The organism is Propionicicella superfundia DSM 22317, assembly GCF_000423465.1.
GTDB lineage: Bacteria > Actinomycetota > Actinomycetes > Propionibacteriales > Propionibacteriaceae > Propionicicella > Propionicicella superfundia.
In genome coordinates, this window is the sequence record NZ_KE384020.1 from 75,080 (window position 1) to 427,500 (window position 352,421).

Annotated in this window: 333 protein-coding genes, 3 tRNA genes, 1 other RNA gene, 1 pseudogene and 2 riboswitches (1 of these 340 cut by a window edge); of the genes and pseudogenes, 233 read left to right on the forward strand and 105 right to left on the reverse strand. The window is 70.4% G+C overall.

What is annotated here, in order from left to right; translation table 11 throughout:
* The 5 genes from G555_RS0105390 to dapC all read left to right on the forward strand — a co-directional run.
* On the forward strand, positions 1-369 hold the end of the coding sequence (locus G555_RS0105390) for an ABC transporter ATP-binding protein (RefSeq protein ID WP_084634789.1). The gene continues 690 nt to the left of window position 1, outside the view; 369 of the gene's 1,059 nt are visible here — the last part of the coding sequence; its start codon lies off the left edge, out of view; it ends in the stop codon at positions 367-369.
* Positions 356-1,369, forward strand: coding sequence for an ABC transporter ATP-binding protein (locus tag G555_RS18115; RefSeq protein WP_036921452.1), 1,014 nt, complete (start codon positions 356-358; stop codon positions 1,367-1,369). Before G555_RS0105390 ends, G555_RS18115 begins: the two co-directional genes overlap by 14 nt.
* Positions 1,370-1,459: 90 nt before the next feature.
* On the forward strand, positions 1,460-3,187 hold the full coding sequence (locus G555_RS0105400; RefSeq protein WP_028708091.1) for a VanW family protein: 1,728 nt from the start codon (positions 1,460-1,462) through the stop codon (positions 3,185-3,187).
* 58 nt (positions 3,188-3,245) lie between these two features.
* Positions 3,246-3,563: a ferredoxin gene (gene fdxA / locus G555_RS0105405; protein ID WP_028708092.1), complete on the forward strand. Its 318-nt coding sequence runs from the start codon at positions 3,246-3,248 to the stop codon at positions 3,561-3,563.
* A complete protein-coding gene (gene dapC / locus G555_RS0105410) occupies positions 3,560-4,651 on the forward strand; it encodes a succinyldiaminopimelate transaminase (protein WP_028708093.1) in 1,092 nt (363 codons plus the stop codon). The genes fdxA and dapC overlap by 4 nt, the downstream gene beginning before the upstream one ends.
* A 12-nt stretch (positions 4,652-4,663) precedes the next feature.
* Here the strand turns inward: dapC and G555_RS18120 are convergent, their stop codons facing one another.
* Both G555_RS18120 and dapD read right to left on the reverse strand, forming a co-directional pair.
* Positions 4,664-5,545 carry a hypothetical protein gene (locus tag G555_RS18120; protein WP_051208472.1) on the reverse strand — a complete coding sequence of 294 codons (882 nt, stop codon included), beginning with the start codon at positions 5,543-5,545 and terminating at the stop codon, positions 4,664-4,666.
* A 9-nt stretch (positions 5,546-5,554) separates the two neighbouring features.
* A complete protein-coding gene (gene dapD / locus G555_RS0105420; RefSeq protein ID WP_028708094.1) occupies positions 5,555-6,484 on the reverse strand; it encodes a 2,3,4,5-tetrahydropyridine-2,6-dicarboxylate N-succinyltransferase in 930 nt (309 codons plus the stop codon).
* A gap of 121 nt (positions 6,485-6,605) precedes the next feature.
* Here dapD and dapE point away from each other — a divergent pair, with 121 nt between their 5' ends.
* From dapE to G555_RS21745, 4 genes are read left to right on the forward strand one after another with little or no spacing between them, the layout of a single operon-like run.
* Positions 6,606-7,682: a succinyl-diaminopimelate desuccinylase gene (gene dapE / locus G555_RS0105425; protein WP_028708095.1), complete on the forward strand. Its 1,077-nt coding sequence runs from the start codon at positions 6,606-6,608 to the stop codon at positions 7,680-7,682.
* Positions 7,669-8,364 (forward strand): LOG family protein, encoded by a 696-nt coding sequence (locus G555_RS18125; RefSeq protein WP_051208473.1) that lies wholly within the window; start codon positions 7,669-7,671, stop codon positions 8,362-8,364. The genes dapE and G555_RS18125 overlap by 14 nt, the downstream gene beginning before the upstream one ends.
* A gap of 33 nt (positions 8,365-8,397) precedes the next feature.
* Positions 8,398-8,724, forward strand: a complete 327-nt coding sequence (locus tag G555_RS18130) for a DivIVA domain-containing protein (protein ID WP_051208474.1) — start codon at positions 8,398-8,400, stop codon at positions 8,722-8,724.
* Positions 8,712-8,882: a DUF3117 domain-containing protein gene (locus tag G555_RS21745; protein WP_084634799.1), complete on the forward strand. Its 171-nt coding sequence runs from the start codon at positions 8,712-8,714 to the stop codon at positions 8,880-8,882. The genes G555_RS18130 and G555_RS21745 overlap by 13 nt, the downstream gene beginning before the upstream one ends.
* Positions 8,883-8,953: 71 nt before the next feature.
* Here the strand turns inward: G555_RS21745 and glgA are convergent, their stop codons facing one another.
* Positions 8,954-10,147 (reverse strand): glycogen synthase, encoded by a 1,194-nt coding sequence (gene glgA, locus G555_RS0105445; RefSeq protein WP_028708096.1) that lies wholly within the window; start codon positions 10,145-10,147, stop codon positions 8,954-8,956.
* A 145-nt stretch (positions 10,148-10,292) separates the two neighbouring features.
* Between glgA and glgC the strand changes: the two genes are divergently transcribed.
* Complete coding sequence (glgC, locus tag G555_RS0105450) at positions 10,293-11,510, forward strand: glucose-1-phosphate adenylyltransferase (protein ID WP_028708097.1); 1,218 nt, start codon at positions 10,293-10,295, stop codon at positions 11,508-11,510.
* A gap of 71 nt (positions 11,511-11,581) precedes the next feature.
* Here glgC and G555_RS0105455 read toward each other — a convergent pair whose 3' ends face one another.
* Positions 11,582-12,238 (reverse strand): O-methyltransferase, encoded by a 657-nt coding sequence (locus G555_RS0105455; protein WP_036921786.1) that lies wholly within the window; start codon positions 12,236-12,238, stop codon positions 11,582-11,584.
* Positions 12,239-12,350: 112 nt separating this feature from the next.
* Between G555_RS0105455 and dapA the strand changes: the two genes are divergently transcribed.
* From dapA to G555_RS0105505, 10 genes are all read left to right on the forward strand, one after another.
* Entirely contained in the window at positions 12,351-13,241 is an 891-nt protein-coding gene (gene dapA, locus G555_RS0105460) for a 4-hydroxy-tetrahydrodipicolinate synthase (RefSeq protein ID WP_028708099.1), read from the forward strand.
* A gap of 118 nt (positions 13,242-13,359) precedes the next feature.
* The gene (gene sigE, locus G555_RS18135; RefSeq protein WP_051208475.1) at positions 13,360-13,962 is read left to right on the forward strand and encodes an RNA polymerase sigma factor SigE; all 603 of its coding nucleotides are present in this window, start codon (positions 13,360-13,362) and stop codon (positions 13,960-13,962) included.
* Positions 13,959-15,395, forward strand: a complete 1,437-nt coding sequence (locus G555_RS0105470; protein WP_028708100.1) for a zf-HC2 domain-containing protein — start codon at positions 13,959-13,961, stop codon at positions 15,393-15,395. The genes sigE and G555_RS0105470 overlap by 4 nt, the downstream gene beginning before the upstream one ends.
* 10 nt (positions 15,396-15,405) lie before the next feature.
* Positions 15,406-15,744, forward strand: coding sequence for a sec-independent translocase (locus G555_RS18140; protein WP_036921455.1), 339 nt, complete (start codon positions 15,406-15,408; stop codon positions 15,742-15,744).
* Positions 15,745-15,801: 57 nt separating this feature from the next.
* Positions 15,802-17,064 carry a magnesium transporter MgtE N-terminal domain-containing protein gene (locus tag G555_RS0105480; protein WP_084634805.1) on the forward strand — a complete coding sequence of 421 codons (1,263 nt, stop codon included), beginning with the start codon at positions 15,802-15,804 and terminating at the stop codon, positions 17,062-17,064.
* Positions 17,057-17,593, forward strand: coding sequence for a DUF1003 domain-containing protein (locus tag G555_RS0105485; RefSeq protein WP_028708102.1), 537 nt, complete (start codon positions 17,057-17,059; stop codon positions 17,591-17,593). Before G555_RS0105480 ends, G555_RS0105485 begins: the two co-directional genes overlap by 8 nt.
* Positions 17,594-17,603: 10 nt before the next feature.
* Positions 17,604-18,758, forward strand: coding sequence for an Mrp/NBP35 family ATP-binding protein (locus G555_RS0105490; protein ID WP_028708103.1), 1,155 nt, complete (start codon positions 17,604-17,606; stop codon positions 18,756-18,758).
* 1 nt (position 18,759) lies between these two features.
* Positions 18,760-19,479, forward strand: coding sequence for a type 1 glutamine amidotransferase (locus G555_RS0105495; protein ID WP_028708104.1), 720 nt, complete (start codon positions 18,760-18,762; stop codon positions 19,477-19,479).
* A gap of 96 nt (positions 19,480-19,575) precedes the next feature.
* Entirely contained in the window at positions 19,576-20,508 is a 933-nt protein-coding gene (locus G555_RS0105500; RefSeq protein ID WP_028708105.1) for an HpcH/HpaI aldolase/citrate lyase family protein, read from the forward strand.
* Between the two features lie 67 nt (positions 20,509-20,575).
* Positions 20,576-21,070, forward strand: coding sequence for a YflT domain-containing protein (locus tag G555_RS0105505; protein WP_028708106.1), 495 nt, complete (start codon positions 20,576-20,578; stop codon positions 21,068-21,070).
* Positions 21,071-21,160: 90 nt separating this feature from the next.
* Here the strand turns inward: G555_RS0105505 and G555_RS0105510 are convergent, their stop codons facing one another.
* From G555_RS0105510 to G555_RS0105520, 3 genes are all read right to left on the reverse strand, one after another.
* Positions 21,161-22,462: a TrpB-like pyridoxal phosphate-dependent enzyme gene (locus G555_RS0105510; RefSeq protein WP_036921458.1), complete on the reverse strand. Its 1,302-nt coding sequence runs from the start codon at positions 22,460-22,462 to the stop codon at positions 21,161-21,163.
* A 71-nt stretch (positions 22,463-22,533) separates the two neighbouring features.
* Complete coding sequence (locus G555_RS18145; protein ID WP_342662670.1) at positions 22,534-23,607, reverse strand: magnesium and cobalt transport protein CorA; 1,074 nt, start codon at positions 23,605-23,607, stop codon at positions 22,534-22,536.
* The gene (locus tag G555_RS0105520) at positions 23,543-25,063 is read right to left on the reverse strand and encodes an aminopeptidase P family protein (protein ID WP_425413836.1); all 1,521 of its coding nucleotides are present in this window, start codon (positions 25,061-25,063) and stop codon (positions 23,543-23,545) included. The genes G555_RS18145 and G555_RS0105520 overlap by 65 nt, the downstream gene beginning before the upstream one ends.
* 88 nt (positions 25,064-25,151) lie before the next feature.
* On the opposite strand from G555_RS0105520, the gene G555_RS0105525 reads away from it, so the two are divergent.
* The 3 genes from G555_RS0105525 (at position 25,152) to G555_RS0105535 (ending at position 27,682) form a co-directional block, all read left to right on the forward strand.
* The gene (locus G555_RS0105525) at positions 25,152-25,712 is read left to right on the forward strand and encodes a histidine phosphatase family protein (protein WP_028708109.1); all 561 of its coding nucleotides are present in this window, start codon (positions 25,152-25,154) and stop codon (positions 25,710-25,712) included.
* Positions 25,713-25,880: 168 nt separating this feature from the next.
* Positions 25,881-26,930: a nicotinate-nucleotide--dimethylbenzimidazole phosphoribosyltransferase gene (cobT, locus tag G555_RS0105530; protein WP_028708110.1), complete on the forward strand. Its 1,050-nt coding sequence runs from the start codon at positions 25,881-25,883 to the stop codon at positions 26,928-26,930.
* Positions 26,927-27,682 (forward strand): adenosylcobinamide-GDP ribazoletransferase, encoded by a 756-nt coding sequence (locus G555_RS0105535; RefSeq protein WP_245581200.1) that lies wholly within the window; start codon positions 26,927-26,929, stop codon positions 27,680-27,682. Before cobT ends, G555_RS0105535 begins: the two co-directional genes overlap by 4 nt.
* Before the next feature lie 69 nt (positions 27,683-27,751).
* On the opposite strand, the gene cobU is transcribed toward G555_RS0105535, so the two are convergent.
* Positions 27,752-28,297: a bifunctional adenosylcobinamide kinase/adenosylcobinamide-phosphate guanylyltransferase gene (gene cobU / locus G555_RS0105540; RefSeq protein WP_036921461.1), complete on the reverse strand. Its 546-nt coding sequence runs from the start codon at positions 28,295-28,297 to the stop codon at positions 27,752-27,754.
* Positions 28,298-28,366: 69 nt separating this feature from the next.
* On the opposite strand from cobU, the gene G555_RS0105545 reads away from it, so the two are divergent.
* The 3 genes from G555_RS0105545 to G555_RS0105555 are packed head-to-tail and all read left to right on the forward strand — an operon-like array spanning position 28,367 to position 31,124.
* Positions 28,367-29,110, forward strand: a complete 744-nt coding sequence (locus G555_RS0105545; RefSeq protein WP_028708113.1) for a zinc ribbon domain-containing protein — start codon at positions 28,367-28,369, stop codon at positions 29,108-29,110.
* Positions 29,111-29,113: 3 nt separating this feature from the next.
* Positions 29,114-29,668 (forward strand): reverse transcriptase-like protein, encoded by a 555-nt coding sequence (locus tag G555_RS18150; protein ID WP_028708114.1) that lies wholly within the window; start codon positions 29,114-29,116, stop codon positions 29,666-29,668.
* A 31-nt stretch (positions 29,669-29,699) separates the two neighbouring features.
* Positions 29,700-31,124, forward strand: a complete 1,425-nt coding sequence (locus G555_RS0105555; protein ID WP_028708115.1) for a ribonuclease catalytic domain-containing protein — start codon at positions 29,700-29,702, stop codon at positions 31,122-31,124.
* Between the two features lie 294 nt (positions 31,125-31,418).
* On the opposite strand, the gene G555_RS0105560 is transcribed toward G555_RS0105555, so the two are convergent.
* The gene (locus G555_RS0105560) at positions 31,419-32,672 is read right to left on the reverse strand and encodes an ATP-binding protein (RefSeq protein ID WP_028708116.1); all 1,254 of its coding nucleotides are present in this window, start codon (positions 32,670-32,672) and stop codon (positions 31,419-31,421) included.
* 289 nt (positions 32,673-32,961) lie between these two features.
* Between G555_RS0105560 and G555_RS0105565 the strand changes: the two genes are divergently transcribed.
* Positions 32,962-33,291: a hypothetical protein gene (locus G555_RS0105565; protein ID WP_028708117.1), complete on the forward strand. Its 330-nt coding sequence runs from the start codon at positions 32,962-32,964 to the stop codon at positions 33,289-33,291.
* Positions 33,292-33,354: 63 nt separating this feature from the next.
* On the opposite strand, the gene G555_RS22210 is transcribed toward G555_RS0105565, so the two are convergent.
* Complete coding sequence (locus tag G555_RS22210; RefSeq protein ID WP_156887449.1) at positions 33,355-33,495, reverse strand: helix-turn-helix transcriptional regulator; 141 nt, start codon at positions 33,493-33,495, stop codon at positions 33,355-33,357.
* Between the two features lie 2 nt (positions 33,496-33,497).
* Between G555_RS22210 and G555_RS0105575 the strand changes: the two genes are divergently transcribed.
* Positions 33,498-33,779, forward strand: coding sequence for a tyrosine-type recombinase/integrase (locus tag G555_RS0105575; protein WP_028708118.1), 282 nt, complete (start codon positions 33,498-33,500; stop codon positions 33,777-33,779).
* A 15-nt stretch (positions 33,780-33,794) separates the two neighbouring features.
* Here G555_RS0105575 and rnpB read toward each other — a convergent pair.
* An RNA gene (gene rnpB, locus G555_RS21235) (RNase P RNA component class A) lies at positions 33,795-34,144 on the reverse strand.
* Positions 34,145-34,282: 138 nt separating this feature from the next.
* Entirely contained in the window at positions 34,283-35,131 is an 849-nt protein-coding gene (map, locus tag G555_RS0105580; RefSeq protein ID WP_028708119.1) for a type I methionyl aminopeptidase, read from the reverse strand.
* 47 nt (positions 35,132-35,178) lie between these two features.
* Between map and G555_RS0105585 the strand changes: the two genes are divergently transcribed.
* Positions 35,179-35,397 carry a hypothetical protein gene (locus G555_RS0105585; RefSeq protein ID WP_028708120.1) on the forward strand — a complete coding sequence of 73 codons (219 nt, stop codon included), beginning with the start codon at positions 35,179-35,181 and terminating at the stop codon, positions 35,395-35,397.
* Here G555_RS0105585 and G555_RS18155 read toward each other — a convergent pair.
* Positions 35,391-36,416, reverse strand: a complete 1,026-nt coding sequence (locus G555_RS18155) for a DMT family transporter (protein WP_084634809.1) — start codon at positions 36,414-36,416, stop codon at positions 35,391-35,393. The genes G555_RS0105585 and G555_RS18155 overlap by 7 nt on opposite strands.
* A 77-nt stretch (positions 36,417-36,493) precedes the next feature.
* Between G555_RS18155 and G555_RS0105595 the strand changes: the two genes are divergently transcribed.
* Positions 36,494-37,051, forward strand: a complete 558-nt coding sequence (locus tag G555_RS0105595) for a CGNR zinc finger domain-containing protein (protein ID WP_245581201.1) — start codon at positions 36,494-36,496, stop codon at positions 37,049-37,051.
* 56 nt (positions 37,052-37,107) lie between these two features.
* On the opposite strand, the gene pntB is transcribed toward G555_RS0105595, so the two are convergent.
* Together pntB and G555_RS0105605 are read right to left on the reverse strand one after the other, a co-directional pair.
* A complete protein-coding gene (pntB, locus tag G555_RS0105600) occupies positions 37,108-38,496 on the reverse strand; it encodes a Re/Si-specific NAD(P)(+) transhydrogenase subunit beta (RefSeq protein ID WP_028708122.1) in 1,389 nt (462 codons plus the stop codon).
* A complete protein-coding gene (locus G555_RS0105605) occupies positions 38,493-40,034 on the reverse strand; it encodes a Re/Si-specific NAD(P)(+) transhydrogenase subunit alpha (protein WP_028708123.1) in 1,542 nt (513 codons plus the stop codon). The genes pntB and G555_RS0105605 overlap by 4 nt, the downstream gene beginning before the upstream one ends.
* A 161-nt stretch (positions 40,035-40,195) precedes the next feature.
* Here G555_RS0105605 and G555_RS18160 point away from each other — a divergent pair, with 161 nt between their 5' ends.
* Positions 40,196-40,915, forward strand: coding sequence for a siderophore-interacting protein (locus G555_RS18160; RefSeq protein ID WP_051208477.1), 720 nt, complete (start codon positions 40,196-40,198; stop codon positions 40,913-40,915).
* A gap of 21 nt (positions 40,916-40,936) precedes the next feature.
* Here G555_RS18160 and G555_RS22790 read toward each other — a convergent pair whose 3' ends face one another.
* The 3 genes from G555_RS22790 to G555_RS23360 all read right to left on the reverse strand — a co-directional run bounded on the left by G555_RS22790 (position 40,937) and on the right by G555_RS23360 (position 43,167).
* Positions 40,937-41,824, reverse strand: a complete 888-nt coding sequence (locus tag G555_RS22790; RefSeq protein ID WP_211223184.1) for a DUF2510 domain-containing protein — start codon at positions 41,822-41,824, stop codon at positions 40,937-40,939.
* Between the two features lie 153 nt (positions 41,825-41,977).
* On the reverse strand, positions 41,978-42,520 hold the full coding sequence (locus tag G555_RS0105625) for a hypothetical protein (RefSeq protein ID WP_156887451.1): 543 nt from the start codon (positions 42,518-42,520) through the stop codon (positions 41,978-41,980).
* Between the two features lie 272 nt (positions 42,521-42,792).
* Complete coding sequence (locus tag G555_RS23360) at positions 42,793-43,167, reverse strand: DUF2510 domain-containing protein (RefSeq protein WP_084635077.1); 375 nt, start codon at positions 43,165-43,167, stop codon at positions 42,793-42,795.
* Here G555_RS23360 and G555_RS0105630 point away from each other — a divergent pair.
* Together G555_RS0105630 and G555_RS18165 are read left to right on the forward strand one after the other, a co-directional pair.
* On the forward strand, positions 43,118-44,455 hold the full coding sequence (locus G555_RS0105630) for a glutamine synthetase family protein (RefSeq protein WP_028708125.1): 1,338 nt from the start codon (positions 43,118-43,120) through the stop codon (positions 44,453-44,455). The two genes, G555_RS23360 and G555_RS0105630, sit on opposite strands and share 50 nt — an antisense overlap.
* Positions 44,456-44,507: 52 nt before the next feature.
* A complete protein-coding gene (locus G555_RS18165; RefSeq protein WP_051208479.1) occupies positions 44,508-45,842 on the forward strand; it encodes an NAD(P)/FAD-dependent oxidoreductase in 1,335 nt (444 codons plus the stop codon).
* On the opposite strand, the gene G555_RS23365 is transcribed toward G555_RS18165, so the two are convergent.
* Positions 45,820-46,503: a sterol carrier family protein gene (locus G555_RS23365; RefSeq protein ID WP_169337870.1), complete on the reverse strand. Its 684-nt coding sequence runs from the start codon at positions 46,501-46,503 to the stop codon at positions 45,820-45,822. The genes G555_RS18165 and G555_RS23365 overlap by 23 nt on opposite strands.
* Positions 46,504-46,753: 250 nt before the next feature.
* Here G555_RS23365 and G555_RS0105645 point away from each other — a divergent pair, with 250 nt between their 5' ends.
* Positions 46,754-47,233, forward strand: coding sequence for a hypothetical protein (locus G555_RS0105645; protein ID WP_028708127.1), 480 nt, complete (start codon positions 46,754-46,756; stop codon positions 47,231-47,233).
* Between the two features lie 15 nt (positions 47,234-47,248).
* Here the strand turns inward: G555_RS0105645 and G555_RS22580 are convergent, their stop codons facing one another.
* Positions 47,249-47,506, reverse strand: coding sequence for a glutaredoxin family protein (locus G555_RS22580; RefSeq protein ID WP_028708128.1), 258 nt, complete (start codon positions 47,504-47,506; stop codon positions 47,249-47,251).
* Between the two features lie 196 nt (positions 47,507-47,702).
* On the opposite strand from G555_RS22580, the gene G555_RS0105655 reads away from it, so the two are divergent.
* Together G555_RS0105655 and G555_RS0105660 are read left to right on the forward strand one after the other, a co-directional pair.
* Positions 47,703-50,684 carry a bifunctional [glutamine synthetase] adenylyltransferase/[glutamine synthetase]-adenylyl-L-tyrosine phosphorylase gene (locus G555_RS0105655; RefSeq protein ID WP_425413825.1) on the forward strand — a complete coding sequence of 994 codons (2,982 nt, stop codon included), beginning with the start codon at positions 47,703-47,705 and terminating at the stop codon, positions 50,682-50,684.
* Positions 50,685-50,870: 186 nt separating this feature from the next.
* Complete coding sequence (locus G555_RS0105660) at positions 50,871-51,314, forward strand: RpiB/LacA/LacB family sugar-phosphate isomerase (protein WP_028708130.1); 444 nt, start codon at positions 50,871-50,873, stop codon at positions 51,312-51,314.
* A 139-nt stretch (positions 51,315-51,453) separates the two neighbouring features.
* Here G555_RS0105660 and G555_RS21115 read toward each other — a convergent pair whose 3' ends face one another.
* Entirely contained in the window at positions 51,454-51,987 is a 534-nt protein-coding gene (locus G555_RS21115) for an HNH endonuclease (RefSeq protein ID WP_156887454.1), read from the reverse strand.
* Between the two features lie 154 nt (positions 51,988-52,141).
* On the opposite strand from G555_RS21115, the gene G555_RS0105670 reads away from it, so the two are divergent.
* Positions 52,142-52,561 (forward strand): acyl-CoA thioesterase, encoded by a 420-nt coding sequence (locus G555_RS0105670; RefSeq protein ID WP_028708131.1) that lies wholly within the window; start codon positions 52,142-52,144, stop codon positions 52,559-52,561.
* A gap of 143 nt (positions 52,562-52,704) precedes the next feature.
* Here the strand turns inward: G555_RS0105670 and glnA are convergent, their stop codons facing one another.
* Positions 52,705-54,135 (reverse strand): type I glutamate--ammonia ligase, encoded by a 1,431-nt coding sequence (gene glnA, locus G555_RS0105675; RefSeq protein WP_028708132.1) that lies wholly within the window; start codon positions 54,133-54,135, stop codon positions 52,705-52,707.
* Between the two features lie 108 nt (positions 54,136-54,243).
* Here glnA and G555_RS0105680 point away from each other — a divergent pair, with 108 nt between their 5' ends.
* Positions 54,244-54,663 carry an RDD family protein gene (locus G555_RS0105680; protein WP_028708133.1) on the forward strand — a complete coding sequence of 140 codons (420 nt, stop codon included), beginning with the start codon at positions 54,244-54,246 and terminating at the stop codon, positions 54,661-54,663.
* A 105-nt stretch (positions 54,664-54,768) separates the two neighbouring features.
* Positions 54,769-55,449, forward strand: coding sequence for a hypothetical protein (locus tag G555_RS0105685; protein ID WP_028708134.1), 681 nt, complete (start codon positions 54,769-54,771; stop codon positions 55,447-55,449).
* Positions 55,450-55,470: 21 nt separating this feature from the next.
* Here G555_RS0105685 and G555_RS0105690 read toward each other — a convergent pair whose 3' ends face one another.
* On the reverse strand, positions 55,471-55,983 hold the full coding sequence (locus G555_RS0105690; protein ID WP_036921465.1) for a GNAT family N-acetyltransferase: 513 nt from the start codon (positions 55,981-55,983) through the stop codon (positions 55,471-55,473).
* Between the two features lie 85 nt (positions 55,984-56,068).
* Between G555_RS0105690 and G555_RS0105695 the strand changes: the two genes are divergently transcribed.
* Complete coding sequence (locus G555_RS0105695; RefSeq protein WP_028708136.1) at positions 56,069-57,847, forward strand: ABC-F family ATP-binding cassette domain-containing protein; 1,779 nt, start codon at positions 56,069-56,071, stop codon at positions 57,845-57,847.
* 129 nt (positions 57,848-57,976) lie between these two features.
* Here G555_RS0105695 and G555_RS0105700 read toward each other — a convergent pair whose 3' ends face one another.
* The gene (locus tag G555_RS0105700) at positions 57,977-58,738 is read right to left on the reverse strand and encodes a DUF4191 domain-containing protein (protein ID WP_028708137.1); all 762 of its coding nucleotides are present in this window, start codon (positions 58,736-58,738) and stop codon (positions 57,977-57,979) included.
* Between the two features lie 187 nt (positions 58,739-58,925).
* On the reverse strand, positions 58,926-60,812 hold the full coding sequence (locus tag G555_RS0105705) for a 2-oxo acid dehydrogenase subunit E2 (protein ID WP_028708138.1): 1,887 nt from the start codon (positions 60,810-60,812) through the stop codon (positions 58,926-58,928).
* Between the two features lie 138 nt (positions 60,813-60,950).
* On the opposite strand from G555_RS0105705, the gene G555_RS0105710 reads away from it, so the two are divergent.
* Positions 60,951-61,259, forward strand: a complete 309-nt coding sequence (locus G555_RS0105710; RefSeq protein WP_028708139.1) for a hypothetical protein — start codon at positions 60,951-60,953, stop codon at positions 61,257-61,259.
* A 6-nt stretch (positions 61,260-61,265) separates the two neighbouring features.
* On the opposite strand, the gene G555_RS0105715 is transcribed toward G555_RS0105710, so the two are convergent.
* Genes G555_RS0105715 through G555_RS18175 form a run of 3 tightly spaced genes read right to left on the reverse strand, consistent with a single transcriptional unit; the run spans position 61,266 to position 63,613 of the window.
* On the reverse strand, positions 61,266-62,771 hold the full coding sequence (locus G555_RS0105715; RefSeq protein WP_036921468.1) for a leucyl aminopeptidase: 1,506 nt from the start codon (positions 62,769-62,771) through the stop codon (positions 61,266-61,268).
* Between the two features lie 54 nt (positions 62,772-62,825).
* On the reverse strand, positions 62,826-63,020 hold the full coding sequence (locus G555_RS0105720; protein WP_028708141.1) for a hypothetical protein: 195 nt from the start codon (positions 63,018-63,020) through the stop codon (positions 62,826-62,828).
* The gene (locus G555_RS18175) at positions 63,017-63,613 is read right to left on the reverse strand and encodes a DUF3043 domain-containing protein (RefSeq protein ID WP_169337871.1); all 597 of its coding nucleotides are present in this window, start codon (positions 63,611-63,613) and stop codon (positions 63,017-63,019) included. Before G555_RS18175 ends, G555_RS0105720 begins: the two co-directional genes overlap by 4 nt.
* Before the next feature lie 107 nt (positions 63,614-63,720).
* On the opposite strand from G555_RS18175, the gene G555_RS21120 reads away from it, so the two are divergent.
* The 5 genes from G555_RS21120 (at position 63,721) to G555_RS0105755 (ending at position 68,269) form a co-directional block, all read left to right on the forward strand.
* The gene (locus tag G555_RS21120) at positions 63,721-64,722 is read left to right on the forward strand and encodes a glycerate kinase (RefSeq protein ID WP_169337872.1); all 1,002 of its coding nucleotides are present in this window, start codon (positions 63,721-63,723) and stop codon (positions 64,720-64,722) included.
* A gap of 90 nt (positions 64,723-64,812) precedes the next feature.
* On the forward strand, positions 64,813-65,145 hold the full coding sequence (locus G555_RS0105735; protein ID WP_028708142.1) for a HesB/IscA family protein: 333 nt from the start codon (positions 64,813-64,815) through the stop codon (positions 65,143-65,145).
* Positions 65,146-65,301: 156 nt separating this feature from the next.
* The gene (gene ctaC / locus G555_RS18185; RefSeq protein WP_245581202.1) at positions 65,302-66,162 is read left to right on the forward strand and encodes an aa3-type cytochrome oxidase subunit II; all 861 of its coding nucleotides are present in this window, start codon (positions 65,302-65,304) and stop codon (positions 66,160-66,162) included.
* Positions 66,159-67,877, forward strand: coding sequence for an aa3-type cytochrome oxidase subunit I (gene ctaD, locus G555_RS18190; RefSeq protein WP_425413826.1), 1,719 nt, complete (start codon positions 66,159-66,161; stop codon positions 67,875-67,877). Before ctaC ends, ctaD begins: the two co-directional genes overlap by 4 nt.
* The gene (locus G555_RS0105755) at positions 67,874-68,269 is read left to right on the forward strand and encodes a cytochrome c oxidase subunit 4 (protein ID WP_028708143.1); all 396 of its coding nucleotides are present in this window, start codon (positions 67,874-67,876) and stop codon (positions 68,267-68,269) included. Before ctaD ends, G555_RS0105755 begins: the two co-directional genes overlap by 4 nt.
* 56 nt (positions 68,270-68,325) lie before the next feature.
* On the opposite strand, the gene G555_RS0105760 is transcribed toward G555_RS0105755, so the two are convergent.
* The 5 genes from G555_RS0105760 to ctaE form a co-directional block, all read right to left on the reverse strand.
* The gene (locus tag G555_RS0105760) at positions 68,326-69,717 is read right to left on the reverse strand and encodes a GuaB1 family IMP dehydrogenase-related protein (protein WP_245581240.1); all 1,392 of its coding nucleotides are present in this window, start codon (positions 69,715-69,717) and stop codon (positions 68,326-68,328) included.
* Between the two features lie 75 nt (positions 69,718-69,792).
* Entirely contained in the window at positions 69,793-71,523 is a 1,731-nt protein-coding gene (gene qcrB, locus G555_RS18195; protein WP_051208483.1) for a cytochrome bc1 complex cytochrome b subunit, read from the reverse strand.
* A complete protein-coding gene (qcrA, locus tag G555_RS0105770) occupies positions 71,523-72,596 on the reverse strand; it encodes a cytochrome bc1 complex Rieske iron-sulfur subunit (protein WP_028708145.1) in 1,074 nt (357 codons plus the stop codon). The genes qcrB and qcrA overlap by 1 nt, the downstream gene beginning before the upstream one ends.
* Positions 72,593-73,390, reverse strand: coding sequence for a cytochrome bc1 complex diheme cytochrome c subunit (qcrC, locus tag G555_RS0105775; protein ID WP_028708146.1), 798 nt, complete (start codon positions 73,388-73,390; stop codon positions 72,593-72,595). The genes qcrA and qcrC overlap by 4 nt, the downstream gene beginning before the upstream one ends.
* A 21-nt stretch (positions 73,391-73,411) precedes the next feature.
* Complete coding sequence (gene ctaE / locus G555_RS0105780; protein ID WP_483823585.1) at positions 73,412-74,122, reverse strand: aa3-type cytochrome oxidase subunit III; 711 nt, start codon at positions 74,120-74,122, stop codon at positions 73,412-73,414.
* A 277-nt stretch (positions 74,123-74,399) separates the two neighbouring features.
* Here ctaE and G555_RS0105785 point away from each other — a divergent pair, with 277 nt between their 5' ends.
* Entirely contained in the window at positions 74,400-74,819 is a 420-nt protein-coding gene (locus G555_RS0105785) for a hypothetical protein (RefSeq protein ID WP_028708148.1), read from the forward strand.
* Positions 74,816-75,871 carry an anthranilate phosphoribosyltransferase gene (gene trpD, locus G555_RS0105790; protein ID WP_028708149.1) on the forward strand — a complete coding sequence of 352 codons (1,056 nt, stop codon included), beginning with the start codon at positions 74,816-74,818 and terminating at the stop codon, positions 75,869-75,871. The genes G555_RS0105785 and trpD overlap by 4 nt, the downstream gene beginning before the upstream one ends.
* 8 nt (positions 75,872-75,879) lie before the next feature.
* Here trpD and G555_RS21125 read toward each other — a convergent pair whose 3' ends face one another.
* The 4 genes from G555_RS21125 to G555_RS0105810 form a co-directional block, all read right to left on the reverse strand.
* Complete coding sequence (locus G555_RS21125) at positions 75,880-76,521, reverse strand: prepilin peptidase (protein ID WP_211223185.1); 642 nt, start codon at positions 76,519-76,521, stop codon at positions 75,880-75,882.
* 46 nt (positions 76,522-76,567) lie between these two features.
* Positions 76,568-77,068: a hypothetical protein gene (locus G555_RS0105800; RefSeq protein ID WP_156887455.1), complete on the reverse strand. Its 501-nt coding sequence runs from the start codon at positions 77,066-77,068 to the stop codon at positions 76,568-76,570.
* 186 nt (positions 77,069-77,254) lie between these two features.
* Positions 77,255-77,464, reverse strand: a complete 210-nt coding sequence (locus G555_RS23455; protein ID WP_483823586.1) for a sunset domain-containing protein — start codon at positions 77,462-77,464, stop codon at positions 77,255-77,257.
* Positions 77,439-78,350 carry a hypothetical protein gene (locus G555_RS0105810; RefSeq protein WP_028708151.1) on the reverse strand — a complete coding sequence of 304 codons (912 nt, stop codon included), beginning with the start codon at positions 78,348-78,350 and terminating at the stop codon, positions 77,439-77,441. The genes G555_RS23455 and G555_RS0105810 overlap by 26 nt, the downstream gene beginning before the upstream one ends.
* Before the next feature lie 172 nt (positions 78,351-78,522).
* Between G555_RS0105810 and G555_RS0105815 the strand changes: the two genes are divergently transcribed.
* Positions 78,523-79,032 (forward strand): peptidylprolyl isomerase, encoded by a 510-nt coding sequence (locus tag G555_RS0105815; RefSeq protein ID WP_084634819.1) that lies wholly within the window; start codon positions 78,523-78,525, stop codon positions 79,030-79,032.
* A 51-nt stretch (positions 79,033-79,083) separates the two neighbouring features.
* Here the strand turns inward: G555_RS0105815 and G555_RS22225 are convergent, their stop codons facing one another.
* A complete protein-coding gene (locus G555_RS22225; RefSeq protein WP_156887457.1) occupies positions 79,084-79,257 on the reverse strand; it encodes a hypothetical protein in 174 nt (57 codons plus the stop codon).
* 90 nt (positions 79,258-79,347) lie between these two features.
* A complete protein-coding gene (locus G555_RS18205; RefSeq protein WP_051208485.1) occupies positions 79,348-81,105 on the reverse strand; it encodes a DEDD exonuclease domain-containing protein in 1,758 nt (585 codons plus the stop codon).
* A gap of 108 nt (positions 81,106-81,213) precedes the next feature.
* Between G555_RS18205 and G555_RS18210 the strand changes: the two genes are divergently transcribed.
* From G555_RS18210 to G555_RS23285, 4 genes are all read left to right on the forward strand, one after another.
* Positions 81,214-81,486, forward strand: coding sequence for a hypothetical protein (locus G555_RS18210; protein WP_036921471.1), 273 nt, complete (start codon positions 81,214-81,216; stop codon positions 81,484-81,486).
* A gap of 71 nt (positions 81,487-81,557) precedes the next feature.
* Positions 81,558-82,670: a C40 family peptidase gene (locus tag G555_RS18215; RefSeq protein ID WP_051208486.1), complete on the forward strand. Its 1,113-nt coding sequence runs from the start codon at positions 81,558-81,560 to the stop codon at positions 82,668-82,670.
* On the forward strand, positions 82,637-83,806 hold the full coding sequence (locus tag G555_RS0105840) for a hypothetical protein (protein ID WP_028708153.1): 1,170 nt from the start codon (positions 82,637-82,639) through the stop codon (positions 83,804-83,806). Before G555_RS18215 ends, G555_RS0105840 begins: the two co-directional genes overlap by 34 nt.
* Positions 83,803-85,035, forward strand: a complete 1,233-nt coding sequence (locus G555_RS23285) for a glycosyltransferase family 4 protein (RefSeq protein WP_425413827.1) — start codon at positions 83,803-83,805, stop codon at positions 85,033-85,035. Before G555_RS0105840 ends, G555_RS23285 begins: the two co-directional genes overlap by 4 nt.
* On the opposite strand, the pseudogene G555_RS0105850 reads toward G555_RS23285, so the two are convergent.
* Positions 85,000-85,599 (reverse strand): annotated as a pseudogene (locus tag G555_RS0105850) (alpha/beta hydrolase); the annotation flags it as partial. The gene G555_RS23285 and the pseudogene G555_RS0105850 overlap by 36 nt on opposite strands.
* A 208-nt stretch (positions 85,600-85,807) precedes the next feature.
* Here G555_RS0105850 and G555_RS18225 point away from each other — a divergent pair.
* The 6 genes from G555_RS18225 to G555_RS0105880 are packed head-to-tail and all read left to right on the forward strand — an operon-like array spanning position 85,808 to position 91,632.
* Positions 85,808-86,605 carry a lysophospholipid acyltransferase family protein gene (locus tag G555_RS18225; protein WP_051208487.1) on the forward strand — a complete coding sequence of 266 codons (798 nt, stop codon included), beginning with the start codon at positions 85,808-85,810 and terminating at the stop codon, positions 86,603-86,605.
* A 58-nt stretch (positions 86,606-86,663) separates the two neighbouring features.
* On the forward strand, positions 86,664-87,803 hold the full coding sequence (locus tag G555_RS21130) for an ATP-binding protein (RefSeq protein WP_051208488.1): 1,140 nt from the start codon (positions 86,664-86,666) through the stop codon (positions 87,801-87,803).
* A complete protein-coding gene (locus tag G555_RS22230) occupies positions 87,800-88,474 on the forward strand; it encodes a response regulator (protein ID WP_028708155.1) in 675 nt (224 codons plus the stop codon). Before G555_RS21130 ends, G555_RS22230 begins: the two co-directional genes overlap by 4 nt.
* Before the next feature lie 29 nt (positions 88,475-88,503).
* Entirely contained in the window at positions 88,504-89,898 is a 1,395-nt protein-coding gene (locus G555_RS0105870) for a class II 3-deoxy-7-phosphoheptulonate synthase (protein ID WP_028708156.1), read from the forward strand.
* Positions 89,898-90,944, forward strand: coding sequence for a threonine aldolase family protein (locus tag G555_RS0105875; RefSeq protein WP_036921478.1), 1,047 nt, complete (start codon positions 89,898-89,900; stop codon positions 90,942-90,944). The genes G555_RS0105870 and G555_RS0105875 overlap by 1 nt, the downstream gene beginning before the upstream one ends.
* A 43-nt stretch (positions 90,945-90,987) precedes the next feature.
* Positions 90,988-91,632 carry an MBL fold metallo-hydrolase gene (locus tag G555_RS0105880; RefSeq protein ID WP_028708158.1) on the forward strand — a complete coding sequence of 215 codons (645 nt, stop codon included), beginning with the start codon at positions 90,988-90,990 and terminating at the stop codon, positions 91,630-91,632.
* Positions 91,633-91,669: 37 nt separating this feature from the next.
* Here the strand turns inward: G555_RS0105880 and G555_RS21135 are convergent, their stop codons facing one another.
* The 11 genes from G555_RS21135 to G555_RS0105935 form a co-directional block, all read right to left on the reverse strand.
* Entirely contained in the window at positions 91,670-92,608 is a 939-nt protein-coding gene (locus G555_RS21135) for a hypothetical protein (RefSeq protein WP_028708159.1), read from the reverse strand.
* A gap of 177 nt (positions 92,609-92,785) precedes the next feature.
* Entirely contained in the window at positions 92,786-93,430 is a 645-nt protein-coding gene (locus tag G555_RS18240) for a TetR/AcrR family transcriptional regulator (protein ID WP_051208489.1), read from the reverse strand.
* Complete coding sequence (locus tag G555_RS0105895) at positions 93,427-94,200, reverse strand: ABC transporter ATP-binding protein (RefSeq protein ID WP_028708160.1); 774 nt, start codon at positions 94,198-94,200, stop codon at positions 93,427-93,429. The genes G555_RS18240 and G555_RS0105895 overlap by 4 nt, the downstream gene beginning before the upstream one ends.
* The gene (locus G555_RS18245; protein WP_051208490.1) at positions 94,197-95,321 is read right to left on the reverse strand and encodes an ABC transporter permease; all 1,125 of its coding nucleotides are present in this window, start codon (positions 95,319-95,321) and stop codon (positions 94,197-94,199) included. The genes G555_RS0105895 and G555_RS18245 overlap by 4 nt, the downstream gene beginning before the upstream one ends.
* Positions 95,318-96,454, reverse strand: a complete 1,137-nt coding sequence (locus G555_RS0105905) for an ABC transporter permease (RefSeq protein WP_028708161.1) — start codon at positions 96,452-96,454, stop codon at positions 95,318-95,320. The genes G555_RS18245 and G555_RS0105905 overlap by 4 nt, the downstream gene beginning before the upstream one ends.
* Positions 96,451-97,392, reverse strand: a complete 942-nt coding sequence (locus G555_RS18250) for an ABC transporter ATP-binding protein (protein ID WP_051208491.1) — start codon at positions 97,390-97,392, stop codon at positions 96,451-96,453. The genes G555_RS0105905 and G555_RS18250 overlap by 4 nt, the downstream gene beginning before the upstream one ends.
* Before the next feature lie 4 nt (positions 97,393-97,396).
* Positions 97,397-98,176: an HlyD family secretion protein gene (locus G555_RS18255; RefSeq protein ID WP_051208492.1), complete on the reverse strand. Its 780-nt coding sequence runs from the start codon at positions 98,174-98,176 to the stop codon at positions 97,397-97,399.
* A gap of 5 nt (positions 98,177-98,181) precedes the next feature.
* A complete protein-coding gene (locus G555_RS0105920) occupies positions 98,182-99,384 on the reverse strand; it encodes an HlyD family secretion protein (protein ID WP_028708163.1) in 1,203 nt (400 codons plus the stop codon).
* A gap of 178 nt (positions 99,385-99,562) precedes the next feature.
* On the reverse strand, positions 99,563-100,285 hold the full coding sequence (locus G555_RS0105925; protein WP_051208493.1) for a TetR/AcrR family transcriptional regulator: 723 nt from the start codon (positions 100,283-100,285) through the stop codon (positions 99,563-99,565).
* Entirely contained in the window at positions 100,282-101,526 is a 1,245-nt protein-coding gene (locus tag G555_RS0105930) for an MFS transporter (protein ID WP_028708165.1), read from the reverse strand. Before G555_RS0105930 ends, G555_RS0105925 begins: the two co-directional genes overlap by 4 nt.
* A 170-nt stretch (positions 101,527-101,696) precedes the next feature.
* Complete coding sequence (locus tag G555_RS0105935; RefSeq protein WP_028708166.1) at positions 101,697-102,263, reverse strand: helix-turn-helix domain-containing protein; 567 nt, start codon at positions 102,261-102,263, stop codon at positions 101,697-101,699.
* 67 nt (positions 102,264-102,330) lie between these two features.
* Here G555_RS0105935 and G555_RS0105940 point away from each other — a divergent pair, with 67 nt between their 5' ends.
* On the forward strand, positions 102,331-103,896 hold the full coding sequence (locus tag G555_RS0105940) for a bifunctional NAD(P)/FAD-dependent oxidoreductase/class I SAM-dependent methyltransferase (protein WP_028708167.1): 1,566 nt from the start codon (positions 102,331-102,333) through the stop codon (positions 103,894-103,896).
* 160 nt (positions 103,897-104,056) lie between these two features.
* Positions 104,057-104,464 carry a cupin domain-containing protein gene (locus tag G555_RS0105945; protein ID WP_028708168.1) on the forward strand — a complete coding sequence of 136 codons (408 nt, stop codon included), beginning with the start codon at positions 104,057-104,059 and terminating at the stop codon, positions 104,462-104,464.
* Between the two features lie 69 nt (positions 104,465-104,533).
* Here G555_RS0105945 and pknB read toward each other — a convergent pair whose 3' ends face one another.
* Entirely contained in the window at positions 104,534-106,561 is a 2,028-nt protein-coding gene (pknB, locus tag G555_RS0105950; RefSeq protein ID WP_245581203.1) for a Stk1 family PASTA domain-containing Ser/Thr kinase, read from the reverse strand.
* A gap of 152 nt (positions 106,562-106,713) precedes the next feature.
* On the opposite strand from pknB, the gene G555_RS0105955 reads away from it, so the two are divergent.
* Entirely contained in the window at positions 106,714-107,412 is a 699-nt protein-coding gene (locus G555_RS0105955) for a thiamine phosphate synthase (RefSeq protein ID WP_028708170.1), read from the forward strand.
* Positions 107,413-107,470: 58 nt separating this feature from the next.
* Here the strand turns inward: G555_RS0105955 and G555_RS0105960 are convergent, their stop codons facing one another.
* Positions 107,471-108,220 carry a helical backbone metal receptor gene (locus G555_RS0105960; protein WP_028708171.1) on the reverse strand — a complete coding sequence of 250 codons (750 nt, stop codon included), beginning with the start codon at positions 108,218-108,220 and terminating at the stop codon, positions 107,471-107,473.
* A gap of 40 nt (positions 108,221-108,260) precedes the next feature.
* A complete protein-coding gene (locus tag G555_RS0105965; RefSeq protein WP_036921484.1) occupies positions 108,261-109,367 on the reverse strand; it encodes a polyprenyl synthetase family protein in 1,107 nt (368 codons plus the stop codon).
* A 51-nt stretch (positions 109,368-109,418) separates the two neighbouring features.
* Here G555_RS0105965 and metF point away from each other — a divergent pair, with 51 nt between their 5' ends.
* The gene (gene metF, locus G555_RS0105970; RefSeq protein WP_036921487.1) at positions 109,419-110,309 is read left to right on the forward strand and encodes a methylenetetrahydrofolate reductase [NAD(P)H]; all 891 of its coding nucleotides are present in this window, start codon (positions 109,419-109,421) and stop codon (positions 110,307-110,309) included.
* Here metF and G555_RS18260 read toward each other — a convergent pair.
* Together G555_RS18260 and G555_RS22795 are read right to left on the reverse strand one after the other, a co-directional pair.
* A complete protein-coding gene (locus tag G555_RS18260) occupies positions 110,239-112,431 on the reverse strand; it encodes a HelD family protein (protein ID WP_036921490.1) in 2,193 nt (730 codons plus the stop codon). The genes metF and G555_RS18260 overlap by 71 nt on opposite strands.
* 87 nt (positions 112,432-112,518) lie before the next feature.
* Positions 112,519-113,841 carry an NAD(P)-binding protein gene (locus G555_RS22795; protein WP_051208495.1) on the reverse strand — a complete coding sequence of 441 codons (1,323 nt, stop codon included), beginning with the start codon at positions 113,839-113,841 and terminating at the stop codon, positions 112,519-112,521.
* A gap of 193 nt (positions 113,842-114,034) precedes the next feature.
* Between G555_RS22795 and G555_RS0105985 the strand changes: the two genes are divergently transcribed.
* The gene (locus G555_RS0105985) at positions 114,035-115,408 is read left to right on the forward strand and encodes a ribulose-bisphosphate carboxylase (protein WP_028708174.1); all 1,374 of its coding nucleotides are present in this window, start codon (positions 114,035-114,037) and stop codon (positions 115,406-115,408) included.
* A gap of 333 nt (positions 115,409-115,741) precedes the next feature.
* Here the strand turns inward: G555_RS0105985 and G555_RS21145 are convergent, their stop codons facing one another.
* Together G555_RS21145 and G555_RS0105995 are read right to left on the reverse strand one after the other, a co-directional pair.
* Positions 115,742-116,092, reverse strand: coding sequence for a hypothetical protein (locus G555_RS21145; RefSeq protein WP_028708175.1), 351 nt, complete (start codon positions 116,090-116,092; stop codon positions 115,742-115,744).
* 100 nt (positions 116,093-116,192) lie between these two features.
* Positions 116,193-117,380 (reverse strand): chymotrypsin family serine protease, encoded by a 1,188-nt coding sequence (locus G555_RS0105995; protein WP_028708176.1) that lies wholly within the window; start codon positions 117,378-117,380, stop codon positions 116,193-116,195.
* 315 nt (positions 117,381-117,695) lie between these two features.
* Here G555_RS0105995 and G555_RS18275 point away from each other — a divergent pair, with 315 nt between their 5' ends.
* The 3 genes from G555_RS18275 (at position 117,696) to G555_RS0106010 (ending at position 119,919) form a co-directional block, all read left to right on the forward strand.
* Positions 117,696-118,106: an SAV_6107 family HEPN domain-containing protein gene (locus G555_RS18275; RefSeq protein WP_051208496.1), complete on the forward strand. Its 411-nt coding sequence runs from the start codon at positions 117,696-117,698 to the stop codon at positions 118,104-118,106.
* 28 nt (positions 118,107-118,134) lie between these two features.
* Positions 118,135-119,310: a DNA polymerase IV gene (dinB, locus tag G555_RS18280; protein WP_036921496.1), complete on the forward strand. Its 1,176-nt coding sequence runs from the start codon at positions 118,135-118,137 to the stop codon at positions 119,308-119,310.
* Positions 119,311-119,538: 228 nt separating this feature from the next.
* Positions 119,539-119,919 (forward strand): DUF3040 domain-containing protein, encoded by a 381-nt coding sequence (locus G555_RS0106010; protein WP_028708177.1) that lies wholly within the window; start codon positions 119,539-119,541, stop codon positions 119,917-119,919.
* Between the two features lie 219 nt (positions 119,920-120,138).
* Here the strand turns inward: G555_RS0106010 and G555_RS0106015 are convergent, their stop codons facing one another.
* Positions 120,139-120,930 carry an IclR family transcriptional regulator gene (locus G555_RS0106015; protein ID WP_028708178.1) on the reverse strand — a complete coding sequence of 264 codons (792 nt, stop codon included), beginning with the start codon at positions 120,928-120,930 and terminating at the stop codon, positions 120,139-120,141.
* A 167-nt stretch (positions 120,931-121,097) separates the two neighbouring features.
* On the opposite strand from G555_RS0106015, the gene hutU reads away from it, so the two are divergent.
* The 11 genes from hutU (at position 121,098) to G555_RS18295 (ending at position 137,220) form a co-directional block, all read left to right on the forward strand.
* Positions 121,098-122,777: a urocanate hydratase gene (gene hutU, locus G555_RS0106020; RefSeq protein ID WP_028708179.1), complete on the forward strand. Its 1,680-nt coding sequence runs from the start codon at positions 121,098-121,100 to the stop codon at positions 122,775-122,777.
* A 3-nt stretch (positions 122,778-122,780) separates the two neighbouring features.
* Positions 122,781-123,998, forward strand: a complete 1,218-nt coding sequence (gene hutI, locus G555_RS18285) for an imidazolonepropionase (protein ID WP_051208497.1) — start codon at positions 122,781-122,783, stop codon at positions 123,996-123,998.
* Complete coding sequence (gene hutG, locus G555_RS0106030; RefSeq protein ID WP_028708180.1) at positions 123,995-124,954, forward strand: formimidoylglutamase; 960 nt, start codon at positions 123,995-123,997, stop codon at positions 124,952-124,954. The genes hutI and hutG overlap by 4 nt, the downstream gene beginning before the upstream one ends.
* 260 nt (positions 124,955-125,214) lie before the next feature.
* Entirely contained in the window at positions 125,215-126,684 is a 1,470-nt protein-coding gene (locus tag G555_RS0106035) for a purine-cytosine permease family protein (RefSeq protein WP_211223187.1), read from the forward strand.
* A 49-nt stretch (positions 126,685-126,733) separates the two neighbouring features.
* Positions 126,734-127,882, forward strand: a complete 1,149-nt coding sequence (locus tag G555_RS0106040; RefSeq protein ID WP_028708182.1) for an acyl-CoA dehydrogenase family protein — start codon at positions 126,734-126,736, stop codon at positions 127,880-127,882.
* A 1-nt stretch (position 127,883) separates the two neighbouring features.
* Positions 127,884-129,095: a CaiB/BaiF CoA transferase family protein gene (locus G555_RS18290; RefSeq protein WP_051208498.1), complete on the forward strand. Its 1,212-nt coding sequence runs from the start codon at positions 127,884-127,886 to the stop codon at positions 129,093-129,095.
* Positions 129,092-129,853, forward strand: a complete 762-nt coding sequence (locus G555_RS0106050) for an electron transfer flavoprotein subunit beta/FixA family protein (RefSeq protein WP_028708183.1) — start codon at positions 129,092-129,094, stop codon at positions 129,851-129,853. The genes G555_RS18290 and G555_RS0106050 overlap by 4 nt, the downstream gene beginning before the upstream one ends.
* Before the next feature lie 75 nt (positions 129,854-129,928).
* Positions 129,929-130,762, forward strand: coding sequence for an electron transfer flavoprotein subunit alpha/FixB family protein (locus G555_RS0106055; protein ID WP_028708184.1), 834 nt, complete (start codon positions 129,929-129,931; stop codon positions 130,760-130,762).
* Entirely contained in the window at positions 130,759-132,069 is a 1,311-nt protein-coding gene (locus tag G555_RS0106060; RefSeq protein WP_342662667.1) for an FAD-dependent oxidoreductase, read from the forward strand. Before G555_RS0106055 ends, G555_RS0106060 begins: the two co-directional genes overlap by 4 nt.
* Entirely contained in the window at positions 132,069-132,365 is a 297-nt protein-coding gene (locus G555_RS0106065; RefSeq protein WP_028708186.1) for a ferredoxin family protein, read from the forward strand. The genes G555_RS0106060 and G555_RS0106065 overlap by 1 nt, the downstream gene beginning before the upstream one ends.
* A gap of 70 nt (positions 132,366-132,435) precedes the next feature.
* Complete coding sequence (locus G555_RS18295; protein ID WP_051208499.1) at positions 132,436-137,220, forward strand: NAD-glutamate dehydrogenase; 4,785 nt, start codon at positions 132,436-132,438, stop codon at positions 137,218-137,220.
* On the opposite strand, the gene G555_RS0106075 is transcribed toward G555_RS18295, so the two are convergent.
* From G555_RS0106075 to G555_RS0106085, 3 genes are read right to left on the reverse strand one after another with little or no spacing between them, the layout of a single operon-like run.
* The gene (locus G555_RS0106075; RefSeq protein ID WP_028708187.1) at positions 137,201-139,396 is read right to left on the reverse strand and encodes a transglutaminase TgpA family protein; all 2,196 of its coding nucleotides are present in this window, start codon (positions 139,394-139,396) and stop codon (positions 137,201-137,203) included. The genes G555_RS18295 and G555_RS0106075 overlap by 20 nt on opposite strands.
* Positions 139,393-140,595, reverse strand: a complete 1,203-nt coding sequence (locus G555_RS18300) for a DUF58 domain-containing protein (RefSeq protein WP_051208500.1) — start codon at positions 140,593-140,595, stop codon at positions 139,393-139,395. Before G555_RS18300 ends, G555_RS0106075 begins: the two co-directional genes overlap by 4 nt.
* On the reverse strand, positions 140,595-141,515 hold the full coding sequence (locus tag G555_RS0106085; protein ID WP_051208667.1) for an AAA family ATPase: 921 nt from the start codon (positions 141,513-141,515) through the stop codon (positions 140,595-140,597). Before G555_RS0106085 ends, G555_RS18300 begins: the two co-directional genes overlap by 1 nt.
* 246 nt (positions 141,516-141,761) lie before the next feature.
* On the opposite strand from G555_RS0106085, the gene mraZ reads away from it, so the two are divergent.
* From mraZ to G555_RS0106200, 23 genes are all read left to right on the forward strand, one after another.
* The gene (mraZ, locus tag G555_RS0106090) at positions 141,762-142,187 is read left to right on the forward strand and encodes a division/cell wall cluster transcriptional repressor MraZ (RefSeq protein ID WP_028708189.1); all 426 of its coding nucleotides are present in this window, start codon (positions 141,762-141,764) and stop codon (positions 142,185-142,187) included.
* A 143-nt stretch (positions 142,188-142,330) separates the two neighbouring features.
* Positions 142,331-143,281 (forward strand): 16S rRNA (cytosine(1402)-N(4))-methyltransferase RsmH, encoded by a 951-nt coding sequence (rsmH, locus tag G555_RS0106095; RefSeq protein WP_028708190.1) that lies wholly within the window; start codon positions 142,331-142,333, stop codon positions 143,279-143,281.
* A gap of 83 nt (positions 143,282-143,364) precedes the next feature.
* On the forward strand, positions 143,365-143,784 hold the full coding sequence (gene ftsL / locus G555_RS21150; protein ID WP_051208501.1) for a cell division protein FtsL: 420 nt from the start codon (positions 143,365-143,367) through the stop codon (positions 143,782-143,784).
* Between the two features lie 4 nt (positions 143,785-143,788).
* Positions 143,789-145,681, forward strand: coding sequence for a peptidoglycan D,D-transpeptidase FtsI family protein (locus tag G555_RS18310; protein WP_051208502.1), 1,893 nt, complete (start codon positions 143,789-143,791; stop codon positions 145,679-145,681).
* Positions 145,682-145,702: 21 nt separating this feature from the next.
* The gene (locus tag G555_RS18315) at positions 145,703-147,229 is read left to right on the forward strand and encodes a UDP-N-acetylmuramoyl-L-alanyl-D-glutamate--2,6-diaminopimelate ligase (RefSeq protein ID WP_245581205.1); all 1,527 of its coding nucleotides are present in this window, start codon (positions 145,703-145,705) and stop codon (positions 147,227-147,229) included.
* The gene (locus G555_RS0106115; protein ID WP_028708191.1) at positions 147,207-148,670 is read left to right on the forward strand and encodes a UDP-N-acetylmuramoyl-tripeptide--D-alanyl-D-alanine ligase; all 1,464 of its coding nucleotides are present in this window, start codon (positions 147,207-147,209) and stop codon (positions 148,668-148,670) included. The genes G555_RS18315 and G555_RS0106115 overlap by 23 nt, the downstream gene beginning before the upstream one ends.
* Positions 148,655-149,725, forward strand: a complete 1,071-nt coding sequence (mraY, locus tag G555_RS0106120) for a phospho-N-acetylmuramoyl-pentapeptide-transferase (protein ID WP_028708192.1) — start codon at positions 148,655-148,657, stop codon at positions 149,723-149,725. The genes G555_RS0106115 and mraY overlap by 16 nt, the downstream gene beginning before the upstream one ends.
* Positions 149,707-151,203 carry a UDP-N-acetylmuramoyl-L-alanine--D-glutamate ligase gene (murD, locus tag G555_RS0106125; protein ID WP_028708193.1) on the forward strand — a complete coding sequence of 499 codons (1,497 nt, stop codon included), beginning with the start codon at positions 149,707-149,709 and terminating at the stop codon, positions 151,201-151,203. Before mraY ends, murD begins: the two co-directional genes overlap by 19 nt.
* A gap of 9 nt (positions 151,204-151,212) precedes the next feature.
* Positions 151,213-152,466, forward strand: a complete 1,254-nt coding sequence (gene ftsW, locus G555_RS18320; RefSeq protein WP_084634824.1) for a putative lipid II flippase FtsW — start codon at positions 151,213-151,215, stop codon at positions 152,464-152,466.
* Between the two features lie 8 nt (positions 152,467-152,474).
* Positions 152,475-153,572, forward strand: a complete 1,098-nt coding sequence (murG, locus tag G555_RS0106135) for an undecaprenyldiphospho-muramoylpentapeptide beta-N-acetylglucosaminyltransferase (RefSeq protein WP_028708194.1) — start codon at positions 152,475-152,477, stop codon at positions 153,570-153,572.
* Positions 153,569-154,978, forward strand: coding sequence for a UDP-N-acetylmuramate--L-alanine ligase (murC, locus tag G555_RS0106140; protein WP_028708195.1), 1,410 nt, complete (start codon positions 153,569-153,571; stop codon positions 154,976-154,978). The genes murG and murC overlap by 4 nt, the downstream gene beginning before the upstream one ends.
* Positions 154,975-155,715 carry a cell division protein FtsQ/DivIB gene (locus tag G555_RS0106145; RefSeq protein WP_028708196.1) on the forward strand — a complete coding sequence of 247 codons (741 nt, stop codon included), beginning with the start codon at positions 154,975-154,977 and terminating at the stop codon, positions 155,713-155,715. The genes murC and G555_RS0106145 overlap by 4 nt, the downstream gene beginning before the upstream one ends.
* A 165-nt stretch (positions 155,716-155,880) precedes the next feature.
* Complete coding sequence (gene ftsZ / locus G555_RS0106150) at positions 155,881-157,077, forward strand: cell division protein FtsZ (protein WP_425413828.1); 1,197 nt, start codon at positions 155,881-155,883, stop codon at positions 157,075-157,077.
* Entirely contained in the window at positions 157,078-157,845 is a 768-nt protein-coding gene (locus G555_RS0106155; RefSeq protein WP_028708198.1) for a purine nucleoside phosphorylase YfiH/LACC1 family protein, read from the forward strand. It begins immediately after the preceding gene.
* A 95-nt stretch (positions 157,846-157,940) separates the two neighbouring features.
* On the forward strand, positions 157,941-158,459 hold the full coding sequence (locus G555_RS0106160; protein WP_028708199.1) for a cell division protein SepF: 519 nt from the start codon (positions 157,941-157,943) through the stop codon (positions 158,457-158,459).
* Positions 158,460-158,474: 15 nt separating this feature from the next.
* Complete coding sequence (locus G555_RS0106165) at positions 158,475-158,759, forward strand: YggT family protein (protein WP_051208671.1); 285 nt, start codon at positions 158,475-158,477, stop codon at positions 158,757-158,759.
* 123 nt (positions 158,760-158,882) lie between these two features.
* Positions 158,883-159,854 carry a DivIVA domain-containing protein gene (locus tag G555_RS0106170; RefSeq protein ID WP_028708201.1) on the forward strand — a complete coding sequence of 324 codons (972 nt, stop codon included), beginning with the start codon at positions 158,883-158,885 and terminating at the stop codon, positions 159,852-159,854.
* Positions 159,855-159,977: 123 nt separating this feature from the next.
* The gene (locus G555_RS0106175) at positions 159,978-160,418 is read left to right on the forward strand and encodes a TraR/DksA family transcriptional regulator (RefSeq protein WP_028708202.1); all 441 of its coding nucleotides are present in this window, start codon (positions 159,978-159,980) and stop codon (positions 160,416-160,418) included.
* Entirely contained in the window at positions 160,391-160,957 is a 567-nt protein-coding gene (locus G555_RS18325) for a signal peptidase II (RefSeq protein ID WP_028708203.1), read from the forward strand. The genes G555_RS0106175 and G555_RS18325 overlap by 28 nt, the downstream gene beginning before the upstream one ends.
* Entirely contained in the window at positions 160,954-161,871 is a 918-nt protein-coding gene (locus G555_RS0106185; RefSeq protein WP_028708204.1) for an RluA family pseudouridine synthase, read from the forward strand. The genes G555_RS18325 and G555_RS0106185 overlap by 4 nt, the downstream gene beginning before the upstream one ends.
* Before the next feature lie 61 nt (positions 161,872-161,932).
* Entirely contained in the window at positions 161,933-163,336 is a 1,404-nt protein-coding gene (pyk, locus tag G555_RS0106190; protein WP_028708205.1) for a pyruvate kinase, read from the forward strand.
* Between the two features lie 246 nt (positions 163,337-163,582).
* Positions 163,583-164,278: a DsbA family oxidoreductase gene (locus G555_RS0106195; RefSeq protein ID WP_028708206.1), complete on the forward strand. Its 696-nt coding sequence runs from the start codon at positions 163,583-163,585 to the stop codon at positions 164,276-164,278.
* Positions 164,275-164,862 carry a TetR/AcrR family transcriptional regulator gene (locus tag G555_RS0106200; protein WP_028708207.1) on the forward strand — a complete coding sequence of 196 codons (588 nt, stop codon included), beginning with the start codon at positions 164,275-164,277 and terminating at the stop codon, positions 164,860-164,862. The genes G555_RS0106195 and G555_RS0106200 overlap by 4 nt, the downstream gene beginning before the upstream one ends.
* Positions 164,863-164,895: 33 nt before the next feature.
* Here G555_RS0106200 and G555_RS0106205 read toward each other — a convergent pair whose 3' ends face one another.
* Positions 164,896-165,564 carry an arsenate reductase/protein-tyrosine-phosphatase family protein gene (locus G555_RS0106205; protein WP_028708208.1) on the reverse strand — a complete coding sequence of 223 codons (669 nt, stop codon included), beginning with the start codon at positions 165,562-165,564 and terminating at the stop codon, positions 164,896-164,898.
* A 10-nt stretch (positions 165,565-165,574) separates the two neighbouring features.
* On the opposite strand from G555_RS0106205, the gene chrA reads away from it, so the two are divergent.
* From chrA to G555_RS18330, 3 genes are all read left to right on the forward strand, one after another.
* Complete coding sequence (chrA, locus tag G555_RS0106210; protein WP_211223189.1) at positions 165,575-166,831, forward strand: chromate efflux transporter; 1,257 nt, start codon at positions 165,575-165,577, stop codon at positions 166,829-166,831.
* Positions 166,832-166,865: 34 nt separating this feature from the next.
* Positions 166,866-168,227 carry an FAD-dependent oxidoreductase gene (locus G555_RS0106215; RefSeq protein WP_028708210.1) on the forward strand — a complete coding sequence of 454 codons (1,362 nt, stop codon included), beginning with the start codon at positions 166,866-166,868 and terminating at the stop codon, positions 168,225-168,227.
* 321 nt (positions 168,228-168,548) lie between these two features.
* Positions 168,549-169,265: a hypothetical protein gene (locus tag G555_RS18330; protein ID WP_051208504.1), complete on the forward strand. Its 717-nt coding sequence runs from the start codon at positions 168,549-168,551 to the stop codon at positions 169,263-169,265.
* A 97-nt stretch (positions 169,266-169,362) separates the two neighbouring features.
* Here G555_RS18330 and G555_RS0106225 read toward each other — a convergent pair whose 3' ends face one another.
* A complete protein-coding gene (locus tag G555_RS0106225; protein ID WP_028708211.1) occupies positions 169,363-170,175 on the reverse strand; it encodes a GntR family transcriptional regulator in 813 nt (270 codons plus the stop codon).
* A 163-nt stretch (positions 170,176-170,338) separates the two neighbouring features.
* Positions 170,339-170,421, reverse strand: a tRNA-Leu gene (locus tag G555_RS0106230).
* Between the two features lie 118 nt (positions 170,422-170,539).
* On the opposite strand from G555_RS0106230, the gene G555_RS0106235 reads away from it, so the two are divergent.
* Positions 170,540-171,172, forward strand: coding sequence for an ANTAR domain-containing response regulator (locus G555_RS0106235; protein ID WP_028708212.1), 633 nt, complete (start codon positions 170,540-170,542; stop codon positions 171,170-171,172).
* 179 nt (positions 171,173-171,351) lie between these two features.
* Here the strand turns inward: G555_RS0106235 and G555_RS18335 are convergent, their stop codons facing one another.
* The 4 genes from G555_RS18335 to G555_RS18345 are packed head-to-tail and all read right to left on the reverse strand — an operon-like array spanning position 171,352 to position 173,525.
* Positions 171,352-171,990 carry an HD domain-containing protein gene (locus tag G555_RS18335; RefSeq protein ID WP_051208505.1) on the reverse strand — a complete coding sequence of 213 codons (639 nt, stop codon included), beginning with the start codon at positions 171,988-171,990 and terminating at the stop codon, positions 171,352-171,354.
* Entirely contained in the window at positions 171,987-172,412 is a 426-nt protein-coding gene (locus G555_RS18340; RefSeq protein ID WP_051208506.1) for a hypothetical protein, read from the reverse strand. The genes G555_RS18335 and G555_RS18340 overlap by 4 nt, the downstream gene beginning before the upstream one ends.
* Positions 172,409-173,053, reverse strand: coding sequence for a hypothetical protein (locus G555_RS0106250; RefSeq protein WP_036921505.1), 645 nt, complete (start codon positions 173,051-173,053; stop codon positions 172,409-172,411). Before G555_RS0106250 ends, G555_RS18340 begins: the two co-directional genes overlap by 4 nt.
* Positions 173,054-173,069: 16 nt before the next feature.
* A complete protein-coding gene (locus tag G555_RS18345) occupies positions 173,070-173,525 on the reverse strand; it encodes a PaaI family thioesterase (protein WP_245581207.1) in 456 nt (151 codons plus the stop codon).
* A 66-nt stretch (positions 173,526-173,591) separates the two neighbouring features.
* On the opposite strand from G555_RS18345, the gene polA reads away from it, so the two are divergent.
* From polA to uvrB, 4 genes are all read left to right on the forward strand, one after another.
* On the forward strand, positions 173,592-176,276 hold the full coding sequence (gene polA, locus G555_RS0106260) for a DNA polymerase I (RefSeq protein ID WP_245581208.1): 2,685 nt from the start codon (positions 173,592-173,594) through the stop codon (positions 176,274-176,276).
* A gap of 172 nt (positions 176,277-176,448) precedes the next feature.
* The gene (rpsA, locus tag G555_RS0106265) at positions 176,449-177,903 is read left to right on the forward strand and encodes a 30S ribosomal protein S1 (RefSeq protein WP_028708215.1); all 1,455 of its coding nucleotides are present in this window, start codon (positions 176,449-176,451) and stop codon (positions 177,901-177,903) included.
* Between the two features lie 67 nt (positions 177,904-177,970).
* A complete protein-coding gene (gene coaE / locus G555_RS0106270; protein ID WP_028708216.1) occupies positions 177,971-178,579 on the forward strand; it encodes a dephospho-CoA kinase in 609 nt (202 codons plus the stop codon).
* 116 nt (positions 178,580-178,695) lie between these two features.
* On the forward strand, positions 178,696-180,780 hold the full coding sequence (gene uvrB / locus G555_RS0106275; RefSeq protein WP_028708217.1) for an excinuclease ABC subunit UvrB: 2,085 nt from the start codon (positions 178,696-178,698) through the stop codon (positions 180,778-180,780).
* 13 nt (positions 180,781-180,793) lie between these two features.
* On the opposite strand, the gene G555_RS0106280 is transcribed toward uvrB, so the two are convergent.
* Together G555_RS0106280 and G555_RS21155 are read right to left on the reverse strand one after the other, a co-directional pair.
* Entirely contained in the window at positions 180,794-181,456 is a 663-nt protein-coding gene (locus G555_RS0106280) for an MBL fold metallo-hydrolase (protein WP_028708218.1), read from the reverse strand.
* Between the two features lie 16 nt (positions 181,457-181,472).
* Positions 181,473-182,195: a maleylpyruvate isomerase family mycothiol-dependent enzyme gene (locus G555_RS21155; RefSeq protein WP_051208507.1), complete on the reverse strand. Its 723-nt coding sequence runs from the start codon at positions 182,193-182,195 to the stop codon at positions 181,473-181,475.
* Positions 182,196-182,251: 56 nt separating this feature from the next.
* On the opposite strand from G555_RS21155, the gene uvrA reads away from it, so the two are divergent.
* The 10 genes from uvrA (at position 182,252) to G555_RS0106335 (ending at position 193,857) form a co-directional block, all read left to right on the forward strand.
* Positions 182,252-185,185 (forward strand): excinuclease ABC subunit UvrA, encoded by a 2,934-nt coding sequence (uvrA, locus tag G555_RS18355; protein WP_036921508.1) that lies wholly within the window; start codon positions 182,252-182,254, stop codon positions 185,183-185,185.
* Positions 185,186-185,187: 2 nt separating this feature from the next.
* Positions 185,188-187,104 (forward strand): excinuclease ABC subunit UvrC, encoded by a 1,917-nt coding sequence (uvrC, locus tag G555_RS0106295; RefSeq protein WP_028708219.1) that lies wholly within the window; start codon positions 185,188-185,190, stop codon positions 187,102-187,104.
* Between the two features lie 7 nt (positions 187,105-187,111).
* Positions 187,112-187,984, forward strand: coding sequence for an RNase adapter RapZ (gene rapZ / locus G555_RS0106300; RefSeq protein ID WP_028708220.1), 873 nt, complete (start codon positions 187,112-187,114; stop codon positions 187,982-187,984).
* The gene (locus G555_RS0106305) at positions 187,984-188,925 is read left to right on the forward strand and encodes a gluconeogenesis factor YvcK family protein (protein WP_028708221.1); all 942 of its coding nucleotides are present in this window, start codon (positions 187,984-187,986) and stop codon (positions 188,923-188,925) included. Before rapZ ends, G555_RS0106305 begins: the two co-directional genes overlap by 1 nt.
* A 32-nt stretch (positions 188,926-188,957) precedes the next feature.
* Positions 188,958-189,944: a DNA-binding protein WhiA gene (whiA, locus tag G555_RS0106310; RefSeq protein WP_028708222.1), complete on the forward strand. Its 987-nt coding sequence runs from the start codon at positions 188,958-188,960 to the stop codon at positions 189,942-189,944.
* A gap of 151 nt (positions 189,945-190,095) precedes the next feature.
* The gene (gene gap, locus G555_RS0106315; RefSeq protein ID WP_028708223.1) at positions 190,096-191,100 is read left to right on the forward strand and encodes a type I glyceraldehyde-3-phosphate dehydrogenase; all 1,005 of its coding nucleotides are present in this window, start codon (positions 190,096-190,098) and stop codon (positions 191,098-191,100) included.
* Positions 191,101-191,113: 13 nt separating this feature from the next.
* The gene (locus tag G555_RS0106320; RefSeq protein ID WP_028708224.1) at positions 191,114-192,307 is read left to right on the forward strand and encodes a phosphoglycerate kinase; all 1,194 of its coding nucleotides are present in this window, start codon (positions 191,114-191,116) and stop codon (positions 192,305-192,307) included.
* Positions 192,308-192,309: 2 nt separating this feature from the next.
* Positions 192,310-193,089 carry a triose-phosphate isomerase gene (tpiA, locus tag G555_RS0106325; RefSeq protein ID WP_028708225.1) on the forward strand — a complete coding sequence of 260 codons (780 nt, stop codon included), beginning with the start codon at positions 192,310-192,312 and terminating at the stop codon, positions 193,087-193,089.
* 103 nt (positions 193,090-193,192) lie between these two features.
* Positions 193,193-193,456 carry a preprotein translocase subunit SecG gene (secG, locus tag G555_RS0106330; RefSeq protein WP_028708226.1) on the forward strand — a complete coding sequence of 88 codons (264 nt, stop codon included), beginning with the start codon at positions 193,193-193,195 and terminating at the stop codon, positions 193,454-193,456.
* A 44-nt stretch (positions 193,457-193,500) separates the two neighbouring features.
* Positions 193,501-193,857 (forward strand): RNA polymerase-binding protein RbpA, encoded by a 357-nt coding sequence (locus tag G555_RS0106335; RefSeq protein ID WP_051208508.1) that lies wholly within the window; start codon positions 193,501-193,503, stop codon positions 193,855-193,857.
* A gap of 132 nt (positions 193,858-193,989) precedes the next feature.
* Here the strand turns inward: G555_RS0106335 and pgl are convergent, their stop codons facing one another.
* Genes pgl through zwf form a run of 3 tightly spaced genes read right to left on the reverse strand, consistent with a single transcriptional unit; the run spans position 193,990 to position 197,123 of the window.
* Positions 193,990-194,718 carry a 6-phosphogluconolactonase gene (pgl, locus tag G555_RS0106340; protein ID WP_036921512.1) on the reverse strand — a complete coding sequence of 243 codons (729 nt, stop codon included), beginning with the start codon at positions 194,716-194,718 and terminating at the stop codon, positions 193,990-193,992.
* A gap of 1 nt (position 194,719) precedes the next feature.
* The gene (locus tag G555_RS0106345; protein ID WP_028708229.1) at positions 194,720-195,637 is read right to left on the reverse strand and encodes a glucose-6-phosphate dehydrogenase assembly protein OpcA; all 918 of its coding nucleotides are present in this window, start codon (positions 195,635-195,637) and stop codon (positions 194,720-194,722) included.
* A 16-nt stretch (positions 195,638-195,653) separates the two neighbouring features.
* The gene (gene zwf / locus G555_RS0106350) at positions 195,654-197,123 is read right to left on the reverse strand and encodes a glucose-6-phosphate dehydrogenase (protein ID WP_281168185.1); all 1,470 of its coding nucleotides are present in this window, start codon (positions 197,121-197,123) and stop codon (positions 195,654-195,656) included.
* Between the two features lie 327 nt (positions 197,124-197,450).
* On the opposite strand from zwf, the gene G555_RS18360 reads away from it, so the two are divergent.
* Positions 197,451-198,374 carry a heme o synthase gene (locus tag G555_RS18360; protein WP_425413837.1) on the forward strand — a complete coding sequence of 308 codons (924 nt, stop codon included), beginning with the start codon at positions 197,451-197,453 and terminating at the stop codon, positions 198,372-198,374.
* On the opposite strand, the gene G555_RS18365 is transcribed toward G555_RS18360, so the two are convergent.
* Genes G555_RS18365 through G555_RS0106370 form a run of 3 tightly spaced genes read right to left on the reverse strand, consistent with a single transcriptional unit; the run spans position 198,288 to position 200,688 of the window.
* The gene (locus G555_RS18365) at positions 198,288-199,232 is read right to left on the reverse strand and encodes a COX15/CtaA family protein (RefSeq protein ID WP_245581210.1); all 945 of its coding nucleotides are present in this window, start codon (positions 199,230-199,232) and stop codon (positions 198,288-198,290) included. The genes G555_RS18360 and G555_RS18365 overlap by 87 nt on opposite strands.
* Positions 199,220-199,981 carry an ABC transporter permease gene (locus tag G555_RS0106365; protein WP_028708231.1) on the reverse strand — a complete coding sequence of 254 codons (762 nt, stop codon included), beginning with the start codon at positions 199,979-199,981 and terminating at the stop codon, positions 199,220-199,222. The genes G555_RS18365 and G555_RS0106365 overlap by 13 nt, the downstream gene beginning before the upstream one ends.
* A complete protein-coding gene (locus G555_RS0106370; RefSeq protein WP_028708232.1) occupies positions 199,978-200,688 on the reverse strand; it encodes an ABC transporter ATP-binding protein in 711 nt (236 codons plus the stop codon). The genes G555_RS0106365 and G555_RS0106370 overlap by 4 nt, the downstream gene beginning before the upstream one ends.
* A gap of 278 nt (positions 200,689-200,966) precedes the next feature.
* On the opposite strand from G555_RS0106370, the gene G555_RS18370 reads away from it, so the two are divergent.
* The 5 genes from G555_RS18370 to G555_RS0106395 all read left to right on the forward strand — a co-directional run bounded on the left by G555_RS18370 (position 200,967) and on the right by G555_RS0106395 (position 206,018).
* Positions 200,967-201,608 (forward strand): YesL family protein, encoded by a 642-nt coding sequence (locus G555_RS18370; RefSeq protein ID WP_051208509.1) that lies wholly within the window; start codon positions 200,967-200,969, stop codon positions 201,606-201,608.
* Positions 201,609-201,777: 169 nt separating this feature from the next.
* A complete protein-coding gene (locus G555_RS0106380) occupies positions 201,778-203,121 on the forward strand; it encodes an ABC transporter substrate-binding protein (RefSeq protein WP_028708233.1) in 1,344 nt (447 codons plus the stop codon).
* A 68-nt stretch (positions 203,122-203,189) separates the two neighbouring features.
* Entirely contained in the window at positions 203,190-204,032 is an 843-nt protein-coding gene (locus G555_RS0106385; RefSeq protein ID WP_028708234.1) for a carbohydrate ABC transporter permease, read from the forward strand.
* Positions 204,029-204,862: a carbohydrate ABC transporter permease gene (locus G555_RS0106390; RefSeq protein WP_028708235.1), complete on the forward strand. Its 834-nt coding sequence runs from the start codon at positions 204,029-204,031 to the stop codon at positions 204,860-204,862. Before G555_RS0106385 ends, G555_RS0106390 begins: the two co-directional genes overlap by 4 nt.
* Before the next feature lie 49 nt (positions 204,863-204,911).
* Complete coding sequence (locus G555_RS0106395) at positions 204,912-206,018, forward strand: LacI family DNA-binding transcriptional regulator (RefSeq protein WP_028708236.1); 1,107 nt, start codon at positions 204,912-204,914, stop codon at positions 206,016-206,018.
* Positions 206,019-206,112: 94 nt separating this feature from the next.
* Here G555_RS0106395 and G555_RS18375 read toward each other — a convergent pair whose 3' ends face one another.
* A complete protein-coding gene (locus G555_RS18375) occupies positions 206,113-208,686 on the reverse strand; it encodes a sodium-translocating pyrophosphatase (RefSeq protein ID WP_156887499.1) in 2,574 nt (857 codons plus the stop codon).
* A gap of 310 nt (positions 208,687-208,996) precedes the next feature.
* Between G555_RS18375 and G555_RS18380 the strand changes: the two genes are divergently transcribed.
* The 9 genes from G555_RS18380 (at position 208,997) to G555_RS0106445 (ending at position 217,244) form a co-directional block, all read left to right on the forward strand.
* Positions 208,997-209,686 carry a helix-turn-helix transcriptional regulator gene (locus G555_RS18380; RefSeq protein ID WP_036921515.1) on the forward strand — a complete coding sequence of 230 codons (690 nt, stop codon included), beginning with the start codon at positions 208,997-208,999 and terminating at the stop codon, positions 209,684-209,686.
* Entirely contained in the window at positions 209,683-211,122 is a 1,440-nt protein-coding gene (sufB, locus tag G555_RS0106410) for a Fe-S cluster assembly protein SufB (RefSeq protein WP_084634834.1), read from the forward strand. The genes G555_RS18380 and sufB overlap by 4 nt, the downstream gene beginning before the upstream one ends.
* Positions 211,123-211,165: 43 nt before the next feature.
* Positions 211,166-212,338 (forward strand): Fe-S cluster assembly protein SufD, encoded by a 1,173-nt coding sequence (sufD, locus tag G555_RS0106415; RefSeq protein ID WP_028708238.1) that lies wholly within the window; start codon positions 211,166-211,168, stop codon positions 212,336-212,338.
* Entirely contained in the window at positions 212,335-212,673 is a 339-nt protein-coding gene (locus tag G555_RS0106420; protein ID WP_028708239.1) for a Rieske (2Fe-2S) protein, read from the forward strand. Before sufD ends, G555_RS0106420 begins: the two co-directional genes overlap by 4 nt.
* A gap of 5 nt (positions 212,674-212,678) precedes the next feature.
* Positions 212,679-213,446 (forward strand): Fe-S cluster assembly ATPase SufC, encoded by a 768-nt coding sequence (gene sufC / locus G555_RS0106425; protein ID WP_028708240.1) that lies wholly within the window; start codon positions 212,679-212,681, stop codon positions 213,444-213,446.
* Positions 213,447-213,472: 26 nt separating this feature from the next.
* A complete protein-coding gene (locus tag G555_RS0106430; RefSeq protein ID WP_028708241.1) occupies positions 213,473-214,726 on the forward strand; it encodes an aminotransferase class V-fold PLP-dependent enzyme in 1,254 nt (417 codons plus the stop codon).
* Positions 214,723-215,169, forward strand: a complete 447-nt coding sequence (gene sufU / locus G555_RS0106435) for a Fe-S cluster assembly sulfur transfer protein SufU (RefSeq protein ID WP_028708242.1) — start codon at positions 214,723-214,725, stop codon at positions 215,167-215,169. Before G555_RS0106430 ends, sufU begins: the two co-directional genes overlap by 4 nt.
* On the forward strand, positions 215,166-215,540 hold the full coding sequence (locus G555_RS0106440; RefSeq protein ID WP_051208510.1) for a metal-sulfur cluster assembly factor: 375 nt from the start codon (positions 215,166-215,168) through the stop codon (positions 215,538-215,540). The genes sufU and G555_RS0106440 overlap by 4 nt, the downstream gene beginning before the upstream one ends.
* Before the next feature lie 102 nt (positions 215,541-215,642).
* Entirely contained in the window at positions 215,643-217,244 is a 1,602-nt protein-coding gene (locus tag G555_RS0106445; RefSeq protein WP_036921519.1) for an ABC-F family ATP-binding cassette domain-containing protein, read from the forward strand.
* Between the two features lie 136 nt (positions 217,245-217,380).
* Here the strand turns inward: G555_RS0106445 and G555_RS0106450 are convergent, their stop codons facing one another.
* Positions 217,381-217,920 carry a hypothetical protein gene (locus G555_RS0106450; protein WP_028708245.1) on the reverse strand — a complete coding sequence of 180 codons (540 nt, stop codon included), beginning with the start codon at positions 217,918-217,920 and terminating at the stop codon, positions 217,381-217,383.
* An 11-nt stretch (positions 217,921-217,931) separates the two neighbouring features.
* The gene (locus G555_RS18385) at positions 217,932-218,783 is read right to left on the reverse strand and encodes a putative RNA methyltransferase (protein ID WP_245581211.1); all 852 of its coding nucleotides are present in this window, start codon (positions 218,781-218,783) and stop codon (positions 217,932-217,934) included.
* 123 nt (positions 218,784-218,906) lie between these two features.
* Between G555_RS18385 and G555_RS0106460 the strand changes: the two genes are divergently transcribed.
* Positions 218,907-220,592, forward strand: a complete 1,686-nt coding sequence (locus tag G555_RS0106460) for a phospho-sugar mutase (RefSeq protein WP_036921521.1) — start codon at positions 218,907-218,909, stop codon at positions 220,590-220,592.
* Here G555_RS0106460 and G555_RS18390 read toward each other — a convergent pair.
* Positions 220,555-221,388, reverse strand: a complete 834-nt coding sequence (locus G555_RS18390) for an SURF1 family cytochrome oxidase biogenesis protein (RefSeq protein ID WP_051208512.1) — start codon at positions 221,386-221,388, stop codon at positions 220,555-220,557. The genes G555_RS0106460 and G555_RS18390 overlap by 38 nt on opposite strands.
* 3 nt (positions 221,389-221,391) lie before the next feature.
* Entirely contained in the window at positions 221,392-221,712 is a 321-nt protein-coding gene (locus G555_RS18395; RefSeq protein ID WP_084634836.1) for a DUF3099 domain-containing protein, read from the reverse strand.
* Positions 221,713-221,838: 126 nt separating this feature from the next.
* Between G555_RS18395 and G555_RS0106475 the strand changes: the two genes are divergently transcribed.
* The 4 genes from G555_RS0106475 to G555_RS0106490 all read left to right on the forward strand — a co-directional run bounded on the left by G555_RS0106475 (position 221,839) and on the right by G555_RS0106490 (position 224,417).
* Positions 221,839-222,555 carry a beta-ketoacyl-ACP reductase gene (locus G555_RS0106475; RefSeq protein ID WP_028708247.1) on the forward strand — a complete coding sequence of 239 codons (717 nt, stop codon included), beginning with the start codon at positions 221,839-221,841 and terminating at the stop codon, positions 222,553-222,555.
* A gap of 10 nt (positions 222,556-222,565) precedes the next feature.
* Positions 222,566-223,336, forward strand: coding sequence for an enoyl-ACP reductase FabI (fabI, locus tag G555_RS0106480; protein WP_028708248.1), 771 nt, complete (start codon positions 222,566-222,568; stop codon positions 223,334-223,336).
* A 29-nt stretch (positions 223,337-223,365) separates the two neighbouring features.
* Positions 223,366-223,560 carry a hypothetical protein gene (locus tag G555_RS0106485; RefSeq protein WP_028708249.1) on the forward strand — a complete coding sequence of 65 codons (195 nt, stop codon included), beginning with the start codon at positions 223,366-223,368 and terminating at the stop codon, positions 223,558-223,560.
* 71 nt (positions 223,561-223,631) lie between these two features.
* Positions 223,632-224,417, forward strand: coding sequence for an ABC transporter ATP-binding protein (locus tag G555_RS0106490; protein ID WP_028708250.1), 786 nt, complete (start codon positions 223,632-223,634; stop codon positions 224,415-224,417).
* Here the strand turns inward: G555_RS0106490 and G555_RS0106495 are convergent.
* Positions 224,380-225,390, reverse strand: a complete 1,011-nt coding sequence (locus tag G555_RS0106495; RefSeq protein WP_028708251.1) for a bile acid:sodium symporter family protein — start codon at positions 225,388-225,390, stop codon at positions 224,380-224,382. The two genes, G555_RS0106490 and G555_RS0106495, sit on opposite strands and share 38 nt — an antisense overlap.
* Before the next feature lie 97 nt (positions 225,391-225,487).
* Between G555_RS0106495 and G555_RS0106500 the strand changes: the two genes are divergently transcribed.
* The 3 genes from G555_RS0106500 (at position 225,488) to G555_RS0106510 (ending at position 227,968) form a co-directional block, all read left to right on the forward strand.
* The gene (locus G555_RS0106500) at positions 225,488-226,297 is read left to right on the forward strand and encodes a TrmH family RNA methyltransferase (RefSeq protein ID WP_028708252.1); all 810 of its coding nucleotides are present in this window, start codon (positions 225,488-225,490) and stop codon (positions 226,295-226,297) included.
* Between the two features lie 77 nt (positions 226,298-226,374).
* On the forward strand, positions 226,375-226,965 hold the full coding sequence (gene def / locus G555_RS0106505) for a peptide deformylase (RefSeq protein ID WP_028708253.1): 591 nt from the start codon (positions 226,375-226,377) through the stop codon (positions 226,963-226,965).
* A 73-nt stretch (positions 226,966-227,038) separates the two neighbouring features.
* Positions 227,039-227,968, forward strand: coding sequence for a tyrosine recombinase XerC (locus G555_RS0106510; RefSeq protein WP_028708254.1), 930 nt, complete (start codon positions 227,039-227,041; stop codon positions 227,966-227,968).
* 81 nt (positions 227,969-228,049) lie between these two features.
* Here the strand turns inward: G555_RS0106510 and cls are convergent, their stop codons facing one another.
* Both cls and G555_RS21160 read right to left on the reverse strand, forming a co-directional pair.
* Positions 228,050-229,501: a cardiolipin synthase gene (cls, locus tag G555_RS0106515; protein WP_028708255.1), complete on the reverse strand. Its 1,452-nt coding sequence runs from the start codon at positions 229,499-229,501 to the stop codon at positions 228,050-228,052.
* A 58-nt stretch (positions 229,502-229,559) separates the two neighbouring features.
* Entirely contained in the window at positions 229,560-230,519 is a 960-nt protein-coding gene (locus G555_RS21160) for a peptidoglycan DD-metalloendopeptidase family protein (RefSeq protein WP_051208513.1), read from the reverse strand.
* Between the two features lie 332 nt (positions 230,520-230,851).
* On the opposite strand from G555_RS21160, the gene rpsB reads away from it, so the two are divergent.
* The 8 genes from rpsB (at position 230,852) to G555_RS18405 (ending at position 236,849) form a co-directional block, all read left to right on the forward strand.
* On the forward strand, positions 230,852-231,877 hold the full coding sequence (gene rpsB / locus G555_RS0106525; protein ID WP_028708256.1) for a 30S ribosomal protein S2: 1,026 nt from the start codon (positions 230,852-230,854) through the stop codon (positions 231,875-231,877).
* Between the two features lie 46 nt (positions 231,878-231,923).
* Positions 231,924-232,736: a translation elongation factor Ts gene (gene tsf / locus G555_RS0106530; protein WP_028708257.1), complete on the forward strand. Its 813-nt coding sequence runs from the start codon at positions 231,924-231,926 to the stop codon at positions 232,734-232,736.
* A gap of 70 nt (positions 232,737-232,806) precedes the next feature.
* Positions 232,807-233,517: a UMP kinase gene (pyrH, locus tag G555_RS0106535; RefSeq protein ID WP_028708258.1), complete on the forward strand. Its 711-nt coding sequence runs from the start codon at positions 232,807-232,809 to the stop codon at positions 233,515-233,517.
* Positions 233,518-233,552: 35 nt separating this feature from the next.
* Entirely contained in the window at positions 233,553-234,107 is a 555-nt protein-coding gene (frr, locus tag G555_RS0106540; RefSeq protein WP_028708259.1) for a ribosome recycling factor, read from the forward strand.
* Entirely contained in the window at positions 234,107-234,982 is an 876-nt protein-coding gene (locus G555_RS0106545; protein WP_028708260.1) for a phosphatidate cytidylyltransferase, read from the forward strand. Before frr ends, G555_RS0106545 begins: the two co-directional genes overlap by 1 nt.
* An 83-nt stretch (positions 234,983-235,065) precedes the next feature.
* The gene (gene rlmN, locus G555_RS0106550) at positions 235,066-236,202 is read left to right on the forward strand and encodes a 23S rRNA (adenine(2503)-C(2))-methyltransferase RlmN (RefSeq protein ID WP_028708261.1); all 1,137 of its coding nucleotides are present in this window, start codon (positions 235,066-235,068) and stop codon (positions 236,200-236,202) included.
* A gap of 1 nt (position 236,203) precedes the next feature.
* Complete coding sequence (locus G555_RS0106555; protein WP_028708262.1) at positions 236,204-236,425, forward strand: type II toxin-antitoxin system Phd/YefM family antitoxin; 222 nt, start codon at positions 236,204-236,206, stop codon at positions 236,423-236,425.
* Positions 236,426-236,558: 133 nt separating this feature from the next.
* Positions 236,559-236,849, forward strand: coding sequence for a PIN domain-containing protein (locus G555_RS18405; protein WP_245581212.1), 291 nt, complete (start codon positions 236,559-236,561; stop codon positions 236,847-236,849).
* Here the strand turns inward: G555_RS18405 and G555_RS0106565 are convergent.
* Positions 236,827-237,933 carry an LOG family protein gene (locus tag G555_RS0106565; protein ID WP_028708263.1) on the reverse strand — a complete coding sequence of 369 codons (1,107 nt, stop codon included), beginning with the start codon at positions 237,931-237,933 and terminating at the stop codon, positions 236,827-236,829. The genes G555_RS18405 and G555_RS0106565 overlap by 23 nt on opposite strands.
* 39 nt (positions 237,934-237,972) lie before the next feature.
* Between G555_RS0106565 and thrC the strand changes: the two genes are divergently transcribed.
* Complete coding sequence (thrC, locus tag G555_RS0106570) at positions 237,973-239,427, forward strand: threonine synthase (protein WP_028708264.1); 1,455 nt, start codon at positions 237,973-237,975, stop codon at positions 239,425-239,427.
* Positions 239,428-239,513: 86 nt separating this feature from the next.
* Here the strand turns inward: thrC and G555_RS18410 are convergent, their stop codons facing one another.
* Complete coding sequence (locus G555_RS18410; RefSeq protein WP_051208514.1) at positions 239,514-240,353, reverse strand: MBL fold metallo-hydrolase; 840 nt, start codon at positions 240,351-240,353, stop codon at positions 239,514-239,516.
* A gap of 230 nt (positions 240,354-240,583) precedes the next feature.
* Between G555_RS18410 and G555_RS0106580 the strand changes: the two genes are divergently transcribed.
* The 6 genes from G555_RS0106580 to G555_RS18425 all read left to right on the forward strand — a co-directional run bounded on the left by G555_RS0106580 (position 240,584) and on the right by G555_RS18425 (position 246,073).
* A complete protein-coding gene (locus G555_RS0106580) occupies positions 240,584-241,069 on the forward strand; it encodes a peptidase (protein WP_245581213.1) in 486 nt (161 codons plus the stop codon).
* Positions 241,070-241,176: 107 nt separating this feature from the next.
* Positions 241,177-242,193 (forward strand): heat-inducible transcriptional repressor HrcA, encoded by a 1,017-nt coding sequence (gene hrcA, locus G555_RS0106585; RefSeq protein ID WP_028708266.1) that lies wholly within the window; start codon positions 241,177-241,179, stop codon positions 242,191-242,193.
* Positions 242,194-242,203: 10 nt separating this feature from the next.
* Complete coding sequence (dnaJ, locus tag G555_RS0106590; RefSeq protein ID WP_028708267.1) at positions 242,204-243,373, forward strand: molecular chaperone DnaJ; 1,170 nt, start codon at positions 242,204-242,206, stop codon at positions 243,371-243,373.
* Positions 243,370-244,104: a 16S rRNA (uracil(1498)-N(3))-methyltransferase gene (locus tag G555_RS18415; RefSeq protein ID WP_036921526.1), complete on the forward strand. Its 735-nt coding sequence runs from the start codon at positions 243,370-243,372 to the stop codon at positions 244,102-244,104. Before dnaJ ends, G555_RS18415 begins: the two co-directional genes overlap by 4 nt.
* On the forward strand, positions 244,101-245,411 hold the full coding sequence (gene tgt, locus G555_RS18420; RefSeq protein ID WP_281168177.1) for a tRNA guanosine(34) transglycosylase Tgt: 1,311 nt from the start codon (positions 244,101-244,103) through the stop codon (positions 245,409-245,411). The genes G555_RS18415 and tgt overlap by 4 nt, the downstream gene beginning before the upstream one ends.
* Positions 245,408-246,073 (forward strand): HAD family hydrolase, encoded by a 666-nt coding sequence (locus G555_RS18425; RefSeq protein ID WP_051208515.1) that lies wholly within the window; start codon positions 245,408-245,410, stop codon positions 246,071-246,073. Before tgt ends, G555_RS18425 begins: the two co-directional genes overlap by 4 nt.
* A gap of 8 nt (positions 246,074-246,081) precedes the next feature.
* On the opposite strand, the gene G555_RS23025 is transcribed toward G555_RS18425, so the two are convergent.
* Entirely contained in the window at positions 246,082-247,053 is a 972-nt protein-coding gene (locus tag G555_RS23025; protein ID WP_084634843.1) for a DUF4031 domain-containing protein, read from the reverse strand.
* 111 nt (positions 247,054-247,164) lie between these two features.
* Here G555_RS23025 and G555_RS0106615 point away from each other — a divergent pair, with 111 nt between their 5' ends.
* The 21 genes from G555_RS0106615 (at position 247,165) to G555_RS0106715 (ending at position 269,804) form a co-directional block, all read left to right on the forward strand.
* Positions 247,165-247,605, forward strand: a complete 441-nt coding sequence (locus tag G555_RS0106615; RefSeq protein WP_051208516.1) for a DUF5709 domain-containing protein — start codon at positions 247,165-247,167, stop codon at positions 247,603-247,605.
* A gap of 92 nt (positions 247,606-247,697) precedes the next feature.
* Positions 247,698-248,651, forward strand: coding sequence for a prolyl aminopeptidase (pip, locus tag G555_RS0106620; RefSeq protein ID WP_028708269.1), 954 nt, complete (start codon positions 247,698-247,700; stop codon positions 248,649-248,651).
* A gap of 277 nt (positions 248,652-248,928) precedes the next feature.
* Positions 248,929-250,122, forward strand: a complete 1,194-nt coding sequence (locus tag G555_RS0106625) for an ATP-binding protein (RefSeq protein ID WP_028708270.1) — start codon at positions 248,929-248,931, stop codon at positions 250,120-250,122.
* A 34-nt stretch (positions 250,123-250,156) separates the two neighbouring features.
* Positions 250,157-251,428, forward strand: coding sequence for a tetratricopeptide repeat protein (locus tag G555_RS18435; protein ID WP_051208517.1), 1,272 nt, complete (start codon positions 250,157-250,159; stop codon positions 251,426-251,428).
* 255 nt (positions 251,429-251,683) lie between these two features.
* Positions 251,684-252,610: a PhoH family protein gene (locus tag G555_RS0106635; protein WP_028708271.1), complete on the forward strand. Its 927-nt coding sequence runs from the start codon at positions 251,684-251,686 to the stop codon at positions 252,608-252,610.
* Positions 252,607-253,083 carry an rRNA maturation RNase YbeY gene (gene ybeY / locus G555_RS0106640; protein WP_028708272.1) on the forward strand — a complete coding sequence of 159 codons (477 nt, stop codon included), beginning with the start codon at positions 252,607-252,609 and terminating at the stop codon, positions 253,081-253,083. The genes G555_RS0106635 and ybeY overlap by 4 nt, the downstream gene beginning before the upstream one ends.
* A 34-nt stretch (positions 253,084-253,117) precedes the next feature.
* Positions 253,118-254,461: a hemolysin family protein gene (locus G555_RS18440; RefSeq protein WP_211223191.1), complete on the forward strand. Its 1,344-nt coding sequence runs from the start codon at positions 253,118-253,120 to the stop codon at positions 254,459-254,461.
* The gene (gene era / locus G555_RS0106650) at positions 254,458-255,381 is read left to right on the forward strand and encodes a GTPase Era (RefSeq protein WP_028708273.1); all 924 of its coding nucleotides are present in this window, start codon (positions 254,458-254,460) and stop codon (positions 255,379-255,381) included. Before G555_RS18440 ends, era begins: the two co-directional genes overlap by 4 nt.
* Positions 255,382-255,716: 335 nt before the next feature.
* The gene (leuA, locus tag G555_RS0106655; protein ID WP_028708274.1) at positions 255,717-257,492 is read left to right on the forward strand and encodes a 2-isopropylmalate synthase; all 1,776 of its coding nucleotides are present in this window, start codon (positions 255,717-255,719) and stop codon (positions 257,490-257,492) included.
* Positions 257,493-257,705: 213 nt separating this feature from the next.
* Positions 257,706-258,056, forward strand: a complete 351-nt coding sequence (gene rplS, locus G555_RS0106660; RefSeq protein ID WP_028708275.1) for a 50S ribosomal protein L19 — start codon at positions 257,706-257,708, stop codon at positions 258,054-258,056.
* A gap of 40 nt (positions 258,057-258,096) precedes the next feature.
* Positions 258,097-258,882 (forward strand): signal peptidase I, encoded by a 786-nt coding sequence (gene lepB / locus G555_RS0106665; RefSeq protein ID WP_028708276.1) that lies wholly within the window; start codon positions 258,097-258,099, stop codon positions 258,880-258,882.
* Positions 258,882-259,556, forward strand: coding sequence for a ribonuclease HII (locus G555_RS0106670; RefSeq protein WP_028708277.1), 675 nt, complete (start codon positions 258,882-258,884; stop codon positions 259,554-259,556). Before lepB ends, G555_RS0106670 begins: the two co-directional genes overlap by 1 nt.
* A complete protein-coding gene (locus G555_RS0106675) occupies positions 259,553-259,864 on the forward strand; it encodes a DUF2469 domain-containing protein (protein WP_028708278.1) in 312 nt (103 codons plus the stop codon). The genes G555_RS0106670 and G555_RS0106675 overlap by 4 nt, the downstream gene beginning before the upstream one ends.
* Before the next feature lie 116 nt (positions 259,865-259,980).
* Positions 259,981-260,757 (forward strand): TIM barrel protein, encoded by a 777-nt coding sequence (locus G555_RS0106680; RefSeq protein ID WP_028708279.1) that lies wholly within the window; start codon positions 259,981-259,983, stop codon positions 260,755-260,757.
* 91 nt (positions 260,758-260,848) lie between these two features.
* Entirely contained in the window at positions 260,849-261,241 is a 393-nt protein-coding gene (locus G555_RS0106685) for an HIT family protein (protein ID WP_028708280.1), read from the forward strand.
* A 295-nt stretch (positions 261,242-261,536) separates the two neighbouring features.
* Positions 261,537-261,920 (forward strand): hypothetical protein, encoded by a 384-nt coding sequence (locus tag G555_RS0106690; RefSeq protein ID WP_028708281.1) that lies wholly within the window; start codon positions 261,537-261,539, stop codon positions 261,918-261,920.
* A gap of 279 nt (positions 261,921-262,199) precedes the next feature.
* Positions 262,200-263,939, forward strand: a complete 1,740-nt coding sequence (locus tag G555_RS0106695) for an acetolactate synthase large subunit (protein ID WP_028708282.1) — start codon at positions 262,200-262,202, stop codon at positions 263,937-263,939.
* Positions 263,936-264,466, forward strand: coding sequence for an acetolactate synthase small subunit (ilvN, locus tag G555_RS0106700; RefSeq protein ID WP_028708283.1), 531 nt, complete (start codon positions 263,936-263,938; stop codon positions 264,464-264,466). Before G555_RS0106695 ends, ilvN begins: the two co-directional genes overlap by 4 nt.
* Before the next feature lie 22 nt (positions 264,467-264,488).
* Positions 264,489-265,517, forward strand: coding sequence for a ketol-acid reductoisomerase (ilvC, locus tag G555_RS0106705; protein ID WP_028708284.1), 1,029 nt, complete (start codon positions 264,489-264,491; stop codon positions 265,515-265,517).
* Between the two features lie 94 nt (positions 265,518-265,611).
* Entirely contained in the window at positions 265,612-267,975 is a 2,364-nt protein-coding gene (locus G555_RS0106710; protein WP_245581214.1) for an HAD-IC family P-type ATPase, read from the forward strand.
* 125 nt (positions 267,976-268,100) lie between these two features.
* On the forward strand, positions 268,101-269,804 hold the full coding sequence (locus tag G555_RS0106715) for a hypothetical protein (RefSeq protein ID WP_028708286.1): 1,704 nt from the start codon (positions 268,101-268,103) through the stop codon (positions 269,802-269,804).
* A 6-nt stretch (positions 269,805-269,810) separates the two neighbouring features.
* Here the strand turns inward: G555_RS0106715 and G555_RS0106720 are convergent, their stop codons facing one another.
* Positions 269,811-270,869 (reverse strand): 3-isopropylmalate dehydrogenase, encoded by a 1,059-nt coding sequence (locus G555_RS0106720; protein WP_028708287.1) that lies wholly within the window; start codon positions 270,867-270,869, stop codon positions 269,811-269,813.
* 92 nt (positions 270,870-270,961) lie between these two features.
* Between G555_RS0106720 and G555_RS0106725 the strand changes: the two genes are divergently transcribed.
* Together G555_RS0106725 and cimA are read left to right on the forward strand one after the other, a co-directional pair.
* A complete protein-coding gene (locus G555_RS0106725) occupies positions 270,962-272,053 on the forward strand; it encodes a branched-chain amino acid aminotransferase (RefSeq protein WP_028708288.1) in 1,092 nt (363 codons plus the stop codon).
* A 111-nt stretch (positions 272,054-272,164) separates the two neighbouring features.
* Positions 272,165-273,748, forward strand: a complete 1,584-nt coding sequence (cimA, locus tag G555_RS0106730; protein ID WP_028708289.1) for a citramalate synthase — start codon at positions 272,165-272,167, stop codon at positions 273,746-273,748.
* Between the two features lie 805 nt (positions 273,749-274,553).
* Here the strand turns inward: cimA and G555_RS0106735 are convergent.
* Complete coding sequence (locus G555_RS0106735) at positions 274,554-275,828, reverse strand: thymidine phosphorylase (protein ID WP_028708290.1); 1,275 nt, start codon at positions 275,826-275,828, stop codon at positions 274,554-274,556.
* A gap of 61 nt (positions 275,829-275,889) precedes the next feature.
* On the opposite strand from G555_RS0106735, the gene G555_RS0106740 reads away from it, so the two are divergent.
* The 11 genes from G555_RS0106740 (at position 275,890) to G555_RS0106790 (ending at position 285,953) form a co-directional block, all read left to right on the forward strand.
* A complete protein-coding gene (locus G555_RS0106740) occupies positions 275,890-276,564 on the forward strand; it encodes an HAD family hydrolase (RefSeq protein ID WP_028708291.1) in 675 nt (224 codons plus the stop codon).
* Positions 276,565-276,664: 100 nt separating this feature from the next.
* Positions 276,665-276,756, forward strand: a riboswitch (glycine riboswitch).
* Positions 276,757-276,860, forward strand: a riboswitch (glycine riboswitch). It begins immediately after the preceding riboswitch.
* Positions 276,861-276,906: 46 nt separating this feature from the next.
* The gene (gene gcvT / locus G555_RS0106745; RefSeq protein ID WP_036921535.1) at positions 276,907-278,073 is read left to right on the forward strand and encodes a glycine cleavage system aminomethyltransferase GcvT; all 1,167 of its coding nucleotides are present in this window, start codon (positions 276,907-276,909) and stop codon (positions 278,071-278,073) included.
* Between the two features lie 42 nt (positions 278,074-278,115).
* Complete coding sequence (gene gcvH / locus G555_RS22805) at positions 278,116-278,481, forward strand: glycine cleavage system protein GcvH (RefSeq protein WP_425413838.1); 366 nt, start codon at positions 278,116-278,118, stop codon at positions 278,479-278,481.
* A complete protein-coding gene (gene gcvP, locus G555_RS0106755) occupies positions 278,478-281,282 on the forward strand; it encodes an aminomethyl-transferring glycine dehydrogenase (RefSeq protein ID WP_028708294.1) in 2,805 nt (934 codons plus the stop codon). Before gcvH ends, gcvP begins: the two co-directional genes overlap by 4 nt.
* A gap of 173 nt (positions 281,283-281,455) precedes the next feature.
* Positions 281,456-282,262, forward strand: coding sequence for a fumarylacetoacetate hydrolase family protein (locus tag G555_RS0106760; protein WP_028708295.1), 807 nt, complete (start codon positions 281,456-281,458; stop codon positions 282,260-282,262).
* Entirely contained in the window at positions 282,262-283,188 is a 927-nt protein-coding gene (locus G555_RS18445; RefSeq protein ID WP_051208519.1) for a CPBP family intramembrane glutamic endopeptidase, read from the forward strand. The genes G555_RS0106760 and G555_RS18445 overlap by 1 nt, the downstream gene beginning before the upstream one ends.
* 109 nt (positions 283,189-283,297) lie before the next feature.
* A tRNA-Gln gene (locus tag G555_RS0106770) sits at positions 283,298-283,369 on the forward strand.
* Between the two features lie 64 nt (positions 283,370-283,433).
* Positions 283,434-283,506, forward strand: a tRNA-Glu gene (locus G555_RS0106775).
* Between the two features lie 258 nt (positions 283,507-283,764).
* Positions 283,765-284,349 (forward strand): hypothetical protein, encoded by a 585-nt coding sequence (locus G555_RS0106780; protein ID WP_156887461.1) that lies wholly within the window; start codon positions 283,765-283,767, stop codon positions 284,347-284,349.
* Positions 284,350-284,422: 73 nt separating this feature from the next.
* Positions 284,423-284,992, forward strand: a complete 570-nt coding sequence (locus G555_RS18450; RefSeq protein WP_051208520.1) for a signal peptidase I — start codon at positions 284,423-284,425, stop codon at positions 284,990-284,992.
* 19 nt (positions 284,993-285,011) lie between these two features.
* Positions 285,012-285,953, forward strand: a complete 942-nt coding sequence (locus G555_RS0106790; protein WP_028708297.1) for a hypothetical protein — start codon at positions 285,012-285,014, stop codon at positions 285,951-285,953.
* A gap of 16 nt (positions 285,954-285,969) precedes the next feature.
* On the opposite strand, the gene G555_RS0106795 is transcribed toward G555_RS0106790, so the two are convergent.
* Entirely contained in the window at positions 285,970-286,695 is a 726-nt protein-coding gene (locus G555_RS0106795) for an IclR family transcriptional regulator (protein WP_028708298.1), read from the reverse strand.
* Between the two features lie 82 nt (positions 286,696-286,777).
* Here G555_RS0106795 and leuC point away from each other — a divergent pair, with 82 nt between their 5' ends.
* From leuC to G555_RS0106855, 12 genes are all read left to right on the forward strand, one after another.
* Complete coding sequence (gene leuC, locus G555_RS0106800; protein ID WP_028708299.1) at positions 286,778-288,175, forward strand: 3-isopropylmalate dehydratase large subunit; 1,398 nt, start codon at positions 286,778-286,780, stop codon at positions 288,173-288,175.
* Positions 288,176-288,185: 10 nt separating this feature from the next.
* Positions 288,186-288,791, forward strand: a complete 606-nt coding sequence (gene leuD, locus G555_RS0106805) for a 3-isopropylmalate dehydratase small subunit (RefSeq protein ID WP_028708300.1) — start codon at positions 288,186-288,188, stop codon at positions 288,789-288,791.
* Between the two features lie 146 nt (positions 288,792-288,937).
* Positions 288,938-289,240 (forward strand): HU family DNA-binding protein, encoded by a 303-nt coding sequence (locus G555_RS0106810; protein ID WP_028708301.1) that lies wholly within the window; start codon positions 288,938-288,940, stop codon positions 289,238-289,240.
* Between the two features lie 186 nt (positions 289,241-289,426).
* Complete coding sequence (locus tag G555_RS18455; RefSeq protein WP_051208521.1) at positions 289,427-290,233, forward strand: lysophospholipid acyltransferase family protein; 807 nt, start codon at positions 289,427-289,429, stop codon at positions 290,231-290,233.
* Positions 290,226-291,350, forward strand: coding sequence for a D-alanine--D-alanine ligase family protein (locus tag G555_RS0106820; protein ID WP_028708302.1), 1,125 nt, complete (start codon positions 290,226-290,228; stop codon positions 291,348-291,350). The genes G555_RS18455 and G555_RS0106820 overlap by 8 nt, the downstream gene beginning before the upstream one ends.
* Positions 291,347-292,291, forward strand: a complete 945-nt coding sequence (locus G555_RS0106825; RefSeq protein WP_028708303.1) for a thiamine-phosphate kinase — start codon at positions 291,347-291,349, stop codon at positions 292,289-292,291. Before G555_RS0106820 ends, G555_RS0106825 begins: the two co-directional genes overlap by 4 nt.
* A 113-nt stretch (positions 292,292-292,404) precedes the next feature.
* Positions 292,405-294,834, forward strand: coding sequence for a DNA translocase FtsK (locus G555_RS0106830; RefSeq protein ID WP_028708304.1), 2,430 nt, complete (start codon positions 292,405-292,407; stop codon positions 294,832-294,834).
* On the forward strand, positions 294,831-295,649 hold the full coding sequence (locus G555_RS18460) for a DUF4253 domain-containing protein (protein WP_051208522.1): 819 nt from the start codon (positions 294,831-294,833) through the stop codon (positions 295,647-295,649). The genes G555_RS0106830 and G555_RS18460 overlap by 4 nt, the downstream gene beginning before the upstream one ends.
* A 97-nt stretch (positions 295,650-295,746) precedes the next feature.
* On the forward strand, positions 295,747-297,171 hold the full coding sequence (gene rimO / locus G555_RS0106840; protein ID WP_051208523.1) for a 30S ribosomal protein S12 methylthiotransferase RimO: 1,425 nt from the start codon (positions 295,747-295,749) through the stop codon (positions 297,169-297,171).
* Between the two features lie 67 nt (positions 297,172-297,238).
* Complete coding sequence (pgsA, locus tag G555_RS18465; RefSeq protein ID WP_245581246.1) at positions 297,239-297,766, forward strand: CDP-diacylglycerol--glycerol-3-phosphate 3-phosphatidyltransferase; 528 nt, start codon at positions 297,239-297,241, stop codon at positions 297,764-297,766.
* Positions 297,763-298,263, forward strand: a complete 501-nt coding sequence (locus G555_RS0106850) for a CinA family protein (RefSeq protein ID WP_028708306.1) — start codon at positions 297,763-297,765, stop codon at positions 298,261-298,263. Before pgsA ends, G555_RS0106850 begins: the two co-directional genes overlap by 4 nt.
* 71 nt (positions 298,264-298,334) lie before the next feature.
* Entirely contained in the window at positions 298,335-298,631 is a 297-nt protein-coding gene (locus G555_RS0106855) for a helix-turn-helix domain-containing protein (RefSeq protein WP_036921539.1), read from the forward strand.
* A 61-nt stretch (positions 298,632-298,692) separates the two neighbouring features.
* Here the strand turns inward: G555_RS0106855 and G555_RS0106860 are convergent, their stop codons facing one another.
* Positions 298,693-299,982 carry a putative periplasmic lipoprotein gene (locus tag G555_RS0106860; RefSeq protein ID WP_028708308.1) on the reverse strand — a complete coding sequence of 430 codons (1,290 nt, stop codon included), beginning with the start codon at positions 299,980-299,982 and terminating at the stop codon, positions 298,693-298,695.
* A 654-nt stretch (positions 299,983-300,636) separates the two neighbouring features.
* Entirely contained in the window at positions 300,637-301,698 is a 1,062-nt protein-coding gene (locus G555_RS0106865) for an NAD(P)H-dependent glycerol-3-phosphate dehydrogenase (RefSeq protein WP_028708309.1), read from the reverse strand.
* Positions 301,699-301,868: 170 nt separating this feature from the next.
* Between G555_RS0106865 and G555_RS0106870 the strand changes: the two genes are divergently transcribed.
* The 5 genes from G555_RS0106870 to miaB all read left to right on the forward strand — a co-directional run bounded on the left by G555_RS0106870 (position 301,869) and on the right by miaB (position 307,120).
* Positions 301,869-302,063: a DUF3046 domain-containing protein gene (locus G555_RS0106870; RefSeq protein ID WP_028708310.1), complete on the forward strand. Its 195-nt coding sequence runs from the start codon at positions 301,869-301,871 to the stop codon at positions 302,061-302,063.
* A gap of 189 nt (positions 302,064-302,252) precedes the next feature.
* Positions 302,253-303,323 (forward strand): recombinase RecA, encoded by a 1,071-nt coding sequence (gene recA, locus G555_RS0106875; protein ID WP_028708311.1) that lies wholly within the window; start codon positions 302,253-302,255, stop codon positions 303,321-303,323.
* A 74-nt stretch (positions 303,324-303,397) separates the two neighbouring features.
* Positions 303,398-303,871 (forward strand): regulatory protein RecX, encoded by a 474-nt coding sequence (locus tag G555_RS18470; RefSeq protein WP_425413839.1) that lies wholly within the window; start codon positions 303,398-303,400, stop codon positions 303,869-303,871.
* Positions 303,872-304,024: 153 nt separating this feature from the next.
* The gene (rny, locus tag G555_RS0106885) at positions 304,025-305,653 is read left to right on the forward strand and encodes a ribonuclease Y (protein ID WP_036921542.1); all 1,629 of its coding nucleotides are present in this window, start codon (positions 304,025-304,027) and stop codon (positions 305,651-305,653) included.
* 12 nt (positions 305,654-305,665) lie between these two features.
* The gene (gene miaB, locus G555_RS0106890; RefSeq protein ID WP_028708313.1) at positions 305,666-307,120 is read left to right on the forward strand and encodes a tRNA (N6-isopentenyl adenosine(37)-C2)-methylthiotransferase MiaB; all 1,455 of its coding nucleotides are present in this window, start codon (positions 305,666-305,668) and stop codon (positions 307,118-307,120) included.
* A 176-nt stretch (positions 307,121-307,296) separates the two neighbouring features.
* On the opposite strand, the gene G555_RS0106895 is transcribed toward miaB, so the two are convergent.
* Positions 307,297-307,476: an antitoxin gene (locus G555_RS0106895; RefSeq protein ID WP_028708314.1), complete on the reverse strand. Its 180-nt coding sequence runs from the start codon at positions 307,474-307,476 to the stop codon at positions 307,297-307,299.
* A gap of 103 nt (positions 307,477-307,579) precedes the next feature.
* On the opposite strand from G555_RS0106895, the gene miaA reads away from it, so the two are divergent.
* The 5 genes from miaA to G555_RS0106920 all read left to right on the forward strand — a co-directional run bounded on the left by miaA (position 307,580) and on the right by G555_RS0106920 (position 313,306).
* A complete protein-coding gene (gene miaA / locus G555_RS18475; protein WP_036921545.1) occupies positions 307,580-308,494 on the forward strand; it encodes a tRNA (adenosine(37)-N6)-dimethylallyltransferase MiaA in 915 nt (304 codons plus the stop codon).
* 20 nt (positions 308,495-308,514) lie between these two features.
* Complete coding sequence (dapF, locus tag G555_RS0106905) at positions 308,515-309,345, forward strand: diaminopimelate epimerase (protein ID WP_028708315.1); 831 nt, start codon at positions 308,515-308,517, stop codon at positions 309,343-309,345.
* Between the two features lie 63 nt (positions 309,346-309,408).
* On the forward strand, positions 309,409-310,851 hold the full coding sequence (hflX, locus tag G555_RS0106910) for a GTPase HflX (RefSeq protein WP_028708316.1): 1,443 nt from the start codon (positions 309,409-309,411) through the stop codon (positions 310,849-310,851).
* A complete protein-coding gene (locus G555_RS0106915) occupies positions 310,851-311,216 on the forward strand; it encodes an MGMT family protein (RefSeq protein WP_028708317.1) in 366 nt (121 codons plus the stop codon). Before hflX ends, G555_RS0106915 begins: the two co-directional genes overlap by 1 nt.
* A 146-nt stretch (positions 311,217-311,362) precedes the next feature.
* Positions 311,363-313,306: an ATP-dependent DNA helicase gene (locus G555_RS0106920; protein ID WP_084635101.1), complete on the forward strand. Its 1,944-nt coding sequence runs from the start codon at positions 311,363-311,365 to the stop codon at positions 313,304-313,306.
* 51 nt (positions 313,307-313,357) lie between these two features.
* Here G555_RS0106920 and lexA read toward each other — a convergent pair whose 3' ends face one another.
* Complete coding sequence (gene lexA / locus G555_RS0106925; protein ID WP_028708319.1) at positions 313,358-314,152, reverse strand: transcriptional repressor LexA; 795 nt, start codon at positions 314,150-314,152, stop codon at positions 313,358-313,360.
* A gap of 206 nt (positions 314,153-314,358) precedes the next feature.
* On the opposite strand from lexA, the gene G555_RS0106930 reads away from it, so the two are divergent.
* The 4 genes from G555_RS0106930 to secA2 all read left to right on the forward strand — a co-directional run bounded on the left by G555_RS0106930 (position 314,359) and on the right by secA2 (position 320,721).
* Positions 314,359-314,691 (forward strand): hypothetical protein, encoded by a 333-nt coding sequence (locus G555_RS0106930; RefSeq protein WP_028708320.1) that lies wholly within the window; start codon positions 314,359-314,361, stop codon positions 314,689-314,691.
* 295 nt (positions 314,692-314,986) lie between these two features.
* A complete protein-coding gene (gene nrdR, locus G555_RS18480; RefSeq protein ID WP_036921548.1) occupies positions 314,987-315,445 on the forward strand; it encodes a transcriptional regulator NrdR in 459 nt (152 codons plus the stop codon).
* 60 nt (positions 315,446-315,505) lie between these two features.
* Complete coding sequence (locus G555_RS0106940) at positions 315,506-318,334, forward strand: vitamin B12-dependent ribonucleotide reductase (RefSeq protein ID WP_028708321.1); 2,829 nt, start codon at positions 315,506-315,508, stop codon at positions 318,332-318,334.
* 95 nt (positions 318,335-318,429) lie between these two features.
* Positions 318,430-320,721, forward strand: a complete 2,292-nt coding sequence (secA2, locus tag G555_RS0106945; protein WP_028708322.1) for an accessory Sec system translocase SecA2 — start codon at positions 318,430-318,432, stop codon at positions 320,719-320,721.
* A gap of 108 nt (positions 320,722-320,829) precedes the next feature.
* On the opposite strand, the gene G555_RS0106950 is transcribed toward secA2, so the two are convergent.
* Positions 320,830-322,956, reverse strand: a complete 2,127-nt coding sequence (locus G555_RS0106950) for a S9 family peptidase (RefSeq protein WP_051208526.1) — start codon at positions 322,954-322,956, stop codon at positions 320,830-320,832.
* Positions 322,957-323,158: 202 nt separating this feature from the next.
* On the opposite strand from G555_RS0106950, the gene G555_RS0106955 reads away from it, so the two are divergent.
* Genes G555_RS0106955 through G555_RS0106975 form a run of 5 tightly spaced genes read left to right on the forward strand, consistent with a single transcriptional unit; the run spans position 323,159 to position 328,097 of the window.
* The gene (locus G555_RS0106955; RefSeq protein ID WP_051208527.1) at positions 323,159-324,670 is read left to right on the forward strand and encodes an ABC transporter substrate-binding protein; all 1,512 of its coding nucleotides are present in this window, start codon (positions 323,159-323,161) and stop codon (positions 324,668-324,670) included.
* Positions 324,671-324,677: 7 nt separating this feature from the next.
* Complete coding sequence (locus tag G555_RS0106960) at positions 324,678-325,637, forward strand: ABC transporter permease (protein WP_028708325.1); 960 nt, start codon at positions 324,678-324,680, stop codon at positions 325,635-325,637.
* Positions 325,637-326,449: an ABC transporter permease gene (locus G555_RS0106965; protein WP_028708326.1), complete on the forward strand. Its 813-nt coding sequence runs from the start codon at positions 325,637-325,639 to the stop codon at positions 326,447-326,449. Before G555_RS0106960 ends, G555_RS0106965 begins: the two co-directional genes overlap by 1 nt.
* Complete coding sequence (locus G555_RS0106970) at positions 326,446-327,285, forward strand: ABC transporter ATP-binding protein (RefSeq protein WP_028708327.1); 840 nt, start codon at positions 326,446-326,448, stop codon at positions 327,283-327,285. The genes G555_RS0106965 and G555_RS0106970 overlap by 4 nt, the downstream gene beginning before the upstream one ends.
* Before the next feature lie 29 nt (positions 327,286-327,314).
* The gene (locus tag G555_RS0106975; protein ID WP_245581247.1) at positions 327,315-328,097 is read left to right on the forward strand and encodes an ABC transporter ATP-binding protein; all 783 of its coding nucleotides are present in this window, start codon (positions 327,315-327,317) and stop codon (positions 328,095-328,097) included.
* A gap of 13 nt (positions 328,098-328,110) precedes the next feature.
* On the opposite strand, the gene G555_RS18485 is transcribed toward G555_RS0106975, so the two are convergent.
* From G555_RS18485 to G555_RS0106995, 4 genes are all read right to left on the reverse strand, one after another.
* Positions 328,111-328,932 (reverse strand): inositol monophosphatase family protein, encoded by an 822-nt coding sequence (locus G555_RS18485; RefSeq protein ID WP_051208528.1) that lies wholly within the window; start codon positions 328,930-328,932, stop codon positions 328,111-328,113.
* A 139-nt stretch (positions 328,933-329,071) separates the two neighbouring features.
* Positions 329,072-330,067 carry a ribosome small subunit-dependent GTPase A gene (gene rsgA, locus G555_RS0106985; RefSeq protein ID WP_051208529.1) on the reverse strand — a complete coding sequence of 332 codons (996 nt, stop codon included), beginning with the start codon at positions 330,065-330,067 and terminating at the stop codon, positions 329,072-329,074.
* Entirely contained in the window at positions 330,064-331,407 is a 1,344-nt protein-coding gene (gene aroA / locus G555_RS23030; protein WP_245581215.1) for a 3-phosphoshikimate 1-carboxyvinyltransferase, read from the reverse strand. Before aroA ends, rsgA begins: the two co-directional genes overlap by 4 nt.
* Entirely contained in the window at positions 331,404-332,024 is a 621-nt protein-coding gene (locus tag G555_RS0106995) for a DoxX family protein (protein WP_028708331.1), read from the reverse strand. The genes aroA and G555_RS0106995 overlap by 4 nt, the downstream gene beginning before the upstream one ends.
* Before the next feature lie 60 nt (positions 332,025-332,084).
* Here G555_RS0106995 and G555_RS0107000 point away from each other — a divergent pair, with 60 nt between their 5' ends.
* The 3 genes from G555_RS0107000 (at position 332,085) to rsrA (ending at position 333,821) form a co-directional block, all read left to right on the forward strand.
* Complete coding sequence (locus G555_RS0107000; protein WP_028708332.1) at positions 332,085-332,816, forward strand: SOS response-associated peptidase; 732 nt, start codon at positions 332,085-332,087, stop codon at positions 332,814-332,816.
* Between the two features lie 95 nt (positions 332,817-332,911).
* Entirely contained in the window at positions 332,912-333,574 is a 663-nt protein-coding gene (locus G555_RS0107005; protein ID WP_084635107.1) for a sigma-70 family RNA polymerase sigma factor, read from the forward strand.
* Entirely contained in the window at positions 333,567-333,821 is a 255-nt protein-coding gene (gene rsrA / locus G555_RS0107010) for a mycothiol system anti-sigma-R factor (RefSeq protein ID WP_028708334.1), read from the forward strand. Before G555_RS0107005 ends, rsrA begins: the two co-directional genes overlap by 8 nt.
* A gap of 63 nt (positions 333,822-333,884) precedes the next feature.
* Here the strand turns inward: rsrA and G555_RS0107015 are convergent, their stop codons facing one another.
* The 3 genes from G555_RS0107015 to G555_RS0107025 all read right to left on the reverse strand — a co-directional run bounded on the left by G555_RS0107015 (position 333,885) and on the right by G555_RS0107025 (position 337,330).
* Entirely contained in the window at positions 333,885-335,342 is a 1,458-nt protein-coding gene (locus G555_RS0107015) for a heme biosynthesis HemY N-terminal domain-containing protein (RefSeq protein ID WP_028708335.1), read from the reverse strand.
* A 90-nt stretch (positions 335,343-335,432) separates the two neighbouring features.
* On the reverse strand, positions 335,433-335,957 hold the full coding sequence (locus G555_RS0107020; RefSeq protein ID WP_245581216.1) for a DedA family protein: 525 nt from the start codon (positions 335,955-335,957) through the stop codon (positions 335,433-335,435).
* A 92-nt stretch (positions 335,958-336,049) separates the two neighbouring features.
* Entirely contained in the window at positions 336,050-337,330 is a 1,281-nt protein-coding gene (locus tag G555_RS0107025) for an acyltransferase family protein (protein WP_028708337.1), read from the reverse strand.
* A gap of 99 nt (positions 337,331-337,429) precedes the next feature.
* Here G555_RS0107025 and G555_RS0107030 point away from each other — a divergent pair, with 99 nt between their 5' ends.
* Genes G555_RS0107030 through G555_RS18490 form a run of 3 tightly spaced genes read left to right on the forward strand, consistent with a single transcriptional unit; the run spans position 337,430 to position 339,746 of the window.
* Positions 337,430-338,365, forward strand: a complete 936-nt coding sequence (locus G555_RS0107030; RefSeq protein ID WP_028708338.1) for an AEC family transporter — start codon at positions 337,430-337,432, stop codon at positions 338,363-338,365.
* Positions 338,366-338,400: 35 nt separating this feature from the next.
* Complete coding sequence (locus G555_RS0107035) at positions 338,401-339,330, forward strand: T3SS (YopN, CesT) and YbjN peptide-binding chaperone 1 (RefSeq protein ID WP_028708339.1); 930 nt, start codon at positions 338,401-338,403, stop codon at positions 339,328-339,330.
* A 2-nt stretch (positions 339,331-339,332) separates the two neighbouring features.
* Complete coding sequence (locus tag G555_RS18490) at positions 339,333-339,746, forward strand: pyridoxamine 5'-phosphate oxidase family protein (RefSeq protein WP_051208530.1); 414 nt, start codon at positions 339,333-339,335, stop codon at positions 339,744-339,746.
* Here the strand turns inward: G555_RS18490 and G555_RS18495 are convergent.
* Positions 339,736-341,994 (reverse strand): HAD-IB family hydrolase, encoded by a 2,259-nt coding sequence (locus G555_RS18495; protein WP_051208531.1) that lies wholly within the window; start codon positions 341,992-341,994, stop codon positions 339,736-339,738. The genes G555_RS18490 and G555_RS18495 overlap by 11 nt on opposite strands.
* Before the next feature lie 209 nt (positions 341,995-342,203).
* Between G555_RS18495 and hrpA the strand changes: the two genes are divergently transcribed.
* From hrpA to G555_RS0107065, 4 genes are all read left to right on the forward strand, one after another.
* A complete protein-coding gene (hrpA, locus tag G555_RS18500; protein ID WP_036921551.1) occupies positions 342,204-345,968 on the forward strand; it encodes an ATP-dependent RNA helicase HrpA in 3,765 nt (1,254 codons plus the stop codon).
* Between the two features lie 132 nt (positions 345,969-346,100).
* The gene (locus tag G555_RS0107055) at positions 346,101-347,327 is read left to right on the forward strand and encodes a hypothetical protein (protein ID WP_028708340.1); all 1,227 of its coding nucleotides are present in this window, start codon (positions 346,101-346,103) and stop codon (positions 347,325-347,327) included.
* Positions 347,328-347,548: 221 nt separating this feature from the next.
* The gene (locus G555_RS0107060) at positions 347,549-348,460 is read left to right on the forward strand and encodes a PAC2 family protein (protein ID WP_028708341.1); all 912 of its coding nucleotides are present in this window, start codon (positions 347,549-347,551) and stop codon (positions 348,458-348,460) included.
* Positions 348,444-349,319 (forward strand): acyl-CoA thioesterase, encoded by an 876-nt coding sequence (locus G555_RS0107065; RefSeq protein WP_028708342.1) that lies wholly within the window; start codon positions 348,444-348,446, stop codon positions 349,317-349,319. Before G555_RS0107060 ends, G555_RS0107065 begins: the two co-directional genes overlap by 17 nt.
* A 96-nt stretch (positions 349,320-349,415) precedes the next feature.
* On the opposite strand, the gene G555_RS0107070 is transcribed toward G555_RS0107065, so the two are convergent.
* The gene (locus G555_RS0107070) at positions 349,416-350,366 is read right to left on the reverse strand and encodes a sigma-70 family RNA polymerase sigma factor (protein ID WP_028708343.1); all 951 of its coding nucleotides are present in this window, start codon (positions 350,364-350,366) and stop codon (positions 349,416-349,418) included.
* Between the two features lie 250 nt (positions 350,367-350,616).
* Here G555_RS0107070 and G555_RS18505 point away from each other — a divergent pair, with 250 nt between their 5' ends.
* The gene (locus tag G555_RS18505; protein ID WP_084634866.1) at positions 350,617-352,164 is read left to right on the forward strand and encodes an RNA polymerase sigma factor; all 1,548 of its coding nucleotides are present in this window, start codon (positions 350,617-350,619) and stop codon (positions 352,162-352,164) included.
* Positions 352,165-352,421: the final 257 nt, after the last annotated feature.

A 352,421-nucleotide genomic window follows, 5' to 3' on the forward strand; every position in this document is an offset into this window, starting at 1 on the left:
CTCATCCTCATCACCCACGACCTCGGCGTCGTCGCCGACGTCGCGGACCGGATCGCTGTCATGTACGCCGGACGGATCGTCGAGACGGGTGGCATCTACGACGCGTACGCCGCGCCGTCCCACGCCTACACGCGCGGTCTGCTCGACTCGATCCCGCGGCACGACCAGAAGGGCGAGACCTTGTACGCGATCGGAGGTCTGCCGCCGAGCCTGACGCGGATCCCCGCCGGGTGCGCGTTCAACCCGCGCTGCCGGTACGCCACGGACGACTGCCGCGTCGGCGCCCCGCCGCCACTGGTCGAGGTCCGGCCCAGCCAGTGGAGCGCATGCCTGCACGCGGAGGAGGTGATCGCCGATGCCCAGCGGTGAGGTCATCCTCGAGGCGCGCGATCTCGTCAAGCACTACCCGATCAAGACGGGCGTGATCCGGCGCACCACCGGCCACGTGCGGGCTGTCGACGGGGTGTCCTTCGACCTGCACAGGGGCGAGACCCTCGGCGTGGTGGGGGAGTCGGGCTGCGGAAAGTCCACACTCGGGCGGATGCTGATGCGGCTGGAGGAGCCGACGGGCGGCTCCTTGCGGTTCGGCGACGTCGACGTGTACAGCCAGTCGGGCGCGGCGATGCGCAGGCTGCGCCGGGATATCCAGATCGTCTTCCAGGATCCCTACACATCGCTGGATCCGCGCAAGACCGTCGGCGACATCGTCGTCGAGCCGTTCCAGATCCACCCCGACTTCCTGCCCCGCAACAAGTGGCGCGCGCGGGTCCGCGAACTGCTCGACCTCGTCGGGCTCAACCCCGAGCACATCAACCGCTACCCGCACCAGTTCTCGGGTGGCCAGCGGCAGCGCATCGGGATCGCGCGCGGCATCGCCCTCAACCCGAAGGTCCTCATCTGCGACGAGCCGGTGTCCGCCCTCGACGTGTCGGTGCAGGCGCAGGTGGTGAACCTGCTGGAGTCGCTGCAGGACGAGCTCGGCCTCGCGTACGTGTTCATCGCGCACGACCTGTCCGTGGTCCGCCACATCTCCGACCGGGTGGCGGTCATGTACCTGGGCAAGATCGTGGAGATCGGCGACGATCAGCAGATCTACGAACGGCCCACCCATCCGTACACGCAGGCGCTGCAGTCGGCCGTCCCCGTGCCCGACCCCGCGGTGCGCGGCCAGCGGGAGCAGATCGTCCTCCAGGGCGACGTTCCCAGCCCCGCCAATCCGCCGAAAGGCTGCCGCTTCCACACCCGGTGCTGGAAGGCGCAGGCGATCTGCGCCACGACCGAGCCGCCGCTCGCCGTCGCGTCCGATGGCGCCGGGGAGCACGCGGTGGCCTGCCATTTCCCCGAGGTGCGGGCTGCGATCGCGCCCTGAGAATCATCACCGCGACCTCTCAGACTCCTCACGTACACTGACCGAGGATCAGTGGATCCACGGCCATGTCCGCGGGAGCTTGGGGTCAGATTGAGCAAGGCGAAAACATCCGGCAGGACGTCGCGGCGCGTTCGCGTCGTCGCCCTCTCGATCGGTGGGGTCATCGTCCTGGCAGGCGGAGCGTATCTTGCGGGCTACTTCCTGGTCGGCGACAATCTGCCGGCCAACACCGTCGTCGAAGGCGTGAAGGTCGGGGGCCTCTCCCGCGACCAGGCCGTCGCCAAGCTCGAGTCCGAACTCGCGGCCACCACCGACCCGCAGCTCACGCTCACGGCCGACGACGTCTCGGTGACCCAGGCCGCCAGCGCCTGGGGACTGACCCCCGACTACGAGGGGTCCGTCGATGCCGCACAGCCCAGTCGCAGCCTCGATCCCACCCGGATCTGGTACGCGCTGACCGGGGGCGGGTCCTTCGAGCTCCTCGCGAAGGCCGACGAACCGACACTCGACACCACCGTCGCAGCCTTCGCGGCGAAGGCCGACCGCGACGCCGCCGACGCGACGATCACGTACAAGGATGCGACTCCCGCCGTGACCAACGGCCGGTCGGCCGTCTCGGTCGACACCGCGGAGACCAAGACCGCGCTCGCCGACGCCTATCTGCAGACGACCAGCGTCACGGCCGCGGCGACGGTGACCGAACCCGACGTGACGACCGCCGAGGCGCAGGAGACGCTCACCTCCTTCGCCGAACCCGCGGTCTCCGGCAACATCACGGTGACGGTCTCCGGCCGCAAGCTCACGATCACTCCGGCCCAGATCGCCTCCGCGACCGGCTTCAGCGCGCAGGACTCCGCGCTCGTGGGCAAGGTCGACTACACGGCGCTGCTGAAGGCGCTGCAGTCCCAGATCTCCGAGCTGGGGCTGGCCAAGGCGCAGGACGCGAGCTTCACGTTCAGCAGCGGCAAGCCGGTGGTGGTCCCGTCGAAGGACGGCGTCGAGCTGACCGCGGACGCACTGTCGAAGGCCGTCGATCCCGTTGTGACCGCCTCGGGCTCCGCGCGTACGGCGACGGCGCAGGTCACCGGCAAGAAGGCCGACCTGACGACCGAAGAGGCCCAGAACCTGGGCATCAAGGAGATCACCGGCGAGTTCACCACCTACTTCCCCGGCCAGTCCTACCGCTTCACCAACATCGGCCTGGCGGCCAAGGGGATCAACGGCAGCCTCGTCCTGCAGGGCGAGACGTGGAGCCTCAACGACACGCTGGGCGAGCGCACCACGGCGAAGGGATACGTCCCGGGCTCCTACATCGCCGGCAGCACCCTGCGCGAGGTCGTGGGCGGGGGAATCTCGCAGAGCGCCACCACGACCTACAACGCGATCTTCTTCGCCGGTCTGAAGGACGTGGAGCACCACCCCCATTCGCTGTACTTCAGCCGCTACCCGGTGGCTCGGGAGGCCACGGTCTCCTGGGGATCGCTGGACCTGAAGTTCCAGAACGACAGCAAGTACGGCGTCCTGATGCAGGCCTACATCTCGAGGCTCTCCGACGGCTCCGGGTCGATCACCGTCCGGGTCTGGTCGACCAAGACCTACGACGTCAAGGCGACCGATGCCGTCAAGGGCGGATACTCGTACGGCACGACCCGCTACGACACCTCGTCGAACTGCGTCGGGCAGTCCGCGACGCCGGGATTCACCGCGACCTACAAGCGGCTGTTCTACCAGAGCGGAAACCTGGTGAAGAGCGAGTCGTTCACCTGGACCTACGATGCGGGGGACAGGGTGATCTGCGGATCACCACCCAAGAGTTGACCGGGCAGCGGGGCGCATTGGGTAAGGTGCTACAGGCTAGATTTCGAAGGAGCTCTGCATGATCTGGGTCATCACCGAGGCTTGTGTGGACGTCAAGGACCTGGCGTGTGTCGACGCCTGTCCGGTCGACTGCATCTACGAGGGCAACCGGATGCTGTACATCCAGCCCGACGAGTGCGTGGGCTGTGGGGCCTGCGAGCCGGTGTGCCCGGTGGAGGCGATCTACTACGAGGACGATCTCCCGGCCGACCAGGAGAAGTACCGCGAGATCAATGCCGAGTTCTTCGACGAGCTCGGGGCGCCCGGCGGCGCCGCCAAGCTCGGCAAGCTCGACACCGACCACCCGGCCGTCGTCGCGCTTCCGCCCCAGGAATGAGACTCTCCGGGCGACTGCCCGATTTCCCCTGGAACACGATCGCGGCAGACAGGCAGCGCGCCCAGGAGCATCCGGGAGGGCTGGTCGACCTGTCCGTCGGGACGCCCGTCGACCCGACCCCCGCCTTCGTGCAGTTCGCCGCGAGGTCCGCGGGCGACAGCCCGGGCTACCCGCAGGTGTGGGGCACCCCCGAGGTGCGCGCCGCCATCGTCGGGTATCTGGTGCGCCGGTGGAACTCGCCCCAGTTGAACGAACGCCGGGTCATGCCCGTCGTCGGGACGAAGGAACTCGTCGCTCTGCTCCCGACCCTGCTCGGGCTCGGCCCGCAGGACACCGTCGTGATCCCGCGAACCGCCTATCCGACGTACCGGGTGGGGGCCGAACTCGTCGGCGCGCGTGTCGTCGCCAGCGATGATCCGGCCGAGCTCGGCGGGCTCTCGCCGTCCTTGATCTGGATCAACTCACCGGCGAACCCGCATGGCGCGACCTTCGATCGGGACGGTGTGCGCCGCTGGATCGACTTCGCCCGCCGACAGAACTCGCTGCTCGCCTCCGACGAGTGCTACGGAGAGTTCGGCTGGGACGTCGCGCCGGTCTCGGTCCTCGACCGCGAGGTCAGCGAGGGCGAGACCGCCGGCGTGCTGGCCGTCCACTCGCTGTCGAAGCGGTCGAACATGGCCGGCTACCGGGCCGGTTTCGTGGCCGGCGACATCAACGTCGTGACCGAGTTGATCGCCGTCCGCAAGCATCTCGGGCTGATGGTGCCTACCCCGGTCCAGGCGGCCATGGTCGCCGCCCTGGCGGACCAGGGGCACGTCGAGGAACAGCGAGCCCGCTATCTGGCGCGCCGGACGGTGCTGGCCGCCGCGCTGGAGGCGGCGGGGTTCCGGATCGACGCGAGCGAAGGATCGCTGTACCTGTGGGCGACGCGTGCCGAACCGTGCCGCCGCACGGTCGCCTTCCTCGCCGAGCGGGGGATCCTCACCGCTCCCGGCGACTTCTACGGTGACCCGACGCACGTGCGGGTCGCCCTGACCGCGACGGACGAGCGGGTGGCTGCCGCGGCCGAGCGGCTCGTGGCCGGCTGACGCCCGCCCGCGTCACCCCGCGCGCGTCACCACGACGCCGGTGACCGCCTCGGCGGCGTCGGCCCAGGTGCCCAGGGCGGCGTCCGCCGGTGTCCAGGAGGACTGCTCCAGCGACACGCCCGTCACGCCGTAGCGGGCGTAGTTCGCCGCCACCGCGTGAGCGACCGCCCAGCCGATCTGCGCGTTCGCCGGCGTGATGCGGATCTCCTGGCCGCTCGTGGCGATGGTCACCCTGGTCCCGAACACCGTCGTCAGGAACTCGCCCAGGGAACTCGCGTCGGCGGTCACCTCGACCCGGTCGAGGCAGGTGAGCGAGCGCTGCGTCTGCCCGGTGAGAGCGGCCGCGACCGCACGGGCGTCGTCCTCGTGCTGGGCGTAGGCGTTGGGATAGGCGCTGCGCTGCACGGCCTGGGCGGCCTCGGTGATCTCCATCTGCTGCCAGCCCGTGACCTTGACGAGAGCGTCGTAGAACGCGTTCGTCGAGTAGACCGGATCCATGATCTCCTCCGCCGTGCCCCATCCCTGCGAGGGCCGCTGCTGGAACAGGCCGACGGAGTCGCGGTCGCCGTAGTCCAGGTTCGCGATCTTCGACTCCTGGTAGGCCGTGGCGATGGCGACGGTCGCCGCTCGCTCCGGCAGGCCGCGTTTCACCGACAGGCCGACGATGATCGACGCGTAGTGCGCCTGGTCGGGGGTGAGCGTCGCGGTGTGGTCGGACGTGGCGGCCGTGCACTGATCGATCGCGGTCGCCTCCCGGGCGGCGTTGGAGATCAGGACGTACAGGCCGACGGCCGCGGCGACGGCCGCAACGGCGACAGCCAGGACCACGATCGCGGACATCGTCACGGCCGTGGCCGAGGCGGCTCGGCGTTCGGCCCGTCGGGGTCGGGTCACGGGAGCTCCTCAGTTGGCATGGAGAGCATCGTTGAGAGTCACCGACCGGCCGTCCTTGACGCGGGCCTCCACGGCCCCGGTCACGGAATTGCGCAGGAACAGCAGGCCGGGCCGGCCGCTCAGCTCGCGGGCCTTCACGATCGAACCGTCGGGCAGGGTCACCTTCGTGCCGCCCGTGACGTACAGGCCGGCCTCGACGACACAGTCGTCGCCCAGGGAGATCCCGATCCCCGACTCGGCGCCCAGCAGGCACCTGCGGCCGATGCTGATGACCTCGGTCCCGCCCCCGGACAGCGTGCCCATGATCGACGCTCCGCCACCGATGTCGGAGCCGTCGCCGACGACGACGCCGGCCGAGATGCGTCCCTCCACCATGGACGTCCCGAGGGTGCCGGCGTTGTAGTTCACGAAACCCTCGTGCATCACGGTCGTGCCTTCCGCCAGGTGGGCACCGAGCCGCACGCGGTCGGCGTCGGCGATGCGCACGCCGTGCGGGACGACGTAGTCGACCATGCGGGGGAACTTGTCCACGCCGAAGACCGTGACATGGCCGGTGGCGCGCAATGCCGCCCTGACCTCTTCGAAATCCGACACCGCGCACGGTCCGGCCGACGTCCAGACGACATTGGGCAGGACCCCGAAGATCCCGTCGAGGTTGAGCTCACGTGGCTTGACGAGACGATGGGACAGCAGGTGCAGCCGCAGATAGGCGTCCGGGACAGTGGCGGGGGGCCGGTCGAGGTCGATCGTGACCGTGACCGGTTCGACCGTCACCCGCCGCCGGGCGTCGGCGCCGAGAGCGTCGGTCCCGAGGCGCGGGGCGCCCGGGTCGGCCGCGAGAACGGGGGAGGGGAACCAGGCGTCGAGAACCTGCCCCGAGGCGTGCACGGTGACCAGGCCCTGCCCGGCCGCCGGTCGCGTCACGGTCGCATCAGTCATGACCGCAACCCTACCTGCGAGGGGACGAGCGACGCTGTGCGGGGTGGGCCGGCGGATCGCGGCGCTGCCCGATCCCGGGCGGCTGATCCTCCGGCGATCATCGGATCGCTAGGGTGGGGCCATGGCTCTCGACCTCGATGGTGACCTGGCCGCGCTGCTGCGGGAACTCGTCGACATCCCGTCGGAGAGCGGCGACGAGGACGCGCTGGCGACGCAGGTCGTCGAGACGTTGCGCCCGTTCGCACATCTCGACGTGTCCCGGCACGGGAACGCCGTCGTCGCACGGACGCACCTGGGCAGGGCGGCCCGGGTCGTGGTCGCGGGGCATCTGGACACGGTGCCGATCGCGGACAACGTGCCCTCGTGGTGCGAGACGGTCGACGGCGAGGACAGGGTGTACGGGCGGGGTTCGTGCGACCAGCTCGGAGGGATCGCCGTCCAGTTGGCGGTCGCCACCGGCGTCGCCGAACCGAGCCGCGACGTGACGTGGATCTTCTACGACTGCGAAGAGATCGATCACGCCTCCAACGGGCTGGGACGGCTGCAGCGTGAGCGCCCCGACCTGTTCGACGCGGAGTTCGCCGTCCTCACCGAGCCGACGGGGGCGATGGTCGAGGGCGGGTGCCAGGGCACGTTGCGGGCGCTCATCCGCACCACCGGGAAGGCCGCCCACTCGGCGCGCCCATGGATGGGGCACAACGCCGTCCACGATCTCGCCTCGGCGCTGGACCGGCTCGTGGAGTACGAGCCGAGACAGCCCGAGGTGGACGGTCTGGTGTACCGCGAGTCGCTCAACGCGGTCCGGATCGGCGGCGGCCACGCCGGGAACGTCATCCCCGACAGGGCGTGGATCGAGGTCAACCTGCGCTATGCGCCCGACCGGAGCGCCGCAGCCGCCGAGCAGTACGTGCGGGACGTGTTCACGGGCTACGAGGTCGAGGTCGTGGACAACGCGGCCGGCGCGCGCCCGGGCCTCGATCTGCCCGTCGCGGCCGACTTCGTCGCCAGCGTCGGCAGCTCGCCGCGGCCCAAGCTCGGATGGACCGATGTCGCGCGGTTCAGCGCGCTGGGCGTCCCCGCCGTGAACTTCGGCCCGGGTGATCCGCTGAAGGCGCACGCCGACGACGAATACGTCCCCGTGGCGCAGGTGCAGGCGTGCCACGACGCGCTGAGGAGGTGGCTCGGTGGTACACGGTGAGCGCAGGATCTCTCCCGCCGAGGCGGGCCTGACCGAGGACGAGCGGCTGCTCGCTCCGGGCAGCCGCGACTGGCTGCACCAGGATCCGTGGCGGGTCCTGCGGATCCAGTCGGAGTTCGTCATGGGGTTCGACTCGCTGGCGGAGCTCGGCCCGGCGGTCGGCGTCTTCGGTTCCGCCCGGACCAAGCCCACCGAGTCCCTCTACGCCGACGGGGTCGCGCTCGGCAGGGCGCTGGCGTCGGCCGGGATGGCCGTCATCACCGGCGGCGGCCCCGGCGCGATGGAAGCCGTCAACAAGGGCGCCGCCGAGGCCGGCGGGCGGTCCGTCGGACTGGGCATCGAACTGCCGCACGAGCAGTCGGTGAATCCGTATGTGACGCACGATCTGTTGTTCCGCTACTTCTTCGTGCGCAAGGTGATGTTCCTGAAGTACTCGGTGGGGTTCGTCGCCCTCCCGGGGGGCTACGGCACCTTCGACGAGTTGTTCGAGGCGCTCACCTTGGTCCAGACCGGCAAGGTGCGGTCGTTCCCGATCGTCCTCTACGGGCGTGAGTACTGGGAGCCGTTGCTGGAATGGCTGACCGGAACGGTGCTGGCGGCCGGGAACGTGTCGGCGGCCGATCTGGACAACGTGTGCGTGGTCGACACGATCGACGAGGTGGTCGCCCGCGTGCTCGCCTGACACTCCTGCGGTGGCACGTGGGACAATGGGCGCATGCAATGGGCACTGGCACTGCTGGCCGTCGCCATCCTCGGGGTGGCGGCCATCGCCGCGAGCGGTCGCTTCGAGGGTCTTCCCCCCGTCGTCGACGACACCCCCGCGCCGTACATACCGGAGGGCGAGCTGACCGCAGCGACGCTGCGGGAGGTCCGTTTCACCGTGGAGACGCGCGGTTACGCCATGCAGCAGGTCGACGCGCTGCTGGCTCAGCTCGCGGCCCAGATGACCCGAACTGCGGAGCGTTCGCCCGACCTGAGCCCTGCGACAGGGGATAATGGGGAGAACGCCCGAATTGACAGGAGCAGCGAATGGCAGCGATGAAGCCGCGCACCGGCGAAGGTCCAATGGAAGTGACGGTCGAAGGACGCGTCATCGTGATGCGGATCCCGGCCGAAGGGGGCGGCCGTCTTGTGGTGGAGCTCAACGCCGCCGAAGCAGCCGAACTGCGGACAGCCCTCGACTCGGTGACGGGGAGTTAGCCGGGCGTACTCGTGACGACGGGTGGCCGGGGACGACGTCCCCGGCCACCCGTTTCGCATCGATGTCGTCCTCAGCGTGCCTGGTGCACGCGAATGGCCTCCTCGTAGACGGCGATCGTCTCCTGCGCGATCTTCTCCCAGGAGAACTCGGCGATGCAGCGTTCCCGTCCGGCGAGGCCGAACCGCTCGGCGAGGCCCGGATCCCGCGTCAGCAGGTTGATCCGCTCGGCGAAGTCGGCCTCGAACGCCCGCACGAACGCCGGATCGTCGGCCTGCCGGGGGTCGTACGGGACGAGATAGCCGGTCTCGCCGTCGACCACCACATCGGGGATGCCGCCGACGCGCGACGCGACGACCGCGGTCCGGCAGCTCATGGCCTCGAGGTTGACGATGCCGAGCGGCTCGTAGATCGACGGGCAGGCGAACACCGTGGCGTGGGTGAGAACCTGTGCCACCGCCTTGCGCGGCAGCATCTCCTGCACCCAGGTGACGCCGCCGCGACCTGCCTGGAGCGACGCGAACGCCTCCTGGAACTCAGCGGCGATCTCGGGTGTGTCGGGAGCGCCGGCGAGCAGCAGCAGTTGCGTGCCGGGATCGAACTGCTCGGCCGCCCGCACCAGGTGGACCAGCCCCTTCTGACGTGTGATCCGTCCCACGAACACGACCAGCGGTCTGTCGAGGTCGATGCCGAGCCCCGTCAGCACGTCCGTCGCGGGATCGGGGGCGAACTCGTCGGGGTCGATCCCGTTGCGGACGACATGGACCTTCGCCGGATCGAGCTCGCCGTAGGAGGCGAGGACATCGGCGCGCATCCCGGTCGACACCGAGATCACCGCCGCGGCGTCCAGGAACGCGGTCTTCTCAGCCCACGACGAGATGCGGTAGCCCCCGCCGAGCTGTTCGGCCTTCCACGGGCGATGCGGTTCGAGCGAGTGGGACGTCACGACATGGGGGACATCGCGGAACTTCGCCGCGACGAGCCCGGCGAAGTTCGCGTACCAGGTGTGCGAATGGACGACGTCGACGTCGCCCACCGCATCGGCCATCGCGACATCGGTGCCGAGGATGCGGATCGCCGCGTTCGCGCCGGCAGGGAAGTCCTCGGGATGCGCCGTCGCGCCCTCGCGCGGCTCACCCATGCACTGGACGTCCACGCTCGCGGCATACTTTCGCAACTGCGGCACGAGCTGCCCCACGTGCACGCCGGCACCGCCATAGATGTGAGGGGGATACTCCCTGGTCAGAATCGAAACGCGGAGTGGCATGGCCCGATCGTGTCACATCCCCCCGACGGGAACAACGAGACCGGGTCTTTGCCCACGGGACAGGGGTGTTCGGCGATGCGAGATGGACGTCGGCAATTGTCGGGGACCGGTTGCCGGGCACCTTCGAACCCCCTAGGTTCTAGGTATGAGTACACGACCCCACGTCCTGTCTATCGTGCTTGCGGGCGGCGAGGGAAAGCGCCTCATGCCCCTGACCGCCGACCGCGCCAAGCCCGCTGTCCCGTTCGGTGGCACCTACCGGTTGATCGACTTCGTCCTGTCCAATCTGGCCAACTCCGATCTGACGAAGATCTGCGTCCTGACGCAGTACAAGTCGCACTCGCTCGACCGTCACATCTCGGTCACCTGGCGGATGTCGACGATGCTGGGAAGCTATGTCACGTCGGTCCCCGCTCAGCAGCGGACCGGCAAGCAGTGGTACCAGGGGAGCGCCGATGCGATCTTCCAGTCGATGAACCTCATCAACGACGAGAACCCCGACTACGTCGTCGTCTTCGGGGCCGACAACATCTACCGGATGGACGTCGAGGCGATGATCGAGGCGCACATCGCCTCCGGCATGGATGCGACCATCGCCGGGATCCGCGTCCCGCGCCAGGAGGCGTCGGCGTTCGGCATCATCGACGCGGACGCGGGCGGCGTCATCAGCCGGTTCCTGGAGAAGCCGGCCGATCCGCCGGGCCTGCCCGACAGCCCCGACGAGTCGTTCGCCTCCATGGGGAACTACGTGTTCACCCGGAAGGCCTTCGTGGAGGCGCTCAACCGCGATGCCGCCGACGAGGGGTCCAAGCACGACATGGGCGGCAACATCGTGCCGTCCTTCGTGGACCAGGGCCGGGCGCAGGTCTACGACTTCACCCAGAACGACGTGCCGGGGTCCACGGAGAAGGACCGCAACTACTGGCGCGACGTGGGCACGATCGACGCGTACCACGAGGCGCACATGGATCTCGTGTCGGTGGTCCCCGAGTTCAACCTCTACAACCGCGAGTGGCCGATCTGGACGTCGCAGGCGCAGGCGCCGGGCGCGAAGTTCGTGCTGCGAGGGACGGCGGAGGACTCGATCGTGAGCGCCGGCACCATCATCTCCGGCGGGGATGTGGACCGGTCGGTTCTGTCGCCCAACGTTCGCATCGACAAGTGGGCGAAGGTCGACGAGTCGATCCTCTTCCCGAACTCGAAGGTCGGCCGCAACGCGGTCGTCCGCCGCGCGATCCTCGACAAGAACGTCGTGGTGCCGGACGGCGCCGAGGTCGGGGTGGATCACGAGGCCGACCGGGCGAGGGGACTGTTCGTGTCCGACGGCGGGATCACGGTCGTGCCGAAGAACATGCACCTGTAGCGCTCGCGATCGCCGCGGCGACCGCGGTCGAGGGTCCGGTCCCGACGACGGCGTGCGGGACCGCCCCGGGCTCAGCGGCGAACGGCGGCCAGCAGTCCGTCGCCCACAGGGATGAGCGTGGGGAGGAACTCGTCGCTGGCCGTGACGGCCTCGATCGCCTCCCGCATGATGACGGTGTCGTCGGCTTCGTCGTCGGGGTCGCCGATCCGGTCGTGCGCGAACGCATGGTTGAGCACGAGCACGCCGTGCGGCCGCAGCAGGCGTTCGGCCTGGGCGATGTACTCGACCGACTCGAGGATGTCGGCATCGGCGAAGACGATGTCGTACCCCCCGTCGGTGAGCCGAGGCAGCACGTTGAGCGCCGATTCGGCGATGAGCCGGAACCGCTGGGTCGGGATCGCGGCGGCGAGGAACGCCCTGCGGGCGGCGGCCTGGTGCTCGCTCTCGATGTCGATGCTGGTCAGGACCCCGCCGGGCACCATCCCGGAGAGGAAGGCCAGCCCCGACACGCCGGTGCCGGTGCCGAGTTCGACCACGGCCCGGGCGCCGGTGGCGGCGGCGAGGAACGACAGGATGCTCGCGGTGGCGGGACTGACGGGCTGCACGCCCAGCTCGGCGGCGGCGGCGCGCGCCTGCTCGTCGGGTGCGGTCGCGGGAGCGAACGACTCGGCGAAATCCTGGGACGCCGCCCTGGCAGCGAGCTTGGCGGCGGATTGCTTGGTGACCACGCGCACAGCCTAGCGACCGGCGGTTCGGCCAGACAGCGGGGGTGAACCCCGCCTCGACAGTTCCCCGGCGGACCTCCCGGCCTGCGCGAGGCCGCGCCCCTACACTGACCGCATGATCTCGACTGCGACGCCTCCCTTCGGCCGACTGGTCACCGCCATGGTGACGCCGTTCGCCGCCGACGGGTCGATCGACCATGCGGAGGCGGAGAAGCTGGCCACCCACCTCGTGGACGTCCAGCGCAACGACGCTCTCGTCGTGTCCGGCACGACGGGCGAGGCGCCGACCACCACCGACGACGAGAAGGACGCGCTGCTGCACACCGTTGTCGGCGCGGTCGGCGACCGGGCCAGGATCATCGCCGGCGTCGGGACGTTCGACACCGCCCACTCCATCGACCTCGCCCGCCGGGCGGCGGCCGCGGGAGCCGATGGCCTGCTGGTGGTCACGCCGTACTACTCGCGGCCGCCGCAGGACGCGATCGCGGCGCACTTCCTCTCCGTCGCCGACGCGACCGACCTGCCCGTCGTGCTGTACGACATCCCGCACCGCTCGGGTGTCCCGATCGAGACCTCGACGCTGCTGCGCGTCGCCGAGCACCCGCACATCGTGGCCGTGAAGGACGCCAAGGGCCAGCCGGCGGCGTCCGCCCAGGTCATGGCCGAGACCGACCTCGCGTACTACGCCGGCGACGACGCCATGCTGCTGCCCCTGCTGGCGATCGGCGGCGCCGGCGTCGTCGGGACGTCCACCCATTTCACCGGTGTGGCGACCGCGGGGATCATCGATGCCTTCCTGACCGGCGATCCTGCCGGGGCGCTGGCACGCTTCCGTGCCGTGCTGCCGGTGTACAGCGGCGTGTTCGCGACCCAGGGATGCATGCTCGTGAAGGCCGGGCTCGCGGCCCGTGGATTCGCACCCGCCGTGCTCCGCCCGCCGCTGCTGGCGGCCACCGCCGAGCAGGCGGCCGCATTCGTCGCCATCCTCGACGCCGCGGGCCTCTAGCCCGGGGGCGAGCCAGGCTCGCCGTCCGGTCACGTCACGCCTCCGCGGCGGCGTCACAGGATTCTCCCAGGAAGACGTGGCACACTGAGGGGGCCGAGTCGTACGGAGGTGAGGCGCCATGGTGTGGATGCGGCGGACGTCCCCGAAGGCCGCGCCGGCATGGACTCCTCCGACCTGGGAGGAACTCGTCGCGACGCACTCCGCGCCGGTGTACCGCCTCGCATACCGCCTGACGGGCAACCGGTTCGATGCCGAGGATCTCACCCAGGAGGTCTTCATCAAGGCGTACCGCTCGATCAACCAGTTCCAGCCCGGGACGCTGTCCGGGTGGCTGCACCGCATCACCACGAACCTCTTCCTCGACGGCGCCCGCAAACGGGCGCGCGTGCGCGTCGACAACCTGTCCGAGCAGAACCAGGTGGCCGACACCGTCGCCACGCCGGACGAGATCGTGCACGACGCCGACCTCGATCACGACATCGCCGCGGCGCTCGGCCACCTCAACCCGCAGGTCCGGGCCGCCGTCGTGCTGTGCGACATCGAAGGTCTCAGCTACGAGGAGGTGGCCGCCGTCCTCGACGTGAAGATCGGCACGGTGCGCAGCCGCATCCACCGCGGCCGCAGCCAGTTGCGCGAGGCGCTGGCTCATCGCGCACCTGGCAGGGGGCGGAGCAGGTACCTGGGGATCGATGCGATCGCGGACGAGGTCGTCCGGCAGTGATCGGAGGCCTCCGGTACGGATGCCGGGAACTCTCACCCCGTTATTCGCAGTACGTCGACGACGATGCGGGTCCCCTTCTCACCGACGTCATCGAGCGCCATCTGCTCACCTGCGAGTCCTGCACAGCCGAGGTCGTCGCGTTGCGGCGCGTGCGCGACCGGCTCAACGCCACGGGGGAGCCGGGCACGGCCGACGGAGGCCTCACGACACGGCTCGTCTCGATCGCGGGTCCCGAGGCAAGCCGGCCCCTGGCCCTCAGGGCGGGGCAGGGCCCTCTTCCCACGCGCGCGCAGGCGCGGCGGCGGCTCGTCGCCGCCGGCGTCCTGTTCACGCTGACCGCGATCCTCGCCTGGGGCGGGATCGGGTTGACCGCCGCCCCGACGCTGCTGGGCGCCGAGGACCTGGCCGACGAGGACCGCACGGAGTTCACCACCGTCCTCAACAGCACGCCGTTGGAGATGCCGGTCGTGGTCGCGCTGCTGGCCGTCGGGCCCGACACCGTGGGCCAGCCCACGTCCGCCGCGACCGCGGCGGTGTTCCGCCGGGACACCCCCCTCGCGCAGCCGGCCGCCGCGCTCACGCGTGCCGTGGCGCAGCAGGTGCAGTCCCACGGGACGGCCCGGGTCACGCTGCGCACGGCCGACGGCTACCGGACCGCGACCGCGACCGTGGCGGTCGGCGCGGGCGCGGCGACCGTCGAGGTGTTCGACGCGGCCGGCGACGTGGCCCACCACGGCTATCTGCCCCGCGGGTCGGTCGACCTGCCCGACTGGCTCGCCGGCTCCTACACCCTGTCGGGCTGGTCCGGCGCCGCCGAGGTGGCCGGGCGGGTCGCGACCGTCGTCGAGGCGTCCCTGCCGAACCGCGTGGTGGCGCGCTGGTGGCTGGACGAGGCGACCGGGACGGTCCTGTGGCTGGAGCGGTACGCCCCCGACGGAGCCGTCACGTTGTCCGCCGGGTACACCGACTTCTTCCCGACCGCCGTCGCGGACGGCTCCGTCAGCAGCTCGCTGCTGCGGCAGGGCGACGACACGATCATGTCGGAGGACCAGCAGTGCCCGAAGGGGTGGACGTGCGCCGACACCGTCCACGGCTTGCCGCTGGTCGGGCGGGTGGCCGACCGGCTCGAGGATCCGACGAGCATCCAGTCCGTGTACAGCGACGGGGTGACGACAGTGTCGGTGCGGCAGCGCCGAGGGACGCTGTCCGGGATCCCCGACGGGTTCACCCGCAGCGCCGACAGCCTGGTCGCCGACGGGCTTCCCGCCACGGTGATGTGGCAGAGCGGTGCCAGCGTCTACACGGTCACGACCAACGACTGCCTCACCGTCGCCCGCGAGGTCGCCGCCGCGCTGCCCCACGACCAGGGGTTCGGCACCGACCTGCTGAGCCGTGTCGTCGCGGGCTGGGCGGACATCGTGGAGCGGATGTAGCCTCGTCCTTGTGGGCGGCACGGAGATCTTCTTCCTCGTGGTGCTCGGGGTCGTCATCTTCGGCCCCGAGAAGCTGCCCGACCTCGCGCGCAAGAGCGCCCGGGTCGTCCACTACCTGCGGGGCGTCGCCAACAATGCCCGGCACACTCTCAACGACGAGCTCGGTCCCGAGTTCGCCGGAATGGACCTGGGCGATCTGAACCCGCGGACCTTCGTCCAGAAGCACCTGCTCGCCGAGGGCGAGCCCGTGACACAGGAGATCCGGTCGCTCGCCGACGACATCAAGGCCCCGGTCCCCGCCCCGCCCCGCCCCCCCGTCCGCCCGGCCTTCGACTCCGAGGCCACCTGACGTCCGACGCCTGGCGCGATCGTGCCGCGGGCGGCCTGTGAGGAGTACCCTCCACTCGTGAACGAGCTCGGCACCGCGATCTTCCTGTCGCGCATCGTGGGACTGCCCGTGCTGGACGGATCAGGGGATCAGATCGGCACGGTGCGCGATGTCGTCATCCAGTCCCGGATCGCCCGCCCTCCCAGGGCGCAGGGGCTCGTCGTCGAACTGTTCGCACGGCGCCGGATCTTCGTCCCGATGCTGCGGATCCACCACATCGACGCCCAGCAGATCACCATCTCCGGTGTCGTGAACACGCTGCGCTTCCAGATCCGCGAGTCCGAGGTCCTCGTGATCGAGAACCTGATCGACCGCACGATCACGCCCCGCGGCGGGGACCGGCCCGAGACGGTGTTCGACGTGTCCATGAAACTCGTCCGCAAGGGGGAGTGGGAGCTGTTCGAGGTGGCGCTGCGGGAAGCGTCGCGGCGTCCCTTCTCCCGTGGGCACGTGCGCATCGTGCCGTGGAGCGACGTCCCCGACTTCGTCCTGTACTCCGAGCAGAGCGCCGACCACGTCGTTGCCAAGCTCGTGGACATGAAGCCCGCCGATGTGGCGCGCGAACTGCACTCCATGGCGCCCGACCGGCGGGCCGCGGTGGCCAAGGCGATGGACGACTCCACTCTCGCCGAGGCGCTCGAGGAACTGCCGGAGCGGGAGCAGGTGCTCCTCATCTCCGTGCTCGACATCGAGCGCGCGGCGGACGTCCTGGAGGAGATGGACCCCGACGACGCGGCCGACCTGATCGCCGAGCTCGCCCCCGACGTGGCCGAGCGGATGCTGTCGCGGATGCAGCCGGAGGATGCGCAGGACGTCCGCCGGCTGCTGACCTATCCGCAGGCCACGGCGGGCGGCCTGATGACACCGGAACCGGTCATCATCGCGTCGGACGCCACGGTGGCCGACGCCCTGTCCCTGCTGCGGGCCGAAGACCTCCCGCCGGCACTGGCGGCGATGGCGTTCGTCGTGCGCCCGCCGCTCGATGCGCCCACCGGCCGGTTCGTCGGCGGCGTCCACATCCAGCGGCTGCTGCGCGAGCCGCCGTCGGACATGGCGGCACGTTTCGTGGACCCGCTGCTCGAACCGCTCCCGCCCGACGCCGACATCGCGTTCGTGAGCCGCTATTTCGCGACGTACGATCTCGTGTGCGCACCGGTGGTCGACGAGGATCAGCGTCTGCTGGGGGCGGTCACGGTGGATGATGTTCTCGACCATCTGCTCCCCGACGACTGGCGGGGGATCCAGTTGGGCACGTCGCGACGGGAGGTGAGCAGTGGCTAGCGCGCAGGCGAAGCTCAATACCCCGGGTGGCCGTCGCCGATGGGGCCCCCGGCGCAGGATGGACAGCGATTCGTTCGGGAGGTTCGCCGAGGGCGTCGCACGGTACATGGGCACGGCGAACTTCGTCATGTGGATGACCGTGTTCGTCGTCGTGTGGGTGCTGGCGAACGTCCTGCTGGTGACCGGGCTGCGATGGGATCCGTACCCGTTCATCCTGCTCAACCTGTTCTTCTCGACCCAGGCGTCGTACGCGGCGCCGCTGATCCTGCTCGCGCAGAACCGGCAGGAGGCGCGCGACCGGATCAGCTTGGAGAACGACCGCGAGATGGCGGCGCAGTCGCGGGCGGACATGGACTTCCTGGCCCGCGAGATCGCCTCGCTGAGGCAGAAGGTCAACGACCTCGCCAGCCGCGATTTCGTGCGTTCGGAGCTGCGCGAGCTGGTGGAGGAATTGCGCGAGGACCAGCGGCAGCCGGACGTCGGCTCCACAGGCGAGCGGCCCGCGTCGTCCCAGGGGGCGTCGTTGTAGTCTGGCAGACATGTCCGACCACGAGCTCCTGCCTGCTGTCATGGCCGCCCTGGCCACCGTCAACGATCCCGAGATCCGTCGTCCGATCACCGATCTGGACATGGTGGAATCGGTCGACATCGACGAGGCCGGGCAGGTGTCCGTCTCCGTGCTGCTCACCATCGCCGGGTGTCCGCTGTCGGCGTCCATCCGCGAACTGGTGACCGCGGCGGTCTCCGCGGTTCCCGGGGTGACCGGTGTGTCGCTGACGCTGGGGGTCATGACCGAGGAGCAGCGCAAGGCGATGCAGACCAAGCTGCGCGGGGGTCGTCCCGAGCCCCGGATCGTCTTCAACGAACCCGGAAACCCGACGCAGGTGATCCTGGTGGCCTCGGGGAAGGGAGGCGTCGGCAAGTCCTCGGTGACGGTCAACCTCGCCTCCGCCCTCGCCGCCCGCGGCCACAAGGTGGGCCTGCTGGACGCCGACATCTACGGCCATTCGATCCCGTCCATGCTGGGCCTGCAGGACGCCGCTCCGACGACCGTCGACGAGACGATCATGCCCGTGAGCCTCGGCGACATCCGGGTCATCTCCGTCGGCATGCTCAAGCAGAGCCGCGACCAGGTGATCGCGCTGCGGGGGCCCATGCTGCACAAGCTGCTGGAGCAGTTGCTGGCCGACGTCTTCTGGGGCGACGTCGACTTCCTGCTGCTCGACCTTCCCCCCGGCACGGGCGACGTGGCCCTGTCGCTCGGCCAGTTGCTGCCCAGCGCAGAGGTGCTGGTCGTGACGACGCCGCAGCACGCTGCGGCAGAGGTCGCCGAGCGCGCCGGCACCATGGCGTCGATGCTGGAGCAGCGGGTGATCGGTGTCGTCGAGAACATGGCATACCTCGAGACGACCTGCCCCCACTGCGATACCGTCCACAGGGTCGACGTGTTCGGGTCCGGCGGCGGCGCGGCGGTCGCCCAGGCGCTGACGAGGCGGCTCGGGTACGAGGTGCCGCTGCTCGGCCAGATCCCCCTCGATCCCGGGCTGCGCGCCGCATCCGACGTCGGTCTGCCGCTCGTCTCCGCCGACGCCGAACGGGCGGCGTCCCAGGCACTCAACGACGTGGCCGATGCCTTGTCGGCCCGTGAGAAGGACCTCGTCGGCAAGTCCCTCGGCATCACCCCCGTGCAGTGACGTGACGACCGTCCACATCGTCCTCAACGACTCCGAGGTGCCGCTGGAGCGGTTCGGCCCGTGGCTGGCGCAGCCGGGTGTGGAACTCGTCGTACACGACCTTCCGGCGGGGGACGCCCTGCCGTCGCCGGATGCCGACGGCATCGTCATCATGGGCGGTCGGCAGAATGCCTACGCCGACGACGATTCGCCGTTCCTGGCCGAGGTGCGGCGCCTCGTCGTCGAGTGCGTGACGGTGGGTACGCCCGTGCTGGGCGTCTGCCTGGGCGCGCAGCTCATCGCGGCGGCGACCGGGGGCCGTGTCACGGTCGCCGATCCGCGCGGCGGAGAGCACGGGTACGTGCGGATGCGGGGCACCGCGGCGGGCACGGCCGATCCTGTGCTGGGGCCCGCGCTGGCGGCCGGCTCGCAGGACGCCGCGTGGGTTCCGGTGATGCACGGCGATGCCGTGACGGAGTTGCCGCCGGGGGCCGACCTGCTCGCGTCGTCCGATGTCTACGTCCAGGCCTTCCGCGTCGGAAGTGCGATCGGGGTCCAGTTCCACCCCGAGGCGAGCCCCGACCTGCTGGAGCGCTGGGCGCGGCTGACCGGAGGGGATGCCGCGGCCATCCGCCCCGCCGCGGCTGTGGCCGATCCCGAAGCCGAGGCGGTGGGCGCCGCGCTGGCTCTCGCCTGGGTGGGCACGCTGCGCCCGGGGGCCGAGAGCCGCCGGGCGGGCTGACTCCGGCGTGCACGCCGGCCGCGTCCGCAGCGCCGAGAGCGTCGCCGCCTGTGGCTGCGACAAAGCGGCTCGGCGGCGGGCCACTAGGCTGGATACGTGACCTCCTCTCGCGCCCGCCGCACCGTCCTCGCCGTCCCCGGCTCCTCCGACCGGTTCATCGCCAAGGCCCGCACGCTCCCCGTGGATGCCCTCTTCCTCGATCTCGAGGATGCCGTGGCGCCGGCCGTGAAGGCGGAGTCGCGGGAGCGCATCGTCCAAGCCCTCACCGACGGGGGATTCGCCGCGCCCACCGTGACGGTCCGGGTCAACGACTGGACGAGCCCGTGGACCTACGGCGACGTCATCGAGGTCGTGTCGGGCGCCGGGGCGCACGTGGACGCGCTCGTCCTGCCGAAGGTGAGCACGCCGGACCACATCCGGGCGCTGGACCTTCTGCTGACCCAGGTGGAGCGCAACGCCGGCCTGCCGGTGGGCCGGATCGGGATCGAGGCGCAGATCGAGGACGCCGTCGGGCTCCTGCACGTGGCCGCGATCGCCGCGGCGAGCCCGCGACTGGAGTCGCTCGTGTTCGGCCCCGGGGACTTCATGGCCAGCATGGGCATGGCGTCGCTGAACGTCGGGGCGCAGCCCGACGGGTACGTGGGAGACGCGTTCCATCACGTGCTCATGTCGATCCTTGTGGCAGCACGCGCGCATGGGCTGCAGGCCATCGACGGGCCGTTCGTGGCGATTCGCGATGTCGAGGGGTTCACCGCATCCGCACGGCGGTCTGCGGCTCTCGGCTACGACGGCAAGTGGGTGCTGCACCCCGCGCAGGTCGAGGCCGGCAATGTCGTGTTCACCCCGCCCGCGGCCGACATCGAGCGAGCCCACCGCATCATGGCCGCCTACGCCGAGGCGACCGCCGCCGCGGGGGGTGCCGTCGGCGCGATCGTCGTCGACGACGAGATGGTCGACGAGGCGGGTGTGAAGGTGGCGCAGGCGACCCTCGCGAAGGCCCGCGCAGCCGGTCTCGGGACCACGCCATGACCTCGCCATCCACCCGCGCCGGGCGGCCGCCGCGGACGTCCCCCCACTCACAGACACGGAGTCCCTCATGACACAGCCCGCCGCCGAATCCCCGTTCGATCTCGCCTTCCCGCAGTCCATCGCCACGTATCCCACGTACGCCGAGGCGCAACGGGCCGTCGATTTCCTCTCCGACGAGAAGTTCCCCGTCGAGAACCTCGCGATCGTGGGCACCGACCTGCGGCTCATGGAGCGCGTCACCGGGCGCCGGACATGGGGCACCGTCCTCCGCGACGGGGCGATCAACGGCCTGGGCACAGGCCTGCTCGTCGCGCTCCTGTTCTTCCTCTTCTTTCCGGGCAGCACGCTCCTGCTGTTCGTGTCGGCCCTGCTCATCGGCGTGGTCATCTCGGTGATCTTCGGAGCTGTCGCGTACGCGCTGAGCTCCGGTCGCCGCGACTTCAACTCGATCGCCAAGACCGTGGCGACGAGCTACGAGGTGCTGTGCGAGCACAAGGTCGCCGAGCAGGCGCGCGAGATGCTGCTGCGCCTGCCGGGCGCCCGCGCGGCCGAGTTCGAGTAGGCCGTTCCCTTCCGGAGGGTCCGCCGAACGCTCCCGAACTGCCGAAAAGCCGCGACAATCCGGCAGGAACGGAGCGTTCGGCGGGCCTGCTCAGGAGTCGAGCATGTCGCCCGACAGGTACTCCGCGTAGGCGGGCAGGTCGAGTTGACCGTTGCCCGACACCCCGATGAGGATGACCGGCGACTCGCCGGCCTCGGTGGCCCGGCGCGCCTCACGCAGCGCCCCCGCGATCGCGTGGTTGGACTCCGACGCGGGGACGATGCCCTCCGCGTTCGCGAACAGGACACCGGCGGCGAACGCCTCGCGCTGCTTGATCGCGATCGCCTCCAGCAGGCCCTCGTGGTAGGCGTGGCTGACCAGCGGAGCCATCCCGTGGTAGCGCAGCCCGCCCGCGTGGACGGGGTCGGGGACGAACTCGGCACCGAGCGAGTACATCTTCAGCAGTGGCGTCAGGTGCGCCGTGTCGCCGAAGTCGTAGGTGTATTCGCCCTCGGTGAGCGACGGGGCGGCCTTCGGCTCACACGCCACGATGCGCGTCGCGGAGCGTCCCTCGAGGTTCTCGCGGATGAACGGGAAGCTGAGCCCGGCGAGGTTCGATCCGCCGCCGGCGCATCCGAACAGGACGTCGACCTGCTCCTCGTCGAACATCCCGATCTGCGTCAGCGCCTCCTGGCCGATGACGGTCTGGTGGAGCAGGACGTGGTTCAGCACGCTGCCGAGGGAGTAGTTCGCGTCCGGATCGCCCGCTGCGACCTCCACCGCCTCGCTGATCGCCATGCCGAGACTCCCGGACGTGTCCGGGAAGCGCTCTCGCAGGGCGCGCCCGGTCTCGGTCACCTCGGACGGGCTGGCCGTCACGCGAGCGCCGTAGGTCTCCATGAGCATCCGGCGGTACGGCTTGCCGTCGTACGAGCCGCGCACCTGCCACACGTCGCAGGCGAGTCCGAACGCCTGACACGCGAACGCCAGCGCCGAGCCCCACTGGCCCGCGCCCGTCTCGGTCGCGAGCCGCTTGATGCCGGCCTGCGCGTTGTAGTAGGCCTGTGCGACGGCGCTGTTGGTCTTGTGACTGCCGACGGGGCTCGCGCCCTCGTACTTGTAGTAGATCCGTGCCGTCGTCCCCAGCGCCTCCTCCAGCCGCACGGCCCGCCGCAGCGGGGACGGCCGCCACAGGCGGTAGAGCTCACGCACCGGAGCGGGGATCTCGATCCACCGCTCGGTGCTGGCCTCCTGGAGGATCAGGCCCATCGGGAAGATCGCCGCGAGGTCGTCGGGCACGAGCGGTTCCCGCGTGCCGGGGTGCAGCGGCGGCGGCGGAGGAGTCGGGAAGTCGGCGACGATGTTGTACCAGTGCGTCGGGATCTGGGACTCGTCGAGAACGGCGGTGGTCATGGAAGTCACAAGGTGAGACTAGCGATCCCGCACCGTGGCGCGAGGCCGTTCCGGATCCGCGGATCGCGGCGTCACAGCCACTTGTTGCGGCGGAAGGCGAAGAAGATCGTCAGCATCAGCACGGCCATCACCACGAGGACGACGTAGTAGCCGTACGGCGTCGCCAGTTCGGGCATGTGCTGGAAGTTCATCCCGTAGATCCCGGCGATGGCGGTGGGGACCGCGAGGATGCCGACGGCGGCCGAGATCTTCCGCATGTCCTGGTTGTCGGCCACCGACTGCCGCGCCAGGGCCGCCTGAAGCACCGTCGACAGGATGTCGTCGAACGACGTGAGCGCCTCACGCACCTCCACATGGTGATCGCTCACCTCGCGGAAGTAGGCCCTGGCTTCGAGAGGGATGTTCGGCAGATCCTTCTGCGCCAGGGTCAGCAGCGGAAGCGCCACCGGCATCGCGCAGCGGCGGAACTCGATGAGTTCGCGCTTCAGCAGGTACGCGCGGTCGATACGCCCGGTGCCGGAGTCGGCGAAGACCATCTCCTCGACCTCGTCGACGTCCTCCTCCATCTCGGCCGCCACGCGGGCGTAGTCGTCGACGACGCCGTCGAGGATCTCGTAGAGGATCCGCCAGGTTCCCTGGGCGAGCTGTTCGGGGTGCCGCTCCAGGCGGGAGCGCACCGCGCGCATCTGGGCCGGGCCCTTGCGGCGGACCGTGAGGACGAAGTGCGAGGTCAGGAACACCATCACCTGTCCGGTCGTGACGATCTCGGCCGCGTCGGCGATGGTGGCGTGGTCGACGTAGGCGGCTGTCGAGACGACCAGGAAGATCGTGTCCTCGAACACCTCCAGCTTCGATCGATCGTGCCCGTTCACGGCGTCGTCCACCACGAGCGGGTGTATCCCGAAGAAGTCGGCGAACCAGGCGAGGTCGTCATCGGACGGATCCTTCATCCCGACCCAGATGAGCCCGTCCCCCGAACGTGCCCGGGCCGCGGATCGTGCAGGCTCTCGTCGCGCTGGGCGATCCCGTCGACGTAACGGGTGTACGAGTAGTCCGCGGTCGGGCTCGGACCCGCGGTGCTCATGCGCCGGTGTCGAGCAGCCGGCCCATCCAGTCCTCCACCTCGTCGGCGGTCCGCGGCAGATGGTGGGACAGGATCACCGGACCCTCCTCGGTGACCAGGACGTCATCTTCGATCCGGACCCCGATGCCGCGGTACTCCGCGGGCACGAGCAGATCGGTGGCCTTGAAATAGAGGCCGGGCTCGACGGTGACGACCATGCCGGGGGCGAGGAGGCCGTCGCGGTAGTTCTCGCGCCGGGCCTGCGCGCAGTCGTGCACGTCCAGGCCGAGATGATGGCTGGTGCCGTGCACCATCCAGCGACGGTGATGGCCGCCGGTCTCGGTGTCGAGCGACTGGGCGGCCGGAACCGGCAGGATGCCCCACTCCTCCAGATGACGTGCGATGACGGCGATGGCGGCCTCGTGGACGTCCCCGTAGCGCGTCCCCGGTCGCACGACGGCCATCGCCGCGTCGGCGGCCTCCAGGACCGCGTCGTACACACGCCGCTGAGCGGGCGAGAAGCGTCCCGTGACGGGAAGCGTCCGCGTGATGTCGGCGGTGTACAGCGAATCACGCTCCACACCCGCGTCCATGAGGATCAGCTCTCCGGGGCGGATGTCCCCGTCGTTGCGGATCCAGTGCAGTGTGCAGGCGTGGTCCCCGGCGGCTGCGATCGTGTCGTACCCGACAGCGTTGCCGCGGTGGCGGGCGTGGAGTCCGAAGACGCCCTCGACCCATCGTTCGCCGCGACCGTTGGCGACGGCGGCGGGCAGCTCACGCACCACCGCCTCGAAGCCCACGGCCGTGTCGGCGCAGGCGGCCTCCAACTCGGCGATCTCGTAGGCATCCTTCACGAGCCTCGACTCGCTCACGAACACGCCGAGGTCCTCGTCGGCCGTCGCGGCCGTCGCCGGATCGGTGCCCCGGTCGGCACGGATGGCCGCCACCTGCGCCGACACGGCGTCGTCGGCTCCGGGGACGACCCGCAGCGGAACGTCCCCTGCGGCGAGATCCGCCGCGAGGTCGTCGGCGGGCCGGCACTCCACACCGGTCAGGGCCGCCATCTCCGCCAGGGACTCGCGTTGCCCGACCCACATCTCGCCGTAGCGGGAATCGGCATAGAACTCCTCGTCGGTGCGGGGGGCGCGCGGGCGGAAGTAGAGCCGGGCGGCGTGCCCGTCGCCCGCGGGGTCGAGCAGCAGGACGGCGTCGGGCTCACGGTCGGTGCCGAGACCGGTGTAGTACGCGAAGGCGGTATGGGGGCGGAAACGATAGTCGCAGTCGTTCGACCGCGTACGAAGACCACCGGCCGGAAGCACAAGGCGCTCCCCCGGGAACCGGGCCGAGAGCAGCCCGCGGCGCGCCGGCGTCCGTTCGGCTGCCGCCAGCAGCTCGAACCCCGTGGTCGGATAGTCCTGCCACCCGTCGGGGATGAACGCGCGGAAGGCGGCCGAGAACGGTGTCTGGCGGTTGGGCAGGGCGGGACGTTCGTCGCTGGTCATGTGGGCCTCCATAGATCCGTTCTCGATCTTAGGCAGTCCACCCCGCCGCGGTGCACCGGACCGGACCGGCATCCGCGTCGCGCCGCCGGTGGCGGGACGGGCCCGGCTTCGCAAAGATGTCCTCATGGCAGAGCTGTACCTCGTCCGACACGGAGAGACGGAATGGTCGAAGTCGGGCCAGCACACGTCCGTGACGGATCTCGACCTGACCGAGCACGGCGTGGAGCAGGCCCGCGCGCTGCGCTCTCGGCTGTTCCCCGAGGACTTCCAGCTTGTCCTCGCCAGCCCGCGGCTGCGGGCGCAACGGACCGCGAAGCTCGCCGGATTCGGGCATTACGAGGTCGACGAGGACCTCTCCGAGTGGTACTACGGCGACTTCGAGGGCATGACCAGCGTGCAGATCCGCGAACAGGTGCCCGGCTGGCGGATCTGGTTCAACGGCTGCCCCGACGGGGAGTCCGCCGACCAGGTGCGGGCGCGGCTGACGCGCGTCATGACCCGCGTCCGCGAGTCGGGGGTGGATCGGGCGATCTGCTTCGCCCACGGCCATGCGCTGCGGGTACTGGCACTGTGCTGGCTGGACTTCCCGATCGCCTTCGGGCAGTCCTTCCCGCTGGCGGTCGGCAGCGTGTCGATCATGGGCCATGAGAAGGAGTCGGCCGCGATCCTGCGCTGGAACAGCTAGGGTGCTCTCGTAGACCCGGCACGGGCCACGGCGCGCCCGGGAGGCTGCGCTCGCGTCGCCTTCGACGCCGACGGGCGCATGGCGACCGTCCTTCGACGGATCGCTTGCCCCCCGGATGCTCTCGCCATCGCCCGAGGCGACACGACACACACCTTGGAGGCATCCCTGATGACCCTGTCCGACATCTTGGCACCCGTCGATCCGCCCGCGGCCGACGTCTATGTGGAGGCGGTCGCGCGCAGCGACGACCAGGCCAAACCCGTCGGCGCCCTGGGGCGGCTGGAGGAACTCGCGGCCTGGATATCGGCCTGTCAGGGCGTGTGTCCGCCCGAGCCGCTCACCGAGGTCCGTGCTGTCGTCTTCGCCGGGGACCACGGCGTGTCCGCGCATGGCGTGTCGGCCTATCCGGCCACGATCACGCCCCAGATGCTGGCCGGCATCGTTGCCGGCGGCGCCGGCGTGAACGCCCTGGCGCGCGCCGCGGGCGTCCACGTCAGGGCCGTCGACATCGGCGTGGCCGTCGACCTTCCCGGGCTGTCACCCGACGTCACGGCGCACAAGATCATGCACGGGTCCCGCCCGCTGCACATCGAGGACGCCCTGACCGCCGAGGAGACCGAGGCAGCGCTGCTGGCCGGCGACGCCATCGCGGCGGCTGAGATCGAGGCCGGGGCGCAACTGCTCATCAGCGGGGACCTGGGGATCGGCAACACCACTCCGGCCGCAGCGCTCATCGCGTCGACCCTCGACGTGCCCGCGTCCAAGGCGTGCGGGCGCGGCACCGGGCTCGACGAGGGAGGTCTCGCGGCCAAGGTCGCGCTGGTCGACGCGGCACTGCAGCGCGTCGGCGACGTCGCCCCCCTGCGTCGCCTCGCCGCGCTCGGCTCTGCGGATATGGCCGCTGCCGTCGGCTTCATGATCGGTGCGGCACGCCGCCGCGTGCCGATCCTCGTGGACGGCGTCATCGCCGCGTCCGAGGCGCTGCTGGCGGAGCAACTGGCGCCGGGAGCGCGGCTGTGGATGCGGGCCGGGCACCGCTCGACCGAGCCGGGCATCACGCTGGCGCTCGACAGCCTCGGCCTCGAGCCGATCCTCGATCTGCGGATGCGCCTCGGGGAGGGGACCGGCGCCGTCCTCGCCGTGCCGATCGTCCGTGCCGCCGTCGGTGCCCTGCGCGAGGTGGCCCTTCTCAGCGAGATCACCGGCGGGCACTCGTGATCGCACTCGTCCCCGGCGCCCGACTGGCGCTGGGGACGGTGACGGCGATCCCGGTGCCCCCGCCCGACAGGGTCGACGAGGACGTCGCACGGACGGCGATGCTGCTGGCGCCGTTCGCCGTGCTGCCCGTCGCCCTGGTCGCCTCCGGTGCGTCGGCAGGGCTCGCCGCGCTCGGCGTCCCCCGACTCGCCGCCGGTCTGGTCTGCATCGCGTTGCTGGCGCTGGGGACGCGGGCGATCCACCTGGACGGGCTCGCCGACACCTGTGACGCGCTCGGCGTCCCCGGTGACCGGGACCGGGCGCTGGAGGTCATGAAGCGTGGCGACGTCGGACCGATGGGGGCGGGCGCGCTCGTCCTCGTCCTCGGTCTCCAGGCCGCGTGCCTCGGTGACCTTCTCGCGCATCCCTGGGGGTGGGCCATCGCCGCGGCCGGGCTGGCGGCGTCCCGCTGCGCACTGGCACTGGGCTGCACGCCGCTGGTCCCGGCCGCCCGTCCCGGCGGGCTGGGCAAGGCGGTGGCCGGCAGCGTCCCCGTGTGGGCCGCCGTCGTGAGCGGCGCGCTCTGGGCCGGGCTCGTCGCGCTCCTCACCCTGCCGGGGTGGGGCGCATTGGCCGTCCTCGCTGCCCTCGGCGCGGTCGTGGGCCTTCTGTCCGTCGCCGTGCGGCGGTTCGGCGGGATGACCGGGGACGTCCTCGGTGCCGCCGTCGAACTCGCCGCCGCGGTCGTCCTGCTCGGCCTCACCGTGGTCTGACCGCCTCCGCGGCGCGTGCCGCCCGCCCTGTCGCGTCCGACGGGGCCAGGCCACCGGGCCAGGCGGCATTCACAGCCTCAGCGGCCGCCCCGCGACCATCAGGACCACCTCGTCGGCCGTTTCGGCCAGCCGCTGGTTGAGACGGCCGAGCCCGTCGGCGAACAGCCGGCCGGCGCGATGGTCCGGGACCACACCCCACCCGACCTCGTTGGTCACGGCCAGGACGGGCAGCGGGCAGCGTGCCCACGCGGCCGTCAGCCGGTCCACCTCGGCAGCCCATCGCGCCTCCCACGCGACGCGTGGGGCGTCCCATGCCGCGAGACTGTCGAGCGTGCGGGTGACCCACAGGCCGAAGCAGTCGATGAGAACAGGCCCGGTCGCGTCCTCGAGAACGGCCGCGATGTCGAGGGTCTCGACGGTCCGCCAGGTCTGCGGCCGGGACGACTGATGGCGGGCGACGCGCAGGGCCCACTCGGGATCGGCGTCGGGATCGGCGGGATAGCCCGTCGCGACATAGGTGACAGCGGGCGCTCCGCGCAGCCGATCCTCGGCGTAACGCGACTTCCCGCTCCGGACCCCGCCCGTGACCAACACCCTGCCGACATGCTCGTGCATGATCGGAAGTATTCCGGACGGCCGGCGCCGCGGCGGTAGGGTCGTCCCAGCAACCGAAAGGAACCACTCATGCAGGCATCGGTGCCCGACCAACTGCACCTGCTGGATCTGCAGGAGATCGACACCGAGATCGCGCGGCTCCGGCACGCGGCGTCGTCCCTGCCCGAACTCGCCGAGCTCGCCGTGGCGCGCAAGGAGCACCAGGCGGTGTCGCAGGAACTCGTCGCCGCCGAGACCCAGGTGAGCGACCTCGAGCTGGCCGAGCGGAAGGCCGAGGAGGATGTGGTCCCGGTCCGCGAGCGGCTCGCGCGGGACGAACGGCAGGTCGCCGACGGCAGCGTGACCGATCCGAAGGCGCTCTCGGGGCTGCTGGGCGAGATCGAGCACCTGAAGAAGCGGATCGGAGACCTGGAGGATGCGCAGCTCGAGGTCATGGAGCGACTGGAGGCCGCGCGATCGGCCGCCGAGACGGCGGCCGCCGAGAAGGCGCGCATCGCCGCAGACGGCCGCCGCCTCACCGCCACACGGAACGAGAAGGCCGCGGCGTTCGCCGATCAGGTGTCGCAGCAGGAGGCTGCTCGCGGCGAGCTGGTCGGAGCGCTGCCGACCGACCTGCTGGCGCTGTACGAGCGGATCCGGACGAAGAACGGCGGCGTCGGCGCCGCCCTGCTCCAGCGGGGCCGGTGCGGGGGCTGCACGCTGCAGTTGACCAACGAGGAGATGAGCCGCATCCGTGCCACCGGGGCCGACGAGCTGGTCCGGTGCCCCGAGTGCGACAGGATCCTGGTCCGGACCGCCGAATCGGGGCTGTGACCGGTGGCCAGACGCGAGGGACAGACCGGGCCGACCATCTTCGACACCGCTGCGCCCGCCGACGGCGCAGGGACGACGGAAGCGGCACCGGCGCCCACGCCGGGACCGGACGACGCGGCACCTGCCGGTTCCGCTCGGCCCCCGCGACTGACCGTCTGCGCCGACGGCGGCGCCCGGGGCAACCCCGGCCCGGCGGCCTACGGAGCGCTCGTGCGGGACGCCTCGACAGGCGAGGTGCTCGACCAGGAGGGTCTGACGCTCGGATCGACGACCAACAACGTCGCCGAGTACAGCGGGCTCATCGCCGGGCTCGAGATGGCCAGGGCGATCAACCCCGACGCGGCGGTGGACGTCCGCATGGACTCCAAGCTCGTCATCGAGCAGATGGCGGGTCGGTGGAAGATCAAGAACCCGGCCATGAAGGACCTGGCGGCACGGGCGCAGCGGGTGCGGCCCGCCCGGGTGACCTGGACCTGGGTGCCGCGGGCGGAGAACAAGGCGGCCGACGCGCTGGTCAACAAGGCCCTCGACGGGTCGCCGACGGTGCGGAGAGGCTGACGCCCGGCGGGGCGTGAGAACGGGGGACACCATGACCGGCCGGGTCGTGAGGACATTCGAGGCCGTTCCGCCGGAGCTCGTGACCGGGTTGCGGCGGTTGCGCGAGGACCTCGCCGTCCCGAGGGACTTTCCCCCCGCCGTCCTCGCCGCCGCGGAGGCCGCGGCCCGCGACGTCCCGTCGCCCGGGACCGATCTCACGGGCCTGCCGTTCGTGACGATCGACCCGCAGGGTGCCCGCGACCTCGATCAAGCGGTGCTCGTCGAGCGCGCCGGAGCCGGGTACCTCGTCTCGTACGCCATCGCGGATGTCGCCGCGTTCGTCGGGGCCGGCGACCCCGTGGACGCCGAGGCCCGGCGCCGGGGGCAGACCTTCTATGCGCCGACCGCGAAGGCGTCCCTGCACCCGCCTGTGCTGTCCGAAGGGGCGGCGAGCCTGCTCCCCGGTGGCGAGCGGCGGGCGCTGGTGTGGCGCCTCGCGCTCGATGCCGACGGGGAGTTGCAGAGCACGCGCCTCGACCGTGCGCTCGTGCGCAGCCGGGCACAGCTCACCTACGAGGGGGCGCAGGCAGCGCTCGACGGCGGGAGCGCCGACGGGTCGCTTCGACTGCTGGCCGAGGTCGGACGGCTGCGGGAGAGGCTCGAGGCGGCACGTGGGGGAGTGAACCTGGAACTGCCGGAGCAGGAGGTGCACGCAGACGGCAGCCGGTGGCGGCTGGCATATCGCACGCCGCTGCCCGTCGAGGGATGGAACGCGCAGATCTCGCTCCTCACCGGCACGGCGGCCGCCCGGCTCATGCTGGAGGCAGGCGTCGGGATCCTGCGCACGCTGCCGCCGGCCGAGCCCGGGGCGGTCGAGAAGCTGCGCCGCCGCGCCGAAGCGCTGCGCATCCCCTGGCCGGTCGACCTGGACTATCCCGGCTTCGTTCGCAGCATCGACGCGTCGTCGCCCGCGGGAGCCGCGATGCTGAACGCCTGTACGTCGCTGTTCCGCGGCGCCGGGTACCACGCATTCGACGGGGACGCGCCGGCGGAGGCGATCCACGCGGCGATCGGGCTGCCCTACGCGCATACCACCGCGCCGTTGCGCCGTCTCGTCGACCGGTTCTCCTTGGAGGTGTGCGCAGCCGTCGCGGCCGGGCGGGAGGTTCCCGATTGGGTGCGTGCGGCCTTGCCGGAACTGCCCGGCCTCATGCGGGAGTCCGACGGGCGCGCCAAGAAGTACGAGCGGGGCATCATCGACCTCACCGAGGCGCTCGTGCTCGCGCCCGAGGTCGGGCGCGTGTTCACGGGAACCGTCATCGAGGTGGCCGGCGACGGACGCTCCGGCACGCTGCAGATCGCCTCCCCGGCGGTGTCGGCGCGGGTGCGCGGCGAGGCTCTCGAACTCGGGGTCGAGGTCGCCGCAACGCTCGTGAAGGCGGACGCCGCCGTCGGGTCGGTCGAGTTCCGGGTCTGAACGTTCGCGCCCGACTCCACCGGCGGGGTCGCCCTGCCGGAGCGGACATCGATCGTCGCGTACGGGAGCGGGGGGACGGGCCGGCCTGTAAGCCGGATTCTGTTTTCAGCCTGGACGGCCGGAAACGGGCAGGTTGCCGAGGTTGGCAAAGCCGGTTTGACTAGGGGTTTCGCGGTTGAGCAGGTTGGCGGGTTGAGAGGCGTGTTGAAGATTCTGCGGACTCCCTGCGGACTCCCAACCCAGTCTGCGGATGTGTCGCGACCGACCCGGTCGCGGCAAGGTGGCGGACGTCCGCTACGGCCCGAGCGCGGTGATCGGCACGACTGTCACGCCGTCCGGCCGGCGGTACGCGAACCGGCCGCCGGTGATCGCGATCAGCGCGACGGGTCTGCCGTGTTTCTCGGGATCGACCTTGTCCGCCATGTACAGCAGGGCCTCGGCCGCCGCATCCGCCTGAGCCTCTCCGAGTTTGACCTCGACGGCCGCCCAACGGCCTTCCGGGAGGTCGATGACGGCGTCGACCTCCTTGTTCTCCTTGGTGTCGCGCCAGGAAGACAGCGTTGCTCCAAGCGGCTGGCTGTACACGCGGAGGTCCCGCATCACCAGCGATTCGAAGTGGAGGCCGGCTGCGTTGAGGTCCGCGAGGAGGTCTGCGCTGCCGACTCCCAGAGCCGCTGTCCCGAGGGAGGGATCGACGAAGTGGTGAACTGGGCTGGTTCGCAGTCTGGTGCGCGAGCGAAGGTGTGGCTGCCAGGCCGGGAGAGGCTCGATGAGCATCAGCCGATCAAGGGCATCGAGATAGTTGACGACCGTCTGGTCGTCGATCGGCCCGTTCTGCCCTCCGACGTCAACAGCGACCTGGGACCGGTTGAGCACTGTTCCGGCCGCGCGTCCGAGTGACGCGAGCAGACGAGCGATATTACCCGGGTTCCGTCGTGTCCCGAGCGCGGGGACATCGACCTCGGCGATCGTACGGTTGTACCCCGCCAGCCAGGCTCTCGCGTCCCGCTCGGTCAACACCATGGCCTCAGGCCAGCCCCCAACCACCACTCGCTCGATCAGATCGGGGACGGTCAGCGTCGCCGGAGCACCGGTGGGCTCCTCACCGGCAAGGATCGCAGCCAGGCTTACGGCACCCGACGAGTGGCCGGATTCGAACAGGCTCATGGGGCGCATCCGCAAGTGACCAATACGACCGGCCCCCGAGTGCAGGCGTGCGTTGTCGCGCGGTCTGGACGAGCCTGTCAGGACGTACAACCCCTTCTCTCGATGGTCGTCCACGGCGCGGCGGACGTGATTCCAGATCTCCTGGGCCTCCTGCCACTCATCGAACAGGATCGGCGTTGGCGACGCGAAGAGTTGGTCGGGGTGTGTCTCCAGTGCGGCGAGAGCCGCTCGGTCGGTGTCCAGACGGAAGGTCGTTCTGGCCATCTGGGACGCCGTCACCGTCTTGCCGACCGCCTTGGGTCCATCGATGAGAACTGCGCCCATGAAACCCATGAGGTGGCGAAGCTCTGCGTCAGCGACGCGCGGACGGTAGGCCTGCATGACGTCAGACTACATCCGCGCCCTGTGAAATCGGAGATCGGCCGGGCTTGAAATCGGAGATCCGTCGGCCCTGAAACCGGAGATCCGTCGGTACCGAGGTCGGAGATTCGTCGGTCTTCAGCGATCGATGCCGCACCCGTGCTGAGGACAGAGACTTCACCGGCCGGGGGTGAGGTCGGGTCCGGGCCTACCCAGTGTGGGGGGTTCTGGGCGGCGGTCGATTCGGGTGTCGGTGGTGGGTGGCTGTTTGGGTTTGAGTTGGGCGCGGCGGGCTTCGGCGGCGTGCTGGATGGCGGTCCAGCGGCTGGTGAGCTGGTCGGCGGTCGACACGGCGTGGGACGAGGACGAACGGCACGCCACCTGGTTCTACTTCGCTTCGGGAACTTTGTTCCGCACCTATATGGGCTACTCGCCGTGCCGGATCTGCGGCAGGGACAACGGCGCCGCCGAGTACACGGACGGCACCTATGTCTGGCCGGAGGGCCTTGCGCACTACATCTACGACCACGCGGTGCGGCTGCCCGAAGACCTGGTCCGTCACGCCCGGAGACGTCTGGACACGCTTGAAGGCAGCGGTGTCGCGGCGGACTGGTGGATGAGCGCGACAGCCAAGGAGTAACCCGGACGTGTCCGGTCGGTCGCGATTGGGGCGGATGACTTTTCGACCCCGGCGTCGTCTGCCCTAGACAGCCTCCGACGTGTACTGCTCCTCGGGCCAGGCTTCGACGTCGCGTCTGAGGTAGGCGACCTTGCGGGCGCCGAGCTTGAAGCTCTTGGGGCCCTGGCCGATGTGGCGCCACCACCGAATGGTCGTGGCGGGCAAAGATGGAGGCGGCCAAGCTCGACGGCTTCGACTTCCACGAGTTGCGGCACTACTACGCGTCGCTGCTGATTCGATACGGCGAGTCGGTCAAGACGGTTCAGGCCAGGCTCGGACACAAGTCGGCCGAGGAGACCCTGAACACCTACTCGCACCTGTGGCCCGACTCCGACGATCGCAGCCGGGATGCCGTCGATGCAGCCCTGAAGGCGGAGTCCGCGGAGAAGTCCGAGAATTCTGCGGACTCCCAGCGGACTCCCACCCAAGGCACGCCTCATCTGGCCTAGTCAGGGCCAGATGAGGGGATGAGTCGGCCTGTAAGCCGGATTCTGTGATCGGCGACCATCTATCTGCGACGTCCGTTGCCGGACGCCTGGTGCGACCTACCCGGGAACCTCGCGCGAGCAACGCTCAGACGGTTCCCGCGGGCCGAAGCCCTTCTTGGTCTTGCTCCGGGTGGGGTTTGCCGAGCCGTCCCGGTCACCCGGGACGCTGGTGGTCTCTTACACCACCGTTTCACCCTTGCCCTCTCGGGCGGTCTGTTCTCTGTGGCACTTTCCCGCGGGTCACCCCGGGTGGGCGTTACCCACCACCCTGCTCTGTGGAGTCCGGACTTTCCTCGACATATCGCCGCGGTCGCCCGGCCGACTCGTCCGCCGACAAGGGTAGCGCGTCGTGCCGCTCATCACGCCATACGCGGCATGGGGGCGCGGGCACCGCCGACGTCCATCGCCAGGGCGACCCCGGCCGGGGGCCGCAGGCCGACACGTCCACGGGCGGGGACGGGGCCTCAGGGGACCGTGAGCACCTCGGCTCCGTCGGCGGTGACGACGAGCGACTGCTCGAACTGTGCAACGCGGCTGCGGTCGGCCGTGACGACCGTCCACTTGTCCCTCCAGACCTCCCAGTCGTACCCGCCGAGTGTCAGCATGGGCTCGATGGTGAACGTCATCCCCTCCTCGATGACCGTGTCGTACCGGGGATCGTCGTAGTGCGGGATGACGAGACCCGAGTGGAACGCCGAATGGACGCCGTGGCCGGTGTAGTCGCGGATCACCCCGTACCCGAATCGTTTCGCGTACGACTCGATGACCCGGCCGATGACGTTGACCCTGCGGCCCGGCCTGACCGCTCGGATCCCGCGGTTCATGGCCTCCTTGGTCCGCTCCGCGAGATCGCGAGACGCCGCGGGGACGTCGCCGCAGAAGAAGGTGGCGCAGTTGTCCCCGTGGACGCCGTCCTTGAAGAGGGTCACGTCGATCTTCACGAGGTCGCCGTCCTCCAGGGGGCGCGTGTCGGGGATGCCATGGCAGATGACCTCGTTGACCGAGGTGCAGATCGACTTCGGGAAGCCACGGTAGCCGAGGGCCGACGGGTAGGCGCCGTGGTCCAGCGCGTACTCGTGCGCCACCGCGTCCAGCTTGTCCGTCGTGACGCCGGGGGCGACGGCCTTGGCGGCCTCGTGCATCGCCCGTGCGGCGATCCGCCCGACCTCGCGCATCCGCTCGATCGTCTCGGGGGTCTGGACGTGTGAGCCGGTGTAGGGCTGCGGAGCGGGCTTGTCGACGTAGTCGGGGCGTGCGATGGTGGCGGGAACAGACCGCCGGGGTGTCAACGGGTAGGGCTTGATTCGACTCACACCCCCGATCATAGGATGCGGTCACGACGACGCCGTTGGGAGGTGTCATGGCCGACACGTGGTGGTTCTGTCTCCGGCACCATGCGGTCGAGCCCTACGACGGCTGCAAGGCCGAGGAGCGGCTCGGTCCGTACGGGCGCTACGAGGAGGCGGCCGAAGCGCTGAAGCGGGTTCAGCAGCGCAACACCGAGTGGGATGAGGATCCGCGCTTCGCCGAGGACGAGGATGAGGACGACCGGGAGGGATGGGGCCCGTTCCGTCACTGACCGCGGCGGATGCCGAGCGGGTCTGGACTCCCGCATGCCTCATCCGTGAGTGCAGACAGCGCGGGGCGCGTCGTCAGGGGTTCGGCCGGGTCGCGGCTCTCCCGAGCGCGCGCGCCGTCGTCCCCGGGATCGGCGTGGACGCACGCGATGCCGGCGAGGATCAGCGCACCGCCGGCGAGTTGCAGCCAGGTGAGACGTTCGCCGAGGAGCAGCCAGGCGTACAGTGTCGCGGCCACGACTTCGAGCAGACCCAGGAAGGACGCGAGGCGCGAACCGAGGATCGCCGATCCGGTGATGCTGCACACGTAGGGGACCGCCGTGGCCGCGACCCCCGCGATGGCCAGCGGAAGCCAGACCGGAACCGTGTTTCCGTACAGGAGCACGTCGGCCGTCGTCAGGTGCAGGGGGAGCAGCCCGACCAGGCCTCCGACGCCCAGGGCGGCCGAGCCGACCAGGAGGCTCACGCCGGCCAGTGCGACCGGATGGACCCCGGGGACGGGTTTCGCGGCGATGAGGTAGTACACCGCGCAACTGGCCATGGCGCCCAGGGCCAGCGCCAGCCCGATCGCGTCCGGCGCCGTCGCCGCCCCGGGGCCGACGACGAGCACCAGGCCGGCGAGGGAGACGCCCGCGCCCAGGAGGACGATTCTCGCGGGCGATCTGCGCGTTCGTGCCCAGGCCCAGGCGACCAGCGCGACCGGGGCCAGGTACTCGAGCAGGATCGCGGTGCCGACCTGGAGTCGCTGGACGGCCGCGATGTAGCAGAACTGGCTGGCGGCGACCCCGACCACGCCGAGGGCGAGGACCTGAGCCCGGGCTGCCCACAGTCGTCCCCAGCGCCCCCGCATGAGCAGCAGCGTCACCGGGAGGAGGACGAGGGCCGCGATGGTCACACGGAGGCCGACCGCGGCGGCCGGCGACCACCCCGCCTCGACGACCGTCTTCAGAACCGGGCCGGAGAGGCCGAAGGTGAAACTCGCGGTGATCGAGGCGACCAGGCCGAAGGACCGCCCGCGCATGTGCCGCTCCTGTGTTCGATGGTGCCCGATGTCACGGGCTAAAGTTGATGTCGTCCCTTACGTTAGTGGTCCGTTGAGTGAGGTTCGAATTGCGTTTCGCCCCTGACACCGAGGAGACGCTCGCCTTCCTCGTGGCCCTTGTCAACACCGCCCCGGGCGCGTCCCGCAGCGGAGAGGACGAGGTGCCCGGCGTGCCGGAGCTGATGGCGTTGCTGGACGAGTTCCGCTACTCGGGGCGCCGCGACCGTGATGACGCCGAGCTCGCCCAGGTGAAACGGACGCGGTCGCGACTGCGCCACATGTTCGACCTGGATCGCGACGAGGCCGTCACAGAGGTGAACACCATGCTCAGGGACGGGAGAGCCCTGCCGTTCCTCACTCGCCACGACGACTTCGACTGGCATCTCCACGCCACCGAGCCCGGCGCGCCGCTCGCCGAGCGGATGCGCGTCGAGGTGGCGCTGGCGCTGGTCGACGTCATCCGCGGCGACGAGTGGGACCGGCTGCGGGTCTGCGAGGCGCACGACTGCGACGGCGTCCTGCTGGACCTGTCCCGCAACGGGGCGAAACGGTACTGCTCGGTGCGCTGCGGCAATCGCATGAACATGATCGCCTACCGCCGTCGTCTGGGCTGAGACAGAACCGCCGCCGGACCAGGAGGGTCCGGCGGCGGTCGCTGCGACGGGCTGCGTCACAGGGCCTTGAGGATGTCCTCCACCCGCTCCTTGGCGTCGCCGAAGAGCATCGCCGAGTTCTCCTTGAAGAACAGCGGGTTCTGCACACCCGCGTACCCGGCGTTCATGGACCGCTTGAACACGACGACCTGCCCGGCCTCCCAGACGTGCAGGACCGGCATCCCGGCGATCGGCGAGCCCGGCTCGTCGATCGCCGCGGGGTTGACCGTGTCGTTGGCCCCGATGACGAGCACCACGTCGGTGTCGGGGAAGTCGTCGTTGATCTCGTCCAGCTCGAGGACGATGTCATAGGGCACCTTCGCCTCCGCCAGGAGCACGTTCATGTGGCCCGGCAGGCGGCCGGCGACAGGATGGATGCCGAACCGGACGTTCACGCCCAGGTCCCGCAGTCGCCGGGTGATCTCCGCCACCGGGTACTGCGCCTGCGCCACCGCCATTCCGTACCCCGGCGTGATGACGACGCTCTTCGCGCTCTTCAGCAACTCGGCGACCTCGATGGCCGAGGTCTCGCGGTACGTGCCGTAGTCCTGCTCGCCGGTGGTGAGCTGACCGTCGGACCCGAAGCCACCGAGGATCACGGACACGAACGAACGGTTCATGCCCTTGCACATGATCCACGACAGGAACGCGCCGGAGGCGCCGACGAGGGCGCCCGTGACGATGAGGAGGTCGTTGTTGAGCATGAACCCCGCGGCGGCCGCGGCCCAGCCGGAGTACGAGTTCAGCATCGAGATCACGACCGGCATGTCGCCGCCGCCGATCGACGCCACCAGGTGGTAGCCGAAAGCCAGCGAGATCGCCGTCATGAGCACGAGCGGCAGCCAGGACTCCGAGGTGCAGAACCACACGCCGAGCACGGTGATGACGACCAGCGCGCCGAGATTCAGCCAGTTCTTCCCGGGCAGGCGCAGCGGCTTGCTCGACATCTTGGCCGACAGCTTGAGGAAGGCCACGATCGAGCCGGTCAGCGTCACAGCGCCGATGAAGATGCCGACGAACACCTCGATGAGGTGGACGAGATGCATGTCGGCGGCGACGTCCTGCGGGGCGAGGAACGAGTTGAACCCGACCAGCACGGCGGCCAGGCCGACGAAGCTGTGCAGCAAGGCGATGAGCTGCGGCATCTCGGTCATCTCGACGGTGACCGCGCGCCAGACGCCGATCGCCGCGCCGATGAGCATGGCGGCGAAGGTGAGCAGAAGCAGCAGCCACCAGTTGCCCTCCGACATGCCGAAGGCGATGGTCGCGACGAGCGCGATGGCCATGCCGATGATGCCGTAGAAGTTCCCGTTGCGGGCGGTCTCGTGCTTGGACAGGCCCCGGAGGGCGAGGACGAACAGCAGCGCGGACAGCAGATATGCCGCAGTGAGCAGGCCGGTGATCATCGCTCCTCCCTCCGGAACATCTGCAGCATTCGATGCGTGACCGTGAAGCCGCCGAAGATGTTGATCGATGCGATGAGAACGGCGACGAACGCCATGATCGTGACCGCGATGTTGCCTGTGGTGAGCTGGAGGAGCGCGCCCACGATGATGATGCCCGAGATCGCGTTCGTCACGGACATGAGCGGCGTGTGCAGTGCGTGGTGGACGTTGCCGATCACGTAGAAGCCGACGATCACCGCCAGCGCGAACACCGTCAGGTGCCCGAGGAACGCGGCCGGCGCGAACGCCCCGAGCAGGATGATGCACAGCGCGGCGACACCCGCACCGGCGATCTTGACGACCGCCCCGGAGCCCTTCTTCGGCTCGACCTTCTCGGGTACCGGCGCGGCGGCGGCCTTCACCGGCGCGGCGCTGACCTGCACCCTGGGCGGCGGCCACAGGATGTCACCCGCATTGGTGACCGTGAGACCCCGGATCACCTGGTCGTCGAGGTCGAGGTGGACCTGACCGTCCTTCTCGGGGGTGAGAAGCGTGAACAGGTTGACGAGGTTCGTGCCGTACAACTGGGACGCCTGGGCGGGCATCCGTCCGGCGAGGTCGGCGTAGCCGAGGATGATGACACCGTTCGGGGTGACGTACTTCTCACCGGGCCGCGTGAGCTCGCAGTTGCCGCCCGAACTCGCCGCGAGGTCGACGACGATGCTGCCGGGCCTCATGGTCTGGACCATGTCGGCGGTGATGAGGCGGGGCGCCGGCCGCCCCGGGATCTGCGCGGTGGTGATGATGATGTCGACCTCGGTGGCCTGCTGGGCGTACAGCCGTTGCGCGGCGGCGTCGAAGTCGGACGACGTCTCCTTCGCGTATCCGTCGGCGCTCGGCCCCTGCATCTCGGCCTCGATCGTGAGGAAGGTCGCGCCCATGGACTCGACCTGTTCGGCGACCTCGGGCCGGACGTCCACGCCGCGGACGATCGCTCCCATGCTCACTGCGGTGCCGATCGCGGCGAGCCCCGCGACGCCGGCGCCCAGGACAAGGACCTTCGCCGGCGGGATCTTGCCTGCGGCGGTCACCTGACCGGAGAAGAGGCCGCTGTACTCGTGAGCTGCCTCGACCACGGCGCGGTAGCCGGCGAGGTTCGCCATCGAGCTGAGGACGTCCATGGACTGGGCACGCGAGATCCGCGGCACGGCGTCCATGGCGAGAGTGGTCACCTGGCGCTGGGCGAGCTCGGTGAGCAGGTCGGGCGAACTGGCCGGGGAGACGAGACACGCAAGCTTCGTGCCCGGCGCCAGCCAGGCCCGTTCCGCCTCCGTCGGGATGTTGACCTTGAGGATGACGTCGCTGGCCCACACGTCGTGGGCATCGGCGATCTTCACGCCCGCGGCGGCGTAGTCCGCGTCGGAGAAGTTCGCGCCCGCGCCGGCGCCGGACTGTATCGCGACGTCATATCCCAGGGCGATGAGCTTCTTCGCCGTCGCGGGGGTTGCGGCGACACGCTGCTCCCCCGGGGCGGATTCAATGGGTATGCCGATTCTCACAGGCCCGAACATACCGTCGGCGGTGTCGTTCGCGCGGACGTCCAGGAATGTTCGGGCCGGCTCATCCGGGGATGCACCTCCGAGCCGATTCCCGGAGCGCCGGGCATCCGCCCGGCCTTCGACGATACGACCGGCCGCGTGGCGCCGCTACCCTGAAGCCCATGGCTGCACGCGGCGGGTCGTTCCAGGCGGAGGTCCTCTCCCGAACCGGGTTGTCCCCGCACCTGCTGCGGCTGGAACTCGGCGGGCCGTCGCTGTCCGGTTTCGTCTCCACCGGAATCGTCGACGAATGGGTCGGGCTGGTCGTGCCGGGGCAGTACGCGAACCGGTTCTACACCGTCCGGGCGTGGGACGGCGCCGTCCTCACGCTGGACGTCGTCCTCCACGAGCACGGTCTGGTCACCGAATGGGCGGCAGGCGACTGTGTCGGGGACACGGTCACGATCACTGCGCCGAAAGGCTCGTTCTCGCTGCCCTCCGAGGCGCGATGGGTGTACCTGGTGGGCGATCTCACCGCACTTCCGGCCTTGGCCCGAGCGGCCGAGGAACTGCCGCCGGGCCTGCCCGTGCGTATCTGGGCGGAGGCCCCGGCCCCGCTGGGCGGCTATTTTCCCGCCGGGCTCGAGGAGCGCGGGGATCTGGTGTGGGCCGGCCCGGGCGGCGACGGGACGTCCCGTCTCGCGGCCCTCGTCGAGGGACTGCCGTGGCCGGATGATCCGGGCTACTTCTGGATGGCGGGGGAGTCGTCCCAGATGCGGGCGATCCGGAGCTTCCTCCTGCGCGAACGCCGTCTGCCGCATTCGGCCTACGACGTCATGGGGTACTGGCGCGCGCAGACGGCAGGGTCTCGCCGGGCGGCAGAGTCCGTGACGCGTTCCTGACCACCGCCCGCGGAGGAGACCTCAGGCGACCGCCAGGCTCGAGGTGGCCGCGTCGACGAGCTTTTGGATGTCGGAGCGGCCGATCGTCGCCGACGTCTGGTACAGCGACAGGTACTCACCCTGCTGTGTGTCGACCACGATCACGTCGATGACGTCGCCCTCGATCTGCTGGCTCTCGTGACCGGTGACGCGGATCTCGGAGCGGATATGCCACGCGCGCTTGCCGCTGATCGTCACCTCTTTGCTGAAGACGTCGGTCCGTCCGCGGAAGCCGTTGTAGAAGTCCGACGACGCGAGGCACTGCATGACGACCTCGGCCGACTGCTGCGGGGTGTCGAAACCGTCGGCCATGCGCAGTGCCCCCACCGCGATGTCGTTGAACCAGCCCGAGGCGATCGTGTGGGTCTGTGACTGGACGTCGTAGGCGAACGACAACCCCATGGTGCCGACGGTCCAGCCGGGGATTTGGTTGACGGTGAGGCCGCCTCCGGTGAGTTTGCCGGTGGTGTTTTGGCTTTGTCGGGCGTTGGGGTTGCCGTCGGCGCAGTTGACTTGGGTGCCGCCGGTGGGTTGGGGGTTGGTGGGGGTGTTGCTGGGTCCGGTGGGTGGGGGTGTGGTGGGTTGGGAGGTTTCGTCCCAGGAGGTTTGGGTGGGGGTGGAGGTGTCGACGGGTCCGGTGGTGGTGTTGGTGGTGGTGGTGAAGGGGTTGGCGATGAGGAGGATGGTGATGAGGGTGAGGACGAGGGCGGCGGCGCCGATGCCGATGAGGAGGGCGGTGGGGGGTTTCTTGCGGTGGGGTGGTGTGGTGCCGGGTGTGGGGCTGGTGGTGGGTGACCAGGTGGTTCCGTCCCAGTAGCGGAACTGTCCGGGCGCACCACCCGGATCCGGATACCAACCGGGAACGGACATCCGCCGACCTCCTCACTGCATGTGGCCCGGGGCAGGAGCCCTGGCTCTGGTGCGTACCAGTCTCCCCGATGGCGGGCCGCAAACCGGGGATCCGGTGGCGGGAAGGTCACGTGGCGACGCCGACAGAGCCCCCGTCGCGACGGCACGGGTCGGTCACATGCCCGCCAGCACCGCTTGACCGAAGACGCCGAAGATGACGAACGGCGCGATGACGCCCAGCACCAGGGCGGTGACGCTCAGCGGTCGCATCGATCCCTTGACGGTGGCCACGATGGCGAGGATCCACCCCACAAGCCCGGCGATGCAGATCGCGAAGAGGATCATGGTCGGCTCCTGCACGGGCGCCAGCTCCGACGGCGACAGCCCGGAGGTGTCCCAGGTTCCGTACTGCTGCAGGATGAGGTTGTACGCATTCCCGACGGACCGGCCGTACCAGGCGCCCACGATCCCAGCACCGATGACGAGCAGGAACGACACGATGCCCAGAACCGGCGAGGCCTTCTTCGCGGGGACCGGAGTGGGTGGCATGCCGTACCCGGCCTGGGGAGCACCGTAGGGGGGCGCTCCTGCGCCGTAGGGGACGGTCGGCTGCTGTCCCGGGTACGGCGACGATCCGGCGTAGGGTGACGGGCCCGCGTAGGGCGACGGCTGCTGCTGGTACGGGGATTGTCCCGGGTTGTAAGGCGGTTGCGCCATGCGACCAGCCTAGTCGCCGGCACCAGGGCGCCGATGTCGCCGGGCCGCGGCCCTTGCTGTCGAGGGATGCCGGGGGTGACGGCAGCGTTGGCGGTCCGATATACGGGTCCCTCGTCACGGTATGTGGCGGGTTGTCCACAGGGGTTGGGGTGTGGGGGTTCGGGAGGTCTTGTCGTGTCGTACGTTTGGGGAGGTCTGTCGGCCTGAGGGGGCCCCATGCGTGTGCGGGTTCTCGTGGTTGCGGCGGTCGCGGCGGGGGTGGTGGCTGCGTGTCAGTCTCCGGGCCAACACACGATGGGTGACCAGGTGGTTCCGTCCCAGTAGCGGAACTGTCCGGGCGCACCACCCGGATCCGGATACCAACCCGGCTGCGACATGGGCGCTCCCTCCCGATCTCCTTTCTCCAAAATACCCGGCCCACCGCACGATTCGCTGTGAGCGGCCGCCCCATCGCGTCGGACGGCGAGCGTCGTCCCAGGGGTACGGCCCGGAACAACGCCCTGCGCCGCTGCATGGGCGGCGACCACGCGACGCTGTTCGATGTTCGATGTTCGAATGTAACGAGCATGTAACACGCGACACGGCAGACTTAGGCTCATGGACAAGCAGACGGAATTTGTGCTGCACACCATGGAGGAGCGGGACATCCGGTTCGTCCGGCTCTGGTTCACCGACGTCCTGGGGTACCTCAAGTCCGTGGCGATCGCACCGGCCGAGGTGGAAGGCGCCCTGAGCGAGGGGATCGGCTTCGACGGCTCGGCGATCGAGGGATTCGCCCGGGTGTACGAGTCGGACATGGTGGCGTACCCCGACGCGTCGACCTTCCAGCTCCTGCCCTGGCGCGGACTGAAGCAGGGAACGGCGCGCATGTTCTGCGACATCAAGCTTCCCGACGGCTCACCGTCCTATGCCGATTCCCGGTTCGTCCTGCGGCGTGCGCTGAAGAAGGCCGCAGGCCTGGGGTTCACGTTCTACACACACCCCGAGATCGAGTTCTACCTCTTCAAGACCCCCATCGTCCCCGGTCAGGTGCCTGTCCCCGTCGACAGCAGCGGCTACTTCGACCACACGACGACGGCAGCCGGCGTGGACTTCCGCCGGAAGGCGATCACGATGCTGGAACAGATGGGCATCCCGGTCGAGTTCTCCCATCACGAAGGCGGCCCCGGGCAGCAGGAGATCGACCTGCGGTACTCCGACGCCCTCACGATGGCCGATGCGATCATGACGTTCCGCGTCGTCATCAAAGAGGTGGCGGCGATGGAGGACATGTTCGCATCCTTCATGCCCAAACCACTGGCCGAACACCCCGGGTCGGCGATGCATACGCATGTCTCGCTGTTCGAGGGCGACCGGAACGCCTTCTACGACGCGTCGGCCGAGCACAACCTGTCGAAGATCGGCCGCAGCTTCATCGCCGGGCTGCTGCACCACGCCGGCGAGATCACCGCCGTGACGAACCAGTGGGTCAACTCCTACAAGCGGCTCGCAGCCGGAGGGGAGGCCCCCGCGTACATCTGCTGGGGGCAGAACAACCGCTCGGCTCTCGTCCGCGTGCCGCTGTACAAGCCGCAGAAGGGCTCGAGCGCCCGCATCGAGCTGCGCTCGGTGGACTCGTCGGTCAACCCGTATCTGGCGTTCGCCGTCATCCTCAACGCCGGGCTGTCCGGCATCGAACAGGAACTGCCGCTACCCGAGGGCGCCGAGGACGACGTGTGGTCGCTCACCGAGCGGGAACGTCGGGCCATGGGCATCCGGCCCCTGCCCCAGAGCCTTGCCCAGGCGATCGCGTTGATGGAAAACTCGGAACTGGTCGCCGAAACCCTCGGGGAGCACGTCTTCGACTTCTTCTTGCGGAACAAACGCGCTGAGTACGCTGAATACCGCCGCGAGGTCACCCCGCACGAGCTCACCAAGCTCCTGCCCACTCTCTGACGGGGCTCATTCTCCCGGCGACCAGGAGTTTTCGAGCCGTTCAGGAGGACACATGGTTGGCGCTCCCCGCGTCGTGATCGTCGGGTCGGGATTCGGTGGTCTGTTCGCGGCCCAGGCCTTCAAGCAGGAGAACGTGCGGGTGACGCTCGTCTCGCGTACGAGTCACCACCTGTTCCAGCCGCTGCTGTATCAGGTCGCCACCGGAATCCTCTCCGAGGGCGTCATCGCCCCGTCGACCCGCGAGGTGCTGCGGCGGCAGAAGAACGCGCGCGTGCTGCTGGGCGACGTGACGGACATCGACCTGGCGGAGCGGATCGTCACCTCCGAACTGCGAGGATCGAAGTCGACGATCCCGTACGACTACCTCATCGTCGCGGCCGGCGCCGGGCAGTCCTATTTCGGCAACGATGCCTTCGACTCGTTCGCCCCCGGGCTCAAGACCATCGACGACGCGCTCGAACTCCGCGGGCGGATCTTCGGTGCGTTCGAGATGGCCGAGGTCGTCACCGATCCCGCTGAACGCACGCGACAGTTGACCTTCGTCGTCGTCGGGGGCGGACCGACCGGCGTCGAGGTGGCGGGTCAGATCGCCGAGTTGTCCCGCACCACGCTCGCCAAGGACTTCCGTTCGATCGACCCGCGCGAGGCGCGCGTGATCCTCATCGAGGGGGCGCCGCAGATTCTCGGCTCGTTCGGTCACGAGCTCAGCGGCAAGGCCAAGCGCGAGCTTCAGAAGCTCGGGGTGGAGGTCCTGACCGGGTACAAGGTGACCGATCTGGACGCGCAGGGCGTCGAGATCGAAGACCACGCCGGCAATCGGTCCCGGGTGCACAGCGCCTGCAAGATCTGGGCCGCGGGGGTTCAGGCGAGCCCCCTTGCCGCGACGCTCGCCGAGCAGTCGGGGGCCGAGGTCGATCGTGCCGGCCGCATCGCGGTCCAACCCGACCTCACGTTGCCGGGCCACCCCGAGGTGTTCGTCGTCGGCGACATGATGGCGCTCGACGGCCTGCCGGGCGTGGCGCAGGTCGCCATCCAAGGCGGGCGCCATGCGGCGCGGTCGATCGTGACGCGGGAGCGGACGGCCTTCACCTATCTCGACAAAGGCTCGATGGCGACGATCGCACGCTTCTCGGCGGTCGCGTCCATCGGCCGGCTTCAACTGACCGGTTTCATCGCCTGGGCTGCGTGGCTGCTGGTGCACCTCATGTACATCATCGGCTTCAAGAGCCAGTTCTCCGCGCTCGTGCACTGGGTGGTGTCGTTCCTCGGCCGCGGCCGCGCCGAGCGCACGACGACCCGCCAGCAGATCGCGGCGCGGCTGGCCCTGCGACAGGTAGGGGAGGCGTTCCCGCCGGTTCCGCAGGTCAGGGAGCAAGCGGTCGACTGATCACCGGGGTGAGCAGGGGCAGCGCCGGCGACAGGTCGGCCTGCCCGCCGCTGGCGGATGCGAGCCCGGCGGCCAGAGCGTCGTCCCATGCGAGGGACCCCGTGCCGAGGCGGACGAAGGTGTCCGGGTCGGTCTCGACCACGTTGGGGGGCGTGCCGCGTGTGTGCACCGGGCCGCTGCCGAAGCCGAGCTGTACGGCGACGACCGGCGGGACCCGCACCTCGATCGTGCGCCCGCCGTACCGCTCGCCGGCGATCGCGGCGAGCGTCCGGGCCGACGCGACGAGGGCGTCGCGCGGCGGATCGGCCTGGGCGGAGAGGAGGAACGCCGTCAGGTCGCACACGGCGAGCCGGACGAGGTCGGACGATCGAACCGATCCGGCGGGGCCTCGGACGATCGAGGGCACCCGTGTCTGCGGATCCGCGAGCCCGGCCAGCAGGTCGTCCCATGCGGGCGTGGAGTCGCTCGGCGGATTCACCGGGCGCGCTGCCGCGTAGGAGGCCAGCGAGCTGGGGCGGGCACCGGGCGTGCGCAGCGCCCCGACGGTCTCGGCCACGATCTCCCGGGCCGTCGGCCAGTCGGCACCCTGGGCCGTCTCCGCTCGGCGTACCGCCGCGATCGTGCGTTGCAGGAGCCCCAGGTCAGCCGCACGGTTCGCCATGGAACAGACAGTAGCGCCGTGCGCGAGCGACCCGGCGCGACCGGTCGATCCGGCGGTAGGCGGGGATAACGTTCTCGTCTCGGTTTCGTGGTCCGGCCCGTCGCGGGTCCGGGGATTCGCCATAGTGGCGGAGCCGTCGCCCGTCGGTGAGGTCGGGTGCCCGGCGCCGACGAGCGGGCGCGTCGATCGCCCGTCGCCGGCCGGCCGCGCGGGACGTAGCCCGTCGACCTGCGCGCGAACGCGAAGGAGAATGGTGAACTCGACGCCCGACGACGAGTCTGCGGATCTCCGGGCTCCGCTGCGGAGACGGCGGACGGCGGCCTACGGCGTTCTGGCGGTCTCGGTGCTGGTGACGATTGCCGGGATCTGGGGGGCGTCCGCGTCCGAGGACGGTGACGATGTCGTCTGGCTGGCGTGGTTCGCGGTCGTCGCGGCCGGGCTCGCGCTGGGGTTCGTCGTCACCGGGCTGATGGGTGGCCTGGTGCCGTTCACCGCGGGCGGAGCCGTGGCGGCCGGGGCGGCCGGAGCGGGTGCCGCCATGCTGTTCCTGATCGGCGATCAGTTCGCGCTGGGTGCGGGCGCCGGGCTTGGCGCCGTCGCGAGCGGTGCCCTGGGAGTGTGGCTCTGGACCTCACCGGGCCGCCATCGACTGGCGACCGCCCTCGGTTTCCCGGAGGGAAAGCCGAAGCCGGGCCCGCCGCCACGACGTGTCATCGGTCCCGGCGCCTGACGGGGCCGCCGACGGCTACGCCGTCGGGGAGTCCTCGAATGCGCGCAACGCAACGCGCAGGTCCGTCTCCGTCGGCTCGGTCAGGACCTTCTGCCCGAGCGCGACGATCGGCCAGCGGGCGTCACCGCCGTTCAAGGCGAGCGCGGCCTCCGTCGCGCGCTCGTCACCGGCGACGTCGACCCAGCGGTACGCGATCTGTGCTTCGTCCAGCACACGGCGGGCAACGACAGTGTCGACGCACGTCTCCAGTCCATAGACCGTCACGAGGCTCATCTGTTCTCCTTCGCGCCGCCGGGCGGCAGGACCGGGCGTCGAACGTGACCCGGGTGCGGCTCCCGAGTGACAGGGAAAGTACCACGCGGTGCTCGGCACCGGGTTGCGCGCATCCCGGTGCGCGAGACTCGGGCAGGAGCGGCGACCTTCGCTCACCTGGGTCGAAGTGGAGGGGTTGCCACCATTCGCACGGTTGATGACTACCATCGTCGGCGTGAGCAGGATGGCGACACTGGCAGGGACGCTGGCGCGCATGGGTTTCATCGATGCGAACCACGCGGCGGTCGTGATCGAGGGCATCCTGGCGGACTTCCGGGGCGAGGACTGGCAGTGCTCCGACCTGATCACGCAGATCCTCTCCACCGCCGATCCCGATCTCTGCCTCGGCTCGGCGCAGCGGCTGATCGCGGCCAGGCCGGGGCTGCTGGACGAGGCGACGGCGGATCCCGGGTTCGCCGGGCGGATCTTCCAGGTTCTCGGGGCGAGCGTCGCCCTCGGACAGCATCTGTACGCCCACCCGGACGATGCCGACGTGCTGCGGCCCATCCCCACGAGGACACCCGCCCCGGAGCTGCGCACCGAACTGCTGTCGGCCGTCGGAGCGGATCCGTCATCGCGGACGCCGGTGGCGAGCGGGACGGGCGACGACCTTCGCCGCGCCTATCGGCGTGCCTTGCTGCGGATCGCGGCGCGGGACGTCACGGCCGCCGACCCCCTGGACGTGCTGCCGGATGTCTCCGCCGAACTCGCCGACCTGGCCGACGCGACGGTGGAATCGGCGCTGGCGCTCGCCCGGGCCGACGTGCCCGAGTGGCCGACAACCCGGCTGGGCATCGTGGCCCTCGGCAAGACCGGTGCGCGGGAGCTCAACTATGTCAGCGATGTCGACGTCCTGTACGTGGCCGAGCCGGCTGCGGACGGGACGGCGGTGTCCTCCGACGCCGCGATCGCCACCGGGACGAAGCTCGTCGCGGCGCTCAGCCGGATCTGCTCCGCGCACACGGGGGAGGGAACGATCTGGCCGATCGATGCCGCCCTGCGACCGGAGGGCAAAGCCGGACCCCTCGTCCGCACCATGGCGAGCCACCGGTCCTACTACGAGAAGTGGGCGAAGCCCTGGGAGTTCCAGGCGATGCTCAAGGCGCGGCCGATGGCCGGTGATCTCGCCCTCGCGCAGGAGTTCTGCGACCTCGTCTCCGTGGGAGTGTGGGCGGTCGGCGAGCGCGAGCACTTCGTGTCCGATGTGCAGGCGATGCGCAAGCGGGTGATCTCGCTCATCCCCGCGCGGGACCGGACCAGGGAGATCAAACTCGGTGCCGGAGGCCTGCGCGACGTCGAGTTCACCGTCCAGTTGCTGCAGCTTGTCCACGGTCGCGCCGACCTCCGGCTGCGCAGCCGCGGGACGTTCCCGGCCTTGGAAGCCCTTATCGCCTACGGGTATGTCGGTCGGGCGGACGGCGCCGAACTCGAACGGGAGTACCGGTTCCAGCGGCTCTTGGAACACCGCCTCCAGTTGTGCAAGCTGCGGCGCACCCATCTGATGCCGGAGGACCGGCTGGAGGCGCGGCGCCTCGCTCGCAGCGTCGGGCTGCGCGACGGCGAGTCCGTGCAGGACGCGTGGCGGACGTCCAGCCAGACGGTTCTGCGCCTGCACAGCCGGATGTTCTACTCGCCGCTGCTGGAGGCCGTGTCGCGGATCTCGCGCGACCGCGTGCGCCTGTCGGCCGACGCTGCCGAGACGTGGCTGACCGCCCTCGGCTACGGCGACGCGAAGGCCGCGCTGCGGCACATCGAGGCGCTGTCGAGCGGCATGTCCCGCAAGGCCGAGATCCAGCGGCAACTGCTGCCCGCGATGCTGGGCTGGTTCGCCGAGGCGCCCAACCCGGACAACGGGCTGCTGGCGTTCCGGCAGGTCTCGGAGGCTCTCGGGGACACGCACTGGTACCTGCGCGCGCTGCGCGACGAGGGGGCGATGGCGGAGCGGCTGGCGCACATCCTCTCGGCGAGCCGGTACGCCGTGGATCTCCTGCTGCGGGCGCCGCAGAACGTGGCGCTGCTGTCGGATCCGAGCGGTCTCGAACCCCGCGCGACCGAGGACGTCCGCGCCGAGATGACCGTGTCCGCCCGACGCCACGATTCCGCCGATCTGGCCATCGAGGTGGTGCGGGCCGTCCGGCGACAGGAACTGCTGCGGCTGGCCATGGGCGACCTGCTCGACGAGGCGGTGAGCCTGGACTCCCTCGGCGAGGGGCTGAGCTCGGTGGCGAGCGCCACCATCGACGCGGCGCTGGAGATCGCGGCTCGCGACGTCCCCGGTGCTCCCGAGATCGGCGTGATCGCGGTGGGCCGCTGGGGCGGCAACGAGATGTCCTACGCGTCCGATTCCGATGCGATGTTCGTCATCGACGACTCCGACGATCCCGAGGACGTGCGGCGTGCCATCGATGTCGTTGGCCGGCTGCGGACGCTGCTGTCCCAGCCGGGGCGCGATCCGTCCTTCGTGATCGACGCGGATCTGCGTCCCGAGGGCAAGGGCGGGCCGATGGTGCGGACGATCGGTTCGTACGCGAAGTACTACGAACGATGGGCTTCGACGTGGGAGGCGCAGGCGATGCTGCGGGCGCGGCCCGGAGCGGGCTCGCGGCGGCTGGGGGAGCGGCTGGTCGCCGTGCTCGACCCCGTGCGGTACCCGAAGGGAGGTCTCACGGACAAACAGGTCACCGAGATCCGCCGGCTCAAGGCGCGGATGGAGGTGGAGCGGATGCCGCGCGGGACCGACCCGGCCAAGCACACCAAGCTCGGCCCCGGCGGGCTGTCCGACGTCGAGTGGGTCGTCCAGTTGCTGCAGTTGCAGCACGGGTGCGAACTCCCCGGCCTGCGGGACACGTCGACGCTGGGCGCGCTGCGTGAGGCGCAGGAAGCCGGCCTCGTGACGACCGGAGACGCGCAGGCGCTGCGGGGCGCGTGGCGACTGGCGAGCCGCCTCCGGAACGCGATCATGCTCGTCCGGGCCCGTCCCGGCGACGTCATCCCCACCGACCCGCGCGAACTCGCTGCGATCGCCGAACTGCTCGGCTACGGCCGCGGGCACGCCTCGGCCCTCATCGAGGACTACCTGCGCCGGAGCCGGCTGGCGCGCTCGGTCGCGCTGCGCCTGTTCTGGGGCGAGGAGGGCTGAGGCCGGCGGGAGGCCGCATGGGAGCGTGTCCCGTGGGCGGATGGACCGCGCCGTCGTCCGTCCGCTGCACGGTGGACCGGTTGCAGTACCTCCGCCTGTCAACGGGGTGTCTGTGGAGTAATGTCGGGACGGTATGAGCCGGTGCCGCGCGGTCGCGCGCACCACCCACATTGCGGGAGGGAAACGATGAAGATTGCCTTCGGGTGCGATCCGAATGCCACGGAGCTCAAGCAGGCGCTGATCGCCAAGGCCGAGAGCCTGGGGCACGAGACCGTCGACTACGGGTCGGATGATCCGGTGTACGCCAACGTCGCCATCGACGTCGCCACGGCCGTGGCCGCGGGGGAGGCCGACCGGGGCGTCGTCGTCTGCGGAACCGGCATCGGCGTGTCCATCTCCGCCAACAAGGTCAAGGGCGCCTACTGCGCGTTGCTCGGGGATGCCTACCAGGCCCAGCGCGCGACGCTGTCCAACAACGCCAACATGATTGCCATGGGCCAGCAGACCCACGGCATCAAGACGGCCGAGGTGCTGCTCGAGATCTACCTCGCCAACACCTACGACCCGGCCAGCCGGAGCGCCCCGAAGCTGGCCCGCATCTACGAGTACGAGGGTGCCGAGGAAGCCTGAGCCCTCGTCCCTGGTCTGCATCGCGGCTCCCGTCACACTGGCGGGGGCCGCGGTGTGTCCGGGGCCGGTTCGTGGAGGGCGTCCGGGCCCGCGGGCGGTCACCGTTCGCGGACGGGGAGGGTGTCGTCCGCGTGGCTGGTCAGCGTGCGGGTCTTCGTGCGTTCCAGGCCGCGCGCACCTGCCGGTCGGCAGCCGTCAGGTCGGCGCTCACGCGCCCGTCGACGCCGGCCGGGAAGTAGCGGCGCCGGCGCCGCTCCAGAGTCAGCACGTACCACCACGGCGGCGTCATGTTGGACTTCGACCGGTTGTGGCCCCGGCAGAGCGCCTGGCCGTTGCCCACGACGGTCGGTCCGCCCTTCGACCACGGGTAGACATGATCGGCCTCCTGCGCGTCGTCGGGGCACCGGCCCCACGCAAGGAACACCGACCCCTCGCACCGGTTTCCCGCCCGCGCCATCACGTCCCGCCGCGCCTGGCCTTTGAACCTGCGCCACTCGTCACGTCGGGTGAGGATCCCGGGGCCGCGGCCGGGCAGCGGCGTCCGTGCGACGACGAGGAAGACCACGATCCCGACGAACCACGGAAGAACGGGTTCGAATGCGCTCAGGAGTCCCGCGCTCAGCAGCCCCCCGAACAGCGCCTCCCAGGTCCGGAGCATCCCCTCCCAATCCATGGGGTCAACGTATTGGCGCCCGCTGCGGTTGCGCGGCGCTTCCGCCGACCCGGGTTGTCCCCTCTTCGCAGGCGGCCGACGCCGTCCGTGCCGGGGCGCCGGCAGGTGCGGGCTTCTTGACGGCGCACTGTGGGGGCAGGAATCCTTGGCGCGCATGGAGATCGTCCCCGTCACGGCATCGCATCTGGTGATGTCCGGTGACCTGAATCACCACGGCACTCTGTTCGCCGGTCAATGCGCGCTCTGGTTCGTGGAGGCGGGCCTGATGGCCGCGTCGCGACTCGTCCCGGCCCGCAACGTCGTGTGCGTGAACGTGCACGGATTCACGTTCACCCGGCCGGTGGCGCTGGGTGAAATGGTCGTGTTCGCGGCCAAAGTGGTGCTCACGGGCCGCTCCAGCATGATCGCGCACATCGCCGCGACCGCCGGTGGCGGGGGGCAGGTCGTGTCGGGGTTCGTGACGTTCGTCAACGTCGACGAGGAGGGCCGGCCGGCGCCGCACGGCGCCGTCGTCGAGGCGACCACCCCGGTCGACGTGGCGCTGCGCGATCGGGCCGCGGCGCTGCGACGCTGACGGGGTGCGGGTCGGCGCTGCGCGTGCTCGCGAACCGACCGGGACGCCGGGCCTCACGCGGGCGCCATCGCGCCCATGGACAAAGAGTGGCCCCCGGCACCGCGTCTCCGCAGTGCCGGGGGCCACGTCCGCCCACGACAGGCTCACATGTCGTAGTACATCTCGAACTCGTGCGGGTGGGGACGGAGCCGGATGGCGTCGATGTCGGCGCGCTTCATCTCGATCCACGTCTCGATCAGGTCGGCGGTGAAGACGTCGCCCACGAGGAGGAAGTCATGGTCGGCTTCCAGCGCCTTGAGGACCGCGTCGAGCGAATCCGGGACGGTCGGCACCAGAGCGTGCTCCTCCGGCGGGAGCTCGTACAGGTCCTTGTCGACGGGCGCGGGCGGCTCGATCTTGTTCTGGATGCCGTCGAGGCCGGCCAGCAGCATGGCGGGGAACGCCAGGTAGGGGTTGGCCGACGGGTCGGGGCAGCGGAACTCGAGGCGCTTGGCCTTCGGGTTCGAGCCGGTGATCGGGATCCGGACCGACGCCGAACGGTTGCGGCTGGAGTACACCAGGTTGACCGGCGCCTCGAAGCCCGGCACCAGCCGGTGGTAGCTGTTCACGGTCGGGTTGGTGAACGCCAGCACGGCCGGCGCGTGGTGCAGCAGGCCGCCGATGTACCAGCGGGCCAGATCGGACAGCCCCGCGTAGCCGGCCTCGTCGTAGAACAGCGGCGCGCCGTCCTTCCAGATGGACTGGTGCACGTGCATGCCCGAACCGTTGTCGCCGAAGATCGGCTTCGGCATGAAGGTGGCGGTCTTGCCCGCCTCCCAGGCCGTGTTCTTGATGATGTACTTGTACTTCATCAGGTTGTCGCCGGCGTTGAGCAGCGAGGAGAACTTGGTTGCGATCTCGCTCTGGCCGGCCGTGCCGACCTCGTGGTGGGCGCGCTCGATGGACAGGCCCGATTCGATGAGGTTGCGCACCATGTCGTCGCGCAGGTCGGCGAAGTGGTCGACCGGGGGCACCGGGAAGTAGCCCCCCTTGTACTTGACCTTGTAGCCGCGGTTGCCGCGACCGTCGGTGTCGGTCTCGGCGCCGGTGTTCCAGGCGCCGGCCTCGGAGTCGATGTAGTAGAACCCGGCGTTCTGCTTGGTCTCGTACCGCACCGAGTCGAACACGTAGAACTCGGCCTCGGGGCCCATGTAGGCGGTGTCGCCGATGCCCGTGGAGGCCAGGTAGTTCTCGGCCTTGCGCGCGATGTTGCGCGGATCGCGGCTGTACGGCTCCTTGGTCAGCGGATCGTGGACGAAGAAGTTGAGGACCAGGGTCTTCGCCTTGCGGAACGGGTCGAGGAACGCCGTGGTGGCGTCGGGGAGCAGGGACATGTCGGACTCGTGGATCTTCTGGAACCCGCGGATCGACGAGCCGTCGAACGAGAGTCCCTCCTCGAAGACCTCAGGGCCGAAGAAGTTGGCCGGGACCGTGAAGTGCTGCATCACTCCAGGCAGGTCACAGAACCGGACGTCGATCGTCTCGACATCCTCATCCTTGATGAAGGCCAACAGGTCGTCGGCGCCTTTGAACATGTTTCCTCCATGTGCTTGGTGGTCGTAGAAACCCTAGGCACGCCGCGTTTCCCATCAGTTGCCGGTTTGTTGCGGGCGTGTTACAGCGCCGTCGTCTACGGTGGGGCCGTGAACGACGGACCCACCTTTGCGGGGGCGAGACTCGGCCTGCCCGAAAAGGGCTCCGGCTCGCTGGCCACCTGGCACGCGCGCATCGCCGCGCTGGTCATCGACTGGGCGGCGTCCATGATCGTGGCGTCTGCGGTCTTCGGCCCACAGGTGCTCGTCGGACACGACTGGCGCACCTGGATGGTCATGGCGGTCTTCTTCGTGGAGTCGACGGTCCTCGGAGCGGTGGTCGGCGGTTCGTTCGGCAAGGTCCTGGCCCGGATCGCGGTGGTGCGCCTCGACGGCGGCCGCATCGGGTGGGCTCGGGCGGCGTCCCGGGCACTGATGCTGTGCCTGGTGATCCCGGCGGTGGTCGTCGGTGCCGATCGGCGCGCGCTCACCGACGTCCTGCTCGGCACGGTTGTCGTCAGTCGACGCTGACGCGGGTCGGCGAACGCTCGCAAACCCCCGGAATCTGGCCGATTTCCGGCGGATTCCGAGCGCTCGGCGGGTGTGGCCCCGACCAGTCCGAGTAGGGTCGTCGTCATGATCCCGCTCGCCGGCGACGATCGCCCCCTCCCGGTGGAGGTCGCCGATCCGGTGACGCTACGCCGGTTCTCGATCAAGCCCCACCATCTCGACGCTTACCTCGAACTCCTTCCCCGACATGTGGACGTCCGTGCGCGGGCGGGGTGGACGACGCATCGTCTGCTGCTGGAGACGCAAGCCGAGCCGAAGCTGACCTGGGTCGCCTCCCATCCCACGCCGGTGCTCGGCGACCGGGCCGTGAGAGCCGATCCCGCCACCTCCGACCTCGACGCGCTCACGGCTCCGCACGTGTTCCGCAACGAGGTCGTGCGTCCGGTGCGGGTCGAGCGCCTGACCCACGCGACGCCGGAGTCCGTCCGTGGCCGCATCGCCATCCTGCGCCGCTATGCGATCACGAACGAATGGGGCGGCTTCCTGGACATCTGGCGGCGGATCGCCGACGTCCGCGATGCCTACGGTTTCCGATGCCTGTTCGCGGTCGCCGACGAGCCGAAGGACATGTTCACCTGGTCCTTCGACTTCGCCGGCGACTTCGCCGACTTCCCGGCCGCGCAGCGGGAGTACTACCACGACCCCGCCCGAATCGCGCTCCGCGGAGTCTTCGACTACATGGCGGACTACGCGATCACGCCGGCCGAGCAGCTCGACACCACGGGCCGCCGCTTCGCCGCGTGCTGAGACCGCGGGCGTCCGGCGGGGCTATCGGGGTTCGCCGCGCGGAGGGCCGGGCTCCCCGAGAGGTCGCTGCATCCACATGACGTCGTGCCACGAGCCGTCCTTCCAGCCGATGCCGCGGAACGTGCCGACCGGCGTGAAGCCCATCGCGGTGTGCAGGCCCACGCTCGCGGGATTCGGGACGGCGATGCACGCCGTCGCCATGCGGTAGCCGCGGCGGGCGAGCCGCGACAGGAGCTCCGTGTACAAGGCGCGGCCGAGCCCGCGCCCCCTGGCCGTGGCATCGAGGTAGATGCTGACCTCTGCCGCCCACCGGTAGGCGGCTCGGGCCGCATGCCTGCCCGCGTACCCGTACCCGAGCACCCGGTCGTCCTCGGTCGCGACGACCCACTCGATCGCCCGGCGCATCCGCCCGGCGAGTTCGGGGGGTTCCGGAGCCTCGACCTCGAACGAGACGACGGTGTCGGTGACGTACGGCGCATAGATGGCGGCGCAGGCGGCGGCGTCGGCGCCGGGGTCGGCGGTGCGAATCTGCATGATGGCATTGTCCCGCCGCCGACGGCTCGGGCCGGACGCGTGGCCACGTCGCGCACGCGGTGCAGGGCGCCCCTAAGCTGTGACGGTGGCACATCTCCTCGGCGCGGAATCCGTTCAGCTCGAGTACCCCACCCGGATCGTGTTCGATTCCGTGACGCTGGGCGTCAACGAGGGCGACCGCATCGGGATCGTGGGCCGCAACGGGGAGGGGAAGTCCACTCTCCTGGGACTGCTGACCGGTCGGATCGCACCCGGTGCGGGCCGTGTCACCCGGCGTGGCGATGTCCGGATCGGCGAACTGCGGCAGGCCGACGATCTCGACCCCGCCGCGACCGTCCGCAGCGTCCTCGTGGGGGAGCGTCCCGATCACGAATGGGCGTCGGTCGCGGCGACCCGCGACATCCTGGCCGGCCTCGTGACCGGCGTCGATCTCGAGGCGACGATCGGAACGCTCAGCGGCGGGCTGCGCCGGCGGGTGGCGATGGCCGCCCTTCTCATCGAGGACTGGGACGTCCTCGTCCTCGACGAGCCCACCAACCATCTCGACCTGGCCGGGATCTCCTGGCTGGCCGCGCACCTGCGGGGCCGGTGGGCGCACAACGCGGGCGGGCTGCTGGTCGTGACCCACGACCGGTGGTTCCTGGACGCCGTGTGCACAGCCACGTGGGAGGTGCACGACCGGATCGTGGAGCCCTTCGAAGGCGGATACGCCGCGTACGTGCTGCAACGGGTCGAGCGTGACCGGATCGCCGCCGCGACGGAGGCGAAGCGGCAGAACCTGATGCGCAAGGAGCTCGCCTGGCTGCGGCGGGGCGCACCGGCGCGGACGTCGAAGCCGAAGTTCCGGATCGAGGCGGCGAACCGGCTGGTCGCCGACGTGCCGCCACCGCGCGACCGGGTCGAGCTCACGCGGCTGGCCACGGCCCGGCTCGGCAAGGATGTCGTCGACATCCTCGATGCAGACGTCCGCTACGACGAGACGGAGGTGTTGCGCGGCGTCACGTGGCGTATCGGGCCCGGAGAACGGACCGGCATCCTCGGCGCCAACGGCGCCGGCAAGTCGACCCTGCTCGGACTCGTCTCCGGCACGGTGCGGCCGTCGTCGGGCCGGGTGAAGAGGGGCAAGACCGTCCGGCTGGGCGTCCTCGACCAGCAGTTCGCCGATCTCGCCGAGATCGCCGACGACCGTGTGAGCGACGTCCTCGGCCGCACGCGTGCCACCTTCACCGTGGACGGGCGGGATCTCACCCCCGCTCAGCTCCTGGAGCAGCTCGGGTTCTCTCGTGCCCACCTCTCGGCGCGGGTGGCCGACCTGTCGGGCGGTCAGCGGCGCCGGCTGCAGTTCCTGCTCGTCCTGCTCACCGAGCCCAACGTGCTGATCCTCGACGAGCCGACGAACGATGTCGACACCGACATGCTCGCGTCGCTGGAGGACCTGCTCGACTCGTGGCCGGGAACGCTGCTGGTCGTCTCGCACGATCGTTATCTCACCGAGCGGATCACCGATCAGCAGTACGCGATCCTGGACGGCCGTCTGGTCCACCTGCCCGGCGGGGTGGACGACTACCTGCGCATCCTCGCCGAGCGGGAGGCCGCCCCGCGTGCGAGGACCGCCCCTCCCGTGCGCTCCGGCGGTGGGGGCGGTGCGGAACAGCACGCTGCCCGCAAGGAGCTGGCCGCGGTCGAGCGCCGACTGGACAGGCTGTCCGCCGACATCGCCGACCTGCATGACGCGATGGCGTCCCACGATCCGTCCGACTACGAGGGTCTCTCCGGGCTGGACCACCGTGTCCGTGAGCTGCAGGCCGAGGTCGCTGCACAGGAGGGCCGCTGGCTGGAGCTGGCAGAGGAACTCGACGCCTGACGGCACGCGCGAGGAATGCGCCGAACGCTCCGGAGTTGCCGGATTTTGAGGGGTTTCCGGCAGTTGGGGAGCGTTCGGCGGACGGGCTCGGCAGTTGGGGAGCGTTCGTCCGAGGGTGGACGGCCGAGGTCAGCGGCCCCGCATCGCGCGGTGTGCGCCGCGCATGTTCGGGATCGGTCCACGGGGGATCGGAACCTTCGGGCGCACGGCATCGAGAGCCTTCAGCCGCTGCTTCACCTCGATGAGCTGATGGGCCTGCAGCTTCTTCGGGAGCTTCTTGATGCGCTTGGAGAGCTGCTCCAGCGGAACCTCGTCGGCGCCGTCGCCCATCATGATCGCCGTGACGGGCGTCCCATAGGCGACCTGCTCGTGGCGGCGCTGCTCGGTGGCGAGCAACTGCTTGCCGCGGGCGTTGTCCCCTTCGCCGATGAGAACGATGCCGGCCGGGCCGACGGTGCGATGCACGAGGTTCATGGACTTGTCGATCGCGATGGCCGTCTCGCTGTCCCACTTCTTCTTGTCCAGCTCGGACAGGGCGACCTCGGCGGATCCCTTCTCGCCGTGATAACGCCGGTAGTTCGCACCCTTGGCGCGCCACAGGAGCACCCACAGCGCGGCTGTGACACCGAGGAAGAGACCGAGCAGGGAGTAGATCAGCCACGCGTCCAGGACGATGCCCAGGATGACCATGGCGAGAACGGCAGCCGCGAAGGCGCCCACCATCCAGACGATGAGCTGCGGATCGTATTCCTTCGTCCGCTTGAAGACCTCCACGATCTGGCGGGGCCAGCTCCAGTCGCGCGGGTTGTCACTGGTCTTCTTGCGCAGCTTCGCCGCCTTGCGCTCGGCTTTCTGCTTCGCCGCAAGTTCCTTCGCCCGCTCGCTTGCCATGTCGTCAGCTCCGGTGAACGTGTTGGGAAATGGCCTGTCGGCCGCTGGGGGAGAATAACCCCGCCGCTCAATCCTACGGCACGGAAAAGCCTGCGGTGGAGGCGTCGCAGGCCATCCGAGAAGCGGTTGGGGTTGCCCATGGGGCGGCTCCGGGGAGGATCCGCCCCATGGGACTGTCTCGAAGGACTCAGAGACCGAACTCGGCCCCGAAATCGCCTTCTTCGAGACGGGCCTTCACATGGCTCAGGAAGCGAGCGGCATCCGCGCCGTCGACGAGCCGGTGATCGTAGGACAGCGACAGGTACATCATGTCGCGAACGGCGATGATGTCGCCCAGATTGGCATCGGCGACGACGACCGGACGCTTGACGAGCGCACCCGTGCCCAGGATCGCGGCCTGGGGCTGGTTGATGATCGGCGTGTCGAACAGGGTGCCGGCCGAGCCGTAGTTGGTGACCGTGAAGGTGCCACCGGTCAGCTCGTCGGGCGTGATCCGGCTGTCCCGGGCTCGCGCGGCCACGTCGGCGATCTTCTTCGCCAGGCCGCCGACAGACAGATCGCCCGCATCGGGGATGACCGGCACCAGGAGCCCCTTGGAGGTGTCGACCGCGATGCCGAGGTGCTCGCCGGACGGGTAGGTGATCGTGCCTGCGGCCGTGTCGATGGTCGCGTTGAGCTTGGGGTAGGCCTGCAGCGACTCGACGACGGCCTTGCAGATGAACGGCAGGTAGGACAGCCCGGCGCCCTCGCGCTTCTTGAACTCGTCCTTGGCCAGCGCCCGGACCTTGGAGATCCGGCTGAGGTCGACCTCGACGGTCGCCGTCAGTTGCGCCGAGGTCTGCAGCGACTCCACCATGCGGCGGGCGATCGTGGCTCGCATGCGCGTCAGCTTCTCGGTCGTGCCCTTGGCCGCGGTGGCCGGCGCCGACGTGGGTGCCGCCGGCGCGACCGGTGCGGCGGTCGCCGCTGTCGGGGTCGCGACCGGTGCAGGTGTCGTCGGCGCGGCCGGTGCGGCGGGCGCGGGTGCCGCCGGTGTGGCCGGCGCCGCCACTGCCTGTGCGGCAGCCGCCTGCTTGGCCTCGGCGGCGGCCACGATGTCCTGCTTGCGAACGCGTCCGCCGACGCCCGTGCCGGTGACCTCGGCGAGATCGACACCGTACTCGGTCGCCATCCGTCGCACGAGGGGGGTGACGTAGATGCCGTCGGCGACGGGCTCAGCGGCTCGGGCGGGTGCTGCGGGTGCGGAGCTTGGCGCCGGAGCGGAGGTCGGGGCCGGAGCGGGTGCAGGCGTCGGGGTCGCTGCAGGCGCGGGGCTCGGCGTCGGTGCGGGGGTCGGGGCCGGAGCGGGTGCGGGGGTCGGGGCCGGAGCGGGTGCAGGCGTCGGGGTCGCAGCAGGTGCGGGAGTCGGAGCCGGGGCCTGTGCGGGCGCGGCGGCATCGCCGATGATGGCGAGGACGGCGCCGACCTCGGCGGTCTCGTCCTCGGCCACGCGGATCTCGAGCAGCGTGCCGGCCACGGGCGACGGGATCTCCGTGTCGACCTTGTCGGTGGACACCTCCAGCAGCGGCTCGTCGGCGGCGACCGTGTCACCCACCGACTTGAGCCAGCGCGACACCGTCCCCTCGGTGACCGACTCGCCGAGCGCGGGAAGGACGACATCGGTGCCCTGCGCAGGAGCCGAGGGAGCCGCTGCAGGTGCGGCCGGGGCTGCGGGCTCCGGCGTGGATGTCGGCGCGGGCGTCGGCTCGGGTGCGGATGTCGGAGCCGGCGTGGGCTCCGGCGCGGCGGGAGGCTCGGGCTCCGAGTGGGGCTGCGGGGCGGCCGTCCCCGCCTCGGACGGATCCCCGATGATGGCGAGGACGGCGCCGACCTCGGCGGTCTCGTCCTCGGCGACGAGGATCTCGAGGACCACGCCGGCGACCGGTGAGGGGATTTCGGTGTCGACCTTGTCCGTCGACACCTCGACGAGCGGCTCGTCCGCGGCGACGTCGTCTCCGACTGTCTTGAGCCAGCGGGAGATGGTGCCTTCCGTCACGCTTTCACCGAGGGCAGGAAGAGGGACTTGGGTCGACATGCACTGACTCCTTCGCGCAGCACGGGTTTCCTCGCGTTCAGACTATCCCGGATGCGCACAGCGTGCATCGCCGTGTCCGGCCGCCCCCGTGGGGATGCCGGTCGCCGGGAGTCGCGCCCGGCGGGGAATAATGGGACTGTGCGAGTTCCCCGTCTCTTCCGCTCCCGCGGCGCCGGCGCCGGCCCGGCCGTCGACGCATCGTTGAAGCATCTGGCCGGGTTCTGCGACACCCGGCGGGGCGTCGAGGCGTGGATCGAACAGCCCAGCACCTTCGCCCGGCCGAGCCTGCTGCTCATCGCCCACGACGGGGAGTGGACGCGGCGATCCATCCCCGACGTGGCCTGGGGACGTGCCTTCGCCGCGAAGCGCCGGATCCCCGCCTACGACGCGGGGGTCGTCCCCTACCCGCAGCGCATGCGCGACTTCAACGCGCGCCGTCGCGACTGACGGCGGTCAGGATGCCAGCGCCGTCGCGAGCGCGATGAGCGTGCGGACGCCGAACCCGGTCCCTCCTGTGGGGACGTAGTCGTACGCCTCGCCGTCGTTGAACGCGGGTCCGGCGATGTCGAGGTGGGCCCAGGACCGATCCGGATCGACGAACTCGCGGAGGAACGCCGCGGCGGTCAGCGCGCCGCCGTACCGCTTGGTGCTGCTCGACCGCAGGTCGGCCACCGAGGACTTCAGACCGTCGCCGATCTCCTCGGGGATCGGGAGTTGCCAGAACAGCTCCCCGGCCGACTCGGCCGCGTCGAGCACCCGGTCCGCAGTGAGGTCGTCGGAGGCCATCAGACCGGCCGTCCGCAGTCCGAGAGCCACCATGCAGGCCCCCGTGAGGGTGGCGATGTCCACGACGAGATCCGCGTCGTCGGCGTTCGAACGGGCCAGTCCGTCGGCCATCACCAGCCGGCCCTCCGCGTCGGAGTTCGCGTTCTCCACCGTCTTGCCCCCATGGATCGTGAGGACGTCGGAGGGTCGGTAGGCGGTTCCCGACGGGAGATTCTCGGCCAGGCAGGCGTACGCGGTGATGCTGATCTTCAGGCCGAGGTCGGCGATCGCGCGCGTCGCCGCGAGGACCGCGGCGGCTCCCGACATGTCGCACTTCATCGTGTACATGCCCTCGGGCGTCTTCAGGTCCAGGCCCCCGGAGTCGAACGTGATGCCCTTGCCGACGAGCGCCAGGTGGAAGCGCGCGCCGCGCGGTGCATAGCTGTAGCGCACCAGGCGCGGCGGGTGGGACGACCCGCCGCCGACGGCGAGCAGCCCCCCGTACCCCTCCTTGCGCAACTGCGTCTCGTCGAGCACCTCGACACCGATGCGCGCCGCCTTCGCCCGTGTCCGGGCATCGTCCGCGAACGACTCCGGATACAGCAGGTTCGCCGGCAGATTGATCCAGTCGCGCGCCGCGCACACCGCCTCGGCGATGATCACGGCCGTGGAGACGGCTTGTCTCGCCTCGGCCTTGCCGGAGGCGCTGACGATGGTGAGAGCGCCGACGGCCGCAGGCTCGGGGCTGGCCGTCTGCTTCTGGTAGCGGTAGGCACCGAGCAGCGCACCCTCAGCGGCGCCCCGGATCACCTCGGGCTCGACGGCGTCCAGCGACACGGCGATGCGCAGGCCGGCGGCGCCGCTCACTCCGGCCGCCGTGCGCACGCCCGTCCCGGCGGCGCGACGCACCTGCTCCGGAGTCGCGTCGGCGCTGGGCAGACCCGTGAGCACGATCCGCAGGTCGCCGGGCCCGGGGACGACAGTCGCCGTTCCGAGCTTCGCCTCGGCACCCAGCGAGCGGGCGAGGGCGAGCAGCGGACGCCCGAGCTGCCTGGTCACCGACTTCTCCACGTCGGCCGGGACGCCGAGGAGGACACCGCCTGCCGGCCCCGGGGCGATCCCGACGACGACGACATCGGCATCGGCCGGGACGGTGCGAGCGAGGCTGATGGACGGAAGCCGGCTTCCGGACATGGTCACCTTCCTAGGTGTTGGGGGTCGATCGGGGACAACCTTAATCGCCGTTCGTCACTGTGAGAGCGACATCGGGCCGTAGACCAGCCGGTCGCCCTCGTAGAGCCACACGTCGGCCCATCCGTCCTCGACCAGGTCCTCATACGATTCGGTCAGCCACTGCTCGGCGAGCTGCTGCGTCGCGAACCCGTGGCCGACCCCGGCCTGCTCCGCGGAGGGTTCGCCCGCCGCCATCCACTGCCAGCTCACAGCTTGTCGCCCCGCTTGTACACGGGACGGGGCTGACGCAGGCGACGCACCGCGATCGCGCGGTTGACGAAGTAGAAGAGCAGTCCCTTGGGCGATTCGCCGGGGTGACGCTCCCGCAGGAACCGCTTGAACAGCCGCCAGTGGAGCCAGATCTCGATGACGGTGGCGAACAGCAGCCCGTACGACACGAACATCGAGATCTGCATCACCTGGACCGCGACGGCCCCGGTGCCCCAGACCTGCTGGCCCACGAGAGTGATCAGGATCGTCACGAGCAGCACCGGCATCAGGAACTCGCTGAGCATCCAGTGGGAGTCGACCCAGTCGCGGGCCGACGTCCGGCCGGGCGCGGCATCGGCGGCGTCCATCGACCTGATCCGGGCCTCGCGGGCCGCCTCGCGCTCGCGCGCCTTGGCCTGTTTGGGGCTCAGTTGCGGCCGCACGCGCTCCCGCCGTGCCGCCTCGGCCTCTTTGCGGGACGGTGTCGGGGTGGCCTTCTTGGTGCGTCCGGACGGCGCGGCCTCCTCGACCGTCTCCGACTCGGACGTCGACACCTCGGCGTCGTTGCGCTTGTAGGGGCTGAACAGACCCACGATCACTGCCTTCGGTAGAACTCGCTGACGGGGGCAATCTTAGGCCGTGTCGCGCCCCGGAATCGCCTCGCGCCGGGGGGAGTCGGACCGCTGGCACAATGTGCGGCGTGAAAGTGGTGGTCGCGTGCGATGCGGTGGGGGAGACACGGGCGGTCCACGCCGGACGAGTGCTCGCCCAGGCGTGGCGTGACGCCGGTGCGCAGGTCGCGCTCGTCCCGATGGGTGCGACGGGTTCCGATCTCGTGACGGCGCTCCGGGACGCCGGTGCGGCGACCGGGACGGACCCGTTCCCGACGGCGCGCACCCCGGATGCGCTCGTGGTCGTTCCGCCGCGGGTGGAACAGCCGGCCTGGACCGGCACCAGCGAAAGCGCGGGAACGGCGCTGGAGGCCGCGCTCGCCGACCCCCGCGCGCTGGTCGCGGTCGATCTCACGACGGTCCCGGCCCACGACGGGGGCGCCGGCCTGCTGTCCGCCCTCGGCGCGACGGCCGACACGGCGCTGACGGGCGGCTGGGGAGCGCTCGACGGCATCACCGCGCTGGATCTCGAGGCGCCCCGCGCCCGGCTCGCCGGATGCGAGCTCGTCGGGCTGGTGGACATCGACGACACCGCGACCCCGCTCACGAGCCTGCGGGGGGTCAGTTCGGTGCGCGGACGCGCCGAGGGACTCGATCTCTCCGAGATCGTCGCCGCCGACACCGCGCTCGGAGCGCTGGCCGCGCTGGCCGGCGTCGACGGTGTCCTCCCGGGCCCCGGCGCCGCCGGAGGAAACGGGCTGGCCGTCCTGGCGCTCGGCGGCACCCTCACCACCGCGCCGGCACTGTCGGCCGGGCTCGCCCACCTCGACCGGTCGCTGGCGCGCGCAGACCTGCTGGTGAGCGCGTGCACGAGTCTCGACATCGGGAACTACGGCGGCCCGGTCGTCCGCCACCTCGCCGGCCTGGCCGTCGCGCACGGCGTCCCGCTCGTCGTGGGCGCGGGACATCTTGCGATGGGCGGGCGGGAGTTGCGGGCTCACGGCGTGGAGGCCGGGTATGCCCTCGACGCGACGACGGCGCGGTCGCTGAGGTCGTCGGCGGCGGGCATGGTGCGCACGTGGACGTGGTAGGTGTTTGGGCGCGTCCCGGAGGCGATCTACAATCGGGGACGCGACCATGCCGCGCACGCATGACGGGAATCTCTACAGCGGGAGACGAACATGACGGTGGAAATCACGCAGGGCGTCCTGTTGACCGACGAGGCGACGACGAAGGTCAAGGAACTGCTCGGTGAGAAGGACCTGTGGCTCCGCGTCGCCGTGCAACCCGGCGGATGCTCCGGGCTGCGCTATCAGCTCTACTTCGACGACCGCGAACTCGACGGCGATGTCGTCAACGAGTTCGACGGCGTCCGCGTGGTGACCGACCGGATGAGTGCCCCCTACCTGATGGGGGCGACGATCGGCTTCTCCGACACGATCGAGGCCCAGGGCTTCACCATCGACAACCCCAACGCCACCGGGTCCTGCGCCTGCGGCGACTCCTTCCACTGACCCGGCGGGCGCCGGCGCGCCCGATTTCCGAGGGATCTGCAGAAAAAGCGGCCGTTTCGACGCCTCCAGGGGAGGCGCCGGAGCGGCCGTTTGGGTTAGTGTTGCGCCACAACTCGGTCTGGCTACCGTCCTCGACGGCTCGTGGGAAGGACACGCGTGATTCCACACAGAACCGGGCGTGCGGCACGCCGGTGGCTCATCGGCACGACGGCGGCGGGTGTCGTCCTGCTCGCCGGCTGCTCGCAGGAGCAGACCGAGCAGTGGGGGCGGTTCGGCCTGCCGACACTGGCCAGCGACCAGGGACAGGCGATCGGCGACCTGTGGGTCGGGGCGTGGATCGCCTCGCTGGCCGTGGGAGTGTTCGTCTGGGGCCTGATCGGCTGGGTGGTGGTCCGCTACCGGGCGCGGCACACGGGCGGCGTGCCGAAGCAGACCCGGTACAACCTGCCGATCGAGTTGCTGTACACGCTCGTTCCGTTCCTCATCATCGGCGTTCTGTTCTTCTTCACGGTCAGGGCACAGGACACGGTCAATCGCAAGGTCGACCAGCCCGACGTCACCATCAACGTCGTCGGCCAGAAGTGGTCATGGACCTTCAACTACATGGAGGCGGACGACGCGCGCGTGGGCGCCGTCGTCCATGAGGCAGGCACGATCGAGCGCACCCCCGATCTGTATCTGCCCGTCGGGAAGACCGTGCGGTTCAACCTGCAGTCGGCCGACGTGATCCACTCGTTCTGGATCCCGAACTTCTACTACAAGCTGGACGTGATCCCCGGCCATCCGAACTCGTTCGACGTCACGCCCACGGAGAAGGGCGAGTACCTCGGCAAGTGCGCGGAGTTCTGCGGCACGTACCACTCGGCCATGCTGTTCAACGTGAAGGTCGTCGACGAGGCCCAGTACTACGCCTATCTCGACGGGCTGAAATCCAAGGGACAGACGGGCGAGATCACCATCCCCTCGAAGGTCACGGCGATCCCCGTCCCGTCGCGGAGTGAGGAGGAGCACAGGTGAGCACCGCCGAAGCCGATCTCCAGGCGCGCGCCGCCGCCGCCACGGCCACCGGTGGCCGCACCGGTTCGCGGTCCCTCGGGGCGTCGTTCATGAAGATCCTCACCACGACCGATCACAAGCTGATCGGCAAGATGTACTTCGTCACAGCGCTGGTCTTCTTCGCGTTCGGCGGGCTGCTCGCCCTGGCGATCCGTGCCGAGCTGGCGTTCCCGGGTCGGCAGTACCTCAACTTCGACAACTTCAACCAGTTCTTCACGATGCACGGCACGATCATGCTGCTGCTGTTCGCGACCCCGATGTTCACGGGATTCGCGAACTTCCTGCTGCCGCTGCAGATCGGCGCACCCGACGTCGCCTTCCCGCGGATGAACGCCTTCGCGTTCTGGCTGTTCCTGTTCGGCGGTCTGATCGTGTGCTCGGGCTTCCTCAGCCCGCAGGGCGCGGCCTCCTTCGGCTGGTTCGCCTACGCCCCGCTCAGCGACGCCATCAACTCGCCCGGAGTCGGCGGCGACCTGTGGCTGATGGGCTTGTACCTCACCGGCCTCGGGACGATCCTGGGCGCGGTCAACTTCATCACGACGATCATCACCCTGCGGGCGCCCGGCATGACGATGTTCCGGATGCCCATCATGGCGTGGAACACCCTGGTCACGTCGATCATGATCCTGATCGCGTTCCCGATCCTCGCCGCGGCGCTGCTCGTCCTCGAATCCGACCGCCGGCTCGGCACGCACATCTTCGACGCCGCCACCGGCGGCCCGCTGCTGTGGCAACACCTGTTCTGGTTCTTCGGCCACCCCGAGGTGTACATCATCGCGCTGCCGTTCTTCGGCCTCATCACCGAGATCCTCCCGGTGTTCAGCCGCAAGCCGCTGTTCGGCTACGTCGGCCTCGTCGCGGCGACGCTCGGCATCGGGGCGTTGTCGATCTCGGTGTGGGCGCACCACATGTTTGTCACCGGCGCGGTCAACCTGCCGTTCTTCTCGTTCATGACCTTCCTGATCGCCGTCCCGACCGGCGTGAAGTTCTTCAACTGGATCGGGACGATGTGGGGCGGCTCGCTCAACTTCGCGACGCCCATGCTGTGGGCGCTGGGCTTCCTCACCACCTTCCTGTTCGGGGGCCTGACCGGCATCATCCTGGCGAGCCCCCCGCTGGACTTCCAGGTGTCCGACACGTATTTCGTCGTCGCGCACTTCCACTACGTGCTGTTCGGCACGGTCGTGTTCGCGATGTTCGGCGGATTCTATTTCTGGTGGCCGAAGATCACCGGGCGGATGCTCAACGAGACGTGGGGGAAGGTCCACTTCTGGCTGCTGTTCGTGGGCTTCCACCTGACCTTCCTCGTGCAGCACTGGCTGGGCGTCGAGGGAATGCAGCGCCGGATCGTCGATTACCTCCCGTCGGAGGGCTTCACCTTCCTCAATCAGGTCTCCACGGTCGGTGCCTTCATGCTGGGCATCTCGATGCTGCCGTTCCTGTGGAACGTGTGGATCACCCGGAAGTCACCGCCGGTGGAGGTCGATGATCCCTGGGGCTGGGGCCGGTCGCTCGAATGGGCGACGTCCTGCCCGCCGCCACGGCACAACTTCACCAGCCTGCCGCGGATCCGGTCCGAGTCGCCGGCGTTCGATCTGCATCACCCCGAGATCGCGGCCGCAGCGGAGCACGAACTCGGCGAGGCGACGAACGTCCAGAAGGAGGTCGACCGATGAAGGCCGAGGGCTGGATCTTCGGGGTACTGGCGTTGTTCTTCGTCATCGTGACGCCGCTGTACTGGGTGATCACGCACGAGACCATCGGGCTGGTCGTGCTGCTGCTGACGGCGGCGCTCACGATCATGATCACGGCATACCTCTTCATCACCGCGCGAAACATGGATCCGCGGCCCGAGGATCGCACGGACGGCGAGATCGTCGAGGGCGCGGGCGAGCTCGGCTTCTTCCCGCCGTCGAGCATCTGGCCGTTCTGGAGCGCGCTCACCGTGTCGATCGCGGCGCTCGGACCGGTGTTCGGGTGGTGGCTGACGCTCCTCGGGTTCGGGCTCGGCATCTGGGCACTGTGCGGCTGGGTGTACCAGTTCTACGTCGGCGAGTACAGCCACTGACCTCCCCGCCGGGCGTGCGGCACCCGTCGCGCCCGGCACGCTCCGTGCCGCGAGAGTCACCAGCTCGCGTGCAGCGGTCGTCCCTCCTCGAACCCGGAGCGCGACTGGATGCCCACGACCGCCCGGTCGTGGAACTGCTCGAGGTCCCGCGCGCCCGCATACGTGCACGAGGAGCGGACGCCCGACACGATGAAGTCGAGGAGGTCCTCGACGCCCGGACGCTGCGGATCCAGGTACATGCGAGAACTCGAGATGCCCTCCTCGAACAGCGCCGCGCGCGCCCGCTCGAAGGCGCTTGCCTCGCGGGTGCGCATCCGCACGGCCCGGGCCGAGGCCATGCCGAACGACTCCTTGTAGGCGCGCCCTTCGTGGTCGTACAGGAGGTCGCCGGTCGACTCGTGCGTGCCGGCGAACCACGAGCCGATCATCACCGAACCGGCGCCGGCCGCGAGAGCCAGGGCGACGTCCCGGGGGTGGCGGACGCCGCCGTCCGCCCAGATCGATTTGCCCTCCGCCCGCGCAGCGGCCGCGCACTCGAGGACGGCGCTGAACTGCGGACGCCCGACACCGGTCTGCATACGCGTCGTGCACATCGCCCCCGGCCCGACGCCGACCTTGACGACATCGGCGCCGGCCGCGATCAGGTCGGTCACACCGGCGGCGGTGACGACGTTGCCGGCGACGATCGGCACCTCGGCGCCCCGGGCCGCCACGACGGCGCGTGCCGACTCCAGCGCCGAGATCATCCGTTCCTGGTGCCCGTGCGCGGTGTCCATGACGAGGACGTCCGAACCGGCGTCCAGCATGGCCTCCACGCGATGCGTGACGTCGCCGCTGATGCCGATGGCCGTGCCGATGCGCAGCTGCCCCGCCGCGTCGACGGCCGGGTCGTACAGCGCCGCGCGGAGAGCGCCTTTGAGGGTCATGATGCCGCGCAGCCGTTCGCCGGAGGTGATGAGCGCGACCTTGTGGTGCCGAGCCGTGAGATCGGTGAAGATCTCGGGCGGGGTGGCGGTGTCGGGCAGCACCATCACGTCGGTGGTCATCACCTCGTGCACCTGTGCGAACCGGTCGACGCCGGCCGTGTCGGTCACCGAGCACAGACCGAGTGGACGCCGGTCGTCGTCCACGACGACCACGACCCCGTGGGCGCGTTTGTGGATGAGGGACAGGGCCTCTCCGACCGTCGTCGTCGGCGAGACGGTGATGGGCGTGTCGAACACGACGTGGGCGTTCTTCACCTTCGCGATGACGCCTGAGACGACGTCGACGGGGATGTCCTGGGGAACGATCGCGATCCCGCCGCGCCGGGCGATCGTCTCGGCCATCCGGCGTCCGGAGATCGCCGTCATGTTGGCGACCACGATCGGCAGCGGGGTCGCGACCCCGTCGGTGGACGTGAGGTCGACATCCAGGCGCGACGTGACCGCCGAACGGTTGGGCGCCATGAAGACGTCGTCGTAGGTCAGGTCGAAGGCCGGCTCTTGATTGAGGAATCGCACAGGGACGATTATCTCAAGAGCTCAAGGGCGCGCATCAACCGCGTCGTCGCGGTGATCGCTCGCCGCGGCGTCCGGCTCGTGTGCGGCCTCGATCTGACCGGCGTGTTCGTGGGCGGCCTCGATCTCTCCGCGGGTCGGTTTGGGGATCCTCGTGCCGAGGAACCAGCGGCTCAGCCGCGCGCGGAAGCCGGTCACGCCGGCGCCGCGTCGACGTACGCCGCGCTCGTCGGTGGCCGGGCTCTCCTCCAGCGGAAGAGGCTGATCATGCTGGGTCAGCGTGAACCCCTCCTCCTGGGAGATCGGCTCGTGAGCCTCCGAATAGCCGCCCTGCGGATCCCGCACGATGACGCCCGACTCGGCGCCGTGCAGGACGCGTTCGGCGTCCCGACGTTGCAGGCTGAGGCAGATCCGCCGGGTCGCCAGGAAGGCGAGGACCGGGCCCACGAACACCGCGACCCGCATGAACACGGTGATGGCGTTCAGCGACAGGTGGAAGTGGGTGGCGAGGATGTCGTTGCCGCCGGCCAGCCAGAACAGCCCGTAGCAGGTGATCCCCGCCACACCGAGGGCGGTTCGGGTGGGGGCGTTGCGAGGCCGGTCGAGGATGTGGTGCTCGCGTCTGTCCCCGGTGATCCACGCCTCGACGAACGGGTACAGGGCCAGCCCCGTGAACAACAGGCCCATCAGGCCGACGCCGGGCAGGAAGATCTGCCACGACCACGTCGTGCCGCCCACATGCCACTCCCAGTTCGGGATGATGCGGATGGCGCCCTCGACCCACCCCATGTACCAGTCGGGCTGGGATCCGGCGGTGACCTGGGACGGGTTGTACGGTCCGTACATCCACACGGGGTTGATCTGCATCGTGGCGCCCATGAGGACGGTGACGCCGAACACGATGAAGAAGAATCCGCCGGCTTTCGCCATGTAGACGGGGAACAGCGGGTATCCGACGACGTTGCCGTTCGTTCGTCCGGGCCCGGGGTACTGGGTGTGCTTGTGGTAGGTGACCAGCCCGATGTGCGCGGCGATCAGCCCGAGCAGGAGACCGGGCACGAGCAGGATGTGAACCATGTAGAGCCGCGGGATGACCAGGGTTCCGGGGAACTCGCCGCCGAACACGAAGAACTCCGCCCAGGTCCCGATCAACGGGATGGAGCGGATGAGTCCGTCGACGAACCGCAGCCCGGTTCCCGACAGCAGGTCGTCGGGCAGGGAATACCCCGCGAAGCCCTCGACGGTCGCCATCGAGAAGAGGCCGATGCCGATGAGCCAGTTGATCTCGCGCGGCTTGCGGAAGGCGCCGGTGAAGAACACCCGCAGCATGTGCACGGCGGCCGCGGCGACGAAGAGGATCGCCGCCCAATGGTGCACCTGGCGCACGAGCAGGCCGCCGCGGACATCGAACGAGATGTCCAGCGTGGACATGTAGGCCTCGGACATGGGGATGCCCCGCAGAAGCTGGTAGGACCCCTGGTACTCCACCTCCGCCATGGACGGCTTGAACCAGATCGTCAGGAAGACGCCGGTGAGGAGCAGCACGATGAACGAGTAGAGCGCGATCTCGCCGAGCAGGAAGGACCAGTGGTCGGGGAACACCTTGCGCAGGCCTGCCCGCCCGACGCGCGCGAGGCCGAGTCGGTCGTCCAGCCACCTGAGCGGCTTGGCGGCACCTCGGCCGGGGCTGGGGGCCGGAGGGCGCAGGTCGTCGAGGACTGGTGCGTCCGCGGACGTCGCAGCGGGCTTGGCCATCAGCGGTCACCCTCCTCGTAGTCACCGGTGGAGTCGCGCTCGAAGTAGCTGGGGCCCACGGGCACCGTGAAGTCGCTGCGCGCGACGAGGTAGCCGTCCTGGTCGGTCGTGATGGGCAGTTGCGGCAGCGACCGTCCGGCCGGTCCGAAGATGACGACGCCCGAGTTGCCCAGGTCGAAGGTCGACTGATGGCACGGGCACAGCAGGTGCCCGGTCTGCCGCTCGAACAGGTTCACCGGGCAGCCGACGTGGGTGCAGATCTTCGAGTAGCACTGGATCCCGCCCACGTTCCAGTCACGCCGCGACTCGGGCACCTGGATCCGGTTCGGGTCCATCCGCACGATGATGATGGACGCCTTCGCCTTGGCCTGCTGGAACTCGGCGCCGTGCAGGTCCTGCAGGTTCTCGGGCTGGGCGTTGACGAGTTCGTTGAGGGGGACCTCCGAGGCGCGGATGCGCCGGTAGGTCACATCGGTCACCAGGTACACGCCTTCGGCCCACAACGTCTTCTCGATCGTCTCCTTCCGGGTGGAGGCGATCGGCCATGGTCCCATGTCGGCGAGCATGACCAACGGTGGCAGCGCGACGGTGCCCAGCGCACCGGCGAGGCTGACGCCCAGCAGCTTCCGGCGTCCGATCCCCGATTCCTCGGTGCCCGCGGCGAACTGCTCGGCGACGATCTCGCGGTCCTGCGGCGACGAGGCCAGCTCGTGTCGTTCCTCGACGACCTCGGTGTCGGCCATGACGGTCTTCGCCCAGTGGACCGACCCGACGCCGATGCACAGGATCGCGAGGCCGACGAGCAGTCCGAACAGCGCGTGGTGGACCCGGATCGTCTCGGAGCCGAGCTCGAAGGACAGCGTCGTGGGCACCGCGAAGTAGACGACGATGGCCGCGATCGCGAGCAACGGGGACAGGCCGTACAGCGCCACGATCTGGCGGTAGGCACGCCGCCCGGCCCGCTCGTCGGTGTCGGTGTACCGGGGGAGATGCTCTTCGACCCCGGGGTCGGGGATCGGAGCGACCTCGCGCGGAGCGGGGTCGGGTGCATGCCGCGTCGTGTCCAGGCTCATTTCGCGCGGGCTCCCTTCGCAGCGATCCACACGGCGAACAGGCTCAGCCCGCCGATGCCGATGATGAACCCCCAGAAGCCTTCGGAGACGGGGCCGATCCCGCCGAGGCTCAGGCCGCCGCTCGGCTCGGCCTCGACCGATGTCAGGTAGCCGATGATCGCGCGGGCGTCCTCGTCGGTGATGGTGTTCTGCCCGAACACCGGCATCTGGCCCGGACCGGTCCGCATGGCCTCCCAGATGTGGATCGCCTCGACGCCCTGCAACGACGGGGCCGAGACCCCCTCCGGCAGTGCGCCGCCCGCGCCTTCGAAGTTGTGGCAGGCCGAGCAGTTGGACCGGAACAGCTCGCCTCCCCGCGCGATCTCCTCGTCGGTGAGGCCGGCGGGGTTGTACTGACCGGAGTCGGGGGTGGACGTCCCCGTGCCCAGCGACGCGACGTACGCCGCGAGCTGAGCGGTCTCGTCGCTGGTGTAGGTGCCCGCCTTCCGCGGTGCCTGCTGGCCCTGGTTGGCCATCGGCATCCGTCCGGTGCCGACCTGGAAGTCGACCGCCGCCGACCCGACGCCGATCAGGGACGGCGCCTGGCTGGTGCCCTCCCCGTTGAGCCCGTGACACGACGAGCAGTTCTGGGTGAAGAGCGCCTTGCCTGCCGCGATCTGATCCTTCGAGCCGTCCGCCATGCTCTGCGTCGCGGGCTGCAGCGCCGCATAGGTCAGCCCGAGGACGAACAGCGCGAGGACGATGGCCAGCGGTCTGATCAACGCGCTGCGCCGGCGTGGCCGACGGTTCTTCATGGTTCCTCCTCGGGTGCGCGGCTAGCGGACGAAGTAGATGACGCCGAACAGGACGATCCAGATGAGGTCCACGAAGTGCCAGTAGTAGCTCGTCGCGACGGCGTTGACCGCCTGTTCGTGGGTGAACGTACGGGCGAGGTACGTGCGTCCGAGGACGAGCAGGAACGCGACGAGACCGCCGGTGACGTGCAGTCCGTGGAATCCGGTCGCAAGGAAGAACGCCGAGGTGTAGGCGTTGGTCGCGGGTGTGAACCCCTCACCGATGAGGGAGGCGTATTCGAACGCCTGGCCGCCGATGAAGATCGCACCCATGACGAAGGTCAAGGTGTACCACTCGCGCATTCCCCAGGCGGCGACGTTGAACAGCGAGCCGGAGCGCGACACGTGGGAGTTCTCGGCCGCGTGAACGCCCAGTTGGCAGGTGACGGAACTGAGCACCAGGATCGCCGTGTTCGCGATCGCCACCGGCATGTTGAAGTGGGACGCGCCCCATTCCCACATGCTCTGTTCCAGATTGTCCTGCTGGGCGAAGCTGTTGGTGACGTTGCGCAACGTGAAGTACGCCGCGAAGAGCGCGGCGAAGAACATCAACTCGGATGCAAGCCACACGATCGTGCCGACGGCCACCCTGTCGGGGTGACCCGGGGTGCGCCGCAGACGCGAGGCCGCGACCGGGTGCAGCGCACCCGTGGGCAGTGCCTGGGCGGAAGGTTCGCCAATACTACTCGCCACGCGCTTATCCTGCCGTAAGTCCGGAAAAGAAGCCATCCTGAACAGCCGTGTGGGGCCATCTTTGGGTGCGGTGACCGCGGCGTCAAGCGCCGACCCTCCGGAACAATGCGACACGGGGCGGTTCTCGGGGCCGCCCGCGCCGCCCTGGACCGGTCGCCGGGCGGCCCCGCCGGTCCGCGGCCGCCCGGGAGGAGGTGCTCGCGGCCGCCCGCCCGGACGCGCCGCACGAGTTAGGATGCAGCTTGAGTCCACGGTAGCGAAGCAGACAGGAAGTCCCATGACCGATGCGCAGTCCGACCGGCAGCTCAAGGTACTGCTGTACTCCGACGACCGCACCGTGCGCCGTGACGTCCGGCTCGCTCTCGGGACGCGGGTCGCCGCCGACCTGCCACCCCTGGACATCTTCGATGTCGCCACCGAGCCGGCCGTCATCACGGCGCTCGACGAGGGGCCTTATGACCTCGTCATCCTCGACGGGGAAGCGGTGCCGTCGGGAGGCATGGGGATCGCCTACCGGATGAAGGACGAGTACGCCGACTGCCCGCCGGTCCTGGTGCTGGTCGCGCGTGTGGCGGACGCCTGGCTGGCCACGTGGTCGAAGGCGGAGGCGATCGCGACGCATCCGATCGATCCGGTCCGCCTGCCCGCTCAGGTCGCCGAACTGCTGCGGGCACGGCTCGCGGAGCCCGCCCGGTGAGTGCGGCGGAGTTCACCTGGCCCGATGTCCTCGCCCAGCTTCTGAGGGGGGAGTCCCTGGCGCCGTCGGCCGTGTCGTGGGCGATGGGGGAGATCCTCGCGGGGAACGCGACGCCGGTTCAGATCGCCGGTTTCGCCGTGGCGTTGCGCGCCAAGGGCGAGGCGGTGGAGGAGATCTCGGCGCTGGCCGACACGATGCTCGCCCGTGCGACGCCGATCAGCCTCGACGAGGATGCGGTGGACGTCGTCGGGTCGGGGGGCGACCGGGCCAACACGGTGAACGTCTCCACGATGGCGGCGATCGTGGCGGCTGCGGCCGGTGCACGGGTCGTCAAGCACGGGAACCGGGCGGCGAGTTCGGCGTGCGGCACCGCCGACTGCCTGGAGGAGCTCGGCGTCGCGCTCGACGTGCCTGCGGCCGCGCAGGCGGAGGTGCTCGCCGACGTGGGGATCGTCTTCCTGTTCGCCCCGCTGTATCACCCGAGCCTGCGGCACTCGGCCGGGCCGCGGCGGGAGCTCGGCATCCCCACGACGTTCAACTTCCTCGGCCCGCTCGCGAACCCTGCCCGTCCTGCGGCGCAGGCGATCGGCGTGGCGGATGCGCGGATGGCGGGTCTGATGGCCGGCGTGCTGGCCGGTCGTGGCAGCCGCGGTCTCGTGTTCCACGGATCGGACGGGCTGGACGAGCTGACGACCACGACGACGTCCGACGTCTGGATCCTGTCGGAGGGTCGCGCGGTCACCGGAGAGCTCGACCCCGCCGATCTCGGTATCCCGAGGGGCGAGGTGCGCGCGCTGGTCGGCGGCGGCCCGGCGCAGAACGCCGCGATCGTCCGCGACACGTTCGCCGGTGCCGTCGGGCCGGTGCGCGACATCGTCGTGCTCAACGCCGCAGCCGCGCTGCTGGCCTATCACGGCCCGGACCCCGACGGCGACGTCGTCACGCAGCTCGCGCCCTACGTCGCGCAGGCGACGGAGGCGCTCGACTCGGGGCGCGCCACCGGGGTGCTCGACCGGTGGGTCGAGACGACCCGGCGGTTCCGACAGGTCTGACCGCCCGGTCACCAGCCCGGGAGCATCGTCCACACGAGCCACAGGTAGGGCCCGGCCACGAGCGACGGCCCGTAGGGGAAGGGACCGGGCGGACGCCCGGCCCCGCGGTCGGACACCTGACACGCGAGCCCCCAGGCCGCGCCGACCAGGGCACCCAGGAGCGCGGCCCACAGCGCGGCGGACACTCCGAGGGTCCCGGCCGTTCCGCCGGCGAGCAGAGCCAGCCGGACGTCGCCGAATCCGAACCCGCCGGTGGTCCGCCACAGAAGCCAGAACAGGCCCCCGACCAGGAGCGACCCGCCCGCGGCGAGGACCGGCACCTGCCAGTCACCGGTGAGGGCGGCGACGACGCCGACGCAGAGGGCGAGCCCGGCCGTCGCGCCCCACACGAGCGATCGGGGGAGATAGGTCGTCCGTGCGTCGATGACGGCCGCCAGGACGCCGCCCGTTCCGAGCGGAAGCAGCGCAAGCACCTGCGGCCACGGCAGTGCGATGACGCTCACCGCCAGGGCGGCGAACACCGTCACACCGACGACGAGCCTCGTCGCGGGCGTCACGAGCGCGGCATAGGGGGTCTTGCCCGGTGCGTCGCGGGGCTCGGGCAGCGATCGGAGCAGGGGCCCGAGCGCCGCCGCGGTCCCTGCCGCCACGGCGGCACATCCTGCCAACAGCGACGCCATCATGGGCACAGTATGGTCACCACACGGGTTCCTCCGCGTCGGGCCCGATGTCCACTCCGGCTTCGACGGCCGCGGTCACGATCAGCAGCTCGATCCGCCGCGTCGTGTAGCGGGTCTCCGGATCGAGCAGGGATTCGATGTCGCCCGCCTCGACCGGACAGCGCCGGGAGATCGCGGCGACGGAGCCGCCCGAGCGGCACCACGATTCCACGGCCTCCCGTGCCTGCGCCGCGGGCACCGGCCTCCTCGCCAGATCGGCGAGGAGGTCCTCCCGCATCGCGAGCAGGCGTCGGGCGATGTCGGGCGGAAGCCGGCGCAGGGGCCGGCCCCCGCGGCCGTGCAGGAGCACGTCAACGGTTCGCTCCGGCACCCGGGCCTCGGCGGCGATGACCCGCCACGGCAGTCCGCTCGCGGCCAGGAGGTGGTGCAGGTGGGCGCGGAACGGGGCGGCGTTCACCCAGTTCAGCGGGCTTTGGGGGCGCTTCGGGGTTTTCTGCGCGGAGATCACGGCACTCATACCCGAAGAGCCGTTGTCCACAGGGCTTTGTGAGGCGGATCCGGAAATTCGTGTGCCCGGTTCGCGGTGCCGCACCGATCGGCGTGGACGGGCGATCTGTCGACCGACATCCCGGACGCGACGACGCGGCCGGGATGTCGGCGTTTCCCGGCCGCGTCGTGGGCGATCCCTCGCCGGAGGCGAGGCTCAGCGCATGGCTTGCGTGAATCCGGCGGCGAGCGCTGCCTCCGCGGTGCGGAACCACACCTGTGTCCGGGTCCGGTCGTAGCTGGAGGACCCGGGCAGGTGGAACTTCATCGAGCGGACGTTGGCCTTGATGGCGTATTCCGGTGGGGGTGTCGGACCCGTGAAGGAGTCCGGCCCGAACCGGTCAGGAGCGAAACGGCTCCTCACCACCTGCCTCGTCGTCCTCGGTCACCGGCCGGGGCGCGTCCTCGGCGTCGTCGGTCTCCGCTTCGGCCGCCTCGGCCTCGTCGTCGGGCGCCTCGACCTCGTCGGGCTCGGCGGCCGCCTCGGGATCGGCACCCGTCTCGGCGACCTGTTCGACGTCGGCCTCGGCCGCCTGCGCCTCGGCCGGGTCGGCCTGCTCGGCGGGGGATTCGTCGACCGGAGGGGCGCCCTCGGCCGTCATGTCGGAGTCGGCCTGGGTCGCGCTGAAGGTCGGGGGTGTGTACGAGGACGCCGAATGCGGCTGCCATCCGCTCTTGGACTCGGTCAGTTTCTTGATGAGAGCGACCGCTCCGGCGAGACTCGCGGCGATGGCGCCGACGAGCAGGATCTTCTTGCCCACGCCGCCCTTCTTCTGCGCCACGTCGACCTCGGAGCCGGTGACCGAGGCGACCGCCTCGGCGACGTCGTCTGCGGCATCCTTCACCAGGGATCGGTCGGCGACCTCGTGGAGCACCTCGGTGACCTTCGGCATGAACTCGGTCGTCACCTTCCCCCGCGCATCCTCGACGGCGGGCGCGATCTTGGCGAGGGCGTCCTCGATGTGCGGCTGGAGGGCCTCGAGAGCCTGGACGGTCGCGGCCGCGCTCTTGGCCACGGCGTCCTGAGCGATCGGGGCGACCTTGTCCACGTACGGCGCGATCTTCTCGCTCGCCTGCTCGACGTAGGGGCCGATCCTCTCGCCGGCCTGCTCGACGTAGGGGCCGAGCCGCTCGCCGGCCTGCTCGACGTACGGCCCGATCTTGGCCTTGGCGGCGGTGCAGGCCTGCGCACCGAGTTCGGCCGCCTGCTGCGCCTTCTCTTCCACAGCGTCCTGCAGTTCCTTGCGCTTCAACTCGTGTCCTCCCGCTCGGATCGTGACATCTACCGTACCCGCCCGCTCTGCCATTTCGACAGGCATCCGGGCCGTCCGGCCGACGTCCGGGGGAGCGTCAGGGAGGGCCTCGGGCATGGGCCGGAGGGCAACGTCTGACAGGATGGGATGACCACACATCGGAAGGACGACTGTGACGACCGCTACTCTGCACACCAATCTCGGCGACATCGTGATCGAGATGTTCGCCGACCAGGCGCCCAAGACCGTGGCCAACTTCGTGGGCCTGGCGACGGGGACGAAGGAGTACACCGATCCCGGCACGGGCGAGCCCACGACCGGGAACTTCTACGACGGCCTCATCTTCCACCGCGTGATCGACGGCTTCATGATCCAGGGCGGCGACCCGCTCGGCACCGGCCGGGGCGGCCCGGGCTACCAGTTCGGCGACGAGTTCCATCCGGAACTGTCGTACGACCGCCCGTACCTGCTGGGGATGGCGAACGCCGGGCCCGGCACGAACGGCTCCCAGTTCTTCATCACGGTCACGCCGACGCCCCATCTCAACCGCCGGCACACGATCTTCGGCGAGGTGACCGACCCCGCCAGCCGCGCGGTCATCGACACCATCGCCACGACCCCCACCGACCGGACGGATCGGCCTCTCGAGCCGATCGTCATCACCTCGGTCACGGTCGCCTGACCACCCGCCCCGGCACAGGCCCGGCCGGAGGCGCCGGGCCTCGCCGGAGGCTCAGGAGGCCGGCAGCGGTGACGGGACGGGAACGGCGGGCAGACTCTGCGGCCACGCGACCCAGACCAGCACCGCGAGCGCGACGAGAAGGACGACCGTGGCGGCGAGGGCGAGGGCCAGCGGCAACCGCGACCTGGCCCGGCGCGGCCTCCTCGCAGGCGGCAGCGACGACATGGCGGCATCCTAACGAGTGACTCCGGACCGATGGTCTCCGGAGGACTCGGGCAGCCCGCTCAGAACCCCGGCGGTCGAGGATCGTCCACGTCACCCGAGCTCGCGTGGATCAACCGCATCCCTTCCGGCCGCGGTCGGCAGGGGGCGGCAACGGTCGAGGGAGAGCCCGATCCCGATCGGCCAGGACCAATCGCCCTGGATCTCCATCAGGCGGACGCCGGGTCGTTCGAGCCAGTCGGCTATGCGCAGCGTCTCCTCGACGGTGGCCGCGGGCTGCGGCGCGACGGGCGCGCTCACCGTCTCGGCCGTGGCCACGATGGCGCGAGCGACCGCCTGAGGGATCTCACCGGCTCGCGCGAGCGCCGCGCCCGCAAGGCGGCCGTGGCGGATCACGTGGATCTCCCATCCCTCCTCGACCCGGTAGGCGGCGACGAGGTGCGGAAGAGCCGCGAGACTGGCGACGCGGTGGTGCCGGATCGCGGCCGAGGAATAGGCGGCGATCCGGTCGCGCACCACCGCGGCCTCCTCGAACCGCTCCTCGCCGACAAGCCGGTCCAGCCGCCGGCCGGCGACGGTCAGCACCGACCGGACCGAGACCTGCAGTGCGTCCTGGACGGCCGCGGCGATCCGGGCGTAGTCGTCGCGGCCGACCGCGCCGGTGCAGGGCGCCGAGCAGCGGCCGATCTCGGCGAGCGCGCAGGCCTGGGCCCCGGAGCGCACCGAGATGCGCTTGGTGCACTGACGCAGCGGGAACGCGTCCTGGAGGGCGAGCTTCACATCCTCGGCGGTGCGCCGGCCGGCGAACGGACCGAAGTGACGGTCGGGCGATCCGCTCACCTGCCGGACGATGGACAGCCTCGGGAAGGGCTCGTCGGTGAGCCGCAGCCACACGTGCCGTTGCGGGTGCTTCGAGCGGCGGTTGTAGCGCGGCGCGTGGGCGGCGATGAGACGAAGCTCTCGCACCTCGGCGGCCAGCGGGGTCGGGCACTCGGTGACCTCGACGCCGGTCGCGATCCTGATCATCTCGTCCATTCGTGGCCGGGTCTCGGCGGCCGTGAAATAGGAACGGACGCGCGCTCGCAGAGAACGGCTCTTGCCGACGTAGAGGATCTGCCGCGGCTTGCCCGGGAGGTCGGCGTAGAACATGTACACGCCGGGTCCCGTGGGCAGGCCGGCGGCCCATGTGCGCTTGGCCCGTCGTTGCGGCGAGACGTGGTGCAGGAACTCCTTCAGATCCTCCAGGGTGACGACGCCCAGATTGCCGGTCCGCTCGAGCAGGCCGTGGAACACGTCGACGGTGGCGCGAGCATCGGCGAGCGCGCGATGGTTGGGGGTCGCGGTCGCGCGGAAGTGACGGGCGAGCGTGGCGAGCTTCACATTCGGAACCTCGTCGCGCAGCAGCGCCTGCCGGGCGAGCGCGACGGTGTCGACGGCCGCGCCGAACGCCCATGGGTACCCGAGACCCGCGCACGCCCGCTTCAGGAAGCCGACGTCGAACCGGGCGTTGTGCGCGACCAGGACGCTGCCGCGCGCGAACTCGAGGAAGGCCGGCAGAGCCTGGGCGAGGCGGGGTGCGGACGCGACGAGGTCGTTGGTGATGCCGGTGAGGACGGCGATGAGCGCCGGGATGTCGACCAGCGGGTTGACCAGGGTCTGGAACTCGCCCTGGACCTCGCCGCCGCGCACCTTCACCGCGCCGATCTCGGTGATCGCGTCCGCCTCGCCGCCCCCGGTGGTCTCGAGATCGACGACGCAGAAGGTGACATCGGCCAGCGGCGTCCCGAGGTCGTCGAAGGTCGGTTGCTGAGGGATCGGGCGTGAGGAGATCCCGCGGGCGGATACGGCCATGGCCACGACGTTAGGGGGAGGCTCCGACGAAACGGTGTGCCGGGCGGCGGGACGCAGCAGGGGGCACGGCGCAGGGAACTGTCGGTGGGGTCGTGTTGACTCTGCGGCATGGAACTTCTGCGTGTGGACTGCGGTGCCTGCGTGATGCGCGGCGTGGCCTGCGACGGCTGCATGATGAGCGTCCTGATGACGCCCGTCGACGAGTCGGCCTTCGACGAGGGCGAGATCGTCGCCCTGGCCGCGCTCGTCGAGGAGGGGCTGCTTCCGCCGCTGCGGCTGGTGCCGGGGACCGGCTCGCAGCGGGCCGGAGAGCAGCCTCCCGGCGCCGGGAGGCGCGTGTCGGCCACCGAGATGTTTGCGGACTCTGAAAGAGTCGTTTAGGCTTTTCTCAGGCGGGCAGTCCGCCAAGGGTTCGCTGGTAGTGTCCGGATGGGCATGCATGAAGGAGTCACGTGGTGAAGTTGCGCCGGAGTCTCGTCGCCGGTGCCGTGGGCACCCTCACGGCCGCACTCATCTGCAGCGTTCCGGCGATCCAACCGGCCGCTGCCGATCCGATCTCCGATGCGAAGTCCCAGTTGGCCAAGCTCGAAGAGCAGAACAGCTCGATCGACGCGGAGTACGCGGAGGTCCAGTCCAAGCTGACGACGAGTCGCGAGCGGCTGAAGACCACCACATCCGACCTGGCTCGCCAGCAGAAGCTGGTCGACGGCATGAAGACCGATGCCACACGGGTCGCCCTCACACAGTTCCAGAACCGTGGCATCAACGTCACGACCCGGATCCTCACCAGTCCCGACGCTGAGAGCTTCCTGAGCCAGCTCTCGACGACGCAGCAGGTCGAGTCCAACATGAACTCGACGCTGCAGGACTACCAGAACGAGGTCGGCAGCCTCGAGTCGCTGAAGAAGACGGTCGCGTCCGAGACAGCGTCCATCGCCGGCGACGAGGCCCGCCTGAAGGAGCTCCAGAAGAACTCCGACGACAAGGTCGCGGAGGCGAAGGCCCTGGTGAGCCGCCTGACGGCCGAGCAACAGGCCGCACTCGCCGCCGAGCAGCAGCAGACCACGCGCACTGCCACCGCGATCGCCTCCCAGGTGAGCCGCTCCACGACGCGCACCTCGACGTCGTCCTCCTCGTCGTCTTCGTCGTCCTCGTCTTCGTCTTCGTCCGGTTCGTCCTCGGTGGCCAGCACCGTCAGCGGTTCCGCGAGCAGCCGCGCTCGCGCGGCGCTCTCCTTCGCGATCAGCCAGGTCGGCAAGTCCTACTCGTACGGCGCCACGGGCCCGAGCGCATACGATTGCTCGGGTCTCACGATGGCCGCGTACGCCTCGGTCGGCATCAGCCTCCCGCGCACCTCTCAGGCGCAGTACGGCGTCGGCAAGGCCGTCTCCCGCTCCGACCTGCAGCCCGGCGATCTCGTGTTCTTCTACAGCGGCATCAGCCATGTCGGGATCTACATGGGCAACGGCATCATGGTGGACGCGCGGAACTCCCGCGTGGGCGTCGTGTACACGAACATCAACGAGCCCTGGTGGCCCTACGCCGGCGCGCGTCGCGTCGCCTGATCCGGCCCGGCGTCCCGCTCTCGCGCCGTTCCTTCCTGACCGGGGGGATACTCGGCGGAGCGGGTCTCGTGCTCGCGCCGGCTCTCGTGGGGTGTGCGTCCTCGTCCCGTGAGGATCAGTTGGTCGCACTCGCCGACGGGCTGACCGCCGATCTCCTGGCCGGAGACGAGGCCGGCTTCCGTGCCTGGTTCTCCAACGACACACTCGCCGAACGGTGGGCCGCCGGCCTGCCGGCCTACAGCGAGGTCCGCTTCGCTGCGCGCGGATTCGACGACGCCGGTGCGAGGCTGCGCGTCACCTGGCGCGCGCCGCGGGACACGGCCGCGGCCGAGCACGACCTGGGCGTGGTGGTGACCGACTCCGGCGCCGGAGCGCTGCGGCTCGCCTCGGTCCGCACGACACCTCGTCCGGTCTGGGTGGACGAGGCGATCACGGTCACCGCGAGAGAGGCGACCTGCCTGCTGGCCGGCGACGGCGTACCCGTCGCCGAGTGGCTCGACGCGGCCGATCTCGCCGTCGGCGATGTGGCGGCGCAGTGCCCGCAGCTCCTGGCCGTCGGCTGGGACCGGAGCCTGGTCGTCGTCGTTCCTGCCCGCCTCGCGTCCTTCGCCGACGCCCTGGGCGTGGGCCAGGATGCCTATCGCGACGTGGCCGCGGTGTCGTGGGCCGAGCAGCCGGCGGACACCGGCCCCATGCGCGTCTACGTGAACTACCCGCTGTGCCGCGACCTCGCTGCGATCGACCGCAGAGTGCTGCTCGCGCACGAGGCGACCCACGTCGCGACGAGAAGGACCCTGACACGGGCGCCTCACTGGCTGAGCGAGGGGCTGGCCGAACGCGTCGGTCTGGTCGCGAGCCCCGGGCACAGATCTCGCAACGCCGACCTCGCCCGGCGGTTCGCGCGAGCGGCCACGTCGTCGCCGGACCTGCCTGCCGACGAGGAGTTCGAGCCCGGCGCGGGCACCGACCTCGCCACGGTGTACGCGCTGTCGGAGCAGGCCGTCGCAGCCCTCTTCGCTCGGGCCGGGGACGAGGCCGCCGCCACGTTCTGCCGCGCGGCAGGCGGCGGCGAGGCGTGGCCGATCCCCGCGGCCACCGTCACGGCCTGGTATCGCGAACGGCTGGCAGACCTGTGACGACCCTGCTCGTCACCAACGACTTCGGGCCGCGCATCGGCGGCATCGAGACCTTCTGCCGTGCCGTCTGCGCCTTCCTGGGCGACGATGTCGTCGTCCTCACGTCGGACCAGGAGGGTGCCGACGCCTACGACGCGTCGCTGCCGTTTCCGGTGGTGCGGCTCAGGGGCCCGCTGCTGCCGACGCGGGCCGTGGCACGACGGGCGGCGGACCTGCTGCGGAGCCATCGCTGCGATGTGGTGGTGTTCGGCGCTGCTGCCCCGCTGGGCCTGCTCGCGGACTCGTTGCGCAGGGCCGGGGCGCGACGGCTCCTCGCGCTCACGCACGGTCACGAGGTGTGGTGGGCGCGCGTACCCGTCACAGCCCGGCTGCTGCGGCGCATCGGCGACTCGGTGGACGTCCTCACGACGATCTCGGCCCACACCGAGGCCCACATCGCGCGGGCCCTCAGCCCCGCGGCGAGGGAACATGTCGTCCGGATGCCTCCGCCGGTGGATCTGTCGTCCTTCCGTCCCGATGCCGCGCCGCGAGAGCCGCACACCTGCGTCGCGGCCGGGCGCTTCGTCCGGCAGAAGGGATTCGACACGCTCCTTCGGGCGTGGGCCCGGGTCCAGAGGGATCTCGGGCCCCGGTACCGGCTCCGCCTCGTCGGCGGCGGCCCGGAGGAAGCGGCACTGCGTCGTCGGGCGGCCGGGCTCCCGTACCCGGCCGAGGTCGAGTTCACGGGTCCCGTCGCGCACGGGGATCTTCCGCCGCTGCTCGCCGCCGCCGGAGTGTTCGCGTTGCCCGTCCGGTCGCTGTACGGCGGACTCTACGCAGAGGGCTTCGGAGTGTGCTTCGCGGAGGCAGCCGCAACGGGCCTGCCCGTCGTCGTGGGCGATTCCGGGGGAGCCCCCGAGACGGTGGAGCCCGGACGAACCGGGACCGTGGTCGATCCCGGGAGCGTCGCCGAGGTCGCGGCGGCGGTCAGCGGACTGCTCGCCGATCCGGCGCGCGCCGCCGCGTGGGGATCGGCCGGGAGGGCCAGGGCTGAGCAGATGTTCGGCGCGGAGCGCTCACGCACGCTGCTGCGGCGTCTGATCGGGGTCGGTGACGACACGGACGAAGTCGCGGGTCTCCGCGAAGATCGTCGGGGCGTCCCAGTCGAGCGTCGCGACGTGATAGCTGTTCGGGAGGCGCCGTTCGACGGCGATCGCCGACGAGACCCCGCCGAGGACGATCCGCGATGACCGCGCGGGGACGACATGGTCGACTTCCGAGCGGAACAGCAGAACAGGGGCGGTGACGTTGCCGAGGTCGCGTCGCACCAGTCGCCACAACTCGTGCATGGTCGCGACGCCGGCGACAGGCGTCCGGTCGTAGCCGTTCTCGCTCACACCCGGCTTCGCGATGTCCGATTCGATCGACGAGACCGTCTGCACGAAGCGGCGGATGTACTTCGCGAACGGCACGAGGCGGTTGGCGCTGGTGACGGCCGGGTTCACGAGGGCCAGACCGGCGACGTCGGGCTTCGTCTCGGCCAGCCGCAGGGCCAGCGCGCCGCCCATCGAGAGGGCGCCGATGACGACGCTGCGACACTCCGCCGCCAGCGCGTCGTATTCGCGCTCGACGCATTCGTACCAGTCGATCCACGACGTGTGGGCCAGTTCGCGCCACGAGGTTCCATGCCCGGGAAGTCGGGGAAGTCGAACCCGGTAACCAGCGTCGACGAGATCGTGCGCCCAGGGCTTGAGGGCGTACGGGGACCCCGTGAAACCGTGGCAGAGGAGGACCCCGACTTCCCCGGTTCCCATAGTCAGCGGCTGATGCGCGGTTAACACGGACACGCGGCCATTCTATCCCCTCCGGTTCGAATACTGCATTCGAACCGGGCCTTGCGCCGACCTCTTGTAGACACGTGGGTAATTTAGACGAGGGCGCACTCGCCGGCGCTGAGACGGGGATTGCGGCACGATTCCCACGTTGAGCGGGATTCTCCTACCCTGTTGGCGGGAGGTTCGCATGTACACGTTCATCCAGGTCTTCGTCATCAGATCGTTCGCCTGGCTCTTCTTCGGCGCGCGCCTGTACGGGCATCAGAACATCCCGCGAACCGGGCCCGTCATCATCGCGGCGAACCACCTGGCAGCGGGTGAGACGGTGATCCTGCCGTCGCTCATCCATCGCCGCGTCGCCTTCCTCGCGAAGGCCGAGCTGTTCGCGGGCGACCGGGGGCCGGTCTCCAAGCTCGTGGCGTGGTTCCTGCGGTCGGTCAAGATGGTCCCGCTCGACCGGACCGGCGGTCGGGACACCCTGGCGGCGCTCCGCCACGCCATCGACGTGCTGCACGAGGGGGGCGCCGTCGCGATGTTCCCCGAGGGCACGCGCTCGCCCGACGGCCGGCTGTACAAGGGGAAGACCGGCGTCGCGCGCCTCGCGCTGGCCACGGGCGCTCCCGTCGTCCCGATCGGCCTGGTCAACACGCCTGCCAGGCGGACGCGCATCGGGATCCGCTGGTACTGGCGCCCCGAGGCGCGGGCCGGCGAGCCGCTGCGGTTCGATCGCTACCTCGGCCGGGCCGAGGATCGCGAGGTCGTCCGCTACGTGACCGACGAGATCATGGCCGCGATCCAGTCGCTCACCGGCCAGGAGTACGTCGACGTCTACGCCTCCGGCGTCAAGCACGGAAGAATCACTCCCGCGGAGGCCGATGCGCGGGTCCTGCCACGGCCGGGCCACGGACGCAGCGCACCGGCGATCGTCGATGCGCCGCCCGACCCTCCGGCCTCGGCGGGGGCAACGGGCGACAAGTCCCCATAGGGGGGACCTTTGGTCTCTGTCGGCCATCCGACCTCCCGCGGGGAGGCACTCTCGGAGTATGACCGCCGACGTACCTCTCGCCCCGGTCGACCGTGACGCCGAGCTCACGCACCGGTTTCTCCTCGTCCAGGTGCTGCTTCGCGCGACGCTGGTCGGCTACGCGATCGTCCTCGCCGTGGTCTCCGTGGCGGCCGGCGACGCGGCGGTGCCGGTGTGGTCCTGGCTCGGGGCGATCATCGGGTGGTCCGCCTTCACCGGCTGGCGGCTCGCGTGCTCCGGCTGCACCCGGGCCCTCATGCTCGTCGACAACACCGTGACCGCCGCCATCGTGATCCTCTGGCGATTCCAGATCGCGGGCTGCCCGTCCTTCGCGGAGGTGCCCATCCTCTGGGCTGTGGCCGCGCCCCTGACCGTGGCGATCTGCGGTGGTCGCAGCGTGGGGCTCGTGAGCGGGATCTTCATGGGGACCGCCGCGCTCCTCGCCCGTCCCGACCCGGACGCCGGCGCCTGGACGCTTCCCGTGGTCATCGTCCTGGCGGCCGCGGGTGTCGGGTATCTCGTCGACATCGCCCGCCGAGCGCCGGCCGACGGGGATCGAGGCGCCGCCTCGGCGCTGGTCGTGGCCGACCGGGCGCGACTCGCTCGTGTCATCCACGACGGGCCCCTGCAGGTGTTGGCGCTCATGGCGCGGGAGGGGGCCTCGCTGGGCCCGCGCGGGGCGGCGCTCGCGCGCGAGGCCCGGGAACAGGAACGGTCCCTGCGCGCCGTGCTGCAGGATCGCGACCTCGCAGGGGCGGATCGGGGACGCGAGCGCGACCTCGCCGCCGTGCTCGACCGGCACGCGGGGGAGAAAGTGACCGTGTCGACGATGGCGGATGCCGTCATGATCGGCACCGACACGGTCGACGAGGTGGACGCCGCGGTCTCCGAGGCTCTCGCCAACGTCTCCCGCCACGGTGGCCTCGACGCGCGGACCTGGATCCTGCTGGAAGAGGTCGGCGGCGAGATCGTCGTCAGCATCAGGGACGACGGCGTCGGTGCGGATCCCGCCGCGATCGTGGCGGCCGGCGAGCGGGGACGACTCGGGGTGCGGCACTCCATCGTCGGGCGGATCGGCGCACTCGGCGGGGCGGCCCGCTTCCGCGCAGCGCCCGGCAAGGGCGTGGAGTGGGAGCTCAGGATCCCGGGGGGACGATGACGGGCGACATCCTGCGACGGGTGATGGTCGTCGACGACCACCCGATGTGGATCGACGCACTGTGCGCCGATCTGGAGGCCGACGGCTTCGAGATCGTGGCCACGGCCGGGACCGGCCGCGAGACACTGCAGCGTGCCCGTGCAACCCGGCCGGATGTCCTGGTGATCGACCTGCAGATCCCCGCACCGGACGGGGCGACGTGCATCGAGACCCTCCTGGAGGAGATCCCCCGGATGCGGGTCCTCGTGCTGAGTGCGTCGGCCGAGCGCGAGGACGTCCTCCGGGCGATCAAGGCCGGTGCGCTCGGCTACATCGTGAAGTCGGCCAGTCCGGCCGAACTGCTGGACGGTGTGCGCAGGACCGCCGCCGGGGACGCCGTGTTCACGCCCGGGCTGGCCGGGCTCGTGCTGGGCGAGTTCCGGAGGATGGCGAGCGTCGCCGCCCTTCGCAGCGAGGAGGGGCCGACCCTCACGGCGCGCGAGACCGAGGTGCTGCGGAGGGTGGCCAAGGGCATGGCCTACCGCGACATCGCGGGCGAGCTCGTGGTGTCCCACCGGACGGTGCAGAACCACGTCCAGAGCGTCCTCCGCAAGCTCCGGCTGCACAACCGCGTCGAGCTCACGCTGTACGCCATCGAGCAGGGCTTCCATGAGCCGGGAACGGGCGGGTGAGGTCCTCGGATGGGGACTATCCTTGCCGGGTGTCCGACCTGATCCCGACCTTGGCCGATCTGCATGCATTGAAACCCACGCAGCAACCCGAGTACGCCGACGAGGCCGAGGTCGCCCGGGTGACCGCCGAACTGCGGCAACGGCCGCCCCTCGTCTTCGCCGGAGAGTGCGACGAGTTGCGCGCGAAGATCGCGAACGTGGCCGACGGTCGGGCTTTCCTGCTCCAGGGCGGCGACTGTGCAGAGACGTTCGACTCGGTGACCGCCAACGGCATCCGCAACAAGCTGCGGGTGCTGTTGTCGATGGCCGTCGTCCTGACCTACTCGGCGCAGGTCCCCGTCGTCAAGGTCGGGCGGCTCGCCGGCCAGTACGCGAAGCCGCGCAGCAACCCGAACGAGACGCGAGGGGACGTGACCCTGCCGGCGTACCGGGGCGACGCGGTCAACAGCCTGCGTTTCGATGCGGCGGCCCGGCGGCACGACCCGCATCGACTCGTCGAGGTGTACAACCACTCCGCCGCGACCTTGAACCTGGTGCGCGCCTTCACGAAGGGTGGTTTCGCCGATATCCGGAGCATCCACATGTGGAACTCCGACTTCGTGCGCAACAACTCGAAGGTCGGCGACAAGTACGAGGCGCTCACCGCCGAGATCGACAACGCGCTCGCGTTCATGGTCGCGTGCGGCGTCGACGACGAGTCGTTCCGCACGGTCGACTTCTACTCCAGCCACGAGGCCTTGATCCTCGAGTACGAGCACGCGCTGACCCGCATCGACTCCCGCAGCCGGCTGCCCTACGTGACCTCGGGGCATCTGCTGTGGATCGGCGAGCGCACCCGTCTTCTGGGCGGCGCTCACGTCGAACTGCTGGCCGCCGCCCGCAACCCGGTCGGAGTGAAGGTCGGCCCGGCCGCGAGGCCCGACGACATCGTCGCCCTGGCCGACAGGCTCGATCCGGGCAGGGAGCCGGGCCGGCTGACGTTCATCAGCCGGATGGGCGCCGACCGGATCCGGGAGGCGTTGCCGCCCATCGTCGCGGCGGTCGAACGCACGGGCCGCAAGGTCGCCTGGGTCTGCGATCCGATGCACGGCAACACCTTCGAGAGCGCCAACGGGTACAAGACCCGGGCGTTCAGCCAGGTGCTGGAGGAGGTGGACGGGTTCTTCGCCGTCCACGAGGCGCTCGGGACCTGGCCGGGCGGCATCCACATGGAGCTCACCGGCGACGACGTGACCGAATGCGTCGGCGGCATCGAGGAACTCGCCGAGGAGGACCTGTCCAACCGTTACGAGTCGGCCTGCGACCCGCGGCTGAATCGGAACCAGTCCCTCGAACTCGCCTTCGAGATCGCCGAACGGCTCGCCGCACAACGACGGGCCCGCGGCAGCAATCCCGTGCAGGACTTCCAGCCGGTGGACTTCTGATGGGCGCCGTCGTCGACCTGCGCAGCGACACCATCACTCTCCCCACGGCCGAGATGCGCGCGGCGATGGCCGCGGCCGACGTCGGCGACGACGTCTACGGCGAGGACCCGACCCTGAACGCCTTCGAGTCGGAGGTGGCGGAACTGCTCGGCCACGAGGCCGGTCTGTTCTGCCCGACGGGGTCGCTGACCAACCTGCTCGGGGTGTGGCTGCTGGTCCGGCCCGGCGAGGAGGTGCTGTGCGAGTCGCTGGCCCACATCGCGCGCGCCGAGATGGGGGCGCACGGAGCGGTGCACGGGGTGACGATGCGGACCTGGTCCGGCCCGCGCGGGCAGATCGACCTCGCTGCGATCGCGGCCCTGGCCGCGCCCGATGCCGGGCCGTTCCTGGTCTCGACGGCTGCGGTGGCGATCGAGAACACGCACAACTTCGCCGGCGGCACCGTCCAGTCGATCGAGGCGGTGCGCGAACTGGCCGGCTTCTGCCGGGACGTCGGGCTCGGGCTGCACATGGACGGAGCGCGGCTGTGGAACGCCTCGGTCGCGACCGGCGTCCCCGAGCGGGCCTACGCGGAGGTCTGCGACACCGTCAGCGTGTGCTTCTCCAAGGGGCTCGGCGCTCCGGTCGGGTCGATGCTCCTGTCGAGCGCGGAGAACATCGCCCGGGCCCGCGTGCAGCGCAAACGGCTCGGCGGCGGCTGGCGGCAGGCCGGGGTGCTCGCGGCCGCGGCGCGCCACGCGCTGCATCACCACCGGGACCGCCTCGCGGTCGACCATGACAACGCGCGGGCCTTCGCGGAGGCCGTCGCGGCGGCGAATCCGGCGGCGGTCGACGTGGCGGGGGTGGCCACGAACATCGTCGTGGTCGCGACCGGCGACCGGCCCGCGGGCCAGGTCGTCGCCGAGGCCGCCTCCCGGGGCGTGGCGATCTCCGGTGTCGGCGCCCGCAGCGTCCGGGCCGTGACACATCTCGGCGTCACCGCCGACGAGTGCCGCCGGGCGGGCGAGATCGTGGGGGCGATCCTCGCCGGCCGGCCGTCCCGCTGACCCGGACATCCGGCCGGTGGCCGGCTGCAACTAGGGTGAGCTCATGGACATCACGCACCTCGGCCACTCCGCCGTTCTCGTCGAGACGCCGGACACCCGTGTGCTCATCGATCCGGGCAACATGTCCGACGGCTGGCACGGCCTCACCGACCTGGCGGCCGTCCTGATCACGCATCAGCATCCCGATCACGTCGACCCGGCCCGCCTCCCGGCGCTGCTGGCCGCCAATCCGCAGGCGCGCGTCCTCGTCGAGCCGAGCGTCGTCCGGATCGTGGCCGACGCCGGCGGCGAAGCCGAGCCCGTGCCGGCCGGGCGGACGCTGACGGTCGGCGGTCTGACCGTGGACACGGTCGGCGGTCTGCACGCGGTCATCCACCGCGACCTTTCGCGCATCGGGAACGTGGGCTTCGTCGTCCGGGAGACCGACGGTCCCGCCCTCTTCCACCCCGGGGACAGCCTTGCGACGGTTCCCGACGGCGTGGACATCCTCGCCACGCCCGCGTACGGCCCGTGGGCGGCGATGAAGGAGACGATCGACTTCGTCCGCGAGGTGGGGGCCTCCCGGGGGTTCCTCATCCATGAGGGACTGCTCAACGAGCGCGGCTGGGCGCTCAGCTTCGGGCGTCTCGGCGAGATGACCCCCACGGTCTACGCGGATCTGCGGAACGCCGGGCCGGCGTCGTTCTGACGGGCCGTCCCGTCACCGGCCCGGAGCCCCGCGGACGTCAACGCTTGGCGGCGGCGGAGATCTCCGCCTGGATCGCATCGGCCAGGTCGGACATGTCCACCTCGTCGCTCTCGCGAGCAGCGCCCAGGATGCTGACGTTCCCGTAGTTCAGCACGACGGCGTCGGTGTCCTCGATGTTCACCGAGAACCACCGCGCTCCGTTGACCGTGCCGACGCCTGTCTTGGTGCACGCCGACTCGGCGGCCTCGTACGGGACCCCGGCCGCGGCGCGGTCGGCGAACCGGGTGCCCGAGAACAGCAGTTCGTCGTCGGACGTCGTCGCGTAGAACCAGTCGTCGCCCGTGCGGACGATGGTGTTGATGGCCACCTGACAGGCGTCGGTGGAGGTCGTCGCGGTCGGTGTGCCGGTCGAGCGTGCCCCGACCGACCGGCCGAGCACGTCGCGCCCTTCGTCGAACACGGTGTCGAACTGCGCCGATGTCAGCGTCGGCGCGGAGTTCGCCAGCAGCACGAAGGCGACGACGGCGACAGCGACGACGAGCACGAGGACACCGGCGCCGAGGCCGATGACCAGGCCGAGTCTGCTCTTCTTGGGCGGCGGCAGGGGCTGGCCGAATCCGGCACCCGCCGGGGCGTAGGCGGTCGCTGCGGTCCCGGGCTGGGCGGGCGGCCAGCCCTGCGGAGGCGATGCGGACGGTGCGGGCGAGCTGTCGACGGGCGGTGCGGCTCCGTGCGGGGTGGGCGACGCGAACGAGCCGGGTGCCGGCGTCGGTGCCGGCGGGCTCGCGGCGGGCGGAACGATGGTCGGCGGCTGCCACGCGCCCGCCGGAGGCGGGACGGCCACGCCGTTGTCGGTGTAGAAGACCCAGCCGGACGGAGCCTGCGCCCAGGACGGCTCGGGCTGCCAGCCCGCAGGAGGGATGAACCCGGCGGGTGCCGCCGGCCACGAGGGAGGGCTGTGGAACGTGACGGGCATCGCTGTGGTCCCTTCTCTGGAGTCGGCGAACGCCGTGTGCCGCCGCTGCGGTGTGGCTCACCCGGTGCGACGTGCCCTCACAGTATCGGGCGGCCCACCCGGGCGCAGCCATCCATGGGAGGACCCGCGCGGCCCATCCACGCCCGGGGGCCCGGGTGATCGTGGACGGCGGCAGGCTCAGCGGCCACGTTCGCCGTGCAGGTCCCCGGTGAGAAAATGCTGGACGGCCGGTCCCACGAGGCGCACGATCTCGTCGTGCGACAGGGACGCCAGCGGCTGCAGCCGCATCAGATAGCGGCCCGCGAACAGGCCCACCATCTGGGTCTCGACACCGGCGGCGCGCCAGGCCTGGTCGCCGGGTTGCGCACCCGAGACGACGCGGCGCAACACCTCGTCGGCGAGGAAGCCCCCGAGGACGGGCCACAGGTCCGGCTCCTGGATCACGCCCTCCCGCAGCACCATCCACGACGGCGACTCCCAGAGGTCCAGCGCCGTCGCGACGACCCGCGGACCGAGCGTCGCCCGGTCGCCCTCGATGATGCGTTTCACCACGATGACAGGGTCGTACGCGACATCCAGGAGGGCGACGAACAGACCGCGCTTGGACTGGAAGTAGTGGTACACGAGGGCGGGATCCACCCCGGCCGTCCGCGCGATCGAACGCACCGAGGTCCGGGCGTACCCGGTCTCGAAGAACCGGGCGCGCGCCGCCTCGAGGATCTCTGCCCGGGTGTCGGGATTGCCCGTTCGCCGGCCTCGCCGCGAGGGAGCGGCAGGGGCGGGGCCGCCGTCCGTGCCGTCGCCGCGCTGCCGGCCGGTCACCGCCGCCCGGTTCTCGTCGTGAGTGCCACGAAGGCCTCTTCGAGGGACGGCGCCGGCCCTCCGGGCTCGGCGAGGGAGTCCCGGATCTCGCGCGGGCTCCCGTCGGCGATGACGCGTCCGCGATTCATGAAGGCGAGCCGCGTGCAGTTGATCGCCTCCTCCATGTAGTGCGTCGTGACGAACAGCGTCACGCCGCCCTCGGACAGGTCGGTGAGCAGATCCCAGAACCGCCGCCGCGCGACGGGGTCGACGCCGGAGGTCGGCTCGTCCAGGAACAACAGTTCCGGCCGGTGGATGGAGGCCGTCCCGAGCGCGAGCCGCTGACGCCACCCGACCGACAGGTTGCGGGCGAGCTCACCGACGCGGTCGGTGAGGCCCGCCATGCGCAGGATGTACTCGCGGCGCTCGGCGAAGGTCGCGGCGTCCAGGCCGTAGACACCCCCGTAGAAGCGGAGGTTCTCGTCGACGGTGAGGTCCTCGAAGAGCGAGAACCGCTGCGACATGTACCCGATCCGGCAACGGATCCGGTCGGGGTGACGGACGACATCGGTCCCGAGGACCTCCACGGATCCCGATGTCGGCCGCAGCGCTCCCGTGAGCATCCGGATCGTCGTCGTCTTCCCCGACCCGTTGGGCCCGAGGAAGCCGAAGATCTCGCCGGCGCGGACCTCGAGGTCGATGCCGCGCACGGCGGTGACGTGGCCGAAGGACTTGGTCAGTCCGCGGACGGAGACGGACGTGGCAGGGGCGGCGGGCCCGGACGCGATCATTCGGCGATCCTCCTGTGCGTGGCGGCGACGGCCGCTCCGAAGATCAGGACGGCGAACCCGGCGAGCCAGGCGAACGACATCGCGAGATCGCCGAAGCCGCTGTCCTTCACGAAGGCACCTCGAAGGACCACGAGGATGTGCGTCAGCGGAATGAACCGGCTGACGACCTGGAACGGAACCGGCATCGACGCGACCGGGAAGATGAATCCCGACAGGATCATCGACGGCAGCATCACGAACAGCACGGTCTGCTGCGCCTGCGCGCGCGTCCGCGACACGAGCGACACGAGCAGGCCCGTCCCGACGCTCACGAGCATGAACAGGGCCAGGCCCGCCGCGACGACGAGCACCGATCCGTTGAACGGAACCCGGAACCACACCATGCCCAGCAGGGCCACCACGGCCGCCTGGGCGGAGGCGAGCACGACGTACGGCGTGACCTTGCCGACGACGTACTCGGCCGGCCGGATCGGGGTCACGAACAACTGCTCCAGCGTCCCCGACTCGCGTTCCTTGACGACGGCCTGCGACATGATCACCCCCATCGAGATGAGCATCAGTGCGGCGATGAGCGCCGGGATCATCGTGTTGACGGTCGACAGCGTCGGGTTGAACTGCACGCGGATCCTGGCGTCGAGCCCGGGCGCCGCCGACAGGTCCAGCCCCATCGCGGCCGCCCTGTCGCTGTTGAACCGGGCGATCGCCTGCAGAGCGTATCCCGGCCCGACCGAGGCCGACACGTTGTCGGTCCCGTCGACGATGACCCCGATCGAGGGCTGCTCGCCGCGGGTCAGGGCGGCCGTCGTCCCCTCGGGGATCACGACGGCCACCTTGACGACGTTTCCGTCGAACAGCGCGCGCAGGTCGGATTCGGCCCCGGGCCGGCGCGTGATGTCGAAATAGCCCGAACTGCCGAGATCCGCGGCGAGCCGGCGCGACACCGTCGTCCGGTCGAGGTCGACGACGGCGGTGGGAAGCGACGTCACGTCGGCGGCGACGACGTATCCCATGAGGATCAACTGGACGATGGGCATCATCAGCGCGATCCGGATCAGCGTCGGATCGCGGCGCAGTTGGAGGAACTCCTTGCGGATGAGGAACCGGATCCGCCGGGGGTTCATCGCTGCCTCCGCGCGTACAGGAGGGTCGCCAGGGCGAGGACCACCACGGCGTACGCCCCGAGTTGGACCAGTTGCGGCCACAGCGTCTCGAATCCCGCGCCCTTGAGGAACACTCCGCGCGAGATCGTGACCATGTACCGGGCGGGGAACAGACAGCTCAGCCACTGCAGCGCCGGCGGGACGATCTCCAGGGGGAACGCGAAGCCCGACAGCAGGAATCCCGGCAGGAACGCCACCATGATGCCGAGGATGTTGGCGGTCTCGGCCGACGGCGCGAGCGCGGAGATGAGCAGCCCCAGGCCGAGGGCGCAGCACACGAACAACGCCGCTCCCGCGCCCAGCGTCCACGGGTCGCCGCGCAGGGGCAGACCGAACCCGATCATGCCGAGGACGGCGATGAGCGTCGCGTCGGCGAGGCCGAGGACGGTCCACGGGATGAGCTTTCCCACCATGAGCTCGGTCTGGCGCAGGGGGCTGATCCGCAGTTGCTCCGCGGTGCCGAGATCCCGCTCGCGGACGAGGGTGACGGCCGTCTGCTGGACGGTCACGATCATCACGATGACGACCATCAGGCCGGGGATGAGGAACAGCGAGGAGATCCGGTCCGGGTTGTACCAGGTGCGCGACTGCGCGGTGAGCTGCCCGGCCTGTGTGTCGATGCCGTTGGCGTCGGCCCAGGACACCGCGATCCGCTGGTCGGCGAGGCTGTTCAGAGCCGTCGCCATCGCTTCGGCGACGCGCGCGGAGTTGGTGTCGGAGCCGTCGACGAGGATCGACACGGCTGCCTTCTGCCCTCGCGCCAGCGTTCGGGCGAAACCGGCCGGGACGATCACGGCGGCGTCGGCGGTCCCGGCGTGGAACGCGTCGTCGACGTCGCTCAGCTCGTCACCGGTGCCGACCACCGTGAAGAAACCCGAGCCCTCGTAGGCGGCGAGGTAGTCGCGGCTTGCGGGAGTGCCGTCCTGGTCGATGACGAGGGTCCGCACGGAGCTGACGTCGAAGCTGACCGCGAAGCCGAACAGCACGAGCTGGACGATCGGGATCGCGAGGACGAGGACCAGGGTCCGCGGGTCGCGGGCGATGTGCAGGAACTCCTTGCGGACGACGGCGCCGAGCCGGCCGGTGGAGTTCACCGGTCGCCCCGTTCGGCCAGGACGGTGAAGGCGGTCTCCATGTCCATCGTGGCCGCGCGCACGGATCCGGTCGGCACGCCGAGCTCCGTGGCGACGACCGCGGGCGTCGGGTCGCCGTCCCACACGACGCGGGCGAGGTCGCCGAGGACATGTGCCGAGACGACGTGCGGCCGTCCCCGCGCGTCGGCGACGACGTCACGTGCGCTGTCTGCGGCGATCTCGACCAGCACGCCCGGCACCGCGGCGGTGATCTCGGCGGGGGTTCCGGTGCGGGTGATGCGGCCGGCATCGAGGAACGCCAGGTCGGTGCATCGCTCTGCCTCGTCCATGTAGGGGGTGGCGACCACGATCGTCGTGCCGCCGTCGTGGAGGTCGCGCAGGATGGACCAGAACTCGCGGCGCGACACGGGATCGACGCCGGTCGTGGGTTCGTCCAGCAGCAGGAGCGCGGGCTGCGTGAGCAGGGTCACTGCCAGCATGAGCTTCTGTTTCATGCCTCCCGACAGCCGCCCTGCCCGGCGTCGGCCGACGCCCGCCATCCCCATGCGGCCGAGGAGGTCGTCGCGGCGGCGGCGCCGCTCCGGGCGGTCGATGCCGCGCACGGTCGCGAAGAACTCGACGTTCTCGTCCACCGTGAGATCCGGGTACAGACAGAAGTGCTGCGGCATGTAGCCCAGCCGGGGCCGGATGTGGTCCTGTCCGGTGAGCACGGACGCGCCGAGCACGTCGGCGTCGCCGCCCGTCGGCCGGAGCACGGTCGCGAGCATGCGCAGCACGGTGGACTTGCCCGCCCCGTCGGGGCCGAGGAGCCCGAGGATCGCGCCCGCGCCGACGGTGAGGTCGACGGCGTCCACCGCGACGAGCGTGCCGAAGGCGCGGCTCAGCCCGCGGGCTGCGATGGCGGCCGGGGGAGCGGGCAGTGCGGCGGGAGTCGTCATCGGGTCACTCGAACGTGAGGTCGACGGGCATGCCCGGCTTCAGCGCCCCGCTGGGGTCGGAGAGCCGGATCCGCGCCTGGAACACGAGTGTGGTCCGCTGGTCGCTCGTCTCCACGTTGTCGGGGGTGAACTCGGCCGTGCTGGAGACGAAGCTCACGGTGCCGGGGTAGGTCGCGTCGGAGGAGTCCGAGCGGGCCGACACCTGCCGGCCGACGCTGACCCTGCCGAGATCGGGCTCGGGAACGTAGGTGCGGACGAACAGATCCGAGGTGTCCACGATGGTGACGAGGGTGCGTCCCGCGGCCGCCGCCTGGCCCGCGTTCGTCGCGACGGTCACCACGATCCCGTCGTGCGGGGCCGTGATGGCGGCGTACCCCTGCTGCACCTCGGCCAGGCTCACGGCGGCCTCGGCCTGCTTCTGCCGGGCCTGGGCCGCGGCGAGTTCGGCGGCGGTCCCGTCGTCCCGGGCCTGGGTGACCGCCGCCTTTGCGGCGTTCACGCCCTGTTCGGCCTGGGCGACCTGGAGCTTCAGCGCCGCATCGTCCAGGGTCACGACGACGTCGCCGGTCTTGACCGTGGCGCCTTCGCTCACCAGCACCCGGGTCACGCGCCCGGCGATGACGGAGGCCACGTCGTAGGTGGTGGCCTCGACCGTTCCGGTGGCGTCCCGGCCGGCCGTGGACGCGGTGTCCCTGGTGAGCCACCAGGCCGCGAGCCCGCCTCCGGTCACGAGGACGAGGACGACGATCACGATGACGGCCGTGGGCGGACGGCGATGGGCCATGGCATTCACCTTTCGCTGGTGCAGGGATCGACGGAGATGTCGACAGGACCGCCCGGCGGCAGCTCGTCGTCGCCGCCGATACGTACGGTGACGCGCACGGCCCGGACGAGATGGGAGTCCGAGGACGCCTGGGAGGTGGGCGGGTACTCGGCGGACGTCCCGATGGCGTCGATCCTGCCCGGAACGGAGTCGGCGAGCCAGTCGGCGGAGACACGGGCGGCATCTCCGGTGCACACCCGCGCGGCGTCGGCCGGGGGGAGCCAGGTGGTGAGCGTGGTCTGGGGCTGGGCGAGGGTGGCAAGGGTCGCGCCGGCCGCGAGCACCTGGCCGGCCGCCGCGATGCCGGTCACGATCCCGGCGGCGGGAGCGGTCACGGACGCTCGGGAGACGGCGAGCTCGGACTGCCGGACGGCGACATCGGCGGCTCCGACGGCGACACCGGCGAGGTCGATGAGGTGTGTGAGCTGGGTGCGGGCCGTGGCCAGTTCCGCCGTCGCGACGTCCAGCTCACGGCGCTCGGCGCGTGCCTGGGAGAGCCCGGCGTCGATCTGCGCGAGGGCTGTCGTGAGCTGCACGATCCCAGCCTGCAGCGTGGCGCGATCCTGGCCGATCTGGGCGGCCTGGGCGGCGGGAGGGTTCGCCGGGAGGGCGGCGAGCTGCCGCGAGGCCTGCTGCAGCCTGGAACTGGTCGGGCCACGCTGCGTCGTCAGCGAGGCGATCGCCGTGTCGATCCGCTCCTTCGCCGTGTCGATCGAGACGCGCCGGTCGTCGAGGTCGTCGCGCGACTCCCGCAGAAGAGTCACCTGAGCGGTGGCGACGGTCCGGTCGGCCTTCGCGGCGACGACCGCGGCGTCGAGCGCACGTGCATCGAGCAGGGCCAGGACCGTTCCGGCCGTGACATGCTCGCCGGTCCGCACGCGTACCTCGGCGACGCGCTGCGGCACGGTCGGCGTCGTGCTCGCGGAGGACGGGGCCACGGGGGACGTCCCCTCGGAGGCGGACGCCGACGCCGGCGCGGTGTCGAAGCCGGCGTCGGCGGACACGACGGGTGAGGCGATCGCGGGGACGCTGACGGTCAGCTCGGCGGAGTCCACGCGGCCCGTGACGGCGAGGGTGCCGTCGGAGGGCGCGGAACACGCTGCGAGCAGCAGCGCGGGCAGCAGGATCGCTGCGGCGCGGCGTCGAACCGTGAGTCGGGACACACGCACATGGAACAGTCTCGCAATTCATCGGGCAACGGGTGGTGAATTGCGTGTGCTCGCGAAACATCCACATGCCGAAGGGGAATGGGATCGGCTCCGGAATTCGGCAGCCGCGCGGTGAATTCCGTCGCGGCGGGCTCGTGATCCCGCTGCCGATGCGGGTTCGCTCGGGCCCTCCTGGCGATCAGCGCTGCGTGTCCGGATCTCGGGCGGCGCGGTCCGGCGCGAGCGTGCCCTGGACGCCGTCGAGGACGATGGCGAGCTTTCCGGTGAACCAGTCCAGCGGCGCAGCGGTGATGGCGCGGCTGATCGCGGCGTGGATCTGCTCCCGCTCGGCGGCCGTGGCGGCGTGCTGGGCCGGCTCGGGGCGCGGCCCGGCCGTCCACAGCTCGTGCAGGTGCTCCCGTCCCGGGCCGGCTCCGGGGATGTCGGTGTCCAGGTGCTCGACACCGCGCCGATTGTCGTTGACGAGGTCGAAGACGGCGTCGCAGGTGAGAACGGCGTTCTCGACGGTGAAGCCCTGGCGCATCAGCATCGCGCACAGGTCGTCCATGAGGCGCATGACCCCGAGCGGGACGATGCCCCGCGCGGCTTCGGTGGCCGAGCCGGGGTGGGCCTCCCAGGCGTGCCAGGCGGTCAGGGCGTAGGACTCGAGGACGTCCCGCCACGGTCCGGTCAGTGGCGGCCACTCGGTGTGCTCGATGGCGTAGTCGAGGGCGAGGCGCACCAGTTCGTCGCGGTCCCTGGCGTGGCGGAACAGTGTGGTCTCGCCGACACCGAGACGCTCGCGGACCGCGGCGAAGGTGAGTCTCGGGAAGCCGACGTCGAGAACGGCGCGGGCGATCGCGTCGCGCGTCAGCCGGGGTGGCCGGCCGCGGCGGGGTGGCGGGGGATCGTCGTGGCTCACGTCCCGGAGACCTCCGGCGTGGGGGCGAAGCGGCGGAATCGCGGGTGGAGCAGCACGAAGAGGGCGACCAGGCCCATGACGACCGCGCCGACGATGATCGGGAGCGGCTCCCAGAGACCGTAGAGCGCCGTGCTGGCGGTGGGGGCGATGACGAACGTGAGCCCGTTGGTGGCGCCGACGAGGCCGGCGAGACCGCCCTGCTCGTCCCGTCCGACGAGCAGCGTGGGGCCTGCCGTGTAGCCGGGCGTTGCGATGCCGAGACCGAGGCCGATGAGCAGGACCGAGCCGATGAGGGTGACGGCACCGGTGTCCGGGATGAGCAGCACGAAGCCGATCAGCGCGACGGTGCTGCCCACCCGCAACAGGGTGGGTGGCGTCCACCGGCTCCGGGGCACGATCACGCTCTGGGCGACGAACATGCCGATGCCCGCCGCCAACAGCGTGCCGCCGGTGAACAGCCCGGTGGCCTCCGCGTCCAGGCCGAGCCGGTCCTGGACGATGAACCCGGTGATCACCTGGATGAAGCCGAGTGCGGTGAACATCCCGAACCCGGCGAGCAGGAAGGGCCACACCCGGCGGTCGGCCGGACTGATCCGAGCGGGATCCTCGACGAGCTCGGCGGCCGGCTCGCGGCGCAGCCGGAGGCCGACCAGCGCCAGGCCGGCGGCGAGCAGGAGCGGAACCGCGACGAGGGGCGCCATGAGGTCGAAGCCGGACAGGACGCCGCCGACGACGGCACCGGCCACCATGGCGATGCCCTGCACGGCCCCGACCCCGGCCATGCCCTTGACCCGTGTCGACTCGTCGTGCGTGACGTCGGCGATGTAGGCCTGCGCGGTCGGCGGCACGGCGGCGATGGCGGTTCCGAAGCCGATGCCGCGCAGCAGGACGAACGAGGCGAACAGCGCTGTTCCGGTGACGATGCCACGCATCCCGAGTTGGGCGAGCAGTGCGAACAGGGCCATCGTCGCGGTCGCCAGGGTGAGCGCGGCGACGAGGACCGGCTTGCGCCCCCACGACTGCGAGCGCCTGCCCCAGAACTGACTGCTGATCACGACCATGATCGCGGCCACGCTGATCGTGACGCCGATCTGCCACTCGGCGAGCCCGACTTCGCGCGACAGCGGGGCGATGATCGGGTTGAGGGTCATCTGGCCCAGATAGACGAGGAACACCGCGGACAGCAGCAGCGGGATCTGCGTCGTGGTGGGTCGGTTGGCGGTGGCTGCGGGCGGAGTCATGCGGCTGCCTCCGGATCGTGGCGGTCAGGTGAGGTCGAGCGCTGGTGCGCGGCGAGCCTATCCATATTTCGGGGGTATGCCACCGAAATTGTCGCCATGTGAACGCGGTGCACGCATGTGCCGTCGAGTCGCCCGGCCGCGAGCATCCGCGCCGCGCCGGGCGGCCGCCGTCAGGAGGGCGTCGGCGAGCCCGAGTGGGTGTGCATGCGGACGCCTGCCTCGTTGAAGATGCTGAGCACGTGGGCGGGACGGTTGCCCGCCGCGCACATCGCATGGGGGATGCGGGTGTCGAACTCGGCCGCCTCGCCGTGGATCAGGGTGAGGTCCCGCTCGCCGAGTCGCAGGCGCAGGCGGCCGGTCAGCACGTAGAGCCACTCGAACCCGTCGTGCACGCGCAGCTCCGGCAGGGTCTCCACCGGCGGGTAGGTGATCCGGTAGGTATGGATCGGCGAGCCCTCGGGCGCGAGCGGGGCGATCACCAGTCCGTCCCGGCGGATGACCGGTCGTCGTACCCGCGGATCCGGGGTCTCGTCCGCGACCAGGTCGTCGATGCGGAGGCCGAGCCGGCGCGTGAGCGGGATCAACAGCTCGAGGTTCGCCTGCCGCTTCCCCGACTCCAGTCGCGAGAGCGTGCTCGCGGAGATCGACGTCTGCGCGGCGAGCTCGCCGAGCGTCCAGCCGCGAGCCTGCCGCGCCGCCCTCAGCCGCGCACCGATCTGCGCCACAGCCTGCGTCATGGTCGCCTCCTTGCCGATTCCGCAAACGACCTTGCGGTATCGCCATTGTGCCGGAGAGGCTGGGGGAATGGAGGATCTCCGATGGGATGTCGTGGTGATCGGCGGTGGCGCGGCCGGGCTGAGCGCCGCCCTCATGCTCGGCCGAGCGCGTCGGCGGGTGCTCGTGATCGACGCGGGACGTCCGCGCAACCGCTTCGCCGCGCACATGCACGGCGTCCTCGGGCACGAAGGCGACAATCCGGCCGAGCTGCTCTCCCGCGGGCGGGCCGAGGCGGCGGAGTACGGCGTCGAGTTCGTCGACGGATCGGTGGAACGGGTCGAGCGGGACGGCGAGGATGTCGCGATCGGCGTGACCGACGGCCGGACGCAGCGGGCACGCGCGGTCGTCATCGCGTCCGGTCTGTCCGACGAGCTTCCCGACGTCCCGGGCCTGGCCGTACGGTGGGGGACGAGCGTGCTGCACTGTCCCTACTGCCACGGCTGGGAGTTCCGCGATCGGCGACTCGGCGTGCTGGTGACCTCGCCGCTCGGACTGCATCAGGCCGAGCTCGTGCGGCAGTGGAGCGATCGGGTGACGGTGTTCACCGCCGGGCTCGGCGATCTCGACCCGGTCGCCGAGCGACGCCTGCGGGCCCGGGGCGTCGACATGGTCGCCTCGCCGCTCGTCGAGATCGTCGGTGACGGGGAGCGGATCGCGGAGGTCCGTACCGCCGATGGCCGGGGCACGCCCCTGGACGCGATGTTCGTCGTCCCGCGCGCGTTGCCGCGGGACGGCTTCTCGGCCCACGCCGGACTGGCCCGCACGGAGGGCCCGTTCGGCAGCCTCCTCGCGGTCGACGCGCGGGGCAGGACCAGCGACGACCGCATCTGGGCGGTCGGCAACGTCGTCGACCCCGCCGCGAACGTCCCCATGGCGATCGGCGCCGGCGCGGCCACGGGAGCGGCCGTGAACGCGGCCCTCGTCGAAGGGGACGTCGACGAGGCCATCGGTCGCGGAGGCGCCTGGCCGGACATCGCTCCGGCCGACTACTGGGAGGACCGGTATGCGGCCCGCGACCGAGTCTGGTCGGGGAATCCGAACGCAGCGCTGGTGGAGGTCGCGACCCGGCTCATCCCGGGCCGCGGGCTGGACCTCGGGTGCGGGGAGGGCGCCGACGCGATCTGGCTCGCCCAGCACGGGTGGGAGGTCACGGGCATCGACATCTCGCCCACGGCCGTGCGGCGGGCCGCGGAGGCGGCTCACGCCCTCGGCCTGCCGCCCGATCGCATCGGCTTCGTCGCCGCCGACCTGTCCGAGTGGGACGACGGGAGGCTCTACGACCTGGTGACGTCGAGCTTCCTGCACTCGCCGGTCGAGCTCGCCCGCACGGAGGCGCTGCGCCGCGCCGCCGGCCGGGTGGCACCCGCCGGCCACCTGCTCATCGTGAGCCATGCCGCGGCGCCACCGTGGGCCGATGCGACGGACGGTCACGAGCACCGTTTCCTGTCGCCGGACGAGGAGATCGACGCCCTCGCCCTGGACCCCGCCGCGTGGAGTGTGGTGATCGCGGAGACCCGCACCCGCGAGGCCGCCGGCCCGCACGGGAGGCAGGGGACACTGGACGACTCGGTCGTCCTGCTGCGTCGGCGCTGATCCCGGACGGCCCGGTCCCGTCGCGGCTCGGGGTGCTGCGTCGCCGGCCGTGGAGGCCCTCGTCGCCGTGGTCCACTTCGGCCGAATTGGCCTGGAGCGGGAGCGGGTGGGCGCACGAGACTGTCGGCATCCGATCAGCGACGATCGAAGGAGGGCCATCATGACTCGGCGTCCGGACGACATCCCGACCCGTCAGTTCGACTGGGGGACGATCAAGTGGCTGGTCGCCTCCGAACTCGGGGACGACGCCGGCATCACCGTCGGTGAGGTCATCATCTACCCGGGCCAGGGGCACGCGCCGCACACGCACGAGGCCGAAGAGGTGCTGTATGTCGTGAGCGGCGAGGGCTCCCAGACGGTGGGCGAGGGAACGCAGGCGTATCCCGTCGTGGCCGGGGACGTCGTCTACGTCCCCTACGGCGCGGTGCACTCGACCTACAACACCTCGTGGAGCCCGCTGCGGATCATCGCCGTCTACAACCCGCGCGGCCCCGAGAGGCTCCTCGACGAACTCCCCGACGCGCGGATCCTCGACCCCGGCGTCCCACCCCGCTGGGTGCAGGGCTGAACCACCGACTCCGGGTCCCGGGCAGGCGGCGATGCCCCCGGGGCCCGGCCTGCGCGGCGCGTCACCTGCTCAGGCGACGTTCATGGTGACGGTCGACCCCTCGGCCGCCTTCGTCCCCGCGGCGGGGTTCGTGGACACCACCAGTCCCAGCGGCGTTGCGATGAGGTAGTTCATCTTCACCGTGAAGCCGGCGTTCTGCAGGAGGACCTTCGCCTTGCCGGAGTCCATCGCGCGGACGTTCGGCACGCTCACCATGACGGGACCGAGGCTCGGCACGAGCGTGATCGTGTCGCCCTTCTTGCCCGTGCCGGAACTCGGCGTCTGCGACACGATGCCGTCCTTGGCGACGGTCTTGGAGTTCTTCGACGTGCCGAGCACGACCTTGAAACCGGCCTTCTCCAGCGCCGCCTTCGCCGTGGCCACGGGCTTGCCCGTGTAGTCCGTGATCGAGATCGGCTGAGGCCCCTTGGACACGGTGAGGTCGACCGTCGCGCCCTTCTTCAGCAGCGCTCCCGCCTTCTGCGACGCGCGCACGACGACACCCTTGGCGACCTTCTCGTCGTACTGCTCGGTGACCTTTCCGAGGCCGAGATTCGCCTCGGTGAGCGCGGTGGCCGCCTCCTCCTTCGTGAGCCCGGCCAGGGTCGGCACGGTGTAGCGCTCGGGTCCTTTGGAGACGACGGCCGTGACCGTGCTGTCCCGCAGCACCTGGGATCCGCTCTGGGGATCGGTCGAGATGATGGCCCCGGCGGGGACGGTCTCGCTGTAGTCCTCGGTGAACGTCACCTGCACGTTCGCGGCCTCGGCGGCGGTGCGTGCATCGGCCTCCGTCATGCTCACCAGTTGCGGTGCCTGGGTGTAGCGACCGGCCAGCATCCACCAGGCGCCGACGCCGGTCACGAGCGACATGGCCAGCACCAGGGCGATGAGGGCGCCGAGGCGCCGCCGCCGGTACACCGCACGCCTGTCGCGGGGACGAGACGGCGTCGTGGCCATCCGCACGGTGGCGGGCGGCGGCGAGGACGGGCTGTACCGCTCGGGTGTCGTGACGCTGAGGGGAGTCCGCGGCGTCGGCGTGGCGGCGGGCGACGCCGGGTGGGGCACGTTCGCCGCCGGGACGGCCGAGATGCGCGTGGTGGTGGCCGAGCCGGGGGAGGCGGCCGTGCGCGCCTCGAACTCGGAGAGGGTTCGGGCGCGCATCCGCTCGGTCAGCGCAGGATCGTTCATGACGCCCGCCCCCAGCGCCTTGCGGGCCGCTCGGACCTGCGTCAACAGGACGCGGGCGTCCACCGGACGGTCGCCCATCTCGCGCGCCGTCGCCGTCGTGACCAGCGCGTCCACGTAGGGCGGGATCGCCGACCGGCTCGTCAGCCAGTTGCCCGAGAGCACCGAGGACGGCTCGGGCACGGACTTGTGGACGTGGCTGTAGGCGACCTGGATCGGATTCTCTCCGGTGTGCGGCTTCGTCCCGGTGAGCAGCTCGAACAGGACCACGCCGATCGAGTACACGTCGGAGCACGGCTTCGGCCGACCCTCGGTCACGAGTTCGGGGGCGATGTAGGAGACGGTGCCGAGCAGCAGCCCCTGCGTCGCCGTCGCGGTCTGTGCCGTGATGGCCTTCGCGAGGCCGAAGTCCACGACCTTCACGCGGCCGCGGTCGGAGATGAGCACGTTCTCGGGCTTGACGTCGCGATGGATCAGGCCCGCGGTGTGGGCGGACGCGACGGCCGCGACGATGGGCTCGATCAGGTCCAGGGCCCGGAGCGGATCGAGCGGTGCCTCGGTGGTGACGATAGTGCGGAGGGTTCGTCCCTCGACGTACTCCATGACGATGTAGGGACGCCCGCCGTCCAGTCCCTGGTCGAAGACGGACACGATGTTGGGGTGCGACAGCCGCGCCGCCGCCCGCGCCTCGCGATCGAACTTGCGGGCGAACTCCTGGTCGTCGCCCAGGCCTTCATGCATCACCTTGATCGCCACCGTGCGCGACAGGCGGCGGTCCGTGGCAAGGTAGACGGTCGCCATGCCGCCCCGCGCCAGGCGCCGGACGATCTCGTAGCGACCGTCGAGTACCCGCCCGACCAAGTGGTCGTGCATGTTCATCGTGGTCACACCGCTCCCAACACGGTCGGGGAAGAAGGCCGTGTCAGCCCTGACTGGGAGTCTAGGCACATCGTGACAATGCCGCCGTGCGGCTCGCCGTCACGCGTGTCATGGTTCCCGCGGACCGTGACGATTACCCTGGGCATGTGACCGTACTGATGGGGCTGGACGCGCGGCTTCGGATGGCCCGGCTCTTCGTGTCCACCGACAGCCGGCAGGGCAGCGATGATCTGGAGGATTTCCTCGAGGGTGTGTTCTCCGGCGGGGCGGACATGATCGCGATCTCCGAGACGGGTCTGCGCCCGTCGCGGATGGTGGCGGCTCTCGAGGTGGCGCGCAGCGTCGCCTTCCATCACGTGCAGGGCCTGGTCGTCGTCGACGAGTCCCTGGACGTCGCCGAGCAGTTCGGTGCCGACGTGCTGGAGCTGGACGCCACCTCGTCCGCCGCGGCGGCGCGTCGGGTGCTCCACACATGGGCGCTGATCGGGCGGTCGGCGACGACACCTGCCGAGATCGACGCCGCCCTGGCCGACCCCGACATCAGCCACGTCACCGTCGGCCCGGTGTTCTCCACCGGCGGGGCGCCGGATCTCGACCTCGTCGGTTACGCGGCGCGGGTGGCCCCGCCCGGGGACGTGGCCGGCAAGCCGTGGTTCGCGTTCGGCGGGATCACCCTCGACAACGCCGACGAGGTGTTCGAGGCAGGTGCACGGCGGTTGCTCGTGTCCCGCGCGATCGTGAAGGCTCCCGATCCGCAGGCGGCCTGCGAACGGTTCAAGGACAAGCTGCGGCGCCTGTGGAACTCCGACGAGTCCATGCAGGCCTACATCTTCGGCGTCCTGTAGGCCGGGTACGGCCGGTCGGGCGCGAGGCGCGTCCTTTCCCGTCCCGGCGCGTGCGAGGTCACGCCAGCAGCCGGGTGAGCGTCTCACGGGCGTCCACCATGGCGGGCCCGTACCAGGACAGCGCCCTTCCCGGCACGAGGCGGCAGACGAGCGGGGCGAGCGCGTCCGGCCCGTCGGCCGCGGTGAACGGATACGGCTCGTCGGGCAGGACGACGAGGTCGGGGCGCGCGTCGGCGATGGCCGTCACGGGCATCGGGGGGTAGCGGGCGCCCTGCTCGGCCCCCGCATTGATCAGGCCGATCCTGGTGAGGACGTCGTGCGCGTAGGTGTCCGCGCCGACGACCATCCACGGGTCGCGCCAGATCGGAGCCACGACACGGCGCCCGGTCGCGGGAGCCGCCGGTCGCCACACGTCCGCCGCGCGATCCAGCCATGCCGGATGCGAGACGCGCAGCCCCTCGGCGAACAGCCGGCCGAGACTGGCCAGCGCCTCGGGCACACTGTCGATCCGGGTGACCCACACGGGAATGCCGGCATCCCGGAGCCGATCGACGTCCAGTCGGCGGTTCTCCTCCTGATTGGCCACGACGAGGTCGGGGCGCAGCGCGCGGATCGCCGCGATGTCCGGGTTCTTGGTGCCGCGCACCCGCGCCACCGCGAGGCCGGCCGGATGGGTGCACCACTGCGTGGCTCCGACGAGGAGGTCCGGTGCGCTTGCCGCGACCGCCTCGGTCAGGGACGGGACGAGGGAGACCACCCGCGCGGGGGCCTGCGCCAGGGGAACGTCGTGCCCGAGATCGTCGTGCATGGCTCCATCCTGCCTCGGGGCCGAGAGCCCTCGGGTGAGGTCAGGACTCGCGGGTCGTTGCGAGGTCGACGAGGCGCTCCAGCGCGACCCGGCCCTCGATCGTGAGGTCCGCCGCGGCGAGGGACAGGCGGGCCGCATCGGCGGATCGGGAGATCTCCGCCTCGACGGCGGCCCGCGCGCCGCAGTCCGCGATCAGGTTGCGCAGGCCGTCGATCTGGTCGTCGGTGAGCGACGGATCGCCCAGGAGCCGGTCCAGCCGGCGCCGCTCGACGTCGTCCACGGCGGCGAGCGTGTGCGCGATGAGGACGGTCAGCTTGCCCTCGCGCAGGTCGTCCCCGGCGGGCTTGCCGGTGACGACCTCGTCCCCGTACACGCCGAGCAGGTCGTCGCGGAACTGGAACGCCCGCCCCAATGCCGAGCCGTACGCCGCGAGGGACGCCTGGAGGGCGTCGTGCGCACCGGCGATGGCCGCACCGATCTGCAACGGCCGCTGCACCGTATACCGGGCGGTCTTGTACTCCACGACGCGGTGGGCCTCCTCGATCGCCCACCCGGACGGACGTCCCGGATCGGCCAGCGGCTGGGCCGCCGCGACCACGTCGAGATACTGCCCGCAGGCGACCTCGGTCCGCACGGCGTTCAGATACGTGCCGGCGCGGGCGGCCGCCTCCGTCGGGAGTCCGGCGGTGGCGAACATCTCCTCCGACCACACCAGCAGCAGGTCTCCGAGCAGGATCGCCGCCGCCGCGCCGAAGGCGTCCGGCCGTCCGCGCCAGCCGCGATGCCCGTGCAGCGACGCGAACTGGCGGTGTGCCGCGGGCAGGCCGCGGCGCGTGTCGGAGCCGTCCATCAGGTCGTCGTGGACGAGTGCGCTGACGTGCAGCAGGTCGAGGCTCGCCGCGGCGCGCACCAGCGGCGCGGGGTCGTCGGGAACGCCGGCGGTCGCGATGTACCCCCAGCAGCAGAACGCGGGTCGCATCCGCTTCCCGCCCCGCGTGAACTCGCGGGCGAGGCCGGTCTGCACCCCGAGCTCGGGGCCGATGGCGGCGAGACGGTCGCCGGCGAGGGTCAGGAACTCGTCGATCGCGGCGGCGACGGCGGCCCGGAACGACGCGGACAACGGGTCTTCTGCGCGGAAGGTGACCACGGCTTGAGCCTAGGGGATCGCGTCCGCGCCGGGCTGAATAGGCTGGCCCCCATGCCCGTTTCCCGGATCGCCGACGTCCTGCGCGCAGGAACGCCGACCTGCTCGTTCGAGTTCTTCCCCCCCAAGGACGATGCGGGCACCGAGACGCTGTGGGCTTCCATCACCGATCTGGCGGCCGTCCGGCCCGACTTCGTGTCCGTCACCTACGGCGCGTCCGGGTCGACGCGCGACAGGACCCTCGCCGTCACCACGGCGATCCAGGCCGAGACCCCCTTCACGGCCATGGGCCACCTGACGTGCGTCAGCCAGTCCCGCGCCGACCTCGAAGCGGCCGTCGCCGGGTACGCGGCGGCCGGGATCGTGAACATCCTCGCGATCAGGGGCGATCCGCCCGGCGGCCCCACGTCGCCCTGGACGACGCACCCGGACGGCCTGTCCAACGCGACCGAGCTCGTCTCCTTCGTGAAGGAGCACGGCGATTTCTGCGTCGGGGTGGCGGCGTTCCCCGACGCCCACCCCGAACACTTCGACACCGCGCTCGACGCGCGGCTGCTGCTCGCCAAGCAGGAGGCGGGCGCCGAGTTCGCGATCACCCAGTTGTTCTTCACGCCGCAGCGGTACGTGGACCTCGTCGCGCGAGCCCGGGCCATCGGCTGCACCCTGCCGATCGTGCCGGGCATCATGCCGGTCACGAACGTGCGGCAGATCACGCGGTTCGCCGACCTGTCGGGGGCGGAGCTGCCGGTGCCGCTGGTCGACCGGCTGACAGCGGTGGCCGATGACCCGAAGGCCGTGCGTGAGGTGGGCATCGAGGTGGCGACGCGGCTGTGCGTCGAGCTGCTGGACGCCGGGGCGCCCGGTCTGCACTTCTTCACGCAGAATCGGTCGCGGGCAACTCGAGAGATCGTCGCCAGGATCCCTTCCGGCCGATATCGAGGGTGACGAGCAGTTGCGTGGGCCGGGTCAGCGCCACGTAGAGCACGCGCACCCCGCCGGGCGATTCGGCGGCGACATCGTCGGGCGAGATCACCAGGACGCCGTCGTACTCGAGCCCCTTCGCCTCCAGCGGCGTCACGATCACCAGCCGCGCCCCGAGCTGGGACAGGTGCTCGGCCGCGAGGCGTCGGACGGCGTGCAGCCGGCTCGGCGGGGCGATGACGCCGACCGTGCCCTCGACCTTGCCGGCGATGTCGACGATATGGGCGGCGATGTCGTCGCGCCACTCTCCGGCCGGTGAGATCAGCAGTCGCGGATACACGCCGGTGTGACGGATCGCCGTCGGCAGGTGCACCTCGGGGTACGACTCCCGGACCACCCGCGCCGCGAGCTCGAACACCTCGGCCGGGGAGCGGTAGTTCGTCGTCAGCGTGAAGTCGCGGCGCGGCGCGGTTCCCACGAGCTGGTCGAGCGCAGCGGCGGCCTCGGCGGCGTCGGGCCACGAGCTCTGCGCCGCGTCCCCCACGATCGTCCAGCTCGCGCGGCCCCCGCGTCGCCGCAGCATGCGCCACTGCATGGGCGTGATGTCCTGTGCCTCGTCCACGAGCACATGCGCATAGGTCTCGTACGGCTCGTCGTCCAGGCTCGTCTCGACCGTCCGACGGCTGAGCCGGTCGGCGGTCGTCACGACGGCGTGCTCGTCGGCGAGGCGGTCGAGGAACAGCGTCGGCTCCTCGGCGGGGAGCGGCCCGAGGATGTCGGCGAGCTCGTCGAGGAGGGCGGCGTCGGCCACCGACCATTCGAACGAGGCGGGGTCGGTGATCCCGGCGTACGAATCCCGCAGCGTCGCGATCTCGGGCGCCGGCAGGATCCCGCCGAGGGCGCGGGTGGCGTAGGCCCGGTCGCTCAGCCGGGCGAGCACGGCACGCGGCTCCAGGACAGGCCACCATGCCTCCACGGCCCGAGCGAACCGCTCGGTGTCGATGAGATCGGCGAAGTCCGCGGGGGACAGGTCGTACTCGGCCGGAAGCTGCTGGTACAGGGCGTTGACCACCGCGTCCCGTGCGGCCGGGAACGCCTGGTTGCTGCGCTGGCGCGACAGCACCGAGGCGCGCAGCCGCGCGAGCCGTTGCGGCGGGAGGCTCAGCACCTCGCCCTTCACGGTCACCTTGATGGGTTCCGGCTCGGTCGGGTCGGTGGTCGCGATCGCGCGCAGCGCGGCGACCATGCGCAGGCTCCCCTTGACGGCCGCCGCATCGGGCGCGTCGATCCGCACGGCGCGGACGTCGACGACGTCGCTCGCGACCGCACCGACCGATCGCAGGGTCACGGAGTCCTCGCCGAGGGACGGCAGGACCCTGTCGATGTAGTTCATGAACACCGGGCTCGGTCCGACGACGAGGATGCCGCCGCGTTCGAAGCGGGCGCGGTTCGAGTACAGGAGGTAGGCCACGCGGTGCAGCGCGACGACGGTCTTGCCGGTGCCGGGCCCGCCCGAGATGAAGGTGAACCCGGAGTGCGGCGCCCGGATCGCCTCGTCCTGTTCGGCCTGGATGGTCGAGACGATGTCCCGCATCCGATGCCCGCGGGCGCGCCGCAGCGACGCCATCAGGGCGCCCTCGCCGATGATCGCGAGGTTGTTGTCGTTGGATGCGTCGAGCAGGTCGTCCTCGATGCCGATCACCTTGTCCCCACGGCAGCGCAGTACCCGGCGGCGCACGATGTCCATCGGGTTGGCCGAGGTCGCGCGGTAGAAGGGCTCGGCCGCACGTGCCCGCCAGTCGATGACGAGCGGTTCGTAGTCGTCGTCGCGGACTCCGATGCGGCCGATGTAGCGCGTCTCGCCCGCGTGGTCGTCGAGTCGTCCGAAGACCAACCCGTCGTGTTCGGCGTCGAGCGTCGCGAGACGTTTGGCGGCCTGGAAGCTGAACGCGTCGCGTTCGAACAGCGCGGTGCTGTCGTCGTCACGCAGGTAGTCGGTGCGGTCGGACTGGTACAGGGCCTGCCCATGGCTCGCGACCTCGCGGGCCGATTCCGTGGCCAGCCCGAGGAACCGGTAGACACGGTCCACATGGGTCTGTTCGTGCGCGAGTTCGCGCTCAAGTGCGGTTTCAGCCTGTTGACTCACAACACCTTCCCTCACGCCGACCATCCAGTCTACGTCAGGGCGATTCCACGTCCCGGATGGCGGGCCGTGTGAGATGTGCGGGGCGGTTCACGGAGGCGCGTCCCCGGGTGTGGGCGGCGCGGCCGCGCTCCGTCGCCGGACCCGCGGCCGGTAGGCCACGTTGCTCGGCCGGACGTCCTCCCCGGTGAGGGCGCCGTGCACCGCGTAGGCGGCGAGCGCGCCCGTCAGGAGCTGTGCCCAGGGGTCGTTCCCGCCGGGAGCGGCGGCGGTGGCCGACCACCATCCCGCGGCGCCGCGCAGGCCGGGCATCCGCGACCACGTGTGCGGGCCGTCCCAGCGTGCGCCCGCGGACGGATCGGGAGCGGCGGCCGTGTGGTCGTGGACCGTCGTGAGGACGTCGTCGCCGGCCTGCCGCGCGTACGTCACGACGGGTCCGTGCGGGGTGTGGTCGATCTCCTCGGTCGTCCCGGTCACCGCTCCGGCGGCGAGGCGGTGCGTGACGCGGGGCGCCATGGCGGGCCGCAGTCGGGTGAACAGTCGGCGCGTCGGGCCCAGTGGCGGGTCGTGCCAGGGATGGACGGTGGTGATCACGGCGCCGGCTCCGACCGCTTCGGAGTCGGTGAGGACGTGGGACACCCCACCGCCGTGGACCGTCGTGGCCGGGCGCGCCTCCACCCCGCGCGCCCGGAGCCGGTCGGCGAGGACATCGAGGAGCACCCCGGCGGGCAGTCCGTGCCCCTCGGCGTCGGCCACGGACCAGCGACCGAAGCTGCGTTCGACCGACAGCCGGGCGGCGACGAACGCCGGGGTGCGGCGCGGGTGGGAGCCGATCCGCCACGCGGTGGCGGCGACCAGGTACGACAGCGGCGCGGGCACGGTCCGTGCCAGGTCGGCGACGGTCGTCCCCCACAGCAGCGCCCGCCTGTGCGGTGGGATCGCCCGCTGGCCGCCGAAGGGCTCCTCGAGGCCGAGCCGGCGGAGCGCCTGCCACGCGTCGTCCAGCCGGTCGAGCAGGTCGCGCCAGGCGGTGGCATGCTCCCGTCCGAGCGCCTCGGTGAGCGCCGTGTGCTGGGAGCCCCGGTCGGTGGGCAGGGCAAGGGCGCTACCGTCGGGGAAGCTGTGGACGGCCGGCGGGGCCGGGTCCAGCGTCCAGCCGCGGGCCTTGAGCTCGAGGTCGAGCGTGCGGCCCGTCTTGCGGAACAGGTCGCGCCAGGCCGCGGGCAGCGTGAGTACGGGCGGGAGCGCGTCGGTGCGCCCGATGCCGTCGCCGCTGGTCCGCCACCGGCCGCCGAGGGCGGGTTCGCGCTCGATCAAGACGACCTCGTGGCCGAGCGCCGCCAGCCGGGCGGCCGCGGCCATCCCCGGCAGCGCACCGCCGATGACGACGATCGGACCGGTCGGCGCAGGCATGCGTTTCAGAGTAGAGGAGGGCGAGAGGGGTCGGGCGACGGGGCCGCCTGCTCGGCGCGGACGCGCCGTCGTGCTGGGGGAACGCGCCGCCGAGCACCTTTGCTCCTCCACCTGCGAACCGCGTCGTCACAACCTACTGTTGGGGGGTCACGCCGGGCGACCGACCGCGACCGGTCTGAGAAGGAGAGTCACCGTGGACCAATCGAACCGTTACGCCGATCTGAGCCTCGACGAGGCCGAGCTCATCCGCGGCGGGAACCACATCCTGTGCGCGTACAAGCTGAAGCCGAAGGCGGGCACCGGGTTCCTCGAGGCCGCCGCCCACTTTGCCGCCGAGTCGTCCACGGGCACCAACGTGGAGGTCTCGACGACCGATGACTTCACCAAGGGCGTGGACGCGCTCGTCTACCACATCGACGAGGCGACCGAAGAGGTGCGCATCGCGTACCCGCTGGAGCTCTTCGACCGCAACATCATCGACGGCCGCATGATGCTGGTCTCGTTCCTGACCCTCACCATCGGGAACAACCAGGGCATGGGCGACATCGACCACGCCAAGATGTACGACTTCTACGTGCCGCGGCGGGCCATCGAGCTGTTCGACGGCCCGGCGGTCAACATCGGCGAGCTGTGGCGGATCCTGGGCCGACCGGTCGTCGACGGCGGGTACATCGCCGGCACGATCATCAAGCCCAAGCTGGGTCTGCGTCCGGAGCCGTTCGCGCAGGCCGCGTACGACTTCTGGCTCGGCGGCGACTTCATCAAGAACGACGAGCCGCAGGGCAACCAGGTGTTCGCGCCGCTGCGGAAGACGATCCCGCTCGTCTACGACGCGATGAAGCGCGCCATGGACGAGACCGGCGAGGCGAAGCTGTTCAGCGCCAACATCACCGCCGACGACCACGCCGAGATGATCGCCCGCGGCGAGTTCATCCTGCAGGCGTTCGGGCCGGATGCGGACAAGGTGGCGTTCCTGGTGGACGGCTTCGTCGGCGGGCCCGGCATGGTGACCACCGTCCGCCGGTACTTCCCGCGGCAGTTCCTGCACTTCCACCGTGCCGGCCATGGCATGGTGACGTCGCCCAGTTCGAAGCGCGGCTACACGGCCTATGTGCTGGCGAAGATGTCGCGGCTGCAGGGCGCCTCCGGCATCCATGTCGGCACGATGGGCTACGGGAAGATGGAGGGCGCCAAGGACGACCGCAACATCGCCTACATCATCGAGCGCGAGGAGTACCAGGGGCCGGCCTACTTCCAGAAGTGGTACGGCATGAAGCAGACGACGCCGATCGTGTCGGGCGGCATGAACGCGCTGCGGCTGCCGGGCTTCTTCTCGAACCTGGGCCATGCCAACGTCATCAACACCGCCGGCGGCGGCTCGTACGGCCACCTCGACGGCCCGGCGGCCGGAGCCCGGTCGCTGCGCCAGGCGCACGACTGCTGGGCGGCCGGCGCCGATCCGATCGAGTGGGCCAAGGATCATCGCGAGTTCGCCCGCGCGTTCGAGTCGTTCCCGAAGGACGCCGACCAGATCTTCCCGGGCTGGCGCGCGAAGCTCCTGGGCTGAACCTGGATCCTGGGCGGTGACGTCCGTCCCGGCCCGTCCTGGTCGGGGCGGACGTCGTCGTGGTGGGCCACGTGGATCGCCGCCCCGTCGCGTGTGTTCGCGGAGCGATCCGGTTGCCATGGCGCCGACGCTCGGGCGTCCCGATCTGACCGCGGAGCAGACTGGTCGTTCTGCGCCCCGCAGCGGACGCCATTGCAGCTCTTTCGCTCCGGCCTCCGTCTGCGCATCGTGACGCGACGCCGACAACGACAACGTCGCTCCGGGCTCGGCATCGCGCGCGGGTTGACATGGACGTTGACGGGGATCCTGGACTCGTTGTGAGGTGTCGTCGATTCAGGCCTCGGCGATGAGCCAGTAGTCGCCTTCCGCCTCGCACTGGCGGGGGACGTCGGCGTCATGATGCGACCTCGCTTCGACCAGAGACAATCGGACGCCGGCTGTGCCGATCGTGTTCCCGAGAGTGACCGATGTCCCATCGGGCAGGGTGATCGTGGTCGCGGTGGCGGTGGAGCCGCGCGGGAATATCGCGGGCAGCGCCTCTCCCGCCGTGGAGAACTCACCGGAGTCCTGGAAGGTCGCCACCACACACCGGTTGGCGTCCAGCGACAGGACGACGTTGAAGTTCACCTGAGACCAAGCACCGAGATTGCTGAACGTGCTCAGCGCCACGGCGGGACCGTCCATCGACGGGGGTTCGCGGGCGCCGGGCCGCAGGCGCACAGCATGCCCACGATTGCAAGAGCCGGCGCGACCCTTGTCCATGGTCTGCTCTGGCGAATCCGCTTCATCCGGTATAGACCTTTGTGCCGATACCGTCCAGCGCTCCGATCCGAGTGAAGCACGACACGACGATAGACCACCGGCTGCACGTGCCCATATGGATGCCGTGCGCGCGATCGCTCCAGAACCAGGGGCCTCCCGAGTCGCCGCTCTTGGAGATGTTCTTGTCGACGGTGACCAACTGCCCGGCCGTCCCCCTGTCGCTGAACCACTGCTTGTAACCCGTGGCCGTTGCCTTGGCGCACGACTGTCCGCTGGCTATCCCGAAGTGACAGACGACGTTGCCCACCGTGGGATCCCACGAGTGCTTGATCTTGCGGCATTTGCCCCAGTCGTAGCGCATCGAGTTGGTGAGCGTCCCCCCTGAGGTGAGAAACGAGGATACGTCCCCTCCGGCCGCGGAGGTCTGCCGACGGCTGGAAAGCCGGGCACCGTCGTAGAGGCTCGGAAAGCCGTAGTGTGACGTGTTGGTGATCGCGGGGCTGCTTCCTCGCTTCGCGGTGAAACCGGCGGTACATGCGCCGCCGCCCCCGTTGCCACCAGAGCCATATTCCTGAGTGGCCTGCTCGTCTATGCTGCTCACCGCGATGCCCTTCAGGTTCTCGGCTCCTGTGACGCCGCGCAGCGCCGACGTCACGTCCGCCGCAGAGACGCTCGTCGCCCTGCTCCGGGCGGCCGTCTCGGACTGGCTGTAGGTGAGCGTCAGCCTCTCGGTCAGCGGGTCGATCTCGGCGCCCGCAGTGGTCACGCCCGGGATGACGGACACGGCCTTGGCGATGAGCCTGTCGGCCAGCGCATCGCGCTCGGTCTCGCTCATCGCATCCGTCACGACGACTCGGAAGCGGTGCTTCGCGGCGGCCTTCCTGCTGGCATGGGTCACGTAGATCGCCGTCCGGCCGGAATCGGGGCCGTCCCAGACGGCCGTGACGTAGGCGCGTGGGTCGGCGCGCCTGACCTCCTCCGCCGCCACGTTGAAGTCCTCCTGGCCGCGCGTGTACTCGGCGACATCCGCCGGTGTCCGTCCGTTGGCTTCGGCATATGCGGCGATGTCGTCGCCAAGTGCCTGCGCGGTGGTCCTGTTGCCAGATCGCGGACTGCTCGGCGTCGCTCCCGCCGTGGCCGCGGCCGGACCCAGCAGGAGGACTCCGGACAGGAAGATGCTTGAGACGGTTCGTCGGTGGCGGGCCTTCATCGTTGACTCCGCGCTGTCGGGTTCTGGTGCCGGAGGCTACGGACCAGGGCGCTCGGATGTCAACGAAACAACGGTCTTAGTCCTTCCTGTGGCGTCTCCGGACCAGAGGGCGCCGAGTCCGAGGCCGGCACCGGCGACGCCGGCCGCGACCAGTCGCCGCCGGGAGCCGTCATGTCTTCTTCTTCCAGGAGAGCCTCCTGCCCAGCGTAGGTGTCCATCGGCCCCCGCACACGGCAGGCCCGCGCCGGCCGCTTGACGCCGCGCCCCGCCCGGCGATAATTGATTCGAACACACGTTCGATGAAAAGGGGGCCGCATGGGCAGGCACGACATCGGCGAGCCTGCCCGCGATGCGGGTGCGGGGAGTGCCGGGCTGCAGCAGGCTCGCGGCACGCTCGCCCACGCCGAACTCGTCGCTGCCGCGCCGGCCCGGTTCGCGGCGGGGCTCACCGCGGCCCGGTTCGTCGCGGCAGCCGTGCTGGCCGTCCGGCCGCCGCGAGGTCGCCCGGCCACGGACCCCTGGCGGGCGCTCGCCGCAGCGGTGCCCGAGTTCGGCGAGTGGGCCGGCTTCTTCGCGGCCTGTGGGCAACGGTTGCGGCCGGGCGCGGCCGCAACCGTCACGTCCCGCGAGGCCGACGACCTCGTCCGCGATGCGAACCGATTCTGCGAAGACGCTGCCCGCTGGATCGCGCGCCACCGGTCCGGGTCGGCACGGGGGACGGCATGATCCCCGCCGCGGTGCAGGACGCGGGCCGATGACGACGCGCATCGTGATGCACGTCGACATGGACGCCTTCTACGCGGCGGTCGAGGCGCGGGCCCGCCCCGAACTGCGAGGAAGACCGATGTTCGTCGGAGGCTCGGGTCGCGGCGTCGTGCTCTCGGCGAACTACGAGGCACGCGCCTTCGGGATCGCCTCGGGCATGCCGAGCGCACACGCCCGGCGGCTGTGCCCGCACGTCGTGGCCGTCCCTCCCGACGGCGACGCCTACCGGGCCGTCTCGGCCGGGGTGTTCGAGGTGTTCCGCAGCATCAGTCCCGTCGTCGAGGCCGCGTCCATCGACGAGGCGTACCTCGACATCACCGGTTCGATCCGGATGTTCGGCGGCCCCGTCGAGATCGGGGAGCGGGTCAGGGCCGCCGTCGCCGACGAGCAGCAGATCACCTGTTCGGTGGGGATCGGCCCGACGAAGTTCGTGGCGAAGATGGCCTCGAGCCAGGCCAAACCCGACGGGTTGCTGCACGTCCCGGCGGCCGGCGTCGCCGGATTCCTTCACGGGCTGCCCGTGGAGACCATGTGGGGCGTGGGGGACAGCACCGCCGCACGCCTACACAGGCTGGGCATCGCGACCGTCGGCGAACTCGCCCGTGTCCCGATCCCCGTGCTGCAGCGGTCCTTCGGCGCCGCGCAGGGCCGGATGCTCGCCGATCTCGCCTGGGGGCGCGACCGGCGTCGGGTCATCGGCGCGACGACCGAACGCAGCATCGGGAACCAGGAGACGTTCGCGCGGGACACCGCCGATCCGCGGGTCGTCGAGGCCGAACTGCTGCGGGTCACCAGCCGGACCGCGCGCCGACTGCGGAAGGCGGGCCTGCTCGCACATACCGTCGTCCTCGGCCTGCGGTTCGCCGACTTCACGACGATCACCCGGTCGGCCACCCTGTCCGCTCCGACGGACGTGACAGGGGACATCTACCGGTGCGCGCTCGGCCTGTACCAGAGGCTCAGACTTCGGCAGTCCCGCATTCGTCGCGTCGGGATCCGCGTCGAGGGACTGATGGAACGCCGACACGTCTGTCAGCAGCCGCGGCTCGACGACCCCGACGCGGGCTGGCAGGAGGCCGAACAGGCGGCGGATGCCGCCGTCGCGAAGTTCGGTCCGCGCGCCGTCGGGCTCGCCCGGCTGGCGCGAACGCCGCACACACGCTGACGGGCCGGTCGCAGCCCGCTTTTCCGCACCCCTTCGCAGGAGGTTGCGGTGTATCGTCCGCCGCCGGCCCGCGCCGACGACGGGCCGCCTCCCGATCGCCGCGCCCCCACGGATCGAGACGATGTCGTCCACATCGGCCGAACAGTGGCTTGCGGCTGTTTCCTCGGTCCCGCATGATGCCTACACTTGGTCTCACACCACCTGTGGTGCGTTCAGATGGAGGCGGACATGGCCCTCTCGCAGGAAGAGCAAAGGCTGCTCGATCAGATGGAGGCCGCCCTTGCGGCGGAGGATCCGCGACTCGCCAACACCCTTCGCGGAACGTCGCGGCGGACGTTGCACCGCCGCCAGGCGACCATCGCGGGCGTCGGTTTCGTCGTGGGAATCGCCGCGCTCGTCGTCGGCATGCAGGTCCACCCGGTGGTCAGCGTCGTCGGCTTCCTCGTGATGCTCGCCGCGACGATTCTCGCCGTGTCCGCGTGGCGCCATGTGAGCGACGAGCCCGCGCAGCCCACCTCCGCGCGCCCGGACGAGTCCGGCAAACAATTCATGGACAGACTGGAGGAGCGGTGGCGCCGCCGCATGCGCGAGGACGGCACCGACCGCTAGCCACCTCGTTGCCCTGGCGTCGTCGACGCCTGACGCCAGGAGCGAACGCCCGATTCCGAACAGGCCTCCACGGCCGGTGACCCCGGCCGTCCCGACCTCGGGCTGCAGGGGTAGTCGCGCGCCCAGGCGGACGCCGGCGCGGGAGGCTCCTCGGAACGCCCGCAGGCGCGACCGGTCGACGATCCCGGTCGACGATCCCGGTCGGCCGGTCCCCGGGGGTCATGTCGACGGGGGGACCGCATCCCCGCGAAGGCGGGCGGTGATCTTGTCCGCGCCTTCGCGCAGGAAGCGCACCACCTCGAGGTGGTCGCGGGCCATGATCCGCAGTCGCCACGTTGCTGACAGCGCCGCGATCGGCTGGTTGTGAAGATCGAAGATGGCGACTCCCGCCGATCGGAGGCCCTTCTCGATGAGTTCGGTCTCCTCGCTGTAGCCCTGGTCCCGTTCGATCTTGAGCTCACGGGCCAGCTCTGCCTGGGAACGCGGCCCGCGGCCGGTCCGCGAGACGAAGTCGCTGGCGCGCGGGTACAACGCCGCCACCTGGCTGGGAACCATGTGGGACAGGACCGCACGGCCGTTCGCCGTGAGATGCGCGGGCAGCAGGACCCCCACGGCTGTGACGAGATTCGGCTCCTCGCCGCCGCGGGCGGGCGACTCTTTCAGCAGGTAGACCGTGTTCGGACCCCGCAGGATCCCGAGATGCACGGTGATCGCGTGCTGGTCGGCCAGCTTCCTCAGCACCGGCCTGGCCAGGCGCTCGACGGGTTCGTGAATGGCGTAGGGAGAGGCGAGCCGATAGCCGGCGGGGCCGAGCGCGTAGCCCCGCGACTCTGCGAGGTACAGCGCGTATCCCTTCTCGACGAGAAGCGTGAGGATGTGGTAGGCGGAGGACCGCGGTAGCCCCAGCTCCCGGATGATCACGGCGGCGGGGACGCTGCCGACTCGCTTGGACAGGAACGTGAGGATGTCCAGCGCATGTCCGACCGCTGGGGACGTGGAGGAGAGTGTCATGTCGTCTGGTCCTTGCTGCAGGCCTGGCACACGCTAACTGGCGGGTTGTCACGGTCACTCCGCTCAACCCAAATGGTCTCGGATCCTAGATGAATAAGGGACATGGTAGATCTCGGCCGGGTCAGACCAGACACTTCAAACACACCGACCAGTGCAAAGGAGCAGAGATGGCCGTCGACTTCACACGCGGAGCGAGACCTGTCAGGTCGCCGCGCGGCACGGACATGACCGCAAAGGGATGGGCGCAGGAAGGCGCCCTCCGCATGCTGATGAACAACCTCGATCCCGAAGTGGGGGAACACCCGGATTCGCTGGTGGTCTACGGAGGCAGTGGACGCGCCGCCCGCAGTTGGGATGCGTTCGATGCCATCGTCCGGACCCTCCGCGGCCTCGAGAACGACGAGACCCTGCTGGTGCAGTCCGGCAAGCCGGTGGGCGTGTTCCGCACCCATGAGTGGGCGCCCCGCGTCCTGATCGCGAACTCGAACCTGGTGGGCGACTGGGCCACCTGGGACCACTACCGTGAGCTCGAGGACGAGGGCCTCATGATGTACGGCCAGATGACGGCCGGATCGTGGATCTACATCGGCACCCAGGGGATCCTGCAGGGAACCTACGAGACCTTCGGCGCGGTGGCCCGGAAGCGCTTCGTCGGCACGCTCGCCGGGACGATCACGCTGACGGCCGGCCTGGGCGGGATGGGGGGCGCCCAGCCTCTGGCCGTGACCATGAACGACGGAGTGGCGATCTGTATCGAATGCGACCCCAGCCGTATCGAGCGGCGCATCGAGCATCGGTACCTGGACATGCGTGCCGACGATCTCGAACACGCCATCGCGCTGGCGAACGAGGCGAAGGCGGCCCGCCGCCCGCTGTCCATCGGCGTGCTCGGCAACGCGGCCGAGCTGGTTCCGGCACTGCTCGAACACCACCTCGCCGGCGACATCACCATCGACGTCGTCACGGATCAGACCTCCGCGCACGACCCGCTGAAATACCTTCCCGCCGGGATGCCCCTCGAAGTCATGGCGGAGCGCGCGGCGGCCGAGCCGGAGATCTTCGTCAATGCCGCGCAGGCCTCCATGGCAGCCCACGTCGCAGCCATGGTGGGGTTCCAGGACGCCGGAGCCGAGGTCTTCGACTACGGCAACTCCATCCGGGACGAGGCGCGCAAGGGCGGCTTCGAGAACGCGTTCGCCTTCCCCGGCTTCGTCCCCGCCTACATCCGTCCGCTGTTCGAGGAGGGGCTCGGCCCGTTCCGCTGGGCGGCGCTGTCGGGCGACCCGGAGGACATCCGGAAGACCGACGCCGCGCTCGTGGAGCTGTTCCCCGAGAATCAGCACCTGCGGCGGTGGATCGAGATGGCGGAGGAGCGGATCGCCTACCAGGGCCTTCCGGCGCGGATCGCGTGGCTGGGGTACGGGGAACGGCACCGTGCGGCCCTGAAGCTGAACGAGATGGTCGCCGCAGGCGAGATCGGCCCGATCGCGCTGGGCCGGGACCACCTCGACTCCGGCTCCGTGGCCTCCCCCTATCGCGAGACCGAGGCGATGAAGGACGGCTCGGATGCAGTCGCGGACTGGCCGCTTCTCAACGCCCTGCTGAACACGGCGTCGGGTGCCTCCTGGGTCTCGATCCATCAAGGTGGCGGCGTCGGGATGGGACGTTCCATCCACGCGGGGCAGGTGTGCATCGCAGACGGCACCGAGCTTGCCGCCCAGAAGCTGGAGCGGGTGCTCACGAACGACCCCGGCACGGGGGTCATCCGGCACGTGGACGCCGGGTACGAGCACGCTGCGGAGGTGGCCCGGGAGCGCGGCGTCCGGATCCCGATGCAGGAGAGCTGACGGGTGGACGGGGCTGGCACGACCCTGATCGACAACATCGGCAGCCTCGTCACCAACGACGCGTCGCGCGGTGATGGTCCCCTCGGGATCATCACCGACGCGGCGCTCGTCGTGGAGGGCGAGCGTGTCCTGTGGGTGGGGCGCCACGATGAGGTCGATCGGGCCGGAGCGGACTGCCGGGTGGACGCCGGGCGCGGCGCCGTGATCCCGGGCTTCGTCGAATCCCACTCCCACCTGGTCTTCGCCGGGGAGCGATCCGAGGAGTTCGCGGCACGCATGGCGGGGCTGCCCTACGGCGCCGGCGGCATCCGGACCACGATGGCCCGGACACGTGCGGCCAGCGACGAGCAGTTGAGCGCGAACGTCGCCCGGCTCACCGCGGAACTGGTGAGGCAGGGGACGACGACGATCGAGTGCAAGTCGGGGTACGAGCAGACGTCCTCGGGGGAGCTCAGGTCGTTGCTCGTCGCGGGACGGCACACCGATGAGGTGACGCTCCTGGCGGCACACGTGTGCCCGCCCGAGTACGAGGGCCGGAAGGATGCCTATGTCTCCATGGTCGTGGAGGAGATGGTGCCGTCCGCCGCTGCCCACGCGACGTGGATCGACGTGTTCTGCGAACGCGGGGCCTTCGATGTGGACCAGTCCCGTGCGGTCCTCCTCGCGGGGCGGCAGGCCGGCCTGGGCATCCGTCTGCACGGTAACCAACTGACGCACAGCGGCGGGGTCCAGCTCGCGGTCGAGCTGGGCGCTGCGAGCGTCGACCATGTGTGTCACACGGACGACGCCGACATCGAGGCGCTCGCCGGCAGCGACACGGTCGCAACCGTGCTCCCGGGGGCCGACTTCTCCACCCGGAACACGTACCCCGACGCCCGGCGCATGCTGGATGCCGGTGTGACCGTGGCGCTGGGGGCCGACTGCAACCCGGGCACGAGCTACACGACCTCGCTGCCGTTCTGCATCGCCATCGCCGTCCGTGATCTTCACATGACACCCGACGAGGCGCTCTGGGCGGCGACGGCGGGCGGCGCCCGGGCGCTGCGCAGGGACGACGTGGGCATCCTCGCGGCCGGCAGCCGCGCCGACCTGTCCATCCTCGATGCCCCCTCGCACCTGTACCTGGCCTACCGGCCGGGCGTGCCTCTGGTCCGGCAGGTCATCCGTTCGGGGCGGATCGTTGCCGGGGACTCCTCGCAACCTGCGGAAGGACGACGATGAGTGCCGGCAGGCGATCCGCCGTGCAGTGGTCGGGTCGCGACGACGGGAGCGGGGACGCCTACGCGCGCTGGCATTCGACGGTCCGTCTCGGCTGGCCGCCGGAGCCGGCAGTCGCTCCGGACGCGGCCGTGATCGGCTTCTGCAGCGACGAGGGCGTCCGGCGGAACCACGGACGTGTGGGAGCGGCCGCGGGGCCCGCCTCGATCCGAGAGATGCTCGCCCAGTTGGCCGCTCCGCGACGGGGCGACGGCACACCGGCGGAGCTCGTGGACCTCGGGGACATCGTGGTCGAGGGTGAGGACCTCGAGAGCGCACAGGCTCTGCTGGGCGCCACCGTCCGCGAGGTCGTCGATGCAGGCGCGCTGGCGGTCGTGCTCGGTGGCGGGCACGACGTGGCCTTCGGCTCCTACCTGGGGCTCGCGGCATGTGAGCGATCCCGAACAGGCGAACGGCAGGGCGTGTTCAATCTCGACGCGCATCTCGACCTGCGGCGAGCCGAGATCCCCACCTCGGGAACTCCCTTCCTGCAGATGTTCCTGCACCATCGGGGACGCGGGGCGTTCCGCTATGCGGCGGCAGGCATCTCGATCGCGAACAACACGCGTGAGCTGTTCGACACGGCCGAGTCGCTGGGCGTGTCGATCCTGTTCGACGACGAGTGCACCCCGCCGCTGGCGAGCGCCTTCGTGCGCGAGTTCCTGGCGGAGGTCGACCTGGTCCATCTCACGATCGACCTGGACGGCTTCCCGGCTGCGGTCGCGCCCGGCGTCAGCGCCCCTGCGGGATTCGGCATCGACGTGAGCGTGGCGCGTGACATGTGCCGGGCCGTGGCCGCATCGGGCAAGCTGGCGGTCCTCGATGTCGCCGAGCTCAACCCGCGCTTCGACGTGGACGGCCGCACCGCTCGGCTTGCGGCACGCATGGTGGACGACATCCTCCGCGCGTGTTTGCGCTAGCCGGGGCCGGATAGCGATCGCCTCACGGCATCGCCGCAATGCCGCCGTGAATCCCACGGCGTGAGTTCGTCGAGGACGCCTGCGCACCTCGACGAGGCAGATGCAGTACCTTCAGCGGTCGATCACGAGATCTTTCAATAACGCGGCAGTGAGTTTCTGTCTCGGGTCTCAGACAATGGGGCGACGAGTGCTGAGGCGGTCACGCACGTGAGAGACCCTTATCCATGGAGCAACGAGGCTCAAAGAAAGGAAGCTCGAAGATGGGCGTCGCGGACAAGGTCGCGAGTGAGTCGGAGGGGACCCCGTCCCCCAAGAAAGGCATTGAGCGTCGGTCGATCGAGATGATCCCCGACAGCGAGCGTCACGGGACCCCGTGGAGCCAGTTCACGCTGTGGTTCGGGGCGAATCTGCAGATCACGGCAATCGTGGACGGCGCCCTGGCCGTGGTCTTCGGGGCCGACGCACTATGGGCTATTCTCGGTCTGTTCATCGGTCAGGTCATCGGTGGCACGGTCATGGCGTTGCACTCGGCGCAGGGGCCACGCCTCGGGCTGCCCCAGATGATTAGTTCTCGCGCCCAATTCGGCGTCTATGGGGCGACGATCCCCCTGGTCCTCGTCCTCATGATGTACCTGGGTTTCGCCTCGACCGGGACGGTCTTGTCCGGGCAGGCGATCAACGCGGCCATCGGGTCCGACCAGAGATGGATCGGGATCGTGATCTTCGCGGGCATCACCGCCGTCATCGCGATCTTCGGGTACGACGTCATCCACCGACTCGGCCGCATCGCCTCGACCGTGGGCATGGTCGGCCTGGGGTACGTCGCGATCCGGCTGTTCCAGACGAACTCGTTCGGCGGGGCCCTGGCGAACTCGCAGTTCGAGCTGGTTCCGTTCATGCTGGCCATCGCCCTTGCCGCGGGATGGCAGCTCACGTACGCCCCCTACGCGGGCGACTACTCGCGGTACCTGCCTCGCGACACGCCGTTCGGCCGTGCGTGGCTCGGTCCCTTCGCCGGCTCGGTGCTGGGCGCGACTCTCTCCATGACTCTCGGCGTCTTCGTCGCCGTCGCGGGCGGCAAGGCATTCCTGGGCAACCAGGTCGGCTTCATCGGCGGGTTGGCCCACAACCAGGTTCTCACCGTGCTCGTCCTGATCACGATCGTCGTGGGAAAGCTCACGGTCAACACCCTGAACGCCTACGGCGGCGTGATGGCGATCTCGACGGCGCTGTCCGGATTCACGGGCAAGGACACCATTCCTCCCAAGGTGAGGATCTCCTTCGTCATCGGCTTCAACCTGGTTGTCATCGGCATCGCACTGTGGGCCTCGGCCGACTTCCTCACAAACTTCAAGAACTTCATCCTCTGCCTTCTGCTCTTCTTCGTCCCGTGGTCGGTCATCAACCTGATCAACTTCTACATCGTCGCGAAGCGGAATATCGACGTCCCGGCGCTGTACTCGGTGAAGGGACGCTATGGAAAGCTCCACGTCCCCACTGTCGCGGTCTATTTCGTGGGCGTGCTGATTCAGATCCCCTTCATGTCCCAGGCGTTGTTCACCGGTCCTCTTGCGCGGATGATGGGCGGGATCGATCTCTCGTGGATCGTGGGTCTGATCGGAACTGCCGTGCTGTACTACCCGATCAGCCGGAACGCATTCGACTATCCGTCGCGCATGATCTATCCCGAGGGCATGGTCGTCGACCGCAAGGACGCAAGCATCGGCTGAGCGTGGCGCTCAGTTGCCCATCTTCCTGAACTGGAGAGTAGAGAATAGAATGTCGTTCCACATTTCCGAGGACCAAGAACTGCTGCGTGATTTCGTTCGCGAGTTCGCAACCTCGACGCTGCAGCCCAATGCCGCTGCGGTGGATGAGAAGGGGGAGTTCGCACAGATCCAGTACGAGGCGCTGATCGAGGCCGGCTTCGCCGCGCCGGGCATCCCGGAGGAGTACGGGGGAGACGGTCTGGACGCCGTGTCGGCGGCGATCGTCATCGAGGAGATCGCTCGCGTCTGCGCGTCGTCGTCCATCGTGCTGTCGTCGAACAAGCTGGGAATGACACCGCTGCTGCACTACGGAACCGAAGAGCAGCGGCAGCGCTACCTGCCGGAGGTCGCGCGAGGCGAGGCGCTGTTCGGGTACGCCCTCAGCGAGTCCGAGGCCGGCTCCGATCCGGGCGGCATGACCTGCCGCGCCCAGCAGGACGGCGGGCACTACGTGCTCGACGGGGTCAAGGCATGGGTCACCTCGGCGGGAGTCGCGAAGTACTTCATCGTGTTCGCGAACACCGATCCCGAGGACCCGCGGCACCGCATCAGTGCCTTCATGGTTCATGCCGACGATCCGGGTGTCTCCTACGGAGCCCCCGAGCACAAGATGGGCATGCGCGGCTCCGTCACCCGCGAGATGATCCTCGACAACTGCCGTATCCCTGCCGATCGTCTCGTCGGGAAGCGTGGCCACGGCCTCGGGCTGGCCTTGGGAACGCTCGATCACACACGCATCTCCATCGCCGCCCAGGCGGTCGGCATCGCACAGGGCGCCCTGGACGTCGCCGTCGGCTATGTGCAGGAGCGCAAACAGTTCGACCAGCCCCTGGCGGCGTTCCAGGGGGTGCAGTTCATGCTGGCCGACATGGCGATGCGCACCGAGGCGGCGCGACAGATGACCTACGCCGCCGCCGACCGCAGCATTCGCAAGGCGGGCGATCTCACCTTCTTCGGGGCGGCCGCCAAGTGCCTGGCCTCCGACACCGCGATGGCCGTCACCACCGACGCCGTCCAGCTCCTGGGCGGCATGGGATACAGCAAGGACTTCCCGGTCGAACGGATGATGCGCGATGCCAAGGTCACCCAGATCTACGAGGGAACCAATCAGATCCAGCGCATCGTGATCGCACGGCAGTTGTTCACGAGGGGCAAGTGAGATGAGCGGGCAGACATCCCCGGTCCTGGACGGCGTCAAGGTGCTCGACGTGAGCCGCGTCCTGGCGGGCCCCTACTGCGGGGGCCTGCTGGCCGACATGGGCGCCGACGTGGTGAAGGTGGAGTCGCCGGGCGGCGACGACGCGCGCCACCTGGGCCCCTTCGTCGACGGCGAAAGCGTGTACTTCGCGCAGCTCAATCGGGGCAAGCGCAGCGTGGTGCTGGATCTGAAGGACCCCGTGGGCCACGCGACGTTCCTCTCGCTGGTCGAGGAAGCCGACGTGGTGATCGAGAACTTCCGGCCCGGCGTCACCACCCGCCTGGGCATCGACGCGCCCCTCCTGCGCGCGGTGAACCCGCGCCTGGTCTATGCGAGCGTCTCGGGGTTCGGGCAGCAAGGGCCGTTCGCCAAACGGCCCGCCTACGACCTCATCGTCCAGGCGATGTCGGGCCTGATGGCCGGCACCGGTCAGGTCGGCGGACCCCCGACACGCGTCGGGGAGTCCTTGGGCGACCTGGTCGCGGGTCTCTTCGCCGGGTGGGCGATCTGCGCGGCGCTGTTCGACCGTTCGCGGACGGGCCGGGGGCGTCACGTGGACATCTCCATGTTCGACTCGCTGCTCGCATTGCAGGTCACGGCGCTCAGCCTCCGCACCGCGACCGGGTCCCTGCCGGGGCGCATCGGCAATCGTCATCCTGTGTCGGTGCCGTTCGACACGTTCGCGACCACCGACGGGATGGTGGCGATCGCGGTTGCGAACGACGCGATCTGGGCGCGGCTGTGCACGATGATCGGACGCCCCGAGCTGGGGGTCGACCCGCGGTACGTGGGGGATGCCCATCGGAGCGGCAGGCTCGAGGAGATCACGGCGCTCGTGGGTGCGTGGACGAGCGGACTCGATGTCGACCAGGTGCTGGAAGCCACCGCCCAGGCCGGGGTGCCCGCGGCGCCGATCTGGGACCTGAACCAGGCCCTGGGCAGCGAGCATGCGCGTCACCGTCACACCCTGGGCTCCTTCGCCCACCCCGTTCTCGGCGAGACTCCCTATCTGCGGCATCCCGTCGACTTCGACGACGAGCGGTCCGACGATCCGCCGACGTCGGCCCCCAGCCCCGCGCTCGGGGCGCACACCGCGGACGAGGTGCTCGCTTCCTGGCGGGCCACGCCCGCCCATGCATTCGCCGGCACGACCGATGTGGAGGACTTGCGATGACGATCGTCGTTGCGTACAAATACGCCGCCAACTCCCAGGACGCGTCCGTCGCTCCGGACGGTCACGTCGACTGGTCTCGTGCGAAGGAGGCGGTCAGCGAGTACGACTCGGTGGCGATCCAGTTCGCGCGCCACGCCGCCGCTGCCGCGGGAGGCGACGTGGTGGGTGTCACCGTCGGCGGCGCCGCCGCCGGAACGCCCAACGCCCGCAAGGGAGCCCTGGCACGCGGGCTCGACCGGGCGCTCGTCCTCGCCGACGACGCCACGAGCGGATGGAACGCCACCGCGACGGGCTCCGCGCTGGCGCACCTGGTCGAGCGCATCGACGGCGTCGACTGCGTCATGACGGGCGACGCCTCGGTGGACGAGGGCGCGCAGATGATCCCCGCGCTGATCGCCGGTCACCTCGGATGGCCCTGTTTCCTTGAGGTGAGGGCCATCGATCGCACCGCGGACGGGTGGCGTCTGGTGCAGGACCACCAGGGCGGCACGCGCACGGTGGACGTGGCGGGCCACGTCGTCATCTCCGTGGCGACGGACGCCGTCGAAGCGAAGAGCCCCGGCATGAAGGACATCCTTGCGGCCGGCAAGAAGCCGAGCGAGGACGTCGCCCTGGCCGAGGTGCAGCCGGCCGACGTGACGTGGGACGTCGTGGGCCGGGCGCCGGCGCCGACGCAGGCGCGCCGGCGGGAACTGTTCGACGGCGCGGACGCGCCCGCCGAGTTGGCGGCCGCGCTGAAGACCACCGGCGTGCTGTGATCCGCACCCAGGACCTGAAAGGGACGAACAATGAGTAACACGTGGGTTGTCGCCACCCAGCCGGCGATCGGATCGCTGCTCGAACTCGGTCGTGCGCGAGGAGGAGACGTCATCGTCGTGGCGGTCGGCGACGCCGCGGCGAAGGCCGGCGGCGGCGACCGGGTCATTCGCGTCGAGGTCGCTGCGGGAACGCCGCTCGAAGCGGTCGCGCCCGTCGTCGCGGCGCACGTCGACCCTCAGCCGGGAGACGTCGTGCTGACCGGAAGCGGCAGCGCGGACCGGGCCATCGCCGGGGCCGTCGCCGCTCGCCACGGGCTGCCGGTCGCACGCGGCGTGAATCACGTGGCGACCGACGAGGTCCGTGTGCCCAGATACGGCGGGATCGCCGAGGAGACCGTCTCCTTGGAGAAGGCGATCCTGCTCGTCGTGGATGCGCACGGCGAGACGGAGGGGGAGGCCGCAGCCGGGGAGCCGGCCGAGGGCGACGGCTACGCCGCGACGATCTCCGGCATCGACCCCGGAACGTCCCAGCAGGCGAATCTGCCGGCGGCGCGCCGCATCGTCGCGTGCGGACGAGGCTTCAAGGCCGAGAGCGAACTCCAGCTCGCGTCCGACCTGGCGGTCTCGATCGGGGCCGAACTGGCCTGCTCGCGGCCGTTGGCCGAAGGAAGCGGATGGTTTCCGCGGGATCGCTACATCGGGGTGTCGGGCAGCCGTGTCGCACCGGACATCTACCTGGCCGTCGGTATCTCGGGGCAGGTGCAGCACACGGTCGGCATGAAGGACTCCAGGGTGGTCGTCGCGATCAACAGCGATCCCCAGGCGCCCATCTTCACGCAGGCCGACTACGGCATCGTCGGCGACCTGCACGAGGTGCTCCCCGCGCTCACCGCTGCACTCGGACGATGACCGCGGCAATGACCGACATCGAATACGACTTCGACGTCATCGTCATCGGCGGTGGCGTCGCGGGAGCGGTCTGTGCGCACCAGTTGGCCACGGCGGGCCGCGACGTCCTGCTCGTCGAGCGCGGCGCGGAGCCCGGCGGCAAGAACCTGTCCGGGGGCGTCTTCTACTGCCGGATCATGCAGGAGCTCTTCCCGACCTTCCTCCAGGACGCGCCGGTCGAACGGCGCATCACGCGCAACTGCCTGAGCTTCCTCAACGCCGCGTCGCTGGTGAACATCGACTACTGGGACGCCCGCCTCGCGGAACCGGTCAACGCGGTGAGCGTCCTGCGAGCCAGACTCGACCCGTGGCTCGCCGCCCGGGCCGAAGACGCCGGCGTCACGGTCATGTCGGGTGTGAAGGTCGATGCCCTCCTGCGGGAAGGAGGCGCGATCACCGGGATCCGGGCCGGGGACGACGAGCTCCGGGCGCGTGTCGTCGTGGCGGCCGACGGAGTGAACTCCTTCATCGCGAGGGACGCCGGCCTGCGCGCACAGGAGCCGACGAAGCACCTGGCCGTCGGGGTCAAGTCCGTGATCCGGATCGGCGAGGACGAGGTGCGGCGCCGTTTCAACGTCGAGGGCGACCAGGGGGTGGCGTACGCCGTCGTGGGCGACTGCACCCAGGGGGTCGCCGGTGGGGGATTCCTCTACACCAACACCGATTCGATCTCGATCGGTGTGGTCCTGCGGCTCGACGACCTGGTCGCGAAGAAGCGGACCTCCTCAGAGGTCCACGACCACTTCCTCGCCCACCCGGCCGTGCGCGGGTTCCTCACGGGCGGCGAGTTGTTGGAGTACGGCTGCCATCTCGTGGCAGAAGGGGGCCGAGCGATGCAGCACGACCTCGTGCACGACGGGCTGGTGCTGATCGGAGACGCGGCGGGCTTCACGCTGAACACGGGGTTCACCATCCGGGGGATGGACCTTGCTGCGGGATCGGCCAAGGCGGCGGCAGAGGCGATCGACGAGGCGCTGTCGCGGGGGGACGTCTCGCGCGAGGGGCTCATGGGGTACCTGACCCGCTACAAGGAGAGCTTCGTCGGGAAGGACATGGACACCTACGCCCGTGCGCCCGAGTTCCTTGAGACGCCCGAGATGTACAAGGAGGCGGGCGAACTGCTCGCCGACGTCCTGTACAACGTGTACAACCTCGATCTCTCGCCGCGGCGACGCCTGACCGCCACCGCCGGGAACGCACTGAAGAGGTCACCGCTGACGATTCGGCGGCTGGCGACGATCGGATATCGGGCGATGAGGGCGTTGTGATGACGGGGAACGATTGGGGCAGTGTCACCGAGCGGCTGGGGGGCAACTCCTACGAGGTCGACGAGGGCAACTCGCACATCCTGGTCCACCAGGAGGAGGCGCGGCGAACCGGGACCGGGAAGCTCCTGGTCCGGGTCTGCCCGGCCCACGTGTACTCCGAGGAGGAGGACGGCACCATCGCCGTCGAGTACGCGGCCTGCCTCGAATGCGGAACATGCCGTGCCGTCGCGGCACCGGGCACGTTGGAGTGGCACTACCCCGAAGGGTCCATGGGCGTCTCCTTCCGCGAAGGCTGACCCCCTGCGGCTCGGCACCGTCGCGCCGAGCAGACCACGCCCACCCTTATGTATCCAAGGAGAGAGACCGATGCCGGAACTGGACGAACGCCGTGCCTCCGTGTTTGCCGACGTTGCCCGGAGCGCCCATGCCGACCCGCTGGTGGATGCCGCGCTGATCGAGGCGTACTACGACCAGCTCCTGACCGAAGACCTTGCCGCGCGGGACGGCGAGGATCTCCGGGGGGCGATCCTGAGCCACATCGAACTCGGCCGGGAGCGGAGGAAGGGCGAGACCCTGGTGAGGGCCTGCACGCCGCGCGCCGAGACGCAGGGCTGGGCTCCGGGCAGCACGGTGATCCAGATCGTCGCGGAAGACACCCCGTTCCTCGTGGACTCGATCACGGCCGCCCTCGACCGGCTGGGGCAGGAGATCCGGTTTCTGACCCATCCGGTGCTCCACGTGGTCCGGGACGAGGGCGGCGTCGTGACCGGCTTCTCCGGCCACGGTGACAAGGAGTCCTGGATTCACGTCGAGGTTCCGCAGGCGCCGGACCGAGACGTCTTGTCGCGGCTTGAGAACGCCGTGCGCGAGGTCCTGGTCGACGTGGCCACCGTCGTGGGCGACTGGGCCGCGATGACGGACAAGGCCCGGGAGATCGCCGCATCGCTCGGGGAGGGATCGCCGTCGGTCGACGAGGACCAGCGGGCGAACACCGAGGAGTTCATGGAGTGGCTCACGCGGGACCACTTCGTGTTCCTGGGCTATCGCCGGTACGAGCTGTCGGAGGTCGAGGGCGGCACCGCGCTGATTCACAGCCCGGGCACGGGGCTCGGTCTCATGCGCGCCGCGACCGGCCAAGGGGTCCGGATCCTGAAGGGCACGCGGCGGGAGAAGGCGCTCGCGGCCACCGTGCTCGTGATCACGAAGGCGAACTCGGTCTCCACCGTCCACCGGGCGGAGTATCTCGACTACATCGGTGTGAAGACCTTCGACGCCCAGGGAAGGCCCAACGGGGAGCATCGCTTCATCGGCCTGTTCACCTCGAACGTGTACCACTCCTCCGTGCACGAGATCCCGGTCGTCTCCGCGAAGGTGGCGCGTGTGCTCGCCGGCAGCGGCCACGACGCCGGGAGCCATGCGTGGAAGCGACTGGACAACTTCCTCGAACGGTATCCCCGGGACGAGTTGTTCCAGGCGGACGTGAGCCATCTGGCGGAGGTGGCCACACGGGTCGTCGCCTCACGTTTCCACGGGAAGGCCCAGGTCTTCGTGCGTCCCGATGTGTACGGGCGGTTCACGTCGTGCCTGGTGCTGATGCCTCGGGACCGATACACGCCCGAGGCGAGGGATCGGGTCCAGCGCATCCTGATGAGTGCGCTCCGGGGGAACAGTGCCCAGCACTCGGTCCAGGTGACGGGATCGGCCGTGGCCATGGTCCACTTCATCATCCGCTCGGACACGCCGTTCCCGCCGGCCCAGGTCGACATCCCTGCGATCCAGGAGCGGATCCGCGGCGCCTTGCGCACCTGGGCCGCCGACTGGTTCTCCGCGCTGGTGTCGGAATACGGCGAGGCGGAGGCCGCGAGGCTGGCGGCCCGGTGGCGGGGCGGCTTCGACGATGCCTACCGCGCGCTGTACTCGCCCCGGAGGGCGGCCATCGATGTCGGGCACCTCGAGCGCCTGGATCAGGGAGGGCTGCGGGCGAGTCTCTACCGGGATCCCGAGGGGCACCCCGGCGAGCGTCGATTCCGGGTCTACTCCGCGCGGTCGCTGGAGCTCACCGAGGTCCTGCCGATCCTGCTCGACTTCGGGCTTCGCGTCATCGACGAGCGCACGCACACGGTCCAGGACGGCGAGGGCTCGCCTCGCTTCATCCTGGAGTTCGGGGTGGCGGCCGAGGAGGAGCACTGGAAGGACTCGGGCGGCGGCGAGGCGGGGTTCGTCGCGGGGTTCCTCGCCGTCTGGGACGGGACTGCCGAGAGCGACGGCCTCAACCGGCTCATCGGCACGGCCGGCCTCACGTGGGTCCAGATCGTCGCCCTGCGCATGCTGGCCACCTACCTGCGGCAGACGACCCCCTATTCCCTGGGGTATCTGGAGCGTGCGCTCATCGAGAACCCGGCTGTGGCCCGGGAGCTCGTCGCGCTCTTCGAAGCCCGCTTCGGCCTCGGCCACGAGGATCGGCGGGCACGTGAGGATGCCGTCCAGGAGGGTCTGCAGAGCCTCCTGGCCGCCGTGCCGAGTCTGGACCACGACCGGATGCTCGCCGCCTATGTCGATGTCATCCGATCCGGTCAGCGCACGAACTTCTACCAGTCCGCTCGCGAGGGATCCCCCCTGCCCGACGCCATCGCCTTCAAGCTCGACCCGAGACTCCTCCCGCATCTGCCCGCGCCCCGGCCGGAGATCGAGACGTGGGTGTACGGCCCGACTCTGGAGGGCGTCCATCTTCGCTTCGGCAAGGTTGCCCGCGGCGGGCTGAGGTGGTCCGACCGGCGCGACGACTTCAGGACGGAGATCCTGGGGCTGGTCAAGGCTCAGGCGGTGAAGAACGCCGTCATCGTCCCGGCCGGCGCAAAGGGCGGCTTCTACCCGAAGCGGCTGCCCGACCCGCAGCAGAGTCGCGCAGCATGGCTCAGCGCGGGGCGGGCCGCCTACACCCTGTTCGTCGGCAGCCTGCTCGCCGTGTCGGACACCATCGAGGACGGTGTCACGAAACACCCCGACCGGGTGGTCCGTCACGATGGCGATGATCCGTACCTGGTGGTGGCGGCCGACAAGGGGACCGCGACGTTCTCGGACCTCGCCAACGAGGTGTCCGAAGGCTGCGGCTTCTGGCTCGGGGACGCCTTCGCCTCAGGCGGTTCGAGCGGATACGACCACAAGGCGATGGGGATCACCGCGCGCGGCGCGTGGGAATCGGTCAAGAGGCACTTCTACGAGCTGGACCTGGATCCCGAGGTGGACGACTTCACCGTGGTCGGCGTCGGCGACATGAGCGGAGACGTCTTCGGGAACGGCATGCTGCTGAGCCGCCATATCGAGCTCGTGGCCGCCTTCGACCACCGGAGCATCTTCGTCGATCCCACGCCCGACCCCGAGAGGTCGTTCGCCGAGCGCCGGCGACTGTTCGAGCTGCCTCACTCCTCGTGGACCGACTACGAGGAGGCGCTCATCAGCAGCGGCGGAGGCGTGTTCTCGCGCGCCGCGAAGTCGATCGACGTCACCGCGGAGATGCGTGCGGCACTGGGGATGCCCGATGTTCCCGCGGTGACGCCCGCCGAGCTGATCCGCGCGATCCTGACAGCTCCTGTCGACCTCCTGTGGAACGGGGGGATCGGGACCTACGTCAAGGCGCGGGCCGAGGCGAACTCCGACGTCGGCGACCGGACGAACGATGCGGTCCGGGTCGACGGCCGCGAACTGCGGTGCCGAGTCGTCGGCGAGGGAGGGAACCTGGGGGTCAGCCAGCGCGGACGGATCGAGGCCGCCGAGTCCGGCGTCCGGATCAACACCGATGCCATCGACAACTCCGGTGGCGTCGATTCCTCCGACCAGGAGGTGAACATCAAGATCCTGCTCAATGCCGTCGTCAAGCAGGGACGGATGACGCGTGACCAGCGTGACGAACTGCTCTTCTCCATGACGGAGGCCGTGTCCCGGAGCGTTCTGCGAACCAACTACGAGCAGAACGTGCTCCTGGCCAATGAGCGTTCCCTCGGGTCCGAGAGCCTGGGCGCCACGGAGCGTCTGATGACGTGGCTCGAGCAGCACGCGGGCCTGGATCGCGCCGTCGAGGCGCTTCCGCACGGCGACGAGCTGTCACGGCGGGCCAAGGATGGTCGCGGTCTGACGTCGCCGGAGCTGTCCATGCTGGTGGCGTACGCCAAGCTCGGGCTGAAGAAGGAGCTCCTGGAGTCCGACCTGCCCGAGGACCCGTGGTTCCTCCACGACCTGGAGGGCTACTTCGCGCCCCCGCTGCGACACTTCCGCGACGCCCTGCTGCGGCACCCGCTCAAACGCGAGATCATCGCGACCCGAGTCGCGAACGCGGTGGTCAACCGCGGAGGCGTCACCTTCGTCCAGAGGGCCATGGAGGACTCCGGCGCTGCTGTGAGCGACATCGTCAAGGCGTTCGTCGTCGCCTGCGAGGCTCTGGACAGCACGTCCTTCTTCGACGAGATCGAAACCCTGGACGGCGATGTCGCCAGCACGACCCAACGGGGCTTCTACCGGGAGTTCACCGGCGTGCTCGACCGCGCCGTGCGCTACCTGCTCGGACGCACGCCGCCCGTGGGCACGGTGGACGCCGAGATCGACCGGTACGTGGGTCCCGTGCAGGCGCTCCGAGCGGGGATCGAGGACCTGCACGGGCCGCGCGCCCGGGGCGCCTACCTGAAGCGGGTCGACGCCTACCTCGACCTCGGCGCTCCCCGGTCGCTGGCGCACCAGGCGGCGAGCCTGCCCGATGGCGTGGGCCTTCTGAGCGTCGTGGACATGGCGGCCGGAGGAGCGGAGTCACTCACCGATGCGGCACGCGGGTACCTGCACCTGGTGGAAGAGCTGCAGCTCCCGGAGCTGATGGACCTTCTGGCGGGCACCGCGGGTGAGAACCGCTGGGACGCCGCGACGAAGGACTCCTTGCGGCAGGACATGTACCGGCTGGTGCTGACCTTGACGGGCGACGCGCTGGACGGAGGGGATGCCGACCCCGCGGAACGGGTCCGCGGATGGGCGGAGGAGCATCGGGACACCCTCCGCGTGGTGCGCAGCCATGTGGAGAGGCGGCGACCGGACGACGAGAGCTACGGTCTCGCCCAGTTCCTGATCGTCCAACGCGAACTCGAGCGGCTCACGCGCCCGGCGAGCTGATCGGCTCGTCGCGGTCGGTCCTCCACAGCGACCTGGGCAGGATCCGCGCCCGCACGCGTTGCGTGCGGGTGGCCCCTGTCCGGGCCTGCACGATGATCGCGAGGGCTGCACCGCCGACGTCCGCCGGAATCACCGGGTGCGCCGCGTAGCGGGCCTGCTCCACCGCCTGCGCGAGCAGGTGGACATCGGCGCCGGCCGACGGAAGGGATTCCGCAAGCGAGGCCGCGGCCTGTCTCACGGACCCCTCCGGCCACGGACGCCCGAGGTCGGCGAAGGTGTCGCGGACCTCCGCCCAGGCCGCTTCGGCACGCTCGGCCGGCGGCCGGCCGGCCACCGGGTCGAGTCGCCGGGAGCGGCGGCGCGACCGGATCATGCCCGGAGCGGCCAGCAGCGCGGCCAGCGCCGCGATCCCGGCGACGATGCCGGCACCGGCGAGCCACGCACCGTCGGTGCGACGCTGGTCACCGGGCACGGGCGCGGCGGTGGTCGGCGCCGAGGTGCTGGTCGGCGTCGTCGGTGCGGTCTCGGCGGTGCCGGAGGTCGGCGTCGTCTCGGTCGGTGCGGTCGTCTGCGTGGACGTCGGCCGCGTGTAGGCGGGCGGGCTCGCGACTCCGGGCGTCGGCTCGTAGGCGACCCACCCGAGACCCGCGTAGTACACCTCGGGCCATGCGTGCATCTGGCGGCCGGTCACCTCGTACATGTCGTCCACGACCGTGCCGGGGGTGAACCCCACCACGACCCGGGTCGGCAGGCCGACGGCCCGGCCCAGCACCGCGAAGGCGGCCGCGAACTGCTCGCAGTACCCGGTGCGGTCGGTGAACAGGAAGCGGGTGAGGGCGTCGTAGCCCGAACCGGGCTGCGGGTCGGTGCTGTAGATGAAGCGGCTGGATCGCAGGAAGCCCTGCAGCGCGATCGCCCGGGCATGAGGGGTGTCGGCGCCGGCGGTGATCTCGGTGGCCAGTTCCCGGATCTCGTCGGGCAGGTCGCTCGGCAGCGCCGTGGTCTCGGCACCCTCCTGCGGAGTGCCGGTGACAGCCGTCGCGAGCCGCTCGGCGGTGGGACGCACATCGAGCCACTCGACGTCGTAGCTGATGCCGGCGGTGACCGCGTCCTCGGTCACGGCGTCCAGCGACTCCACGGCGAACCCCCAGCGTCCCGTGCTCGTCGTCAGGGAGCGGGGCGCGTAGGGGACAGGGAGCCACTGGCTGTCGAACTGACCGACCTCGACGTGGGTCGTCTGTCGCCGCGCGCCGGACTGGGAATAGCCGGGGATGTCGGGAATCGGCCCGTACCGGATGGTCTGGGAGGCGGGCTTCCACCCCTCGGAGCTGAAGCTCGCGAGGGTGGCCATCCGCAGGTACGTGCCGCCGTCGGCATCGGTGCGATAGCGCAGCACGACCTGCGAGGACTGCTCGGTGAGGTTGCGGCGCAGGTCGAGCGACGGGTCGCGCAGCAGCAGGGAGCTGCCGGAGCTCCCGGTCAGCGATCGGGGCGCCAGCGGCGGGATCACCATGCCGGCTGCCAGCGTGACGGCGAGGGCCCCCGTCGCGGCGACGAGGGGCAGCCCCAGCCGGGCGGAGACGGCAGGAGGCCCGGAGTCCACGCCGACGCCCGCGGCCCAGTCCCGGATCCGGCCGGCCTCCGCCGTGCCCAGCACCAGGCACCAGGCCGCCGCGACCGGGAGGAAGGTCCAGACGGCGACGTCGGCGGTCAGGGCCAGGGCCGGAACGAGGTACAGCGCCGTCAGCGGCAGCAGCGCCGCTCCGGGCGCGCGGCAGGTGATCGCGCACAGGTCGAACATCACGCCGATGAGCCCGATGATCATGACGAGGAAGAAGCGGACGGAGACGTCGACGGCCATCGGCGCGACCTCCGTCTGGATGTGTTGCAGCGCGGCGGAGAACACGGTCGCGAGACGGTCCTCCCACGCCGCGCTCGGCGCGAGGCCGGTGAGACTGAACGCGCCGTACGCGAGCCAGCCTGCGCCGAGCAGGACGCCGACGAGAGGCTCGGGGAGGCGTAGCGCGCGCAGCGCGACGCCCAGGCCGAGCAGGGCCGCGACGACCAGCGCGGCCTGGGCGATCAGCGTCCTGTCCTCGGTCAGGGTCGTCAACGGCACAGCGCTCAGCAGGACGGCCGGAATGCCGGCCAGGGCCATCCGCCGCTCGTACCTCATGCGTTGCCTCCCGCGCGGAGGAGGTGCAGCCACGCACTGCCGACGTCGGTCGCGGGATCGGCCTCCACGACCGTCCAGCCGCCTTCCCGCAGCGCGGTCGCCGCCGCGACCGTGCCCTCGTCACGGTCCTGCGTGCACACGATCGCTGCTCCGGCCCGTGCACCGGCGGCATCGACCAGCGCTGCGGCGTCGGCGGGCGAGAGGCGTCCGGTGAGCGCGATCAGCAGGCCGCTGCCCGGCCCGGCGCCCGCATCTCGGCCGGGCGGGCCCGATGCCGGGCTCTCGGCCAGCTCGGCGTACGTGGTGAGGATGCTCGCACCGGTGAGCGGCCGGGAGTCGGCGCAGAGTCGGCCGTCGGCGGTGACCTGGGTCAGCGCGAACCCCTCGTCGACGCAGTGGAGCGCGATGGACGCCGCCGTCGCGACCGTCCATTCGAAGGTGCCCTCGGCCTCCGGCCCGGTGTGTGCGCGTGCCCGCGTGTCGACGAGCAGGGTGACCGACAGATCTCTGGCCTGTTCCTCGCGGCGCACCATCAGTGCCTGCGCCCGGGCCGACGATCGCCAGTGGATGCGGCGCACGTCGTCGCCCGTGCGGTACTCGCGGACCATCACGTCGTCGCTGCCGACATGCCCCATGCGCGACACGAGCCCGACCAGGCCGGCCGCGGTTCCCCGCGAGAGCTCGGTCAGGGGTGTGATCCGCGGCGGCACGAGCACCTCGGTCGTCCCCGGGAGGACGCGCCGGGAGCGGGCGAGGCCGAACGGATCCACGGCGTCGGCGACGAGGGGACCGAGGCGGAAGCGTCCGCGGCGCGCCGCGACGAGGTCGTAGCGGATCTGCCGTTGCCAGCGTCCGCGCAGATCCGTCACGGCGAAGCGGACGCGCCCGTCGAACGCGTCCGGGACGGTCTCCTCGACGAGGAGGTCGCACAGCATGAAACCACCGGAGCGCGTCAGGTCGATGCGCGTCGTGAACCGCTGCCCCTGCGGAACCTGGACGGTCGTGACGGGTCGTGTCGCCGAGAGCCGCGGGCGGCCGGCCAGGACCGAGGCCAGGGCGAGCGCGGGCAGTGCGAGGAGAAGCACGGCCGCCAGAAGGAGGTCGCGCTGCCCGGACGCGATCGCGCCGACGCCGAGCACGGCAGCGGAGACCAGCAGGGCCTTCCCGCGGCCGCTCAGGAGGGTCCAGGGGTTGGCCATCACCGTCCTGTCGGTATGCGGACCGTCTTGATGATCGACGCGACGATGTCGCCCATGTCCCGTCGTGAGAGCCGTGCGTGGGCGGCGGGCAGCAGCCGGTGGCTGAGGACGGCCGGGGCGAGTCCGGCGACGTCGTCGGGAATGACGAAATCGCGTCCCGCGAGGGCGGCGGCGGCGCGGCTGGCGCGCAGCAGGTGGAGGGACGCACGGGGTGAGGCGCCGAGGCGGAGCTCGGCGGTGTGCCGGGTGGCCTCGACCACTCGGACGAGGTAGTCCTTCACGACGGGCGCCACGAACACCGTGGTGACCGCCTCGATGAGCGCGGTGACGGTCGCCGCGTCGGTGACCGGTGCCAGCGCGTCGAGCGGGTTGTGGGTCCCGTGGGAGTCCAGCATCGCCAGTTCGGAGGCGCGGGCCGGGTACCCGAGGTTGATGCGGGCCATGAACCGGTCGCGCTGCGCCTCGGGCAGCGGAAACGTCCCCTCCATCTCGATCGGGTTCTGGGTGGCGACGACCATGAACGGCGTGGGGAGCCGGTACGTGGTGCCGTCGACGGACACCTGCCGTTCCTCCATCGACTCCAGCAGTGCGGACTGGGTCTTCGGCGAGGCGCGGTTGACCTCGTCCCCGACGACGATCTGAGCGAAGATGCCGCCCGGCTTGAACTCGAAGTCCTGCGTGTGCTGGTTGAAGACGGATACGCCGGTGATGTCGGTCGGCAACAGGTCGGGCGTGAACTGGATGCGCTTGACCTCGGCCGAGATGGACCGGCCGAGCGATTTCGCGAGCATGGTCTTGCCGACGCCCGGGATGTCCTCCACGAGGAGGTGACCCTCGGCCAGGAGGACCGTGAGCGCCACGTCGATGGCCTCGGACTTGCCTTCGATGACGGTCTCGATGCCCGTGCGGACCCTGCCCATGACCTCGCGTACCTCGTCCAGCGTCGCCGCCGTCCTCGTCGCATGCGTCACGTGGACTCCTCCGGATCGTGGTTGGCACCACCTTACAAGCCGGTTCCAGGCAGGGATCCGGAACCCGTCCTGGCCGGTCCGGACACGCCGACGCGCGGTTTTGCCCGCCCGAGGGGGTGTCAGTGGAGGGAAGTGGAGTAAAGTGGTGGCAAGTGGAGGGATTAGGCGTCGTGGAGCGAGGAGGTGGGTGCCGCGATGTTCCTGGGCACATACACCCCGAAGCTCGACGAGAAGGGCCGGATCATCCTTCCGGCCAGGTTCCGCGAGGAGCTGACCGCCGGTCTGGTGCTCGCCCGCAACCAGGAGCGTTCGATCGTGATCTGGCCGCGAGCGGTGTTCGAGGCCGAGGCGCTGCGGGCCCTGGAGGGGCCCTCCACGCTGCAGAAGGTGCGCGACTACCAGCGGATGCTGGCGGCGGGCGCCACGGAGGAGACACCCGACAAGCAGGGGCGGATCACCATCCCGCCTCCGTTGCGGCAGTGGGCCGGCTTGGAGCGGGACGTGGTGGTCATCGGCGCGCTGAACCGCGTCGAGGTGTGGTCACCCGAGGGCTGGGAGGCGTACTCCGCAGCTCAGGAGGAGGCCTTCGCGGGGATGAACGAGATCGTGTTCCCGCAATGACCTGTGCGGGAGCGGCTCCCGCGGTGCGGCTTCGACCCGAGGGTCCGGCCCCCTGGCGCACCTTCCCTGGCGCCAGGTTGTCGGCCTCGGATCGAAACCGGACGGCGGGAGCCGACGAGACGACGAGCGAACGGGGGAGGACCGTGGAGCACCGGCACGTGCCCGTCATGCTCGAGCAGGTCGTGGCTGCGCTGAGCCCCGCCCTGGACCATGCGGGAGCGATCTACGTCGACGGCACCCTCGGTCTGGCCGGGCACGCCGAGGCGATCCTCACCGCCTGCCCCGGGGCTCGCCTGATCGGCATCGACCGTGACCCCCACGCCCTGGCGCGCTCCCGTGAGCGGCTCGCCGGGTTCGGCGACCGGGTCGTCCTCGTCGAAGCGGTCTACGACGAACTGAGCGCGGTGCTCGAACGCCTCGGCACGCCGCCGGTCGCCGCCGTCCTGCTCGACCTGGGGCTCTCCTCGCTGCAGATCGACGACCTGGACCGGGGGTTCTCGTACTCCCAGGACGCGCCGCTGGACATGCGCATGTCGCCCGCCGACGACCTCACCGCGGCCGCTGTCGTCAACACGTACTCCGTCGGCGACCTGGCACGCATCCTGCGCCGGTACGGGGAGGAACGGTTCGCGGACCGGATCGCGGCCCGCATCGTCGCCGCGCGCGAGAGCACGGCGTTCACGCGGACCCGGCAGTTGGCCGACGTCGTGGCCGACGCCATCCCCATGGCGGCGAGGGGCAGCGGGGGCCACCCCGCCAAGCGGACCTTCCAGGCACTGCGGATCGAGGTCAACCGCGAGCTGGACGCGCTCTCCGGCGTCCTCGCGCAAGCGCTGGCCGCCGTCGGCGTCGGTGGCCGCGTCGCCGTCCTCGCCTACCACTCACTGGAGGACAGGGCGGTGAAGCGGGCGTTCCGCGATCGCGTCGAGGTGCGGCTGCCGCCGAACCTGCCCGTGGTCCCCGACCATCTCCGTCCGCGGTTCCGGCTCGTCACTCACGGCGCGCAGCGACCGACCGCCGCCGAGGTGGAGTCCAATCCTCGTGCCGCCTCCGCACGATTCCGAGTCGCCGAACGCATCAGGGAGGACGCATGAGCTCGCTCCGTGCCCCATCGCCCCGGCCGGCCTCACGGCCGACCGCGCCACGGCTGCAACCCGTCCCACGCCGGCGGCGGCAGATGCGGCAGACGCCCTTCATCCTCGTGTTCGTCACCATGCTGGCGCTCGGGATGGTGGGCCTGCTCGTCCTCACCACGAAGCTCCAGGACCAGGCCTTCGAGCTGCGGTCGCTGCAGCAGCAGGCGACGGAACTGAGCTATCGCGAGGCGTCCCTCGAGTCCGACGTCGACAAGGCACGCTCCCCGCAGGCACTGGCCGCGCTGGCGTCCGCGCTGGGCATGCGCGCCAACACGCACGCGGTCTACATCGAACTGCCGTCCGGCAAGATCGTCGGCACCCCGACGAAGGTGAAGGAGTCGGACATGTCGTCGATCGTCGTGAAGACGGCCGAGGAGAGCGCCGCCGAGGCGGCGGCGCGCGCGGAGGCGACACAACAGGCCCAGGCGCGGGCGACGCAGACCCAGTCACAGCAGGGGTAGCCACATGGCCCGTCGGAAGAGTTCTCAGCCGCTGCTCGAACGCATCATCGACCGGGTGGAGTCCCGCCCGCGGCGACGTCGCCCGCGTCGCAACCGCAAACTGAAGGTCGGTTCGACCCCCCGACGCATCCAGGCGGCTCTCCTCGTGTGCGCCATCCTCGCGTCGGTCGCCGCCGGCCGAGCCATCACGATCCAGGTGTTCGACCCGAGCGCCTATGCCGAGGCGGCCGCACGCGAGATGACGGCCTCGCGCGTCCTGGCCGCGAACCGAGGCGAGATCACAGACCGCAACGGCACCCCCTTGGCCGTGTCGGTGCCCGCGGTGACCGTCGTCGCCGACCCCCTCCTGATCGCCACCAACGGAAAGCTCGACACGGCCGACATGACCGAGGAGGACAAGCAGCAGGCCGCGGCCGCGCCGGCCCTGATCGCGGCGGTCCTCGCCAAGCATCTCGGAGAGTCCGCCGACACCTACCTGTCCCAGCTCACCAAGCAGAACACCCGCTACTCGATCCTCGCGAAGAAGGTGATGGCCAGCACCTACCTGGACATCGCCAGCGATCTCAGCGCGCAGGACCTGATCGGCGTCTACCGGGAGCAGACGCCGGACCGGACCTATCCCAACGGGACGTTGGCGGCCAACATCATCGGCTTCGTCAACTCCGAAGGCAGCGGTGCCGCCGGGCTCGAGTACTCGCTCGACTCGTCCCTCACCGGAACAGACGGACTCGAGGTGTACGAGACCTCCCCGAACGGCCGCATCCCGCTCGGCTCCAACGTCGTGACCGCCGCCGAGGACGGCACCAGCTACCAGTTGACCATCGACTCCGAGCTCCAGTGGACGCTCGAGGCGCGGCTGGCGGCACAGGTGAAGACGAGCGGTGCCACGTCCGGCACGGGCATCGTCATGAACGTGAAGACCGGCGAGATCCTCGCGATGGCGAACACGAACACCTACGACCCGAACAACCCCGGCGACGCGGACGCCTCGGCGACCGGCAACGACGCGATCATGTCGACGTACGAGCCCGGGTCCGTGCAGAAGCTGGCCACGGTGGCGGCGCTGCTGGACACCGGCACCATCACGCCCGAGACGCGGGTCGTCGTCCCGAACACGATCCAGTCGGCCGACAAGCGCATCAAGGACGCCTGGACGCACGGCACCATGTATCTCACCGCCCGCGGGGTCGTGGCGTACTCGTCCAACGTCGGGACGGTCAAGCTCGCACGCCAGATGGACAAGGCCACGCTGGCGGAGTACCTGTCCAAGCTGGGCTTCGGCTCGACGACCGGGCTTCCGCTGGCCGGGGAGGCGACGGGATCCATCCCGGGTGCCGACATGAGCGATCAGACCCGCGACCAGGTCGCGTTCGGCCAGGGGCTGTCCGTCACCGCCGTGCAGGAGGCGGCCGCGGTGGCGGCCCTCGTCAACGGCGGCGTGTACCACCAGCCCACGATCATCACGTCGGCGACCGACGGCGACGGGAACGCCGTCCCGGTCGCCCAGCAGACCGCGAAGCGCGTCGTCAGCGAGACCACCTCGTCGCAGATCCGCGACATGATGGAGGCGATGGCGAAGATGTCGGCGCGACAGGGCAATCGCAGTGTGGCCCTGGACGACTTCCGCAGCGGCGCGAAGACGGGCACGGCCCAGCGGTACGACTCGTCATGCGGCTGCTACCGGGGCTATGTCGTCTCCGTCATCGGCGCGGCGCCGATCGAGGATCCCCAGATCCTCACGTACATCGTCATCGACCAGCCGGGCAAGGGGTACCAGAGCGGCAACCTCGCCGCGGGGCCGGTCTACAAGGACATCATGCAGTTGGCCCTCGTCCGGTACGGCGTCGCACAGTCCACGACGACGAGTCCGGACACGGCGGTCACCTACAACCCATGACGACTTGGGTAGCGTGACCCTGTGAGCCCCGCGCACGTCCGACCCGCCGCCGTTCCGGGTATGGCCCTGTCCCTGTTGGGGGTGGACCATCCCGGTCGCGTCACCGGCGTGACCCTCGACTCGCGGGCGGTCGCACCCGGAGACCTCTATGTCGCGCTCCCGGGGTCGCGGACGCACGGAGCCGGCTTCGCCGCGCAGGCCGTCGCGGCCGGGGCGGTCGCGATCCTCACCGATCCGGCGGGCGCGCCGGCAGGCACCGCGACGGGGGTCCCGGTCGTGGTCGTCGACGATCCGAGGGCGGTGATGGGACGCATCGCGGCCGACGTCTACGGACGTCCCGGCGACCGGCTCTTCCTGTACGGCGTGACCGGCACGAACGGGAAGACGAGCACCGCGATCCTCGTGCAGGCGGGGCTGGCGGCCGCGGACGTCCCCGCCGCCAGCATCGGGACGCTCGGGTTCCGTGTCCGGGGAGAGCAGTTGGAGACCGGGCGGACGACCATCACGACACCCGAGGCGCCCGATCTGCAGGCATTGCTGGCCCTGATGGTCGAGCGGGGCGTGGCGGCGGTCGCGATGGAGGTGTCCTCGCATGCGCTCGCACAGGACAGAGTGGCGGAGCTGACCTTCGACGTCGCGGCGTTCACGATGCTCGGCAGGGACCATCTCGAGTACCACCACACGATGGAGGCGTACTTCGCGGCCAAGGAACGGCTGTTCCTGGACGGGAGGTCGCGGGTGCAGGTCGTCAGCGTGGATGACCGGTGGGGCCGGCGTCTCGCCGACGCGGTGCGCGGTCAGGGTCGTCGGCCGGTGACCACGGGATTCTCGATCGACGCCGACTACCGGATCGTCGCCTGGGCGGCCGACGACGAGTCCGGCGGGACGCGGGCCCGCCTTGCGACCCCGAGGGGAACGCTCTCGCTGGCCCTCGCGCTCCCGGGCGAGTTCAACGTCCGCAACGCCGTGACCGCGATCGCGATGCTCGACGCGGGCGGTGTGGACATCGCAGCGGCGCTGCCCGGTGTCTCCACCGCGCAGATCCCCGGCCGGATGCAGCGGGTCGAGCTGCCCGGGGCGGCGCCGCGGGTCGTGGTCGACTTCGCGCACACGCCGGAGGCAGTGGATGCGGCTCTCCGCTCGCTGCCGGGCCGGATCGTCGCGGTCGTGGGCAGCGGTGGTGACCGCGACCCCGCGAAGCGTGCCCCGATCGGCGCCGCCGCGGCGCGGCACGCCGCCGTCGTGGTCGTGACCGACGACAATCCCCGCACCGAGGATCCAGCGCTGATCCGCGCGGCCGTCGCGGCCGGTGCTCGCGAGGAGGCCGCAGGACAGCCCCGCCACGTGGACGTCGTCGAACAGGGCGGACGCAGGGACGCCATCGCCCTGGCCCTCGACCGCGCCCGGCCCGGCGACTGGGTCGCGATCCTCGGCAAGGGTCACGAGCAGGGACAGACGATCGGGACCGACGTGATCCCGTTCGACGATGTGACCGTCGTGCGGGCGGTCTGGGACGGGAGGGCGGATGGATCCGACCACGCTGAATGAGCTGGCACGGGCGGTGGCCGGTGAGGTGATGCGAGGCGACCCCGCGACCGCGGTGGGCCCCGATGTCGTCATCGACTCCCGGCTGGCGACCCCCGGCGCCGTGTTCATCGCGTTCCCGGGCGAGCGGGTCGACGGGCACGAGTTCGTCGACGCGGCGCGCGCCGGCGGCGCAGCGGTCGCGATCGTGACCCGGCCGGTCGACGCCGGCATCCCGCAGATCCGCTGCGGCGACGCCCAGGAGGCGTTGTCCGCGCTCGCCCGCGATGTCGTCGGGCGAGCACGGCAGGGTGGACTCCGGACGGTCGCGCTCACCGGGTCGTCGGGCAAGACGAGCACCAAGGACCTGATCGCGCAGGTGCTGGAGGCCGCAGGTCCCACCGTGGCTCCGGTCGGCTCGTTCAACAACGAGATCGGCGTGCCCCTCACAGCGTGCCGTGTGACCGCTCGAACCCGGTACCTCGTGTCCGAGATGGGTGCTCGCGGTCACGGGCACATCGCGTGGCTGTGCGGGATCGTCCCGCCCGGCATCGCCGCCGTCCTGAACGTCGGAACCGCGCATCTGGGCGAGTTCGGCTCGATCGACGACATCGCGGCCGCGAAGGGGGAGATCGTCGAGGCGGTGCCGGCCGGCGGCTGGGCGGTGCTCAACGCCGCCGACCCGCGTGTCGCGGCGATGGCGTCCCGCACCCGGGCGCGGATCGCGTGGTTCTCGGCCGACGGGCGTCCCGGGCTGCCCGGCGACGTGCAGGTGTGGGCATCCGGCATCGAGGTGGACGCCCTCGCGAGGCCCCGGTTCACCCTCCACGTGGCCGACGGTGGCGCCGAGCGGGCCGCGCCCGTCGCGCTACGGGTCCTGGGACGGCACGCGGTGGCGAACGCCCTGGCCGCCGCGGCGGTCGGGATCGCAGCCGGGCTCGACCCGGCGGACATCGCCGGCACGTTGTCCTCCGCCGGGCCGAGGTCTCGATGGCGTCTGGAGCTGACGGAGCGCGCCGACGGCGTTGCGGTCCTCAACGACACCTACAACGCCAACCCGGATTCGATGCGAGCCGGGCTGGAGGCGCTGCGCGACCTCGGCGTCGCCCGCCGCCGTGCGCACCCGGGGGCGCGACTGGTGGCCGTCCTGGGGGAGATGCGCGAGCTCGGCCCGGGCGCGGCCGCTGCGCACGCCGCCGTGGGCAGGATGGCCGCCGAGGCCGGCGTCGACCGGCTCGTCTGCCTCGGGCCGTTCGCGACCGACCTCGCCGCGGGGGCCCGGAGCGCCGACCCGCCGGTGGCGACCGTCGATCAGGCGGAGGACAAGTCCACGGTCGCCGCGCTGCTCGCTCCCTACCTGCGGACCGGCGACGCCGTCCTCGTGAAGGCCTCGCGCGGGGCGGAACTCGATACGGTGGCCGCGGACCTGTTGAAAGGCGGAGGTGGCGAATGCTCGCAATCCTGATCGCCGGGGGCGTGGCCATGCTGGCCACGCTTCTCGGGACGCGACTGGCGATCGGCGTGATGGTGAAACACGGGTACGGCCAGTTCATCCGCGAGGACGGCCCCACCACGCACCAGTCCAAGCGCGGCACGCCCACCATGGGCGGGATCGTCATCGTCATCGCCGTCTTCCTCGGGTACTTCGTCGCGCACCTCGCCTTGTGGACGCCCCCGACGGCCTCGTCACTCCTGGTCCTGTTCCTGTTCGGCGGCCTGGCGGTCGTGGGCTTCCTGGACGACTTCCTCAAGCTCTCCCGGGAGCAGTCGCTCGGACTCGGCGCGCGGGCGAAGCTGGCCGGCCAGATCGGCGTCGGCGTCCTCTTCGGCGTCGGCACGCTGCTGTTCCCCGACGAGCGCGGCGTCACCCCGGGAAGCTCGTTCGTCTCCGGGCTGCGTGACATCGGCTGGCTGGCTCTGCCGCCGGTGCTGGCCGTGATCTGGATGACGTTCCTGTCGACAGGGCTGTCCAACGCCGTCAACCTCACCGATGGCCTCGACGGCCTGGCGACCGGCACATCGGCGATGGTGTTCGGCGGGTACACGATCATCACGATCTGGCAGTACGGTCAGTCGTGCGGATCCCTGTCGACCGTGTCCGCCCGCTGCTACGAGGTACGCGACCCCTACGACCTGGCCGTTGTCGCACTCGCTCTCGCCGGCGCCTGTTTCGGCTTCCTGTGGTGGAACGCGGCCCCAGCGAAGATCTTCATGGGCGACACCGGGTCGCTGGCCCTCGGCGGCGCTCTCGCCGGGCTGGCGGTCACGACCCGCACCGAGCTGCTGTCGCTGCTCATCGGCGGTCTGTTCGTGATCATCACGATGTCGGTGATGCTGCAGGTCGGCTACTTCAAGCTCACCAAGGGGAAACGACTGTTCAAGATGGCACCTCTGCAGCACCACTTCGAACTTCTCGGCTGGAGCGAGATCACGATCGTCATCCGATTCTGGATCATCGCCGGGCTGTGCATGTCCATCGGGCTCGGCCTCTTCTATGCGGAATGGGTCGCGGGACTATGAGTGCCTCCGACTGGCTGGCGGGCGCGGATCGCACGTCGCCCTGGCGCGAGGCGCGCGTCGTCGTCGCCGGACTCGGAAGGTCCGGCTTCGCGTCCGCCGACGCCCTCCTCGAGCTCGGCGCGAGCGTCGAGGTCGTCGACGATGCCGACTCCGGTGCCACGGCCGACCGCGGGAAGCTGCTCGGCATCCTCGGCGGACGCCTCACGCTCGGCCCCGGCTCGTCCGCCGTGCTTCCCCCTGCCGACCTCGTGATCGCCTCGCCCGGGTGGCGTCCGTCGTTCCCGCTGCTGGCTCAGGCGGCCGCGGCGGGCATCCCGATCTGGAGCGAGGTCGAACTGGCCTGGCGGCTTTCGCACCCCGACCGGGCGGTGCCGTGGCTGGGCGTGACCGGCACGAACGGCAAGACGACGACCGTCAACATGGTGGAGTCGATGCTGTCGGCCGGCGGATACCGGGTCGCCGCGGTCGGCAACGTCGGCCGCCCTGTCATGGAGGCGGTGCTGGACGACGCGCCCTACGACGTCTTCGCGGTCGAGCTCTCGAGCTTCCAGTTGCACTACACGCACACGCTGTCGCTGCACTCCGCCGTCGTCACCAACCTGCATGCCGATCATCTGGAGTGGTACGCCGATCCGGACGCATGGCCGCGGCCGGACAGCTCTCCGTACGAGGCATACGGGGCTGACAAGGCCCGGATCTACGAACGCACCCAGCAGGCGTGCGTGTACAACGTCGCCGACCTGGCCACCGAGCACATGGTCGAGGAGGCGGACGTGATCGAGGGCGCCAGGGCGATCGGCTTCACGCTCGGGATTCCGCGCATCTCCATGCTCGGGGTCGTGGACGACCTCCTCGTCGACCGCGCGTTCATCGCGCAGCGGCGCGACTCGGCGGTCGAACTGGCCCGGCTGTCGGATGTCCACCCCTATGCCCCGCACAACGTCGAGAACGCTCTCGCCGCGGCCGCGCTGGCACGCTCGTTCGGCGTCCGCGAGGTGGACGTGGCGCAGGGCCTGCGTGCGCTGCGCATCGGCGACCACCGCATCCAGACCGTTGCCGAGGTGTCCGGTGTCACCTACGTGGATGACTCGAAGGCGACGAATCCGCATGCGGCCGGGGCGTCGCTGCGCGCGTTCGAATCCGTGGTGTGGATCGCGGGCGGGCAGGCGAAGGGAACCTCCTTCGACGACCTCGTCGCCACCACGGCAGGCCGCCTTCGCGGCGCGGTCGTGCTGGGCGTCGACCGGGACGTCGTGGCCGACGCCCTCGCCCGACACGCACCCGATGTCCCGGTGATCGTCCTCGAGCGCATGGACACTGAGGTCATGGCCGAGGCCGTCGCCGCCGCCGCGGCGATGGCGCAGCCGGGTGATGTGGTTCTGCTGGCACCCGGGTGCGCCAGTCTCGACATCTTCACGGGGTACGCCGACAGGGGCGAGGCGTTCGCTCGCGCGGCACGAGGACTGACGGAGGGATGAGAAGCGTCGATGGCGTTGACCACGACCTCGGGTAAGCCCGGCACACGGCTGTTCGGGCGGACCGGCGTGCTCGCGCAGGCGCTCGGCCAGCCGCTGACCAGCTACTACCTGGTGCTCGTCGCCGCGTCGCTGCTGGTGGCGATCGGGGTCATGATGGTCCAGTCGGCCTCCAGCGTGTACGCCCAGGTGCAGACCGGCGACCCGTACTTCTTCTTCAAGCGGCAGTTGCTCTTCCTCGGTGTGGGGGTCGTCGTGGCGACCGTTCTCAGCCGGCTGTCCCTGCGGATGCTGCGGATGCTGGGCTGGGCCGGCGTGCTGCTCGCCTATGCGTTGCTGCTGTGCACGTTCATCCCCGGTCTGGGCCGTGAGGTGTCGGGCAACAGGAACTGGGTGCAGTTCGGCACGTCGATCCTGCGCTTCCAGCCGTCGGAGTTCGCGAAGCTCGCCATCGTCGTGTGGGGCGCCGATGTCCTCGCACGGAAGGCGAAGCTGCTCGACCAGCCGCGTCACCTGCTCATCCCGTTCGCCCCGATCAGCATGGGTCTCATCGGGATCGTGCTGCTGCAGCGCGATCTGGGCACCGCCATGGTGATGGGCGCGATGGTGATGGTCATCCTGTTCGTGGTCGGGGCGCCGTTCCGAGTCCTCGGCGGCATCGTGGGCGTCGCCGCCGTGGCGGTCGTGGGCCTCGTCGCGACGTCGGGGAACCGCCTGGAGCGCATCTTCGGCTTCCTCAATCCCGAGACCGACGCGCTGGGGATCAACCAGCAACCGATCCGAGGAGCGTTCGCCCTTGCCAGCGGCGGGTGGTGGGGGTTGGGCCTCGGTGCGAGCCGTCAGAAGTGGGGCATGCTCGCCGAGTCCCACACCGACTTCATCTTCGCCGTCATCGGGGAGGAGCTCGGCCTGATGGGCACCCTGGCCGTCATCGGGCTGTTCATCGTCCTGGGCTATGCCGGTTTCCGGGTCGCGCTTCGTTCCGACTCCCTGTTCACCAGGTACGCCGCCGCGGGCGTGACCGCCTGGTTCATGATCCAGTCCCTCGTCAACATCGCCGTCGTCCTGCGACTGCTGCCCGTCTTCGGCGTGCCGCTACCGTTCATCTCCTACGGTGGATCGGCGCTGCTGGCCAACCTGGCAGCGCTCGGCATCCTGCTCAATTGTGCGCGAAACGAGCCTGCCGCCCGGAAGCTGCTTGCGCAGCGCCGGGTGACGCGGTCGCGTGCCAAGGTGAGCACCGTGGTGCAGGGACGCGGAGCTTAGGGGGAGTCATGACGCAGGTGGTTCTGGCGGGCGGGGGCACGGCCGGCCATACGTCGCCGCTGATCGCGACGGCGCAGCGGCTGCAGGAGGTGCAGCCTGACATCGACGTGACGGCCGTGGGCACGGCGAAGGGCCTTGAGTCCCGCGTGATCCCGGCGGCGGGGCTTCCCCTCGTCCTGATCCCTCCGGTTCCGCTGCCGCGTTCCCTGAGCCCTCGGTTGCTGACGGTGCCGTTCCGGCTCGGCAAGGCGGTGGTCGAGGCCCGGCGGGTGCTGCGGCGAGCGGGTGCCGATGTCGTGGTGGGGTTCGGCGGGTATGTCGCGCTGCCGGTGTATCTGGCGGCGGCGACGCTGCGGATCCCGGTCGTGGTGCACGAGCAGAATGCCGTTCCCGGCCTGGCGAACAAGGTGGCCGCGCGGTTCGCCCGCGCGGTGGTGACGTCGTTTCCGCACACCCCGCTGCCGAACGCCCGGGCGCTCGGGCTCCCTGTGCGTCGCGGGATCTCCGAGCTGGACCGCGACGCCGCCCGGCCCGCGGCCCGTGCGGCGCTCGGACTGGACGGACATCGCCCGACACTGCTGGTGTCGGGCGGGTCGCAGGGCGCGCGGCGTCTCAACGTCGCGACGCGCGACGCGCTCCCACGGCTCCTCGCCGCCGGCGTGCAGGTGCTGCACGTGCTCGGTCCCCGGAACCTGACGGCCGACACGGTCCCCGTCTCCGACGCGGAGACCGGCGCCCGGTACCTGCCTGTCGCGTATGTCGACCGGATGGAGGACGCGTACGCGGCGGCCGACTTCATGGTCGGGCGCGCCGGTGCCGGCACGGTTGCCGAGACGGCCGTGGTGGGCCTGCCCGCGCTGTTCGTCCCGCTGCCGCACGGAAACGGCGAGCAGGCGCGCAACGCCGAGCCGAGCGTGAGCGCGGGCGCATCGCTGCTGGTGGTCGACGAGGAACTCACGGCGGACCGGCTGCTGGCCGAGGTGCTGCCCCTGATGTCCGACCACGAGACGCTCGCCGCCATGAGCGCGGCAGGCAGGGGGCTTGTGCCGGGGGACGCCGCGGGTGCGCTCGCGCACGTGGTCCTCGGCGCCGCGGAGGTGCAGTGATGCTCGTCGAACCCGTCAGCCTGCGGCCGGTCGCGCAACTCGGTGCGGTGCACTTCGTGGCGATCGGCGGGTCCGGGATGGCCCCGATCGCCCTGCTGTACCACGAGTCGGGCGTCGAGGTCAGCGGCAGTGATCGCAGCGACTCCGCGACGATGCGCCTGCTGCGGGACGCCGGCATCACCGTGTACGTGGGTCATGATGCGGCGCATCTGGGCAGCGCCCGCACGGTCGTCGTGTCGAGCGCGATCGGCGAGTCCAATCCCGAGGTGCAGGCGGCCCGCGAGCGGGATCTGCGGGTATGGCACCGCAGCGCAGCGCTCGGCGCCCTGCTGCTCGGCCGCCGGGGCGTCGCCGTCACGGGCACGCACGGCAAGACGACGACGAGCGCCATGACGGCGATGGCCTTGGCCGCCGCCGGGGAGAGTCCGGGATACGTCGTGGGCGCGGTCCTCGCCGATACCGGCAGGGCGTCGTGCCTCGGCAGCGGGACCGACTTCGTCGTCGAGGCCGACGAGAGCGACGGCAGTTTCCGCCAGTACCCCGTCGAGACCTTCGTCGTGACGAACATCGAGGCCGACCACCTCGACAACTGGGGCACGCCCGAGGCGTACTACGCGGGGTACGGCGAAGCCGTGCGCGGCGACGAGGTGCGCCAGGTCGTCGCCTGCATCGACGATCCCGGGGCTGCGCGCCTGGTCGCCGAGCTGCGGGCCGAGGATCGGCGCGTCGTGACCTACGGCACGGACGCGAGCGCCGATCTGCGGATCGAGGCGCCGCGGTTCGAGGGGTCCGGTGCGCGCGCCGGCCTCGTCATCGAGGACGAGCACCATGATCTCGTGCTCGGCGTTCCCGGACTGCACAACCTGCGCAATGCCGCAGCCGCCGTGGCGGTCGGACTGCTGCGTTCCATCCCGGCCGCCGACTCGCTGGCGGCCCTGCGGGGGTTCCACGGGACGTCGCGGCGATTCGAGTTCGTCGGTCGTTGGCGCGGGGCAGCGGTCTACGACGACTATGCCCACCATCCGACCGAGGTCGCGGCCGCCCTCACGGCGGCACGTACGGTCGCGGGCGCAGGACGGGTGATCGCCTGCTTCCAGCCTCACCTGTTCACGCGGACGCGGACCTTCGCGGTCGAGTTCGCGGCCGCCCTCGCGCTCGCCGATGAGATCGTCGTCTGTCCGATCTACCCGGCGCGGGAGCAGCCGATTCCAGGCGTGACGTCCGCTCTCATCACCGACCGGCTGCGGGCCGACGAGCGTGCCGGAGTTCACGATGTCGCCTCGTTGGACGAGGCGGCGGACCTGCTTGCCGGGCTCGCGCGCCCGGGCGACCTCGTCCTCACCCTCGGCGCGGGCGACGTCACCACGGTCGGGCCGCTTCTCCGGGAGCGGCGGGAACCGACGTGAGCGCGCCCGCCCGCCCGCCGCGCGTCTCGGACGCCACCCAGCGGATCCGGTCGCGCCGGCGGCGGACCCGCCTGCGGCGGCTCCGGGGGATCGGCATCGCGGTCGTGGTCGTCGCTCTGGTCGTGGGGGCCGGGTGGCTGTTCGGGTTCTCCTCGGTGTTCGCGGTCCGCGATGTGTCGGTCACGGGCACGGCGGTGCTGAAACCGGAGGTGGTGGAGCAGCTCGCCCAGGTTCCCGTCGGCGCGCCGTTGGCCACGGTCGACCCGGAGCCGATCGCAGCGCGGGTGGCGAACGTGCCCGAGGTGAAGTCGGTCACGGTGTCGCGCGCCTGGCCCGACGGGATCAGGATCGAGGTGACCGAGCGAACCGCGGCGTATGCGGTGTCCTCGACGACGGCGGGCGAATACTGGCTCGTGGACGACACCGGGGTCGTGTTCCACACCGTGACCACGGTGCCCAAGGGGCTGCTCGTGGCGACATCGTCGACGGTCGAGGTGCCGGTGCTGCAGGATGTGGCCACGGTGGTGGCGGCGCTTCCCGACGATCTGCGGAAGCGGGTGACGTCCCTGAAGGTGACGTCGGGCGACGACATCACGCTCGTGCTGACGAAGAACGCCCAGGTGGTGTGGGGGAGCGCGACCGACTCCGAGCTGAAGGGGCGTGTCGCCGCCGCGCTGCTGAAGGTGAGCGCGCGCGTCTACGACGTCTCGAGTCCGACATACCCGGTGACCCGCTGAAGGCAAGCGCCGCGTCAGGGTCAAGTTGAGGTTGAGACCCGTGCGGTGCCCGGGGGTGTCGATGGACACTCTTCCGGCCGGTTGCATAGCCTGTGTCAAAGGTCCTGGTCCGCTGGTGGCTTCCCTTCGCACTTGCACCTTGAGACTTGGCTCTGACCATCACGAATGCTGAGGGAAAAGGTTACTCGGGTGTCAACTGCGTCGCAGAACTACTTGGCGGTGATCAAGGTCGTCGGTGTCGGTGGCGGCGGGGTGAACGCCGTGAACCGCATGATCGAGGCCGGTCTCCGTGGCGTCGAGTTCATCGCCGTCAACACGGACGCGCAGGCGCTCCTCATGAGCGACGCCGACGTGAAGCTCGACATCGGGCGCGAGCTGACCCGCGGTCTCGGTGCCGGAGCCGATCCCGAGAAGGGGCGCCAGGCCGCCGAGGATCATGTCGACGAGATCGAAGAGGTGCTGAAGGGTGCCGACATGGTCTTCGTCACAGCCGGCGAGGGCGGTGGCACCGGCACGGGAGGCGCGCCGGTGGTCGCGCGTGTCGCCCGGTCTCTCGGAGCATTGACGATCGGCGTTGTGACAAGGCCTTTCTCCTTCGAGGGAAAGCGGCGTGGCACACAGGCCGAGTCGGGGATCGAGGCGCTGCGCGACGAGGTCGACACCCTCATCGTCATCCCCAACGACAAGCTGCTGGAGATGACCGACCACCAGGTCGCCATCATCGACGCGTTCAAGCAGGCCGATCAGGTGTTGATGCAGGGCGTCTCCGGCATCACCGACCTCATCACGACGCCCGGCCTGATCAACCTCGACTTCGCCGACGTGAAGGCCGTCATGTCGAATGCCGGTTCGGCGCTGATGGGCATCGGCTCGGCTCGTGGCGAGGACCGGGCCCGCGCCGCGGCCGAGATGGCCGTCTCGTCGCCGCTGCTGGAGGCGAGCATCGACGGTGCCCACGGCGTCCTGCTGTCCATCGCGGGCGGCTCCGATCTCGGCCTGTTCGAGGTCTCCGCCGCCGCAAATCTCGTGCAGTCGGCCGCGCACGAGGATGCCAACATCATCTTCGGCACCGTGATCAACGACGCTCTCGGCGACGAGGTCAAGGTGACGGTCATCGCTGCCGGATTCGACGGGAACCAGTTGGGACGCCGCCAGCCCGCCGCCACACGCTTCCCCGAAGGCCGCGGGGCCGAGGTGCGCCAGCCGGCCTCACCGGGCCGGCCGGTCGTCGGCAACACCCCGGTGGGCGGCGCTCCGGCGCAGCCGCAGAGCTACCCGAACCCGGCTTCCGAGGCGCCGCGCACGCACCGCAAGCCGCCTGTCGACGACGACGAGCTCGACATCCCCGACTTCCTCAAGTAGGTGTACGGCTTCCGCAGCGACCCCGCCGCCACCGGGATCGGTGTGGCGTTCACCCACCGGTGGGGTGGCGTCAGCGAGGGTCCCTTCGAGGCGCTCAATCTGGGCCGGACCGATCTCGACCACTCCGCGTCGGTCGTGGAGAACTTCGCGCGCCTGCGGGATTCGCTGGCGGTCGACAGCGTCCACGTCGTGCACCAGGTGCACGGCACGACCGTCCACGAGGTGACCACCGAGGAGGCGGCGGGGTGGTCGCCGACCAGTCCGCTCGGTGACGGCGCTCCCGGTCAGGATCCGCTGCCGGTGGCCGACGCCGTCGTGACGGGTGTTCCGGGTGCTGCGATCGCGATTCGCGTGGCCGACTGCCTGCCTGTGCTGCTCGCCGCGCCTCGCGAGCGTCTCGTGGCGGCGGTCCACGCAGGCCGGGTCGGCCTGCTGAGCGGCGTGGTCCAGGCGACGATCGAGGCGATGCGGCGGCGTGGCGCCGGGGAGATCTCGGCGTGGATCGGTCCGCATATCTGCGGCGACTGCTACGAGGTTCCCGCCACCATGGCTGCGCATGCGGCCGAGATCCTGCCCGCGACCGCCGCGCGCACGACCTGGGGGACGCCCGCCATCGACCTCGCCGCCGGTGCGGTGGCGGTCCTCGCCGAGGCGGGGATCGGGGTCGAGCACGTCGGTCCGTGCACGCGAACCGATCCCTCCTACTTCTCCCACCGCAGCGATCCGGCCGCGGGCCGGCAGGCCGGTGTGATCTGGATCGCCCGCTGACATGGGGCGACGCGTGGGCGTGTCGTCCGCGTCCTCACCGTCCCGCAGGGGGGCCCGCGGTAGTCTCGAAACACGCCTAGCTGTGGAGGACGAACATGGGCTTGATGCGGAGCACCGCGGTGTGGCTCGGCCTCGTGGAGGACCCGAACGACAAGGACGACGTCGATCTCGAACTGACCCAGGACTACACGAAGTCCAGTGAGCCGGTCAGCTCCGCCGAGGGGTCGTCCGGCCGCTCGTCCTCGCCCCAGACGGGCACCGTCACCCGACTCGAGACGAAGTGGGAGAACTCGGCTGTGGCACCCTCCGAACCCGCCGACGAGCCGTCGGTCGCGGATCTGAGCCGGATCGTGACCGTGCACCCGCGCACCTTCAACGAGGCGCGCGTGATCGGTGAGCACTTCCGTGACCAGATTCCCGTCATCGTCAACCTGACCGACATGGACCACACCGACGCCAAGCGCCTCGTCGACTTCTCGGCGGGCCTCATCTTTGGGCTGCGTGGCACGATTGAGCGCATCACCAGCAACGTCTTCCTGCTCTCACCGCACAATGTGATGGTCGCGGCCGAGGACAAGGAACGGATCGCTGGAGGTTTCTTCAACCAGTCCTAGGAGCCCGCGGTGCAGATGATCGCGTTGGTCGTCTACTACGCCCTGTTCGTCTTCACGCTGCTGCTGACCGCCCGCGCGATCCTGTCGTTCGTCCCGCTGCTGGTGCGCGGCTGGGAGCCGAAGGGTCTCGTCCTGGTCGTGGCCGAGACCGTTTACACGGTGACCGACGGTCCATTGCGGGTAGTCGGGAGGCTTGTTCCGCCGTTGCGGATCGGCGTGGTCGCGCTCGACATGGGCTTCCTGCTCCTCTTCTTCCTTGTCAGCTTCGCAATGAGGCTGATCTCCGCATTCCTGATGTAACGGTTTAGACCGTTGGTATCCGCAAACGGGCTGGAGTAGCCTGACCCCTGTCGGTCCGGTGGTAACAACGGGCTGCCGACGGATCGATCACGCCTGAAGAGGCATGAACCATTGAGGTGAACGATGACCCTGACTCTGGACGAAGTGCGCCAGACCCGCTTCCATTTGGCCCGCCGCAATGGGTACGAGCCGGCTGATGTCGACACCTTCGTCGACAAGGTCGAGGTGACGATCTCGCAGCTCTACGAAGAGAACGAGACCCTCAAGAAGCAGGTCGACGCCCTCCGCAACAGCGAGCAAGAGCCGATCTTCGCGCCGCCTCAGGAGGGCGCGGACACCGGCGGTCTTCAAGCCGAGTTGGACGCTGCGAAGCAGGCCGCCGAGGAGGCGAACCAGCGCGTTGCCGAACTCGCCGCGCGCAACGAGGAGCTCGAGGAGCAGGTCTCCCGGCTCCAGGAGGAGGCTCAGGTCGCGCCGATCGAGACGCCGGCGGTCGTGCCCGCCGCCGCCGCGACCGAGGCGGCCTCCGTCATCGCCGAGCGGATCGTCGTGACGACGAGCGCCGAGGCGAGCCCCGCCGTCGTGCGGCTGGTCCAGCTCGCCACCGAGCAGGCCGAGCAGGTCGTGGGCGAGGCGCAGTCCGAGGCCACGCGCAAGGTCGAGGAGGCCAACAAGAAGGCGAGCGAGACCCTCGCCGACGCCCGGGTGCGGGCCGACCGGATGGAGTCCGAGGCCCGCGTCAACGCCGAGCAGATCCGCGGCGACGCGAGGGCTGCGGCGGATCAGCTCACCGGCGAGGCCCAGGATCGCGCCGGCAAGCTCGACGGGGAGACCGCGCAGAAGCGCACCGAGCTGTTCGCCGCGCTGGAGAACGAGCGCGACGACCTGCTGGGCCGCGTGGATCACCTGCGATCGTTCGAGTCGACCTTCCGTGAGAATCTCACCGGCCTGCTGCAGAACCATCTCACGAGCCTCACCGACACGAAGGGCGAGCCGGACGACGTGCCGAGCCTGGTCACCGACCCGCGCCCGCGCAGCCAGTCCGCGACCCCGCGGCTCGACGCCCTGCTCGACTCCCAGGGCAACCAGGAGTAGAGCATCCGGGGTGGCTGGACACCCCCGTGACGAGAGCATTCACCGCCGACCATGGGTTCGGCGGTGAATGTGCGTCCGGGATGGTACTCTCAGCCGTCATGGGTCACGCACGGAGGAGGGCGGATGGCGGCGCGGAAAGCGGCCGATGAAGCGGCGGCGACCAGCGCTGCCGAGTCTTTCCCGGTGGCCGAAGGGGAGGATCCCTGGACGCCTGAGGAGATCGCCGAGGTCAGAGCCGAGCTCATGGCGGAGCACGAGCGGATGAGCAACGCACTGCACGTGGCCGAGGCCGGTCTGCAGGATCTGCTGCTGGACGCCAGCGACGGCGCGGGGCGGGATCCCGCCGATGTCGGCTCGTCCAACTTCGAACGCGACCAGGAGATGTCCCTCGCGGCCAATGCGCGCGAGATGCTCGACCAGGTCGAACTGGCGCTGCATCGCATCGACACCGGGCAGTACGGGCTCTGTGAGAGCTGCGGGAAGCCGATCGGCAAGGGGCGGCTGCAGGTGTTCCCGCGCGCGACGATGTGCGTCGCGTGCAAGCTGCGGGAGGAACGGCGATAGACGCCTCCACGAAGGATCTGCGTCGCGTCCGGCTGACTCTCCTGGCCGTCGCGCTGACCGCCTATGTGCTGGACCAGGTCACCAAGCAGCTCGCGGTGACGTTCCTCGACCCCGATCGCCCCGTCCGACTGATCGGCGATCTGCTCGTGCTGCGACTCGTCTTCAATCCCGGCGCGGCGTTCAGCCTGGGCGAGGACTTCACGGTCGTCATCTCCGTCTTCGCCCTGGCTGCGCTGGTCTTCGTTCTCTTCTGGGTGGTTCCGCGAGTCGGGGACCTGCGCTGGGCGACCGCGATCGGCCTCATGCTGTGCGGCATCGCGGGGAACCTCACCGATCGGCTGCTGCGGCCGCCGGGACCCTTCCGAGGACATGTCGTGGACTTCCTCCAGTTGCCGTACTGGGCGATCTTCAACGTCGCGGACATGTGCCTGGTGTTCGGGGCCGCTCTGCTGGCCTGGTTCACGATCGTCCGCCCGGTGCCGCTGGGAGGACGACTCGCCGTGGCCGATGAGCCGGCGAGCGCGCAGGACGACGCGTGAGCTCGATCCAGATCGTTCCCGACGGCCTCGACGGCGAGCGGGTCGACACCGCGGCCGCCCGGATGACCGGTGTCAGCCGGAGCCGGATCGCCGACCTGGCCGATGCGGGGAAGGTGTGGCTGGACGGCGCCGCGGTCGGCAAGTCGGCCCGCGTACGCGCCGGGGCACTGCTGGAGGTCGCGCTCGCACCGCCGCGAACCGTCACCGTCGTCCCGCGTGAGGTCGAGGGCGTGGGCATCGTCCACGACGATGCCGACATCGTCGTCGTGGACAAGCCGGCGGGCGTGGCCACGCACCCCAGCCTGGGCTGGGACGGCCCCTCGGTCACCGAACACCTCGCCGCCGCCGGGTTCGGCATCGCGACGTCGGGGGCGCCGGAGCGGCAGGGGGTCGTGCAGCGGCTCGACGTCGGCACGTCGGGGCTGCTGGTCCTCGCGAAGAGCGAGAGGGCCTACTCCGTCCTGAAGCAGGCATTCCGCGACCGCACGGTGACGAAGGTGTACCACACCCTCGTGCAGGGACACCCGGATCCGTTCACCGGCACGATCGAGGCGCCGATCGCGCGTCACCCCGGCGCCGAGTGGCGGATGGCCGTCGTCGCCGGGGGCCGGCACAGCGTCACCCACTACGAGACTCTGGAGGCCTTCCGCGGCGCGACTCTGCTCGAGGTGCACCTGGAGACGGGGCGCACCCATCAGATCCGCGTCCACATGCAGGCGATCGCCCATCCGTGCGTCGGCGATCCGTTGTACGGCGGCGACCCGGTGCTGGCGGCCCGGCTCGGCCTGGACCGGCAGTGGCTGCACGCCCACCGGCTCGGCTTCGTGCACCCGGGCTCGGGGGAGGCGGTGTCCTTCACGTCGCCGTATCCGCCCGATCTCGTGCACGCGCTGGAGATCGTCGGCCGGGAGTGAGTCGCGGGGCCGCGCGGGCCGGAAACCCCGTGTTAACGATCAGCCGCTAGTCTTGCGGGACGTGAGAAGAGCAAAGATCGTGAGCACGCTCGGCCCCGTGACGGATTCGCTGGAACACGTCCGCGAACTGGTCGCTGCCGGCGTCGATGTTTTCCGACTCAACATGAGCCACGGCGATCACAGCGATCACGCCCGCCGGCTCGGCTTCATCCGTCAGGCGGCCGAGGAGGCGGGCCGCACGATCGGGTGTTTCGCAGATCTCCAGGGTCCGAAGATCCGCCTCGACGTGTTCGAGGACGGTCCCCATCACCTCGACGAGGGTGACACCTTCACCATCACCGTCCGGGACGTCCCGGGCAATCAGAACGTCTGCGGCACCACGCTGAAGACGCTGCCGCAGGATGTGCACGTCGGCGACACGATCCTGCTGGACGATGGCAAGGTCGCGCTTCAGGCGATCCTCGTCACCGACGAGGACGTCGTCACGCGCGTGACCGTCGGGGGGTATGTCTCCGACCACAAGGGCATCAACCTCCCCGGCGTCGCCGTCAGCGTCCCCGCCCTGTCCCAGAAGGACCAGGCGGACCTGCGCTGGGCGCTCAACGCCGGAGTCGACATGGTGGCGCTCTCGTTCGTCCGGTCGGCCGACGACGTCGACACGGTTCACCGGATCATGACCGAGGAGGGCATCCGAGTGCCCGTCATCGCGAAGATCGAGAAACCGCAGGCCCTCGAGAACCTCGACGACATCATCGACGCGTTCGACGCCTTCATGGTCGCTCGCGGAGACCTCGGCGTCGAGTTGCCGCTGGAGATGGTTCCGATCGCCCAGAAGCGCATCATCTCGGCGGCCCGGAGGTGGGCGAAGCCCGTGATCGTCGCGACGCAGATGCTGGAGTCGATGATCGACAATCCGCGACCGACCCGAGCCGAGGCATCGGACGTCGCCAACGCGATCCTCGACGGTGCCGATGCGGTCATGCTGTCCGGCGAGACGGCGGTCGGGAAGCACCCGGTCGTCACGGTTCTCACCATGAGCCGGATCGTCGAGGCCACCGAGGAGGCGGGCGTCGAGCGGATCGAGCACATCCAGTGGAATCCGCACACGGCGGGCGGGGTGATCGCGAAGGCGGCCGCGGAGGTGGCCGAACGCGTGAACGCGAAGTACCTCGTGGCGTTCACCCAGTCGGGCGACACCGGACGGAGACTGTCGCGGCTGCGGACGAGCATCCCGGTGCTCGCCTTCACCCCCGTCGATCAGGTCAGCCGTCAACTGGCGCTGAGCTGGGGCGTCGAGAGCCATGTCATCGAGCCGTTCGACACGCGCGAGCAGATGGAGCGGTCCGTGGAGGAGCGCCTCACATCCCTCGACATGGTCGAGAAGGGCGACAGGATCGTCATCGTGTCCGGCCGCCCCGGCCCCCGATCAGGTCAGACGAACAACCTTCACGTGCTGCGCGTCTGACCGGCCCGGCCTGCCCGGCGGCGGGCCTCTCCCGGTCTTCTTGCCTGTACCGTCAAGATGCCATAACATCTTGACCATGGAGTCAAATACTGTCGACCGGTTGGATCGGCCGACGGCGGAACCCGTCGTCGGCCGTGCCGTCGTGCCCGCACCTGAGGCCGCGGCGGGTGGTGGCGCGCCCCTGTTGGCCTTCGTGACCGCTGAGGATTCCCTCGGGGTGTGCGACCTGGACGGAGGCTGCCGCTGATGACCGGCGGTGGGTTCGGACCGTCCGCCGACGGGCGGATCAGGATCGACGTGTGGAGCGATGTGATGTGCCCGTTCTGCTACATGGGCGACGCCCTGCTGGAGCGTGCCCTGACGCAGTTCGAGCACCGTGACACGGTGGATGTGGAATACCACAGCTTCCTGCTGATGCCCGACCTGCCCGTGGGCTCGGCGGTCGACCTGGGCGAACTCCTGGCGTCCCGGCGCGGGATCCCCCGCGAGCAGGCGGAGGCGATGAACGCGCAGGTCGCCGAGCGTGGCAGGGAGATCGGCCTGGACTACCGCTTCGATCGCGCGGTCGCGACCAATACGCGCCGGGCGCACGAGCTGTCGCACTTCGCCGAACGCCAGGGGCGGCAGCACGAGATGATCCAGCGGCTCTTCCGCGCCTACTTCACCGAAGGTGCGAACGTCGGCGACCGTGAGGTGCTCACCGGACTGGCCGCGGAGGTCGGGCTGGACCCGGATGCCGCCGCGGCGGCCCTGGCGTCGGGCGAGTTCGCCGACGCGGTCGACGCCGACATCCGGCAGGCGCAGCAGCTCGGCATCACCGGGGTGCCGTTCTTCGTGTTCGAAGCCACCTATGCGATCTCCGGGGCCCAGCCGGTCGAGGTCTTCGCCCAGGCCCTCCAGCGGGTTCGGGACGACAAGACCTCGACGCCCGTTGCCCGATGAACCCCGCGGACGAGACCGCGCCGCGGATGCGCTCCGATGCTCGCCGGAACATGGAGCTGATCCGTGACGCCGCCTTGCAGGTCTTCGGCGAGGGAGGGCTGACCAGCCCCCTCGACGAGGTGGCCCGGGTCGCGGGCGTGAGCAAGGGCACCATCTACAACCGCTACGGGGGTCGCGAGGGCCTCATCGACGCCGTCGTGGAGGATCTGGTCGCCGAGCGGATCGCAGGGCTCATGGCCGCAGCCGCGGCGCTCGACGATCCGGTCGAGCGGTTCGAGAGCTACCTGCGGCGGCTGTGGCTGCTGCAGTACGACGAGCCGGCCGCCAACGACGTGCTGCTGCGCACCGCGCCCGGCTCGCGGCGGCTGAGCGGGCTGTGCGAGAAGACCAGCACGCTGGCCGCAGAGCTTCTCGCCGGCGCGCAGGCGGCCGGAGGCGTCCGGAGCGACCTGACCATCGAGGACATCGCCTCGCTCATCTGGGAGCGCGGCATCATCGCCCGTGCCTGCGTCGAGCGACCCCGCGAGGCATACGAGCGGTCGCTCACCTTCATCCTCGACGGTCTGCGCGCGCGGGCCGCGTGAGGAAGGACCCGGCCGGTCGACAGGAACGACCGCTCACGCCGCGACGTGCGGAGCAAGGGCCCGGACGCGGCGGGCGATGTCGTCGAATGCCGCCTCGTAGGCCTCGGGGGTGCCGATCGCGCCCGGGTTCGGGATCGACCAGTGCGTGCAGCGGGATGCGCCGAGTTCCTCGCGGGCGCGGTCGCAGACCGTGATGATGGCGGTGCCGTCGGTCAGCGTTCGCCCGACCGGCCTGGGGGTGTGTCCGGTGAGGTCCAGCCCGTGGCGCTCGGCGGCGGCGATCGCGGCCGGTGAGGTCCGTGCGGCCGGGTGGGTTCCGGCCGAGGTCGCCGGGATGGAACTGGTCACCGCCCAGAGTGCGGCGGCCAGCGGCGACCGGGCGGAGTTCCCCGTGCAGACGAACACGATCCGCCGCGCGGAGAGCCTCGGCTCGGGTACCAGGCCGGCGAGGGCGCCCGGGACGAGGCGAACGTAGCTGCGGCGGCGATCGCCCTCCGAGCGCGTGCGTGCGATCAGTCCCTCCGCCTCCAGGACGCCGAGATGGTGGGCGAGCAGGTTGGAGGCGATGCCGAGCTGGGTCCGCAGTTCGCCGGGCGAACGGTCGCCGAGGGCCAGGAGTTCCACGACCCGCAGCCGTGCGGGGTCTCCCAGCGCCGCGTGACGTGCCGCGCGTCGCTCCAGGTCCGTTCGCTCATCGTTCATTGTCTCAATCTTGACTGAGGCAATCGCAACGGTCAAGATGCTGCTGATGACCAGGTCCGCACAGCTCTCCGCTCCGCGCCACCATCCCGGCACGGTGCGCGATGTCTTCGTGGTGTTCCTGCGGCTCGGCGTGACCTCGTTCGGCGGTCCGGTCGCGCACCTGGGCTATTTCCGCGAGGCGTTCGTCGAGCGCCGCAGGTGGCTGAGCGATCGGGCCTACGCCGACCTCGTGGCGCTGTGCCAGTTCCTGCCCGGCCCGGCGTCGAGCCAGGTCGGGATGGCGATCGGCCTGCAGCGTGCCGGCCTCGGCGGGCTGCTGGCGGCATGGGCGGGGTTCACCCTTCCGTCGGCGATCCTGCTGGTCGCCCTCGCCTCCGGGGTGACAGCTCTCGGCGACCTGTCCGCCGCGGGGTGGATCCAGGGGCTGAAGGCGGCCGCGGTCGCGGTCGTCGCCCATGCCGTCGCAGGGATGGCGAGGACTCTGGCCCCGGATGCCCGACGAGCGACGATCGCCGTCGCCGGGATGGTCCTCGTGCTCCTCGTCCCCACCGCGCTCGCCCAGCTCGCCGTCCTGGCCGCGGCCGGGCTCGTCGGCGTGCTGTGGCTGCGCGCAGCGCCCGTCCCGGAGCCGGAGGCGGCGCCGTTCACCGTCCGGGTGCCGCGCTGGATCGCGGTCGCCGCGCTCGCCGCGTTCGCGGGGCTCCTGTTCGGCCTGCCGGCCCTCGCAGCGGTCACCGGCGGCCGCGCCGTGGGGCTGTTCGACATCTTCTACCGGGCCGGGGCGCTGGTCTTCGGCGGAGGGCACGTCGTGCTGCCGCTGCTTCAAGCCGAGACCGTGGCCACCGGCCTGATCGGCCACGATGCCTTCCTCGCGGGCTACGGCGCCGCCCAGGCCGTCCCCGGCCCGCTGTTCGCGTTCGCCGCGTACCTCGGCGCCATCACGACGGGCTCGCCCTCCGGGCTGCTCGGGGCGGGCATCGCGCTGGTCGGGATCTTCCTGCCGGCAGGTCTGCTCGTGGTCGGGGCGCTGCCGTTCTGGGACCGGCTGCGGCACGCCCCGCTCACCCGGCGGGCGCTCATGGGCGTCAACGCCGGGGTCGTGGGCATCCTCGCCGGTGCCCTCTACACGCCCGTGTTCACCGAGGGCATCACCTCCGTCCCCGCGCTCGCGATCGCCGCCGGTGCCTTCGTGGCCCTCACCTCTTGGAAGGCCCCGGCGTGGGCTGTCGTGATCGCCTCCGGGCTGATCGGCTGGGTCGTCCTGTGATCGTCGTCCCCGAGCTCTCACGAAAGGCAGCCTCATGACCGATCTCGTTGTCGTCGGCGGCTCCGACGCCGGCATCTCCGCTGCGCTGCGCGCCCGGGAGCTCGATCCGGGCACCGAGGTCACGGTGGTCGTGGCGGACGCGTACCCGAACTTCTCCATCTGCGGCATCCCGTACTTCTTCACCGGCGAGGTGCGTCCATGGCAGTCCCTCGCCCACCGCACCGCCGCAGACCTCGAGGCCGCCGGCCTGAACCTGCGACTGGACACCCTGGCCACGAGGATCGACGTGGCGGGACGAAGACTCGCCGTTCGCGCGGCCGACGGCACGGAGACGTCTCTGGGCTACGACGAACTGATCGTCGCCACCGGGGCCCTCCCGTCCCACGCCGGCATCGCCGGTGTCGGAGCCCTCACGCCGGAGGACGGCGTGCATGTCCTCCACTCGATGGCCGACACCTTCGCTCTCGACCGCGACCTGGCCGCGCGGCGGCCCGAGAGCGCGATCATCGTCGGCGCCGGATACGTCGGCCTGGAGATGGCGGAGGCCTTCGTCGCCCGCGGGATGCGGGTCACACAGGTGCAGCGAGGCCCCGAGGTGCTTTCGACCCTCGATCCCCAGCTCGGAGCCCTCGTCCGCGCCGAGGCGGAAGCGCACGGCGTCGATGTCGTCGTGAACACGACCGTGACGGGCGTCGAGAGGGCCGCGGCGGGTCTGGTCGTCACAGGGACCCACGCCGGCGGGTCCTTCCGGCAGGCCGCGGACCTCGTGCTCGTCGTCGTCGGCGTGCGGCCCAACACCGGCCTTCTCGTGCGCGCCGGCGCTGCTGTCGGCGCAGGTCGTGCCGTGGTGGTCGACGAGTGGATGCGAACCGGGCTGCCGCACGTCCGAGCGGCCGGCGACGGCGTCGTCACCCGCCACCGTCTTCTCGGAACCACCTACCTGCCGCTGGGCACCACCTCGCACAAGCAGGGGCGGGTCGCGGGGGAGAACGCGATCGGCGGCGACCGGGCCTTCGCCGGCATCGTCGGCACGCAGGTCGTGAAGGTCTTCGATCTCGTGGCCGCGCGCACAGGGCTCCTCGACCGCGAGGCACGACCCGCGGGGTATGCACCGCGCACGACCACGACGACGGCGGACGATCACAAGCGGTACTACCCAGGTGCCCGTCACATCCACGTCAGGGTCACCGGCGACACCCGCGATGGGCGCCTTCTCGGCGCCCAGCTCGTCGGCCGGCGCGGAAGCGAGGTCGCCAAGCGCATCGACATCTTCGCCACCGCCTTGTACGCCGGCCTCTCGGTCGAGCGTCTCAGTGAACTCGACCTCTCCTACACGCCGCCCCTGGGCTCCCCGTGGGATGCCGTGCAGCTCGCCGCACAGGCATGGTCGTCCTGACGGCGCCCGATCCCGGCGGGGCACCTGCGTCTGGTGCGCCGCCCACGCCGGACCAGCCTCCCAATATGTACCTACATGGAAGTGCGCTGGAGAGGTGGGTCGGCCGCGAGGCCGCACGCACCCACGCGTCCGCGTGACAGAAAGGACCCGCTGCGGGGCCGCTGCGTGCTAAAGTGGTACCTGCAACCAGAAAATGCTGGTACATATGGGATTTCGAGGCCGATCATCGCTGATTCGGCCGTTCGCGCGGTCGGTGGGACGGGCGTCCGCCGGCACCGACCCGCCACGTTCCCGTGGAACCGAGAAGAAGGTGTGTGAGTCATGAGATTCGATGCGACGATCGCGACGGCCGAGACCGTCGGTGAGTACCTGGAGCTGTTCACTCCGGATCTGAAGTCCGCGGCCGAATGCAGTCAGTGGGCGGACATCGCCAAGAAGTACCGGCTTCGCTCGGACATCGTGTTCGCGCAGTGGCTGCCGCAGGTCGCCGAGGAACTCGCCGGCACCGACGTACGGGTCGGGACGGGGATCAACTTCCCGATGGGCGTCGACGCGCCCGCGGCGAAGGCGAAGGCCGTCGAGGAGTCGCTGCGCCTGGGCGCGAACACGATCGATTTCACGATGAACCACCGGGCGTTGAACTCCGATCGCGTCGACATCGTGGAGGAGGAGCTGCGGCTCTTCGCGGACATCGCGAGCGATGTCGAGCGCAAGGTGATCATCGAGGTGTGCTACCTCTCCGACGACGGCATCCGGCAGGCGTGCGACCTGATCGCCGGACTGGGGATCGAGTGGGTGAAGACGTCGACGGGCCAGTACCAGGGGCCCAACATGGAGCAGGTCACGGTCATTCTGGACCGGCTGAAGGGAACGCCGACCCGGTGCAAGGTGTCGGGCGTGAAGTTCCCGCGGGCGCAGAACGCGTACGCGTTCTTGATGGCCGGCGTGGAGATCATCGGCTCGCAGGGTGTGGTCGAGATCATCGAGGGGCTCGACAAACTGCGTGCTCTGGGTGTCCTGCCTGCCTACAAGGGCTGAGGCCTGACCGAGTCGCGCCCGGACGGCCGCGAGGCGAACCTGCCCGCCGTCCGGCGCAGGCTCGGCGTGTCGGCGGCGGCGGGACGGCCCGGGCGCATCACGCGTCGGCGTCGGAGGCGTCGTCGGGGGCCGTGCGCGACGGCTGCGATGTGTGGACGGTCGGTGCGTTGTAGTGCTCGAACCGCAGTTGCATGATGGCGGGGGGAAAGGTGAATCGGCCCAGGGTGTGGAGGCGCTCGTTCTCGTCGTAGCGTTGCTCCTCGATCCACACCAGGGGGGCTCCGAGCGGCACGCCGAGCTCGCGGGCCTCGATCTTGCTGGCGCCGACGGCGGCGATGGACTCGCGCACGTGGATCGTCTCGACGCCGCACTTGTCCCGCAGTTGGTTGGCGATGCGTCCGAAGACGAGTTCGCGGGAGCTGATGTGCGCGCCGAGTTCCGGCAGCACCCACGTGTACTGGTACATGACCGGGGTCGAGTCCTCGACCAGCCGGTACCGGGCGCGTTCGACGTAGTACAGGGTCTCGCCGGCCTCCAGTCCGAAGGCCTCCGCCACCGAGCTGGGCGGGACGCCGTACTCCTCGCGGACGACGCGCGCGATGGGTGCCTGCTGGTCGTGGTGGATGGTCTCGCGGATGCGTGCGATGCCCAGCGACACCGACGGACTGGGAGCGGTGACGTATGTGCCCTTGCCGCGCACACGGGCGAGCAGATCGTCGCTGACCAGCCGCTGGATGGCGACGCGGACCGTGTTCCGGCTGACCTGTGCCTGGTCGGCGATGTCCAGTTCGTTGGGGATGAACTCGTTCTCCTTCCAGACGCCGTTGCGGATGTGCGCGCGCAGGAGGGTTTCCAGGCGGGTGGTCAGATTCGGTCCCTCGACCTGGCTGATGTCCAGAATCTCGTCCATGGTGGTGGGTTCCTATGTTGGTATCTGGTTGTTCACAGGCTAGTCCATCGCCGGTCCGATCCGGCCGGGATGCCGTATCGGTCGCGAGTGTCTTCGTCCGCCGCCGTCCGGAACCGGCGGCTGCCAGGACGACGGGCCGGCCAGACGACCCGTCGGGTGAAGGTGCCGGAGAGGGGATTCGAACCCCTACGCCCTTGCGGGCAGACGGGTTTGAGCCGTCCGCGTATACCGTTCCGCCACCCCGGCCTGGAGCGGTTCGATTGTGCCATACTTGGTTGCCCACCCGCTCACCGCGTAATCTGCTGACCGAGCCGTTCCACCGCCGGTTCCGCCGAGTGCCCAAGAGACAAGAGAAGTGAGACCGATGACTGACGGAGAGTTGACTCCGAGCGCACGGGTCCTCGTCGCGGAGGACGAAGCCCTGATCAGACTGGATCTCGTGGAACTCCTCAAAGAGGCGGGCTACGAGGTCGTGGGCGAGGCCGGAGACGGCGAGCAGGCCATCAAGCTGGCGCGAGAGCTTCAGCCCGATCTGGTGGTCATGGACGTCAAGATGCCGGTCATGGACGGCATCACGGCGGCGGAGACGATCGCGGGGGAGCGCATCGCTCCCATCGTGATGCTGACCGCGTTCAGCCAGCGCGAGCTCGTCGAGCGCGCGCGCGAGGCGGGAGCCATGGCGTACGTCGTGAAGCCGTTCGACGCCTCCGACGTGATCCCGGCGATCGAGATCGCCATCGGGCGCTTCGCGGAGATCAAGGCCGTGGAGGCCGAGGTCGCCGATCTGCACGAGAGCCTTGCGACACGCAAGGCCGTCGACCAGGCGAAGGGCCTGCTGCAGGAAAGCCTGGGCATGAGCGAGCCCGAGGCGTTCCGGTGGGTCCAGAAGACGGCCATGGACCTGCGCAAGTCGATGCGCGAGGTGGCCGAGGGCGTCATCAAGCACTCCAAGGAGTCGGGGGCCAAGAAGGCGCCGAAGAAGAAGCCGCGTCCCTGATCCCTCCCGGCACGCTGATCGGGGGGACCCGCTGACGGACCCCCCCGATGAAGCCGTCGACTCCCCCCGGGGCCGGCGGACGCCCACAGTGTACGTGGGCACGGGGTCAGGGCCGACGCTCGGGCCGGGCGATCTCAAGGACGTAAGGGCTTGCGGAAGCCGTGCCGACCCGATTCGTGCTACGTCGGCGATGCTCGGCGACGGACCGCCGTCCCGCTCGCCGCGGCGAGCTCACGGCGCATGTTCGCGACCGCGTCGGAGGCGAAGGCGCTCCGCCCGGCGACCGTGAAATACACGTCCGCGGCGAGACGGGCGCGCAGCAGCGGCTCCCGCCACGTCCGCCACGCAAGGCCCAGGTGCGTGCGTTCCCGCCGTAGATCGCGGACGGACTCGTCGTAGCGGTCGGGGTGCCCGGCGAGGATCGCGAGATCGGCATCGGAGACCGCCGCCCCCGAGGCGTCGCCGGCCGCGGGCCGATGGTGCCGCGTCACCAGGATGAGGCGGCAGACCTCCTCGACATCGGCACCGCCCACGCCGGCGGCGGCCAGGCGGGACGTGGCCAGGTCGGCCGACCTCTGCTCGTCGTCCGCGGCGCCGGTGAGGACGGCGTCGTGGAACCACACGGCGAGGCGGGTCACGCGGGGATCGCCGGCGTCGCCGCCCACCACGGCGAGGGCGACCAGCGTCTCCGCGAGGTGCCGGGGGTCGTGGTAGCGGCGGTGCGGCTCGGTCCATCGTCGCCACAGCTCCTCGCCGAGGCCCGGCCTGCCGGGAAGGGTCTCCTCCCACGCGAGCCGGAGGTCGTCCTGCAGGCTCACAGCAGTCCCGTCGCCCAGGTGGCGACGCCGGCGCACCCGGCCGCGATGAGGACGCTGAAGAAGGTTCCCATGATGAACGCCTGGGCCTTGCCCGCATCCGGGCTCTGGAGTTCCGGATACCGTGCCAGGCCCTTGATGCCGAGGACGATCGCGATCCCCTCCGGGAAGCCGCCCAACAGGCAGGCGAAGACGGCGAGCCGCTCCAGCATGCCGATCCAGGCGCCGCCGCCGAGCCGACGCGCTCCGGCCGTGACCGTCGTGTCGGACGAGTCCGGGGCGTCGCCGTCGTTCCCGCGCTCGTGCGCCTGCGAGCGGTCGACGAGGCGCAGCAGGGCGCGCACGAGCGGCACGCCTGCGACGACGGCCACCGCCGCGCAGAGAAGCACGATGGCGGCGCGGGCGACGGCCGACGGGTCGATCATCGGCCTGCTCCGAGGTCTTCGAGGAGACCGGCGGCCAGGGCCTCCCCGGCGGTGGCGACGGCGACGCCGGCCGCTCCGGCGCGCTGGCTGGCGGCCGAGGGGGAGATCCCCAGGTGCGCGGCGGCGCGCTGGTTGGTCATCCCCGTCGCGAGGAGATCGGCCACGTCCCATCCTTCCTGCGTGCGCCGTGAGAGCACGCTGCGCAACAGCCACAGAGCCGTCTCGGCGCGTTGCGCCGTGCCGTTGGCGTCACTGTACGGGCCGGCTGCGACAGAATCGCGATCGGCCTCGAGGGCAAGGCCGGTCGGCGTCGAGCGCGTTCGCTCGACGGCCGTTCGCGCGGCCACGTACGCGGGGCCCCGGGCCTGTCGCGTCGAGGCGGGCAGGGGCGATTCGACCGGCCCCACGCCGATCCCGACCCGCCAGGACCGCAGTCGTGTCAGCTCGCGCACGATCGCGACGACGGCGTCCGGACGCGCGGTCAGGCCCTGGATCTCGTCCCCTGCCGTCCGCTCGAACGCGAGGCGCAGGCCGGGAATCCGGGACAGGCGGTCGAGAGCGGCAGGGACGGCGTCCGCGCTACGCCTGCTGCGACGCTGATCGGCGGTCACGACGAACCAGATTGAGGGTTCACCCTTCATGAGCCAAGGATAAGGCTCAAGACTGAATGTGGCGAGGCGATGGTGCAGGCTCGCGAGAGGTCCCGGAGGCGTGCGTGCCGGGCCGGCGCAGGGTGCAGGTGAGCCGGCCGGTGCACACGCGCTGCCCGTCGTCGTCGGTGAGGACGACCTCATAGGTCGCCGTCCGGCCACCGATGTAGATGGCGGTCGCCTCGCCGTGGACCCACCCGGAGGTGACGGCGCGATGGTGCGTGGCATTGATGTCGACGCCGAACGCCCGGCCTCCGGGCCCGACCTCGGCCACGGCCGCGACGGACGCCAGCCCCTCGATGAGGACGCACGATGCGCCTCCGTGCAGCATGCCGAAGACCTGGGTGTTCCCGTCCACGGGCATCCGCCCTCGCGTCCGTTCCGGGGTGACCTCCTCCAGGACGATGCCCATCCTGTTGTCGAGGTGGCTGACGGCGTCGGCGATGAAGTCAGGGATGCTCACGCGGGAAACTGTGCCATGGCCGACGCCGGGTGGGAACTGTCGTATCCCGCCGTTAGAGTCGGGTCCGTGGATGACGACGTGCCGGGCAGAGTGCTGCTCATCGACGGGCATTCGGTGGCCTACCGGGCGTTCTTCGCGCTCCCCGTCGAGAACTTCTCGACGACGACAGGGCAGCACACGAACGCCGTGTACGGGTTCACCTCCATGCTCATCAACCTGCTGCGCGACGAGCAGCCGACGCATGTCGGCGTGGCGTTCGACCGCTCCCGGACGACGTTCCGGACCGCGCTGTACGACGCCTACAAGGCCAACAGGTCCGCCTCGCCCGAGGAGTTCAAGGGGCAGGTCGAGCTCATCAAGGAGGTGCTGGATGCGCTGCGGATCGTCCACATCGACATGGACGGCTTCGAAGCCGACGACATCCTCGGCACCTGGGCGTTGCAGGCGGCCGGCGCCGGTTCCGAGGTCCTCGTCTGCACCGGCGACCGGGACGCGCTGCAACTCGTGACCGACCGGATCACCGTGCTGTACCCCCGCAAGGGCGTTTCCGATCTCGCGCGGCTCACGCCGGCGGCCGTGGAGGAGAAGTACCTCGTGCCGCCCGCCCGCTACCGGGAGCTGGCGGCCCTCGTCGGGGAGACCAGCGACAATCTCCCCGGCGTCCCCGGCGTCGGGCCGAAGACCGCGGCGAAGTGGCTCGCTGCCTACGACGGGCTCGACAACGTCCTTCGTCACGCCGGAGACATCGCAGGCAAGGTGGGGGAGAGCCTGCGGGCGCACCTGGCCGACGTGCAGCGCAACGCCGACCTCAACCATCTCGTCACCGACCTCGACCTTCCGGTCGAGGCCGGCGAGCTCGTCCGGCAGCCGTGGGACCGGGAGGCGACGCACACTCTGTTCGACGGCCTGGAGTTCCGCGTGCTCCGCGACAGGCTGCTGGAGACCCTGCCGCCCGAGGACACCGAGCCGGAGGGCGGATTCGAGGTGGCGGGACAGGTCCTGGCCCCGGGAGAACTGAGCGGCTGGCTGGCCGCACACGGGGCGGGCCTGACCGGCATGGACGTCCAGGGCCGCTGGGCGGCCGGAGACGGCGATGTGACCGGGATCGCCCTCGCCGCCGCCGACGGTGCCGCGTGCTGGTTCGACACGGCCGATCTCACACCCGCCGACGATGCCACGCTCGCCACCTGGCTCGCCGACGAGTCGCAGGCGAAGGCGATCCACGACGGCAAGGGCCCCCTGCTGGCCCTGTGGGCCCGCGGATGGGACCTGCACGGCGTGCGGAGCGACACCCAGCTCGCGGCGTACCTGCTGCGTCCCGATCAGCGGGTGTTCGATCTCGGCGATCTGGCCGTCCGGCACCTGAAGCGCGAACTGCGGATCGAGACCGCCGCGGGAACCGGCGATCCCGACCAGCTCGCCTTCGACTTCGGAGGCGCCGAGGCGGCGGAGGCGGCGATGGTGCGGGCGCGCGCCGTGATCGACCTGGCCGAGGCCATGGAGGCCGAGCTGTCCACGCGTGGCGAGGTGTCGCTGCTGCAGGATGTGGAGCTTCCGCTGCAGCGCACGCTGGCACGGATGGAGCGCACGGGCATCGCCGTCGAGGCGGGCTGCCTGGAGGGACTGCGGGACGAGTTCGACGCCGGCGTGCAGGACGCCGAATCCGACGCCTACGCCGTCTTGGGCAAGGCGATCAACCTCGGATCCCCCAAGCAGTTGCAGGCCGTTCTGTTCGACGAGTTGCAGATGCCGAAGACGCGCCGGACCCGCACCGGCTACACGACCGACGCCGAGGCACTGGAACAGCTCTTCGCGAAGACCGAGCACCCGTTCCTCGCCCATCTGCTCCGCCACCGCGACGCGATCCGGCTGCGGCAGACCGTCGACGGCCTCCTGAAGTCCATCGCCGCCGACGGGCGCATCCACACGACCTACGTCCAGACCATCGCGGCGACGGGCCGCCTGTCCAGCACCGATCCGAACCTGCAGAACATCCCGATCCGCACCGACGAGGGGCGGCGGATCCGCGAGGCGTTCGTCGCCGGCGCGGGGTACGAGTCGCTGCTGACCGCCGACTACTCGCAGATCGAGATGCGCATCATGGCCCATGCGAGCGGCGACGAGGGGTTGATCGAGGCGTTCCGCAGCGGGGCGGACTTCCACACCGTCATGGCGTCGCGCGTCTTCGGCGTCGGCCCGTCGGAGGTGACGGTCGCACAGCGGGCGAAGATCAAGGCGATGAACTACGGGTTGGCCTACGGGCTGTCTGCCTACGGACTCAGTCAGCAACTGCACATCGAGGTGTCCGAGGCGAGGGGCCTGATGGACGAGTACTTCGAGCGGTTCGGCGGCGTCCGCGACTACCTGCGGTCGGTCGTCGCCGCCGCACGACGGACCGAGTACACCGAGACCGTCCTCGGCCGACGGCGCTACCTGCCCGATCTGATGAGCTCCAACCGGCAGCGTCGGGAGATGGCCGAGCGGATGGCGCTCAACGCACCGATCCAGGGATCGGCGGCCGACATCATCAAGGTGGCGATGCTCGACGTCGAGACCGCGCTCGACACGGCCGGGCTGGCCAGCCGGATGCTGCTGCAGGTCCACGACGAACTGGTTCTCGAGATCGCACCCGGAGAGGTCGGTGCGGTCACCGCGCTCGTCACCGAGAAGATGGGTCACGCGGTCGAGTTGTCGGTGCCCCTCGACGTGTCCGTCGGCACGGGTCGCACCTGGCACGAGGCCGCTCACTGACACCGGCGCGCACCCGCTGATAACGATCGGGTCTCCGGTTACCCGTCAGGTTGGCGGAGGCGCGCGATGATGGATAGGCTGGTCCGGTGGCATCCGGGTGCCCTCGGACCGAGTGGGGCACGGTAGTCCGGATCTGCCTCACAGACGACAAATCCATCGGAGCCCTAACTCAATGACCTCCCTCTCTGAGGCCTCATCTCACGTCGCAGTCGACGATTTCGGATCGCCCGAAGCCTTCATGGCGGCGGTGGACGCGACCATCAAGTACTTCAACGACGGCGACATCGTCACCGGCACCGTCGTCAAGGTCGACCGTGACGAGGTTCTCCTCGACATCGGTTACAAGACCGAAGGCGTCATTCCTTCCAAGGAACTCTCCATCAAGCACGATGTCGACCCGTTCGACGTGGTGTCGGTCGGCGACGAGATCGAAGCTCTCGTGCAGCAGAAGGAGGACAAGGAAGGCCGTCTCATCCTGTCCAAGAAGCGCGCACAGTACGAGCGCGCCTGGGGCACGATCGAGAAGATCAAGGAGGCCGACGGCGTCGTCACCGGGCGCGTCATCGAGGTCGTCAAGGGCGGCCTGATCGTCGACATCGGTCTGCGTGGCTTCCTGCCCGCGTCCCTCGTCGAGATGCGCCGCGTTCGCGATCTGCAGCCGTACGTCGGCATGGAGCTCGAGGCGAAGATCATCGAGTTGGACAAGAACCGGAACAACGTGGTCCTGTCCCGCCGTGCATGGCTGGAGCAGACGCAGTCCGAGGTCCGGCACACCTTCCTCTCCCAGCTCCAGAAGGGGCAGATCCGCAAGGGCGTCGTGTCGTCCATCGTCAACTTCGGCGCGTTCGTCGACCTGGGCGGCGTGGACGGCCTCGTGCACGTCTCCGAGCTGTCGTGGAAGCACATCGACCACGCGTCCGAGGTCGTCGAGGTCGGCCAGGAGGTCACCGTCGAGGTCCTCTCGGTCGAGATGGACCGCGAACGCGTCTCGCTGTCGCTGAAGGCGACGCAGGAGGATCCCTGGCAGACCTTCGCGCGCACTCACCAGATCGGCCAGATCGTGCCCGGCAAGGTCACCAAGCTCGTTCCCTTCGGTGCGTTCGTCCGCGTCGAGGAGGGCATCGAGGGACTCGTGCACGTCTCCGAACTGGCCGAGCGTCACGTCGAGATCCCCGAGCAGGTCGTCCAGGTCGACGACGAGGTCATGGTGAAGATCATCGACATCGACCTCGAACGGCGCCGCATCTCGCTGTCCCTCAAGCAGGCCAACGAGGGCTTGGACGTGGCCGCCGACGACTTCGACCCGGCGCTGTACGGCATGACCGCGTCCTACGACGAGCAGGGCAACTACATCTACCCCGAGGGTTTCGATCCCGAGACCAACGAGTGGAAGCCCGGCTACGAGGAGCAGCAGCGGGCGTGGGAGCAGCAGTACGCCGAAGCGCAGGCCCGGTGGGAGGCGCACAAGCGTCAGATCGCCGAGTCCGAGGCCGCCGAGCAGGCAGCCGCGGCCAACGCGGGCAAGGCTGCGACCTACTCGTCGGCACCCGAGGCGGCGCCGGCGGGTTCGCTGGCGTCCGATGAGGCGCTGCAGGCTCTGCGGGAGAAGCTGACCGGCGGCAGGTGAGCCGCACACAGGCAGGAGCGTGCCCCAGCCCTCGGGCTGGGGCACGCGTGTCTTCGACGGAGGTGCGATGCGAGTCGGGCTGACCGGCGGGATCGCCAGCGGCAAGTCGGCGGTGGCCGACCTGCTCACCCGGTTCGGGGCCTTCGTCATCGACTCCGACGTCCTCGCGCGAGAGGTCGTCGCGCCCGGCACTCCCGGATGGGAGGCGGTGCGTCGGCGCTTCGGCGATGAGGTGATGTCGCCGGCCGGGGGTGAGCTGGACCGAGCCGCGCTGGGCGCGATCGTGTTCGCCGACGCCGCCGCGCGGGGCGATCTCGAGGCGATCGTCCACCCGGCCGTGCGGCGACGGGCGCGTGAGATCGAGGCCGAGGCCGGGGGAGGCATCGTCGTCCACGTCATCCCGCTGCTCGTCGAGACGGGGCAGGCCGACACGTTCGATCACGTCGTCGTGGTCGACGTCCCCGAAGCGGTGCAGCGGCAACGCCTCATGGCCCGCAGCGGCCTGACCGCGGACGAGGCCGACGCGCGCATCGCGGCGCAGGCATCGCGGCGGGAGCGGCTGGCCGTCGCAGGGCACGTCCTCGACAACTCGGGCACTCCTGCGGAGCTGGAGGACCAGGTCCGGACGCTCTGGGACGCGCTGCGCCGGTTCGAGGGGCTGCCCGGCGCCGGGTGAGCGCCGGACCGGGCTCTGCCGCAGACCGGACGGGACAGCGCGATCCGGGCGGTCGATGATTCCGTGCGGAGGACCTCTGCCGCGTTCTGTCGGAGGGCGCGCGTACTCTCGGTCGCATGCGTCCTGTCGATGTCATCACCCGGCGTGTCGCGCCGTTCACGATGGAGGCCGATTTCTCCCCGGCCGGAGACCAGCCTGCGGCCATCGCCGAGGTCACCGAGCGCATCAGAGCGGGTGAGAACGACGTGGTCGTGCTGGGTGCCACCGGCACCGGCAAGACCGCCACCGTGGCCTGGGTCGCCGAACAGCTCCAGCGCCCCATGCTCGTGCTCCAGCCGAACAAGACCCTCGCCGCGCAGTTCGCGACCGAGCTGCGCACTTTCTTCCCCGGCAACGCGGTCGAGTACTTCGTGTCGTACTACGACTACTACCAGCCCGAGGCGTACATCCCGCAGACGGACACCTACATCGAGAAGGACTCCTCCCTGAACGAAGAGGTCGAGCGGCTCCGCCACTCGGCGACGAACTCGCTGCTGACGCGCCGCGACGTCATCGTCGTGGCGACGGTGTCGGCGATCTACGGCCTCGGCACACCCGAGGAGTACGTCGAGCGGATGATCCCGCTGCGGGTCGGGGAGCAGATGGACAGGGAGGATCTGCTCCGCCGGCTCGTGACGATCCAGTATGTGCGCAACGACCTCGCCGGCACGCGCGGCACGTTCCGGGTGCGGGGGGACACGCTGGAGGTGTTCCCGGTGTACGAGGAGCACGCCGTCCGCATCGAGTTCTTCGGCGACGAGATCGAGGCGATCTCGACCATGCACCCCCTCACCGGGGAGATCGTCACCGAGGACGACGAGATGTACATCTTCCCGGCGTCCCACTACGTTGCCGGCCCGGAGCGGATGGAGCGGGCGATCGGCGGGATCGAGGCCGAGCTGGAGGACCGGCTGGCCGAGCTGGAGGGGCAGAACAAGCTGCTGGAGGCGCAGCGGCTGCGGATGCGAACGACCTACGACATCGAGATGATGCGGCAGATCGGCTCGTGCGCGGGGATCGAGAACTACTCACGGCACATCGACGGCCGAGGGCCCGGGACTCCGCCGCACTGCCTGCTGGACTACTTCCCCGAGGACTTCGTCCTCGTGATCGACGAGTCCCACGTGACCGTTCCTCAGATCGGAGGCATGTACGAAGGCGACATGTCGCGCAAGCGCACCCTCGTCGAGCACGGCTTCCGGCTGCCGAGCGCGACCGACAACCGGCCACTCCGGTTCGAGGAGTTCACCGAGCGGATCGGTCAGACCGTGTACCTGTCGGCGACCCCCGGCAAGTACGAGATCGCGCGCTCGGGGCCGCCGGTGGAGCTCATCATCCGTCCGACCGGTCTCGTCGACCCCGAGATCGTGGTGAAACCCACCACGGGGCAGATCGACGACCTGATGGGGGAGATCCGGCGTCGCACCGAGCAGGACGAGCGCGTCCTCGTGACGACGCTGACGAAGAAGATGGCCGAGGACCTCACCGACTACCTGTTGGAGAACGGGGTCCGCACGCGGTACCTGCACTCCGAGGTGGACACGCTGAAGCGAGTGGAGTTGCTGCGCGATCTGCGCCTCGGCCTGTTCGATGTCCTCGTCGGCATCAACCTGTTGCGCGAGGGCCTCGACCTGCCCGAGGTGTCGCTCGTGTCGATCCTCGACGCGGACAAGGAGGGGTTCCTGCGCAGCGACCGCTCGCTGATCCAGACGATCGGTCGTGCGGCGCGCAACGTGTCGGGGCAGGTGCACATGTACGCCGACAAGATCACTCCGTCGATGGCGACCGCCATCGACGAGACCAACCGCCGGCGCGCGAAGCAGGTCGCGTACAACCTCGCCAACGGCATCGATCCTCAGCCGTTGCGGAAGAAGATCTCCGACATCACCGAACTGCTGGCCCGCGAGGACGCCGACACGACCGAGCTCCTGTCCGGCCGGCGTGGGCGCGGGGCGTCACCCGTCCCGGCCGCGCTCGATCCCGGGGAGCGGCGCCCGACCGAGAACATGCCCGCGGCCGAACTGACGGCACTGATCGAGCAGCTCACCGATCAGATGCACGCGGCCGCAGCCGAGTTGCAGTTCGAACTGGCCGCGCGGTTGCGCGACGAGATCGCCGATCTCAAGAAGCAGGTGCGGCAGTTCCTCGCCGCCACGACGTGACGCTCCGGGCGGGCTACCAGCCGCGAGCGCGCCATTCCGCCAGGTGCGGTCGTTCGGCGCCGAGCGTGGTGTCGTCCCCGTGCCCGGGATGCACCCGGGTCTCGTCGGGGAAGGCGCCGAAGATCTTGGTCTCCAGGTCGCCCATGAGGCTGGCGAAGTCGCGGGGCGAACGGGTCCGGCCCGGTCCGCCCGGGAACAGGGAGTCGCCGGTGAACAGGTGCGTCTCGTCCCCGCGGTACAGGAGGGCCACCGACCCCGGCGTGTGACCGACGAGGCCGACGACCTCCACCTGCGTGTCCCCGAACCCGATCACGTCGCCGTCCCAGACGCCGGTGAGTTCGCCCGTCGTGGCGTCATTGCGGATCGCGGACGCGTCAGGGGCGCCGGCGTACAGCCGGGCTCCCGTCGCGACCGCGAGGTCGGCGAGAGCGCCGATGTGGTCGTGGTGCCGGTGGGTCGTGACGATGGCGTCGACGTGCCTGCCCTCGACGAGGCGTCGCAGGATCTGCGGCCGGGCGGCCGCGTCGATCAGCAGGCTGCCCGACGACGCGACCAGCAGGTACGCGTTGTTGTCCATCGTGCCCACCGACTGCTTGTACAACGTCACGGTCGGCGACACAGCCTCGGCGTACGGTTCGCCGTCAGGCTCGACGTGGGCGAGTCCGGTAGCACCCATCTCGTTCCCCTTCTGCTCAGATGATCGGTCGCGGGCCGAGAGCGCCCGTCGACGTGACGGCATCCGCCGATGTCCTCCCCGACAACCAGCCGACGAGCCCGGCGACCGAACCGGACACGGTCGGCGCGGCCGGGTCGGGAGGGCCGATGACGGCGGCGTCCCCGTCAGGAGTCTCTATGCGGCACGGGCATTCGCCCGGGACGTCGCGCAGTCGGCGGATGCACCAGCGCAACAGCCACAGGGCCGTCTCCTCCTCGACGTCGGCGAGGTCGAAGCCGCAGTCCAGATCCACGTGGTGGAGGACGACCTCGCTCAGCCTGCTGAGGACGATGAAGGCGACCGGGTAGAGCTGGTGGTCGAAGCGTACGGGCTCGTCCCACTGCTCGGGTCGCAGCCTGTCGAACGCCCCCGCGAGGCGGGAGGCGCTCGTGTCGAGATCGATCTGCAGCTCCAGCGGTGTCTGCTCCGAACCTCGCTCGATGGCCCAGGCGCGGCTCTCGTCGCCGGGGTACATCGCGACGGTCGTACCGTCGACGACGCCTTCGACGATGCCGCGATAGGCGTCGGCGTTGCGGGCCAGGTGCGCCGCGACGTGGGCGCGCGTCCACCCCGGGAGGTGCGAAGAGCCCTCCCAGTCCTCGTCGGAGATCTGGATGGTGTCGCCCAGCAGTCGCTGGGTCGCCTCCAGCTTGAGCTGACGCAAGTCCGCCATCGGAAGGTGGTGGGCCGTCAAGTCCATGACCCCACGGTACTGCCCCGGACGCCCCGGCCGCAGTGTCGGTCGGGGCACCTAGCATGTTCGTCGTGAGTGATCGCCTTGTCGTCCGTGGTGCCCGGGAACACAATTTGCGCAACGTCTCGGTCTCGTTGCCGCGAGACGCCCTCATCGTGTTCACGGGCCTGTCCGGTTCGGGCAAGTCCAGTCTGGCGTTCGACACGATCTTCGCCGAGGGCCAGCGCCGCTACGTCGAGTCGCTGTCGGCCTATGCGCGGCAGTTCCTCGGCCAGATGGACAAGCCGGACGTCGACTTCATCGAGGGCCTGTCTCCGGCCGTGTCGATCGACCAGAAGTCCACCAACCGCAACCCGCGGTCGACGGTGGGCACGATCACCGAGATCTACGACTACCTGCGACTGCTGTTCGCCCGGGCCGGGCGGGCGCACTGTCCCGAGTGCGGGGAGCCGATCTCCCGGCAGACGCCGCAGCAGATCGTCGACCGGCTGCTGGCCCTCCCCGAAGGCACGCGGTTCCAGGTTCTCGCACCGGTCGTCCGGGGCCGCAAGGGCGAGTACGCGGAGCTGTTCCGCGAGCTCATCGCCCAGGGGCTGAGCCGGGTCCGGGTGGACGGCGAGACCCATCAACTGGCGTCGGTGCCCTCGCTGGACAAGAAGAAGCAGCACTCGATCGACGTCATCGTCGACCGCCTGGTCGTCAAGGACACGATCAAGCAGCGGCTCACCGACTCGGTCGAAACGGCACTCGGGCTGGCCTCCGGGGTCATCGCCGTGGACTTCGTCGACCGCGATGTCACCGATCCGGAGCGGGAGCGTCGCTACTCCGAGAAGCTGGCGTGCCCGAACAACCATGACATCTCCATCGAGGAGCTCGAGCCGCGGCAGTTCTCGTTCAACGGCCCGTGGGGTGCGTGCCCGGTCTGCTCGGGGATCGGCACCAAGATGGAGGTCGATCCCGATCTGCTGGTCCCCGACAAGACCAAGAGCCTCGCGAGGTCCGCGATCGCTCCCTGGTCCACGCCGTACGTGGCGGGCTATTTCGAGGACATCTTCCGAGCGCTCGCAGGCGAGCTGGGCTTCTCGGTCGAGACGCCGTGGGAGGACCTTCCCGCGGACGTCCGTGCGCTCGTCCTCGGCGGTCGCACGCAGCCGGTCGAGGTCGTGACCCGCAACCGGCACGGCCGGGAGTACCGCTACCGGGCCAAGTTCGAGGGAGCCGTCCCGTACGTACGGCGGCGCCACGCCGAGGCCGAGTCCGACAACGCCCGCGACCGCTTCGCGACCTATATGCGGGAGGTGCCGTGCGAGGCATGCCGCGGGGCACGGCTGAAGCCGGCGTCCCTGGCCGTGACGGTGGGCGGGCTCAACATCGCCGAGGTGACCGCCCTGTCGATCGACCGGGTCTCCGAGTTCGTCACGGCCATGGAGTTGACCGAACGGGAGCAGAAGATCTCCGAGCGGGTGGTGAAGGAGATCCGCCAGCGACTGCAGTTCCTCCTGGACGTCGGGCTCGAGTACCTGTCGCTCGATCGTCCGGCCGCCACGCTGTCGGGCGGAGAGGCGCAGCGCATCCGTCTCGCCACGCAGATCGGGTCGGGACTGGTAGGCGTGCTGTACGTCCTCGACGAGCCCTCCATCGGCCTGCACCAGCGCGACAACAGGCGGCTCATCGAGACCTTGCTGCGGCTTCGCGACCTGGGAAACACTCTCATCGTCGTCGAGCACGACGAGGACACGATCAAGGTCGCCGACTGGGCCGTCGACATCGGCCCCGGGGCGGGCGAGCACGGCGGGAAGGTCGTCGTCTCCGGTCCGGTTCCCGAGCTCCTGGCCTCGCCCGATTCGCTCACCGGCGCGTACCTGTCGGGCAGACGGTCGATTCCGCTGCCACCGGCCCGCCGCGCGGGCAACGGTCTCGCGCTGCGCGTGGAGGCGGCGCGCGAGCACAATCTGCAGGACGTGTCGGTGTCGTTCCCGCTCGGCCGGCTCATCGCCGTCACGGGGGTGTCCGGATCGGGCAAGTCGACGCTGGTCAACGCGATCCTGTACACGGCTCTCGCGCAGCGGCTCCACGGGGCGCGAGCGGTGCCCGGCAGGCACCGCACGATCACCGGCATCGAGCATGTCGACAAGGTCATCCACGTCGACCAGTCGCCGATCGGGCGGACCCCCCGCTCCAATCCGGCGACCTACACCGGCGTGTTCGACCACATCCGCAAGCTGTTCGCGGCCACGCCCGAGGCGAAGATGCGCGGCTATCAGCAGGGCCGCTTCTCCTTCAACATCAAGGGCGGCCGGTGCGAGAACTGCTCCGGCGACGGCACGATCCGGATCGAGATGAACTTCCTGCCCGACGTGTTCGTGCCCTGCGAGGTGTGCCACGGGTCGCGGTACAACCGCGAGACCTTGGAGGTGCACTACAAGGGCAAGTCCATCGCCGACGTCCTCGCCATGCCGATCGAGGAGGCGACGGAGTTCTTCGCGGCGATCCCGGCGATCTCGCGGCACCTCGTCACGCTGAACGATGTCGGTCTCGGGTACGTCCGTCTCGGGCAGCCCGCCACCACGCTGTCCGGCGGCGAGGCCCAGCGCGTCAAGCTCGCCGCGGAACTGCAGCGCCGCTCCACGGGCCGCACGGTGTACGTCCTGGACGAACCGACGACAGGGCTGCATTTCGAGGACATCCGCCGTCTGCTCCAGGTGCTGGGGCGGCTCGTGGAGGGCGGCAACACCGTCATCGTGATCGAGCACAACCTCGACGTCATCAAGACCTGCGACTGGGTGGTCGATCTGGGCCCCGGAGGCGGCGACAAGGGCGGGACGATCGTCGCCGAGGGCACGCCCGAGGACGTCGCGCGCGTGCCCGGTTCGTACACGGGGCAGTTCCTCGCCGAGGTCCTCGACGGTCGCGAGGTGCCCGCTGCCGAGGCGTCGGAGACGCTCGTCGCGCTGCCGGCGCCGGCGCCGGCGCGACGCCGGAAACGGGCCGGGTAGCCATGGCCGGAACGGTGAGTTGGCGGCCGCGCAACATCCCGGCCGAACCGGGCGTGTACCGGTTCAGCGACGAGCGTGGGCAGGTCATCTACGTCGGCAAGGCGAAGTCGCTGCGCAGCCGTCTCGGCAGCTACTTCGCCGCCCCCCGGACGCTGCTGCCCCGCACGGCGACGATGGTCGCGACGGCGCGCGACGTCGAATGGACCGTGGTGCGCAACGAGTTGGAGGCGCTGCAGCTCGAATACACCTGGATCAAGCAGTACGAGCCGCGGTTCAACATCAAGTACCGCGACGACAAGTCCTACCCGTGGCTCGCGATCACCTGGGACGACGAGTACCCGCGCGTGTTCGTCGGGCGCGGGGCGAAACGGAAGGGCACCCGCTACTTCGGCCCGTTCAGCCTCGCCTGGGCCGTCCGTGAGACGGTGAACACACTGCTGAGCGCCTTCCCGATGCGGTCGTGCAGCAACGGGGTCTTCCGCAACGCCGTCTCCAGCGGCAGGCCGTGCCTGCTGGGTCACATCGGCAAGTGCGCCGCACCGTGCGTCGCCCGTGTGACCGCCGAGGAGCACCGCGAGATCGTCGGTGATTTCATCGGGTTCTGGACCGGGCACGGACGAGAGCTCGAGCGCAAGCTGACAGCCGACATGGAGCGTGCCTCCGCGTCGACCCAGTACGAGCTGGCCGCGGCCAGGCGCGACCAGCTCCGGGCCCTGCGGGCGGCGACCGAGCGCAACGCCATCGTCCTGCCCGACGGCACCGACGTCGACGTGGTCGCGATGGTGCTGGACCCGCTGGAGGTGGCCGTCCAGGTGTTCCAGGTGCGCGACGGCCGCGTGCGGGCCGAGCGGGGCCAGGTGGCCGATCGCACCGACGACGCCGACGTGGCCGAGCTCCTCCCGCAGTTCCTCGTCGGGCTGTACGCCGACGTCGAGGAGGCCGGCATCCCGCGGGAGATCCTCGTGCAGGAGCCACCGGACGACGCGGAGGTGCTGGCCGAGCTGCTGACCGAGATCCGCGGCGCGAAGGTGAGGGTGCGGGTGCCGCAGCGCGGGCCGAAGCGCGACCTTCTCGACACGGTCACCCGGAACGCGACCGAGACGCTCGCCCAGCACAAGACGAAGCGGGCCGCAGACCTGACGACGCGCAGCAGGGCCCTCGACGAGCTGCAGGCGGCGCTCGGCCTGGACACGCCGCCGCTACGGATCGAGTGCTTCGACATCTCCCACCTGCAGGGCACCGAGCCGGTGGCGTCCATGGTCGTCTTCGAGGACGGGTTGCCGCAGAAGGCCGAGTATCGCCGGTTCCTCATCCGGTCCACCGACGGGAACGACGACGTCGGCGCGATGCACGAGGTGATCACCCGGCGGCTGCGGCGGCTGCTGGACGACCGCGAGGCGTTGCGGACGGCGACCGAGAAGCATCGGTTCCACTACGAGCCGTCGCTGCTGGTGGTCGACGGGGGAGCGCCGCAGGTGGCCGCCGCCGAGCAGGCACGCGCCGAGCTCGGGGTCGAGGCGATCTCCGTCGTGGGGCTCGCCAAGCGGCTGGAGGAGGTGTGGGTTCCGGGTGAGGAGTACCCGGTCATCCTGCCGCGCACGAGCGAGGGGCTGTACCTGCTGCAGCGGGTCCGCGACGAGGCGCACCGGTTCGCGATCACGCACCACCGGGCCCGGCGGAGCCGCTCCATGGTCGAATCGGTCCTCGACGACGTTCCCGGTCTCGGCGAGGTGCGGCGCAAGGCGTTGCTGAGCCGGTTCGGGAGCCTGCGGAAGCTGCGCGCGGCCAGCGAGGACGAACTGGCGTCGGTTCCGGGCATCGGAGGCGTCACGGCGGCAGCCATCACGCAGACGCTGGCGGCGCGTGCCCCCACCGAGGGGGTGAACGTGACCACCGGCGAGGTTGTCGAGAGCCCATAATGGAGGGGTGTCGAGCACTCTCGTCCCAGCCGATCCGCGCGTCGTCGTGATCACCGGCTTGTCCGGTGCCGGTCGCCGGACTGCATCGCACGCCCTGGAGGACCACGGTTGGTACGTGGTCGACAATCTCCCGCCGGCGATGCTTCCCGACCTCCTCGCGACGGTCTCCAAATACAAGATCAACCGCGTGGCGGTCGTGCTGGACGTCCGCACGCGGGCCCTGTTCGACCAGATCCCGGCCGCCTTCGACCAGTTGGCGGACATGGGAGTGCGGCCGGAGATCCTGTTCCTGGAGGCGTCGGATCCGGTGATCGTGGCCCGGCAGGAGTCGGTGCGGCGACCGCATCCGCTGCAGGGCGACGGGCCGCTGCTGTCCGGGATCTCCCGTGAGCGCCGGATGCTGGCCGCGTTGCGGGCGGCGGCGGACCTGGTCATCGACACGTCGGACCAGAACGTCCATCAACTGGCGGCGCGCGTCGTGCACACCTACGGCGGGCCGAGCAGCGAACTGCGGTGGGTCATCGAGTCGTTCGGTTTCAAGAACGGCATCCCGCTGGACGCGGACATCGTGATGGACGTCCGGTTCCTGCCGAACCCGCACTGGGTCCCCGATCTCCGCCCTCAGACAGGCCTGTCGCGAGCGGTGAGCGACTACGTGCTCGGGCAGCCCGGCGCGGCGGCGTTCCTGGACCAACTGGAGTCGCTGCTGGTCATCATGACCGAGGGGTTCGTCCGCGAGGGGAAGCGCTTCGGCCTCCTCGCCATCGGCTGCACCGGAGGCAAGCACCGCAGCACCGCCATCAGCGAGGAGATGGGTCGCCGGCTGCGGGAACGGGGTGTCGCCACGCAGGTGATCCACCGCGACCTCGGCCTGGAGTGATGGTGTCGCACCCGCCCTCGGCGGCGGCGCTCGGAGGGGGGCACGGGCTGTCCGCGTCCCTCTCGGCGCTGCGCCGCATCACCGACCGGCTGACGGCGATCGTGACGGTCGCCGACGACGGCGGCTCCTCGGGCCGGCTGCGGGAGGAGTTCGACATCCTCCCGCCGGGAGACCTGCGGATGGCGCTGGCTGCGCTGTGCGGCGACGACCGGATCGGGCGGAGCTGGGCCGACATCCTGCAGTCGCGGTTCCGCGGCGACGGACCGCTCGGCGGGCACGCGATCGGGAACCTCCTCATCGCGGGGCTGTGGCAGCGATTCGACCCGGTCACCGGGCTCGACATGGTCGCGGAACTGCTGCACTCCCTCGGGCGGGTGCTGCCGATGTCGCTGGTCCCCCTGGCGATCGAGGCGGACGTCCTCGGGGTCTCCCACGAGACGCCCGACGAGGTCACGGTGGTGCGCGGCCAGGCGACCGTGGCGAAGACGCGAGGGGCCGTGCAGCGGGTGCGACTCCTGCCCGCCGATCCGCCCGCGGCCCCGGCCGCCGTCGCGGCGGTGCGCGAGGCCGACTTCGTGATCCTGGGCCCCGGGTCGTGGTTCACCTCGGTCATCCCGCACCTGTTGGTCCCCGACCTCGCCGACGCGATCGTGAACACCCGCGCGCACCGCATCCTCACCCTCAACATCGAGGCGGCGGCCGAGACGGCGGGCCTGACCGCCGGGCGGCACATCGAGGTGCTCGCCGAGCATGCCCCCACACTGCGGCTGGACACGGTCCTCGCCGATGTGCGGCTGTCCAGGTCCGACCGTCATATCCAGCGTTTCGTGGAGTCTCTTGGAGGACGGCTGATGATCGCCGACGTGGCGATGAGAGACGGCACTGCGCGCCACGACCCGAACAGGCTCGCCGCCGCGTACGCCGAAATCATGGGCCTGTAGGGCTCGCCGCGACGGAATGAGATGATGCGCAGATGGCAATGACCGATCAGGTGAAGTCCGAACTCGCCGCCGTCCCTGTGACCAAGCCGTGCTGCCGGAAGGCAGAGCTCGTGGCGATGCTGCGGTTCGCCGGGGGGCTCCACATCGCCGGGGGCCGTCTCGTCGTCGAGGCGGAGTTCGACACGGGCGCGGCGGCGCGGCGGCTGCGGGCGTTCGTGCTCGACCTGTACGGCTTCGGGAGCGAGCTCATCGTCGTCAGCGGCTCCCAGCTCAAGCGCGGCGCCAGGTACGTCGTCCGCCTCATCCACGACGGTGAGTCGCTGGCCCGTCAGACGGGACTGATCGACGGTCACGGACGACCTGTCCGCGGGCTGCCGTCCTCGGTCGTCGGGGGCGGTATCTGCGACGGCGTCGCCGCGTGGCGCGGTGCGTTCCTCGCCCACGGCTCGCTCACCGAGCCCGGCCGCTCGATGTCGCTGGAGATCAGCGCACCGGGTTCGGAGTCCGCGCTCGCCCTGGTCGGGATCGCGCGTCGGCTGGGAGTGCCGGCGAAGGCGCGGGAGGTACGCGGCATCGACCGTGTCGTCGTGCGGGACGGCGACGCGATCGCCGCCATGCTGACCAGGCTCGGCGCACACGAGTCCGTCCTGGCGTGGGAGGAGCGGCGGCTGCGCCGCGAGGTGCGTGCCTCGGCGAATCGGCTGGCCAACTTCGACGATGCCAACCTGCGGCGTTCGGCCAGGGCGGCGGTCGCCGCCGGCGTGCGTGTCCGTCGAGCGCTGGAGATCCTCGGCGACGACGTCCCCGAGCACCTGCTCGTCGCGGGCCGGCTGCGGCTGGAGCATCAGCAGGCCAGCCTCGAAGAACTCGGGCAGCACCACAATCCACCGCTGACCAAGGACGCGGTGGCGGGCCGTATCCGTCGCCTTCTCGCCACCGCCGACAAACGCGCCGCCGACCTCGGAATCCCGACCACCGAGGACGCTCTGACGCCCGAGATGCGCGACGGTGAGGATTGATCACATCGCCGGTTGGCGTCGGTCTCGTGCCGGTATCCGGTCAGGTTTCCCGGCGGCGTGATCACCTCGGAATATTCGTTAGAGTGGAGCTTGTCAGTGTCAGTCCATGCTGACTGGCAAGTCGAATCCTCCACGAAGGAGCACCCACACCATGACCGTTAAGGTTGGTATCAACGGCTTCGGCCGGATCGGCCGGAACTTCTACCGTGCCATCCTCGCCAGCGGTGCCGATGTCGAGGTGGTCGGCGTCAACGACCTCACCGACAACAAGACGCTCGCCCACCTCCTCAAGTACGACTCGATCCTGCATCGTCTCGACGCCGAGGTCTCCTACGACGACGAGTTCATCATCGTCGGCGGTCACAAGATCCACGCCCTGGCCGAGCGCGATCCTGCCGCGCTTCCGTGGGGCGAGCTCGGCGCCGACATCGTCATCGAGTCGACGGGTCGCTTCACGAAGGCCGAGGCCGCCAAGGCGCATCTGACCGCCGGTGCCAAGAAGGTCATCATCTCCGCGCCGGCGAAGGGCGAGGACATCACCGTCGTGATGGGTGTGAACGATGCCGACTACGACTCGGCCAAGCACACCATCATCTCCAACGCGTCCTGCACCACCAACTGTCTCGCGCCGATGGCGAAGGTGCTGAACGAGAAGTTCGGGATCGTCAAGGGCCTCATGACCACGGTCCACGCCTACACCGCCGACCAGAACCTGCAGGACGGCCCGCACTCCGACCTGCGCCGCGCCCGCGCCGCCGCGCTGAACATCGTCCCGACGAAGACCGGTGCCGCCCAGGCCGTCGCGCTGGTGCTGCCCGAGCTTCAGGGCAAGTTCGACGGCTACGCCCTGCGTGTGCCGACGCCGACCGGCTCCGCCACCGACCTCACCTTCGAGGCCGGCGCCGACGTCACGGTCGAGCAGGTCAACGCCGCGATCAAGGAGGCCGCCGAGGGGCCGCTGAAGGGAATCCTCGCGTACACCGAGGATCCGATCGTGTCGAAGGACATCGAGACCGATCCCCATTCCTGCATCTTCGACGCGGGCCTGACCAAGGTCATCGGCAACCTCGTCAAGGTGGTCGGCTGGTACGACAACGAGTGGGGTTACTCGAACCGCCTCGTCGACCTGGCCGTCCTCGTCGGCTCCAAGCTCTGAGTCGGGGCCCTGGGTGAAGTCGATCGAAGAACTCGGCGATCTCACCGGGAAGCGAGTGCTGATCCGGTGCGATTTCAATGTCCCGCTCGATGGCGACCGCATCACCGATGACGGTCGCATCAGGGCAGCCCTCCCGACCCTCACGAAGCTGCGTGAGGCCGGGGCTCGAGTCATCGTCATGGCTCACCTGGGGCGCCCGAAGGGCACCGTCAACCCCGCGTTCTCGCTCGCCCCGGCCGCTGCGCGGCTGGGGGAGCTGCTGGGGATCGACGTGGCGCTGGCCGCCGACGTCGTCGGGCCGTCTGCGCAGGCCACCGTCGCTGCGCTCGGAGACGGCGACGTCGCGCTGCTGGAGAACGTCCGGTACGAACCGGGCGAGGAGTCCAAGGACGAGGCCGAGCGCGTGGCGCTGGCCGAGAAGTACGCGGCCCTGGCCGACGTGTTCGTGTCCGACGGCTTCGGCGTGGTCCACCGCAAGCAGGCGTCCGTCTACGACGTCGCGAAGCTGCTGCCGAGCGCGGCCGGCCTCCTGGTCGCCAAGGAGGTCTCCGTCCTCGAGAAGCTCGTCAACGACCCGGAGCGTCCCTCCGTCGTCGTGCTCGGCGGGGCGAAGGTGGCCGACAAACTGGCGGTGATCGAGAATCTCCTGAAGACGGCCGACACGCTGATCGTGGGTGGCGGCATGGCGTACACCTTCTTGAAGTCGCGGGGGCTCGAGGTCGGTACCTCCATCCTGGACGCCGAGAAGGTGGACACGGTGAAGGGCTACCTCGCGACGGCCGCCGCCACCGGGAAGAAGCTCCTGCTGCCGGTGGACATCGTCGTGGCCCCGGAGTTCTCCAACGATGCTCCCGCCACGGTCGTCCCCGTCGAGGCGATCCCCGCCGACCAGATGGGGCTCGACATCGGCCCGGCGACCGCGCAGGCGTTCGCCGCGGCGATCTCCGAGGCGAAGACGGTCTTCTGGAACGGGCCGATGGGCGTGTTCGAGATGCCGACGTTCTCCAAGGGCACGAAGGCCATTGCGACAGCGCTGGCCGAGACGGAGGCGTTCACCGTGATCGGCGGCGGCGACTCCGCAGCGGCGGTCCGCCAGTTGGGGTTCTCCGACGACCAGTTCGGTCACATCTCCACCGGCGGCGGTGCGTCGCTGGAGTACCTGGAAGGCAAGGAATTGCCCGGTCTGGCCGTCCTTGAGGAGGACTGACGATGAGTCGCAAACCGCTCATGGCGGGCAACTGGAAGATGAACCTCAACCACGTCGAGGCGGCCGGTCTCGTGCAGAACCTCGCGTGGACGCTGAAGGATCGCAAGTTCGATCCCGAGCGGTCCGAGGCGACGGTGCTGGTGCCGTACACCGACATCCGCACCGTCCAGACGCTGATCGAGGGCGACAAGCTGCCGTTCTCGCACGGTGCCCAGGACGTGTCCACGCACGAGTCGGGCGCGTTCACCGGCGAGGTGTCGGCCGACATGCTGGCCAAGCTGAACTGTGCGTACGTCGTCGTCGGCCACTCCGAGCGCCGCGAGTATCACGGTGAGACCGACGAGGTCGTCAACGCCAAGGCGCGGGCCGCGCTGGCGCATGGGATGACGCCGATCGTGTGCGTGGGGGAGGGGCTCGACATCCGCAAGGAAGGACGCCATGTCCCGTACACGCTGGACCAGGTGAAGGGCTCGCTCGCCGGACTGTCCGCCGAGCAGGTCGGCGGGCTGGTCGTCGCGTACGAGCCGGTCTGGGCCATCGGGACCGGTGAGGTCGCGACCCCGGACGATGCGCAGGAGGTGTGCGGGGCGATCCGGGGTTTCATCTCCGACGAGTTCGGAGCCGAGGCCGCCGCCGCCGTGCGGATCCAGTACGGCGGTTCGGTGAAGGGCAGCAATGTCGCCGAGATCATGGCTCGGCCGGACATCGACGGTGCGCTGGTCGGAGGCGCGAGCCTCAAGCCCGAGGACTTCGCATCCATCGTGTTGTTCTACGAACAGTGAGTCCAGGCGATCGGGTGGGTGCCGGCGACGGCGCCCACCCGATCGGTCTGTTCGCATCGGATAGGGCGAACACCTTCTCTGAGTTAGGATTCTCGTTGTGTCTATGACTTGGCCGATCCTCATCGTCTCGATCATCCTCGCAGCCTGCAGTGTGGTGCTCGCGGCGTTCGTCCTGCTGCACAAGGGGCGGGGCGGCGGCCTGTCCGACCTGTTCGGCGGCGGGATGTCGACGTCCATGGGAGGAACGTCGGTGGCCGAGCGCAACCTCGACCGGTTGACGGTCGTCATCGGCCTGGTGTGGCTTGCCTGTGTCGTGGCGTTGCTCGTCCTGTACAAGTACTTCCCGACCGTCGCCCCGATGGTGTGAGTGGTCGAGACCGCGCGTGAATGTGAACAAGGAGTAGAGCAGAAGTGGCTGGTGGGAGCGCGATTCGCGGTAGCCGTGTAGGGGCTGGACCGCTCGGAGAGGCTGAACGAGGAGACGCGGCGCCGCGGTTGTACGTCTCGTATTACTGTTCGAACGGACACCAGACCCGGCCGGCCTTCGCCGTCGAGGCCCAGGTGCCCGAGACCTGGGACTGCCCGCGATGCGGCCTGCCGGCGAACATGGACGCCGAGAACCCGCCGCCCCCGCCGAAGACGCAGCCGTACAAGACCCATCTGGCCTATGTGAAGGAGCGGCGCAGCGACTCCGAGGCAGCGAAGATCCTCGCCGAGGCGCTCGTCGACCTGCGCAAGCGTCGCGAACTGGGCGAGGTCTTCTACTGAGCCGTTCCCTCAGCCCTGCACGCGGCCGCTCCCTCGCGGGAGCGGCCGTCGTCACGTCATGACCTCCTCGGTGTCGCGGATCGCCCAGGCGGCGACGAGTCCGCGGCGACGGCGGTCGCGGCTCGGGCCGTGTCAGAGCTCGCAGTGGTACGGAACCGGGAGTCCCTCGCAGGCGGCGACGTCCAGGAAGAAGCGGGTCGCGACCGTCCCGCTGATGCGTCCGCCGGGCAGCGTCTCGTCGCCGGCGACCGCGCGGGCGACGGCGTCCGCCTTGTCGTGGCCGGTCACGAGGAACCACACCTCCCGGGAGTTGTTCAGCACGGGGACGGTGAGACTGATGCGCTCGGCGGGTGGCTTGGGCGCTTCGGTGACCTCGATCACCTTGGCGATCGGCGGGTCGGAGGACGGATGGTCGGGGAAGATGGACGCCACGTGTCCGTCGGGCCCCATGCCGAGCAGGCAGATGTCGAAGGCCGTGTCGCCGAGTTCCTTCGCATAGGTCGAGGCTGCCTGTGCGCCGTCGAGGATGCCGTCGGAACCGGGCATGGAGTGGGTGAGGGCCGGGGAGAGGCCGAGGCTGCCCAGGATCTCCAGCGTCGGGCCCGCGTTCCGATCCGGATCGCTGCTCGGCAGGAACCGCTCGTCACCCCACCACAGCTCCAACTGGTCGGAGTGCAGCGCCCCCTTGGCGTGGGCCGCGAAACGCGCGTACATCCGCTGCGCGATGCGTCCGCCGGTGAGGCACAGTTGCGCCACGGCGCCGGCCTCCTGGATTCCTGCGAGGTCCCGGACGAGTCGTCGCGCGACGCCGTCGGCGAGGTCGTCGGGGTCCGGGTAGCGGTGGATGCGCCGTATGGCCACGTCAGGCCCCCTCTCCCTCGCGACGATATCGCTCCGACAGGGTCTCCATGGTGGCCTCGAAGACCTCGTCGGTGTCCAGGCGCCGCAGTTCCTCGGTGAGCAGGTCGTTGATGTCGCGTCGGCGCAGCGCGACGGTCCGGCACGGCAGCCCGGGCGCCGTGAACTGTGCGAGGGCGCCGTCGGTGCGGGTGATGGCGATGTCGCCGGCGTCGGTGTGCATCACGACGCCGGTGATGCCCGGCCCGTCCGAGGCGAGTTGCTCGACCGGAACGGCCAGCCTGTTCGCCAGCCATGCCGCCAGCAGCGTCGCCGGTGCGTTGTCGCGGTTTCCGGACAGGGTGACCGACCGCACGGTGGCGGGGTACTGGTCGAGCGCCGTCACGAGCAGGGCCCGCCACCGGGTGAGCCGGGTCCAGGTGAGGTCGGTGTCACCGACGGAGTGCGAGGCGGCGCGTTCGCGGAGGGCCTGCTGCGGGTCCGGTGCGCCCATCGCGTCGGTGATGCGGCGGGTGCCGAGCTCGCCGATCGGGTCGGAGCCCGGTCGCGCCGGGGCGATCCCCGGCCACCACACGACGATCGGCGAGTCGGGCAGCAGCAACGGGACGAGCGTGGAGCGCCGGTGCTGGGCGAGCTCTCCGCGGAACAGCAGGGTGATGACCTCGCCCGGCACGTCCTCGCCCATCCGGATCGTCGCGTCCAGGCCGGTCTCGGTCTCCGTGCGAGTGGCGATGACGATGATCCGCGAGGGGTGCTCGCGGCCGGCGTCCACGCAGGCCCGCAGCACGCGGTCGAAGTCCCACGTGTCGGCCACGACGATCATCGTGAAGACCAGGCCGCTCGCCACGCCTTGATTGCGGCGTGCCTGGATGAGCTGGGCGTTGATGCCCGCCGAGGTCGTGTCGTCCAGAGTGAGGATCACGCTTCCACCTCTCGTCTCATGGCCTGCGCCAGGTGCGTCCGCTCGCGGCCATCATCGCCGCCGCGGACTCCGGGCCCCACGTGCCCGACGCGTAGGGGTCGGGCGTGGTCGGAAGGGACGCCCAGTAGTCCAGGACCGGGTCGAGGATGCGCCACGATGCCTCGACCTGCGCGCGCTGGGGGAACAGCGGTGGATCGCCGAGCAGGACGTCGATGATGAGCCGTTCGTACGCCTCGGGGGAGGACTCGGTGAACGAGCCCCCGTAGGTGAAGTCCATGCTGACCTCGCGGATCTCCATCTGCGTGCTGGGCACCTTGGCCCCGAACCGGAGCGTGACGCCCTCGTCGGGCTGGATGCGCAACACGATCGCGTTCGCTCCGAGCTCGGCCACGTCGGTGAACGGCAGGTGCGGTGCCGGCTGGAGCACGAGTGCGATCTCCGTCACGCGGCGCGGCATCCGTTTCGCCGCCCGCAGGTAGAACGGGACGCCCGCCCAGCGGCGGTTGTCGATGTCGACGCGGATCGCGGCGTACGTCTCGGTCCGGGAATCCTGGGGGATGCCGTCCTCCTCCAGATAGCCGCGCACCTTGACGCCGCCGGCCCACGCACCTGTGTACTGGCCGCGAGCCGTGTCGCGGGCGAAGTCCCGCGGCGGCCGTACGGCATCCAGCACCTTCTGCTTCTCGATCCGCAGGTTCTCGGCGGTGAAGGACGTGGGCTCCTCCATGGCCGTCAGCGCCAGCAGTTGCAGCAGGTGGTTCTGGATGACGTCGCGGGCGGCGCCGATGCCGTCGTAGTATCCGGCGCGGCCGCCGATGCCGATGTCCTCGGCCATCGTGATCTGCACGTGGTCGATGTACGTCCGGCTCCAGATCGGCTCGAACAACTGGTTCGCGAAGCGCAGCGCCAGCAGGTTCTGCACCGTCTCCTTGCCGAGGTAGTGGTCGATGCGGAAGACGGACGACTCGGGAAACGCCGACGACACGGTCTTCTCGAGTTCCTGTGCGCTGGTGAGGTCGCGTCCGAACGGCTTCTCGATGACGACGCGGCTCCACCTGCCGGGGGAGTGCTCGGTGAGCCCGACGCGCGTGAGTTGGGCGATGACCTGGTTGAACATCCGCGGCGGGACGGACAGGTAGAACGCATGGTTTCCCCCGGTGCCCTGGACGTTGTCCAATTCCTGCAGCGTCGCCTTCAGCCGCACGAACGCCTCGTCGTCGTCGAAGGTGCCCTGGACGAACCGGATGGACTCCATGAGCTGGGCCCAGGTCTCCTCGCGGAACGGCGTGCGGGAATGCTCACGGACCGAGTCGTGGACGACCTGGGCGAAGTCCTCGTCGGCCCAGTCGCGTCGTGCGAAGCCGACGAGTCCGAAGCCCGGGGGCAGCAGCCCGCGGTTGGCCAGGTCGTACAACGCCGGCATGAGCTTCTTGCGGGACAGGTCGCCGGTCACGCCGAACAGCACGAGCGCGCAGGGTCCGGGAATGCGCGGAACTCGGCGATCCTGCAGGTCCTGCAACGGGTTGGGGCGATCGGGATCACTCACGTGGTTTCCTCATCCTGCCGGTGCGATGGTCCGGGGACCATCCTGCCCGCCGTGCGTCGCAGCCGATCCCTCCCCCTCATCTTGCTGCACCGGCGGCCCGGGCGAAAGGCGCGGATCGCCGGCCGGGCCGGTTCGGCGGCGCCGGGGGCACGGGGCACGAGCGTGAGGACGGGAGTTCCGGGTTGTGCCGGGGTACGGGTAACGTACGACCAACCGTTCTCCGGCCCCTGCGGCGGGGACCGGGCCGCCCGTGAGGAAGGCATCGCCATCACCGACAGCGCCACCACGCAGACCCCGGCCAAGCGCACCGGCCGGGAGATCATCGCTGCGTACGTGGGGCTCACGAAGCCTCGCATCATCGAGTTGCTGCTGGTCACGACCATCCCGGCCATGTTCCTGGCCGCCGGCGGCGTCCCGGACCTGTGGGTCGTCCTCTGGACGATGACGGGCGGGACTCTGGCGGCCGCGAGCGCCAACGTCTTCAACTCGGTGCTGGACGCCGACATCGACCAGCACATGCGCCGCACCCGGAACCGCCCGATGCCGCGGCATTCGGTCTCGCGTGGGGCGGCCTTCGCCTTCGGCGCGGTGTTGGGCGTCGGCTCCGTGGTCGTGCTGGGCCTCGGGACGACGCCGCTGGCGGCCCTGCTGGCCGTCGTCGCGAACGCCTACTACGTGTTCGTCTACACGATGGCCCTGAAGCGGCGGACGTCCCAGAACATCGTGTGGGGCGGCATCGCCGGCTGTTTCCCTCCCCTCATCGGCTGGGTCGCCGTGACCGGGGAGGTGGCCCTTCCTCCGCTCGTGCTGTTCGCCATCGTCTTCGCGTGGACGCCGCCGCACACCTGGGCGCTGGCGATCCGCTACAAGGAGGACTACGCGCAGGCGCACATCCCGATGCTCCCTGTCGTCATGCCGCCCCGGAAGGTGGCGGCGCGCATCCTCGCGTACACGATCCTCACGGTCGCGGTCAGCCTGCTGTTGTGGCCGGTGGCCGGCACGGGCTGGCTGTACGTGGCGGTCGCCGGCGGCGCGGGACTGGCGATGATCGGCGAGGCCGTCCTGCTGTACCGGCGCGCCGCGAAGGGCGTGGACGAGATCCAGCTACGGCCGATGCGCCTGTTCCACCTTTCGAACACCTATCTGGCGCTCGTCTTCGCCGCCGCCGCCGTCGACACGCTGCTTCCCTGAACGGACCACCCGGAAGGCGAGGTTGGCCAGCGCGGCCGAGAACAGGGCCGTGCCGAGCATGTGGGTGATCACGATCTCCAGCGGCAGGTGGGTGGCGTACTGGACGTAGCCGACGATCCCCTGGAGGATCTCGACCACGAGAAGCAGGACGACGGCTCGCCGGGCGGTTGTCCGGCGCAGGGCGACCAATGCCCAGACCGTTGCGGCGACGAGCGCCCACGCGGCCCAGGCGTGGGTCTTCGCCGTGAGTTCGAGGGGGAGCCCGTTGCGGGTTGCGGCGCCGTCGCCGGAGTTCGGTCCCGCGCCGGTGGTCACCACACCCGCCGCGAGGACGACCACGCCGAGCAGCGTGACGATCCGGACCGCGAGGACGCCGCCGCGGTGGGCATCGGTGACGAGCGGGACGTCCCACGCCACGTGGATCATCTTCACGCAGAGCGCGACGAGGGCGACCGACAGCACCATGTGCAGCCCGACCACCCAGGGATTCAGGCGTGCGAGGACCGACAGCCCCCCAACGACCGCCTGGAGGGGGATACCGAGCCCGGCCGCCAGCGCCAGCCGCGCGAGTCGGCGGTCGGCCGCGCCGCGGCGCGCCGCGCGCACCGCGAGGACGAACGTGACGACGGCGATGGCGGCGAGGACGAAGGTGAGCAGCCGGTTGCCGAACTCGATCGCTCCGTGGATGCCGAGCTCGGGATGCGGCGTGTAGGAGTCGGCCGTGCACTGGGGCCAGGTGGGGCAGCCGAGGCCGGAGCCGGTGACGCGGACGATCGCACCTGTGACGATGATCACCTGGTTGGCGACGAGGGACGCGACCGTCCAGCCTTTCAGAGACATGCCCTTCACGACATCCACCGGAACGCCTTTCGCGCGAGCAGGATCGAGCCTGCGGCCCAGCCGAGCAGGACGAGCAGGGGCCAGGCCACGGTAGCGCCGATCGCCGAGGCGCGGAGAGTCTCTCCGAGCGCGCCCGTCGGAAGCGCCCACACGATCGGCCGCAGGACCGGCGGGAAGACGTCGACCGGGATCATGATCCCTGCGACGAGCCCGGCGAGATAGACCAGGTTCGCCAGCGCGAGCGTCACCTCGGCCTTCAGCCGCCCGGCCGGCACGAGCGCCAGTCCCGCGAACGCGAGCCCGGCCAGGCCGGTCGCTGCGAGGGCGATGAGTGCATCGACGGGACCGCCGCGCGGCCTCCAGCCGAGGGCCAGCCCCAGGAGGCCGAGCAGCAGGCACTGGGTCGCGGCCACGGCGGTGACGGCGACGGCCTTGCCTGCGATCAGGCCGGTCGGGCCGAGGGGAGTGGCGACGAGCCGTTCGAGCACCCCGTCGCGACGCTCGAATCCGGTGAGGATCGCCAGGGAGGTGAAGGTCGACGACCACACGGCGAGGGCGAGCACCGACGGCACGAGGGCGTCGAGCGTCACCGGGAACCGGTCCGCGAGCAGACGACCGCCGACGAGGAGGCCGACCGGGATGACGACCGCGAGCAGCAGTTGCTCGCCGTTGCGGAGCACGATGCCCAGCTCGGTGAGCGCGTGCGCCCGGATGCGCCGGGCCGCGGGGGCGGCCGCAGCGGCGGGCGTGAGGTCGAGCCCGCTCATCGCGGTGTCCTTCCGCGCGTGTGGGCGAGGAACACGTCCTCCAGGGATGCGGTGGCCGTCAGCTCTGCCGTCACGCCTCCGGTCACGATCCGCCCGTCGTCCATGATGTACACGTGGTCGGCGCGGACGGCCTCGGCCATGTCGTGGGTGGCGAGGACGATCGTCACGCCTGCGTCGCGGAGGCGGTCCATCACGTCCCAGGTATGGCGGCGGGCATGCGGGTCCATTCCGGCGGTGGGCTCGTCGAGGACGACGAGTTCGGGGCGTCCGATGAGGGCGGCCGCGAGGTTGAGGGCCTGCCGCTGACCGCCCGACAGGCGCCGGAAAGGGATCTCGGCGAAGTCGCCGACGCCGAGGTCGTCCATGAGCGGGCCGACCGGGTGGGGCGTGGCGTAGAGCCGCGCCAGATACCCGAGGAGCCGGCGGGGGGTGATCCCCGACCACGATCCGGGGCTCTGGGGCATCCAGCCCACGCGCAGGCGGTTGGCCGCGCTGCCGGGCGCCTCACCGAGCACGCGGACCGTCCCCGCATCGGGTGTGATGAGCCCGGTGCAGCACCGGAAGGTTGTCGTCTTGCCCGCGCCGTTGGGGCCGAGCACCGCCGTGATCGCGCCACGCTCGGCGGTCAGACTGAGCCCGGCGAGGATCCGCCGCGACCCGCGGGTGACGTCGACACCATGGATGGCGACGGCGGCGGGCGGACTCACGGGGTCAGTCTACGGGCCGCCGCGCCGCGCTCGCCCGGGCCGGGTTCCCGGGTCATCGACGGCCGTGGGTCGTGGTCTCGACAGGATCGACCATGCGCCGCCCGGGTCACCAGACGGGCGCTCTCATCCTGGGTTCCGGGGTGCGGACGACCGGGGACGCGGAAAGGGGGCCGGAAACGTATCCGGGGCAGGTGGTTCGCCGTCCGTCGCGTCCGATGCCGGCCTGAATGTAGGGTGATGGGGATTCGGGCGTGGCCGCGCCGGGAAGGAGGCGGGTCATGCGAACCCCTCGGTTCGACGTGGAGGCGCCGTTCTGGCGCACGATGGGCCGCATCGGCGACATCATCTTGCTCAATGCGCTGACACTGGTCGCCTGCCTTCCGGTGGTCACCGCCGGTGCCGCGCTCACCGCCCTCTACGACGGCGCCCGCCGACTGCTGGCGGGGGAGGGCGGATCGGTGACGGCGCTGTTCTTCCGCTCGTTCCGGTCCAACTTCCGGCAGGCCACCGCGCTGTGGGGCATCGTTGCGGTCGCCGGCGTGGGGGTGGCCGCCTCCTGGTGGCCCGATGTTCCGCCCCTTCTCGTCGGACTGCGCGTGGTCCTCACCGCCGTCTATCTGCTGACCTTCCCCTTCGTCTGGGTGTTGCAGGCGCGATTCGTCAACACCGTGCCGAACACCCTCAGGAACGCGTTCGTGGTCGCTTTCGGACGGCCGCGGTGGTCGTTGGGCGTGCTCGCCGTGCACGCAGGGATCCTCTGCCTTGCCGTGGCAGTGGCGATCTGGCTTCCCCAGGGGCTGCTCCTGCTGCTTCTCCTCGGATACCCGCTGGTGGTCTTCGCCGCCACGCCGCTGGCGGAGCGGGCCATCGCGCCGCTGCTGGCGCAGGCGTCCCAGGCGGGCGCCACCGGCGTCCGCTAACGCTCCGGACACGATCCCGGCCCGGGTGTTGCGCTCGGGACCGAAGTCGCGTAGCTTGCAGCCAAGAGACCGGAAACGTTTCCGGATGTGGCCAGCGTGGGCACCCGAAGACGGCTCTCGGTAGCAGCTCCACATCCGGCCGATGATGGCCGGATAGGAAGGTTGATCAATGAGGCACCACAAACTGTTGCGTCTGCTGAGCGCAGGAGCGGCCGCACTCGCCCTCACCGGAACGTTGGCGGCGTGCGGATCTCCCTCCAGCGGCGGCACCGCGGGCTCGGACGGCAAGGTGTACTACCTCAACTTCAAGCCCGAGGTCGCCGATGCCTGGAAGAACCTCGCGACCGAGTACACGAACGAGACCGGCGTCGCCGTCAGCGTCCAGACCGCGGCGTCCGGCACCTACGAGACCACGCTGAAGTCCGAGATGGCCAAGTCGGAAGCGCCGACGCTGTTCCAGGTGAACGGGCCCGTGGGCCTCGCCACGTGGAAGGACTATGCGGCCGACCTGTCCGACACCGCGATCTACAAGAATCTGACCGACCAGAACGTCGCGCTGAAGAGCGACGACGGGAGCCAGGCGCTCGCAGTTCCGTTCGCGATGGAGACCTACGGCATCATCTACAACAAGGCCCTGCTGCAGAAGTACCTGGCGCTGCCGGGCGCCGCCGTGACGTCGATCGACCAGATCGACAACCTCGCCACGCTGCAGAAGGTCGCCGAAGGCATCCAGGCCGACAAGAGCAAGCTGGGCGTCGAGGGCGCGTTCACGTCGGCCGGGTTCGACTCGTCCTCCGACTGGCGCTTCCACACCCACCTGGCGAACGTCCCGCTCTACTACGAGTACAAGGCCGACAACATCACCGGCCAGCCGGAGTCGATCAAGGGGACGTACCTCGACGGGTACAAGAAGATCTTCGACCTGTACCTGCAGAACTCGACCACCAAGCCGTCGCTGCTGTCGAGCAAGACGATCGAGGACGCCAACTCCGAGTTCGCGTTGGGCAAGGCCGTCTTCTATCAGAACGGCACCTGGGCCTACAACGACATCAAGGGCAAGAAGGTCGCCGACGCCGACATGGGGATGCTGCCGATCTACATCGGCGCCGAGGGCGAGGAGAACCAGGGCCTGTGCACGGGCTCGGAGAACTACTGGGTGATCAACAGCAACGCCTCCGAGGCCGACCAGGCCGCGACCAAGGCGTTCCTCGAGTGGGTCATCACCTCCGACAAGGGGCGCGAGGCGCTGAGCAACACCATGGGCTTCGTGACGCCGTTCTCGACCTTCGGCGACTACACGTCGACCAACCCGCTGGTGCTGGCCGACGCCGCCTACCAGAAGGCCGGGAAGACGCCGGTGAGCTGGAACTTCACCACCATGCCGTCGCAGAACTGGAAGACCACGCTGGGCCAGGCCCTGCTGCAGTACGCGCAGGGGACCAGTGACTGGGACGGCGTGAAGAAGGCATTCGTCGACAACTGGGCCGTCGAGTACAAGCTCGTCCACTCCTGACGCCTGCCGGTGGTGCGGGGGCGCTCCCTCCGCACCACCGACGGCCGGACCCCGAAGGAGCCTGACTTATGAAGAAGATCCTCCCACGCTGGGGCTGGCTGTTCACCGGCCCCACCCTCGTCGCGTTCCTGATCGGGTTCGTCATCCCGTTCGTCCTGGGCGTGTACCTCTCGTTCACCCGGTTCACCACGATCACGCGGACGACCTGGGTCGGGCTGGCGAACTACGCCCGGGTGTTCGGCGACAGCGTCTTCCTCCACTCCCTGTGGTACACGGCGGCCTTCTCCGTCGTGACGACCCTCGTCATCAACGTCGCGGCGTTCGCCGTCGCCTACATGCTCGTGAAGGCCATCAAGGGCTCGAACATCTTCCGATCGGTCTTCTTCATGCCGAACCTCATCGGCGGCATCGTCCTCGGCTACATCTGGCTGCTCCTGCTCAACGGCGTCCTCAGCCTGTGGGCGCGGTCGATCACGTACTCGGAGACCTTCGGGTTCTGGGGCATGGTCGTCTTGATGTGCTGGCAGCAGATCGGCTACATGATGGTGATCTACATCGCGGGCCTCCAGTCGGTGCCCGAAGACGTCATCGAGGCGGCCAAGGTCGACGGGGCGTCCAACCGGACGATCCTGTGGCGCATCATCATCCCGCTCGTCATGCCGTCGATCACGGTGTGCACGTTCCTGACGCTGACGAACGGGTTCAAGATGTTCGACCAGAACCTCGCGCTCACGAACGGGGCGCCGTCGCGGATGTCCGAACTGCTCGCCCTCAACATCTTCAACACGTTCTACGGCCGGCCCGGGTTCGAGGGCGTCGGCCAGGCGAAGGCCGTCATCTTCCTGCTCATCGTCGCGGCGATCTCGCTGGCCCAGAATTACTTCACCCGCCGGAGGGAGTCGAAGGCATGACTGAGACACGTCGCCCGCGGGCGTGGACGGTGTTCTTCTCGCTGCTGTCCGTCGCGTACGTCTATCCGATCGTCCTCGTCCTCATCAACTCGTTCAAGGACAAGGTCTTCATCGCCGACAACCCGTTCACGCTCCCCACCGCCGAGTCGTTCGTCGGTCTCGGCAATTACGAGCGCGGCGTGCAGATGACCGACTTCTTCGCGTCGTTCGGGTGGTCCCTGGTCATCACGGTCGGCGCGACCGCACTCATCCTGCTGTGCACCTCCATGAGCGCGTGGTGGATCGTGCGGGTGGACAACCTGTTCGCGAAGTCGCTGTACACGTCCTTCCTGTTCAACCTCGTCGTGCCGTTCCAGATGGTGATGTTCACCCTGTCGTGGTTCACCGACCTCCTCGGGCTGGGCACCCCGTTCGGGCTGTGGATCGTGTATCTCGGCTTCGGCGCGGGACTCGCCGTCTTCATCTTCACCGGCTTCGTGAAGTCCATTCCCACCGAGCTGGAGGAGGCGGCGCTGATGGACGGCTGCGGCCCCGTCCGCACGTTCTTCTGGGTCATCCTGCCGGTGATGAAACCGGCGATCGTGACGGTCGGCATTCTGCAGGTCATGTGGCTGTGGAACGACTATCTGCTGCCGTACCTGACGCTCGACCTGAAGCACTACAAGACGATCCCGATCGCCGTTCAGTATCTGAAGGGCGGCTACGGATCGGTCGACATGGGGGCGATGATGGGAGTCCTCGTGCTCGCCATGGTCCCGGTCATCGTCTTCTATCTCGCATCCCAGCGGCACATCATCCGCGGGGTGGTGTCGGGAGCGGTGAAGGGCTGAACGCGGCTCACCCCGGCACGACACGTAGGCATCGGGATCCATCGAGGAGATGAGCAGTGTGGCCGGAATCACCATCAAGGAGCTCGCCGAGATCTGCGGCGTGGCCGTGAGCACGGTGTCGCGGGCCATGAACGACCGGTCGGACGTGAACCCCGAGACGCGCATGCGCATCCTCGCCGCCGCGCACGAGCACGGGTACACGCCGAACGCGAGTGCGCGGAGTCTGAAGATCGCAGCGACTCGATCGGTCGCCGTGATCATCCAGGGCGAGCCGGGGCAACTGTTGTTCCAGATGCTCGGCCAGTTGGAGCAGCAGTTGGGCGACGAGGGGTACGACGTGATCGTGTCCCATGTTCCCGAGGCGCGGGCGCACGCCAGCACGGTCGAGCGGATCGTCGACGACGGGAAGTTCGCCGGCGTCGTGTTCCTCGGCCGCTACGGCGATCGCGCCGACCGCAGCGCGCCCGAGCTGAGCCGCAAGCTCGCGTCCATCGACGTGCCGATGGTCTTCTGCACGACCGTCGAGTTCTCGGACTCGCCCGGCCTGCACTCCTCGGTGTCGGTGGACGACAGGGCGGGCGCCTACGAGCTCACCCGCCATCTTCTCGAGCAGGGGCACCGGAGGATCGCCTTCGGCGGCACCGGCATCGCCGGTCACCACCGGCACCCGTGGGCGTTGCGACTGAGCGGCTACCGGGCCGCACTCGCCGAGGCAGGTCTGGAGGCGGACCCGGGACTGGTGATCGCGTCGATCCACCCGCAGCGGCTGTACACCATGACCGACGGCTACGAGTCGGCAAAGGCCTGGCTGCGGAGCGGCCCCCCGCCCTTCACCGCCATCGTCGGAGCGTGCGACGCCACGGCCATCGGAATCGGGCGAGCGCTCCACGAGGCGGGCATCAGCGTGCCCGAGGACTGTTCGCTGACGGGCTTCGACGGGCTTGAGGCGGCGTTCTTCACCACGCCGACGCTCACGACCATGCGGCAGCCGCTCGACACGGTCGCGCAGCTCACCAGCCGCGTCCTGCTGTCGGCGATGTCGGCCGCGCCGCGCGCGACCGAGCAGATCTGGATCCGCGGCGACCTCGCGGTGGGCGAGTCGACCGGTCCCGCTCCGGCCGAAGGCGTCCGGATCGACGTGCGCGCGCTGGCGTAGCGGCCGGACAACGGCGCGGCACGGCGGTCCACGACGAGGGGCGCCACCCGGATGGGTGGCGCCCCTCGTCGTCAGGGTGCTGCGGGAGGAGCCGTCACCTCTGGGCGGGCTCGGCGGCGGGCTGTGTCGCCGGATCGGCGGCCTGGACGGTCGCCGCCGCGTCCCGTTCGGGCGTGTCCGACGGCTCGCCGCCCGCGGGCGGATCCTCGACGTCCTCGATCCGCATGCGGAAGAACGAACGCCACACGAAGTACATCGACAGGGCGAAGAACACGGCCGCGAGCACGGACGTGACGGCCTGGTTGCCCTGCGACGAGATGGACACGGCCAGCTCGACCGCCAGCAGGCCGAACAGCGTCGTGAACTTGATGACCGGGTTCAGCGCCACCGACGAGGTGTCCTTGAAGGGGTCGCCCACGGTGTCGCCGACGATCGTGGCGTCGTGCAGGTCGGTGCCCTTGGCGGCGAGCTCGGTCTCGACGACCTTCTTCGCGTTGTCCCAGGCGCCACCCGCGTTCGCCATGAAGATCGCCTGGAAGAGCCCGACGATCGCGATCGAGATCAGGTACCCGATGAAGAAGTACGGGTCGACGAAGGCGAAGGCGAGCGTGCCGAAGAAGATCGCGAGGAAGATCATCAGCATGCCCTGCTGGGCGTACTTGGTGCAGATCTCGACGACCTCGGTGGAGTCCTTCGTGGACGCCTTCGCGTCGGCGCTGTCGTCCAGGTGGATGTGGCTCTTGATGAACTCGACGGCCCGGTATGCGCCGGTCGTCACCGCCTGGGTGGACGCACCCGTGAACCAGTAGATCATCGCGCCGCCGGTGATGAGCCCGAGCAGGAAGGGCGGGTGGATGAGCGAGAGGTTCTTCACCAGATCGGACTGCAGCCCGTTGGTGAGCGTCATGACGATCGAGAAGATCATCGTGGTCGCCCCGACGACGGCGGTGCCGATGAGGACGGGCTTGGCCGTCGCCTTGAAGGTGTTGCCCGCGCCGTCGTTCTCCTCGAGCATGGCCTTGGCCGCGTTCCACTTCGGCTCGTACCCCTCGGCGGAGCGGATCTTGGCGTCGATGTCCGGAACGGCCTCGATCCGCGACAGCTCGTACACCGACTGCGCGTTGTCGGTGACCGGGCCGTACGAGTCGACGGCGATCGTGACGGGACCCATGCCGAGGAAGCCGAACGCGACCAGGCCGAAGGCGAACACCGCGGCGGCCTCGGGCAGGGTGTTGAGGGCGTCGCCGACGCCGGTCGTCGACACGAGGTAGGCGATGCCCATCAGGCCCACGATCGCGATGCCGAGCCAGTACGCGGAGAAGTTGCCCGCGACGAACCCGGACAGGATGTTCAGCGAGGGACCGCCCTCCTTGGAGGACTTCACGACCTCCTTGACGTGCGAGGACTTGGTCGAGGTGAACACCTTCACGAGCTCGGGGATGAGCGCGCCGGCGAGCGTCCCGCAGGAGACGATGATCGACAGCTTCCACCACAGGGTCGGATCGTGGACGCCGTTGCCGGCGTTCTCGGCCAGGAACACCGCCGATGCGAGGAACGTGAGGGCGATGGACACGAGGCTCGTCACCCAGACCAGGGAGCTCAGCGGACGTTCGAAGTCGAAGTCGGTGGCGCCGTAGCGAGACTTCGCGATGGCTTCGTTGATCCAGTAGGACACGAGCGAGGCGATGAGCATGAGGGAGCGGACGGCGAAGATCCAGATGAGGAGCGTCGCCTGCAGGGCGGGGTTCTCGCCGCCGCTGAGGCCGATGCCGAGCAGCAGGAAGGTGATGAGCGCGACGCCGGTGACGCCGTACGTCTCGAAGCCGTCGGCCGAGGGGCCGACCGAGTCGCCGGCGTTGTCGCCGGTGCAGTCGGCGATCGTGCCGGGGTTGCGGGGGTCGTCCTCACCGATCTTGAAGACGATCTTCATCAGGTCGGAGCCGATGTCGGCGATCTTGGTGAAGATGCCGCCGGCGATCCGCAACGTCGCTGCGCCGAGGGACTCGCCGATCGCGAAGCCGATGAAGCACTTGCCGGCCAGGTCGAGCGGCAGGAACGCCAGGATGACCAGCATCAGGAACAGTTCCAGCGAGATCAGGACCATGCCGACCGACATGCCCGAGCGGGTGGGGATCTCGTGGACCGGCCACTTCTCCCCGCGCAGCGAGGCGTACGCCGTGCGCGAGTTCGCGAAGGTGTTGATGCGGATCCCGAACCAGGCGACGCCGAACGATCCGGCCATGCCGATCAGGGAGAACAGGATGATCACGAGGATCTGCCACCAGGCCAGCTTCACGAGCACCGCGTAGTAGACGACGATCACGATCGCGATGAAGACCCACAGGCCGAGCAGGAACCTGCCCTGCTTCACCAGGTACGCCTTGCACGTGGTGTAGATGAGCTCGGAGATCTCCCGCATGGACTCGTGCACCGGGAGGTTCTTGAGCTTGCCGTAGGTGAGCAGGCCGAAGGCCAGCCCGAGCAGGCAGATCACGAGCCCGGCGTACAGGTACACCTGGCCGGGGATGCCGAGGAAGCTGACGCCACCGTCACGCAGCGCCGACGGAAGCACGAGGTTGGCTTCGCCGCCGCCCGAATGGGGCGTGTCGGAGCCGGGCTGCGCGGAACATCCGGCCAGCGCTGCGGCGGTGAGGCCGAAGGCGGCCAGTGCGCCACGGCGGACGGGGCGTCGGCCCCTCCTCCGTGCGGGTTCGACAAGAGAATCGGTTGTCACGATGAGTCCTTCTCCGTGGTGCCGTCAACATCGGCGTCGTCGGTTCGTGTGTGTGCCACACTTCTGCGCCTGCAACCCTACGAGCGTGGGACGCAAGGCGCGCCGATGTTGGAAAACTGGTCACCGATGTCCGAAGTGTGGAACGTCTGACCCGCGATGCCGGGCCGGAGTTTGGATTTGGGGCGAAAAAGGAAAGAATGAAGTTGTGAAAACGGTAGGCGATCCCCGCGAGACGGAGCCGGACGTGGCTCCGGCACCCGCCGTGGACGGCGACGCCACCACCCGGGAGCGTGTCGCCCGGTCCATCCTGCAGTACGGGCCGTCGACGGCGGCCCAACTCGCCGAGCGGCTGCATCTCACCCCGGCGGCCGTCCGGCGGCATCTGGCCACGCTCGTGGAGGCGGGCCACCTCGTCCCGCGCCGCGAGCGGGTCTTCGGGCCCCGCGGGCGCGGGCGCCCGGCCAACGTGTTCGTGATCACCGACCAGGGCCGGTGCGAGTTCTACCAGGCCTACGACGATCTCGCCATCAAGGCCCTCGACTACCTCCGGGAGTCCGCCGGGCCGCATGCGGTGGAGCAGTTCGCCGAGTACCTGTTCGCGGCGGTGGCCGCCCGGTTCGACGACGTCCGCACCGACGAGCAGGACCTTCCCCGCGTCGAGACCCTGGCCGAGGTCCTCAGCGAGCAGGGGTACCTGGCCGGCGTCGAGCCGATCGAATCGGGCACCCAGCTCTGCCAGTACCATTGCCCGGTCGCGCACGTGGCCGAGCGCTACCCGCAGTTGTGCGACGTCGAGACCCGCGTCTTCGCCGATCTGCTCGGGAGCCATGTGCAGCGCCTCGCCACCATCGCGCGCGGCGACGGCATCTGCACCACGCACGTCCCGAAGCCCGTCCCGAACCCGTTGCACCCGTCACCGAGGGAGAACCAATGACTCAAGTCAAGCCCATGCCCGGTCTGGGGGCCACCCAGGATGAGCACATCGCGGCGCTGGGGAACTACCAGTACGGGTGGCACGACTCCGACGCGGCCGGCGCCGTCGCCCAGCGCGGCCTCACCCCCGACGTCGTCCGCGGCATCTCGCACCTGAAGGACGAGCCGGACTGGATGCTGCAGCGCCGGCTGAAGGGACTGCGGCTCTTCGAGCGCAAGCCCATGCCCGCCTGGGGCGCCGACCTCGGCGAGATCGACTTCGACCAGATCAAGTACTTCGTGCGCTCCACCGAGAAGCAGGCGGCGAGCTGGGACGACCTCCCCGCCGACATCAAGAACACCTATGACCGGCTGGGCATCCCCGAGGCCGAGAAGGCGCGCCTCGTCGCCGGCGTGGCCGCCCAGTACGAGTCCGAGGTCGTGTACCACAAGATCAACGAGGAACTGGAGAAGCAGGGCGTCGTCTTCCTCGACACCGACACCGGCCTGAAGGAGCATCCCGAGATCTTCGAGGAGTACTTCGGCTCGGTGATCCCGGTCGGCGACAACAAGTTCGCCGCCCTCAACACGGCGGTGTGGTCCGGGGGGTCCTTCGTGTACGTGCCGCCGGGCGTCCACGTGCGGATTCCCCTGCAGGCCTACTTCCGGATCAACACCGAGAACATGGGGCAGTTCGAGCGCACGCTGATCATCGCCGACGAGGGCTCCTACGTGCACTACGTCGAGGGCTGCACCGCCCCGATCTACTCGACGGACTCGCTGCACAGCGCCGTCGTCGAGATCATCGTGCGGAAGAACGCCCGCGTCCGGTACACCACGATCCAGAACTGGTCGACCAACGTGTACAACCTCGTCACCAAGCGCGCGATCTGCGACGAGGGCGCGACCATGGAGTGGATCGACGGCAACATCGGCTCGAAGGCGACCATGAAGTACCCCGCGGTCTACCTGATGGGCGAGCACTCCCGCGGCGAGACCTTGTCCATCGCGTTCGCCGGCGAGGGGCAGCATCAGGACGCCGGGTCGAAGATGGTGCACTGTGCGCCGCACACCTCGTCGTCGATCATCTCCAAGTCGGTGGCCCGCGGCGGCGGCAGGTCGTCGTACCGGGGCCTCGTCCAGGTGCAGGAGGGCGCGCATCACGCCGCCTCCTCCGTGAAGTGCGACGCGCTCCTGGTGGACACCATCAGCCGCTCCGACACCTACCCGTACGTGGACGTCCGCGAGGACGACGTCTCGATGGCGCACGAGGCCACCGTGTCGAAGGTGAGCGACGACCAGCTCTTCTACCTGATGAGCCGCGGCATGGGCGAGGACGAGGCGATGGCGATGATCGTGCGCGGCTTCGTCGAGCCGATCGCGCGCGAACTGCCCATGGAGTACGCGCTGGAGCTCAACAGGCTGATCGAACTGCAGATGGAAGGGGCCGTGGGCTGACCCCGGCCGCACGAGAGCACGCGAGAGAAGAGTACGGAGAAAGATGACTGTGACTGTGCCGAATGTGGCCGAGGCGGCTGAGTCCCCGGCGTCCCACCTGCACCCGGTGGCGTCCTTCGACCTGGCCGACCACCCGTTGCCGACCGGCCGGGAGGAGGTCTGGCGGTTCACGCCGATGAAGCGGTTCGGAGGTCTGCTCGACGGCACCCCGAGCTCCAGCCACCTGAGCTGGGACGTCAGCCTGCCCGACGGCGCCGCGACATCGGAGCTGACCCTGCCGGAGATCGTGGCGCTCGGCGTCCCCGCGCCGGTGGACCGTGCGTCGGCGCTCGCCGCGAACCTCGGCGGCGGTGCGGTGCAGGTCTCGGTCCCCGCCGGGGTGGAGCTGGCCGAGCCCATCGTCGTCCGCCTGCACGGCGAGTCGATCGACGACGTGGTGTACGGGCACGTCGTGTTCCGGGTCGGCGCGCACGCCAAGGCGACGATCGTCGTCCGGCACACAGGGTCCGCGCGGTACGCCAGCGCGGTGTCCGTCCTCGCCGGGGACGGCGCGGACCTCACCTTCGTCGCCGTCCAGGACTGGGCCGACGACGCGGTGCACGCGGGGCACACCGGCCTGCGGATCGGCCGCGACGCCAAGGTGCGCACGGTGACGGTCAGCCTCGGGGGCGACATCGTGCGCCTCGTCGAGACCGCGGAGTACGACGGCCCCGGCGGTGAGCTCGAGCAGTTCGGGCTGTACTTCGTCGACGCGGGCCAGCACATCGAGCACCGCCTGTTCGTCGACCACAACGAGCCGCGCACGCGCTCCCACGTCGACTACCGCGGCGCCCTCCAGGGCGACGGCGCCCACTCGGTGTGGGTGGGCGACGTGCTCATCCGCAAGGTCGCCGAGGGCATCAACACGTATGAGACGAACAAGAACCTGGTCCTCACCGACGGCTGCCGGGCCGACAGCGTGCCCAACCTCGAGATCGAGACGGGCGAGATCGAGGGCGCGGGGCACTCGTCGACGACCGGGCGGTTCGACGACGAGCAGTTGTTCTACCTGCGGTCCCGCGGCATCCCGGAGGACGAAGCGCGGCTGCTGGTCGTCCGCGGGTTCTTCGTCGACATCATCCGCCGGATCGGGGTCCCCGATCTGGAGGAGCAGCTCATGCGCGTCGTCGAGTCCGAGCTCGCCAGTTCCGTGATCGCGCGCCGGGGCGAGCAGTGAGCTTCGTCCCCGTGTGTGCCGTCGCCGACGTCCCCCGGGGCGAGGTGCGCCCCTTCACGGTGGCCGACACGCCGGTCGCCGTCGTCAACACCGACGAGGGGGTGTTCGCGATCCTGGACATGTGCTCCCACGCCGAGGTCCCGCTCTCCGAAGGGGAGGTGGAGGACTGCACGCTCGAGTGCTACATGCACGGGTCGCGCTTCGACCTCCGCACCGGGGAGCCGCTGGAACTGCCGGCGGTCGCCCCCGTTCCCGTCTTCCCCGTCCGGATCACCGACGCCCAGGTCCTCGTCGACCTGGACAACCCTCTCACCACCGCAACCCAGGAGTCCTAAGTCCGATGGCCACTTTGAAGATCAGCGACCTGCATGTCGACGTGGAGACCGAGGACGGTCCCAAGCCGATCCTCAAGGGCGTCAACCTCACCGTCAGCAGTGGCGAGGTGCACGCCATCATGGGCCCCAACGGCTCCGGCAAGTCGACCCTGGCGTACTCGCTCGCCGGTCATCCCAAGTACAAGATCACGTCCGGCTCGGTCCTTCTCGACGATGTCGAGCTGACCGGACTCACCGTCGACCAGCGGGCACGTGCCGGGCTGTTCCTCGCCATGCAGTACCCGGTGGAGGTCCCCGGCGTCTCGGTGACGAACTTCCTGCGGACGGCCAAGACCGCCCTGTCGGGCGAGGCGCCGAAGGTCCGCACGTGGGTGAAGGACGTGAACGCGGCGATGGACCGTCTCGGTCTCGACCACAGCTTCGCGGCACGGTCCCTCAACGAGGGCTTCTCGGGCGGCGAGAAGAAGCGCAACGAGATCGTGCAGTTGGAGATGCTGAATCCGTCGTTCGCGATCCTCGACGAGACCGACTCCGGCCTCGACATCGACGCGTTGCGGATCGTGTCGGAGGGCGTCAACCGCTACACGGCCCAGGGCGATCGCGGCGTCCTGCTGATCACGCACTACACGCGGATCCTGAACTACATCACACCCGACTTCGTGCACGTGTTCGTGGACGGCCGGATCGCCGCGGAGGGCGGCCCCGAGCTCGCCGACAACCTCGAGGCCGAGGGTTACGACCGTTTCGTCAGGGCCGTCGCGGCGAGCGAATGACCGTGACGGACGAGACGGAGGTGTCGATGGCGCTCGACGTCGCCGCGGTGCGGAGCGACTTCCCGATTCTGACCAGGGACGTCGCGGGCGTGCCGCTGGCCTATCTGGACTCCGCGAACACCTCTCAGAAGCCGCGCGCGGTCGTGGACGCGATCAGCGACCACCTGCTGCGGCACAACGCCAACGTGGCCAGGGCGATGCACACCCTCGGGGCGGAGGCGACCGGAGCGTTCGAGGCGGCGCGGGCGAAGGTCGCCGCCTTCGTGGGTGCCGCCCGTCCCGAGGAGATCGTCTTCACGAAGAACGCGTCCGAGGCATTGAACCTCGCCGCGCACACGCTGGGGGCGGGCCTGCGACCCGGCGACGAGATCGTCGTGTCGGTCATGGAGCACCACTCCAACATCGTTCCGTGGCAGCTTCTCGCCCAGCGGACGGGCGCGACCCTGCGGTGGTTCGACATCACCGCCGAGGGACGGCTCGACCTCGACCGGGCTCGCGCGGAGGGCCTCGTCAACGAACGGACCCGGATCGTCTCGCTGACGTGGGTGTCGAATGTCCTGGGCACCGTCAACCCCGTCGCGAGAATCGCCGGGTGGGCGCACGCTGTCGGAGCGACGATGGTGGTCGACGGCTCGCAGGGCGTGCCGCACCTGCCGACGTCGGTCGCCGAGCTGGGCGCCGACCTCCTGGCCTTCACGGGGCACAAGATGCTCGGCCCGACCGGGATCGGCGCGTTGTGGGGCAGATACGAGCTGCTCGCCTCGCTGCCGCCCTTCCTCGGCGGTGGGGAGATGATCGAGGTCGTCCGCATGGACGGCTCGACCTACGCGCCGCCGCCGCACCGGTTCGAGGCCGGGACGCCGCCGATCGCGGAGGCCGTCGGGCTCGGCGCCGCGGTGGACTATCTGACGGCGCTGGGCATGGACGCCGTCGCGGCGCACGAGCGGGAGATCACCGAGCACCTGCTCACGGGCCTGTCGCAGACGCCCGGAGTGCGGCTGCTCGGCCCGGCCGACCTCGACGACCGCGGCGGTGCGGTGTCGTTCACGCTCACGACGGCCGACGGCTTCGAGGTCCATCCGCACGACGTCATGCAGCTCCTCGACTCGCGCGGGGTGGCCGTGCGCGGCGGACACCACTGCGCCCGGCCGCTGCACGACAGGCTGGGGATCGCAACGTCGACCCGTGCGTCCAGCCACGCGTACACGACGACCGCCGAGGTGGATCGGCTCCTCGACGCGCTGGCCTACACCCGCGACTTCTTCGGAGGTGCCCGATGAGCATGGAGCAGCTCTACCAGGACATCATCCTGGAGCACTACAAGCTGAAGAGCCACAGCGGGCGGCGGGAGCCGTTCGGGGCCGAGGTGCACCACGTCAACCCGAGCTGCGGCGACGAGGTCACGCTGCGCGTCGACCTGGCCGACGGCCGGGTGCGGGACGTCTCGTACGACGGCGTGGGCTGTGCCATCTCGCAGGCGTCCACGTCGATCATGAGCGACCTGGTCATCGGGCAGCCGGTGGCCGACGCACTACGTCTGCACGACGAGTTCCTGGCTCTCATGCAGAGCCAGGGGAAGAGCGAACCGGACGAGGACGTTCTCGGCGACGCCGTCGCGTTCGTCGGGGTGTCCCAGCTTCCGGCCCGGGTCAAGTGTGCGCTGCTCGGCTGGTCGGCGTTCAAGGACGCGACCTTGCGAGCGACGGCCGAGGAGGACGAATGACCGAGACACCACGCCCGTCCGACCTGGTGGCGGACGATCTGCCCGAGGTCGACCTCACGGGCAGGATCACCGAGGACCAGGTTCTGGAGGCGATGAAGGACGTCATCGACCCCGAGCTCGGTGTGAACGTCGTCGATCTCGGCCTCGTCTACGGGGTCGACGTCGACGATCAGAACAATCTCACGCTCGATATGACGCTCACGATGCCGACCTGCCCGCTGTACGACTACATCGAGCAGCAGGTGGAGGTGGTGCTGGCCCCGATGGTGACGTCGACGGCCGTGAACTGGGTCATGGAGCCCATGTGGTCCCCCCACAACATCACCGAGGACGGCCGCGAGCAGTTGCGCGCCATGGGCTACAACGTCTGACCGCCGCACGCCGGCCCGGCGGGGGCGGTGCGCGTTGCCGCTACCCTTGTGGGTCGGTGTCGGACGGGCGCGGAGCGCGCCCAGGGGAGGGTGAGAACCGCAGTGTTGGTGGCGCGGGATGTCGAGGTGCGTGCCGGGGCGCGGCTGTTGTTGAACGCCGTGTCGTTCCAGGTCACCCCCGGGGACAAGATCGGGCTGGTGGGGCGCAACGGCGCCGGCAAGACGACCTTGACCCGCATCCTGGCCGGGGAGGCGCTGCCCGCTGCGGGAACCGTCCAGCGCGGCGGCCGGATCGGGTACCTTCCGCAGGACCCGCGGACCGGCGATCTCGACCAGCTCGCCAAGCAGCGGGTGCTCGCGGCACGCGGGCTCGACACGGTGCTCACGCGGCTGCGGACCTATTCCGACCGGATGGGCGCGGCGACCGGCGGGGAGGAGCTCGAGGCGGCGATGACGTCCTACGCCCGGGCCGAGGCGGAGCTGCAGGCCGCTGGCGGGTATGCCGCAGAGGCCGAGGCGGCACGGATCGCGGCGAACGTCGGCCTCGACAACCGGGTGCTCGGCCAGCCGCTGCGGACCTTGTCGGGCGGGCAGCGGCGTCGTGTGGAGCTTGCCCGCATCCTCTTCTCGGGCGCCGACACCCTGCTGCTGGACGAGCCGACCAACCACCTCGACGCCGACTCGATCGTGTGGCTGCGCGGCTTCCTCCAGACCTACGCGGGGGGCGTCGTCGTCATCTCGCACGACACCGGTCTGCTCGAGCACACGGTCAACAAGGTGTTCCACCTGGACGCGAACCGGGCCGTGCTGGACCAGTACGCGCTGGACTGGAAGCACTACCTGGTGCAGCGCGAGACGGACGAGAAGCGCCGTAAGCGGGAACGGCGCAATGCCGAGAAGAAGGCCGAGGCGCTGCTCGCGCAGGCCGACAAGATGAGGGCGAAGGCGACCAAGGCGGTCGCGGCCCAGAACATGGCGCGCCGCGCCGAGCGCCTGCTGGCCGGGGTGGAGACGGAGCGGGCCGTCGATCAGGTGGCGAGGATCCGGTTCCCCGATCCGGCCCCGTGCGGCAAGACGCCGCTGCGCGCCTCCGGCCTCAGCAAGTCCTACGGCTCGCTGGAGGTCTTCACCGACGTGGATCTCGCGATCGACAAGGGCTCCCAGGTGGTCGTCCTGGGGCTCAACGGCGCGGGCAAGACGACACTGCTCCGGGTGCTGGCGGGCCTCGAGCGGCCCGACACCGGGGAGGTGGAGCCGGGGCACGGGCTGCGGCTGGGCTATTACGCCCAGGAGCACGAGACGCTGGACGTGTCTCGCACCGTGCTGGAGAACATGCAGACGGCGGCAGGGGATCTCAACGAGACCGAGACGCGGAAGATCCTCGGCTCCTTCCTGTTCACCGGAGACGATGCCGACAAGCCCGCGCGGGTGCTGTCGGGCGGGGAGAAGACGCGACTGGCGCTGGCCATGCTGGTCGTCTCGGCGGCCAACGTCCTGCTGCTGGACGAGCCGACGAACAACCTCGATCCGGCCTCCCGCGCCGAGGTGCTGCACGCGATCAACACCTACTCCGGCGCGGTCGTGCTCGTGACCCACGACGAGGGGGCCGTCCAGGCGCTCGATCCCGAACGGGTGCTGCTGCTGCCCGACGGGATCGAGGACCTGTGGAACGACGACTACGCCGACCTGGTGTCCCTGGCCTAGCCGTACTGGCTGGGTGCCTGCCCGGCAGGGCCGGGGGCCGGTGACATCCGCGCCGACGGGGCACACCCCGGACAAGGCGGCGCGTGACGGCGTGGGGCCCTGGGTCTCCCGGCGCCGCTGCGAGCGTCTTCGGGCCCTACGCGGCGGGAAGCGCCCGCTCGGCCGCGTCGGCCGCGTCGGGACGCAGCGGCAGGGACACGATCCGGCTGCTGGAGCGGAACGCGTCGTAGCGGCGGGAGAGACCGGCGGCGAGACTGACCCCGCGGAGCCGGCTCGCCGCCTCTCCGTACGACACGCGGACGAGCGGCAGGCCACCGCCCGATCGTGCGAACCGGACATCCTCGACGTCGGCGGCATCCAGGTGCCACCCGGCCAGGCCGGATCGGTGCGCACCGTCGGGGCCGAGGGTGATCGTGCCGCCTCCGACCGAGAAGGAGAACCACGCCAGCAGCGCGGTCGCGACCGCCAGCACCGCCCAGATGAGGACGAGCGCCCCGCTCTCGCGGAGGATCGACCACACGACCAGCGGCACCCAGGCGACCGCGAGCACGGCGTACAGGATTCCCAGCGCACGCGCGGTCCGGTCGCGGACGGCGAGCGTCACCGGGGTCGGCGGGAGGCCGCGGCGGCGTGACGGCTTTCCGGACGGCGGGTCCTGACGGTTCTTCGCGCTCATGGACGGTAACGCTAGTCGGCCGCGGGCGAGCGGGCGGGCGGTCCCGCGGACGGGTCCGGGTCGAGGCGTCGCAGGACGAGCACCCGCAGTGCCAGGGTCACCTCCACCGCCGTGGCCGGGCGGCGGCCGGCGGCGCCGTGGAACGCGTTGGGTCCCATCGCGATCAGGTCGGCGACCTCGGCGGGCGAGAGCTCGACGCGCCGCACGGACGTCCAGGCGGATTCGCGCGCGAAGCGCCCCGCCAGCGCGGCCTCGAGCTTGCGGTCCTTGTCCTCCTCGACGTCGAGCAGGCCGAGGGATGCGCGGAGCTCGGCGAGGTGGGACGGTTCGGGCAGCGCCACGAGCAGTCGTCCCCCGGGCCTCAGCACCCGATGGAACTCGGCCGCGTTGCGCGGCGCGAACACGCACAGCAGGGTGTCCACGGTCCCGGTGCGGATCGGCAGGCCGGCCCACGTGTCGGCGACGATCGCAGCCATCCGGGCGTGGGCCTTCGCCGCCCGCCGGGCGGCGGCCACGGACACGTCCGCGGCGAGGCCGCGCGCGGCGGGGTGGTCGTCCAGCGCCCGGGCGAGGTAGTGGCCGGTGCCCGCGCCGGCCTCGGCGAAGGTCTCGCCGAGGCAGCGGTCCGACAGCGCGGCGGCCATCGGCTCGTACCAGCCGCGCGCGAGGAAACGGACCCGGGCGGCGACCATGTCGGTCGTGTCGGCGTTCTCGGGCGCCGGGCCGCGCAGCAGGTTCAGGTAGCCCTGACGGGCACGATCGAAGCTGTGCCGGGCGGGACACGCCGCACCCTGGGAGGTGAGCGCGAGCGGCTCGGCGCAGACGGGACAGCGCAGGAGTCCGGCGGCGGCTTCGAGGGTCACCGCTCCATCCTGCTGCATCGGCGACGGCGCCGCACGGCGCGCGAAGCCCCGCCCGCCGCGACAGCACGGGCCCGCTTTGTCACAATGAGCCCCAACAAGTGAGACCGCGTCGAGGGAGCTGCGATGCCCGACCTGTTCACGACCGCCGCCGACTGGCTGGCCGCCGACCCCGATCCGGCCGACCGGGCCGAGGTGGCCCGGCTGCTGGCCGAGGCCCAGCGTGGCGGAGAGGAGTCACTCGCCGAGCTGGGCGACCGGTTCTCCGGGCGCCTCGCGTTCGGGACGGCGGGCCTTCGCGGCCGGATGGGCGGGGGTCCGAACCGGATGAACACGGCGGTCGTCACCACGGCCACGGCGGGGCTCGCCGGCTTTCTGCAGGAGCGGCTCCCCGCCGGTCGCCACGTCGTGATCGGGTACGACGGCAGGCACCGGTCGGCGGCGTTCGCGCGGACGGCGGCGGGCGTGCTCGTCGCGGCCGGTGCGCGGGTGTCGCTCCTGCCGCGCATGCTGCCGACACCCGTCCTCGCGTTCTCCTTGCTGCACATGGACGCCGACGCGGGCGTGATGATCACCGCCTCCCACAACCCGGCGGCCGACAACGGCTACAAGGTGTACCTGGGGGCACGGGTGAGCGATGCGGGCGGGGCGCAGATCGTCCCGCCCGCCGACGCCCAGATCTTCGCCGCGATCGAGGCCGTCGGGCCCGCGAACCTGGTCCCCGTCGCGTCGCGCGGGTGGGATCTCGTGAGCGAGGACGTCCTCGACGCGTACGTCACGACAGCGGCAGGGCTCGTCGCGGGGGCGCCGACGGACCTGCGCGTGACGCTCACCGCCATGCACGGGGTGGGTGCCGAGACGGCGCAGCATGCGTTCGCGGCCGCCGGATACACCGACGTCCACCTCGTGCCGAGCCAGGCGCGGCCCGACCCGGACTTCCCGACGGTCGCGTTCCCCAATCCCGAGGAGCCCGGCGCGCTCGACCTGGCGGCCGTGACCGCGTCCGAGGTCGGCGCCGATCTCGTCGTCGCTCTCGATCCGGACGCGGACCGGTGTGCGGTCGCGGTCCCCGACGCGACCTCGCCCTCGGGGTGGCGGCCGCTGTCGGGGGACGAACTGGGGGCGTTGCTCGGCAGCCAGGCCGCCGCCGAGCACGAGGGCGATCCGACAGCCGTCCTGTCTCGGTCCATCGTGTCGTCGTCGTTGCTGGGCAGGATCGCCGCGGCGCACGGCGTGGGCGCGGCCGAGACGCTGACGGGGTTCAAGTGGATCACGCGGGCCCCGGGCGTCGTGTACGGCTACGAAGAGGCGATCGGCTACTGCGTGAACCCGGCGGCCGTCCGCGACAAGGACGGGATCACGGCGGGGCTCAAGACGATGGCGCTGGCCGCGCGGCTCAAGGCGGAGGCGCGCACGCTCGATGACCTGCTCACCGACCTCGCGATCGCGCACGGCCTGCACCTCACCGCGCCTCTCACGTTCCGGGTCGCCGACCTGTCGCTCATCGCGACGGGGATGGCCAACCTGCGGGCGGTGCCGCCGCGCGAGCTGGCCGGGTCGCCCGTCGTCGACTACGCCGATCTCACCGGGGGATGGCGCGGGCTCCCTCCGACCGACGGTGTTCGTCTGGCGACGGCGATCGGCGATCGCGTCGTCGTCCGGCCGTCCGGGACCGAGCCGAAGCTGAAGTGCTATCTGGAGGCGGTCGAGCCGGTCGCCGGCGCCGCCGACCTGCCGCGCGCCCGCCGGGCGGCGCAGGGGAGGATCGACCGGATCAAGGACGAGTTGCGGCTGATCCTGCGGCTTCCGTGACGTCCGTGGCGTCCTGGGCCGGGGTCGCGGAGCCGGACGACGGCGCCGTGCGCCGCCGCCGCAGGTCGCGGACGTCGTTGCGGATGAAGACGAAGAGGCCGGCCGCGGCGATGGCCGCGAACATGAACCACTGCACCGCGTACCAGAAGTGCGGGCCCTCGTCGAGGGTCGGCAGCGCCACCGGCCGCAGGTCTCCGGCCTGAGCGGGGGTGATCTCCAGCAGCCCGATGTAGCCGTCGGCGACCTCGTAGCCGAGGGACTCGGAGATCGCGGGCGCGTTGATCAGCCGCATCATCCCGTCGACGGGTGTGATCGCTTCGGCGGAGCCCTGCTCGCTGCGTCGCACGTGGCCGATCACCGTCACCGTCCCGGTCGGCGCGGGAGGGATCTGCGCGACGACGGAGGTGTTGGTCTCGAGGAAGCCCCGGTCGACGAGGACGACATCGCCCGATGCCGTCCGCAGCGGGGTCACGACCTCCACTCCCCGGGCGCCGTCGTTGGTGCGGTAGCGGATCTGGAACTGGTGCTCGGTGTCGAACGTCCCGCTGATGCGGACGCGCTGCCACTGGTCGAGATCGGTGATGGTCGTGTCCGGGGTGAACACCTGTTCGTAGTCGACGATCGGCGCCGACTCGTGCGCTTCGACGATCGCATTGTTGGCCTTGCGCTGCGCGAGCCGGTCCAGTTGCCACTCGCCGAGCCGGACGAAGACGACCCCGAGGACGATCACGAAGACCGCCAGCCCGGCCCACCTCACCCACGGGCGCTTCGCGCCGCCGGTCCCCGCCATGCCCATGGGTCAGGGCTCCACACTGCCCGGCACCGTCCCGGGCGAGACGAGCTGCGGCTGCGCGCCGGGCGCGTCCGTGGGCGAGACGGACGGGCGGCGGAGGTCGACGGCGTTCGCGAGCAGGACCGCCACGGCCGGAAGCACGGCCGCCCCGAGCAGGAACACCCACTGCAGCCATCCGTCGATCGCGACGGCCAGCGCGAAGCAGGCGACACGGACCCCCATCGTGATGAGGTAGCGGCGATTGCGGGCGGCCGAGTCCAGGCTGCGGCCGGGCCGGGCGCTCGTGATGAGCGTCGGTCGATCGCGCCGCGCCGACGATCCGGGCATGCCGTCACTCTAGTGCCGCGCGCGGACGTCCGGCACACGACGGCCCTCGGGAGTGTGACCGGCGGCACGGACGGGTGTCCGCAGCGGCACCACGGTCGTGCGATCGGTTAACGTTCAGCCGTGAGTATTCAAGAGTCTGCTGCCAGAAGCGTGGTCGTCACCGGCGGGAACCGGGGAATCGGACGTGCGATCGTCGAGCGGTTCGTCGCCGCCGGGCATCGGGTCGCCTCGTTCGACCTGGGCGGCGAGCCGCCCGCGGGCGTCGTCGGCGTCTCCTGCAACGTGACGGATCCCGAGCAGGTCGATGCCGCGTTCGCGACGGCAGAGGAGGCCAACGGCCCCGTCGAGATCCTCGTCGCCAACGCCGGCATCACGAAGGACACCCTGCTGCTGCGGATGTCCGACGCCGACTGGGACGCTGTGATCGGCGTCAACCTGACCGGTTCCTTCCGCTGCGCGAAGCGTGCGGTGAGGTCCATGATCGCCAAGCGGTTCGGCCGGATCGTCTTCCTCGGATCCGTGGTCGGCCTGTACGGCTCGGCGGGGCAGGTGAACTACTCCGCTTCGAAGGCGGGGCTCGTCGGCATGGCGCGGTCGCTGACACGCGAGGTCGGAAGCCGCGGCGTCACGGTCAACGTCGTCGCTCCGGGCTTCATCGAGACCGACATGACAGCCGTCCTCTCCGAGGAGGTCGTGGCCGGGTACAAGAAGGCGATCCCCGCCGGCCGGATGGGGCAGCCCGCCGACGTCGCGGCGGCGATCCAGTTCCTGGCCAGCGACGAGGCGGGTTTCATCACCGGGGCCGTGATCCCGGTCGATGGCGGCCTCGGCATGGGGCACTGAGGAGGGCGGCATGGGGATCCTCGACGGAAAGAACATCCTCGTCGCGGGCGTGACGATGCACACGTCCATCGGGTACAAGGTGGCCGAGCTCGCCCAGCAGGAGGGGGCGACGGTCATCGTCTCCAACTTCGGGCGGGCCATGAGCCTCACCGGCCGCGTCATCAAGCGCCTCGACCCGGTGCCGGCGCTGATCGAACTCGACGTGACCGATGACGAGCACCTCGCCGGACTCGCCGACACGCTGCGCGAGCATGTCGACCATCTCGACGGCGTGGTGCACTCGATCGCGTTCGCGAATCCGGAGACGGCCCTGGGTGGACGGTTCCTCCAGACCTCCTGGCCCGATGTCGGGCAGGCCGTCCACGTGTCCGCGTACTCTCTCGTCGCGCTCGCGATGGCGTGCCGTCCGCTCCTCGGACGAGGCTCGTCCATCGTCGGCATGACCTTCGACGCAACCGTCTCGTGGCCCTTCTACGACTGGATGGGCGTCGCGAAGGCCGCGCTGGAGTCCGCGAACCGCTATCTGGCCCGGTACCTGGGGCCCGACGGCGTTCGCAGCAACCTCATTTCCGCAGGCCCGATCGACACGCTCGCAAAGAAGGCCATTCCGGGGACCGAAGAGTTCAACAGGGTCTGGGGAGAGCGCGCGCCGCTGGGCTGGTCGACCACCGATTCGGTTCCGGCGGCAAAAGGCGTCCTGAGTTTGCTCAGTGACTACTTCCCGGCGACCACAGGTGAGATCATTCACGTTGACGGTGGCCTGCATGCCACCGGAAGCTAGAGTGTCACCAACCGCCAAAGGAGGCTCAAGTGACGGAGAAACCGGTTGTGAACCCGAACTACGGGGGCAATGACGAACCGCAGCCCGAGAACGACCCGCTCGTCAATCCCAATATGGGCGGCGAGCAAGCCTATGACGCCGAAGACATCGATTCGTCGGGTGATCCCGAGGTGAACCCGAACTTCGGCGGCGGGGATCGTCCGCGCCCCCCGAAGCAGGACTGAGGCGTCGAGATTCCTTCGCGACAAGACCCCGTTGCGCCCCGTGCGTGACGGGGTCTTGTAGGTTCTTGGGTATGGCAGCGGTTGTGGAGTTGGCGGGGGTGTCCATCGTGCGCGGCGGCAAACACCTGCTGCGGGACGTCGACTGGCGAATCGATGAGGGCGAGCGCTGGGTGGTCATCGGTCCCAACGGGGCGGGAAAGACGACGCTGCTGCAGATCCTGGCCGCGCAGGTGCATCCCACATCGGGCCTTGCCGCACTGCTGGGCGAGTTGCTCGGCGCGGTCGACGTGTTCGAACTCCGCCCTCGCATCGGGGTCTCCTCGGCGGCCCTCGCCGACCGCATCCCGCGCGGAGAGTCCGTCGGCGATGTCGTGGTGTCGGCCGCGTACGCGACGGTCGGCCGGTGGCGGGAGGCCTACGACCCGGTCGACTATCTGCGCGCCGCCGCACTGATGCGGCAGTTCGGCGTCGAGCATCTCGGCCGCCGGACGTTCGGGACCTTGTCGGAAGGCGAGCGGAAGCGGGTGCAGCTCGCACGCGCACTGATGACCGATCCCGAACTGCTGCTGCTGGACGAACCGGGTGCGGGCCTCGACCTGGCCGGTCGTGAGCGGCTCGTCACCGCCCTCGGGGACCTCTGCAGCGACGAGGAGGCGCCCACCACCGTCCTCGTCACACATCACATCGAGGAGATCCCGGCGGGAATCACGCACGCGCTGATGCTTGCCGACGGCATGGTGACCGCGGCAGGTCCCATCCACGAGACGCTCACCGACGAGGCGCTGACCCGGACGTTCGGCCTGGACCTCGCCCTGGAGTTCACCGCGGGTCGGTGGGCCGCCCGGGCGCGTCGCTGAGCTCGGGCTCCGGCGGGGCGGAACGGCCGTAGCGGCCCGCGAGCCACCCGCAGGTCATGAGCTGCAACTGGTGGAACAGCATCAGGGGCAGGATCAGCAGGCCGACATCCTGGCCCGCGAACAGCACGGTCGCCATGGGCAGGCCGCTGGCCAGCGACTTCTTCGTGCCGCAGAACTGGATCGCGATCCGGTCGGCGCGGGTGAAGCGCGCCAGGCCCGGCAGATACCAGGTCGCGGTGAGCATCACGACGAGGATCGCGACGCACGCGGCGACGAGCACGGCGACGTCCAGCAGGGACACCCGCTGCCACATGTGCTCGCGCACGCCCTCCGAGAACGCCGCGTACACCACCAGCACGATGGACGCCTGGTCGAACAGCTTCAGCCGCGGGTGCCGCGCGACCCACTCGGCGAGCCACCTGCGCAGCACCTGGCCGACGACGAACGGCAGGAGGATCTGCGCCATGATGTCGATCACCGAGCCGGGGTCGACGCTCGCCCCGCCGGAGACGTTCATCAGGGCGACGGTGAGCAGCGGCGTGAGGACGACGCCGATCAGGTTCGACGCCGAGGCAGACACGATCGCGCCTGCCACGTTGCCCTTGGCGATGGACGTGAACGCGATCGAGGACTGGACGGTCGACGGCACGAGCGAGAGGAACAGCATCCCGGCCGCGAGCGTCGGGTTGATCAGCCGCGGAAGCACCGCGTCCAGGCCGAGCCCGATGAGCGGGAACGCGACATAGGTGAACGACAGGATGGTCAGGTGGAGCCGCCAGTGGGTCAGGCCGCGCAGCGCCTCCCGGGGGTGGAGCCGAACCCCGTGCACGAAGAACAACCCGGCGACGGCCACCTTCGTGGCGACGTCCACGACCGGGATCGCGATGCCGCGGGCGGGCAGGAAGCTGGCCAGGACCGCGGCCGCGAGGATGCCCACCAGGAACCAGTCGACCCTGAGCCTGCGCCTCGCCACCGGGGCAGCCTAGCGGCCTGCGGTCGTCCGCGGAGCCGGACCGAGACCCGAGCACGGCTGGTAGCGTCGGAACGGCTCGGGCGAACGGGGAGGCTCCATGGCGCACCGGATCGACGTGGACGATCCTGCCGACTCCCGTCTCGGCGACTACACCCGGCTGCGCGACGCGTCCCTGCGACGGCACGTGGAGGTCGAGCGCGGGATCTTCATCGCCGAGGGGCACAAGATCATCGCCAGGGCCCTGGCCGCCGGGCTGCGACCCCGCTCGCTGCTGCTGGCGGAGCGGTGGCTGGCGGGTCTCGCGCCGGTGCTGGGCGAGTTCGACGTCCCCGTGTACGTGGTGACCGAGGCGCTGGCCGAGGAGATCACCGGATTCCACGTGCATCGCGGCGCGCTGGGCGCCTTCCAGCGCCCGGTGCCGTTGTCTCCGGACGCCCTGCTGGGCGCGCAGCGCCTCGTCGTCCTCGAGGACATCGTCGACCACACGAACGTCGGGGCGTGCTTCCGTTCGGCCGCCGGCCTCGGCTGGGACGGTGTGCTCGTCTCCCCGCGGTGCGCGGATCCGCTGTACCGCCGGTCGGTCAAGGTCAGCATGGGGGCGGTGCTGGAACTGCCCTGGGCCCGGCTCGCCGATCACGGCTCGGCGGTGTCGCGACTGCGCGCCGCGGGATTCACCGTCGCCGCCCTCGCGCTCGCCGACGAGGCCCTGACCCTGGACGACTTCGCCCGGCGGGTACGGGAGCGGCCTCGCCCCGTCGCGCTGCTGCTCGGCACCGAGGGCCACGGGCTCAGCGATCGCTGGCTCGCCCAGGCCGACCACGTCGTCACGATCCCCATGCAGCGGGGGATCGACTCCCTCAACGTCGCGGCCGCCAGCGCGGTCGCGTGCTACGAGCTGCGTCCCTGAGAGCTGGGGACGCGGCAGATCCACGTCGCGACCTCGCTACGATGTCCCGGTTACCTGTCGTCCGACCGGAGGAACCGATGACCGCAGCAGCACAGCGCAAGGGGAAGATCCTGCCGATCACCCGGTGGGGCACACCTGTGATGCATGCGCCGACGACGCCGGTCACCGCGTTCGACGACGACCTCGGGGAGCTGGTCGCGGACATGTTCGTGACCATGGACGAGGCCAACGGGGTGGGGCTCGCGGCGACGCAGGTCGGGCGCGGGATCTCACTGTTCGTGTTCCGCTGCCCCGATGCCGACAACCGGATCCACGAGGGAGTCGTGTGCAACCCGGTCGTGACGCTGCCCGAGGGCCACGACCGGCAGCTCGTGGCCGAGGACGAGGGCTGTCTGTCGTTCCCCGGCGCGTACCAGTCGCTGGCGCGCCCCGACCACGCCGTGTGCACGGGGCAGGACGAGCACGGCGAGCCGGTCGAGATCGTCGGGACGGGGCTGCTCGCCCGGTGCCTGCAGCACGAGACCGACCACCTGCACGGGACGGTCTTCGGGGACCGCCTGTCGGCCCGTGCGCGCAAGCTGCTGACCAGGCAGCACGACCAACTGGCACATCTGTACCCCGAGGACTGGCCGGTCACGCCACGCCGCACATCGGCCGACGAGGGGTGAGCCGACGCGCCCGATGCCGGCTGCGGGGCGTGGGCTGCGCGGCGGCGAGGAGTCTCGGGTGCACTCTGGAGGGGTGACCCGACCCGACGAGAGCCCGTTCGGGGAGGTCCTGCGCCGCTACGGCGAACATCTGGAGCTGGGGCGCGGCCTCTCGCCGCACACGTGCCGTGCGTACCTGGGCGACCTGCGCGAGCTGGCCGCGCATCTGACCGAAGCCGGCATCGATGATCTGGAGGCTGTGGACCTCGCGGCGTTGCGGGGCTGGCTCGCGGCGCAGCAGCGGTCCGGAGCCGGGCGCTCCACGATGCAGCGACGCGCCGTCGCGGTCCGTGTGTTCTTCGCCTGGGCATACCGCACGGGTCTCGTCGCGACCGATCCGGCCGCCCAGTTGCGGTCGCCGAAACGGCAGCGGCGCCTGCCGGCGACCCTCGATCAGGCCGAGGCGAAGGCGCTCCTGGACGGGATGCCGTCCCCCGAGCCCGGCGCGTCCGCGGCGGAACGGGCCGTGCTGCGACGGGATACGGCGATGCTGGAGACGCTGTACGCGAGCGGGGTCCGCGTCTCGGAGCTGTGCGGCGCCGACGTGTCGTCGCTGGATGTCGAGCGCGGGGTGCTGCGCGTACTCGGCAAGGGTGACAAGGAGCGGGCCGTCCCGCTCGGCAGGCCGGCGCTGCGGGCACTCGCAGCGTGGCTGGACGATCGGGCGCACCTCGCGGCACCGGGGGAGGAGTCGCTGTTCGTGGGCGATCGGGGGCGCCGCATCGACCCGCGTGTCGTGCGGCGCATCGTTCACCGCGCCCTCGCGCGCGTGCCGGACGCGCCGGATCTCGGCCCTCACGGGCTGCGCCATGCGATGGCCACTCACCTGGTGGAGGGCGGCGCGGACCTGCGCTCGGTGCAGGAGATCCTGGGGCACTCCTCGTTGGCGACCACCCAGATCTACACCCACGTCTCCAGCGAGCGGCTGCGGGCGAGCTTCCGGCAGGCCCACCCGCGCGCCTGACGGCCGGCGGGCCGTGCGGTCGGGAGGTGGTCACGCACCCGACATCCGACACCCCTGGGCGGTCCGTCCCGCCCACAGCGGTCACAGGAGGCGCGATGTGAGCCGGAACAGCGAGTTCCGGTACTGGCGCCATCGCCCGAGTTGCGCGAGGTCGGTGAGGGTGAACTCGCGGCACGCGGCCTGATCGGCGAGGAACTGCTCGCGGTGTGCCCGGGTGGTGGCGTCGTCGTGGACGACGGTCGACACCTCGTCGTGGAGGATGAGGCTGCGGATGTCCCAGTTGCAGGTGCCGATGACGGTGAGATCGTCATCCATGGTGAGGGTCTTGGCGTGGAGGAAGCCCGCCTCGTACTTGAAGACGCGGCCGCCGGCCTCCAGGAACGGCCGGTAGTAGCTGTGCGCCACCCACCACGGGACGGCCTTGTCGTACACGCCGGCCATCATGAGCCGTACGTCGGTGCCGGAGGCCGCCGCCGTGCACAGCGCGGTGAGAAGGGGCTCGTCGGGGACGAAATAGGGGGTCTGGATCCAGACGGCCTCGCGCGCCGAGCCGAGGCAGGTGATGAAGACGTCCCTGTTGCCGGGGTAGGTCGTCCACACGCTGGAGTACACGATCTGCACGGGCAGCGCTCCCGGGGCCGCCTCCGTCGTGGCCGGGAGGAAATCGGGGGCGAGAAGGTCGTCGTGGCGGCCGTTGAGCCGCCAGATCCCCGCCGTGAGGGACTGCAACTGCGCGACAACCGGACCGGTGACCCGAAGGTGGGTGTCGCGCCACGAGTCGTACCGCTTGCCGCCGTCGGCATACTCCTGGCCCATGTTCATGCCGCCGGTGTAGGCGACGCGTCCGTCGACGACGGCGATCTTCATGTGGTTGCGGTAGTTCATGCGCAGCAGCCGCCGGTAGCAGGGCTGCACCTTCACCCCGGCCCTGCGCAGCCGCCGCAACTCGTCCTTGCGGTAGGCGATCGACCCCAGCCAGTCGTACAGCAGGAACACCTCGACGCCCGCCGCGACCCGGTCGAGCAGGACGTCGGTAACCCGGGCCGTGAGCTCGTCGCGCTCCCAGATCAGGTACATCAAGGTGATGGTGCGTTCGGCCGCCGCGAGGTCGGCGAGGAGATCGCCGAACTTGTCGGCACCGTTGTAGTACACGGTGAGCGTGTCGGCGCCCACGATGTGGGCCTGCGCCTCGTGGTGCGCGACCCGGGCGACCTTCTCGCTCGGCTCGCCGGCCCGGGTGGCCGGCGGGTCGCCGAAGTGTCGCTGCGCCTCCTCGACGGTCGCGGTGAGCGCGTGCGTGACGTCGCCCACCAGTTCCTCCTCGCGTCGGCGAAGGCGAGAATCCCGTCGATAGTTGCGGCCGAGGAAGAGATAGGCGACGAAGCCGAGGACGGGGACGAGTGCCAGGATGAACAGCCATGCCAGGACGGTGCTCGGATCGCGGTCGTCGGTGACGAGCACGAAGACCAGGGTCACGAGGGCGAGCACGTACAGAGCCGACAGCACCAGCGTGATCACCGTGTCCGCATCCATGCGGCACAGTCTGGCAGGGCGGCGCCCCGCGGGGACGCCCGTCCACCCGTTTCGCGGATCACTGCCTTGTCAGGTACTCCATGGGGTCGGCGAGCCGGTCATCGGCGTACACCATGAAGTGCAGGTGGCAGCCCGTCGAGTCACCGGTCGTGCCGACGGATCCGATGACCTGCCCGGCGGCGACGCGCCGGCCCGGCTCGACGATGTACCCGGTGGCGTGGTTGTACGCCGTGGTGAGCCGCGATCCGCCTGTCTGCCCATGTTCCAGCACCAGCCGGTTGCCGTATGACGGATGCCATGCGACCGAACGCACCACACCGGCCGCGGCGGCCCTGATCGGCGACCCGCACGGGGCGCCGAAGTCGGTTCCGGAGTGGAGCCGCCAGGTGCCCGTGATCGGGTCGACCCGCATCCCGAACGGGGACGTCACCGGTCCGGTCACCGGGGAGAGCAGCGCCGCTCCCGTGCGCGGCGACACAGCCGGCCCGGTCGCCCTCTCGCGGATCCGACCGGCCGTCAGTTCCCGGCTGCCGGCGGGGAGAAGGCGGACCTCGGACACCTGGGCCGTGAGCATGAGCAGTGGATCGAGGTACTCCTCGCCCTCTCTGAGGCCCCAATGCAGGCACGCCTCGGCGGGACAACCCGCGTGACCGGCCTGTACGGAGCCGAGGGGGGAGCCGACCGTCACCCTCTGCCCGACCGCCGTCGTCGGGGCGACCGGTTCGTAGGTGGTGCGCACCGACCCGTGCGAGACGACGATCACGCCGCGCCCGGCGATGGAGCCGGCGAAGGTCACCGTGCCGGATGCCGCGGCGCGGACGACCGCCCCCGGCGCGACGGCCAGGTCGACACCGCGGTGCCCGGGGAGCCAGTCCAGCTCGGGCGGGTCGAAACCGCGGACCACGTCGCCGTCGACAGGAGCGGTCGCCGGATCGGGAAGGGTCGGCAGCGCGGCGGCGGGTGCGGCGGCCGCGAACGACAGCACGCATGCGAGGAGCACGATCGACAGGCGTCTCATGCTGACGACATGGGCGGGGGCGGGCGAACCTGCCCGGGGAACAGTGCCTTCTGTGGACGACGACCGTCGTCGCGCCGGGCTGTGGACACAGGGCCTCCCGGTCTCCGCCCTGCGACGAACGGGGAGAGTTGGTCCGGCGGCGGCTGTCCTTCTAGAATCGTCCCAGCGACTCGGCAGATCCGAGTCGACTTCGCATGTGACGGATCGCTTCGCGATGCCCGTCTCCCGGTCCCCTGCGGGGGCGAGGCGGGTGGTCACATCAGGCGGACCGAAGGGTTCGGTTCGGAAAACCGTGCGCGGCGCGTCCGCGCTGCGCCAGGAAAGGAACGGCCATGGCCGTCGTCACGACCCGGCAGTTGCTGGAGAGCGGTGTCCACTTCGGGCACCAGACCCGTCGCTGGAACCCGAAGATGAAGCGCTTCATCTTCGCGGAGCGCAACGGGATCTACATCATCGACCTGCAGCAGTCGCTGACCTACATCGACAACGCGTACGCCTTCGTGAAGGAGATCGTCGCCCGCGGAGGGCAGATCCTCTTCGTCGGCACGAAGAAGCAGGCCCAGGAAGCCATCTCCGATCAGGCGACCCGCGTCGGCATGCCGTTCGTCAACCAGCGTTGGCTCGGCGGCATGCTCACCAACTTCCACACCGTCATCAAGCGGATCCAGCGGCTCAAGGAACTCGAGGCGATGGACTTCGACGATGTCGCCGCGAGCGGCCTGACGAAGAAGGAGCTCCTCGGGCTGCGGCGCGAGAAGGACAAGCTCGACAAGACCCTCGGCGGCATCCGCGACATGGCCAAGGTCCCGCAGGCCGTGTGGATCGTCGACACCAAGAAGGAGCACCTCGCCGTCGACGAGGCGCGCAAGCTGAAGATCCCCGTCGTCGCGATCCTCGACACCAACTGCGACCCCGACGAGGTCGACTACCCGATTCCGGGCAACGACGACGCCATCCGCGCGGTCGCGCTGCTCACCCGGGTCGTCGCCGACGCCGTGGCCGAGGGCCTCATCAGCCGCTCGTCCGGCGGGCAGCCCGAAGGCGCGCCCGAGGCCGAGCCGATGCCCGAATGGGAGCGCGAGATGCTGGGCGCCGACGCGGCCCCCGCCGCCGATGATGCTGCTGTCGTCGAGGCGACCGATCCGCAGGGCGCCGCTCTGGCCGACGCGGCCGGCGAGCCCGTGCCTGCCGATCCCGCGCAGGTCGCCGCCTCCGCGGCCGAGGTCGCCCCGGTGGGGGAGACGCCGGCCGAGGTCGCCCCCGTGGAGGAGACGCCGGCCGAGGTCGCCCCGGTGGAGGAGACGCCGGCCGAGGAAGCCCCTGTCGCGGCCGCGGCGGATGCGACCGAGACCGAGTGATCCTTCCCTGCGTGACCGCTGAACAGACGAGAGACAAGAAGACGAAATGGCAATCACTGCAACTGACGTGAAGAAGCTCCGTGACGCCACGGGCGCGGGGATGATGGACGCCAAGAAGGCGCTCACCGAGAGCGAGGGCGACTTCGAGAAGGCCATCGAACTGCTGCGGATCACGGGTCTGGCCAAGGCCGCGAACCGGTCCGACCGGGAGGCGAGCAACGGCATCGTCGCGTCCTCGGCCGGCAGCCTCATCCATCTCGGCGCCGAGACGGACTTCGTCGCCAAGATGGACGAGTTCATCCGGCTCGCCGACGAGATCGCCGAGGTCGTCGCCACGCAGGGCGCGGGCAACCTGGAGGACGCCCTCCTGCTGCCGCTGCACGATCGCACCGTGGGCGATGCCGTGGCGGACCTCGCAGCCACCTCCGGGGAGAAGATCGAGCTGAAGAACGTCGCGACGTTCGCCGAGCCGACGGTCGTGTACCTGCACCGCCGCTCGCAGGACCTGCCCCCGCAGGTCGGCGTGCTGGTCGAGTACTCCGGGGGCGACGCCGACCTGGTCCGCAAGGTCGCCATGCAGATCGCCTCGCAGATGCCGCAGTACGTGACGCGCGAGGACATCCCCGCCGACGTGATCGAGAACGAGCGCCGGGTGGCCGAGCTCACCGCGCGCGAGGAGGGCAAGCCCGACAACATCATCCCGCGGGTGGTGGACGGGCGCCTCAACGGCTTCTACAAGGAGGTCTGTCTCGTCGAGCAGCCGTGGGTGCTGGACGACAAGCAGGTGGTCGGCAAGGTGCTGGCCGCCGCAGGCGTCACCGTGACGCGGTTCGCCCGCTTCGCGGCCGGCGGCAAGTAGGACACAGCCGAGGACGAGCGTCACAGGGCGGACCTGTGGCGCTCGTCCCGCACAACGAGGGAGACGTCGCATGGCAGGGTACAGAAGAGTCTTGCTCAAGCTCTCCGGCGAGGCGTTCGGCGGGGGACAGGTCGGTGTCGACCCCGACATCATCGCCCGCATCGCCGGCGAGATCGCCGAGATCACCCGGCAGGGGGTCCAGGTCGCGATCGTCACGGGCGGCGGCAACTTCTTCCGCGGCGCCGAACTGCAGCAGCGCGGCATGGACCGCCGCCGCGCCGACTACATGGGCATGCTCGGCACGGTGATGAACTGCCTCGCGTTGCAGGACTTCTGCGAACAGGCCGGTGTGGAGACCCGCGTCCAGACAGCCATCACGATGGGGCAGGTCGCCGAGCCGTACATCCCGCTGCGCGCGATCCGGCATCTGGAGAAGGGGCGCGTGGTCATCTTCGGCGCCGGTTCCGGGATGCCGTTCTTCTCCACCGACACCGTGGCGGCGCAGCGAGCGCTGGAGGTGAGGGCGGAGGTTCTCCTGATGGCCAAGCAGGGCACCGACGGGGTGTACGACGACGATCCCCGCACCAATCCCGCCGCGCAACGGTTCGAGGATCTCACCTACGACGAGTTCCTCGCACGGAACCTCAAGGTGGCCGACGCGACGGCGATCAGCCTGGCGCGCGAGCACCGGCTCCCCATGATCTTCTTCTCCCTGGATACGCCGGGCAACGTCGTCCGGGTCGTGGCGGGTGAGAGGATCGGAACAACCATCCACTCCTGACCGACAGGTTCGGGCAAGAAAGAGGCTGAGCAGTGATCCCCGACATTCTCAAGAGCGCCGAGCACAAGATGACGGCCGCGATCGACCACGCCCAGGAGGAGTTCGCCGCGATCCGGACGGGCCGTGCCCACCCGGCGATGTTCAACAAGCTGCTGGTGGACTACTACGGCTCCTTGACGCCGCTGCAGCAGTTGGCGACCTTCCAGGTCCCCGAGGCCCGCGTCGTGCTCATCTCGCCCTTCGACCGCGCCGCGATGCCCGGCATCGAGAAGGCCATCCGCGACTCCGATCTCGGCGTGAACCCGGCCAACGACGGCAACGTGGTCCGCGTCGTCATGCCGCAGCTCACCGAGGAGCGGCGCAAGGAGTACACGAAGGTCGCCCGCACGAAGGGTGAAGAGGCCAAGGTCGCGGTCCGCAACATCCGCCGCCACGCCGTCGACCAGATCGCCAGGCTCGTCAAGGACAAGGAGATCGGCGAGGACGAGGGCAAGCGCGCCGAAAAGGAGCTCGAGGGCGTCACCAAGAAGTACGTCGACCAGGTCGACGAGCTGATGAAGGCCAAGGAAGCCGAGCTGCTCGAGGTCTGATGAGCGAAACCGCCGAGCCGGCCCAGCCGCAGCCCAGGGGACCGGGCAGGAATCTGCCCGCTGCGATCGGCGTCGGGGCCGGGCTCGCCGCGGTCGTGGTGGCGTGCCTGCTGTGGTGGAACTGGGGCTTCGTCCTCCTCGTGGCAGCGATGCTGTCTCGTGGGGCGGTGGAGGTCGCGCGGGCCGTGCGTCGCCTGGGGATGCGCCCAGCCACCGTTCCCATCGTGTTCGGGACCGTTCTCATCGTGGTCGGATCGTACGCGGCCGCGCAGACCGAGCATCTGCTCGGCCTGACCCCGAACGCCGTGACGATCGGGTCGCTGGGGCTCACCGTGCTGGCGGCGCTGGTGTGGCGGATGCCCGGGGGGTCCGACGGGTACGTGCGCGACTCGGCGGCGAGCCTGTTCCTCATCGGGTACCTGCCGACGCTCGGCTCGTTCCTGTCCTTGCTGATGGCGCCCGCCGACGGTGCCGCCCGCGTCGCGACCTTCATCCTCTGCATCGTCATGAGCGACACCGGGGGGTACGTGGTCGGTGTCCTGGTCGGCAAGCACCCCATGGCGCCGCGGATCAGTCCGAAGAAGACGTGGGAGGGCTTCGCCGGGTCGATCGTCGCGGCGGCGGCGATGGGCGCGTTCCTCGCGGTCTTCGCGCTGCACACCGAGTTCTGGAAGGGCATCCTCATCGGCATCGCCCTCGTGTTCGCCGGCACCGGCGGCGACCTGATCGAGTCGATGATCAAGCGGGACGTCGGCATCAAGGACATGAGCCATGTCCTGCCGGGGCACGGAGGCGTCATGGACCGGCTCGACTCCCTGCTCGTCGGCGCTCCGATCGCATGGATCGTCATGTACCTGCTCGTCCCGGGAGGCTGACGATGGACGACCGGCACGAGGCCGCGGCGAACGATCCCGACCTCACCCCGCAGGAGAGCCTCGAGCGGCGTCTCCCGCTCGTCATGGCCGCACCCAGGCGCGGGCGCCCCCCGCAGCACTGGGCCGACCTCGACCCCGCCGCCCGCGTGGCGGCGCTCACCGACGCCGGCCTTCCGCGGTTTCGCGCCGCCCAACTGTCGCGGCACTACTTCGTGCACCACACGTCCGACCCCGACCGGTGGAGCGACATCCCCGCCGCGGAGCGCGCCCAGTTGCGGGAGGTGTTCTTCCCCCGGCTGGTCGATCCGGTCCGGGAGTTGCGCTGCGACGGCGACACGACGGTCAAGACGCTGTGGCGGCTCCACGACGGCTCGCGCGTCGAGAGCGTCCTCATGCGCTACGGCGTGCCCGGCGTGAGGTCCAGCGGCCGAGGCCGGATGCGGACGACGGTCTGCGTCTCGTCGCAGGCCGGGTGCGGGATGGCCTGCCCGTTCTGCGCGACCGGGCAGGGCGGCCTCACGCGCAACCTGAGCGCGGCCGAGATCCTCGATCAGGTCGTGGTGTCGGCCCGGATGCTGGAGGAGGGCGCCCTTGCCGGCGGCCCTGGTCCCGTGAACAACGTCGTGTTCATGGGCATGGGCGAGCCGATGGCGAATTTCGCGGCGGTGCTGGCCGCCACCGAGGCGATGATCGCCCCCGCTCCCGACGGGCTCGGGATCAGCGCGCGCGGTGTCACGATCTCGACGGTGGGGCTGGTTCCTCGCATCCGGCAGTTGACGGAGTGGGGACGGCCGGTGACGCTCGCGGTGAGTCTGCACGCGCCCGACGACGACCTGCGCGACGGGCTCGTCCCGATCAACTCGCGTTGGAAGGTGGCCGAGGTGCTGGACGCCGCGTGGGAGCATGCGCGGGCGACGCGACGGCGCGTGTCCATCGAGTATGCGCTGATCAAGGACGTCAACGACCAGGCGTGGCGGGCCGATCTGCTGGCCACGCTGCTGCGGCAGCGTGGCGACTGGGGCTGGGTGCATGTCAACCTCATCCCGCTGAACCCGACACCCGGTTCGATGTGGACCGCCAGCGATGCCGCCGACCAGGACGAGTTCGTCCGGCGGCTGGAGGCCAGGGGAGTTCCCGTCACCGTCCGCGACACCCGGGGTCGCGAGATCGACGGCGCCTGCGGCCAGCTCGCCGCTCTGGATCGCGCCGGCTCTGCGTGAGGTGCGGGACCTCCGCAACCGCGGCGGTGCCGTCGTGGACGAGGTGGCGCGCGGCGGAGCGGTGGTCGTCACGCGAGATGGGACCCCCGTGGCCGAACTCCGGCCGCTCCCGGGCCCTGCGCTCACGGTGAGAGAACTGATTCGGCGCCGCCGGTCGCTCCCCGATGTCGATCTCGCTCGGCTGCGCTCCGATATCGACGAGTGGATCGACGCGAGCCTGTGAGCGAGGAGCAGGCGACCAGCGGCATCATCGACACGAACACCCTCATCCTGCTCGGACGTCTCGATCCGGACGACCTTCCCGGGATTCCGCTGATCACGACGATCACCCTCGCGGAGCTCTCGGTCGGACCCCTGTGGCGACCGACGACATCGAACGGTCCCGCCGGCAGGCGCATCTGCAACCGGCCGAGGCCGACTTCGATCCGCTGCCGTTCGACGCGGCCGCGGCGCGGGCATTCGGCTCGGTGGCCGCGAGCCTTCGCGCCCGCGGTCGCAAGCCCGCGGCCCGGGCCTGTGACGCGCTCATCGCGGCGGTTGCTGTGGCGTCGTCGCTGCCGCTCTACACGGCCGACCCGGATGACTTCGAGGGCATCGAGGGCCTTGACCTGCGTCCGGTGCCGGTCAGCGCCTCTCGTCCGCGGTGACCTCCAGCGCCTCCAGCGCCTCGGGCACGCTGTCGACCAGATGGACGGCGCCGGCCATGAGGCGTCCCCGCGCCAGCCCGCTCAGCAACGGCCAGGCGGGGACGTCCCGGGTCCAGTGGCGTTTCCCCAGCAGCACCAGGGGAGCGATTCCACCGGCGTCACGGGCGTAGTAGTCGCCGGTGACGGCCTGGAAGATCTCCTGGACCGTGCCGGCGGCACCCGGCAGGTAGACGATGCCGCCGCGGCAGCGCTGGAGCAGCGCCTCCTCGCGCCGGGCGTTGTCGAAGTACTTGGCCGACGCGGTGACGAACACATTGGGCGGCTCGTGGCCGTACACCCACGTGGGGACGCCGACGGTGAAGCCGGGGTCGTCCGCCAGGGCGCGGGCCGCGAAGCCGGCCTGCGCCCAGGCGTCCACGTCTGCCGCGAAGCCCGGTGCGTCGGCGAGCCGCGCGAGGGCGGCCGGGATTCGCCCGGCGCAGCGGTGGAACCAGGCCCCGAGATTCGCCGCCTCCATCGCGCCGGGCCCGCCGCCGGTCACCACGAGGCGGCCGGCGGAGGCCAGCGCCCGGCCGAGGTCGACGGCGCGCTCGTACTCGCTGGTCGCGCGGGCGATGGCGTGCCCGCCCATGACTCCCACGGTGCGGCTCGCGGGGTAGCCCGACCCGGCCTCGGCGAACGCGTCGTCGATCGAGTGGTCGTGCAGCGCCATGGCCAGGGTGCCGCTGAGGTCCGTTCCCCGCCCGGGCCTCCGGAACCAGGCGTCGACGCGCGCGTCGACGGTCCGCGCGTAGCCCTGGTCGAGCCCCCGGTACAGATCGGTCGGCGTGTACAGGTACGCCCGGTACGGGTTGAACGGAAGGGCGGGCAATCGCGGGAAGAGCTGTGCGCCGGCGTCGCGGAGGCGGCTTTCGGCCTGCCGGGCGATCCGGCACCCGAGGAACACCGCCCCCTTGACCGGCAGATGCCGCAGCACCTCGGTGCGTGCGGAGAGATCGAGCGACTGGACGAAGCACCCGGCGACCGTGCCGTGGGAGCTCACCTGTGCGTCGAACTCCGCAAGCGTGTGCAACTCGGTGACCACGGGGAGATTGAAGCACGTCGGGGCCGGTAGCCTTGCCCCGTGCGCTACGTCTCCACCCGCGGGGCGGCCGGCGATGTGCCGGTCGGGTTCTGCGACATCCTTCTCGAAGGCCTGGCCCCCGACGGCGGGCTGTACGTTCCGGAGTCCTATCCGCAGGTGTCGGCCGGGACGCTGGAGGAGTGGCGGGGCGTCCTCGCGACGCAGGGCTACGCAGAGCTCGCGTTCCGCGTCCTCAGCCTCTTCATCGACGACATCCCCGCCGCCGACCTGCAGGCGATCTGCGCTCGGGCGTACGCGGCCGAGGCATTCGGATCGCGTCTCGTCGTGCCCGCGACGCCGCTCGCGGGACGGCTGTGGCTCCTGCACCTGTCCAACGGCCCGACGGCAGCGTTCAAGGATGTCGCCATGCAGCTCCTCGGGGAGCTGTTCGCCTACGAGCTGGCGCGTCGCGGCTCGACGCTGAACATCCTCGGAGCGACGTCCGGCGACACGGGATCGGCCGCCGAGTACGCGATGCGCGGCAAGCCGGGAGTCACGGTGTTCATGCTGACCCCGGCCGGCCGGATGTCGGCGTTCCAGCAGGCGCAGATGTTCTCCATCGACGACCCGCACATCGTCAACATCGCGGTGGACGGCGTGTTCGACGATTGCCAGGACCTCGTGAAGGACCTCGCCGGCGACCTCGCGTTCAAGCGGAGGTGGCGGCTGGGCGCCGTGAACTCGATCAACCTGGCGCGGCTGCTCGCCCAGGTCGTCTACTACGTGGCCGGATGGCTCCAGGCGACGTCCGGTCCCGGTCAGCCCGTGAGCTTCGCCGTCCCGTCCGGCAACTTCGGCAACATCTGTGCCGGTCACGTGGCGCGGCGGATGGGGGTGCCGATCGACACGCTGATCCTGGCGACCAACGAGAACAACGTGCTGCACGAGTTCTTCTCGACGGGCGTCTACCAGGTGCGCGGCGCGGCCGACACCTACGCCACCTCCAGCCCGTCCATGGACATCTCGAAGGCATCCAACTTCGAGCGCTTCGTGTTCGACCTGCTGGGCCGGGACGGCGCCCGTGTCCGCGACCTGTTCGGCTCCCCGGAGTTCGCCGCCACCGGACGTTTCGACCTGTCGGGCACCCCCGGGTTCGCCGGGCTTCGGGAGCGTTTCGGAATCGTGTCCGGGACGTCGGCCCACGCCGACCGGGTGGCCACCATCGCGCGCGTCCACGCCGAGACGGGTGTCACGATCGACCCGCACACCGCCGATGCCGTGAAGGTCGCCACCGACCTCATCGAGGGGGTCGCCGAGCCCGTGCTCGTCCACGAGACGGCGCTGCCGGTGAAGTTCGCGGCGACGATTCGCGAGGCGCTGGGGCACGCCCCGGAGGTCCCGGCGGTGTTCGCGGGAATCGAGGGTCTGCCGCGGCACGTCGTGGATCTGCCCGACGATGCGGCGGTTCTCAAGGAGTTCATCGCGACGCGGCTCACGGCTCTCGCCGCCGGCTAGCAGGGGCTCCCCGGTCGAGCCGCTCGGCGAGCCCGGCCCGACGGTGTCGCGATGGTGCCGTGGCCGCGTTCGCGCCCCGGAGATCCTCAGGACAGGGGGCGGACGGGCAACTGCTCGCGTGGGATCAGGCCCTTGCCCGCCAACTCCGCGTACAGCAGGGGCAGCGCCGCCCTCACCGTCGGCTCGGGGAACGGCCAGTCGCCCTTCTCCCAGGCGTCCTCTTCGGCAACGCCCTGCTTGACGAGGTACTCGGCCTGCCCGTACAGCGCCGAGATGCGTGCGCGCTGGTCGAATGCGAAGACACGGTCGACCGGGTCGCCGTGTCCCGGGACGATGAGGGCGTCCTCGCCGAGGATGCCGAGGATGCCGTCGAGTGCGGCCGGCCAGGCGGCGATGGAGCTCTCGGGTCCGAACTGCGGCGGGTCGAGCGACTCCAGCAGGTCGCCGGCGAACACCACCTCGTGTTCGGGCACGATGACGACCAGATCCCCGGCGGTGTGTCCGGGCCCGAAGTGGACGATCTCGGCCCGGACACCGCCCAGGTCGACCGTGGTCGCGAGGTGGACGAGCTGTGACGGCAGCACGAGCTCGGCCGGGTCGATGCGCAGTTCGAACGCTTCCTCGAGGACGACGGGGTCGGCCAGGTCCTGCTCGAGGGATGCGTGACCGATCGTGGGCAGGTCGGTGAAGGCCGCCAGTCCGAAGAAGTGGTCGTAGTGGCGATGCGTGACGACCACGTGGGTTACGTCGGCGACCTCGGCGGCGCGTTCGCGGATCCGACGACCCTGCTCGGGCCAGCTTCCCGTGTCGATGAGCAGCGCTCCGGTGTCGCCCACCACGAGGCCGATGTTGACGTGCTCGGGCTGGGCCACGAGCCGCCACACGCCGTGCGTCACGCGGATCCAGTCGCTGAGTTCGCTCGCCATGCCCCTAGCCTGCCACCTCGGTCGGGGCGGCACGCCGGGACCGTGCGGGTACACCGAACCCGGCCGTGCCGCCGACGGGCGAAACGGACTCACAACCGGCATGTAACGCCGCCGTGACGTCGACACCGCATGCTGGTCGTGTCCAGGATGAACGCCCCTGTCGGGGCGAGGCGCTTCCGGGAGGGACGGGAATGGCGGAGGCAGGGAGCACGCGGGTCGAGGTGACCCCCATGTGCGTGGGAGGCACGTTGCGCGGGTTCCTCATCCTGGGGCGGTGGCCGCAGGACACGGTCGAATGGGCGCAGTTCCTCATCGTCGCCGTCCGCACTGCGGCTGTTCCGGGCATGCTTCCGGCCGGCAGCACCGTGTTCCGCGTGATCGAGGACCTGCCGGATCCCGCGCCGTACGCCGCGATCGGACTCGTTCTCATCGAAGGGTCCCTCGTCGGCGACGACGCGATCGAGCCGGGCCGCTTCGGGGCGCTGCCTCCGGCGCTGGCCGTCCTGCACCCGCCGTCGGAGTCGCCGGGCGACCGGGCGGGGACCGCGTCGGGCTGCCTGTTCCTGCCGGGGCTGCCGCATCTCGGGCTGGACCATCGTGCCGCCTGGGTGGAGACCGACGCGGACGGGGTCGTGACCCGGCTGACGAGCAAGGCCGATCTCGATCCGCGCGCCGACGTCGACACCGCCGTCCTGGCCGCCCTGATCGCGGCCTGACGCCCGTCGCGAGCGCTCGGGCACCGTCGGCGCCGCGGCGCGGTCGGCACGTTCCCGGGAAGGCGATAGACTGGCACTCATACGCCGAGAGTGCCAGGAGGTGGACGATGCTCGACGACAGGAAGCTCCAGATCCTGCGCGCGATCGTCGCCGACTATGTATCCAGCATGGAACCGGTGGGATCGAAGGCGTTGGTCGAACGGCACAACCTCGACGTCTCTCCGGCAACGGTCCGCAACGACATGGCGGTGCTCGAGGAGGAGGGGTACATCACCCAGCCCCACACCTCCGCCGGCCGGATTCCCACCGACAAGGGCTACCGGCTGTTCGTCGACCGGCTCGGGGCGATCAAGCCGCTGTCGGTCGCCGAGCGCCGGGCGATCACGACCTTCATGGAGGGCGCGGTCGAGGTCGACGATGTCGTGATGCGGACCGTGCGGCTGCTGGCCAGCATCACGCGCCAGGTCGCGATCGTGCAGTATCCGGTGATGACGTCGACGACCGTGCGGCACGTGGACATCGTCGTGCTCGGCCCCGAGCGCGCCGTCCTCATCCTCGTGCATTCCTCCGGCAAGGTCGATCAGCGCATCCTCGAACTCCACGGTGAGACCGAGGAGGACGCGGCGGACCTCTCTGCCCGGTTCACGGCGGCGCTGGAGGGGCAGCCGCCGTCGATCGCCGTCGACAAGCTGGTGGCCGCCGTGGAGGCGCTTGCGCCCGAGCGGAAGCCGCTCGGGGAGGCCATCGGCGCGCACCTGATGGAACTGCTCGCCGGCGATGCCTCGACGCGGGTGGTCGTCGGCGGCGTTCCCAACCTGTCGCGGTTCGGGCCGGAGTTCGCACACTCCCTGCGGCCGGTGCTGGAGGCTCTCGAGGAGCACGTGGTGCTGCTGCGTTTGCTGTCCGAGGCCAGCGAGGCCGACAATCTCGTGGTGCGAATCGGGCACGAGAACCCCTACGAGGAACTGCGGGGGACGTCCGTCGTGTCCAGTTCGTACGGCAACAGCAGCACCGTGCGCGCGACCCTCGGCATCGTGGGGCCCACGCGCATGGACTACCCCTCCACCATGGCGGCGGTGCGCGCCGTGGCCAGTTACGTCGGACGATTCCTTTCCGAAGGGTAAGACCAACCTGATGGCTGTCGACTACTACCAGACCCTCGGCGTCTCCCGAGACGCGACGACGGAGGAGATCAAGAAGGCCTATCGCAGGCTCGCCATGAAGCATCACCCCGACGTCGCGACCGACGACCCGAACGCCGAGGAGAAGTTCAAGGAGATCGCCGAGGCGTACGAGGTCCTCCAGGATCCTCAGAAGCGGTCGGTCTACGACCGTGGCGGCGACCCGATGAACCGCAACGGCGGTGGCGGCGCGGGCTTCGGGCCGGGTTTCCCCGGAGGCGCGTTCGACTTCACCAACCTCGTCGACGCCATGTTCGGCGCGCCGACCGCACGCGGTCCGCGGTCACGCGTCCGGCGTGGGCAGGACGCGCTCGTCCGGCTCACCCTCACCCTCGCCGAGGCGGGTTTCGGCGTGACGAAGCGCATCACGGTCGACACCGCCGTGCTCTGCCCGACCTGTTCGGGCGCCGGAACGGCCAACGGCACACAGCCGGTGACCTGCTCCACCTGCCACGGGCAGGGTGAGGTCATCACCTCCCAGCGGTCTTTCCTGGGCGAGATCCGCACGTCCCAGCCGTGCCCGACCTGCCGCGGCTTCGGCTCGGTCATCCCCACGCCGTGCGGTGAGTGCGCGGGCGAGGGGCGTGTCCGGAGCCAGCGCACCATCAACGTGAAGGTGCCCGCCGGTGTGAGCAGCGGGAACCGCATCCATCTCGACGCGCAGGGAGAGGTCGGTCCCGGAGGCGGTCCGGCCGGCGACCTGTACATCGAGTTGTCGGTCACCCCCCACGAGCGGTTCAAGCGCAACGGCGACGACCTCGAACTCGTCGTGCGAGTGCCGATGACCGCGGCCGCGCTGGGCACCGAGATGCAGCTCCAGACGCTGGAGGCCGAACGGGACGACACCGACCCGGACGACACCGAGGTCACCCTGCGCATTCCGGCCGGGACGCAGTCCGGCACCCGGATCGCGATCAAGGACCGCGGTGTGCCGCGGCTGCGCGGGAGCGGGCGCGGCGACCTCGGCGTCACGCTTCTCGTCACGACACCGCAGAAGCTGGACGACGAGCAGCGTGAACTGCTCCGCACGCTCGCCGAGCTCCGCGGCGAGACCTCCCCCGAGCCTGCCGTGGAGAAGCACGGCAAGGGCGTCATCGGCTGGCTGAAGGATGCGTTCTCATGACCGACGCGATGTTCCTGACCGATTTCGACACCCCGCCTGCCGTCGGCGATGTCGTCACGCTGGACGGCGAGGAAGGCCGGCACGCCGCCGTCGTCCGCCGGATCGCCGTCGAGGAGATCGTGCTGCTGGCCGACGGCAACGGGCGCGGCATCCGCGGCACGGTGGAACGCGCGGATCGCTCAGGTCTCGCGGTCCGGGTCGACGAGCTCATCGAGGTGCCCGAGCCCGACCGTCGCATCGTCGTCGTGCAGGCGCTCGCGAAGGGCGACCGGTCCGAGCTCGCCGTCGAGATGCTGACCGAGCTCGGCGTGTGGGAGGTCGTGCCGTGGGAGGCGTCGCGGTCGATCGTCAAGTGGGCCCCCGACCGGGTCGAGCGCGCTCTGCGCCGGTGGCGTGCCATCGCCCGAGAGGCCGCCAAGCAGTCTCGTCGGTTCCGTGTCCCCGTCGTGAGCTTCCCGGCCACGACGACGCAGCTCGTCGCGCGGATCCCCACCGCCGACCTCGTCCTCGTCCTGCACGAGGACGCCACGGTCCCGGTTCCTGCCGACCTGCCTTCCAGCGGCGAGATCCTCGTGATCGTGGGGCCGGAGGGCGGGATCGCGCCGTCGGAGCTGGCCGCGTTCACCGAGGCCGGCGCCCGCGCCGTTCGGATCAGCGACGGCGTGCTGCGCACCTCCACCGCCGGGGCCGTCGCGGTCGGGCAGTTGTACGCTCTCGGTGCGCCGCGGTGAGCGTCTGGGCCGCGGACCTGCGCGGCGACGCGGGGGACGAGTGGGTCCATCCCCGCTACCGGCGCGGGCCGGGCCAGGCCGACTTCCGGTTCACGCCGCGCACGGTCCTCGACAACGGGCTCGGCCGTACGGGAGTGATCCATACCCCGCACGGCGACATCGAGACCCCGGCGTTCGTGGCGGTGGGGACGAAGGCGACGGTGAAGGCCGTGACGCCGGCGGCGGTCGCCGATCTGGGGGCGCAGGCGGTGCTCGCGAACGCCTACCACCTCTACCTGCAGCCGGGCGCCGACATCGTCGACGACGCGGGGGGCCTGGGCCCGTTCATGAACTGGCCGGGTCCCACGTTCACCGACTCCGGCGGGTTCCAGGTGATGAGCCTCGGGGTCGGGTTCAAGAAGGTGCTCGCCATGGGCACCGTCGACGTCACCAGCGACGAGGTCATCGCCGAAGGGAAGTCGCGGCTGGCCCGGGTCGATGACGACGGGGTGACGTTCACGTCCCATCTCGACGGCTCCACGCACCGGTTCACGCCCGAGGCGTCGATGCGCATCCAGCATCAGCTCGGCGCCGACATCATGTTCGCGTTCGACGAGTGCACGACCTTGTTCAACACCCGCGACTACCAGGAGCGTTCGGTGGCGCGGACGCAGGCGTGGGCGGCGCGCTGCCTGGCGGCGCACCGCACCCTGACGCAGGAGCGCTCCGGCCGGCCCTATCAGGCTCTGTTCGGCGTGGTGCAGGGGGCGCAGTTCGAGGATCTGCGGCGCAGCGCGGCTCGCGACCTGTCCCGGTTGCAGGTCGAGGGGCAGCACTTCGACGGGTACGGGATCGGCGGTGCGCTGGAGAAGGAGAACCTCGGGACGATCGTCGGCTGGGTGTGCGAGGAGCTGCCGTTCGGGGCTCCGCGGCATCTGCTCGGCATCTCCGAGCCCGACGACTTCTTCGCGGCGATCGAGCACGGCGCCGACACGTTCGACTGCGTGATGCCGTCCCGGGTCGCTCGCAACGCCGCCGTGTACCACCCGACAGGTCGCTTCAACGTGAACACCGCCGCCAACCGCCGCGATTTCCGGCCGATCGACGACGAGTGCGACTGCTACACCTGCGCCAACTTCACCCGCGCCTACCTGCATCACCTGTTCAAGGCCAAGGAGATGCTGGGAGCGACCCTGGCGACGATCCACAACGAGCGATTCACCGTCCGGCTCGTCGACGACATCCGCCGCTCCATCGACGACGGACGCTTCGCCGAGTTCCGCACCGAGTTCCTCGGGCGCTTCTACGGCCGCCGCGACGAGTCGTGAGGAGCGTTCCGGACGGCGCGCCCGCGGCGCTCCTGTGCGACATGGACGGCACGCTCGTCGACACCGAGCCGTTGTGGTCGGCGGCGATGGCGGGCATCGCGCACGCCCACGGGGCGGCGTGGGACGAGCACGCGGACTCGTCGCGGGTCGTGGGCGCCCTGGTTCCCGAGATCGTCGCGATGCTCACCCGACGAGGCGTCGGGTTGCCGCCCGAGGCGGTCGCGGAGATCCTCCTGGAGGACGTCGCCGGCCGCCTGGCCGCGGACCTGCCGTGGCGTCCGGGCGCCGCGAGCCTCCTGTCGGGGATCGCGGCGCGGGGCCTCCCGTCGGCGCTCGTGACGACGGGCGTGCGCCGGCACGCGGTCCTGGTCGCGCAGGGCGCGCCGGCCGGGGTGCTGCCGGTGGTCGTCGCCTCCGAGGACGTCGCCGACCCCAAACCCGACCCCACGGCGTACCTGCTCGCCGCGTCCCGGCTCGGCGTCCCGGCGGATCGGTGCGTCGCGCTGGAGGACTCGGTGCCGGGAATCCGCGCGGCACTCGCGGCCGGGATCCGGACGCTGGCCGTCCAGCCGGCGACCTCGCTGCCCGCCGAGGTGGCGGGGCACCCGCGGCTGGTGCGGGTCGACGGTCTGGGCGGGGCGCTGGCGGCGCTCGGCTGGTGAGCCGCGGGTCAGGACGCGCCGGGCTCCGCCGAACGCTCCGAAACCGCCGGATTTCTGCCGATTTCCGCGAGTTTGCGAGCGCTCGGCGCACGGTGGGGGCCAGACCAGAAGTCCCGCTCCCGGGCGAGGTTGTCGCGGGCGGCGGCCTCCCACAGCTCGTGGCCGGCGGCGGTCCGGAAGAGCCGGTCGCGATCGAGCAGCCGGTCCAGCACCGCGAGGCGACCCGCGCGCCAGCGCTCCTCGGGCAGATCGGGGTATTCGAGCCGGACGTCGCGGACGTAGACGTCGTAGCGTCCGGGCACGACCGCCAGGATCGCCAGATCCGCATCGCTGAGCAGTGCCCCGGCCGCGTCCGCGGGGCCGGGGTCGTGGGTGGCGGTGAGCCGGACGAGCCTCGCCACCTCGGCCACCTCCGCCGTGGGCACGAGGCCGGGCAGCAGGCGTTCGGCCAGCCGGGCGGAGGCCTGCTCGTCGTCCCCGTCCGCGCCGTCGTGCACGGCGTCGTGGAACCACGCCGCCAGGACGGTCGGCCGGGCGCTCGGACCGGCGTCGAGGTCTGCCAGCCGGTCCAGGACGAAGGCGAGATGGCGCACGTCATGGTAATGGCGGTGCTCCTGCATCCAATGGCGCAACAGTTCGTCACCGATCCCGGCCGCTCCCGGCAGCGTCTCCTCCCACGCGGCGACGAGGCCGGGCACGACGGCGGCGCGCTTCGGGGCCCGCGCGGGGCCGCGGACCCGCAACCCCGAGGCGAGCAGCCGCCGGATCAGCTCCGTCTCCCGCACCGGCTCGGCTCCCAGGGCCACGAGATCGGCGTACAGCCGCCGGGGGACGTCGTAATGATCGTGGTCGAACGCGCGCCACGGAACACCGGCGCGCGTGGCGAACGCGTGCAGCTCGGCGAGCGAGACGTCCGACACCAGGTGCGAGAACACCGTGCCGTGCGCCGGCCACCGCGGCGGATCGATGAGGACGGCCACGGCCGGAACAGTAGCCCCCCTACGGGGCGGGCGCCATCGCCGGCCTCCCGGTGAGCGGCGGTTCGCGCCCGGCCTCCTGTGCGGGAGCAGGAGCCGTGGCAGGCTAGGGATATGACTGACTACGACCCGACCATGCCCGACGAGTCGGAACAGTTGGACCAACTGCAGCCCGACGAGACGATGATCGACCGCGGCGTCGCGGACATCCTCGACGAGGGACTGACCGTCCCCGAGAACTGGTCTCCGGCCCAGGGCTACGGCAACACGCCGGCCGAGATGCGCCAGGGCGAGACGCTCGACCAGCGCGTCGTCCAGGAGATCCCCGAACCGGCGCCCGCCGTGGAGCCGCCCGCCCCGTGGAATCCCGACCCGACCGAACGGCGTGAGGTGGGCTCGCGACGCTCCGGTCGTCTCGTCGACGCCAACGAGGGCTACCCGGGCGAGGACTCCGAGGCTCAGGCCGTCGGCCACGATGTGGGGCTGTCCGGCGGTGCGGCGACGGCCGAGGAGGCGGCGATGCACGTCATCGACGAGTTCGAGGAGAGCGACTGACCGCAGGAACGTGACCGTCGGCGCAGACGGCGCGCCCGTGACAGACACCGACGGGGCGAACACCACGACGAGGACGAGGAGAGACGACAACCATGAGCCTGTACCCCCTGATCGAGCCGTATGAGACCGGGTTGCTGGACGTCGGCGACGGACAGCGGATCTACTGGGAGGAGTGCGGCAACCCCGAGGGGAAGCCCGCGGTGTTCGTCCACGGCGGACCGGGAGGAGGGTCGCTGCCCTCGGCCCGGAGGTTCTTCGACCCCGAGCGATACCGCATCGTCCTGTTCGACCAGCGGATGTGCGGTCGCAGCCTGCCCCACGCCAGCGAGCCCGGAGCAGACCTCTCCGCCAACACGACCTGGAATCTCGTCGCCGACCTCGAACGGCTCCGCGCCGCCCGCGGCATCGACCGCTGGCTGGTGTTCGGCGGCTCGTGGGGGAGCACCCTGGCCCTGGCCTACGCGCAGACGCATCCGGCCGCGGTGACCGAGCTCGTCCTGCGTGGGATCTTCACCTGCCGGCGCTCCGAGCTCGACTGGTACTACAACGGCGGGGCCGGTGCCTTCGCCCCGGCCTGGCGGGAGAGCTTCCTGGCTCCGCTCGGCGGTGCGGCCTTCGCCGGTGACGCGATCGCCGCGTATCACGACCTGCTGTTCGATCCCGATCCCGCTGTGCACGGCCCGGCCGGGGTCGCGTGGACGACCTGGGAGGCCGCCACCGTCCATCTCCATTACAGCCAGGCCGAGGTCGACGCGATGAGCGATCCGGCCTTCGCCATCGCGTTCGCCCGGATCGAGAACCACTTCTTCTTCCACGACGCGTGGCTGAGGCCGGGGCAACTGCTCGCGGACGTCGATCGGATCCGGCACATCCCCGCGGTCATCGTGCAGGGCACCTACGATCTCGCCTGCCCGCCGGTGACGGCGTGGGAGCTGTCCCGTGCCTGGCCGGAGGCCGACGCGCACTTCCTGGACTGCGGGCACTCGGCGACCGAGCCGCTCATCGCCGACCGCCTCGTCGCGGCCACCGACGCCTTCGCAGGCTGATCCGGAAGGCCGTCGTCGCGAACGCCCTCGACACCGGACCGGGGCTTGACATCCGGAGCGCCTCTCGACCTGTTCGGGCGCTCCGGATGACCCCCGCGGCGTAGTAGCTTGGCGGCAGCCCGAACACGTGCGCCGCGTCCTCCCACCGTGCCGCTCTGCCAGGCTGCGCCGCCCTGGGAGCGTCGCGCCGGGCGGCGCGCACGCCTCGCGATGCCGTAGTGCCGGCGCGGTGCATGAGATTCGTGACACGGGAACCGACACCCGGGGAAGGGGCGCCATGGCGCAGGACGAGGACTTCCTCGACGTGATCGAGAACGAGCTGGGCTCGGACCCGCAGAATCTGGGGCTGCGCGAGGACTTTGTCGTCTTGTTGCTGCAGACGGATCCGGACCGCGCGGCGCGCGAGCTGGCGGTGTTCGAGGACGCGGGCGGCGACCCGGCCCGCGTGCGTGTCCTGCGGGCGCGTCTCATGGCCGCCCGCCTGCGCGGCGGCGGGGTCGCCGCACCCGTCCCGCCGCCATCGTCTGTCCCCGTCCGGGTTCCGGTTCCGTCCGACACCGACCTCGACGAGCGCTCGACCGATCACCTGTGGGACGCCGAGCGTCCGGCGGTCACCCTCGCCGATGTCGCGGGTCTCACCGAGGTGAAGCAGCACCTCGACTCGACCTTCCTCGCGCCCCTGCGAAACCCCGAGCTCGCTGCGGCGTTCGGACAGACGCCGGGTGGATCGCTGCTGATGTACGGACCGCCCGGCTGCGGCAAGACGTTCATCGCCAAGGCGATCGCGGGCGACCTGGGCGCGTCGTTCATCCACGTCACCCTCGCCGACCTGCTCAGCAAGTGGATCGGGGACAGCGAGAAGGCCATCCGGAGCGTGTTCCGGGACGCCCGCTCCGCCGCGCCGTGCGTCATCTTCTTCGACGAGTTCGATGCGCTCGGCGGGCGTCGCGCCTCGGGCGGCGGCGGGTCGCACTCGATGCGGATGGTCGTGACGCAGCTCCTCGAGGAGCTCGACGGCGTCGCCAGCGACAACGACGGGGTCTACTTCCTCGCCGCGACCAACCGTCCGTGGGACATCGACCCGGCGCTTCGCCGTCCCGGCCGCATCGACCGCACGGTGCTCGTCCTGCCGCCCGACGCGGTCGCGCGGGCGGCCATCCTGCGCGGGGAGCTGGCGGGCAAGCCCGCCCCGGACGCCGACGTCCTCGCGGTCGCCGCCGCGACCGAGGGGTTCTCGGGGGCCGACATCGCGCAGGTGGCGCGGATCGCCCTGCAGCAGTCGCTCGCCGCGTCGATGAGCGCGGGCGCGATCGTGCCGGTGACCACTGACGGACTGTTGGCGGCCGTGGCTGAGACCCTTCCGTCGACCACGTCGTGGTTCGACCAGATGGCGCCCGTGCTCGAGTACGGCGTCGACGACGGCACGTTCGCGCAGCTTCGCGCCTATCGCGTCCGGCACGGCATGCGATGAGCCCCGGCATGGACCCTACGACAGGAGGACACCGATGACCGATCCCTCGGACACCGAGCGCGCGGCGATCGAACGCGATCGCGACCTGGCGTGGGAGCTCTACGAGGCCCAGCCCCAGCACCCCTTGATTCCCCAGCTCGCGAGGAGCGTGCTCGCGAGGGTCCCGGAGTTCACCGGGATGATCGTCCTGCTTGCGATGCACCACGAGGCCTGCGGGGAGGTCGAGCCGGCGCGCCGGCTCCTCCGCGACCTCGTCGGACGACGCGACCGCCAGTTCCTTAACGCACTCCGGGAGCTCCGCGACCTGGAGTACGGCGATCAGAACTACGCGGAGGCGCTGCGCCTGGCCGATCTCGTGCTTCAGGAGGCCCCGGAGACCACCTGGCGCGACCTGATGGACCGCGGGAGCGCGTTGGCGTTCGTCGAACACCTCGAGGAGGGCTGGCAGCAGATCGACGACGCCGTCGACCTGTGCGCGAGGATCGATCCCGACCGCTACGGAGGCGCGCTCGGACAGCGGGCCACGCTGCTGCTGGCATCGGGTGCGCCGCCCGAGCGCTTCCTGCCCGCGGCCGAGGAGGCGGTCGCGGCCGACCCGAGTGAGACTCTCCTCGCCACCACCCTCGCCTACGCCTACCTCTACGACTACCGCCCGGACCGGGCCGCCGAACTGCTGGGCCGCGTGCTGCGGGAGGACCCGACCGACGAGCTCGCCCAGGGCGGGATGACCGTCGCGCGCGCGTTCCTCGACCCGATCGAGCGCGGTGCTGCAACGATCGAGGAGATCCGCGCCGTCGGCATGGGCGAGATCGCGTGGCGCCGGATGCGCGACATGATCTTCGAGACCGCCCTCGATGAGGCGCTCGCGGCGCTGGACGCTGTGATGCCGGCCGGCCTCGCGGGCTCGTTGCGTCCACCCCTGGACCCGGAGACCGCGAAGGCGAGCGGCGGCGACCCCACGGTGCTCGCCTGGCACGACGGGCAGGAGCCGGGTGCCGGCGATCGGTGGGGAATCGGAGAGCCCTTCCGCCTCATGTCCGGGCGCGAGGTCGACGAGATGGACGACGCGATCGAACGGGATCCCGATGCCTGGCCGCAATGGGACAGCGAGGGCGAGTACTACAGCCAGATCCTCACCGACGATGCCGGCGCCTACCTGATCGAGGGATGGGGCGGGCGCCTGTACCGGCGCGGCCCGGCGGGTACGGCGGGTACCGAGGTCGCCCCGAGCCTCGCCGACTGGGTCTGGGACCGCGTCGCCGCCTTCGGCGGGCAGGATCCGCGCCCGGTCGGCTCGCGTCGCTGAGCCCGGGGCCCGGCGTCGGCGGGCCTTCGTGCAGATCGCGATGCCGACGAGCCCGTCCGCGGGGCCTGGCGGCGAAGGGCGCGCGGGCCGCGGAGAGGGCCGCCGCTCATGCGAAGGGCGGGCGGCATGCGCGAACGTGGTCGCCCGACGTACGATGGATCGGTATTCCGCACCTTGGAGGGCAGCCTGAGTTCCACCGATTCCGTTCCGGATCCTCTCGGCACGCGCCGCTTCAGCGTGCCGCCGAGCCTTGACATGGTGAACGTCCTGGGGCCCCGCGACGAGTTCCTGCGCATCCTCGAACGCGATCTCGCGGCGGATGTCCACGCCCGCGGCAACGAGATCACCCTGACAGGGTCGCCCGAGGCGGTGCGTATCGCCGCCGACGTGCTCACCGAGCTGGTGACGATCGTCCGCACCGGACAGGGCCTCACCGGTGACAGCGTCGAGCGTGTCGTCGCCATGACGAAGGCCGCCGAGCAGACACGTCCTGCCGAGGTGCTCACCCAGAGCATCCTGAGCAACCGTGGCCGCACGATCCGGCCGAAGACCCTGAACCAGAAGCGGTACGTGGACGCCATCGACGCGCACACGGTCGTGTTCGGCATCGGCCCGGCCGGCACCGGCAAGACCTACCTCGCGATGGCGAAGGCCGTGCAGGCGCTCCAGCGCAAGGACGTCAACCGGATCATCCTCACACGGCCCGCGATCGAGGCCGGGGAGCGGCTCGGGTTCCTGCCCGGCACCCTCACCGACAAGGTCGACCCGTACCTGCGGCCGTTGTACGACGCCCTGCACGACATGGTCGATCCCGATTCGGTGCCGCGGCTGATCACGGCCGGCACGATCGAGATCGCGCCGCTGGCGTACATGCGCGGCCGCACGCTGAACGATGCGTTCATCATCCTCGACGAGGCTCAGAACACGACGATGGAGCAGATGAAGATGTTCCTGACCCGACTGGGCTTCGGGTCGAAGGTCGTCGTGACCGGCGACGTGACCCAGATCGACCTTCCCGGGAGCACACGCTCGGGGCTGCGCGAGGTCACCGGGGTGCTCGACGGCGTCGACGACATCGCGTTCTGCACGCTCACCGGGGCGGACGTCGTCCGGCACCGCCTCGTCGGCCGCATCGTGGCCGCCTACGACCGTTACGAAGCCGCGGAGGGTTTCCGCCGATGATCGACGTCAACAACGAGTCCGGCCGCGAGGCCGACGAACTGGGTCTCATCGCCCTCGCACGGTTCGCGATGGACGAGTTGCGGATCCACCCGCAGGCCGAGCTGTCGATCCTGCTCGTCGACGAGGAGGCGATGACCGGCTACCACGAGAAGTACATGGGCGAGCCCGGACCCACCGACGTCCTGTCGTTCCCGATGGACGAGTTGCGTCCGCCGCGCGACGGCGAGGAGCCCGCCCCCGGGGTCCTGGGCGACATCGTCCTGTGCCCGGCCGTCACAGCCCGGCAGGCGGCCGAGAACGGACGCACGCCGCGGGCCGAAGAGGAGTACCTGCTCGTCCACGGGCTGTTGCACCTGCTCGGGTACGACCATGCCGAACCCGCCGAGAAAGCGGAGATGTTCGGCCTCAACGACACGATCATCGCGCGCTGGAGCGAGTCGGGTCGCTCCGCTGCGCCCACCCTCCGATCATGAGTGGCGGCAGACCCCGGCGAGAGCGCGGGGGATCGTGACCGAGACGGACTGGCTGCTGCTCGCGCTGGCCTTGGCGGGCGTCCTCGTGGCGGGCCTGCTCGCTCTCGTCGAGGCCGCGCTGCAGACGGTGTCGAAGAGCCGCGCCCGGCGGTTGGCCGAGGAGGGACGACGAGGGGCAGCGCGGCTGCTCACCATGACGCAGGATCCTGCGCCCTACCTCAACACCGTGTACTTCACGCGCGGACTCTGCGAGGTGACGGCCGTCGTCCTCGTGAGCACCGTCGTGTTCTCGCACGTCAGCGAGCTGTGGCTTCGGCTGCTCATCCCGATCGCGGCGATGTTCGTGGTGTCCTTCATCGGCCTGGGCGTGGCGCCTCGCACGCTCGGCCGCCAGAACGCCGAGCGCGTCGCCCTCGCCGGGTCCGGGCCGGTGAACGCCCTCAACACGGTGCTCGGGCCGATCCCGCAACTGATGATCCTCATCGGAAACGTCCTCACGCCGGGGAGGGGGTTCAGCGACGGGCCGTTCTCCTCGGAGGCCGAGCTGCGCGAGCTCGTCGACATGGCCGAGGCGTCGTCGGTGATCGAGGCCGGCGAGCGCCGGATGATCCATTCCGTGTTCGACCTCGGCGACACCATCGTCAAGGAGGTCATGGTCCCGCGCACCGAGATGGTCTACATCGAGTCGCACAAGACCCTGCGGCAGGCCGTGTCGCTGGCACTGCGATCCGGTTTCAGCCGGATCCCGGTGATCGGCGAGGATCTCGACGACATCGCGGGGGTCCTGTACCTGAAGGACGTCATCCGCCGCGTCTACGACAACGCGCAGGCTCAGTCCTACGAGACGGTCGACTCCGTCATGCGGCCGGCGATCTTCTGCCCCGACAGCAAACCCGTCGACGACCTGCTGCGTGAGATGCAGCGCACCCGCAGCCATGTCGTCCTCGTCGTGGACGAGTTCGGCGGCACGGCGGGCCTGGCCACCATCGAGGACATCCTGGAGGAGATCGTGGGCGAGATCGTCGATGAGTACGACGAGGAGATCCCGCCCTATGTCGAACTGGGCGACGGCCGTTTCCGGGTGTCGGCGCGCCTCGGCATCGACGATCTCGGGGAGCTGTTCGGCCGCAAGCTCGACGACGACGACGTCGACACCGTCCTCGGGCTGATGGCCAAGGAGCTGAACCTCGTGCCGATCCCCGGCTCGATTGTGCAGTGGGAGGGCCTGGAACTCACCGCCGAGCGCGCCTCCGGACGCCGGCACACGATCGAGACCGTCCTCGTGCGGGAGTGCGACGACCACGCCGACGCCGACGGCGATCCCGGGATCGCCGCCGCCACCCAACTGGCCGTCGACGCCGCGGAGCGTGCGTCGTGAGCGCCGGGTTCCGGTCGGGATTCGCGTGTTTCGTGGGGCGTCCCAACGCGGGCAAGTCGACCCTCACGAACGCGATCGTCGGGCAGAAGGTCGCCATCGCGTCGTCCAAGCCGCAGACCACGCGGCACGCGATCCGCGGAATCCTCACCCGGCCCGACGCCCAGCTCGTCCTCATCGACACCCCCGGTCTGCACCGTCCGCGCACCCTGCTCGGCGAGCGACTCAACGACCTCGTCCGTGAGACGTGGAGCGAGGTGGACGTCGTCGGCGTCTGCCTGCCCTGCGACCAGCGGGTGGGCCCCGGCGACCGCTATCTGATCTCTGAGCTGGCCGCCCTGCCGAATCGTCCCGCGCTGGTCGCCGTCGCGACGAAATCCGATCTCGTGCCCCCGCCACGGGTCGCCGAGCACCTGCTGAGCATCCAGGCGCTCGAGGCCGAGCTGGGCGTGATCTGGCGCGAGATCGTCCCGGTGTCGGCGCTCACCGCCGAACAGGTGGACCTGCTCGCAGACCTGCTCGTCGGCCTGCTGCCCGAGGGACCCGTCTTCTACCCGGACGGGGAGGCGACCGACGAGCCGGAGGAGACGCTCGTCGCCGAGCTCATCCGCGAGGCGGTGCTGGAGGGCGTGCGAGACGAGCTGCCCCACTCCATCGCGGTGACGGTCGAAGAGATGGGCCTTCGCCCCGGCCGGCCCGAGGACAAGCCGCTGCTGGACGTCTACGCATCCCTCGTCGTCGAGCGGGATTCCCAGAAGGGCATCGTCATCGGACACAAGGGGGAGCGGTTGCGCGAGGTCGGCAGGGCGGCGCGGGAGCAGATCTCGCGGCTCCTCGGGACGCCGGTGTACCTCGATCTGCGCGTCAAGGTCCTGAAGGACTGGCAGCGCGACCCCAAGCATCTCAACCGGCTGGGCTTCTGAGGGCGGCCGGCTCGGCGGCCGGCGGCACAGTCGCCGGAACCCGCTACCGGGTTCATCCGCCACCAGGCGGAACTCTGAGCGCGTGCAGCCGTCCGCGGCGGGTCGACGTCGGTCCGTGAGCGGACCCCTCCTCCACGAGGGACGCCGCGCTCCTCGCGGCGAGTTGTCGCCGGGGTTTGCCTTGGAGCCGGGTACTGGGGTTAAGGTGTACCCATGCGTCAGGCGAGCCTGCTCCTTCGCCGCCGCAGCGAGGTCTGATCCTCTTTCCAGGCCTCCTCGCTGCGGAGTCTTGACGTGCCTGGGCATCAACCCGAGCGAGGACCACAGACCACACCATGAGCGATTCATCTTTCGGCACGCGCGTCCAGAGCCGGCCCGTGCAGACTCCCAGCCCGATGCCGTTCCACCGGTACACCGCCTTCCAGCCCGTGAAGGTGCCCGACCGGACGTGGCCCGACCAGACCATCGCGAAGGCGCCGCGCTGGCTGTCCACCGATCTGCGGGACGGCAACCAGGCGCTCATCGACCCGATGACGCCGTCGCGCAAGCAGCGGATGTTCGACCTGCTGGTCCGCATGGGCTACAAGGAGATCGAGGTCGGCTTCCCGTCGGCGTCCCAGACCGACTACGACTTCGTCCGCAAGCTGATCGAAGAGGACCGGATCCCCGACGACGTCACCATCAGCGTCCTGACCCAGGCTCGCGAAGACCTCATCGAGCGGACCGCGCAGTCCCTGGTCGGCGCACGCCGGGGGACGATCCACATGTACAACGCCACGGCAGAGCTGTTCCGCCGGGTCGTGTTCCGCATCTCCGAGCAGGAGTGTGTCGACATGGCCACCCGCGGTACCGGCTGGGTCATGAAGCACGCCGCGAAGCATCTGGGCGACGTGGCCGTCGGGTACGAGTACTCGCCCGAGATCTTCACCCAGACGCCGACCCAGTTCGCCGTGGACGTCTGCAACGCCGTCGCGGACGTCTGGCAGCCGTCCGCCGAGCGGGAGATCATCTTCAACCTGCCGGCGACGGTCGAGATGTCGACGCCCAACACCTACGCCGACCAGATCGAGTATTTCTGTCGCAACGTCAAGAGCCGCGAGCACGTGGCCGTCTCGCTGCACCCCCACAACGACAGGGGGACGGCGGTGGCGGCATCCGAACTGGGTCAGATGGCCGGCGCCGACCGCGTCGAGGGCTGCCTGTTCGGGCACGGTGAGCGAACGGGGAACGTCTGCCTGGTGACCCTGGGCATGAACCTGTTCAGTCAGGGCGTCGACCCCAAGATCGACTTCTCCGACATCGACGAGATCCGTCGGGTCGTGGAGTACTGCACCGGGCTGCCGGTCCACCCGCGCCATCCGTACGCGGGGGATCTCGTCTACACCGCCTTCTCGGGCTCCCACCAGGACGCCATCAAGAAGGGCCTGGAGGATCTGGAGGCCAAGGCCGCCGCGGCAGGCGTGGGGATCCACGAGGTCGGATGGCAGGCCCCGTACCTGCCGATCGACCCGCACGACGTCGGACGCACCTACGAGGCCGTGATCCGCGTCAACTCCCAGTCCGGCAAGGGCGGCATGGCGTACATCATGAAGAACGAGTTCAAGCTGGATCTGCCGCGACGACTGCAGATGGAGTTCTCGCGGGCCGTGCAGGCGCACTCCGACACCGCCGGCGGCGAGGTGTCCAGCGAGCAGTTGTGGCGGATCTTCTCCGACGTGTACCTGACCGAGGGCGACCCCCTGCAGGTGGTGACGATCCGGAACCTGAGCAACGGGTCCGGCTACAACATCCGGGCCGCGGTCCGGCATCACGGCGTCGAGCAGGACATCGAGGGCGAGGGCAACGGCCCCGTGTCGGCCTTCGTCGACGCGCTGTCCATCCTGGGCTACCGGGTGCGCGTCCTGGACTACGTCGAGCATGCCCTCACCTCGGGCGGTGACGCCTACGCCGCGGCGTATGTCGAGGTGGAGGTGTCGGTCGGCGACGAGGACGTCACGCTGTGGGGCGTCTCGGTCGACCCGAGCATCGTCACGGCGTCCATGCGGGCGGTGACGAGCGCGGTCAACCGCGCGTACGCAGAGATCTCCGAACGGGCCGGCGCGACCCGCTGACCGTTCGGTCTCCGGTCGCCGGCCCGCCGGGCGAGACCCGCCCGACGGCTCCGGCCGGCCGGCTGCCCACCGTGCCGCGCGGATTTCCTGCCGCGCGGCGCGGTGTGGCATCATGGGGGGCTGTTGCGCCGTGCTCCTGCCACAGGGGGTAAGCCGGCCGGCCGTCCTGAACAACGAGCATCGAAGTGACCTGTGGCACTGGCGAGGAACGACATGAACGACCTGGTTGCCGCTGTCGCGGCAGACGCCCTCAAGACCGATCTCCCGACCTTCCGCCCAGGCGACTCCGTGCGTGTGCACGTGCGCGTCATCGAGGGCAACCGCTCCCGCATCCAGGTGTTCGCCGGCGTGGTCATCGCTCGCACGGGGGCAGGTGTGCAGGAAGCCTTCACCGTGCGCAAGGTGAGCTTCGGCGTCGGCGTCGAGCGGACGTTCCCGCTGCATTCCCCGATCATCGAGAAGATCGAGGTCGAGCGCCGCGGCGATGTCCGGCGCGCCAAGCTGTACTACCTGCGTGGTCTGCGCGGCAAGGCCGCGAAGATCAAGGAGAAGCGCGACAACTGAGGCGGCCCGGCGGCCGACCCCACTCAGGAAAGAAGGAGACGTGGCGGACGACGCGCACGATGAGTCCGGATCGGTCGCGTCCGCCCGCGGCGGTCGGAGCGGTTTCGGCGGCCTGCTGAAGGAACTGACGATCATCGTCGTCGGTGCGCTGGTGATCTCCACCGTCATCCGGGTCTTCGTGGCCCAGATGTTCATCATCCCCTCCGGGAGCATGGAGAACACGCTGCACGTCTCCGATCGCGTCCTGGTGCAGAAGGTCACCCATTTCGCGCGGGGCGACGTCGTCGTCTTCCAGGATCCGGGGGGCTGGCTGGCGGAGTCCTCGCCGGTCGACCGCGGGGTGGTCGGGGACGTCCTCGTGTTCGTGGGCCTGATGCCCGACGAGAGCACGGGCCATCTCATCAAGCGTGTCATCGGCCTGCCCGGCGACACGGTCTCGTGCTGTGATGCGCAGGGGCGGATCACGGTCAACGGCCAGGCGATCGACGAGACGTCCTATCTGTATGCCGACGACTCCGGGCAGGTGGCCCCGAGCGACTTCGCGTTCACCGTCACGGTCCCGGCCGATCATGTCTTCGTGATGGGCGACCATCGCAACAACTCCCGCGACTCGCGGTGCCACCTGCGCGATCCCGCGGGCAACGGCGAGCCGATGGGCAGCGCCGCGTTCGTGCCGGTGTCGGACGTCGTCGGCACGGCGGTGTGGATCGTGTTCCCGTTCTCGCGTTGGGGCGGTCTGTCGCAGCCGGCGACCTTCACCGCCGTTCCCGATCCGCCAGCGGCCCCGGCCCAGGCGGTGATCACCGACTCCGGTCCGGGTTGCTGATGGGACACACGATCCGCAGGGACGCCGGTCTTCACGGCTACGAGCGTGCCTTGCGCAGGGCGGGTTTCGACCTGGTCGCCGGGGCCGATGAAGCGGGCCGTGGCGCATGCGCCGGTCCGCTCGTGGCGGGGGCGGTCATCCTTCCGGCGCGCGTGCACCCCTCGCTGACCGGCCTGGCCGACTCGAAGCTCCTCACCCCCCGCCGCAGGGACGCGCTCTACGACGCCATCACGGCGCATGCCGTGGCGTGGGCGACGGCGAGCCTGTCGCCGGCCGAGTGCGACCGGCTGGGGATGCACGAGGCGAACCTGCAGGCTCTGCGCCGGGCCGTCCTGCGCCTGCGGCCCGCCGCGGACTTCGTCCTCACCGACGGGTTCCCCGTTCCCGGTCTCGGGGCGGAGACCCTGGCGGTGTGGAAGGGGGATCGCGTCGCGGCGTGCGTCGCGGCTGCGTCGATCATCGCGAAGGTCACGCGCGACAGGGTGATGGTCGAGGCCCACCGCCTGTATCCCGACTACGATTTCGACGTTCACAAGGGATACTGCACGGCACAGCATCAAGCGGCGCTGGACAGGCACGGGCCGTGCGGGATCCATCGCCTGAGCTACGACAACGTCGCCAGGACCGCCGGACCGCGGCCGGTGGAGGGGAGCGCTAGGGTGGAGGCGTCATGAGCACCGAAGACCTCGAGCAGTACGAGAGCGATCTCGAACTCGCGTTGTACCGCGAGTACAAGGATGTCGTGGGCATCTTCACCTACGCCGTCGAGACCGAGCGCCGCTTCTACCTCTGCAACGCGGTGGACCTGAAGGTGCGTACCGAGGGCGGCGACGTGTACTACGAGGTGTCGATGGGCGACGCCTGGGTGTGGGACATGTTCCGGCCCGCTCGCTTCGTGAAGAGCGCGAAGGTCCTGACGTTCCGCGATGTGTCGATCGAGGAGATCGCGCACAGCGAACTGGAAGTCCCCGAGAGCCGCTGAGCCCGCGTCCTCGCTGCTCGTCGACGCGGCGCCCCTGAATGTGCTGACAAAAGGTTGACGGTTCTCGGTGTCGTCCGTACGCTCGCGGTGCGTGATGCTCGGATCGGAGGCCGATGATGACCGGATACCGTCTGGCCGCCAGCGCTGAGATGATCCACCTGGAACTGCCGTTCATGGAACGCGTGCGCCGCATCCACGAGCGCGGCCTCCTCGTGGAGATCTGGGACTGGTCGGGCAAGGACGTCGCTGCGCTCGCGGCGAGCGGGGCGCGGGTCGTGTCCATGACGGGCTATCTCCGAGGAGACCTTACCGACCCCGACGGCATCGAGGAGTTCCTGTCGACCGCCGAGCAGTCTCTCGCCGTCGCGGATCGGCTGGACTGCCCGAGTCTCAACGTCCACGGGACAGGGCTGGGGACGGACGGCCTTCCCGTGAGACCGTGCCAGGTCGTCACGCCGGCGATGTGGCTGACGGCGGCCGACACTCTGGCGAGGCTGGCCCTGCTGGGCGAGCGGGAGGGGCGGGTCTTCACCCTGGAGAATCTGAACGTCGCCGTCGACCACCCCGGGACGCCCTTCGCCGCGGCGGCGGACACCCGGGCGCTGGTCGCCGCCGTGGATTCGCCGTTCCTGCGGATGAACCTGGATCTGTACCACGCGCAGATCGGCGAGGGGAACCTCGTCGAGCTGGTCCGGGAGTCGATGCCGTGGGTGGGGGAGATCCAGGTGGCCGACGTCCCGGGGCGATGTGAACCCGGCACGGGGGAGATCCACTACCCGGCCGTCGCCGCCGCGCTGAAGGAGTCGGGCTACGACGGCGTCGTGGCGCTGGAGGCGTTCGCCAGGTCCGACGCGGACGCGGCCCTGGACGCGTTCTGCGCGGCCTTCGCCTGATCGGGACGGATCCGCGGGGTCGGTTCGCGTGCGGCTCGATTCTGCCGGACGCCCGGCCGGGGGGAACCGCCCGTGGTGGTTCACTGTGACCATGGACTGTCTGTTCTGCAAGATCGTGTCCGGCGACATCGGCTCTCGGCAGGTGTACGCCGACGACGTCGCGATCGCGTTTCTCGACATCGCTCCCTGGCATCCCGGGCACACACTCGTGATCCCCCGGCGCCATGTCTCCGACCTCACCGCTCCCGACGCGCTGTCGGAGATCGCCGCGTCGGTCGAGGCCACGGCCGCCCTGCTGCGCGAGAGACTGCGGCCCGACGGTATGAACCTGCTCGTCAACCAGGGTGCCGTCGCGGGGCAGGAGGTTTTCCACTTCCACGTCCATCTCGTCCCGCGCTACGAGCGGAACCCGGGGATGCGCAATCTCATGACCAAGGAGCCCGGCATCGACGTGGACGAGGTGCACCGCAGGATCACGGGGTGACCCCGCCGCGTGGGGTGTAGGACGAGTCGCGTCGTGGCACGGGCACCGTGGGCTCGCGGCCGGGGCAGGCCCAGGCTCGTAGGACGACGTCAGCGCGGACTCCGCATTCGGCCATACGTGCCGCCTCCACCTGCCCCGGAGCATTGAGCCGCGTGTCTGTTACGTTGTCGGCCTTCGCCGCATCGCCGGGGCGGCCTGATCAATGAGGAGGACGTGCTCGGCGTGAAGGACTGCATCAGTCTCATGACTGGCAAGGACTGACTGGTCTCCGAACCTAGCGAAAGGAACGCCTGCTATGGGAGGACACGTCACCTTCGGTGATATCGGTTGGTCGCTGGTGAGCATGCTTGCGTTGGTGGCCGGCGTCTACGTGCTGCTGGTCTTCATCATGGGCAGAATCAGGCTGACCGACTGGCTGGGCTACATCGTCGGGGTGGGCGCCGTGGTGAGGGCGATCTGGGCGCTCACCGATACTTCAGTGTGGGCCGTTGTCGTTGGCGTACCGTTGGCTTTCATTCCGGCTTTCCTGTGGGCTCGTGCCACGGTCAAGGCCTACCGGGAGAATCCTGACATGGTGCTCACAGGCCTCTTCACGGTTGGCCGTCCTCCGGAGCGCGTGAAGAACTGGCCGGATCAGTCTCGGTCTGGCAGGAACAAGCCCCACTCGGCCGGGGAATGACGTGAAGCGTTCGGCCTCCTGGCGCCGTGGCCAGCACTGACCGACGATCCTTGAGGCAGGCGGCATGTTCCACGCTCAGCATGTGGGACATGCCGCCTCGGGGTTTGACACGCCCGGGAGGGGTGGGGAAAGGTGATCCCGTGCTCTGGACCATTCTCGTAGCAAGTCGCGTGTCCGCCGGGTAACGTCACCCGACCGACACGCTCCCTCGCCTGCCCACGCAGCGGGGGTTTTTTTCTGCGATCAGACAGCCAGGCACCTCGACGGAAGGAGACACAGATGGCTGAGGAGAAGATCCTCACCGGAGCCCAGATGCTGGTCGAATCCCTGGAACGAGTCGGCGTCGAAGTTGTGTTCGGGATTCCCGGTGGGGCGATCCTTCCCGCCTACGACCCGCTGTTCGACTCCGAACTCGTCCGGCACATCCTCGTTCGCCACGAGCAGGGAGCCGGGCACGCCGCCGAGGGCTACGCGCTCGCCACCGGCAAGGTCGGCGTGTGCATGGCCACATCGGGGCCCGGAGCGACCAACCTGGTCACGCCCCTCGCCAACGCCTACATGGACTCGGTGCCCATCGTCGCGATCACGGGCCAGGTGGGCAGCGCCTCGATCGGCACCGACGCGTTCCAGGAGGCCGATATCCGCGGCATCACGATGCCGATCACCAAACACAGCTTCCTCGTCACCGAGCCCCGGCTGATCCCCGGCGCGATCGCCGCCGCGTTCCGGCTCGCCGCGAGCGGACGTCCTGGCCCGGTCCTGGTCGACATCTCCAAGGACGCGCTCGCCGGAACGGGACGCTTCCAGTGGCCCGACGCGGTGGAACTGCCCGGGTATCATCCCGTGACCAAGCCTCACAGCAAGCAATTGCGCGAAGCCGTCCGGCTGATCGGCGAGGCCAAGCGGCCGGTCCTGTACGTGGGCGGCGGTGTCATCAAGGCGCAGGCGGCCGACGCGCTCGCCGACCTGGTCAAGAACACCGGCATCCCGGTCGTGACGACGCTCATGGCCCGCGGCGCCCTGCCGGACAGCGATCCGCTCAACTTCGGCATGCCCGGCATGCACGGCACGGTCGCGGCCGTCGGCGCCCTGCAGCGGTCCGACCTCCTCATCGCGCTCGGCACCCGGTTCGACGACCGCGTCACGGGCAAGCTGTCGAGCTTCGCCCCCGATGCGCTGGTGATCCACGCCGACATCGACCCCGCCGAGATCTCGAAGAACCGGGTGGCCGACGTCCCGATCGTGGGCGACCTGCGCGCGGTGCTCGACGAGCTCAACGAACTGCTCCGCGGCTCCGACCTGCCCGACCTCGGCCCGTGGGTGACGTACCTGACGAGCCTGCGCACCAAGTACGCGATCGAGACCGAGCCGACGAAGGAGGGCCGGCTGTCGCCGCAGTACGTCATCAAGCGGATCGGCGAGATCGCCGGGCCCGACGCGATGTACGTCTCCGGCGTCGGACAGCACCAGATGTGGGCCGCGCACCTGCTGCCCTTCGAACGGCCGGGTCGCTGGATGAACTCCGGCGGCGCGGGGACGATGGGCTACTGCGTGCCCGCCGCCATGGGCGTCAAGGTCGGGGCGCCCGACGACGTCGTGTGGGGCATCGACGGCGACGGCTGCTTCCAGATGACCAACCAGGAGCTCGTCACCTGCGCGCTGGAAGGGATCCCGATCAAGATCGCCGTCATCAACAACGAGTCGCTGGGCATGGTGCGCCAATGGCAGACCCTGTTCTACGGCGAGCGGTACTCGAACACCGACCTCAAGTCGCTGCGGGTGCCCGACTTCCCGAAGCTGGCCGAGGCCATGGGGTGCGTCGGCCTGCGAGCCGAGACGGTCGAGGAGGTCGACACCGTCCTCGCCGAGGCGATGGCCGTGACCGACCGCCCCGTCGTGGTCGAGTTCGTGGTCCACAAGGATGCGATGGTGTGGCCGATGGTGGCCGCCGGAACGAGCAATGACGACATCATGATCGCCAAGGGGCTCGCCCCGGCGTGGGACGAGGAGGAACTGTGAACACGCACACGCTGAGCGTTCTCGTCGAGGACAAGTCGGGCGTCCTGGCGCGCATCGCCGGTCTCTTCGCGCGCCGCGGGTACAACATCGAGTCGCTGGCCGTCGGCCCGACCGAGGTCGTCGGCGTCTCCCGGATCACCGTCCAGGTGTCCGTCGAGAGCCAGCTCGTCCTGGAGCAGATCACCAAGCAGCTCAACAAGCTGATCGAGGTGCTGAAGGTCGTCGAGCTCGACCCGCAGACGTCGGTGAGCCGCGAGCTCATGCTCATCAAGCTGCGCGCAGACCCCGCGACCCGGAGCCAGATCATCGAGATCGTCCAGCTCTTCCGCGGCAAGACGGTCGACGTCCACAACGAGTCCATGACGATCGAGGCGACGGGCAGCCCCGATAAGCTCGATGCGTTGCTCGAAATGCTCAAGCCGTACGGAGTGCGCGAACTGGTCCAGTCCGGCCTCGTCGCGCTCGGTCGAGGAAGCCGCTCGCTGACCGAGCGGCCGAAGCAGGATCGAACCCGCCGCTCCAACTGAAACGCAAAGGAAGTCACCAGCAATGGCAAAGATGTACTACGACGACGACGCCGATCTGTCCGTCATCCAGGGCCGCAGCGTGGCCGTGATCGGCTACGGCAGCCAGGGGCATGCGCACGCGCTGTCCCTGCGCGACTCCGGCGTCGACGTCCGGGTGGGGCTGAAGGAGGGCTCGAAGAGCATCGCCAAGGCCGAGGCCGAGGGGCTGCGGGTCGTCCCGGTGGCCGAGGCGGTCCAGGAGGCCGACCTCATCATGATCCTGACCCCCGATCAGGTGCAGCGCCACGTGTACGCCGAGAGCATCCTGCCGCACCTGCAGCCGGGCGACGCGCTGTTCTTCGCCCACGGCTTCAACATCCGGTTCGGCTACATCGAGGTCCCCGACGGGGTCGACGTCTGCATGGTCGCGCCGAAGGGTCCCGGCCACCTCGTCCGTCGCGAGTACGTCGACGGGCGCGGCGTCCCGGTGCTCGTCGCCGTCGAGAAGGACGCCACGGGCTCCGCGTGGCCGCTGACCCTCGCGTATGCGAAGGCCATCGGCGGGCTGCGGGCCGGCGGCATCGAGACGACGTTCACCGAGGAGACCGAGTCCGACCTGTTCGGTGAGCAGGCCGTTCTCTGCGGGGGGCTCTCGAAGCTCATCCAGAGCGGCTTCCAGACCCTCGTCGAGGCGGGGTTCCAGCCGGAGATCGCCTACTTCGAGTGCCTGCACGAGATGAAGCTGATCGTCGACCTCATCTACGAGGGCGGCATCGCGAAGATGCGGTGGAGCATCTCCGACACCGCCGAGTACGGCGACTACGTCTCGGGTCCGCGCATCGTGGACGACGCCACCAAGCAGCACATGCGCGAGGTCCTCGCCGACATCCGCAGCGGGGCGTTCGCCCAGCGGTTCATCGCCGACCAGGACGCGGGTGCTCCCGAGTTCACCGCGTTCCGTGCCGCCGAGGAGCAGCATCCCATCGAGGCCACCGGCCGCGAGCTGCGCAAGCTGATGTCGTGGGTCAAGGGGCACGACACCGACTACGTGGAGGGAACGGCGGCCCGCTGAGCCGTCCGTCTCCTGCCGCACCGCCGTCCCCGTCCCGATTCCGGGGCGGGGACGGTCGTGTCCGGCGATGTGGCATTCTGAAGAGGTGCCCGCCGTGCCTCGTCTGACCGGTCTCACGGCCGAGGAGGTGGCTGAGCGGTTCGCCGACGGACGCCACAACAAGCTGCCGCCCCGCAGCGGACGCAGCGTGCGGGACATCGTCCGGGCCAACGTCTTCACGCGGATCAACGCGCTGCTGGCCGTGCTGCTCGTGTTCGTCCTGTCCACGGGGTCGTGGATCAACGCGGCGTTCGGGCTGCTCATCATCGTCAACTCGGCCGTCGGCATCGTCCAGGAAGTGCGCGCGAAGCGGACGCTCGACAGCCTGGCCGTGGTGGGAGAGGCCAAGCCGCGCATCCGTCGTGCGGAGGGGACGGCCGACCTGCCGCGGGACAGGCTCGTGCTGGACGATCTCGTCGAGATCGGCCCGGGCGACCAGATCGTGGTCGACGGCGAGGTCGTCGAGGAGTCGTACCTGGAGATCGACGAGTCCCTGCTCACCGGGGAGTCGGACCCGGTCGCCAAGGATGTCGGCGACATGGTTCAGTCCGGCAGCTTCGTGGTTTCCGGGTCGGGCGCCTACCGGGCCACGCGGGTCGGGGCCGAGTCGTACGCGGCCCGGCTGGCCGCCGAGGCGTCCCGGTTCACCCTCGTGCACTCCGAGCTGCGGCAGGGAATCAACCAGATCCTGCGGATCATCACCTGGCTCATCGTGCCGGTCGGTCTCGGCATCATCTGGACGCAACTGGCCCATCACCGTGACTGGCGCTCGGCGGTCCTGGGCATGGCGGGTGCGATCGTCCCGATGGTCCCCGAGGGGCTCGTGCTGCTCACCTCGGTGGCGTTCGCGATCGGGGTCGTCAGGCTCGGCCGGCGCAACTGCCTGGTCCAGGAGCTCCCGGCCATCGAGGGGCTCGCCCGCGTGGACGTCGTGTGCGCCGACAAGACCGGGACTCTCACGGCGGCGGGCATGGACCTGGCCGACGTACGGCCGGTCGGCGCGACCGAGGAGGCGACGTTGCGGGCGGCCCTGGCCAACCTGTATGTCGCGGACCCGACCCCCAACGCCAGCCTGCGGGCGATCGGGGACAGCATCGGAGCGCCCGCCGTCCCGTGGCCGGTGCTGGCCCGGGCGCCGTTCACGTCGGCCCGGAAGTGGTCCGGCGTCACGTTCGCCGGGCAGGGCGACTGGGTTCTCGGCGCGCCGGAGGTGCTGGCCGAGGGGACACCCGCGGCAACGACCGCGACCGAGCTCGCGGAGCAGGGGCTGCGCGTCCTCCTGCTGGGCACCTCGAGCCTCCCGATGGACGACCCGGCCGCGCCGGGCGCGGTCGCACCGCAGGGACTCGTCGTGCTCGCCCAGCGCGTCCGCCCCGACGCCCGCGACACCCTGCAGTTCTTCGCCGATCAGGGAATCCGGATCATGGTGATCTCGGGCGACGCGGCACCCTCGGTCGCCGCGGTCGCCCGGTCCGTCGGCGTCGCCGGGTCGGCCGTGGACGCGCGCGCCCTGCCCGTGGAGGCGGGGCCCGGCCTGGGCGTCGCCGTCGAGGAGCATCGGGTCTTCGGCCGCGTCACACCGCAGCAGAAGCGTGCCATGGTGTCGTCCCTCCAGGAGGCGGGCCACACGGTGGCGATGACCGGAGACGGCGTCAACGATGTCCTGGCCCTGAAGGACGCCGACCTCGGCGTCGCAATGGGATCGGGATCCGCGGCGAGCCGATCGGTCGCTCAGATCGTCCTGCTCGACGACCGGTTCGCGACCCTCCCGCACGTCGTCGCCGAGGGGCGCCGGGTGATCGGCAACATCGAGCGAGTCGCGAACCTGTTCCTGACGAAGACCATCTACTCGGTGCTGCTGGCCCTGTTCGTGATCGCGGCGCAGATGCAGCATCCGTTCCAGCCGATCCACGTGACGATCACCGGCTGGTTCACGATCGGGATCCCCGCCTTCGTCCTCTCCCTGGCCCCCACCGCCGAACGCGCCCGCCCGGGCTTCGTCGGACGCGTGCTACGCCTCGCACTGCCGGCCGGGGTGATCATCGCGATCGCGGCGATGTCCACGTACCTCGCGACGTCCCGACTCCTCGCAGAGACGGCGCCGCGGACGAGCACCGCGGCGCTGGCCTCCCTCATCATCGCCGCGTCGTGGCTGCTGTGCGTGGTCGCCCGCCCGCTGCGGCCATGGAAGGTGGCCCTGCTGGTCGCGTCCGTGGCGATGTACGTCCTGATCTTCACGCTGCCCCTGGCGCAACGGGTGTTCCTGCTGGACACCTCCCACCCGCAGGCCATGCTCATCGGAACCCTCGTCGGGGTCGCTGCGGCCGTGCTCATCGAGGTCACCTGGTGGGTCACCGGGCGTGTCCACGGGATCCGGCGACGTGTGTGGAGCCGGCACGACGAGGAGCCGGCGGATTGAGACCGGCGCACTAGGATTCCCGTGGAGCGTGCGGTTCAGGCGAAGCACACGGACGGCGGGAGAGCGGGATGTCGGGCTCGGGGCACCGGGATCCGGCGGGCAGCGGGGGGGCAGGAGGCCCCCGCGTGCACCGCACGGAGGTCGATGGCGTGCCCGCGTTCTGGAGCGACTCCGGCCTGCCCGGCGTGACCGCCTCGCTGCGGTTCCGCAGCGGCATCGCCGACGAGGCACTGCCTCGGCTCGGCTGGACACGCCTCGCAGCAGAGGCGGTGGTGCGGTCGGCGGAGCTACCGGGCCTGGACATCACCGGGTCGCTCACCGCCCTGTGGACCTCGTTCGACATCACCGGTCCCGCCGAGGCGGTGGTCGCCGGGCTGTCGCGGATCTCCGACGTCCTGCGCGACCCCGGCGACGGCGCGTCGCAGATCGCGGAGCGGATCGTCGCCGAGGCGACGCAACGGCCGTCCGCCGACGCCTTCGGGCTGGCGCTCCGCTGGATCTTCGGCGCCGGCGGGTTCGGGCTCGTCGGGTTTCCCGAGTTCGGCCTCGCGACGGTCACCCCGGCCGATCTCCGGGCCCTCGCCGCATCGCGGTTCGGCGCGTCCGACGCGGTGCTGTGCATCGAGGGGACACCGCCTGCCGGGCTTCGCCTCGGCCTTCCCCCGGGGCAGGGGCGGTCCCAGATCCCCGCAGCCGTTCCCGTCACGCCCGCCGGTGCCTTCGTCGGCGACCAGGCCGAGGTGCTGGGAGCGGCCGTCCTGCCCGACTCGATCCCGACCCGGCAGATGATGCGACTCCTGGCCGCCGGGGTGGAACGGGCCGTCCCGACCGACTCGTGGACGGCCTACGACACCCGGCCGCTGCTGGAGCCCCTGGGAGCCGACGTGCTCGTCGGTGTCTCGGTCACCGCTCCGGGCCCGTTCGCGGTTCCGGCCGCCCACGCGCTCCTCTCCGCGCTCGACGAGCTCTGCGACGGGCCGGTCCTCCCCGGCGACCACGGCGCGCAGGAGGAACTCCGGCCGGCCGGCCGCGCCTGGGCCGCCGCGGAGCGGCATGTCCTGGGCGCGGGACGTCCCCTCAGGCCGCCCCCGCCCGACGTCCGGGCCGCAGCCCGCGCGTTCCGGGACGGGCTGTACCTGGGAATGCCCGGCGACGCCGACCTGCGGGCGGTGCCGGTGCCGTTCGCCGCGGAGCCGGCGGAGCCCGCGGTGGTGGGGGATCGGCTGCTGCGAGCCTTCGGCTGCGGCGATCAGTACGACACCCGCATCCTCGCCGGGGACGCCGGGATCACCGTCGCCGACCGCACGACCCGTCAGACATTCGCCTGGGCGGATGTCGCCGGCTGCCTCGTGGGCGATGGCGATGTGCGTGTCCTGGTGCGTCGCGACGGCCGGACCGCGGACGTCGACGGCACCCAGTGGCGACGAGGGCGGAACCTGGTCGGCAGGATCGACCGCCACGTCGGGCCCGATCTGCAGATTCCGTGGCCGGTACGGAGAGCGGTGGCGCCGCGCGGGTTCTTCGAACGGCTGGCCCGGGAGGCGCGCTGGCCGCGTTCGGTACCGAGCCATGTGGCGATCCATGCCGGGCTCGTCCTCGGGACGCTGGTGGGCAGCTTCGCTCTCATCGGCGGGAACATCGCGTTGACGGGCGGGACGGGGCCGCTGAACGCCCTCTTCGCCGTGGCCCTCGGGGCGCTGCTGTGCGTCGTCCTCATCCACTCGGTCCTGGCCGCATGGGGACTGCTGGACTATCTCCTGCGGCGTTACCGCGGTCGGACCGGCCGGCGACGGACGACGGCCGTCGTGCGTGAGCGGCGGGCGCGCTGAGCGGGCTCAGGCCAGGCGCGCGGCGATGGCGTCGCCCACCGCCGCCGTGCTGCGGCGACCGGTCCGCTCGGCGATGTCGACCGACACGGCGTCGCGGATGCGGGCCGCGGCCGCCGGCTCTCCCCAGTGGTCCAGCAGCATCGCCGTGGACAGGATCGCGGCCGTCGGGTCCGCGAGCTGCCTGCCCGCGATGTCCGGGGCCGATCCGTGGACGGGCTCGAACATCGACGGGTAGGCCCGTTCGGGATTGATGTTCGCGCTCGCGGCGAGGCCGATTCCTCCCGTCACGGCGGCGGCGAGGTCGGTGAGGATGTCGCCGAACAGGTTGTCGGTGACGAGGACGTCGAAGCGCTGCGGATCCTGCACGAAGGCGATGGTGGCGGCGTCCACGTGAAGGTAGTCGGTCTCGACCTGCGGGTATGCCTCGCCGATCCGGGCGAACTGGCGTCGCCACAGACTGCCGGCACTGGTGAGGACGTTGTGCTTGTGCACAAGAGTCAGCCGGCCGCGACGGGCCGCGGCCCGTTCGTAGGCGTCCGCGACGACCCGCGCGACGCCGTGGGCAGTGTTGACCGACACCTCGGTCGCGATCTCGTGCGGGGTGTCCACGCGGACGGCCCCGCCGACACCGCAGTAGAGGCCCTCGGTACCCTCGCGCACCACGACGAAGTCGATCGGGCCCGCCCCGGTGACCTCGGCGGACAGCGGCGTCGCCGTGCCGGGGTAGTACACGGACGGGCGCAGGTTCACGTAGTGGTCGAAGGCGAATCGCAGCTTGAGCAGCAGTCCGCGCTCCAACAGGCCGGAGGGGATCTGCGTGCTGCCGGGGGCGGCGCCGACGGCGCCGAGCAGGATCGCGTCGGCGGCGGCCAGCTCCTCCAGGACGCTGTCGGGCAGCACCTCGCCGGTGCGCAGCCAACGCTCGGCGCCGAGGTCGTAGGACACCTCGGTGAAGCCCTCGCCGAGGACCGTCCGGAGCACTTTCACGGCTTCGGCTGTGACCTCGGGGCCGATTCCGTCACCAGGGACGACGGCAAGGACGGGGGACTTGGCTGCGGCAGACACGCGGGCACCCTATCGAGCGGAGCGAGAATGAGACGCCCGTCTCACGGCGAAACGCCCAGGCCCGCCGGGCTTCGCGCGGTAACGTTCGGCTCATGGCCTTCGACTTCGCGCTCACCCGTAATCCCGCCCCGGCGACTCCTGCACGGCTGCAGGAGATCCTCGCCGATCCGGGGTTCGGCGTTCACTTCACCGACCACATGGTCACGGCCGAGTGGACGCACGACGCGGGCTGGCAGGACGCCGTCGTGGAGCCCTACGGGCCCGTGACGCTCCAGCCGCACGCCGCCGTCCTGCACTACGGGCAGGAGATCTTCGAGGGGCTCAAGGCGTACCGGCACGAGGACGGCTCGGTGTGGCTGTTCCGGCCCGAGAAGAACGCCGAGCGGTTCGAGCGATCCGCGGCCAGACTGATGCTCCCGATCCTGCCTGCCGCCGACTTCGTCTCCTCGGTGACCGCGCTCGTCGAGATCGACGAGCGCTGGGTCCCGTCGGCCGCCGCCGGCGAGTACAGCCTCTACCTGCGCCCGTTCATGTACGCCTCCGAGGCGTTCCTCGGCGTCCATCCCGCCCAGGAGGTCACCTATCGCGTCATCGCGTCGCCGGTCGGCCCGTACTTCGCCACCGGTGCCGTCGAGCCTGTCGACATCTGGGTGACCACGACGTACTCCAGGGCCGGTGCCGGCGGCACCGGTGCGGCGAAGTGCGGCGGCAACTACGCTTCGGGCCTCATCGCGCAGCAGGAGGGATATGCCCACGGGTGCAGCCAGGTGCTGTTCGCGGACGCCGCGAGCGGTTCGCTGCTGGAAGAACTGGGCGGCATGAACCTCTTCCTGGTCACCGCCGACGGGCAGTTGCTGACCCCCGAGTTGTCGGGCTCGATCCTGGAGGGCGTGACGCGCGACTCGATCCTCGTGGCGGCGACGGAACTCGGGCTGACCCCCGTCGAGCGGAAGATCGAACTCGCCGAGTTGTTCGACGGGCTCGCGAGCGGACACATCGTGGAGACCTTCGCCTGCGGCACCGCCGCGGTGCTGACACCGATCGGGAGCTTCCGCGACGAGGAGCACACCTGGGCGGTGGGGACCGGCTCGATCGACCACACACTCGCCATTCGCACCTACCTGACCGACGTGCAGTACGGGCGGCGTCCCGACACCCACGGCTGGCTCACCAAGGTCGTCTGAGCGTTCCTCGGCTCATGGTGCGGGACTGTTGGTCTCGCACCATGAGAAGCTTGCGTCCCGGGATGGTCGCCGGGCAGACTGCCCAGGTCACATTCCCAGACAGGTAGGCCAATGAACGCTCAACCCGTTGCTCCTGACAGCTTCCAGGTCTTCGACACCACTCTGCGCGACGGTGCGCAGCAGGAGGGTCTGCGGCTCACCGTGGCGGACAAGCTCCGAATCGCCGGGCTCCTCGACGAACTGGGCGTCGGATTCATCGAGGGGGGCTGGCCGGGGGCCAATCCGAACGACACAGCCTTCTTCGCCGCCGCGGCGGCCGGGGACCTCAGGCTGGACAACGCGACCCTCGTCGCGTTCGGGGCGACGCGCAAGGCGGGTGGCAGCGCGGCTTCCGATCCCCTGGTCCGCGCACTGCTGGACGCCCGGACGAGCACCGTGTGCCTCGTCGCGAAGAGCCACGACGAGCACGTGTTCCGCGCGCTCCAGACGACGCTGGCCGAGAACATCGAGATGGTCCGGGACACGGTGTCGTTCCTCGTGGCCGAGGGGCGCCGGGTGTTCGTCGACTGCGAACACTTCTTCGACGGGTACAAGGCCAATGCCGCCTATGCGCTGGAGGTTGTCCGCACCGCCGCGGAGGCCGGCGCGGAGGTCGTGGTCCTGTGCGACACGAACGGTGGGATGCTGCCGGGCAGGATGGGTGACATCGTGTCGGCGGCGGGATCGATCGGCGTCGAGCTCGGCGTCCATTGCCACAACGACACCGGCTGCGCGGTGGCCAACACCCTCGCCGCCGTCGAGGCCGGTGTGACGCATGTGCAGGGCACCGTGAACGGCCACGGCGAGCGCACCGGCAACGCCGACATCATCCAGATCATGGCCAACCTGCAACTGAAGCTGGGCTGGGACGTCGTCGCCCCGGAGCGGCTCGCGGAGGCCACCCGCATCGCCAACGCCATCGCGGCCGTCACGAACATCCCGATCAGCGCCCGTGCCCCGTACGTCGGGCATTCGGCCTTCGCCCACAAGGCGGGCCTGCACGCGTCGGCGATCAAGGTGGACGCGAACCTGTATCAGCACACCGACCCGCAGTCCGTCGGCAACGACATGAGGATGCTCGTCTCGGACATGGCCGGCCGGGCGAACATCCAGCTCAAGGGCGGCGAACTCGGCTACGACCTGTCGGACCGGACGCTCGCCGCCGAGGTGACCGATCTGGTCAAGCAGCGCGAGATGGACGGGTACTCGTACGAATCCGCCGACGCGAGCTTCGAACTCCTGTTGCGCGAGCATCTCGGTCTGGCGAAGCCGGATTTCGAGGTCGAGCAGTGGCGGGTGCTCACACAGCACGCGCCGTCGGCCGACGGCGACAACTCCGAGGCGACACTCAAGGTGCGCGCGGGCGACAGTGTCACCAAGCTCGTCGGCGAGGGCAACGGGCCGCTGAACGCTCTCGACGTGGCGTTGCGCTCATCGCTGGCGGCCACGTTCCCGCAGGTCAACGACTTCGAGCTCATCGACTACCGGGTGCGCATCCTGGAGTCGTCCCACGGGACGGGGGCCATCGTCCGGACGCTCATCGACACCACCGACGGCAACCGCACCTGGACGACCGTCGGCGTCGGCACCAATGTCATCGAGGCATCGTGCGAGGCTCTGTTCGACGCGTACACCTGGGGTCTGCTCGAGCGCTGACCCTTCGGATCGCCCAGCTCCACTGGTCCTGTGGCCCGGGGGTCCCTGCTGCGCGGTCAGGTTCTGTGGTCGGGTCTGGTTCGGTCCTGTGGTCAGGTTCTGTGGTCCGGTCTGGTTCGGTCCTGTGGTCCGGGGAACGGTGCCGTTCGCAACCACCCGCCTCGCAAGCTCGGCGGGGGCCAGTCCCGTCCACGCTCACGGCACCGACCTCCCGGACCACAGGACCACAGGTGCGGCTCGGCGGGGGCTGGTCCTGTCCGCGCTCGCGGCATCGACAGCCTCCCCAGCCTCCGCACGACCACCGACGAGACACCTAGCTAGACTGCCCGCAACCGTTCACTTTTCGAGCGCCGAAAGCGTTCAGAGTTCGAGCGCCGCCGACACTCCCGGACCACAGGGCCACGGGACCCACTGTGCCGGTGCTGCGTGGTCGGCCCGCGCCGCTCGCTTGCTGCTCTCCGTGCCACAGGGTGCCGCGCTGACCGCCAGGTTGTGAGGCATTCCGGCCCGGTGACCTGACCGGTGGGAGGTGGCCGCCACCTTGTGAGGCATACCACGCCGATCGGGGGCCGCATAGCCCGTGCAACCTGGCGGTCAGCCCGCGCCGCTGCGACGACCCGGCCTCGTAGGCCTCGCAACCTGGCGGTCGGCGTGGACCGCGCCGTCGATCCGAGCGGTGGTGCGACCGGAGCGTGGACCGGCCGACTCACCTACCGCGGCGAGACGCGTGCTCGCGGTCGCGGGTCAGGACTCGGCGATCCGAAGCGTCCGGCGGCCGGACGGAGCGCGTTCCGCGACGAACCGGTCAGGAGATCCGGTCGAGGATGAGAGGCCGTCGAGTCCCCGTGCCGCCGATCGTGATGGCCCGCCTGGCCGCCTCTTCGCCGCGGGCCATGCGGTCCGGCGTGTCGGTGTGCAGCGTGAGCAGCGGCTGCCCGGCGCGGACGGTGTCACCGACCGACACGTGCAGTTCCACGCCCGCGGCCGCCTGCACCGGATCCTCCTTGCGGGCGCGTCCGGCACCCAGACGCCAGGCGGCCAGGCCGACCTCCCAGGCGTCGATGCGGGTGATCGTCCCCTTCGACGTCGCGGTGAGCACCTGCTGGTGACGCGCCACAGGAAGCGGGGCCGCAGGATCGCCGCCCTGCGCGGCGATCATCCGCCGCCAGGCGTCCATCGCCCGGCCCGACGCCAGGACGTCGGCGGGATCGGCGTCGACACCCGCGGCCTGCACCATCTCGCGGGCCAGGGCGAGGGTGAGCTCGACGACGTCGGCGGGGCCGCCCCCCGCGAGCACCTCGACGGCTTCGCCGACCTCGAGCGCATTGCCGGCCGTGCGGCCGAGCGGGGTGTCCATGTCGGTGAGCAGCGCCACCGTGGTCACCCCGGCGGCGGTGCCGAGACGAACCATCGTCTCGGCGAGCCTGCGGGCCGACTCCTCCTCCTTCATGAACGCTCCCGAACCGGTCTTCACATCGAGGACCAGGGCCCCGGTGCCCTCGGCGATCTTCTTGCCCATGATCGACGAGGCGATGAGCGGGATCGACTCGACCGTGCCCGTCACATCGCGCAGGGCGTACAGCTTCTTGTCGGCGGGCGCGAGCCCCGAGCCCGCCGCGCAGATCACCGCACCCACCGATTCGAGCTGGGCGTACATCTCGGCATTGGTGAGGGACGCCCGCCAGCCGGGGATCGACTCCAGTTTGTCCAGCGTGCCGCCGGTGTGGCCGAGGCCGCGACCGGAAAGCTGAGGGACGGCGACGCCGCACGCCGCGACGAGCGGTGCCAGCGGCAGGGTGATCTTGTCGCCGACCCCTCCGGTGGAGTGCTTGTCGGCGGTGGGCCGGCCGAGTCGCGAGAAGTCCAGTCGCTCGCCGGAGTCGATGATCGCCTGGGTCCACGCGGCCAGTTCCTCATCGGCCATGCCGGTGAAGAAGACGGCCATCGCGAGGGCCGACATCTGCTCGTCCGCGATCTCGCCGGTCGTGTACGCGGCGATGAGCCAGCGTGCCTGATCGGCGGTGAACCTGCCCCCGTCGCGTTTGAGGCGGATCAGCTCGACGGTGTCGTAGGCATGCACGTTCGGAGTATGTCATCGGCACGAGGAACTGACCAGCGCCTCCGCGCTTAGGCTTGGCACCATGGGTACACCGCGCTGGCCGACCGTCGTCTTCGACCTCGACGGGACGCTCCTGGACAGCGTGGACCTCATCATCGACTCCTACCAGCACACCTTCCGCGAGATCCTCGGGCATCCGTGGGACGACGTGACGGAGGTCCGGAGCTGGATCGGAACAGGGCTGCGGATCGTCTTCGGCCGTATCCTCCCCGGGCGCGCCGACGAGATGGTCGACGTGTACACACGCTGGAACATCGCCAACACCGCTCGGTATGTGCGGGCCTACCCGGGAATCCTCGGAATGCTCGCCGACCTGTCCGCGGCCGGGGTCCGCACCGGAGTGGCGACGTCCAAGAGGCGACCGGCCGCCGAGTTGGGCATGGCCTGCGCCGGTCTGGCCGAGCGCGTCCCGTTGCTCGTCACCGGCGACGACGTGACGTCCTTCAAACCCGAGCCCGAGCCGCTGTGGAAGGCGGTGGCGGCCCTCGGCGGCGACACCGCCGCCGCCGCATATGTGGGGGACGCCGTGGTGGACGTCCGCGCGGCGCGCAACGCCGGGATGGCTGCGGTCGCGGTGGCCTGGGGCGCCGGTGAGGACGCCGACCTCGCCGCCGAGCACCCGGGGCACGTGGTCGCGACAGCGACCGACCTGACGGCGCTCGTGCTGGGTCCGCGCGGCTCCGCTGCGGAGGCCTAGCCACGTCCGCAGGCGCGGTGCGCTCGTGCCCGCGGCACGCCGATGCGGACAGCGGGGCCTCGCCGCGCGTACGATGGGGCCCACAATCGAACATCGGGCCACACGCCATGCGGGAGAGCCGGTACACCGAACCGGCACCGACGGAGCAAGCCTCCCCGCCAAACTCTCAGGTCACCACACCGCACCGGCCAGGCCGCTCTGGAAAGCAGTCGGTGCGACCGGCTCGCCCACGGTGAAAGCGAGGCCCGCACGAGGGCGGCGTGAATCTCTCAGGCACCGATGACAGAGGGGGAGAGACCGCACCGAACGCACCTTGCGTGCGCACGAAAGAAGGACTCTCTGATGGCGACCGTCACCTCTGCCGACGATGGGACACCGGCCCTGTCCCGCACCCCGCTGTACGACGAGCACGTCGCTCTGGGCGCCACGATGGTGCCCTTCGCGGGGTGGTCGATGCCCGTGAAGTACACCTCCGATCTGGTCGAGCACCATGCCGTCCGGAGGGCGGCCGGGCTGTTCGACATCTCGCACATGGCCGAGATCGACGTCACCGGACCCGACGCGGCCGCCTTCTGCGATCGTGCGCTGGCGGGGCGGCTGAGCGCCCTGGCGCCGCTGCAGTCGAAATACACGATGATCCTCGCCGAGGCCGGAGGGATCATCGACGACCTCATCGTCACGGCGGTCCCCGATGCGGCCGGGCCGCATTTCGCCATCGTCGCGAATGCGTCCAACCGGGCGCCGGTCGTCGCGGCTCTGGCCGAGCGCGCGACGGCCTTCGACGGTGACGTGGAGGTGCGTGACGCGTCCGACGAGTATGCGCTCATCGCCGTGCAGGGCCCGCGGGCGCGAGACGTCCTCGAGGCGATGCCGGCCCTGACCGTCGAGTCCGGCGCGCCGGAGTTCGGCGACACGAAGTACTACCGCAACACCCTCGCCCGCTTCGGGGACGTGCCGGTCCGCGTCGCACGCTCCGGATACACGGGCGAGGACGGCTTCGAACTCCTCGTCCCCGCCGGCGCCGCAGTCGAGCTGTGGAGGACGCTGCGGGCGACGGGCGCACCGCACGGCCTCGTGCCCGCGGGCCTGGCCGCGCGCGACACTCTGCGGCTGGAGGCGGGGATGCCGCTGTACGGTCACGAGCTCAGCCTGGACGTCCTCCCCGCCCAGGCCGGGCTCGGCCGGGTCGTCGCGATCGACAAGGACGATTTCGTGGGCAGGGATGCCGTCCTCGCCGGTCCTGCCGCCGGCGCTCCCGTCCTCGTCGGTCTCGCCGCCGAGGGTCGCCGCGCCGGACGGGCCGGCTACGCCGTGCTGGACGCCACCGGCCGGCCGGTCGGCGAGATCACGTCCGGCGTGCTGTCGCCGACACTCGGACACCCCGTCGCGATGGCCTACGTGAGCCCCGCCGTCGCCGAGCCCGGAACGGTCCTCGCGTTCGACGTGCGGGGCACCGCGATCCCCGCCACCGTGACCACTCTGCCCTTCTACCGGCGCCCACGCGCCTGACCGATCGATCCGCCCGATGCACAGGAGGAAACCGTGACCGACATTCCCGAGGACCTGAGCTACACCGACCAGCACGAATGGGTGCGCATCGACGGGGAGACCGCCACCGTCGGCATCACCGAGTACGCCGTGACCCAGTTGGGCGACGTCGTCTACGTGGAACTTCCCGAGATCGGCACGGCGCTGGCCGCCGGCGACGTGATCGGCGAGATCGAGTCGACGAAGTCCGTGAGCGAGATCTACGCTCCGCTGGCCGGCACGGTCGAGCATGTCAACTCCGAGCTGACCGATGCGCCCGAACTGGTCAACGCCGAGCCGTACGGCAGGGGCTGGATCGTCAAGCTGGCAGCGACCGGGTCCGAAGGGCTGCTGTCCCCGGCCGAGTACGCGGAGCTGGTGGCCGAGTGAGCGACGATCCCACCGATTTCCGCCGCCGCCACATCGGCGCGGTGGGCGCCGACAGGGCGGGGATGCTGGCCGAGCTCGGGTACGACTCGCTGGACGCTCTCCTGGACGCCGCCGTGCCGCCCGCGATCCGAACCGCCGCCGACGGCTCCGCGCTCCCGCCCGCGGCGGGTGAGGCGCGCGCGCTCGCCGAACTGCGGGAGATCGCTGGGCGCAACGTCGTGACGACGTCCATGATCGGGCTGGGGTATCACCAGACGGTGACGCCGCCCGTCATCGCCCGGAACGTCCTGGAGAATCCGAGCTGGTACACGGCGTACACGCCGTATCAGCCGGAGATCAGTCAGGGACGGCTGGAGGCGCTGCTGAACTTCCAGACGATGATCACCGACCTCACGGGGCTCGCGATCGCGAACGCGTCCATGCTGGACGAGGCGACCGCGGTCGTGGAGGGCATGCTGCTGGCGCGGCGGGCATCCAGGTCGAAGAGTCCCGTCTTCCTGGTGGACGCGGACGTCCTGCCGCAGACGCGCCGCCTGCTGGCACATCGCGCCGCGGCGCTCGGCATCGAGCTTCACGACACCGCCTACGACTCGCCCCCCGGGGAGGTGTTCGGCGCGCTGATCCAGTACCCGGGTGCGTCCGGACGGCTCTGGGACCCGCGCGCGGCCATCGCTGCCGTGCAGGCGGCGGGCGGGCTCGTCGTCATGGCCGCCGACCCGCTCGCGCTGACCCTGCTGACGCCACCCGGGGAGCTGGGGGCCGATATCGCGGTGGGATCGACGCAGCGCTTCGGGGTTCCGATGGCCTACGGCGGTCCCCACGCCGGCTACCTCGCGGTGCGGGCGGGCCTGGAGCGTCAGCTCCCGGGTCGGCTCGTCGGCGTGAGCGTGGACGCGGCCGGACGGACCGCGTACCGGCTCAGCCTCCAGGCGCGCGAGCAGCACATCCGGCGTGAGAAGGCCACCAGCAATATCTGCACCGCGCAGGTGCTGCTGGCCGTGATGGCGTCGATGTACGCCGTCTACCACGGGCCCGACGGGCTGCGCGCCATCGCCGAGGGCGTCGCGGAGAGGACGCGGCTGCTCGCATCCCTCCTCATCGCCGGAGGCGTGCGACTGGCACACGAGCAGTACTTCGACACCGTCCGGCTGCGCGACGTGGATGCCGCAGCCGTCTTCGCGCGACTGCGCGCGATCGGCGTCACGCCGCTGGTGGTGGACGAGCACACGGTCCAGCTCACCGTGGACGAGGTCGTCGGCGCGGACACCATCCGGAGCGTGGCCGCCGCCGTCACGCAGACCGGGGGAGACGCGGGCGCGCCCGTCGCCGGGAGCGTCGTCCCGGCCACGCTCGTCCGTACCAGCGCGTACCTCGAGCATCCGACGTTCCACCGGTACCGGTCCGAGACGGCGATGATGCGGTACCTCAGACGCCTCGCCGACCTCGACTACGCGCTCGACCGCGGGATGATCCCACTGGGCAGTTGCACGATGAAGCTCAACGCGGCGGCCGAGATGGCGGCGATCACGTGGCCGGGGTTCACCGACCTGCATCCGTTCGCGCCGGCCGAGGACGCCGCCGGGTACCGGAGGCTCGTCACCGACCTGGAGGCGTGGCTGGCCGACATCACGGGATACGACGCGGTGTCGCTCCAGCCGAACGCCGGGAGCCAGGGGGAGCTGGCGGGCCTGCTCGCCATCCGCGGCTATCACCGGGCCAACGGCGAGGAGGCCCGCATCGTGTGCCTCATCCCGTCCAGCGCGCACGGCACGAACGCCGCGAGCGCGGCCCTCGCAGGGATGAAGGTGGTCGTCGTGGCCTGCGATGCGGAGGGCAACGTCGACCTGGACGACCTCGCCGCCAAGATCGAGACGCACCGCGATGTCCTCGCGGCGTTGATGATCACCTATCCGTCGACGCACGGCGTGTACGAGATGCGGGTGCGCGAGATCTGCGACGCGGTCCACGTGGCCGGTGGGCAGGTCTACATCGACGGGGCCAACCTGAACGCGCTCGTGGGATATGCCCGGTTCGGCGAGTTCGGCGGCGATGTGTCCCACCTGAACCTGCACAAGACCTTCGCGATCCCGCACGGCGGTGGCGGACCCGGCGTCGGCCCGGTCGCGGCACGCGCCCATCTGGCGCCCTATCTGCCGCGCGGTGAGGAGAATCCGGTGGCGGCGGCGCCGTACGGGTCGGCGGGCGTCCTGCCGATCTCGTGGGCCTACGTCCGGATGATGGGGGCCGACGGGCTCCGGGAGGCCACGGCGGCGGCCGTGCTGGCGGCGAACTACGTGGCTGCTCGTCTGGGCGATGTCTTCCCCGTCCTCTACACGGGGTCGGCGGGGCTTGTCGCCCACGAGTGCATCCTCGATCTGCGGCCGCTGCGCGATGCGACCGGGGTCACGGTGGACGATGTCGCGAAGCGTCTCGTCGACTACGGCTTCCATGCGCCGACCATGTCGTTCCCCGTCGCAGGCACGCTCATGGTCGAACCGACGGAGTCGGAGGATCTCGAGGAGCTCGACCGGTTCGTGGCCGCGATGCGGGGCATCCGGGCGGAGGCCGACGCGGTCGGGAGCGGCTCGGTGCCGGGCGACGACAACGTCCTCGTGAACGCGCCCCACACGGCCGCTGATCTCGTCGGCGACTGGGACCACGCGTACTCGCGGGAGCAGGCCGTGTACCCGCTGCCGGGCATGGCGCGGCACAAGTACTGGCCGCCGGTGTCGCGGATCGACCAGGCATGGGGAGACCGGCACCTGGCGTGCTCCTGCCCGCCGCCGGAGGCGTTCGTCTGACGCCGCGTGCGTTGCGTGGGGGTTCGTGCCGGTGACCGGCACGAACCCCTCATGCTGTGGGGACCGGCGAGGCCGATGGCGACTGCTCGATCGGGATGTGCTGGAATCGGACAGTGTGGCGTGGCTCCGGAGAGCCGGACGGTGCGCCGAGCGAGGGAGAGGACGGGCAACAGATGAGGGTGGCGCGATATGCGGCGGCGGGAGCGGATCCCGCGTTCGGGCTGGTCGAGCTGGCGGATGACCACGGCGAGCATCCCGACACGATCGCTCGGCTGACCGGCGACCCGCTGGCCGGGCCGGTCGAGCTCACCGGCGAGCGGGTGCTGCTGTCGGACGTGCGGCTGGTCGCGCCCGTTCTGCCGCGCAGCAAGATCATCGGCGTCGGGAAGAACTACGCCGATCACATCGCGGAGATGAGGACGCCGGCGCCGGAGGGCATCCTGACGTTCTTCAAGCCGAACACGTCGGTGATCGGCCCCGAGGACGCCATCGTGCATCCGGCCGCGAGCTCGGAGGTGTCCTACGAGGGGGAGCTCGCCGTCGTGATCGGCCGGATCTGCAAGCAGGTGCCGATCGAGCGGGTGCGCGAGGTGATCTTCGGGTACACCGTCGCCAACGACGTGACCGCGCGCGACTGGCAGCGCGGCGACGGGCAGTGGACTCGCGCGAAGGGCGCCGACACGTTCTGTCCGCTCGGTCCGTGGATCGCCACCCACCTGACCATCGAGGAGGCGTCCGACCTCGCCCTCACGACCACCGTGGACGGGAGCCTGCGGCAGGACGGGGTGACGTCCCGGATGATCCACGGAATCGCGGAGCTCGTCGCCTTCTGCAGTTCGTTCGCGACGCTGCTGCCGGGCGACGTGATCCTCACCGGCACGCCGGCCGGGGTCGGGACGGTCACACCGGGGCAGCGGGTGGAGGTCACCATCGACCGGATCGGGTCGCTGTCGAACCCTGTCATCGCCGAGGAGGGCTAGTGGCGGGGTTCGCGGGCCTGCAGCAGGCCCCGCCGGGCGTCGGCTATCACCGTGTGCTGGCCGGTCCGCAGTCGACCGTCGTGCGCTCGATGACGGGCGTCCTGGCGGCGATCGTGGTGTTCGTCGTGCTCGTCCCGCTCGCGACGCAGGGATTCATCTGGATCGCGTGGCTGCTGGCGGGGTCGCCCGGCGACTTCACGTCCTTCTACACGGCCGGGACGGCGTTCGAGACGCCCGGCGGGATGACCGGCGTTCACCTCGGCATCGCCCTGCTGGCCGTGATCGCGGCACTGTCGGTGGCCCTGGTCCACCAGACGTCGCCGCGGTGGCTGATCTCGGTCGAGCCCGGGGTGCGCTGGCGGTACCTGCTGATCGTGACCGTCGTGGCGATCATCGTCCTCAACGGCGTGTTGTGGCTCTCGCGCTGGAACCAGCCGTGGGATCCCCACAGCCGGCCGGACATGTGGGCGTTCCTCGTCGTCATCGTCCTCACCTCGCCGCTGCAGGCGCTGGGGGAGGAGGTCTTCTTCCGCGGCTACCTGCTGCAGGCGTTCGGGTCGCTCGTACGGACGCCCTGGTTCGCGATCACGACCTCGGCGCTGGTGTTCGCTCTCTTCCATGGGACGCAGAATCTGCCGCTGTTTCTCGACCGGTTCGCGTTCGGCATGCTGGCGGGGGTCCTCACCGTGGCCACGGGAGGACTGGAGGCTGCGGTCGCGGCGCACGTCGTGAACAACCTGTTCGCCTTCGGGTACGCGGCCGTGGAGTCCTCCGTCGCGCAGGTGAAGGCCGTCCAGCAGATCGGCTGGGTGGACGCCGCGTTCGACGTCGGAGGGTTCGCCGTGTACGCCCTCGTGGCTCTGGTGATCGCCCGTCGGCTCACGGTGTCGACGCGGACACCGTCCGCCGCGGCGCGGCCGGTTTGAGGGTGGGCGGTCGGTTCCGGTAGTGTTGTCTCTCGCTGGTCACGAGCCAGTGCGTGAGGGCTGGAGTCGATTCGCGCGACCCGCGGAGCGGCTGACGTTCTCACGATCTTGGGGTATGGGGTAATTGGCAGCCCGACGGATTCTGGCTCCGTTAGTTCAGGTTCGAGTCCTGGTACCCCAGCGGCCGAAGGGATACCGGTTCGCTGGAAGGCTCAGCGTGGGGTAGGCTCTTGGGCTGGCTAGGAGGCCCCGTTGTGTAGCGGCCTAGCACGCCGCCCTCTCAAGGCGGTAGCGCGGGTTCGAATCCCGTCGGGGCTGCAAAGGACATCCTCGGATGTCGCGGATGCCCGGATCCACACCTGGTGGATCCGGGCATCTTTTTCGTTTGTGGATTATTACTCTTCGGGAAACCAAGTGACCGCTCTGTGACCAGGGCATTGCTATTACATTGATCTTGACTCTCCAGTAGGTTGTGAATGGCCTTGTCAGGAGAATGAATGACACGTATTTGGTCCATCCGGTCTTTAAACGACAATGGAATCCAGTAAGCTACCCGATATCAGGGTTTGAGGGGCAATGCCGCCCTCCGTCACGTTATTAATTAGGAGTGAATACGTGTATAAAATCACCCGAGAGGCGCATCGGGGGCGCCGCTCGCTGGTCATCCGTTCGTCGCTGGCCGCCCTTGCTTTTCTGGGCATCGGCCTCGGCGTCACCACGGCGGTCTGGACCGACGACGTCTGGTTCAGCTCCGGCGTGACGACGAAGACGTTCAATCTGCAGGGGTCGGCGACCAGCGCGACGGCAGGCTTCGAGGAGAGCGGCACCGAGGGTTCGATCTCCCTCGCGATCCCAACCGGCGTGTGGGCCGGGATGGAGCCCGGCGACTCCGTCACCACCTCGGTGTGGCTCAAGAACGCCGGCACGGCGCCGGCTGTGATGACGACTCCCGTCTTCACGCTCAACAATGCGTCGAACGGACTGACGATCACCGGCACGGGCACGGGGCTCAGCGTGACGGCGAGCGGCATCGACACGGGTGACGTCCTGAATGCCGGGGCTGTGCGGAAGGTCGACGTCACGATCACCGCAGGCGGCGACCTCGTCCAGGGCGCGAGCGGAACGCTGCGCATGCAGATTCACGGAGAAAGCCAGGCCTGATCCGTCCGGCGGGTCTCCCGAATGGCGATCCTCGCCTCCGGGTTTCCCGCCGCGGGTCGGCTTTCCGACGGCTATGCGATTTCTGCATCTTGCCGCCAACGTCGTCGTGACGTTGGCCGCCGTGATCGGAGTGATCTCCTTCGGTGTCTGGGTCGCGACCGTGACCGGCCGGATCCAGCCCTTGGTGGTCGTGTCGGGGTCCATGAGGCCGCAGTACGAGATCGGGGACCTCATCATCGCCACGCCGCGGCCCGCGTCGGAGGTGAGTGTCGGCGAGGCGGTCACCGTGCCGGATCCGGAGCAGAACGGCACCCTCGTCACCCACCGCGTCGTCTCGGTCGGGCGGACGGGCGACGACACCTGGACCTTCGTCCTCAAGGGCGACGACAACGCCGCGTCCGACCCGAGGCCCTACGTCGTGTCCGGAGATGTGCTGCAGCCCGCGCTGGACGTGCCGTTCCTGGGGGCCGTCGTCGACCGGCTCCGTTCGCCGAGGGCGGCCGCCCCGCTGGGGATCGGGCTCGTCGCGTGCCTCGGGCTGACGGTGCTGCAGCCGGCCGCCGGATGCGCTCTCGGCGCGTCCGAGCCGGCGGGGACGCGCCGCATCGCGCGCCCGCGACGGGCCGTCACGGGCGCGCCGTAGATCAGGGAGAGGAGCCTCGATGCGCACGAGTCCGAGGGGAAGCGAGGGTCCGGTCCGGCCCCTCGCGGGCTCGCGCGCGAGGCTCCTCCTCCCGATCGTCTCCGCCGTTCGCGCGGCGCGGCGGCACAGCACACGTTCCCTGTTCGCGGCGGTCCTCGGCGTCTTCGTGGCCGGCTCGGTCGTGCTGGGTGCGGGAACCGCACGCTCCACGTCATCGGTGTGGTCCGACGACGTCTGGATCGGCGCGCGGGTGACGACCGTCGCAGGAGCCGCGACCGCCGCGGGCGGGCTCAGCCCGGGCGCGGGCACGGTGTTCCCGGACGGGACGCCCGCGTGGACCCTCAACAAGGTTCGCCAGGCCTGCGTGCGTGTCGGCGTGACGACCACGAGTGACACGCCGATCGTCTGGTCGGTGCGGCTGGACACGAGCGCGCAACCGTGGAACGGCGCCACCTCCGGTTACAACCTGGACTACGGCTACGCCTTCTCGGGGGGCCTGACGGGCGGTCGGTACCTCACGATCGTGGGCCGGTCGGACTCCTCGCCCGCGACGAGCACGGTCATGGCCGGTCAGACGCGCACCTTCGACCTGTGCAACTGGTCCGCGGGCACGCCGCCGATCGGGGACGCCACCTGGGCCACCGTGAGCGTGTCGAAGGCCACGACGGTGGATCCGGGAAAGGTCTGCAAGACCATCACGGCGACGTCCCTGGAGCGGACGCCGTTCTGGTTCGCGTGGACGGCGACCGTCGCGACCGCCGACATGTTCGCCGCCATGGGAACCAGGAACAGCTACTGGTGGGAATACAGCGACTGGAACGTCGTGCGCGCTCCGACGACGCCGTCGACCGACCCGGCGCAGCCGTCCACGGTGACGTTCACCTCGGCGACCAACGACACGACGAGTCTCCTGGCGGACGGGAAGTCCTACGTCTACACCCTCTGCCTGCGCGGCTCATGACGGGTGGGGCGGAGTCTCAGGACTCGCCGCCGGTGCGCCGCAGAACCTCGGAGAGGCGCTCGGCCGCCGCGATCACGGCCGGGGCGTGGAGCCGTCCCGGCTGACGGGTGAGCCGCTCGATCGGCCCGGAGACGCTCACCGCGGCGATCACCTTGCCCGAGGGAGACCGGACGGGCGCCGACACCGATGCCACTCCCGGCTCGCGCTCGGCGACCGACTGGGCCCAGCCGCGGCGGCGGACGCTCGTCAGCGCCACGGCCGAGAAGGTCGCGTTCTGGAGCCCGCGCTGGATCCGCTCCGGGTCCTCCCACGCGAGGAGGACCTGCGCCGCCGATCCGGCGGACATCGTCAACTGGCTGCCGACGGGGATCGTGTCCCGCAGACCCGATGGACGCTCGGCCGCGGCGGCGCACACGCGCAGGTCTCCCTGGCGACGGAACAACTGGGCCGACTCACCGGTGATGTCGCGCAGCCGGGCGAGCACAGGCCCGGCCGTGGCCAGCAGCCTGTCCTCGCCGGCCGCCGAGGCCAGCTCGCTGAGTCGTGGCCCGAGGATGAACCGGCCCTGCAGATCGCGGCTGACGAGGCGGTGATGTTCGAGGGCGACCGCAAGCCGATGGGCCGTCGGACGAGCCAGGCCCGTCGCGGTCACCAGTCCGGCGAGAGTGGTCGGACCGGTCTCGAGAGCGCTGAGTACGAGAGCGGCCTTGTCCAGGACGCCAACTCCACTGGAATTGTCCATAGGATGATACTGCCGTCTCGGATCATGATATGCAAGTGGTAGGATCCGCACGAACGCATGGCAGCGTGTCGAAAGGACCCCGATGGGCAAGACGCTCAGCGACAAGATTTGGGACGCGCACGTCGTCCGTTCCGCAACCGGCGAGCCGGATCTGTTGTACATCGATCTCCACCTCGTACACGAGGTGACGAGCCCGCAGGCGTTCGACGGCCTGCGACTCGCCCAGCGTACCGTGCGTCGGCCGGACCTGACGATCGGCACCGAGGATCACAACACGCCGACCCTCGACATGACCCTGCCGATCGCCGACCCGGTGTCGAGGCTGCAGGTGGACACGCTGCGGAAGAACGCCGCCGAGTTCGGCATCCGCCTGCACTCCCTCGGGGACAGGGACCAGGGCGTCGTGCACATCATCGGCCCCTACCTCGGCCTCACCCAGCCCGGCCTGACCATCGTGTGCGGCGACTCTCACACCGCGACGCACGGAGCCTTCGGCGCCCTGGCGTTCGGCATCGGGACATCCGAGGTCGAGCACGTGCTCGCGACGCAGACCCTGCCGCAGGCGCGACCGAAGCGCATGGCCGTGAACATCGACGGCGAACTGCAGCCCGGCGTGACCCCGAAGGACGTCGTGCTCGCGCTCATCGCCAAGGTGGGCACGGGCGGCGGCCAGGGGTACGTCGTCGAGTACCGCGGCTCCACCATCGAGAACATGTCGATGGAGGGCCGCATGACGATCTGCAACATGTCGATCGAGTGGGGGGCCCGTGCGGGGATGATCGCGCCCGACGAGACCACGTTCGCCTACCTGGCCGGACGTCCTCATGCCCCCCAGGGGGAGCAGTGGGCCGAGGCCATCGCCTCCTGGAGGACGCTGTACACCGATCCCGACGCGGTCTTCGACGCCGAGGTCGACCTGGACGTGTCCGAGCTCACGCCGTTCGTGACATGGGGCACCAACCCGGGCCAGGGCGTCCCGCTGGCCGGCGAGGTCCCGACTCCCGCTGATTTCACCGATCCGGTGGAGCGGTCGGCGGCCGAGCGGGCCCTGCAGTACATGGGGCTGGCAGCCGGAACCAGGATGCGCGATATCCGCGTGGACACGGTCTTCCTCGGCTCGTGCACCAACGGGCGCATCGAGGATCTGCGGGCGGCCGCCGAGATTCTCAAGGGCCGCACCATCGCCGAGGGTGTGCGCATGCTCGTCGTGCCCGGGTCGGCGCGCGTCCGCCTCGACGCCGAGTACGAGGGGCTCGACAAGGTGTTCCTCGACGCGGGTGCCGAATGGCGAGGAGCCGGGTGCTCGATGTGCCTCGGCATGAACCCCGACCAGTTGTCGCCCGGCGAACGCAGCGCCTCGACGTCCAACCGGAACTTCGAGGGCCGGCAGGGCAAGGGCGGGAGGACGCATCTCGTGTCGCCCCCTGTGGCCGCCGCGACCGCCATCACCGGGCGTCTGGCGACGCCCGCGGATCTGTGAAGGAGCAACCATGGAGAAGTTCTCCCGCCACGAGGGCATCGGGGTCCCCCTGCAGCGCAGCAACGTGGACACCGACCAGATCATTCCCGCCGTCTATTTGAAGCGGGTAACAAGGACGGGCTTCGAGGACGGCCTCTTCGCCGCGTGGCGGCAGGACCCGGAGTTCGTGCTGAACCAGGACGCGTACAAGGCGGGATCCGTGCTCGTCGCCGGTCCCGACTTCGGAACGGGCTCGTCGCGCGAACACGCCGTATGGGCGTTGCAGAACTACGGTTTCCGCGTCGTCATCGGTTCGCGCTTCGGTGACATCTTCCGCAACAACGCCGGTAAAGCGGGGCTGGTCGTCGCGCGTGTGCCGCAGGACGTCGTCGAGCGGCTGTGGGCCGTCCTGCTGGCGGAGCCCGGCCGGGAGATCGCGGTGGATCTCGAAGCGGTAACCATCGAGTGCGCTGGTCAGGCGTATCCGTTCGAGATCGACGACTACGCCCGGCACCGTCTGCTGGAGGGCCTGGACGACATCGCGCTCACGCTGCAGCAGGAGGCCCATATCGCCGCCTACGAGGCACGCCGCCCGCGCTTCCTGCCTCGGACGCTCCCGGCCAAAGTTCCCAACTGACCGTCAGACCGCCGGAATTGAAGGGAATCTTGTCGTTTGTTCAGGGGGCTCCGCGTGGTGGAGCTTGACGATCTCCTTGCACCCGCGAGAATAATTTCCCTTCAGCAGCCCGCATTCACAGGGCGGGGTAACTTTGGGGAGGCAGAGTGAACAAGGCTGAACTCGTAGCGGAGTTGGCGAGCCATTTCGACGGTAACAAGGCTGAGGCCGCACGTGCCCTCAACGCCGTCATCGACACGATCACAGACCTGACGGCGCGAGGCGAGAAGGTGTCCATCACCGGCTTCGGGGCCTTCGAGCGGGTGCATCGTGATGCACGGCTGGTTCGCAACCCGGCTACCGGAGAGCGCAAGGCGGCCGCGGAGACCTACGTGCCGCGGTTCCGTGCGGGAACCGAGCTGAAGGCGAAGGTCGCGGCAGGGGCCACGCCGAAGAAGGGCAAGAAGTAGTACCCGCAGCACGTTGCTGACACGCACCCCGGGACGCCGCCGTGGCTTTCCGCGGTGCCCGTTCCGGGGTGCGTGCTCGTTCGTGGGTCTGTCGGCGAGACCCGACTGCGGCGATCCGGATCCCCGGCGGAGAGGGCCGGGCGAGCCGGACGCGGATCGGCGTGTCGGTCCGGGAGAGGGGGACCGATGACGTCGTCGTCCGCGCTGTCGAGGCGTGCCGATCGCGAACCGTCCGGCAGGCTTTTCCGTCTCGTCGGATGGCTGGGCGGCGGGTTGCTGCGTCTGACGACCCGGCAGGACTGGCGTCCCGGCGGCGGCCTGCCGCGCACGGGCGGCGTCATCGTGGTGGTGAACCACGTCTCCAACTTCGATCCCGTGGCCCTCGGGCACTTCCTGATCGGATCGGGCCGGTGGCCGCGGTACCTGGCCAAACGAGAGCTGTGGGACGTCCCGGTCCTCGGATGGCTCCTGCGGGAGCTGGAGCAGATCCCCGTGGCCCGGAACACGCAGCGGGCCTCCGACGCGCTCACGGCCGCGAGACAGGCCCTGGAGCGGGGTCGCTGCGTGGTCGTGTATCCGGAGGGGACCATCACCGACGACCCCGAGGGCTGGCCGATGACCGGTCGACCGGGTGCGGCGATCCTCGCGTGTGAGACGGGATGCCCCGTCGTGCCGATCGGCCAGTGGGGGGCGCAGGAGGTCATGGGGTACCGACACCCGACCTTCCCGAGGCTGGTCCCGCGGAAGGTGATGCGCATGGCCGTGGGCGTGCCGTTCCCCGCCATGACACCGGAGCCGGAGCCGAGTCCCGAGCGGGTCCGAGCGCTGACCATCGCCTACATGGACGCGGTGGCGGCCCTCGTCGGAAGCCTGCGGGGGCGCACCCCGCCGGCGGACCGGTACGACCCGCGGGTGGGAAAGCGCGTTCCTCGGCCGAAGCAGCCCTCCGAGGTCGATACGGTAGGTCCAGACGAAGGGAACCCAGATGCCTGATCCGACCGGCCGCACCCGGGTCGCCGTCATCTTCGGCGGCGTCAGTTCCGAGCACGAGGTCTCCTGCCTGACCGCCGGTGGCGTGACACGGGCCATGGACCCCGACCGCTACGACGTCCTGGGCATCGGCATCACGCCCGACGGAACCTGGACGCAGCTCTCGCGGGACGGGCTGACGGCGATGGAGGTCGTCGACGGCAGCCTGCCCCGGCTGAGCGACGACGTCGCTCCCGCCACGCTGCTGCGGCGGGCCGGGGGCGGCGGCCGGGTCGCGACCGTGGTGGGGGAGTCCCTGGTGGACGTCGCCGACTTCGATGTCGCGTTCGCGCTCCTGCATGGGCCGTTCGGCGAGGACGGGACGATCCAGGGCCTGTTCGAGATGTACGGCATCCCCTACGTCGGAAGCGGCGTGGCCGGATCGGCGATCAGCATGGACAAGGACCTCATGAAGCGGGCGCTGCACACCCGGGGTCTGCCCGTCGGCCCCTGGGTCGCGATCACGCCCGTGGAGTGGAGCGCCGATCCCGACGCCGCGCTGGCCCGGGTGCGAGAGTTCTCGCTGCCGGTGTTCGTGAAGCCGGCACGCGGCGGCTCCTCGGTGGGCATCACCCGCGTCACCTCCTACGACGACCTCCCGGCCGCGATCGCCGAGGCGCAGCGGTGGGACCCGAAGGTCATCGTGGAGCAGGGCTTCTGCGGGGTCCGGGAGGTCGAGTGCGCGGTCCTCGCGGCGGTCGGCGGGGGCACGCCCCACACGTCCCTGCCCGGCGAGATCGAGATGCACACCGACGACCGGTTCTACGACTTCACCGCCAAGTACCTGCCCGCCGACCAGGTGACGCTGCACGTGCCCGCCGACCTTCCGGACACGGTTCGCGCCGCGTGCCAGGACGTGGCGGCCCGGTCGTTCGACGCGCTGGCGGCCGAGGGCCTGGCGCGCGTCGACATGTTCGTCACCCGCGAGGGCGACGTGTACGTCAACGAGCTCAACACGCTCCCGGGCTTCACCCGGACCTCCATGTACCCGATGATGTGGGCGGCCAGCGGGATCGAGTACCCCGACCTGATCACGCGACTCCTCGACCTCGCGCTCGCGCGTCCCCTGGGGCTGCGGTGAGCGAGCCGACGGTCTCCTCGGTCGGGGAGTTCGGCCTCATCGACCTGGTCACCGCCGGCGTGGGGGAACGTTCCGAGGTGCCGGTCGGGGTCGGCGATGACGCGACCGTCTACACGCTGGGCGGGGCGGGCGTCTGCTCGACGGACGCGATGGTCGAGGGCGTGCACTTCCGGCGCGACTGGTCGAGTGCGGCCGATGTCGGCCGGAAGGCGGTGGCCGAGGCGGCCGCCGACCTCGAGGCGATGGCCGCCGATCCCGTCCTGGCCGTGGTGAGCGCGTCGCTGCCGAAGGACCTGCCGCTGTCCTGGGCCGTGGAGTGCATGGCCGGTGCTCGCGCCGAATGCGAGCGGGCCGGACTCCTGCTGGCCGGAGGGGACACGACGTCGGCGCGCGACGTCACCCTCGTCGTGACCGTCCTGGGGGATCTCCACGGCCGCGCGCCCGTGCTGCGTTCCGGTGCCCGCCCCGGAGATGTGGTCGCCTTCCACGGCCGGCTGGGCTGGGCCGCGGCCGGCCTGGCCGTCCTCTCACGCGGCTTCCGCTCGCCGCGAGCGGTCGTCGAGGCGCACCGCGTGCCGGAGATCCCGTACGGGCAGGGACGGGTGGCGGCGGAGGCCGGCGCGACGGCCATGCTGGACGTTTCCGACGGTCTGCTGGCCGATCTGAGGCACATCGCGGACGCGTCCGGCGTGTGCATCGACGTCACGTCGGCCGCACTCCCGCTCCCCGAGCCGATCCGGACCGTCGGGACGGCGCTCGGCACCGACCCGCTGGGCTACGTCCTCACCGGCGGCGAGGACCACGCCCTGGCGGCCTGCTTTCCGCCCGGTGCCGCTCCGGAGGGCTGGATCGAGATCGGCAGCGTGATGCAGGGAGATCCCGCCGTCGCGGTCGACGGCGTCGTGTGGGAGGGCTCGGGCGGCTGGAACCACTTCGCCTGAGGGCGGCGCGCCCCGCGCTCGTGCCCGGGGCGCGCGGATTGGTGCCGCACCCGCGGCGCCGATGCGGTGTGGGTTCCCGCGCATTCCGGCGCCGGTGCCGTAGGGTGCGAACCATGGCGACCCGCACGACTTCCCCCGCGCGGACCCGCTCCAGCGGTTCCCGGCAGGCGCCGAGGAAGAAGAAGTCAACGTCCCGTTCGCGGTCATCGGCGAAGGGGACGTCCTTCGGCGCGCTCGTCGCGGGCGGCTTCCTCGGAATCGGCAAGGCCCTGGCGGCGTTGTGGCGCGGCCTGGCCTATCTCGTGGGCAGCGCGGCACGTGCCGTCGGCACGTCCGCCCGCGACGTCGATCCGGCGGTACGCCGCGACGGCGCCGGGCTCGTCGTCCTCGGCGCGGCGATCGTCGTCGCCGCCGCGTTCTGGTTCCAGCTCCCGGGGCAGGTCGGCGAAGGCATCCGCGTCGGCGTGGCCACCGTGCTGGGCTCCTTCAGCTACGCACTGCCGTTGTTCCTCGCGGCCGCTTCCTGGCGGACGCTGCGGCACCCCGACCGAAACGGTCCGGCCGGGCGCCAGGCGGTGGGCTGGACCTTCCTGTTGTTCGGACTCCTCGGCCTGGTCAACATCGCGGCGGGACTGCCGCGCCCCGACGCGCCCGAGCGGCTCCGGTCCGCCGGGGGAATCCTCGGCTTCCTGTCGTCCAGTCTGCTGGCCGATCTGCTGACCGTGTGGGTCGCGGTGCCGTTGCTGGTCCTGCTGCTGCTGTTCGGCCTTCTCGTCGTCATCGGGACGCCGCTCCACGAACTGGCCGACGGAGCGGTCGCGCTCTGGCGGCGGTTCCGTGGGCGGACGTCCCGCCCGCAGATCGAGTACGGGGTCGACCAGGCCTATGACACGCCGCTGGTCACCGAGCCCGACGACATCGAAGGGGAGGCCGCCGAGGCGGCCGAGGTCCCCCCCGAGCCCGAGCCGGCACCGGCCGGGTCGCGCCGGCGCGGCGCCAAGCCCGCCGAGCCCGCTGAACTGGAGCCTCCCGCGCACACGCCCATCCCGCAGCGGATGGAGCAGCTCACGCTCTCCGGCGACGTCACGTACCTGCTGCCCGACGCGCATCTGCTCAAGACCGGCACGGTGCCGCGGGCGCGGACCGAGGCCAGCGATGCGGTCGTCGGCCGCCTCACCGAGGTACTGCGGCAGTTCGAGATCGACGCCGCCGTGTCCGGGTACACGCGCGGCCCGACCGTGACGCGCTACGAGGTCGAGCTCGGGACGGCCGTGAAGGTCGAGAAGGTCACGGCCCTGGCGAAGAACATCGCCTACGCCGTCGCCTCGGCCGACGTGCGGATCCTCTCGCCGATCCCCGGCAAGTCCGCCATCGGCATCGAGATCCCGAACCAGGACAAGGAGATCGTCTCCCTCGGGGACGTGCTGCGCTCGTCCAAGGCCCGCAACGACCACCACCCGATGACCGTCGGCCTCGGCAAGGACGTCGAGGGCGGCTTCGTGATCGCGAACATGGCCAAGATGCCGCATCTCCTGGTCGCCGGCGCGACCGGGTCCGGCAAGTCGAGCTTCGTGAACTCGATGATCACCTCGATCCTCGTACGGGCCACCCCCGACGAGGTCCGGCTGCTGCTGGTGGACCCGAAGCGCGTGGAGCTCACGCACTACGAGGGCATCCCGCACCTCGTCACGCCGATCATCACGAGCCCGAAGAAGGCATCCGAGGCGCTGCAGTGGGTCGTGCGCGAGATGGACCAGCGCTACGACGACCTGGCGGCCTTCGGGTTCCGCCACGTGGACGACTTCAACAAGGCCGTCCGCGCGGGGCAGGTGCAGCCGCTGCCCGGTTCGGAACGGGAGCTCGCGCCGTATCCGTACCTGCTGGTGATCGTCGACGAGCTCGCCGATCTGATGATGGTCGCGCCGCGCGACGTCGAGGACGCGATCGTCCGGATCACGCAGCTTGCACGTGCGGCGGGCATCCACCTCGTGCTCGCCACGCAGCGCCCGTCCACCGATGTCGTGACCGGCCTCATCAAGGCCAACGTCCCGTCGAGGCTGGCCTTCTCGACGAGCTCGATGACGGACTCCCGGGTCATCCTCGACCAGCCGGGTGCCGAGAAGCTCGTCGGGCAGGGCGACGGACTCTTCCTCCCGATGGGCCAGAGCAAGCCGATCCGCGTCCAGGGCGCCTGGGTGGGTGAGGCCGAGATCCGCTCGGTGGTGGCCCACGTCCGCGAGCAGTTGCAGCCGCAGTACCGCGAGGACGTCGCGGCGCCGGCCGAGCAGAAGACGGTCGCCGAGGACATCGGGGACGACCTGGAGCTCGTCCTGGAGGCCGCGCAACTCGTCGTCACGCTGCAACTCGGCTCGACATCGATGCTGCAGCGCAAGCTCCGCGTCGGTTTCGCCAAGGCGGGGCGGCTGATGGACATTCTGGAGACGCGGGGCGTCGTCGGCCCCTCGGAGGGGTCCAAGCCTCGCGAGGTCCTGGTGAAGCCCGACGATCTCGACGAGGTCCTGGCGAAACTGCAGGAGGGGTGACGACGCCCTGGTGGCGGCGCGGCCGGACGGCCCGGGTCGCCCGTATCGCCACGCTGGACGCGGTGCCGCGCACGGAGCGCCCCGGCGATCTGGGCGAGCTGGGCGGGATCGACCTGCCGCCGGGGCGGATGGTGGTCCCCGACGACGACCTCGCTGCGACGGCCGATGCTCGTCCGGTCGCCTGGATCACGACCGGAGGCGACCTGCGCGCGCTGTGGCGACGCCTGGTCGCTGCGTTCCCACAGACGGGGCTGTGGCCGATCCTCGCGCAGGGGCTCGAGGGCGACGATGTTACCCGGCCCTGGCTGGACGGTGAGCTGGAGGGCCGTCACGGCACGCCCGGCGACGTCCTGGAAGTCCTCCTGAGGGACGCGGGCGGCGGTCCTGACGGGGCCGCGCCGCGCGCCGGGATGTGGCCGTTGACCCGGCCCGCGGCGGCGATCGCGAACCTGCCTCCGGTCGAGGTCGTCCACCCCGGGCCGGTGCGTGCCCTGATGCTGGTCGAGGCGGCGCGCCCGGCCGATGTGCCGTGGGCCCTCGGCTGGCTGGGAGCGTGCAACGCCGGCCTCACCGGAGCGGACCTCACCGCGGTGCTTCGTTCGTGGGAGGACCGGTTCGGCGCCGTGCTGGTGGGCCTCTCCTTCGACGCGATGCTGGTGAAGGCGGCGGCCGTCCCGTCCGATCCCGGGGAACTGGCCGCGCTGTGCGCCGAGCACTACGCCTTCTGCCCCGACAACGTCGACCAGGGCACGGACACCATGGAGGCGTACCTCCCCGCGCTGCGAAGCCGCGACTGGTACTTCTGGTGGGATTGACCATGTGCCGGAGCGCCGAAACGCACGCTCGGGTGCGGGGCGGTGGTTCAGGTGACGCGCCGACGGGTATCGTCAGCGTGACAAGAGGTCCAGCTCCATGACGACCACGGCAGGGGGGAGCATGTCGGCTCCGGTCTCGCTCCACCTCCAGTCGCTGGGGTGCGCGCGCAACGACGTCGACTCCGAGGAACTGGCCGGCCAGTTCGCCGCGGCCGGGTTCACGCTGGTCGCCGAGCCGGGTGCCGCCGATGTCATCGTCGTGAACACCTGCGGTTTCATCGAGGCGGCGAAGAAGGACTCCATCGACACGCTGCTGGCGGCGGCCGAGTACAAGCAGGCGGGCTCGGCGCGAGCCGTCGTGGCCGTCGGGTGCCTCGCCGAGCGCTACGGTGCCGAGCTCGGGCACGCGTTGCCCGAGGCCGACGCCGTGCTGGGATTCGACGCGTATCCCGGGCTGGCCGACCGGATCCGCGACATCCTCGCAGGCGTCCCTGTCGACTCCCATGTCCCGCAGGACCGGCGGCTGCGACTCGTCCCGGTCTCCGAACCCCGCGCGTGGCTGGAACCGCCTGCGCATGCGGGCCCCGCATCGGGTCCGCGCCCACCGCGTCGCCGCCTCGACGACAGCCCGTACGCCCCGCTCAAGATCGCCTCGGGCTGCGATCGGCGATGCAGCTTCTGCTCGATCCCGAGCTTTCGCGGCTCGTTCCGGTCGCGTGCCGGTGCCGACATCCTGGCCGAGGCACGCTGGCTGGTGTCCACGGGCGTCCGCGAGGTGATGCTCGTCTCCGAGAACACCACCGCCTACGGCAAGGACGTCCGGAACATGCGAGCGCTGGAGGACCTGCTCCGCGCGCTCGGCGAGGTGGAGGGGCTGGACCGGGTCCGGTTGTCCTACCTGCAGCCCGCCGAGATGCGCGACACGCTCCTGGCGGCGATGGCCGAGGCGCCGAACGTCGTCGGCTACCTGGACCTGTCGTTCCAGCACGCCGCACCGGCGGTGCTGCGGCGGATGAAGCGATACGGCTCGCCCGACATCTTCCTCGGCCTGCTGGAGCGCGGGCGTGCGGCGATGCCCGGAACCGGGGCGCGCAGCAATGTCATCGTCGGGTTTCCCGGGGAGACCGAGGCCGATGTCGCCGTTCTCAGGGATTTCCTCGTCGCCGCCGACCTGGACGCCGTGGGCGTCTTCGGCTACTCCGACGAGGAGGGGACCGCCGCCTACGATCTGCCCGGGCACCTGGACGCCGCCGAGATCGACGCCCGCGTCGCAGAGGTGTCGGCCCTGGCCGACGAGCTGATCGCCGCGAGGGCCGAGTCGCGCATCGGGTCGCGGGTGGAGGTGCTCGTCGAGCAGGCCGGTTCCGAGGTCGTCGGCCGAGCCGGGCACCAGGGCCCGGAGGTCGATGGGAACGCCGTGCTCACGGGGTGCGGGGTGTGTCGTGTCGGGGACATCGTTCCCGGTGTCGTCGTGGGATCGTCGGGCGCCGATCTCGTGGTGGAGGGAGAGCGCAGTGAGTGAGCAGGGCGACGGGCAGAAGGTGCCGACGCTGAACGTCCCGAACGTGCTGACGGTGCTGCGCATCGTCATGGTGCCGCTGTTCGGCTGGATGCTGCTGTCCCACCCGACCGACCTGGGGTGGCGCCTGGCGACGACGGGCGTGTTCACGCTGGCGATCCTGACCGATCTGGCCGATGGGAGGATCGCCCGCAGGTACAACCTGGTCACCGACTTCGGCAAGCTGTGGGACCCGGCCGCCGACAAGGCGCTGACCGGGATGGCCTTCGTCGGCCTCAGCATCCTGCACGAACTGCCGTGGTGGGTGACGATCGTCATCCTGGTGCGGGAGTGGGGGATCACCCTGTTGCGGGCCCTCATCAAGAAGTACGGCGTGATGGCCGCCAACCGTGGCGGCAAGCTCAAGACGCTCACCCAGTCGATCGCTTTGATCATGTACTTGCTGTACCTGCCCGCGATGCCGCTATGGTTCCAGTGGATCGCCTGGATCCTCATGGGTGCGGCGTTCCTGCTCACCGTCGTGACCGGCCTCGACTACCTGCGCGCGGCCGCGAGACTGCGGCGGGAGTACCTGCTGACCCACAAGGAGGCACAGTGACCGACGTGACGGAGATTGCCGCACGGATCATCAAGACGTTCTCGACCCGGGGCCTCACCGTGGGTTCCGCCGAGTCGCTGACGGGCGGATTGCTGGGTGCGACGCTGACGTCCGTGCCGGGGTCGTCGTCGATCTACGCCGGCGGGGTCATCGTCTATTCGCGCGAGGCGAAGCAGAAGCTCGCGGATGTTCCCCGCGAGGTCCTGGACAAGTACTCGGTCGTCTCCGAACAGACGGCTGTCGACATGGCGCTGGGCGCCCAGGGGCGTCTCGGCGCCGACTGGGTGATCGCCGTGACGGGTGTGGCCGGTCCCGACCCGCAGGAGGGTCACGACCCCGGTGAGGTGTGGATCGCGATCGTCGGCCCGCGGGTGGGTGCTCTCGGGCAGACCATCCAGGCGCACCGGCATCAGTTCGGCGGTGACCGTCAGGCGATCCGCGAGGCCACCGTGAAAGAGGCTCTCGTCCTTCTGCAGTCGGTCCTGTCGCCCGTCTGAGCGGGCGGGAATGAAGCCGGCGGCGTGGACGTTCTTCCAGGAGTCCCGGTCGTGGGTAGAGTGAAGAAGCCATGGGAGGTGCATCAGTGCTCTTGCGTACCGTTCTCGGAGAGTCGCTCCGTGAGATCCGTGTGGCCGAGGGCCGCACGCTCCGTGAGGTGTCCGGGGCGGCGCGGGTGAGCCTCGGGTACCTGTCAGAGGTCGAGCGAGGCCAGAAGGAGGCCTCCAGCGAACTCGTGCAGGCGATCTGCGACGCCCTCGACGTGTCGCTGTCGCAGGTGCTGCTGATGGTCAGCGAGAAGATGGAGGCCGCCGAGCTCGTGACGCGGCTGCCCGTCGTCCGCTCGCGCGCGGCGGCCGCCGCCTGATCGCTGGCGATCCAGGCGCATCGTGCCGAAATCGTCGTCGCCGCGTCGATCTATGCGGGACTCAGCTCCAGTCGATGGCACCACCGTTGTAGTTGTTCTTCGTCGGCGACACCTTGCCCGTGTCGGTATCGATGCGTAGTGCCACTTCGGCGGACTGTGCCTTCCACTCTTCCTTCTGGCTGGAATCCTTGCTGTCGACCCCCGATATGGCGGCGACGTAGGTGCCGTCGTCGTTCGCCACGGTGACCTTCGCGATCATGTTGCCCGCGCCGTCGACGGAGATCTCGGTCGAGGTGCGGGTCGGCTTCCAGGTCGACACCTTTCGGTTCGCATCGGGGAGCTGTAAGAAGTGCTCCTCCATGCCGCCTACATCGACTCTGGCCGAGCCGAAGTACATCTTGGCCTTCAGACTGGCGTCGAGGGCAGCCTTGGCATGATCGGATGCCATCTTCTCAAGGGCATCGGTTCCCGCGAAGGCGGGGGCGCCGGCGAACGGATCGATCGTCTTCGGAGCCGTCACGTACTTCGTGGGCAACTTCGTCGCCAGAACGGTGACGGCGTAGGTTCCGGGCAGCAGCAGGGATTTGTCGTCATTGCCATAGCCATAGCGGTAGACAAGGGAGATCTTCCGTTCGCCGATCTTGAAGTATCGATCGAGGGGTGTCACATCGGTGGTGACATGAGGGGTCACAAGGAGACCGTTCAGATCGGCGGTCCAGCCATCACCGGAATTCTTCAACTCGATGCCCACACCGTCGACGGTCTTCTGGTTCGTGCTGGCAAAGGTGGCGTCCATCTGGACTGGCGCGGCCCATGGCGTGGGTCCGAACTCATCGGCGGTCAGGTCTTCTGCGCCGTCGGCGCTGAAATGAGGCTCGTACTCCTTCGCGTAGTCGTCATAGCTGCCGCGGTAGGCTTTCGCCTCCCACTCGTCCTTCGTGATGGCCGGCGACAGTGTCGGCATCTCCATGTCGGCGACGTCGATCGGTTCATAGGCCAGGGTGATGGTGCCGGCGCCGGTGCCACGCCATGCCTGAACCGCGCCTTCGCCCTCCAGCCGGGTGGAGGTCGCGGTGGCGAGGCGCGTCTTCACCGCGTTCCAGTCACCGGTCTCGAGTGCGGTCTCAATCTTGTCGGCCTCCGCCTTCAGTCCGCCGTTGACGGCTGTGACGGCGGTGTTCTTCGCCTCGTTCCAGGCAGCCACCTTCGCGCTGACGACGGCGATCGCTGCCTTGTCCTTCTCGGCGATCGTGTCCGTGGGGCTGGAACAGCCGCTCAGTATCAGTGTTCCGGCCGCGAGGATCGCGGTGCCGAGCGTCACGCCGAGCGTGCGTTTCACGGAGACGGTCATGGCGTGACTCCTCATGTGGGATGGGACTTCGGCGGCTCGTGCGTGGCGGGTGGCACGTAGTCCATGGGTTGACGGTCACGGTAACGAGACCGTGGTCCGGTGCCGGCCCTTTCCCTCATCGCCATTGCATTCGGGTCCCGCCTGCGGGGGACTGCGCGCGTGCGCGAGCTCAATGTCGCAGGAGGCGGCCCGGGCCGCGCGTCCGTGCCACGTACCTCCTGCGGGAGGGAGCCGACGGCTCGTCCCGCGTCACCGCTGCGGGGTGCAACTCGCCTCGCACGGTCGATGCCGGAGACCGGCCTCTCGCGGTTCCGAGGTTCACTGAGCCAGGCGGGAAGCCGGGTCGGCGCGTGCCGACTGTTCACGCCGCAGACACGCCTTCATGCTCGGCGAGCGGGTTCAGGTCTGGGACCCCGGACGGGTGGGGGCGGTGCCGGCGTAGCTCTCGTGGGGAAGGCTCCCGGGCCTGCCGCCTGCGGTTGCCGTCGCGGAACAGCGACTGCGTCGCCGAGGGCTGTGTCGTCGGCGGTGTCGGACGGCCTGGCCGCCGGTGTGGCGGGGCCCTTCACCCCGCCACCCGCGAGAGTCCCCGGGCGGCCTTCCCGCCCGTTCCGATCCCGCTCGTCCGGAAGGATCCCGGGGGAACCGTCGAGGCTACCGCGCGCCGCCGAAGAAGGCGTCCCAGGGGATGTCCAGGGGGACGTCCTTGCAGGTCACGTCGTACATGTGGCGCACGAGCGGGAAGTCGTCGGGCGTGAGCACGCCGCGCTCGGTGAGCCGCTCGATCGCGGCCCCCACGACGCGGATGCACGCGACGCCCTCCAGCGTGACCCCCTTCATGTGCACGTCACGAACCTCCGAGAACGGGATGCCCGCTCCGGCGTAGCGTCCAGCCTTGACGTTGCGGCCGCCCATCGACGTCACGTACATGTCGCCGACTCCGGCGAGGCCGTAGGTCGTGTCGGGGTCGGCACCGAGGAACCTCATCCACCGCACCATCTCGTAGGCGCCCTGCGCGAAGAGCGCCGCCGAGTAGTTGAACATGACGTACCGGTCGTTGGTCTTGCCCTGGCTGTCGAGGATGCCCTGGGCGAAGCCTGCGCCGAAGGCGTACATGTTCTTGGTGGCCGCGCCGATCTCGGAGCCGAGCATGTCCGTCGACGTCCACACGTGGTAGTACGGCGTGCGGTAGAGCCCGGCGAGGACGTCGAGCGACGCCTGGTCCTCGCCGGCGAAGATGACGCTGGTGTGATGACGCACCGCGAGTTCGCCGGCGATGGACGGGCCGACGATGGCCGACCAGGTCACGGCATCCCGAAGGTCCGCCGGAACGTACTTCTTCAGCACGTCCGGCAGGATGACGAGATTTCCGTCCTCGTCGGCCTGCAGGCCCTTGGTGATCGCCAGCACCTTCTGACCGGGCCGCAGCAGGCCGGCGAGATGCTCCCCGGCCCAGTCGACGCCGAAGGAGTTGACGCCGCTCATCACGATCTCCGCACCCTCGAAGGCCTCCGCGGCATCCTCCAACTGGTACGCGGTGACGGCGTCGGGGACCTTGAGGCCCAGGTTCGGGTGGATGCGCGTCTTCTGGATGGAGTCGACGATGTCCCGGTCGAGATGCGTCCCGACGAGGGCGACCTCGCCGCCGTTGTCGGTGAAGGGCCACGTCAGCGCGGTGGCCATGATGCCGGCTCCGAGAACAGCAATCTTCGTCATTGGTTCGCTTTCTGTCGGTTGCCGTCGGGGCGGACCGCCCGACGGCGCTGCCACTTCTTGTGATCGTACGGGCCGACGGCCGCACATGGCGGGTTTCGGGACGGGCGGGCCCGCCGAGCACCGCCGTGTGCGCGTTCGCGGCTCTGGCACAATCGCACCGAGGAGGACGGATGCAGGAGACGGAGTTCTGGAGGCGGATGGACGCGCACCTCGGCGCGGCGTACGCGCGCACGTGGGCCCAGTCGATCGTCCTGGCGGACCTGCGGGGCCGGACCGCGCGCGAGGCCCTCGACGCCGGGGTCCCCTGCAAGGACGTCTGGCGTGCGGTGTGGCGGATGCTGGAGCTGCCGGCGCGGGAGCGCTGAGCCCCGGCGGCGGAGGCGTGACGCGCCCGCGCGTGTCGAATGGATTCGAACAGGTGTTCGGGTAAGCTGTGCAGCAGCGAATCACCCGAGGGCTTGTCCACAGGCCGGCGATCCCGGTCTCCATTTCGTCGGTGCCGGGCTCTACGGTGGAACGCGTTGAGAGCTTCACGACCTGCGGAAGGAACGGGTATGGCGGTGGCGGACCGGGCGAAGGCGTTGGAGGCGGCGCTCGCTCAGATCGAGAAGCAGCACGGCAAGGGTTCGGTGATGCGGCTGGGCGAAGACACGCGCCAGCCCATGGAGGTCATCCCCACGGGATCGATCGCGCTCGACATCGCGCTCGGGATCGGAGGCCTCCCGCGAGGCCGCGTGGTGGAGATCTACGGCCCCGAGTCCAGCGGCAAGACGACGGTGGCGCTGCACGTCATCGCGAACGCGCAGGCGGCCGGCGGCATCTGCGCCTTCATCGACGCCGAGCATGCCCTGGATCCCGAGTATGCGGCGAAGCTGGGGGTCGACACCGACTCGTTGCTGGTGAGCCAGCCCGACAACGGTGAGCAGGCACTCGAGATCGCCGACATGCTGGTCAGGTCCGGGGCGCTGACGCTGATCGTGATCGATTCCGTGGCCGCGCTGACGCCGCGGGCCGAGATCGAGGGCGAGATGGGCGACAACCACGTCGGCCTGCAGGCGCGGCTCATGAGCCAGGCGCTGCGCAAGATGACCGGTGCGTTGGCGGGAGCGGGCACGACGGCGATCTTCATCAACCAGTTGCGCGAGAAGATCGGCGTCATGTTCGGCTCGCCCGAGACGACCACTGGCGGCAAGGCGCTCAAGTTCTACTCGTCGGTGCGTCTCGACGTGCGACGCATCGAGACGCTCAAGGACGGCCAGGAGATGGTCGGCAACCGCACACGGGTCAAGGTCGTGAAGAACAAGGTCGCGCCGCCGTTCAAGCAGGCCGAGTTCGACATCCTCTACGGGCGGGGCATCAGCCGGGAGGGGAGCCTCCTCGACATGGGGGTCGACAAGGGCATCATCCGCAAGGCGGGTGCCTGGTTCACCTATGACGCCGATCAGCTCGGCCAGGGCAAGGAGAACGCCCGCACCTACCTGCGGGAGAACCCCGACGTGGCCAACGAGATCGAGGCCAGGCTACGCAGTGTGCTCGGCATCGACCCGGCGTCCGCCGAGACCACCCCGGCGTCCGGCGACGTGCCGCCCGGCGTCGACCCGGTGACCGGTGAGGTGAAGTTCTGACCAGGCGCGCGCCCGAACCGCCGGACGGCCTCGAACCGGCCGGGCCGGGCGATCCGCTGAACGCGGCACGAGCGATCGCCTACCGGCTCCTGTCGGTGCGGGACAGAAGCCGCTCCGAACTGGGCGCCGCCATGGCCCGCAAAGATGTTCCCGACGAGGTCGCCCGCGTCGTCCTTGACGAGTTCGCCGAGCGCGGCTACCTCGATGACGCCCGCCTCGCCGAAGGGGTGGTCGCCGGGGTGGCACATCGGCCGCGGTCGCGGTCGGCCCTGCAGCGGGAACTGACCGCGAGGGGCGTCGATACGGAGACCGCCCAACAGGCCACCGCGGCGATGGACCGGGAGGCGGAGGTCGGCGCGGCGCGTCGGCTGGCCGCCAAGCGTGCTCCGTCTCTGAGCAGGCTCGACCACGCTGTCGCCTACCGGCGGCTGGCGGCGGCCTTGGCACGCCGCGGCTTCCCGGCAGACATCGTCCATCAGGTCACGTGCGAGACGGTGCAGGGCGAGCGAGACGGCGACGAAGGCGATTGGGCTACATTTGGGCACTAGCCGGTGGGGATCGCCGGCCTGAGATATCGCGCATCATCGCCTTGAACGGGCACTCGTTCGTCGACCGGGCCGATCGGCTCGGGTTGCGTCGGAGTCGGCTTATCCCCGGCCTCGATGGGGGGCGTGGTCGTGTCCTGGCCACAGGAGGCAACCATGACTGGCTGGAACGTCACTGTCGTCGTCCTCGCCGCCGTGCTGTCCGTCGCCGTCGTGGCCATCGGCATCGGCATGGTGCGCCTGCTGCGGACGCAGAGCGTGCAACGAGAGCGTGCCGCGGACGAGGTGCGGCGCACCGTCGAGGCCGATCTGGCGCAGGCCCGGTCGGCCGCCGCCGGTGCTGCGGCCGAAGTGAGGGCTGAGGCGGACGCCTACCGGGAGCAGGCGCGTGCGCAGGCTGCGACCGTGCTGCAGGAGTCGGAGCGGCTCCGGCGCGACGGCGAAGCCGCCGTGAGCAAGCAGCGTGACGAGTTGCGCGAGCAGAGGACCGCGCTCGACAGGCGGGAGGCGAGGCTCAGCGAGCGAGAGGACCGCATCGATGCGGAGCAGCGCGTCATGGAGGCCCGGCAGTCCGTGGCCGAGGAGATCCGAAAAGACCTTCGGTTCCGCGCCAAGGAACTCGCGCGCGCCGAGCAGCACCAGCGCGACGAGTTGGCGCGGATCGCGGGGATGACACCGGTCGAGGCGAAACAGGTGCTGTTGTCGTCGGTCGAGCACGAGGCGCGGCTCCAGGCGGCGGCGATCACGCGCGACATCGAGAACGACGCGCGTCGCACCGGTGAGCAGCGCGCGCGGCAGATCCTCGTGACGGCCATGCAGCGGCTGGTCGCCGAGCAGACGAGCGAGTCCGTCGTGTCGACGGTGGCGCTCCCGGGCGATGAGATGAAGGGCCGGATCATCGGTCGCGAAGGGCGCAACATCCGTGCCTTCGAGCAGGTGACGGGCGTCAACGTGCTCATCGACGACACGCCCGAGAGCGTGTTGCTGTCCTGTTTCGACCCGGTGCGCCGAGAGGTCGCCCGCCTCACCCTCACCGAGTTGGTGGCGGACGGCCGGATCCATCCCGCGCGGATCGAAGAGGTCTTCGAGCGGTGTTCCGCACAGCTCGCCGAACAATCCCTCCGGGCGGCCGAGGACGCGGTCGCGGAGATGCGGATCACCGATCTGCATCCTGACCTGCTGCCGGTCCTCGGGTCGCTGCGGTTCCGGACATCCTACGGGCAGAACGTGCTCACCCACCTCGTCGAATGCGGGCACCTGGCCGCGATGATGGCCGCCGAACTCGGCGTCGATGCGGACGTCTGCCGCCGGGCGGCGTTCCTTCACGACATCGGGAAGGCCGTCAGCCACGAGACGGACGGCTCCCATGCGCAGCTCGGTGCCGACCTGGCGCGGCGCCACGGGGAGCATCCGGACGTCGTCCACGCGATCGAGGCGCACCACAACGAGATCGAGCCGCAGACCGTCGAGGCGATCCTCACCCAGGTCGCCGACGCGGTCAGCGGATCGCGGCCCGGCGCGCGGCGGGAGAGCCTGGAGGCGTATGTCACCAGGTTGGAGAAGCTGGAGGAGATCGCCCAGGCGCACCCGGGGGTCGAGCGTGTGTTCGCCATGCACGCAGGCCGGGACGTCCGCGTCATGGTGGCCCCGTCCCAGGTCGACGACGCCGGCGCGCAGGCGATCGCCCGTGACATCGCGCGTCAGATCTCGGAGGAACTGACCTATCCTGGCCAGATTCGCATCACCGTGGTGCGCGAGTCGCGCGCCATCAGCATCGCCCACTGATCGGATCACACGTTGTTCAGCACCAGCACCCGCACGTACCAGGTCGTGACCTACGGCTGTCAGATGAACGTCCACGACTCCGAGCGGATCAGCGGCGTCCTGGAGGAGGCAGGTTTCGTACGCGCCCCCGACGACGCGCAGGCCGACGTCGTGGTGTTCAACACGTGCGCCGTTCGCGAGAACGCCGACAACCGCCTCTACGGCAACCTCGGTCACCTCGCGCCCGTGAAGGCATCGCGCCCGGGGATGCAGATCGCGGTCGGCGGCTGCATGGCGCAGAAGGACCGGGACACCGTGGTGCAGAAGGCACCCTGGGTGGACGTCGTCTTCGGGACGCACAACCTCGGATCGCTCCCCGTCCTGCTGGAACGCGCTCGCGTCCAGGACGCTGCCCAGGTGGAGATCCTGGAGACGCTGGAGCGCTTCCCCTCGACGCTGCCGACGCGGCGAGAATCGGCCTACTCCGGGTGGGTGTCCATCTCGGTCGGCTGCAACAACACCTGCACCTTCTGCATCGTCCCGGCGCTGCGCGGGCGCGAGAACGACCGGCGCCCCGGCGACATCCTGGCCGAGATCGAGGCGCTGGTCGCCGACGGCGTGGAAGAGGTCACCCTGCTGGGCCAGAACGTCAACGCCTACGGCAGCGAGTTCGGCGATCGGCAGGCCTTCTCCAAGCTCCTGCGGGCCTGCGGCGAGATCCAGGGGCTGCGGCGCGTGCGCTTCACCTCGCCTCATCCGAAGGACTTCACCGCCGATGTCATCGCGGCGATGGCCGAGACGCCGAACGTGATGCCCTCCCTGCACATGCCTCTGCAATCGGGGTCGGACCGGGTGCTGCGCGCGATGCGGCGCTCGTACCGCAGCGCACGGTTCCTCGGCATTCTGGACGCGGTGCGGGAACGCCTGCCCGAGGCGGCGATCACGACCGACGTCATCGTCGGCTTCCCCGGCGAGACCGAGGAGGACTTCCAGGACACGCTGCGGATCGTCGAGCGCGCGCGTTTCAGCGGCGCCTTCACCTTCCAGTATTCGATCCGCCCCGGCACCCCGGCCGCGACGATGCCCGATCAGGTGCCGAAGGAGCTGGTGCAGGACCGCTACGACCGCCTGGTCGACCTCGTGCAGGAGACCTCGTGGCAGGAGAACCGCGCGCTGATCGGGCATGAGGTGGAGGTGATGTTCGCGGCGGGCGAGGGGCGCAAGGACGACCGGACCCACCGGGTGACCGGTCGCGCGCGCGACAACCGCCTCGTTCACGTGGCGGTGCCCGATGGGACCGCTCAGCCGCGTCCGGGGGATGTCGGGCGCACGGTGGTCACGGCCGCGGCGCCGCATCATCTCATCGCCGACGCCGGCGTCACCGCGCTGGAGCGGACACGCGGCGGGGACGCCTGGGAACGGTGGACCGCTCCGGCGCAGCCCGCGGTCGTCGCCCTCGGCATGCCGCTGGCGCCATCCGTCTCCTGAGCGCCGACGGGTCGCTTCCGGCGCCGTGCGGACGTGGGACGGCGCGTGACGCCTCGCCGGAGACGTGATCGAGAGTCGGCCGTCCCCCCGCGGACATGGAACGGGGACCGGTTGCCCGGTCCCCGCCCTTAGATCTCGCAAAACCAATGAGCCGAGGCGGCCCAGGATGCGCGTGACTACGTGCCGTCTCCGGCCTTCGCCACCTGGTCCTTCAGGAACTCCTGCGCCTGGTCGACCTGCCCCTCGAACTGGCCGCCGGTCTTCTCATCGACGACGTCGCCGGCCTTGTCGATGGCGCTGTTGACCTGCTCAGGGTTGTCGCCAACGGCATCGGTGATTTTGTCCAAGATCCCCACTGGCCACCTCCTTTCTCTCGGCTGCGCCGGTTCTCCCGGCCTGGCCTATTGTTAACTCACACCGGGTTCATTGGGAAGGGGTTTTCCTTGTGAGTATCGCGTCATGACGCCGCTGCTCGTCCTCGTGGGCCCCACCGCGAGCGGAAAGTCCGCCCTTGCCATCGACGTCGCACGGGCGCTGCGGGATCGTGGGCGCCCGGCCGAGATCGTCAATGCCGACTCGATGCTGGTCTACCGCGGGATGGACATCGGCACCGCGAAGCCGACCCCGGCCGAGCGGGCCGAGACGCCGCACCACGTCGTGGACGTCCTCGACATCGCCGAGACGGCGACGGTGGCCGACTTCCAGCGCCTGGCCCGGGCGGCCATCGCCGACTGCCGGGCGCGGGATGTCGTGCCGATCCTCGTCGGCGGATCCGCGCTGTACCTCCGCGCGATCCTCGACGACTTCTCGTTCCCCGGCACCGACGCGCAGATCCGGGCCCGGTGGGAGGGAGAGTTGGAGCGCCTCGGATCCGCCGAACTGCACAGGATCCTGGCCGAGCGTGATCCGTCCAGCGCTGCGGCCATCCTGCCCGGCAACGGTCGCCGGATCGTTCGGGCGCTGGAGGTGATCGAGCTCACCGGCTCGTTCCGGGCGACGCTGCCGACGTGGACCTATCTGCTGCCCGACGTTCACCAGTTCGGCATCGACATCTCGCGGGAGGCCCTGGACCGGCGGATCGCCGAGCGGGTCGACCTGATGTGGGAGGCGGGTCTGGTCGATGAGGTGCGCCGGCTGGAGGCCGCCGGTCTCCGGACCGGGCTGACCGCTTCCCGTGCTCTTGGATACAGGCAGGTACTGTCTTATCTTGCGGACGAGATGACGCAGTCCGAGGCGCGTGCAGCGACCATAGTCGGCACACGGCGTTTCGCCCGCAAACAGCTTTCCTGGTTGCGTCGGGATCCGCGCATCGTCTGGCTGGAGGCAGGGGCTCCGGCCAACCTGCGGAGAATCCTGGCCGTCACAGAGGATTGAGAAAGGGGGGCCGCTCGCAGATGCGGCAACTCAGCTTCGCAAAGGGACATGGTGCGAAGAACGACTTCGTGATCGTCCTCGACCGGCACGGGGTGTCCCCTCTGTCGGAGGAGGACGTTCGTTTTGTCTGCGACCGCCATGTGGGCGTCGGCGGGGACGGTCTGCTGCGGGTCATCAAGGCTGCCCATGTGTGCGGCTGGGACGGTGACCCGCACCTGTGGTTCATGGACTACCGCAACGCCGACGGCTCGCTCGCCGAGATGTGCGGCAACGGACTGCGGGTCTTCGCTCGGTTCCTCCAGGAGGAGGACCTGATCGCCGAGAACACGATCACCATCGCGACCCGGGCGGGTGCACGTCAGGTCGTGCTGCGCGGAGACGGGCTGATCCAGGTCGAGATGGGACCGGCGCGGATCTCACCCGAGGAGGCGAGCGTGAGCGTGTCGGGCGAGACTCGCCCGGCCGTCGCGGTGAACGTGGGCAACCCCCACGCCGTCACGTTCGTGGACGGGGCGACACTGGCCGGTCTCGACTTGCGAAGCGCTCCCGGCGTGGGGCCCGCCGACCTGTTCCCGGACGGCACGAACGTCGAGTTCGTCCACGTGCTGGGGGAGCACGACATCGCCATGCGCGTCCACGAGCGCGGGGTCGGCGAGACCATGGCCTGCGGGACGGGCATGGTCGCGGCGGTGGCTGCTGTCGACGCCCGGAACGGGGCGGCCGGCGGCGCATACACCGTGCGGGTTCCCGGCGGCGTTCTCACCGTCGAGCTCGGCAACGGGCTCGCGTGGCTCACCGGACCGGCCGTGATCGTCGCGCGCGGCGAGGTCACCCTCCCCGATCGCCGGTGAGGACGACGCCTCCGGCCGGTAAACGCGTGGCCATCGGCGGAGGAGTCTGCGAAGGTGGAACCGATGACTGCTGACGACCACTTCGACATCGCCTTCTCGGACGACACCGATCCCGAGATCGCCCGCGACCCGGATCCCTCACCCGACGGCGAACAGCTCGACCTCGCCGATCGTCTCTCGTTGCGCCGCGTCGCCGGGCTGTCGACCGAACTCACCGACGTCACCGAGGTCGAGTACCGACGACTGCAGTTGGAGCGCGTCGTCCTCGTCGGCGTCTGGACGTCCGGGACACCGCAGGATGCCGAGAACTCGATGGTCGAGCTGGCGGCGCTGGCTGAGACCGCCGGGTCGCAGGTGCTCGACGCACTCATCCAGCGCCGGTCGCGACCCGATCCCGCCACCTTCATCGGTCGGGGCAAGGTGGACGAGCTGAGAGAGGTGGTGATCGCGTCCGGTGCCGACACGGTCATCGCCGACGGCGAACTGGAGCCCGCGCAACTGCGCAACCTCGAGGACCGGGTGAAGGTGAAGGTGGTCGATCGGACGGTCCTGATCCTGGACATCTTCGCGGCGCATGCGAAGAGTGCGGAGGGCAAGGCACAGGTCGAACTGGCCCAGTTGCAGTATCTCAAGCAGCGGCTGCGCGGCTGGGGCGGCAACTTGTCCCGGCAGTCGGGCGGCCGGGCCGCCGGCGGCGTCGGGATCGGAGGTCGCGGGCCGGGTGAGACGAAGCTGGAGACCGATCGGCGCCGGCTCAACACGCGGATCGCCGTCCTGCGTCGCAAGCTGCGGGGGATGGACGAGGTGCGGCGCACCAAGCGGGCCGAGCGGGTTCGCCGCCGCGTCCCCGCCGTGGCCGTCGTCGGCTACACCAATGCCGGGAAGTCGTCGCTGGTGAACCGGCTCACCGGCGCGGGCGTCCTCGTGGACGACGCGCTGTTCGCCACGCTCGACCCGACGACACGGCGTTCCCAGACCGGTGACCATCGGGTCTACACCCTGACCGACACGGTCGGCTTCGTCCGCCATCTGCCCCACGACCTGGTCGAGGCGTTCCGGTCGACGCTGGAGGAGACCGCGCTGGCCGATCTCCTGGTCCATGTCGTGGACGGCTCGGACCCCGATCCACTGGGTCAGGTCACCGCCGTGCGCCAGGTGCTGTCGGACATCGGTGCCGGGACGACGCCCGAACTGCTCGTGGTGAACAAGATCGACACCGCATCCGACGAGAGCCTGACGATCCTCCGCGGGCATTTCCCCGACTCGGTGCCGGTCTCGTGCCGAACGGGGGAGGGGCTCGACGAGCTGCGCCGCGCCATCGACGCGCGGCTCCCGCGCCCTCTGGTGGAGATCGACGCGCTCGTCCCCTATGAGCGGGGCGACCTGATCAATCGCATCCACCAGTCCGGCGAGCTCCTCACCCAGGACCATGGCGCCACAGGGACGCGGCTCACGGCCCGCGTCCACCCCGATCTGGCGGCGGACCTCGAACCGTATGCGGTCTGATGCCGTCGTGGGGCTCGGAGCGCGCCGAACTGGTCGCTGAGCACGTGCTGCGGGCCGTCGAGCAGATCCCGTCCGGTCGGGTGTGCGCGTACGGGGACATCGCGGCCATCGTGGGCTGCGGCGCCCGGCAGGTCGGATCGGTGATGCGCCGGCACGGGTCGGGGGTCTGCTGGTGGCGCGTCGTGGGCCACGACGGGAGCCTCGTGGTGTTCGCCGAGGCGCTGCCGCACTGGCAGGACGAGGGCATCGGGCTGACCGACGACGGCCGGTCCTGCCGCATCGACGTGCATCGCGCCGATCTGGACCTGCTCGCGCGCGCGTACGAGCGCGCGGCCGCCGACCTCACCCCGCTGCGGGGAGCGTGACGCGCCGTCCACAGGTCGTGTCGGCGTGCGGCCGGGAGGGGCGCCGCGCGGGATAGGGTGACGAGGTGACAGATTCCGAGACCGCCGAGGCGCTGGCACGGGCGGTCGAGGTGATCGGCGGCATCCCCCGCGAGGGGCAGCAGCGAATGGCCGCGGCCGTCACGACGTCCCTGGAGTCCGGTCAGCATCTCCTCGTGCAGGCCGGCACGGGCACGGGCAAGTCGCTGGGCTACCTCGTCCCCGCGCTGGTGCGGCTCGTCCGGCATCCGGGCGAGCGTGTTGTCGTCGCGACGGCGACCCTGGCGTTGCAGGCGCAGTTGGCCACCAAGGACATCCCGGTCGCGGTCGAGGCCGTGGAGGCGGTGACCGGCACGCGTCCGGCGTACTCGATCCTCAAGGGGCGCGGCAACTACGCGTGCCTGTTGAAGGTGCGTGAGGGAGTCGGGGCGGAACAGGACTCGCTGCTCGGCGGCGAGGACGTCGTGACGGCGCTCCGGGCGAGGGGCGCCGATCCGGTCTCGGTGGTGGGAGCCGAGGTCGTCGCGCTACGCGAATGGGCCGAGGGGCAGGCCTCCGCGCGGGGCGTGGCCGACCGGGACGACGCGCCGACCCACACCGCGGCGGCCTGGGCTCAGGTGTCCGTGCCGGCGCGGGAGTGCCTGGGGGTGCAGCGGTGTCCGTTCGGGTCGGTCTGCTTCGTCGAACGGGCGCGGGAGGAGGCGCGGGTCGTGAGCCTGGTCGTCACCAACCACTCGCTGCTGGCTGTCGACGCCATGCAGGAGGGTGCGGTGCTGCCGCCCCACGATGTCGTGATCATCGACGAGGCGCACGAGCTGACCTCCCGCGTGACCAGCGCCGCGTCGCTCGAGCTCAGCCCGCAGCAGCTCGAACGCACCGCGCGACGTGCCCTCCCGTGGCTGTCCGATGAGCTCGGGCTGGAGTTCTTGGAGACTGCGGACCTGCTGCGCGGCGCGTTGGACGAGGCGCCTGTCGCCCGGGTCGAGGAGGGGTCGGCCACGCTGGAGGCCCTGGGGCGGATCAGGGACACCTGCCGGCACGTCGTATCGGCGCTGGGAGGCGGTGACGGCAAGGACGTCGACCGCGTGCAGTGCGCGGCGGCCGTCGCGGAACTGTTCGACGTGACGGCGGCCATGGCGGTCCACGGCGATCAGGACGTGTGCTGGGTGCTCGACCGGGAACGGTTCGGCCGCGAACTGCGACAGGCGCCGTTGTCCGTCGCCGGTCTGATGCGGGCCCGGGTGCTGGCCGAGCGGCCGGTGGTGATGACCTCGGCGACGCTGACGGTCGGCGGCGACTTCGGCGTGAGCGCCCGCTCCGTCGGGCTGTCGGCCGGCGAGAGGGTGGAGCACCCCGGCGACCTGCTGCCACCGGGGGAGGAACCCGACGACCGGCTCGCGTGGGCCGGCATCGACGTCGGGTCGCCCTTCGACTACGGACGTCAGGGAATCCTGTACATCGCCCGCGACATGGCGCCCCCACGGCGGGAGGGGATCTCGGGTGACGCGCTGGACGAGATCGCCCGTCTCGTGGAGGCCGCCGGTGGCCGGGCGCTGGGTCTGTTCGCCTCGCTGCGGGCGGCGGAGACGGCGGCGACGCATGTCCGCGCGGCCTGTCCCGATCTCACCGTCCTGTGCCAGGGAGACGCCCAGTTGGCGGAACTCACCCGGCGGTTCGCGGCCGAGCCCGAGACGAGCCTGTTCGGCACCCTGTCGCTGTGGCAGGGGGTCGACGTCCCGGGCGAGACGTGCGAGCTGGTGATCATCGACAAGATCCCGTTCCCCCGCCCCGACGACCCGCTGCACGTGGCCCGCCAGCAGGCCGTGTCGGCCGCGGGCGGCAACGGGTTCATGTCCATCGCCGCGGCACACGCGGGGCTGCTGCTCGCGCAGGGGGCCGGCCGTCTCATCCGGAGAAGCAGCGATCGGGGACTCGTCGCGGTGCTCGATCCCCGGCTTCTCACCGCCCGGTACGGCTCTTTCCTCCGGGCGTCACTGCCCCCGTTCTGGACGACGACCGACTCGGCCGTGGCGATCTCGGCCCTGCAGCGACTGCGCGAGACGCGGCCCTGAGACGGGGCCGTCCCGGTGGCCGCCGCTGCCTCGCGGGCCTGGCGGGGACGGTCAGACGCGGCGTAGGACGGCCACGACCTTGCCGAGGATGGTCGCCTCGTTGCCGTCGATGGGGTCGTACGCCGGGTTGTGCGGGAGCAGCCACACCTGTCCGGGCTCGCGCTTGAAGGTCTTGACGGTGGCCTCGGTGTCGAGGAGCGCCGCGACGATGTCGCCGTTGTCGGCGGTCGGCTGCTGCCGGACCACCACCCAGTCGCCGTCGCAGATCGCCGCGTCGACCATCGAGTCTCCGCGCACCTGGAGCATGAACAGGGTGCCGCTGCCGACGAGTTGGCGGGGCAGCGGCATGACGTCGGTCTGATGCTCCTCGGCCAGGATCGGGTTGCCGGCGGCGATGGCGCCGACGACGGGCACGTTCACGGCACTGGGAAAGGCGTCCCCGAAGCCGGTCGGATCGGCCTGCGCCGTGTCGGGTGCGGTCGGTGCGACCGGATTCGCGGGCGCGAGGGTGGCGGGGAGGCGGACCTCGAGGGCGCGGGGGCGATGCGGATCGCGGCGCAGGAAGCCCTTCTGCTCGAGCATCCGCAACTGATGGGAGACCGAGGACGAACTGGCGAGCCCCACGGCGTCGCCGAGCTCACGGATGCTGGGCGGGTAGCCGCGCTCGGCGACCGTGTCGCGGATGACCTCGAGAACGCGCCGCTGGCGTGGTGTCAGGTCGTCCAGGCCGGGAGGGCCGTCGGGGAGCGAGGAGAAGGACCCGCCGGCGCGGCTGAGCTCGGCGTCCACATCGGCCTTGCGTGGGCGTCCGCGCTTGCGTGCGGGGGGCTGCGACGGGTTCTGCATGTCAGGAAATGTATCCCAGTTATTCAAACATCTGTTCGATCCACGCCCGGCGTGTGCGAAAACTGTCGGTGGCCCGGTGTGGAGTTGTCCGCATCGAGAGCCGGTACGCCGAATCGAACACGCGGGCGATTTTTCTTGGCGTCAGGGTCTCGGTCGAGTACAGTCGAGGTTCGAACACACGTTCGAGTCGCAGCGAGGAGGGCATCATGGCCACCTATGTCGAGACCCCCATCCGGACGTTTCCCGGCGGTCGGGGAACACACTCTCGCGGGCCCGTCGCGACGCCTCGTCGCCTGCCCGCCCCGGTGGGCAAGCCCGGTCCTGGGCCGGCCGTGCCGGTGGTCGGGGGATCGCCGGTCCACCGCGCGGGCGGGCTGCGGCTCACCGATCGCGCCATCGCGCTCATCGCGTTCGTGCTGATCGCCCAGTTCGTCGCGGCCGTCTGCCTGATCGTCGGCAGTTTCCTGTCGGTGAGCAACGAGCCGCTTCCCGCGTCGGCGCCTGTGGCCGCCGCGGTGGGGGCTGCCGGGGCCCGGTGACGAGAGGGGTCGCGTCATGCCTCAGGGCGTGACGCACGGCGCGGAGGTGCCGGTGGCGTTGTCCGATCCCTCGCCGACGAGTGACGGGATGGGGTAGGGTCCTGCCCGCCTCCCAGGGTTTCGCTGATGGCGTCGACGGGGCGACACGCGGTCCGGCGGTTGACGGTTGACTGGCGCGTTATCTGCGCCTAGGGTCTACATGTAGTAATCACAGCGATGTAGTTATCCCACGGGTAGTGTTTTCGAGATCTACCCGGGGTAGCCTTCAAATACCGTTCCGACGTGAGGAGTCGCCATGCACTGCCCGTTCTGTCGCAACAGCGACTCTCGGGTGCTGGACTCCCGCGTGGCCGAGGACGGTACGAGCGTTCGGCGTCGTCGCCAGTGTCCGGCCTGCGAGCGGCGCTTCACCACGATCGAGCAGATGCAACTGGTCGTCGTGAAGCGGTGTGGCGTCGTCGAGCCGTTCAGCCGTGACAAGGTGATCGCCGGCGTCCGCAAGGCGTGCAAGGGGCGTCCCGTGACCGACAGCCAGCTCGCCCGCCTCGGACAGCAGGTCGAGGACAGCCTGCGAGCGTCCGGTGTCGCGGAGATCCCGTCCGAAGAGGTCGGACTCGCGATTCTCGGCCCGCTCAGCGAACTCGACTCCGTCGCCTACATGCGATTCGCGAGCGTCTACCGCGACTTCCAGTCGCTGACCGACTTCGAGGCCGAGATCACCGCGTTGCGCGGTGCCGCGGCCGCCCGTGCGTAGCCCCCGGCCATCGCCCCAACCCCCAACACCCACGCAACTCGAGGAGCAGGAGACCCCGTCATGACCGAGACAACCCGCACCAGCCGTCGCTCCGGCAAGGCGGCTTCCGGGCTCACGATCGCCCGCGTGTTCACCACGCCCGGCGTCCACCCGTACGACGAGGTGACGTGGGAGCGGCGCGACATCACCCAGACGAACTGGAGGACCGGCGAGACGGTCTTCGAACAGCACGGTGCCGAGTTCCCCGACTTCTGGAGCGTGAACGCGGCCACCATCGTCACGACGAAGTACTTCCGCGGAGCGCTCAACACTCCCACCCGCGAGACCAGCCTGCGGCAGATCATCGACCGGGTCGTCCAGAAGTACCGGGCCACCGGAGAGGCCGAGGGCTACTTCGCGACGTCCGACGACGCCGAGGTCTTCGAGCACGAGCTGACCTGGATGCTGCTGCATCAGTACTTCAGCTTCAACTCGCCCGTGTGGTTCAACGTCGGCACACAGGCCCCGCAGCAGGTGAGCGCGTGCTTCATCTTGTCGGTCGACGACTCGATGGACTCGATCCTGAACTGGTACCGCGAGGAGGGCTTCATCTTCAAGGGCGGTTCCGGGGCGGGTCTCAACCTGTCGCGCATCCGCTCGTCGAAGGAACTGCTCTCGTCCGGCGGAACCGCCTCCGGTCCGGTGTCGTTCATGCGGGGCGCCGACGCATCGGCAGGCACCATCAAGTCGGGCGGGGCGACCCGCCGGGCGGCGAAGATGGTCGTGCTCGACGTGGACCACCCCGACATCGAAGAGTTCATCGAGACCAAGGCGCGCGAAGAGGACAAGATCCGGGCGCTACGGGACGCCGGCTTCGACATGGATCTCGGCGGCAAGGACATCGTCTCGGTCCAGTACCAGAACGCCAACAACTCGGTGCGGGTGAGCGACACGTTCATGGAGGCTGTCGAGGAGGGCACGACCTTCGGTCTCACGGCGCGCATGGACGGCCGCGTCATCGAGGAGGTCGACGCGCGCGGCCTGTTCCACAAGATGGCGAAGGCGGCCTGGGAGTGCGCCGATCCCGGCATCCAGTACGACGACACGATCAACGCGTGGCACACCAACCCCGAGAGCGGCCGGATCACGGCGTCCAACCCGTGCTCGGAATACATGAGCCTCGACAACTCGTCGTGCAACCTGGCGAGCCTCAACCTGCTGAAGTTCCTGCAGGCCGACGGCGCGTTCGACGCCGATACGTTCGTGAAGGCCGTCGAGCTGGTGATCACCGCCATGGACATCTCGATCTGCTTCGCGGACTTCCCGACGGAGCCGATCGCCGAGACGACCCGCAACTACCGGCAGCTCGGCATCGGGTACGCCAACCTGGGCGCGCTGCTGATGGCCTGCGGTCTCGGCTACGACTCCGACGGCGGGCGGGCGCTCGCGGCGGCGATCACCTCCCTCATGACGGCAACGGCCTACCGCCGGTCGGCCGAACTGGCCGGGATCGTCGGGCCGTACAGCGGGCATGCCCGGAACGCGTCCGCGCACCTGCTGGTGATGCGCAAGCACCAGGTCGCCGACGGCGAGCTCTCGTCGGTCTCCGAACTCGACCGCCACGTCCACGAGCGGTCCGCGGCGGAGTGGGCGCAGGTGGTGGCGCTGGGACAGAAGTCCGGGTTCCGCAATGCGCAGGCATCCGTGCTCGCGCCCACCGGAACGATCGGCTTCATGATGGACTGCGACACGACCGGCATCGAGCCCGACTTCTCGCTGGTGAAGTTCAAGAAGCTCGTCGGCGGTGGTTCCATGCAGATCGTCAACCAGACGATTCCCCAGGCCCTCACGAAGCTGGGATACGGCACCGAGACCGCCGAGGCGATCATCGAGTTCATCTCCGAGCACGGGAACGTCGTCGGTGCCCCGGGCCTCAAGCCCGAGCACTACGAGGTCTTCGACACGGCCATGGGACAGCGCGCGATCTCGCCGATGGGCCACGTTCGGATGATGGCGGCCGTCCAGCCGTTCCTGTCCGGCGCCATCAGCAAGACCGTCAACCTGCCGGAGTCGGCGACGGTCGAGGACATCGCCGACGTGTACCTGCAGGGCTGGAAGCTCGGCCTCAAGGCGCTGGCGGTGTACCGCGACAACTGCAAGGTCGGCCAGCCGCTGAGCGATGGCAGCAAGGCCGAGGAGAAGGCGGCCGAGCCCGAGGTGCGCATCGAGTACCGGCCGCGGCGGCGGCGGCTGCCGAAGTCGCGCGTGTCCCGGACGACCTCGTTCGCCGTCGGCGGCGCCGAGGGGTACATGACCTCCGGCAACTACGAGGACGGGTCGCTCGGCGAGCTGTTCCTGAAGCTGGGCAAGCAGGGCTCGACCCTGGCCGGTGTCATGGACGCGTTCTCGATCGCGGTGTCCATCGGGCTGCAGTACGGCGTTCCGCTGGAGAGCTTCGTCCAGAAGTTCACCAACCTGAAGTTCGAGCCGGCCGGCATGACCGACGACCCCGACATCCGCATCGCCCAGTCGATCATGGACTACATCTTCCGCCGCCTGTCGCTGGACTACCTGAGCTTCGACGAGCGGTCCGAGCTCGGCATCTATACAGCAGGGGAGCGGGCGCGGTACGTCGAGACCGGGTCGTACCTGTCCGAGGACGACGAGGCCCAGTTGCTCGAGTCCGAGCAGCTCAAGAACGACGCGGGTGACAATCTGCGTGTCGACGAGGCCGGGCCCGTGCAGCCGGCGCTGGTGGACGCCCCGATGGTGACGAGCGCCGCCCTGCTGGAGAGTCTGACCGGCATCACGGTCGACGCGCCGCTGTGCATGACCTGCGGCACCAAGATGCGCCCGAGCGGATCCTGCTACGTCTGCGAGGGCTGCGGGTCGACCAGCGGCTGCAGCTGACCGGTTCGCAGACCGCGCACGCGGGCCGGGGACGATTCGTCCCCGGCCCGCGTGCATTCCTGTGCGGAGGTTGTGCGATGTGCTGAGGTGGGGGCATGGCGTCGCGGTGGCAACGGGTACGGTCCTGGCTGACGGATGAGCCGGGCACGGCCGATCTTTCGCGGCTGGAGCCGGTCGTGGCCCGGGCCGGCGACCTGGCGACCGGCCTGGCCGGTGTCGCCGATGGCGGCCTGGCCGCGCGGCTGGACGACCTTCCGGCGGATTTCGCCGATTCCGATGCCGGCCTCGCGGAGTTCCTGGCCGTGCTGCGCGAGTTCGCCGAGCGCAGCGTGGGGCTGCGGCCCTTCGACGTTCAGTTGCGGGCCGCCGCGGCCATGCTGCGGGGAACGTCCGTCGAACTCGCGACGGGGGAGGGCAAGACACTGGTCGGGGCGATCGCGGCGGTCGGCCTGGTCCGGGCGGGTCGCCGGGTCCACGTCCTGTCGGCGAACGACTACCTCGCCGAGCGGGATGCCGGCTGGATGGGTCCGCTGCTCACGGCCGCCGGGGCGAGCGTGGGCTGGGTCGCGTCGCGGCGTCCCCATGCCGACCGGGTGGAGGCGTACCGCGCCGACGTCGTGTACGTGCCGGTGAGCGAGGCAGGGTTCGACCTGCTGCGCGACAGGGTCCGGTTCGACGTGGCGGACCTTGTCGGCATTCGCCCCGACGCGGCGATCCTGGACGAGGCCGACGCGGTGCTGCTGGACGAGGCCCGCGTCCCGCTCGTGCTGGCCGGCGAGGCGGCCGCGGCCGGGGGCGGCGATCGGGAACTGGCCGAGTTCGCCACATCGCTGGCCGAGGGCGTCCACTTCGAGGTCGATGCCGACCGGCGTGCCGTGCACCTGACCGAGGCCGGGCTGCAGGCCGTCGAGCTCTGGCGGCCCGGCGTGGATCTGTTCGGCGCCGATCACGAACTGCTCACGAGGGTCAACGTGGCGCTGCACGCCGAGGTCCTTCTCACGCGTGATGTCGACTATGTGATCGCCGACGGGCGGGTGCGGCTGGTCAGTGCCTCGCGCGGCCGGGTGGAGGCCCTGCAGCGGTGGCCGGAGGGGCTGCAGGAGGCGGTGGAGGCGAAGGAAGCCCTCTCTCCGAGCGCGAGCGTCGAGGTGCTGGATCAGCTCCTGGTCCGTGACCTGGTCGGCCTGTACTCGTCGGTCGTCGGAATGAGCGCCACGCTCGTTCCTGCCGCCGAGGAACTGGTGGAGTTGTACGACCTGCGCTGCGGGCCGCTGCCGCCGAACCGGCCCTGCATCCGGATCGACGATCCGGACCGCCTCTTCGAGACGACGGCCGATCGGGACGCCGCCGCGGTGGCGTATGTGGCCGACGTCCACGACGCGGGGCAGCCCGTGCTCGTCGCAACCCAGTCGATCGCCGAGTCCGAGCGCTTCGCGGGGCTGCTGACGGATCGGGGCCTGGCGCCGGTCGTGCTCAATGCCAAGAACGACGCCGAGGAGGCAGGCATCATCGCGCTGGCCGGCACGGTCGGCCGGATCACGGTGTCCACGCAGATGGCGGGCCGAGGCACCGACATCCGGCTCGGAGAGGGCGCGGCGGCGCTGGGCGGACTGTCCATCGTCGGGCTCGCGCGGTTCCCCAGCGCCCGGCTGGACGGTCAGTTGCGCGGACGGGCCGGGCGGCAGGGGGATCCGGGCAGGTCGGTCTTCTTCACCAGCCTGGGCGACGACCTCGTGACCGAGCACCTCCCCGATCACCGCCTCCCGGTGCGGGTGCTCGACGACGGAACCGTCACCGACCGGCGGCTGCAGGACATCGTCGACCGGGCGCAGCGGATGTCCGATGAGCAGCAGCGGAAGCTGCGCGACCTGTCCCGTCGCTACGGAAGCCTGCCGGCCCTGCAGCGCAGCGAGCTCCTGGAGCTGCGCGACGCGGTGCTGTCCGGCGATCGCGGCGTGGCCGAGCTCGCCCGGCGCATCCCGGACCGCCTGGAGACGCTGCGGCGACAGGTGTCGGAGGCCGAACTCGGGCAGGCCGCGCGCACCGCCGTCCTGAGCAGCCTGGACAGGAGGTGGAGCGAACACCTGGCATACGGCCTCGAACTGCGCGAGGGCATCCATCTGCGCGCCCTCGCCCGCCTCGAACCGCTCGCGGAGTACAACCGGCTGCTCGTGGCGTCCTCCCGGACGCTGGCCGAGGACGCGTTGGACGAGGCGGCCGGCCTCGTCGCCGACGCCGAGGTCGTCGGCGACAGGCTCGAACTGGACGAGACCGGCGTGTACCGGCCGGGCGCCACCTGGACGTACATGGTGACCGACGATCACTTCGGCTCGGAGTGGTCCAGGATCGGCCGGTTCATCGCGCGAGAGGTTCTCGGCCGCGCCTGATCAGGCCGATCCCGGCTCGTGTCTCCGAAGCCCGGGGCCGCCCCGGCGGCCGCCTCGGGTGGCGAGGCGATGGCATCGTCGTGCAGAGGCCGTCGGGTCGCTGCGGGGTCAGCCCAGGATCTCAGGGTCGTCCCGGTCCTCGTCCAGGACGTGCCGGGCGAGGAAGGCACCGATGGTCTCGTACCAGACGGCGGCGTGCTGCGGGGCGAGCACCCAGTGGTTCTCATCGGGGAAGGACAAGAAGCGGTGCGGGCTCCGTCCGCTCTCGTCGGCGGGGAGCCCGGACGCCGAGAGCAGCTCGTACCACAGCCGCAGCCCTTCGCCGACCGGGACGCGGTAGTCGTGGTCTCCGTGGACGACCAGCATGGGCGTCCGGATGTCCGCCACGAACCGGTGCGGCGAGTTCGCGTGCGCCATCTCGGGGGTCATCTCCTGGCGCCAGTACGACGCGGTGTCGGTCGTCGGGCCGAACTGGTCCAGCGCCCACAGGCCCGCGTGGGTGACGATCGCCCGGAAGCGGTCGGTGTGGCCCGCGATCCAGTTCGCCATGTATCCGCCGAAGCTCGCTCCCATCGCGGCCGTCCGTGTCGCGTCGATGTCGGGGCGCGCTGCGACCGCGTCGGTGATCGTCATGAGGTCGGTGAACGGCGCCTGCCCCCACTGTCCCCATCCGCGCTGGACGAACGCCTGCCCGTACCCCGTGGACAGGGCCGGATCGGGCAGCAGCACCGCATACCCCTGCGCGACCATGAGCCACGGGTTCCAGCGCCAGCTCCACGCGCCCCAGGAGCTCAGGGGCCCGCCGTGCACCCACAGCAGGAGCGGCGCCGGTGCCGTCACGGAGGCCCCCTCGGGCAACGCCAGCCATCCGTGAACCTCGCACCGGGCCCCGTCGGGATCGGCGACGGTGACGGACACCGACTCGGCGCGTCCCGGCAGGCCGGGGCGAGGAGCAGGCCCGCGCAGCGGCACGACCGAGGCCGTTGCCCGGGTCGGTCCCAGGTCGATGCGGACGGGCTCGGCGGGATGCTCGCGGCGCGCGTGCAGGGCGTACAGCGACCGCCCGTCGGGGGCGACCGCGACATCGGTGAACACGCCGTCGCCGGTCAGCCGGACGACATCCGCGCCGCTCGTCGTCGGAGCGACGGGCACGAGAAACACCGGGCTGTCACCGTGATCGTCGGCGACCGCCACGACGGCGGAGCCGTCGGGCAGCCAGCCGGCCGGCGTGGGCCAGCGGTCCCACCCGGGAGCGAGCTCGCGTGCTGCCGCTCCATCGCTGCGCGCGATCCACAACGACCGGCGGGGGGCCGTCGAGCCCGTGGCCCGGGTCTCACGGGTGAAGGCGACCCAGTGGCCGTCCGGGCCGACGACGGGCGACCCGGCATATCCGCCTCCGGGTCCCTCGTCGTACAACGTGGTTCGGGCGCCGGTCGCAGTATCGATCCGCACCAGGGTGGCACGCCGGCCTGCGTGGTCCTCGGGGACGACCCACACGGCCACGACGAAGGTGCCGTCGGGCGCCACGACGACGTCTTCCAGGGCGGCTCCCGCGTCGGGTGTGAGGTCGCGCGTGCCGCGGACGGGCTCGGGATCGCTCAGCCCGGATCGCCGGTGCGGGCGATCTTCGGCGGCGGGCGGAGGCGGATCGCCCTCGATGACGAACACCCGCGGGTAGCCCGGGCCGAGTTCGTGGTCCCAGTCGCGCACCGGGTACCCGGTGTGCAGGATCGCCGACGTCCTCGACTCGCGCCGGCGCCGGCGCAACTCCCGTTCGGCGGTCTCGTCCGCCGCGCGCGGCAGCGTGTCGGCGGTGACCACCACCGTCTCCGTGCGGGACGCCGCCCGGACCGCGGCGATCCCGGCGGGACGTCGTGCGAGGACGTGCGCCTCTCCTCCGGAGGCCGGCAGTCGCCACACCTGGGCGGCGGGGTCGTCCTGGCCGTCCACGGGGCGCGTCGCGACGAACAGGAGGTCTCCGGCCGACGTGAACACGGGCGAGGACTCGCCCTTCGCCCCGCGGGTCAGGCGGCGGGACGGCGCGACGCCGGCCGGGTCGACCGCCCACAGCGACGTCGCGTACGCGGTGCGGTCGTCGTCCGGCGCCTGGACCGCCACGGCCAACCGGGATCCATCCGGGGAGAGGGCGAGGCCGGTGAGCCGGGGGAGGGCCACGTAGCCCTCGAGGTCGGAGAGGGGAACGGGTCCCGCGGCGTCGGGGGTGTGAAAGGCCATGGTCCTGTTTAGCATGTGCCGCCCCGTCGCGGCGGGCGGGGCGAGAACGGGCACTCGGCCGGCACGTGTCGGTGCGTGTTCTCGTCGCGCGGGCCACGGGCGGGTCGCCGCCGCCGCGAGGCGCCCGGCGTTCGTGCCTGCCGCCGGTAGACTCTGTGCCGACGTCGGTCCGGGCTCCGGGCCGTGCCCTTGAGGAGGGTGCATGGGGAAGCTGGCCACCGGGCGTCTGCCCGGCTTGATGGTGGCCGTGGCGGCCGCGCTGGCACTGGTGCTGACAGGCTGTTCACCCGCCGCGTCCCCGACGAGCGCCGAGAAGACGCTCACCGTGGGTGCGACACTCGAACCACCGTCGCTCGACCCGACGACGAACAGCTCGGCGAGTATTCCTCAGCTTCTGCTGTACAACACGTACCAGACGCTCGTCCGACTCGACAACGCGGGCAACCTGCAGCCGCTGCTGGCCCAGCGCTGGGACATCAGCACCGACCTGCTCACCTACACCTTCCATCTCGACCCGGCCGCGAAGTTCGCCAGCGGCACGGCGGTGACCGCCGAGGCCGCCGCGAAGAGCATCGAGCGCATCAAGGATGCCGACACCGTGTCGGTCTGGGCGAACCAGATGGAGGTCGTCGACAGCGCGACGGCGGTCGACACCCACACGCTCCAGGTGACGCTGTCGCGTCCGAGCAACAACTGGCTGTTCAACATGGCGTCCTCCGCGGGCATCGTGATCGATCCCGACGGGCTGTCGGGCCTGGCCACGCAGCCCGCCGGCTCCGGCCCGTACGTGCTGGACTCCTGGACACGCGGCGACTCCATCACCTTGAAGCTCAACAAGTCGTACTGGGGGACCCCGCCACGCTACGACAAGGTGGTCTTCCGCTACTTCAGCGACGCCAACGCGATGAACGCGGCGATGCTCTCCGGGCAGCTCGACATCATCAGCAACCTGCAGGCCCCGGAGGCGGTGTCGCAGTTCTCCGACACCTCGAAGTACTCCGTGATCCGCGGGACCACCAACGGTGAGGTCGTGCTCGGCATGAACCATGACGTGGCGGCGCTGTCCAACCTCAAGGTGCGGCAGGCCATCGCGGCAGCGATCGACAAGAAGGCGCTGTTGGAGACCGTGTGGAACGGGGAGGGGACGCTGATCGGCTCGATGTCGGTCCCCACCGACCCGTGGTACGAGGATCTCACCGGGGTGAACCCGTACGACCAGGCCAAAGCGAAGAAGCTGCTCTCCGAGGCGGGGTATGCATCGGGGCTCAGCCTGCGGCTGCGTGTGCCGGCGACCGCGTACGCGCGCAAGTCGGCCGAGTTCGTCGCCAGTTCCCTGAAGCAGGTCGGCATCACGGTCACCATCCAGGAGCTGCAGTTCGGGGTGTGGTACAGCGACGTCTTCACCAAGGGCGACTATGACCTCACGATCGTGTCGCACGTCGAGGCGCGGGACGTCTTCACCTTCGCCGACCCCTCGTACTACTGGCACTACGACAACGCGACATTCCAGAAGCTCGTCCAGCAGGCCGATGAGGCCTCGTCCGCCCAGGAGCTGCCGCTCATGAAACAGGCGGTGAAGCTCCTCGCGACCGATGTCGCCGCCGACTGGCTGTTCGCCCTGCCCAACCTGGTGGTGACCCGTGCGGGGATCACCGGGGTTCCGCAGAACGCGACCTCCCTCAGCTTCGACGTGACGACGATCGCGTCCAGGTAGGACGTCCGTGGCGACGGTGCGCGCGGTCGCCGTCCGGCTGGCGGTGCTCGTGGGCAGCCTGCTGGTGGCCTCCTTCGTGGTCTTCGCCGTCTGCCAGGCGCTGCCGGGCGACGTGGCGCAGCAGATCCTCGGGGAGCAGGCGACACCCGAGGCGGTGGACGCGCTGCGGCAGCGGCTCGGGCTGGACCGGCCCTTCCTCGTCCGCTACGCGGCATGGGTCGGCGGGATGCTCAGCGGCGACTTCGGGTCGTCGTACCTGACCGGGGTCCCCGTGGGCGACCTGATCTGGCCGCGGGTCGCCGTGAGCGCCTGGCTGATCGGACTCGCGCTCCTGCTCACCCCGCTCGTTGCGCTGCCCCTCGGCCTGGTCGCCGCCGTGTGGCGGCGCCACTGGCAGGGATTCGTCGCCACGGCGGCGTCGCAGGTCGGAATGGCGATTCCGGCGTTCTGGACAGGCCTGATGCTCGTCTCGGTGTTCTCGATCAGGCTCGGCTGGCTCCCGGCCAACGGGTACGTCGCGTTCGCCGCGGACCCGGCGGGCTGGGCATCCCATCTCGTGCTGCCCGTCGCCTCGCTGACGATCGTCCAGGCGGCCATGCTGACCCGCTACGTCCGGTCGGCTTTCGTCGAGGTGCTCACCGAGGACTATTTCCGCACCGCGCGCGCCATCGGCTGGCGTCGCATACCGGGGTTGCTGCGGCACGGGCTGCGGAACGTCGCCCTCTCGGTCCTCACGGTCCTGGGGCTGCAACTGGCGGCCACGGTGGTGGGCGCGATCGTCATCGAATCGGTCTTCACGCTGCCCGGGCTCGGGTCGCTGCTGCTCACCGCGGTGGGGCAGCGGGATCTTCAGGTCGTGCAGGGGACGGTCATGCTGCTGGTGGTCACGGTGCTCGTCATCAACGCGCTCGTGGACGTGTCGTACCAGGTGCTCGACCCCCGCGTGCGAACGGGGGACCTGCGGTGATGCGCTGGATCAACCTCGTCCTCGGCACCGTCCTGGTCGCCGGGGTGATCCTCCTCGGCCTGGTGTCGCTGGCCTGGACGCCGTTCGACCCGACCCTCGTCGTCCCCGGGGAGCGATTGCAGCCGCCCGGCTGGCCCCACATCCTCGGCACGGACGCGTTCGGGATCGACGTGTTCTCACGGATCATGGCGGGAGCCCGCGTCGTCGTCCAGGTCGGCGTGGTCGCCGTCGGCCTGGCGCTGCTGGTCGGCGTTCCGCTGGGCGTGGCGGCCGCGATGAGCCACCGGTGGCTGTCGGACCTGATCATGCGGGGCGCCGACATCCTGTACGCGTTCCCGGCCCTGTTGCTGGCGATCCTCCTCGCAGCGGCGGTCGGGGCGTCGACGATGACGGCCGCGGTCGCGATCGGGGTCGCCAGCGTCCCTGCCTTCGCACGGGTCGCCAGGGCGGCGACGTTGCAGGTGATGAGCTCCGACTACATGCTGGCCGCGCGAGCGGCCGGAACCTCGCCTCTGGCCGCCGCCGTCACCCACGTCCTGCCCAACATCGCCGCGGTCATCTGGGTCCAGGCGTCCGCCTCGTTCGGCATGGCGATCCTCGCCGAGGCCGGCCTGAGCTACCTCGGGCTGGCGACCCCACCGCCCGCCCCGACCTGGGGTCGGATGCTGCGGGACGCCCAGAACGTGATCTTCAGCAATCCCGAGCAGGCGCTGTGGCCGGGCCTGGCGATCGCCGCAGCCGTGCTCGGGTTCAATCTGCTCGGCGACGGACTGCGCGACCAACTGGATCCACGTCTGCGGGACATCTCATGAACGGACTCCTGGACGTCGCCGACCTGCGGGTGGAGTTCGGCCGTCACCGCGCCCCCGCACTTCGCGGCGTGTCGTTCTCGCTGCAGGCAGGGCAGCGACTCGGCCTGATCGGGGAGTCCGGGTCGGGCAAGACCGTCACCGCTCTCGCGGTGATGGGGCTGCTCCCCGAGACGGCGCGGGTGTCCGGCTCCGTGCGTCTGGACGGCCGCGAACTCGTCGGGCTTCCCGACGCGCAGTTCAGCGACCTCCGCGGTGTCGCGATGGGCATGGTGTTCCAGGAGCCGATGACCGCTCTCGATCCCACGATGCGGGTCGGGCGGCAGGTCGCCGAGGTGGCGCTGCTCCGGGGCCGCGCCACGCGCGGGGACACGCGCACGAACGTCCTCCAGTTGCTGACGCGGGTCGGCTTCGTCGACCCCGAGCGGATCGCGGACGCCTATCCGCACCAGCTCTCGGGCGGCCAGCGGCAGCGGGTCGTGCTGGCCATGGCGGTGTTCAACCGGCCGGGGCTCATCATCTGCGACGAGCCCACGACGGCGCTGGATGTCACCGTGCAGGCGCGGGTGCTCGACCTCCTCGATGAGATCCTCGGCGAGTCCGGAGCGGCGTGCCTGTTCATCAGCCACGATCTCGCGGTCGTGTCCCGCGTCTGCAGCCATGCCATGGTGATGCTCGACGGTGACGTTGTCGAGAGCGGGCCGGTGTCCCAGATCTTCGCGGCACCACGGCATCCGTACACGCAGGGACTCGTGGCCACCGCCCGGCTCGACCTGGTGACGCCGGGGGAGAGGCTGCCCACCATCGAGGATTACTTCCGACGTGAGGACTTCCGGTGAATCCCGCATCGCGATCCCCCGTCGCACCCGTGACGGCGCTGCTGGAGGCGCGCGGGGTCACGCGCCGCTATGGGGACGGCCGGCGCCGGGTCGACGCGTTGCGCCGGGTCGACCTGGCCGTTCCGCCCGGCGCCCGGATCGGGATCGTGGGGGAGTCCGGGTCCGGGAAGTCGACCCTCGTCCGCCTCCTCGCGGCGCTCGACCGTCCCACGTCGGGTGAGACGTTGTTCCGGGGGCGGCGGACCAGCGGTGTGCCCGAACGGGGTCTCGCCGACCTGCGCAGCAGCGTCCAGCTCGTGTTCCAGGATCCGCGCTCGTCTCTCGATCCGCGCATGACCGTGGGCCGGATCGTCACCGAGCCCCTGCGCAGCCGTCGGCTGCGGCACCGCGGCGACGTCCCGTCCCCGTCGGCCGACCGCCTGCAGGAGGTGCTGGCCGGTGTGGGGCTCGCTCCGGAACTCGCGCACCGCTACCCCCACGAGCTGTCCGGCGGGCAGCGGCAGCGGGTCGCCATCGCGCGCGCGCTCGCTCCCGATCCCGAGGTGCTCATCGCCGACGAACCGGTCTCGGCCCTGGACGTCGCGGTGCGCGCCCACGTCCTCAACCTGCTGGCCGACCTCGTCCGCGCCCGTGGACTCACCCTCGTCTTCGTCTCGCACGACCTCGCGGTCGTCCGGCTGCTGTGCGACACGGTCGTCGTGATGAAGGACGGGGTCATCGTCGAGCAGGGCTCGATGGAGGAGGTGTACGACCGGCCGCGTGATCCGTACACGGCCGCACTGCTGGCGGCCGTGCCGCGGCTGCGGTCGTGACGGACCGGCGGCGTCAGGACAGGGTCGGCACCTCCGCGGTGTCCTCGTAGGTGGGGTTCAGCCACTCGACCGCGACATCGTGCAGGTTGCCGTTGGTCGCGAGCGCCCCCGGCCCGACGGGCCCGGGCCGCCCGGCCACATTGGAGAACCGCCCGCCGGCCTCGCGCACGATGATGTCGAGGGCGGCCATGTCGTGGAGTGCGAGCTCGGGCTCGGTCGCGATGTCGACGGCGCCCTCGGCGAGGAGGACGTAGGACCAGAAGTCGCCGTACGCGCGGGTGCGCCAGCACTCGCGCATCAGGTCGACGAACGCCTGGCCGTGCCCGGAGGTGATCCACCCGCCGATGGACGAGTACGACAGGGATGCGTCGGACAGTTGGGAGACTCCTGACACCCGGATGCGGGTGCCGTTCAGCAAGGACGTCCCGGCGAACGCCCCGTCGTCCTTCGAGGCCCACCAGCGCCGGCCCAGCGCCGGCGCCGACACGACGCCGGCGACGACCTCGTCGCCGTGCATGAGCGCGATGAGAGTCGCCCAGACGGGGACGCCGCGGACGAAGTTCTTCGTGCCGTCGATGGGGTCGATGACCCAGCGACGCGGCCCCCAGCCGGTGTCGTCCCGCTCCTCGCCGTGGACCGCATCGCGCGGCCGGGCCCGTTTCAGCGAGGCCCGGATGGCGTCCTCGACCGCGATGTCGGCGTCGGTGACCGGGGTGAGGTCGGGTTTGCTCTCCACCCGCAGATCGAGGGACTTGAATCGGTCGCGGGTGATCGAGTCGGCCGTGTCGGCCAGGACGTGGGCCAGCCGGAGGTCGTCGGTGTAGCTGTCGGGCATAGGTGAAGGCTAGCGGTCACTCTCCGTATCAGGGCGGCGGGGCCGTCCTGCGGCAGCAGGGTCGTGCGGGTTCGGCATCGGCCGGCGGCGCGGGCCGGGCCGCGGCGAAGATCTGTGGCCCCGGTCGGAGGGAAGCGCGTCAGGTCGCGGGCGTGGTGAAGGCGCGTTCGAGACGGCGGAACGAATCGAGCCGGGCGGCCGGCACGAGACCCACGGCCACAGCGTCGTCCAGACCGCACTCGGGGGCCGAGGACGAATGGTCGCAACCGCGCGGGCAGTCCTCCGTGTAGGGCGCGAGATCGGAGAACGCCCGCAGGAAGGCGTCGGGAGTGACATGGCTGAGCCCGAACGACCGAACGCCGGGAGTGTCGATGACGATCCCTCCCGGAGACGGCAGGCGGAGCGCGATGGCCGAGGTCGACGTGTGCCTGCCCCGCCCGGTCACTTCGTTGACCTCGCCCACCGGGCGGTCCAGTCCGGGGATGAGGAGGTTGACGAGCGTCGACTTGCCGACACCGGAATGGCCGACGAGGACCGTGCGGTGGCCCGCCAGCACCTCGCGGACCGCGGTCAGGTCGGCCTCGGGCTCGGTGACGAGGATCGGCAGGTCGAGCGGGCCGTACAGATCGATCAGCTCCCCGGGCGAGGCGAGGTCGGCCTTCGTCAGGCAGAGCACGGGTGCGATGCCCGCGTCGTAGGCGGCGACGAGGATGCGATCGATCATGCCCGGCCGCGGCGGCGGGTCGGTGAGGGCCGTCACGACGAGCAACTGGTCGGCGTTGGCGACGACGGGCCGTTCGTACGGGTCGTCGTCGTCGGCAGTTCGGCGCAGGACGGTGTCGCGCGGCAGCACCTCGACGATGCGTGCCATCGTGCCCTCGCTCCCGGACGTGTCGCCGACGAGGCGGACGCGGTCGCCGACGATCACACCGCCCCTCCCGAGCGCGCGTGCCTTCGTGGCGCTCACGATCCGGTCGCCGAGGTCGCAGCGGTACCGGCCCCGATCGACCGTGAAGACGGTGCCGACCTCGGCGGACGAGTAGTCCGGGCGGTCCTTGGTCCGTGGCCGGCTGCGCCGCGCGGGACGGCCGAACCCCTCCTGCTCGTCGGCGCGGATGCCGGCTCGCAGGCTCACGACAGCATCCCTTCCCACAGGGCCACGAAATCGGGCATCGTCTTCGACGTGCACGCGACGTCGTCCAGCACCACGCCATGGGTGACGAGCCCGACGAGCGCCGCCGCGTGCGCCAGGCGATGGTCGGCATGTGTGCGGAACAGCCCGCCGCGGAGCCTGCGGGGTTCGATGGTCAGTCCGTCGTCGGTCTGCGCAACGGCGCATCCGAGCCCCGAGAGTCCCTCCTCGAGGGCGGCGAGCCGGTCGGTCTCGTGCCCGCGGATGTGCGCAACGCCCCGGATCCTGCTCGGACCGGTGGCCACGGCGGCCAGGGCGGCAGCGGTGCAGGTGAGCTCGGACACGTCGTGCAGGTCGATGTCGGCCCCGACGATCCGGTCGGCGGACACGGCGACCGTGGATTCGGCTCCCGACGCCCCGTGCCGATACGCGGCGGTGATTCCGAACGCCTGCAGCGCCGCGAGGATCTGCTCTCCGGGCTGGGTCGAGGCGTCGGGCCAGGCGAAGACCGCATGCCCGCCGGTGATGCCGACCGCGGCCATGAAGGTGGCCAGGTTGGTCAGGTCGGGCTCGATCCACTCGTCCATCGCCCCGACAGCGCCCGGTTCCACCCGCCACACATCGGGCTGGGTCTCGGCCGCGTCCACGCCGCGGTCCTGCAGCATGGTCAGCGTCATGGACAGGTGCGGCCGGGACGGGACCGGCGCACCGACATGACGGATCGTGAGGCCCGACTCGCAGCGGGCGCCGATCATCAGCAGACCCGAGACGAACTGGCTCGACGCCGACGAGTCGATCTCCACCTGGCCGCCGTGCAGCGTTCCGTCGGACGTCAGGCTGAACGGGAGCCCGAGCGTCGGGTCGATGCGCACGCCGAGGGAGCCGAGGGCGCGCAGGAGCGGTTCCAGCGGCCGCGACTCGGCGGCCCGGTCGCCGTGGAAACGGGTCGTCCCGGCGGCGAGACCGGCCACGGGCGGCACGAACCGCATGACTGTCCCGGCCAGCCCGCAGTCGACATCGCCGCCGCCGGTGAACGCGGGCGGCGGCGTGATGCGGAGCCTGTCGAGGGTGTCGTAGCGCGGGTGGCGCTCGACGTCGGTCTCGACGCCGAGGGTGCGCAGGCCGTCGAGCATGAGCGAGGTGTCCCGGGAGTCGAGCGCGCCGCCGATGAGGCTCGGCCCGTCGGCGAGTGCGGCGAGGACGAGGGCACGGTTCGTGGCCGACTTGGATCCGGGGGTGCGGACGGCACGGGTGATCGGCGCCGAGGCGGTGGGTGCGGTCCACGGCACCGCGCCGACGGGCCCGGTGCGGCGGCTGAGCCAGTCGAGGAGACCCGGGCTCAACTCAGCGTTTCCTGAACCCGCTTGCCCGCCCGCTTCGCCTCGCGCGTGGCCGAGCGGCCGGCCTTGACGGCCTTCTTGCCGGCCTTCCGCGCGGCGTCGCCCGCCTTCTCGACCGCTGCGGACGCCTTCCGGCTCGCGTCGTCGATCTCGCCCGCGACGTCCTTGCGCGCGTCTCCGAGCCGCCACGCCAGGCCCGGCTTGCCCTCCGTGTCCAGCGTCGCGAGCAGAACGCCCCCCAGCAGGGCGACGTTGCGCAACAGGTGGGACGCCACCTCGCGCCGCTGTCCGTCCGGCGCCGTGAACGGGTTGGTCGCTGCGACCTGCGGGAGCATCGTTCCGGTGAGGATGCCGGCCCCCACGCGGCGCCCGACTCCCGAGGCGAGCATCACTCCGCCTGCGACCTGCGCGCCGGCGAACACTCGGACCCAGGTCCGGGTGTCGGCGGGGAGATGCACCGCTGCGGCCGGTGGGACGACCCGCTGGGCCAGGGGGAGGGCCCGCTTCGCGACAGGATCGACCTCGGCGACGTAGGCATCGGGTTTGCGGATCGCGTTCACCCCGGTGACGACGAAGAAGCTGGCAAGCATGGTGCGTGCTGTGGCGCGAAGAAACGTCATGACCCATTCCTACCCGTTCGCGGGGATCCGTACCACCCGCGAGCCGGATACGGTGCACCTGTGTGTGGAAGATATGCGGCCGTCGCCTCCGAGGGCACCCTGGTGGACCTGTTCGGTCTCGATGCGGTCCTCGACGCGCCGCCGCCGCCGAACTACAACATCGCCCCGACCGACCCGGTGCCCGCCGTGTGGACGCGACCGGCGAGGGACGGTGCCGGGCAGGGGCGTCAGCGCCAGCTGACCGCGCTGCGCTGGGGACTCGTGCCCTCGTGGGCCACCGCCTCCACCGGGGGTGCGCGTCTCATCAACGCACGGCTGGAATCGGTGGCCGACAAGCCGTCGTTCCGCCGTGCCCTCGATGTGCGACGGTGCCTGCTCCCCGCCCTGGGGTATTACGAGTGGTACACGGTCACCGATCGCGCAACGGGACGGACGCGCAAGCAGCCCGTGTTCCTGCGACCCGGATCGGGCGGCCTGTTCGTGATGGCGGGGCTGTACGAGTTCTGGCGCGACCCGGCGGCCGGTGCCGGCGACCAGTGGCTGCGGACCTGCGCCATCATCACGACGCGGGCCGCCGACAGCATCGGTCACGTCCACGACCGCATGCCGGTGACCGTGCCGCCGGATCGCTGGGGCGACTGGCTGGCGCCCGACGTCGCGGGCAGGATCGCCGTGGGGATGGTCAACGCCGAGCCGGGCGCGGATATCGTCGCCTACGAGGTCGCCCCGCTGGTGAACCGGGTCGGCACGAACGGGCCCGAGCTCGTCGAGCCGCTGACCGGACGGGAATAACCCCTCCCCGGGCAGGCGTTGAACGCACCGTGAGCGCAATGACAATGGAACGTGAGCCGTTGGTGCTGACGTCCGTCGCGCTAGGCTCGGACACGATGACTGTCCCTGAGACCGACACGCAGCCCGTCGCGACCCACGCGGTCGCGCTTGAGCCCGTCGACCTGCCCGACCCGGCGCTGGAGACCACCGACGAGCGCGCGGCGCGGTTCGAGCGCGACGCGTTGCCGTTCCTCGATCAGCTGTACGGGGCCGCCTTGCGGATGACCCGCAATCCCAGCGACGCCGAGGACCTCGTCCAGGACACGTTCGCGAAGGCGTTCTCCGCCTTCCACCAGTTCCGTCCGGGCACGAACCTCAAGGCCTGGCTGTACCGGATTCTCACCAACACCTATATCAACTCCTTCCGCAAGGCGCAGCGGCAGCCGCAGCGGTCGAGCGGGGAGGACATCGAGGACTGGCAGCTCGCGCGGGCCGAGAGCCACACCTCGTCCGGTCTGCGATCGGCCGAGATGGAGGCCCTGGAGCGCATGCCCGACTCGATGGTGACCGATGCGCTGGCCCAGTTGCCGGAGGACTTCCGCCTCGCCGTGTACCTGGCCGACGTGGACGGTTTCTCCTACAAGGAGATCGCCGAGATCATGGACACGCCGATCGGCACCGTGATGTCGCGCCTCAGTCGTGGCCGCGCGCAGTTGCGAAAGCTCCTGGCGGGCTACGCTGCCGAGCTGGGCATCGGGAGGCGGGGCGGAGATGAGTGACCTTCCCTGCGACGAGGTGAAACGGAGCCTCAACGCGTTCTTGGACGGCGAGGTCGAAGCCGCCGACGCGGACGTGATCCGCGCCCATGTCGCGGCGTGCGAGCCGTGCATGGACGACCTCGAGGTGCGCGCGGCGCTGCGCCGGATCCTGCAGCGTTGCTGCTGCGCGGTGCGCGCGCCCGAGACGCTGCGAGCCCGTGTGGTGACCCAGATCACGGTCTCGCGTTCCTGGTACTGGCAGATCTGAGCCGGTCTCGACCGGACACGAACGCCCCGGAGCCATCCTGGCTCCGGGGCGTTCGTCGGCCGGTTACTTGAACACGACCGTGAGCTTCTCGCCGGCGATCGTGCCGACGGCCTGGGACACCGAAGCCGGCCCCGTGTAGGTGTTGCCGTTCGTGGCGGTGAGGGAGACCTTGATCGAGATGTAGCTCGACATCGTCACCGTGGTGGGATCGCCGTAGGTCAGTCGCGGGGTCGCGCCGGAGAAGGGCGTCCCGGACGTGCTCACCGTGCGCTTCAGCGTGCCGGCCTTCATGGTGATGCCGCTCGGCAGCCGGGACGACATCGCGCAGTTCGCCGGCGTGAGGCTCTCCTGGGCGAGGCACTTCTTGAGCCACTCCTGCGACGCGGAGATCATGGCCTTCTCCCCGGCGTCGCTGAGCGTGGGCGTCGCCGTGGACAGGTCGGTGATGTACGTCGAGGGCTCGCCCACCGTGAAGGTGTCGCCGCCGTCGAACTCGATGAGCGACGTGCCCGTCGTCAGTTCGTAGACTCCGGGGAACAGGGCCACGCCGTCGTCCGGCACAGAGGTGCCGTTGATCTTCACATCGAGGTCGCCCCACGCCCGCGGGCGGTCATCGGTCGCGACGACCTCGTCGAGCTTCCACACGCCGCCGACCTTGGACAGGCGGTAGTTGGCCTGGACCGTGGTGCCGCCGACCGCGTAGTTCGCGGTGAGGTATTCCGACTCGCCGTACTCGCTCGATTCCACGACCTCGATCTCGGTGATCGGATGCTTCGCGATCGCGGCCTTCAGGAAGTCGTCCGTGAGCAGAGGGGACTCCGCGGGCGCGTTGAGGGCGTACTCCTTGGCCTTGGTGGCGTCTCCCGCGGCGAGAGCGTCCAGGTAGCCCTGGAGCGCCGCATGCGCGGTCGCGGCCTTGGTGGGCTCGGTCGACGCGTTGTCGCGCCCGCCCAGCGCGAAGACGAAGACGATGACCAGGGCGATCACGAGGAGGAGCGCGGCACCTCCGGCGATGAGGCCGATGAGCAGGCCCTTGCCACCCTTCTTCTGCGGCGGCGGGGCGGCGGGCGGGACGCCCGGACCCGCGTAGGCGGCTCCGGCTGCGGGGCCCTGCCCGGGCGGCGCCCCGAACCCACCGGCACCTGTGGGGAAGGCCTGTGTCGGAGCCGTCTGCGCCGGCCCTGGCGTCTGAGGTGCCGCGTACGGCCCGGGTGCCTCGGGGTATCCCGGCTGTGCGGTGTAGCCCGGCTGTGCGGTGTAGCCCGGCTGTGCGGTGTAGCCCGGCTGTGCGGTGTAGCCCGGGGCCGTGTAGGGGCTCTGCGGGGCGGCGGCCGGCGGCTGCGAGACGGGGGAGGCGGGACCGGGCTGGGATCCAGGTGCGGCGCCGGGAGGAACGGGGACCCCACCCGCCTGCGGGTAGCCGGGCGGCCCGCCCGGGGTGCCACCGGACTGCGGGGTGCCGCGGTTCGGATCGAACGGCTGCTGCCGGTCGGGCTGGGGGGTGAAGGGATCCTGACCCATGGTTCTCCTCCGCTAGTGGCACGGTCGTTCACGGCACTTTACCGAACACACAGGTCCCTGTGGAGCCCGCAGGCGTTCGGATCCGGGACGTCAGGCGTCGGTCGGCTCGGGCACGGCCCGGTCCGGGTCGTCACCGGAGCCATGAACGCGGCGGCGGAAGGAGACGGCGATGTAGGTGATGAGGGCGCCCACGGCGACGGCGCCGACGACGCCCGCGAGGACGGGGCTGCGCTGGTACAGCAGTGCGACGGCGCCGAAGCCGGCGAACCCGACGGTGGCGTAGAGGAAGGCCCACATGATGCAGCCGATCGTCACGGCGGGCAGATACCGGCGCAGGGACATCCGCATCGCCCCCGCGGCGAGGTTGACGAGCGTCTGGAAGCCGACTGTGAGAAACGAGAAGGAGACGACCGGGGGACCCCAGCGGTTCAGGGATGCAACGGCACGGGCGTAGCCCGGGGCGTGCATCAGCCTGCCCGCACGGGAGCGTTCGGTGCCGGCGGCCGCAGCCCGTCCGAGCCAGTAGGTCGCGTTGGCGCGCAGCATGACGATGACGAACAGGGCGGCGACGACGACGGGGTACGGCACCGGCCACGTCCGCGGATCGGCGATCACGGCTCACCTCCGTCCTGGCGTCCCGGCCCTGCCGTGCGGCCTCTCGGCCTCGTCCGGCGGGTCTGCGCACGCAGTCTAGCCCGGCGGACTGTTCACCCGGCGCGCGCGGCCCGGCGCATCAGCACCCACCCGACGCCCACGGTGAGGACGCCGAGGGTCGACCACGGAGCCGCGGGATGGACGACGACGCCGGTGCGCCACACGAGCGCCACGCCGAGGGTGGACACGGCGGTGGCCAGGACGGCCAGCCCCGTCGACTGCCGCGCCCCGAGCGGCGGCACCATGGCGAGGTCGAGGCGTCCCATGAGGGGGACGACGACCGCGACGAGCAGCAGCGAGGTCACGGATACGACGACGTGCAGGGCGGACGGCGGCAGCCGGTCCGCGACGCCGCTGAGCCACGCGAGTCCGTTGACGACCACGATGCACGGCACATGCCACAGGTAGATCGTCATGAGCAGGGCGTTGATCGCCACGACGGGACGGCGGGCGCGTGGCGAGAGGGCCCACCGGGGGGCCTTCTTCTCGAACGCGGCCAGGGCACACGCCTGCGCCAGCGCGAGCGGCACCATTGCGAAGGTCGGTGGCAGGACGTTCGCGATCGGGATGCTCCCGATCCCGACAGACACCGGGGGGTAGCCCAGTCCCTGCACCAGGGCGAGGATCACGAGCAGGGAGGCGGCGGCCACCGCCAGGAGGCGCCGTCCGGACCACGTCCGGAACCAGCCGCGGTGGTAGGCGATGCCGAGCTGATGGGCGAACAGCCAGACGGGAGCCAGGTTGAGGTTGCGCAACTCGGGCTGATGGGCCAGCGCGGCGGCGGCGTCCACGCCCGCCGCCAGCGCCGCGAGGACGATCAGGACCGCGACGCCGTGCCGGTCCTGGAGGCGGACCATCGCCGGAGCCGCGGCGGTGACTCCCATGTACACGGTGATGAACCACAGGAGGTTCATGCCGGCCTGGCTGAGAGGTGCGATGGCCTGTACGCCGGCGACGAGCGCGAGAACCGAGGCGATGAGCGCGCAGACGCCGACGAACGCCGTCGTGGGGCCGACGAGACGGCGCCCACGCGCGGCGAGGAAGGCTCCGTACCCGGTTCCCAGCCGGGCGGCCTTGACCATGTTGACGGAGTGGCCGTACCCGCCGGCGAGGAAGAAGACGGGGATCGCCATCAAGGGCCAGCTCACGATCCACAGGTACTCGGGAGGATCCCACATGGACAGGTCGAGACGGCCGTCGACCCGCGTCAGCGTGTACAGGCGGCTGTGGAACGCGACCACGACGCACACCGACACCGCCCGCGCCCAGTCCACGTACGCGTTGCGGTCCTCGCTGCCGACGCGCGGTGTGGCTGACAGGACGGGTTGGCTCATCTCGGCCGCAGCCTAGCGTCGCCGCGTCGGCGTCGTGCGCGTCGGTGCGAACCGTGGAAGGGGCGGGCGCCGCAGACCCTCGCCTCGTACCCTGAGCGAATGCAGGCGGTGCTGACAGGCGTGTTCACGATCGCCGCCGTGATCTTCGCGGGGTGGCTGGCCGCCCATCTCGGCCTGCTGGACGGGTCGGGACGCGTCGCGTTGTCGAACGCGGCCTTCTTCCTCGCATCGCCCGCGCTGCTGTTCACGATCATGGCCCGGGCCAGTCTCGGGCACGTGCTGTCGATGACCTTCGCCGTGTCGGCGCTGTCGGTGGCGGTCGCAGCGGCCGCCTACCTGGTGGCCGTGCAGGTGTGGTGGCCGCGCACGACCGCGGGTGAGCGCGTCGTGGGCGCGATGGCGTCCTGCTACACGAACGCGGGGAATCTGGGACTGCCGATCGCCGCGTACGTCCTCGGCGACGTGACCTGGATGGCGCCGATCCTGCTGATGCAGCTCACGCTGCTGCAGCCGACGTGCCTCACGATCCTCGACCTCCTGGCCGCTCGACGCGACGGCCGGCAGGCGCGGGTCGCCACGAACCTTCTCCTGCCGCTGCGCAATCCCATCACGGTCGGCGCGCTGACCGGACTCGTCGTCAACGTGTCGGGCGTCGGCGTCCCGGACTGGCTGTGGCAGCCGCTGGACCTGCTGGGCGGGATGGCGGTGCCTGCCATGCTCGTCGCGTTCGGGATCTCCTTGAGGCTGGACCCGAAGCCGGGCCGGGGCGGCGACGCCGCGCAGGTGTGGGGCATCACCGCGATCAAGGTCGTGCTCCATCCGGCCGTGGCCTTCGTCCTGTCCCGGTTCGTCTTCGCCCTCGGTCCGGCGGAGGTGCTGGCGGTCACCGTCGCCGCCGCGCTCCCGTCGGCGCAGAACATCTTCGTCATCTCGGACCGGTACGGGTTCGCCCGGCTCATGGCGCGCGACGCGATCTTCTGGACGACGCTGCTGTCTGTTCCGGTCATCATCGTGCTGGCAGTCGTCATCCGCTGAGCCAGTTGGTTAGGGTGGGCGCGAAGGGGATGCGCATGCACGAGTACGAGACGTTCGACCTCGAGGCCAGCACGGCGGACGCGTGGACGTCCTTCACCGAGCGGCTGAGCGAGGTTCTCGCGGTGATGGACGACACCGGGGACCTCTCGATCGGCATGCTGCTCGCCGACGCGGAGGGCGAGACCCCGTTCGTTCGCTTCGCCTGCGATGCCGCCCGCGTCCTCACCCTCGAGGCGGCGAGCAACGCCCAGTTGACCGAGCGGTACCAGCTCGGCGTGACATCGCTGGACCTGATGTCGCGCATGGGATGGCACGATCCGAACGTCGACGGCGAGCACCCCACCCCGTGCTTCTGGGCACGGTTCGATCAGGAGGACGCCGCCGCGGCCGCCGCGCTCACCGTGCGCACGCTGCGCGACGTGTACGGGGTGCAGCACCCGGCGTTCCTCGCCCCGGACCAGCTCGCCGACGTTCTCACACCGCGGCCGCAGCCGATGCAGGGGCGGACGCCGTTCGCGGCCGAGGATGTCATCGCATACCTGGCCGACGATCGCGCGCACCTCGACGCGATGATCGCCGAAGAGCTGACGCAGTTGTTCGGCCACGAGCCGTTCCGCGACGCCGACGGCGACTACGCGATCCGCTTCGGGTCCACGATGGTGTTCGTGCGCAGCACTCCCGATGCGCGCGAGGTGCTCGTCTTCTCGGCGGTCGTCCACGATGTCGAGGGCCGCAGCCGGGCCGTCGAGGTGCTGAACGATCTGAACTCCGAGGCGCGCTACGTCCGGTTCCAACTGGTCCGCGACCGGGTGTTCGTGAACATGAGCGTCCTGGCACACCCGTTCGTGCCGGCGCACCTGCACCAGGCGATCAGTGCGGTCGCGCAGGTCGCCGACGGCGTGGACGACGATCTGGCGGCCAAGCTGCACGGCCGCACCACCTTCCCCAACGAGAATCCGAGGTGAGCATGTCTTCTGTCGAGGATGAAGGCACATTCGAGCGGCTCGATCCGGCCGAGTGCGAGCATCTCGTACGTGGTGTGTCGGTGGGCCGTGTCGCCTGGCTGTCACGTCGCGGCCTGCAGGTCCTGCCGGTGCGGTACACGGTCGCCGACGGCAAGATCTACTTCCGGACGTCGTCCGAGTCGATCCTGGCGGAGCTGACCACGCTCAGCGAGGTCGCGGTGCAGATCGACGACATCGACACCGACACGGCGTCGGGCTGGAGCGTGCTCGTCCAGGGGGAGGCGCGGGTCTCGTCGACCCCTCCGGGCATGTTCCCCGAACCGTGGGCGCCCGGGCCGCGCAATGTGGTGGTCGAGATCATCCCCCGCTCGTATTCGGGGCGGGCCGTGTCCGCCGGCGGGCCTGCTACGTCCTGAGTCGCCGGACCGCCGAGCGCGGCGAGAAGCGGGCGCGCGGTGTGTCGGTCCAGGCGAGCACCGGCCAGCGCCGCTCGCGCGCGAACCGGTACAGTTGCGCGTCGGGGTTCACCGCCGCGGGGTTGCCGAACTCGGCCAGCCACGGCCGGTCCGCGTAGGAGTCGCCGTAGGCGTACGAATGAGTGAGATCGAACCCCTCGTCCTCGGCGTACCGGCGCACCCAGGTCGCCCGTGCCTCCCCGACGAGCGGCGACGTCGCCAGATGCCCTGTCCAGGCCCCGGCCTCGTCGCATTCCATCTCGCCCGCCACGACGACGTCGAACAGGTCGGCGATCGGCTCGACGAACACCTTGATCTGACCGGTGATGAGGACGGTCCGGTGCCCGGCGGAGCGGTGTGCCTCGATCTGTGCGACGGCCTCGCGGATCAGCCTGCTGCGGAGTTGCGGGGCCACGACCGTGTTCATCGCGGCGCGGATCTCCGACTCGGGCAGTCCCGCGTAGCGACGCATGAAGGTGCGGATGAAGTCGCCCCGGTCGCGGCGTTCGGCCTGCAGGTACGCGCCGGAGTGCAGCGCCAGGTCGCCGAACCCCCGCAGGGCCCGCCCCGTGCCGTGCAGCGCCATCTCTATCCACATGTAGTGCTCGAGCAGATTGGCGGCGGCGACCGTCTTGTGCAGGTCGAACACCGCCAGGACGTCGGGACGTCGGGGCAGGGGGGCCGGTCGCGGCGGCGTGGATGCCGTGCGCCGGGGTCGCATCAGCCCCGGCACCATCGGGATGTGGATGTCCTGCAGGTACTGGCGCCAGGTGAACGACGTGACGTCGAACCCGTGCAGGGCCTGCCGCTCCGTGGGCAGGGCGTCGTGCAGCGCCCGGGTTCGCGTGTCGTCGAACACGACCTCGGTGAGGGTGTACGGGGCGTACAGGTCGGTGAACTTCCGCAGCCGGACGAGGTCGCGCTGCGCCTTGTACACCGTCGAGATCCAGGATCTCGTGGTCGCGGTGGCGGGCAGGCGCATGACCACTTTCCCGGCCGCCGCGACGGCGAGCTCGCGGCGTCGCAGGCTGCGCTCGACAGGCGAGCCGCCCGGAAAGGTCCAGCTCGGGACGGCGATGGACAGACCGGCGGCGTCGGTCAGGGGATGGGCACGGAAGTACTCGCGGATGATGCGCACGGCGGGGCCGAAGCGTAGCGGGTTGCGCTTCCCGGAGGCGACCTGGAAGTACTGCGGCGCACCGGCCGCCGGAGCGGCCGCCGCGGCGGCGAGGATCGCGTTGACGACATGGTCGACGGGGATGATGTCGAGGATGGTGTCGGCGATGGACGGGAACTCGGGCAGCAGGCCCCGGCCGTACGCCGCGATCAGCGGGTCGGCCACCTTGTAGCCGTCGATCCAGCCCGGGAACGGATGCCGGAGGGCGGACTCGATGATGGTGGGGCGGACGACGGAGAGCCGGTGCGCGGCGCCCCACTCGCGTTCGGCGATGCGCTCGCCCATGGCCTTGGTGAAGGTGTAGACGTCGGGCCAGCCGAGCGACTGGGCACGGGTCCGGCCGGCGTCGACCAGGACGTCGTGCACCCACTCGCGGCGGCGTGCCTCGGCGGCCTCGGCGACGGCGAGGGCGCCCGCACGGCGGTGTTCCTGCTCGGCCTTGGCGAGGAGCGGTCTCAGGACACCGGCCTGCCGAGAGTCGGCCTCCGCGCCGAGCCCGGCCTCGCGGGCGCTGGCGAACTCGGTGTCCACGTCGACCGTGTGGTCGAGGGAGCGCTCCTCGGCGAGTCCCTTGCGCAATCCCGCCACGTAGCACGTCGACACGTGGACGACATGCGGATCGGCGCCCGATTGCCGCAGGGCGGCATACAGCGACACGGGTCCGAGGACATTGGACCGGAACGCCTCGTCGATGGGCAGGTCGAACGACACGGTGGACGCCGAGTGGATGACGTGCGTGAGGTCCCCGGGCAGCGGTGGCACCTCGCCCAGGTCGCCTTCGAGGACGCGGACGCGCCGTTCGACCTCGGCGCGCGCCTCGGCCTCTCCGATCCGCTCGACCCACGTCCGGAAGACCGACTTGTGCAGGAGTTCGGCGACTCTCCGCTGGGCGGTCAGTTCCCCGCGAGGGCGGACGAGGACGGTGACCCGCGTGGTGGGGTACGAGCTGAGCAATTTCTCCAGGACGGCCTGACCGACGAAGCCGGTGGCGCCGGTGAGCAGGACGTGGGCATCCGCGAGTGGTTCTGGCACTCGGGAAAATCTACGTCCAATCGCCGGGCTTGTCGCCCCCGCTCACCGCGGACGGTGGCGCCCGGGCGGGTCGGCGCTCCCATAACTCCGGGAAGATCGGCGAAACGGCCGTGGCGGCCACCGGTGAGGCGACCTGGGACAGTGTCCGCCGGGCCGTCCACTGCAATCGGGTCGCCGCCCGGCGCCGCGCCACGTATTCTGGCCGGGTCATGGAGTCTGCCACGCCGCGGATCGCCTTCGATCCGGCTCTGCCGATCGCGGCGCACGCCGACGAGATCATCGCCGCCCTGCGAACCGACCGCGTCGTCGTGATCGCGGGGGAGACCGGCTCGGGCAAGACCACCCAGCTTCCGAAGATGTGCCTCGCGGCCGGTCGCTCGGCGATCGCCCACACGCAGCCGCGGCGGATCGCGGCCCGATCCGTCGCGACCCGGTTGGCCGAGGAACTGGACACTCCGCTGGGCGAGTTCGTGGGATATCAGGTTCGCTTCCACCGGGCCGCGAGCCGCCGGACCCGGGTCAAGGTCATGACCGACGGCGTGCTGCTCGCGGAGATCGCCCACGACCGGGATCTGCGCGCCTACGACACGATCATCGTCGACGAGGCCCACGAGCGGAGCCTGAACATCGACTTCCTGCTCGGTTACCTCACGCAGTTGCTGCGGCGACGCGACGATCTCACGGTCGTGATCACGTCGGCGACCATCGACACCGAGCGGTTCAGCCGCCATTTCGGCGACGCCCCCATCATCACCGTCAGCGGCCGGACCTATCCCGTCGAGGTCCGCTACAGGCCCCTCGCGGACGGGGACGGCGAGCCCGACCAGGTCGACGGGATCTGCCGCGCGGTGACCGAGCTGCGCGCGGAGGGCCCGGGCGACGTCCTCGTGTTCTGCTCGGGCGAGCGCGAGATTCGCGACGCGACCGAGGGGCTGGCCGGGCTGGACCTGCGGGACACCGAGATCCTGCCGCTGTACGCGCGGCTCTCGCTCGCCGAGCAGAACCGGGTGTTCGCACCCCACACGGGCACTCGCATCGTTCTGGCGACGAACGTCGCCGAGACATCGCTCACGGTTCCCGGTATCCGTTACGTGGTGGACCCGGGGACGGCGCGCATCTCGCGCTACTCGCCCCGGTCGAAGGTGCAGCGCCTGCCGATCGAGCCGGTCTCGCAGGCCTCGGCGAACCAGCGTGCCGGACGGTGCGGACGCGTGGCGCCCGGCGTCTGCATCCGGCTGTACAGCGAGGAGGACTTCTCCTCCCGCGCAGAGTTCACCGATCCCGAGATCGTCCGCACGAACCTGGCCGCCGTCATTCTCCAGATGGCCCAGTCCGATCTCGGCGACATCGCCACCTTCCCGTTCCTCGATCCGCCCGTCGGGACGCAGATCACCGACGGCGTCCGGCTGCTGCGGGAGCTCGGTGCGCTGGCTCCGTCGGCGCAGCGCACGGGCCGCGGCTCGCCGGTCCTGACGACGGTCGGGCGGCGTCTCGCGGCGCTGCCGGTCGACCCGCGGCTCGGCCGGATGATCCTCGCCGCGGCCGAGCTCGGATGCCTGCGGGAGGTGCTCCCGATCGCGGCGGGGCTGGCCATCCCCGACGTCCGGGAGCGGCCGTCCGCCGCACGGGACCAGGCCGACGCGGCACACCGGCGGTTCTGGGCGCCGCTCGGGGCCGATGAGGGCGCGGCCCCGGACAACTCCGACGTCTCCGCGTTGCTGCGTCTGTGGCAGTACGTCCGACGCCAGTGGCGCGAGCTGTCGGGCAGCGCGTTCCGCAGGATGTGCCGCGCCGAGTTCCTCAGCTATCTCCGCATCCGCGAGTGGCAGGATCTGCATGCCCAGCTCAAGCAGTCCTGCCGAGACCTGCACCTGGACCGCAACGAGCAGGCCGCCGACCCTGCCGCGGTCCACGAGGCGGTGCTGGCGGGGCTGCTGTCGCACGTCGGGCTGCGGGACGATCGGCAGGCCGGTGCCCAGCCGGCGCGGCGGCGGCGGCCGATCGCGGAGTACCAGGGGGCGCGGGGAACGCGCTTCTCCATCAATCCGGGTTCCAGCGCGGCCCGTGTCGCTCCGGCACTGGTGATGGCCGTGGAACTCGTCGAGACGACGCGGCTGTGGGCTCGTACGGTCGCGCCGATCGAACCCGAGTGGGTCGAGCGGGCCGGTGCTCATCTCGTGCACCGCCGCTACGCCGAACCCCACTGGAGCAAGCGGATGGGGAATGTCATGGCCACCGAGACGGTCACGCTCTACGGCGTTCCGATCGTTGCGGGCCGGTCGGTGGTGTACGGGAGGATCGATCCGGTCGTCGCGCGGGAGCTGTTCATCCGCGCCGCCCTCGTCGACGGCGAGTGGGGCACCCGCCACCAGTTCTTCCACCGCAACGAAGCCCTGCGCAGGCAGGCGGCCGTCTGGGAGGAGCGGACGCGTCGCCGTGACGTGGTCGTGTCCGACGAGGAGATCTTCGCGTTCTACGACGCCCGCATTCCGGCGGGGATCTACTCCGTGGCCCATTTCGACGCGTGGTGGCGCCAGCAGCGGCGCGCCGACGAGCACATGCTCGATCTCCTGCCCGACGACGTCGTCGCGACCGAGGTCGACGAGGACGGGTACCCGGACGTGTGGACGGTCGGCGAGGCCGACCTGCCCGTGTCGTACGTGTTCGATCCCGGCGCCGGGACGGACGGGGTGAGCGTGGAGATCGACCTCGCCCGGCTCAACCAGATGACGCCCGAGGCGTTCTCCTGGCAGGTGCCGGGAATGCGTGCCGAACTCGCGACGGAGCTCATCCGCTCGCTGCCGAAGGCGCTGCGGACCCGGTTCGTCCCCGCCCCCGACACGGCCCGTTCGGCGCTGGAGTGGCTCGCCGGGCATCCCGGCCCGCCGGGGGAGTCGCTGCCCGCCGGTCTCGCCCGGGCGCTGCGGCAGCTCACGGGGGTGGCGGTTCCGGCGTCGGCCTGGGCACCCGAGCGGGTGCCGGCGCACCTGCAGGTGAAGTACCGGGTCCTGGACGGCGACACCGAGGTCGCGACCGGGACCGATCTGGCGGAGCTGCGCGAGCGCCTGGCGGCGGACGCCACGAAAGTGCTCACCTCGCGGTCGCGCGACCTGTCGGTCACGGGGCGGCGGCACTGGGACTTCGGGCCCGTGCCCGAGACGGTCTCGCTGGGCGAGTCGCTGGTCGGGTACCCGGCGCTCGTGGACGAGGGCGGAGCCGTCGGCGTCGCCGTCTTCGACACCGCGGCCCGCCAGCGCGCATCCCACGAGGCGGGCGTGCGGCGGTTGGCCCTGCTGGAGCTGCCCGACGCCACGAAGGGGGTCGTGGGCCGGCTCAGCAATGCGGTGAAGCTGGGACTGGGGGACAGCCCGTACCCGGCCGTCCCGTCCCTGCTGGCCGATTGCCGGCTCAAGGCGGTCGGCGACCTGTTGGCCGAACACCGCGATGTCCAGGGCATCCGGGACGAGGCCGCGTTCGACGCGGTTCGTCGTGCGATCGCGCCGACGGTCCCTGCCCGCATGGTCGCCGTCGTCACGCGCACGGCGGAGGTGCTCGCCGCCGTGCGGGCGGTACGGACCGAGCTCGCCGGGCTGAGAGCGGGCGATACCGTGGCGGACGCGTCCGAGCAGCTCGCGAACCTCGTCTATCCGGGTTTCGTCGCGGCGACGCCGGCACCGTACGACGCCCGGCTGCCGCGGTATCTGGAGGCACTGCGCCGTCGTCTCGTGGCCGCTCGTTCGCATGCCGCCCGGGAGGCGCAGCGGCTGGACGACATCCTGGTCGTCGAGGATGCGTACGCAGCTCTCTGCGCCGCACAGCCGGCGGGTCCGCTCCCGGCCGAGGTGGCGCGGGTCGGATGGCAGATCGAAGAGCTTCGCGTCTCCCTGTTCGCGCAGGCGCTGGGGACCGCAGAGCCGGTCTCGGTGAAGCGGGTCCTGCGGGCGATCGCCGCGGTGGAGGCAGCGCAGCCGTAGCCGGTGGGGGAGCGGTTCGAGCGCCGGTGCTGCCGGGGTGCTGCGCGGGGAGCAGGCGTTGCCATCGAATTGAGAATGGGTCTCAATAGCGTTTACGGTGGCACTGTCGCTCATCCGAACGAATGGAGAACCGTGCAACCCCTACTTCGATCCCTCATCGGCGGCCTGGCCGTCGCCACGGCACTGGCCGGGTGCGCCGCGCCGGGCGCCTCGACGACGCCGGCCGTCACGGGCGCCACGGCGGAGGCGGCGGGCCAGAAGCCGCGCCTCGTGCTGACGTACGACGGCGGCCTGCTCGTGCTCGACGCGACGACGGGCGAGCAGGTGGCCGACCTCGCCCTGAGCGGCTTCAACCGCATCAACGCCGCGGGAGACGGACGACACGTGATGGTGTCCACCGCAGGCGGCTGGGCCGTGCTCGACGCCGGCTCGTGGTCCAAGGCCCACGGCGACCATTCCCACTCCTACACGACGGAGCCGTCGCTGACGCAGGTCCTGGTCGAGGCCGAGGAGCCGGGCCACGTCGTCGTCCACGACGGACTCACGGCGCTGTTCGACGACGGCACGGGCACGGTCACCGTCGCCGGGGCCGACGGCTGGACCGACGCCGCCGCCGCAGGGACGGTCGCCGTCGTGCGCTCCTACACGACGGCCTCCGCGCACCACGGCGTGGCCATCGCGGGGAAGGACGGCTCGCTGCTCGTCACCCGCGGCGATACCACGACCCGCACCGGTGCCGCGCTGCTCGACGGGTCGGACACGACCGTGGTGCAGAGCGACGAATGTCCCGGTGTCCACGGCGAGGCCGTGGCCGACGACGCCTACCAGGTCGTGGGCTGCGAGAACGGCATGCTCGTCTTCCATGAGGGCGCCGTGAGCAAGATCTCCTCGCCCGACGCCTTCGGGCGGATCGGGAACGCCTTCGCGGTCGACGGGTCGACGTGGGTCCTCGGCGACTACAAGACCGACGCCGAGGGCGGCATCGGCCTCTCGTCGGTGTCCCTCACCGACGTCGCCCGCGGCTCGATGAAGGTGGTTCCCCTGTCGACCCGGTACACCTGGCGCGGGCTGGCGCGCGGCGACGAGGGCGAGGCGCTGGTCTTCGGCACCGACGGCGTGCTGAGGGTCCTGGACCCGCAGACCGGTGCGGAGCGGCGCGCGATCAGCGTGACCTCGGCGTGGACGGTTCCGGAGGAGTGGCAGACCGCGCACCCGGCACTCACCGTGCTGGAGGGGATGGCCTACATCACCGATCCGGCGACGAACTCGCTCCACATCGTCGACTACTCCGGCGGCAAGGTCTGGAAGACGGTCTCGGTGTCACAGGCACCGATCGAGCTGGTCGGCGTGACGGGCTAGGTACAGCGAGGTACAGCGAGAACCCGGACGCCCTCCGTCCGGGCGGCCCGACCGGCCGCCCACCGGGACCCACCGCAGGTCGCGTCCCCGTCCTGCGGTGGGCCCCGGATCCCATCCGGCGTGGCCCGCGCGCCGCGCCGCGCCGATGGCCTGCGCACACGAGGGTCCCGGCGCGGGACCGGTGTGCGGAGGCTGTGGTGGGCGTGAGTAGAGTGTCCCCGATGCTTGATCCACGTCTGCTGTACTCCCTCGACCCCGAGGTATGGGATTCCATGCGGGGTCTTGAGCCTGTGCTCATCCACTACCTCGACGGGTATATGGACGCCGGGACGGCCGGGCGCACCGTCGCCGAGACGCTGCTGGCGGAACTCGACAACGAAGTGCTCGTCGATTTCGATGTCGACCAGCTTCACGACTACCGCAGCCGCCGCCCGATCGCCACCTTCGACACCAATCGGTGGGAGGGGGTGAAGGACTACACCCTGCGGCTGTACAAGATGACCGACCTGTCGGGGCAGCCGTTCCTGCTGCTCAACGGGCCGGAGCCCGACAGCCAGTGGAACCGGTTCATCGAGGCGGTGCTGCAGTTGGCGGAGCGCCTCGGCGTCCGCATGCTGCTCAGCGGTCATGGCGTGCCGATCGCCGTGCCGCACACGCGTCCGACCCTGATCCACACCCACGCGAGCGATCCGTCGCTCGCCACGGGCAACCCCGCCTGGCTCGACCGGGTGGAGGTGCCCGCCGGGATCTCGGCGGTCATCGAGTACCGCGCCGGGCTGGAAGGGCGCACGGCCGTGGGCTACGTCGCCCATGTCCCGCACTACCTCGCGCAGACGTCCTTCTATCAGGCGTCGGTCGCCCTCATGCGCCGCTTCGCCGAACGCGGCGGGCTCGACCTCCCCGTGCACGAGCTGGAATCCCTCGTCGCCTCCAACCTGGCGAGCATCGACGCCGAGCTCAGCTCCGACAACGAACTGCCCCAGCTCGTCCGCGCGCTGGAGGAGCAGTACGAGAAGCTCGCGCGGGTCTCGCCGGAGAATCTGCCGAGCGCCGACGAGATCGGTGCCGCGGTCGAGGCCTACCTCGCGGAGCAGGAGAAACCTCAGGATCCGGGCGATGCCGGCTTCCGTTGACGAACTTCTCGCAGAGCTGGAGCTGGAGCGGCTCTCGCACTGGCGATTCCGTGCCCGTCCTCACCGGACGACGCTCCAGCGGGTCTTCGGCGGCCAGGTGCTGGCGCAGTGCCTCGGAGCGCTGCACCAGACCGTGCCCGAGGACAGGTGGAACCACTCCTTTCACGGGTACTTCCTGCGCCCCGGGGCGGTCGACCAGCCCATCGACTACGACGTGGAGGCCCTCCGCGACGGCCGCAGCTTCACGACCCGGCGCGTGACCGCGTGGCAGGGCGGCAAGGACATCTTCACGATGATCACCTCGTCGCACGTCACCGAGCCGGGTCTGGACCACTTCGACACGGTGCCTGCCGGCATCCCCGCCCCGGAGGAGTGCCCGCCTCTGGCCGAGGTGCTCGGACGGCAGACGACCGGCGGGCCCGAGCGGTGGCTGGCCGAGTGGGGCGCGCTCGACGTCCGGTTCATCGGGGCGTCCGGTCCCGACGGGACGATCCCCGCCCACAGCCATGCGTCGCATCTGCGGGTGTGGGTGCGGGCGTCGGCGGCGCTGCCGGCCGACCCGGTCGTGCACCAGCAGCTCGTGGCCTACGCATCGGACGTGACGCTGCTCAGCTCCAGCGTTGTGAACCATCGCGCCACCTTCGTCTCCGATCGCCTCCAGGTCGCCTCGCTCGACCATGCGATGTGGTTCCCGCGACCGATCCGGGCCGACGACTGGTGGCTCTACGACCAGATCTCCCCGTCGGCCCACCATGCGCTGGGGATCGGGCAGGGGCGCATCTTCCAGGACGACCGGCTGAGCGCGCTGTGCGTGCAGGAGGGACTCATCCGTCCGCTGGACCCGACCCTGCTGCCCTGACGATCCGGACGTCGCCGGCCCTGGGCGTCCGTCCCGGAACACACGTCGGGCCCGGCTTCGGCTACCGGGCCCGACGTGGGGGAAATGGCCTCGGCTCTACGCGGCCTCGCTCTTGCTGCGGAGTCGGGCGATCGCCTGCCGCTCGATTTGGCGGACTCGTTCGGCAGTGATTCCCCAGTGAGCGCCGATGTCGGACAGCTTCGCCTGGCGGCCGTCGAGCAGGCCGTATCGGCGTCGCACCACATCGGCGGAACGGTCGTCGAGGCTTGCGAGCAGCTCTTCGAGTCGCGCGCGCTCCTCGGCGTCCAACACCATCTCGTCAGGACCGGGAGAGAACTCGGTGGCGATGAGATCACCGAGCGCCGTGTCGCCGTCCTCCTCGACCGGGGCGTCAAGGCTCACGTGCTCCCGCGCGAGGCGCAGGAGTTCGACGACGCGGGCCTCGTCGACGTCGAGTTCGTCGGCGATCTCGAACAGCTCCGGCTCCCTGCCGAGGCGACGTTCCAGCGTCCGCCGCACGGCGCCGACCTGATTGACCTGCTCGGCGACGTGTACGGGAAGGCGGACGATGCGTGCCTGCTGTGCCACGCCGCGGCTGATGGATTGGCGAACCCACCACGTGGCGTAGGTCGAGAACTTGAACCCCTTGGTGTAGTCGAACTTCTCGACCGCCCGGATCAGGCCGGTGTTGCCTTCCTGGACGAGGTCGAGCAGGGGCAGTTGATTGCGTCCGTACTTGCGGGCGACAGAGACGACCAACCTGAGGTTGGCGGTCACGAATCGGTGCATCGCCTCGTCGCCCATCCGGACGATCTCGGCGAGTTCAGCCGTGCTGGCGGCCACGGCGTCCTCGCCGCGTTCGACCGGGGTGACCATTCCGTCGAGGATCGCGCGGGCGTAGAGCCCCGCTTCGATCCTGCGGGCCAGGGCGACCTCGGTGGCGGCGTCGAGCAAGGGGGTCTTGGCGATCTCGTCGAGATAGAGACCGACCGAGTCCTTCCCGTCGATGCCGTCGGTGACGCGTGAGCGATGCGCAAGTGCAGACATGTGCTTCCTCTCGGTGCAGACGTCTGTAGAACGCCCTCACGCGGGTGGAAGGTTCCGGCGTTCGCCCTGAGAGTACCCCGGGAGCCTGCCCTGAGGCCCCAGGTCGCAGATCGCGGGTTTGGAGCATCAGACTACGGTCGTACATGCCGTTTGTCCCACGCCCTCAAGCGTGGCACAATGGCAGCGAGTCGAGGTCTTGACAACACCGAGCTGTTGTCTGCCCCAAAACTGCTCCGTCGAGAGGTGTTGCGTGGATCAGCAAGGTGAACTTTCCCGTCCGGACGCAGTCCCCGCCGCAGCGCGCCAAGCGGGTGCCGTGACCACGGAGGTTCCGGAGCCGCCGGCAGCGGCTCCCCGGCGCAGAACAACACGTTCCCGTGCGAAGGCCGAGGTTGCGCTCGAGGTCGTCAGCGCACCCGAGGAATCCGCCGAGTCGACCGCCGCGCCGGCGTCGCGGCGACAGACGCCCAAGAAGAAGGCCGCCGGGGACGCGACACCGGCCCGCCGCACGCGATCGAAGGCCACGGCGGCCGAGGATACGCAGGCGAAGCCCAAGACCACACGGAAGCGCACGTCGAAGAAGGTCCAGCCGGCATCCGCGGAGGATGCGGCGGCGGGCGCTTCCGGGCCCGACGGCGAGGGCAAGGGCGGGCCCACCGTCCAGGAGGTCCTCACGAAGGGAACGGCGGCTGTCGAGTTCGAGCGCGACGGCAACGACGTCGTGTTGAAGATGGGTGGCAAGAAGCGCAGTCTCGACGACGTGGACGACTCCACCTTCGAGCCGGCCCAGGAGGCGACGCTGGAGAAGGAGCTCACAGAGGACCAGGGCTTCAGCCTGTCCGACGCCGACGACGCCGACGAGCCCGAGCAGCAGGTGATGGCGGCGGGCGCCACGGCCGATCCGGTCAAGGACTACTTGAAGCAGATCGGCAAGGTCGCCCTTCTCAACGCCGAGCAGGAGGTACACCTCGCGAAGCGGATCGAGGCGGGTCTCTTCGCCGAGGAGCGACTCGCCTCCGACGACGAGACCCCGGGCGACGACGTCCCCGACCTCGAATGGATCGTCCAGGACGGACGCCGCGCGAAGAACCACTTGCTGGAGGCGAACCTTCGGCTGGTCGTGTCGCTCGCCAAGCGGTACACGGGTCGAGGCATGCTCTTCCTCGACCTCATCCAGGAGGGGAACCTGGGCCTCATCCGCGCGGTCGAGAAGTTCGACTACACGAAGGGCTACAAGTTCTCGACCTATGCGACGTGGTGGATCAAGCAGGCCATCACGCGTGCCATGGCCGACCAGGCACGTACGATCCGCATCCCCGTCCACATGGTCGAGGTGATCAACAAGCTCGCCCGTGTCCAGCGGCAGATGCTGCAGGATCTCGGCCGTGAACCCACTCCCGAGGAGTTGGCCAAGGAACTCGACATGACGGCCGAGAAGGTCGTCGAGGTGCAGAAGTACGGGCGCGAGCCGATCTCGCTGCACACTCCGCTGGGTGAGGACGGCGACTCCGAGTTCGGTGATCTCATCGAGGACTCCGAGGCCGTCGTTCCGGCCGAGGCCGTCAACTTCACGCTGCTGCAGGAGCAATTGCACGATGTCCTCGACACACTCTCCGAGCGTGAGGCGGGCGTGGTGTCGATGCGGTTCGGCCTGACGGACGGGCAGCCCAAGACACTCGACGAGATCGGCAAGGTGTACGGCGTGACGCGCGAGCGCATCCGGCAGATCGAGTCGAAGACGATGAGCAAGCTGCGCCACCCGTCGCGATCGCAGGTTCTGCGCGACTACCTCGACTGAGAGCGCAGCGCCCGCCGATCGACATCGCCGCCCGGGGACGCTTCCGCGTCCTGTGGTCCGGTCCTTGTGGTCCGGCCCTTGTGGTCCGGTCGGTTCGGTCCTGCGGTCCGGGGATCGGTGCCGTTCGCAACCACCCGCCTCGCAAGCTCGGCGGGGGCCAGTCCCGTCCACGCTCACGGCACCGACCTCCCGGACCGCAGGACCAGGGGTGCGGCTGGGCGGAGGTCCGGGTTTTCCATGCTCTCGGTGGCGTTCCC

What these genes read in the sequence shown, in the direction of transcription:
- G555_RS18160 (WP_051208477.1), top strand. Translation starts at nt 40,196, where the DNA reads ATGGCTGCACGCGGCGGGTCGTTCCAGGCGGAGGTCCTCTCCCGAACC.
- G555_RS0106695 (WP_028708282.1), top strand. Translation starts at nt 262,200, where the DNA reads ATGGCTGAGGAGAAGATCCTCACCGGAGCCCAGATGCTGGTCGAATCC.
- G555_RS0106500 (WP_028708252.1), top strand. Translation starts at nt 225,488, where the DNA reads ATGGCGCACCGGATCGACGTGGACGATCCTGCCGACTCCCGTCTCGGC.
- murG (WP_028708194.1), top strand. Translation starts at nt 152,475, where the DNA reads ATGACGCAGGTGGTTCTGGCGGGCGGGGGCACGGCCGGCCATACGTCG.
- sigE (WP_051208475.1), top strand. Translation starts at nt 13,360, where the DNA reads ATGGTGTGGATGCGGCGGACGTCCCCGAAGGCCGCGCCGGCATGGACT.
- G555_RS0106490 (WP_028708250.1), top strand. Translation starts at nt 223,632, where the DNA reads ATGGCAGCGGTTGTGGAGTTGGCGGGGGTGTCCATCGTGCGCGGCGGC.
- hrcA (WP_028708266.1), top strand. Translation starts at nt 241,177, where the DNA reads ATGCTCGACGACAGGAAGCTCCAGATCCTGCGCGCGATCGTCGCCGAC.
- sufB (WP_084634834.1), top strand. Translation starts at nt 209,683, where the DNA reads ATGACTCAAGTCAAGCCCATGCCCGGTCTGGGGGCCACCCAGGATGAG.
- G555_RS0105490 (WP_028708103.1), top strand. Translation starts at nt 17,604, where the DNA reads ATGTCCGACCACGAGCTCCTGCCTGCTGTCATGGCCGCCCTGGCCACC.
- G555_RS0105945 (WP_028708168.1), top strand. Translation starts at nt 104,057, where the DNA reads ATGACTCGGCGTCCGGACGACATCCCGACCCGTCAGTTCGACTGGGGG.
- G555_RS22230 (WP_028708155.1), top strand. Translation starts at nt 87,800, where the DNA reads ATGACGGGCGACATCCTGCGACGGGTGATGGTCGTCGACGACCACCCG.
- G555_RS0106235 (WP_028708212.1), top strand. Translation starts at nt 170,540, where the DNA reads ATGACTGACGGAGAGTTGACTCCGAGCGCACGGGTCCTCGTCGCGGAG.
- G555_RS0106170 (WP_028708201.1), top strand. Translation starts at nt 158,883, where the DNA reads ATGACCCTGACTCTGGACGAAGTGCGCCAGACCCGCTTCCATTTGGCC.
- G555_RS18370 (WP_051208509.1), top strand. Translation starts at nt 200,967, where the DNA reads ATGCGAACCCCTCGGTTCGACGTGGAGGCGCCGTTCTGGCGCACGATG.
- metF (WP_036921487.1), top strand. Translation starts at nt 109,419, where the DNA reads ATGCCCGTTTCCCGGATCGCCGACGTCCTGCGCGCAGGAACGCCGACC.
- uvrB (WP_028708217.1), top strand. Translation starts at nt 178,696, where the DNA reads ATGCGTCCTGTCGATGTCATCACCCGGCGTGTCGCGCCGTTCACGATG.
- G555_RS22790 (WP_211223184.1), bottom strand. Translation starts at nt 41,824, where the DNA reads ATGTCCGTTCCCGGTTGGTATCCGGATCCGGGTGGTGCGCCCGGACAG.
- G555_RS23360 (WP_084635077.1), bottom strand. Translation starts at nt 43,167, where the DNA reads ATGTCCCGCTCCTCCATGGTGTGCAGCACAAATTCCGTCTGCTTGTCC.
- G555_RS0106165 (WP_051208671.1), top strand. Translation starts at nt 158,475, where the DNA reads ATGATCGCGTTGGTCGTCTACTACGCCCTGTTCGTCTTCACGCTGCTG.
- G555_RS0106970 (WP_028708327.1), top strand. Translation starts at nt 326,446, where the DNA reads ATGAACGGACTCCTGGACGTCGCCGACCTGCGGGTGGAGTTCGGCCGT.
- G555_RS0106760 (WP_028708295.1), top strand. Translation starts at nt 281,456, where the DNA reads ATGAGGGTGGCGCGATATGCGGCGGCGGGAGCGGATCCCGCGTTCGGG.
- rplS (WP_028708275.1), top strand. Translation starts at nt 257,706, where the DNA reads ATGAACGACCTGGTTGCCGCTGTCGCGGCAGACGCCCTCAAGACCGAT.
- G555_RS0106920 (WP_084635101.1), top strand. Translation starts at nt 311,363, where the DNA reads ATGGCCGCGGCCGTCACGACGTCCCTGGAGTCCGGTCAGCATCTCCTC.
- G555_RS21160 (WP_051208513.1), bottom strand. Translation starts at nt 230,519, where the DNA reads ATGAGACGCCTGTCGATCGTGCTCCTCGCATGCGTGCTGTCGTTCGCG.
- G555_RS0106460 (WP_036921521.1), top strand. Translation starts at nt 218,907, where the DNA reads ATGCCCGACCTGTTCACGACCGCCGCCGACTGGCTGGCCGCCGACCCC.
- G555_RS21145 (WP_028708175.1), bottom strand. Translation starts at nt 116,092, where the DNA reads ATGGACGGTCCCGCCGTGGCGCTGAGCACGTTCAGCAATCTCGGTGCT.
- G555_RS0106580 (WP_245581213.1), top strand. Translation starts at nt 240,584, where the DNA reads ATGTGCGTGGGAGGCACGTTGCGCGGGTTCCTCATCCTGGGGCGGTGG.
- G555_RS0105685 (WP_028708134.1), top strand. Translation starts at nt 54,769, where the DNA reads ATGATCCCGCTCGCCGGCGACGATCGCCCCCTCCCGGTGGAGGTCGCC.
- rpsA (WP_028708215.1), top strand. Translation starts at nt 176,449, where the DNA reads ATGACCTCCCTCTCTGAGGCCTCATCTCACGTCGCAGTCGACGATTTC.
- G555_RS0105700 (WP_028708137.1), bottom strand. Translation starts at nt 58,738, where the DNA reads ATGGCAAGCGAGCGGGCGAAGGAACTTGCGGCGAAGCAGAAAGCCGAG.
- G555_RS0106450 (WP_028708245.1), bottom strand. Translation starts at nt 217,920, where the DNA reads ATGAGCGCGAAGAACCGTCAGGACCCGCCGTCCGGAAAGCCGTCACGC.
- G555_RS0106305 (WP_028708221.1), top strand. Translation starts at nt 187,984, where the DNA reads ATGGTGTCGCACCCGCCCTCGGCGGCGGCGCTCGGAGGGGGGCACGGG.
- G555_RS0106915 (WP_028708317.1), top strand. Translation starts at nt 310,851, where the DNA reads ATGCCGTCGTGGGGCTCGGAGCGCGCCGAACTGGTCGCTGAGCACGTG.
- G555_RS18250 (WP_051208491.1), bottom strand. Translation starts at nt 97,392, where the DNA reads ATGACGACTCCCGCCGCACTGCCCGCTCCCCCGGCCGCCATCGCAGCC.
- G555_RS0106950 (WP_051208526.1), bottom strand. Translation starts at nt 322,956, where the DNA reads ATGGCCTTTCACACCCCCGACGCCGCGGGACCCGTTCCCCTCTCCGAC.
- pip (WP_028708269.1), top strand. Translation starts at nt 247,698, where the DNA reads ATGAGCCTGTACCCCCTGATCGAGCCGTATGAGACCGGGTTGCTGGAC.
- G555_RS0106365 (WP_028708231.1), bottom strand. Translation starts at nt 199,981, where the DNA reads ATGAGCGGGCTCGACCTCACGCCCGCCGCTGCGGCCGCCCCCGCGGCC.
- G555_RS0105800 (WP_156887455.1), bottom strand. Translation starts at nt 77,068, where the DNA reads ATGAGTGCCGTGATCTCCGCGCAGAAAACCCCGAAGCGCCCCCAAAGC.
- G555_RS0105625 (WP_156887451.1), bottom strand. Translation starts at nt 42,520, where the DNA reads ATGGCGCAACCGCCTTACAACCCGGGACAATCCCCGTACCAGCAGCAG.
- dnaJ (WP_028708267.1), top strand. Translation starts at nt 242,204, where the DNA reads ATGGCTGTCGACTACTACCAGACCCTCGGCGTCTCCCGAGACGCGACG.
- sufC (WP_028708240.1), top strand. Translation starts at nt 212,679, where the DNA reads ATGGCCACTTTGAAGATCAGCGACCTGCATGTCGACGTGGAGACCGAG.
- G555_RS21115 (WP_156887454.1), bottom strand. Translation starts at nt 51,987, where the DNA reads ATGGATTGGGAGGGGATGCTCCGGACCTGGGAGGCGCTGTTCGGGGGG.
- G555_RS0105705 (WP_028708138.1), bottom strand. Translation starts at nt 60,812, where the DNA reads ATGTCGACCCAAGTCCCTCTTCCTGCCCTCGGTGAAAGCGTGACGGAA.
- pgsA (WP_245581246.1), top strand. Translation starts at nt 297,239, where the DNA reads ATGGTGCCGCTGTTCGGCTGGATGCTGCTGTCCCACCCGACCGACCTG.
- leuD (WP_028708300.1), top strand. Translation starts at nt 288,186, where the DNA reads ATGGAGAAGTTCTCCCGCCACGAGGGCATCGGGGTCCCCCTGCAGCGC.
- G555_RS0105880 (WP_028708158.1), top strand. Translation starts at nt 90,988, where the DNA reads ATGGACATCACGCACCTCGGCCACTCCGCCGTTCTCGTCGAGACGCCG.
- mraZ (WP_028708189.1), top strand. Translation starts at nt 141,762, where the DNA reads ATGTTCCTGGGCACATACACCCCGAAGCTCGACGAGAAGGGCCGGATC.
- gap (WP_028708223.1), top strand. Translation starts at nt 190,096, where the DNA reads ATGACCGTTAAGGTTGGTATCAACGGCTTCGGCCGGATCGGCCGGAAC.
- G555_RS0106995 (WP_028708331.1), bottom strand. Translation starts at nt 332,024, where the DNA reads ATGACGTTTCTTCGCGCCACAGCACGCACCATGCTTGCCAGCTTCTTC.
- G555_RS0105545 (WP_028708113.1), top strand. Translation starts at nt 28,367, where the DNA reads ATGCAGGCATCGGTGCCCGACCAACTGCACCTGCTGGATCTGCAGGAG.
- G555_RS0105760 (WP_245581240.1), bottom strand. Translation starts at nt 69,717, where the DNA reads ATGGCGCCCAACCGTTCGGCGGTCACGTCGCGCCTGGATGTCGACCTC.
- G555_RS18310 (WP_051208502.1), top strand. Translation starts at nt 143,789, where the DNA reads ATGGCCCGTCGGAAGAGTTCTCAGCCGCTGCTCGAACGCATCATCGAC.
- glnA (WP_028708132.1), bottom strand. Translation starts at nt 54,135, where the DNA reads ATGTTCAAAGGCGCCGACGACCTGTTGGCCTTCATCAAGGATGAGGAT.
- ybeY (WP_028708272.1), top strand. Translation starts at nt 252,607, where the DNA reads ATGATCGACGTCAACAACGAGTCCGGCCGCGAGGCCGACGAACTGGGT.
- G555_RS18450 (WP_051208520.1), top strand. Translation starts at nt 284,423, where the DNA reads ATGCGATTTCTGCATCTTGCCGCCAACGTCGTCGTGACGTTGGCCGCC.
- G555_RS18115 (WP_036921452.1), top strand. Translation starts at nt 356, where the DNA reads ATGCCCAGCGGTGAGGTCATCCTCGAGGCGCGCGATCTCGTCAAGCAC.
- G555_RS0105690 (WP_036921465.1), bottom strand. Translation starts at nt 55,983, where the DNA reads ATGCAGATTCGCACCGCCGACCCCGGCGCCGACGCCGCCGCCTGCGCC.
- G555_RS0106395 (WP_028708236.1), top strand. Translation starts at nt 204,912, where the DNA reads ATGAGCAGTGTGGCCGGAATCACCATCAAGGAGCTCGCCGAGATCTGC.
- G555_RS0107005 (WP_084635107.1), top strand. Translation starts at nt 332,912, where the DNA reads ATGACTGTCCCTGAGACCGACACGCAGCCCGTCGCGACCCACGCGGTC.
- G555_RS18415 (WP_036921526.1), top strand. Translation starts at nt 243,370, where the DNA reads ATGACCGACGCGATGTTCCTGACCGATTTCGACACCCCGCCTGCCGTC.
- G555_RS0106545 (WP_028708260.1), top strand. Translation starts at nt 234,107, where the DNA reads ATGAGCGAAACCGCCGAGCCGGCCCAGCCGCAGCCCAGGGGACCGGGC.
- G555_RS0106680 (WP_028708279.1), top strand. Translation starts at nt 259,981, where the DNA reads ATGACCGGATACCGTCTGGCCGCCAGCGCTGAGATGATCCACCTGGAA.
- G555_RS0106215 (WP_028708210.1), top strand. Translation starts at nt 166,866, where the DNA reads ATGACCGATCTCGTTGTCGTCGGCGGCTCCGACGCCGGCATCTCCGCT.
- G555_RS18275 (WP_051208496.1), top strand. Translation starts at nt 117,696, where the DNA reads ATGGGCAGGCACGACATCGGCGAGCCTGCCCGCGATGCGGGTGCGGGG.
- G555_RS0106225 (WP_028708211.1), bottom strand. Translation starts at nt 170,175, where the DNA reads ATGGACGAGATTCTGGACATCAGCCAGGTCGAGGGACCGAATCTGACC.
- G555_RS18225 (WP_051208487.1), top strand. Translation starts at nt 85,808, where the DNA reads ATGTACACGTTCATCCAGGTCTTCGTCATCAGATCGTTCGCCTGGCTC.
- G555_RS0105575 (WP_028708118.1), top strand. Translation starts at nt 33,498, where the DNA reads ATGGAGGCGGCCAAGCTCGACGGCTTCGACTTCCACGAGTTGCGGCAC.
- G555_RS0105940 (WP_028708167.1), top strand. Translation starts at nt 102,331, where the DNA reads ATGGAGGATCTCCGATGGGATGTCGTGGTGATCGGCGGTGGCGCGGCC.
- G555_RS0106855 (WP_036921539.1), top strand. Translation starts at nt 298,335, where the DNA reads ATGGGAGGTGCATCAGTGCTCTTGCGTACCGTTCTCGGAGAGTCGCTC.
- G555_RS0106385 (WP_028708234.1), top strand. Translation starts at nt 203,190, where the DNA reads ATGAAGAAGATCCTCCCACGCTGGGGCTGGCTGTTCACCGGCCCCACC.
- G555_RS21130 (WP_051208488.1), top strand. Translation starts at nt 86,664, where the DNA reads ATGACCGCCGACGTACCTCTCGCCCCGGTCGACCGTGACGCCGAGCTC.
- hutU (WP_028708179.1), top strand. Translation starts at nt 121,098, where the DNA reads ATGGCCGTCGACTTCACACGCGGAGCGAGACCTGTCAGGTCGCCGCGC.
- G555_RS0106940 (WP_028708321.1), top strand. Translation starts at nt 315,506, where the DNA reads ATGACCGAGACAACCCGCACCAGCCGTCGCTCCGGCAAGGCGGCTTCC.
- G555_RS0106965 (WP_028708326.1), top strand. Translation starts at nt 325,637, where the DNA reads ATGCGCTGGATCAACCTCGTCCTCGGCACCGTCCTGGTCGCCGGGGTG.
- G555_RS18155 (WP_084634809.1), bottom strand. Translation starts at nt 36,416, where the DNA reads ATGCGCGGGCGGTCCTTCGGCCTGGTCGCCTCGATCACCGCGAGTTTC.
- whiA (WP_028708222.1), top strand. Translation starts at nt 188,958, where the DNA reads ATGGCAATGACCGATCAGGTGAAGTCCGAACTCGCCGCCGTCCCTGTG.
- G555_RS0106065 (WP_028708186.1), top strand. Translation starts at nt 132,069, where the DNA reads ATGACGGGGAACGATTGGGGCAGTGTCACCGAGCGGCTGGGGGGCAAC.
- cobT (WP_028708110.1), top strand. Translation starts at nt 25,881, where the DNA reads ATGACCCTGTCCGACATCTTGGCACCCGTCGATCCGCCCGCGGCCGAC.
- G555_RS0106860 (WP_028708308.1), bottom strand. Translation starts at nt 299,982, where the DNA reads ATGACCGTCTCCGTGAAACGCACGCTCGGCGTGACGCTCGGCACCGCG.
- G555_RS0105735 (WP_028708142.1), top strand. Translation starts at nt 64,813, where the DNA reads ATGACGGTGGAAATCACGCAGGGCGTCCTGTTGACCGACGAGGCGACG.
- G555_RS0106670 (WP_028708277.1), top strand. Translation starts at nt 258,882, where the DNA reads ATGGGACACACGATCCGCAGGGACGCCGGTCTTCACGGCTACGAGCGT.
- G555_RS18210 (WP_036921471.1), top strand. Translation starts at nt 81,214, where the DNA reads ATGGAACTTCTGCGTGTGGACTGCGGTGCCTGCGTGATGCGCGGCGTG.
- G555_RS0106175 (WP_028708202.1), top strand. Translation starts at nt 159,978, where the DNA reads ATGGCGGCGCGGAAAGCGGCCGATGAAGCGGCGGCGACCAGCGCTGCC.
- G555_RS18455 (WP_051208521.1), top strand. Translation starts at nt 289,427, where the DNA reads ATGACGTCGTCGTCCGCGCTGTCGAGGCGTGCCGATCGCGAACCGTCC.
- G555_RS0106205 (WP_028708208.1), bottom strand. Translation starts at nt 165,564, where the DNA reads ATGAACGATGAGCGAACGGACCTGGAGCGACGCGCGGCACGTCACGCG.
- G555_RS0106780 (WP_156887461.1), top strand. Translation starts at nt 283,765, where the DNA reads ATGCCGCCCTCCGTCACGTTATTAATTAGGAGTGAATACGTGTATAAA.
- cls (WP_028708255.1), bottom strand. Translation starts at nt 229,501, where the DNA reads ATGGATGCGGACACGGTGATCACGCTGGTGCTGTCGGCTCTGTACGTG.
- dapD (WP_028708094.1), bottom strand. Translation starts at nt 6,484, where the DNA reads ATGACTGATGCGACCGTGACGCGACCGGCGGCCGGGCAGGGCCTGGTC.
- G555_RS0105645 (WP_028708127.1), top strand. Translation starts at nt 46,754, where the DNA reads ATGGTGAACTCGACGCCCGACGACGAGTCTGCGGATCTCCGGGCTCCG.
- leuA (WP_028708274.1), top strand. Translation starts at nt 255,717, where the DNA reads ATGAGCGATTCATCTTTCGGCACGCGCGTCCAGAGCCGGCCCGTGCAG.
- G555_RS0106865 (WP_028708309.1), bottom strand. Translation starts at nt 301,698, where the DNA reads ATGACGAAGATTGCTGTTCTCGGAGCCGGCATCATGGCCACCGCGCTG.
- leuC (WP_028708299.1), top strand. Translation starts at nt 286,778, where the DNA reads ATGGGCAAGACGCTCAGCGACAAGATTTGGGACGCGCACGTCGTCCGT.
- rny (WP_036921542.1), top strand. Translation starts at nt 304,025, where the DNA reads ATGACTGGCTGGAACGTCACTGTCGTCGTCCTCGCCGCCGTGCTGTCC.
- G555_RS0106615 (WP_051208516.1), top strand. Translation starts at nt 247,165, where the DNA reads ATGACTGACTACGACCCGACCATGCCCGACGAGTCGGAACAGTTGGAC.
- G555_RS0106820 (WP_028708302.1), top strand. Translation starts at nt 290,226, where the DNA reads ATGCCTGATCCGACCGGCCGCACCCGGGTCGCCGTCATCTTCGGCGGC.
- nrdR (WP_036921548.1), top strand. Translation starts at nt 314,987, where the DNA reads ATGCACTGCCCGTTCTGTCGCAACAGCGACTCTCGGGTGCTGGACTCC.
- G555_RS0105505 (WP_028708106.1), top strand. Translation starts at nt 20,576, where the DNA reads ATGACACAGCCCGCCGCCGAATCCCCGTTCGATCTCGCCTTCCCGCAG.
- rimO (WP_051208523.1), top strand. Translation starts at nt 295,747, where the DNA reads ATGACGACCACGGCAGGGGGGAGCATGTCGGCTCCGGTCTCGCTCCAC.
- G555_RS22580 (WP_028708128.1), bottom strand. Translation starts at nt 47,506, where the DNA reads ATGAGCCTCGTGACGGTCTATGGACTGGAGACGTGCGTCGACACTGTC.
- G555_RS0106795 (WP_028708298.1), bottom strand. Translation starts at nt 286,695, where the DNA reads ATGGACAATTCCAGTGGAGTTGGCGTCCTGGACAAGGCCGCTCTCGTA.
- G555_RS0106010 (WP_028708177.1), top strand. Translation starts at nt 119,539, where the DNA reads ATGGCCCTCTCGCAGGAAGAGCAAAGGCTGCTCGATCAGATGGAGGCC.
- G555_RS0107025 (WP_028708337.1), bottom strand. Translation starts at nt 337,330, where the DNA reads ATGAGCCAACCCGTCCTGTCAGCCACACCGCGCGTCGGCAGCGAGGAC.
- G555_RS0105895 (WP_028708160.1), bottom strand. Translation starts at nt 94,200, where the DNA reads ATGATCGCGTCCGGGCCCGCCGCCCCTGCCACGTCCGTCTCCGTCCGC.
- G555_RS0106830 (WP_028708304.1), top strand. Translation starts at nt 292,405, where the DNA reads ATGGCGACCCGCACGACTTCCCCCGCGCGGACCCGCTCCAGCGGTTCC.
- glgC (WP_028708097.1), top strand. Translation starts at nt 10,293, where the DNA reads ATGAGTACACGACCCCACGTCCTGTCTATCGTGCTTGCGGGCGGCGAG.
- G555_RS18130 (WP_051208474.1), top strand. Translation starts at nt 8,398, where the DNA reads ATGCAATGGGCACTGGCACTGCTGGCCGTCGCCATCCTCGGGGTGGCG.
- G555_RS0106870 (WP_028708310.1), top strand. Translation starts at nt 301,869, where the DNA reads ATGCAGGAGACGGAGTTCTGGAGGCGGATGGACGCGCACCTCGGCGCG.
- G555_RS0106060 (WP_342662667.1), top strand. Translation starts at nt 130,759, where the DNA reads ATGACCGCGGCAATGACCGACATCGAATACGACTTCGACGTCATCGTC.
- gcvT (WP_036921535.1), top strand. Translation starts at nt 276,907, where the DNA reads ATGGCGACCGTCACCTCTGCCGACGATGGGACACCGGCCCTGTCCCGC.
- G555_RS0106930 (WP_028708320.1), top strand. Translation starts at nt 314,359, where the DNA reads ATGGCCACCTATGTCGAGACCCCCATCCGGACGTTTCCCGGCGGTCGG.
- G555_RS21155 (WP_051208507.1), bottom strand. Translation starts at nt 182,195, where the DNA reads ATGGACTTGACGGCCCACCACCTTCCGATGGCGGACTTGCGTCAGCTC.
- tsf (WP_028708257.1), top strand. Translation starts at nt 231,924, where the DNA reads ATGGCAATCACTGCAACTGACGTGAAGAAGCTCCGTGACGCCACGGGC.
- G555_RS0107070 (WP_028708343.1), bottom strand. Translation starts at nt 350,366, where the DNA reads ATGTCTGCACTTGCGCATCGCTCACGCGTCACCGACGGCATCGACGGG.
- G555_RS0105670 (WP_028708131.1), top strand. Translation starts at nt 52,142, where the DNA reads ATGGAGATCGTCCCCGTCACGGCATCGCATCTGGTGATGTCCGGTGAC.
- G555_RS0106790 (WP_028708297.1), top strand. Translation starts at nt 285,012, where the DNA reads ATGCGCACGAGTCCGAGGGGAAGCGAGGGTCCGGTCCGGCCCCTCGCG.
- G555_RS0105930 (WP_028708165.1), bottom strand. Translation starts at nt 101,526, where the DNA reads ATGACTCCGCCCGCAGCCACCGCCAACCGACCCACCACGACGCAGATC.
- ilvC (WP_028708284.1), top strand. Translation starts at nt 264,489, where the DNA reads ATGGCAAAGATGTACTACGACGACGACGCCGATCTGTCCGTCATCCAG.
- dapC (WP_028708093.1), top strand. Translation starts at nt 3,560, where the DNA reads ATGAGACTCTCCGGGCGACTGCCCGATTTCCCCTGGAACACGATCGCG.
- G555_RS23365 (WP_169337870.1), bottom strand. Translation starts at nt 46,503, where the DNA reads ATGGCGAACCGTGCGGCTGACCTGGGGCTCCTGCAACGCACGATCGCG.
- G555_RS0105555 (WP_028708115.1), top strand. Translation starts at nt 29,700, where the DNA reads ATGACCGGCCGGGTCGTGAGGACATTCGAGGCCGTTCCGCCGGAGCTC.
- qcrB (WP_051208483.1), bottom strand. Translation starts at nt 71,523, where the DNA reads ATGGCCAAGCCCGCTGCGACGTCCGCGGACGCACCAGTCCTCGACGAC.
- G555_RS22225 (WP_156887457.1), bottom strand. Translation starts at nt 79,257, where the DNA reads ATGTCGTCGCTGCCGCCTGCGAGGAGGCCGCGCCGGGCCAGGTCGCGG.
- G555_RS0106115 (WP_028708191.1), top strand. Translation starts at nt 147,207, where the DNA reads ATGGATCCGACCACGCTGAATGAGCTGGCACGGGCGGTGGCCGGTGAG.
- G555_RS0105655 (WP_425413825.1), top strand. Translation starts at nt 47,703, where the DNA reads ATGACTACCATCGTCGGCGTGAGCAGGATGGCGACACTGGCAGGGACG.
- G555_RS18340 (WP_051208506.1), bottom strand. Translation starts at nt 172,412, where the DNA reads ATGATCGACCCGTCGGCCGTCGCCCGCGCCGCCATCGTGCTTCTCTGC.
- G555_RS0106380 (WP_028708233.1), top strand. Translation starts at nt 201,778, where the DNA reads ATGAGGCACCACAAACTGTTGCGTCTGCTGAGCGCAGGAGCGGCCGCA.
- G555_RS18330 (WP_051208504.1), top strand. Translation starts at nt 168,549, where the DNA reads ATGAGATTCGATGCGACGATCGCGACGGCCGAGACCGTCGGTGAGTAC.
- hrpA (WP_036921551.1), top strand. Translation starts at nt 342,204, where the DNA reads ATGGAGTCTGCCACGCCGCGGATCGCCTTCGATCCGGCTCTGCCGATC.
- G555_RS0106195 (WP_028708206.1), top strand. Translation starts at nt 163,583, where the DNA reads ATGACCGGCGGTGGGTTCGGACCGTCCGCCGACGGGCGGATCAGGATC.
- G555_RS0106675 (WP_028708278.1), top strand. Translation starts at nt 259,553, where the DNA reads ATGAGCACCGAAGACCTCGAGCAGTACGAGAGCGATCTCGAACTCGCG.
- G555_RS0106040 (WP_028708182.1), top strand. Translation starts at nt 126,734, where the DNA reads ATGTCGTTCCACATTTCCGAGGACCAAGAACTGCTGCGTGATTTCGTT.
- uvrA (WP_036921508.1), top strand. Translation starts at nt 182,252, where the DNA reads ATGTTCGTCGTGAGTGATCGCCTTGTCGTCCGTGGTGCCCGGGAACAC.
- G555_RS0106685 (WP_028708280.1), top strand. Translation starts at nt 260,849, where the DNA reads ATGGACTGTCTGTTCTGCAAGATCGTGTCCGGCGACATCGGCTCTCGG.
- recA (WP_028708311.1), top strand. Translation starts at nt 302,253, where the DNA reads ATGGCGGTGGCGGACCGGGCGAAGGCGTTGGAGGCGGCGCTCGCTCAG.
- G555_RS0106250 (WP_036921505.1), bottom strand. Translation starts at nt 173,053, where the DNA reads ATGAAGGGTGAACCCTCAATCTGGTTCGTCGTGACCGCCGATCAGCGT.
- G555_RS18165 (WP_051208479.1), top strand. Translation starts at nt 44,508, where the DNA reads ATGGTTGGCGCTCCCCGCGTCGTGATCGTCGGGTCGGGATTCGGTGGT.
- G555_RS21135 (WP_028708159.1), bottom strand. Translation starts at nt 92,608, where the DNA reads ATGCCCGTCACGTTCCACAGCCCTCCCTCGTGGCCGGCGGCACCCGCC.
- G555_RS18395 (WP_084634836.1), bottom strand. Translation starts at nt 221,712, where the DNA reads ATGCCCGGATCGTCGGCGCGGCGCGATCGACCGACGCTCATCACGAGC.
- G555_RS0105560 (WP_028708116.1), bottom strand. Translation starts at nt 32,672, where the DNA reads ATGCAGGCCTACCGTCCGCGCGTCGCTGACGCAGAGCTTCGCCACCTC.
- G555_RS0105630 (WP_028708125.1), top strand. Translation starts at nt 43,118, where the DNA reads ATGGACAAGCAGACGGAATTTGTGCTGCACACCATGGAGGAGCGGGAC.
- lexA (WP_028708319.1), bottom strand. Translation starts at nt 314,152, where the DNA reads ATGCAGAACCCGTCGCAGCCCCCCGCACGCAAGCGCGGACGCCCACGC.
- pknB (WP_245581203.1), bottom strand. Translation starts at nt 106,561, where the DNA reads ATGCACGACCACTTGGTCGGGCGGGTACTCGACGGTCGCTACGAGATC.
- glgA (WP_028708096.1), bottom strand. Translation starts at nt 10,147, where the DNA reads ATGCCACTCCGCGTTTCGATTCTGACCAGGGAGTATCCCCCTCACATC.
- G555_RS0105715 (WP_036921468.1), bottom strand. Translation starts at nt 62,771, where the DNA reads ATGTCCGGAAGCCGGCTTCCGTCCATCAGCCTCGCTCGCACCGTCCCG.
- G555_RS0106955 (WP_051208527.1), top strand. Translation starts at nt 323,159, where the DNA reads ATGGGGAAGCTGGCCACCGGGCGTCTGCCCGGCTTGATGGTGGCCGTG.
- G555_RS0105960 (WP_028708171.1), bottom strand. Translation starts at nt 108,220, where the DNA reads ATGCACGACGATCTCGGGCACGACGTTCCCCTGGCGCAGGCCCCCGCG.
- tpiA (WP_028708225.1), top strand. Translation starts at nt 192,310, where the DNA reads ATGAGTCGCAAACCGCTCATGGCGGGCAACTGGAAGATGAACCTCAAC.
- G555_RS18255 (WP_051208492.1), bottom strand. Translation starts at nt 98,176, where the DNA reads ATGGCCCATCGCCGTCCGCCCACGGCCGTCATCGTGATCGTCGTCCTC.
- hutG (WP_028708180.1), top strand. Translation starts at nt 123,995, where the DNA reads ATGAGTGCCGGCAGGCGATCCGCCGTGCAGTGGTCGGGTCGCGACGAC.
- G555_RS0106725 (WP_028708288.1), top strand. Translation starts at nt 270,962, where the DNA reads ATGGCCTTCGACTTCGCGCTCACCCGTAATCCCGCCCCGGCGACTCCT.
- G555_RS22795 (WP_051208495.1), bottom strand. Translation starts at nt 113,841, where the DNA reads ATGCCTGCGCCGACCGGTCCGATCGTCGTCATCGGCGGTGCGCTGCCG.
- def (WP_028708253.1), top strand. Translation starts at nt 226,375, where the DNA reads ATGACCGCAGCAGCACAGCGCAAGGGGAAGATCCTGCCGATCACCCGG.
- G555_RS0107060 (WP_028708341.1), top strand. Translation starts at nt 347,549, where the DNA reads ATGCTTGATCCACGTCTGCTGTACTCCCTCGACCCCGAGGTATGGGAT.
- G555_RS18485 (WP_051208528.1), bottom strand. Translation starts at nt 328,932, where the DNA reads ATGCCCGACAGCTACACCGACGACCTCCGGCTGGCCCACGTCCTGGCC.
- G555_RS0106740 (WP_028708291.1), top strand. Translation starts at nt 275,890, where the DNA reads ATGGGTACACCGCGCTGGCCGACCGTCGTCTTCGACCTCGACGGGACG.
- dapA (WP_028708099.1), top strand. Translation starts at nt 12,351, where the DNA reads ATGATCTCGACTGCGACGCCTCCCTTCGGCCGACTGGTCACCGCCATG.
- G555_RS0106690 (WP_028708281.1), top strand. Translation starts at nt 261,537, where the DNA reads ATGGGAGGACACGTCACCTTCGGTGATATCGGTTGGTCGCTGGTGAGC.
- G555_RS0105935 (WP_028708166.1), bottom strand. Translation starts at nt 102,263, where the DNA reads ATGACGCAGGCTGTGGCGCAGATCGGTGCGCGGCTGAGGGCGGCGCGG.
- G555_RS0106390 (WP_028708235.1), top strand. Translation starts at nt 204,029, where the DNA reads ATGACTGAGACACGTCGCCCGCGGGCGTGGACGGTGTTCTTCTCGCTG.
- G555_RS0107065 (WP_028708342.1), top strand. Translation starts at nt 348,444, where the DNA reads ATGCCGGCTTCCGTTGACGAACTTCTCGCAGAGCTGGAGCTGGAGCGG.
- G555_RS18490 (WP_051208530.1), top strand. Translation starts at nt 339,333, where the DNA reads ATGTCTTCTGTCGAGGATGAAGGCACATTCGAGCGGCTCGATCCGGCC.
- rsrA (WP_028708334.1), top strand. Translation starts at nt 333,567, where the DNA reads ATGAGTGACCTTCCCTGCGACGAGGTGAAACGGAGCCTCAACGCGTTC.
- G555_RS0106280 (WP_028708218.1), bottom strand. Translation starts at nt 181,456, where the DNA reads ATGGGTGCTACCGGACTCGCCCACGTCGAGCCTGACGGCGAACCGTAC.
- G555_RS0105995 (WP_028708176.1), bottom strand. Translation starts at nt 117,380, where the DNA reads ATGAAGGCCCGCCACCGACGAACCGTCTCAAGCATCTTCCTGTCCGGA.
- ftsL (WP_051208501.1), top strand. Translation starts at nt 143,365, where the DNA reads ATGCGGCAGACGCCCTTCATCCTCGTGTTCGTCACCATGCTGGCGCTC.
- G555_RS18290 (WP_051208498.1), top strand. Translation starts at nt 127,884, where the DNA reads ATGAGCGGGCAGACATCCCCGGTCCTGGACGGCGTCAAGGTGCTCGAC.
- secG (WP_028708226.1), top strand. Translation starts at nt 193,193, where the DNA reads ATGACTTGGCCGATCCTCATCGTCTCGATCATCCTCGCAGCCTGCAGT.
- G555_RS0105510 (WP_036921458.1), bottom strand. Translation starts at nt 22,462, where the DNA reads ATGACCACCGCCGTTCTCGACGAGTCCCAGATCCCGACGCACTGGTAC.
- G555_RS0105660 (WP_028708130.1), top strand. Translation starts at nt 50,871, where the DNA reads ATGAAGATTGCCTTCGGGTGCGATCCGAATGCCACGGAGCTCAAGCAG.
- G555_RS18390 (WP_051208512.1), bottom strand. Translation starts at nt 221,388, where the DNA reads ATGGGCATGGCGGGGACCGGCGGCGCGAAGCGCCCGTGGGTGAGGTGG.
- G555_RS18245 (WP_051208490.1), bottom strand. Translation starts at nt 95,321, where the DNA reads ATGAACCCCCGGCGGATCCGGTTCCTCATCCGCAAGGAGTTCCTCCAA.
- G555_RS18435 (WP_051208517.1), top strand. Translation starts at nt 250,157, where the DNA reads ATGACCGATCCCTCGGACACCGAGCGCGCGGCGATCGAACGCGATCGC.
- qcrC (WP_028708146.1), bottom strand. Translation starts at nt 73,390, where the DNA reads ATGAAGAACCGTCGGCCACGCCGGCGCAGCGCGTTGATCAGACCGCTG.
- pntB (WP_028708122.1), bottom strand. Translation starts at nt 38,496, where the DNA reads ATGATCACCGGCCTGCTCACTGCGGCATATCTGCTGTCCGCGCTGCTG.
- cobU (WP_036921461.1), bottom strand. Translation starts at nt 28,297, where the DNA reads ATGCACGAGCATGTCGGCAGGGTGTTGGTCACGGGCGGGGTCCGGAGC.
- G555_RS0106075 (WP_028708187.1), bottom strand. Translation starts at nt 139,396, where the DNA reads ATGAGGTACGAGCGGCGGATGGCCCTGGCCGGCATTCCGGCCGTCCTG.
- cimA (WP_028708289.1), top strand. Translation starts at nt 272,165, where the DNA reads ATGAACGCTCAACCCGTTGCTCCTGACAGCTTCCAGGTCTTCGACACC.
- sufD (WP_028708238.1), top strand. Translation starts at nt 211,166, where the DNA reads ATGACTGTGACTGTGCCGAATGTGGCCGAGGCGGCTGAGTCCCCGGCG.
- ftsW (WP_084634824.1), top strand. Translation starts at nt 151,213, where the DNA reads ATGGCGTTGACCACGACCTCGGGTAAGCCCGGCACACGGCTGTTCGGG.
- rpsB (WP_028708256.1), top strand. Translation starts at nt 230,852, where the DNA reads ATGGCCGTCGTCACGACCCGGCAGTTGCTGGAGAGCGGTGTCCACTTC.
- G555_RS0105875 (WP_036921478.1), top strand. Translation starts at nt 89,898, where the DNA reads ATGGGCGCCGTCGTCGACCTGCGCAGCGACACCATCACTCTCCCCACG.
- G555_RS0106430 (WP_028708241.1), top strand. Translation starts at nt 213,473, where the DNA reads ATGGCGCTCGACGTCGCCGCGGTGCGGAGCGACTTCCCGATTCTGACC.
- G555_RS18410 (WP_051208514.1), bottom strand. Translation starts at nt 240,353, where the DNA reads ATGGCGAGCGAACTCAGCGACTGGATCCGCGTGACGCACGGCGTGTGG.
- G555_RS0106625 (WP_028708270.1), top strand. Translation starts at nt 248,929, where the DNA reads ATGGCGCAGGACGAGGACTTCCTCGACGTGATCGAGAACGAGCTGGGC.
- G555_RS0106160 (WP_028708199.1), top strand. Translation starts at nt 157,941, where the DNA reads ATGGGCTTGATGCGGAGCACCGCGGTGTGGCTCGGCCTCGTGGAGGAC.
- murD (WP_028708193.1), top strand. Translation starts at nt 149,707, where the DNA reads ATGGGTCGCGGGACTATGAGTGCCTCCGACTGGCTGGCGGGCGCGGAT.
- dinB (WP_036921496.1), top strand. Translation starts at nt 118,135, where the DNA reads ATGACGACGCGCATCGTGATGCACGTCGACATGGACGCCTTCTACGCG.
- mraY (WP_028708192.1), top strand. Translation starts at nt 148,655, where the DNA reads ATGCTCGCAATCCTGATCGCCGGGGGCGTGGCCATGCTGGCCACGCTT.
- G555_RS0106015 (WP_028708178.1), bottom strand. Translation starts at nt 120,930, where the DNA reads ATGACACTCTCCTCCACGTCCCCAGCGGTCGGACATGCGCTGGACATC.
- G555_RS18205 (WP_051208485.1), bottom strand. Translation starts at nt 81,105, where the DNA reads ATGGCCGTATCCGCCCGCGGGATCTCCTCACGCCCGATCCCTCAGCAA.
- G555_RS0106050 (WP_028708183.1), top strand. Translation starts at nt 129,092, where the DNA reads ATGACGATCGTCGTTGCGTACAAATACGCCGCCAACTCCCAGGACGCG.
- G555_RS0105755 (WP_028708143.1), top strand. Translation starts at nt 67,874, where the DNA reads ATGAAGGCCGAGGGCTGGATCTTCGGGGTACTGGCGTTGTTCTTCGTC.
- ftsZ (WP_425413828.1), top strand. Translation starts at nt 155,881, where the DNA reads ATGCTGAGGGAAAAGGTTACTCGGGTGTCAACTGCGTCGCAGAACTAC.
- G555_RS0106200 (WP_028708207.1), top strand. Translation starts at nt 164,275, where the DNA reads ATGAACCCCGCGGACGAGACCGCGCCGCGGATGCGCTCCGATGCTCGC.
- G555_RS0105585 (WP_028708120.1), top strand. Translation starts at nt 35,179, where the DNA reads ATGGCCGACACGTGGTGGTTCTGTCTCCGGCACCATGCGGTCGAGCCC.
- G555_RS0105565 (WP_028708117.1), top strand. Translation starts at nt 32,962, where the DNA reads ATGGCGGTCCAGCGGCTGGTGAGCTGGTCGGCGGTCGACACGGCGTGG.
- G555_RS0107035 (WP_028708339.1), top strand. Translation starts at nt 338,401, where the DNA reads ATGCACGAGTACGAGACGTTCGACCTCGAGGCCAGCACGGCGGACGCG.
- G555_RS0107015 (WP_028708335.1), bottom strand. Translation starts at nt 335,342, where the DNA reads ATGGGTCAGGATCCCTTCACCCCCCAGCCCGACCGGCAGCAGCCGTTC.
- G555_RS0105785 (WP_028708148.1), top strand. Translation starts at nt 74,400, where the DNA reads ATGACCGATGCGCAGTCCGACCGGCAGCTCAAGGTACTGCTGTACTCC.
- dapF (WP_028708315.1), top strand. Translation starts at nt 308,515, where the DNA reads ATGCGGCAACTCAGCTTCGCAAAGGGACATGGTGCGAAGAACGACTTC.
- uvrC (WP_028708219.1), top strand. Translation starts at nt 185,188, where the DNA reads ATGGCCGGAACGGTGAGTTGGCGGCCGCGCAACATCCCGGCCGAACCG.
- G555_RS21745 (WP_084634799.1), top strand. Translation starts at nt 8,712, where the DNA reads ATGGCAGCGATGAAGCCGCGCACCGGCGAAGGTCCAATGGAAGTGACG.
- G555_RS18300 (WP_051208500.1), bottom strand. Translation starts at nt 140,595, where the DNA reads ATGGCCAACCCCTGGACCCTCCTGAGCGGCCGCGGGAAGGCCCTGCTG.
- G555_RS0107030 (WP_028708338.1), top strand. Translation starts at nt 337,430, where the DNA reads ATGCAGGCGGTGCTGACAGGCGTGTTCACGATCGCCGCCGTGATCTTC.
- qcrA (WP_028708145.1), bottom strand. Translation starts at nt 72,596, where the DNA reads ATGAGCCTGGACACGACGCGGCATGCACCCGACCCCGCTCCGCGCGAG.
- pyrH (WP_028708258.1), top strand. Translation starts at nt 232,807, where the DNA reads ATGGCAGGGTACAGAAGAGTCTTGCTCAAGCTCTCCGGCGAGGCGTTC.
- sufU (WP_028708242.1), top strand. Translation starts at nt 214,723, where the DNA reads ATGAGCATGGAGCAGCTCTACCAGGACATCATCCTGGAGCACTACAAG.
- G555_RS0106635 (WP_028708271.1), top strand. Translation starts at nt 251,684, where the DNA reads ATGGTGAACGTCCTGGGGCCCCGCGACGAGTTCCTGCGCATCCTCGAA.
- coaE (WP_028708216.1), top strand. Translation starts at nt 177,971, where the DNA reads ATGCGAGTCGGGCTGACCGGCGGGATCGCCAGCGGCAAGTCGGCGGTG.
- secA2 (WP_028708322.1), top strand. Translation starts at nt 318,430, where the DNA reads ATGGCGTCGCGGTGGCAACGGGTACGGTCCTGGCTGACGGATGAGCCG.
- G555_RS0106440 (WP_051208510.1), top strand. Translation starts at nt 215,166, where the DNA reads ATGACCGAGACACCACGCCCGTCCGACCTGGTGGCGGACGATCTGCCC.
- G555_RS0106085 (WP_051208667.1), bottom strand. Translation starts at nt 141,515, where the DNA reads ATGGGCAGGGTCCGCACGGGCATCGAGACCGTCATCGAAGGCAAGTCC.
- dapE (WP_028708095.1), top strand. Translation starts at nt 6,606, where the DNA reads ATGGCTCTCGACCTCGATGGTGACCTGGCCGCGCTGCTGCGGGAACTC.
- G555_RS0105525 (WP_028708109.1), top strand. Translation starts at nt 25,152, where the DNA reads ATGGCAGAGCTGTACCTCGTCCGACACGGAGAGACGGAATGGTCGAAG.
- fdxA (WP_028708092.1), top strand. Translation starts at nt 3,246, where the DNA reads ATGATCTGGGTCATCACCGAGGCTTGTGTGGACGTCAAGGACCTGGCG.
- rlmN (WP_028708261.1), top strand. Translation starts at nt 235,066, where the DNA reads ATGGCCGCACCCAGGCGCGGGCGCCCCCCGCAGCACTGGGCCGACCTC.
- hflX (WP_028708316.1), top strand. Translation starts at nt 309,409, where the DNA reads ATGACTGCTGACGACCACTTCGACATCGCCTTCTCGGACGACACCGAT.
- G555_RS0106035 (WP_211223187.1), top strand. Translation starts at nt 125,215, where the DNA reads ATGGGCGTCGCGGACAAGGTCGCGAGTGAGTCGGAGGGGACCCCGTCC.
- miaA (WP_036921545.1), top strand. Translation starts at nt 307,580, where the DNA reads ATGACGCCGCTGCTCGTCCTCGTGGGCCCCACCGCGAGCGGAAAGTCC.
- fabI (WP_028708248.1), top strand. Translation starts at nt 222,566, where the DNA reads ATGGGGATCCTCGACGGAAAGAACATCCTCGTCGCGGGCGTGACGATG.
- G555_RS18295 (WP_051208499.1), top strand. Translation starts at nt 132,436, where the DNA reads ATGCCGGAACTGGACGAACGCCGTGCCTCCGTGTTTGCCGACGTTGCC.